The following is a 457704-nucleotide window of genomic DNA, read 5'->3' as shown; positions in this document are numbered from 1 at the left end:
GGGCGGAGGCAACGTCCCTGTAAAGCCGCCCTCTCGGCGCATCCCTGCGCCTCGCCCCGGCCTTCAGGAAACGCCTCAGCGATTTACAGCCGGACCAGGTCATCGCTGAAAGCTCTCAGTTATTCTGAAGGCAGCGTTATTGCTTCTGCTTTGAAATCACTGGGGAACCCTCGCCCCTTTGGGGAGAGGGTTAGGGTGAGGGGCGCTACTGCGCCGCCTGTTTAGCAGGTGCAACATCATCGTTTGCCGCAGGCTGATTCTCCGGTACGCTGTCGCACGGCTTCTCTTTCGGGCAGACCATGTCCAGCATCCTGAGCGTCACACCGTTACTCCAGCCGAAACCGTCCTGCAACGGATACTCACCGCCGCCACCGCCGGTACCTGTCGAAGAGACATCGTACTTCTCAACCAGTTTCTTCTCGCGATCGTAGGTATGCTGAACGTTTTTCAGGAAACGCCAGGTCACGTCCATCGCCACTTTCTGCTGACCATAGTTCTGCAACCCTTCCACCGCTACCCACTGCAACGGCGCCCAGCCGTTCGGCGCATCCCACTGCTGCCCGCTGTTGATGGTGGTGGTAGAAATACCGCCCGGTTTCAGCAGGCGCGACGATGCGGCTGCGGCCACTTTATCGGCGCGATCCTGTGATGCGGCCTTCACATACAGCGGGAAGAGGGCCGCGGCAGTCAGCTGATTACGCACCTTCCTGGTTTTCAGATCGTAATCCGCATACCAGCCCTCTTTATCGTTCCACAGGTGGCTCTCCATGGCTTTCTGACGTGCGGAGGCCAGCGCGTCATATTTACTTGCGCTTGCGGTATCCCCGTCTTCCTGGCTGGCACGGGCCAGCAGTTTTTCCATCTTAAACATCAACGCATTCAGATCCACCGGCACGATGCTGGTGGTGCGGATGGTACCCAGCTTCTGGGGATCGTCCATCCAGCGGGAGCTGAAATCCCAGCCCGAGGCCGCGGCAGAGCGCAAATCACGGTAAATCTCGGTGGCCGGACGGTTAGGGTTATTTTTGGCGGTGGTCACGTCATCCAGCCACGACTCAGGGCGTGGCGTGTCCAGATCGTCCCAGTAGCGGTTGAGGAGGGAGCCGTCATCCAGCTTCACTACGCGTTTGTTTGCCTGACCAGGCTGGAGCCCATCAGCCCCCTCCATCCAGTAGGCATACTCCTTCTCCATCTGCGGACGGTATTTCTTCAACGCGTCGCTGTCATGCGTGGCCAACAGTTCCACCATCAAAGAAAAGAACGGCGGCTGAGAGCGGCTCAGGTAGTAACTGCGGTTACCGTTAGGGATATGGCCCCAGGTATCAAGCTCGTATGCGAAGTTGTCCACCATGTCGCCGATCTTATCCCAGTGGCCGCTCTCGGCCAGCCCCAGCATGGTGAAATAGCTGTCCCAGTAATAGACTTCGCGGAAGCGTCCTCCCGGCACGACATAAGGTTTTGGCAGAGGCAGGAGGGAGTCCCATTTGTTCGCTTTGTCGGTGGTGCGGGTCAGCACTGGCCACAGATCGTCTATGTGTTCGCGCAGGCTCTGGCCCTCAGGGGGAACATATTTCTCACCCTCCTTCGGCAGGATAAAGTTCATCTCTACGAAGTGACGCAGGTCAAAACCGGACTGGGTATGCTGCATCCGGTAATCCGCCAGGATCATCAGCGGGTCGCTTTTGGGAACGGCATCCGCGAAAGTTTTCTGATCCGGGAACAGTTTGGCGCTCTGAACGTCATTAAAGAGGGGGCCAAGAAGAATATCAGGTGAGCTTTGCTGGCTCGTTGGCTGGTCTTCAGCATAACCAAATGCGGTAACACCGAGTAGTGCGCCTGCCAACGCAAGGGGTAAAAAAGCGGGGCGTCGTGCGCGAGGTCTTATCATCGGTTCGTCTCCTGTCTTCGCTGAGCAGCGTGACCGCTGTTGTCAATTACCTGAAAACCTTAGACGAATATCGATAACTTCGCGTGTTGAATGTCCCATTTTTCGCATAACCAGATAATTCGGGTGCGCTTTCACTACACCAGGGTTGAATTACTTAATTTTTAACCACACCACGGAAAAGCCGGGTAAGCTTCACGCCACCCGGCTTAAGCCCTACAACCCTTTTTTATCCATCAGCACCGCCAAATCCACCAGACGGTTTGAGAAGCCCCACTCGTTGTCATACCACGACAGGATCTTCACCATATTCCCGCCAATCACCAGCGTTGAAAGCCCGTCGATAATGGATGAGCGCGGGTCGCCCTGATAATCACTGGAGACAAGCGGTTCATCGCTGTAGCCCAGGATGCCTTTCAGCGGCCCGCTACCGGCAGCCTGACGGAACGCGTCATTCACCTCTTCGGCGGTCACGTTGCGGCTCAGCGTCACCGTCAGATCGACAATCGACACCACTGGCACCGGCACGCGCAGGGAATACCCGGTGAGTTTACCGTCCAGTTCGGGGATTACTTTCCCGAGCGCTTTTGCCGCGCCGCTGGAATAAGGCACAATCGATAATGCTGCCGCACGCGCGCCGCGTAGATCTTTTTCTGGCTGGTCATGCAGCGCCTGGCTGTTGGTGTAGGCATGCGTGGTGTTCATCAGCCCGTGTTCAATGCCAAACTGCTGGTGCAGCACCTGCGCCGCTGGCGCCAGACCGTTAGTGGTGCAACTCCCGTTACTGACCACAAAATGCTGGGCCGGATCGTACAGCGTGTGGTTCACGCCCATTACCACCGTAAGATCATCATTTTTAGCCGGGGCGGAAATAATGACGCGTTTTGCGCCGCCGCTCGTGATATGCACCGCCGCTTTATCACGTTCGGTGAAGAAACCGGTGGCTTCGATTACCACCTCAACGTCAGCGTCTTTCCACGGAATGTTTGCCGGGTCGCGTTCACTGAATACGGTGATGCGTTGCCCGTCAACCTGTAGCGCGCCGTCCTCCGCTTCCACAGGTACCGGTAGCGTGCCGAGCAGAGAGTCATATTTCAGCAGATGGGCGAGGGTTTTACTGTCCGTCAGATCGTTAATGGCCACAATCTGGAGATCCGGATTGCCCAGCGCCGCGCGCAGGACATTACGTCCGATACGGCCGAAACCGTTAATACCGACCTTAACCATGATGCACTCCTTATCTGTGTTGTCTGGAGTTACTGTAGGTGTCAGGTCGGTTGGCGTAAATGACAAAAAAGGATCAGATTACGCCATTCTGCGGCAGTGGAAACGCTGGCGATATTCGCCCGGCGTGAGATGAAGCTGCTTTTCAAAAACGCGGCGCAGGTTGATGCTGGTCCCAAACCCGCTTTTTTCGGCAATGACCTCAAGCGGATACGGGGTCTGCTCCAGAAGCTGTCGTGCGGCGGCCAGGCGCGCTTCGGTGACATAACGGGCCGGAGGTACACCGACGTCACGCGTGAACACGCGGGTGAAATTGCGCGGACTCATGGCGACCCGTTCGGCCAGCCTTTCGACGCACAAATCTGCGGTGAGGTTTTGCAGGATCCAGCTTTGCAGTTCGCTAACCGGTCCGGTCGCGCCGGACTGCTCCAGATTATAGCGGCTGAACTGTAGCTGGCCGCCAGGCCGACGCAGGTACATCACCATATCCTGCGCCACGTTGCGGGCGAGGGTGAAGCCGTAATCATCCTCTACCAGCGCCAGCGTCAGATCAAACCCGGAACTGACGCCGCCGGACGTCCAGACGGGACCATCCTGAACATAGAGCGGGCCGCCCTCAACGTTGACCGCAGGATAGCGGGTTTTCAACGTTTCCAGAAGCCGCCAGTGGGTCGTTGCCCGGCGCCCATCGAGCAGTCCGGCCTGTGCCAGCAGCAGGGCCCCGCCGCAGACAGAGGCGACGCGTCCCGCATGCGGCGCGGCCAGGTGCAGCCAGTCCACCACCGCAGTGCTTTCCTGCTCATTCATGCCACGGCCGGTGATGATAATCGTGTCCAGCGGCTCGCGCGGATCCAGCTCCGGCAGGCGATAGTCCGCCAGCAGATTTAAGCCGGACTGGCCATGGATCACCAGGTGAGGCTGGGTAGTGGCAATAATGATGCGGTAGCGGGGCTGCGCCAGACCGTAAGGGTGCAGACGGTTGGCCTGCATCAGAATGTCGGCTATACCGGCGGCTTCAAACAACATGCCACCATCAGGAACAATTATCAGGATCTTCTTCATGTCCTGAAAAGTACCTTTCTTACAATATAAGTCAAGTGGAGGACGTTGACCGTTACCGAGCACGGTTCTGGTCAACCCCGATGTCGGCACCGGCACATATTTTGATACCTACTTAACCTGTTTTTACCGCTCGGCCTGTAAGCTATGGTGCGGGAAAGCAAAGAACTCATAACAAATTTTCATCATGTTTGTAATAAATCGTCGGAGTGGTGGAAAGCAAGCAATAGTGTAGTGACGGTAAAATGCCAAATGAAGTTCGCCTGTCGAAAGCAGCGTCTTTATTCATTACCTGGAAAGGGTGGGTTATATTTTGAGCAATGCTTTGGCGAGCAAGAGTGTAGTCAGGCTTAATTATTCATACGGCCCAGACGAAAGAAAATTATCTTAAGAAGGGGGGAGAGCATAAAGTTAATTTGCGGCGTGAAATTAATTTTTTCATCCTTACTGTGTTTTCTTAATTTGATGGGACATCGTCCTGAGTATTGACGATTTGCTATCGATACAACAAATAATTCGTGTGAGATATATTCATATGCAACTGAAAAATTCTCCGTTCTACTAATTATGGTAGTGGCAGAAATAGTGGTATTACGTTAGTGATAATGGTTCTCTTTTGGGTTTTTTTGTCTTTAAATCAGTTAATTGCGCGATTTCTCTATTTTTCAGATTAATCTCAGAGTGAGGCGAATGCCTCATGAATCAGCAGTAGCGAAAAAGGAAATATTGAAAAGGTGATAAGCTCATGTAAACTTGTTTACCGTTTGTCAAAATATGTCAGGATTACGCTGGGCCTTATTCTCGAAGGCTCGTGCGGTAGCTATGCCCAAATAATAGTAACGCCCCGGAAAAACCTGACTATTTTTAACAATAGCACCTAAGTCAAATTTTATCCCCTCTCTTCATCCTCTAAATATCGCTACGGAAAAGCATATGAAACTGCGTGTATTGTTATCACTTCTGTTTGTTATGGCGGTGGCGGGCTGTAAGGCGCCGCAAAAACCAGCGATCACCGATGATACGATTGTGACCAGCCAGGTTAATGGCATCACGCTGACGCACCGTCACGCTGTTACCCCTCCGGCGGAGTTCACTCAGGTGAACGAACCGTATCGTGCTATGTACCCGGCATCCCTGATGAGCCGTCCTGACTACGGTGGAAAAGTGATCCGTACGCTTGAGACCGGAAAAACTTACGTCGTGCTGGGGCAGGTTGAACATTTCTGGATGGCGCTGGCCGATGATGGGAGTGAACAGCTGATTGGTTACGTGCCGATGCGTGCCGTGATCAAGGCCGACCAGTACGAAGCCACCGTGCGTAAACAGGCACTGCGCCCTAAAGCGCGCAAGAAAACCACCTGTGTTGATGTCGATGGCAACAGCAAAGCCTGCAAAGACAGCGCGAACGGTACCTGGATCCTGAACTAAACGGGTTTCACGAGCATATTTTTATGAATAATAAAAATTTCCATCGGATGTGGTTCCCTTTTTTTGCGTTGATTCTCGCGCTGATCGGTGGTTGTACGTCGTCTTCACACAGCGACCCCTCCCGCTACAATCTTCAGTTTCAGGCTCATCCTCAAATCAATGATTCTGCACCGCTTAAGGTCAGAGTATTGCTGCTGAAATCCGATGCGGATTTCATGTCCAGCGACTTCTACTCCTTACAGAACAACGCGTCAGCCACGCTTGGCGCGAATCTGCTGAACAGCGATGTGTTCTTCCTGATGCCGGGCCAGCTTTCGAAAACCCTGAGCGGTCAAAGCTCACCGGAAGCGCGCTATATCGGCGTAATGGCGGAATACCAGGCACTGGACGGCAAAAAATGGCGCGTCTCACTTCCTTTGCCTGTTCCCGGCGAAAACGCGATTTACCAGTTCTGGAAATGGTCCGCAGATGAACTCCAGGCCAGCGTCTTCCTTGACGTAAATGGTATCCGGGTCATCAGCCAGTAACGCCCTTCATAACAGGAAAGAGATCATCATGACGAAAGCAGAAAAGGTCGTCTGGACCGAGGGCATGTTCCTGCGTCCCCACCATTTTCAGCGGACAGAAAGTTACCTCCTCAACCACGTTCGTGAGTGGGGGGCCTTGCAGCGTTCGTATCTCTGGGGCTTTCTCGACCTTGAGCTGGATGAAGCGATGCTTCGCCAGGGCTGTATTGCCCTGAGCTACTGTAGCGGTTTGCTCCCTGACGGCACCTTTTTCCAGGTGCGCAGCGACCGCAACGGTCCGGCCCCGCTAAAAATCCCCGATAATCTTACCAATGAAAAGGTGGTGCTTGCGCTGCCGGTTCGTCGCGGTGGACGTGAAGAGGTGATTTTCAGCGAGGAGCACTCTTCTCTGGCGCGTTTTATTACGTTTGAACAAGAGGTAGAAGACGACAACGCCATGTCGGTCGGGGAAGCGACGGTTCAGTTTGGCCGCCTGCGTCTGACCCTGATGCTGGAGAAAGATCTGACGGCAGAATGGACCGCCATCGGCGTGGCGTGCGTCGCTGAAAAGCGCAACGACAACCACGTGCGGCTGGATAACAGCTACATCCCGCCAATGCTGAACGCCAATAACAGCCCGCAGCTGTACGGCATGATCAATGACCTGCACGGCCTGCTGGTGCAGCGTAGCCAGCAGATCGGCGGCCGCCTGCGCCAGCCGGGGCGTTTCAATACGTCCGAGATGGTTGAGTTCACGCTTCTTTCGCTGATCAACCGCCACCTTGGCGACATCTCACATTTAAAAACGCTGCCGCTGCTTCACCCTGAAGCGCTCTGGCGAAGCTGGCTGCCGTTTGCCACGGAACTCGCCACCTGGACGCCGCAGCGTACCGCAGAGAGCATACTGCCGGTATACGACCATGACGATCTCGCCCTTTGCTTCGGCAAAATGATGCTGATGCTGCGTCAGGGGCTGTCGCTGGTCATGGAAGATCATGCCATCCAGCTGCCGCTGCACGAACGCTCTCACGGACTGAACATCGCCACCGTACCGGAGACCAGCATGGTCCGCGAATTTGGCTTCGTGCTGGCGGTAAAAGCCAATGTCCCCGGCGAACACCTGCAAACCCATTTCCCTGCCCAGATGAAGGTTGCGCCAGTCTCGAAAATTCGCGATCTGGTTCAGCTCCAGCTGCCGGGCATCATGCTTCGGGCAATGCCCGTCGCGCCGCCGCAGATCCCGTGGCATGCAGGCTACAGCTATTTCGAGCTCGAGAGGGGCAGCGAACTGTGGCACGAGATGGACAAGTCTGGGGCATTCGCGCTGCATCTCGCAGGGGAATTCCCGGGTCTCGATATGGAGTTCTGGGCCATCCGTAGCCCGACAGAATAATAAAGCGAGCGCTTAATATGCAGGAACGACAGGATACCGGCAGTGATGCCGTGTTTACCGGAGCCAGTGGGAACAATCAGCTGGTGGCGGCCGCCAATCCGCTGCTCAATGCGATTCCGCAAATCCGTCATTCGGTTTCCCACGACGATCAGGTCGGGCTGCGCCAGCGCCTGATTGACGAAATTCGCCGTTTCGAGGTGCGATGCCAGCAGGCGGGCTTACCATATGAAGTGATTGTCGGCGCGCGCTACTGCCTCTGCACGGCGCTGGACGAAGCCGCCGCTCTGACCCCCTGGGGAAGCAGCGGCGTCTGGTCAAGCAATGGTCTGCTGGTGACGTTTCATAACGAAACCTGGGGCGGCGAGAAGTTTTTCCAGCTGCTGGCACGTCTGTCTCAGAATCCGCGCGAACACATTCTGCTGCTGGAGATGATCAACTACTGTTTGCTGCTCGGCTTTGAAGGCCGCTACCGCGTGCTGGACAATGGCCGGACCCAGCTTGAAACCATCAAACAGCGCCTGTGGCAGATGATCCGTGGCGTTCGCGGCAGCTACCCGCCGCCGCTCTCGCCGCACCCGGAAGATCGCCCCGTTCTGCGCAAGCTCTGGCGGCCGATGATTCCACTCTGGGCGTGCGTGGCGCTGGTCGGCTTTATCGCCTGCCTGTTCTATATCGTGCTGAACTGGCGTCTCGGTGATAACACCAGCCCGGTGCTGGCGAAAATTTACCAGTCCCAACTGCCGGAAACCACGATCCAGCAACCTGCGCGCCAGCTGCCGGCGGTACTGAACCTGCGCGGCTTCCTGAAACCGGAAATTGATGCCGGTCTGGTGGCCGTTAAGGATGAGGCGGATCGCAGCGTGGTGATCCTGAAAGGGGACGGACTCTTTGCCTCGGCCTCAACGGTGGTGCGCGATCGCTATGAGCCGGTCATCGACCGCATCGCCCAGGCGATGAATAACGTCAGCGGCAAAATTCTGGTGGTGGGGTACAGCGACAACGTGCCGATCCGCAGCGCACGCTTCGCCTCTAACTATGAACTCTCGCTTGAGCGCGCCCGTTCGGTGCAAAAACAGCTCCAGGGTAGCCTCTCGCAGCCTGAGCGCGTCAAAGCCGAAGGGCGGGGCGAGATCAACCCGGTAGCGCCTAACACGACGCCTGAAAATCGCGCCCGTAACCGCCGCGTGGAGATTACGCTGCTGGTATCGCCTGACAATACCCAGGCCGAGCTGAACGGATTGCCGCAAGGAAACTAAGGATGCTGACTACTCTACTTTCTATACTGACCAATCGCATTCTGTGGAGCTTCCTGGGCGTAACGGCACTCGCGGCGGTCATCTGGATGATTGGCCCGCTGTTGTCCATCGTGGACACCCGGCCCCTTGAATCAGAGCAGAACCGCGTCATCAGCATTGCGGTGGTCTACCTGATTTGGGCTCAGAGCCACATTCTGCCGCGGCTGTATAACGCCTGGCTGAACCGTAAGCTGATGGACAAGCTTAACGAAAATACCACCAGCCCGGAGGCGGCCGATCCGCAGAAACGTCTGAACAGCGAGGAGCAGATCCTTGCCGGGCGTTTCGATGAAGCCGCCCAGATGCTGAAAAAAGCCCACTTCAGCAAAGCGGGACATGGCGCGCAGTGGACGCAGCGCTTCAGTACGCAGTACCTCTATCAGCTGCCGTGGTACGTCATTATTGGCGCGCCGGGTTCAGGTAAAACCACCGCGCTGGCCAACTCCGGGCTGCAATTCCCACTGGCGGACCGCTTCGGTAAAACCGCGCTGCGCGGCATTGGCGGCACGCGCAACTGTGACTGGTGGTTTACCAACGAGGCGGTTCTGCTGGATACCGCGGGGCGCTACACCACTCAGGAGAGCGAGCAGGTTCAGGACGCCGGGGAGTGGCTGGAATTTATCAACCTGCTGCGTAAATACCGCCGTCGCCAGCCCATCAACGGCGTGATTATCACCATCAGCATTTCCGACCTGCTTTCGCAGTCCGCTGAGGCCTCCCGCCAGCAGGCGGTCAACCTGCGCCAGCGTCTCTCCGAGCTGCATGAACAGCTGGGTATTCGCTTCCCGGTGTATGTGATGGTGACCAAAGCGGATCTGCTTAAAGGCTTCCGCGCCTGGTTTGCGGATTACGACAAAGCCCAGCGCGATCAGATCTGGGGCTTTACGCTGCCGTGGGAGCAGACCAAACACGCCGATTACGACCTGATGGGCAACTTCCAGCAGGAATTTTCCCTGCTGCAACAGCGTCTGGATGCTGGCCTTCCGGAAACCATGCTCAAAGAGCATGACGCCAAAACCCGTGCGGAAGCCTATCTCTTCCCGCAGGAGTTCGCCGCGCTGCGTCCGCTGCTGGCAGACTACCTGAGCACGGTCTTTGCCCGCTCAAACTTCGAAACCGAATTTTCGCCGCGCGGCATCTACTTCGCCAGCGGCACCCAGGAAGGGATGCCGTTTGACCGCGTGATGGGCGAGCTGAACCGCGCGCTCTCCTTACCTGAAGGGGAGGAAAGCACGCGCTGGGATTCGGTGAGCAAAGAGGCGCCGATCCCGGGCGCGAAGGGTCAAAGCTTCTTCATTAAGAACCTGCTGCAAAACGTGATTTTCCAGGAAGCGGGCATCGCCGGGGAAAACCGCTGGTGGGAGCTTCGCAACCGCGCCGTGATGTGGTCCGGCTACGCGGCGCTGCTGGCCCTGCTGGTGATCCTGGGTGGCCTGTGGCTGACCAGCTACGCCAAAAATAAAGCCTATCTGGAAGAAGTGGACGCAAAAGTGCCGATGCTGGAGCAGCAGAGCAAGGCGCTGCAAAACCAGCCCCAGCGCGATCTGTTTGCGCTTCTGCCGCTGCTTAACAGCCTGGTGGATCTGCCGAAAAGCGATGCCTTCGACGTTAACAACCCGCCGGTTTCCCGCCGCATGGGGCTTTATCGCGGGGATGACGTCAGCGATGCCTCGCAGTCTCTGTATCAGAAGGCGCTGGATCAGATGCTGCTGCCTGCCGTGGCGATGCACATTACCACCTGGCTGCGCAACGACAACGGCAGCGACGTGGAGTACAGCTATGAGGCGCTGAAAGCCTATCAGATGCTCTACCAGCCTAAGCATTATGACGGTAAATTCCTGCACTCGTGGGTTATGCTCAACCTGCAACGCAACCTGCCGCAGAACGTGACGCAGGCGCAGCTTCAGGAGCTGGAATGGCACCTGAAGCTGCTGCTGGAGCCAAAAATTCAGGCTTCACCGTATGCGCAGGATGAGGATCTGGTGGCCCGCGAGAGGGCGCTGATCAACCAGCAGCCGCTCTCAACACGCGTATATGGGCGCCTGAAACGTCTGCTGGAGCATGATGAGAACCTGAAGCCGGTTTCGCTTTCTGATCTCGGCGGCCCGCAGAGCGAGCTGGTGTTTTCGCGTAAAAGCGGCAAGCCGGTGAGTGAGGGCGTACCGGGCCTCTATACGCCGGACGGCTACTGGAAAAGCTTCAACGACCAGATCGACAGCGTGACCACCGCCCTGCACGAGGACGATGCCTGGGTACTGGGAGCGACCACTGCCCAGGAAGATAAACAGCAGATCGACAACGCCGTGCGTCAGCTCTACATGCGCGACTTTATCGTTAACTGGGATCGCTTTCTCGCTGACATTCAGCTCAACAACAGCGCCGATCTTTCCCAGCGTATCAACACCGCGCGCCTGCTTTCAGGCACCAATTCGCCGCTGCGCCGTCTGGTACTTAACCTGAGCAAGGTGCTGACCCTGTCGCGCACTGCGCCTGCGCCGGAAGATGCGCAGAAAGCGGAAGACCAAAGCAACCGCGCCACCCGCACGCTGGAAGCACTGTTCAGCAACGGTGACAATGCCCCGACGCAGGGCGCGGTTGTGACGCAGGCGCCTGAGCAACTGGTGACCGACCACTATGCGCCGATGATTGAGCTGGCGCAGCCGCTGGAGAAGGGCGGCAAGACCATCGTCTTTGATGATTTTCTTAAGCAGGTTGACGAGCTTTATCGCTACCTGACCGCCGTTCAGGATGCAGCCAACAGCGGTATGCCTGCGCCGGGCGGCGATGCAATCAGCCGCCTGCAAGCCAGCGCGGGACGTCTGCCGGGCGGGCTGCAAACCATGTTCAGCAATATGGCCGTCGGCGCCAGCAGCGACACTCAGCGTCGCGATCTGGAGAACGTGCGTAAGCGCATTAACGTGGAAGTGGGTGGGTTCTGCCGTCAGGCGATTGCCGGGCGTTATCCGCTGGTGCGCAGCGCCAGCACTGAGGTGACGCCGGACGATCTCGCCCGCATGTTCGCGCCGGGCACCGGACTGATGGACACCTTTTTCCGCGACAACCTGACCAACAAGGTGGACACCACCCAGGCGAACTGGCGCTTTATGCCGGGCATCGACGGTAAAACGCTGCCGGGCAGTGAAGGGCTGCTGCGTCCGTTCCAGCAGGCGCAGTCTGTCCGCGATGCCTTCTTCGCAAACGGCGCGACCACGCCATCCTTCAAGGTGACGGTGCGCACCGTGCGTATGGACAATACCATTCTGAACCTGACGCTGGACGTGGACGGCCAACTGCTGCGCTACAGCCACGGTCCGCAGGCGGTGCAGATCATGACCTGGCCGGGGCCGGGCGGGACGAACCAGGTGCGTATGCAGCTCGGTCTTGCCAATGGCAGCACCGCAACGCTGGTGACCAACGGTTCCTGGGCGCTCAACCGCTTTTTCGACAAGGCGCGCACCAGTCCTGGCGCGGGTAGCCTGAGCCGTCAGGCGACCTTCAACGTCGACGGACATCAGGTCACGCTGGAGTTTGCCCCGAACAGCATCCGTAACCCGTTCCAGCTTCCCCGTTTCTCATGCCCATAACCGCAAGGACAGCCGTATGACGAATACCCCTGCGATGAACCGTTATAGCTGGTATGGCAAATTACCCAGCGCCGGAGATTTTTTGCAGCGTCGCTTTCCGGATACCCTGCAACGCCAGTGGTCGCACTGGTTTCAGGTCGGCCTGCTGGCCTGGCAACAGGAAGAGCAGCGCAGCGGCGAGCGCCCGTTTTCTAAAGCCCCGGTGTGGAACTTTGTCGTCCCGCCGATGCTTGGTAGCCAGATGATTCAAATGGGCTGCCTGCTGCCGGGCCGTGACAGCGTAGGCCGCCACTATCCGGTATGCCTGCAACTGAGTTTCACCCCGACCGAGTGGTCATCCCGTCTGCTCGGGCAGGCTGAAAGCTGGTACCAGCAGCTTGGCCGTCTGGGGCTGCACGCGGTGCGTAACAGCTATTCTGCCTCCCAGTTGGATGAAATGCTGATGACCATCCCGGCGCCCCAACCGGTTGAGCCGCAAAAGCGTTCTGACATTCTCGACGTGATTGGCTATGACGACGAGGGTCAGAGCACGCTGGGCTGGCCGCAGGCGGCGGAGTGTTTTGATCCGCTGCGCCAGACCAGCTATTGGTGGACAAACCGCTGCGACGGCTATCCGCTTTACACCCACGTCCACAGCGGAAACTTCACCGGGCAGCTCTTTACGCTGCTGTTCGATCCGGCAGGCGGCGCCCGTCCGGGCCGCCACGGTCTTTACCCGCCTATGTTTGAATAAGCAGGGATCTTATGAATATCGATGAATTTCTCGCGCCGATAAGCCCCGATAACCCCTGCGGTGAAAACCTGGAGTACGACGCTGATTTCCAGGCCATGGGGCAGGCCAGTCAGGGCAAAGCCGAACAGCAGTTTGGCGACACCATCATTCCGGCAGAGCCTGCCGACTGGAACACGGTGGAAAAACTCGCCACCAGCCTGCTGGGCCGCACCAAAGATCTTCGCGTCATGCTGGCGTTAACCCATGCCTGGACGCGTCGTCGCGGGCTGGCAGGTTACGCCGACGGGCTACTGCTGGTGCAGGAAGCCCTGTCCCGTTACTGGGAGCAACTTTACCCGCTGCTGGAAGAGTATGGCGAAACCGATCCGTTCTACCGCATTAACGCCCTCGCCGGGCTGAGCGATAAATCTGACCTGACGGTCGCGGTGCGTAACGCCTCACTGCTCCGCTCTAACGGCGATGAGATTTCGCTCCGTGACGCCCAGGCGCTGCTTGACGGCAGTAAAACAGAGTGTCCGGATTATCCGGGCGGTCGTCCACGACTGATCGATGAGCTGGCCCGGGGCGATCAGCCCGGCACCGAAGCGGTAATCGTGATCAACGAACGCCTGCTCGCCATCCGCGAACTGCTTACCGGCTATCTCGGGGAAAGTGGCGTACCGGAGATGGAACAGCTGCTGAAAACCGTCGGGCAGGTTTCCAGCGCCTGTCAGGTGACCGATATCAGCAAGCTGCTGCCGAACCGTGACGCGCAGGCTGAGCAGCACGCCGAGCCGCAGCCAGTGGCCGCGTCGCCCGTTCAGCAGGTGACGGACTGGCGCAGCGTGCAGGTGACCAGCCGCGCCGACGCGCAGCTGATGCTGGAAAAAGCGAAACAGTATTTTGCGCAGTACGAACCCAGCCACCCCGCACCGCTGATGATTGAACGGGTGCAGCGGCTGTCTGAACTCAACTTTATGGACATTATTCGCGACCTGGCGCCAGACGGCGTTAACCAACTGGAAAACATCTTTGGACGCCGCGAATGACGCGTCCTGGCATTATGACGACAGGCATGGAGTCTGCCGTTTCACCTTCACCGCGCATCTTTGATGGAGAACATCATGGCAATGAGTAACAGTGGACAGAAATTCATCGCACGCAACCGTGCTCCCCGCGTGCAGATCGAATATGACGTAGAGATCTACGGCGCAGAACGCAAAATTCAGCTGCCGTTTGTGATGGGCGTTATGGCCGATCTGGTTGGCAAGCCGGTGGAAAACCTGCCAGCCGTCGACGAGCGTAAGTTCCTTGAAATTGACATCGACAACTTCGACGAACGCATGAAGGCGCTGAAGCCGCGCGTGGCGTTCCAGGTGGATAACACCCTGACCGGCGAAGGTAAGCTCAACGTCGATCTGACCTTTGACAGTATGGACGACTTCCTGCCTGACGCGGTAGCCCGCAAAGTAGAGCCGCTGAACAAGCTGCTGGAGGCTCGTACCCAGCTCTCTAACCTGTTGACCTACATGGACGGCAAAAACGGTGCGGAAGAGCTGATCGCGAAAATCCTCCAGGATCCGACGCTGCTCAAATCCCTGAGCCAGATGCCAAAAAATGACGAAAGTGCAAAAGGTAGCGAGGAATAATCGATGAGCAACCAGACTCAACAACACGATCAGCAGGCGGGCCAGGCCTTCAGCCAGGACGAGTTCAGCGCGCTGCTGAATAAAGAGTTCCGCCCGAAAACCGATCAGGCGCGCTCTGCCGTAGAAAGCGCGGTAAAAACCCTGGCGCAGCAGGCGCTGGAAAACACCGTGACCTTCTCAAACGATACCTACCGCACCATTCAGAACCTGATTGCCGGTATTGACGAGCAGCTTTCACAGCAGGTGAACCAGATCATTCACCACGAGGAGTTCCAGAAGCTGGAGAGCGCCTGGCGCGGGCTGAGCTATCTGGTGAACAACACCGAAACCGACGAGATGCTGAAGATCCGCTTTATGAGCATCTCCAAGCAGGAGCTGGGCCGCACCCTGAAGCGCTACAAGGGCGTGGGCTGGGACCAGAGCCCGATCTTCAAGAAAATCTACGAGCAGGAGTACGGCCAGTTCGGTGGCGAGCCGTTTGGCTGCATCGTAGGCGACTACTACTTCGACCACAGCCCGCAGGACGTTGAGCTGCTGGGCGAGATGGCGCGCATCGGCTCTGCGGCCCACTGTCCGTTCATTACCGGCACCGCGCCGGGCGTGATGCAGATGGAGTCCTGGCAGGAGCTGGCTAACCCGCGCGACCTGACAAAAATCTTTCAGAACACCGAATACGCCGCCTGGCGTTCACTGCGTGAATCGGAAGATGCCCGTTATCTGGGCCTGGTCATGCCGCGCTTCCTGTCGCGTCTGCCGTACGGCATTCGCACCAATCCGGTCGACAGCTTTGACTTTGAAGAGCAGACCGACGGCGCAAACCACAACAGCTACTCCTGGGCGAACGCGGCTTACGCGATGGCCGCCAACATCAACCGTTCCTTCAAAGAGTACGGCTGGTGCACCTCGATTCGCGGCGTGGAGTCCGGCGGGGCGGTGGAAAACCTGCCGTGCCACACCTTCCCGAGCGATGACGGCGGCGTGGACATGAAATGCCCGACCGAGATCGCCATCAGCGATCGTCGTGAAGCCGAGCTGGCGAAAAACGGCTTTATGCCGCTGGTTCACCGTAAAAACTCCGACTTCGCCGCCTTCATCGGCGCGCAGTCCCTGCAAAAACCGGCCGAGTATCACGACCCGGATGCCACCGCTAACGCGCGCCTGGCCTCCCGTCTGCCTTACCTGTTTGCCTGCTGTCGTTTTGCTCACTACCTGAAGTGCATCGTGCGCGACAAAATCGGCTCCTTCCGCGAGCGCGAAGAGATGGAACGCTGGCTGAACGACTGGGTGATGAACTACGTGGACGGCGACCCGGCTAACTCCTCCCAGGAAACCAAGTCTCGCAAACCGCTGGCGGCTGCGGAAGTGCAGGTGCAGGAAATTGAAGACAACCCGGGCTACTACGCCGCGAAGTTCTTCCTGCGTCCACACTACCAGCTGGAAGGCCTGACCGTTTCCTTGCGTCTGGTATCTAAACTGCCGTCGCTGAAGACGAAGGACGCGTAATGATGATTGCCGGCCCGAAGGGGCCGGCAATTTGAGCGGAAGAGCTTAGCTTGTTTCTGTCAGTGAATAAGGATAGACGGTGAAACATATACTTTTGATCGCGACCAGTTTGCTGGCAGTTTCTACTCTCGCAAGCGCGGAGGCAGGAAAATACAAATACCCTCAAGCGGAAGCATTGCCTCAGGATGACACATCAAACTTCCAACGCGATCCGACGCTGTTAACAGGGTACGATTTAAATCTGAGTGCAGAGCGTTTTGCTAAAGCCTGGCTGTCGAAAACGAATGAACGTGAACGCATTAAGGCAAATATGTATCTTCTCGGCGTAGTCGACGCGTCTGAGGGCACTGCATGGTGCAAGGGCAGGCCTTTTTTGCCAAATACAATACATGAGTTTCTCTATTCTCGTTTTGCGAACTTATCGAAACAGCAAGGCGAGGAGCGCGCTTCAAAAATCATCATTGACGGCATGAAAGAATTACGCCCGTGCAAAAAAGGAGAGTGACAAATGAGACCATTATACGAACAACTTAAACGTCAGCATTACTCTTCAAATCACACACGCGCGGGTTTTGCCTCGGGTGAACAGGTTTTTTCAGAAATTGGCTACGATTATTCGACGATTATCAAGCAACAACCGGCATACGAAAATACCTGTGCGGTAAGAATGAGCCTGGCATTGTTAAAATGCAATGTTGAATTTACAGGGCGTTTACCCATAAAGACCGGTCCCTATAAGGGAAAAACAATCGAGCCTGGCGCAAAATTACTTGCCGATCAGCTTTATAAATCCCATGTGTTTGGCAAGGCAGAAATCTTTAAAGACCGCGAGGCTGGTGCACGCTCAATGTTGGGCCGAAAAGGTGTTGTTTTCTTCAATAAAATTGATGGGTATGGGGGTGGTCATATCGACCTTATCGAGCCTCTGAGTAATAATTCGTTTATATGTAACTCCGATTGCTTTCCGTACTCTCAGGAAATCTGGTTTTGGGAATTAAAATAATTATATTCAGGTGTTTAAAGACCGTATTTCTTTTGCTCACTTGCTTATCTTTTTCTGCTCGCGGTGACAACCCTTACGTTGATTTTTATCAGCAGCAAACATACCGGCAGGTGGTAAAAGATTTGGTCCTGGCGCGCTGCCTTGCGCAGGTTGCAGATAAAGGCAGTCAATTTTCTGCTGATGCGGCCCGCAGTGCGAGTGCATTTATTGAGTGGATGCCGTTTGATGCTGAAAACGGTACTGACAAAGTTAACGCCATTATTGGGAAGTATAAAAACCAAATTAATGGTTTCCACTCGGAGCGCAAACCTGATGTAAAAGGCGTAACCTTAAATTGTCTACGTCTTTATCATAGCGACGAACTGAATAAACTGGTTCCGCAGCTCATCATTGGCGATCCTGATCGTACCTGGATTCAGGATAATCCGCCGTAGTAAAAGACTTCACATTCTTTCCGTTCATTCAGGGGGAATGTAAGACTGTCAAATGACACGGGTCGTTTGATATGAGGCAGAGGTAAAATATGGACGGTTTTATTCAGCCCCATGCTTTCCTGTTTGCCATATAAGGGCTTTTTCGAAAGCAATATTGTTCATCCACGAAGAGTAGATATTATGGCTATTGATATGTTTCTGAAGGTCGAGGGTGTTACGGGCGAATCTAAAGATTCTAACCACACCGGCTGGACTGATATTACCTCCTTCTCCTGGGGCGCGTCCCAGCCGGGTAATATGAGCGTTGGTGGTGGCGGCGGTGCCGGTAAGGTTAACTTTAACGATCTGCACGTTAACGCTCTGATCGACAAATCCACTACAGCAATCCTGAAACACTGCGCAAGCGGTAAGCACCTGACCAAAGTTGAACTGTCCGTCTGCAAAGCGGGTGGTCAGCAGGTTGAATATACCCGCATCACCCTGGAAGACGTTCTCGTGACTTCCGTTCAGTACACCGGTGCCGACAACGGCGATACCGTTGGCGTGACCTATGCATTCCAGGCTGCGAAAGTGAAACAGCAGTACTGGGAGCAGACCACTGCCGGTGGTAAAGGTGCTGAAAGCAGCGCTGGCTGGAACATCAAAGAAAACAAAGAAGCGTAATTGCGCGCGTGACCGGGGAGTTTTCCCCGGTCATTATTTACAGAGACTTAATTTCGTTTGCAAAGGGATGTCAATATGAGTGTAAAATCAACGGTTGCTCCTGGTTATTGTGTTGTTCAGCAGGCTGGTACGTTAGATTTCCAGGCAAGACTACTGTTCAATAAACCAGACAGTGAAGCGGCACGTTATTTTATGCAAGTGAACAGGGACACACGGTGGTTAAAACCCGGGCAAATATTGATCCTTAATGCTCCGGGTGCTGAAAATGCGGTTCAGCTAAAACAATTACAAAATGCAAAGCAAAAGGTTAATGGAGCATTGGCAGAACTGAATACAGATGAAGCTAATTTCTTTAACAAGCATTTTAGTACCATCGCAGCATTAACTAATTTTATGGATAAATCTCTCGGGGTGGTTGCTGATGCAGGTGAAAGGTACTTTAGCGAAATAGAAAAGAAATTAAAAGCTATCGAACTGGCTTATCAAAATCAATACAGAACGCAAGGCACATTGATCGGGCAGCAGTTTTTTGTTGAGAGGCAAAAACTTTTTTCTGAGCTGGACGTTTTATTAAATAAGCTGTCCAGACTAACGCTGAAACTGAAACCTTATGAAGAAATCAAGCACGCTTTAGGTTTATCAAGCAGGTCAATTGTCCACGAATGGAGTACTGCGGGTGTTGCCTCGATACGAGGGTATTCAACATATGTAGACAATGCATCAAAAGCTGCCCGTTTTCTGAAAATGGGAGGATGGCTTGCTATCGGCTTCGCTGGAGCAAACACAACCAATGAAGTTTACGATGCCTGTACAGTAGGTAGAGAGCAGAGTTGTTCCAAAGTCGCCGTTAAGAAGTACAGTCAATTTGGCGCCAGTCTTGCGGGCGGGATTTATGGCGGAAAATATGGTGCCATGGCTGGGGCTGGCGTATGTGTTGCATTGGGCGTGGCAACAGGTGGTGTAGGGTTGCTCGCGTGTTCTGTGGTAGGCGCCGCTGCGGGTGGATACATTGGTGGCGAAGTTGCCGGTGGAGCAACTGAATATGTCATGGATAAACTATGGTGAATGTAGAAAATATTCTTTTATTTCTGATCGTTGTTTTATTTTTACTTGTCGTAATTATGGACTTCATCAGTTCTCGTTATTTTAAAAAACACGAGGCCGAATATAATCAGCTTCTTTCAGAATATCGGCAAAAAGGCTACGATCTCGATCTGGTGACAAATTACGCATCTTTTTTTGGCTCGCTGGCGAACTATCAAAAAATAATCTGGTTTGTTCGTCTTCGCAAAGGCGTGAAGATGAAATTTACCAAAGACAGAAATGTTCAGGATGATGCCTATAAATTCGTTCAGGCTTTACCGGAAGAGAGAATCGGCTGGATATTAAAACTGCATCGACGCTATAAAGTTCAGGCCTTACTTTTTACGCTATGGCTGCTTATCGGCATTATTTTCCTGAATGTAGTCAAATAGCTTTAATCAGCCCTTAACCCCCAAACCCCGCCGTTTTCACCCCCGAGAGCGGCAGCGTTTGAGCGCTAATCATACCAGCAGGAATACGCCATGCGATTCACGATTATTTCTACGAAACCCGGTCATCAGCCGCCGCAAAGCAGCTGTGATTTTTATGCCCCGGGCGGCACCATTGGGCGCGGTACGGATAACAATCTGGTGCTGCCGGACAATGACCGCACTATCTCGCGTTTGCAGGCCATCGTTCACGTCGACGCCAGCGGCGAATGTCGCGTCACGAACCGCGGCAGCGTTACCCGCGTGGTATTGAATGATATTCCGCTGGAGCGTGGGCGTCAGGTTGAGCTTCAGGATGGGGATATTCTCGGTATTGATGATTATCGCATTGAAGTCAGCGAACTCATTCATGACACCCAGCCCGTAAGCCGCATGGCGGCCAGCATGCAGCAGGCGCGCCCAGCGGCGACACCTGCTCCGGCGGCACAACCGAAACCGGCCAGCGCCGCGCCTCGCGGAAAAGCTGAACCTACGGCCGTGCCGTCGGAAATCTGGGACAGCCTGATGCAGGAGTTCTCCATCTCCGACAGCATCTCCAGCAATCGGGCAAAGCCACAGCCCGCGGCCTCCCACGACCCGTTCTCCCAGCCTGCGGCCCCGGAGCGGAATGCCGAAGACCCGCTGGCGATGTTCAACGATGCCGATCCGTCGCTTGAACGTAAAAACGTGGACCCGGACACGCTGTTCAGCGATGAAGCGTTGTTTAAAAAAGAGAGCATCTTTGACGATGTCACCCCTTCAACGCTGGTACAGCCGGACGAAAGCAAACCTGCCCAGCCAAAGGAAGAGGCGTCGGATGAACTCGATCCGTTAGCCCTGTTTGGCGGGTCGGCGAGCGCGCCTGCCGCGCGTCACGATGACCCCCTTGGCCTGATGGGCGGCGCGCCGTTAACCCATCCGGATGAAATCGTGGCTGATAAGCTGGAGCCAAAGCCTGAAGCGCAAGCCGCACAGGAAGAGGATGCGCTGGCCAGTTCACCGCTGTTCGATCCGGAACCGACTGAACCACAGGACGCGCCGCGCGCGGAAGAAGAGCCCGCGCGTCCCGATTACGCTGGCTTCACCATGCCAACGCCGCAGGCCGTGGCGCGCAGCAACGCGCAGGCACCGAAAGGCCGCCTGCGTATCGACCCGGTTAAAAACGCTGCATCGCCTGCTGCCTCAGCGCAGACCGGCGAGCGGGGCGAGGTGCTTCAGGGCGAACTGCTGGAGGCGCTGCTGGAGGGCATGGGCCTGAGCGAAATGCAGCCGGTGCCGCAGTTTGACCGGGAAAATATGCGTCAGCTGGGGCAGATCCTGGGCATGTTCTCGCAGGGAACCGTGGCGCTGCTCTCCTCGCGCTCCATTCTCAAGCGCGGGGTGAAGGCCGATATGACCATGGTGCTTGACGATGCCAACAACCCGTTCAAGCTGCTGCCAACCGGTAAAACGGTCCTGATCCAGATGTTCGGCACGCCGATGCCGGGCTTTATGCCGCCGACCAAATCGGTGCGTGATGCACTGATCGATCTTCAGGCGCACCAGCTGGGGATGATCTCCGGTATCCGCGCCATTATCGCCGCTATGCTGCAATCCTTTAACCCGGAACAGCTGGAAGAGCAGGCGAAGCAGAACGGGATGACGTCGCGCCTGGCGCTGCCGGGCAGCCGTAAAGCCGCGCTGTGGGATTATTTCGTTCGCAGCTATGGCGAGACGGCGGGCGAGATCGAGGACGACTTCCATACCCTGTTTGGCGAAGCCTTCCTCCATGCCTATGACATGGAGGTCAATCAGTACAAAGACTCACAAAGCGGATCCGAAGAAAAATGAATATCGCAACGGCTTCTCTCTCCCGCCAGGGGACGCGCGCCAGCAACCAGGATCAGACGGGAGAAACCATTGGGGAACGTTCAGCCTGCTTTGTCGTCTGTGACGGCATTGCGGGCCTGCCGGGCGGCGAGGTGGCCGCTGAGCTGGCCCGCAACAGCATTATTTCCCGCTTTGACGGCGACAAGCACCTGAATGCGCAGCATATTCGTGACTACGTCCAAACGGCGAACCGCACCATCCTCAGCGAACAACAGGCCGTGCAGGACTATCGCCGGATGGGTACCACGCTGGTCAGCCTGTTTATCGACAGGGATTACCGTCTGGCTTACTGGGCGCACGCCGGAGACAGCCGCCTGTACCTGTTTCGCCGCGGCTGGCTGTGGCACGTCACCACCGATCACAGCCTCGTCCAGCAGATGAAAGATGCCGGGCATCAGACCGACGATCTCAACAGCAACCTGCTGTATCTGGCGCTGGGTATTGAGAATGGCGGACCGGAAGCGAGCTACAGCGATGTCGTGCAGGTTGAAGACGGTGATGCCTTCCTGCTCTGCACCGACGGTTTCTGGCACGGCGTCAGCGAAGAGCAGATGAAGCAGTCGCTGCACATGGTCAATACGCCACAAGAGTGGCTGACCTTGATGAACCAAATCATTCAAAAGAATGCTGAACAGGAGGGCAATGCTCAGGATAACTATACCGCCGTGGCGGTGTGGATGGGCAACCCTCAGGACACCACTTTGCTGCATACGCTCTCTGACGCAGCACAATTTCTTCCCTGCGGAACTGATTAGACACACAAGGATTGATATGAAACTTTGGCTATCGGGTTTGGCTCTTCTGACGGTGGCGACCACCGCACAGGCTGAAAACTTCCGCATCGTGCAGTCTCCTGCGCAGAAGCTGGATATCTGGATCGACAACATTAAAGACAATACGCCGCAAAGCTGGTGTAAGGCGGACGTGGCGCTGCGTATCGTGGCGAACGGCAAGAAAGAGGTTTCGGTGCTGGAAAACTTCGTGCCGCGCCTTGGCTCGCTGCTGGAGCACCAGTGCAGCAAGCTGAATACCCTGAACTGGACGCTTAACGATCCGGAAGGCACGACACTTGCCCGGGGCACAGCGGCTAAAGCGCAGGACTGGGCGCTGGTGGTGAAACAGCAGGAAACGGCGGCGGCAACGACCACCACCTCAGGCGCGCTGCTACCGCCTGACCAGAATCCGGAGACGCACACCGTGGCGGCAGATCGTACGCCATGGCAGGAGTTCACCCTTCAGGACGGTTGCCACCTGCGCACCTTCTGGGAGGGCGGTTCCTCCGCGCCAGCGCTGTTTATTCCCGATTCCGACACCACTCGCTGCGGCAACGGCAGCTGGCTCAGCGGCCACACCGTGGTGACGCAGAATCGTAACGGGACGCAGAAAGCGATTCCGGTCACCTACATTCACGGCTTCCCGGTGATGGGACTGAACAACGCGGTCGATCCTGAAAAGGCGCTGATCACCTCCGTCAACAAAGAGCGCATGGTCTTCAGCACCCCGAACAGCGACCAGAGCTGGATGATCCTGCCGTACGACAGCACCCTGAACGGCTGGAAGAGCAACGGCACGGTGGCGGTGGAAATCACCCGTGAGATCGCCAGCGACGACGCCAGACTCCAGGCGCGTATCGCAGAGGTGAAGAAGATCTGGAGCGCATGGATTACACCGGGCGCGGAGCTGAACGTTGTTCTGATTGACACGCTGCGTCCGCAGCTACGCGATCCGGCTGTGGGCGCCTGGCGCGCGGCGAATTAAGGAGGGGCTATGAATACGCTTTATCAACGTCTGGCGGGTGAGTCGATTAGCGACGCGCTGCTTCGCCTGGAAGCCGAAATCAAAGCTCGTCCGGCGGATGCCGATCTGCGCGCTGCGTTTGTGCAGTTTCTGATCCTCAGCGGCAACTGGGCGCGCGCCCTGACCCAGCTGAAAAGCTGGCTGGCGCTGAAGCCGCAGGCAAAACCAACCGTGACGCTGCTGGAGCAGGCCATTCAGGGTGAACAGCAGCGGGCGCGCGTGTTCGCGGGAGAGGTACGACCGGCAATGCCCGAGGCGCAGTGGCCGTGGCTGACCACGTTAGCCCAGGCGCTGACCGAAAGCGCAGGGCATGCGCAAACGCTGCGCCTGGCGGCACTCGAACAGGCCCCGGCAAGCCGCGGGCAGGTCACGCTGGAGAATGAAGAGAGCCACACCTTTGAATGGCTGATGGACGGCGATGCCCGTCTGGGGCCGGTGTGTGAAACCCTGGTCAACGGCCGCTATTTCTGGGTGCCGTTCTGCGCCATCGACACGATCCGTTTTCAGGCTCCGGCCAGCGTGACCGATCTGGTGTGGCGTCATGCTCTGGTCCGCCTCACGGACGGCACCGAGCAGGTGTGTCAGATCCCGGCGCGTTATCCGTTTGCTGACGGAGCGCCAGACAGCGTTAAGCTGGGGCGCACCACCGAGTGGCTTCCACTCGACGATGACGGCACCCTGTATGAAGGCATGGGGCAGAAAGCCTGGCTGAGCGAGCAAAGCGAAAGCCCGCTGCTCACCCTGAGCCTGGTGACGTTCGCCGCGGATGGCGCGGATGAGTAATCCCGCTGGCGAAGGCGATCTGCTGCGCAGCGGCTGGCAGGCCCGCAGCAGGCAGGAGAAAGTGGGGGCACGCGACAAAATGCAGCCGTCACTGCTGGATCGCCTGACGGATAACGATCCGGAAAAAAAACGCGAGTCCGCCAACAGTAATCTGATTACCCACGCCGCGCTGCGTCGTAACGTCCTGCGGGATTTACAGTGGTTGTTTAACACCATTAACCACGATGCCTCCAGCGATCTGAGTGGTCTGACGCAGGTGAGCCGTTCTGTCGTTAACTTTGGCGTCGCGCCGCTGGCGGGGAAAAGAATGTCCGATATCGAATGGCACGACATTCAGCGCAAGCTCACCGAAGCGATTATTAACTTTGAACCGCGGATCCTGCCGCAGGGGCTTCAGGTTCGCTGCGTGTCCGATACCTCCTCATTAGATCTGCACAACGTGCTGTCTATCGAAATCAAAGGCCGCCTGTGGTGCGTACCGTATCCGCTGGAGTTTCTCTTTCGCACCGACGTCGATCTTGAGAACGGCCATTTTGAACTGAAGGATGCGGGGTAATTATGGAAAGCAAACTGCTCGAATATTACAACCGTGAACTGGCCTATCTGCGCGAGATGGGCGCGGAGTTCGCCGAACGCTACCCAAAAGTGGCGGGGCGGCTCGGCATGCGCGGCATCGAAGTGGCGGATCCGTACATAGAGCGCCTGATGGAAGGTTTCGCCTTCCTGACCTCCCGCGTGCAGATGAAAATGGACGCCGAATTTCCACGCTTTTCACAGCGTATGCTTGAGATGATTGCGCCAAATTACCTGGCGCCTACGCCGTCGATGGCGATCGCTGAGATTCAGCCCGACAGCAGCCGCGGCGACCTGAGCAAAGGCTTTATTGTGCCGCGCGGCACCATGATGGACAGCCTGGCGCTGAAAAAAACCGGCGTTACGTGCAGCTATACCACGGCGCACGAGGTCAACCTGCTGCCGTTAAAAATTGAGCGGATCGAGCTGGGCGGCGTTCCCGCCGATCTGCCGCTGGCCCAGCTCGGCCTGAGTCAGCGGGGGATCAGCAGCGCCTTACGGATCCGCATTGCCTGCGATGGCCCGCAGCATCTTGGGCATCTGGATTTTGACCGCCTGGAGTTCTTCTTAAGCGGCCCGGACATCGAGGCGCTGAAGCTGCTGGAGCTGGTGATGGAGCACCACGCGGGTATTGTCTGCCAGACGGTCAGCAAGCAGCCCCAGCGCCAGCTGCTGTCGTCTGACGCCCTGCGTCAGGAAGGCTTTGATGCAGATCAGGCGCTGCTCCCGGACGATCTGCGTAACTTCGACGGCTATCGCCTGTTGCAGGAGTACTTTGCGTTCCCGGCGCGTTTTCGCTTCATCAGCCTGAGCGGGCTGGGCAAGCTGATCCAGCGCTGCGAAGACGAAAAAGCGTTTGATATCTTCGTTCTGCTCGACAAGAGCGACGATCAGCTGGAGCGCGTGGTGGATGCCAGCCACATGGCGCTGCACTGTACGCCGGTGATCAACCTGTTCCCGAAAGTGGCGGCCCGGCAGAAGCTGAGCGAAAGCCAGCATGAATACCATCTGGTGGTGGATAACATCCGCCCGCTGGATTATGAAATTTATGCTGTGAAAAAAATCTATGCCAGTGCGGATGGTCAGCGGGACGACCAGATGTTTCGTCCGTTCTGGAGTACCTGGAGCGGAGACGCGGGCAACTACGGCGCCTATTTTTCCCTGCGCCGTGAACAGCGCGTCCTCTCTGAACACGCGCTGCGCTACGGCACCCGCACGGGCTATATCGGCTCGGAGGTCTTCGTCTCGCTGGTGGATGCGCAGCACGCGCCGTGGCAGGAGAATTTGCGCTACATTTCCGCCGAGGTGCTGTGTACCAGCCGCGACCTGCCGCTGATGCTCCAGCAGGAGCTTGGGCAGTTTATTATGGCCGACTCCATGCCGGTGAAGGCGTTAACCCTGCGTAAAGGCCCGACGCCGCCGCGTCCGGCGCTGGCGGAAGGGTTCAGTACCTGGCGGCTCATCAGCCAGCTGCAAATGAACTACCTCAGCCTGATGGACAGCGAAAACGAAGAGGGCGCTGCCGCGCTGCGTCAGCTGTTAGGGCTGTACGCTAACCTCGCCGAGACGCCGGTTGCCCGTCAGGTGGATGGCGTTCGTCACTGCGTGCTGGAGCCGGTGCACCGCCGCGTGCCTGAACCCGGCCCGGTGGTGTTCGCCCGCGGGATCGGCATCACTCTGACGGTGGACGAACGCGCCTTTTCCGGTGCCAGCCCGTGGCTTTTCGGCAGCGTGCTGGAACGCCTTTTTGCCCGCCTGGTCTCCATCAACAGCTTTACGGAGTTCACGCTCAAGAGCCAGCAGCGCGGCGAAATCGGCTACTGGGCGCCGCGCATGGGTAAAAGGGCGCTGGTATGAGTGAAGTTGCCCCTGCAACGCTGCGCGTGCATCGCCTGACGCCGCTGCCCGATGCGTTCTGGCGCGGAGTGTGCGAGACGCCGTGGCGCTACGATCTGTTTCAGCTATTAAGACGTATTGATGCCCAGGGCGGTGAACGTTACCCGCTGGGGCGCGCGCCGCTGCCTAAATTTGAGCCGCTGCGTATTGGTCAGCAGCCTTCAATGGGGTTTGCGCCGTCAACGGTTGCCGAGGTCCGGCAGCGGGAAGAGAACGGACTGCATGAGGTTTCCATTCTGAGCTTCGGCCTGTTTGGTCCTAACGGCCCACTGCCGGTGCACATGACCGAGTATGCCCGCGAGCGTATTCATCATCATCAGGATCACAGCCTCAGCGCGTTTGCTGACCTCTTTCACCACCGCCTGACGCTGCTGTTTTACCGCGCCTGGGCGGACGCGCAGCCTGCCGTTTCACTGGATCGCGACGACAACAGGCGCTTCGAAGGGTATCTTGCATCGCTGATTGGCATGGGTCAGCCCGGCCAGATGTCGAAAGGCAGCCTGAGCCCGCATGCCCGCTTTACTCACGCCGGGCACCTGACCCGCCACGGGCGGGACCCGGAAGGGCTGGAGAAGATCCTGCGCAACTATTTCAACATTCCGGTCAGGTTGGTGGCCAATGTACCGCAGTGGATGCCGCTCTCAACGCGGGAGCAGGCACAGCTGGGTGAGGGGCGTCGCCTGCCGCGCATGGGGGAGTCCGCTTTTCTCGGCATTGCGGTACGCGACGTGCAGCATAAATTTCGTCTTGAGATTGGCCCGTTGAGCGCAGACGAATACAACCGTTTTCTGCCGGGCGAAGGGTGGGTCACCGAGCTGCGCGACTGGGTGCGACAGTACGCCGGGGTGGAATTTGAATGGGAAACACGGGTGATCCTGCGCGCCGATGCGGTGCAGGGCGCCACGCTCGGCAGCGCCGGGCGATTAGGGTACAACACCTGGCTGGGCCTTCAGCCTCAGCCTGTTCCGCGTGGCGATCTGGTGTATCGCGCAGAGCGATAATCCTTCCGTATACCGAATCATTGTTAATGGAAACTAACATGTCAGAAATTAGCCGTGCCGTGCTTTTCGGCAAACTGGATACGCTGTTATTTACCTCTCTGGAAAGCGCGACTGCCTTCTGTAAGCTGCGCGGCAACCCGTACGTTGAGCTGGTGCACTGGCTGCATCAGCTGATGCAGCAGCAGGATGGCGATCTGCAACAGGTCATCCGTCACTTCGCCCTTGATGAACAGCAGCTGACGCGCGATATCGTGGCGGCTCTGGATGCCCTGCCGCGTGGCGCGAGTTCCGTCTCTGATCTTTCCGAGCATATCGACAGCGCCGTCGAGCGCGCATGGGTCTACGGCTCACTGAAGTTTGGCGTCAGCCGCATCCGCGGCGGCCATTTGTTGATCGGCATACTGAAAACGTGGAATCTGGCTAACGTGCTGAAAAGTATTTCGGCGCAGTTCACCCGTCTTAACGTCGAGGTGCTGATCGAGCAGTTCGACGCTATTTGCGCCAGCAGCAAAGAGAGCCAGCAGGCCGCCGCCGCTGCGGACGCAGCTGCCGGGGCAGTACCGGCTGCGCAGGGCACGCTGGCGCAGTATGGTCAGGATCTGACGGCGCGCGCCCGGGATGGGAAAATTGACCCGGTGGTGGGGCGCGATGAAGAGATCCGCCAGATGGTCGATATTCTGATGCGTCGTCGCCAGAACAACCCCCTGCTGACCGGGGAAGCTGGCGTCGGGAAAACGGCAGTGGTGGAAGGGCTGGCGCTGCGTATCGCTGACGGCGACGTGCCTGAGCCGCTGCAAAACGTTCAGCTGTGGCTGCTGGATATCGGCATGCTTCAGGCCGGAGCGGGCATGAAAGGGGAATTTGAGGCGCGCCTCCAGGCGCTGATTAACGAGGTGCAGTCCAGCGCCACGCCGATTATTCTGTTTATCGATGAGATCCACACCCTGATTGGCGCTGGCGGCCAGCAGGGCACCGGCGATGCCGCTAACCTGCTCAAGCCTGCCCTGGCGCGTGGGCAACTGCGCACCATTGGCGCGACCACCTGGGCGGAATACAAAAAATACATTGAGAAAGATCCGGCGCTGACCCGCCGTTTCCAGACCGTACAGGTTCACGAGCCGGATGAAGCGAAAGCTGTATTGATGCTGCGCAGCACCGTGTCGCCGCTGGAAACTCATCATCAGGTTTTACTCCTCGACGAAGCGGTCAGCGCGGCGGTGAAACTGTCGCATCGCTATATTCCTGCGCGTCAGCTGCCGGATAAAGCGGTGGCGCTGCTGGATACCGCCTGCGCGCGCGTGGCCGTCAGCCAGAGCGCGCCGCCTGCCCAGCTGGAAGACTGCCTGCGTCATCTGGCGGCCCTGGACGTGGAGCTGGAGATTGCCGAACGTGAAGCGCGCGTGGGGGCGGGCGATCCGGCGCGCGTGGCGTCATTAAGCGCCGAACGTGACGCGTTCGAAACCCAACGCGAGGCCCTGGCTCGTCGCTGGGAAGAAGAGCGCACGCGGGTGCAGGAAATTATCCGTCTGCGTGCCGCACTGTTTGCGGCGAGTGATGAGGATACGGCTGAACTGCGCGGCCAGCTGGCAGAACAGCAGCAGGCGCTGAAGACCTTACAGGGTGACGAACCGCTGCTGTTTGCCGCGGTCGATGAAAACGTGGTGGCTGCGGTGGTTTCGGACTGGACCGGGATCCCGCTGGGCCGGATGGTGAAAAATGAGATCGACGCGGTGCTGAACCTGGCTGATACGCTGAACCAGCGGGTTATTGGTCAGCGTCACGGTCTGGATCTGATTGCCTGTCGGGTAAAAACCTCGCGGGCGAAGCTTGACGATCCGAACAAACCGGTCGGCGTATTTATGCTCTGCGGGCCGTCCGGCGTGGGCAAAACCGAAACCGCGCTGGCGCTGGCGGAATCGCTTTACGGCGGCGAGCAGAACGTTATTACCATCAACATGAGTGAATTCCAGGAAGCGCACACCGTTTCGACGTTAAAAGGTGCGCCTCCGGGCTATGTGGGCTATGGTGAAGGCGGCGTCTTAACCGAGGCCGTGCGCCGCCGTCCCTACAGCGTGGTGCTGCTGGACGAAATTGAAAAAGCGCACCCGGACGTGCACGAGATCTTCTTCCAGGTCTTCGACAAGGGCTGGATGGAGGACGGCGAAGGGCGTCACATTGATTTCCGTAACACCATTATTATTCTGACCTCTAACGTCGGCACCGAGCTGATCGCAGCCATGTGCGCCGACCCGGAACTGATGCCGGATCCTGACGCGTTAAGCGGCGCCCTGCGCCAGCCGCTGCTGGAGGTGTTTCCGCCTGCGCTGCTGGGCCGCCTGCTGGTGGTGCCGTATTACCCTCTGAGCGACGAGATGCTGGGGCAGATTGTGCGTCTTCAGCTCAGGCGCATTCAGCGTCGTCTGGAAGAGAATCACAATATTATTTCTGAATTTGACGACAGCGTGGTCGAACAGATTGTTCAGCGCTGTACCGAGGTTGAGTCGGGCGGGCGTATGGTGGATGCGATTCTGACCAATACGTTGCTGCCTCAGATGAGCCAGATTTTACTTACCGCCAGCCGCAGCGACGAGCAGTACCGACGTCTGCATGTCACCTGCGAGCAGGGCGAGTTCCACTGTCAGTTTGCCGCGTAATAATCATCAAGAGAACTGTAAAAGATGACGGATAATGATAACAATCGGACTGTCCCAAACGCGCTCCCGGTCGGGTACCGTTTCAATGAGTTTGAGATAAAAGAGGTGATTGGCGGCGGCGGATTCGGCATCGTCTATCGCGCCTGGGATCACCAGCTCGAACGCACTATCGCTATCAAAGAGTTTATGCCTTCCTCCCTCGCCGTGCGCGGCGAGGATATGACGCTGGTACTGCGCAGCGAGCGCTTCGGCAAAGCGTTTTCTGCCGGTCTGAACAGCTTCATTCAGGAAGCCCGCCTGCTGGCGCGCTTTAACCACCCGAACCTGCTGAACGTGCTGCGCTTCTGGGTGCAAAACGACACGGCCTATATGGGGACGCTGTTTTACAGCGGCACCACGCTGTCGCGTCTGCGCGAAGAGAAACCGGAGCTGATTAACGAGGCGTGGATCCGCCGCATGCTGCCAATGCTCTTCGGCGCCATCAAAACGATCCACGATGAGGGCTACCTGCACCGCGACATCTCGCTGGATAACATTCAGATTCAGGATAACGGTCTGCCGGTGCTGCTTGATTTCGGATCGGCGCGCCGCACCATCGGTAATCTCTCGGATGAGACGGAAACCATGCTGCGTCCGGGTTTTGCGCCTATCGAGCAGTATACCGACGACAATGAAAGCGAGCAGGGGCCGTGGACGGATATCTACGCGCTCGGCGCCGTATTGCGCACCCTCATCGTCGGCTCTCCGCCACCGGTCAGCGTGGTGCGTTCGATTCAGGACACCTGCAAACCACTGGTGGAGCTGATGCCGCAGGGGTATTCCATTCCGCTGCTTCAGGCCATCGACAAGGCGCTGGCGCTGCATATGGAAGACCGTCCGCAATCTATCGAGGAGTTTGCGGCGCTGATCGAGATGCCCGTCGCCGGTATCGACGAGGTGCTGACCGCGAAGAAGACCGGCACGATGCTGGTGCCGGTGGAAGAGGAGACATCTGCTTCCGCGCTGGACTGGCGACGTTACAAGCTTCCGGGGCTGGTGGCCGCGGGCGTGCTGGTTGGGGTGGTTGCCGGTGCGATGCTGTTCGGCGGCGGCAGCCAGGAAACGCCAGCGCAGACGGCGCAAACCCCTGCCGTGAGCCCTCCGGCTGAAACCTCCGCCGCAGCGGAAACCAGACCAGCAACGGCCGACGTGAGCGAGCCGGTAGCGCCACCTGCTACGGCGCAGCAGAGTGCGTCGTCTGTCGACGCCAGTCCGGTCGCGCTGGTCTATATCCGCATGCTTGATGGCGAGACGCTGAAGGTGAACGGCGAGCCGAAAGCGCTGCGTCCAGGGAATAACGGTTACGCATCGCTGAAATTGCCTGCGGGCGAGACCCGCATTGAACTGGAAGGCAATGGAAGAACGCGTACCCAGACGCTGGATATTGCGAAGCCAGGCACCTGGCTGGTGAATCCGTAAGCCTGCGGGTAACAGGACGGAGCGAATGTATAACATCAAGTTTGTCTATCTGTTCCACGAGAACGTCTCGCCAGCGCTGTTTGCGAAAATAATCCGCCCGTCCGTTGCCGGACAGTGGATTATGTCGGTTCCCGACCATTCGCTGCGCTCGTTCTTCACGCGCTACGATCTGCTGCGCACGATCACCGGTGCGAATCCTTATCAGTCCGGGCGCGATACCCGCACGCTGATCGCGCAGGATTTAGAGATGGGCAGAGTGGTTGCCATTGACGAAAGTTTTCGTGACTGGTCATCAGTAACGGAAATTTTTTATATCAACGCCAAAGGGCAACTCCAGGCTGCCTCGCTGGTCGGCCTGGGCTGGTATCCGGTGAGTACGATTGTTGACCGCTACGAAACCTTGGTGAGAACGTACGGATCTCGCCCTGCGCCAACGGTACTGCCAAAACAGGTAGTGAAATCTAAAACGGCACAGGTGCCGGATGAACCTACTCCCGGCAAGGACGGTAAAACCTATGCCGGGCAGCTTCAGAATATGACCAAAGCAGAACGCTGGCAGGCGCGTAAGGATCTGATTGCGAAGGGGAGCAATAGCCTTTATCCGGATGCCCAGATCGCCGCGAAACGTCTGGCAGCGAATAATATCGCGGTGGAAAAAGCGAAGCTTGCGGAAAATATTTATAAGACCGTGAACCCGCTGGAAACCACACCGGGCGTGCCGGAGGGATGGACAGATATCAGTAATGACGATGCGCTGTTAGGAAAGTTCGGGCTGAACAAATCCATGCTCTTTGACGATGATACGTCCCCCAATTTTCTGGCGCGCGTCTATCAACCGAAGCCGGAAGTGTTTGGTGCAGATATGAACCCCACGCTGGTATTCAGGGGATCGCGCGAGCCTGGTTTCGCCTCTCTGTCTGAGAATGTCTCCTCTCTACTGACCAAAGGGGAACTGGCGCCGGTGGTAAACGGGGCTGACTGGTCGAATAACTTCTCACAGGGCATGGGTATGGCTTCAGATTATTATAAAAAGGCCGTGAGTATCAGTAAGGAGCTGGCAAGGTCAGGGCAGAATATTGATATTGCCGGTCATTCCCTTGGCGGTGGTCTCGCCTCTGCAACCTCTATGGGCAGCGGGAAAGCGGGGTGGACGTTTAACGCCGCCGGCCTCAATGCCGGAACCGTAGAAAAATACGGCGGTAAGATATTAGGCAGTACGGATAATATCCAGGCGTATCGGGTTGAAGGTGAACTGCTGACGAAGATTCAGGAAGTTAACCCCTGGGAAGATCTGAAAACGATGAAAGGGCATGTCCCTTCGTGGATCCTCAAAGAGGAAATCTCTGCACTGAGCCCTAATGCTGCCGGAATACCCCATGATCTTCCCGGTGGAAACGGAAGCGCGCTGGACCGCCACGGAATTAATCAAGCGATTGATTGCATAGAGCAACAGAAGGATGAGGATATTTCGATAATCGGGAGTCGATTGTGAAAAAAGGGTTGATGGCTTTTGTCGCGTTATGTTTTTTATTCATGATTCAGGGGTGTAAGCAGGATATGGACCTTAATCCACAGGACTACTTCAGCGGCCAGCAGCTTGAACTGGCGAAAGCGATTGAGGAAGGCGACGTCGATGCGGTGAAGACGCTTGCGCCAGACAGCGACCTTAATCAACCAGGAAAGCAGGATATGACCCTGCTTTTCTGGGCCCTTGGCAACGCAATTAATGATAAAAAAACGTCGAGCCATTTAAAGGTGATTACGTTGCTAGTTAAGGATGGCGCAGATCCGCTCCAGCCTCGACCGCAGGGAAAAAGCAGTCCTGCTGAATTTGCCCTAAAGGGAGACAGTGCGGACTGGATCGACGCGATGTTGGACGGTGGCCTCTCACCCAACGTGAAAGATAAGGTTTTCCACGAACCGATCGTCTTCCAGTCGCTTAAAGCGAAAAATACAGAGACGCTGGAAGCCATGCTCGATCGCGGTGCTGACGTCAACTCAACCAACTCACTGGGTAAAACGCTGGTGTTTGATGCGCTGGATAACCAGGCTTACGATCATGTCTTGTTGCTGCTCGATCGGGGAGCGGATCCGTCAATTAAGGCCAAAAATGGCTGGTCGATGAGCAATGCGCTCGCGGACGCGCTGAATGGACTTGACCGAGGCAGTGAGCAATACGAGAAATTAAACGAAATAAAAGAGAAGCTCATCCAGAAGGGGGGCGAATGGCCACCCGCGCCGGTTAAGTGATTGCTCAACTGTCATGAACGCCAGAGATAAGGTTTTCGTTTTCTGGGGATGCATGGATGCCCTGGCCATTGTGCTCTATTGTGCCCAGTCCGTGCGACATGACAGAATCCCTTTTATTTCCGATATACACGCCTTCAGTACGGTTGTGAACACGCTGTCTGCTGGTGGGTATAGCGCTCTGGTTATTCTTTTCTTTATTCTCGATTTCTTGTTGTTGCTCTCTTTTATTGCCTCAGCATGGTGCTTCTTCGCCCGGAATTTATACGCGAGAAGACTGGCGCTCTACCAGGAAATACTGCGTCTGGTTGGATTTCGCTACTCAGTTTCCCTTTTTCCCCTGGTGTTAAGTTTCACGGGCGTGATGAATGTCTGGCTAAATGGCTTTTTGTTCTTTTTGTCAGAGTTTCTGAAAATCTATTCCCTGTGGATTTATAAATATGAAGGGGAATGGCCCCCGGTTAAAGAGTAAGACGGCCAACAACCAGAACATTCACGTTTAAAAAAACCTTGCGTTAAAAATACTCTCAGCATAAACCATTACGGAATAAAGATTATGCTCAACCGAATTACCGTTCAGCTCCCGGTTGAGGGGCTGCTTTTCTGGAAACTCTCCGGCCGCGAGGCGATGTCGGAGTCGTTCGCGCTGACGCTGACCCTGCTCGGCACGGATGCGCGCATTGACCGCAGCAGGCTGCTCGGTCAGCCGGTCACGGTGACCATCCCCACCCAGAACCTGCTTACCCCCCGCTATATCAACGGCAAGGTGACGCGCGTGGCGGTGAGTGCCGTGGAGCTGACGGGCACCCGCTATGCGGTCTACCAGCTGACGGTGGAGCCGGACCTGTGGCCGATGAAGCGCGACCGTAACCTGCGGATTTTCCAGGGCCAGACGGTACCGCAGATTGTGAAAACCCTGCTGGGTGAGCATCAGGTTAACCTCGAAGACAAACTCACCGGCAGCTACCGGGTGTGGGACTACTGCGTGCAGTATCAGGAATCGAGCCTGGACTTCATCAGCCGCCTGATGGAGCTGGAGGGGATTGCGTATCACTTCAGCCACGAGGCGGACAAGCACACCCTGGTACTGACCGACGCCGCGACGCAGCATCAGCCGTTCAGCGGCTATGAGGTCATTCCTTACCATCAGACGCCGTCCGGCGGCAGTACGGATGAAGAGGGCATCAGCCAGTGGGCGCTGGAGGACAGCGTGACGCCGGGGATTTACAGCCTCGACGACTACGACTTCCGCAAGCCGAACGCGTGGCTGTTCCAGGCGCAGCAGAACCCGGCGTCACCGAAACCGGGCAGCATCGACGTGTACGACTGGCCGGGCCGCTTTGTGGAGACAGGCCATGCGGAGTTCTACGCCCGCATTCGTCAGGAGCGCTGGCAGGTGGAGCATCAGCAGATTCAGGCGACGGCCACGGCGGCGGGCATTGCGCCGGGCCACATCTTTACCCTGACCAACGCGCCATTCTTCAGCGATAACGGTGAGTATCTGGTGACGGCGGCCGGGTATCACTTCGAGGAGAACCGCTACGCGAGCGGCGAGGGGGAAACCATTCACCGCACCGATTTCACCGTTATCCCGGCGGCGGTGTCGTACCGTCCGGCGCAGAGCACGGCGTGGCCGCGGACCTACGGCCCGCAGACGGCGAAAGTCGTGGGGCCGCAGGGGGAGAGTATCTGGACGGACAAATATGGCCGCGTGAAGGTGAAGTTCCACTGGGACCGTCTGGCGAAGGGTGACGACACCAGTTCCTGCTGGGTGCGTGTCTCCAGCGCCTGGGCGGGCCAGGGCTACGGCGGGGTGCAGATCCCGCGCGTCGGCGATGAGGTGGTGGTGGACTTTATCAACGGTGACCCGGACCGACCGATTATCACCGGGCGCGTGTATAACGAGGCGAGCATGCCGCCGTGGGCGCTGCCGGCTGCGGCGACGCAGATGGGCTTTATGAGCCGGACAAAAGACGGTTCCGTGGACAACGCCAACGCCCTGCGCTTTGAGGACAAGGCGGGCGCAGAGCAGGTGTGGATCCAGGCCGAGCGCAACATGGACACCAGCGTCAAGAATGATGAAACGCACAGCGTTGGCGGCGCGCGCAGCCATTACGTGAAGAAAAATGAGCTGCATCGTGTTGAAGCGAACCAGATCCAGGCCGTGAAAGGCGGAACCGAGATCCTGACGGGAAAAGGCAAGCTGGATGCAGCGGTAGAGCAGTATGTCATTGCTTCCGGGACGAAGCTGCGGCTGGTCTCGGGTGAGAGTGCTATTGAGCTTAACGCTAACGGCAAGATTAACCTGATTGGCAAAGAGTTTAACTTTTTCGTTGAGGGAGATGGGTATATCACCACGGGTGGTAAGCTGCATCTGAATACCTCGGGAACCAAGCCGGGCACAACGGCTCCGGGATCGGGGCATAAAGGGGATATTGATGCGGCGGTGCAGGAGAAGTTTTCTCCAAATAAAAGTGCTAAGAATCCGGCTCCCGCAGTTTCAGCGCCAGCAGCATCCAGACCAAAACCAACAACAAAATTTGCAGCAGCTCCACCATTAAAAGGGAGTTACGTTTATCAAAATAATTCCTACAACTCTGATGTGATGCCCTTCAGTGAAGATGTAGTTAAGGAAATCAATAAGTCACCAACGCTTCAGACACAATTAAAAGATCTAAAAGATAAAGGGTGGGCTATCCAGCCGGGAGCCGCAGGAGGGGGGAGTTACGCTGATACTAATAACAAATTGATTGTCATGGACCCTGAACACATGGAGGATACAGCCACAACTGTGCAAACTCTGGCACATGAGGCAGGGCATGCAACTTATCCTGTTGCGGTAGATGCTTCGAGTAAGGAAAACTTCATCAACAGCCAGCTTATGGATGAAGGTGGAGCAACGCTGAATAACATTAAAATACAACGCGAGATCCTTGCAAACGGCGGTATTGATATTGATATAGCGGGAAGTGCCGAAAACCTAAAAGCATATAATTCTGCATATGATAAAATGGTGAGCGGTGAGTTATCTCGCATTGATGCAGCCAAAGCAATAGGAAAAGTGTATGGTAAAGGCGAAATAGCCTCAGGGACTAATTTAAATTATAATGATTACTATGGAGGATTCTATGGAAAGTAGGATGATTAAAGCTACATTCCTCATTGTTCTTCCACTATTTTCAGCATTTACCTATGCAGGGCATAATAAAATGAATCAAGATTCGTTGTGGCAAATGATCAAAGAAATGAAATCAGTGTGGGGTAAACAAGTTGAGGATGTCAGTAAACTGTTTAACCAACCGCTGATTAATAATACACAGGAGAAAGAAGACCGTTATACTTCAGCTCCCTTTACGTTAACTGATGGCACACGGATCAGCGATGTGGATGTTCGTTTATGGGGAAATGGCGATAACAGCGTATCTTTGGTTTCTTTCGTAATTAATCATCCATGTATTACTCTTGAACAAGTCAAATCTCATTTTCCAGATCTGAAATTGTCTAATATCCCTCGCGGAAACACGCCGGGACAATCAGTTGGATATCGCACTCCTACCGATGAACGCGGGCTGGCATGGGCATTTAGCTTTCCAGTTCTGAATCAGGAATGCCTGAGCAGGGTAGTTATGTCACGCTACGAACATTAAGTTGCGAGGCAACTTTACGGGCTGTGAAAGAAGATAATTATCAAACGGCCAATAATATCGCTGCCCCTAAAGTTTTTGCGGAAAAAAAAGAAAGTGCTAACGTTGTAATGATCTTGTCCCTCTGAGTCGCTAAGCAGTAATTAATATTGGCTGTATAAACTTTAGCGCTTTTAATCTTATTTTTCTAATATCATCCCGAGTTCACTTATGAAATACACCCTCCAGGAAGGTTCGTTTTCCCTTTTTCCTGCCGCCTGGCAGGATAACAGCATGAACATCATTCGTGATGACGAGAGCGGATTATCCGTGGTGGTCAGCCGCGGCGTTATCCCGGATGGCAGCAATTACGAACAAGAGTTTCACCGCCAGTGGGATGTGCTGCGTTCTCAGATGGGTGAGATCGCCCAGAGCGAATTTCAGCACGTAAAAGCCGGGCCTGACGGAAAAATTAACGGGCTGGAAGTTGAGACCACCTTTGACCGTAACGGCCAGCGCCTGTGGCAAAAACAGCTTGCCGTGCAGACACCGGACAAACCGGTACTGATGATTTTTACCCTCTCGGCCTTAAAAGCCTTTACGGAAGAGGACGAGGCGCGCTGGAGCGCACTGAAGCAAAGTCTGACGCTAAACGACAACCGGAATGTGTAAGGCATGAGCGATAACAACGCGGCCCGTAAGGGCGACGAGATTATTCACTCCAGCATTTTTGCTGATATAACCAGCATTGTGGCGGAAGGTGCCGCCTATGCGGTGATTGGCGCGGCTGTGGGGGCAGCAGCTACCGTGGCGGCGCCACTGCTGGGAGCCGGGGCGGCAGCCGCAGGCGTGGCGGCGATCGGATCCAGCTGTCTGCTGAGCGGCATTATTGGGGGTGTCCTGGCGAACGTTGCGGGGATCACCGACGATATCAGCAACGCCGCTGAAGGGCTGGGCAACGCGCTTTTCCCGCCGTCGCCTGCGGGTAAGATCACTACCGGTTCCAGCAACGTTCTTACCAATGCGATCCCCGCTGCACGCGCAGCCGGGACCTTGACGCCTGCCGATACTCCTTCCCCTGAGCCGCAGTCTCCGGGCAGCTTTGCCGACTACGCGGGCATGCTGCTTGCCGCTGCCGGACAGTTCGGCAGCGAAATGTGGCAGCCGAGCGTGGCCTCTGCCGCTGCCGGGACCTCGCCGCTGGAAGAAGACAAGGTGGCGTGCGAGAAACACTCCGGGCCGCAGTATCTGGCGGAAGGCTCCAAAAGCGTCTTTATCAACGGGCAGCCCGCGGTGCGTGCGAAAGATCGCACCACCTGCGAAGGCACCGTTTCCGACGACGTCTCCCCGAACGTGATCATCGGCGGCGACACCCTCACGGTTCGCGATATTAAAAGCGGCAAAACGCCGGGCCTGGCGCTGGGGATGATTGCGCTCTCCCTACTGCGCGGGCGTCCGGGCAAGATCCTGAAAAACATGCCCTGCGCGCTGGCTGCTGCCGGTGGCGGGATGCTGGCCGATATGGCCGTCAACGCCGTGTTCGGCTCCTCGCACCCGGTTCACGCCGCTACCGGTGTGAAGGTGCTGAATGACGACGACGAACTCGATTTCTCGCTGCCGGGGCGCTTCCCGCTGCGCTGGCAGCGCAGCTACAACAGCCTGACCACCCGCGAAGGGCTGTTTGGTCTGGGCTGGGCGACCACCTTTGACAGCTATCTGACGCTGGAAGAAAACAACGCCACCTGGTTCGATGAAACCGGGCGCGAGCTGAGCTTTGAACTGCCGCCGGTCGACCGCGCGTTTTACAGCATCAGCGAAGGCATTATCATCCGCCGCAATGAGAGCGGCGACGTGGCGATTGCCGACGATGACGGCGCGGTGTGGCGTCTGTATAAACCAACCCGGGCGAACTCCTCAATCCTGCGCCTGGCCTCCCTCAGCGACGAATACGGCAACGCACTGCTGACGGCGTGGGATGAACACGGGCGGCTGGTCGGTCTGCACGATGAGCCGCGGGCGATCGACGTCACTCTGCGTTATGAAAATGAACGTTTCCCGCAGCGCGTTACCTCGGCGAGCCATTTTGACGGCAACCAGACATGGCCGCTGATGCAGTGGGGGTATGACGCGCGCGGCCAGCTGGCCAGCGCAACGGATGCCTCCGGCGTGGTTACCCGTGAATACCGTTATAACGATGATGGCCTGATGGTCTGGCACCGTCTGCCGGGCGGTCTGGAGAGTGAATACCGCTGGCAAAAATTTGACCACTGGCGCGTGGTGGAAAACCGCACCAGCACCGGCGACGGCTGTCGCTTTAGCTATGATCTAGCCGTCGGGCTGACGACCGTCGATCACTACGACGGCCAGACGCGAAAGCATTACTGGAACGCGCAAAACCTGATTGTTCGCTACGTTGACGAGCGCGGTGAGAACTGGCGCTACGAGTGGGATGACAACGAACTCCTCACGCGCCGCATCGATCCGCTCGGTAATGCCGTTACCTTCGTCTATGACGACATGGGTAACCGGGTGCAGGAGATCGACGCCGACGGCAATACCCGCACCACCACCTGGCTGGAGCACCGTGCGCTTCCGGCCTCCATCATCGAAGCCGACGGTAGCGCCACCCGTTTCCTGTATGACGAACATCACGGGCTGAAGTGCGTGGTGGATCCGATGGGGCAGACCACGCTGCTTCGTCGGGACGAGTTTGGTCAGGTCGTGGAAGAAGTTGATGCCGCCGGCAACAGCCGCTACCAGGAGTACAACGAGGCCGGGCAGATGGTGCGTGTTACGGACTGTTCGGGCCGTGTGACACAATACCGTTATCATCCGCTGGGCTGGCTGGTGGCTGAGATAAGCGCCGACGGCGAAGAGACGCGTTACCGCTACGACGCCGCAGGGCGTCCGGTACAACTCGATCGCCCGGAAGGCTGGACGGAATCTCTCAAATGGAACGAACGTGGCCTGCCGGTGAAACATGCGGGCGCCGACGGGAAAGAGAGCGAGTTCAGATACGACGAGGCAGGGCGCTTAACCGCCACCCGTAATACGCAGGGTGAAGAGGTGCGTCGCCGCTGGGACAGCCGCGGGCGTCTGATTGCCCTGGAAAACGAAAACGGCGAAGCGTACCAGTTCCGCTGGGGTGCGGACTCGCTGCTGCTGGAAGAGGTGGGGCTGGATGGCGTGGCCTCGCAGTATCGCTACGACGCCTGTGGGCGTACGATAGCGCGCACCTTTGCCGCCGGACATCCGGAGGCCATTACCCATGCCTTTGCCTGGAGCGCGAGCGGCCAGCTGGTCGCCCGCACCACGCCGGAAGGGCAGACCCGCTACCACTACACCCCGTCCGGCCTTCTGAGCCGGATTGGGCTGCATCCCGCGCTTTCAGCCGATGCCTGGAGCGCCGAAGCCGAGCAGGAGCTTGTGTTTGAGTATGACGCGCTTGGACGCGTCACGCGCGAAACGGGCGAACACGGCGAGCTGGCGTGGGAGTATGACGCCCTCGGTAACCGCACCTCCGTCACGCTGCCCGATGGCCGGGAGCTGAAACAATTCTATTACGGTAGCGGGCATCTGCTCAGCATTGCCCTTGATAAGCTGTCGGTCTCCGACTTTACCCGCGACGAACTCCATCGTGAAACCAGCCGTACGCAGGGGCTGCTGACCACCCGCAGCGAATACGACCGCCTTGGCCGACTGCATCGCCGGGACGTTTTTACCGGCAATGCCCAGCGCCCGTCGCCGCGCCGCTGGTCCCGCCGCTGGGATTACGACTATCGCAATAATCTTGTCCGCGAAGAGCGGGACGATAACCCGTTCAGCTGGTACCGCTGGCAGTACGACAGTGCAGGGCGCCTGCTCGTTCAGGACGGCACGCTGCCCGGCCAGGAGCAGTGGCGCTGGGATGCGGCCGGTAACCCGCTTGAGGGGGCTGCTGAGAAAGTCACGCACAACCGTCTGACGCAGCTCAACGGCATTCGCTGGCGCTATGACGTCCACGGACGCACCGTGGAGAAAGATAACGGCCAGACCCGCTGGCACTACCGCTACGACGGCGAGCACCGCCTGACGGAGGTCATCAGCCAGCCGCGGGACCGCAACAGACCGCAGACGCAGGTCAGCTTCCGCTATGACCCACTCGGACGACGCATCAGCAAAACGCGTCGCCAGATGCTGGGCGGCCAGCCAACCGGTAAGCCTGTCACCACGCGGTTTGTCTGGGAAGGGTTCCGCCTGTTGCAGGAAGTGCACGGGGATGAGCCGCTGACCTACGTCTACAGCGATCAGGACAGCTACGATCCGCTGGCACGTATTGACGGGGTTGATGCCCCGGAGATCTTCTGGTTCCACTGTCAGCCCAACGGTACGCCGGAGCGGATGACGGATATTGAAGGGCAGGTGCGCTGGGAAGGGGTCAACAGCGCCTGGGGAAAACTGCTGCGGGAAAGCGAGACGCAGATATCAGGATATTCCCAGAACCTGCGCATGCAGGGGCAATACCTGGACCGCGAGACAGGGCTGCACTACAATCTGTTCCGGTATTACGACCCGGACTGCGGACGGTTTACGCAGCAGGACCCGATAGGGCTGGCGGGGGGGATAAATCTTTACCAGTATGCGCCGAATGCGCTGGGATGGGTGGATCCGTGGGGGTTAAGCCGTGAGTGTAGTGGTAAAACGAAACCTGATTTCTATATCGGTCCAGCGGGGCCAAGCGCTACAATGCCTTCAACTGCTTATCGTTATGTTCGATATTTGAATGACGATGGCAGTTTAGATAAATGGGTTCCTGGTCTTCTCGAAACAAAAAAAGCGCCCGTAACGTATTTTGGATTCGAAAAATTTGAAACGGGTAAAGCTACTCGTGATGCGTTTCAGATAAAAGGTCCCGATAAAGTTGATCCGAAGTTACCAGCGGATGTCTCTTGGAGTGATGCAAGGATTAGAGGAACGTTTGATACATTGCAACTTTATGAAAATGGTACTCCTCAAGTGAGGCATCCAAGAATGTTTGGAGATAAAATTGGTGCACCATTAGAACAATTTACGCATGCTTATCCGCAATACGGAAAGGGGGGCGTAGAACAAATGCATGCAGACAAACGGACAATTACTTTCGACAAAATTGATATTCTTCCGGAGGAATAATGAATTACGATTCATATGATGAAGTACTCGATTATCTCAAAGTTTTTTTCAACGAAAGAGTGGATTCATCAATTTATTTAGAAAAACTAATGACTTTGATTGAAGGTTCTCGCTCTGAAAAAACCGTGACTATAAGAATTATTTATGAAACGTACATGCAGTATGTAAAAGAAAATAGAGATAACATTAAAGTTATCTCTGGAGAAAAAGAAATGTGGATTGATTTATTGCACCATTGGCAATAAGGATTCATTGTCATGTAGATTAGATTGAAATGGTTATAATGGTGTGGCGTAATGCAATAAATGATGCAGGTGCATTTTATTTGCGTAGTGGAAAATGCAGTGTGAGCCTTGCCTATAACACCTGTAATCTGTACGCGGAAATGCTTCTTTATATGGATGCCATCATGTTGTAGTTGATTTAGTTACAATCTCGTGTTCGGCATTCAAAAGTAGAACAGGGCAACATGATTGAATTAAATTTTAAACCGATCACAGGTGAATAAATATTGATGGTCTGCCTTTGAAAATTTATACTGAAGAAGGCTTTTGTAAGTGTGATTTATACCACGAATTAGTAAAGCAGAGAGCTATAAAGAAAACCATACCAAATCACTACCTTGTTGACTCAGTAGCGTTTTTTGAAAGAGAATTTCAAGTTACTATACGCCCTGTGTGCTATGGTTTTCCTTTTATGCTTCATCTTGTTGATAAAAACAGTCAATACTATAAATCATTAAATGATTGGAATGCACGAACTAATATTCACATGCTAAATGAATCAGTGAAAAGCCTGTCTGATTGGCTGAAAGAATCACTAAACCTGGACACGCCTGATACCACGAAAACAGACATCATTAGGTGGAACTTTGAGTGGGGGCGGGTTTCAGTCGTATATGAGACAAAGTCATTTAATCATGGGGTATATATAGTTTTGAATATAACGTAGTCACTTCCAGACAAGGTGGTTTAGATATGTCAGCAAATGAAACTTGATGTTCATACTGGATTTGTAGCAATTAACGACTTCCCCCTCGAATAAAAGATGTTGATACTTTTAAAAATTCCGCATTTTACAAGTGCTTCTCGCCGTTGACTACAGTAGGTCCTTTTTATTTCGCTATCGATAATATTAAATGGAAAGATCAAGTTTTCATTTTGGAACTGAGGCCTTCAGTATTTTCTTTTTTCTCCATTAATATTCCTTACCAGTAAAGATGGAAGTTTTTATAAAACTCTAACGGATTGGGATAAAAGGGCTAGTCTTAGTAATTTGTCGGATGAGCAGCAGCGTTTGATATCATAGGTTCAGAATGAAATAACCTCAAGCCCTAAGCTCAAAATTAACAAACCCCCATATGGATTTCAATGGGATCATGATTGGGGTAGAATTATTGTACAATCTAATGAAAAAAGCTTCGATTGTGGTATTTATATCTAATGGAATGTTTGATTATATAATGTAATTGATTAATAAAAGCCTTCATTTTTCTCTCACCTGACTTTTCTATTAATTCAATTAAAGGTTTGAAATGAAAATAATTAATAGACTGAAAATGAAGTTATTAGTCCTTGATGGCATTGACAATGATTTCATAGAGTATGGAAAGGAAATAGCATGCCCTAAATGCGAAGGAGTAATAGTCTATTTCATAGTAAACTCATATGAGTTTGACACGCTCCCTGTAGATCCCTGTAGAGGTAAAATGCTTTTTGGTTAAGAAAATGAGAGGCGTGAAGCTTGTTAGTGAATATAAGAAATATAGCTACGATAAAAGCCAATTAGATGTTTCGAAAAACATTTGTTCAAAGTGTTTGAAAGAGTTTTCTGCTGTATTATCGTATAAAGAAGTGCAGCCAGCCCGATATCGGGTATATCTTGTGGGGCTTTTTGAAGGTGATTTGAAACAGATCAAACTTTAAAAGTTGAGGTTATCCTGTGATTAAAAATCTCAATTTCATCAAAGAAAATGTCCTGCTTCAATGGACGTGTGGCGAAAGTAACATACTGGTTAGTATGCCATTTTTAGACTATGCAATGGTCGACTCAACACGCCAGTTAGTCTTTGCGTTAAGCGAACCAAAGCCATTACCGACCGTTTTGACTATCTTCAATGCGCAGGGCGAAAAACTATTTTGGTCTGCACCTCCTGAAGGTGCGATTTTCTATTACTTAACATTCAACCTGTCAAAGGAAGTGGTTGTGGTCTGTAGCTATGCGGAAAAGCAAAACGGCTGGCATGAGTGGTTTTATTCCTGGGATATGAAGCGTAATGCTTTTTCTCAATTGGGCCCAGCGTATTAACATCAAAAGCGCCAAAAAACGATAACAATAACCGGTAGCAAAAGGGGCTGCATAAGCAGTTCTAACAACAGGTTTAAAACAGAGCTAAGAGGCAAAGGATGAGTACGGTTTACATTGTCATATTGACCTATATCTAACCCCTTGAAGGGGTTGACTCAGCGATACCTGCTCATGTGGAGTGGCTAAAAAAGGGGTATGCAGAGGGGATTTTCCTGGCGACCGAAAGAAGGATCCTAAGAAACGGTGGAGTCATACTCGCTAAGTGTGAAAGTCTTGCCTCACTTCAAACCGATTATGCGAGGATTCTTTTCAGAGGTTAAAGCTTGCGACTGTTGAGATCATTCCTTTTGAACCCAGCATAAAAATAGAACTATTAGAGAATGTGTTTTAACCCCGTAAAAAATCCACGCCAAAGCGTGGATTTTCTTCATTCAAAACAAATCAAACATTAAACAGGAAGTTCATCACATAGCCATCTTTAACGATGTAATCTTTCCCTTTCGCACGCATCTTGCCTGATTCTTTCTCGCCTTGCTCACCATGTTCTCAATAAGCTGTCGATCTCCAATTTAACCCGCGACGAACTCCATCGTGAGACCAGCCGCACTCAGGGGCTGCTGACCACCCGCAGCGAATACGACCGCCTTGGTCCCGCCGCTGGGATTACGACTACCGCAATAATCTTGTCCGCGAAGAGCGGGACGATAACCCGTTCAGCTGGTACCGCTGGCAGTACGACAGCGCAGGGCGCCTGCTCGTTCAGGACGGCACGCTGCCTGGTCAGGAGCAGTGGCGCTGGGATGCGGCCGGTAACCCGCTTGAGGGGGCTGCTGAGAAAGTCACGCACAACCGTCTGACGCAGCTCAACGGCATTCGCTGGCGTTATGACATCCATGGCCGCACCGTTGAGAAGGATAATGGCCAGACCCGCTGGCACTACCGCTACGACGGCGAGCACCGCCTGACGGAGGTCATCAGCCAGCCGCGGGACCGCAACAGACCGCAGACGCAGGTCAGCTTCCGCTATGACCCACTCGGACGACGCATCAGCAAAACGCGTCGCCAGATGCTGGGCGGCCAGCCAACCGGTAAGCCTGTCACCACGCGGTTTGTCTGGGAAGGGTTCCGGCTGTTGCAGGAAGTGCACGGGGATGTGCCGCTGACCTACGTCTACAGCGATCAGGACAGCTACGATCCGCTGGCGCGTATCGACGGCGTTGATGCCCCGGAAATCTTCTGGTTCCACTGCCAGCCCAACGGCACGCCGGAGCGGATGACGGATATCGAAGGGCAGGTGCGCTGGGAAGGCGTGAACAGCGCCTGGGGCAAGCTGCTGCGGGAAAGCGAGACGCAGGTATCAGGATATTCCCAGAACCTGCGTATGCAGGGGCAATACCTGGACCGTGAGACAGGGCTGCACTACAATCTGTTCCGGTATTACGACCCAGACTGCGGACGGTTTACGCAGCAGGACCCGATAGGGCTGGCGGGGGGGATAAACCTTTACCAGTATGCGCCGAATGCGCTGGGGTGGGTGGATCCGTGGGGGTTGTCGCCTTGTAAGCCCGATAAACATCTACCTGATGCGGAACCTGGGCAATATAATTACAGGGGTATACATAAAGACCATCCCGAATGGGAAAATGCACTTAATGGTAAGGTAATTCCTGGGGATGTTCATTCATCAATAACTCCGGAGCAACATAACTTCGGAGGGGTATCCAGCATCAGCCCCTATACTTCGTGGACAGATAGTCCAGATGTAGCTAGAGGCTTCGCAGGGCCTGATGGGGTCATATTGAGAGTCAAAGTTGGTGCTCCTAAGCCTGGCGATTCTTGGTCGTGGGAGTATTCTTTTGATGAATGGATGGAACGCGAAATCTTACTTAAAGGAATTCGAAGTGGCGATGTGGAGGTATTCCTACCATGATAAATGATAAACTTATTGAGTATGAACGAGAAAAAATACCGGATGAGTTTCGTTCTTATCTAAATGAAAAGAATAATCTTCAATGTGCATCATTTATAAGTAGTACTCAAAATGAATTGAGAATAATGAAAGCGCATAAAGAAAATACTAAATTTACAGGGTTGAAAGTTAATGGTCTTGATGATTTAATCATTGTCCTTGAAAATTTTGAAAAGGAAAATGTATTCGTAATTAATATCCGAAGTAAGTTGTACTCGTTCAAGATTTATTCAGATGAAAATAATAATACTTTACTGGGTGTTATTATCCTTAAACTTAAAAAGAAAACTGCAGAGGAAATTCGATTTGGCCGAGAAATACTTGGTATTACGACACCACCCCCTGATATAGAAGATGATTAGTCAGTTTTAATTTTGATTGCATACAATTTCCCCGGCGTGTGCATGCATAGCACTCTGGCATGTATTTGTGCTCGCGTTCATCTTTGAATTATCTATCCAATTAAAACATCACCTCTATTCATTATATCTATAATTAATTCTGACTTGTTGCGTTTTAATTAAGGTTTTGATGAAAAATGAAAATAACTAATCAGCTGAAGAGGAAGTTATTGGTCCTGGATGGTATAGATAATGACTTTATAAATTATGGCGCAGAAATAGCATGCCCTGAATGCGAAGGCGTAATAGTCTATTCCATAGTAAACTCATATGAGTTTGACACGCTCTCTGAAGAGGTAAAATGCTTTTTGGTTAAGAAAATGAGATGCGTGAAGCTTGTTAGTGAATATAATAAATATAACTACGATGAAAGCCAATTAGACGCTTCGAAAAACATTTGTTCAAAGTGTTTGAAAGAGTTTTCTGCTGTATTAACGTATAAAGAAGTGCAGCCAGCCCGATATCGGGTATATCTTGTGGGGCTTTTTGAAGGTGATTTGAAACAGATCAAACTTTAAAAGTTGAGGTTTACCAATGATTGAAAATCTCATTTGTATTAAAGAAAATGACCTGCTTCAATGGGCGTGTGGTGAAAGTAACATACTGGTTAGTATGCCATTTTTAGACTATGCACTGGTCGACTCAACACGTCAGTTAGTCTTTGCGTTAAGCGAGCCAAAGCCACTATCAACCGTTTTGACCATCTTCAATCCGCAGGGCGAAAAACTATTTTGGTCAGCACCTCCTGAAGGCGCAGCTTTCTGTTACTTAACTTTCAACCTGTCAAAGCAAGTGGTTGTGGTCTGTAGCTATGCGGAAAAGGAAAACGGCTGGCATGACTGGTTTTATTCCTGGGATATGAAGCATAATGCTTTGTCTCAATTGGGCCCTGCGTATTAACATCAAAAGCGCCAAAAAACGATAACAATTGATCCTACCCACGTAATGTGGACACGGCCCTAAGCGAGGTTCTGGTTTTCAAATTGTTCGGGACTGAGTCCGCCACAGGCACTGTGTCGGCGCCACCGATTGTAATCACACTCGATATAATTAAACACCGTCATCCGCATGATTTCCCGGCTGATAAGGCGTTCCCCGTGGATACATTCCACCTTCAGCGAGTGGAAGAAGCTTTCCGCGCAGGCATTGTCGTAACAACATCCTTTGGCACTCATGCTACCGTGCAGATTATGCCGCTTCAGTAACGCCAGATAGTCTGCCGAACAGTACTGCCCGCCTCTGTCCGTATGCACGATGACATTTTCCGGGCGCTTACGTCGCCAGAGTGCCATCTGTAGCGCATCGCAGGCCAGCTGCGCTGTCATCCGCGACGACATCGACCAGCCGATGACAGCACGGGACCACAGGTCAATGACCACCGCCAGGTACAACCAGCCTTCGTCCGTGCGCAAGTACGTGATGTCACCCGCCCACTTCTGATTCGGGCCACTCGCGTAAAAATCCTGTTTCAGCAGATTTTCAGACACCGGCAGGCCATGTTCGCGGTATCGGACCGGGCTGAACTTCCGGGCCGCTTTTGCGCGAAGCCCCTGACGCCGCAGGCTGGCGGCAATGGTTTTGACGTTGTACTCAGGCAGTTCGTCAGCGAGACGAGGCGCACCATAACGCTGTTTTGCCTCAGTGAATGCCTGACGGACAGCAGTATCACAGACGAGCCGGAACTGCTGACGTGGTGTTATCTGCTGACGACGCAGACGCCACGCATACCAGCCGCTACGGGCGACCCGCAGTACCCGGCATATGGCTTTGACGCTGAACTCAGCCCGATGTTTTTCAATAAAGACATACTTCATTTCAGGCGCTTCGCGAAGTATGTCGCGGCCTTTTGGAGAATGGCCAGCTCCTCTGCCTGTTCCGCCAGTTGGCGCTTAAGACGGGCAATTTCAACGGACATTTCCTGCTCACGTTCGGAAGAGCTGCGGGCATTGTTAATCTTACTGCGCCATGCGTAGAGCTGGGATTCGTACAGGCTGAGTTCCCGGGCAGCGGCAGCAACACCGATACGTTCCGCAAGCTTCAGGGCTTCGTTGCGGAATTCAGGCGTGTACTGTTTGCGGGGCTTCTTACTGGTTGATGCTGGTTTTGTCATGAGTCACCTCTGGTTAAGAGTTTACTCACTTAGTCGTGTGTCCACTATTCGTGGGTAAGATCAAATAACTGTTGGCAAAAGAGGGACTGTACAGCAGTACCAACAAGCAGTTTAAAAAACAGAGTTAAGAGGCAAAGGATGAGCACGGTTTAGATTGTCATTTTAACCTATATCAAACCACTCGAAGAGATTGACGCAGTGATACCTGCTCATGTGGAGTGGCTTAAAAGGTTATTCAGAGGGGATATTTCTGGCATTGTGTAGACGGAGCCCAAGAACCGGTGGAGTCATACTCGCTAAATGTGAGAGTCTGGTCTCTCTCGAAGAACGCTTGCGTGAGGTTCCTTTTCAGGCATTAAAGCTTGCGACTGCCGACATCATTCTCTTTGAACCCAGTATGAAAACAGAACTATTAGAAAATGTGTTTTAACCCCGCAATAAAAAAACCAATCAAACGTTAATGACCGTCTTGGGCGACTGCATCGCCGGGACGTCTTTACTGGCAACGCCGAGCGCCCGTCGCCGCGCCGCTGGTCCCGCCGCAGGGATTACGACTACCGCAATAATCTGGTGCGGGAAGAGCGGGACGATAACCCGTTCAGCTGGTACCGCTGGCAGTACGACAGCGCCGGGCGCCTGCTCGTTCAGGACGGCACGCTGCCTGGCCAGGAGCAGTGGCGCTGGGATGCAGCCGGTAACCCGCTCGAAGGATCTGCTGAGAAGGTCACGCACAACCGCCTGACGCAGCTGAACGGCATTCGCTGGTGCTATGACATCCATGGCCGCACCGTGGAGAAGGATAACGGCCAGACCCGCTGGCACTACCGCTACGACGGCGAGCACCGCCTGACGGAGGTCATCAGCCAGCCGCGGGACCGCAACAGGCCGCAGACGCAGGTCAGCTTCCGCTATGACCCGCTCGGGCGACGCATCAGCAAAACGCGCCGCCAGATGCTGGGCGGGCAGCCAACCGGCAAGCCGGTCACCACGCGGTTTGTCTGGGAAGGGTTCCGGCTGTTGCAGGAAGTGCACGGGGATGTGCCGCTGACCTACGTCTACAGCGATCAGGACAGCTACGATCCGCTGGCGCGTATCGACGGCGTTGATGCCCCGGAAATCTTCTGGTTCCACTGCCAGCCCAACGGCACGCCGGAGCGGATGACGGATATCGAAGGGCAGGTGCGCTGGGAAGGCGTGAACAGCGCCTGGGGCAAGCTGCTGCGGGAAAGCGAGACGCAGGTATCAGGATATTCCCAGAACCTGCGTATGCAGGGGCAATACCTGGACCGTGAGACAGGGCTGCACTACAATCTGTTCCGGTATTATGACCCGGACTGCGGAAGGTTTACGCAGCAGGACCCGATAGGGCTGGCGGGGGGGATAAACCTTTACCAGTATGCGCCGAACGCGCTGGGGTGGGTGGATCCGTGGGGGTTAAAATGTGGTTTTTCTCAAAAGGATCGTATAACACAAAGATGGGTGGATAGATTAACAGGGAAAAAACCCGCTGATGTTCATAATATTTTGACATCCAAAGGTTGGACGAGAACATATCCACAAGCCAATAAACCAGGAGCTATCCAACATATTCAATATGTCAAAACAACAAAATCAGGTACTACGTACAAATTAGATTATCATCCCGGAGGGACTCCAACTCAACCTAATATTCATGGTAATGATTACTGGAAAGTTTATCGCGAAGTTGATGGTGCTGATGTAGTATATGGGAGAATTGGTCATGGAGAGTTTAAAAATTATGATTTAATAACCGATTCACCTGTTTATGTTGACGGAGTTTTACTTAATGGGGGGGTATAAAATTATTGATTTTAATGCTGATATTTTATCAGGAAGAGCACTAGGTAACGTTTTTTTGGGGGATAATATCAGTAAGTACATAAGCGAGTTATATGCTGGCTATAAGGTAACTTACTTTGATTATTTCTTGCCTGATGATAAGAAAAGGCTTGCATATATTGTAGATGACACAATGACAATCGCTACCCTTGAAGATGGAACGATCATTTCTATTGGTTGTAACGTAAACTATAAGGGGAGGTATAATAAAATATTACAAACAGGCCAAACGATGGGGGAAATAATAGGGTTGACTTACAAACAGCGTATATTTAATGGCTGTATTATTATAAATGACGACTTTGGTTTTTCATTCGAGTTGCCAGCGCCATATGATGAAATTGCAGATAGCATTGCACATGTTCCACTAGATCTTGTTCTTAATGAAATCCGTGTTGCTGATTACTCTGATTGGAACCCACAAAAAATAAAACGCTGAAGTGTGGGTTAGGGTTGATCCCTCGGATTATTTACTTTACATAAAACCCTAGGTAAGCATTCTCTGGAGTCATGACATCCACTGTCGTAAGTAAAATACCCAGCGCCCGTCGCAGCGCCGCTGGGATTACTACTACCGCAATAACTTGGTGCGCGAAGAGCGGGACGATAACCCGTTCAAATGGTACCGCTGGCAGTACGACAGACAGTGCCGGGCGTCTCCTGGTTCAGGACGGCACGCTGGCCGGAGAGGAGCAGGGGGTCTGGGATGCAGCCGCTAACCCGCTCGAAGGTTCTGTTGAGAACATTACGCACAACCGCCTGGCGCAGCTGAATGATATTCGCTGGCGTTATAATACCCATGCTTGCACTGTAGAGAAGGATAACGGCCAAACCCGAGGAACCGCAACAAACCGCAGACGCAGGTCAGCTTCCGCTACGATCCGCTCGGTCGCCGCATCAGTAAAACGCGACGCCAGAAGCTGGGCGGACAGCCAACCGGCAAGCCATCACCACCCGGTGTGTCTGGGAATGACTGCCTACTTGGGGAAGCGCACGGGGATGTGCTGTTCACCTACGTCGACGAAAGTGGTCAGGACAACTACGATTTGCTGGCGCGTGTAGATAGTGTTGATGCTTCATATATCTTCTGGGTCCATTGCCAATCCAACGGCACGGCACAACTTATAACTGATATCTAAAAGCAGTAATTTTGTTGCAGGTTCGAGTATTGGTAATGTTTTTCCATAACAATCATATGGAACAAGAATAAAAGTCTAGGGAATATAATGAGTGATAAGATCATGCAAACAGTAGATCTGCTAATTTCACATAGTCAAATATTGTTACGATCCAGAGACTATGACGAAAAGCTGAGTCAGTGGGGAAAAGGTAATGTTTCTCAAGGCGCTGTTTTACACAAGGATTATGTTGTATTCGATCCATTACCAGAGGACGCATTTGGAGCAAACGTCAATATCAAAATAGATAATGCTTTTAAATTAGATCAAAATGCACAACGCTGCATTGTTGTTCCATTTTTTATTACGGATAAAAGTAAGATCCAGATCGTATCTGCGACAGAGAAATTTGATGTAAGCATTAACGTAACCGGCAAGATTTATTCGCTCTTTTATGAGGTTTGTGAAGGGGACGAGATTTATTATAATTTTACTCTTGTGCCTGAAAAAGAAGCAATCCCTGCTAAGTTTTTATTAGACGACCCTTGGGGAGGGAAAAAATACAATCCTCTAAAAGAGGGTTTTTTTTAAAGTTAATAATAACTAAATCGAATGAAAAAAAATCATACGTTAAACAAGAAGTTCACCACATGAACCTCGTTAACGAAGTAATCTTTCCCTTCCGTACGCATCTTGCCTGCTTCTTTCGCGCCTTGCTCACCCTTGCAGGTGATAAAGTCTTAAAACGCGATAGTCTGCGCACGAATGAAGCCCTTCTCAAAGTCGGTGTGGATCTTACCGGCCGCGTGAGGCGCAGTCGCACCGACAGGGATGATTCACGCGTTCACTTCTTGCACGCCCGCGGTGAAGTAGGTTTGCAGGCTGAGCAGCTAATAGCCCGCGCGGATCACGCAGTTCTGCCCCCGCTCGGCCATGAACTCTTTATGGTCGCCGTCGATGATTTCAGCGATATCGGATTCAACCGCGGCGTAAACCGCTACCTCAGTATGCGCCGAATGCGCTGGGGTGGGTGGATCCGTGGGGGTTGAGCCGTAAATGTAAGGATCCATCTAAAGAAGCTACGAAATGGCAAGGTCAAGGTGATTACAAAGGTATAGATATCTACAAAAATAGGAAACTGAAAAAAGGCACGATTTTGTATGCATTATATCCGAACGGTGATTCTCCTCCATCATATGCGGTGACTTATCCAACCGTTAGGTAAAACAAAGGAAATGCTATAGGCTACCATGAAACGCTTCAAGTTAAAATTGATCTCCATCGTACATTAAGAACGCAAGTAAGAGCTTATTATGTCAGCGAGGATATTGATGTCGCATATGGAAGAGCATTGGCTAAGAACATTAATGGCCGAGAGGGAGGGATGCAATTCTTTATCCCTGAGGAATTTAGAAATCTACTGATACCGGGGAAGGTTATAAGCATATGATTGATTTTGAAATTAACATCGCAGATGGCAAAGTTAAGTTAGATAATAAATATATTTTCATACAACGGGAGGATATGTTTATAGTTTCAGAACTTTACAAATATCTTGAATCAAAAAATAAAATGCAGAGATTAATTCCTTATCATTATACCGTTAATACCGTTCTTTGGTTTGATAAGAAATTTGAGCTTATAATACGCCCATTATGCTTTAGCAATTTTCCATTTATGGTGCAATTAATTTATAAAGAGGGTGAGTATTATCAGGCAATAAGTGATTGGAATAAAGTTTCTAACATTGATATGTTAAACAAAGAAGTTGATTTCTTATACCGTTGGGTATCAAAGGAATATGATCTTGGCGAACCAGATGTAAAAGAAAAACATAGTGTAACATGGCGTTTGGAATGGGGTAATATTACTGTCTGCTATGACATTAAATCATTTAATTGCGGTATCTATATAACATGGAATTAACTATCAAATAAGTATCGCATGTTAACTGTTTTTTGATCTTTTCTTTTTTAATAATTGATACGCATAAACATATCAATGGTGTACCACGTCCACAGGTGGTCTATTCAGTGTAGTTAATGAGGGGTAAATAATTGCACTCGTTCCTCTAGATCTCGTTCTTAATGAAATCCGTGTAGCTGATTCCACAGATTGGAACCTTCGAAAATAAAATGCCCCAGTATGAGTTAGGATTTATACTACGGATTAATACTTGATATAAAAGCCCAGCGCAAGCATTCGCTGGATCTATGACATCTTCTGTTAAACTGTGTAGAGCTCTAACGAGCGTGCCCGCTGCACTGTTGCAACTTTTCAAGTGCATATCTTGAATAAATTAATGGTGGAACATTACAGCTGCTAGGGATAGGACGCAATTACCCTATGATTTTTAACGTGTTTACTCACTCCGGAGTATATAATATGTCAGAAGAAGAGTTACGTCATAATCTTCTTTTTTAATGAATAAATATGTTCCGGAAAATCAATGTTAAGCATTTCATGATTATTTATCAAAGTCAGAAGTGCCAGTGAAAAATATTTTGGTGGAGTTTAATAAAATCAAAATTTTTGATAAAGCAGAGGTGTCTTAATTCGAGGTGTTTTTTCTGATGGAGAATTGAATTGGGACTAATTATTTCTGTTACACTCTTTAAAAAACAGCATTGGAATACTTTTCGTTTTAATTGTGATGGCGAAATATTTTCGTCATTGCTAGAAAAAATAAAATAATATAAAGATTGTGATTGACTTTAATTTGTATATGGTATGGATAGCTTACTACTTTGCCTCACTAAAAAATTACTGGATATAACAATATGTATTTTTCAGAAAGAAAAGATGCTGGAAAAATTCTACATAACTTTTTAAATAATACTTTGAAAAATCAGACTGATGATGACAAGCTAATGGGGCTGGCAATTAACCATGAATCTAGTATTCCTATGAAAGGAATAATTTGTGAATTTGATAAAATGGAGAAAAAAACAACAAAACAAGATTTAGATGATCTTAACACATTGATGCATTTTTATGGTCCGTAATTAGAAATATGAGCTCATTCTTTAATAAGAATATAATTACAGTCTAGCAAATTCATCCGTGGCGGAAAAGATGATGAATTTTATGATTATTCAGATAAAATATTTATTCCAAAATTAAATTGCGAAATTTTTTTCAAAAAATAAAGGCGCCAAACCTCTTTGGAATTTCTAGAGAGATTTGACAAGTAAAGCTTTATATAATCTTTCGGACTTTAAACTACAACCTGTCGAGATGCTCTGAAACTTTCTTATAAACGTAATGAAAATATTTATTAAGAGCGAAGATGATCGCTGACTTCAATTTTCTTAAAGAAAAAGACGTGCTCGAGTGGATGTGCTGCACTAGAAGCGTACGCATAAGTATACCTTGCTAAATCTCGCAATTGTCGACTCAACACGCCAGTTAGTCTTTGCATTAAGCGAACCAAAGTCAATACCAACCGTTTTGACCATCTTCAATGCACATGGCGAAAAACTATTTTGGTCTGCACCTCCTGAAGGCGCGACCTTTTATTACTTAACAGTCAACCTGTCAAAAGAAGTGGTCGTTGTCTGTAGCTAACCAGTAAAAAAAATGGCTGGCATGATTGGTTTTATTCCTATGATATGAAGCGTAACGCATTGTCTCGATCAAGCCCTGCGTATTAATATCAAATGCGCCCAAAAAATGATAACAATAGCTGGTGGCAAAAAGATACTATATAAATAATTCCAACAAGTGGCTTAAAAAGGGGTACGTAAAGGGGATTATCCTGGCCTCCGGAAAACGGATCCCAAGAAACGGCAGTGTCATTCTCGCTAAATGTGAGACTCTTGACATTCTTGAAGAGCGCTTACGCGAGGATCTTTTTCAGGCGTTAAAGCTTGTGACTGCCGATATCATTCCTTTTGAACCCAGAATGAAAACAGAACTCTTAAACAATGTCTTTTAGCCACGCAATAAAAAAATCCACGCCAAAGCGTGGATTTTTTTCACTCAAAACTAATCAGACGTTAAACAGGAAGTTCATCACATCGCCATCTTTAACGATGTAGTCTTTCCCTTCAGCACGCATCTTGCCTGCTTCTTTCGCGCCTTGCTCACCCTTGTAGGTGATAAAGTCTTCAAACGCGATGGTCTGCGCACGAATAAAGCCTTTCTCGAAGTCGGTGTGAATTTTACCAGCCGCCTGAGGCGCAGTTGCACCCACAGGGATGGTCCACGCACGCACTTCTTTTACACCAGCAGTGAAGTAGGTTTGCAGGTTCAGCAGCTCATAGCCCGCGCGGATCACGCGGTTCAGGCCCGGCTCTTCCAGACCCAGTTCGGCCATGAACTCTTCACGGTCGGCATCGTCCAGCTCGGCGATATCAGATTCAACGGCCGCGCAAACCGCTACCACCACAGAACCTTCAGCCGCGGCAATTTCACGTACTTTGTCGAGGTACGGGTTGTTCTCGAAACCGTCTTCGTTAACGTTGGCGATGTACATGGTTGGCTTCAGGGTCAGGAAGCTCAGGTATTTGATCGCCGCTTTGTCTTCTTCAGTCAGGTTTTTCAGCGCGCGCAGCATGCCCGCGTTTTCCAGCTGTGGCAGACATTTTTCCAGGGCAGCCAGTTCCGCTTTCGCGTCTTTGTCGCCGCCTTTGGCTTTCTTCTGCACGCGGTGAATGGCGCGCTCGCAGGTGTCGAGGTCAGAGAGGGCCAGCTCGGTGTTGATGACGTCGATGTCGTCAGCCGGATCCACTTTGTTGTTAACGTGGATAATGTTGTCGTTCTCGAAGCAGCGCACAACGTGGCCGATCGCTTCTGTTTCACGGATGTTGGTCAGGAACTGGTTGCCCAGGCCTTCACCTTTGGATGCGCCTTTTACCAGGCCCGCGATGTCCACGAACTCCATGGTGGTTGGCAGAATGCGCTGCGGCTTCACGATTTCCGCGAGCTGGTCCAGACGCGGATCGGGCATAGGAACAACACCGGTGTTCGGCTCGATGGTACAGAACGGGAAGTTCGCCGCTTCAATACCTGCCTTGGTGAGCGCGTTGAACAGGGTGGATTTGCCCACGTTTGGCAGACCGACGATACCGCATTTGAATCCCATTTCTAAATCACCTTAATATCTTGATAATCAATCCGTTAACGATAACCGATTGAAGAAAAGTAAATAACTACGCCTATTATACACGTAACCCGCACGACGCGCGGTAAAAAAGCCCCATGGCGCCGATTATTGCGCTTTGAAAGCGTGCAGTCGATTGGTGGCTTTCGTCAGGCCGTCCTGAAGCCAAATCTCGGTGCAGCGGGCCGCTTCGTCCACCGCTTCGTCAATCAACTTCTGCTCAGAAACCGGTGGTTTACCCAGTACGAAACCAACAACTTTGTTTTTATCGCCCGGATGGCCGATTCCCACGCGCAAACGGTGGAAATTAGGGTTATTACCCAGTTTGCTGATGATGTCTTTAAGGCCGTTGTGGCCGCCATGACCGCCGCCCAGCTTGAACTTCGCCACGCCTGGTGGCAGATCCAGTTCGTCGTGGGCCACCAGGATCTCATCCGGATTGATGCGATAAAACGTTGCCATAGCCGCCACGGCTTTGCCGCTCAGGTTCATAAAGGTGGTTGGCACCAGCAACCGCACGTCAGCACCCGCAAGATTGATGCGTGAGGTATACCCGTAAAACTTGGGTTCTTCACGCAGGGGAGCGCGCAGACGTTCCGCCAGCAGATCAACATACCAGGCGCCGGCGTTATGGCGGGTAGCGGCATACTCTGCGCCCGGATTGGCGAGGCCGACAATCAGTTTAATCGTCACGATTTACTTCCTAATGGGTTCCAGATCTGGCGCGTAGTTTACTGTCTGGCGCGCCGCTTGACAAAGTTCTGCCTGCTGTACATCGAAATGCGAATAATTTCTTCTTTGAACAATTAGAATTTCAAGCTGTTCAATGTCTTATTTGTAAATTTTTGTCCGGGAGTTATCTGTAAATGTGATCATTCACGCAACTCATATAAGTGGCGTTGTCTATACTTTACACACAAGGAGAAGGGGTTTTTCCCCTGACAACCCAAAGTTCCGGAGGTGACATATGAAACGCAAAAACGCTTCAATGCTCGGTAACGTGCTAATGGGGTTGGGACTGTTCGTGATGGTCGCCGGTGTCGGTTATTCAATTTTAAACCAATTACCGCAGCTTGACCTCCCACAATACTTTGCGCATGGCGCGGTGCTGAGTATCTTCCTCGGTGCGGTATTGTGGCTCGCCGGGGCGCGCGTGAGCGGACATGAGGAAGTCTGCGATAAATACTGGTGGGTGCGCCATTACGATAAACGATGCCGCCGCGACCAGCATAAGCACGGCTAGTGCCCCATAAAGAACACCGAAACGACTTCAGATGAAGTCGTTTTTTTTTGCATGACGCATTGACCCTCACGTAACGTAAGGCTTCAGAGTAGCGACACTGGCAGAACAAAAGGAGCCGTTATGTTGATTCAGGTGGGTGAACTGGCGAAACGCGCAGGGATCACCGTGCGGACTTTGCATCACTACGAGCAAACAGGGCTGTTGTTACCTTCTGCCAGAAGCGCGGCAGGCTACCGGCTTTATAACCTGGCGGATGTGCAACGTCTGCATATGATCCAGACGCTGGCAAAAGCCGGGCTGGAGCTTGCCGAAATCAGGGATTTTCTGGAACAGCGTTCGCTGTCATTAGCGGAATTACTCGACGGGCAAATCACTTTGCTGGACAAGCAACTGCGTAGCATCCATACGCTGCGCAACCGGCTGGTGGAATTGCGTACCGGGCTGACCGACGATGCGACGCCGGATCTGGAATCCTGGCTACAGACTCTGGAGTTAATGAATATGTACGATCGCTGGTTTAGCAAAGAAGAGTTGCAGCAACTGCCGTTTGCGGTAGAGAAAGAGGCGCTGGCGGATATCTGGTCGGGTCTGGTGACGGAGGTTAAACACTTGCTGGAACAGAACGTCAGCGTCACGGACGCGCGGGCGACCGATTTGGCTTCACGGTGGATGGAACGCCTGGAACAGGATACCGCAGGCAAACCGGAATTTTTGACCCGTCTGAACGAAATGCACAGCGGGGAGCCGCAGATGCAGGAGCAAACCGGCATTACGCCGGAGATTACGGATTACATCACGCGGGCGTTTGCCGAATCAAAGCTCAGCATCTGGGAGCAATATCTCACTGCCGAAGAGATGGCCTTTACCCGGGCGCACTACTTTGACCGGATGATGGAATGGCCGCCGCTGGTGGCGAAGCTGCATCAGGCGCAGCGGGATAATCTCAGTCCCGCTTCTGACGATGCGCAAAAGCTGGCAGAAAAGTGGCTGGTTTTATTCCAGTCCTATGCGGGAACAAACCCGCAGACCCAGCAAAAATTTCGTCTCGCCATGCAGCAGGAGCCGCATCTGATGAAAGGCACGTGGATGACGCCTGCCGTGCTTGAATGGCTCCAGCAGGCGATCGGGGTGATGATGCAAAGACGTGTCTCTGCATCAGATGACTCACAGATCCGCTAATGCAGCTTCACGGTTAGGGTAGAAGGACAATCGGCCAGGGATCGGCTGCACGCCCGCGCGCGCCATGGTGCGCAGGGGCTGGAATTCGAGGTTACTGATCCGCAGCTCGCAGCCTTCCGGCAGGCGGGCAACAAAGCGCTGGAAGGCATCCAGACCGCCGGCATCCAACACCGGGACGGCATCCCACTTCAGCACCACAATCCGTTTGCCCGCGATGCGGGACGCCAGATCGCTGAACAAACCTTCCGCCGCGGCGAAGAACAGCGGGCCAATCACGCGCAGCACCAGCACATCGTCAGGCACCTCAACGTTAACCGGAGAGAGACGCGTCATCTGCGCGATGCGGCGCATAAACAGCAGCGAGGCCAGCACTATGCCGACGCTGATAGCGATAACCATATCAAACAGCACGGTCAGCGACATGCAGATCAGCATCACGATAATGTCGTCTTTCGGCGCACGGCGCAGCAGATTCACCACCTTATGCGCCTCACTCATATTCCAGGCCACCATCAACAGCAGCGCAGCCATGGCCGAGAGTGGAAGCCATGAAAGCAGCGGGGCAAGGATCAGCAGCGCCATGATCACCAGCAGGGAGTGAATGACCGCGGAAACCGGTGATGTCGCGCCCGCACGTACGTTCGCGGCGGAACGGGCAATCGCAGCTGTAGCCGTAATACCGCCGAAGAACGGTGCAACGATGTTCCCTAAGCCCTGACCGACTAGTTCGCTGTTGGCTTTGTGCTTTGTGCCGGTCATGCCGTCGAGCACGACGGCGCAGAGCAGGGATTCAATCGCGCCCAGCATTGCCATGGAGAACGCGGCAGGCAGCAGAGCGCGAAGGGAATCCCAGCTCAGGGTGAAGCTGGAGCCCGGCATGTCCCACGGCAGAACCAGCTGCGGCAGCAGCTGCGGAATACCGTTACCCTGTGAGCCATCCGCCAGAACATAGTGGAACTGGGAGCCAATGGTGGCGACCTGTCCACCGAGCAGGTTGACGACGCCCATCACCGCGCAGCCCAGCAGCAGAGCGGGGAGATGCCCCGGGAGACGAATGCCTAAGCGAGGCCAGACGATGAGTGTGCCGAGGGTAACGATGCCAATGGCTGCATCGCCCAGGTTGGCCGTCGGCAACGCCATAAACAGCGCGCCCACTTTCTGTAAGTAGTGCTCCGGAACATGGGCCATTTGCAGGCCGAGGAAATCTTTAATCTGCATGGTCCCGATGGTAATCCCAATCCCCGAGGTGAACCCCAGCGTCACGGAAAGGGGAATATATTCAATCAGGCGACCAAAGCGGGCCAGACCGAACAGAATTAAAAAGATGCCGGACATCAGGGTGGCAACCAGCAGGCCTGCCAGACCAAACTGTTGGGAAACCGGGTAGAGGATCACCACAAAGGCGGCAGTTGGGCCGGAGACGCTGAAGCGGGACCCGCCCGTCAGCGCAATCACAATCCCCGCAACGGCTGAGGTGTACAGCCCGTACTGCGGCGCGACGCCGCTACCAATCGCCAGTGCCATCGCCAGCGGGATGGCAATAATCCCGACGGTGATCCCGGCTATCAGGTCACGAACAAAGCGTGACGACGTGTATTTCTCTTTCCAGCAGGCGTCGATGAGGGCGCGAAAGGGCAGAACATGTGAGGAGGTTACGTTTTTCACAATTATCTATCATCCGTGTGCGCATCATCTGTCATATGAATGGCAGGTGAAGGAGGCATAAGTCATACAAATAAATACTATAAACAAAAAAACCCGCCGTAGCGGGTTTTTTGGCCGTGTTCGATCAGTGTTCGAACATTGCAGAGATCGATTCTTCGTTGCTGATACGACGAATCGCTTCGGCCAGCATCCCGGACAGAGTCAACGTACGCACGTTTGGCAGCGCTTTGATCTCGTCACTCAGTGGAATGGTATCGCATACCACAACTTCGTCGATGACGGAGTTACGCAGGTTGTTTACCGCATTGCCGGAGAAGATCGGGTGAGTCGCGTAAGCGAATACGCGTTTCGCACCACGCTCTTTCAGCGCTTCAGCGGCTTTACACAGCGTACCGCCGGTATCGATCATGTCGTCCACCAACACGCAGTCGCGGCCAGCCACGTCACCGATGATGTGCATCACCTGTGAAACGTTAGCACGCGGACGGCGTTTGTCGATGATCGCCATGTCGGTATCGTTCAGCAGCTTCGCGATAGCACGAGCACGTACCACGCCGCCGATGTCCGGAGAAACCACAATCGGGTTGTCCAGATTCAGTTGCAGCATGTCTTCCAGCAGGATTGGGCTGCCGAAAACGTTATCAACCGGCACGTCGAAGAAGCCCTGGATCTGCTCTGCGTGCAGGTCGACTGTCAGTACGCGGTCAACGCCGACGCTGGAGAGGAAGTCTGCGACAACTTTAGCGGTGATTGGCACACGCGCGGAACGGACGCGACGGTCCTGACGTGCATAGCCAAAGTAAGGAATAACAGCAGTGATACGGCCAGCAGAAGCGCGACGCAGCGCGTCGACCATAACAACCAATTCCATCAGGTTGTCGTTCGTTGGAGCACAGGTGGACTGGATGATGAAAATATCACCACCGCGTACATTTTCGTTAATTTGTACGCTGACTTCGCCGTCGCTAAAGCGACCTACAGCGGCGTCGCCGAGGGAAGTGTACAGGCGGTTGGCAATACGTTGTGCTAGTTCCGGGGTGGCGTTACCAGCAAAAAGCTTCATATCAGGCACGAGAAGAACCTCAGGCATGCGTCCAGTGGTGGATAGCGTTCGCCGCAAACTGCGGGGCCTAAGCAAACGCTATCCAGGCGGTGTATTAAAGAGCGCGATGCAACGTCTGGAACAGGGTGACGTTGTCACCGAAACTCAGTCTGCGCCAGAATGGCCTGCTGTAGGGGGGAGGTGTTCATCCCGCGTGCTACAAAACCATGCAGCCAGTCCGGCGCTTGCTCAAGCACCTGACGGGCGGCGGATTCGGTGTCAAATTCAGCAAAGACACAGGCCCCTGTACCGGTCAGGCGCGACGGCGCGTATTCTAACAGCCAGGAAAGCACCGCATCAACCTCGCGAAAACGTTTTCTTGCGATATCCTCGCAATCGTTGCTGAATTCACAATTTAATAACGTTTTTATTGACCGTACCGGGGTATTTCTTTTCAGGTCAGGATCTTTAAAGATGACCGGGGTAGGAATGCTCACGCCAGGGTGAACGATCAGATACCATTTTTCCGGCGGATCGACCGGCGTGAGGATTTCGCCCACCCCTTCAGCAAACGCCGCGTGGCCGCGCACAAACACTGGTACATCGGCGCCCAGCGTCAACCCTAACGCTGCCAGCTCGTCCGTTGTCAGACCGCAGCCCCACAGATGGTTAAGCGCCACCAAAACGGTCGCAGCATTTGACGAACCGCCGCCAAGACCGCCGCCCATCGGCAGGCGTTTGTCGATACGGATATCCGCACCGCTTCCCGCTGGCAGACGATCCGACGACGACGCCGTTTTCATAAGCAGGCGGGCAGCGCGCACGATCAGGTTATCGTCATGCGCCACGCCGTCGACTGGCGTCAGCAGACAAATCTGCCCGTCCTGACGCGGTTCGATTGAGATCGTGTCGCCGTAGTCGACAAACTGAAACAGGGTTTGCAGGGTGTGATAGCCGTCAGCGCGCTGCCCGGTAATGTAGAGAAACAGGTTCAGTTTTGCGGGAGAGGGCCAGTGGGTCATCATTTAACGATCCAGTTATCCATTTTCAGCTTGATACGCTGGCTACCCTGCGTCAGCTCCATATTGGACGGCAGCGATGGTTGCGTCTTGCTGTCATACGCGCTGTACACCACTTTCCAGGTTTTACCGCCCTGGGTGTAGTTAACCTGGCTCAGACGGTATTGGTCATCAAGCGTATAGTCGGTGGCGTCACCCGGCAGGCCAAGGATCCACTGGCGCAGACTATTGAGCGGAATCGGCATCCCGGTCAGTTTGCCAATCATCTCTTCGGCGTCGGTCGCGGTGTAGTGCTGGCCTTTGTTATCGGTGATCTGCGCTTCGCCAGGCTTCGCGTTAAGCTCCAGCTCGGTGCTGCCCAGCGGGTTGAGCAGCAGCAGGCGATAGTTGTCCTGCCCCGTTTGCTGCCAGAAGAAGCGAGCATAAACTTTTTGTTCGTCAGAGAGATATGCAAATGCACCGCGGGTCTGGTACTGGCTTAATTTCAGCACATCCTGCTGGTGCTGACGCCACTGCGGTGAGTCGGGGCTTTTGCCCGGGCCTTTCGGCTGATGAACGGAACAGGCGGTCAGAACCAGGGCCGCCAGAGGCAGCAGGCGAATCATTCGGGTCATAATGATGACAAATCCTTGAGATACGTTGCAGTTATAACTGTTAATGCTAGCGTTGAAGGGTGCCACCGTCTACGTTCAAATTATCTCAAAGCGCGGCGTAAGCTATTACTCCGAAAGGGGGCAGTCTCTTTTATTGATCTCGCGCATCCTGTATGATGCGTCCTGCTAACCTTATTAACGCTGGTACTACTCCCGCTCAACATGACCCTATTAGCACTCGGTATTAACCACAAAACGGCCCCGGTTTCACTGCGAGAACGCGTTACGTTTTCGCCGGATACGCTCGACCTGGCGCTGGATAGCCTGCTTGCACAGCCGATGGTGCAGGGTGGCGTGGTGCTGTCGACGTGCAACCGTACCGAGCTCTATTTAAGCGTGGAAGAGCAGGACAACCTGCACGAGGCGCTGATCCGCTGGCTATGTGACTATCACAACCTCAACGAAGAAGAGCTGCGCAACAGCCTGTACTGGCATCAGGATAACGATGCGGTCAGCCATCTGATGCGTGTGGCCAGCGGTCTGGATTCGCTGGTGCTGGGCGAGCCGCAGATCCTCGGCCAGGTGAAAAAAGCCTTCGCGGATTCCCAGAAAGGGCATCTGAAAGCCAGCGAACTGGAGCGAATGTTCCAGAAGTCATTCTCCGTGGCGAAGCGTGTGCGAACCGAAACCGACATTGGCGCCAGTGCGGTTTCGGTTGCTTTCGCGGCCTGTACTCTTGCCCGTCAAATCTTTGAATCGCTGTCGACCGTCACCGTACTGCTGGTGGGGGCGGGCGAAACCATCGAGCTGGTGGCGCGCCATCTTCGCGAACACAAGGTGAAGAAGATGATCATCGCTAACCGCACCCGCGAACGTGCGCAGGTGCTGGCAGATGAAGTGGGCGCTGAGGTGATTGCGCTGAGCGACATCGATGAACGTCTGAAAGAGGCGGACATTATTATCAGTTCTACCGCCAGCCCGCTGCCGATTATCGGGAAAGGGATGGTCGAGCGTGCGCTGAAATCCCGCCGCAATCAGCCGATGCTGCTGGTGGATATCGCCGTTCCGCGTGATGTCGAACCGGAAGTGGGCAAACTGGCGAACGCCTACCTGTACAGCGTGGATGACCTGCAAAGCATCATTTCGCACAACCTTGCCCAGCGTAAGGCGGCGGCTGTGCAGGCGGAAACCATCGTTGAACAGGAAACCAGCGAATTTATGGCCTGGCTGCGCGCGCAAAGCGTCAGCGAGACCATCCGCGAATACCGCGGTCAGGCGGAGCAGGTGCGTGATGACCTGACGGCCAAAGCGTTAGCGGCCCTTGAACAGGGCGGCGACGCGCAGGCGATTATGCAGGATTTAGCCTGGAAACTGACCAACCGCCTGATCCATGCCCCAACCAAATCTCTTCAGCAGGCTGCCCGTGACGGGGACGATGAACGCCTGACTATTCTGCGCAACAGCCTCGGGCTGGAATAGCGCCCTATACCCATTTTCTAAGACAAGGTGCATTTACGCCTATGAAGCCTTCTATCGTCGCTAAACTGGAAGCTCTGCACGAGCGCCATGAAGAAGTCCAGGCGCTGCTCGGCGATGCCGGGACCATTGCCGACCAGGAACGTTTTCGCGCGCTGTCGCGTGAATACGCGCAGTTAAGTGATGTTTCAAAATGCTTTACCGACTGGCGACAGGTCCAGGAAGATATCGAAACCGCGCAGATGATGCTCGACGATCCTGAAATGCGCGAGATGGCCCAGGAAGAGTTGCAGCACGCTAAAGCACGGTCAGAAGAGATGGAGCAGCAGCTTCAGGTCCTTCTGCTGCCAAAAGATCCGGACGATGAGCGTAACGCTTTTGTGGAAGTCCGCGCCGGTACCGGCGGCGACGAAGCGGCGCTGTTCGCCGGAGATCTGTTCCGTATGTACAGCCGTTATGCGGAATCACGCCGCTGGCGCGTAGAGATCATGAGCGCCAACGAAGGCGAGCATGGCGGCTACAAAGAGGTTATCGCCAAAATCAGCGGCGACGGCGTTTATGGTCGGCTGAAGTTTGAATCCGGTGGTCACCGCGTGCAGCGTGTGCCTGCGACAGAATCTCAGGGACGCATTCACACCTCGGCCTGTACGGTGGCGGTCATGCCCGAGCTGCCGGAAGCGGAACTGCCGGATATCAACCCGGCGGATCTGCGCATCGACACCTTCCGCTCTTCAGGGGCGGGTGGTCAGCACGTTAACACCACCGACTCCGCTATCCGTATTACTCACCTGCCCACCGGGATTGTGGTTGAGTGTCAGGACGAGCGATCCCAGCACAAGAACAAAGCTAAGGCGTTATCCGTGCTGGGTGCCCGTATCCACGCGGCGGAAATGGCGAAACGCCAGCAGGCGGAAGCCTCTACCCGCCGTAACCTGCTGGGCAGCGGCGACCGTAGCGATCGTAACCGCACCTATAACTTCCCGCAGGGGCGCGTAACCGACCACCGCATCAACCTGACGCTCTACCGTCTGGATGAGGCAATGGAAGGCAAGCTCGATATGCTGATTGAGCCTATCGTGCAGGAATACCAGGCCGACCAGCTGGCGGCGCTGTCCGAGCAGGATTAATGGATTTTCAGCGCTGGTTACGTGAGGCGGCCCGTGAACTTTCAGAAAGTGAAAGCCCGAAGCGGGACGCCGAAATTCTGCTTGAGCATGTGACGGGTAAAGCCCGCACGTATCTGCTGGCTTTCGGCGAAACCGAACTGACTGCTGAACAGCTATCGCAGCTGGAGGCGCTGCTCGCCCGCCGTAAAACCGGCGAGCCGGTGGCGCATCTGGTTGGCGAGCGCGAGTTCTGGTCACTTCCGCTGTATGTTTCAGCGGCGACGCTGATCCCGCGCCCGGACACCGAGTGTCTGGTGGAGCAGGCGCTGGCGCGGTTACCGGCGCAGTCGTGTCAGATCCTCGATCTCGGTACCGGCACCGGTGCGATTGCGCTGGCGCTTGCCAGCGAGCGGCCGGACTGTATCGTGACGGCGGTAGACGTGATGCCTGATGCGGTCGCCCTCGCGCGGCGCAACGTTGAACGGCTGGGGTTGAACAATGTTTCCGTTCTGCGAAGCAGCTGGTTTGCCGCGCTTGAAAGCCGCACGTTCGAAATGATTGTCAGCAATCCGCCCTACATCGACGAAGACGATCCGCATCTCGCGCAGGGCGACGTGCGTTTTGAACCGTTGACCGCGCTGGTCGCTGCGAATCAGGGACTTGCGGATCTCGATCACATTGTGACAACGTCACGGCAACATTTGCTTCCCGGTGGCTGGCTGCTGGTGGAACATGGGTGGACGCAGGGAGAGGCGGTGCGAGCACTGTTTACGCGTGCCGGATACGCCGCCGTGGAAACCTGCCGGGATTACGGCGGCAATGAACGTCTGACGCTGGGGCAGTGGTCATGAGCCTGTTTACGCTGCTAATCTCCGTTCACCTGGTTTCCGTTGCCCTGACCATCGGCTTTTTCATTGTCCGCTACTGGTGGCGCTACAGCAATAATCCGCTGATTAACGCCCGCTGGGTACGTATCGCCCCACACGGTATCGACACAGTGCTGTTCCTTTCCGGAGCCGGGTTAATGTGGAAGACCGGCTATCTGCCATTTACTGATAAAGGCCTATGGCTGACTGAAAAGCTGTTTGGCGTTATCATCTACATCGTTTTGGGTTTTATCGCGCTTGGGCGTCATCGTCCGCGCAGCCAGCAGACAGGGTTTATCGCCTTTCTGCTGGGTCTGGTGGTGCTGTACATCATCATTAAACTCGCCACCACAAGAATACCGTTACTGGGGTAAGTCATGAGGTCCTTAGCCGATTTCGAATTTAACAAAGTGCCGCTATGCGATGGTATGATCCTGATTTCAGAGATGATCCGCGACGATTTCACATCACAGTACGTTTACGCTGAACTGGAAAATCTGGTCAGCCTGGCGCGCGAAGAGATCAATCAGGCACGTCCGCAAGACTGGCAATTAGAGAAGCTGATTGAGCTTTTCTACGGCGAATGGGGTTTCTGCGACACGCGAGGCGTGTATCGCCTGTCTGACGCACTGTGGCTGGACCAGGTGCTGAAAAATCGACAGGGTAGCGCCGTCGCGTTGGGCGCCATTTTACTGTGGGTTGCGCACCGACTGGATATTCCACTGGTGCCGGTCATTTTCCCCACGCAGATGATTTTGCGGGCGGAGTGGCTGGACGGTGAGATGTGGTTAATCAATCCGTTTAACGGCGACACGCTGGATGAGCATACGCTGGACGTCTGGCTGAAAGGCAACATCAGCCCGATAGCGGAGCTGTTCAATGAAGATCTCGATGAAGCCGATAACGCCGAAGTGATCCGCAAGCTGTTGGATACGCTGAAGTCTGCGCTGATGGAAGAGCGTCAGATGGAGCTGGCCCTGCGCGCAAGCGAAGTGCTGTTGCAGTTCAATCCGGAAGATCCGTACGAAATCCGCGACCGCGGCCTGATTTATGCGCAGCTCGACTGCGAGCACGTGGCGCTGAATGATTTGAATTACTTCGTCGAGCAATGTCCGGAAGATCCGATCAGCGAAATGATTCGCGCGCAGATCAACGCGATCGCGCATAAACACATTACACTGCATTAATCTTAATTCCGATTCACACCTGAATAAGGCGATCCTATGAAACAAAAAGTGGTTAGCATTGGTGATATCAACGTGGCAAACGACCTGCCGTTCGTGCTGTTTGGCGGTATGAACGTTCTGGAATCCCGCGATCTCGCTATGCGCATCTGCGAACACTACGTGACCGTGACCCAGAAGCTGGGCATCCCGTACGTGTTTAAAGCCTCTTTTGACAAAGCCAACCGCTCCTCCATTCACTCCTACCGTGGCCCGGGCCTGGAAGAGGGGATGAAGATTTTCCAGGAGCTGAAACAGACGTTTGGCGTGAAAGTGATCACCGACGTGCACGAAGCGTCTCAGGCACAGCCCGTGGCTGATGTGGTAGACGTGATTCAGCTTCCGGCGTTCCTGGCGCGCCAGACTGACCTGGTAGAAGCGATGGCGAAAACCGGTGCCGTGATTAACGTGAAAAAACCGCAGTTCGTGAGCCCTGGCCAGATGGGTAACATCGTCGATAAGTTTATCGAAGGTGGTAACGACCAGGTGATCCTGTGCGACCGTGGTTCAAACTTCGGTTATGACAACCTGGTTGTGGATATGCTGGGCTTCAGCGTAATGAAGAACGTCTCTAACCAGTCTCCGGTGATTTTCGACGTGACCCACTCCCTGCAATGTCGCGACCCGTTTGGCGCCGCGTCTGGCGGGCGTCGTGCGCAGGTGACCGAACTGGCGCGCGCCGGTATGGCAACCGGCCTGGCGGGTCTGTTCATTGAAGCGCACCCGGATCCGGTTAACGCGAAATGCGACGGTCCATCCGCGCTGCCGCTGGATAAGCTGGAGCCATTCCTGAAACAGATTAAAGCGATTGACGATCTGGTGAAGAGCTTCGACGAGCTGGATACCAGCAACTAATAAAAAACCCGCTTCGGCGGGTTTTTCTTTGCCCGGCGGCGCTACGCTTGCGCGGGCCTACGGGTTTCGTAGGCCGGGTAAGCGCAGCGCCACCCGGCAAAAAAATTACGCAAATATCGTCATCAGATACGCAATAAACAGCGCCATATGCGCCGCGCCGTTCAGCACATTGGTGCGACCGGTTGAGAAGGAAATCTGACACAGCAGCAATGAAGCTACCATCACAATCATCTCTGGGGCACCCAGCGCAAACTGCAATTCATTCCCCGTCATAAAGGCAATAAGCGTTACCACCGGAACGGTAAGGGAGATGGTCGCCAGAACGGAGCCAAAGAACAGATTCATCGCACGCTGCACCTGATTATTGAGCACCGCTTTCAGCGCTCCCAGGCCTTCTGGCGACAGGATCAACAGGGCTACCAGGAAACCGGTAAAGGCGACCGGCGCGTTCAGTTCAGTTAACAGCGCCTCCAGCGGGTTCGCATTCATCTTGGTGACCGCAATTACCGCAATCAGATGCACGATCAGCCAAACCGTGTGCCACGCGCTGCTGTGGGCCGACGGCTTACCGTGATGCGGGTCATCATCGTCGCCGTCGTCTTCATGCTCGTAAACAAACAGGCTCTGGTGCGTTTTGGTCTGGATCAGCAAGAACACGCCGTACATTGCCGCGGAAATCAGCGCCACCAGCAGCGCCTGGCCGGTGGTGAAGTTTGCGCCCGGCAATGCCATCGGGAATACCAGCACGATAATCGCCAGCGGGAATAGGGCGATCAGATACTGTTTAATGCCAAAAAGGTTCATGTACTGGGTGGCAAATTTGCGGCCACCTAATAAAAGCGAAAAACCGACCAGGCCGCCGGTAACAATCATAATGATGGAGTAGAGCGTATCGCGCATTAACGTTGGTGCGGCGTCGCCGGTGGCCATTAATGCGGAAATTAGACTGACCTCAAGAATCACAACCGAAAGGCTTAAAATTAATGACCCATACGGCTCTCCAAGACGGTGGGCTAAAACATCCGCATGGCGTACCACGCTAAATGCACTGGTTAAAATACCCACCAGAGCCAGAATATTGATCCCCACAACCACTGGCAATGACTGACTGCTTCCCCAGAAGAGCAGCACAGCCAGTGCCAGAACCGGGAAAATGAGAGAGGTCTCCTTGTGGCGGGTCTTTACCGCCTCGTGTGTTGCTGTCATGTGTTTCTCCAACAGTGCAGGTGCTTGTAATTATAGATAGATTTTGAGGGTGTTAAATTAACAGAAAACGGTTAAATACCCTGTATTTTTTACTTAATTTTACCCTTTAATGGGAATTTTCTTCCTGAAGCTTATAATACCTTATTTACACAAAATATTAATTTAATAACAACGCCTTGCGCTCTTAATTAGTTCATTTCTTGCCGTCGGCTGGCACCCTGGCGTATCGTCGTCCACACTTATCTTTTAGCCAAAAGAGAGGTTAACGATGCCATACAAATCGAAAAGCGAATTACCGGATAACGTGCAAAACGTACTGCCTGCCCACGCTCAGGATATCTACAAAGAAGCCTTTAACAGCGCCTGGGATCAGTACAAAGATAAAGAAGATCGCCGGGACGATGCCAGCCGTGAAGAGACGGCGCATAAAGTGGCCTGGGCCGCCGTAAAAAATGACTATGAGAAAGGGGATGATGACAAATGGCACAAAAAGAAATAGCTGCCGAATAATACGCTGCCTCCATTTTGACATTTCAGGCGGTTGAACTGCCGCTGTATTGCATCTGGCCCGCGAATTGCTTATCGTTGCTCAACTGCTGTTAAAATGAACAGCACAGAATGCCGGGAAGGCGCATTAAAGATGTCGCAAGGAAGCATGCAGTGGCGGAGGTGGAATGTGTTAACGCGTGATTTCTTGATGAAGGCAGATTGTAAGACGGCATTTGGTGCTATTGAGGAATCGCTTCTGTGGTCGGCTGAACAACGTGCGGCGTCGCTTGCGGCAACGCTGGCCTGCCGCCCGGATGATGGCCCGGTCTGGATTTTTGGTTACGGCTCTCTGATGTGGAACCCGGCGCTCGAGTTTGTTGAATCGGCAACCGGAACGCTGCCTGGCTGGCACCGCGCCTTCTGTTTGCGCCTGACCGCCGGACGCGGCAGCGCCTGTCAGCCTGGACGTATGCTTGCACTAAAAGAGGGCGGGCGCACCACGGGCGTGGCATACCGGCTGCCGGATACCACGCTGGAAGATGAGCTCACGCTGCTGTGGAAGCGCGAGATGATCACCGGCTGCTATATGCCCAGCTGGTGCAAGCTGGAACTGGACGACGGCCGCACCGTCAACGCGCTGGTGTTCATTATGGATCCGCGCCACCCGCTGTATGAAGCCGACACCCGAACCCAGGTGATTGCCCCGCTGATTGCCGCCGCCAGTGGACCGCTGGGCACTAACGCCCAGTACCTTTTCTCGCTCGATCAGGAGCTGACGCGTCTCGGTATGCAGGACGACTGTCTGAGTGAGCTGGTGGTGAAGGTTAAAGCGCTGCTGGAAGGGAACCCGCTCAGCAATACGCTGCGCCCGGGTTTTGCCTCATAATACGCCCGGCTGGCCGGGCGTTTATGGTTATGCTGCCACGTAACTTACGGAATGTTCGAGCGACTGGCTGTGGCTGTCGATCAGCACATCCCAGGTGCCGGTGTAAGGCACCGTCAGCCAGGCCTTATCATCCTGGACGGTAAGGATATCTGCCTGCGATTGCTTTTGCCCTTTTGTACTCATCAGATGGATGCGGCAACGTTCTGAGCAACGCACCACTACCGTATCCCCGCCAAACAGTTTCAGACTCGTTTTAACTCGTGCCATTTTTTATACCCCGTCGTTTTTGCCCATCCCGAGCGTGATGTTGTTCACAATTTACTCATTGCATAACACCAAAGGGGAAGGTGGGTGATGCTGATTTCGATCAAAAAATGGCGCAACGATTAAACAAAAATGACAAAATTTCTGAAACCTTTCAGCCGACGCGCGTTTTCCCTGCTTAACGCGCGTCCGGGAAAAATTATATGCGGAAATGGCCAGCGGTCTCAGCAAGGTCGCCCGCCTGGCTTTGCAGCGCGCTGGCCGCAGCAGCAGACTGTACAACGAGTTCAGCGTTCTGCTGCACCATGCGATCCAGGTGAGTCACCGCGTGGTTAATTTCATGGATGCCTTTCATCTGCTCGCGGGTGGCAATAGATATTTCACGCATAATGCCAGACACGCTCCCGACGCTGGCGCGGATCTCATCCATGCTGTCGCCCGCAAGGTGCACAAACCGGGAGCCGGTTGCAACGCTTTCGGTAGTGGAGTCAATAAGGGATTTTATCTCTTTCGCCGCCTGAGCGCTGCGGCTGGCCAGATTACGCACTTCCCCCGCAACGACCGCGAACCCACGGCCCTGCTCACCGGCACGAGCCGCTTCGACGGAGGCGTTAAGCGCCAGAATGTTGGTCTGGAAGGCGATGCCGTCAATCACGCTGGTGATATCGCCAATCTTTGCAGAAGCCACTTCGATGGACTGCATGGTGCTGATTGCCTGCGAGACAACTTCGCCGCCGCGCGCTGCGGCCGCAGAGGCCTTACTGGCCTGGTCGTTGGCCTCTTCGGCCGATTCATTCGACTGGGTGACGGAGGCGGTTATCTCTTCCACGGCGCTGGCGGTCTCACGCAGGCTGGACGCGGCCTGCTCGGTTCGTCCGGAGAGATCCTGATTGCCTGCCGCAATCTCCTGCGCGGCGTTTTTCACTGAGGCGCTGGCGTCGCGAAGCTGGACCATCACCACCGAGAGTTTATTGCTGAAGGCGTTGAACGCCTGCGCAATTTGCGCCACTTCGTCATCGCCGCTATCCGGCAGACGCTGGGACAGATCGTTGGTGCCGTTGGCAATGCTGTGCATCGCGTCGCGAATGTCGGACAGGCGCTTAAGCAGGCGGGCTATCAGGAGGTGGACAATGGCGCCGCTCAGAAGCGCCAGAATCACCAGCGAGATTGCCGACGCTTTCAGCAAGGAACGCATGCCGGAGGTAGCGTCGCTGCTGTCGAGGGCGACGACCAGCAGCCAGTTCGTGCCCGGCACGGCTGAGGCGATAAAGGTTTTTTCCTCATCATTGAGCGTCCCGTCGACCGGATTACCGCTCTTCAGCGCCGTAAGGTCGATGCCTTTGATCGTCCCGGTAAACGGCTTCAGCGTCAGGGTTGGCTCGTTGGCGGCAATAACCGTGCCGTCGCTGTTCAGGAGTAACCCGCTGCTGGCAGGCGTTGGGTGGATCCCGCGCACGTTCGCCACCACGCTATCCATGGCGACATCGCCCGCTACCACCGCTATCAGAGTACCATTCTCCTTCACCGGTACTGCAAACGTCACCACCAGCTTCCCGGTCCCGGCATCAACGTAGGGCGCGGTCACAACCGGGCCATCCGTGCTCACCACCTGCTGATACCAGGGACGAATGGTTGGGTCATAATCCGCCGGGACCCCCGCAGGATCGGAGAATTTCGCCGTCTTGCTGGCGTAGCCTGCGTAGACGTTGGTGAAGCCGCCTGCCTGGGCTAATTGCTTAAACACCGGAACCGGATCGTCAGCCAGCGCGATACTCTGCGCGGAGGCAATCACCGTCATTTTGCTTTTGACCCAGTCGGCAATCGCCATATTGTGGCTGGCGCTGGTGCTGGTCAGTATATCGCGCTGCGACTGCTGATTATCCTGGCGCGTGACCTGAAAGTTGATAATGGTATTAAGAAGAAGGGCGACGACCATACAGCCTGTCGTCGCCGCAATGATGCGGGCGCGAATGGATCTGAACATAAGTGTAATACCTGCTGTGTTGTTTCCATGCCTATCGGCAATGGCGCAGGTAAACTTGATGCTGAAACCGCGTCCATAAGAAAATAATATTTTTAGCGATTTATTATTAAAAAGTTAATACTTTATCAGCGGTAAGAGTCCATTCAGCCAGTTCAACCAGCGTGCCAATTTCCACGCCATCAATCAGGGGCAGCCCGGTAATGCCGCGACCGTCGGTACAGGTTTTGCACAGCTTGACCGGAACGTTTTGCGCGGTCAGGATCTCCAGCATGTGTTGTATGTTGTAGCCCTCAGCGGGTTTCTGCCCCTTCAGCGCGGCCGTGACGGCATCGGACATCAAAAAGAGGCGCAGCTCCAGCTCACTCTCCTTATCGCGCAGCGCGATTGCCAGGCGCAGACTGTTAAAAAGGGATTCACTGCCGTAGGCCGCACCGTTGGCGACGATCACAATCTTCTGCATGTTGACTCCTGTTCTTTGAAAAGGCACGAATATTGCTTCTCATACCGAAGAATATGTATCGGAGAGAGAAACGATGACGATAGTGGCTGGCAGTTCGCCTGGCGCGACCGAATGGTTCCAGCGTGCAAGAATGCTGCGGGAGGAACAGCTCGGCAGATTAGCGCAGCTGGGCGCACTGGTGAACGGCATCAGTCGACTGGTGCATATGCTACAGTGCGAACGCGGTGCGTCAAATGTCTGGCTCTGCTCGCAGGGTAAATTGTACGGGCCTGAATGCAAGGCCAGCAGGGCTTTGGTGGATGAAAACCTTGCGGCATTGCACCTCCTGTTTAGTGAACCGCTGCCGGGCAGCGCCCTCTGCGAACGTATCGCCAGCGCACTGCACGGCCTTGAAACGCTGACGGTGCTGCGTGATGGCGTTACAGGTCAACGCGTCACCGCGCCGCAGGCGATGGAACACTACAGCCGCATACTGCGTCATCTGCTCAATATCGTACCTCAACTCAGCGACAGCATTGACGATCCGCACATCGCGGGCCGATTTGTGGCCCTTTACAGCCTGATGCAGGGCAAAGAACTTGTGGGACAAGAGCGGGCGTTAGGGGCTATTGGTTTCACCCAGGGATTCTTTGACGATGAAACTCGCCAGCGGCTGGTGGATCGCATTGATGGCCAGCAGGCCTGCTTTGAGGTTTTTATCTCCCATTGCACTCCAGACGTGCAGGAGACGTTTACCCTCAACTGTCAGCCGGGTCTGGAGACTGAAAAACTCAGGCGTGAAGCGTGCACCCGCCAGCCTCCGGCAGATAATGGCGATACCGCTCTCAAATGGTTTGCCCTGCAAACCGCGCGTCTTGAGCATCTGCGCACGCTGGAGGAGGTGGCCATTGCCGATCTGATGACGGCAGTTGAGGAGCGTCGCTATAGCGAAAATCTGCACGTAGACGATGAGTACGACGATATCCTGGCGCGATTTCCGGATAGACCACTGCTGCCGCTGGTGCGCCAGCAGGCGCGTGAAATTGAGCAACTCTCCCGTCAGCTTGCTTCCCTGCGCGACACGCTGGAGGAGCGCAAGACCATCGACAAAGCCAAAAGCGTGCTAATGACGCATCAGAACATGAGCGAGGAGCAGGCGTGGACAGCCCTGCGCAAAATGGCGATGGATAAAAACCAACGCATGGTGGATATCGCCCGTGCGCTCCTTACGGTGAAAAATCTGTGGAATGTACCCCCTGGGGAGTAGTTGCACAGTCAGTGGGCATTTAATGCCTGATTGAGGTGCGTAAAAGAGCGCTCTCCTTGCAGAAACCCCGTAACGCCGGGGTTAAAAAGCTGGCATCACCTTTGCATTAACAGATTAACTATTTTTGACGATGCGCCAACGGCGGTGCATACGTCTTCGGGATAAAGGCGTCCAGCGGTGCTTCAGCACCGTCGGGCGCTTTTTTTTGCCTTTTTTCAGGAGCAATTATGGCGGATTTGTCGAGACGGCGTTTATTGCAGGCCAGCATGCTGGCGAGTGGTGCGATGCTGTTGCCGGGTGTCATGCAGGCCGCATGGGCGGCGGGGTCAGATAAGCCGGAGCAGGATACCGTGCGTATCGGGTTTATCCCCCTGACCGATTGCGCGCCAGTGGTTATCGCGGCCCTGAAAGGGTTCGATAAAAAACACGGCATTACCATTGTACCTACTAAAGAGGCGAGCTGGGCGGCGGTGCGCGACAAGCTGGTGGCAGGGGAGCTGGACGCCGCACACATTCTTTACGGCCTGCTGTACGGACTGGAGCTGGGTATCGCGGGCAAGCCGCAGCAGATGGCGAACCTGATGACTCTCAACCAGAACGGTCAGGCCATTACGCTCTCCAGCGATCTGGCGGAGAAGGGCGTTCGTGATCTCGACGGGCTGAAAAAGCTGATTACACAGCAGGCACCGGGAACCTACACCTTCGCGCATACCTTCCCGACGGGGACACACGCTATGTGGCTCTACTACTGGCTGGCCAGTGCGGGCATTAACCCGTTTGACGACGTGCGCACTGTGGTGGTCCCGCCGCCACAGATGGTGATGAACATGCGCATCGGCAACATGGTCGGGTTCTGCGTCGGCGAGCCGTGGAACGCGCGGGCGATTAACGACCGCATCGGGTTTACCGCCGCCACGTCACAGTCCATCTGGGCCGATCACCCGGAAAAGATCCTCGGCACCCGACGCGACTGGGTGGTGAAAAATCCGCACACCGCACGGGCGCTGGTGAGCGCCGTGATGGAAGCCGCGCGCTGGATCGAGGCGTCAGCGGAAAACAAACGTGAAACCGCGCAGATCCTCTCGCGCCGCGCATGGCTCAACTGCAAGGAACAGTACCTCACCGGACGCATGCTCGGCGAATACGACAACGGGCTCGGTCAGCGCTGGCAGGATGCGCACCCGATCCGTTTCTTCAATGAGGGTGCCGTGAGCTACCCGTATCTCTCCGACGGCATGTGGTTCTTAACCCAGTTCCGACGCTGGGGTTTGCTCAACGCCGCGCCGGATTATGCGGGCATCGCACAGCGCATTAACCAGACCGCGGTCTGGCAGGATGCCGCGACCGCCGTGGGCGGCATGTCCACACCGTCATCACCGTATCGCAGCAGTACCCTGATGGACGGCACCGTCTGGAACGGCACCGATCCGGAAGGGTACGCCAACCGCTTCGCCATTCACCGTAAAGGGGCCTGAGTATGCAGCATCTGCAAAATACGCAACCACAAGAGAAGTCAGAGAGCGGGGAAGTGATTGTCCTGCCTCCGCTACAGGTTCGCCGTCGTGCGCCAGCGTTTACGCGTCGGATGAATGAGTTTTTACAGCGCGTCATCCCGGCGCTGCTCGGTCTCGGTCTGCTGGTGGTGCTCTGGCAGCTGGCGGCGATAAACAGTAAAGGTTTCCCGACGCCGCTCAGCACGCTCGATTCGGCCATGACCCTGTTTGCCGATCCGTTTTATCGCGACGGGCCAAACGATATGGGCATTGGCTGGAACGTGCTGGCGTCGTTGCAGCGCGTCGCCATCGGCTTCGGTCTGGCGGCGCTGGCGGGCATTCCGCTGGGCTTTTTGATTGGGCGCTTCACCTTTTTCTCCCGCATGTTCAACCCGCTGATCGCGCTCCTGCGTCCGGTCAGCCCGCTGGCCTGGCTGCCTATCGGCCTGCTGCTGTTCCAGAAAGCGGAGCCCGCGTCGAGCTGGACCATTTTTATCTGCTCCATCTGGCCGATGGTCATTAACACCGCCGAAGGGGTGCGCCGTATTCCGCAGGACTACCTCAACGTGGCCCGGGTGCTGCAACTCTCAGAGTGGACCATCATGCGCCGCATTCTTTTCCCCGCCGTGCTGCCTGCGGTGTTGACCGGGGTACGTCTCTCCATTGGCATTGCCTGGCTGGTGATTGTCGCCGCCGAGATGCTCACCGGAGGTTTAGGCATTGGCTTCTGGATCTGGAATGAATGGAACAACCTCAACGTTGAAAACATTCTCATCGCCATCGTCATCATTGGCGTGGTCGGGTTGCTGCTGGAGCAGGGGCTGATGCTGATCGCCCGTCGCTTTAGCTGGCAGGAAAAATAAGGAGTGAAGATGAAACCTTTAATTCAGGTCCAGGCCGTGAGCCAGCGTTTTTCCACCGCCAGCGGCGAGTTTCTGGCACTGCAAAACGTCTCTTTTGATATCCACGAGGGCGAAACCGTCAGTCTGATTGGTCACTCCGGCTGCGGCAAGTCGACGCTGTTAAACCTGATCGCCGGGATCACGCTGCCGACGGAAGGCGGGCTGATTTGCGACAACCGCGAAATCGCCGGACCGGGGCCTGAGCGTGCGGTAGTGTTCCAGAACCATTCGCTGCTGCCGTGGTTAACCTGCTTCGACAACGTGGCGCTGGCGGTGGATCAGGTCTTCCGTCGCACCATGAGTAAGGCCGAGCGCAAAGAGTGGATTGAGCACAATCTCGACCGGGTGCAGATGGGCCACGCGCTGCATAAGCGCCCCGGGGAGATCTCCGGCGGTATGAAGCAGCGCGTCGGTATTGCCCGGGCGCTGGCAATGAAGCCGAAAGTGCTGCTTATGGATGAGCCGTTTGGCGCGCTCGATGCGCTGACGCGTGCCCATCTTCAGGACTCGGTGATGCAGATCCAGCAGGCGCTGAACACCACCATCGTGCTCATCACCCACGATGTGGACGAGGCGGTACTGCTCTCTGACCGCGTACTGATGATGACCAACGGCCCGGCGGCCACCGTGGGTGAGATCCTGCGCGTCGATCTGCCGCGCCCGCGCAACCGGGTGCAGCTGGCGGACGACAGCCGCTATCACCACATGCGCCAGCAGATCCTCCATTTCCTCTACGAAAAACAGCCGAAAGCGGCGTAATGAGGGGGCACGATGCGACTGGTCATTATCGGTAATGGTATGGCGGCAACCCGGCTGATTGCGTCGCTCACCGGGCGTGTTCCCGGTCGTTTCGCTATCACCGTCATCGGTGACGAGCCGGAGCAGGCATACAACCGCATCCAGCTTTCGCCGGTGCTGGGTGGCGAAAAGCAGGCGGAGCACATCTGTCTGCACGATGAAGATTGGTACACGGCACGAGGCGTGACAGTGCTGCGAGGAGAAACGGCGCTCGCAGTAGACGTCAACGCGCGTGAAGTGCATACCTCTGCTCGCACGCTGGGCTGGGATGCGCTGGTGTTTGCCACCGGGTCTACCCCTGTAGTGCCGCCGATCCCCGGCGGCGATGCGCCGCATGTGTTCACCTTTCGCACCCTGGCAGAGACCCGCGCCATCCAGAACCTCTCCGGTCCGGCGGTAGTGCTGGGCGGTGGCGTACTTGGCGTGGAAGCAGCGGCAGCGCTGGCGCGCAACGGTGACAACGTCACGCTTATCCATCGTGGTCCCTGGCTGATGGAACAGCAGCTGGATCAGCAGGCGGGACTGCTGCTTGAAGAGGCGCTGGCGGCGCGGGGTGTTAGCTGTGAATTCGCCTCTGGCATCGCGGCGATTAACGGCAAGAGCGTGACGCTACTCAACGGGCACAGCGTCACCGCCGCGCGCGTGGTGCTGGCCACGGGTGTACAACCCAACGTTGCGCTGGCAAAAGCCAGCGGCATTCACTGCGCGCGCGGCATCGTGGTGGATCACCAGATGCAAACCTCCGTGCCGGATATCTACGCCATCGGCGAGTGCTGTGAAATTGACGGCCAGACATTTGGCCTGGTCGCCCCCTGTCTGGCGCAGGCGGATATTCTCGCCGCGCGGCTGGCCGGGGAGATCACCGCGCCGTTTACCCGGACCGACAACGGCGTGCGTCTTAAGGTGACCGGCGTGGAGCTGTTCAGCCTCGGACGCGCGACGGCGCAGGCGGACGATGTGGTATGGAGTTCATGGGATCCGCTGACCCGTCACTATCGACGTTTACTGATCCATCAGGGGGCGCTGGCTGGCGTGCTGCTGCTGGGTGACTGCCGCAGTGCGGCAACCTTTACCGATTTACTGGCAACGGCTGCGCCCGCCCACGCGGACTGGCTGTTCGATCGTTTCACAACGCAACCGCAGGTTGCAGGACAGAACGCTATGACAAAACCTACTCTGGTGGTGGTTGGGCACGGTATGGTCGGCCATCATTTCCTCGACGACTGCGTTAACCGCAATTTGCATCAGCAGTATCAGATTATTGTTTTTGGCGAAGAGCGCTATGCGGCCTATGACCGCGTGCATCTGTCGGAATATTTTGGCGGACGCAGCGCGGACTCGCTCTCGCTGGTGGCGGGGGAGTTCTTTGCCGATAACGGTATAGAGCTGCGCCTCTCGCAGCAGATTGTCGCTATCGATCGTGATGCACACGTTGTGCGTACCGCCAGCGGCCATGAAACCCACTGGGATAAGCTGGTGCTGGCGACCGGCTCGTACCCGTTCGTACCGCCCGTTCCGGGCAGCGATCTGCCGGGTTGTTTTGTCTACCGCACCCTCGACGATCTGGACAATATTGCGGCCCATGCGGCAGGCTCTCGCCGCGGCGTGGTAATTGGCGGCGGCCTGCTGGGGCTGGAGGCGGCGAATGCGCTTAAGCAGCTAGGGCTGGAAACCCACGTGGTGGAGTTTGCGCCGAACCTGATGGCGGTGCAGCTCGACAGCGACGGTGCGGCAATGCTGCGCAGGAAAATTGAGGCGCTGGGCGTAGGGGTACACACCAGTAAATCGACGACGGAGATTGCCACCGCAGACGACGGGCTGGTGCTGCGTTTTGCCGATGGTGAACAGCTGGAAACGGACATGGTCGTCTTCTCTGCCGGTATTCGTCCGCAGGACGCGCTGGCACGCAGCAGCGGGCTGGCTATTGGCGAGCGCGGCGGGATCTGTATTGACGACGGCTGCCGGACCTCCGATCCGGACGTGCTTGCCATCGGGGAATGCGCGCTGTGGGAGGGGAAAATCTTTGGCCTGGTGGCCCCGGGCTACCAGATGGCGCGCGTGGCTGCCGCTGTGCTGGCGGGTGAGGGGAAGCGCTTCACCGGCGCGGATATGAGTACCAAACTCAAGTTGCTGGGGGTGGATGTGGCGTCGTTTGGCGATGCCCACGGGCGCACGCCGGGGGCGCTGAGCTACCAGTGGACGCACGGGCCGCAGCAAATCTACAAAAAAATTGTGGTCAGTCACGACAGCAAAACCCTGCTGGGTGGCGTGCTGGTGGGCGATGCCAGCGAATACGCCACGCTGGTGCAGATGATGCTTAACGGCATCAGTCTGCCAAAAGAGCCGGAAACGCTGATCTTACCTGCGTCGTCAGGCTGCACGCCAAAAGCGCTGGGCGTGGCGGCGCTGCCGGAAAGCGCGCAGATCTGTTCGTGTCATAACGTCAGCAAAGGGGATATCTGCCTGGCGGTAAGCGCGGGCGCAACGGATATCGGCGCCATTAAGCAGTGCACCAAAGCGGCGACCGGCTGCGGAGGTTGTAGCGCGCTGGTGAAGCAGGTGATGGAGTTCCAGCTTGCGGAGCAGGGCGTGGAGGTGAAAAAAGATATCTGTGAGCACTTCCCGTACTCGCGTCAGGAGATATACCACCTGGTGCGCGTCAACCATATCCGGACCTTCGACCAGCTTATCAGCCGTTACGGACAAGGGCACGGCTGTGAGATCTGTAAACCACTGGTGGGATCAGTGCTGGCCTCCTGCTGGAACGAATACCTGCTGAAACCGGCGCATCTGCCGCTGCAGGACACCAACGACCGCTACTTTGCCAATATTCAGAAGGACGGAACGTATTCCATCGTGCCGCGCATGCCCGCCGGGGAAGTGACGGCCGACGGGCTGATCGCCATCGGCCAGATTGCGAAACGCTATAGCCTTTACAGCAAAATCACCGGCGGACAGCGTATTGACCTGTTTGGCGCCACGCTCGAACAGTTGCCAGAAATCTGGCAGGCGCTGGTGGAGGCCGGATTTGAGACCGGTCATGCGTACGGGAAATCCCTGCGCACGGTGAAATCCTGCGTCGGGTCGACCTGGTGTCGCTATGGCGTGCAGGACTCCACCGGCCTTGCGGTCAAACTGGAGCATCGCTACAAGGGGTTACGTGCGCCGCACAAAATCAAAATGGCGGTCTCCGGCTGTACCCGTGAGTGCGCAGAGGCGCAGAGCAAAGACGTGGGGGTGATTGCCACGGACAAGGGCTGGAACCTTTATCTGTGCGGCAACGGCGGGATGAAGCCGCGCCACGCGGATCTCTTTGCCAGCGATCTGGACGACGAAACGCTGATCCGCACCGTTGACCGTTTCCTGATGTTCTACATTCGCACGGCAGATCGTCTGCAACGCACCAGTACCTGGATGGATAACCTGGAAGGCGGCCTCGACTATCTGCGCGAGGTGATCCTCAACGACAGCCTGGGGATCGCCCACGAGCTGGAGCAGGAGATGGCCCGGGTGGTGGAGACCTATCAGTGCGAATGGCAAACCACCCTCAACGATCCTGATCGCCTGGCGCTGTTCCGCACCGCGGTGAATGTCCCTGCCGCGGCGGAGAGCAAGCGCTGGCAGGAAATTTGCGGCATCGATGATATCCCCGAGCAGGCGGGCATCGGCGCGCGGCTTGGCCGAAAACCGATTGCGCTGTTCCGCTTTGGAACGTCCGTTTATGCCCTGGACGACCTGGAGCCGGGCAGCAGCGCGAACGTGCTTTCGCGCGGCATCCTTGGCGATGCAGCGGGCGAGCCGGTGGTGATTTCCCCGCTTTATAAGCAGCGCATACGTCTGCGCGATGGATGTCAGGTGGAGAACGGCGAACCCGTGGTGCGCGCCTGGCCGGTAAAAATTGAAAACGGCAAGGTTTGGGTTGGAAGCCAAGAGCTGGTGATGCGTGCGGAGGCCTCATGACGGAAACCCGTACAACGTGCCCTTACTGCGGGGTGGGCTGCGGCGTGGTCGCCAGTGTGGAAGATGGCGCGGTAAGCGTTCGTGGGGATGAAACTCATCCGGCGAACTTTGGTCGCCTGTGCGTAAAAGGATCTGCCCTCGGGGAAACGACGGGGTTGCAGGGACGTCTGCTGCGCCCGGTTGTTGACGGCATGGAGGTGGCATGGCCGCAGGCGCTGGGTGAAGCGGGCGAGCGGCTACGGAAGATCATCAACGTATGGGGGCCGCAGGCGGTGGCGTTTTATGCCTCCGGCCAGCTGTTGACCGAGGATTACTATGCGGCCAACAAGCTGATGAAAGGCTTTATCGGAGCGGCGAACATTGATACCAACTCGCGGCTGTGCATGTCGTCGGCGGTGGTGGGCTACAAACGCGCCTTCGGTGAAGACATTGTGCCGTGCAGCTACGAGGACGTGGAAAACAGCGATCTGGTGGTGCTCGTTGGCTCAAACGCGGCCTGGACGCATCCGGTGCTGTATCAGCGGCTGGTGCAGGCAAAACGCAGCAACCCGCAGATGAAAGTGGTCGTGATAGATCCGCGCAAAACTGCCACCTGCGATGTCGCCGACCTGCATCTGGCGCTTAAGCCCGGCAGCGATGCCGGGCTGTTTGTGGGGTTGCTCAATCTGATTCAGGGGAGCGGCGAGTGGCCGATTCCTCACGTGGCCGCGTTTTGCGATCTGCCTTCAGACGAGATTGGCACCTTCTACGACTGGTTTGTCACTGCGCCACGCGCGATCACGCTCTACACCATGGGGATCAACCAGTCCTCCAGCGGCAGCGACAAGTGTAACGCCATCATTAACGTGCATCTTGCCAGCGGGAAGTTCAACCGTTCGGGCTGCGGCCCGTTTTCGCTGACCGGACAGCCAAACGCCATGGGCGGGCGGGAAGTGGGTGGGCTGGCGAACCAGCTGGCGGCGCACATGAACTTCGAGCCGGACGATCTTTCGCGCGTGGCGCGTTTCTGGAGAACCGAGCGGCTGGCACAAACGCCGGGGCTGATGGCGGTAGAGCTGTTTGACGCGATTGCCCGCGGCGAGGTGAAGGCGGTGTGGATCATGGGCACCAATCCTGCCGTGTCACTTCCCGACAGCCACGCGGTGTGCCAGGCCCTGGCAGCCTGCCCGCTGGTAATAGTATCTGAGGTGATGCAGGAGACGGACACCAGCCGGTTTGCTCATATCCGTTTTCCCGCCCTGGGCTGGGGCGAAAAAGACGGAACGGTGACCAATTCCGAGCGGCGTATTTCGCGCCAGCGCGCGTTTCTGCCTGCGCCGGGCGAGGCCAGACCGGACTGGTGGATCATCGCCCGGATCGCAGAGCAGCTCGGTTATGGCGATGCCTTCGCCTGGGAACACCCTCATGAGATATTTTGTGAACATGCGGCGCTGACGGCGTTTGAAAATAACGGCGAACGGGCGCTAAACCTGCGCGAACTGGCGTCGCTGTCGCGAGAGGCGTGGGACGAGCTGGCGCCTTATCAGTGGCATGCCGGTGATTTCCCGCAAAGAAAGCTTGTACCGGTTGACCCTTCCTCGCATGGGGCAGGCGTCGACGAATTGTACCCCTTGATACTGAATACCGGGCGGATCCGCGATCAGTGGCACACCATGACGCGCACGGGGTATGTTTCGCGCCTGATGCAGCATATCGATGAGCCTTTTATTGAGATGAACGCAACCGATGCGGCGCGCGCGGGGCTGACTGACGGCCAGCTGGCGCGGATAAGTTCCCCGCGCGGGGTCATGGTTGCCAGAGTACGTATCTCTACCGCACAGCGTGCGGGCGAGCTGTTTGCGCCGATGCACTGGAACGCGCAGTTTGCCCGGCAGGGGAAGGTCAACGCGCTGGTGGAAGGGCGGGTTGATGCCTGGTCCGGCCAGCCGGAGAGTAAACAAACCGCGGTGAGGATCCTGCCCTGGCTACCCGCCTGGCAGGGGGAGCTGTATGCCCGCGAGTTGCCAGCGCTGCCGCCGTCGGTATGCTGGTGGCGTAAAGCCTCACGTCTGACGGTGGCGGGGGAGCAGCCGTTGCTGTCGTGGGTCATGGCGTACGCCAGCGGTCGGGGCTGGCAGTTACAGGTGGGACAGACGGGAGAACGCAGCAGCGTGCTCGCCTGGCATCACGGCGAGCTGATGCTGGGCTACTGGGAAGGCCAGACGCTGCCGGCGCTGGCGCATGCGTTTATTGAACAAGCCTTTGCTGCTGCGCCCGTACAACTCGCTGAACGCCACGCGCTGCTGCACGGACAACGGCCGGGCGAAGATGCCGATCCCGGGCGAATTATCTGTAGCTGCTTTAGCGTGGGTGAAAATACGATACGTAAGGCGATAGCCGGAGGCTGTAATTCTGCCGCAGCGCTGGGCGTGAAGCTGCGTTGCGGTACGAACTGCGGCTCCTGCCTGCCGGAGCTGAAAGGGTTGTTGGGATAATAGTGTAAAGGCGTCAGGTGGCGGCTTCGCACCGGCACGAATTTGTAGGTCGGGTAAGGCGAAGCCGCCACCCGACAATTCTGTTCAGGATATTCCTGAAATTTCTGTTAAGACTGGTTTTCAGGGCTTATGGCGTTAACATAATAAGTGTTTGTTCATAAACACAGGTTCATATTGACGACGTTGAAGGCTGTATCGTCCCGCATCCATTTTTTGCTGTTACTCCCCCTTCTTACGGCTGGAGCCGTTCACGGTGCGCCGAAATCCTTCGTGCAGCAGGCGCAAAATCCGTTTGATAATAACGGCGATAGTCTGCCGGATCTCGGTATGGCGCAACCGACTACCGAAGGCGAAAAGCACCTGGCTGAAATGGCAAAGGCCTTCGGTGAAGCCAGTATGATCGATAACGGCCTGACGGCCGGGCAGCAGGCGCGACAGTTCGCGTTTGGCAAGGTGCGGGATGCCGTCAGCGGGGAAGTCAACGAGCAGATTGAATCCTGGCTTTCCCCCTGGGGTAACGCCAACGTCAATGTACTGGTGGATGACGACGGCAACTTTAACGGCAGCAGCGGAAGCTGGTTTATCCCCTGGAACGACAACACCCGCTATCTGAGCTGGAGCCAGCTTGGCCTGACGCAGCAGACAGACGGGCTGGTGAGCAACGTCGGGATCGGGCAGCGCTGGGTTGCCGGAAACTGGCTGCTGGGCTACAACACCTTTTACGACAACCTGCTGGAAGACAACCTGCAACGTGCCGGACTGGGCGCAGAGGCGTGGGGCGAAAACCTTCGCCTGTCGGCCAATTACTACCAGCCGTTCGCTGGCTGGCAGCCGCGTTCCGACATCCGGGAGCAGCGCATGGCGCGCGGGTACGACGTAACGGCCAAAGCCTGGCTTCCCTGGTTTCATCACCTGAACACCAGCGTCAGCTTTGAACAGTATTTTGGCGATAACGTCGATCTGTTTAACAGCGGTACGGGGTATCACAACCCGGTTGCGGTCAACCTGGGGCTGAACTATACCCCCGTTCCGCTGGTCACCCTGACAGCTGCCCATAAGCAGGGGGAGAGCGGCGTTAGCCAGAATAACCTCGGGCTGAAGCTCAACTATCGCTTTGGCGTGCCGCTGGCGAAACAGCTTTCCGCCGGGGAAGTGGCGGCGACGCGCTCGCTGCGGGGCAGCCGCTATGATTCACCTGAGCGTGATAATCTGCCCGTGATGGAATTCCGTCAGCGTAAAACCCTCTCGATCTATCTGGCCACGCCGCCGTGGGATCTTAAGCCAGGCGAAACTGTGATGCTGAAGCTGCAAATTCGCAGCACGCACGGTATCCGTCAGATCCACTGGCTGGGTGATACCCAGGCGCTCAGCCTGACCTCACCGGCAAACAGCAACAGCAGCGATGGCTGGAGCATAATCATGCCCGCCTGGAACGACGCGGAAGGGGCGAAAAACGAATGGCGGCTTACGGCCGTGGTGGAAGATAAGGATGGGCAGCGTGTCTCCTCCAATGAGATCACGCTTTCCGTGGTGCAACCGCTCGTCGCAATGCCTGCCGACGATCCACGGTGGAAGTTGCTGCCGGATGAGTAAGTTAAAAAATGCGCTCCTGATGCACCCAGACGGCGGCTTCGACGCGGGATTTTAACTTCATTTTCTTCAGCATGTGTTTGACATGCACTTTGACCGTGCTCTCGGTGATGTCCAGACGGCGGGCGATCATTTTGTTCGGCAGACCCTGAGCAATCAGCTTCAGAATGTCGCGCTCGCGCGGGGTCAACTGGCTGACGTCACGGTCAGACGTGGCGCGGTTCGCACGCAGGCTGGCGGCCAGTACCGGCGTTAACGCTTCACTCAGCACCATCTCGCCTGCGGCAGCCTGTTGCAGCGCCTTGAGCAGATCTTCCGGCTCCATATCTTTCAGCAGATAGCCGTCTGCCCCCCGCTTGAGGGCGGTGACCACGTCTTCTTCATGGTTTGAGACGCTGAAGACCACCACCCGGCCAGAGAGGGATTTCTCCCGCAGCTTGTCGAGGGTTTCCAGGCCATTCATGCCCGGCATGTTGAGATCGAGCAAGATCAAATCAGGATCGAGCGATTCGGCAAGTTCAATACCCTGTTCGCCGTTGCTGGCTTCCCCGACGACGGTGATATCGGGCGCCATGCTGACAAGCTGTTTAACGCCAGTGCGCAGCATCGGATGATCGTCAATCAACAGGATAGATGCCGGTTCCTGATTAGTCATGGTTTTCTCCTTGAGCAGTTATGAGGGGCTTTTCGGGTATAAAGGTGACCACGACTTCGGTGCCACCTGACTCTCCCCGGCGAACCTGGCAATCACCGCGCAGGCTTTGCGCGCGGTCTCGCATGATGATTAAACCATAATGGTTCGTTCGTTCGGCATTTTCCGGCACGCCGCGGCCGTTATCCTGAACCCTGAGCTTCACCTGATTATCCTGGCAGCTGACGGTGACCGTGACGGCCGTCGCCTCGGCATGCTTGAGCACGTTGCTCAGGGCTTCACGGGCAATTTGCAGCAGATGGATCGCCTGGTGAGAGGGGACAAAACGCGGTGGCAACTGGTAATCCAGCTTCACCGGGAAGCCCAGCCGGGCACTAAACTCCTGACAGCTGGACTCCAGCGCAGGGCGTAGCCCCGGCTCGGTGAGCTGTAAACGGAAGGTGGTCAGCAGCTCGCGAAGCTGAATCCACGAGGTGTTAAGCTCGTTGCGGATCTGGCTGAGCAGCTGTTTGCTGCTCTCGGGCATGCCTTCGTCCTGCATTTGCAGGCAACTCACCTGCATCTTCATGCAGGAGAGGGACTGGGCGATGGAGTCGTGCAGCTCGCGGGCGATGGTGGCGCGCTCCTCCATCACGATCAGCTGCTGCTGTTTCTCCTGGTGACGGTCGAGCGCCAGCGTGGCCGTGAGCTGCTCTACAAGAGTATCGACCAACTGCTGCTGGTCGTGGCTCAGATGACGTCCGGCGGGCAGGGTGGCCAGCAAAATACCGTACTGGGTATGGCTGTCCATCAGCCGCCACTTGAGGGTCGTGCCGCTGGTGGTAAGCGGCGGCAAGCCGCGCGGGCAAAGATGACACCCTTTATCGTCGCAGGAGATGTCCGACTGACAGGTAAATTCCTGATGGTTTTCCTCATCTTCAACGTCGTAAACCCGTAGCTCAAGATCGTGGAGCAGAGTCAGGTTTTGCAGGCCGTTCAGTACCGGCGAGAGACGCTCGCAAAGCGGTACCTGCATATGCAGGCGACGGTTCGCCTGCCAGAGGAAAGAGAGGATCTCGTTTTTCTGCTCAAGCCCGGCGGTTTTCTCCTGGACGCGTTTTTCCAGTACCGCGTAGCTTTCAGATAGCTCCGCCGACATGGTGTTGAGCGCCTCGCCGAGCATCGCCATTTCGTTGCGCCCGCTGATGTGCGTGCGTTGGGTAAAATCGCGCTGTGTGACGGCGCGGGCCATCGCCAGGAGTTGCTTCCAGGGGTTAAGCAACCGCGCGCGCAGCCAGATAACCGTGAAAATCAGCAGCAAACCCATAAACAGCGCCATTGCGCGGTGAACCATCACCACGCGGTCAATGCGTAACTCTGTGGTGCGATCGAACGAGGAGACGAGATGATCGATGCGTGACACAAACCCGGCGACATCCTGGGCGACCGTTTCCCGGTCTTCCGCCCGCTTTAACCCGGGCTCCAGCTGGGTATGCCAGTAGCCCTGAAGCGCCTTAAGCTGAGATTGCTGGCCGTCACGGATGGCGGCTCTTTCCAGTTCAGGGCTGAATGCGGTACGCTCCATTTCGTCGATAAGCGGTTGGTCAGCCTGCGTCAGCGGCACCGACGCCAGCAGCCGGTAACTCTGCATACGTAGCGAGCCTGCCTCGTTGATGGCATGCGCATTACCCTGCACACCCTGTACCAGCCAGCCAGAAATAGCCATGCCGGTCACACCGATAGCGGTGGACAGCAGAACAATAAGCGCCAGCTGGTTAACCAGCGTCAGCGGAGATAAACATCTTTTTAACATAGAGTTGCCGGGCTCCTGACGTGACCTGATTGCAGGAATGGCGCTATTCTGGTGCATACCCTGGAGTATACCCATACCAATAAAGGATTACCTCTAAATTGCCAGAGAGGTAACGGTTAGTGGGTGGACGAAGCAGGGATGCGTCAGCACCGTGAAAAACCACACCTTTTTTACGTTTTGCATCTACTCATTAAGAGTGATGGCTTTTTTTTCGCCGCAAAACCTCCCACTTTTCCTTTGATTTATATCAACTTACCGCCGCCCTAAAGCCCTAATGTTTGCAGCATCATTCGAGAATCAGAGGTGTCTATGAGTCACTCTTCCGCTCCCGAAAGGGAAACTGGTGCCGTTATTACAGACTGGCGTCCAGAGGATCCGGCGTTCTGGCAACAGCGCGGCCACCGTATAGCAAGTCGTAATCTGTGGATTTCCGTGCCATGTCTGTTACTGGCGTTTTGCGTCTGGATGTTGTTCAGTGCGGTTGCGGTTAACCTGCCAAAAGTGGGCTTTACCTTTACCACCGATCAGCTGTTTATGTTGACTGCGTTGCCGTCGCTTTCAGGCGCACTGCTGCGCGTTCCTTACGCGTTTATGGTGCCGGTCTTTGGTGGTCGTCGCTGGACGGCTTTCAGTACCGGGATCATGATCGTGCCGTGCGTGTGGCTCGGTTTTGCGGTGCAGGATACCTCTACACCGTTTAGCGTGTTCGTGATTATCTCTCTGCTGTGCGGCTTTGCGGGGGCGAACTTTGCGTCCAGTATGGCAAACATCAGCTTCTTCTTCCCGAAAGCGAAGCAGGGTGGTGCGCTGGGCATTAACGGCGGTCTGGGTAACATGGGCGTGAGCGTGATGCAGCTGATTGCTCCGCTGGCGATCTCGGTCTCCATCTTTGCGGCCTTTGGCGGAGGCGGTGTGACGCAGCCCGACGGTTCAGTGCTGTTCCTGCAAAATGCCTCCTGGATTTGGGTACCGTTCCTGGTGGTCTTTACCCTGGCGGCATGGTTCTTCATGAACGACCTGTCCGCGTCCAAAGCGTCCCTGAGCGAGCAGCTGCCGGTTCTGAAACGTGGCCACCTGTGGGTAATGGCACTGCTGTATCTGGCGACCTTCGGCTCGTTCATCGGTTTCTCCGCAGGCTTTGCCATGCTGTCGAAAACCCAGTTCCCGGACGTACAGATCCTTCAGTTTGCCTTCTTCGGTCCGTTTATTGGCGCGCTGGCACGTTCGCTGGGCGGGATGATCTCCGACCGTCTGGGCGGAACGCGCGTTACGCTGGTGAACTTTGTATTGATGGCCATCTTCTGTGCGCTGCTGTTCCTGACGCTGCCTGCGGGTGGTGAGGGAGGTAACTTCTTTGCCTTCTTCGGCGTCTTCATGGTGCTGTTCCTGACCGCCGGGCTGGGCAGTGCGTCTACTTTCCAGATGATCTCTGTCATCTTCCGCAAGCTGACCATGGACCGCGTGAAAGCGCAGGGCGGGAGCGACGAGCAGGCGATGCGTGAAGCCGCCACCGATACCGCTGCGGCGCTTGGGTTTATCTCTGCGATTGGCGCGATTGGCGGCTTCTTTATTCCAAAAGCGTTCGGTATCTCACTGGATCTGACCGGCTCTCCGGCGGGTGCGATGAAGGTATTCCTCGTCTTCTATATCGCCTGTGTGGTCATCACCTGGCTGGTATATGGCCGTAATACCAAGAAAAACAAGTAAGCTTGATTATCCGTTTGCGCGGCCTGAGTGCCGCGCTTTTTTTAATCGCTTAATAGTTACAACATACTAATAGCGTTTCCCGTAGTCGCACGCAGGTAACGCTGTGATCGCCATCGCTTTACAGGTGTCTCTACCCCTTAATACCTAAGATGTTAAATTTTGCTCCGCTTATTGTACGATAAATAAAATATATCCATATAAATCATTAAGTTAAAAAATATTAACAGCTACCGCTTTGGTGGTATTTGATCTAATACCCCCCCTCAGAGACCCCCTCCGTCTTGATCGTTATCAATTCTCACCATCTTTCATAGCGTTACCTTCGCTGCAAATCAGCAATGTCGATTTAGAGAGCCACAGGCTCCACACAGGAGATACCCGATGAGCAAATTTTTGGACCGGTTTCGCTACTTCAAACAGAAGGGTGAAACTTTTGCCGATGGGCACGGCCAGGTTCTGGATACCAACCGGGACTGGGAAGACGGTTACCGTCAACGCTGGCAGCATGACAAAGTTGTCCGTTCTACCCACGGTGTAAACTGCACTGGCTCATGTAGCTGGAAGATTTTCGTTAAAAACGGTCTGGTGACCTGGGAAATGCAGCAGACCGACTATCCGCGTACCCGTCCGGATATGCCGAACCATGAACCGCGCGGCTGCCCGCGTGGGGCCAGCTACTCCTGGTATCTCTACAGTGCCAACCGTCTGAAATACCCGCTGATGCGTAAACGCCTGATGAAAATGTGGCGTGAAGCGAAAGTGCAGCACAGCGATCCGGTTGATGCCTGGGCATCCATCATCGAGGACGCCGACAAAGCGAAAAGCTTCAAACAGGCGCGTGGTCGCGGTGGTTTCGTTCGTTCTTCCTGGAAAGAGGTGAACGAGCTGATTGCGGCCTCCAACGTCTATACCGTGAAAACTTACGGTCCTGACCGCGTGGCAGGCTTCTCGCCAATCCCGGCAATGTCGATGGTCTCTTACGCCTCCGGCGCGCGCTACCTTTCACTTATCGGCGGTACCTGTCTGAGCTTCTACGACTGGTACTGCGACCTGCCGCCAGCGTCGCCGCAGACCTGGGGCGAACAGACCGACGTGCCGGAGTCCGCTGACTGGTACAACTCCAGCTACATCATCGCCTGGGGCTCTAACGTTCCGCAGACCCGTACCCCTGATGCGCACTTCTTTACCGAAGTACGTTACAAAGGGACCAAAACCGTTGCCGTGACCCCGGACTACGCTGAAATCGCCAAACTGTGCGACCTGTGGCTGGCACCGAAACAGGGTACTGATGCCGCCATGGCGCTGGCGATGGGCCACGTCATGTTGCGTGAATTCCACCTCGACAAGCCAAGCCAGTATTTCACCGATTACGTGCGTCGCTACACCGACATGCCAATGCTGGTGATGCTTGAAGAGCGTGACGGCTATTACGCCGCTGGCCGTATGCTGCGTGCTGCGGATCTTGTGGACGCGCTGGGTCAGGAAAACAACCCGGAGTGGAAAACGGTCGCCTGCAACAGCAACGGCGAGCTGGTGGCGCCAAACGGTTCTATCGGCTTCCGCTGGGGAGAAAAAGGCAAATGGAACCTGGAACAGCGTAACGGCACCACGGGTGAAGAGACAGAACTTCGCCTCAGCATGCTGGGCAGCCAGGACGAAATCGCCGATGTCGGCTTCCCGTACTTTGGTGGTGAAGGTTCCGAGCACTTCAACAAGGTTGAGCTGCAAAACGTTCTGATGCACAAACTGCCGGTTAAGCGCCTGCAACTGGCGGACGGTTCTACCGCTCTGGTCACTACGGTCTACGATCTGACCATGGCGAACTATGGCCTGGAGCGCGGTCTGAACGACGAAAACTGCGCGACCAGCTATGACGACGTGAAGGCTTATACACCAGCCTGGGCGGAGCAGATCACCGGTGTGCCACGCGCCCAAATCACCCGTATCGCCCGCGAATTTGCGGAAAACGCAGACAAAACTCACGGTCGCTCCATGATCATCGTCGGTGCCGGTCTGAACCACTGGTATCACCTTGATATGAACTATCGCGGCCTGATCAACATGCTGATCTTCTGTGGCTGCGTCGGGCAGAGCGGCGGTGGCTGGGCGCACTACGTGGGCCAGGAAAAACTGCGTCCGCAGACCGGCTGGCAGCCGCTGGCGTTTGCCCTTGACTGGCAGCGTCCGGCTCGTCACATGAACAGCACCTCCTACTTCTATAACCACTCCAGCCAGTGGCGCTACGAGACGGTGACCGCGCAGGAGCTGCTGTCTCCGATGGCAGATAAATCCCGCTACAGCGGCCACCTGATTGACTTCAACGTGCGCGCTGAACGCATGGGCTGGCTGCCGTCTGCACCGCAGTTGGGCACTAACCCGCTGCGCATTGCGGAAGCGGCGAAGAAAGCGGGCATGTCACCGGTGGACTACACCGTGAAATCGCTGAAGGATGGCTCAATCCGTTTTGCGGCAGAACAGCCTGAGAACGGCAAAAACCATCCGCGTAACCTGTTCATCTGGCGCTCCAACCTGCTGGGTTCGTCCGGTAAAGGCCATGAGTACATGCTGAAATACCTGCTCGGTACCGAAAACGGTATTCAGGGTAAGGATCTCGGCAAGCAGGGCGGCGTGAAGCCAGAAGAAGTTGAATGGAAAGACAACGGTCTGGACGGCAAGCTGGATCTGGTAGTAACGCTGGACTTCCGTCTGTCCAGTACCTGCCTGTACTCCGATATCGTGCTGCCTACCGCCACCTGGTACGAAAAAGACGACATGAATACGTCGGATATGCATCCGTTTATTCATCCGCTGTCTGCGGCCGTTGACCCGGCGTGGGAATCAAAAAGCGACTGGGAAATCTATAAAGACATCGCGAAGAAATTCTCCGAAGTCTGTGTAGGGCACCTGGGCAAAGAGACCGACGTGGTGACGCTGCCAATCCAGCACGACTCCGCTGCCGAACTGGCGCAGCCGCTTGACGTGAAGGACTGGAAAAAAGGCGAATGCGATCTGATCCCGGGTGTGACCGCGCCGCACATTATTCCGGTTGAACGTGATTACCCGGCTACGTACGAGCGCTTTACCTCTATCGGTCCGCTGATGGAGAAGATCGGTAACGGCGGTAAAGGCATCGCCTGGAACACCCAGAGCGAAATGGACCTGCTGCGCAAGCTCAATTACACCAAAGCAGACGGCCCGGCCAAAGGCCAGCCAATGCTGAACACGGCAATTGATGCAGCGGAAATGATCCTGACCCTGGCACCGGAAACCAATGGCCACGTGGCGGTGAAAGCGTGGGCGGCTCTGAGTGAATTTACCGGCCGTGACCATACGCATCTGGCGAAGAATAAAGAAGAAGAGAAAATCCGCTTCCGCGATATTCAGGCTCAGCCGCGCAAGATTATCTCCAGCCCGACCTGGTCTGGCCTCGAAGATGAACATGTGTCCTATAACGCCGGATACACCAACGTTCACGAGCTGATCCCATGGCGCACGCTCTCTGGCCGTCAGTCTCTGTATCAGGATCACCAGTGGATGCGTGACTTCGGTGAAAGCCTGCTGGTTTACCGTCCGCCAATCGATACCCGCTCCGTGAAAGCGGTGATGGGGGCGAAATCAAACGGTAACCCTGAGAAGGCGCTGAACTTCCTGACGCCGCACCAGAAGTGGGGTATCCACTCCACCTACAGCGACAACCTGCTGATGCTGACGCTGTCACGCGGGGGGCCGATTGTCTGGATGAGCGAAGCGGACGCCAAAGATCTGGGTATCGAAGATAACGACTGGATCGAAGTGTTCAACAGCAACGGTGCCCTGACGGCACGTGCGGTGGTGAGCCAGCGTGTACCAGCCGGGATGACCATGATGTACCACGCGCAGGAACGTATCGTTAACCTGCCGGGTTCAGAGATCACCGAGCAGCGCGGCGGTATTCACAACTCTGTGACCCGTATTACGCCGAAACCGACGCATATGATCGGCGGCTATGCCCAGCTGGCCTACGGCTTTAACTACTACGGCACTGTAGGATCAAACCGCGATGAGTTCGTGGTGGTACGTAAGATGAAGAATATTAACTGGTTAGATGGCGAAGGTAATGACCAGGTACAGGAGAGCGTAAAATGAAAATTCGTTCACAAGTCGGCATGGTGCTGAATCTGGATAAATGCATCGGCTGTCATACCTGCTCAGTCACCTGTAAAAACGTCTGGACCAGCCGTGAAGGTATGGAGTACGCCTGGTTCAACAACGTGGAAAGTAAGCCGGGCACCGGCTTCCCGACCGACTGGGAAAACCAGGAGAAGTGGAAGGGTGGCTGGATCCGTAAAATCAACGGCAAACTGCAACCGCGCATGGGTAACCGTGCGATGCTGCTCGGTAAAATCTTTGCTAACCCGCATCTGCCGGGCATCGACGATTACTACGAGCCGTTTGATTACGACTATCAGAACCTGCACAACGCGCCGGAAAGCAAACACCAGCCGATCGCCCGTCCTCGCTCGCTGATCACCGGTAAGCGCATGGACAAAATTACCAGCGGTCCAAACTGGGAGGAAATTCTGGGCGGCGAGTTCGAAAAACGCGCCAAAGACCAGAACTTCGAGAACATGCAGAAGGCGATGTACGGCCAGTTCGAAAACACTTTCATGATGTATCTGCCGCGCCTGTGCGAACACTGCCTTAACCCGGCGTGCGTGGCGACCTGCCCAAGCGGCGCCATCTACAAGCGTGAAGAAGATGGCATTGTGCTGATCGACCAGGACAAGTGCCGCGGCTGGCGTATGTGCATCACCGGCTGCCCGTACAAAAAAATCTACTTTAACTGGAAGAGCGGTAAGTCTGAGAAGTGTATCTTCTGCTACCCGCGTATCGAAGCCGGTATGCCGACCGTCTGCTCAGAGAGCTGTGTAGGGCGTATCCGCTACCTCGGCGTGCTGCTGTACGACGCGGATGCGATTGAAAATGCCGCAAGCACCGAGAACGAGAAAGATCTGTATCAGCGTCAGCTGGACGTCTTCCTCGATCCGAACGATCCGAAGGTGATCGAGCAGGCGCTGAAAGACGGTATTCCGCAGAGCGTGATTGACGCCGCACAGCAGTCCCCGGTGTACAAAATGGCGATGGACTGGAAGCTGGCGCTGCCGCTGCACCCGGAATACCGCACGTTGCCGATGGTCTGGTACGTGCCGCCGCTGTCTCCGATTCAGTCTGCGGCGGACGCGGGTGAACTGGGCAGCAACGGCATTCTGCCGGACGTGGAAAGCCTGCGTATTCCGGTTCAGTATCTGGCCAACCTGCTCACCGCAGGGGATACCCAGCCGGTGCTGCTGGCGCTGAAACGTATGCTGGCGATGCGTCACTTCAAACGTGCGGAAACCGTTGACGGCGTTAACGATACCCGCGCGCTGGAAGAGGTCGGCCTGACCGAAACGCAGGCGCAGGAGATGTACCGCTATCTGGCAATCGCTAACTACGAAGATCGTTTCGTGGTGCCGAGCAGTCACCGCGAGCTGGCTCGCGAGGCCTTCCCGGAGAAAAGTGGGTGTGGCTTTACCTTTGGCGACGGTTGCCACGGGTCAGACAGCAAATTCAACCTGTTCAACAGCCGCCGCATCGACGCGATGGATGTGACCAGCAAAACGGAGCCGCACCAATGATTGAACTCGTCATTGTTTCGCGTCTGCTCGAGTACCCTGATGCTGCGCTTGTGCAGCATCAGCAGGAACTCTTTGATGCACTCGCGTCATCTGAAAACCTAAATAAAGAGGATGCCCAGACGCTGGGCATTTTCCTCCGCGACCTGCTGGCGCGCGATCTTCTTGATGCGCAGGCGGACTACAGCCAGCTGTTTGACCGTGGTCGTGCCACGTCTCTATTGCTGTTTGAACACGTTCACGGTGAATCCCGCGACCGTGGTCAGGCGATGGTGGATCTGATGGCCCAGTACGAGCAGCACGGTTTGCAACTCGACAGCCGCGAGCTGCCGGATCACCTGCCTCTGTACCTGGAATATCTGGCGCAGCTGCCGAAAGAGGAAGCGCTGGGCGGGTTGCAGGACATCGCTCCCATTCTGGCGTTGCTCGGCGCACGTCTCCAGCAACGTGAGAGCAATTATGCAGTCCTGTTCGATCTGCTGGTGAAACTGGCTAACGCCTCGGTTGACAGTCAAAAAGTGGCGGAAAAAATTGCGGATGAAGCCCGTGACGACACCCCACAAGCACTGGATGCCGTCTGGGAAGAAGAGCAGGTGAAATTCTTTGCTGACCAGAGCTGTGGCGAATCTGAAATCTCCGCGCATCAGCGTCGTTTTGCCGGAGCGGTGGCTCCGCAATATTTGAATATCTCTAACGGAGGACAGCACTAATGCACTTCCTGAATATGTTCTTCTTTGACATTTACCCGTATATCGCGGGCACCGTGTTCCTGGTGGGAAGCTGGCTGCGTTATGACTATGGCCAGTACACCTGGCGTGCTGCCTCCAGCCAGATGCTGGATCGTAAAGGGATGAACCTGGCGTCAAACCTGTTCCACATCGGGATTTTGGGTATTTTTGCCGGTCATTTCCTGGGGATGCTGACGCCGCACTGGATGTACGAAGCGTGGCTGCCGATTGAAGTGAAGCAGAAGATGGCGATGCTCGCCGGTGGCGCCTGCGGCGTGATGACCCTGGTGGGTGGGCTGCTGCTGCTGAAACGCCGTCTGTTCAGCCCACGCGTGCGGGCTACCACGACCGGAGCGGACATCCTGATCCTCTCCCTGCTGATGGTGCAGTGTGCGCTGGGTCTGCTGACCATTCCATTCTCTGCGCAGCATATGGACGGCAGCGAGATGATGAAGCTGGTGGGATGGGCGCAGTCTGTCGTGACCTTTCGCGGTGGTGCCTCTGAGCATCTGGACGGCGTGGCGTTCATCTTCCGCGTTCACCTGGTGCTGGGTATGACCCTGTTTGTGCTGTTCCCGTTCTCTCGCCTGGTGCACATCTGGAGTGCGCCGGTGGAGTACCTGACGCGCAAATATCAGATCGTGCGTGCTCGTCGCTGATTCGCTGTATTGATACAACCCCGCATTTGCGGGGTTTTTTTTGTCCTGGAACCAGGGTTTCGTGCGGATGCCGGGTGGCGGCTGCGCCTTACCCGGCCTACGGAATTCACTATGCTCGGATCGAACCCTGGTCGAAGCTTCTCATCTTTCCCCGCATGGGAGAACCATGGGGCATTGTGCTTTTGGAGAGTGCTAAAGAATCTGGAAGTGATGGTGGTGGGGGAAGGATTCGAACCTTCGAAGTCGATGACGGCAGATTTACAGTCTGCTCCCTTTGGCCGCTCGGGAACCCCACCAGGGGTAATTCATATTTTGAGGTAAAGCTGGAGATGGTGGTGGGGGAAGGATTCGAACCTTCGAAGTCGATGACGGCAGATTTACAGTCTGCTCCCTTTGGCCGCTCGGGAACCCCACCACGGGGTAATGCTTTTAACTGGCCTGCTTCCTGTTGGAAGCGGGGCGCATCATATCAAATGAGACGCCCCTGTAAAGCATTCCTTTAGGAAAATGAAGCTGTTTGCCTGCTTTTTATCCGTAAAGGCGTAAAGCTAATCAATTCATTTTCCGAAGGATTAAAGAATAATCGTTCTGTTGCCGTACACAAAGACGCGCTGAGCAAGTACCTGATAAAGCGCACGGCTCAGTACGTTCTTCTCAACGTCACGGCCAGCTCGCATCATATCTTCTGCCGTGTAGGTGTGATCCACGTGGATCACGTCCTGCATGATGATTGGGCCTTCGTCCAGATTATCATTCACGTAGTGCGCGGTTGCGCCAATGATCTTCACCCCACGCTCGTACGCCTGGTGGTACGGACGCGCGCCAATAAAGGCTGGCAGGAAGGAGTGGTGGATGTTGATAATTTTGTTCGGGAAGCGCGCCACGAAGGATGGCGTCAGCACGCGCATGTATTTTGCCAGCACCACGTAGTCCGGGTTATGTGCTTCAATCGCAGCAGCCATCAGGTTGTCGTGCTCTTCGCGGGTATGACCTTCATGGCTGACCAGTTCAAACGGAATGTCGAAACGTTCAACCAGCGTACGCAGCGTCTCGTGGTTGCCAATGACGGCGGCAATTTCGACGTCCAGGCCACCGTAGTTGGCTTTCATCAGCAGATCGCCCAGGCAGTGCGCCTCTTTGGTGACCAGAATGACAATGCGGCGACGACCCGCCGGGTTTAACTCGCGCACCGAGCCTTCCGGCAGGGCGCTGTCCAGATCGGCAAGCAGGGTTGTGTCGTTGAAAATACCTTCCAGCTCGGTACGCATAAAGAAGCGACCGGTACGGTGGTCAACGAACTCGTTGTTCTGCACGATATTCAGTTCATGCTTGTAGCAAATGTTGGTAATTCGTGCGATCAGTCCTTTTTGATCGGGACAGATAGTGCGCAGAACTTTACGTTGTAATGATTGCATCGCCGGGAAATCCTGTTTATGTATTTGCGAAATCTGAGTTGTCAGGCATTACTGCCGCAACACTTTTTAAATTTTTTTCCTGAACCACAGGGGCAGGGATCGTTACGACCGAATTGCGGACGTGTGCCGTCAATATAATACCATTGCCCGCTGTCCTTTAAGAACCGTGAGCGTTCAATGATGGCGCCGGGTTTGTTTTGTTCGCTAAAGCGGGCGACAAAACTGACATAGCCCTCGTTGGCATCGCGGCCGGGAGCGGCATCAAAGACGGTAAGGCCCAGCCAGACGGTGTTGGCAAATCCGGCTTCAATCTCTTGCCGAAAATCGGCAGCATCACAGGACGGATGCCAGGTTTTAATCAGGTAGTCTGCGTTTTTGATCACAAAAGCAGTATACCGCGAGCGCATAAGGTGTGACGGGTCTGGTGCAACCTGCTCGCCAGAAAGATATCGCTGGCAACATAGGCTATACTCCAGAGCGCTACCACAGGGGCAGAGTTGAGACACGATTCTCTTCCTGGAACAAAAAATAAGGCGTTAAACGCTTAAGGTAGCAATATGTTAACTGAGCAGGTGCGTTGACGCTATGTCGGGAATCCAGGGGAAGTAAAACAGGGCTAATGAGAAAGGTAAAAATTGGACTGGCGTTGGGCTCAGGTGCAGCCCGGGGTTGGTCACATATTGGCGTTATCAATACCTTAAACCAGATGGGGATTGACGTTGATATTGTCGCAGGATGTTCTATCGGGTCGCTGGTCGGATCCGCGTACGCCTGCGGTAAGCTCCCGCAGCTTGAAAGCTGGGTGCGCTCCTTTAGTTACTGGGATGTACTGCGCCTGATGGATCTCTCCTGGCAGCGTGGCGGCCTGCTGCGCGGCGAACGCGTATTCAATCAGTTTCGTAAGATAATGCCCCTCGCTGACTTCAGCCACTGCCAAATGCCTTTCGGCGCCGTTGCAACCAACCTCAGTACGGGCAGGGAGTTATGGCTCACCGAAGGGGATATTCATCTCGCCGTTCGCGCATCCTGTAGCATGCCTGGGTTAATGGCGCCTGTGCCTCATAATGGCTACTGGCTCGTTGATGGTGGCGTGGTGAATCCTGTCCCCATCTCTCTGACGCGCGCCATGGGGGCAGATATCGTCATTGCAGTGGATTTACAGCACGACGCTCACCTTATGCAGCAGGATTTGATGCCGGTTAATCTTCAGAGCGATGATGCGGAAGAAGAGAAACTTGCCTGGCATGCGCGTTTACGCGGCAGAATAGGGCGCCTGACTGCCCGTCGCACGGTGACCGCGCCGAACGCCATTGAAATCATGACGACCTCCATTCAAATTCTTGAGAATCGCCTGAAGCGAAACCGTATGGCTGGCGATCCTCCGGATATTCTTATTCAGCCCTATTGTCCACAAATCTCTACCCTTGATTTCCACCGGGCTGAGGCCGCCATAGCAGCGGGCTCGTTAGCCGTCGAAAAGAAAATAGATGAACTGTTGCCTTTTGTGCGTACAGCACGTTAAGCACTTTTTTGATTACTTCAGCAAAATCTGACAGGCGATAGTACCAATAGCATGCCACTATTGAGTAACTGTCAGCCAGGGGAGGAACCATGACACAGCCATTGGCCGGAAAACATATTTTGATAGTAGAAGACGAGCCCGTTTTCCGATCGCTACTGGATTCGTGGTTATCCTCACTGGGTGCAACCACGTCCCTTGCCGAAGATGGCGTCGAGGCACTGGAAAAAATGGCCAGCATGGCGCCTGATCTGATGATCTGCGATCTCGAGATGCCGCGCATGGACGGATTAATGCTGGTGGAAAACCTGCGTAACGAAGGTTATCAGACACCGATACTGGTGATCTCGGCGACCGAAAATATGGCGGATATTGCTAAGGCGTTGCGTTTGGGTGTGCAGGATATCCTGCTCAAACCGGTTAAAGATTTAAACAGACTGCGTGAAACGGTGTTGGCCTGCCTGTATCCCAATATGTTTAATTCCCGGGTGGAAGAAGAAGAACGTCTTTTCCAGGACTGGGATGCTTTAGTCAGTAATCCGCTCGCGGCCGCGAAGCTGCTTCAGGAACTTCAGCCGCCGGTGCAGCAAAATATCTCTCATTGCAGAGTAAATTATCGCCAGCTGGTAGCGGCTGACCAGCCTGGACTGGTGCTGGATATTGCGCCGCTATCAGATTCCGACCTCGCTTTTTATTGCCTGGATGTTACCCGAGCGGGTGATAACGGCGTTCTGGCGGCCTTATTACTCCGTGCGCTGTTTAATGGATTGCTACAGGAACAATTATCCCATCAGGGGCAACGACTTCCTGAGTTAGGCAGTTTACTAAAACAGGTCAACCAACTTTTTCGCCAGGCCAATTTGCCGGGGCAGTTCCCGCTTCTGGTTGGCTATTATCACAGCGGGTTGAATAACCTTATTCTGGTCTCTGCTGGATTAAATGCCACGCTGAATACCGGCGAACACCATATACAGGTGAGTAACGGTGTGCCGTTGGGAACGTTGGGTAATACTTACCTTAATCAAATTAGCCATCGCTGCACCTCCTGGCAGTGCCAAATTTGGGGTGCCGGTGGGCGGTTACGCTTAATGTTGTCCACGGAGTAAGCAGTCAGGTTTTATTTTTCAGATTGCTTTACCTGTGTTTTTGCTGGCAGTGCTACTATCGCTGCAAGTTTCATGCGTATTTGTCTTAATTGATCGGCAACGCGTTCTTTTCAGACCCGTATTAGTGGCTGAGACTGTATACTCAACGCGTTATTCAATGCATAAAAGTTCAAAACTTGAACAGTTCAGGAGAATTTCAATGGCTGCCCTAAATTCGAAAGTCAGAAAGGCCGTTATCCCGGTGGCGGGATTGGGTACCAGGATGTTGCCAGCGACGAAGGCAATCCCAAAAGAGATGCTGCCTCTGGTTGATAAGCCATTAATCCAGTATGTCGTGAATGAGTGTATTGCGGCAGGTATCACCGAAATTGTACTGGTGACGCATTCATCTAAAAACTCTATCGAAAACCATTTCGATACCAGTTTCGAACTCGAAGCAATGCTGGAAAAACGCGTAAAGCGCCAGCTGCTGGAGGAAGTGCAGTCTATTTGCCCTCCACACGTTACCATTATGCAGGTTCGTCAGGGCCTGGCGAAGGGCCTGGGGCACGCAGTATTGTGTGCACATCCGGTAGTGGGTGATGAGCCGGTCGCGGTTATTCTGCCCGACGTGATCCTTGATGAGTATGAGTCCGATCTTTCCCAGGAAAACCTGGCGGAAATGATTAAACGCTTCGACGAAACCGGCAGCAGCCAGATTATGGTTGAGCCAGTCGACGATGTGACTGCTTACGGTGTGGTTGACTGCAAAGGTGTTGCCCTGCAACCTGGTGAAAGCGTACCAATGGTTGGCGTTGTTGAAAAACCTAAAGCGGACGTCGCGCCGTCTAACCTTGCTGTCGTTGGCCGTTACGTACTGAGTGCTGAAATCTGGGCGCTGCTGGCCAAAACGCCTCCGGGTGCGGGCGATGAAATCCAGCTGACGGATGCTATCGATATGCTGATAGAGAAAGAGACCGTGGAAGCCTACCATATGAAAGGTAAGAGCCATGACTGCGGTAATAAGCTCGGTTATATGCAGGCATTCGTCGAATATGGCATTCGCCATAACAGCCTGGGTGAAGAATTTAAAGCCTGGCTCAAAGGTAGCGTGGGTATTAAGTAATAAACTCACGGACCAGTGAACAAGACCGGTGTGGCGATGCCCACCGGTTTTTTTATGCCTGTCGATCCGTAATTGGCTGGAGATTGTCAAGGACGTTAAATAGTGAGCCAGGCAATATGACAGAATGTAAGGAGATGTTTGGGGAATATTATGGGCATAAAAAATCCCGCATTAAGCGGGATTTTTCAGAATCTTTCCAGATTAATCCTTGATCAGGAAGTCATCCAGTTGTTTACCTTGTTCGTCCATAGCTTTCTTGATTACAGCAGGAGTACGACCCTGGCCGGTCCAGGTTTTCTCTTCGCCGTTCTCGTCGATGTAGCTATATTTAGCAGGACGTGCTGCGCGTTTTGCTTTGGTACCGGTTTTAGCCGCAGCCATGCTGTTCAGCAATTCGTTTGGATCGATACCATCGGCAATCAGCATTTCGCGATACTGTTGCAGTTTACGTGTACGTTCTTCGATTTCAGCCGCTGCTGCGCTTTCTTCTTCACGACGTTCGTTAACGACAACTTCTAATTTTTCGAGCATCTCTTCAAGCGTTTCAAGGGTACATTCTCTTGCCTGCGCACGAAGAGTACGGATGTTGTTCAGAATTTTAAGTGCTTCGCTCATTGTAGTAATCTCAAACTTATAATGGGGGTGGGTTTGTTGTCCTAATAATAGAGCGTTAATTTCACTTGTGCAATAGGTTGGAATGTAAGGAATTCAAAAAATACAAAATTAATGACGCTATTATTAATTACGCTAACTTAAATTTCATTGTTTGCTGGGGCGATGAGATATCGTTTCAAACGGCAAAAGCGCGTCATTTGCATGTTTGTTTTGTGACTTTTACCTCAGGAATTATAGTTGCGGTTGATAAATATCAGCCTTTCGTATTACTCCGGCTAAGCGCAGCGAACAGAAGAATAGTTAATAAATAGTGAATTTTAAAGATTGCAGAAGCCACTATAAAAAGAAGTGTTATCTCCGGTGTCGAGCTCGCCTTATTGTCCGTGCTAAAAGCCTTTACTGTCTGTTTTAACGCATTATTTTGCGCTATCAACGAAGAGTTTATTGGTGCAGAACAGCCTGGAGCACGCAGCCCGCCGCTGATGACAATACAAAATATGGTACAATGATCCATCGGGAATATTACACATTGATTAGGGTTCTTCGGCCAATGGCACAACTTTATTTCTACTATTCGGCAATGAATGCAGGGAAATCGACGGCGTTACTGCAATCCTCATACAATTATCAGGAGCGGGGGATGCGTACCGTTGTTTATACCGCCGAAATCGACGATCGCTTTGGGGCAGGGAAGGTAAGCTCAAGAATAGGGCTCTCGTCGCCTGCAAGGCTGTTTAACCCTGAAACGGACCTGCTTGAGGACATTCGTGCCCAGCATGCCTCTAAGCCTGTCCATTGCGTGCTGGTAGATGAAAGCCAGTTCCTGACCCGCGAGCAGGTCCATGCGCTTTCAGAGGTCGTTGATGAGCTGGATATTCCCGTTCTTTGCTATGGATTACGCACTGACTTTCGCGGTGAGTTATTTGCCGGTAGCCAGTATCTGCTCGCCTGGTCGGATAAGCTGGTTGAGCTGAAAACTATCTGCTTTTGTGGCCGCAAGGCAAGTATGGTTCTTCGCCTGGACCAGTCGGGCAAGCCTTATGCTGATGGCGAGCAGGTGGTGATAGGGGGCAATGAACGTTATGTCTCGGTCTGCCGCAAGCATTATAAAGAGGCGCTGGCTGTAGGCTCGCTGATGGCGTTACAGGGCGACAATCGCAAATAAAAAAAATGTCTTACGGATCCTCAGATATAAAAAAACCCGCCAGCGGCGGGTTTTTTTTCACACTGTCAATCAAGCATTTTTCTTCGCTTTCTTGTCAGCCTTTACAACTGCGGGGATGTCAACTTTTACGGCAGCGACATCGCTTTCAGTGAAGTTACGACCGTAATAGGTATCCAGCAGGATCTGTTTCAGTTCGGAAATCAGTGGGTAGCGCGGGTTAGCACCAGTACACTGGTCATCGAATGCATCTTCAGACAGCTTATCTACGTGAGCGAGGAAGTCAGCTTCCTGAACGCCTGCTTCGCGGATAGATTTAGGAATACCCAGTTCAGCCTTCAGGCTTTCCAGCCATGCCAGCAGTTTCTCGATCTTCGCTGCAGTACGGTCGCCCGGTGCGCTCAGACCCAGGTGGTCTGCGATTTCAGCGTAGCGACGACGAGCTTGCGGACGGTCGTACTGGCTGAATGCAGTCTGCTTGGTTGGGTTGTCGTTGGCGTTATAGCGGATAACGTTGCTGATCAACAGGGCGTTCGCCAGACCGTGAGGAATGTGGAACTGTGAACCCAGCTTGTGCGCCATGGAGTGACAGACACCCAGGAAGGCGTTAGCAAATGCAATGCCCGCGATGGTTGCCGCACTGTGTACACGTTCACGAGCTACAGGGTTTTTCGAACCTTCGTTGTAAGAAGCTGGCAGGTTTTCTTTCAGCAGTTTCAGTGCCTGTAAAGCCTGACCGTCAGAGAACTCAGAAGCCAGTACGGAAACGTAAGCTTCCAGGGCGTGAGTTACCGCATCCAGACCACCGAACGCACACAGTGATTTCGGCATTTCCATGACCAGGTTGGCGTCAACGATAGCCATATCTGGAGTCAGTGCGTAGTCAGCCAGCGGATATTTCTGACCCGTTGCGTCATCAGTCACAACAGCAAATGGCGTCACTTCTGAACCGGTACCGGAAGTAGTGGTGACGGCGATCATTTTCGCTTTCACGCCCATTTTCGGGAACTTGTAGATACGTTTACGGATATCCATAAAGCGCAGCGCCAGTTCTTCGAAGTGGGTTTCCGGATGCTCGTACATGACCCACATAATTTTCGCGGCGTCCATTGGGGAACCGCCACCCAGTGCGATGATCACATCAGGTTTGAAGGAGTTAGCCAGTTCAGCGCCTTTACGTACAACGCTCAGGGTTGGGTCAGCTTCAACTTCAAAGAAGACTTCAGTTTCGACGCCAGAAGCTTTCAGAACAGAGGTGATCTGGTCTGCATAGCCATTGTTGAACAGGAAACGGTCAGTCACGATGAGCGCACGTTTGTGGCCATCAGTAATCACTTCGTCCAGCGCGATTGGCAGAGAGCCGCGGCGGAAGTAGATAGATTTCGGAAGTTTGTGCCACAACATGTTTTCAGCTCGCTTAGCAACGGTTTTCTTGTTGATCAGGTGTTTTGGACCAACGTTTTCAGAGATGGAGTTACCACCCCAGGAACCACAACCCAGAGTCAGGGAAGGTGCGAGTTTGAAGTTATACAGGTCACCGATACCACCCTGAGAAGCAGGGGTGTTGATCAGAATACGTGCCGTCTTCATCTTCTGACCGAAGTAAGCAACACGCTCTGGCTGGTTATCCTGGTCGGTGTACAGGCAAGAGGTGTGGCCGATACCGCCCATCGCCACCAGCTTCTCTGCTTTTTCTACCGCGTCATCGAAATCTTTCGCACGGTACATTGCCAGTGTCGGGGACAGTTTTTCGTGAGCAAACGGCTCACTTTCATCAACGACTTTCACTTCACCAATCAGAATCTTGGTGGTAGCAGGGACGCTAAAGCCGGCGAGTTCAGCGATTTTATACGCTGGCTGACCTACGATAGCTGCGTTCAGTGCACCATTTTTCAGAATCACGTCCTGAACGGCTTTCAGTTCTTTACCTTGCAACAGGTAGCCGCCGTGGCTGGCGAAACGTTCACGAACGGCGTCGTATACCGAATCAACCACGACAACAGACTGTTCAGATGCACAGATAACGCCGTTATCGAAGGTTTTCGACATCAGCACAGAGGCAACTGCACGCTTGATATCTGCCGTTTCGTCGATCACAACAGGAGTATTACCTGCGCCTACGCCGATGGCTGGTTTACCGGAGCTGTATGCTGCTTTAACCATACCAGGACCGCCGGTCGCCAGGATTAGGTTAATGTCCGGGTGATGCATCAGGGCATTGGACAGTTCAACAGAAGGTTGGTCGATCCAACCGATCAGATCTTTTGGCGCACCCGCAGCAATGGCAGCCTGAAGCACGATATCCGCTGCTTTGTTGGTGGCGTCTTTCGCACGTGGATGCGGGGAGAAAATGATTGCGTTACGTGTTTTCAGACTGATAAGAGATTTGAAGATGGCGGTAGAGGTTGGGTTAGTGGTTGGAACGATACCGCAAATAATGCCGATGGGTTCAGCGATAGTGATGGTGCCAAAAGTGTCGTCTTCTGACAGCACACCGCAGGTTTTCTCATCTTTATAGGCGTTGTAGATATACTCTGAAGCAAAGTGGTTTTTGATCACTTTATCTTCAACGATACCCATACCGGATTCGGCAACGGCCATTTTAGCGAGAGGGATTCGAGCATCTGCAGCAGCCAGAGCGGCCGCGCGGAAGATTTTATCAACCTGTTCTTGGGTGAAATTGGCATATTCACGCTGGGCTTTTTTCACGCGCTCGACGAGGGCGTTCAGTTCAGCGATATTGGTAACAGCCATAATGCTCTCCTGATAATGTTTAAACTCTTTTAGTAAACCAGCGCTCGATACGTCTGACAGTATAGTCAGAGCCGATCCCACTTGCGTAACACACAGTAAAACAAAGGATTACTCACTGCTTCCGCTCACTAACTTACTAAAAGAGCCTTACCTTAGCATCATACCTTTTTGATAGGTGATCTCCCTGGCGGCGTAACCAAGATTACTCACTTCTGAGTACGAAAATTATGATCAAGATCAATTTTGTCCTAAGCTGATACCTTTCAGCAGGGTTATTTTGTGCTAATTATTCCAGTGTTAAATAATTAAGTAACTATTGGAAGTGGCGCTATCATTGATTATACAAATGTTTAACATCATGAATTGATAACGTTTTAGAACAGATTTCTGGTGAAGTGTGCGGCTAAAAAGCGTATCTTCAGCGCGGATTTATCATTACACGCTGTCTCTCCCTGACCATGCTCAATTGCGGAGCTTAATGTGATTCAAACGCTCTTTGATTTCCCTACATATTTCAAGTTTTTTATTGGCTTGTTTGCCCTGGTCAACCCGGTAGGGATTATCCCTGTCTTCATCAGTATGACCAGTTATCAGACAGCTGCCGCGCGAAATAAAACCAACCTGACGGCAAACCTGTCGGTGGCGATTATCTTGCTTACGTCTCTTTATCTGGGGGACGCCATTCTTCAGGTCTTCGGCATCTCGATTGATTCGTTCCGAATAGCAGGCGGGATCCTGGTGGTGACGATTGCCATGTCGATGATCAGCGGCAAGCTGGGGGAGGATAAACAGAACAAGCAGGAAAAATCAGAGACAGCTATCCGCGAGAGCATCGGCGTGGTGCCACTGGCACTGCCGCTGATGGCGGGCCCGGGGGCAATCAGTTCTACCATTGTATGGGGAACACGCTATCACAGCCTGATGCACCTGATTGGCTTCTCTGTCGCCATTGCCCTGTTCGCACTTTGCTGCTGGGGCGTATTTCGTATTGCACCATGGCTGGTTCGCTTGCTGGGACAAACGGGCATCAACGTGATTACCCGTATCATGGGTCTGTTGTTAATGGCGTTAGGCATCGAATTTATCGTTACCGGTATAAAAAGTATATTCCCCGGATTAGTACACTGACTTTCGTTTGAAAGAGCGGAGCCAGCGGCTCCGTTTTTTTACGTGAATATCAGCAAATCATATAAATAAAGTTGAAATACGCACTAGCCATAATAAGTTCTACTAATAACCCTCTTTTGTTGATTTTCAAGAGGTTGTTTATTTTCAGTTTGCTTCTCTGCCCATAAATCCTTCAAACGCTCTGTTATTTTACTCACATGATACTCTGGGGCTTGCTGACAGATAACCGAAATGATATTAGTAATTTCGACGCTGACCCAGACGAATGTGCTAAATAATAACCAGATGTTAAATTTTCGTGAAAAATCGTTCGAATTTGTCATGTCATCGCACCAGTCACGAGAGAACTCTACAACTGAATGTATTGTAAGGGTTTTACTTGTTTTTGGCGTGAAAGGTGGTCGGCGGCATAGCTACGCCTGACTCCGTAAAAGAGAAATGCTTAACAAATTTGCAAAATGTATTGGCGAGAGTTGGCACCATTTGGTACTTTCCGGCCTTATATTTTGCGGCATTAAACAAGTTGATGAGAACTATTTTCATATAGACCTCACTTAAGCTTTCCAGCACACCTCACTGACAGGGGAGAGGTGTAAAGAATCGACGCAAGATCGCCGTACGAGCGGTCAGTAATAATGAAGTCGATGATAGCAAGAAGTAAAAAAAGAACCTGACAGCAGCAAAAAAAACTCCTGCGCTGTACAGGCCCCAACAGGGGATTACACAACTGGCGAAGGCCAGTCATAATAATGAGTGGAGTATCAACACAATGTCCATCATCACAAAAAAAAGTCTGGTAGCGGCGGGGATTTTAACTGCGCTAATCGCGGGCAACGCTGCAATGGCTGCGGACGTTCCTGCTGGTGTTCAGCTGGCTGAGAAGCAAACGCTGGTACGTAATAACGGTGCGGAAGTGCAGTCTCTTGATCCGCACAAAATTGAAGGTGTTCCAGAGTCTAACGTTAACCGCGATCTGTTTGAAGGTCTGCTGGTGACTGACGTAGACGGCCACCCGGCTCCGGGCGTGGCGGAAAAATGGGACAACAAAGATTTTAAAGTCTGGACCTTCCATCTGCGTAAAGATGCCAAATGGTCTGACGGTACGCCGGTTACCGCCGAAGATTTCGTCTATAGCTGGCAGCGTCTGGCGGATCCGAATACCGCCTCCCCGTACGCGAGTTACCTCCAGTATGGCCATATCGCCAATATTGATGACATCATCACGGGTAAAAAGCCAGTAACCGACCTGGGCGTAAAAGCCATCGATGCCAACACTTTTGAAGTGACGTTGAGCGAACCTGTTCCGTACTTCTATAAGTTGCTGGTTCACCCGTCCGTTTCTCCGGTACCAAAATCCGCGGTAGAAAAATTTGGTGAAAAATGGACGCAGCCTGCGAATATCGTGACCAACGGTGCATATAAGCTGAAGGACTGGGTCGTTAACGAGCGTATGGTGCTGGAGCGCAACCCGCAGTATTGGGATAATGCCAAGACGGTTATCAATCAGGTCACCTACCTGCCAATCTCTTCTGAGGTAACGGACGTAAACCGCTACCGCAGCGGCGAAATCGACATGACCTATAACAACATGCCGATTGAACTGTTCCAGAAGCTGAAAAAAGAGATCCCGAAAGAAGTTCACGTCGATCCGTATCTGTGCACCTACTATTATGAAATTAACAACCAGAAAGCACCGTTCACCGACGTACGTGTTCGTACCGCACTGAAGCTGGCTCTGGATCGCGACATTATCGTGAATAAAGTGAAGAATCAGGGCGACCTGCCGGCTTACAGCTACACCCCGCCTTACACCGACGGTATGAAGCTTGTTGAACCTGAATGGTTCAAATGGTCCCAGGAAAAACGTAACGAAGAAGCGAAAAAGCTGCTGGCTGAAGCGGGCTATACCGCCGACAAGCCGCTGACGTTTAGTCTGCTGTACAACACCTCCGATCTGCATAAAAAACTGGCTATTGCCGTCGCGTCAATCTGGAAGAAAAATCTCGGCGTGAACGTGAAGCTGGAAAATCAGGAATGGAAAACCTTCCTCGATACGCGCCATCAGGGAACCTTTGACGTGGCACGTGCAGGATGGTGTGCGGACTATAACGAACCGACCTCATTCCTGAACACCATGCTCAGCGACAGTTCGAACAATACCGCACACTATAAGAGCCCGGCGTTTGATAAGCTGATTGGCGATACCCTGAAAGTGGCAGATGACGCCCAGCGCGCCGATCTGTACGCGAAATCAGAACAACAGCTCGATAAAGACTCTGCGATCGTTCCGGTTTACTACTACGTTAACGCCCGCCTGGTGAAACCATGGGTAGGGGGTTATACCGGTAAAGACCCGTTGGATAATATTTCCGTTAAGAATCTTTATATTATCAAGCATTAATGGCAATACGTGGGGCGAGCGAGCTTGCCCCACTGTGTCTATTTTGTAACATTCATCAGGCACACGCCAGAAGGTACGGGCAATGTTGAAATTTATCCTGCGTCGCTGTCTTGAAGCGATTCCAACGTTATTTATTCTAATTACAATTTCCTTCTTTATGATGCGTCTTGCGCCGGGCAGTCCTTTTACCGGTGAACGCACGCTTCCGCCAGAAGTTATGGCCAACATCGAAGCGAAATACCATTTAAACGATCCTATCACCACGCAGTACTTCAACTATCTGAAGCAACTTGCACACGGTGATTTTGGTCCGTCATTCAAATATAAAGACTATTCCGTTAACGACCTGGTGGCGTCCAGCTTCCCGGTATCGGCTAAATTAGGGGCTGCTGCATTTATCCTGGCCGTTGTTCTCGGTGTCACTGCGGGCGTTATCGCCGCACTAAAACAAAATACCCGATGGGATTACGCCGTAATGGGGGTCGCAATGACCGGGGTGGTTATCCCCAGCTTCGTTGTCGCGCCGTTGCTGGTCATGATATTCGCGATAACCCTTAAATGGCTGCCCGGGGGCGGCTGGAATGGCGGGGCGCTGAAGTTCATGATATTGCCGATGGTGGCATTATCTCTGGCCTACATTGCCAGTATCGCCCGTATTACGCGTGGTTCAATGATTGAAGTCCTGCACTCGAACTTTATCCGTACCGCCCGAGCGAAAGGGTTGCCGATGCGCCGGATTATTTTCCGTCACGCTCTCAAGCCTGCACTGTTACCGGTGCTCTCCTATATGGGTCCTGCATTCGTCGGCATTATTACGGGTTCAATGGTGATTGAAACCATTTATGGCCTGCCGGGCATCGGGCAGTTGTTTGTTAACGGGGCGCTTAACCGAGACTATTCGCTGGTGCTGAGCCTGACGATCCTCGTGGGCGCGCTGACCATTCTCTTTAATGCCGTTGTCGATGTGCTGTATGCCGTTATCGATCCGAAAATCCGTTACTAACTGGAGCACGCCATGATGTTGAGTAAGAAAAACAGCGAGGCGCTGGAAAACTTCAGTGAAAAGCTGGAGGTCGAAGGTCGTAGCCTTTGGCAAGACGCCCGCCGTCGTTTTATGCATAACCGTGCCGCCGTTGCCAGCCTGGTCGTGCTGGTGCTTATCGCGCTGTTCGTAACCCTGGCACCAATGCTCTCTCAGTTCACCTATTTCGATACGGACTGGGGCATGATGTCCAGCGCGCCGGATATGGAATCCGGGCACTATTTCGGTACCGACTCCTCCGGGCGTGATTTGCTGGTGCGTGTGGCGATTGGCGGCCGTATCTCCCTGATGGTTGGCATCGCAGCGGCGCTGGTGGCGGTAATTGTCGGCACACTTTACGGTTCGCTTTCCGGTTACCTCGGCGGGAAAGTGGACTCCGTGATGATGCGTATGCTTGAAATCCTGAACTCCTTCCCGTTCATGTTCTTCGTCATTCTGCTGGTGACCTTCTTTGGTCAAAATATCCTGCTGATCTTCGTGGCGATCGGGATGGTGTCCTGGCTGGATATGGCGCGTATTGTGCGCGGCCAGACGCTGAGCCTTAAACGTAAGGAGTTTATCGAAGCCGCACAGGTTGGTGGCGTTTCTACCGCCAATATTGTGGTGCGTCATATCGTTCCTAACGTGCTGGGCGTGGTGGTGGTATACGCCTCCCTGCTGGTGCCAAGTATGATCTTGTTTGAATCTTTCCTGAGCTTCCTGGGATTAGGTACGCAAGAGCCGTTGAGTAGCTGGGGCGCTCTGTTAAGTGACGGCGCAAACTCCATGGAAGTGTCACCGTGGTTACTGCTGTATCCGGCGGGCTTCCTGGTCGTCACCCTGTTCTGTTTCAACTTTATCGGCGATGGCCTGCGTGATGCCCTCGACCCGAAAGACCGTTAAGGAGCGCCGTCATGACCATTATTGAAACGGCAATCGCGCCACAGGCGCAACAGCGGACCAGCGCACTGCTGGACGTTAAAGACCTCCGCGTGACGTTTAAAACCCCCGACGGTGATGTGACTGCCGTTAACGATCTCAACTTCGACTTGCGTGCCGGTGAAACGCTGGGCATTGTGGGCGAATCCGGTTCCGGTAAATCCCAGACCGCATTCGCGCTGATGGGCCTGCTGGCGTCAAACGGCGTGATAGGGGGTTCGGCGACGTTTAACGGGAAAGAGATCCTGAATTTGCCGGAACATGAGCTGAACAAACTGCGCGCCGAGCAGATTTCAATGATTTTCCAGGATCCGATGACCTCCCTGAACCCCTATATGCGGGTGGGTGAACAGCTGATGGAAGTGCTGATGCTCCACAAGGGGCTGGGCAAAGCCGAAGCGTTTGAAGAGTCCGTCAAAATGCTGGATGCGGTGAAAATGCCTGAAGCACGCAAGCGCATGCGCATGTACCCGCACGAGTTCTCCGGCGGTATGCGTCAGCGCGTCATGATCGCGATGGCATTGCTTTGCCGGCCAAAACTGCTGATCGCTGATGAACCAACCACCGCTCTCGACGTGACCGTCCAGGCGCAGATCATGACGTTGCTGAACGAGCTGAAGCGTGAGTTCAACACCGCCATCATCATGATCACCCACGATTTAGGCGTCGTTGCCGGGATCTGCGACAAAGTGTTAGTCATGTATGCAGGCCGCACGATGGAATACGGTAATGCCCGCGATGTGTTCTACCAGCCAGCCCACCCGTACTCTATCGGGCTGCTGAATGCCGTACCGCGCCTCGATGCGGAAGGGGAGTCGCTGCTGACTATCCCAGGCAACCCGCCAAACCTGCTGCGTTTGCCAAAAGGCTGCCCGTTCCAGCCACGCTGTCCGCATGCGATGGAAATCTGTAACAGCGCACCGCCGCTGGAAGCGTTTGCCCCAGGCCGTCTACGCGCCTGCTTTAAGCCGCTGGAGGATCTGGTATGAACGCAATCGACGAAAAAAGAAATGTGCTGCTCGAAATCGCTGACCTGAAGGTCCATTTCGATATCAAAGACGGTAAACAGTGGTTCTGGCAGCCTGCCAAAACCCTGAAAGCGGTGGATGGCGTCACGCTACGCCTGTACGAAGGGGAGACCCTGGGCGTGGTGGGCGAATCCGGCTGCGGCAAGTCGACGTTTGCGCGTGCGATCATCGGCCTGGTGAAAGCCACCGACGGGAAAGTGGCCTGGCTTGGCAAAGATCTGCTGGGGATGAAGCCGGATGAATGGCGCAATGTGCGCAGTGATATCCAGATGATTTTCCAGGATCCTCTGGCGTCCCTGAACCCGCGTATGACCATTGGCGAAATCATTGCCGAGCCGCTGCGCACCTATCATCCGAAGATGCCGCGCCAGGAAGTTCGCGATCGGGTGAAAGCGATGATGCTGAAGGTGGGTCTGTTGCCTAACCTCATCAACCGCTACCCTCACGAGTTTTCCGGCGGTCAGTGCCAGCGTATCGGTATCGCACGCGCGTTGATCCTTGAACCGAAACTGATTATCTGTGATGAGCCGGTTTCGGCGCTGGACGTTTCCATCCAGGCCCAGGTGGTTAACCTGCTACAGAAACTGCAACGGGAAATGGGGCTGTCGCTGATCTTCATCGCCCACGATCTGGCGGTGGTAAAACACATTTCAGACCGTGTGCTGGTCATGTATCTGGGCCACGCCGTGGAACTGGGCACGTATGATGAGGTGTACCATAATCCGCTGCACCCTTATACCAAAGCGCTGATGTCTGCGGTTCCCGTTCCGGATCCCGATCTGGAAAAAAATAAAACCATTCAGCTTCTGGAAGGTGAACTGCCTTCGCCAATCAACCCGCCTTCAGGCTGCGTATTCCGTACGCGATGCCCAATAGCCGGGCCGGAATGTGCAAAAACACGGCCGGTTCTGGAGGGCAGTTTCCGACATGCGGTTTCCTGCCTGAAAGTAGACCCGTTATAATCGCAAGGGCTGACATGATGTCAGCCCTTATTTTTTAGAGGTTAATGTGTCGCGATTATTCACGTCGGCCCGTCAGCGGCTTTATCACCTTTTATTTGATCCAGAAACGGTTTCCGGTCGCCGTTTCGAGGGTCTGTGTGGCTTATTTGCGCTGATTAGCGTCATTATTATCTTTATCGAATCCGGTGCCGGAACGCAGTACCACATGACGTATGAGGAGTGGCACGTTTTTGTCTGGCTGGAATTGATCGTCACGCTGGTGTTTACCGCAGAGTATGTGCTGAGGGTCATTAGCTGGCCAAATCCAGCGAAATACGTTTTCAGCTTCTGGGGATTTATTGATTTAGCCACTATCCTGCCGCTGTATGTCATGTGGCTGTGGCCTGAGATCAGCCTGAATTATGTGTTTGCCTGGCGCGCAATGCGGGCGATTCGTGTGTTACGAATTCTGAAGCTGCTTCGCTTTATGCCGTCGCTGAGGGTTTTTTGGGTCGCCATTGTCAGCGCCCGCCACCAGCTTATTCTCTTCTATTCGTTTATTGCTATCGTGATGATCGTTTTTGGCTCCCTGATGTATTTAATCGAAGGGCCAAAATACGGGTTTACCACGCTTAATGCGTCGGTTTACTGGGCTATCGTCACGGTGACCACCGTGGGCTATGGCGATATTACACCGGATACGCCGCTCGGACGTATTGTGGCATCGGTTCTTATCCTGATCGGTTATTCGGTGATAGCGATACCGACGGGGCTAATTACCACCCATATGAGCAGCGCCTTCCAGAACAGCAAGCAGCAACGCAAATGTCCGAATTGTCAGCAGGGAAATCATGAACCCGGGGCGCGGTTTTGTCACCGCTGTGGAAATGCCTTGCCGGATTAAATAAAAAAGGCTGCGCGGGCAGCCTTTTTTATTATTCGCGCCAGAGAATATGGCACAGCTTATGGTCTTTCTCGCGGCACAGCAGGACGCGGGCAAAGATGTCGTTAATTTCTCCGCCGTCTTCATCTGCCAGGCCAATTACCACCTCAGCGAAGAAGTCCGGGTTGAGATCAAAATCGACGTGTTCGGCCCAGTCTTCAGACGGATCGAACAGCTCAGCACCGCCACGCTCTTCAAATTGCAGGTTGAAAAGAATGACGTCAGCAGGGTCGAGATTATCGACCGCCAGCTCGAGAAAAATATCGTAGGCCTGTTCGAGCGTTTCGTCTTCGGTCAGGCGATTGTTCAGATCCATTTCCATGATGACTACCTGTTAAACATCGTTGGGCACGTTTTACAGCAACGGACTAAAGAAGTAAAACAGTCGTTCGGCAATTCGCTGCCACAGCGGACGTTTCGCCCACAGTCTGGCGTCCAGCAGGCGTGAGCGGGAGATATAATCATCCTGAACCGCCGCCAGATCGCCGCCGAAACCGGCGTCATCAATGACCAGCGTAATTTCAAAATTCAGCCACAGACTGCGCATATCGAGGTTGACGGTACCCACCAGGCTCAGCTCTCCGTCTACCAGCACGCTCTTGGTGTGTAACAGACCGCCTTCGAACTGATAGATTTTAACGCCCGCGGCCAGCAGCTCACTAAAGAACGCGCGACTTGCCCACCCGACCAGCAGCGAATCGTTCTTGCGCGGCATAATAATGCTCACATCCACTCCGCGCTGAGCCGCTGTACAGATGGCGTGCAGAAGGTCGTCGCTGGGGACGAAATAGGGCGTGGTCATGATCAGATATTCCCGCGCTGAGTACGCGGCGGTAAGCAGTGCCTGATGGATCAGATCTTCCGGGAAGCCAGGACCGGAGGCGATAGTGTGGATAGTGTGCCCGCTGGCTTCCTCAAACGGCATGATATTGCCATCCGGCGGCGGGGGAAGAATGCGTTTACCGGTTTCAATTTCCCAGTCGCACGAATAGACGATGCCCATAGAGGTTGCCACCGGGCCTTCCATGCGAGCCATCAAATCGATCCATTGCCCCACGCCGGAATCCTGTTTAAAGAAGCGGGGGTCGACCATGTTCATGCTGCCGGTGTAGGCGATATAGTTATCGATCAGAACCATTTTCCGGTGCTGACGAAGATCCATGCGGCGCAGAAAGACGCGCATAAGATTCACTTTCAGCGCCTCGACCACCTCGATACCGGCGTTGCGCATCATGCCTGCCCACGGGCTACGGAAAAAGGCCACGCTGCCGGCGGAGTCCAGCATCAGGCGGCAGTGGATACCGCGACGTGCAGCGGCCATCAGCGATTCGGCGACCTGGTCCGCCATGCCGCCCGGCTGCCAGATATAAAACACCATCTCGATATTATGCCGGGCTAGCTGGATATCACGGATCAGCGCCTGCATCACGTCATCGGAAGAGGTCATCAGTTGCAGCTGATTGCCTTTTACCCCAGCAATGCCCTGGCGGCGTTCGCACAGCTTGAACAAAGATGCGGCCACGCTGCTGTTCTCTTCGGCGAAGATATGCTTGCAGGCTTTAAGGTCGGCAAGCCATTTTGCCGTGGAGGGCCACATGGCACGGGCGCGTTCGGCCCGGCGTTTACCCAGATGAAGTTCACCGAAAGAGAGATAGGCGATGATGCCCACCAGCGGCAGAATGTAGATAATCAGAAGCCAGGCCATGGCGGAAGGTACCGCTCTGCGTTTCATCAGAATGCGCAACGTCACCCCGGCAATTAACAGCCAGTATCCTAAAATGACCAGCCAACTCACCACGGTGTAGAAGGTTGTCATAAATAAAAAATCCTTTTGAAAGCGTATTGTTATGAGTTTACGCATCAGGATTCATCTGGCAAATAAAAACGGCAGATAAAAGCGCTGGTTTGCCGCCTGCTTAGGCATATAATGGCATCTCTGTTAGAGAAAGAGTTGTAGACATGAAGCGCAGTAGAACTGAAGTAGGGCGCTGGCGCATGTTGCGACAGGTGAGTCGTCGTAAGGCTCGTTGGCTGGAAGCACAATCCCGCCGCAATATGCGTATCCACGCCATCAGAAAATGTGGCCTGAACAGACACCGTAACGCGCTGCTGTTCGCGGTCCAGGATATCTGAAAAGCATGAGGGGCACCGTAAAGGTGCCCATTAAACATCCAGACTATCAATCTTTGCAGTCTCCTCCCGTCTGCTTTCCACGATATACTACGTCCCCATAACGTCATGATATTAAAAGATGAATCCTTATCTCTGGATTTTTATTGCACTTTTGGCGCTGGATGCGCTCAGGGAAGGTTTAGGACTTTCGTCATTTTCCTCATTGGCAGATTATGTTTTTTCGTGGGGAATACATTGGCTTTATTAAAGGAAAAAAGGATGAACGTAAAAGTGATGGCAGCACTCTTCGGGATTGCAGTATTAAGCGGTTGTGCCAGTAGCAAAACCTCACCCGAACGGCACGCGTTTTATTTCGTGTCGCATCAGTCCAGCTTTACTGGCGGCAATTACACCTCCAGCGTGCAGAAAAATTATCACCTGAACGTAGCGCAGTTCCGCGAGCTTTATGCCCGGGGCAAAGCTGACCGTGCGGAAGGGCGGACTCAGGCTGAAGCCAGTGAATACGAGCAAAGCATTCGCGATCAGCTGAAAGAAAATGCGAAGTCGCAGGAATTGTACGCAGGCAACGCGAAGGATAAATGGTCTTCGGACATGGACAGTAAAGACGCCATATTATTTGGTAACGAACTGGCCGCGACTTATCTTGATGGTTATAACGGCGTACAATAGCGCAACTGATTCAGGGGATACCGTAATTACCGGTATCCCCGCTGTTTTTGAGCAAAAGGAGTGAGACGTGTTTGCGGAGTTTGGTGTACTGAATTTCTGGACCTATGTTGTCGGCGCATTTTTTATCGTGCTGGTTCCAGGACCGAACACCTTGTTTGTGCTGAAAACAGGGATTGGCCACGGCGTTAAGAAAGGCTATCTGGCAGCCACCGGTGTGTTTATTGGTGATGCCGTGCTGATGTTTCTGGCCTGGGCGGGCGTTGCCGCGTTGATCCAGACCACTCCGGTATTATTTAATATTGTCCGCTATCTTGGGGCGTTTTATCTGCTGTGGCTCGGCGGAAAAATGCTCTGGTCCGTTATGACACGTCAAAAAAATGCGCACGAAAGTAGCGCCGAACCGGCAAGCGCGATCCTTAAGCGTTCGCTGGTGCTGAGCCTGACGAACCCGAAAGCGATTCTCTTTTACGTATCGTTCTTCGTGCAGTTCATTGATGTCAATGCGAAGAATACCGGCACGTCGTTCCTGATCCTCGCCACAACGCTTGAGCTAATCAGCTTCATGTACATGAGCTTCCTCATTTTCTCAGGCGCGTTTGTCACGCGTTACCTGAAAACCAAAAAGAAACTGGCGAAGCTGGGGAACGGGTTGATAGGCCTGCTGTTTGTTGGATTTGCGGCGAGGCTGGCGTCGCTGCACTGAATGAAGAAAAGGCTCCCGAGGGAGCCTTTCATTTCAGAACACTTTTTTATACGGGCGAACCGCGACTTTCTCGTACACGCCGGCTGCGACGTACGGGTCTGCTTCTGCCCAGGCCTGCGCGGCTTCCAGAGATTCAAACTCGGCAATCACCGTGGAGCCGGTAAAACCCGCTGCTCCCGGATCGTTGCTGTCAACGGCAGGCATCGGGCCTGCGGTCAGCAACCGACCTTCATCCTGTAGCAGCTGTAAACGCGCCAGATGGGCAGGGCGAACGGAAAGACGTTTTTCCAGAGAATCAGGTACATCTTCAGCGTAAATCACATAAAGCACGGCAAAGCTCCTTAACCGGTAAAAGTGACATTTACGTTATGTGAAAGCACAAATGACTGCAATGTAAAGATAATAACAATGTTAAAACCCTGATCTGGATGCCCCTTTTTTGCCCTCTTATACGCTTAAATTGCGCCAGGACAAAGTGTCTTATTGAATATGATTGCTATTTGCATTTAAAATCGAGGTTCGGTTTTTTAACGTTGATGATTATGACTTCGATGACCCTTGATTTACCTCGCCGCTTTCCATGGCCGACGCTGCTTTCCGTCGTTATTCACGGTGCTGTCGTGGCGGGTCTGCTCTATACCTCGGTTCATCAGGTTATTGAAATGCCAGCGCCAGCGCAGCCAATTTCTGTGACCATGGTATCGCCCGCGGATCTTGAACCGCCGCAGGTTGCGCCGCCGCCGCCACAGCCCGTTGTTGAACCCGAGCCGGAACCCGAGCCGATTCCTGAACCGCCAAAAGAAGCGCCGGTGGTGATCCATAAGCCAGAGCCGAAACCTAAGCCGAAGCCAAAACCCAAGCCGGTCAAAAAGGTGGAAGAGCGTCCGAAACGCGAAGTGCGTCCGGTTGAGCCACGCACCACGCAGCCGGTTGAAAATGCCGCCCCGTCACGTCCGCTGATGAGTAACACCACGACCGCTACAAAACCGACGGTAACGGCGCCAGCGGGCCCGCGCGCGCTGAGCCGTAACCAGCCGCAGTATCCGGCACGTGCTCAGGCGTTACGTATTGAAGGGCGTGTACGGGTGAAATTCGACGTTACGGCTGATGGACGTGTGGATAACGTGGAAATCCTGTCCGCACAGCCGGCGAATATGTTTGAACGCGAAGTTAAATCGGCCATGCGCAGGTGGCGTTATGAAGCCGGTAAACCCGGCAATGGGTTGATTGTAAATATTGTCTTCCGCCTGAACGGCGGGGCACAGATGGAATAAAAGAAGCCTCCGCAAGGAGGCTTTTTTTTACCTGAGGATCAGCTCCGTGGGAGCTGGCGGGGCTTACCGTCGCTATCCACTGCCACGTAGATGAACAGGGCCTCCGTCGCCTTATAGCGCTGACCAATCGGTTCAGAAGAGACTTTTTTCACCCATACTTCAATGTTAATGGAGATAGACGTATTGCCGCGTTTTACGCAGCGTGCGTAACAGCACACCACGTCCCCCACCGCGACAGGGCGCAGGAAGGTCATGCCATCGACCCGGACGGTTACCACGCGCCCGTGTGCAATCTCTTTTGCCAGGATTGCACCGCCCATATCCATCTGCGACATTAACCAGCCGCCAAAAATATCGCCATTGGCATTCGTATCCGCAGGCATTGCCAGTGTGCGTAAAACCAGTTCGCCCTGTGGGGCGTCATTTGTTGTCATTGTTTTTAAACTCGTAACTGAAGACTTCAGGCGGGATGCTACTATGATTTCTGGCTGGAGAGAATAGGGTTAGCGCCCGCAGCGCGGGCGCCTGAAGGTCAGAAGGACATGGTTACGCCAGCGTAATAGGCGCGGCCCGGTTCGTTATAGGTAGATGCACCGTCATTTTCACGGTAAATCTGCTTGTCAAAGAGGTTGCTGATGCCGGCATTCAGGCGCAGGTTTTTGGTCAGCTGATAGTTACTGCCGATACCCACGATGGAATACGCGCCGATCTCTCTGTTGGACATCGCATTTTCCTCTTTGCGGATTTCAGCGTTTTCTCTGGGCTTCTGGCGGCCGTACATCGTCCAGCTTACGTTGGCTGAAAGCTTGCTGTTAACCTCCCAGTCCAGCATGGTGTTGACGGTATATTTGGGGATAATCGACAACGGATTACCGGTGTCTTTACTTTCAGACTGAATCATATACGTCGCATTAGTACGCCAGGTTAGCGTGTCGCGAATAACAGGGACGGTGAGGTTGCCTTCCAGACCTTCAACAACGGCCTTACCGCCGTTCTCCCATTGCAGGATATTTGCGCCGCTGCTTGTCTGCCCCAGCACATCCGTTCCTGAAACGATCTTGTTTTTGTAATCATTGCGGAACCAGGTAATTCCAGCCTCGTAGCCTTCCAGGGCAAAGGCCAGGCCGATCTCTTTGTTCACGCTGATTTCCGGATCCAGATCCGGGTTACCTAACAGATAACAGCTTCCTTCGGAAACGTTATTCGGGCAGCCATTACCGCGGGTGGAAAGCAGATAGCCTTCGCTGGATTGATACAAGTTTGGCGCTTTAAATACCCGAGCGATACCCGCTTTAACCTTGAACATGTCACCCAAATCCTGAGAGAGGTTCAGGCTCGGACTCCAGTTGCTGCCAAACTGATTGTGATAATCAAAGCGGAGCCCTGGGATCAGGTTGGTGCCCTGACGCGCTTCAATATTGTCCTCAAGATAGATGCCGGTGAGGTCAGCGCTGTTTTTGCTGTTGCGCTCAGAAGCCGTGCCGGGAACGCCGTTAATCACTTCTCCCGACACATTTGTCGACTGCATTGAGGCCGGATCGTTCAGTTCATCACGGTTCCATTCTGCACCCACGGTTAGCGTCTGTTCTACCAGCCAGAAGAAAGGAATGTTCAGTTCACCCGTTGAACGGTATGACTCCAGCCGGCTGGTATCGTATTTATCGCTATTGATCATCCCTTCAACTTTGCCCGTAGAGCCTTCTTCCAGTCGGGTGTTGTTGGCCTTTTCATAATAAACCCCGAACTTTGACTGACCCCAGTCCCAGATGCCGTTGTGCGTAATGCCATAAGACTGGCGGTACATTCGGTTGGTTTCGTGTCCATACAGGGACGACACCAGACCGTCAGGGCTGACGTTGCTGTTGCTGTATTGAGTATCACCCGCGTAGATATTGCCCTGGCGGCTGTAGCTGTAGTCGAAATCGATAATCTGCTGTGGCGTGAGTTTCCAGGAGAGCAGGGCATTAATGTCCTTGTTACGTACGCCCTCTCGCCCGGCGGCGTAAGAGCCGTTTTGCGCGGTGTTGATGTCCTGAGCATCTGCGTCGGTTTTGTTGATGTTCCCGTACAGGCGCATCGTTAACGCATCGCCCGCGAGGGGGCCGCTCAGATCAAAATTAGCGCGTTTCGTCGCCCCCTCTTTATCATTTTCAGGCTGGTTAGTGTACAGGGAGAGGGAGCCGTGCCAGTCGTTGGACGGGCGTTTGGTAATGATGTTGACGACGCCGCCGGCAGCCCCCGAACCATAGCGGGCGGCAGCTGGTCCCCGGAGCACTTCAATACGCTCAACCATCTCTGGCGGAACCCAGTTGGTGTCCCCGCGGGTGTCGCGCTCCCCGCGCCAGCTGTAGCGCACCGAGTTACGTGACGTCACCGGCACACCGTCAATCAGAATCAGCGTGTTCTCTGGCCCCATACCGCGGATGTCGATCTGACGGTTGTTACCACGACTGCCTGTCGCGCTGTTTCCGGTGAGGTTAACCCCGGGCATTTTGCGAATAATTTCCGAAAGATCGTTAACCGGTGGATCCTTTTCTATGTCCTTTGCCGTGATGATGGAAACCCCCGGCTGTTGCTTTAGGGCCTCTTCAGCGGTTGCCTGAACGACCATTGTTTCACCATCGGCGAGAGGATCCTCCGCTGCGTGCGCGCTCTGGTATAGCGTTGAAAGAATGGCGAGTGTAAGTGTAGCCGGGGCAAATCTTATTATGTTATTCATCAACTCATTTCCATTTGTTAAAAATGCGATGAAGAATATTAATGATAGTGATTCTCATTACAATAAAGCGACAGCAATCTCCATAAAATCTTCATGATTCAGACATTTTCGCAGGAAGATTGTGGAGAAAAGAGAAGGCGGGAAAAGAGGCCAGACCGCGTGACGATCTGGCCAGAAGGATCAGTGCTTGTCATCCTGCGGCATGTGGCGATAAATATAAACGCCGCTGAGCAGGGTGAAGATAAGGGTCAGCGCCGTCAGGCCAAACACCTTGAAGTTGACCCAGATATTCTGCGGCAGCCAGAATGCGATATAGATATTCGCCAGACCACACAGAATAAAAAATAGCGCCCAGGCGATATTCAGACGCCCCCACACAGCCTGCGGCAGCGTCAGTTCTTTCCCCAGCATGCGCTGGATCAGCGGCTTCTTCATCACCCACTGGCTGATGAGCAGCGCGCCCGCAAACAGGCCGTAAATCACTGTGACCTTCCATTTGATAAATTCATCATTGTGGAAGAACAACGTCAGACCACCAAACACCGCCACCATCAGGAAAGTGATGAGCGCCATCTTTTCAACTTTGCGATAGCGAACCCAGCTGTAAATCAGCACCACAGCCGTTGCCACGATCAGCGCCAGCGTGCCGGCATAGATGTCGTACAGCTTATAAAAAGCGAAAAATACGATCAGCGGTAAAAAATCAAGAAACTGCTTCATTCTGCGATCCCGGTTACTGACGAATTAACATGTACAGGCGGAACAAATAGACCAGCAGTACAGCTGAAATCAGATTGCTCAGCGTATTGGCGACAACCGCGCCGACGTTTGGCGTTAATACCGCAAAATTCGGCGCAAACAGCAACAGTAGAGTCTTGGCCAGCAACCAGCTGATAACGGCCGGGGCGACCAGACGCATATTCGCCCACGCGAGCCTTATACTGCTGCGCATGGCGGTGAAAATACCCATTTTGTCCTGCACAACCATTACTGGCGCAAATGAAAGCACGATAGCCAGCAGCACGCCCGGAACGACAACCAACATTATCCCCATCTGGACCAGCAGCGTAGTCAGGAAGATGAGGATAAACAGTTTCGGCAGCACCGGAGCACTGGCCCCGATGGCACGTAACGCGCTGACGCGTAGGCCGGCAGACACCAGCTGGATCATCAGCAACACGCCACCCGCCAGAATGGCGTTGCCGATCAGCCCCGAGAAGGTAGATGCCGCAGATGCACGCAGCAAGATTTGCTGTTGCTCTGGCGTCATATTCTGCACAAGGTCAAATAACCCTGCGCTGCCTGCAAGATGATCCCCCTGGCTCAGCGAGGCAATCTGTTCATCACTGGGTGAGAACGCATGACCCAGCACCACCGTAATAAAGGCGCACAACAACGCGATCAGTAAAAAAGTAACGAACTGATTGCGGAAAAAATTTCCCGTGTCACGGTAGACAGACTTCGCCGTGATAGACATGCACTCTCCTTGAGTATTGCAGGTGTTAATTAGCCGGCAATTGTACACCGGATAACACGCTGGTGGCAGCATCAAGGCTTGTATGGAAAAGCATATCTTTGTAAAGCGGCGGTAATCCATAGCGGGCGCGGGCGCGATTGCATGCCTCATTGACCTGCCCATCCACTCCCGACATCGCGAAAGTGCGACACGGGCTGGGGCGATCCGCGTAAATGGAACAGCGGGTGGATACCCCAGGTTCACCTTGCAGTGCCACACAGCGGCTCTGTTTTTGGTTGGTGCCGCGCATGCAACGCAGGAAAGGGGTCAAGGGTTCAGTGAGATCAACCGGAACGGTGCCGCCGCCATCGCTGGCTTCAGCCCAGTAGAAAGAGACTCGAAAATACGCACAACAGGCTCCGCACGTCATGCACGGGTTATGATCACTCATGGCACACCTGCAAAAGTAGAACGCATCAAATCAGATTGTGAGAGCGATAAATTATCCAGCCGCTACAGGAAGCGCAAGAGAGGAAAAACAGAAAATTTTGTAACTATGAAATGCCAAAAATTGACGCGGTAACAACTTATTGCTTTATGAGGCGTCACCAAAAATTAACCTAGATCAATGAATGTTAACTTACTGGTTTTAATGTGATCTGTGTTAGATCACTTATTACTCATTTGTGAGTATATTCTCCTCCGCAATTAAAACCACAACGATGGAGCGGATATGAAAAAATTAGCGGTGGCAGCCCTTATCTTAAGCAGTCTCTCTGGCGGCGCGTACGCGCATGAAGCAGGTGAATTCTTTATTCGTGCCGGTTCGGCAACGGTGCGTCCAACGGAAGGTTCCGACAATGTACTGGGTATGGGCGGGTTTAACGTTAGCAATAACACCCAGTTAGGCCTGACATTCACGTATATGGCTACGGATAACATTGGCGTTGAGCTTCTGGCCGCCACGCCATTCCGTCACCGCGTCGGTTTAGGGCCGACCGGGGACATTGCTACGGTGCACCATTTACCACCAACCCTGATGGCGCAGTGGTACTTCGGCGATTTCAGCAGCAAGTTACGCCCTTATATTGGTGCAGGCGTTAACTACACCACCTTCTTTGATGAGAAATTTAACGATACCGGTAAAGAGGCTGGGCTATCCGATCTCAGCCTGAAAGACTCGTGGGGCATGGCGGGGCAGGTTGGTCTGGATTATCTGATTAACCGTGACTGGCTGATCAACGCCTCGGTCTGGTATATGGACATTGAGACGGACGTGCGCTTTAAAGCTGGCGGCCAGCAGCAAAGTATCAATACCCGTCTGGATCCGTGGGTATTTATGTTCTCAGCGGGTTATCGTTTCTGACAGAAGATATATCCCCGGTCAGCCGGGGATTGCTGTATGGTGGTTGTTCCACATACCTGGCTGGAGGGGATATCCCCAACATCAAATTTGAGTGTCCGGTTTGTGCAGGTAAACAGTTTCAGTTCACGACGTTCAGCCCAGCACATAGCCTACCTCACGGTGCTATCTGTTCCGTTTGCGGAACACGTCTCACCACTCATTCATGCCTGCCGAAACTCAGACGACGACGGTGGCCAAAGCCAGTAAACTAGATAAGGCCTCTGAGAGGCCTTTTTCGATCGTGAAATCACTTCTGAATTAAATAACGAATTGTTGGTCCGTCCTGCTGGATATCCAGCACGGTATAGCCGTGATTTTTGGCATCAAGCGGAATGTTATTGATCGACTGGGGGCAATCGCTCACCACTTCCAGAATTTCACCTTTCTTAAGCTGCGGTAACGCCTCAAGCGTGGCGACAGCCGGGTAAGGGCAGGGTTCACCCACCATATCGAGACGATAATCAGGCACGATCTCTTTCATGCGGCATTCTCCTGAGTTTCAGTTTTGACGGTGGCACGCCGGAAGAAGCGCTTTTCATGCGCAATAACCAGTAAGAAGGCGATAAGCAGCAGGGCGTAGGTCACCATGAGCCCCCCGAGTGGACCAAAGGTATTCAGCAAATTGACCTTGTCCCAGTTGGTTGCCAGTACTGGAGAGACGTCATCCCAGTAGTACGCCAGGAGGGTTGAGCCAATCACGTTACCCAGACCAACCCACCAGTAATGCACCTGGCCTTCCACGGCGCGATACATCCAGCCAGTTTCACACCCGCCCGCCAGCACGATGCCAAAACCAAACAGCAGCCCGCCAATGACCGCATTAGGACCGGCCCACATGATTTTCGGCTCAACGCCGAGCTGAACATAGCTAAAGATCCCGATCGCGCTCACGGCCATCCCGGCAATAATGGCTTTCGCCATCATGGTACGTCCGGTGATCCACATATCGCGAAACGCGGAGGTAAAGCAGATCTGCGCGCGTTCAATCAGCAGACCAAAGCCGACGCCGAACAGCATGGCCAGACCGAGTTTGGGCTGATTCATCGCCGTGCAAATCGCCCAGGCAACCATAGTAAAAAAGACCAGCATACCGAGGCGGAAGCGACGACGCGCATGATCGGGTTTTTGCGTTAACGGAGATGCAGCGCTAACTTTCGTCATTTTCACCGGAATGCGGAACAGTGGCAGCAGGGTGAACTTTGCACCGAAATATGAGCCAATGGCGGTGGCGACGGCAAAGAACCAGGCATGCAGCGAGAACTGCGGAATACCGGTAAAGAACGCGGCCAGATTACAGCCCATCGCCAGGCGGGCGCCAAACCCGGCAATGATACCGCCGACCACGGCCTGCATAATGCGGATGCGGCTTTTCGGCATGCGCAACTTAACGTTGTTGGCCCACAGCGCGGCCGCAAAACATCCGCCAAACATGCCAATGATCATCATTCCGTCGATGCGGGTCAGCGGTGAGCCCTCAAGATGGATCAGTTTGAAGTAACCCCACTCTTCGGCATGAACGCCTGCCAGCTGTAATAGCTGCCCACCCCAGCGGGTAAACTCGCCCGTAACAGCCCAGAAGGTGCCGGTAATACCGAAATAATAGGTAGAGAGAATGCCTGCCGCGATAACGGCCGGAACAGGTGACCAGAACTTAACCAGGTAAGTCTGTTTGAAGGAATGCCAGGACATGAATAACCTCTGAACTCAGAAGGGTAACGCTAAAAAGAGCCCAGATCATACGCTTACGCGAAAGTTTGAAAAGTCATTCACACCGAAAATATCGACAGGATCAATTTTGACCTGCTTCTTTCAGGAAGAGAGAAGGGAAAACCGCCTGACGCCGGGGCCAGACGGTGTTAACGGTTACGCCTTGTGTGTGGCCGCTTTCATGGATGTGACGAATGCGTGTAACTCAGCCAGCATCTGATCTGGCTTATCCACGTTCTTCTCGATGATTTTCACGATAGCCGAACCGGAAATGGCCCCGGCGGCTTTCGCGTCAATCGCCGCAGTAACCTGATCCGGAGAGGAAATCCCAAAGCCCTGAAGCGGCGGTGCAGCATGGTATTCTGCCAGCTTCTCCACCAGATGATGCAGCGGAAGCGCGGCTTTGTTTTCCGCACCGGTGACGCCCGCACGGGAGAGCAGGTAAGTGTAACCCCGTCCGTAAGAGGCAATCTGGCGCAACAGATCGTCATCAGCATTCGGTGGACAGATGAAAATCGGCGCGACGTTGTGGCGCATCGCCGCCTGACGGAACGGCGCAGACTCTTCAACGGGCACGTCAGCCACCAGCACGGAGTCAACGCCCACGCGGGCGCACTCTGCGTAAAACGCATCAATACCGCGGCTGAACACCAGGTTGGCGTACATCAGCAGGCCGATCGGAATGGTCGGGTGCTTCTGGCGGATCGCCGCCAGCATTTCGAAGCACTGGCCCGGCGTCACGCCCGCAGCAAACGCGCGAAGCGTCGCATTCTGGATTGTCGGGCCATCCGCCAGCGGATCGGAGAACGGAATCCCCAACTCCAGCGCGTCGGCACCGGCGTCAATCAGGGTATCGATAATCTTCAGCGACAGCTCCGGACCGGGGTCGCCCAGCGTCACGAAGGGAACGAAAGCGCCTTCCTGGCGGGCTTTCAGTTGTGCAAATGCGTTGTCGTAGCGTTCCATCAGATTTCCCCTCGTGCTTTCAGAATATCGTGAACGGTGAAAATATCTTTGTCACCGCGACCGGAAAGGTTTACCACCAGCAGTTGCTCTTTTTCCGGGTTTTCCTTCATCATTTTCAGCGCGTGTGCCAGCGCGTGGGAAGACTCCAGCGCCGGGATGATCCCTTCATTGCGACACAGCGTTTTGAAGGCCTCCAGCGCTTCGTCATCAGTGATGGAGACATAATCCGCGCGGCCGGTGCTGTTGAGGAACGCGTGCTGCGGCCCTACGGACGGGAAATCCAGCCCGGCTGAAATTGAGTAAGACTCCTCAATCTGCCCTTCATCGGTCTGCATCATCGGGGCCTTCATGCCGAAATAGATCCCCACGCGACCATGCTTCAGCGGCGCACCGTGCTCGCCCGTTTCAATGCCGTGGCCGGCAGGCTCAACGCCAATCAGCCCAACGCTGGTTTCGTCGATAAAATCGGCAAACATGCCGATGGCGTTAGATCCGCCGCCAACGCAGGCGATCACCGCATCCGGCAGGCGACCCTCTTTTTCGAGGATCTGCGCTTTAGTCTCTTCACCGATCATGCGCTGGAATTCACGCACGATGGTCGGGAACGGGTGCGGGCCTGCCGCGGTACCGAGCATGTAGTGGGCGGTTTCGTAGCTGCCAGACCAGTCGCGCAGCGCTTCATTACAGGCATCTTTCAGCGTGGCAGAACCGCTGTGCACAGGGATCACTTCCGCCCCCATCAGACGCATACGGAACACGTTAGGCGACTGGCGTTCAACGTCTTTCGCCCCCATATAGATGCGGCACTTCAGGCCGAGCAGGGCGCTGGCGAGGGCAGAGGCCACGCCGTGCTGGCCCGCGCCGGTTTCGGCGATAATTTCGGTTTTACCCATACGTTTGGCGAGCAGAGCCTGGCCAAGCACCTGATTAGTTTTATGCGCGCCGCCGTGCAGCAGATCTTCACGTTTAAGGTAGAGCGTGGTTCTGGTGCCTTCGGTCAGGTTGCGGCATTTGGTCAGTGCCGTCGGACGACCGGCGTAGTTTTTCAGCAGGTCAGTAAACTCCGCCTGAAACGCCGGATCTTTCTGCGCGCTCACGAACGCTTCTTCCAGCTGGCGCAGCGCGGGCATCAGGATTTGTGGGACGTACATCCCACCAAACTCACCAAAATACGGGTTAAGTAATGTCGTCATCTTCTCTTCCTTAATATGCACGCAGAGTTTTAAATACCGATGCCAGCTTGCTGGCGTCTTTTATGCCCGGTTGGGACTCTACGCCTGAATTGAAATCGAGGCCGGCGCAGCCGGTTTTGGCTGCTTCCACACAGTTATCGGGGCTTAATCCCCCCGCCAGCAGGACATTGTCCAGCACTTCGCCACGCAGCAGTGACCAGTCGAAACGCTGCCCCGTGCCGCCCTGGCCGTTGTCGAGCACGTATTTATCAACATGCGTAAGGTTACGCGCGGGCAGGATGGCGCCAACGCTTTGCGCTTTCCAGATCTGAACCTGAGGTGCCAGAACATGTCGCAGAGCATCGATGTATGTCTGATCTTCATCGCCATGTAGCTGAACCGCGCTCAGGGATAACGCGTCCGCTTTCGCCGCAACGTCGTTAATATCCGCATTGCGGAACACGCCCACGTAGCTCAGTGGCGCAGCCGCAATCACCTTGCGCGCCTGTTCTTCATTAACGGCGCGAGGAGAGGACTCAACAAAGATCAGACCACCATAGATTGCGCCCGCCTCATACGCCGCCTGCGCATCCTGTTCACGGGTCAGGCCGCAAACTTTGTTCTCACCCAGCAGCACGCGGCGCACGGCCGCATTAAGATCGTCGTGTTCCATCATCGCGGAACCGATCAGGAAACCGTTGGCAAAGTGGCTGAGTTCGCGCACCTGAGCGTAGCTGTTGATTCCGGATTCGCTGATCACCGTGACGCCCGCACCCAGACGCGGCGCAAGCTGGCGCGTACGGTTGAGGTCAATCGACAGGTCGCGCAGGTCGCGGTTGTTAATGCCGACCACTTTGGCTTCCAGCGCGATGGCGCGCTCCAGCTCCTCTTCGTTGCTCACTTCGGTAAGCACGCCCATATTCAGGCTGTGCGCGACGGCGGAGAGCTGGCGATACTGTTCGTCATCCAGCACGGAGAGCATCAGCAGGCAGGCATCGGCCTGGTAAAAGCGCGCCAGCCAGATCTGATACGGGTCGATAATAAAGTCTTTGCACAGAATCGGCTGCGGCGCGATGCCGCTGACTACGGGCAGAAAATCGAAGCTGCCCTGGAAATATTTCTCATCCGTCAGCACAGAAATGGCAGACGCATGATGCTTGTAGATACCGGCAATACGCGCCGGGTCGAAATCGTCACGGATCACGCCTTTGGACGGAGACGCTTTTTTACACTCCAGAATAAACGCGGTACGCGCGCCCTGGAGGGCATCATAGAAACGACGGCTGCTCGGAACGACGTCATTCTGAAAACTGGCGAGCGGCTGCTGTTGCTTACGGGCTTCCACCCAGATGGCCTTATCGGCGACGATTTTCGCTAAAACGGTCTGCATTATTTACCCTCTTGCCGCAAGTGCGGTAACGCGATCGTAAGCTGCACCGGAGCGCAGTACGTCCAGAACTTTTTGGGCGTTGGCTTTCAGATCTTCCTCGCCATGTAAACGCATCAGCATGGCTACGTTGGCCGCCACGGCGGCCTCATGGGCGGCCTCACCTTTACCTTGTAATAAGCGCGTGAGAATGTCACGGTTTTCTTCCGGCGTGCCGCCCGCCAGGGCGTCCTGATGGTACGGGGTCAACCCGAAATCAGCGGCCTCAAGCTGATAGTTCAGCACTTCGCCGTTATTCAGTTCGGCCACCAGCGTGGGCGCATGCAGGGAAACTTCATCCATCCCGCCGCTGTGTACCACGGCGGCGCGTTGGTAACCGAGGACGCGCAGCGTCTCCGCAATCGGCAGGACCAGCTCCGGACTGTAAACGCCAATCAGCGCCAGCGGCGGGTGCGCCGGGTTAATGAGTGGACCGAGCACATTAAACAGCGTCCGGGTTTTAAGCTGCTGGCGAACGGGCATCGCGTGGCGGAAACCGGTGTGATACTTCGGCGCAAAAAGGAAACAGACGCCCAGGTCATCCAGCGCTTCACGGGAACGCTCAGCGTTCATGTCCAGGTTGATACCGAAAGCCGCCAGCAGGTCGGACGATCCGGAACGGCTGGACACGCTGCGGTTGCCGTGCTTCGCCACTTTCAGTCCGCATGCCGCCGCCACAAAGGCGCTGGCGGTCGAAATATTGATGCTGTTGCTGCCGTCGCCACCGGTCCCAACGATATCGGCAAACGGATAGTCCGGGCGCGGGAACGGGGCGGCATTTTCCAGCAGCGCGGTTGCCGCACCGGCGATCTCCTGCGGGCTTTCGCCGCGCACTTTCATGCTCACCAGCGCAGCGGCCAGCTGCTCAGGCTTCAGCTCGCCGCGCACTACGGCGGAGAAAAGCTGGTGGCTCTCCTGCTGGCTCAGGGTCTGGGCCTGATACAGTTTTTCCAGAATCGGTTGCAGGGTGTTGGTCTGCTCCAGCTTTTGCAGCGCCCAGTTGAGCGTTTGCTCCAGCAGGCGCGCGCCGTTAGACGTCAGGATAGATTCCGGGTGGAACTGCATCCCGCAGACGCGATCCGCATCGTGACGCACCGCCATCACCATCCCTTCAAACGAGGCGTTAATCGTCAGCCCGGCCGGAATATTGCTGCCGACCAGTGAGTGGTAACGCGCCACCGGAAGCGGGTTCGGCAGACCGGCAAACATCGCCTGACCGTCATGTTCAATGCTTGACGCTTTACCATGCAGGATCTCCCCCGCCTGACCCACGTAACCACCGTAGGCTTCGACAATCGCCTGGTGGCCGAGGCAGATGCCGATAATCGGCAGCTTGCCGCGCATACGGGTCAACAGCTCAGGCATACAGCCCGCTTCACTCGGTGCGCCTGGCCCCGGGGAGAGCATCAGCACCGGGTTTTGCATGGTCGCCAGACGGTCAATCAGCGTCTGGGCCGGAACGTGGTTGCGATAGATAACGACGTTGTGCCCATTCGCACGCAGCTGATCTGCCAGGTTGTAGGTAAAGGAGTCGATATTATCGAGCAGCAGAATGTCAGCCATCAGAAAATCTCCTGTGCATGGTGTGCGGTAGCAATGGCGCGCAGTACCGCGCGCGCTTTACTGCGGGTTTCGTCGGCTTCCGACTGCGGAACAGAATCCAGCACAATCCCGGCCCCGGCCTGGACGGTAGCAATGCCGTCCTCAACGTAGGCGGAGCGAATCACGATGCAGGTATCGAGGTCACCGTGAGCGGTGAAATAGCCCACCGCGCCACCGTAGCTGCCGCGACGGCGGCCTTCAGCTTCGGCAATCAGCTGCATGGCGCGGACTTTCGGCGCGCCGCTCAACGTGCCCATGTTCATGCAGGCGCGGTAGGCGTGCAGGACGTCGAGGTCGTGGCGCAGCTCACCCACCACACGGGATACCAGGTGCATGACGAAGGAGTAGCGGTCGACTTTGGTCAGGTCTGCCACATAGCGGCTGCCCGGCGTACAAATACGCGCCAGGTCGTTACGTGCCAGGTCAACCAGCATCAGGTGTTCGGAGAGCTCTTTGTGGTCGGTACGCATTTCCAGTTCGATGCGGCTGTCGAGATCGCGGTCCAGGGAGCCATCGGCACGACGGCCGCGTGGACGGGTTCCCGCTATCGGGTAGATCTCAATCTGGCGGCTGGTGGCGTCGTACTTGAGGGAGCTTTCCGGTGACGCGCCGAACAGAGTGAAATCATTGTCCTGCATAAAGAACATGTACGGGCTTGGGTTGCTCTTTTTCAGCACATCGTAAGCCGCCAGCGGCGACGGGCAGGGCAGTGAAAAGCGACGGGACGGCACCACCTGGAAAATCTCCCCGGCACGAATCGCTTTTTGCATCTGACGCACCACCGCGCCGTACTGATCGTCGGTCTGACTCACCTCGCAGGTCATCTTTTCAACACGCTGCACCGGGAGCGCGGGCGGTGCTTCTGACATCTGCTGTTGCAGTTGGCCGATGCGCTGCGCGAGGCGATTTTTCTCAGACACAGATGGCGTGAACAGGCTGGCCTGAATGCGGGTGTATTTTTTCTGATGGTCGATCACCAGCAGGGTTTCGGCCAGGTAGAAGCAGTAGTCCGGGCAGCGGTTACCCTGCTCGGTTTCCGGTAAATCTTCAAAGCCAGCAACCAGGTCGTAAGCAAACAGCCCGCCAAAGAACATTGCTTCGCGCTCATCTTCCGGCACATTGACCAGATTTTGCAGCAGGCGGAAGGCGTCGAAAACGGAGAGTGAGCAGAGGCGGGCATCTTCATCCAGCAACTGGCTTACCGGCGGGAAATGCAGAATTCGCAGGTCCGGATGACGCTCATTTTCAATGCCTGAAGGCAGAGCCGCATCCAGCAGCGGCAGCAGCGACGCGCCATTCTCGGATAACGCCTTAATAGTGACAGTGTCACCCGATGCGGTAATGCGCAGCGCGCTGTCAACCAGCAACAGGCTTTTGAGATCGTCCTTGCTGTCGATATCAGCAGATTCCAGCAGCAGCGTCGCAGGACGTGCACCGCACACCTGATGAAAGAGCGCGGTAGGGTTATGGCGATAGGCCGCCTCGCAGGTCAGCAGTTCGAGGTGGGGTTTGGCTGTTTGCATGTTGTTATTCTCATATTCTGTTCAAAAAAAAGCCCGCTTGGGAGCGGGCTGGGTATCTGTTTGCTTTTCGCAGACGCGTGACACTGCCCGAAGATCAGGAAGTACGCCACCAACCGTGCAGAGCGAAATGTGCTGTCATTTTCAGATACCTTTCTCGTGTGAACTTGCGTACTAGTTAACTAGTTCGATGGCGTGTTGTCAACCCCTGATTTCAGTATTTCGCGGTAAGTCGGTATCATAGGTGCTTCGGATGTCTCCAGACTGTTATGGGAAGTGCTTTGAGCGATACCACCTACGCCGTAATTTATGATTTACACAGCCATACGCAGGCTTCAGATGGCCTGCTGACGCCCGAAGCCCTGGTCCATCGCGCCGTTGAAATGCGTGTCGGCACGCTGGCAATAACCGATCACGACACAACAGACGCCATCCCCGCCGCGCGCGCCGAGATTGCCCGAAGCGGGCTGGCGCTAAATCTGGTGCCCGGGGTCGAGATCTCCACGCTCTGGGAAAACCACGAAATTCATATCGTTGGCCTGAATATTGATACAGAACATCCGGCAATGTGCGCATTTTTGCAAGAACAAAAAGCACGACGCAATCAACGCGCGGAGTTGATAGGCGAACGTCTTGAGAAGGCGCATATCCCCGGTGCGCTGGAAGGCGCGCGCAAGCTGGCGAACGGTGGGGCGGTCACGCGCGGCCATTTCGCCCGTTTTCTGGTTGACGCCGGTAAAGCGACGACCATGGCGAATGTGTTTAAAAAGTATCTGGCTCGCGGGAAAACCGGATACGTTCCTCCCCAGTGGTGTACAATAAAACAAGCTATTGATGTGATTCATCATTCTGGTGGTAAGGCCGTATTGGCCCATCCGGGGCGGTATAATCTTTCTGCTAAATGGCTGAAAAGGCTGCTGGCCCACTTTGCCGAATCCGGCGGTGAGGCGATGGAAGTTGCCCAGTGTCAGCAGGCACCCAATGAGCGTTCGCAGCTCGCGACCTACGCCCGTCAGTTTGGCCTGCTTGGGTCACAGGGTTCAGATTTCCATCAGCCCTGCGCGTGGATTGAACTGGGGCGCAAGCTCTGGTTACCCGCTGGCGTTGAGCCCGTCTGGCAGCTCTGGGAACAGCCACAGCAAATTGAAGAGAGGGAAGTATGAGTCAGTTTTTCTATATCCATCCGGATAACCCACAGCCACGTCTGATTAATCAGGCTGTGGAAATCGTCCGTAAAGGTGGCGTTATTGTCTACCCAACCGATTCTGGCTACGCGCTGGGCTGTAAAATCGAGGATAAAGGGGCGATGGAGCGCATCTGTCGCATCCGCCAACTGCCGGACGGCCACAACTTCACCCTAATGTGTCGCGATCTCTCTGAGCTGTCGACCTATGCGTATGTCGACAACGTGGCCTTTCGCCTGATCAAAAACAACACGCCGGGAAACTACACCTTCATTCTGAAAGGGACAAAAGAGGTGCCGCGTCGTCTGTTGCAGGAAAAACGTAAAACCATCGGCATGCGCGTGCCGTCGAACCCGATTGCCCAGGCGCTGCTGGAAACCCTCGGCGAGCCGATGCTGTCTACCTCGCTGATGCTGCCGGGCAGTGAGTTTACCGAGTCCGACCCGGAAGAGATCAAAGATCGTCTGGAGAAAGTGGTGGAGCTGATTATTCATGGCGGCTATCTAGGCCAGCAACCGACCACCGTGGTGGATCTCACCGAAGACGCGCCAGAAGTGATTCGTGAAGGCGTGGGCGATGTTAAGCCTTTCTTGTAAGGGTGTAAGCAGATATACTACGCGGCCATCAAAGCAGGGCGTTGCCCTGTTTTTGACCTGATTCGACGCCTGTGAAGGCGACACCTGAGGAAGCTCAATGAGCGAGAAGTTACAGAAAGTGCTGGCGCGTGCCGGCCACGGTTCGCGCCGTGAAATCGAAGCCATTATTGAAGCAGGTCGCGTGAGTGTGGACGGTAAAATCGCCACACTCGGTGACCGCGTTGAAATCGTACCGGGGCTGAAGATCCGCATTGACGGCCATCTTATCTCCGTGAAAGAGTCCGCTGAACAGATCTGCCGCGTGCTGGCTTACTACAAGCCGGAAGGCGAACTGTGTACCCGCAACGATCCGGAAGGCCGCCCGACGGTGTTCGACCGTCTGCCAAAACTGCGTGGCGCCCGCTGGATTGCCGTAGGGCGTCTGGACGTGAATACCTGTGGCCTGCTGCTGTTCACCACCGATGGTGAACTGGCAAACCGCCTGATGCACCCGAGTCGTGAAGTGGAGCGTGAATACGCCGTTCGTGTTTTCGGCCAGGTTGATGAGAACAAACTGCGCGATCTGTCGCGTGGCGTTCAGCTGGAAGACGGCCCAGCGGCGTTCAAAACCATCAAGTTTACCGGTGGTGAAGGCATTAACCAGTGGTACAACGTTACCCTGACAGAGGGACGTAACCGCGAGGTGCGTCGTCTGTGGGAAGCGGTCGGTGTCCAGGTAAGCCGTTTGATTCGTGTCCGCTATGGCGACATCCTGCTGCCGAAAGGCCTGCCACGTGGCGGCTATACCGAGCTGGATCTGACGCAAACTAACTACCTGCGCGATCTGGTTGGCCTGACGCCAGAAACCACATCGAAAGTGGCGGTAGAGAAAGATCGTCGTCGTATGAAGGCGAACCAGATCCGCCGTGCGGTTAAACGTCACAGCCAGGTTAGCAGCAATCGCCGCTCTGGCAGCCGTAATAACAACGGTTAATCTAAAAGCCCGGTGAATATACCGGGCTTTTTTCTTCAGTAATCAATCCCTATTTGCGCTTTGATACCCGCATCGAACGCATGCTTAACCGGACGCAGCTCGCTGATGGTATCGGCCAGCTCCAGAATGTCCCGATGACACCCGCGCCCCGTGACGATCGCCGTCTGGTGTGCAGGGCGGTTCCTGAGGGCCTCCAGCACGGCTTCCAGCGGCAGGTAGTCATAGGCCACCATATAGGTGATCTCATCCAGCAACACCATGTTCAGCGACGGGTCAGAGAGCATTCTTTTGGCATGCTCCCAGACGGCGAGGCAGGCTGCGGTATCTGTTTCCCGGTTCTGGGTATCCCAGGTAAAACCGGTCGCCATCACCTGAAACTCAACGCCATGCGGTTCGAGCAGATTACGCTCGCCGTTGGGCCATTCACCCTTGATAAACTGGATCACGCCCACTTTCTGACCGTGCCCGACTGCGCGGGTGGCGGTCCCAAATGCGGCGGTGGTTTTGCCTTTGCCGTTGCCGGTGAACACGATGAGGATCCCGCGCTCGTCCTGAGCGGCCGCCACGCGTGCATCAACCTGTTCTTTGAGACGCTGCTGGCGCTGCTGATGACGGTCTTCACTCATTGCGATATCCCCGGTTTGCGGCCTGGCTGAGCATCGAATGTCATTCCGGTTTTACGACGGCTGTCGTCACCCATTAGCCACAGGTAAAGAGGCATAATATCGGCCGGGGTTTTAAGCTTTTGCGGATCTTCTGTCGGGAACGCGCTGGCACGCATTTTAGTGCGCGTACCGCCAGGGTTAATACAGTTAACCCGCAGATGGCGGTTTTGATACTCTTCGGCCAGCACCTGCATCATTCCTTCGGTGGCAAATTTTGAGGCGGCGTAAGCCCCCCAGTTCGCACGACCCTGACGCCCCACGCTGGAGGAGGTAAACACCAGCGAACCGGAATCTGAGTTAAGTAATAAAGGAAGCAAGGCCTGGGTCAGGAAAAACGTTCCGTTGACGTTAACCTGCATCACCTGCTGCCAAATCTCCGGATCCTGTTCATCCATCGGGCGCACTTCGCCCAGTAACCCCGCGTTGTGCAGTACGCCGTCCAGACGCGAATAATGCGTACTAATGCGCTGGGCAAGGGCCTGACATGACGCTGACGTACAGGTCAGCAGATCGAGCGTATACCAGGGTGTGGGGGTACCGCCGGCGTTTTCGATTTCACGGGCAACGGCTTTGAGCTTTTCTTCATTACGTCCCAGCAGAATAAGGCTCGCACCGTATTCAGAATAAGTCAGCGCCGCTTCGCGACCAATCCCGTCGCTGGCACCGGTAACCAGAATGATGCGGTTCTGTAGAAGGTTTTTTTGTGGCTGATAATGCACGGTGGCTCCTCAGGCGCATTGGGCGTGACTTGCACCTTTATTTATGACTTTTCGGCTTTATGCCCGAAACCGCGTCAGAATTCAATCAGTCTACAGGACAGAACGCTGGGAAATTAACAATTTGCAAAGATTTAAACCAGAAACGGGGGATTCCTGAAGCCGCCTCGCAGAGCTAATGTCCAGAGCGAGACGCCTGCGCAGGGCTGTTGTACACTGGCGTGAAAGATTCGTGGTTAAATCAAGGTGGAACGCGTGGAATTACTTTCTCAGTATGGGTTGTTTTTGGCCAAAATCGCGACGGTGGTTATTGCTGTCGCGGTGATTGCCGTCCTGATTGTCAACCTGACGCAGCGTAAGCGTCAGCGTGGTGAGTTACGCATTACCCGCCTGAGCGAGCAGTATAAAGAGATGCGGGAAGAGATGTCTCTGGCGCTGCTTGACGATCATCAACAGAAGCTGTGGCTAAAAGCCCAGAAGAAAAAACATAAGCAGGACGCCAAAGCCGCGAAGGCGAAAGCTAAGCTCGCCACGCCACAGGCTGACGCAAAACCGCGCGTCTATGTGCTCGATTTTAAAGGTAGCATGGATGCGCATGAAGTCTCCTCTCTGCGTGAGGAAGTGACCGCGGTGCTGGCCGTGGCGACAGCCCAGGATCAGGTGGTGGTACGCCTTGAAAGCCCGGGCGGCGTAGTGCATGGGTATGGACTGGCGGCTTCGCAGTTACAACGTCTGCGGGATAAACAGATCCCGCTCACCGTGGCGGTAGATAAGGTCGCGGCGAGTGGCGGCTATATGATGGCGTGCGTGGCGGATAAAATCGTCGCAGCACCGTTCTCCATTATCGGCTCGATTGGGGTGGTTGCGCAGATCCCTAACTTCAATCGTTTCCTGAAAAATAAAGAGATCGACATCGAATTGCATACGGCGGGTCAGTACAAACGTACGCTGACGCTGCTCGGCGAAAATACCGAAGAGGGACGGCAGAAGTTCCGGGAAGATCTGAACGAAACCCATCATTTGTTCAAAGATTTCGTGCACCGCATGCGCCCAACGCTGGACATTGAGCAGGTGGCTACGGGCGAACACTGGTACGGCACGCAGGCGCAGGAGAAAGGGCTGGTGGATGAAGTGGGTACCAGCGACGACCTCCTGCTCAACCTGATGGAAGGCCGTGAGCTGGTGGGGGTGCGCTTCACCCGACGTAAGCGCCTGCTCGACCGTTTAACCAATAGTGCGGCAGAAAGCGCGGATCGCCTGCTGCTACGCTGGTTGCAGCGCGGACAAAAGCCGCTGCTGTAAAGAAAAACGCGAGGCAGATGCCTCGCGTTTTCGTTTTAATCGACCAGGTGGTACTTCTCTGAGAGGGTATGCGCCAGGTATTTAAACATGTTAAACACGGCGGTGCTTTTCGGGGTTGGTAACCCTTGTTCATCAAGGAAGTATTCACCGCTGAACACCAGCACGCCATTACGTTGTTCCACGCCAGTCGCTTCAATCCCCGCGAGGGTGTCTTCATGGTCGCGAATGAGTTTGTTTGCTTCGATAAGCAGTGAAGCTCGGTCAATGGGTTGGGTCGTATTCTGCATATTCCACTCCTTAAACAGTGACAATAGTCTACGCCTGGGTCGCTTCGGGGGCAAATTTTCCCTGCTATCCACGGGTATAAGGAACAGGGGCTGGCTGGCGGGATTTGCTTTTGCATGCTAATAAAGTTGCGTAACGAATTTTATCAGGTACAGTGTGCGCTTTCGTCATTCTGGCAACAGAATTGCTTGACATTCGACCGGGAATTCGTCACGAATGAACTTTGATGTGAGAAAAATACCCGAAAACTCAATGACCTGGATGTCGCCATACTGACGTTCGGTAAGACAAAGGGGTTGATATCCCCTGACGACGTCGCAATATCAATGGCTCGTCGTCAGCGGAAGGGAAATCAACGTGCGGCGTATTCCTGGAAGAATTAAATTAGGTAAAGGTGAATATGGGTAAAGCTCTCGTCATCGTTGAGTCCCCGGCAAAAGCCAAAACGATCAATAAATATCTGGGCAATGACTACGTGGTTAAGTCCAGCGTTGGTCACATTCGCGATTTGCCGACAAGTGGCTCAGCCAGCAAAAAGAGCGCAGACTCTACCTCCACCAAAGGGGCTAAAAAGCCTAAAAAGGATGAACGTAGCGCGCTTGTCAACCGCATGGGTGTTAACCCATGGCACAACTGGGATGCACAATACGAAGTGCTGCCAGGCAAAGAAAAAGTCGTAAACGAGCTGAAACAGCTTGCTGAAAAAGCAGACCACATTTATCTCGCAACCGACCTTGACCGCGAAGGGGAGGCCATCGCATGGCACCTGCGGGAAGTGATTGGGGGTGATGACAAACGCTACAGCCGTGTAGTGTTTAACGAAATTACAAAGAATGCGATTCGTCAGGCGTTTGAAAAGCCGGGTGAACTGAATATCGACCGTGTTAACGCTCAGCAGGCGCGTCGCTTTATGGACCGCGTTGTAGGCTACATGGTTTCGCCGTTGCTGTGGAAAAAGGTCGCTCGCGGCCTGTCTGCGGGGCGTGTGCAGTCTGTGGCTGTTCGTCTTGTTGTCGAACGTGAACGCGAGATCAAAGCGTTTGTTCCGGAAGAGTTCTGGGAAGTGGATGCGAATGTCACCACGCCGGGCGGCGATGCGCTGCCGTTGCAGGTGAGCCACCACAACGACAAACCGTTCCGTCCTGAAAATCGCGATCAGACCATGGCCGCCGTAGCGCTGCTGGAAAAAGCGCGTTATCAGGTGCTGGATCGTGAAGACAAACCGACCAGCAGCAAGCCTGGCGCACCGTTTATCACGTCAACGCTTCAGCAGGCGGCAAGTACGCGTCTGGGTTACGGCGTGAAGAAAACCATGATGATGGCCCAGCGTTTGTATGAAGCGGGTTACATCACCTACATGCGTACTGACTCCACCAACCTGAGCCAGGACGCAGTCAGCATGGTGCGTGGCTATATCGAGGACAACTTCGGTAAGAAATACCTGCCGGACAGTCCTAATCAGTACGCCAGCAAAGAGAATTCTCAGGAAGCGCACGAAGCGATCCGTCCTTCTGACGTTTCCGTTCTGGCGGAATCTCTTAAAGATATGGAAGCGGACGCCCAGAAGCTGTATCAGCTGATCTGGCGCCAGTTCGTGGCCTGCCAGATGACGCCAGCGAAATACGACTCCACTACGCTGACCGTTGGCGCGGGTGATTTCCGCCTGAAAGCGCGCGGCCGCATTCTGCGTTTCGACGGCTGGACAAAAGTGATGCCTGCGCTGCGTAAAGGTGATGAAGACAGAACGCTGCCTTCCGTCAACAAAGGCGACGAGCTGTCGCTGGTTGATCTGGTACCGGCTCAGCACTTCACCAAGCCGCCTGCGCGTTTCAGCGAAGCGTCGCTGGTAAAAGAGCTGGAAAAACGCGGCATCGGTCGCCCGTCTACCTATGCGTCAATCATTTCGACCATTCAGGATCGTGGATACGTTCGCGTTGAGAACCGTCGTTTCTATGCTGAAAAAATGGGTGAGATTGTTACCGACCGTCTGGAAGCTAACTTCCGTGAGTTGATGAACTATGACTTCACCGCGCAGATGGAGGACAGTCTCGATGAGGTTGCCAGCCATAAGGCCGAGTGGAAGAAAGTTCTCGACAGCTTCTTCAGCGATTTTACCAACCAGCTTGAGAAAGCTGAGAAAGATCCTGAAGAAGGCGGCATGCTGCCTAACCAGATGGTACTGACCAGCATCGACTGCCCAACCTGTGGCCGTAAAATGGGGATCCGCACCGCAACCACGGGCGTGTTCCTCGGCTGTTCTGGTTATGCGCTGTCGCCGAAAGAGCGTTGCAAAACCACTATCAACCTCGTGCCGGAGAACGAAGTTCTCAACGTGCTGGAAGGTGACGATGCGGAGACCAACGCACTGCGCGCCAAGCGCCGCTGTAAGAAATGCGGCACGGCGATGGACAGCTACCTGATCGATCCAAAACGTAAACTGCACGTTTGCGGTAATAACCCAACCTGCGACGGTTATGAGATCGAAGAAGGTGAGTTCCGCATTAAGGGCTATGACGGTCCGATCGTTGAGTGTGAGAAATGTGGTTCCGAAATGCACCTGAAAATGGGACGCTTCGGTAAGTACATGGCATGTACCAACGACGACTGTAAAAACACGCGTAAGATCCTGCGTAACGGTGAAGTTGCGCCGCCGAAGGAAGATCCGGTTCCGCTTCCTGAGCTGCCGTGCGAGAAGTCAGATGCGTATTTCGTGCTGCGTGACGGCGCTGCCGGGGTATTCCTGGCGGCCAACACCTTCCCGAAATCGCGCGAAACCCGTGCGCCGCTGGTAGAAGAGCTGTACCGCTTCCGCGACCGTCTGCCGGAGAAACTGCGTTACCTGGCCGATGCGCCACAGCAGGATCCGGAAGGCAACAAAACCGTGGTGCGCTTTAGCCGTAAAACGAAGCAGCAGTACGTGGCGGCAGAGAAAGAGGGTAAAGCGACCGGTTGGTCAGCCTTCTTTGTCGACGGGAAATGGGTTGAAGGTAAAAAATAATCTTCACTTACCGTAACTTACCTTTGAAAGGGCCGGACTTCCGGCCCTTTTTTATTACGTTGTTATTATTTTTTGTTCCGTACTATACAGCCTGGCTATAAATGATATAGTGGTTATAGTTAACCCGTTTCTTATTATCAAATCGTATTAAGCGATTGACGCATGCGCTAAATCGGATGGTCTGGCATGAAATTACAGCAGCTTCGCTATATCGTTGAGGTCGTCAATCATAACCTCAATGTCTCTTCCACCGCAGAAGGTCTTTATACCTCGCAGCCTGGCATCAGTAAGCAGGTGCGTATGCTGGAGGATGAATTAGGTATTCAGATATTTGCCCGCAGCGGTAAGCACCTGACTCAGGTCACGCCGGCAGGGCAGGAAATCATTCGCATCGCACGAGAAGTGCTTTCCAAAGTCGATGCCATTAAATCCGTCGCCGGGGAACATACCTGGCCGGATAAAGGCTCCCTTTATATTGCCACCACGCACACACAGGCGCGTTATGCGCTTCCCGGGGTGATCAAAGGTTTCATCGAACGCTATCCCCGCGTTTCCCTGCATATGCATCAGGGCTCACCGACGCAAATCGCAGAGGCCGTGTCTAAAGGCAATGCCGATTTTGCCATCGCGACGGAAGCTCTTCATCTGTACGATGATCTGGTCATGCTCCCGTGCTACCACTGGAACCGCTCTATTGTCGTGACCCCCGATCATCCGCTGGCGGGGAAGGGCGAAGTGACAATCGAAGAGCTGGCGCAATACCCGCTGGTTACCTATACGTTCGGATTTACGGGCCGTTCTGAGCTAGACACCGCCTTTAACCGCGCCGGATTAACGCCACGGATCGTCTTCACTGCAACGGATGCGGACGTCATTAAAACGTACGTGCGTCTGGGTCTGGGCGTAGGCGTTATTGCCAGCATGGCGGTGGATCCTGTATCAGACCCGGATCTGGTGCGTCTGGACGCGCATGATATCTTCAGCCACAGCACCACCAAGATAGGTTTTCGTCGCAGCACGTTCCTTCGCAGCTATATGTATGATTTTATTCAGCGCTTCGCACCGCATTTAACGCGTGACGTGGTCGACACGGCCGTGGCGTTACGCTCCAATGAAGACATCGAAGAGATGTTTAAAGACATCAAACTTCCTGCCAAATAATTACACCCGGTATCTTTCTCTTCTGGAAAGATACCGGTTTCCCCCTTTAAATCTAAATTAGAATTAACCTCATCTGCGCCTACTGTCATATATCGTCATAACCCATTTGATGAATAGGGTTTTACTGTCGCAAATTTGCGACAAAAGTAGAAACTAATTTACAGGTGTGCAAATTATTCTTTTCAATTATTTATTTCTGGTCAAAAGATTGAATTTTCCCAGGCTCAGATTCGTAAATTCACTGGCTTTTCGGCTAAAGTTTCTTTAGGATTTATCTCATCAGATGATTACTTGTGCCAATTGTTTGGTCTCTAAATGATAAGCGATATCGATTGTATGAGGTTAGCAATGCCGTCAGGAAGTGAAGAACCGCAAAGGGATCCCGCGCTTAAGCGTAAAGCCTGGCTGGCGGTCTTTCTCGGCTCTGCCCTGTTCTGGGTGGTTGTTGCTCTTCTCGTCTGGAAGTATTGGGGTTGAATATGGTCATGACGGTGCGTACTGACGCGAGAAAAGAGATGTGTCAGCTTCGTGACAATGCTCACAAAGCGCGTAAGGCGCCAGCAACCAGCGTGCCAGCCTCCTGGCAACTGACGCCACAGCAGCAGGCCTTTATTGATGTGTTCGCAGAAGACGAACCCAAAAAACAATAATTTTGATTTTTGCGTAATGATGCAAATAGTCTGAATAAAGACTGTGCACTTTTGTACTCCTTAATAAATACACATCAGCAATATAGAACGAGGGCAGACCTCGCATCCTTAAATAATTAAAGTCTGGTGTCCCTATGATGAATAACATGACAACCGTAAAATACTGGTCATGGCTCGGCGTATTCTCAGCGTCGATCCTCTTCTGGTGTCAGCTCCTCTGGCTGGCCTTACACTAAATCGTAAAACCTCGCCACGGCGGGGTTTTTTGTTTAATCCCTCGCGTTGGACCATTCCTAAATTTATCAATTTGGGTTGTTATCAAAACGTTACGACATCTTTGTGTTATCTTTAATTACAGCCCTGATGATTGTCAGGACATCCCTGTTTTTAAGGAGGAGCTTATGTCGTTAACCCTACGCGAAGCCAGTAAGGACACATTACAGGCGGAAAATAAAACCTGGCGCTACTACAGCTTACCGCTGGCTGCCAGGACGCTTGGGGACATTTCGCGGTTACCCAAGTCGTTGAAAGTACTACTGGAAAACCTCTTGCGCTGGCAAGATGGCGACTCGGTTACCGAGGAGGATATCCAGGCTCTGGCAGGGTGGCTGAAAAATGCTCATGCAGACAAAGAAATTGCCTACCGCCCGGCCAGGGTATTGATGCAGGATTTCACCGGCGTGCCGGCGGTTGTGGACTTGGCCGCCATGCGTGAAGCTGTTAAGCGTCTCGGGGGCGATACGGCTAAGGTGAACCCGCTCTCACCGGTAGACCTCGTCATCGACCACTCCGTCACCGTCGATCACTTTGGTGACGACGATGCTTTCGGTGAAAACGTCCGTCTGGAGATGGAACGTAACCATGAACGCTATGTCTTCCTCAAATGGGGTCAGCAGGCGTTCAGCCGCTTCAGCGTTGTTCCACCAGGCACCGGCATTTGTCACCAGGTCAACCTGGAATATCTCGGCAAAGCCGTCTGGAGTGAATTGCAGGATAAAGAGTGGGTGGCTTACCCGGATACGCTGGTGGGCACCGATTCACACACGACCATGATTAACGGCCTTGGCGTTCTGGGCTGGGGCGTCGGTGGTATTGAAGCGGAAGCGGCCATGCTCGGCCAGCCGGTATCGATGCTCATTCCCGATGTGGTGGGCTTTAAGCTGACCGGTAAATTGTCCGAAGGCATTACCGCCACGGATCTGGTTCTGACGGTCACCCAGATGCTGCGTAAGCATGGCGTGGTGGGTAAATTCGTTGAATTTTATGGTGATGGTCTGGATTCACTGCCGCTGGCGGACCGGGCCACCATCGCCAACATGGCGCCGGAATATGGTGCGACCTGCGGCTTTTTCCCGATTGATAGCGTTACGCTTGAGTATATGCGCCTCAGTGGTCGCAGCGAGGAGCAGGTGGCGCTCGTAGAGGCCTACACCAAAGCGCAGGGCATGTGGCGTAACCCGGGTGACGAGCCGGTATTTACCAGCACGCTGGAACTGGATATGGGCACCGTTGAGGCAAGCCTCGCAGGGCCGAAACGACCGCAGGACCGCGTTGCCCTGAGCAACGTTCCGAAAGCCTTTGCCGCCAGCAATGAGCTGGAGGTTAACGCCGCGCAAAAAGATCACCGTCCTGTGGACTATGTTCTGAACGGGCATCAGTATCAGCTCCCTGACGGCGCCGTGGTGATCGCCGCTATCACCTCCTGTACCAACACGTCCAACCCGAGTGTGCTGATGGCAGCCGGGCTGCTGGCGAAAAAAGCGGTAGAACTGGGGCTCAAGCCACAGCCGTGGGTTAAGGCGTCCCTGGCGCCTGGTTCGAAAGTGGTTTCCGATTACCTGGCGCAGGCCAGACTCACGCCGTACCTCGACGAGTTGGGCTTTAATCTGGTGGGTTACGGCTGTACGACCTGCATCGGTAACTCTGGTCCACTGCCTGAGCCTATTGAAGTGGCGATCAAGCAGGGTGATTTGACCGTTGGCGCGGTACTTTCCGGTAACCGAAACTTTGAGGGGCGTATTCATCCGCTGGTGAAAACCAACTGGCTGGCCTCGCCGCCGCTGGTTGTAGCCTATGCTCTGGCCGGAAACATGAACATTAACCTGGCGACCGATCCGATTGGTCACGATCGCAAAAATGAACCTGTCTATCTGAAAGACATCTGGCCATCATCGCGTGAAATTGCGCGCGCGGTAGAGAAAGTTTCCACCGAGATGTTCCGCAAAGAGTATGCGGAAGTGTTCGAAGGTACAGCGGAATGGAAAGCGATCGACGTGGTGGGTTCCGATACCTATGCCTGGCAGGATGATTCCACCTATATTCGTCTGTCGCCCTTCTTCGATGAGATGCTGGCGGAGCCTGCACCGCTGAAAGACATTCACGGCGCGCGCATTCTGGCGATGCTGGGCGATTCCGTCACCACTGACCATATCTCACCAGCGGGGAGCATCAAAGCGGACAGTCCGGCAGGTCGGTATCTGCAAAGCCGTGGCGTGGAACGTCGCGATTTTAACTCCTACGGTTCGCGCCGCGGTAACCACGAAGTGATGATGCGCGGGACATTTGCCAACATCCGCATTCGTAATGAAATGGTCCCGGGCGTGGAAGGGGGCATGACGCGCCACCTGCCAGATACAGAGGTCATTTCAATTTATGACGCAGCCATGAAGTATCAGCAGGAGGGTACGCCGCTGGCCGTTATTGCCGGTAAAGAGTACGGCTCTGGTTCCAGTCGCGACTGGGCGGCTAAAGGTCCACGTCTGCTCGGGGTTCGCGTGGTGATTGCCGAATCCTTTGAACGTATCCACCGCTCAAACCTGATCGGGATGGGGATCCTGCCGCTGGAGTTCCCGCAGGGCATAACGCGTAAAACGCTGGGTCTGACCGGGGAAGAGCAGATTGATATCAGCGGTCTGCAAAATCTGCAACCGGGTAAAACCGTTCCGGTGAAGTTAACGCGGGCAGATGGTACAACAGAAGTGCTGGATTGTCGGTGTCGTATTGATACGGCAACAGAGCTAACCTATTACCAGAACGACGGCATTTTACATTATGTGATTCGAAAGATGCTGGACTGATAAAACTCGCCCGGTAGAAGTGCCGGGCGTTTTGCGTTTACTCGCTCAGCAGGTGCCCCATCTTTGCAGCTTTGGTATCGAGGTAGTGCGCGTTTTTCGGATTGCGGCCAACAATCAGCGGCACGCGTTCAACGATATTGATGCCCGCTTCAGTGAGGATCTCCACTTTTTTCGGGTTATTGGTCAACAGACGCACTTCGTCCACGCCCAGCAGCTTGAACATATCCGCGCAGAGGGTGAAATCGCGCTCGTCAGCAGCAAAGCCGAGCTGATGGTTTGCTTCGACGGTATCATAGCCCTGATCCTGCAACGCGTAGGCACGGATTTTATTCAGCAGACCGATATTGCGTCCTTCCTGGCGGTGATACAGCAGCACGCCACGTCCTTCCTCTGCGATATGAGAAAGAGCGGCTTCGAGCTGGAAACCGCAGTCACAGCGCAGGCTGAAGAGCGCGTCACCGGTCAGACACTCAGAATGAACGCGGGACAGTACCGGCGTCTGCCCCGAAATGTCACCGTATACCAGGGCGACGTGATCTTGTCCGGTTGCCAGTTCTTCAAAACCCACCATCAGGAAATCGCCCCATGGGGTTGGCAGTTTGGCTTCTGCCACACGTTTAAGCTGCATGTGATTCTCCATACCAGGCTGACACGTTTCGTGCCTTTGCCCCATTTTGCTTTCTGTATTGGACTATTTTGCCACAAGCCCGGCTACTTCACCTAATCACCACCACGCTATACGGACGTTAAACGCACGATCCGACATATCCACCAGAAGGTGGAAATTCAGTTATGATTGTGGTGCTTAGTGAAAAAGGAGAGGACATGCTTTCAATTGCCAGACGCACGGCCGCAGGCGCCGCCGTATTGCTTGTTATACCCCTGATCGTTTGGTTCTCCGGCTGGATGTGGAAGCCCGGACAAAACGAGACGTGGCTGAAAGCCTTATACTGGATAACTGAGACGGTCACCCAGCCCTGGGGGATTATTACGCACGTGCTGCTCTGTGCCTGGTTCCTGTGGTGCCTGCGCTTTCGTCTTCGCGCGGCGCTGGTATTATTTGCCATTCTCGGAGGTGCCATTCTTGTCGGGCAGGGGGTGAAGTCGTGGGTGAAAGATCGCGTGCAGGAACCCCGTCCCTTTGTTATCTGGCTGGAAAAAACGCACCATATTCCGGTAGATGAGTTCTACACTTTAAAGCGTAAGGATCGCGGGGCGTTGGTGAAAGAACAGCTTGCGGAACAGCAGGATATCCCGACATTTTTACGCAAACACTGGCAAAAAGAGACCGGCTTTGCGTTTCCTTCCGGACATACGATGTTTGCTGCCAGCTGGGCGCTACTCGGCGTGGGGCTGCTTTGGCCACGTCGACGTACCCTCACGATTGCGATTTTGCTGGTCTGGGCGACAGGCGTAATGGGCAGCCGGATGCTGCTGGGTATGCACTGGCCGCGTGATTTGGTGGTGGCTACGCTGATTTCGTGGGTACTGGTGACGCTGGCGACCTGGCTTGCACAACGTTTCTGTGGGCCTCTGACGCCACCGCAGGAAGAGAAGGAAGAAATAGCCGAAAGGGAGTCAGGCGGAACCTGAAGCTTGATATTCCGCATTTTGACCATAAATCCATGAAGGGCGCATTACTTTTTCCGTTTCGCGCCCGCCACTAAAATGGTAGCTTATAAGGCTGATTGCAGTGAGTTGAACACGCTTTATACGCTCGAACCACATAACGGGAAGTCATGTGAAATATTTACTCATTTTCTTACTGGTGTTGGCGATTTTTGTCATTTCAGTCACATTGGGCGCGCAAAACGATCAACAGGTAAGTTTCAACTATCTGCTGGCGCAGGGCGAGTACCGGGTGTCGAGCCTGCTGGCTGTGTTATTCGCAGCGGGTTTTGTCATCGGCTGGCTTGTATGTGGCCTGTTCTGGCTTAAGGTTCGTGTTTCCCTTGTTCGCGCTGAACGTAAAATTAAACGACTTGAACATCAACTTACGCCTGCGACTGACATTCCGGCGAGCTCTGGTGTGCCGGTAGTCAAGGAATAATCGAATATGCTGGAGTTGTTGTTTCTGCTTTTGCCTGTCGCCGCAGCCTATGGCTGGTATATGGGCCGCAGAAGCGCGCAACAAACAAAACAGGATGAAGCAAACCGACTCTCCCGTGACTACGTTGCGGGGGTGAACTTCCTGCTGAGCAATCAGCAGGATAAAGCGGTCGATCTGTTCCTCGACATGCTCAAAGAGGATACCGGCACCGTAGAGGCGCATCTCACCCTGGGAAACCTGTTCCGCTCGCGCGGAGAGGTTGACCGTGCCATCCGTATCCACCAGACCCTGATGGAAAGCGCATCGTTGACCTATGAGCAACGGTTGCTGGCCGTGCAGCAGTTGGGCAGAGATTACATGGCGGCGGGCCTGTACGATCGCGCAGAAGATATGTTCTCTCAGCTGGTGGATGAGACCGATTTCCGTATCGGTGCGCTTCAGCAACTTCTGCAAATCTACCAGGCAACCAGCGACTGGCAAAAAGCGATTGATACCGCCGAACGGCTGGTCAAACTCGGCAAAGATAAACAGCGCGTCGAAATTGCCCATTTTTACTGCGAGCTTGCCCTTCAGCAAATGGGTAGCGATGACATGGATAAGGCCATGGCATTGCTAAAAAAAGGCGCCGCGGCCGATCGCAACAGCGCCCGCATCTCGATAATGATGGGGCGGGTCTTTATGGCTAATGGTGATTACGCCAAAGCCGTGGAAAGCCTGCTTCGCGTTATCGATCAGGACAAAGAGCTGGTCAGCGAAACGCTGGAAATGCTGCAAACCTGCTATCAGCAGTTAGGTAAGCAGGACGAGTGGGTTGCATTCCTGCGCCGCTGTGTTGAAGAAAACACCGGTGCCACAGCCGAGCTGATGCTGTCGGATGTCGTCGAAGAGCACGAAGGGAGTGATACCGCCCAGGTATACATTACCCGTCAGTTGCAGCGCCATCCGACGATGCGCGTCTTCCACAAGCTGATGGATTATCATCTTAACGATGCAGAAGAAGGGCGCGCTAAAGAGAGCCTGATGGTGCTGCGAGACATGGTCGGTGAACAGGTGCGGAGCAAGCCGCGCTATCGCTGCCAGAAATGCGGCTTCACCGCCTATTCGCTCTACTGGCATTGCCCTTCCTGCCGGGCCTGGTCCACCATCAAGCCAATTCGTGGTCTGGACGGGCAGTGATTTTTTAAAACACTCCATTTTAGTTACAACATACTAAAGAGTACATTATTTCTTTCAGCACCGTGCGGTCTGTGGTTCAGCAGGAAAAGCATTCGATTCTGTTCATTTACCCCGAGGGCAGGTAGAATGCACGCCGTTTATCTGTTCCGCGCCGCTGCGCGCCCATAGACGAAAAGGGCTGGTCATGACGTCTGTTACTTCCTCCACTTCCCGCGTAGTTACCGATTCTCCTGTAGTTGTTGCTCTGGATTACAATAACCGTGACGCCGCACTGGCCTTTGTTGATGGTATTGATCCCCGGGATTGCCGTCTTAAAGTAGGCAAAGAGATGTTTACGCTGTTCGGTCCGCAAATCGTCCGCGATCTGCACCAGCGTGGTTTCGACGTTTTCCTCGACCTGAAATTCCATGATATTCCGAATACCACTGCCCACGCCGTTGCTGCGGCGGCTGAACTAGGTGTGTGGATGGTTAACGTTCATGCCTCCGGTGGGGCACGTATGATGACGGCTGCGCGCGAAGCGCTGGTGCCGTTTGGCAATGACGCTCCGCTTCTTATCGCCGTCACCGTGCTGACCAGTATGGATGAATCTGACCTTCGTGACCTGGGTGTGACGTTGTCACCTGCCGAACATGCGGAGCGTCTGGCGCGCCTCACGCAACAATGTGGGCTTGATGGCGTGGTCTGTTCAGCTCAGGAGGCGGTTCGCTTCAAATCTGAGTTAGGCCGCGAATTTAAACTGGTGACGCCAGGTATCCGTCCGGCAGGCAGCGAGTCAGGGGATCAGCGACGCATCATGACGCCAGAGCAGGCGCTGAGCGCGGGGGTAGACTATATGGTAATTGGTCGCCCGGTGACGAAATCCGCTTATCCGGCAGAGACTCTGAAAGCGATTAATGCATCACTGAAAAAGGGGGCATAATGCGTGATGCCAACACTCGTCTGGTCTATTCAACAGATACCGGGCGCATTGAAGAGCCAAAAGAGAAAGCTGAACGTCCGAAAGGCGATGGAATCGTGCGTATTCAGCGCCAGACCAGTGGCAGAAAAGGGAAAGGCGTTTGCCTTATCACCGGCATTGATCTGGATGATGCAGAGCTGGTAAAGCTCGCCGCTGAGCTTAAAAAGAAGTGCGGATGCGGTGGGGCAGTAAAAGACGGCATAATTGAGATTCAGGGCGATAAGCGGGATTTAATTAAAACGCTCCTGGAAGCCAAAGGTATGAAAGTCAAACTGGCGGGCGGTTAAAATAAATGAGCCACGGACATTGCCGTGGCTCTTTTTTTTACGTGCGTAAGTCAGACCTGAAAATACAAAATATATTATTATACCGGTGAGAGCCGTTATGGTGATTATTTGCCCACCTGGTGACCGATAATACCACCTACGGCAGCACCACCTAATGTACCCAGCGTACTACCATCCGTTAATACTGCACCACCAAGCGCACCAGCACCGGCACCAATCGCGGTGTTACGGTCACGTTTAGACCAGTTAGAGCAAGCGCTCAGAGACATTGCTACAGTGATTGCCAGAACAGCGGCGGCTAATTTTTTGCTGGTAAAGGTCATAATACTTTCTCCTGAATTATCGATTCACGGAAAGGAATGCACTTTAAGTATAGACAATATCCATACTTAAATTCTGTTCCCGTGAAAGCTGGTCGCGCAGGCGTTACATCATCACGCAGGTGATAGTCACTTCCTGTTATATCGCTAATATTAATTTTACGTGTTTAGAACAGTTTCAACAGGTAAAAACTCTTAAAGGAAGGGTCGGAATACTCTCAGAGAAAGGTTTAAGTGCGCCCATTATTCGGGCGCAGCAGGATAATCAGGCCGTTTTTTTCACAATATCGACAGTCAGGCCGTCTTGTTCTAATTGCTGGCGATATTCATCGCGTAAACGCTCATCCGTGATCACACGGCTGAAGCGCGAAGCCGGACCCATCGTATAAGGGTGTACGGCGCCAAACTTAGAGCTATCGGTCAGCACAATCGCTTCACACTCTTTGGCGAGTACGGCGTTCACCACGTCTGAACGCATCATGTCGCGACCGGTAAAGCCGGTGTCGGGCTGCCAGCCGTCAATGCCAATGAATGCCTTACTGAAGTGAACCTGCTGAACATATTGACGCGTTAATGGCCCCACCATGCTTTCGCTTTTCTTCTGGTAAATGCCGCCCAGCAGAATGACCTCGCAGCGAGTTTCCTTCAACAGATGGGCGATATAGCTGCTTACGGTAATGATGGTAACGTCTTTTTGATCGGCAAGCGTGCGCGCCAGAAGGGCGTTACTGCTGCCATTTTCAATAAAGACGGTCTCACCGTTAATCACTAAGGATGCAGCAAACTCCGCCAGTTCCCGCTTGAGCGCAAAATTGTTCATCATGCGGGTTTCAACGTCGTCGCTGTCCAGTGGAACGGCATATCCGTGCGCACGCCGCAGGTAGCTCTGTTTTTCCAGAAGATTCAGATCCTGACGAATGGTGACTTCAGAAACGCCGGTAGCTTTAGCGAGATCGACTACGCTTACGCGTCCCTGATCGATCACCATCTGCAAAATGATTTGTTGTCGGGAATTCATAGCATCCATTTAAAAGGCAAGGGCGAAAACGACGTGGTTACACTTCCCACGGGGCTTTTGGTTGAGCGGATTCTGATGCGTTATCAGTGCCGTTCTCAGCCAGCAGTTCAGACTTGAGGATCTCAAGATTACGGATAGCAGAGTGATAATCGCCCGCGACAAGAATATCCAGCACAGTATCAATACGCTGTGCCACGGCTGTTGCATCAATGTTAGACATAAGCTCACCCTGAAGCGAAAAGTTAATATTATCAATGATGCAGAAAATTGATTCAAAAGAGAAGGTAAAAAATGCAATAACCAAAGTTCATAAATGAAAGTGACAAATTAACCCCCGTATGCTGCGGGTTGTAGGGGTGGATTAGTCTAAAACTGCGCGCAACGCGCTTTTTTATAAGAGGAATTCGACTATGACAGTTATCAACCAGACAACCTGCACATTGTTTACTGATGCTGAACGATTCACTCAACTGGCGGCTTATTATGAGGCCGAACGGCGCACGGTGTGGATGATGTTACGTGCCACGCCACGGCCTTGCTTCAATCATGCGCTGATCGAGGAGATCATGAATCTCTCCTGGCTGGTTCGCCAGTCCGGATATGTCGTTGATTTTTGGGTCACCGGATCGCTGGTCCCTGACATCTACAATACCGGCGGTGATTTACAATTCTTCGTTGAGTGCATCAAAAACAACCGACGCGAAGCGTTACGCGCCTATGCCCGGGCCTGTGTGGACTGCGTTCATGCCGCCTCACGAGGGTTCGATACCGGTGCTGTCACGCTGGCGATGGTGGAAGGAAGCGCGTTAGGGGGCGGGTTTGAAGCCGCGCTCGCGCATCATTTCATTCTGGCCCAGCGCGATGCCCGATTAGGCTTTCCGGAAATCGCGTTCAATCTGTTCCCGGGCATGGGCGGTTATTCACTGGTGGCGCGTCGTGCCGGCATGAAAATGGCAGAGGCGCTGATTTATAAAGGTGAGTCGCATACGGCGGAATGGTATGAACAGCACGGTCTTGTGGATCTCTTATTCGAGCCGTTACAGAGCTATGTTTCGGTACGGACGTTTATCGACACGCTACAGCCGAAGCTGAACGGCGTAAGGGCCATGCTGCGCGCGCGTACGCGTGTTCTGCCACTTCCGCGAAGCGAGTTGATGGACATTACAGAGGATTGGGTGGATGCCGCCTTCTGCCTTGAACCGAAGGATATCGCCTACATGGAGCGGCTGATTATGCTGCAAAATCGCCATCAGGCGACGGGCTTACGCAAAGCCAGCTAACGGACATTCCTGGCCTGATAGCGCTTTAGCCATCGCTCGAATGCGGCTGCGGGCATGGGCTTAGCAAAAAGAAAACCCTGCCGTTCGTTGACGCCATTCTTCGTCAGAAAGGCGTCTTCTTTTGCACTCTCTACCCCTTCAGCAATGACCTGCAGATTCAACGCCTGTGCCACGGCGACTATCGCGCGCACGAGCGACTGTGAAATGGACTGCTTATGGATATCCCGGACGAAGGACTGGTCAAGCTTGATGGCGTCGATAGGGAAGCGCGCCAGCTGCGACAGGGAAGAGTACCCCGTACCAAAGTCATCAAGGTGAATTTGCGCCCCCAGGTGGCTAAATTGCTGGATCACTGACAGGGCCAGCTCTTCATTTTCGATGAGACAGCTTTCGGTCAATTCCACGTCAATCGGGCAGTATTCAAAATTCAGGTCTTTCAGCGCCTGCTTCAGGTCACTGAAGATGGTCTGGTCCGCCAGCTGACGGGCGGAGACGTTGACCGCAACGCGCAGGTTGATCCCTTTGTCGCGCCATTTTGCCACCTGGCGCACCACATCGAGCATAACCCAGCGGCCAAGGGGCACTATCAGCCCTGACTCTTCCGCATAGGAGATAAATTCCATCGGCGGGATCAGGCCACGCTCTGGTGACTGCCAGCGCACCAGCGCCTCCAGACTTCTGACTTCGCCGCGCCAGGTCATTTTTGGCTGGTAGTGAATTAACAGCTGATCGTTATCCAGCGCTTTACGCAGGTTGGTATCCAGCCACAGATATTCAAATACGCGCTGGTTCATCTCTGGCGAGAAGACGCAGAATTTACCCCGGCCATTTTCCTTGGCGGTGTACATGGCGGTGTCGGCATTGCGAATGACGCTTTCCCGATCGTTACCGTGCTGGGGCGCAAGCGCGATACCAAGCGAGCAGCCGGTGTAAACCTCAATCAGCCCGATGCGGAAAGGCTGCCGCAGTCGGGTCAGAATGCGCGACGCCATAGCTTCCAGCGCGCCCTGCGAGGTATCGGTGGCCATCACGATAAACTCATCCCCACCCAGGCGCGCCAGGGTTTGTCCGTCGTCCAGGCAACTCAGGATCGCCAGCGCAACGGCCTGTAGCAGCTGGTCGCCAAACATATGCCCATAGGCATCGTTCACTTTTTTAAAGTTATCCAGATCGAGATAAACCACGCCCACCTGCGTTTCACCCCGGGAGGTGATGGCGTCGGAGATCAGCTCATGGATGGCATTTCGGTTAGGCAAACCGGTAATCGTATCCGTATTGGCGAGAACGCGCAGGCGCTCCTGGGCCCGGCGCTCTTCCGTGATGTCGGTACCTGAACAGATGAGGAAAATTTCATTTTTCCCGCTGCCGCTGTGAACGAATTTATTTCTGAAGAGAAACAGGCGTTGCCCCTTGCGGGTCTTGATCCAGCGTTCGACTTCGTAGGAGCTGCCGTTACGAAAAAAACCGGTGATGTTGCGTTTTGAGGCCGCGGCTTCGCTGCGGCTCATGAACAGTTTAAACACGTTTTGCCCGATGACTTCCTGTTCCTTCAGGCCCGTATATTCTTCACTTAAACGGTTGAAGCGCTGAATATTCCCGTTCTGGTCGAGGATGACAATTACGGAGTTAGCTTCGGACACCACCTGTTCGGCGAAGGAGAGTCCCTGCGCCAGATCTCGCGCCACGGAAGGCGTGTCGTTCCATGCTGATGCCGTTCCCGCCCACTCATTTTTGTTAATTTTACGACCGACAAGATGGACGGGAACGTCCACACCATACAAGGGAAGGGTCATGGCAATGCTGGACGTGATAACGGTGAGCTGGCGAATCAGAGCGGCCTGCTCATCGTCCAGCGCAACCACCTGAACGATTTCAGCGCTTTCACTGGCAGCAAGATGCAGAGCATTGCTGTCTGCTGTTAGTCGCCACCAGGGGCTATGCGTACCCATGTAACGAAACAGCAAATTCTGCTCCAGATCGTCCATCCCGTTTTCTCCCGCGGCTGCTGAGTAGCGCACAAATTATTCATTTGCAGTCGACTATGACGGCTCTTTTTACTGTAGATAATTCTGGCGAAATGTGGCGGTAGGAAACAGAAAAGTGTGAGAAAAAACGATGATTTTGCGAGAGATAATACTGAGGAGAACTCCCGGCCATCCCTGAACGGAACGGCCGGGAGTCTACGCGGTTATCAGGCGACAGGGCGCGCGATAATGCTGCGGGTTTCCATGCGGACTTCAGCGATGTTTACATCAATCACGTCAGTGACTTTGTAAACCGTTTCGCCTTTAATTTGCACGGTCCCGTTTTCCTGGCTACAAACCAGTTCGTCGCGAACGGCATGCAGGAACGGGGCAGGAATAAAGGCAACGGCGCCATTATCCACCAGACGCACGCGCATACCGCCGCGGCTGATGTCAATGATTTCAGCCGGGAAACGGGTGTCAGTCCCTGCCTTATCATTCAGGAAACGCGCGTACAACCAGTCGCCGACATCACGCTCCGCCATACGGTTCAGACGGCGACGCTCTGCCATCTGCAACGTAGTCTCATCCTGTGGGCGGGCAACAGATTCCCCTTTGATGATCGCTTTCAGCAGACGATGGTTAACCATGTCGCCGTACTTACGGATCGGGGAGGTCCAGGTGGCGTAAGCCTCAAGACCGAGACCGAAGTGCGGGCCTGGCTCGGTGCTGATTTCCGCAAAGGACTGGAAGCGGCGAATGCGGCTGTCAAGGAAACCTGACGGCTGTGCGTCCAGCTCGCGGCGCAGCTTGCAGAAGCCTGGCAGGGTCAGCACCTCTTCCGGATCGACGTGGACGTCATGGGTTTTGAGCAGGGCGGCCAGCGCTTCGGTGTTAGCCGGGTCAAAGCCGGTGTGCACGTTGTAAATGCCAAAGCCTAACTTGTCGCGCAGCACGCGTGCGGCGCAAATGTTGGCGGAGATCATCGCTTCTTCAACGATACGGTTGGCAATACGGCGTGGCTCGGCGACGATGTTGAGCACTTCGCCTTTTTCCCCCAGCACAAAGCGGTAGTCCGGGCGGTCCTTAAATACCAGGGCGTGGGTCTGGCGCCACTCACTGCGGCTCTGGCAGACGCGATGCAGCAGACGAATTTGCGCAGCGATATTATCGGATTCAGGCTTCCAGCTGCCGGTATTTTCCAGCCAGTCGGACACGTTGTCATAAGCCAGTTTAGCTTTGGATTCGATGGTGGCGGCGAAGAATTCGATATCTTCTTCAATGGTACCGTCAGCCGCGATGGTCATGCGGCAGGCCAGTACCGGACGCACTTCATGGGGACGCAGGGAGCAGAGATCGTCGGAAAGCTCGCGCGGCAGCATCGGGATGTTGAAGCCCGGCAGGTAGTTGGTGAACGAACGCACTTTGGCCATTTCGTCCAGCTTGCTGCCTTCGACAATCCATGCGGTAGGGTCGGCGATGGCAACGGTCAGATGCATTTTGCCATCCGCTGCCTCTTCGGCATACAGCGCATCGTCCATATCCTCGGTGCTGGCGCTGTCGATGGTGACAAAGTCCAGCGCTGTCAGATCGCGACGCTCAAGACCTTCGTCCTGCATTTTGGTCGCTACGCCATCCGGCGCTTCTTTTTCGAGGTTGTGGCGCGCCAGCGTCACCCACCATGGGACGAAATGGTCGTCGCCAAAGGTGATGAACTGGGTCAGCTCGGCGTAGAAACCGCGATCGCCTTTTAAAGGATGACGGCGCATTTCGGCAACCGCCCAGTCACCCTCGACAAAGTCATGCTCAACGCCACGCGCGGCGCGGCAAGGGATGGCATCTTTCAGGAGAGGATGATCCGGTACGATAGAAAGACGATCGTCTTTTTTATGCACTTTCCCGACAAAGCGGGTCAGGAAAGGTTCGATCAGTGCTTCCGGCTCGGCAGACTCTCGTTCCTTTTCGGTATGAATAACGGCCGAAATGCGGTCGCCATGCATCACTTTCTTCATCTGAGGAGGCGGAATGAAGTAGCTCTTCTGTCCGTCAACTTCAAGAAAGCCAAAGCCCTTTTCCGTGGCTTTTACGACCCCTTCTGCACGGGGCGTCTGGGAATGTAGTTGCTGTTTAAGCTGCGCTAGCAGCGGGTTGTCCTGAAACATAATGTTCTATTTTCGTAGCCATTGAGCGGCTGACAGTTTTACGCGATTCTCACTGCTACAGCAAGCGCTCTTTAGGTAAAGCGTGTGGTTATTCCTCTTTGCCAAGCGCCACGCGAAGACGGTCCAGCCAGCCATTAAAAGCGCCGTGGGTTAACAGGTTAATTGCCTTGCCCGGTGGGATACCGGCCTCCGTGAGAGGCGTTAACTGGGCGGCGCTAAAACGATCGGGAGACGTAAGCAGCAGCGTATGGGCGGCTGAGAGCGATGCAGATGGCTGGGCTTCGCTTTGTGGGTGGTTAACCAGTATCTCGCCCGTCAGATTCAGCAGCATCGGCTCATGGCAGAGAACCGGCGTGAGCGCTGAAAGCGCAGGTTCGGCCTGCCAGCGTGAGAGCGCCTCAAGTTGAACCGCACTGGCATATTTTAGTTCGACTACGGGCTGGGTGGCTGTCCATCGGGTAAAGCTCAGCGGTAGTGTATGGGGCTGAATGTGGTGTCCCGGTAGCCAGCGTACCGGATGGCCAAGCAGCGCCTGAAACACTGCAACCGCCCGCGCCTGAAAACCAGTAAAGCCGATGATCTGGTTGATAAGCACAATGTCATACGTTGTCAGTCCCACCTCATCAAGCTGGGTTTGCGCTTTATCGTCAATGACGTCCGGGGAGCTCGCCAGCTGGCGGGCATACTGAGTGATTTCTGCAAGGCGTCGATTGCTTTCCCGGGAAGAGTCGGGGCCCGGAAGGGGGGCGAGTAGCGCCGCGTAGTGGTTACAGAGCCGCTGGACGCCACACGCCTGGGAAACCGTCAACGCCGTGCTCAGTCTGTCGTAGGCGCTAAGCGTGTGCAGACGGTTTACGGGAGTATCGAGCGGGAATAAGAGGCGGCACAAGGTTCGGGCTGGCGTAAGCCACCCACAACAGCTTGCGGCAATGTCGTCAGGCAGGGCTAAATCGAGCAAAAAACGATCGTCGACGTTAGCGGCTTCAGGCACCAGCGGCAGAACGTCCGTCTGCGAATGATTCGACTGGGTTTCGTGATACCAGTGGCCTTTGCCGGAAAAACGGCGTTGTTCCATGGGCGTTCCTTGATCTCAAAATGGCGATCAATATCCTGGCGTAAGGCGGATGAGGGGAAAAATATTGTTAGGTGATAACAAATAGCAGAACGGAATAACGAAGTGCGGGGAGGGGAGAAAACTCTCTTCCCAGTCGGGAAGAGAGTAACAAACTTATTTGATTTCCAGCTCGTTCATGGCAGCGATGTTGAAGCCGCCGTCCACGTGAACCACTTCGCCGGAGATACCCGCGGAAAGGTCAGAGCACAGGAATGCCGCAGAGTTACCCACATCTTCGATGGTAACGGTACGACGAATCGGGGTAACCGCTTCGCAATGTGCCAGCATTTTACGGAAATCTTTGATCCCGGAAGCGGCCAGAGTACGGATTGGACCCGCAGAAATTGCGTTAACACGCACGCCTTCAGGACCCATTGCGTTCGCCATATAGCGCACGTTGGCTTCCAGAGACGCTTTCGCCAGACCCATAACGTTGTAGTTAGGGATAGCGCGTTCTGCGCCCAGGTAGGACAGGGTCAGCAGGGCTGCGCCCGGGTTCAGCATCGCGCGGCAGGATTTTGCCATCGCAACGAAGCTGTAGGAGCTGATGTCATGGGCGATTTTGAAGCCATCACGGGTAACCGCGTTCACGTAGTCGCCGTCCAGCTGGTCGCCCGGAGCGAAGCCGATGGAGTGAACGAAACCGTCGAATTTCGGCCATGCTTTAGCCAGTTCAGCAAACATGCCATCAATGCTTTCGTCTTGTGCAACGTCACATTCCAGAACAATGCTGGAACCCAGCTGCGCGGCAAATTCTTCAACACGGCCTTTCAGCTTGTCGTTCTGGTAGGTGAACGCCAGCTCAGCGCCTTCGCGATGCATAGCTTGTGCGATGCCGTATGCGATGGACAGTTTGCTGGCAACGCCAGTTACCAGAATGCGCTTACCGGAAAGAAAACCCATAGCTTTAATCCTTATATTCATTGCTTATTTTGCCTTGTAATTCATAGCGTTACAGGCAGTATTTCAAAATCATTCGAAATTAGCTCGAAATTATAGCCCACTCACAGCCCCTTGTGTCACGATATTTCTCGCTCACGTGCCGTGACTGGGCGCACGAAAGACGTTGAACTGACTCTTTATCAGGCTATTTCGTGTGTATTCCAGCAGTATATCACCGGGGGCTGGGTTCGCCTCATCCAACCAGAGGTTGGCCAGAAGCTTCACGCTAAGACGGCCGGATATTAATTCGCTGGCGAGGGGATTCGGGCAATAACCTTAATTTCAAAATCAAATCCGGCCAGCCAGTTAACGCCGATAGCCGTCCAGTTTGGGTAAGGTGGCTGTGGAAACACCAGTTTTTTCACCTTCATGATGACGGGGAACTGGTTTTCTGGATCGGTATGAAACGTCGTGACATCAATCAGATCGTCAAAAGTGCATCCTGCGGCGGTCAAAGTCGCCTGTAAATTATCGAATGCCAACTGCACCTGAGCGGCGAAATCAGGCTCAGGCGTGCCATCGCTGCGGCTGCCGACCTGACCGGAAACAAATAACAGATCGCCAGAGCGAATGGCAGCCGAATAGCCATGCTCATCATAAAGGGCATGTCGATTGGCAGGGAAGACAGGATTACGTGGATGCATGGCATTTCCTTTTCTGTCAGAGGCGTTGTTGTGGTTACTTAAGAGAAGTAACATACGCAATGTATGTGAAAAAAATGTAATTCACATACGCCGCGTATGTCAAATTAAAAATATCGCTTTTATAGGAAGTTCTATGGCTACAAAACGTCGTGCTGAAACAGCTCAGGAAAATCGCGAAAAATTGATTCATGCGGCGCGAAAGGCGTTTGCTGAGAAAGGCTTTGCTGCAGCGTCGATGGATGAACTGACGGCAAGCGTGGGGTTAACGCGCGGTGCGCTGTATCATAATTTCAGAGATAAGAAAGGGTTACTGGCGGCGGTGGTCGCGCAGATAGACAGCGAAATGGCGGGCAACGCGAAAGCCGTTGCCGCGGCCACAGACGATGATTGGGAGAGACTGCTGGCGGAAGGCATCGCCTACATCAACATGGCGCTCGTTCCGGAAGTTCAGCGTATCGTGCTTCTTGACGGTCCGGCCGTTCTGGGCGATCCGGCGCAATGGCCCAGCCAGAACAGCTGTCTTGAGTCGACCCGCCAGACCATCGAAAAATTAATTGAACGCAACGTGCTTAAAAAAATGGATGCGAAAGTCGCAGCCCATCTGTTGAACGGCGTTGCGCTGAATGCTGCCTTGATGATTGCCGCGAGTGATGAGCCGCAGAAGACGCTGCCGCATGCCATTGAGGTGTTTACTCTGCTGGCAAGCGGGTTACGCAACGGCTAACGATCTTTCCGCCACGCATCGGCCGTCAATGCTTCACCAAAGTGTCCGGCAATCAGGCGTTTTGTCAGGTCGTGGAGCGGGGAGGCCAGCACGTCAGCGGTACTGCCGCGCTCAACGACTTCACCCTGGTGCATCACCAGCACCTGATCGCTGATGTGCTTCATCATGCCCAGGTGCTGAGTCACGTAGATATACGATATCCCCTGCTTTTCCTGTAGCTCCAGCATCAGGTTGATGAGTTGCGAACGCATCGACATGTCCAGCGACGCCAGCGCTTCGTCGGCGATAATGACCTTCGGGCGCAGGATCAGCGCGCGGGCCAGTCCGAGACGCTGTTTTTGGCCAGGGGCCAGCATGTGGGGGTAATAGCTGACATGGTCGGGCAGGAGACCTACCAGACGCAGGGTTTCGACAATCCGTTTGCGACGCGCTTCCGGCTCCAGGTCGGTATTCAACCGCAGCGGGAAATCCAGGATCTGCGAAATACGCTGGCGCGGGTTGAGGGACGTTGACGGATCCTGAAAAATCATCCGAATGCGCTGGCTGCGGAAAGAGTAGTCACCAAATTCCAGAGGATGATCGTCAATCAGTATTTCACCGCCGCTTGGCTCAACCATACCCGCGAGCATTTTTGCCAGGGTCGATTTGCCCGAGCCGTTTTCACCGATAATCGCCAGCGTCTGCTTTTCGCGCAGCGTAAAGCTCAGCGGTTTAACCGCCTCGACGGTCTGACGGTGAAACAGGCCGGTGCGATAGCGAAAGGTCTTACTCAGGTTACGCACTTCCAGTAAGGTTTCGACCATTTCACTCTCTCTCCATGTTCAGCGGGAAATGACAGGCAAACAGATGATTTTTCGGCCCTGTCAGGCGCGGTGTTTCAATGCATTTACGCTGAGCATACGGGCAACGTGGACCCAGACGGCAGCCAATGGGCAGCGATTCCAGCAGCGGAATCGCGCCAGGCAGAGTATTCAGACGGCTCTTGTGTGGCATTGCGCTGCCGAAATCAGGGATCGCCCTGATCAGCGCCTGCGTGTAGGGATGATGCGGCGTCGTCACCAGGTCTTCACTTGGCGCGGTTTCTACCGTTTGTCCGCAATACATCACGTCAATTTTATCCGCCCACTTGCTCAACATTTGCAGGTCATGGCTGATCAGCAAAATGGTGGTGTTGTTATTCTGGTTCAGACGCGTGAGCAGGCGGAAAATCTGCGCCTGAGTCGTTGGCTCCATCGCGTTCGTCGGTTCGTCCGCAATCAGCAGACGCGGCTGATTGGCCAGGGCGATAGCAATCATCACTTTCTGGCATTCACCGTCGGTCAGTTCGTAGGGGAAACTGCGCATCGCGTCTTTATGGTCTTTGATCCCCACACGGTGCAATAGCTCAATGGCACGGCGTTTACGCCAGCCGAAACGCTGCCACCAGCGGCCTTTATAGGTCCAGCCGGGGATATTCTGCATCAGCTGTTTCCCGACGCGCTCGGACGGATCGAGACAGGATTGCGGCTCCTGAAAAATCATCGAGACGTTATGGCCCACCAGTTTACGGCGTTCGCGCGGGGAGAGACGCAACAGATCGATGTCGTCGAAACGCATACGGTCGGCGGTCACCCGCCAGTTGTCCTTTGCCACGCCGCAAATGGCTTTGGCGATTAGACTCTTACCGGAACCCGATTCGCCCACCAGCCCGCGTATTTCGCCCTCAGCGAGCGTAATACTGATGCGATCCACCGCTTTAACCCAGCCTTCGCCCGTTTTAATTTCGATCGTGAGGTTGCGGATATCAAGTAACGGCATTATTGCACCCCCGCATTGATTGCGCGGCGGATCCCGTCGCCAAGCAGGTTAACGAGCAGAACGCTCACCATAATGGCCGCGCCCGGCAGCATGACCGTCCACGGCGCAACGTAAATCAGCTCCAGCGCATCGCCGAGCATTGCGCCCCATTCCGGGGAGGGGAGCTGTGCGCCCAGGTCCAGGAAGCCCAGCGCTGCGATATCAAGAATCGCCATCGACAGGGCGCGGGTGATCTCCGTCACCAGCCCGGCGGCAATGTTAGGCAGCACGGCAAACCACAAAATATTAAACGTGGTGGCACCGTCCAGACGGGCGGCGACGACATATTCTTTCTCCAGTTCGTCGTGAACCAGGCTGTAAACCGATCGCACCATGCGGGGCAGAATGGCCAGCCAGACGGCGAACATCGCATGTGTGAGGTGCGGCCCCGCGAAGGCCACGACGATAATCGCCAGCAACAGCGAAGGAATCGAGAGCAAGGTATCAAGAATATGATTAAGCACGGCAGACCGCAGCCCGTGGGTTGAGCCGGCAAAAATGCCCAGCGCAAGGCCGCATATCGCGGCGGCAAGGGTGACCACGAACGCGCCGCCTACCGTAGGTGCGGCGCCGCTCAGTAAACGACTTAGCACGTCGCGTCCGAGATCGTCAGTCCCCAGGAAGAACGAAACCTCCCCGTAACGCGACCACGATGGCGGTAAAAGCTGATAACCAAGGAACTGCTGATCGATGCCATACGGCGCAAACCACGAACCCAAAACACACAGCAACACGAGGCCAATGCAGCCGTAAAAGCCGATCATCGCCGTGGTGTCGCCGTAGAAATTACGCCACACGGTGCGTAGCGCACCAGGCGTGCGCTTTTCGCTGTAGACGTTATCGTAAGGCATACCATTCCTTATGCTTCAACGGGTTGGCCATGGCACCCAAAATATCGGAAACAACGTTAACAATAATAACCAGCGAGCCAATCACCATCACTCCGGCGGAGATCGCAGCGTAATCCTGCTGGCGAATGGCGTTGATCATCCAGCGTCCAAGGCCCGGCCAGCTGAAAACCATCTCGGTGATCATCGCCAGCGTCAGCATGGTTGAGAATTGCAGCCCAAGCCGTGGGATTACCGGCGGCAACGCATTGTGCAGCACATGGCGACGTAGAATCGTCAGGCGAGACAGTCCGCGTGTGGCGGCGGCTTTCACATAGTTTTGATCGAAGACTTCGATAGTGCTGATGCGCATCAGGCGGATCACTTCGGTCGTCGGTGCGACGGCCAGCGTGAGCACTGGCAGCACCATATGGCGCAGGGCGCTCACGATCATTTCGTCGCGCCAGACTGAATCGGAAAGCCAGGCGTCAACGATGGCGAAGCCGCTCACCGTTTGCACGTTATATAGCAGGTCGAAACGGCCAGACACCGGAAGCCAGCCTAACGTCAGTGAGAAGAAGAGGGTAAGCAGCAGCGCCAGCCAGAAAACAGGGATGGAAAAGCCAATTAAGGCAAGCGCGCTGATGAATTTATCCTGCCATTTATTGCGATAAATTCCCGCCAGCATCCCCACCGGGATCCCCACCATGAGGGCAAAGCCAAAGGCGAGTATACACAGCTCCATGGTGGCCGGGAAAACCATCTTCAGCTGCTCAGAGATGAGCTGTCCGTTGATGCTGGACACGCCAAAATCCCAGTGCAACAGGCCGTTAAACCAGAACAGCCAGGCGTCCCAGAGGGATGAGCCCTGAAGCGGGGCGTGCGGCGTAAAGTAGCTAAGGCTAAAGCCGACAAAGGTCAGGAAGAACAGGGTGACCAGCAGTAACAGCAGCCGCCGCAAGGTAAATATAATCATGGTTTTTTCACCTCTTGTTCTTTCTCACGAGTCACGCCCGCGAAGGAGGCGTTACCAAACGGGCTGAGTACCAGCCCTTTTATATCGTAACGGTAGGCCTGAAGGCGCAGGGAAGAGGCAAGCGGCAACACGGGAAGCTCTCTGGCCAGAATATTTTGCGCTTCATCGTAGGCCTCAATGCGTGAAGCAAGCTGTTGAGATGAGAGGGCTTTTTGCAGCACAGCATCAAATTCCCGGTTACACCAGTGCGCGTAGTTGGTCTGGGAGTTGATCGCCGCACAGCTCAGCAGCGGACGGAAGAAGCTGTCCGGGTCGTTACTGTCGGTAGACCAGCCAGCCAGCGTTAAGTCGTGATTCATGTCCATCAGACGCGCCTCCTGGAAACGGCCTTCGACAGGAACGATGATCACCTTCACGCCCACCTGGGCCATATCTGCCTGCAACAGTTCGGCGGTTTTCAGCGGGCTAGGGTTCCACGCCTGAGAGCTGGTGGGTACCCACAGCTGAAGCGTCAGGTTTTCTGCCCCCAGTGCTTTAAGCTGTTCGCGCGCTTTCGCCGGATTATATTCCGTGATCTTCGCCTCGCCGTCATAGGCCCAGGAGGCGCGGGGCAGAATAGAGGCGGCGGTTTCCGCGGTGCCGTAATAAATCGACTGCATCAGACGCTGATTGTTGATCGCTAACGCCAGCGCATGGCGCACGGCCGGATTATTCAGCGGTGGCTTATCGGTGTTAAACGCCAGATAGGCGATGTTCATTCCCGGGCGTAGGGTCAGGCGCAGGCGGGGGTCGTCGCGCAAAATAGTCAACTGGCTGGCCGCAGGCCACGCAAGGACGTCGCACTCACCGGTCAGCAGTTTGGAGAGGCGGCCTGTTCCACCTGAACCCAGATCAACAATAACCTGCGGCATCAGCGGTTTGCCGCGCCAGAAATGATCGTGTCGTTGCAGGCGAATGTACTGTCCGGCGCGGTACTCAGCTAACTGGAAGGGTCCTGTGCCCACAGGCTCACGATCGAGACGTTCCTGACGATCCTTTTTCGTCAGCTGATCTGCGTATTCGGCTGACATGACGGACGCGTAGTGCGTCGCCAGGTGCCAGAGGAATGAGGCGTCCGGGCGCGTCAGGCGAAACTCAACCGTGCGGTTATCCAGCTTACGAACGCTTTTGACCGTGTCCGCGAATTGCAGACTGTCGAAGTAGGGGAAGTTTCCGCCGTTGACGTTATGCCACGGATGGTTGCGGTTAAAGATGCGCTGGAAGGTGAAAACCACGTCATCCGCGTTGAGCTTGCGGGTTGGGGTAAACCACGGGGTGTGCTGAAAAGCCACATCATCGCGTAGACGGAAGCGGTACGTGGCGCCGTTATCAAGCACTTCCCAACTTTCAGCAAGCTCCGGAACCAGCCGATAGGTATAAGGATCGACGTCGAGCAGGCGATCGTAAATCTGTGCGGCCAGCGTATCAACAATCACGCCGCTCCCCGCCTTTTGCGGGTTAAAGGTATCAACTTGCCCGCTGACGCAATAGACGAAACCACTATCACGAATATCAGGAGGCGCAGTACGATCGGGCGCAGCAAAGGCCAGATTGCTGAACAGACCGAGTGCAAACAGGGATGATAAAACCAGGCGCATAGTTTTTAAGGTTTTTAGATTCGATCTGCAAAGTGTATCGCACTTACGCCTGCTTCGTAAAAATGTCTGGGGGTAAGTGCTGATAATGTCAGCGCATTTGATGTTTTTTGAGCAATGCCCTTAACTGATGGTAGGTCAGACCCAGCAGTTCAGCTGCCCGTTTCTGGTTATATTTCGCCTCTTTCAGGCTCCGTTCCAGCAGTTGCTGCTCCTGCTGATGCTGGAACTGGCGTAAATCGAGCGGCAACGCCGGATCATGCTGGCGCGCCGCCGGAGCAAGGGGCTGTTTAACCTCGCGCCGAAACGGATCGAGAATAATGTTGTCCAGTTCGGTCTCGCTGCTGCCATGACGGTAAACAGACCGTTCCACCACGTTTTTCAGTTCACGGATATTCCCCGGCCAGTGGTAACCGAGCAGGGTCTCGGTGGCCTGTTCGCTGAAGCCCGGAAAGAGCGGCAGGCCCAGTTCCCGGCACATCTGAATGGCAAATTGATCGGCCAGCAGCATGATATCGCTGCGTCGCTCACGCAGCGGCGGCAACTGGACGACATCGAAAGCCAGCCGGTCCAGCAGGTCGGCGCGGAATTTATCTTCTGCAACCATCGCGGGCAGATCGGCGTTAGTGGCGCACACCAGGCGAACGTTAACCTGAAGCGGCTGACTTCCGCCAACGCGTTCCAGTTCGCCATACTCAATGACGCGCAGCAGCTTTTCCTGTACCAGCATTGGCGCGGTCGCCAGCTCGTCGAGAAAGAGCGTTCCGCCGTCGGCACGTTCAAAACGACCGGGGTGCCGTTTTTGTGCGCCAGTAAACGCGCCGGCTTCATGACCGAAAAGCTCCGTGTCGAGCAGATTTTCATTCAGCGCCGCGCAGTTAAGCGAAATAAAAGGCCCGTCCCAGCGGCCAGACAGAAAGTGCAGACGGTTAGCGATAAGTTCTTTACCCGTTCCGCGCTCACCGATAATGAGCACCGGTTTATTCAGCGGCGCCAGGCGCGATACCTGCTCAAGCACTTCCAGGAAGCTGTTTGCCTCGCCAAGCAAATTGTCTTTATATTCAGCCATGATGAAATTAACCACTCCTTAGTGATATTCACCAGGTGAGAATAGCCGCTGGATGGATAAATATCAATCACACTCAGTAAAATCAATAAGATAAAAAGTTGGCATGGGATTTGTATTAACTACTCAGCAGGGCATCGCCCGATAACAGAACTATGAGGATTGAATTATGGGTATTTTTTCTCGTTTTGCCGACATCGTGAACGCCAACATCAACTCGCTGCTGGAGAAAGCAGAAGATCCGCAGAAGCTGGTGCGCCTGATGATTCAGGAGATGGAAGACACGCTGGTTGAAGTACGCTCCACCTCCGCCCGCGCGCTGGCAGAGAAGAAGCAGTTAACGCGTCGTATCGAGCAGGCGACTGCCCAGCTTAACGAGTGGCAGGAAAAAGCTGAACTGGCGCTGCGCAAAGATAAAGAAGATCTGGCCCGCGCTGCGCTGATTGAGAAGCAGAAGCTGACCGACATGGTGGCCACGCTGGAACATGAAGTGACGCTGGTGGATGATACTCTGACGCGTATGAAGAAAGAGATTGGTGAGCTTGAAAATAAACTCAGCGAAACCCGTGCACGTCAACAGGCGCTGGCGCTGCGCCACCAGGCTGCAAGTTCGTCCCGCGACGTGCGTCGCCAGCTGGACAGCGGCAAACTGGATGAAGCGATGGCGCGTTTCGAATCGTTCGAACGTCGTATCGACCACATGGAAGCGGAAGCCGAAAGCCACAGCATCGGTAAGCAGAAAACCCTGGATCAGCAGTTTGCTGACCTGAAAGCCGATGATGAAATTAGCGAGCAGCTGGCGGCGCTGAAAGCCAAAATGAAGCAAGACAACCAATAATAAATCCTGCGGCACCTGAGCGTGCCGCATCGCAAGACAAGGAGTACACATGAGCGCGCTTTTTCTGGCAATACCCCTGACAATTTTCGTGCTGTTTGTTCTGCCCATCTGGTTATGGCTGCACTACAGCAACCGCTCTTCTCGCGGGGAGCTGTCGCAAAGCGAGCAACAGCGGCTGGCGCAGCTCTCTTCTGAGGCAAACAAAATGCGCGAACGTATTCAGGCGCTGGAAGCCATCCTGGATGCGGAACACCCGAACTGGAGGGAGCGTTAATGGCTGGACTAAATCTGAATAAAAAACTGTGGCGCATCCCGCAGCAGGGCATGGTTCGGGGCGTTTGCGCCGGGCTGGCACACTATCTGGATGTCCCGGTAAAACTGGTACGTGTGGTCACCGTATTGTCGATTTTCTTTGGCCTGGCCTTTATTACACTGGTGGCTTACATCATTCTGTCGTTTGTACTTGATCCGATGCCGGAAGGTGAACTGGATGCGGAAAACACGCCAACCAGCAGCGATCTTCTTAACGCGGTGGATGAACAGCTGAGCGCAGGGGAGAAGCGATTGCGCGAGATGGAACGTTATGTCACCTCCGATACCTTTACGCTGAGAAGTCGTTTCCGTCAGCTTTAAGAGAGAACTTACATGAAACAAAACTGGCAACAGGCCGGTCAGAAGGTAAAACCCGGCCTGAAAATCGCAGGTAAACTGGTTCTGATGACGGCGTTACGTTATGGTCCGGCTGGTGTGGCGGGCTGGGCGATCAAGTCTGTTGCCCGTAAGCCGGTCAGAATGTTGCTGGCGGTCGCCCTGGAGCCGCTGTTACAAAAACTGGCAAAACGCGTTTCACGTCGCTACTTTTCACGCTAATCCCGCTCATATAAGCCCTTTCTCGCGCTGAGAGAGGGCATGAATTCCCCCTCTGCTTTTTCTCTTTCTTTGCGGCAGCTCACATTACTGCGTTGCGCTGCTTTGAGAATGCCTTTTTCAGCCCCCAGGTCCGTTGACAGATATTTTTCATGGGAGTAGATTGCCACTCCGTGGGACCGCTACCATGGAAAATAATGTGAACGCAAAAATTAAATACCTTATCAATCATATTTACGGTGAATCATTTTCAGATGCACACCTTGACGTGTTATTAACTAAGCTTCAACAGGCGGCGGTTAATATTACGGAGAAGCGTAAGTCAGGCTGGGATGAAAAAGATGTTGTTCTGATTACCTATGCCGATCAGATCTCCGCGAAAGGGGAGAAAGCATTGCCGGTATTTACCCGGTTCTATAATGAGTGGCTTTCTCGTACTTTTTCTCATGTCCATCTTTTACCTTTCTATCCGTGGTCATCAGATGATGGTTTTTCCGTTATTGATTATCATACCGTTGCACCTGAAACGGGAAACTGGCGCGATGTCGCGGAATTAAAACAGTCAGCCAGCTTAATGTTTGATTTCGTTTGCAATCATATGTCAGCGAAAAGCGAATGGTTTGCGAATTATCTTGCGCAGAAGCCTGGTTATGAAGATTTCTTTATTTCTGTCGATCCGGAAACCGATTTATCCGCGGTGACGCGCCCACGCGCTTTACCGCTGTTGACGCCGTTTACGCTTAATGATGGCAGCGTTCGTCATTTATGGACTACATTCAGCGATGACCAGATCGATCTCAATTTCGCCTCGCCGCAGGTGCTGATTGCAATGGTTGACGTTCTGCTCCATTACCTCATGGAAGGGGCGCGTTATATTCGTCTGGATGCGGTCGGGTTTATGTGGAAAATCCCGGGAACAACCTGCATCCATCTGGAACAAACCCATTGCCTTATTCAGCTGTTCCGCGCCATTACGGACGCCGTGGCACCTGGAACGGTGATCATTACTGAGACAAATGTTCCGCACAAAGACAACATCTCTTACTTCGGTGATGGTGAAAACGAAGCCCACATGGTCTATCAGTTTTCCTTACCTCCGCTGGTGCTGCATGCCGTTCATCGTCAGGATGTTAAAGCACTTTGCCAATGGGCGGGGTCGCTGGCACTGCCTTCTTCACACACTACATGGTTTAATTTCCTGGCCTCGCATGATGGTATCGGTTTGAATCCGCTGCGCGGCATTCTTCCGGAATCAGAGATCCTCTCGTTGGTCGAAAATCTTCAGCAGGAAGGCGCGCTGGTCAACTGGAAAAATAATCCTGACGGAACGCGAAGCCCTTATGAAATTAATGTCACCTATCTTGATGCGTTAAGTTTACAAGACAGTTCAGATGAGGAACGTATTGCACGGTTCCTCCTCGCGCATGCTGTGTTGTTAAGTTTCCCAGGCGTCCCGGCTGTTTATATTCAGAGCATTCTTGGTTCGCGGAACGATTATGAAGGCGTCGAACGCCTCGGATATAACCGCGCGATTAACCGGAAAAAATACACGGCGGGGCAGCTTGATAGCGAACTGAATAATAAGAAGAGTATTCGTTATCAAATTTATTATCGTTTGAGTGAGTTTATCGCTATTCGTCGCGGTGAGAGGGCGTTCCATCCGGATAGTCAGGCTGCTTTCGACGCAGTGGGTAAACAAATTCTTAAAATTATTCGTGTTGCTGAAAATGGCGAGCGAATTACAGCATTATTTAATTTTAGCAATAAAATGCAGACCGTTTATGAACAAACGCTTTCTGGTAAGGAGTTATTATCAGGACAGGATATTAGCGGTACGGAGCTGATCCTCAATCCATGGCAGGTAATGTGGATTAAAGAAAACTAAAAAGGACCCTAAAATGAAAATGCCAAAAATTGTGCTGTTATCAGCACTGGTTTCGTGCGCCCTGTTATCAGGCTGTAAGGACGATAAAGCATCTCAGGTCACCATTGAGTTTATGCACTCGTCGGTAGAACAGGAGCGTCAGGCCGTTATCACGAAATTGATTGAAAAATTCGAACAAGAGAACCCGACTATAACGGTGAAACAGGTACCCGTTGAGGAAGATGCCTATAACACCAAGGTTATTACTCTGGCCCGTACCGGTGCGCTACCGGAGGTGATAGAGATCAGTCATGACTACGCCAAAGTCATGGATAAAGAGCAGTTGCTGGATCGTGACGCCATCGGCCGCGCCGTCAAGGCGGTGGGCGAGGAGACATTTTACGACGGCATTTTACGCGTGGTTCGCACGGAAAATGGCAGCGCATGGACGGGGGTGCCGGTTAGCGCCTGGCTGTCCGGCGTCTGGTATCACAAAGATGCGCTCGCGGCAGCGGGTATTGAAGAGCCGCACAACTGGGAGCAACTGCTGAAAGCCAGTCAGGCGCTCAACGATCCGGCGAAAAAACATTACGGCATCGCGCTTCCAACCGCAGAAAGCGTCATGACGGAGCAGGCTTTCTCGCAATTTGCTTTGTCAGGAGGGGCCAACGTCTTTGATGCAAACGGCAGCGTGAAAATCGATACCCCTGAGATGTCGAAAGCGCTGGAGTTTTATAGGGCACTGGCCGCGAACACCATGCCGGGCTCGAATGATGTCATGGAGATCAAGGACGCCTTCATGAACGGTTCTGCGCCTATGGCCGTTTACTCTACCTATATCCTGCCCGCGGTCTTCAAAGATGGCAATCCGGCCAACCTGGGGTTCGTGGTCCCGACGGAAAAATCATCAGCCGTGTACGGCATGATCACTTCGTTGACGATCACTACCGGCCAGACCGAAGAGGAAACGCAGGCCGCCGAGAAATTTGTCACCTGGATGGAGCAGGCTCAGAACGCCTCTGATTGGGTCATGATGTCTCCGGGCGCCGCGCTACCGGTCAATAAACTCGTAGTGGGCACAGATTCCTGGAAAAACAACGACGTTATCAAGGCCTTTGGTCAACTGCCTTACGAGCTGATTGCGCAGTTCCCGAACGTCCAGGTGTTTGGTGCCGTGGGCGACAAGAACTTTACCCGCATGGGAGATGTTACCGGGTCCGGCATTATCAGTTCCATGGTGCATAACGTGACGGTGGGACAAAAAGATCTCAATGCGACGTTAAGCAACAGCCAGAAGAAACTAACTGACCTGATATCACAACGATAGGAGCGCTTTGCGAAGGGAATTATGAAGACGTTGTTTTCTGGTCGTTCAGATATGCCTTTCGCCATGCTGCTGTTGGCCCCCAGCCTGATTTTGCTGGGGGGCCTGGTGGCCTGGCCAATGATTTCTAACATTGAAATCAGTTTTTTACGTTTACCGCTGAATCCGCGTATTGATGCGGTGTTCGTCGGTCTGGATAACTACATTCGCATCCTGGGCGATGCTGCGTTCTGGCACTCCCTGTGGATGACGTTCTGGTATACGGCGCTGGTGGTGATCGGCAGCACCGGACTGGGGCTGGCCGTAGCGATCTTCTTTAACCGTGAATTCCGCATGCGGAAAACGGCACGTTCACTGGTGATACTGTCCTATGTGACGCCGTCTATTTCACTGGTATTTGCCTGGAAATACATGTTCAACAACGGCTACGGAATTGTGAACTATCTTGGCGTTGATCTGCTGCATCTCTACGATCAGGCGCCGCTGTGGTTCGATAACCCTGGCAGCAGTTTTGTCCTGGTCGTGCTGTTCGCCATCTGGCGTTACTTCCCATACGCCTTTATCTCGTTCCTCGCGATTCTACAGACCATTGATAAATCCTTGTACGAAGCGGCAGAGATGGACGGGGCGAATGCCTGGCAGCGTTTTCGTATCGTGACGTTGCCCGCCATCATGCCGGTGCTGGCCACGGTGGTCACGCTGCGCACCATCTGGATGTTCTACATGTTTGCGGATGTTTATCTGCTCACCACCAAGGTCGACATTCTGGGCGTATATCTCTACAAAACCGCCTTTGCGTTCAATGACCTGGGTAAAGCAGCCGCCATTTCCGTTGTGCTGTTTGTGATCATATTCGCTGTCATTCTGCTGACCAGAAAAAGGGTAAACCTCAATGGCAACAAATAAACGCGTTCTGGGCCGTATCGGTTTTTATCTGGGACTGGCGGTATTCCTGATTATCACGCTGTTTCCGTTTTTTGTGATGCTGATGACATCGTTCAAAAGCGCGAAAGAGGCGATCTCACTGCACCCGACTATCCTGCCGCAGGAGTGGACGTTACAGCACTACATCGACATCTTTAACCCGCTGATTTTCCCGTTTGTGGATTATTTCCGTAACAGCATGGTGGTGTCGCTGACCTCCTCGGTCATTGCGGTGTTTCTCGGTACGCTGGGCGCTTATGCGTTATCCAAACTGCGCTTTAAAGGGCGCACGACGATCAATGCGAGCTTCTACACCGTCTATATGTTCTCCGGGATCCTGCTGGTAGTGCCGCTGTTCAAAATCATCACCGCGCTCGGTATTTATGACACCGAGCTGGCGCTGATCATCACCATGGTGACGCAGACGTTGCCGACTGCGGTCTTTATGCTGCGCAGCTATTTCGACACTATCCCGGATGAGATAGAAGAAGCCGCGATGATGGACGGCCTGAACCGCCTGCAAATCATCTTCCGCATCACCGTGCCGCTGGCGATCTCGGGTCTGGTGTCAGTCTTCGTTTACTGCTTCATGGTGGCGTGGAATGACTACCTGTTCGCCTCCATTTTCCTGTCCAGCGCCAGCAACTTCACGTTGCCGGTGGGGCTGAACACGCTCTTCAGTACGCCAGATTACATCTGGGGTCGCATGATGGCGGCATCGCTGGTGACGGCACTGCCCGTTGTCATTATGTATGCCCTGTCTGAACGTTTTATTAAAAGTGGTTTGACCGCCGGCGGCGTAAAGGGCTGAGGCGGCCGATTTTAACAAGGAGTGAGTCATGAAAAAATTAGTTGCGACAGCGCCTCGTGTAGCGGCGCTGGTGGAATACGAAGATCGTCCTGTTGCAGCACATGAAGTGAAGATTCGTGCCCGTTATGGCGCCCCGAAACACGGCACCGAAGTTGTGGATTTCCGCGCGGCAAGCCCGTTCATTGATGAAGAGTTTAACGCCGAGTGGCAGATGTTTACCCCACGTGAAGAGGGGGCAGCACGCGGCATCGAATTTGGTAAATTCCAGCTGGGAAACATGATCGTCGGCGACCTCATCGAATGTGGTGCGGACGTAACGGAATACCAGATCGGCGACAGCGTTTGCTGCTACGGTCCATTGCAGGAAACGGTCATCGTCAACGCGGTGAACAACTATAAGCTGCGCAAAATGCCGCAGGGCGCATCCTGGAAAAACGCTGTTTGTTACGATCCGGCTCAGTTCGCCATGAGCGGCGTGCGTGATGCTAACGTCCGCGTAGGGGATTTCGTTGTAGTTGTCGGGCTGGGCGCTATTGGCCAGATTGCGATTCAGCTGGCGAAAAAAGCTGGCGCGTCAGTGGTTATTGGTGTCGATCCTATTGAACATCGCTGTGAGATCGCCCGCCGTCACGGTGCAGACCACTGCTTGAACCCAATCGGTACCGATGTCGGTCTTGAAATTAAGAAACTGACCGGCAAGCAGGGCGCGGATGTGATCATCGAAACCAGCGGCTTTGCAGATGCGCTGCAATCTGCGCTGCGCGGACTCGCCTACGGCGGCACGATCTCTTACGTGGCTTTCGCCAAACCTTTTGCGGCAGGCTTCAACCTGGGCCGCGAAGCACACTTCAACAACGCGAAGACTGTCTTCTCCCGCGCATGCAGTGAACCCAACCCGGATTATCCACGCTGGAGTCGCAAGCGTATTGAAGAGACCTGCTGGGAATTGCTGATGAACGGTTATCTCAATTGTGAAGATCTGATCGACCCGGTCGTCACCTTCACCACCAGCCCGGAAAGCTACATGAAGTATGTCGATCAGCACCCGGAACTCAGTATCAAAATGGGCGTTACTTTTTAAGCTAAGGACAGCAAATCATGAAAATCGCAACACAAAACCAGGCCTTTTTCCCGACCACTATCATGGAAAAATTCAAATACATCAAAGCGATGGGATTTGATGGCTACGAAATAGATGGCCGGCTGCTGGTTGAACATCTCGACGAAGTGAAAGCCGCTATCAAAGCCACCGGTCTGCCGGTTACGACGGCGTGTGGCGGATACGATGGCTGGATCGGGGATTTCATCGAAGAACGCCGCCTGAACGGTCTCCAGCAGATTGAACGCATTCTGGAAGCGCTGGCAGAAGTGGGCGGCAAAGGGATTATCGTCCCGGCTGCCTGGGGGATGTTTACCTTCCGTCTGCCGCCAATGACTTCGCCACGTAGCCTGGATGGCGATCGCAAAGCGGTCAGCGCTTCCCTGCGCTGGCTGGATGAGGTAGCAGCGCGCACCGGTACTACCGTCTACCTGGAGCCGCTGAACCGCTATCAGGATCATATGATCAACACCCTGGCCGACGCGCGTCGTTACATCGAAGAGAACGGCCTGAAGCACGTGCAGATCATCGGTGATTTCTACCACATGAACATTGAAGAAGACTCACTGACGGAAGCGCTACATCACAACCGCGATCTGCTGGGTCATGTGCATATTGCTGATAACCACCGCTATCAGCCGGGCAGCGGCAGCCTTGATTTCGCCAGCCTGTTCGGTCAGCTGCGTGCTGATAACTATCAGGGTTATGTGGTGTACGAGTGCCGGGTTCGTGCCGACGATCCGGCTCAAGCCTATCAGGACTCACTCAATTACCTGCGTGAATGCTAAGGATGACGAGCGTGATGAGTGCTTCTACACCTTTGCCTCTGCGCGTCGCCATCATTGGCGCCGGGCAGGTTGCAGACAAAGTGCATGCCTCGTATTACGCCACGCGCAGTGATGTTCAAATGGTGGCTGTCATGGACAGCCGCCTTGAGCAGGCACAGGCGTTCGCGGAACGTTATGCCATTCCAACGGCATGGCAGGACGCTCACGAGATGTTGCAGAAAGTAAAACCGGATGTGGTGAGCGTCTGTTCGCCTAACCGATTCCATTTTGAACATGTGATGGCGGCTCTCGAAGCGGGTTGCCATGTGATGTGTGAAAAGCCGCCGGCAATGACGCCGGAACAGGCCGACCAGATGCGCATCGCGGCGCGCAAGACAGGAAAAGTCCTTGCGTATGATTTTCATCATCGCTTTGCCCTGGACACCCAGCTCCTGCGCGATGCGGTAATGAACGGCACACTCGGTGAAATTTACTTCACTTCCGCGCAGGCGCTGCGTCGCTGCGGTGTGCCGGGGTGGGGCGTTTTCACCAATAAATCGCTCCAGGGTGGCGGGCCGCTTATCGATATCGGCATTCATATGCTGGATGCTGCGATGTACGTGTTGGGCTTCCCGGCTGTGAAGCGGGTAACCGCGCACAGCTTCCAGAGACTGGGGAACCGGAAACACAACGGTCAGTTTGGCGAATGGGATCCTACGCAGTTTACCGTGGAAGATGCCCTGTTTGGCACGATTGAATTCTGCAACGGCGGCGTTCTGCGTCTGGACACCTCCTTTGCGCTTAACATCCGCGAGCAGTCCATCATGAACGTCTCTTTCTGCGGTGAAAAGGCAGGCGCAACGCTGTTCCCGGCGCATATCTATAACGACGAAGCCGGTGTTTTAGAAACCCTTTTCCATCGTGAAGAGGCGGACGATCAGCGCCATCTGCGCAGTATGGATGCCTTCGTGCGTCATGTGCTGGGAGAGCACGTTATGATCGCTGACGCAGAACAGGGTCTGGTTATACAACAGCTTGTTGCCGCGCTTTATGAATCAGCAGAAACAGGGGAAAGCGTGACATTATGCTGAACGTGTCTGTATTAAACGATCCGGGCTTTTGTCCTCACAGCCTGAACAAATATGCCTCTGTCATGACATGCGGGAATGGATACATGGGCATTCGCGCTACGCATGAAGAAGATTACACCCAGCAGACCAGAGGCATGTATCTCGCGGGGCTTTATCATTGCGCGGGTCGCAACGAGACTACTGAGCTGGTCAATCTGCCGGATATCACCGGTATTGATGTTGAGCTTGATGGCGTCAATTTCACGCTCCTGTCAGGCGAAATTCTTGAATGGCAGCGCGAGCTGGCCTTTGCTAACGGCGAACTGCATCGCAACGTTGTCTGGCGTGCACCCGACGGGAAACGTTATCGGCTGGAGAGCCGTCGTTTTGTTTCGCTGGACCAGTTGCCCTTAGTGGCAATGCAGTTCTCGATCACACCGCTTGATGGCGACGCTCAGGCCGTGCTGAAAACCGGCATAGATGCGACACAAACGAACAGCGGCAGACAGCATCTGGATGAAATCTCGGTCAGGATCTTTGACCAGCACTACATGCAGGGCGTGTATGAAACGCAGGACCGTGCATCTGAGGTTGTGGTTTCGGCGTATTGCCAGCTCTCGACGAAAAGCGACAGCTGTTTCACCGCCAAAAACCGCCGTCTCAGCGTGCATCATTCGCTGACGATTGCTCGGGGTGACACTGTCACTCTTGAGAAGATCGTCTGGGTGGCTCATCGTAGCGAGAAAGCGCTGTCGCAGGAGTCATTCGCGCGCAACGCGCTGGCCGATCTTAAAGTCTGTGCGGCAAGAGGTTATGAGGCGTTGCTTGAAAGCTCAGCGTATGCCTGGAAAGATGTCTGGCGCGACGCACGTGTGGAAGTGACTTCCACAGAGCAACAGGATCAGCTGGCGCTGGATTACGCCGTCTGGCATCTGACGACAATGACGCCTGCTCATGATGAGCGAAGCAGTATTGCGGCGAAAGGGCTGACGGGTGAGGGGTACAAGGGGCACGTCTTCTGGGATACCGAAATTTTCCTGCTGCCGTTCCATCTGTTTACCCGCCCGCAGATTGCCCGCAGCCTGCTACGCTATCGTTGGCTTAATCTGGCAGGCGCACGGGAAAAAGCGCGCCGTAACGGTTGGCCGGGTGCATTGTTCCCGTGGGAAAGTGCGGCCAGCGGACAGGAAGAGACGCCAGAATTCGCGGCCATTAACATCCGCACCGGGGTTCGCCAGAAGGTGGCTTCCGCACTCGCTGAACATCACATCGTAGCTGATATCGCCTGGGCCGTGGTCGCTTACTGGCAGGCGACACACGACGATGCCTTTATGCAAAATGAGGGACTGACGCTACTGATGGAAACCGCTTCGTTCTGGATGGGACGCGCGACGGAAATCAATGGTCGTCTTGAGATCCATGACGTGATCGGACCGGATGAATACACCGAGCATGTCAACAACAACGCCTACACCAACTATCTGGCCTGGCACAACGTTGCCTGCGCGCGTCAGTTTATGGCGATGTTTGGCCGTGAAGATGCGCGTTTTACGGAGAATGCCGGGAAGTTCCTGGCGCGCCTGTGGCTGCCAGAGGCCGACGCAGACGGTGTGATCCCGCAGGATGATACCTTCATGGCAAAACCTGCCATCGATCTGAGCCGCTATAAAGCCAAAGCGGGTAAGCAAACCATTCTGCTTGATTACTCTCGCGCGGAAGTGAACGAGATGCAGATCCTGAAGCAGGCCGATGTGGTGATGCTTAACTACCTGCTGCCGGAACGGTTTACGCCGCAGCAATGTGCCGCCAATCTGGCGTTCTACGAGCCACGCACGATTCATGATTCATCCCTGAGTAAAGCGATTCACGGCATTGTGCTCGCACGCTGCGGTGACACCGAGGGGGCGTATGCCTTCTGGCGTGACGGTATCGCCATCGACCTGGGGGACGACCCACACAGCAGTGATGACGGTATTCATGCCGCCGCCACCGGTGCGATCTGGTTGGGCGCTATTCAGGGGTTTGCTGGCCTGCACATTAGCGAAGGGGAGCTGCATCTTTCACCGAAACTGCCTGTTCACTGGCAGAAACTCGCCTTCCCGCTGCGGTGGCGGGACGCAACAATGCACATTACCTGTGAAAATGACCAGTTAACCATTGAGACTACCGCACCTGTCACGTTGACGCTGTGGGGTAAAACGCTGCACGTATCAGGGCGAAAAGTCTGCGCGCATAAGGACTTTCTTGCACCTGTTAATGGGACCGCTACCACGGAGGGGCGCCATGACGCTTAACGCTGTTGTATTCGATCTGGACGGGGTGATCACCGATACCGCGCATCTTCACTTTCTGGCCTGGCGCGCCGTGGCGGAGGAGATTGGTATTACCTTCGATGAAGTATTTAACGAACAGCTGAAGGGAATAAGCCGTATGGACTCCCTCCAGCGCATTCTGAAACATGGCGGAAAGAGGGGATGTTCAGTGACGAGCAGCGCCTGGCGCTGGCAACGAAAAAAAACGCGCTTTACGTCCAGTCGCTGGCATCACTGACGCAGGATTCGCTGCTCCCGGGTATTCGCGATGTGCTAGCGGATATTCGCGCCGCGAAGGTCAAAATTGGGCTGGCATCCGTATCGCTTAATGCCCCTGGGATTTTGCACGCATTGGGTATTCATCAGGCTTTCGATTTTTGCGCCGATGCTTCGCGGATTTGCCGCTCAAAGCCGGACCCGGAGATCTTCCTTGCAGCCTGTAAAGGACTGAACGTGCGTCCTGAAGAGGCCATTGGTATCGAAGATGCCGCCGCAGGGGTAGATGCGATCAACGCCGCAGGAATGCTGTCGGTCGGGATTGGGCCTGGCCTGAACCATGCGGGATTACAACTTCATTCAACGCAGGAACTGACCTGGGAACGCCTGACGGCGTTCTGGGCATCCCGGGCGTATTGATAAGGAATTAATAATGGCTCAACTGTCTCTGAAACACATTCAGAAAATCTATGATAACCAGGTCCACGTGGTTAAGGATTTCAATCTCGAGATTGAAGATAAAGAATTTATCGTCTTCGTCGGTCCATCGGGCTGTGGGAAATCCACGACGCTGCGAATGATTGCCGGCCTTGAGGAGATCAGCGCAGGTGAACTGATTATTGACGGGGTTTGTATGAATGATGTTCCCGCCAAGTCCCGTGATATCGCAATGGTCTTCCAGAACTATGCGCTCTATCCGCATATGACGGTCTACGACAACATGGCGTTTGGTCTGAAGATGCAAAAAATAGCACCTTCCATCATCGAAGAACGTGTTAGCTGGGCGGCCCAGATCCTGGGTTTACGCGACTATCTCCAGCGTAAACCTGGCGCATTGTCAGGTGGTCAGCGTCAGCGCGTGGCGTTAGGCAGGGCGATAGTGCGTGAAGCCGGGGTTTTCCTGATGGATGAACCGCTGTCAAACCTTGATGCCAAGCTTCGTGTGCAGATGCGCGCTGAAATCAGCAAGCTGCACCAGAAGCTCAATACCACCATGATTTACGTGACGCACGATCAGACGGAAGCCATGACCATGGCGACCCGCATCGTGATTTTAAAAGACGGCATCATCCAGCAGGTGGGCGCGCCGAAGCAGGTTTACAACGAGCCGGCGAATATGTTCGTTGCAGGCTTTATTGGTTCACCTGCGATGAACTTCATTCGTGGCGCGATCGACGACCAATACTTCGTGACGGAAACGCTGCGTCTGGAGATCCCGGAGGAGAAGCTGGCCGTACTGAATGCGCAAGGTTACCAGCGCAAAGCGGTCGTCTTTGGGATCCGTCCGGAAGACATTCTCACGCTACAGCGCAGCGGTGAAAACATCGCGGCGAAGATCAGCGTCGCTGAGCTGACTGGGGCAGAATTTATGCTTTATGCCAACGTGGGCGGGCATGAACTGGTTGTCCGTGCGGGAGCGGCGGATGATTACGTTGCAGGAGATAATATCGGCATCCAGTTCGATATGAGTAAGTGCCATTTCTTCGATGCTGATACTGAAGCAGCTATTAGATAAGAAAGGTATTCGCCGGAAATGAAAGTTTCCGGTTTTTTTGTATGTTAATTATAAAGGAATATTTTAATGAGTACTCTACTAAGAAGTGCTGCGCTCGTTCTGTGCGCAGGGGTAAGCTGCGCGCAAGCAACAGAGTCAACCAAACAGTGGGAATTTAATATTGGTGCCATGTATGAAATTGAAAACGTCGAAGGTCAGGGCGACGATAAAGATGGTTTATATGAACCTTCCGTGTGGTTTAACGCCACGTATGATGCGTGGACAATTTCACTGGCGATGTATCAGGAAGGCCCGGTTGATTACAGCAGCATGACGCGCGGCACCTATTTCGATCGTCCTGAATTTGAATTACGGTATCGCTTCATTGGCACAGAGGATTTTACGCTGGGTCTTACGGGCGGATTCCGTAATTATGGATATCATTTTAAAGATGAGCACGGTGCGAAAGACGGTAGTGCTAATATGCAGCGCTATAAAATTCAGCCTGACTGGGATGTGAAATTAACAGATGACTGGCGTTTTGGCGGTTGGTTTGCCATGTACCAGTTTGCGAATGACCTGGGAAAAACCGGTTATTCTGACAGCCGCGTCGAAACGGAAACCGGATTTACCTGGACAACAAACGAAACCGTCTCTGCAAAAGTTAACTACTATTTAGAGCGTGGCTTCAATATGGACAGTTCACGTAATAACGGTGAATTCTCCACCCAGGAGATTCGTGCCTACCTGCCTGTTTCATTAGGCCAGACAACGCTTACACCTTACACCCGTCTGGGGCTCGATCGCTGGTCAAACTGGGACTGGCAGGACGATCCAACTCGTGAAGGGCATGACTTCAACCGACTGGGTCTGCTCTATGCTTATGACTTTGCGAATGGCCTTTCAATGACGCTCGAGTATGCCTACGAATGGGAAAATCATGAAGAAGGCGAGAGCGACCGCTTCCACTATGCGGGTGTCGGCGTCAATTACGCGTTCTGATGACGTTATACCAGGGGCGTTTGCCCCTGGTTTTTAGCGTAACGAAGCTGCATCTGAAAAATGTGTTTCAACCAATACCTTATGCGGCGCAGGTTTATCCGCAATGCACCTGAACAACAAATCGCAGCTCTCTTCGCCCAGCTTTTTCGTGGGGATATCAAAGCCGCCTGGTGCAGGGGTTAAAATGAGAGATAGCATCGGGTCGCTGTATCCTGCCATTGCGACCTGTTCCGGGATCGCCAGATTTAGCGCATCCGCGGCACGATAAAGACTCAGCAATTTCATGCTGTCAGTCGCAAAAACCGCATCGGGCGGGTTGTCTGAGGAGAGTAGCTGGCAGGCCGCCTGAAGCGCGCTTTCATGGGTATAGCCGCCATCGATAACCCAGGTCGGGTTAATTTCGATGCCGTGTTTCTCAAGGCTGAATTTATAACCCGCCAGGCGATCGATAGAGACGTGATAATCGAGCGGGGCATGCAGGCAGGCAATTTTGGTGCGGCCATGCGTGATAAACGAGTCTGTTAATATGGCGCTGTCGCGGAAATTATCCGTGTCGACAGAATAGATATTCTGGTAATTTCCTTCCACTTTACCAATGACGACCACGGGCACACCGTATTCATCCAGCGTCGAGAAAAACGACTCGTTCGCCGGCGAGCTTAGCATGATGATGCCTTTGATCATCTTCTGCTTTATTTTACCCACGCATTTTTGCAGATCATCTTCACTGCTTTTGGACGTTTGTAAAATAACATCAAAACCTTCTTCTTCTGCTTTTGCCGTAATGGCATGCAGTACATCTGAGAAAAAGGGATTTCCTGCAGTGGTCTTGGTTGAGCGGGTCGAAATAACCATAATGGCGTCGAAGCCAGAAGAGGTGAGTGCGCGGGCAAGTTTATTAGGTTGGTAATTTAACTCATCTATCGCCTTCAACACCTTTTCACGCGCTTCAGGAGAAATATTCGTTTGTTTATTCAGAACGCGTGACACGGTTGATTTCGAAACGCCAGCAACGCGGGCAATATCATAGATGGTGGGTGACATACACCTTACTCACTCCAGACGGACAGCAATTGCGTCCATCTTACTGGAGAGAAAACGGCAATAGCAATAATTAAGAATTGATAATCAACGATCTGCCCCAATTTACTGTATTCTGAAGTGACTTTGTTCAGGGTTCCAGACAATGAAGGACGGCGATGAAGCGACTTAAAAACGAATTCAATTCTCTGGTGAACCGTGGCGTTGATCGCCATCTGCGTCTTGCCGTTACCGGGCTGAGCCGCAGCGGTAAGACGGCATTCATTACGGCGATGGTCAATCAGCTGTTGAACCTGCATGCTGGGGCGCGCCTGCCACTGCTTAGCGCGGTGCGCGAGGAGCGATTGTTAGGCGTAAAACGCGTACCGCAACGTGATTTTGGCATCCCCCGTTTCACCTATGATGAAGGTCTGGCACAGTTATACGGGGAGCCTCCCGCCTGGCCCACCCCGACGCGTGGCGTGAGCGAAATTCGCCTTGCGCTTCGTTTTCGCTCGAATGAATCCCTGATGCGTCACTTCAAAGAAACGTCCACGCTGTATCTCGAAATTGTGGATTATCCGGGAGAATGGCTGCTCGATTTACCGATGCTGGCGCAGGATTACCTGAGCTGGTCCCGACAGATGACCGGTCTGTTGCAGGGGCAGCGGGCAGAGTGGTCGACCAAATGGCGCCAGCTTTGTGAAGGGCTGGATCCGCTGGCGCCGGCGGATGAAAACCGTCTGGCCGTCATAGCCCAGGCCTGGACGGATTACCTGCATCAGTGCAAGCAGGAAGGGCTGCATTTTATTCAGCCTGGCCGTTTTGTTCTGCCGGGAGATCTAGCCGGTGCTCCCGCGCTACAGTTTTTCCCGTGGCCGGACGTTGACCGCATCGGCGAATCGAAGCTGGCACAGGCAGACAAGACCACTAACGCCGGTATGCTCCGCGAGCGATACAATTATTACTGTGAGAAGGTGGTTAAGGGTTTTTATAAAAATCATTTTTTACACTTTGACCGCCAGATCGTGCTGGTGGACTGCCTGCAACCCCTCAACAGCGGGCCGCAGGCGTTCAATGATATGCGGCTGGCGCTGACGCAGCTGATGCATAGTTTTCATTATGGCCAGCGTACGCTGTTTCGCCGTTTATTCTCGCCGGTCATCGACAAGCTGCTGTTTGCCGCCACAAAAGCTGATCATGTGACGGTCGATCAGCACGCCAACATGGTATCCCTGCTGCAACAGCTGGTGCAGGATGCCTGGCAGAACGCGGCGTTCGAAGGGATTAGTATGGATTGTCTGGGTCTGGCGTCCGTACAGGCTACACAGAGTGGGTTGATTGACGTGAATGGCGAGAAAATTCCGGCCCTGCGGGGCAACCGACTCAGCGACGGTGAGCCGCTCACGGTCTATCCGGGCGAAGTTCCCCCACGTCTGCCGGGCCAGGCTTTCTGGCAAAGCCAGGGTTTTCAGTTCGAAGACTTCCGTCCGCAGAGCATGAACGTTGACCAGCCATTGCCGCATATCCGTCTGGATGCCGCGCTGGAGTTTTTAATTGGAGATAAATTACGATGACGGAACCGTTAAAGCCCCGCATTGATTTTACCGGCCAGCTTGAGCAGTCCCCGCATGAGGCGTTTAAAACAGCGCAAACCTTCAGCGGTCCGCAGGCCGACAACTTTGCTCCCGTGCTGGCAGAGGAGCCGTTGGTTGAAGAGGGGCAGGCGGAAGCGGTCGTTGATGCGGCACTGCGCCCGAAACGCAGCCTGTGGCGTAAGATGGTGACCGCCGGGTTAGCCCTTTTTGGTGTGAGCGTAATTGGTCAGGGCGCGCAGTGGGGCGTCAATGCCTGGCAAACCCAGGACTGGGTAGCGCTGGGGGGATGCGCCGCCGGGGCGTTGATCGTTGGTGCGGGCGTCGGCTCGGTCGTGACCGAGTGGCGTCGCCTCTGGCGTCTGCGTCAGCGTGCGCACGAACGCGATGAAGCGCGGGATCTGCTGCACAGCCACGGCACCGGAAAAGGGCGTGCTTTTTGTGAAAAGCTTGCGGCTCAGGCCGGGATAGATCACTCTCACCCGGCGCTTCAGCGCTGGTATGCGGCGATCCACGAAACCCAGAATGACCAGGAAGTGGTCACGCTCTATGCGCACATTGTTCAGCCGGTACTGGATGCGCAGGCTCGTCGTGAGATCAGCCGCTCGGCGGCGGAATCCACCCTGATGATTGCCGTCAGTCCGCTGGCGATGGTGGACATGGCCTTTATCGCCTGGCGCAACCTGCGCCTGATCAACCGCATCGCCAGGCTGTATGGCATTGAGCTTGGCTATTACAGCCGACTGCGCCTGTTCAAACTGGTGTTGCTGAATATCGCCTTCGCCGGGGCAAGCGAACTGGTGCGGGAGGTCGGGATGGACTGGATGTCGCAGGATCTTGCGGCGCGTCTCTCTGCCCGGGCGGCGCAGGGGATTGGTGCCGGTCTGCTGACGGCACGCTTAGGAATCAAAGCGATGGAGGTTTGTCGTCCACTCCCCTGGATCGATGGCGACAAGCCGCGGCTGGGGGATTTCCGTCGCGAATTGATTGGTCAGCTTAAAGAGACGCTCAATAAAAAACCTGCTCAGTGAGGTTTTGTTTACTAATCGTGCGGGCTGTCAATATTTGTTGACAGCCACCTTCCCGAATACCGTGATCTGACATATCATTTTACTGTTATTGGCTTAAACGGTGAATTTCCCATGCGTCTGGAAGTCTTTTGTGAGGACCGTCTCGGTCTGACCCGCGAGTTACTCGATCTTCTTGTTTTACGTAGCATTGATTTACGTGGCATAGAGATCGACCCTGTCGGGCGAATTTACCTCAATTTTGCCGAAATTGAATTTAATACCTTCAGTAGCCTGATGGCCGAAATCCGCCGTATCGCTGGCGTTACGGATGTACGCACCATCCCCTGGATGCCATCCGAGCGGGAACACCTTGCGCTGAGCGCACTGCTGGAAGCAATGCCGGAGCCGTTTCTCTCTCTCGATCTGAAAAACAAAGTCGAGCGCGTTAACCAGGCCAGTTGCCAGCTGTTTGCGCAGACTCAGGAAAAGCTTATCGGTCATCACGCCACGCAATTGATCCCAGGTTTTAATTTCCAGCGCTGGCTGGACAGCAACCCGCAAAATACCCATAGCGAGCACGTCGTCATCAATGGACAGAATTTCCTGATGGAGATCACGCCGGTCTACCTGAAAGGGGAAAATGCCGCGCGAGTGCTCACCGGCGCGGTAATCATGCTGCGCTCCACGGTGCGCATGGGACGCCAGTTACAGAACCTTTCCAGCCAGGACGTCGGCGCATTCAGCCAGATTATTGCGGTGAGCCCGAAGATGCGTCACGTGCTCGACCAGGCGCGTAAGCTGGCAAATCTTACGGCACCGCTGCTGATTACCGGGGATACCGGTACGGGGAAAGATCTGCTGGCGCATGCTGTGCATATGGCCAGCCCGCGTGCGGCAAAACCGTATCTGGCGCTGAACTGCGCGTCTATTCCTGAAGATGCGGTGGAAAGTGAACTGTTCGGGCATGCGCCGGAAGGCAAAAAAGGCTTCTTTGAACAGGCGAATGGCGGCTCGGTGTTGCTGGACGAGATTGGTGAAATGTCGCCACGCATGCAGGCGAAACTGCTGCGTTTTCTCAATGACGGCACGTTCCGCCGCGTGGGGGAAGATCATGAAGTGCACGTGGATGTACGCGTCATCTGCGCCACCCAGAAAAACCTGGTGGAGCTGGTGCAGAAAGGGGTATTCCGCGAAGATCTCTACTATCGTCTCAACGTTCTGACGCTCAATATTCCGCCGCTGCGCGATTGCCCGCAGGACATCATGCCGTTGACGGAACTGTTCGTCGCCCGTTTTGCCGACGAGCAGGGCGTGCCGCGTCCGAAGCTCTCTGCCGACCTGGGTACCGTGCTGACGCGTTACGGCTGGCCGGGCAATATTCGTCAGCTAAAAAATGCGGTCTATCGCGCATTAACTCAGCTTGAAGGGTATGAACTGCGTCCTCAGGATATTCTGTTGCCGGATTACGATGCCGGGACGGTCTCGGTAGGCGAAGAGGCAATGGAAGGCTCGCTGGATGACATCACCAGTCGTTTCGAGCGTTCGGTGTTAACACAGCTTTATCGCAGCTATCCGAGCACGCGCAAGCTGGCTAAACGTCTTGGGGTGTCACATACCGCGATTGCGAATAAGCTGCGCGAGTATGGGTTAAATCAGAAGAAGGGTGACGAATAAATAAAAAAGCCTCTTTGCAGAGGCTTTTTTACGTTTAGGCTTTAAGTGCCTCAAGTGCAGCGGTGTAATCCGGTTCGGTAGTGATTTCGTTAACCAGCTCACTGAAAACAACGTTGTCGTTTTCGTCGATCACCAGCACCGCACGAGCAGCCAGACCCTTCAGCGCGCCTTCGGAAATGGCAACACCGTATTTTTCCAGGAAATCCGGGCTGCGCAGAGTGGAAAGGGTGATGACGTTGCTCAGGCCTTCAGCGCCGCAGAAGCGGGACTGGGCAAACGGCAGGTCAGCAGAAATGCACAGCACTACGGTGTTGTCCATTTCGGTCGCCAGCTGGTTGAATTTACGCACTGATGCAGCACAAACGCCAGTATCGATGCTTGGGAAAATGTTCAGGACTTTACGTTTGCCAGCAAACTGGCTCAGCGTGACGTCAGACAGATCTTTAGCCACCAGAGTAAAAGGCTGTGCTTTGCTGCCAGACTGTGGGATGGAACCTGCAACAGCAACCGGGTTGCCCTGGAAATGAACGAGTTGTGACATAGATATCTTCCTGTTTACAAATAGTTAACGTCGTGGCTAGTGTATGTCATCCGCAGTTAGCACGGCAAACCAATTTTCTGCCTTTCCGGCCTGCAAGGAGTCAGTGATGAGAAGCGTTAAGGTCTATGAAGAAGCCTGGCCATTGCACACCCCGTTTGTGATCTCGCGCGGCAGCCGTAATGAGGCCTGCGTGGTCGTGGTTGAATGTGAAGAGGACGGCGTAAAAGGCGTCGGGGAATGTACCCCTTATCCTCGCTACGGAGAAAGCCTGGCGTCAGTCATGGCGCAAATTATGACGGTGGTGCCCGAGTTGCAGGCGGGCCTGAAGCGTGAGGCTCTTCAGCAGAGGTTGCCGGCCGGCGCGGCACGTAACGCGATTGACTGCGCACTCTGGAGTCTGGAAGCGGCGAAACAACAAAAACCGCTACCTGCGCTGCTGGACGTTACGCTGCCGCAATCGATCGTCACCGCGCAAACGGTGGTCATCGGTGAACCAGAGCAAATGGCGGCCAGCGCCCAGGCGCTATATGCAACCGGTGCAACCTTATTAAAGGTGAAGCTCGACGATCGTCTGATTAGCGAACGCATGGTCGCCATTCGTGCGGCGGTACCTGATGCCACCCTTATCGTCGATGCGAACGAATCATGGCACAGCGAAGGGCTGGCAGCCCGTTGTCAGCTGCTTGCCGATCTGGGCGTTGCCATGCTGGAGCAGCCTCTCCCGGCAGAAGACGATGCCGCGCTGGCGAATTTTATTCATCCGCTTCCCGTCTGTGCAGACGAAAGCTGTCATACCCGTGAGAGCCTGTCAGCCCTCAAGGGCCGCTACGAGATGGTGAACATCAAGCTGGATAAAACGGGTGGGTTAACCGAGGCCCTGGCACTGGCACAAGATGCCCAGGCGCAAGGCTTTTCCCTGATGCTGGGCTGTATGTTGTGCACGTCCAGAGCGATCGGTGCTGCACTCCCGCTGGTGAACAGCGTGCGTTTTGCCGATCTGGATGGCCCAACCTGGCTGGCGGTTGACGTTTCACCCGCCCTGAGTTTTACCTCCGGCGTACTTCATCTTTGAGGCTGCCAGCGCAGAAGATCTGTCATCGCTCTGAGGTATTTTTCACTCGCTTCATCCGAGGAAATAGGCGGAAACTCTGCGGTGATACAGTGAAGACTGAGGTCCGCGCACCAGCTGCCAAACGACCCGGGCGTTTCATACCCGACGCTGGTTACCAGAGGTAGAGCAAACGCATCCGCCAGCCACTGCCCGAGCGCTGTATGACGAGGATCTTCAATACAGGCGAGGGGATCGTGGAAAGAGACAACCCAGGCCGGGTGGATCTTATGAATAAGCTGACACAGCGCCTGGGTTTCGGGCTCGGAACCCGGTTTTTCTCCCGTAAGCAGGACCACATCTCGTTCCTGCGCCGAACTGTTCCAGCGATACACCGTTTCACCGGCACGCCAGTTTGCTGCCGGAAAGTTCCTGTTAAGGTCAACGCCTCGTGCATTCGCCCGTAATCCAAGCTGGCATCCGTCCGGGTTGACGGTCAAAATCACATGATGTCGTCGTAAATCGGGGGCCAGCGTACGTAGCGCGCACGAAAGCGTCACGATGGACGAGTTTTCATCGCCATGTGTGCCCGCAATGATTAAGCCGCTAGTGCGATCGGGCTCGGGAGCCGGAAACCAGATCAGTGGGGCGCCTAAAAATGAGCGGCCATAATGTTCAGTCCCGGGCGGGAAGGCGCCGCGTTCCGTTCTTGGTCGGGTGGTTGCCATAATAAACCCTGATGATGAAGTCGCTTCTGGCAGTGTTGTGCAAAACCCGCGCTTAATCAAATGGTTTCCGTCTGTGTGTAAAATTGCCTGACATCAACTTTCCTGAGGAAGCATTTGCATTTCTCCGTTTCGAAACAAATAATTACGCATCTGCCTGTTACCTGACATCATTAAGGGGATCGTATGAAGCATCCTGTTTCGCTTCTTTGTACTGCGCTGTGGCTGTGCGGGTTTTCTTCACTTTCATATGCCGCGGAGGTTCCCAGGGGAACGGTGCTGGCGCAAAAGCAGGAGCTGGTTCGACACATTAAAGATGAACCCGCCTCGCTCGATCCGGCAAAAGCGGTGGGTTTACCCGAGATACAGGTGATCCGCGACCTTTATGAAGGGCTGGTGAATCAGAATGAAAAAGGGGAGCTGGTTCCCGGCGTGGCGACGCGCTGGCAGAGCAACGATAACCGTGTCTGGACGTTTACGTTGCGGGATAACGCGAAGTGGTCTGACGGTACCCCTGTGACGGCACAAGATTTTGTCTACAGCTGGCGTCGTCTGGTTGATCCTAAAACTACGTCACCTTTCGCCTGGTTTGCAGCGCTGGCGGGTATTAATAATGCGCAGGCCATTATCGATGGTAAAGCTACACCGGAAACGCTCGGCGTGACGGCAGTCGATGCTAAAACGCTGCGCGTGCAGCTGGATAAACCGCTGCCATGGTTCAGCAATCTCACGGCTAGCTTTGCGTTCTATCCTGTTCAAAGGGCAAACGTGGAAAGCGGTAAAGAATGGACGCGCCCTGGCGCGCTCATCGGCAACGGTGCGTATGTGCTGAAAGATCGCGTGGTGAATGAAAAACTGGTGGTTGAGCCGAATACTCACTACTGGGATAACGCCAACACGGTGCTTAAAAAAGTCACCTTTGTGCCAATCAACCAGGAGTCCTCAGCGACCAAACGCTACCTGGCGGGCGATATCGATATTACGGAATCATTTCCGAAAAACATGTACCAGAAGCTGCTTAAAGATATTCCGGGACAGGTTTATACACCGCCACAGCTTGGGACCTATTACTACGCGTTTAACACACAAAAAGGCCCAACTGCGGATGCCCGCGTACGTCTGGCGCTCAGCATGACTATCGACAGACGTATTATGGCTGAAAAAGTCCTGGGAACCGGTGAGAAACCGGCCTGGCATTTCACTCCCGATGTCACTGCCGGTTTTACACCGGAAATCTCGCCATTTGAGCAGATGTCGCAGCAGGAGCTAAATGCTCAGGCGAAAACGTTATTACAGGCGGCAGGCTATGGTCCCCAGCGCCCGCTGAAATTAACGCTGCTGTACAACACGTCTGAAAACCACCAGAAAATCGCCATTGCCGTCGCATCTATGTGGAAGAAAAATCTGGGTGTTGACGTTAAGTTGCAGAATCAGGAATGGAAGACCTACATCGACAGCCGCAATACCGGGAATTTCGACGTGATCCGTGCGTCGTGGGTAGGGGATTACAATGAGCCGTCGACATTCCTGTCGCTGCTGACGTCCTCTCACACCGGCAACATCTCACGGTTCAACGACCCTGCTTACGATAAGATTATTCATCAGGCGACGCTCGAAACCACTGAAAAAGCGCGTAATGCAGACTACAACATGGCCGAGAAGATCCTCGCCGAGAAAGCGCCGATAGCCCCTATTTATCAATACACCAATGGCCGCCTCATTAAGCCCTGGGTTAAAGGGTATCCGATAAATAACCCAGAGGATGTTGCGTACAGTCGTACAATGTATATTGAAAAGCATTAAAAAAACAGGAAAGGCGCTTAAGTGGTTTTGGCAAATAGCTATACATCGCTTAAGCGCCTGAACACACGGTTCATGGTACCTACAGGCTAGTTATTATCAAAATTCCTTTCATAAAAAATCATTTATTCTTTTGATGAATGCTTCGAGCGACATCTCTTTTCCAGTTTATTGAAAAGCGTGCAAGCATTTATACATCCTCCATGTAATAGCTTAATTCCTGCTATTTAAAACCTGACTTTTGTCCGATATAGGATTTTTCCATATTCAGGAGGTTTATTGAATAAGATGATATGTCTCTGCGATTTTGCAGCTGATACTTAGATCAGCATTGATATAAATCAATTATTCAACGACAGGTGGCAATGAATTCAATATTCTCTATCAAGGCAGACGTTCCTGCTAACCTATTGTGAATAAATGGTTAATACTTTCTGCGTGCCACTTATATCTGGAATTTATAAATACTAGTGATTAGTGGAAAATTCTTAAGAAAAATCCATATGCAGATCTTTGATCTGAAAAGTTGATCATGAATGGGCTTTTGCTCTAATATGGTTTTGTAAAGACCCGTCACTCACTTAACTCGTATTTCTTGCAAAGAAAGGGACTGCTATGGCCGATTCATTTCAGAATGAGGTGCCCAAGGCACGCATAAATTTAAAGCTGGCGCTGCATACAGGCGGCGCGCAGAAGAAAGTCGAACTGCCGCTTAAACTTCTCACCGTCGGTGATTTCAGTAATGGAAAAGAGAATCGTCCATTGTCCGAAAGGAAGAAAATCAACGTCAACAAAAATAACTTTAATAGCGTACTTTCGGAATTTAACCCGGAGGTTAATCTGACGGTGCCTAACACCATGGCTGTCGATGGTTCGGAGGAAAGTATAAAACTGAATTTCTCCGATATTAAGGATTTCGAACCTGAACAGGTTGCCCGCCAGATCCCCCAGCTCCGCGCCATGCTGGCCATGCGTAATTTATTACGCGACCTCAAATCCAATCTTCTTGATAACGCCACTTTCAGAAAAGAACTCGAGAAAATTCTTAAGGACCCGGCGCTGTCTCAGGAATTACGCGACGAAATGAGTGCACTGGCCCCGAAATAAGCGGCATGTGTAATTTAATGGATTAACCGGGAATATGCTGATGTCTGTGAATAGTGAAACCGCCTCCGCGCAGGGGCAGACCATCGTACTGGAAAAAGAGGGCGTTTACGCCTCCCTGTTTGAAAAAATCAACCTGACTCCGGCCTCGAGCCTGGGTGATATCAATGCGTTTCTGGATGATGCCGCGCTTTCTGACGCGCCGGCGGGTGAACGCCTGACGGCGGCGATGCAGGTGTTTATGGACTGCATCCGCAAATCCGGTCAGCCCGTGGAGAAGCTCGACAAAACGCTGATTGACCACCATATCGCCGAACTGGATTTCCAGATTAGCCGTCAGCTGGATGCCGTAATGCATCACCAGGCGTTCCAGAAAGTGGAGTCCCTGTGGCGCGGCCTGAAGCAGCTGGTGGACAACACCGACTACCGCCAGAATGTGAAAACCGAGATTCTGGACGTCTCCAAGGACGACCTGCGCCAGGATTTTGAGGATGCACCGGAACTGATCCAGAGCGGCCTCTACTGGCACACCTATACCGCCGAATACGACACCCCGGGCGGCGAGCCGATTGGTTCCGTGATTTCATCCTATGAATTTGACGCCAGCCCGCAGGATGTGGCGCTGCTGCGCAACATCTCGAAAGTGTCTGCCGCCGCACACATGCCGTTTATTGGCTCTGTCGGCCCGAAATTCTTCCTGAAAGACTCTATGGAAGATGTTGCTGCGATTAAGGATATCGGCAACTACTTCGACCGCGCCGAGTACATCAAGTGGAAATCTTTCCGCGACACCGACGACGCCCGCTACATCGGCCTCGTGATGCCGCGCGTGCTGGGGCGTCTGCCGTATGGCCCGGACACCGTACCAGTACGCAGCTTTAACTACGTTGAGCAGGTGAAAGGCCCGGATCATGAGAAATACCTGTGGACCAGCGCGTCGTTCTCCTTCGCGTCAAACATGGTGAAGAGCTTCATCAATAACGGCTGGTGCGTGCAGATCCGTGGCCCGCAGGCGGGCGGGGCGGTGAAAGATCTGCCTATTCATCTGTACGATTTGGGTACCGGCAACCAGGTGAAAATCCCGTCTGAGGTGATGATCCCGGAGACCCGCGAGTTTGAGTTTGCCAACCTCGGCTTTATTCCGCTCTCGTATTACAAAAACCGCGACTATGCCTGCTTCTTCTCGGCGAACTCCGCGCAGAAACCGGCGCTGTACGACACCGCAGATGCCACGGCCAACAGCCGCATCAATGCCCGTCTGCCGTACATCTTCCTGCTGTCGCGTATTGCGCACTATCTGAAGCTCATCCAGCGCGAGAACATCGGCACCACCAAGGACCGCCGTCAGCTGGAGCTGGAGCTGAATACCTGGGTGCGTAGTCTGGTGACGGAAATGACCGATCCGGGCGATGAGTTGCAGGCATCTCATCCGCTGCGTGACGCGAAGGTGGTGGTGGAAGATATCGAAGACAACCCGGGCTTCTTCCGCGTGAAGCTGTTTGCGGTGCCGCACTTCCAGGTGGAAGGCATGGATGTGAACCTGTCTCTGGTGAGCCAGATGCCGAAAGCGAAAGCGTAAGGCGGTAGCAGGGATGAAAATTTATCGTCCGCTGTGGAACGAGGGGGCGTTGCTGTCCCCTCAGCAGTTCCAGCAACAGTCCGAATGGGAAACGTTTCGCAGCACAGGCGTGGCAGCGCTCTCCTCGTCGTTTGCGTGGGGCGTTGAGCAGGTGGAATTTGATGAAAGGCTGCTGGGTACGGGTCTGATTCAGATTACACAGCTGCGGCTCTGGCTGCCCGATGGCACGCTGGTGGATACGGTAGTCAGCGACCTGCCGCCGGAACCGCGTGAACTGGATTTATCGCAGCATTCAGACGCGGTTACGGTGGTGATTGCCCTGCCGTTGATGCAGTCCGGGTTAAATAACGTGCTCCAGGAAACGGCAGTGGCCGATCGGCCGCTCCGTTACCGTGAAGAGTGGGTTCATGTTCAGGATGCGTTTGGCAGCGAAGAGGAATCTGTCGCCGTTGCCCGTTTTAATCTGGCGATCCGTTTTGAGCATGAGGATAACGCGTCGTGGCAGTGCTGTCCGGTTGCACGGCTGATCCGGGACGGGCAGGGGAGCTGGCGTCATGATCCGGCATTCATTCCGCCTATGGCCCTGTTTTCTGCCAGCCCGACGATGCGGGAAAGGCTGGTGTTGCTGAACCGCCAGCTTCGCTCCCGCCGCCAACGGTTGATGTCCATGCGTCGGGAAAGTAATGAGCGCCTGGCGGATTTTGCTGTGGCGGATGTTTCTCTTTTTTGGCTTCTCAATGCGCTTAACTCTCATGCCAGGGTGCTGGTGGAGTTTGAACGTTTTCCGGCTCGCCATCCGGAACAGGTGTGGGCGGAGCTTGCGCGGCTTGCGGGCAGTATGCTGACGTTTTCTCTGGACAGCGATCTGGACGCAATCCCTGGCTATGACCACGCCCGGCCTGAAATGACGTTTCCGCCGCTGTTTGAACTGATCGCCGGTTTACTGGAAGCCAGCCTGCCGTCCCGTGTGATAGCGCTGGAGATGTCCCGTCCTGACGCCCAGACCTGGAAAGCCTCGCTGCACGACATTCGGCTGCGTGAAGAAGCCGATCTCTGGCTCTCTGTCCGGTCTGACGTTCCGGCCTGGCAAGTGGCGGAGAAATTCCCGGCATTATGCAAGGCGGGTTCCCCGGATGATGTGAATGCGATTTCCACCGTTGCGCTGCAGGGGATCCCACTCATTGCCGTGAATCGCGTGCCTGCTGCGTTACCGGTGCGGATGGATAACCAGTACTTCGCGCTGGACATGGAAAGTGCTGCGGCACGGGACATGCTGGAGCAGGGGATCTGTATGTTCTATGTGCCTGCCCTGCTGGGACAGCTTGAACTTGAACTGTTTGCGGTACTGCGATCATGAGAAAAGAAACCGATATCGATGCCCTGATGGCGGAGACTTGGCTCACCGTCGCCCTGCTTAAGCAGGGGGCAACAACGCCTGACGGGAATGTGCTGTACGACACCTGCTGCAAACATGTGGAAAGCGTGCGCGAGGCGCTGGATCGTGCAGGATATGATGAAAGCAGCATCGATCATATCTCTTATGCACAGTGTGCGCTGCTTGACGAAGTGGTGATGAGCAGAAAACTGCATGACGGGGCAGATGCTGATGCGGGCCAGGTGGCCTGGCGAAAAGCGCCGCTACAGGCGCGCTATTTCGGGTCGCTGCACGCCGGTGAAGCCCTGTGGGATCGTATTGCGGAAGTATTGCGCCAGCCAGCGTCAAACATGGCCGTTCTGACCTGCTATCACCGAGTGCTCGCGCTGGGATTCCAGGGGTTGTACAGCATGGGGTCTGTCAGCCAGACCCAGCGTGAAGAGGCAATGAAAGCGCTTGCTGAGCGGGTTCCGCCACTTGATGCTGGCCTTTCCCTGGTGGTTCGCAGGACCGGAAAACACCGTTACAGCCTGCTGCGCTCTGTCTGGTTCTGGATCGTGGCGGCGGGGGTAATTACCGGTGCCGTATGGTGGGGCGGTCATCTCTGGCTCCAGGCTCTGCTGTTCGCGCAGTTACCGGAGTTGCCCCATTAATGCGTAAATCGGTCATGGTTTCACTGATATTCCACGTACTGGCGGGTGCCGCGACGCTTTTATGGCTTTTGTGGGGCTTCATTCCGGCAGGCACGCTGTTTAAAGGCGTGATGACGCTGTGCATTGTTGCGCTGGCCGTCTGGCAGATCCGGCAAAAAAGCCGTTTCAGCCAGGCTCAGGGCAATGGCGGGTCTGGTTTTGATCTGCCGGTACTTGCTGATGCGGGTCCGGTTGTTCTTGTCTGCGGAGACAGACTGGATGCCCTGTTCGGGGAGCATGCTCTGCGTAAAACAGCGCAGGGCTGGTGGCTGCGGGTGAATGACGTCAGCTGGCTCACTGATATCGTGCGCGATATTCAGGAGCGGCAGCCGCGCCAGGCCGGACAGATCGCCGTTATGTATGCTTCCCACCCCGACGGGCACCAGGATGAAGCGGTGCTGCGCGCGACCCTGAAAGCGTTGCGCCAGCAGATGAAACAGCTGAGCCTGATCGCCGGATTCACACCGCCGGTGATCCTGAGCGGTGAGTTTTCCGGCCCTGAAACCCCGTGGGTTATTGTCCATGGTGACAAACCGGTTGTTTACCCTGTTGATGAGACGCCACAGGCTACGGACGACTGGCAACAGGCAAATCGTCTGGCGCTGATGCCTGTACTGCGGGAAGGCTTTGCTTTTATGCGCACCCTTCTTATGGATGAACTGGCTAAAGAGGATCGGTTATTTCCGCCGGTCCACCCGTTTGCTGTGGCTCTGAAAAGCGGCGGCGCTTCAGCCAGCAATACGTCTTTATGGGCACTCTGGCTTTGTCGCTTGACACACCTGCTTCTGCCGCAGACAGACGAAATGGCGGAGGCATCCGGTCGTTTTCCTGATGCGGTACTACCGTTGCTCAAGCCTTACTGTGCACCTGTTCAGGGCGGGAAGCGCACCCGCCGTCTCATTGTGTGGGTCCTGGCCTGCGTTCTTGCTGCCCTTGGTTTTTCTGCCATGAATAACGCGGCGCTGATCCGCCAGGTGGGAATGAATCTGCAGCGCTGGTATGCCATCCCCATGAACCATTATGAGCCTAAGGCGCAGTCACTTGCCGCACTGAAACAGGACGCCCTTCTGCTGGAGCGCTGGCAGCGGCAGGGGGAACCGCTCAGGTATGCGCTGGGCTATTACCCTGGTCAGCGTCTGTGGCTGGCGTTACAGAAGGCGATTGACACGTATGTGCCGCCACCGGCTCCCGCCATGGAACCGGTACCGAAAATCATCCGCCTCGACAGCATGTCGCTGTTCGATACCGGAAAGTGGGCGCTTAAACCCGCCTCAACAAAGCTGCTGGTGAACTCACTGGTGGGGATCAAGGCGAAGCCCGGCTGGCTGATTGTAGTGGCGGGCCATACCGACAGCACCGGGGATGACCAGTCCAACCAGGTCCTGTCGCTGAAGCGTGCGGAGTCCGTGCGCGACTGGATGCGCGATACCGGCGATGTGCCGGAGAGCTGTTTTGCGGTGCAGGGCTACGGTGAAAGCCGACCTGTCGCCACCAACGACACGGCGGAAGGCCGGGCGCTGAACCGCCGTGTCGAAATCAGTCTGGTGCCGCAGGCGAACGCCTGCCAGCTGCCGGGCAACACCCCCGCGTCATCGCAGGATGATGGCGCTGATAACAACTTAACGGAGTAATTAACATGGCAATTCCAGTCTATCTGTGGCTGAAGGACGACGGCGGCGCGGACATCAAAGGGTCTGTGGACGTTCAGGATCGTGAAGGCAGCATCGAGGTGGTGGCCCAGGAGCATAACCTGTACATCCCGACCGACAATAACACCGGCAAGCTGACCGGTACCCGTATCCACACCCCGTTCCTGTTCACCAAGGAAATCGACTCCTCCAGCCCGTACCTGTACAAGGCGGTGACCACCGGCCAGACCCTGAAATCTGCGGAATTTAAGTGGTACAGAATCAACGACGCGGGCCAGGAAGTGGAGTACTTCAACACGAAGCTTGAGAACGTGAAGCTGGTGAAAGTGAATCCGAAGATGCACGACATCAAGGATCCGGCGTTCGAGAAGCACAACCACCTCGAGCAGATTGAACTGCGCTACGAAAAAATCACCTGGACCTACAAGGACGGCAACATCATTCATTCCGATTCCTGGAACGAACGCGCCACCGCGTAAGTCGCATGCGGACAGGGCCCTGTCCGCAGTTTTTTGCACAGCGTCTGTATGCACGGACGCTGTGCAAAGAAAAACACAATCTGCCTGCCCGACCTGATGCGCTTTGGGTTCCTGAATAACAGGGAACAGCGACGGGCGGTAGCGTGTCCGGAACTGATAAAGAGAGAGTCTCATGGAAAATCCCGCCATCCTGTTACGCCGTCTTAACCCTTACTGTGCCCGTGCGATGGAAGGGGCCGCGTCCCTGTGCCAGACCCGCGCCCATGCCGAAATCCTGCCCGAGCACTGGCTGCTGAAGCTGCTGGAGCAGGGTGAGGGCGACCTGACGGTGCTGGCGCGGCGCTACGAATGGGATATGGATACGATATGGCAGGATATGCTGGGTTTTCTGGACAGCCTGCCACGTTCGGTGCGCAGCCGTCCGCAGCTGTCGGACAGTGTCCGGGCACTGATGCAGGACGCCTGGCTGCGCGCCTCGCTGTCGGGGGAAGAGCACATCCGCAGCATTCACCTCCTGATGGCCCTGGTGGACAAACCGAAACTGGTGCGCTGCGACGGCCTGTGGCCGCTGCTGACGCTGGCGCAGAGCCAGCTTGAGCGCCTGCGGGGGCTTCTGGATGCGCAGTCGGATGAACGCCCGGAGGTGCAGCAGGAAGCGGAGCTTACGCAGGGCGATGAGGTGGAGTTTGTCGGCCGTCCGGTGAATGCGGATATAAAAGGAGAGCTGAACCCGGCGTTACAGAATGCGCTGGACAGGTTCACCCTCGACGTCACCGCCCGCGCCCGTGAGGGCAGAATCGACCCGGTCTATGGCCGCGATAATGAAATCCGCCAGATGGTGGACATTCTTTCCCGGCGCCGCAAGAACAACCCGATTCTGGTCGGCGAACCGGGAGTCGGCAAGACCGCGCTCGTGGAAGGACTGGCGCTGCGCATCGCCGAAGGCAATGTGCCGGACGCGCTGAAGCCGGTCTCGGTGCGCACCCTTGACCTCGGCCTGTTACAGGCCGGGGCGGGTGTGAAGGGGGAATTCGAGCAGCGCCTGAAAAACATCATCGACGCGGTGCAGCAGTCACCCCTGCCGGTTCTGCTCTTCATTGACGAGGCGCACACCATTATCGGCGCGGGCAACCAGGCGGGCGGCGCCGATGCGGCAAACCTGCTGAAACCGGCGCTGGCCCGCGGTGAGCTCAGAACCATTGCCGCCACCACCTGGAGTGAGTACAAACAGTACTTTGAGCGCGACGCCGCGCTGGAGCGTCGTTTCCAGATGGTTAAAGTTGACGAGCCGGACGACGACACCGCGTGCCTGATGCTGCGGGGACTCAAGCCACGTTACGCGCAGCACCACGGTGTGCATATTACCGATGAGGCGGTCAGGGCGGCCGTCACGCTCTCCAGACGCTATCTGACCGGACGCCAGCTGCCGGACAAGGCGGTTGACCTGCTGGACACCGCTTCGGCCCGTGTCCGCATGAGCCTCGATACGGTGCCGGAGCCACTGACCAGGATGAAGGCGCAGCTCACGGCACTTGCCATGGAGAAACAGGCGCTGCTGGAGGATATCGCGGTGGGCAATACCGCCCACGGCGAACGTCTGGCTGCCATCGGAGAGGAAGAAGTCGGCATCATTTTGCAGCTCGATGAACGGGAAACCCGGTACGACCAGGAGCTGAAACTCACGGAAGAACTGCTTGCCTGCCGCACGGATATCTCCCGGCAGGGAGAGATTGCGGACCTTCAGATGCAGCTTACTGCCGTGCAGCAGAATACCCCGCTGCTGGGGCTGGATGTGGACGCGCGTATTGTCGCCACCGTTATCGCCGACTGGACGGGCGTACCGCTCTCTTCCCTGATGAAGGACGAGCAGACGGAACTGCTGAGCCTTGAGCACAGTCTGGCGAAACGCGTTGTCGGTCAGGACAGCGCGCTGAACGCCATTGCGCAGCGCCTGCGCGCCAGCAAAACCGGTTTGGCGCCGGAGAACGGCCCGCAGGGCGTGTTCCTGCTTGTGGGCCCGAGCGGCACCGGCAAGACCGAAACCGCCCTGGCGCTGGCCGATGAACTGTTCGGCGGCGAGAAGTCCCTTATCACCATCAACCTCTCGGAATACCAGGAGCCACACACCGTCTCGCAGCTCAAGGGCTCACCGCCGGGCTACGTGGGTTACGGTCAGGGCGGCATTCTGACCGAAGCCGTCCGCAAGCGCCCGTACAGCGTGGTGCTGCTGGATGAAGTGGAAAAGGCGCACCGGGACGTGATGAACCTGTTCTACCAGGTGTTTGACCGGGGCTTCATGCGCGACGGCGAGGGGCGGGAAATTGACTTCCGTAACACGGTGATACTGATGACCTCGAACCTTGGCAGCGACCTCATCATGCAGATGCTGGATGAAAATCCGGACGCCACCGAAGGCGACCTGCACGAACTGCTCCGCCCGATGCTGCGTGACCACTTCCAGCCCGCGCTGCTGGCGCGCTTCCAGACGGTGATTTACCGTCCGCTGGCACAGGAAGCGATGCGCACGATTGTCGGCATGAAGCTCGGCCAGGTAAGTCAGCGCCTGGCACGGCATTACGGTATGAAGACCGATATCCACGAAAGCCTGTACGACGCGCTGACCGCCGCCTGCCTGCTGCCGGACACCGGGGCTCGCAATGTTGACAGCCTGCTGAACCAGCAGATTCTGCCGGTCCTGAGCCAGCAACTGCTGAGCCATATGGCGGCGGGGCAGAAGCCGCAGCATCTTACATTGGGTTGGGATGAGGAGGAGGGGATTGTGCAGGCATTTGACGAACAAGCAGAAGGAGAAGCCCCATGAACAGTTCCCTGATCAACCAGGCAACCGATGCGGTACAGCAGCTGCTGGGCCTGTCACGTTACCGGGTTGATGTGCATGGATGCGGCGATTTCCTGGATGTTCTGCGTTACAATGCGGTTGAGTCACTTAGCCAGCCATGGCGGTATGATGTGACAGTCACCTGTTCTTCTGCGGATATTGCCTGCGACACGTTACTGCTGAAACCGGCGTCATTTACCTTCCAGACCCCGATGTTTGACGGGGCACCGGCGCTGCCGGTCCGGACGGTTTATGGGGTGGTGGAGTCATTTCGCCGGATTTCCACGTCAAATGACGAGACCCGTTACGCACTGAAGATCGTACCCCGCATCGCGCTTTTGGGTTTTACAAAGGGCAGTCAGATTTTCCTCAACCAGTCGGTCACGGAAGTGGTTGAACAGGTACTGCGTAAACACGGCCTGGAAGGTCCTGACTTTGCGTTCCGGCTCTCAAGGGAGTACCCGGCCCGGGAGCTCATCACCCAGTGGCGGGAAACTGACCTTGAATTTATTCAGCGCCTGCTGGCTGAAGTCGGTATTTACTGGCGTTATGAAATGGACAGCCGTCTTGAGCAGGATGTGGTGATTTTTCAGGACAGCCAGCAGCAGTATGAATTTGGCGTCACGCTGCCATTGCGCAGCCAGGCCGGGATGAGTGACAGTGGCCAGGAGAGCATCTGGGGTGTTCAGACCGCATACAATGTGGTGAGCGGGAGTGTGGTCACCCGTGACTACAACTACCGCGAAGCGCTGACGCCTCAGGACAGCGCCGAAAGTATTTTCAGCAAGGAAGGGATCACCACCGGGGAAACATACCATTACGCGGAACCCTTCCTGTCAGCAGGTGATACTGAAAGTACAGAGACCGGGACATACTTCGCTCGTCTACGTCACGAACGCATTCTGAACGCGCAATATCGCGTCAGCGGGCATTCTTCCAGTCCGCTTCTGGCCCCGGGTCAGGTACTGGAAACGGACGGCACGTTACCCGATGCCGTCAAGGAAGGCATCGTCATCACCACGGTGCGCACTCGCGGTTCACGCAAAAGTAGCTTTACGCTGAGGTTTGAGGGTATCCCCTACAGCGAAACTGTCTGCTGGCGTCCGGCACTGCTCAGTCGTCCGGTGATATCCGGCTCGTTGCCTGCCCGGGTGGAAAGCACACAGAAAGGTGACACCTATTCCTGGCTCGATCCGGACGGGCGATACCGGGTAAAACTGGACTTTGACCGCAACAGTGCTGAGCAGGGCTATGCCTATCTGTGGCTGCGGCTGGCTAAGCCTTATGCCGGTGATACGTACGGATTCCACTCACCGCTTATCGACGGAACGGAAGTGGCCGTTGTTTTTGACGGCGGAGACCCGGATCGTCCCTACATCGCTTATGCCCTGCATGATTCAGAACACCTGGACCATGTCACCAGTGATAATCATACGCGGAACGTGTGGCGCACGCCGGCGAACAATAAGTTGCGGATGGAGGATAAGCGCCAGGAAGAGCATATCAAGCTCGCAACGGAATATGGCAAAACGCAGCTGAACATGGGACACCTGGTCAACAGTCAGCGTGAAAAGCGCGGTGCCGGTTTTGAACTTCGAACGGATGAGCATGGCGCTGTACGTGCTGCAAAAGGCCTGTTCCTGACGGCGGATGCCCAGGCCAAAGCCCAGGGGCCAGTGCTGGAAATGGCACCTGCGATTAACCAGATTAACCAGGCCAACAGCCAGATGCAGGCGCTGAACAGTGCCGCTGAAGCCGCCGGAGCCCTGGTCTCTGACATCAATACCCAGATTAGTTTTGTGACCGACAAAATCAAAGACCTCCAGTCTGCGGTCCTGCTGGGTAGCGCTCCACAGGGGGTGGCACTGACCTCAGGTGAACACCTTCAGCTCAGCAGCACCCGCAACACCATGATCAATACCGGTCAGCATCTTGATATCGGTGCGATGAAGAATCTGTCCGTGACGGCAGAAAAAGCCCTCGGACTGTTTGTGCATAAAGAAGGGGCGAAGCTGGTTGCGAATCAGGGAGATATTGAAATTCAGGCTCAGCACAACACGATGGCCCTGTTTTCTGAAAAGCAGCTGACCGTGACGAGCAGCGAAGATGAAATCATTATCAGCACCCCGGAAACGCTGACGCTGAACGGCGGCGGGTCGTATCTGAGGCTGAACCAGAACGGGATAGAGCATGGCTCAGAAGGGATGATGATAATGAAAGTGGCAATGTATCTGGTTCCCGGTACTCCTGCGAGTCTTCCCTACGACACTCCCGATTTTCCTTTAACCTTTTTGAATCCAGACAGTAATAACGAGCCAGGAACGGATAATTCGGACTCATCGAAAAATGATGATCAATATCGACAGAATCAGCCTGAAAACGATTCTGCCAAAGGTTCTGCAAAACGGGCATGTGATTAACACGGAGGTTTTTTATGGCAGCAGTTATACCTAAACAGAGTTTTCCCGTCCCTTCAGATGCTAAAGGTCAGGAGTTTACTTCTGCTGAAGAGCTATTATTGAAGCTTGAACGCGAAAGGTCGGGACTATATCTGGTGGGAAGCCAGGGAATGTGGCATGGCGGTATCCATATTACTGATGCCACCATTCCCTGGTGTGCCCTGAGTACAGATAGTGAGCCCGAAAAAGAATATTGCCGTGAAACTTATAAAGGGGAGCAATTTATTCGTTGTATGGCTGATGGTGAGATAGTTGCCTGGCGTGTCTGTAAGGATTATGAGGGGCCCGCGATTGAATGGCGCGGTGAAAAACTGTTTCTTTCAACATCCTTTGTGTTGGTGAAACACTATATCCAGCCGGGTGATACAGAAGAAAGTGGACTGACATTTTTCACTCTGTATATGAATCTGGCGCCCTTTGTTGCTTATAAACAGCAGGGAAGCCAGTCAGACAGAAAAGTGGCAGGAGTCCAGCGTTACTACACCAGCGCGGAAGATTTGCAGGCGGGGAGCGCAGCCGGAAAACTGGCTAAAGACACGCCCGTCACGCTGAGTGATGCCATAGTGACCCGCAGCAGCGACGGGCGTCAGTTTACTGAAGTGACCATTACCAGTGAGACGAAAAATGCCGCAGGAGAAACGCTTGCAGCAGGAACGAAAGTCTGGACGGTGTCTGACCGGGGTTCTCTGAAAGCGGCGGCGTCAGCGCCCGTTCCGTCCTGGTGGGCAAAATGTACCCCGGCTTACACTAATGAGTCAGAAGGTGTTGTGAACTGCACTTCGCGTACAAACTGGGCGTACTATCTGAGCAGTGACGATGTTCTGCAATATAAAAATGCAGGCAGTCTGGTAGCCGATTTCCCGCTTTCATACGAGCCCGGTAATACCGCACAGCAGGTCATCCGCCCCGGCAAGAACTCCGGCGATGCAGCAAGAACATTCAGTCTGGTCACTCTGGGCCGGGATAAGGATAAGTTGAAAAAGGGCGACCGGGTATGGGTAGTATCAGACGGTGACAGTCTGACGTCGGTTGCACCGGCAGCATCCGGTAGTGAACCCGTTTTTGATGATGTGTATGTACCTTCAGCGCCTGTACCGGTCAATGCCGGAGACAGTCTCGGGCATATGGGTTTTTATCAGCTACCGGAAGAAAATGGCAAACGCTCGCGCTACCAGGTGCATATAGAGTGCCTGAGCATGGATGATATGGAAAAGTTCATCACCAATCCTGGAAAGGCGGGAGAGGATGCGCCGGTTTATCTGACCTGGAAAGCTGATGCACCGTTGTTTGACAAGAGCGATACCGGAATAACAGCAGGCGGTCGAAAAACAAAGGGGCCGGGTATTCTGACACTGGCAAAAGTACCAGGCGTTGATGCTGAGGGGAACACGCTGTCCAGTAACCAGGATGCGGCATACTATCAGATACGACCTGAAGGTGGCTGGCTGGCCGCAGCCAGTGTTCAGAAAGTATCGCAATATGCGCTTGGTGAGCTCGGATTTGTTACGCTGAATAAGGCTTCGGAAAGTTTTGACCTGATTGATGGGATAAAACAACCAAATAACGTGGTGAAGGGTATTCTGGAGCAGTTGTATAAAGCAGCAGAGGAGGAAACCCGCACCACTCACGCGCTGAACAAGTATAACTATAAACGGCTGCTGGAATTGATAGACAGTAACCAGGACGGGCATTACTCGGAGCAGGAGTATCTTCAGGCGGTTCATAATGTGTCGTATCGCGACCATCTGTACCGTGTGATAGCGAAGCATGCCAGTGAATGGTATTACGGCAAGGATGGCCCGCTCTGGAATACATACCTGGATACGTTAACCACGGATGCACCGTTATGGAAAACGTACCTGGAAGCCTTTCTGGATAAGATGACATGGATGAAAGCAGTATCCGAAAAGGGCGTAGTGCTGGGGCCCGACCCCTGGCATATGCATCCGGTGGTGTTTTTGAGTTCAATGATGGACGAAAATGAGATGGCTCTTAAATGGTTAAAAGTACCGAAAGGGCAACTTACTTTCGATGCTGAGGGAAATGATATTAATACTAGCCCATGGTTTAGTCGTAAAATTCATTGGCCAGGCGGAGTATCAGGTGTGACAATTGGGCGTGGGTATGATCTTGGACAACAAACTACGGCAAATGCTGACCTTACTCAGATAGGTATTGCCGAACTATTAAAATCTTGGCTTGTCGGTTCTCAGGGTTTATCTGGGCTAGATGCCCAATCAAGGTTTAACTCAGCATCTGAAGATATACGGAACTCTACGATAACCAGAAAACAGCAATATGATATGTTTATGATTAGTTATCAAAGGCTAGAGGACGATGTTAAAAGAATATGCCAGAAACCAAATACGATTCGTGTCTATCACCCAAATCCTCAAGTAACACCAGAGCAAGCATGGAACGATATACCAGAGAAAATAAAAGAAGTGCTTATTGATCTCCGCTATAGAGGTGATTATACACCCCATGCCAGATCTCTTATGCAACGGTATGCATATTCAGGGGATTTAAACTCGTTCGGTAATGTTTTATCTACCCGAAACAATTGGCAAAATGTACCAGAAGAAAGATTTAATCAAAGGATTTCTTTTTATGAAAACTAAAGTGTTGTTGATTGGCATTTTTACTTTTTATTCATTAAATGTTTTTGCCGCTTTTAATGATGCTGAAAATAAACAATTATTGGAAATTAACTCCAAGTCCGAGAGATTGAAGAAGGATGCTATATCGTTATTAACGCAAGCCCAACAAAATCAAGCGAACGATAACCCAGAGAAAAAACATTTAATTGATTCCCTTAGGGCGTCATGGGATATTACCATTGAAAAAAGATGTTCACTGGAGACATCAGAATCACATGGTACTGATGCGGAAATTTCTGAAGTCAATAATTGTTTAACTAAAGGTTACAAGGAAGAAACGGAATATTTTAATAATATGCAACCTTAACGGATGTATTATCTAGTGGTAGTGGCCAACGTCCAGGCGATGCAGCAAGAACATTCAGTCTGGTCACTCTGGGCCGGGATAAGGATAAGTTGAAAAAGGGCGACCGGGTATGGGTAGTATCAGACGGTGACAGTCTGACGTCGGTTGCACCGGCAGCATCCGGTAGTGAACCCGTTTTTGATGATGTGTATGTACCTTCAGCGCCTGTACCGGTCAATGCCGGAGACAGTCTCGGGCATATGGGTTTTTATCAGCTACCGGAAGAAAATGGCAAACGCTCGCGCTACCAGGTGCATATAGAGTGCCTGAGCATGGATGATATGGAAAAGTTCATCACCAATCCTGGAAAGGCGGGAGAGGATGCGCCGGTTTATCTGACCTGGAAAGCTGATGCACCGTTGTTTGACAAGAGCGATACCGGAATAACAGCAGGCGGTCGAAAAACAAAGGGGCCGGGTATTCTGACACTGGCAAAAGTACCAGGCGTTGATGCTGAGGGGAACACGCTGTCCAGTAACCAGGATGCGGCATACTATCAGATACGACCTGAAGGTGGCTGGCTGGCCGCAGCCAGTGTTCAGAAAGTATCGCAATATGCGCTTGGTGAGCTCGGATTTGTTACGCTGAATAAGGCTTCGGAAAGTTTTGACCTGATTGATGGGATAAAACAACCAAATAACGTGGTGAAGGGTATTCTGGAGCAGTTGTATAAAGCAGCAGAGGAGGAAACCCGCACCACTCACGCGCTGAACAAGTATAACTATAAACGGCTGCTGGAATTGATAGACAGTAACCAGGATGGACATTCCTCGGAGCAGGAGTATCTTCAGGCGGTTCATAATGTGTCGTATCGCGACCATCTGTACCGTGTGATAGCGAAGCACGCCAGTGAATGGTATTACGGCAAGGATGACTCGCTCTGGAAGACATACCTGGATACTTTAACCACGGACGCACCGTTATGGAAAACGTACCTGGAAGCGTTTCTGGATAAGATGACATGGATGAAGGCAGTGTCCGAAAAGGATGTGGCACTGGGGCCGGAACCGTGGCATATGCATCCTATAGTATTTTTGGAGGCGATGAACAGTTCATCTAAATGGTTTGATATTGAAAAATTTATTCAAAAGTATAAAGAAAAACATTCTGTAGTTTTTGGGTTCTATGATCGAGGAAACAAAATAACCATCCCAGCATTGACTCAGGACTCTGAAGAGTCATTGCAAAAGCTTCTAAATGAAATGAAGAAACAGTATTATAATTACTTTGACGATTTTAATGAAAAATTTGTCTCGTATATGCTTGCTACAATAAGAATAGAGTCTTATGACTATAGGCAAAGGTTGTTCTTTAAACCAATTAGTGAAAATATTTCATATGACAAGGCGGAAGTCGATTATGGTTCAGGTCCAACGGCATCTAACCGACAAAGAGCTATGTTGAACCACAATACAAATATTGGTGATGGGTATAAATATCGCGGACGTGGTTTAGTTCAGTTAACATGGAAAATTTCCTATGAGAAATTTAAATCCATAACAGGTATAGACATTGTTACTAGTCCAGATCTCTGTCTTGAGCTCAGCACGGCTGTTTCAATTATGATGAAAGGTATGAAAGATGGTGGTTTCAGGGCCGGGCATACATTAGATATTTATTTGGGATCAGGTAAAAAGGATTACTTTAATGCAAGGTTAATCATCAATGGCTATCGACATGGTATTCCTGATAAGGCTGATGAGTTTAAGGATTATGCTGAATTATTTGAGGTGATAATAAATGAAACAATTTAGTAATGTGTGGTGTTTTCTTTTATCAGTATGTTCCTTTTATGTACATGCAAACGCTGACTTAGATGTTACGAACTGTTCTCTAAAGGAAAGTATTTCTTGCGATGTTTTCTTGAATATGGAACGAAATGTTGATGATATATCTTACAAAGTTGAATTGGCAGATGCTGAAAATGGGAAAAACATATTCCCTTATTTTGATATGAATGAAACAACAGAAAGTGTCTCTTTGCAAAAGTATGGAGAAAGATATGTTTTTTCAAAAGTGTATCTTGATAGCACCAAAGCTATAGAGTTTATTTCGTTTAAGTATGACAATAAACACCTTTCACCTGTAAACTATTATTACATTGAGAGTTCTATTGATTTTAATAACAACGTGAAGAAATGGTCTGGCAAGGAATGTGATACATCAGCAGGGAAAATGCCTGAAAAAAAAGATGGCTTACTATTACAAGTAGCTTCAGAATTATGTGTCAATCAAAATAAGCTATCATACGGCCCAAATAAATATACCGGAAATGACATCTTATTTTATCTGTCACAAATTACTGATGGTGTTGAAAAAAACAGCTTTCTGTGATTGCTCTTGATAGTGAAGATATTGATGCTATAAATTTGAATGATATTGGCTGTTTAAGTAGTTGTGATATAGACTTTGATTCAGTTAATTATATCGGGAAGTTGAACGATAAATTTAAAATGGGTTTGCACCTCGAATATAATGATAATAATGCTTCTGGTTTTTATTTTTATGAAAAAATGAAGAAAAAAATAAATGTAACTGGTCGTCGGGACGGTGATAGGTTGACGCTGTCAGCCTCTGTCCCTGAGGGAATGGAGACGTTTGATGGTCTGTTGGAGAAAGGGCAGTTTAAAGGAATATGGTCAAATGCAGCAGGGAATAAAAAATATCCTTTCACCTTTTATATGAAGCTAATTCAGTAAACAGGCATAACAACCCTCTGGCTGCATTGGTCAAGATTCTGAAACTACCTGAGTAATAAATATTAATTTATTCTGCCCTGTATACAATAAATTGATGGAGATATAAATGTTGCAAATTATTCGAAAAGGCGACAAAACTACCCACGGCGGTTCAGTCATGACCTGTTCTGGCACCATGATATTTGGGGGGATTGGCGTGGCGCGTAAAGGTGACATGGTTTCCTGTCCGATACCTGGACATGGTCCGACAACCATTATTGAAGGTAACCCTGATTATCTTGATAACGGGATCCCGGTTGCCTTTCACGGCCATAAATGTGGTTGTGGCTGCACATTGATCAGTTCTTTTGCTCCAGCAAAGGTTGCCTGAGTATGCCAGTCTTGCTGGATACCATCCCTGAAAAGGCGGCGAAGGTTCCACGACCTGATACCCGCCGCTGGCTGCTGTTCCTGGCATTTGTCATGTCAGGAGGGGTTGCGTTAACGCTCTGGAACTGGACGACAGAACGCACTGGCTTTATTTTCTGGTTTACTGCGCTGGGATTGCCTTTCTGTCTTTGGGGACTGCTTTTCTCCCTGCGCCGGTTTGCATACAAAGCAGAGCAGGTGGGGGCCGAGTCCCGGAATGTGGAGCGCGAAACGCTTATTGATCGCGAAATTTGTCGGGGTCAGCGCTGTGCTTGGATACTCGATACATGCGTTCAACATTTTTCAGGAAATAGCCCTGGTGCACTAGTGAGAGCACTTAATTATACCGTTCCAGCTTCAGAGGCCTCAACGCCACGTGGTTCCAAAACCGCTGTCAGGTATGCAGCCTTAGCCAGTTTTCAGACAGATCTGAATACAGAACTCATCGCCGCCACGTCAACTCTTGTCGCCCATGTACAAAAAATTACCGACACCCTGTCGAAGGATATTCCTTGCTGCCTGATGCTGGACTGTGACGACGATATCCGTAAGCGTCGTCTCAGCACCGTCTGGCAGATCCTGAAATTCCTGAGAGGATAATGGACACCAAATATGGTGGACGCTATCCATGAAATCATTAACCGCAGTGCGTAAAAAAAGCCCTAATTATCCCGTTGAGTTCAAAATCAAAATGGTTGAACTCTCGCATCGACCAGAGATCTCCGTAGCGCAACTCGCTCGTGAGCATGGGATCAACGATAATTTGCTGTTTAAGTGGCGCCAGTACTGGCGCGAAGGAAAACTACGTCCTCCTTCAACAACAGAAAACAACGTGCCTGAGCTGCTCCCGATAACACTTGATGCCGAAGATGTTGTCCCTGCAACCTCCCCCCGGTCACAACCTGTAGCTGCTGCGGCACCTGAATCACTCAATATCAGCTGTGAAGTGACGTTCCGGCACGGATCACTCCGTCTGAATGGTGCCATCAGCGAAAATATCCTGAACCTGCTGATACGGGAGCTCAAACGTTGATCCCATTACCATCAGGGACAAAGATCTGGCTGGTCGCTGGCATCACCGATATGAGAAACGGCTTCAACGGCCTGGCGGCAAAGGTGCAGACGACGCTGAAAGACGATCCGATGTCAGGTCACGTTTTTATCTTCCGTGGGCGTAATGGCAGTCAGGTAAAGCTCCTCTGGTCTACCGGCGATGGACTGTGTCTGCTGACCAAACGGCTGGAGCGCGGCCGCTTCGCCTGGCCGTCAGCCCGGGATGGCAAAGTGTTCCTCACACAGGCACAGCTGGCGATGCTCCTTGAAGGTATCGACTGGCGGCAGCCTAAAAGACTGCTTACGTCACTGACTATGTTGTAGGCCTCTTTATCCTGGTCGACGCTGAATGAGCCTGGTAATATACCCGGTATGAACAGCTTACTTCCTGACGATATCGATGAACTGAAACGTCTCCTTGCCGAACAGGAGGCGCTGAACCGTGCCCTTCTGGAAAAGCTGAACGAGCGTGAACGCGAAATAGATCACCTGCAGGCGCAACTGGATAAGCTGCGCCGGATGAACTTCGGCAGCCGCTCCGAAAAAGTCTCCCGCCGTATCGCGAAGATGGAAGCCGACCTTAAGCAGTTGCAGAAAGAAAGCGATACCCTTACCGGCCGGGTGGATGACCCGGCCGTGCAGCGCCCGCTGCGGCAGACCCGTACCCGCAAACCGTTCCCTGAATCACTTCCCCGTGACGAAAAACGGCTGCTGCCGGCAGCGTCATGCTGCCCGGAATGTGGTGGTGCGCTGAGTTACCTGGGTGAAGATGCCGCCGAACAGCTGGAGCTGATGCGCAGCGCCTTCCGGGTTATCCGGACAGTACGTGAAAAGCATGCCTGTACTCAGTGCGATGCCATCGTGCAGGCCCCCGCGCCTTCACGGCCCATCGAGCGGGGTATCGCAGGACCGGGGCTGCTGGCCCGCGTGCTGAGTTCAAAGTATGCAGAGCACACCCCGCTGTACCGCCAGTCTGAAATATACGGCCGCCAGGGTGTGGAGCTGAGCCGCTCACTGCTGTCGGGCTGGGTGGATGCGTGTTGCCGGCTACTGTCACCGCTGGAAGGGGCGCTTCAGGACTATGTGCTGACTGACGGTAAGCTCCATGCTGATGACACGCCTGTCCCGGTGCTGTTGCCAGGTAATAAGAAAACGAAGACCGGGCGGTTGTGGACGTACGTTCGTGACGACCGTAACGCCGGGTCAGAGCTGGCGCCGGCAGTGTGGTTCGCTTACAGCCCGGACAGAAAAGGTATCCACCCGCAGAGCCATCTCGCTGGCTTCAGCGGTGTTCTGCAGGCGGATGCGTACGCCGGGTTCAACGAACTGTACCGCAATGGACAGATAACGGAAGCTGCCTGCTGGGCTCATGCCCGCCGCAAGATCCACGATGTGCACGTTCGCACCCCGTCAGCGCTGACGGAGGAAGCCCTGAAACGGATCGGTGAGTTATATGCCATCGAGGCGGAAATAAGGGGGATGCCGGCGAAGCGACGCCTTGCAGAACGTCAGCAAAAAGCTAAACCGCGGCTGAAATCCCTGGAAAGCTGGCTGCGTGAAAAGGTGAAAACGCTGTCGCGACACTCAGAACTGGCGAAAGCGTTCACGTACGTACTGAACCAGTGGCCGGCGCTGGCTTACTATACTGACGACGGCTGGGCCGAGGCAGATAACAACATAGCTGAGAATGCGCTACGGATGGTCAGCCTGGGCCGCAAAAACTACCTGTTCTTCGGTTCGGATCATGGAGGAGAGCGGGGAGCGCTGCTGTACAGCCTGATCGGGACATGCAAACTGAACGGAGTGGAGCCAGAAAGCTACCTTCGCCATGTGCTTGATGTTATAGCTGACTGGCCGATAAACCGGGTCAGCGAACTGCTCCCCTGGCGCGTAGCATTGCCAAATGAATAACACATCCCCGTCAATACGGTTCTCGCTGCACGCTTACCGATATCCGACCCAGACTGGAGGAGCACTTCAGAAATGAACTCATCGCCAGAACCGGGCGGGTCTTCAGACTCCTTGCGGGCAAAGGTCTTGCGGGGTTTGATGCCTGGCTGGACCAGCGCTGGGACACTCCAGGCATTCTTGCAGGAGTGACGTTTTCATTGCCTGCTCAGCCTGATGAAGGTGACGCCGATGCTATTACCCTTGTGGTGCTCAGCAACCGTAAAGCTGTTGGTTATCCTGATGCAGTATGTCTCCATCGCCCTGAAAGGGGCCAGGAAACACGGCTTGTAAAAACACTGGGCAGGGCACTTTTATGGGCCGCAACAGCGCCTGAAGCACTAAAAACGGCCTGGTATACAGGACCAATCCTTTCAAGCGGAAGTGGCTGGAATATGGCTTGTGAAGATAACGGGGTGACATTCAGCTTGTCAAAAGACAATCATGGTATTGATCCCGCTCTGGGATATGCCAAACGCGCCGCCCCCTGGCTTGCTATTATTCTTGCCTCTTCTGCTTGTAGCGGTAATGGCCCGCAGGTTATCGCCGCACAACCCGCCGCTGCCAAAGACGACATCTGGGTCGCCGTCATCACCAAAGAAGAAGTTCGCAAGGAATCGCCTAAGAATGTCTAAGGTAAAAGTCAAAACACTCATCGGCTCCGTTGTGACTGTCGCGTTTTTTCTGACGGTCATTGTGGCATTTCTGTTTTATGCCTTTCCGGAAAACGTGGCTTCGGCCACTGGATTCGGGCCGTATGACGGCCAGCGCATACTCACATTCTGCACCATACTGGTTGCCGCAATGTTTTTACTCGGCTGGCTGACAGAGAAGGCTTTCGACTTCGCCGGTAAATCCGGGTTGTATTTCCACTGGGGGCAGAAAAAGGCTCAGATTGTCGCTCCGGTGACGAACACTATTGCCAGTGAAGAAGATGACGATGAACCCGTCTTCAACGAGGACTCCATTTCCGAACACCTGCGCTTTCGCTATGGACGCCGCTGGCACTGTAAGGTGCGACTCCTGCTGGTAACGGGCAACACGGACGATGTCCAGAAAGCAGCACCGGGCCTGTGTCATGACCTCTGGCAGGAAGGCGACGGTAACGTGCTGATTTATGGCGGTGACGCCCAGTCACTCCCGGATGAGATCTTTCTTTCAAAACTGAAACGTCTGCGTCCCGGTCAGCCGGTTGATGGCATCGTTCAGGTGATGAGTACCTCAGCCCTCCCGACGGATACCGAACGGGATGCCTTTTTGCGTTGTCGCCAGAAAGCCGACCACCTGCTGGGCTGGCAGGCACCTGTCTGGCTGTGGCTGACTGACAAAGCCACGAGTGCTCAGCAGGACGCAGAAACGACTGCTGCAGGGGTGATATTCGGACCGGAAGGCACCGTAAAAGAGGCGGGCGAGGCATTTTCTACATTGATGCAACGTCTGCAAAAAGCCGGTATGGCACAGGTACTGAATAATCCGGCTGATTTCGGTCTGCTCCGGTTGTCTTCCCTTCTGCGGCAGGAACTGAAAGCCAGTCTGACCGTTTTGCTCAGCGGGTTGATGCAGGGATCTGCGGCCTGGCGTTTACGCGGCGTTATGTTCAGCCCTGAACTGGCCGTTGCCGGAACAGTGCCGAACACGCACCTCGACACACCGACATGGAAAGCCGTTATTGATGACTGTGAAGCTGTCAGCGCCAGGAAACTGGGCTTCGGCTGGCTGAAGATGCTGCGGTTAATCCTGCTTTCCCTGATGGTCTTATGGGGGGCCGGTACACTGTTGTCTCTCATCGTTAACCGTACCCAGATTTATCAGGCGCAGGAGACGGCCAGGCAGGCAGCGGATACGGCATTCCCCCTGGTTGAACGCCTGCACAACCAGCTCGTATTACAGCAATCCATTGCCCGCCTGCAACATCGTGAGGCGACCGGCGCTCCGTGGTACACCCGTTTTGGTCTTAACCAGGATAGCGACATGCTGACGGCGCTCTGGCCGCTGTATGCGAAGAATAATGCGCAGCTGATGAGGGATGCCACCGCAGACCATCTCAGGCAGCAACTGAATGCCTTTGTGCAACTTCCTCCGGCCAGTGATGCCCGAGCACAGGGCACACAGCGTACCTACGATGTGCTGAAAAGTTACCTGATGCTGGTCAGACCGGACAAAGCGGACGCGGGCTGGCTGGCAAAAAGCGTGCTGGCAGCCTGGCCGAAACGCCGGAATGTGCCGGATGGTGCGTGGCAGGAAATGGCACCCAAACTGCTGGGCTTTTACGCCCAGAATCTTCCTTCACATCCGGAATGGAAAATTAAGCCCGATGCTGAATTAATCGGCACGGTACGTCAGATCCTGCTCAAACAGATTGGCCAGCGTAATGCTGAATCCGGGCTGTATCAGGACATGCTGAAGCGCGTTGCCAGCAACTGGCCGGATCTCACGCTTGCCGATATGACCGGCGACACGGATGCCTCCACCGTCTTCAGTACAGAAGAAGTGGTGCCGGGCATGTTTACCCGGCAGGCCTGGGAAGAACAGGTGCAGGATGAAATTGATGAGGTGGTTAAAACCCGCCGCGATGAAATCGACTGGGTGTTGACGGATAAAACTCATCAGCCCGGAAGCGATATTTCGCCGGAAGCGCTGAAGTCCAGACTGACCGAACGTTACTTTACCGATTTCGGCAATGCCTGGCTGAATATGGTCAACAGCATCCAGTGGCACGAAGCGGCCTCGCTCTCTGACGCGATCGCCCAGCTCAATCTGATCGGTGACGTGCGTCAGTCGCCACTTGTGGCGCTGATGAACACCCTGGCATGGCAGGGAAAAACCGGCGAGAAGGGGGAAGCGCTGGCGGATTCGATAGTGGATTCGGCGAAAAAGCTGGTTGGCCGGAAAAAGAACGTGAAGCAGTTTATCGAACAGGCGCAGGGGCCGCGCGGTCCGCTGGACGATGTGTTTGGTCCGCTGACGGGATTCATGGAGGGAAAAGAGGGGACCGGACGTAACGGTAACCTGAGTTTTCAGTCCTGGCTTGCCCGTGTTACCCAGGTACGGCTGAAACTCCAGCAGGTCACCAGTGCGCCGGATCCACAGGCGATGTCTCAAATGCTGGCTCAGACCGTATTCCAGGGCAAGGCTATTGACCTGACCGACACGCGTGACTACAGCAGTCTGGTGGCGGCGAGTCTGGGCCAGGAGTGGAGCGGGTTCGGCCAGTCACTGTTTGTTCAGCCGCTGGATCTGGCCTGGCAGCAGGTGCTGACCCCGGCAGCAGAAAGCCTCAATACCCGCTGGCAGACGACCATTGTCGAACAGTGGAATAAAGCGTTTGCCGGCCGCTATCCGTTTAAAGCTACCGGCAGTGATGCCTCCTTACCGCTGCTGGCTCAGTTCCTGCGCGGCGATTCAGGTCGCATCGCCACGTTCCTGAAAACCAGCCTTGGCGGCATTCTCCATCAGGAGGGGAATCGCTGGGTGGTGGATCCTTCTGCAAGCCAGGGAATGGAAGTGAACCCGGATTTCCTGCGGGCAATTAACCAGCTGGCCGAACTGTCGGATATCGTTTTTGCCCAGGGCGATGCGGGCGTTCACTTCGAATTAATGGCGCGTCCTTCCCGCGATGTGGCCCGTATGCAGCTGACGCTTGATGAGCAGAATCTGGACTTCTTTAACCAGATGGAAAGCTGGCAGAGTTTTACCTGGCCGGGAAACACGTATTACCCGGGTGTCAGCTTTCGCTGGCGCAGCGTGAACAGCGGGATGCAGCTCTACACCAGCAACCAGGGGAACTGGGGATTCATCCGGCTGCTGGATGAGGCATTAATTACTCCTCTTGATGCAAGCCGCACACAGCTGGTCTGGATCACCCCCGACGGTAATCCGCTGAAGTTTGTTATGCGCAGTGAGCTGGGTGACGGTCCGCTTGCCCTGCTGAAGCTCCAGGGATTTACGCTGCCTGAAACCATCTTTACGGTTGTGGCCAGCGCTGAAGATGTCGAATAAAGACAAGACAAGGAAAAACATGAGTTCACCGGAAGCCCTGTTATCGGCATGCACCACTAACCACGAAGCGCAGTTGCGCCTTACTGAAAGCGCCTCCGGCACCCTGTCCCTCTGGGAGAACTGGTTAAAACCGATCCGCCCTGGGGAGGAAACGGGTGACGATCCGGCCTGTGACGATGATTTCCAACTGATGCGTGAAGAAATCAACAAACTTTCGGGCACCGATCCGGAGTTGCTCTGCACGCTGGCGGAAAAAATACTGTGTGAATACGCCAAAGATATCCGTGTTGTTACCTGGTATACCCAGGCCCGGCTGAGCCGTGACGGCGAGAAAGGCCTGGCGGAAGGGATACTGCTGCTGGTCGCGATGTTGTCCCGCTACGGCAGACACTGCCATCCGCTACGCCCGAATGCCCGGAAAGCCGCGCTGGAGTGGCTCAACAGTTCAAAAGTACTTGATACGTTCTCGCGCTGGCCGGAAGTCGATCGGGAAGATGCCGGCCTGACGGCCGGAGCGGTCACTCTGCTGAGTAAGGTGGTCTCAGACTGGCCTGAAAATGAAAAACCCGCATTCGCTGGCCTTTGTAGCGCGCTGGAAAACCGTCTGGCGCGTTCTGGCGGGGTGACAGCGCTAATCCCCCAGAACAGCAGCTCTCAGGATACCGGGCATGACGCTGCCTTTTCTCCGTCGCCACTGCTGACGGACGTGAAGTCGGGGCGCGATTTGCTGGATCAGGCAAAGGTACTCTCCCGCTGGCTCGGAGAACAACCCCAGGGGTGGCTGGCCTCTCACCGGCTGATGAAAACCGTTCGCTGGGATACCGTCGATCAAATTCCACCGCTGGACAGCAGTGGTCGTACCCGGCTGATTCCGCCTAAACCAGAGTACCGGGCGCAGCTGAAGCGTCTGTACCTGCAAAAAAACTGGGCTGAGCTGGTGGAGCAGGCCAGCCAGATGTACTGCGAAGGGGTGAATCATTTCTGGCTCGATCTCCAGTGGTACCTCTGGCAGGGACTCAGCCATGCGGGACAGCCTTGGGAGAACCTGGCGGAGTCAGTCCTGCTGGATCTTCGGTTCCTCCTCAGGCGTCTGCCCGGGCTTGAAAGCCTGGCCTGGAATGACGGTACCCCGTTTGCCGATGAGGTGACAACTGGATGGATTGCGGAAAAGGTGAATGAGGAAGGGCTGTCATTCGGTAGCGAGCCGGTCGTGTCCGCGGCGGTAAACGGGGATGAGGTGCTGTCACTTGAGGCCGAGGCGATGGAGAAGGGTGACAGTGAGGGGCCCGAAGCGGCTCTGACGTGGCTCCAGACCCGCCCCGGACTGGACTCTCCGCGAAATCGCTGGCTGATACGTCTGCTGATGGCTCGTGTTGCGGAACAATACGGGCGTAACGACATGGCGCTTCATCTGCTGGCTGAACTGACATCCGGTGCGGCGCAGTTGACGATGGGGGACTGGGAGCCGGGCCTGATGTTCGAAGTTCAGGCCCGCCGTCTGAAACTGTTGCGCATGAAAGCCGGTCGCAGCGAGTCCGATAAAATCCGGCTGATGCCTGAGATGGATGCCCTGCTGGCGGGGCTGATTACCATCGATCCTGCCCGTGCCATGGTGCTGTGTGGCTGAATTTTGTCTGTTAACTATCAGGAATACCGAGCATGGATGATTTAACCCTGCGCTATTTTGAAGCCGAAATGCGCTATCTGCGCGAGGCAGGAAAAGAATTTGCCCGGGCACATCCGGACCGGGCGGCAATGCTCAATCTCGATAAGCCCGGAGCCCGGGACCCGTATGTGGAACGCCTGTTTGAAGGCTTTGCCTTCCTGATGGGCCGTCTGCGAGAAAAGCTGGATGATGATCTGCCGGAACTGACTGAAGGACTGGTGAGTCTACTGTGGCCGCACTATATGCGGACTATCCCGTCTCTGGGCATCGTTGAGTTTTCGCCTGACTGGCGTGGTCTGCGTCAGGCCGAAATGCTGGCTGAAGGCTTTTCCGTTTTGTCACGTCCTGTCGGGCCGCATAAAACCGCCTGTCAGTATCGGACGACTCGCGATGTTCCGCTACAACCGCTGCACCTTGCAGATGCCCACCTGCATACTGAAACCGATGGCCGCTCTGCTATCCGTCTGCGCTTCGAATGCCCTGAAAAAGTGGACTGGAGTAAAGCCGGGATCGACAAGGTCGCCATATTCCTTAACGCAGAGAGTCCTGTGAGTTCTGCACTGCATCTGGCAATGACCCGGCGTGTACATGCCATGTATGCGCGTCATGCCGGGACGCATACTGAACGACATCAGTTTGATGGCTGGTGCAAACCCATGGGCTTCGATGACAATGACGGCCTGTGGAAAAAAGCCGATACGGCCTTCAGTGGTTACCAGTTGCTGCTGGAGTATTTCAGCTTCCGTCCAAAGTTTATGTTTGTGGAGCTGCGCGGTCTCGACATTATCGGGCTCACTGCGGCCAGCACCTGGTTTGAAATCGACATTGTACTCAGTGAAGCCTGGTCATCCGATCTGCCCTTTGAGACGGAAGACTTCCGGCTGCACTGTGCGCCGGTTATCAACCTTTTTACCCTGGAAGCTGACCCGCTGACGCTTAACCCGCTGGAGAACGAATACCTGCTCAGGCCATTGCGTCTTCAGGATGGTCACACCGAGATTTACAGCGTCGATAATATTCACGGCGCGGTGAAGAATGGCAAGCATCCTTATGTACCGTTCACCAGCTTCCGACACCGGGGCGGTATGATGCGCCACGATGCCCCTGAACGTTATTACCACACCCGCGTGAAACGCGGTCCCTCTGGCCTGTATGACACCTGGTTAATTCTCGGTGGCCGCTCGTTTGAACTGGAGCAGTTGTCCGAAAAACCGGAGTCACTCTCGATGCGAATAACCGGGACCAACGGTCAGCTTCCGCGTAAGGCACTGGAAAGTACCTTGCTGGACAGGGTGGTCAAATCCGGCAAGGTGCCCGTCAGGGTCCTCAACCTCACAGCACCGACGATGCCGCTGTATCCCCCTGCAAACGACCGCTTTCACTGGCGAGTGATGAGCCACCTCGGCTCAAACTTCCTCAGCATGATGGACAATCCTGAGGTCCTGCGGGGCACGCTGGCGCTGTACGACTGGACCGACGATGAAATGAACCGCCGTCGGCTTGAAGCAATCGTCGCCGTGAAACACACTCTGATCCGCCGTTTTGAGAAGGGCTTTATGCTCCGGGGTGTGGATATTGAGGTCACGCTGAACATGGACAATTTTGCAGGCGAGGGCGATGTGAATCTCTTCGGCGAGATGCTGCACCGATTCTTCGCGCTCTATGCCGATATTCACCTCTTTAACCAGCTCACGCTGGTACTGCAACCGACAGGGAAACGACTGAGATGGCGCGAGAATCACAGCCAGCACGTACCGGGCTGACGTTAGCTCTTGATAAAGACATCTGGCGGGTCAATTTCTATCGTTTCTGCCAGTTGCTGGAGCAGGAAAATCCGGACGCGCCAAAACTGGGCACCACCAGCCATCCGGGCAACGACCCAGTACGTTTCAGACCCTGGCCGGGAATGGGTTTCCCGGTCAGCACCCTGAAAGCGGTTGAGACCGACGAAGACCACCCGACATTGCCCCCAACGGTCCGCACGACATTTCTGGGGATGTATGGCGTGGACTCCCCTCTGCCGACGTCTTATCTGGATGACATTGCGCAGCGCCGGGAAGGCTATGAGGCGGTCACCTCGTTTCTGGATATCTTCAGCCACCGGATCACCACGCAGTATTACCGCATCTGGCGAAAATACGCGTATCCGGCCACCTTTGAGGCGGGTGGTCGCGATGCCACCTCGCAGTGTCTGCTGGGACTGGTGGGGCTCGGTATACCGGGCACGGCTGATCGGGTGGCAACGCCGGTTTCCCGCTTCCTGGCCCTGCTGGGGACCATGCGATTGCCCACCCGCAATGCTGAAGGCATCCGTGCTCTGGTGAGCCTGCTGGCACCGAATACCCGGGTATTTATCACCGAACCGGATCCGGTAAAGGTCCATATTGATAACCGCAGTGGGCTGGGTACCGGAAACTGCGTCCGTCTTTCACAGCGGGCCACGCTGGGTAAAACGGGCAGGGAAGCCTGTAGCAGAGTGCTGGTGACACTGGTCACGGAAGATCCCGGCGAAGCCGAAGGCTGGTTACCCGGTGGCATCCTCCATACCGATTTGCTGGTCCTGATGCGCGTCTATCTTGGTTACCGCAGCAATGCCCGACTGCGCCTCACTGTACCCGTGTGGTTGTTGCCTGAGCCGCGCCTGGGCAAAGGCAAGCGTATTCAGCTCGGGCGCACCGGCTTGCTCGGACTGAAGGACGGCAGACTCAGCGATAACCGGGAAACACTGACTGTCAGTCTGGGCTGCTATGAAGGGCTCCGGTGTTCTGCGTTCCCTCCCGCTGAAGACGGACATTACCGCTTCGACTAAATACATATTCACATTCTCAATAAAGGAACTTTTGAATGGCAACAGTAACCCGCTGGTGGGCGCTGACGCTTATTGCCTGTGGTCTGCTCACAGGCTGCGGTCTGACACAGACCGTCACGGACGGTACGGTCAGCATCACGAAATCCATCTTCTATAAGAAAATTAAAACACTGCATCTGGATTTTACTCCGCGCACGGCCATTAACGCCGATGGCGCACAGACCCCGCTGGCAACCATGATGCGGATCTACCAGCTCAGGGATCGTAAAGCGGTTGATGCCGCTGATTACCAGACGCTGCTGCGCAAGGCCGATACGGTACTTAAAGACGACGTACTGGCATCAAAAGAGCTGCTGGTGATGCCCAATGGTAGTGTGACGCTCAATATGCCCATGGATGAAGACGCTCAGTTCGTGGCTGTGGTGGGGCTGTTTAACCGCCCGGATATGAAGGACAACGCCTGGCGGCTGGTGCTGACCCGTGACGACCTCGACCCGGACAAGCCCCGCACGATTGAACTGGGTGATGGCTGGCTCAGCCTCGTGCCGGTGAAGGAGTGACGTGATGGATAACTGGTTAGCGCTTTTTGACGGACAGACCCGATATTTTCTGGATATCAATGACAGTTCGGTGAAGCCGGATGTTCTGCGTTTTTACGGCAGGGAAGCACTGAGCGAGCCGTTCAACTGGGACATCGAGTTCACCTCCGGGCAGGCGAACATTCCCCCGGAACAGGTGCTGATGAAATATGCGTCGTTTCGGATGCGCAGCGGCAAAAATGTGCACGGCATGGTGACCCGCCTGGAATGGCTGTCTACATCAAAAGACCAGTCCCGTTACCGGCTCACGCTCAGTTCCCGCTTGGCGCTCCTGGGATACACCCGCCAGTGCGCCGTATTTCAGAACCAGTCCGTCCCGGAGGTGGTGGAGCAGGTGCTGCGCAAACACGGGCTGGAGGGAGCTGATTTTGAATTCAGACTGGAGCGCACCTACCCGCCGCGTGAAATTATCACCCAGTGGCGGGAAACGGATTTACAGTTCATCCGGCGCATTCTGTCTGAGGTGGGGATTTACTGGCGTACGGAGATGGACGACGTGCGCGGTCTGGATACGTACATTTTTGCCGACAGCCAGCTTAACTACCGGTTTGATGTGCAGTTGCCTTACAGCGAGCCATCGGGGTTGTTTGACGGCGCGGCAGAGTCGGTCTGGGATGTGCGAACCTGGCACAACATTGCCACCGGCACCGTCGCCACGCGGGATTACAACTACCGGACAGCCTCCACGCCGATGGATGCGACGGTCAGCGTGCGTGGTGATGCGGTCACCACCGGGGAGCATTACCGCTACGCAGCGCCATATCGCGAGGCGGGAGATGACACCAGCCCGGAGTCGGAAACCGAATCCGGCGCGTTCTATGCCCGACTTTACCACGAGCGGGAGCTCAACAGGTCGGTCCGCATTCATCTGTTCAGCAATGCTGCCCATCTCACACCCGGGCAGGTGCTGGAACCGCAGGGGGATGTCATGACGGCCCTGAAAGAAGGCGTATTTCTCACGCTGGTGACCTTCCGGGGCGCCCGTGATTCCCGTCTGCATGTGTCGGTATGGGGAATGCCTTACAGCGAGCGTTACTGTTTCCGCCCGGCGGAAATCCCGCGTCCGGAAATTCACGGCACACTTCCGGCCCGGATTGAAAGTCGTGAGAAAAATGATATCTACGCACATCTGGATGAGCAGGGGCGCTACCGGGTGAAGCCGGACTTCGACCGGGAGGGGACGGAGCCGGGTTACGGCTACCTGTGGCTGCGGATGGCGAAGCCATATGCCGGTGAAACACTCGGCTGGCACACACCGCTCACCGACGGGACCGAAGTGGCGGTTGCGTACAGCAATGGCGATATTGACCTGCCCTATATCGCGTATGCGCTGCACGACTCTGAGCATCCGGACCACGTTAACCGGGACAACCACACCCGCAATATCCTGCGTACACCCGCGAACAATAAGCTGCGGATGGAAGACAGGCGTGGTGAGGAGCACTTCAAGCTCGCGACAGAATACGGTAAGACACAGCTCAACAGCGGGCATCTGGTGGACAGCCAGGGGCAACGTCGCGGCCAGGGCACTGAGCTGCGCACCGACGAGTGGGGAGCCCTGAGGGCCGGGAAGGGACTGTTTGTCAGTGCGGATGCGCAGGCGAAGGCGCAGGGTGAAACACTGGACATGGACACCGCACTGAAGGAAATCGACCAGCTTAACCAGCATCTGCAAAAACTGGAAATGGCTGCAGAAAAGGCGCAGGCGCTGAAAGCGGATGTCGACAGCCAGATAAGGATGTTTGAGCAACGGCTGAAACCGCTCAACGAAGCCGTGCTTTTCTCGGCGCCGGAAGGGATAGCGCTGACCAGCGGCGAGCACCTGCAAATGGCGGCCACGAAAAACGTCGCCATTAACGCCGGGGGCGATATCAGCTCTGGAACAATGGGCAACCTGACCGCGCTGGCCGGGGAAAAACTGGGGCTCTTTGCCCGCACCGGTCAACTGAGCCTGAAATCCGGAGAAGGGCCGGTGGAGGTGCAGGCACAGAATGCCAGCCTGCGGCTTTTTGCAGAAAAGAAGCTGACGCTGAGCTCGGCGGGTGATATTTCGTTTGCCGGGAAGAAGCGTATTACGTTAATTGGTGGCGGGAGTTACCTGCGGCTTGAGGCGGGGAAGGTGGAGTACGGTACGACGGCAACGTATCTGCGCAAAGTGAGGATAACGATGGCGGCGGGGGCGGTGAGTATGCCGGTTAAGGCAGCGACGGGCGGCGGGATTTGCCTGAGTTGCCTGATGAAAGCTGCGATGAATGGTAATGCTTTCGTCATACGGGGGGAATCATGATTAATAATTCATATAATTTCATTATGAGATCTTTAATGTCCTATTCTGATTGTTCATTGTTTGCACTTGTTGACGGCTTGCAATATGAGCGTCATTTCGGGGATGAGATTCAGCACGAACAGGGAGTTGCTGAACCATTTTTAAATAGCTGGCCTGACGCCCGTCTTGCTTTTGCTGGGCCCTGGTTATTTAGTCTCAATAACTCGGTAAGCCATCGTGATAAACTGAAACAACTGGCGGAGGCTGTTCCATCTGTTTCGTGGATAATTTCCTCCGAATCTCTTGAAAGTTTAATTGACCATTTCAGATCCTTTCTCAATTTACAGTTGCCGGATGGTTGGTGCGCCCTTTTCCGATTTTATGATCCACGAATTTTGGCTGAAATCGAATTTTTGCTGGAAGAAACTCACTATATGCAACTTATTAATCGAACAAAAGAATGGGTTTTTCAGGTGGATGGGGAAATGATGGATATGAAGAGCAAAGCTAGTTATTACACTGGTCGATGGTTGAAGGACAGGGGGAATTAAAGTGGTAATAAAACTATCTCAGCAGCAGCTTGAACAGCTTACTCAAAGAGAAAGTCTTAATTATATTAAGCGCCTGCATGAGGTTATTGTCAGAAACTCACCCTCTCTTTCCGATGATAATGAATTACTTACAAGGCTTAAAGATGCTGATGAGTTCTTGAATATTCACGATTTTCATAATCAAGAGGTTAAAACAGATTTTTTGATAATGAATGCCTTCGAGCCCTATTTCTATAAAACGAAAGCGATGCAAGACTGGTTACTAAATGGTGAAGAAAGCACCGAAAGTGAATACATAAAGTATCAACAAATCAGAGGAAATCTGGTAAAAAGAATGTTCGGAGGAGCTAATGAGTGATATCGGAAGTACGTTTCCCGTTCCATCTGGCAGAACAGGTACTTTTCCGCGAGCCAGGGGAGGCCGCCTGGGTGGTGTAATTGGGATTATTCAGGAGCTTGATTCTGCCAGGGAAGCATATCTTGTACGGATGGCTGAAATGGAGAAAGTGAAAGTAGAAGCTGCAACAATGACTAAGGAAATGAGTGAGGAAGGGTGTGATCAGTGTGTCTATACTCATGGACAGGTTACACTACAGAATATAGAAGGTTGGTCTGATGTCAGTATTGCGTATCAGTTTTATATTTGTCAGCTACCTATTCATTTTCCTGTTATGAAAATAATGGAATGGACTTATGGCGTGGCATTTGATGGATTTGCGCCGAAAGAATGCGTACTGAAAGAAAGTAAGGCCAACTATGACCAATTTTTTGACAGTAATGGAGATGTCAAATTTTTCATGACTATAAAGAATTTTGGTGAAGGTCTTTTTATAAAGCAAGCTACAGCGCAGAATGCTTGTGCAATTAAAGGAATGCCGCCTGGTAAGTTAGAATGGTATTTTATGCAACCCATAAGTGCTAAGTATGCCAGAATTGAATTTGCTTCAGAAGGTTTGGATATAAACGTTATCTACAAACCTATGTCTTTAGATTACATAAAAAATATATTTCCAGATTGAGGTGGTTTTATGCATTACAAAATTCATTCTTTACTTTATAGAAAAGATATTTTAACTGCTGTTCAGTTGTTTAAAGAGCTGAGATATTTGATCGATGCTTTGCCCAGTTGGGTTGAGAAGAAAAAAAATTGGTTAATTGCACATCCTTCAAAGAAAATTATAGCCCTAAACGAACTTGGTATTTCTGAAGAAGCATTGGCCTATGTCGATTATTTGATTGTAAATAAGAAGCCTATAAGCATAGTTCTGGCTGATGAAAATGAAGATGATAGTATCATAACCATTTTATATAAAAACACACCATCTATTTCAAATGAAAGATATTTACTCACAGTGACAATTAAGTCATTATCTAGTTATAATGATGTAGATAATTTTGTTTATATATTTAAGGCCATGGTTAATTATAATGGATGGTGCTTTAAATATATACTCCTTGATACAGAGCAATATAGATTCAATCAAAGGGAAGTGTTTGATGATCGATTACCAGTTGGTTGGATGTTATATTTGCCTGTAAGGATAAAACACGAGCATGTTCCATCCGCATATAAAGTATTTGATATCGAAAACAATGCCGGAACCATAGTTGTATCTAAATCAGTGTTTAATGGTAAAGAGCCATTTGATATTACATGCGCAAATAATGTGGAGATAGAACTAGCAGCGAATGGTTTATTACCTTTAATCAAAGGATTGTAACTTTGAATTCAGACTGGAGCGCACCTACCCCCCGCGTGAAATTATCACCCAGTGGCGGGAAACGGATTTGCAGTTCATCCGGCGCATTCTGTCGGAGGTGGGGATTTACTGGCGTACGGAGATGGACGACGTGCGCGGTCTGGATACGTACATCCTGGCTGACAGCCAGCTTCACTACCAGTTTGATGTGCGCCTGCCCTACAGCGAGCTATCGGGTCTGTTCGACGGCGCGGCAGAATCGGTCTGGGATGTGCGGACCTGGCACAGGATTGTCACCGGCACCGTCGCCACGCGGGATTACAACTACCGGACAGCCACCACGCCGATGGATGCGACGGTCAGCGTACGCAGTGATGCAGTGACGACGGGTGAGCACTACCGCTACAAAGCGCCGTACCGGGAAGCAGGCGACGACAGCGACCCGGAGCCGGAAACCGAATCCGGCGCGTTCTACGCCCGGCTTCATCACGAGCAGGAACTCAATAAATCAGCCCGTATCCACCTGTTCAGCAATGCCGCCCACCTTACGCCGGGGCAGGTGCTGGAGCCGCAGGGGGATGTCATTACGGCCCTGAAAGAAGGCGTCGTCCTCACGCTGGTGACCTTCCGGGGAGCGCGGGATTCCCGCCTGCTCGTATCGGTGTGGGGCATGCCTTACACCGAACGGTACTGTTTCCGCCCGACGGAAGTTTCGCGTCCGGAAATCCACGGTACCCTGCCCGCCCACATTGAGAGCCGGGAGAAGAACGATATCTACGCTCACCTGGACGGGCAGGGGCGCTACCGGGTGAAGCCGGACTTCGACAGGGAGGGGACAGAGCCGGGCTATGGCTACCTGTGGCTGCGGATGGCGAAGCCATATGCCGGTGAAACGCTGGGCTGGCATACGCCGCTCACCGACGGGACCGAAGTGGCGATTGCGTACAGCAACGGTGATATTGACCTGCCGTACATCGCGTATGCGCTGCACGACTCTGAACATCCTGACCTCGTGAACCGGGACAACCACACCCGGAACATCCTCCGGACGCCTGCCAACTCAAAATTGCGGATGGAAGACAAGCGCGGTGAGGAGCACATCAGACTCGCCACGGAGTACGGCAAAACGCAGCTCAACAGCGGGCATCTGGTGGACAGCCAGGGGCAGCGTCGCGGGCAGGGCACTGAACTGCGCACCGATGAGTGGGGAACCCTGCGTGCCGGGAAAGGGCTGTTTGTCAGTGCGGATGCGCAGGCGAAGGCGCAGGGTGACGCACTGGACATGGACACCGCGCTGAAGGAAATCGACCGGCTTAACCAGCATCTGCAACAGCTGGAAATGGCGACAGAGCAGGCGCAGGCGCTGAAAGCGGATGTCGACAGCCAGATACGGATGTTCCAACAGCGGCTGAAACCGCTCAATGAGGCGCTGCTGATGTCCGCCCCGGAAGGGATGGCGCTGACCAGCGGTGAGCATCTGCAAATCGCCGCCAGCAAAAACGTCGCCATTAATGCTGGCGGAGATATCAGCACAGGCGCTATGGGCAATCTGACCCTGCTTACCGGAGAGAAGCTGGGGCTCTTTGCCCGTACCGGTCAGCTGAGCGTCAAGTCAGGGGAAGGGCCGGTGGAGGTCCAGGCGCAGAACGCCAACATGCGGCTGTTTGCGGAGAAAAAGTTGACGTTGAGTTCGGCGAGTGACATCGGCGGCTGGTACTAAGCCGGGATGACCTGGACCCGGACAAACCCCGCACGATTGAACTGGGTGATGGCTGGCTCAGCCTCGTGCCGGTGAAGGAGTGACGTGTTGGATAACTGGTTAGCGCTTTTTGACGGACAGACCCGATATTTTCTGGATATCAATGACAGTTCAGTGAAGCCGGATGTTCTGCGCTTTTACGGCAGGGAAGCACTGAGCGAACCATTCCGCTGGGACATTGAGTTCACAACGTTTCAGGCGAACATTCCCCCGGAACAGGTGCTGATGAAATATGCCTCCTTCCGGATGCGGAGCGGCAAAAGTGTGCACGGCATGGTGACCCGTCTGGAATGGCTTTCCACCTCAAAGGACCAGTCTCACTACCTTATCATTCATTTGAATAAGGTAGATTTGGAGGAATATGTTTACTGGAAAGAGGTGAATATAAATGCATAGCTTTATAAAAAAACGTGCTGCTTCATGTTGATATCAGTTTTCTTCTTTTGTGTTTTGCTAATGGTGATTAAGATCATGGCTTATCAAAACGCAATCAAGAATGATTCTATATGGAGTCGAGATAATAAATGCGAACTGACTACTTATATTCCTGACTATCGACCATATGGTGGTATCGGGAGAGTATTACGGTTGTTTTCCAACCAATCTTTTTTGTTATATATGATTCCAATGGGAATAAAATAAAAAGCTCTGCATGGCACTTTTGGCAAGCTCAGTTCTCTGATTCGGTTGCACCAGAATGGCACGGGCAATATGCAATGTATCCAACAAGTGAAGGGTGGGCTGGATGGAAAATTCCAGAGTGTGGTTAACGTTTAAAATGCCAATTCCCTCCGCCCTCTTGGTCAGAATTGACCTGGGAACGCGATTAAGGCAATGAAATAGTATGGGCTATAGCGACTTATTACCGCAAGTACGGTAAGGATCATATCGGTATCCGGTCATACTAATCGCTGATACGGATGAATATAAAATCTTAACAAATGGGTGAATACTGAAAGGTTGCTCTGGCGGCCAGTGTAATGACAAAGACAGGTAAGACCAGGACTCGCTACACCTGAATCAGTCACTGGGCTTAAAGCCGCGAAGGTAATAAGGCGTGAGTCAGCGAATTACATTGCGGCTGGCAGCGTTATAGCAGCTGCAAATAAGCCAGGAATAATGCTGAACCCTACCCGTCAATGTCTAAACAATGGATGCTTTGCAAACGGAATGTGTTTATATAATGACTTATGCCAAAGGGACATAATACGCCATCGCTGTATGAAATGCTGAGCGGCAATTTCTCAGGTGGCTTGAACCTCAACCAGGTCAGCGAACAGAATCAGGTGATTTTATCAGTACTCGATAACATGCAGCGCATCCTCAACTGCCGCGCTGGTACGCTGGCTCACCTGCCAGACTACGGCCTGCCGGATATGACAAAAATCCTCCAGGGGATGCCCGGTACCGCCCATCAGCTGATCACCACACTGTCGGCCGTGTTGCTGAAATATGAGCCGCGCCTGAATCGAATTAACGTGGTGATGCAGGAACAGATTCAGGCCGGTGAGCTTCGCTACGCCATTGACGCGGAGCTGAAGGGGGTCGGGTTAGTTCGATATGGTACGGAATTTATGCCGGAGGGCAGGGTATTAATCCGTCATCTGAAACAACAGCAATACCTCGATGCACGAGCCGCCATCTAGTTATTACTCAGGTTAAAACAGTTATGACAATAAATTCTGAACGCCAACTTAAAACCGGCGGGGATCCGCGCACGCTTGCGGATTACGCTGCCTTGCGCGAAGAAATGAACAAGCTCACCCATCCGGCACGCCCGGATGTGAACTGGCAACACGCGGAAACGCTCTGTCTGTCACTGTTCGGGCATAACGGTGTGGAGCTACAAACGGCTGCCTGGTATACGCTCGCCCGTACGCATCTGGCCGGATTGTACGGTATGAATGAGGGGCTTGCGGTACTTGCTGCACTGGTAGCCCGCCAGTGGGGAAACCTCTGGCCACAGCCTGTCCATGCGCGAATCGAAATCCTCAGTGCACTCAGCAAGCGCCTGCAACAGGTGGTACGAACGCTATCGCTGACGTACGCCGACTTAGGGCAGCTGTATCAGTCTGAAGAGCATCTGAACGCTTTGGGGGACGTCTTGCAGCGTCTGGAACTCAAGCATGCTACTCAGCTTGATGCTCTGCGCACGATGATGCAGAACGCAGCAGTGCGTCTGGAAAAGAGCGAAAATACGGACATGAGTCTGCACGGTGACGCATTGGGTGCTACGGAAATTCACCTCGTCGAACCGACTGAGCGTAGTAAATGGGTTTATGTGGTTGAGCCCGAGCCGGTGCTGAACGTTGGGGTGGTTAAAGAACCTCCGGTGTCGATGAAACCCTGGAAGCCATTTGCTGCTGGTATGTTGACCATGCTGGTGGCAGCCAGTGTCGTCGCAGGAGGATGGCAGATGTTGCATGCGCCAGATTCGGCACAAGCGCAGCTAGCCGCGGCTCTGGCTCCTCTACCTCAAGGGCTATCTACAGGGCAATTAGAGGCGCTGCAACAAACGTCACCGTCACCGGAACCGGGGATTGGCAAGACACAACAGCTGTTAGCGCAGCTTTTACAGTTGAAACCAGACTGGGCAGTGAGCTTCGGCGACCGTCTGGTGCAGCAGGCGCTGACGCTGTGGCCGGAAGAAGCCAAACCCCTGGCGCAATATTGGCAGAAACAGATGAGTATCGCTGCGCTAGCAGATTTAGATCTGAATGGATGGCATCAGGGTATGGCGCAGTTGCAGCAGTTGACGAACAAGCTGAACGCACTGGATGAACAGAAAGGGAAGTACATGACGGTGAGTGAACTGAAATCAGACGTGTTTGCCATGTCGCAGTCATTTAGCCAAACCATACCGCTTGAGGAGCAGCTTCGTCTGCTTTCCACTTTACCTGCCGGGCAACCCCGGTCAGCAGCGCAGCAAAACAAGGTCGAACAACATCTTCAGCAGTTGATTGTCAGCTACGCCCTGCTGAAGCACAAAAAAGAACAATAAGACTGGCGAAAAACACGGAGTTAACATGTCAGCAAGAGAGCGTTTTTTTAAGAAAGTGCAGCAGAATAACGTAAATAAACCGATTCATATTAATTCGGCTGAAGCCGAAGTCAGGGCTTTTTGTCAGCGGATGGATGATCTTGCACAGCAAATTATTGTTTGGTTTGAGGGTTCTGGTATTGAAGTCCTGTTATCCCAAAAGCATATCACCGATTTGAGTACGGTCGGCTACAGCCTCAGTAGCAGTATATGTCGTTATGTCATCACGACTGTCATTCTACGAAATGGAGATCGCAGCGTCAGCATTATGCCAGAACAGATCATCAGGGGATCAGAGAAGGGGTGTATGACAATGTGCATTAATGCCCCCGGCAGTATATCGGGGGAGAGGATATACCATTTAAGCATGGCGCCTGAAACAGGCTGGTATATTCGTCGCGGACATCAAAGTGTTAAAGAGAATGTTCTCATGACGGAGGACTATTTTTTCCAGTCAGTCGACTGTCTGGCCTGAACGTAAGCCAGCCTGGTGGGAGGTCACGGTAACGTAGTTGATATATATTAACTACGTTAACTTATTAAGCATGACTAAACAATGTTGCCCTACGGTACTCCTTCTTAAATAGGTAAGCGCTAATATTTAAGGGGGGGGCGGTAACCAAACTACAAGCTGGATATTTACCGTATATCATGCTTTTTATCTGCCTTAAGCAAAACTGCTCAAATCAAACTGCAAAACAACAAACCAACGACGAACGTGAGGACAAAATACTGTGGCAATGCTATAAACCTTAGAGCCCACAAAAATATAAAGTCGTAGGAAAAACTATGCTTAGAAATATTAGTGTCAGAACCTTCATTGTCTATTTCCTTTTATGTGTGTTTTTGGTAAGTGATGGAGTTATAGCGCTATTTTCAGGGAGTTTTTCGCTTTTTATTGCAGTCATTATCGTACAATGTATCGCCTTAATTTTACTCTGGGCGTATATGACAAAATATCTTGTGACGCCGATCAATACTGTGAAAAAAAGTATTGAAGAAGTGACGTCAGGCAATCTCGGCGTGTCGATCCCTGAATTCGGCAACAACTGTGCGGGACGACTGATCCCGGGCATTAATAGTCTCTCCAGCAACATTGCAACGCTGGTCCGTGAGATCCGCGCCTCCTCGCAAACCGCGATGACCCTGTCAGATCAGCTTTCTTCACGCAGCGCGCAGCTTTCCGTTAAAACAGAACAGCAGTCAGCTTCGCTGGTGCAAACGGCAGCCAGCATGGAAGAGATGGCTGCAAGTACAAAAAATAATGCCGACAATACCCGTTTAGCCAGCGAACAGGCGAATATCGCGACGTTGCAGGCGCGTAAAGGCGGAGAGTTAATGGGGCAGGTCGCGAACAATATGCAATCAATTACCGACTGCGCCCAGCAAATGACAGAGATTATCTCGCTGATTGACGGTATCGCTTTCCAAACCAATATACTGGCGCTTAATGCTGCCGTTGAAGCGGCAAGAGCGGGCGACCATGGTAAAGGATTTTCAGTAGTCGCCGGTGAGGTCAGAAGCCTGGCGCATCGTAGCGCCGAAGCGGCAAAAAATATTAAGTCATTGATTGAAGTCACCAGCCATAACGTGACGCAGGGCGTTAACGTAGTCTCTGAAGCTGAAAAAAACATGCACGACATCGTTACCGGCTCGGGCAACGTCAGCAGACTGATGGATGAAATTTCCGCCTCAACATCGGAACAAGAAAAAGGGATTTCACAAATCACGCTGGCATTGTCAGAGCTGGAACGCGTAACACAGAGCAATGTGTCGATGGTTGAAGAACTGAACGGTTCGTCAGATGTGTTGCGCAATCAGGTGATTGAACTTCAGACACGAACACGTAATTTCCGTCTGAAGAACGAGTACCAGGCTGATAATGCGTTAATAAGCCGCGAATGGGTGGTGAATTCCTGAGCATATTCAGGATGATGCCTCACATAATTATTGCTTAACCCTCGACGAAAGCTAGACTGACACCGAAAGAGATAAATCGGTGGAGGCGCTGTGGAGAGCATTAAAGGGTCTGAAGTTAACGTACCTGACGCGGTTTTTGCATGGGTACTTGATGGGCGCGGGGGCGCAAGGCCGCTTGAAGATCAGGATCACATCGACAACGAACACCCATGCTGGCTGCACCTCAACTACACGCACCCGGACAGCGCCGAGTGGCTCGCGTCCACGCCGCTATTGCCCAACAACGTTCGGGATGCGCTGGCGGGAGAAAGTCTCAGACCTCGCGTCAGCCGGATGGGTGAGGGGACGTTAATAACACTGCGTTGCATAAACGGCAGTACGGATGAGCGTCCGGATCAGCTGGTGGCAATGCGTGTCTACATGAATGAACGATTGATTGTTTCCACCCGTCAGCGAAAAGTGCTGGCGCTGGATGACGTCATTAACGATCTGAAAGAGGGCACGGGGCCTACGGATTGCGGAAGCTGGCTGGTGGATGTATGTGATGCGCTGACCGATCATGCCAGCGAGTTTATTGAAGAACTCCACGATAAAATCATCGATCTGGAAGACAACCTGCTCGATCAGCAAATTCCCCCACGTGGTTTTCTGGCGTTGTTGCGAAAACAGCTTATTGTTATGCGCCGCTATATGACCCCGCAGCGCGACGTCTATGCGAGACTGGCCAGCGAACGCATGAGCTGGATGAATGACGATCAGCGTCGCAGAATGCAGGATATTGCTGACCGGCTGGGACGTGGTCTGGACGAAATTGATTCGTGTATCGCCAGAACGGCGGTCATGGCGGATGAGATAGCACAGGTGATGCAGGAGTCATTAGCCAGGAGAACCTATACCATGTCGCTGATGGCGATGGTCTTTTTGCCAAGTACGTTCTTAACCGGGTTGTTTGGCGTCAATCTTGGGGGGATCCCCGGCGGTGAATATCACTATGGCTTCACCACGTTTTGCATCATGTTAGTGGTTTTGATTGGGGGTGTTGCATGGTGGTTGCATCGTAGTAAATGGCTGTAAATTTACGCATTTTCTAATGCAGCGACTGCTTCAAAACGACATTTTAATTGAGCGAAGTCAATAAACTTAGACCATGTTAGGTGCAATATTACTCCCGCAGGTGAATGCAACGTCAAGCGATGGGCGTTGCGCTCCATATTGTCTTACTTCCTTTTTTTGAATTACTGCATAGCACAATTGATTCGTACGACGCCGACTTCATAGTCGGCTTTTTTTTGCCTCCTGTTTATCTGCGTCTACCCTTTAGGGGTAAGCACCCTAATCTGGAGGGAAAGATGAGTATGCTACTTGCCTTGCAACGCCTGAACACATGGCAGTCCGATCCGGTGCCCACCGATCCGACCCCAATTCCCGATCCCATCCCGCGTCCGCAGCCGATGCCGGATCCGCCACCGGACGAAGAACCGATTAAATTGTCGCATCGTTAGCGGAGATCTGCGAGGATACGCGCCATCTGACTGCAATCATTACCATGAGAGTATATTGTGACCGCTTTTTCCACGCTGAACGTTCTGCCTGAAGCCCAACTGACAAACCTGAATGAGTTGGGTTACCTCACTATGACCCCTGTCCAGGCCGCCGCGCTGCCGGCTATCCTTGAAGGCCGGGATGTGCGCGTGCAGGCGAAAACCGGTAGTGGAAAAACGGCTGCATTTGGACTCGGCCTGTTGCAGCATATTGATGCAACCCTGTTTCAGACCCAGTCCCTGATACTCTGCCCGACGCGCGAGCTGGCCGACCAGGTCGCGGGTGAGCTGCGTCGTCTGGCGCGTTTTTTGCCTAACACTAAAATTTTAACGCTCTGCGGCGGGCAACCGTTCGGTGCGCAGCGCGATTCCCTTCAACACGCGCCGCATATCATTGTGGCAACGCCGGGCCGTCTGCTCGATCACCTGCAAAAAGGCACCGTTTCACTCGATGCACTGCAAACGCTGGTGATGGATGAAGCTGACCGCATGTTGGATATGGGATTCAGCGATGCGATTAACGACGTGATCCGCTTTGCGCCCGCCACACGTCAGACGCTGCTTTTTTCTGCCACCTGGCCAGAGGCGATTGCGGCGATCAGCGGGCGCGTGCAGAAGAACCCGCTGACCATTGAAATCGATACTGTCGATGCGTTACCAGCGATTGAGCAGCAGTTCTTCGAGACGTCGCAGCAGGGCAAAATTCCACTGCTGCAAAAATTGCTTAGCCAACACCAGCCAGCGTCCTGCGTGGTGTTCTGTAATACCAAAAAAGATTGTCAGGCGGTGTGCGATGCCCTGAATGATGCCGGACAGAGCGCATTATCGCTGCATGGCGATCTGGAGCAGCGCGATCGCGATCAGACGCTGGTGCGTTTCGCTAACGGCAGCGCTCGCGTGCTGGTTGCAACGGATGTGGCGGCTCGTGGCCTGGATATTAAATCGCTTGAGCTAGTGGTGAATTTCGAACTGGCATGGGATCCGGAAGTGCATGTCCACCGCATCGGGCGTACCGCGCGTGCGGGTAACAGTGGTCTCGCCATCAGCTTCTGCGCGCCTGAAGAGGCGCAGCGCGCTAATATTCTTGCGGAAATGCTGCAACTGAAACTCAACTGGGTGAATGCCCCCGGTAATATCAGCATCGCTCCGCTGGCGGCGGAAATGGCCACCCTGTGCATCGACGGCGGTAAAAAAGCCAAAATGCGTCCCGGTGACGTTCTGGGGGCGTTAACAGGGGATATTGGTCTCGACGGGGCAGATATTGGCAAGATCACGGTCCATCCTGCACATGTCTACGTAGCAGTTCGCCAGTCGGTTGCGCATAAGGCCTGGAAACAGTTGCAGGGCGGGAAGATTAAAGGGAAAACCTGCCGCGTTCGGCTGCTGAAGTAAGGGAAAAAAGCGTCTCAGAAGCACTGTCTGAGACGCAGTCAGGTTATTTCACTTCCACCACGTTCAGGCGCAGTTCATCGAATTGCGCATCCTCTTCCTCTGGCTGCCAGCCAGCAGGCTGCATCGGGATCTCTTCGCGGTCAAACGCCAGATCCCCGCCATTCACTACCTCTGAACCGTGGTTAATCCCTTTGAAATCGAACAGTTCAACATCGGCGAGGTGCGAAGGCACCACGTTCTGCATGGCGCTGAACATGGTTTCAATGCGACCCGGATAGCGTTTATCCCAGTCACGCAGCATGTCGCCAATGACCTGACGTTGCAGGTTCGGCTGTGAACCGCACAGATTGCACGGAATGATAGGGAAGGCTTTGGCCTGAGAGAAACGCTCAATGTCTTTCTCGCGGCAGTAGGCGAGTGGGCGGATCACGATGTGTTTGCCGTCGTCACTCATCAGCTTCGGTGGCATTCCCTTCATTTTGCCGCCGTAGAACATATTCAGAAACAGTGTTTGAAGAATGTCGTCCCGGTGATGACCAAGCGCAATCTTGGTGGCGCCCAGTTCGGTTGCGGTGCGGTACAGAATGCCGCGACGCAAACGTGAGCAAAGCGAGCAGGTCGTTTTGCCCTCCGGGATCTTCTCTTTTACAATGCCGTAGGTATTCTCTTCTACGATTTTGTACTCAACGCCCAGGTTCTCAAGGTACTCCGGCAGGATATGCTCCGGGAATCCTGGCTGTTTTTGATCGAGGTTAACCGCGACCAGGGAAAAGTTCACCGGTGCGCTTTGCTGTAGATTGCGCAGGATCTCCAGCATGGTGTAGCTGTCTTTACCGCCCGACAGGCAGACCATGATGCGATCGCCTTCTTCAATCATGTTGAAGTCTGCAATGGCTTCGCCCACGTTACGGCGCAGTCGCTTTTGCAGTTTATTCAGGTTGTACTGTTCTTTCTTTGTATTTGATTGATTTTCTTGCATTTATTACTACCTTCGGAGCCAGTAGGGGCATAATAGGGGCAAAAATTTTTCAGCGTGCGAGCTTATCGTTAAGCATCAGCACCTGTTCGCCATTCATTTCTTCAATCCACGCACCGTAGACTTCATAAACCATTTGCGCGTTTTCATGCCCCATCTGGCTGGCTATGAAAGACGGGTTAGCGCCGGCAGATAACAGCCAGCAAGCAAAAGTATGCCGCGTATGGTACGGATTCCGGCGGCGAATACCAGCACGTTTTACAGCTGCGTTGAATCTCGCACCTATGCTCGATAAAGAGTAGTAGGCTTTCTGTTCTCCCTTGCGCATCCGGGGTATGAAAACGAATCGCAGACTTTGATGTTCCACTGCGCCATACTCGCGATGATTAAAGACAATTTCGGTTTTAGGCTGCAGCGCCGTCAGCTTGCGCTGTGCTTTCAAGGCTTCAAGTGCTGGCTCTAAAAGGGTGATAACCCGTTTACCTGCTTCGGTTTTTGGTGGGCCGAACATGCCCAAGGCATTAAGATTGCGCTGTATATGAGCCGTACCTTTTTCCCAGTCAATATCTTCCCAGGCAAGGGCTGCGAGCTCTCCATGACGGACACCTGTATAAACTGCGAACGTCCACATATTGAGGCTTTGGCCACGCTCGGATTCCGCAAGCAAACTAAACTCCTGCTTCGTTAAAGGATCCGGTTTTACTTTCCCTTTGTGTAATTTCTTGATCCCTTCGAAGGGCTTACCACTGATAAAGCCTGATTTGTGTGCAAACCGAAGAAGGGAGCAAAGTAGCGATATATAGTTATTCACGGTACGCACAGTGCGTCCCTGTTTGTTGCTTCTGGGATTTGCCAGGTAAAGTGTCTCACCGTTCAACAGTTCCTTTCTGTATTTCAGAATGTCGCTGTGGCGTATAGTTGAAACCGGCGTGTCTTCGTTAATGATGTGCATTAACGTACCAAGTTGTGAGCGCGTCTTACGCATCGTATTCGCGCTAATTTCTGTTTCTTTAATGTTCGTCCACAGTCCACACAGCTCTGAAAAGGTTTGAACTGAAACAGTGGTTACGGTTTTCTTTGCTTTGGAAGATGAAGGAAAGCGCTGGTGGTAATCAAACTCTCCAAGGTTGATCTCGCTAACGATCACAGCCCGAAGATTCCCGGCTTTTTTGATGTTCGCCGGGGTGTTAATCCAACCTTTTAGAATTTCGCGGCAACGCTTTCCCCGGTACATAAACCAGATACAAATCTTATTGTTTCTGATTTCGACACCTGTAGGCAAAGCTGTCATCTTACGCATCCCTTATTAACTGATTAATTCTCGGATAGTTATACCAGGTTGTGCCACGCAAGGTTTTTTCGCCAGAAGGAGAAACCCGTTTAAAATGGACACCTTCCACCCAACAGCCCTGGCGATACTTCTCAATCTGTCGTTCGGTCAGGCCTGTTTTTTCTGTGAGCCTTGCGCCAACAACCCATTCTTCGTTAAAAATTACCTGCGACATGGTTCACCTCAGGTAACCGGCAGTATAGATATGCCGGTCTGTAGTCGTTGATATTTCAGTTTCAGTTTGCCTGGCCGGGCAGGGAACGCAGTCGACGCATGCCGGTCATTGCTGTGGCCACGTAGCTTGCCTTGCAGTTGACCACTTCAACCCAGACCTTTACGCCTTCCACTCTCACCGTATAGGTCTCTTTCATCTTGCTGCGCCCATAGTCGCCGTATCTTTGCTGGTGGGCTGCGAGTGCGATTTCACATGCTTGGCGAGCCAAAGGGGATTGCTTACTGCCTCGTTTAATCAGTCGCATTTCTTCTCCTTGAGGGAGGGTTTCCCCTCCCGATCTCGTTAGTCCACGTATTCCGGTTTCATATCCGCCAGGGTGATGCTGAACTGACCATGCAGTTCGTCGCCCAGGTGACGCTTTGAAGATGCCAGTACGCGCTCGGCCTCCGCGAACCGTTCGGCGGCATTCGGCTCGTCAGGCTGGGGCAGGGAGTTAATAGCGGCCTCAACCTTGTTGCGTGCGTCCACCAGGTAATAACGCTTCACGGCCTTGTTTTTCAGCTCAGTGAACAGAGCAGAGCCCAGCGTTACTTTCACGGTTTCAATATCTGCTCGCAGTGCTTTAGCGCTATCCACATCCTGAGCCGCCTCGATACGGTCGCGGAAATCATCAGCAAGCGCATCGATGTTTTGAACTGATTCCTGAGCCGTTTGAGTCGTAGTGACGTTGTCACCTGAATTGTCTGCAAGACTAATGTGCTGCGCCGGTGCCGGGTTTACCTCTCGTTCTTCACGGCGATCATCGAGTTCATCCGGGGTGTAAACGCCCAGAATCACATCCGGGCAGAACAGTCTCGCCCAGCGTTTAACGGCCAGGTACGCCAGCTGCTGGCGAGGATCGTCTGCCCACAGGGTAGAGTTTCTGGTGCGGGCCTGAGCCAGCAGTAAATCAAGTTCCCTCGGCTGATCTTCGCCTTTCAGGGTTGCGCGGATAATAATGCCGATCCCGGCTTCGTCAGCCAGGGTCCAGCCCGGGACGCGGTACTCGCCTTTGTCGCCTTTGCGGATATGGAATTTTCCAACGACCTTTTCCCATGGCCCATACCATTCATATTCAAACCGGCTGGCCAGCACGCCGCTGCGTGAAATGACGGCATTAACGAGCTGCGCTTCATACCCGAGCACACCGTTAATCAGGTGCGTCTTCTGCGCCACGGCAAAGGGATTCATCTGCCACTGTGCCGCTTGCATCGCTACAGCCATGCAGTCGGCCTGATTGCCCTGCAGGTGTTTAGGAACGGTGGCGGTGCCCTGCGCCATAATCTGCGCGAACGTGCTGATGGCGTTCAGATACTGGGAATCGAACAAAGCCACGTTGGAGTTAATAACGGTGTTCTGGTCAGCAACGGTAACGTTTGTGTTATGCATAAATCCCCCTTAAGCCTGAGCGCGCAGCGCTTCGAGGCGGCGCATGTCAAAGTCGTTCAGTTCGTCGGTGTAATCATCGATGATCGGAGCTGGCCATTCCCCGGTGTCGAAGCCGGTTGCGACGGCGCGCATCATTTTGCGGTACTCGAGCATGCCCAGTTCCAGCAGTTCAGTGGACGCCTCGATGATGGCGATCCAGTGGTAGTTCTCGTCTTTGTTGACGAAAATCCAGAAGAACTGGTCCAGCGCCGCGGTCTCGCAATACATAGCCGCACTGAGGTGGTAGTCCCGGTCAATGATTTCCCGATGCAGTCTGGCGCGCAGGGTTTCCTGCTTCACATTCCACATGCTGATGGTTTTCAGGTCAGCACCGATGCGCACGCCGTCCAGTTCAATTTCGAGGTCAGGGCGTACACGCACTTCCAATCCGGTTTCGTCGTCGAAACCGAAGTAGCTCACTTCTACGGCGCGGCTTGGATGTGTCAGCAGCATGCCCGCGGTCGGGTGCGCCAGTAGTGCGGACTGAATTGCTCGCGCGGTGGCCAACTGCTGGCGGGTAACCACAATCTTTTCGCCAGGGTTGTCGCGCCAGGCATCCAACAGTTCGTCGGCAAATATGGCATCGGGCTTAACCGACTTAACTGCCTGGATCATGTCTGCTTTGCTGCCGGATACTTTCAGCGGCGTCGGTTTCTGCGCTTCCTGTGCCACCAAATCAGGATTGATGATCGCTAATTGCTCGAGTAACGCATCACGGCTGCCGCTGGTTTTAACTGGTACGGGCAGGGTGGCGTTGTACTCTTTAATGCATGCCTTCATTGCCGTTGCTGTCTGCTTCTGGCCTTCATCAATACGCTGGTACTCAACTGGGAGAGCCATATAGCTTTGAGCCGTTTCTTCCAGGCTCGCGCCAAGCGGCACTGGAGCGGGAAGGGATGCGTTATGTTGTTCAAGCAGCGCTTTGATCTCGTCAGCACTCAGCAGTGCCGGCAGGCTGGCGTTGTACGCGTCGATGAACTCGCGCAGAGTTGCGGTGGTCGTAAACGCACCTTCAGGGATCTCCGGTTCTACGCTGAACTCTGCTTCGAGGTTTTCCGGCTGCAGTGCAAGGGCGTGCACCAGATTTCCCATATCCAGCACTTTGGATGCTGTGCGCGGGATGGTTTTAGCCACATGGCGCGCGTTGAAGTACATCAGACTGACGCGGGCATCTTTTACCTGGGTTGAGCTAATACCGTTTGCTGCGTGATAAACATCATTCGGCAGACCTTCGTAGCGGCCAGGCTCGAAGTAAGCCGGGTATTCGATTACGGGCTCTGACTGCTGCTCTTCCGGCGCTATGGAATCTGTCTGCGTATTAGCTGCATCAGTACTTTCGCGCGGTGATATCGAACCAACATCTTCGTCTTTCTCTGGCTTAGCCGTTTCCATCTGCACATCGCTGGTGGTCTCCGCTGTGTTTCCCGTTTTTTCGACTTCATTTGAGGAGGTATTGATGACCGGTTCGGTATTTCCATCCATCAGGCCATCGATGGAGAACACGCCGCTACCGAGATTTTCAATCTGCGGTTGTGAAACTGGAGCTTCGGTCTCAACAGCCGGAGTAGACAGCGGCAGTAACTCCACAGCAGAGTTAAACTCAGCCGTCATGGTTTTATTCACAAATTCAAGATGAGCCGCTGGCGTGTGATGAATGTTCTCTGGTGCAATGCGGATCAGATTGAAGATTGCCGCACGGTTCACCGCCAGTATGCCGGGCTGATTACGCAGGATGGCGCTCCATGATTTCCATGGTTCTTCTTTCTTCGCCACGATTTCTTTGGCACGTCGTAACACGCTCGAAGGAATTTCGAAGTGGTGGAAGTCCATAGGCAGTAGGGCACATGCGATCTCAAGATCGAGAGTGTCCAGAGTGTGATGCGCGCCTGCGCCACGATCCGTTACATACCCACCGTCGGCATTGGTACCAGAATCGGTGCGCTGAACATTACTGATGCGATTACCGGCTGCCCACTCGCGAACGAGAATTCCGCGGTCAATATAATCAGTCGCCGCCCAGATGCGGGTAAAACGAAGTACCAGAGCGATTTCGTGACGCTTCTCCTGGCTGAACACCTTGCGAATGGCGTCGGTGTAGCGCCATAGGTCTTTGGTATCGTAACCCTTAACCTCTTCGCAGTTTTCTCCCGCCAGCAGCAGGTTCTGGACATAGCCGTTGTCAGTGTCCATCTCCAGCGCGCTGATACCTTCGAATTCTTCGCGAGTTAAGTGGTGGCGCAGTTCGTTGGCGGTGAACTGGGCGAGTAGCTGCTTCCGGAACGGCATACGGACGACTGGATAACGTGTGGTTTCGTCATCATTCTCGTCAATCTGGATACCGTGATCAGGTTCTGGATCCTGACAAGTTGTAACGTCGGCGTCGCTGGTGCTTTCTGATTTGAGCAGAGAAAGCTTTCCGCCTCTCCACTCTGCCACTAACTGATTGCGGTCGCCGGCATCTGCTCTCGCCCAGTCAGCCATGAATGCAGCGATAATTTCAGTTTCGTGCGCTTCATCTGGCGCGAAGACCTGCTTAATCGCCTGAACCAGTTTCCACTCAGCGTTCAGGCTGAGTTCGGCAACTTCTGGAATGCCGTTTTTCGCCAGCAGTAGGTTCTGGAGATAGGTGTTGCCTTCATCCACTGACATTTCGCTGGCAGCCAGCTGCTGATCTTTAGTGATATGTGACTGGTATTTGTCGCTGGTCAGGTGGACGGCAAAACGGACCGCTGGAGTGCGGTTTTCAAGCGGGACATTGTCGACGGTAGTTTCGACTTTAACGGTCGTTTCCGGTGCGGTAGTGTTGTCCACTGGTCCAGTAAACTCAGCACCAGCCTTTGGCAGCCAGGTGCGTCCATCGTCCTGCAGTTCGTAGCGTTTGCACCAGGTGTAATCCACGATGCTTTCTTCCGGGAGGTCGTTATACACCGGGAAATCGGTGCGAACCGGTTTGGCGTAATCCTTACCGCGGCCGGTTTCAATACCAGCATCTTCCAGCTCAACATCGAGCTGCAGGTTGGCACGGGCTTCAGATTTCGCAGTGAACCAAATCACTGCATTTTCTTTGCCTGATTTCTGCGTAGCCTTAACTACATAGAAAAATTCCATGTGAGATCCTCTTTTTTGGATGTAAGATCCCCGGGCCAGAGATAGCGCCCATTGGGTGAACTTTGGTTTTTTAAGTAGTTTTCCGGTGTAACTTTGGTCGGGAGCACCGGACGTACGGGCCGCCTTGCGCGGCTTTTACGTTATGCCTCGTGTGCCATCTGGTCGTACGAAGCACAACGTTCAGAGCAGTATTCTTTTTCTTTGCGCGCCAGCTGTGTGCCGTTGCTATAGAGAAGGGTACTTTTTACTACTTCCTCCGGTTCAACCGGCTTGCCGCAGTACCCGCATTTCGTTGAGTTACACATCTGGATTCCCCTTTTGCGCTAGCAGGTAGCATAAGCGGCGAAGAATCACTTCGAAGAAGTTAAGTTTTACGGCTTGCTGCCGTCTTGGTTTGCGTGCGAAATCAATCATATCGATCTCCTTGTTATGCCTGTCTTTTCACCACTTCAGGCTCGGTGGTATGCTGGTAGTTCTCACACATCCAGCAAAGGAAAAACAAAATTTATGAACGTTTTTCAGGAAGGAAGAACAGTTGAGTCTGTTGCTTATGACCTTGCTCTTACCCTCGCCGCAAAAGATCCATTAGTTACTTCACCTGATAGCCTCCTAAAGCGCATTTCTGATTTGCTGCCAGAGTGCAGGGAAGTTACTAAGAAACTCTATTCGGCTGAACAACCACCAATCACCTTTAATCCATTTAAATAAGCGAAGCTAGGGCAGTTCTTAGAGCTGCTCTTCGCAAAGCTTCATAATCAGCCCATTCGCCTTTCACAAATTCTTCACTGAAATGTTCGTTGATTGCCGCTAGGGCCGCGTCAGCAGCCAGAATTATCCTGCTGTTGCTTTCCATTACAGGCTTGCTTCCAGTTCTAGAATCCACGCTAATGTCCATCTCACCCTCGTTTGCCTTATCGCCGGCCAGCGGAACGTTTACACCTGATGCGCGTTAATCTATCCACCTCATCCGACTGTTCGTATGCCGTCGGCGGCTACTTCGTGGGCTCCATGCCTTGGTGGTTCGTAGTGCGTCTTGGTGAGTCTAGTAAATCACTACTTTACCCTTTGGGCAAGATAAGAGGTACAAAAAAGTACAGCAATACTTTACTTGGGTTGTATGGAGTACGAAAATGAGCTATTGAGGGCAAAAAAACCGACGCAAAGGTCGGGATAGGGCTGGGAGACGGTTTGGCTGCGCAATTGCTGGCGGGGGGGGGGAAACGGTTCGACAGTCGGGTTATTTATGAAAGAAAATTTCTAATATCTTAGGTATTGCCGGAATGAGTTGTGCGAACACTACTGCGCCAACAACCCATAAAATAATAGAATTTTTTGCGTCGCTTACATCTGTCTTTGTAGCATAGTTAGATCGCATAACAGCAATGTCAGTTTTCATTTGCTGGACGTCTTTTTCTAGATCCTTAACTCTCTGCAACATATCGCTACCTCCACCATTACCCCCACCATAAGTTGCATCATGGATTATTTCATTGGAAGCATCAAGGTTCCCGTTGGGCAAGCGAATGACGTTATCCTTGGGTTGCACTGTTACTACTCCAGTTTTTGGCGACGGCAAAATAGGAGCTTTTAACATCAATTAACTCCCACACAGCTTCCTCTTTTGCTTCTTTAAAAAGAAGGCTAGCTTCTAAACGATAGATTCCTGGGGCTTTAGGAGTAAAGGATTCAACTATAGTCATAGTTGCAACAAATTCGCCTTCATCACTCCATTGGGGCCTATATTTGAATAAGTTCTTATTGCTTTGAGATGGCGAAGTAATATCTTCGTCATTAAAGTAAATTTTTACATCAAGTGAATAATTATCCACACCGTTAAAACCAATCACTCCGAAGTTAACAGCGATGATTGAATTAGCAGGGAACTCGCTACAGGCGATAGTTAATCCTGGAGTTGGATCACCTATGGTCATCCCAGGCTGAAGTTCACTAGTATAGACAAAGGCTATCTTTGCTTGAACATCATTCGACATCATCAATCCCCTTGCGAACGAATACGCCCCTTTATGTACCTTTCATACAACTCGTCTAGTTCCTTAAGACGGATTGCGAAGATGCGGAGCATGTTCTGCTGTTCTTCTTCCGGCAACTGGCGATAGAGCTCGAGTAGGCGCTGTTCGTCTGGCTTGAGCCCGTCTTTCTCATCAACGTCTTCACCTAATAGCCAGGGGACCGACACCCCAGCTGCATCAGCTAAGGCAAGTGCCGATTCTTTGCTCATCTTGCCGGTTCGAAACCATCCGGTTACAGCTTGCTTGCTGACATTAGCTACTTTGGCCATCTCTGTTTTTGAGAAGCCTTTGTTATTCAATTCAGTCAGCCTAGATATCAGGCTCTGGTTAGGTTCTTTTCTATTCATATATGGATTGTAAACAATAGCTTTACCACTTGATAGGCAGGCGTATATTGACTTATTGGTAAATTGTTGCTTTACTCGCATGCACTTAAGGAGGTCCTATGACTGGAATTGAACTTGCAATTTTTCGATCTGGCTCGGCCAGCGCGCTTGGTGCTTTGATCGGTGTTTCAAAAATGGCTGTTTCGCTTTGGCGCCACAAGGGGATTCCGGCTGAGCGAGTGTTGCCTATTTATGGGGTTACCGGCGTAACTCCGCACGAGCTGCGCCCTGATCTTTACCCGAATCCCACCGATGGTTTACCTAAAAAGGAGCCCTAATCATGCAAACTTTTTCATTTCAACAGAGTAGCAGAGCTTCCTCTAATCCACTGATATTCCAGTGTCATCAAAGCGAATCGGCAGTGCAGGATATTGATCATCGCGATATCTGCTCAGCGGTCCGAGCTTGGGCTGCGGCAGAAGGGCGCGTAGCTGCTGCGCTTCAAATCCAGGAAGCGGCGGAAGAACTTCAACTTGATGGCGTGGATTTGTCAGGCCAGGCCGATGTCTGGAACGTGAAGCTGTTCCGCTGGCTCGACAACAAAGAAGACTCCGCATCGTACCGAAAGAACGTCGAACAGCTGCTGCCAGCGATCATGTCCGTATTACCGCTTCGATACCGCGACCGTGTCGTAAAGAACGACTCGTTTGCCTACAGGATGGCCCGGCTGGAAAAAGAGGTGAGTGAGGCGAAGCAAGCTTTGATGCTCGATGCACCGAAAAAGGAAAAGCTGAAGGAGTTAGGAGAGGGGATTTTCGAAATGTTCAGGATCGATCCGGACCTTACGGCGCCACTGCTGGCGATGGTCACAACCATGCTGGGGGCAATGTGAAGACTTCAGAAAAGGCGAAAGCCGGTCTGCGCTAACAGAACCGACTTTCAGGTGCAAAAACGGAGTGTAATTGCGGAGCTAAGTATGTCAAACACAGCTGAAATTATCAATTTCCCCCACAGAACCGAACAACCGGGAGGTCGTATGGCCGACCTGTCGAACGGGTACACCAAGGTCGCTAACGAGATCCAGCAACTCAAGCCTCGTCTGAGAATGTCAGGCCGGGAGTGGCAATGTTTTGAAGCGGTGATCTGGCTTACCTACGGCTGGAACAAGAAACAGGACCGCGTTACGAACACGGTGATCGCCGAGCTTACAGGGCTGAGTGATTCGCATGTTTCTGATGCGCTCAAATCGCTCACAGAACGCAAAATTATCTTCAGTCAGAAGCAGGGCGTGATGAAAACGGTCGGTATAAATACTGACCTTTCCGCCTGGATTTTAGACAAACCGACAACGGGAAAAGTCTTCCCGAAATCGGGAAAAGTGTTACCGAAAACGGGAAAAACCTTCCCGGAAACGGTAGACACCCAAGACTATAACAAGAACAATATTAAAAGATCCTCGTCTCGGAATTCTGACGAATCCCGAAACCAGAAAACTCAAAAGTTTCTCTCACGCCATCCAGAAGCTGCCGCCGGGATATACACCCCTGCAGGTAAATCATGGGGATCCGCTGACGACCTCAAGGCCGCACGCTGGATTTACGACAGGCTTCTCACCGTCAACGCATCGCTATCTGAGCCAAACTGGGCTGAATGGGCAAACACCATCAGGTTGATGCGTGTCCAGGACAAGCGTACTCACTACGAAATCTGTGACGTGTTCCAGTGGGCCAACCGGGATGAGTTCTGGAAAGACAACATCCTGAGCCCCTCGAGTCTGCGAAAGCAGTGGGATCAGCTCACCACTAAGCGGTTGCGTGCAACCGGAACGGCAAAACCTTCCCGGGGAAGCATCGACCTGCATAACACCGACTGGATTGACGGGGTGCTGAAATGAAAAACCTCGCAGAGAACATTCTCAGTTTTGACCGGGAACAGGCTCGCCGCGTGGCGCACAACTTGCCTGAGCAGTACACCGAGCGCGAACAAACGCAGCAGGTGGCGCAGATTATCAACGGGCTATTCGTACAACTGTCCGCCGCGTTCCCGGCAAGTCTGGTTAATCGCAGCCAGGAAGACGTGAACGAGATCCGCCGTCAGTGGGTTCTGGCCTTCAAAGAAAACGGGATTACCACTCTGGAGCAGGTTGAAGCCGGTATGCGCATGGTGCGTCGCCAGGAGCGCCCATTCCTGCCTTCGCCTGGCCAGTTCATCAAGTGGAGCAGGGAAGGGTGCTGCATGCTGGGGATCACTACTGCTGACGTCATGGCTGAGTACTGGAAGTGGCGTAAGCTGGTGTTTCGGTACCCGAGCAGTGAGCAGTATCCCTGGCCGAAGCCGGTTTATTACCACATCTGCCTCGAGCTGCGTCGCCGCGGAACTGATGGCCAGTTGAGCCATAAAGAACTTGAGCGTGAAGCTGGCGAGATTCTGGACTTGTGGGAAAAGCGGGTGCTGGCCGGGAAGCCGATTCCGCCCGTTCGACGGTCGCTAGCAGCGCCAGTTGCTCCGAAGGGGCCGACACCGGCGGAGTTGCTTAAGGCGAAATATGAGAGGATGAAAGCTGGTGGGAGGGCAGAGTGATGAATAGGTCTGCTATGAGCCATCAGCGGACATTTATTGGACTGTGGACTGAACCCATAAGAATGTCTACATAAACAAGCGCAATTCACGATGCGAGCGGAATAAAGTTTGAGTTAGCCAATTTCTGATTTATTCTGAATCAAAAATATGGAAGTGGTTGTTTATGGCAAATACAAAAAATCTGAGCAATCCTTTTTCTACAGGCGGTGGCGGTGTTCATTTTGAGGCACATGTTCAGGCGTCGTTTGTTGCACTGATGCTCACTTGCGGCAATGCCCCATGTCTTCCTTGCTGGCCTATTGTAGAAATCAAACTTCAGGGAAAAATTGAAGGTTTTGATACCGACGATCTCATTGTCGTTGTTGAGAATCTCACCAGTAAAGAAAAGCAGAAACTTCTTGGGCAAATCAAGCATTCTATTTCAATTACTCAAGGTAGCGCGATATTTGGGGAGGTGATACAGGCCGCCTGGAATGATTTCAATAATCCTGAGGTGTTCAACAGGAAGAATGATGTCATTGCGCTGATCACCGGTCCTCTAAGTTCGACTGATACCCACAATGTGAAATGGCTGCTTAGTCAAGCTAGGCATACCAAAAATGTGGATGAATTTCTTAGGAATGTGCGGCAAGCTAAGTTTAGCCCATCCAGAAGCAATGAAAAACTGGAGGTCTTCCAGTATCACCTGAAGGTAGCAAATGACGGTACCGATCTAACAGATGATGAACTGTATGAATTTTTGAACCATTTCCACTTGCTCGGCTACGATCTCGGTAATGAATTCGGTGTTGTTCTGTCTCTGCTGCATTCCCACATCGCGCAATTTCATCAGCAATATCCTCAATGGGTCTGGTCGCGGATAGTCGATATTGTGCAAACGTGGAATGAGGATGCAGGAACTATCACACCCAGCAAGATCCCAGACGATCTTTTAGATGTGTTCAAACAAAGAGTTGTTGCTACGATTCCTGAAGAATTAAGGGTGGTACCGCAGGCAGTAAAAACCGACTGGGCCCACCATCCTGATGCTTCCTGTTTAGCCATCGCAGTATTGGTCGGGAGGTGGAATGAAAAAAATGAATATGATCTGGAAGTGCTGACCCAATTACTTGGTATTAGTTATGACGAATGGTTAAGGAAGGCGCGAGAAATATTACATGCACCAGACAGCCCTTTGACTGTCAGAAATGGCGTCTGGAAAGTAGCTAATCGAATTGAACTGTGGAGTATTCTGGGGTCCCGTATACTTGACCAGAATCTCGATTTGTTCAAGTCTCTCACAATATCAGTACTTAAAGAGCCAGACCCTGTTTTTGAATTACCCGCTGAAGAGCGTTACGCTGCGAACATTTATGGAAAGGTACTCCATTTTTCACCTATGTTGCGACAAGGTATAGCCGAGGGTATGGCTATCCTGGGGAGCCAACCAGAGGCTTGCATTAACTGTTCTCAGGGAAAGGCTGAAGCTTGCAGTAATGTGGCAATTTGTGAAATTTTAAATGAAGCGGACTGGGTTTTATGGGGGAGCCTGAACGGCTTGTTACCCACGCTCGCTGAAGCTGCTCCCGCAAAATTTCTTGATGCAGTTGAGAAGGCAATGCACCAGACACCCTGTGCATTCGATGAGCTATTCTCCCAAGAGGGAAATGGCATTACTGGTGGGAATTATCTAACTGGACTGCTATGGGCCCTGGAAGGGTTAGCTTGGGATGAACAACATTTGGTCAGGGTCTGTGCTGTGCTTGCTGAACTCTCCAGCCACGACCCGGGGGGGAAGTGGTCTAACCGACCATCCAATTCGCTTTCCACTATATTATTACCGTGGTTGCCGCGAACACTCGCATCAATTGAAAAGCGACAGGTTGCTGTAAAAGTCATTTTTAAAGAATGGCCTGATATTGCCTGGAATTTGCTTGTTCGGCTTTTACCTGGCCAACAACAAACCTCTTTTGGAACACACAAACCTTCTTGGCGTCGAACCATTCCCGATGACTGGGAAAACGAAGTAACGAATCAGGAGTACTGGCAGCAGACATTGTTTTATGCCGAGCTTGCCGTAGCGAGCGCCGGAGAAGATATCGGTCGCCTGATCGTATTAATTGACCATTTTGATCATCTGCCAGCCCCTGCTTCCGAGCAACTTCTTGAGGTTCTCTCCTCTAAACCTATTATCGAGCTGCATGAAGAAAAACGTGTTTTGATATGGGAGCATCTCAATCAGTTATCAAATAAACACAGGCGATACTCTGATGCCAAGTGGGCGTTGCCTGATAATCTGATCAACAGCATCGAAAATGTTGCCGAGCAATTGGCTCCTACCAATCCATTTAACTTATACCAGCATCTTTTCTCAAACCGGGATTTTGATCTCTACGATGAAAATGGTGACTGGGAAGAACAGCAAAAGAAAATCGAAGCGAGGCGCGAAACCGCAATTTCGGAAATTTTTCGGCTTAATGGGGCTGAGGGTGTTATGCGATTTGCTGACAACGTTTCTGCACCCAACCAGGTCGGCAGTGTACTTGGAACGTTCAGCAATGATGTGTTCGAAACTATCCTGTTACCCCATTTCTTGGACACAACAGAAAATAAGCACAAGGCATTGGTAAGTGCCTTTATCTGGAAGCGTTTTTGGCTCAAAGGCTGGGAGTGGTGCGACAATCTAAGCAAATCTGACTGGACTCCTAAACAGCTAGGCCAGTTCCTTGCCTATTTACCTTTTTCCGGAGAGACATGGGGACGAGCTTCTCAATACCTTCAAGCTTTCGAAAGCGAATACTGGACCCGTACCGATGCCAATGCTTATCAGTCTGAAGGGGAGCTGGCTGGTGCCATTGATAAACTGATTGAACATGGCAGACCCCATGCGGCAATCCACTGTCTGTACAGAATGCATCAGAACAAGCAGCCCATCGATGCAAATCAGTGTGTTCGTGCGTTGCTGGCGGCCCTTTCAACTGATGAATCAAGCTCCAATATGGACACATACCACATAACGACTTTAATCAAATATCTTCAGACTAAATCTGATGTAAATCAGGATGATCTATTTAGCGTTGAGTGGGCATATATTCCTCTGCTGGATGGTCATAGAGGTACTGTGCCCCAGTTACTGGAAAACAGGATGGCTACTGATCCCGAGTTTTTCTGCGAGATAATTCGACTTATTTTCCGTTCCGAAAAAGAGGATGCTTCAGCCAGTGAACCCACTGAGCAATCGAAAGCCATTGCAAGAAATGCATGGCGGCTCTTGGATAAATGGGAGACTCCACCGGGCAGCCAACAAAATGGTTCATTTAGCGCAGATAACTTTACTAAATGGCTTGAGAAGGTTAAGGAATATGCAACAGAATCAGATCATTTAGAGATTGCACTAAGCAAAATCGGCGAAGTTCTAATTAATGCACCCTCCGATCCTGATGGCTTATGGATAAACCGAGCGATCGCTTCTGCATTAAATGACCGAGATGCTGAAAGCATGCGTGAAGGCTATAGACGAGGGACCTACAATTCTCGCGGTGCACACTGGGTCGATCCAACCGGGCAAGCTGAGAGAAAACTGGCGGATACGTTCCGGACAAAAGCAGAGGCAGTAGAAGATGCAGGTTATCAACGATTCGCCGTTACCTTAAGAGTTTTAGCAGATGGCTACGACCGGGAAGCGGAGCGAGTAATAAGTGATCAAAAAAACCGTGAAGATAATTAACCTAAACATTGTGTTACAAGCGTGGTTACAAATCGCCACCACTGGCGGTTAAGAGGCATCTCATGCAACTACGCATCACAAGAGCAATCGGTCTCAGCAAGTTCTCGCCACATTGGATTAAGGTAATCTGTTTACGGTTGACTAAAAACGATATTGAGCGCTCCCTCAACGCGCTTCTGGCCACAATTGATGAATCTGAACTCACCCCTGGCAATTTAAAGCATTAAGGGAATGCGTAGACAGAATTAACCAGGCGAGGGGGAAGGGGTTTCAAGTGTAAGCAATTTTTGTTAAGAATGTTTCGATGTTGGGTGGGTAATGATGGCTTTTATACAAAAACAGTGATATTTGAGATGTGGCTAAACGTTAGAAATTAGCTCAGTCTGCTGGATGCGCAAGTCGCATCAAATGGATCGAGACCGGCGGAGTTGATTATGGCAATATATGTGCGCATCAAGGTTGTTGGGAGAGTATGCATAATGCGATTAACTACCTCTGGACTAATTTCCAGATTATTAAGAAAGATGATGAAATCCATTTCTGTGATTCAGGCCCTTTATTGAGCACTAACAGTATTTGGGTGGCCGAAATAATTAATAATGTATTCGTTATGGAACCAAACGGAAGAAACTTATAAATATGATGCATGTGAAGTGCTAGAAAGTTTACTTCGTATAAGTATACCAAAAGAGCAGGTAGGCCATCAAATCGACAATATTATCTTGATTGCTGGGTATGTTCCACGGGAAAAAAATTTTCTGTAGCACTATGAAAGTTGTTTGGTTGTCTATTCGAAAAGAATGACTATGTAACGCTTTGTCATGTTGGGATAGTTCTGCTCTATTCTTACTGCGGAACGCATAGGTTTAATAATCATGTAAATTTCGCTTAAGGGCGAATGGATGGTCGATTTAATGAAAACACTTTAAAAACAAAAGGTTATTTTGCTTGGTGTAATGTAATTTTGTACTTGATCTATATTAGAATTTGTATATGCTAATGTAACATTGCTCAGTTGACATTAAAAATAACATCCACTAGGCGTTTATATGATCAAAACAATATCCTTGCGCAATTTTAAATCATTTAAGAATTTGGATGATTTAATTGTAAATAATCTTACGGTTATTGCTGGTAAAAATAGCTGTGGGAAGTCTTCTATTTTTCAAAGCCTTTTGTTACTCAAGCAGACGCTATCAAGTAAATCAAAGGAACAGCTCGAACTTGATGGGGAATACCTTACTTTTACAAACTTAAAAGAGTTATCTTTTTCTATTCCAAGCATTGACAGAGCCAGTATAGAGTACGGGTTTAAACTAGCATATAAAGGCGATGAAGCCAATATCAAATTCAGCTTTAAAAATAAAAAAAGATTTAATCATTATTCTCCAATGGTTAATTCATTTTCTATTGCTGCCCAAGGAGAAGATAGAAAAATTGATTTTTTAAAATTAAGGATTAACAAAGGTGATATGCCATCCTTTCTCAAAGATATTATCGTTGATAATAATGTTAAGTTTAAAACAAGTTCTGAGTTTGAATATTTTTATCCGAGTTTCATTCAAATTAAACGACAGGATTTGACATATAATAATGAACGATTTACAGAATTCGGGCTACCAGTATCTGCTTTTTACCCTCAAGAAAGTTTTATGATGTCAAGACTCATTGCTGATATCATTAACATTAAATATTTAGGACCATTGCGTGCTATTCCGAAACGTGCATATGTTCATTTTAGTGAAGTGGCAAAGGAGTTGTTACCGTCTGGTGAAAATGCAGCTCATATCTTGTGGGCTCGACAGAATGATTCAGTTAAGTTTGATGGAAAAGAGTTAAAACTTAAAGATGCATTAAATGAATGTATTCATGTTATGGGATTAAGTCAGCGTATTAGCCCCGCAAGAGTAGGTGAGTTAATTTATCAAATTAATTTAAGTAATGCTGATTGTTCATCTGAAGTAACTATTTCAGATGTCGGTTTCGGATATTCTCAAGTAATTCCTATAATTCTAATGTGTTTGCTCAGTTCTCCCGGTGATTTAATATTGCTTGAACAACCAGAAATACACTTGCATCCATCAAGTGCAGCAAATCTAGCTGATCTTTTTTTACGATTCATTAAAGACGGACGCAGAATAATGGTTGAAACACATAGTGCTGAATTAATAAACCGATTAAGGCTGCGAGTTATTGAAGAACCAAGTATTAAAGATGATATTAATATCGTCTTTGTTGAGAATACTGGAGATGGTAAAAAGTCTGGGGCTACTATAATGCAATTTAAAATAGACGAAAATGGAATGTTCCCAGAATATCCTGATGGCTTTTTAGATGAGTCGACTAAGTTAGCCGATGCAATTTTACAAGCAAGAGTAAAAAAGAATCAAGAGTTGAAGGCGCCTTGGGAAAAATAACATGCCAAAAATCACATTTTGCCCACATCATATTTTAAACATTGATCCTAACCTTGATCCAAGGGTAATAGAAAAGTTTTATGTAATGCCATTGATTGACTTTATAAAAGCCTGTAAAGTCATGGGGTTGAAAGTTTCTATTTCACAGACTTTGCTTGAGATGTTTGAGGAGCTGCACCCTTGGTCTTTAGGTGAAGACGTAAAATGGACCAAGTGGCTGGCTGATTGGCATGCAGTATTAAAACCGTTGTTAAATGACATGGATATTGTTGTACATCCTATAACAGGCAATGTTAGTAAAGTTAGATGTGCAGGTATCACAAAAAAAGTGAATGATATTTTTTGTGATTTTATAAATTATATTTCTACTCATACATTTCACGATAAAACAAATGAAGAGGCTATTTATACACCTACACCTATGTGCATAAATTACAACGATTTCATTAACATAAAAGAAGTGAAAGATATAAAATTTGCCAAATACACGTGGTACAAAATTTATCCTGATAATCTTCCATCGCAAGGTGATTTTCCTTTTGTGCCCCCTCAACATTGGCGTAAAAGTGCGAAGCCTTTAAAGGCTGGAAAACCGAATTATGGTTTTTTGGATGATAAGCGGCGTGAATGGCATTGGGATAAGTTTCATAAAGATCATTGGGATGTTCAAAACCCTGGTGGAGGTTTAGATGATTATACCAATGTAACACCAGAAGGTAAGATTCTTCGGGAGTGATTTTTAACTTTCCAAACGTGTTTTTTTTGCATGAAAAATTTTTCAAATTTCATTATGCTAGTTAATGTATAAGTTCCTAGGATTAAATACTTAGGGGCTTATGCTTATAAAGGCTATTCTTAATTTTTTTATAGAGCTATTCTTTGGTTTTGTATTTCGACTATACCAAGACGGATGATATTTAAATGGCAATTAAATGCAAGGATAGTAAATTTATTTGATGATTTTTGATATTTATCGTTTGCTTATACTTATTATTTGCAATCAACGCTAAGACCTGCACGCCGCAGAAGACTTCGAATATGTCTCTAAACAAAACATTGACGTGCCAGCTCAACCATGTGAAGAGTTTGCTTCGTATTATCAATCGAAGGCTGAGCCTAAAACATAATTTTCAAGGGGTTAATGCTTCTGGTCTGTCTCCACAAATTACGTTGTGGGTCATTTGAAGCGCCTGAGCATGATTTAAACGAATTATTTTCAGTACATATGCTCTCCTTATCGAAGGGCGCTTCACTTCTAGGACTTTTATACCTTCATTTTTCCTTCGCCAATTGTAAGGGTGTTTTCTTCATTAACATGTATGCTGATGAGTGCCTATGCAAAATCTTGGCTTCGGCATGCGGGAAATACAAGTTAAATTGTTGTCTGAAAGCGCTTCTTCATAGGAATATCCTGATGTGGGTTATGCAAACAGTACTAACATAGGGTGTTTTAATCATCGGGAGTTGATCACTAAATCGTTGCAAAATCCGTTACATAAGTTTATAAATATACTGTACATGCATACAGTAATTCATTGCGGAGGGATAAATGAAAATCGAGCTAACCATTGATCGCATGAAGAAACTTCCTGATGGAGCTATACCTGCGCTCGAGTCAGAACTGCTCAAAAGACTCAGCAAACAGTTCGATGAATGCCAGCTTACGATTAAGCGTACCAGTAATAACGGTTTGACTGTTTTCGGGGGCGACAAGAAAGAGGTCGAACATATCGTACAGGAGACCTGGGAGAGCGCGGACGAGTGGTTTTATTAATCGCGTGAATTTCATTGGAGCAGTTTCAAAGAGTATCGCTGTTTGCGTTCCCCTGGCTGTTCCCGATTACTGTTTACCGCGTCAATAAGTCGCTCTGGGGGAAATAGTGTGTAGTGCAGATGCCTTTAATGCAGATGATCAATGGTACGACGTGGTCAGAAGGGCCGATAAAGCAGTTATCTATAGCTTCCCGGCGGAAGGGAGATATCTGGTTTATCGAGTAAATGGAATAGTTTCATTACGACCGTTACTCGAAGAGGAAGAAATCTTCACTTTCAACGGGTTTATGCAATTTGCAAAACGACTGGGGTACCGAGTTACACCACCGTCTGATATTATTCTTTCATAGGCCTGAACAACCTATACCTGATGCGCCACGGAGATAACCATGGCGCTAGAATTACAACTTATAAAACACCACTCAGGAATACTGATCCCGGCTACGCCCGAGACCAGCGATATCCTGCAATCAAAAACCCGGCTCGGCGATGTTCTTGTTGCCGAGTTCAGGCGGGTCCGAAATCCGGCATTCCACCGGCGCTTTTTCGCGCTTCTCAATCTCGGTTTTGAATACTGGGAACCAACCGGCAGGGCTATTTCTAGTAACGAGCGGAAGCTGATTACCGGCTACGCCAAATTCCTGGCTTCTTATGGCGGGAATGAGGGCGCGCTAATCGATGCTGCTGAGCAGTATCTTGAGCAGGTTGCTTATCGGCGCGTCACAAATGGCATTAGCCTATGCAAATCCTTCGATGCTTACCGCTCATGGGTGATCGTCGAGGCAGGGCACTTCGATGCTATTCAGCTACCTGACGGCACACTCAAAAAGCATCCTCGCAGCATTTCATTCGCCAACATGGACGAACTGGAATTCCAGCAGCTCTATAAAGCTGCGCTCGATGTACTTTGGCGCTGGGTCCTGTCCCGTTCATTCCGTAGCCGTGACGAGGCCGAAAATGTCGCCGCGCAGCTCCTTGTCTTTGCGGGGTGATGGAATGAAGAAGACCTGGTTCCACCACACCGATTGCACAACCCAGCAGGCCGAAGAACTCATGGCGGAATACCAGCGCCGCGGCGTGAAGGTAGAGCGCAACCTGAACTCCGATTCTCTCACCTGGACCGTCAGCGCCCGGCTGCCTGAAGGCAATAAACCACCGCGTATAAATCGCCGGTGGCAAAACCGGATATGGGGGTGAGCATGGCTATTTATCGCAGCAAAAAATGGCTCGCCGCCGTCGGTAAGATCGAGCGTTGTGTTCTTTGTGGAGCATGGGGGACGCAGGTGGCACACCGGAACGAAGGGAAAGGCATGGGATTAAAAACCGATGATTGTGCGACAGCTGCGCTCTGCGTTTGCTGTCATGACAGCATTGATAACGGGAATAAGCTGAACAGAGAGGAGCGTCGGCAGCTTATGGACCGCGCGATTGTTCTGACAGTGATTGAAGTTGCCCGCCGCGGGCTGGTGGTGCCCGCATGAAAATTTACGAAATTACGCCGATTGGCAAACCCCGAATGACTCAGCGCGACCGATGGCATAAACGGCCAGCAACAGCAGAGTACTGGGCATACAAAGAACATGTCAGGTTGCTGGGCATCCGCCTCCCAGAGTCCGGATATCACGTCACGTTCGTCATCCCCATGCCAAAGAGCTGGAGTAAGACGAAGCGGGCGCAATATGTCGGCCGGCCTCATCAACAAAAGCCGGACAAAGACGATCTGGAAAAAGCTCTACTGGATGCAGTGTTTGACGAGGATAGCCATGTCTGGGACGGACGGGTTACTAAAATCTGGGGAGAAACCGGGCAAATAATCATCGAAGACATTGGAGAGAAAAATGCGTGACATGTACGACGTAATGGACCGCTGGGGAGCTTGGGTGGCTGCTGATAGCAGTGGAGTTGACTGGCAACCTATCGCGGCTGGATTTAAGGGGCTGCTGCCACACGGTAAGAAGTCACGCCTGCAATGTAATGATGATGAAGGGATCATGATTGATGGTTGTGTCGCACGCTTGAGGAAATATAAGCCGGAGGAATATGAGCTGATCATAGCTCACTTCGTGATTGGTATCTCGCTGCGAGCTATTGCTAAAAAAAGAAAGTGTTCTGATGGAACAATAAGGAAAGAACTACAAACAGCGCTGGGTTTTGTGGAAGGTGTTATGAGTATCGTTATAGTAGGATAAAAAAAAGCCACCGTAGTGGCTTTTTTTAACCTTATGCTTGCGCTGGTAACTCTTTGTATAATTTGGTGAAAAAGTTAGAGTTGCCTGTAGCATTACGTCTAGTTTTCCCTGAAGCGTTTACATGGAAAAAATCGTTAACGCTTTTAGGCTGTGTTCTTTCATAAGCTTGCTTAAGTGACATTTTTTTCCCCTTATCCATTTGTCTCTATGACCGCGAAAAGTAGTGATGGTTCAGTTCTTTTGCAAAGTAGTGCTTTCTTTTTACCCAGATAAAACCATCTGCTTTAGAAATAATCGCAACGTCTATTGGGCCGCCTACTGTTTCGGTGTCGTCGGAGACCTTGCGCTTGAAAGCAGTTAAATTAACTAATGATTCAGCCATGTAGGCAAGATCTTGCTTTGGTAAAAACTCGATCATATTAACAACTTTGTCAACATAGTTTTCGCGTACAAAGCTATCTATACGGGCTTTACACTCGGCGACTGTCCCACGAACTACGTTAACTATAGCCTCTTTGGCTCCTTCGAGATCTGTCGCAGGAACCATATCTGTGATTACTGTATCTATACCATCCAGCAGATTAATGATCGAACTCTGATACTCATTATGAAGGTTTTGTATGAGATGGGAGCTTGCCCCCTGCATAAAAGCAGAAACCTCATCTTCTTGAGCAAAGGGGGTGACACCGCAGTTTGGAGTTATGCAACACTTATCAGCGTTTGTGGTCTTCCTGATTTTGTTGTTAAAGAAACCACATACCTCATAGGATAGAACCTTGGGATAATAGTCTTTATCACCATAGCCAGCGATTACAATCCCTGAGATAGAACCTATATCACTTTGCTTACAAATCATGGCCGCTAATACGTCACTAACCACTTTGATAAGTTGTGGTGTTATGGATGCGGGATCGAAATCATTAAATTTTTGGCTAATAATACGCTGTGAGACTGCTAAAGTGTATGTAAGTGCTGTTTGTTCGTCATCTGAATTAAATCCATCCAAATAATCAACTTCTGCCAATCTTGTCAGCAACTGTTCGCAGTAATTTGTGAAATCTGTCACAAATTGAAGTTCATCGAAGTTTACAAGATAAGCAGGTTCGAGATCTTCGGAGAAAGCATCAACCAGCATTCCAAAAACAGTTTCACTTAAGAAGTGATAGAGGTGCGCATCACGCATACCAGAGGTAATTACAGCTTCAGCAGACTGCAGGTAACTGAAGAAATCCTCTGCGTACTCCTCAAGTGTGTCAAAGCATTTAGAACCTAATTCCTTTCTGTATGCCTTGATAACAAGCTCCCATGGAGCAGTACATAGGTCGCCGCTTCCATACACCATCAATCCTACTGGATGATGTTTAGTCAAAGCGAAAAGTTTTTCTGCACCATTATAAATTTTATGTTTACCACCGCCTGAAATCGTTACAGCTGAATCTGCTGCTAAGGCTACAGCGGTTTTATTGAAAACGGCTATTTCTGCAGTCATTTTTTATTCTACTTAGGAGTTACGAACAGTGTATTAATGAAAATACAAAAAAATTAACGCGTACGCAAAAACTTTTGTAAGCTGTTAATTGTGGCAATCACTACACACCACTAAATCATCTAAAGCCTGCCAAAATTGGTAGGCTTTGTCATTTTTGAGGCTGCCAAGTGGCGGCCTTTTTTATTTCCCCTCAAGCATTCTGAGAGGATCCGTAGCAACTAAGAGGGGGCTTAATGTCCGATCCATTAACCGGCACCGGCGCTGTTCTCAGCGGCGGCCTGCTGGCTTCAGTCCTGTACGGCGTCTTTACTCATACAGATTTTGGTGTGGTGTTCGGGGCGTTTGGTGGTGCGGTGTTCTACGTCGCGACAGCAACAAACCTGTCCCGTGCCCGACTGGCAGCATATTTCCTGACGTCGTTTATCGTTGGGGTGCTTGGGGCGGGACTTATTGGCTCAATGCTAAATGCAGCTTCGCACTATGAAAAACCTCTGGATGCACTGGGCGCAGTGATTCTGTCTGCCCTGTGTATAAAAATCCTCACTTATCTTAACAACCAGGATTTGAACAACGTGTTCAAGTTTTTCTCGCGGCTACGCGGGGGAGGGGGAAATGGCAATTGACCCGTCAGCAGTCTTTAATGCGTTTATTTGTGCGGCCATCGTCATCGTGCTGATGTTTTACCAGCGACATGGTGCCCGGCATCGCCCCTTTATTTCTGTTCTGGCGTATATAACCGTGCTGGTTTACGCCGCGATCCCCTTGCAGTTCATCTTCGGCCTTTATCGTGATTCCAGCTGGCTGGTGGTGGTAGCAAACATTCTTATCTTCGCCGCCGTCCTGAAGGTTCGTGGAAATATGGCGCGGCTGGTTGATCGTCTGAGGCACTAATGAACCAAACACAATTTCAGAAGGCGGCTGGTATCAGCGCCGGGTTAGCTGCGCGTTGGTATCCGCATATCGACGCCGCTATGAAGGAATACGGCATCACCGCACCGCTTGATCAGGCCATGTTTATTGCCCAGATGGGGCATGAAAGCACCAGATTTACCCGGCTGGTGGAAAACCTGAATTACGCTGCTGAAAACCTGGTGCCGACTTTCGGCAGCCACCGCATCACTCCACAGCAGGCCGCCGCACTTGGCAGAACGGCAGAGCACCCGGCTAATCAGAGAGCGATCGCCAATCTGGTGTACGGCGGTGAGTGGGGTAAAGAACACCTGGGCAATCAGTCAGCAGGCCATGGCTGGAAATATCGCGGTCGTGGTTTGAAGCAAATCACCGGACTGAGCAATTATCACAGTTGTGGTCAGGCGCTGAAACTGGATCTGGTGTCGTATCCCGAATTGCTGGAGCGAGATGATTACGCTGCGCGCTCAGCTGCATGGTTTTATTCGTCCCGCGGTTGCCTGCTTCATTCCGGCGATGTTGAGCGCGTTACGCTGCTTATCAACGGTGGACGTAATGGTCTGGATAAACGCCGCGCGCTGTTTAACCTGGCGAAATCTGTTCTGGTATGAGGTGAGTGTGGGTATCGAAACGATAATCGGGCTGGCCGCGTTGATAATTTCCGCTATCGCCGGCGCTTTTGGCCTGGGCCATATTCGCGGCACCAGCAAAGCGGAAGCGAAAGCCGACCAGCTGCGCACCGAAGATAACGCAGCGGCAACGGCCGCAGCAGCCGAACGCCGTGTAGAAGCAACGAAAGAGGCCAGCAATGTACAGCAGACTGTTAACCGCATGCCTGATGACGATGTTGATCGCGAGCTGCGTGACACGTGGAAGCGTCCCGGTGGTGGTTGATACCGCCTGTGACTGGGTAAAGCCAATCTATCTGACTGATCACGATATCGACGTTATGGACCGCCAGACGAAGAAGGACATCCTGGCGCATAACAAGGCTTGGGATAAAAATTGCAAAGAAGAAAAAGATTGAAAGCGGCAATAATCATGCCGCTTATTGATATCAGCTTTTATTTGCACTAGGACAGCATACGGTAAATTGCTTCTCAAGTTCTTTATATACTGGATGAAGATTTCTGCTCAAATAACCATCAGCATTAAGTTTTAAAGATGAATTGCTCAAACGGGCTGCAATGATGCTGCACGCTTGCTCGAAAAGGAAAATCTCTTTCTCTTCTTTTGTCATGATTAGCCCTTGATTTATGTGCTTGGTGCCTAACCATCATATTGAAGTGAAAAAAGAAAATGCAAGCTTTAATGGAGATAAATGACTTTCTAAAGTGGTAATTATGTACTGGGTAGACCCATTTTTATCCCGATGTGGGGATAAAACTATTAATATCCCCTATAGCGGATAAATGATCTGGTAGGAATTAAACTTGTGACTATGATAATGTGAAATCTTCCATTCAAAAACGATAGAGGATGTCATGTCAGAAAGAGAAATTGATCTAGAACAGGCACTAATCGCAGTGATTGGTGCATATCGTAATGCTGGTGGAGATGTAGATAAATTAGTTCAAGATGCAAATGGATTGATTCTTGGGCACAGTGTATATCGGGTTGTAGAGCATCCACATGTTACCCGAGCATGTGAAGAAATTGAAAAAGCTGTGAACTTCAAGAAGTAATCCCTTATTGGCATAAGGCCTCGCACTCGCGGGGCTTTTTTATGCGCATCAAGCAGCCATTACAAAGGGCAAATGCTGTGCTGACAAGATGATAGTCATTTTTGTTTGTTCATGCATTGCTTGAAAATTTGACGTTGAGACACAATATCATTTCCACGGGCATCTCTCGTTCTACTAAAGGGAAAGGACATGAATCAAGAGTTGGATAAAGCTATCTACACGGCTCTAAGAAAGTTCGAGGGTTCCTCTGGTGTCGGTTCATCCCCAACAGCAAATGAAATCATCAGAGTTGTTAAGCCATATTATTCTCAGGGTAGCGAGCAAGAGAAGCGTGACACATTGGCAAAGCTTGAGAAATTACGCAAAGAGCCAGGCGTGCCATTCCCCACAAATCTTGAACAGCTTCTCGAAAGTTAATTCATCGAAAGCAATCTTCTGAGCCACTGGCATTTGCTGGTGGCTTTTTTATTGGAGTAGAGATGGCAAAACCGGACTGGGGCGAGCTTCAGCAACGGTTCCTGTCCGAACATGCCGCAACCGGCGTATCACCAAAGGAATGGTGTGAAGCGCAGGGACTGAACTACGCTACCGCCCGTCGATATATCAAAAAACCTTCTGCGCACACTGCGCAAAAACCTGCGCAGAAAAAAATGCGCACTGCGCAGAAAGATAAAAGCGCAAATGAGCTGGTGGATGATGATGGACTTACTGCTCAGCAGCGCTTATTTGTCGCGGAGTACCTAAAGGACAACAACGCCACCGCTGCCGCTGCACGTGCTGGTTATAGTGATCCAAACTACGGTCGTCAGCTCATAACGAATCCTAACGTTGCGCAGGCCATTGCACAGCAGCAGAAAGCCTCCATTGCGCGCACGCTTGGCAGTGCCGATGAAGTCCTCGCGCAGATGTGGCAGCTCGCCACCTTCGATGCAAATCAACTCTCACAATACCGCCGCGGCGCGTGTCGTTACTGCTGGGGATTCGGCCACCAATACCAGTGGCGTGATGCTGTAGAGTTTGAAGAGAAGCTCGCTGAGGCTTTAGCGAAAAAAGGTAAAGAGCCAAATGATAGGGGCGGCTATGGCTACGATCACACCCGAGAGCCTAACCCAGGCTGTCCGCGCTGCAACGGCGATGGTATTGGCCAGCCGTATTTCGCCGACACCCGGAAACTCTCCCCCGTTGCGGCTCTGGCTTATTCCGGTGTGAAGCTGGGGAAGAACGGCGTCGAGATAACCGCTATCAGCCGTGAGCGAATGTTCGAAGCGGTAATGAAGCGGCTCGGCCTGGCGGATAGCGAATTCGCTCAGCAACTCCAGCAGATCGAAATTGACCGCCGGTTGCTGGAGGTGGAAAAACTCCGCAAAGAGCTGGCCGGTGATGGTGATGATGACGAACCGACCCCAGTGCAGATCAATATCAACGTAGTGGACGCGAGGGCGGAAGATGGGGATCAGCCCGACACTTAACATTCCTCAGGCGCGCTTCCTCGCGATGGAACACAAGTTTAAAGCCTACGTTGCCGGGTTCGGTTCCGGTAAGACGTGGGTGGGTTGTGGCGGCATCTGTAAGGGGATGTGGGAGCACCCTAAAATCAACCAGGGCTACTTCGCGCCAACTTACCCGCAGATTCGTGACATCTTCTATCCGACGATCGAAGAGGTGGCCTTTGACTGGGGGCTGAGCGTCAAAATCAATGAGGGGAACAAAGAGGTTCACTTCTACGAGGGGCGACGATACCGCGGGACCACAATTTGCCGCTCGATGGAGAAGCCCGGCTCGATAGTTGGTTTCAAAATCGGTAACGCGATGGTGGATGAGTTGGACGTTATGGCGGCTGCCAAAGCGCAGCAGGCGTGGCGAAAAATCATCGCCCGTATGCGTTATAAAGTTGATGGGCTGCGTAATGGTATTGACGTCACGACCACGCCAGAAGGGTTCAAATTCGTCTACCAGCAGTTCGTGAAGGCGGTGCGTGAAAAGCCCGAGCTTTTTGCTCTGTACGGTCTGATACAGGCCAGTACGTTCGACAACGCGAAGAACCTGCCCCCGGATTACATCCCGTCGCTGCTGAGTTCTTATCCTGATGAACTTATTCAGGCTTACCTGCGCGGGAAGTTCACGAATCTCAACAGCGGGACCATTTACCACACCTTTAACCGTAAGCTGAACAACTGTTCTGACGAGATTCAGGATGGGGATCCGCTGTTTATCGGTATGGACTTCAACGTTGGAAAAATGGCCGCGATTGTTCACGTAAAGCGTAACGGGCTGCCGCGCGCGGTTCGCGAGCTGGTGAAGGTCTACGACACGCCAGCGATGATTAAGCGCATTCAGGAAGAGTTCTGGCGCTATGAGAACGGTCGCTACGTAAAGAGCCGGGAGATTTACATCTATCCGGATGCGTCAGGCGACTCCCGCAAATCCCAGAACGCCAGCAAGACCGATATTGCTCAGCTCAACGATGCCGGATTCAGCGTCATTGTTGATGATGCCAACCCGCCGGTTAAAGACCGCATCAACTCGATGAATGCTATGTTCTGTAACGCCAGCGGCGAGCGCCGCTATCTGGTTAACGTTCAGAACTGCCCGGTTTACACCGAGAGCCTCGAGCAGCAAATCTGGGCGGCTAATGGCGAACCAGACAAGTCAGCAGATAACGATCACCCCAATGATGCTGGCGGGTACTTCATCGTGAAGGATTACCCGATCGTGAAGCCGGCATACTCAATCACCATGGACACCACTTTCTGATATGGCAAACGACGACATCACCTGGGTTCGACCAGAACACCGGGCGGCTTCTGCTGCCTGGAGGAAATACAGGGACTTCTGCAAAGGAGCTGAGGCCGTAAAAGCGGCGGGTAATAAGTATCTGCCTTATCTCGACCCAACCGATAAATCCACACGCAATCGCAAGCGCAATGAGGACTATCTAAGCCGTGCGGTGTTCTACGCCATTGCAGGTAATACGAAGATCGGCATGCTTGGCATGGCATATCGAAAGGATCCCACCTTTAACGGCCCGGAAAAGCTCAAATACCTGTTAGACAATGCTGACGGGGCCGGCACCAGTATTTACCAGCAGTCGCAGCTGGTGACTGAGAACGTGCTGGAGGTTGCGCGAGAAGGCATTTATGTCGATTACGCTGAAGAGTCCGACGAAGCGATCATTCTTCGTTATCCGGCAGAGAACATCATCAACTGGCGAACGAAGCGCATTAACGGACGCGATCAGCTGGTGCTGGTGGTCCTGCGCGAATGCGTAGAAGAGCCGGATGGTTACGCTTACAAGGACGAAATTCAGTACCGCGAGCTGGCGCTGGAAGAAGGGAAGTTTATCTGCCGGGTATGGCGCCGGGCAGGTGGCACAGCAAGCGGAACCTACACCGTCGACAGCGAATATCATCCTAAGCCCAAAGGAAAGGACTACTGGGATGAAATTCCGTTTACCTTTGTCGGCGCCCAGAACAACGATCCCACTATCGATGACTCTCCGCTGGCTGCGCTGGTGGAAATAAACCACGGTCATTATCGTAACAGTGCTGACTATGAGGACAGCGTGTGGTTCTGTGGCCAGGTGCAGCCGTACATGACTGGGCTCGATACCGGCTGGCGCGATCACCTCGAGAAGAAGGGCGTGAAAATTGGTTCCCGATCACCGCTTTTGCTTCCCAAGGAGGGCTCGTTTGGCTATGCCCAGGCGCAGCCGAACATGCTGGCTAAAGAGGCCATGGACAGTAAGCGCGATTACATGGTGCAGCTGGGTGCCCGGCTGATTGAGCAGAACGCCACGGCGAAGACTGCTACCCAGGCTAGCGGTGAGCAAACATCCTCAACATCAGTGCTTGGTATCTGCGTCTCAAACGTTTCTGAGGCCTATACGCTGGCGCTGGGATGGTGTGCAAAATACCTCGGCATTAAAGGAGAATCGACGAGCTACACCATCAATCAGGAATTCATCGCGAAGGTTGCTGAGTCGGGCATGGTGACGGCAATCATCAACGCCTGGCAGTCCGGTGCGCTTCGCGATAGCGATATGATTCGCGCGCTGCAGAAGCTTGATCTCATTGACCCGGCTGACAGCCCGGACGAGGTTATTGATGCGCTTCGCAATCAGGCGCCAACGTTGACGGGAGGCTGATATGCCCACCATTAACGAAAGCCTGCGTGATGAATCGATCACACATTCCGTCTGGTTAAGCCGCTACGCCACCGGCGTGGCAAACCGGATGGTGAAGTTGCTTAACGAGACGGATGCTGACCTGTCGGCACGTCTACTGGATGCGCTGGACAGATTGCCTCCTGAGAGCTTCACCGTTAGCCGTCTGCAGAGTTTACTGGGCAGCGTGCGTGAGCTTAACCATCAGGCCGTAGCCACCTTGCAGGCAGGGCTCGAGAGTGAACTGGTGGCGCTGGCAAAGAACGAAGCCAGTTATCAGCTGAGCCTGTTCGACTCCCTTCTGCCATCACAGGTTCTGTCTCACTATCCGCTGCAGGGCATTACAGCCGATATGGTGTATGCCGCGGCGATGGCGCAACCCTTTCAGGGGAGGCTACTGAGTGAGTGGGCGGATAATCTGGAGTCGGACAGGCTGGCGCGGATCGTTAACGCCGTACGTCGGGGGTATCTTGCCGGCGACACGGTAGAGACTATCGCACGCAATGTTCGCGGACACGCCAACAAAGACTATCGCGACGGCGCGCTGCAGATGAGCAGGGCAAACGCCGCAAGCATCGCTAAAACAGCCGTGAATCATTTGGCTGCCACAGCACGTAACAGCTTCACCAGCGCCAACAGCGATATCGTGAAAGGTAAACAGTGGCTGTCCACGCTGGACAATAAAACCAGCCACGACTGCATTATTCGTGACCTGCTGCGCTACACCCTGGATAACAAACCGGTCGGGCATAAGGTGCCTTACCTGCAGGGACCGGGGAAAATTCATTTTTGCTGTCGTTCTACTGAAACCCTGATTCTCAAGTCCTGGCGCGAACTCGGCATTGATATTGATGAGATGGACGAGGGGAGTCGTGCCAGCATGGATGGACAGGTACCGAGGAAAACCTCGTATCTGGAATGGCTCGCGCGCCAGCCAGCACAACGCCAGGATCAGGTTCTGGGTGCCGAGCGTGGCCGTCTGTTCCGAGCCGGTGAAATCAACCTGGCTGATATGTTCACTGACAAAGGCGAATGGATCAGCCTGGAACGTCTGAAGCAGCTCTCAGGCACAGACAACTAACAATCACATCTTACTCCACGCCCTGGCATCCGCCGGGGCTTTTTTATGGGCGAGGCCCGGCAAAATCCCGAGGGGAAATTATGTTAATTCGAAACATGCTTCTGAAATATTACGCACCTGAAAGCGGCGGTGAGGGCGGCGGTGGCGGTGGTATCGAAATCACTCCTGAAATCCAGAAGCTGATTGATGAGCGCGTGACCAGCGAAGTCACTGGCCTCAAAACGAAAAATAGCGAACTGCTGGGCACAATTAAACAGCAGAAAGAAAACCTGTCCCGCTTTGAAGGTATCGATCCAGACGCTGTACGCGGCATTCTCCAGCGTTTTTCTGACGATGAAGAGGCAAAGCTTATCGCCGCCGGAAAAATTGATGAGGTGCTCGATAAGCGCACCGAGCGTCTGCGAGCTGACGTTGATAAGCAGATTAAAGCCGCAAATGAACGCGCGGACAAAGCCGAAGCGTTCTCCAACAAATTCCGGGACCGCGTCCTGGGTGATGCAATCCGTGCAGCAGCCTCAAAAGCTGGCGCGCTGCCGGAAGCTTCCGACGATCTGATTCTGCGTGCCAAAGGCACATTCCAGCTCAACGACGAAGGCGAGGCCGTAGCAGTTGATGCAAATGGCGATGTTCTGTTCGGTAAAGACGGCAAAACTCCACTAAGCCCGCTTGAGTGGGCGGAGTCTCTTAAGGAGACGGCTCCGCATCTCTTCCCACGCGCAGAAGGCACCGGCGCGGGCGGACACAAACCAAACGGTGGTGGCAGCCTCAAACGTTCCGAAATGAGCGCCAGCGACAAAGCGGACTACATCCGCAAGCATGGCCAACAGGCCTTCCTCAAACTTCCGAAATAAGGGATTAACCCATGTCTACCACTGTTAATAGTGACCTGATTATTTATGACGATCTGGCGCAGACCGCTTTCCTCGAGCGCCGCCAGGACAACTTGGCAATTTTCAACGCGTCCTCCAACGGAGCGATCCTTCTGGATAACGAGCTGATTGAAGGCGATTTCCGCAAGCGAGCGTTCTACAAGGTGGGCGGCTCCATTGAATCGCGCAATGTGAACTCTGTCGATAAAGTCACAGGTAAAAAAATCGGTGCCGGTGAAGCGGTATCCGTTAAGGCACCATGGAAATACGGCCCGTATGAAACCACGGAAGAAGCTTTTAAGCGCCGTGGTCGCTCCGTTGATGAGTTCTCTGAAGTAATCGGCGTTGATGTCGCAGATGCCACGCTGGAAGGCTACGTGAAATACGGCCTGAAAGCGCTTACGGCTGCCATCGGCGCAAACGCGGATATGGTGGTCACCGCCGATATCGAAACAGACGGCAAGAAGACCCTGACGCGCGGCCTGCGCAAATATGGGGACAAGTTTAACCGCGTGGTCCTGTTCGTGATGCACTCTGCCACCTACTTCGACATTGTTGATGAGGCGATTGCCAACAAAATCTACGAAGAAGCGGGCGTGGTGGTTTACGGCGGGCAGCCGGGCACGCTGGGTAAACCTGTGCTGGTGACCGACACCATGGACGCTGATGCGATCCTTGGGCTGGTAGCTGGTGCGGTTACCGTTACCGAGTCTCAGGCGCCGGGCTTCCGTTCCTACGACATCAACGACCAGGAAAACTTGGCTATCGGATACCGCGCTGAAGGCGTGGTGAACGTTGATCTGCTGGGCTACAGCTGGGATACAGCCAAAGGTGATAACCCTGACCTGACCGCCATCGGCACTGCGGGCAACTGGAAGAAACACTTCACCAGCAACAAATCTACGGCAGGCGTGCTGATCAAACTGGAATCCGCAGTGGGGGAGTAACGCTGTCAGCGGATAAAACCTCCGCAACTGCTGACAGCACAGACGCGGTCACTGTTTCTCTGAAGTACACGCTGAATGGCTCCGGTGTATCCGGTAAAACCGTCGCGTGGACGTCCACTGGTGGCGTGCTTAGCACGGCCAGTTCTCAAACCGGCTCTGCTGGTGGTGCAACGGTGAAACTTACATCAGACGTTGCTGGCACCTTCACGGTAACCGGCACGGTTGAAGGAGTGGCGAAAACCACGGATGAGATCACCTTCACTGCTCCTGCCGAGGAATAACGAATGGGGCGAAAGCCCCATAAACAGGATGATTCGATGATCAATACCGATATCACCTCTCCTGATGCCAACAGCTACGCCAGTGAAGATGATCTTTCCTCATTTGCGGAAATACGCGGCATTGAACTGCCTGACAAACTCACACCTTTGTTGATTAAGGCCATGGATTACCTGGAAGGGCTGGACTGGGTTGGCTCAAAAGCTGACCCGAGACAGGCTCTGGCATGGCCACGCGTGAATGTCGTTCAGGATGAACATGATTTCCCACCGGATGAAGTTCCACGGCAGGTTATAACCGCGCAGTGCATGCTGGCGGTAGAGGCAATCGACGGCGATTTACTCTCCAGCGTGCGCGAAGCCGCTGTGAAAACTGAACGTGTGGAAGGTGCTGTAACCATGACCTACGCGGTCGCAGATGGCGAAGTCTTCACGCCGTCCTATCCTGCTGTCATGGCGCTGCTGGGCGACCTTGCTGGTGGTCGTGGTTACGCCATCAATGCATTTGCTGAGAGGGCCTGATATGGCGATTGATTACCAACGTATGCAGGCCAGAACGACCCACATGCTCAGGCAGAACGGCGCGACGTACAACGTCACCCGTAAAGGCTCGGTTATGGTTATCGGCGGCGTTGAGCATAAAACTGAAGCGGTCCGTTTTACTGCTGTGGGCGTGAAGACCGAATACGCACCAGGCGAAATTGATGGAACGGTCATCGTTAATGGCGACGTGCAGATCGTTTTTACGGCAGAGCAGGAAATTAAAATCGGTGATGTGGTTGACATTGACGGCACAGCCTACCGTGTTGTCAAACCGAACCCGGCAAAACCTGCCGTACTGGTGCTCTGCTACAAAGCGCAACTGAGGGCCTAACATGGGCGATAACGCGGCTTTTCTGGCTGAAATCACGGCTTTCGTTAACAAGGCGAAAACGAATCAGGAAGCAGTGGTGCGCGCCGTCGGAATCAAAATTCTTAACCAGCTGGTGGTGATGTCCCCAGTGGGCAACCCGGAGTTGTGGGAAGTTAACCAGACAGCCGTTTCCTATAATCGCGCTGTTTACGACCATAACGAAGCGCAGCGCGCCAATTCCGACAACCTGACCAAAACCGGGCGTCTGAAGAAAAAAGCCCGGGTGGTGGATGGGATGGACATCAAAGCACCGCCGGGGTATACGGGCGGACGCTTTCGCGGTAACTGGCAGATATCGTTTGATGCTCCGACAACTGACGAAACAGGGCGAATAGACAAGACCGGCGACCTGACCAAAGCGGCCGGGAACTATACGCTGTCGCTCTTCAAGGTCGGGATGAAGGCCATTTATTTCTGCAACAACGTGCCCTATGCCTACCCGCTTGAAATGGGGCATTCCACACAGGCTCCGGGCGGCATCGTCCGCATAACTGCAGCTGAGTTTCAACGCTTCTTTGAGGAAGCTGTCAGGGAGGTGACTAAGTGATTTCGGATATTGCATCTGCACTGGCCGCCAGATTGGGTACCTGGGCCGATGCCGAGGGAATTTCGGTTGCATGGGAGAACGTGCCGTTTACACCACCTGCTAACGAGATGTACCTGGCCGTTCACGATATGCCCGTTACGCCGCGAACAATCGATCTCGGCTTGCGCTGCCGAACCTATTCTGGCGTATACCAGATTAATGTCGTGGCGCCAGTCGGCTCCGGCCGTACCTCCGTCGTTGACCTGGCGGGCAGAGTAGCTGAATTGTTCCCCGAGGGGCAGGAAATTGCAGGCAAAGACTTTACCTGCTGGATTAGCAGCGCGCCTGGCATATTCCGCGGCGTCCCTTCACCTGTGTCCTATACCGTTCCTGTCAGCCTGAATTATCGGGCAGACATTACCAGCTGATTCCCCTCTGATGTCCCACAACTGACCGGCCTTGAGCCGGTTTTCCCGTTTCTGAAGGAGAAACCATTATGGGCTTTGCACTGCCTAACGGCGCTCATGTCTATCTGGCATCGGGCTACGGCCCGGCCATTACTTTCACCGGCGCGACGAATGCTGAGCACGCGGTGATCACAGTTAGCGCCGCAGACGATATAGCGGTCGGCGATATCGTTCACGTGAACTGCAACTGGTCGGGTATTGATAACGTTATCGCGAAAATCGACGCGATTGCGGAGAATGCTGTAACTCTTCGCAACATCAACACCACCAACAAAAACAAATACGCGGCGGGCGGCGGTTCCGGCTCAATTCGCAAAATCGAAGAATGGACCGAACTGCCACAAATCACTGAGGTATCGAAATCTGGTGGTGATCAGAACACCACGCAGATTCAGTTCCTCAGCGATGATCGCCAGCGCAACCTGAACACCTATAAATCCGCAGTCTCTCAGACCTACTCGATCGCTCACGACTCCACGCTCCCGGTATATCCATTGCTGCGCCAGCTGGACGAAGACGAAGAGACCGTGGCGGCTTACATGTACGTGCCGAAGGCGAAAGAGAACCGTTACTGGGCGGCCACGGCATCTTTTGACGACACGCCTACCACGGCGGTGAACGAGGTCGAAACGGTAAGCGTCGTGCTGAACCTGCAATCGCCTGCGATGACGTTCTACAAGGTGACTGACGCTGCCGCCTAACCCGTCAGAGCTTTCACTATTCTATGCCTCCCTTTGCGGAGGCTTTTTTTCGTAAGAGGTATCAATGGCGACTAAATTCACCCTTCAGCCCAAACCAACCTTCAAGGCCAACGTCTCGATCCCGCGCGCTGGCGATGAAGATGGCGTGCTTACTTTCACGTTTAATCACAAGCCACTTAAAGAGCTGGCTGACCTGGAAAAACTGGAAGGCAAAACCGCCACTGATTTTCTGATGGAAATTATTACTGGCTGGGCGCTCCCCGATACATTCAACGCGGAAAATCTGTCGGTGCTGCTGGAAAACTACCCGGCTGCAATGAAGGCTATCCCTGAAACCTACTATCGCGAACTGATGGGTCAGCGCGAAAAAAACTGATAGCGGTTGCCTCTGCATTCTATACGCCTGAACCCACAGCGGCAGACCTGGCGCCCTATGGGCTTACGCCGGATGACTACGACGATCAGTACATCGACGTCTGGCCAGATGTATGGCCTTCATTCCTGGTGTTTCAGGCTGTCAGCACGCAGTGGCGCACGGGCATGGGAGGTGCATCAGGGCTTGATTACAACGTGCTGCCCTGGGTGATGCGCCTGCACCACGTCGACGACGAGGCAACCGCGCTTTCGGACATCCGAATCATGGAGAGCGCCGCACTAAAAGTTATGCATAAAGAGAGGGCGGAATGAGTAACGACATCGCCACGATTTCCCTGCGCGTAAATACCAGTGAGCTGGAGCGTGGTAACCAGGCACTGGGTCGCTTTCAGGAGACCGCGTCCGCCGCGGCAGGTAAAGCGGATGACCTGAACAGCACGTTCCGCACCGGTATCGATAACCAAAAGAAAAACAGCGAAAGCCTGAAGCAGCAGCGTCAGGAACTGCAGAACCTGCTGAATAAAATCAGCCCGGTAAACAAGGCGCTGGATGAACTGGACACTATCCAGGAGAGCCTGGCGAAATTTCGCGGTAAAGGGCTGGTGGGAGACGAGGATTTTACTCGTTACAACAGCGTGCTTGAGACGACGCGGGTAAAACTGGCACAGGTAATGGAGTCTGAAACCGCAGAGGGGCGGGCCCGCATTGAACAGGCTCAGGCAGCGCAGCGTGCAGCTGCGGCGGGCAAAACCTTTATCGATTCGCTGGAGGAGCAGGTCACAGCAATCGGAAAAACGCGCGCAGAACTGTTAGAGCTAAAAGCTGCCCAACTCGGCGTATCCGATCGTGCTGCACCAATGATCGCAAAGCTGAAAGAGCAGGAGGAAGTGTGGAAGTCTGGGGCTATCAGCGCGGGGCAATACCGCAATGCTATGCGTTATCTCCCGATGCAAATTACCGACATTGTGACCTCACTGGCTTCCGGTATGCCGGTTTATATGGTTGCTATTCAGCAGGGCGGTCAGCTCCGTGACTCGTTTGGCGGTGTAGGCAATGCGCTGAAAGCGATGTTGTCGATGGTGACCCCTGCCCGAGTGGCAATTGGCGGCCTGGCCGGTGCTGTACTGATTGCGGCCAAAGCGGGATCGGACTACTTCACCGCCTACGACGAAATCAACAAGGCCATTATCAGGACTGGCAATATTGCCGGCACGTCAGCGCTCCAGATCATGGCTTCCTCCCAGTCTATTGCTGCATCTACTGGCGCTACTGTAGGTACCGTTCAGAGTTTGATGACTGAGCTGGTTGGCATGGGATCGCTGACACAGCAGCAACTTGAAAAAGCAGCGGGCTCCACGGCGCTGGCGGTTCAGACCGGTATAGTCTCGGCACAGGACATCACCAAAGCCTATAAGGACATCGAAAAAGACCCTGTTAAAGCGCTGCAGAGTCTCAACGAACAATATAATTTCCTGACCGTTTCACAACTTAAGCATGTTGACGATCTGATCAAGCAAAAGGACCAGACCGCTGCCGTTACTCAAGCTATGGATTTGTTTGGCGACACGATGGCAGAGCGCGGAGAGCAGGCTTACGACTCGCTGACGCCATTTGGCCGCCTGTGGCTTGATATCAAGGGATGGGCGTCTGAGGCTATGCAGAGCATCGGTCAGTGGGTAGCTGAGCTGGCATCAAACACGCTAAAGGAATTTAACGCGATTTATTACAGCGTCGCGATAGTTTTCCAGAAGCTGAACCAGATTATTTCTTCTTCTATCGCGGCTGCGATTAATCTCGTTCCTGACTGGGCGAAAACGGATACGTTGCAGGGATGGCAGGACTATAACGAAAAAATGGCCGGAGCTTATGGTAACAGCGTATCTCAGCTGAAAAAGGACTGGGACGCAGCTGACATTAGCGCAGGCAAGTACCTCGATACATCCCGCAAAATAAGCGCCGCGACCACTCAGAAGGATCGGGAAGCAGTCGCTTCGTTTGGCAAAAAAACTAAAACAGGAAAACAGGGTACTGTATCGGCTGGCGACCGCAGTACTGACGCTGCTCAGGCCGAATTGCTGGCGCTTCATGCGCAGTTGCGTGCTCTTCAGCAGCATAAAGGGCTGAACGACTCTATCAGCCAGCAGCGCAAAGATCTGTGGACGACTGAAGCGAAATTTCAGGTGCTGGAGGAGGCCTCGCGTTCACGTTCCCTGACAAAGCAGGAACAATCCCTGCTGGCGAGTAAAGACCAGGTGCTTCAGTTGGCACGGCAGAAAGCCCTGTTAGGTGATCAGATTACCGAACAGGAACAGCTGAACAAGCGAATGGATACCTCGCAGAAATACGTCACGCAGATGGCAGAGAAGCAGGCTGCTTTGGTCGGTGGAGCTGGAATGAGCGATCGGTTAGCTCAGCGTGAACTCGCGAAAAGTCAGCTTGCCGCAGGTTGGGTGAACGCCGGCGGTTCTCTGGAGGACGTTGGTTATCAGAAGCAGCTCAAAGCGGCGAATAATTACTATGCCGCAGAGGACAGGTTGCGTGGCGACTGGTTGACCGGCGCGAAAAAGGGCTGGGCTGAATTTGAGGACTCCGCAACCAATGTTTACTCACAAGTGCAGACACTTACCAGCAATGCATTCACCGGTATGGCCAGCACTATTACAGATTTTTTTACCACTGGAAAAGCTAACTTCTCAGATTTCCTGACAACCTTTTTGAAAGGAACAGCCCAGATGCTGACACAGTTGGCGCTGGTTAACGGAATGAAGTCTGCGTTTGGGGGGACATCATTTGGTTCATTTTTCGGATTTTCTAGTGGCGGCGCAGTTCCGGAATTCGATACTGGCGGCTACACAGGGGTTGGAGGAAAGTATCAGCCAAAAGGCGTGGTGCATGGTGGCGAATTCGTCTTCACCAAAGAGGCAACAAGTGCGCTGGGGGTTGGAAACCTCTATTCACTTATGCGAAGCGCACAGGGTTATGCAAATGGCGGTTATGTTGGCCACGCTCCGATGTATAGGCTTCAGTCATCATCGGCCGGTGGGGTAAGTATTCAAACGTCCGTAGTTGTTCAAAACCAAAATTCACAGCAGCAGACTTCTGCAAATAACGATGCTGTTTCTCGCGCTTACAAACAGACTATTGATCAATCTGTTCGGGCAGGTATTGCGAAACAACTTCAGCCTGGTGGGCTCATCTGGAATGCAACAAAATCAAGATAAGAGACATGGTGTTTGTTTTATCACATTATTCATCATGTTAAGGTGTTTCCGATTGCAATCAAAGGAAACTTAAAATGAAGAAGGTAGTGGCTTTAGCTCTTGGGGCTTTAATGTTGTCTGGCTGTACTGTTCGTGTTGCTGATATGACCGTTGGTAGTACTAAAAATTACAACCTGAACGCAGCTAAGTTTGAAAAAGGTCAACGTGTGACTGGTGAAGACAAAGCTCCAATTGTTATTTTCCCGCTGGGCATTCCAAGCGTTAAAACTGCAATGGATCGGGCTATTGAAAAAGACAAGTGTTCCGTAGGCCTAAGCGATGTTGTTATTTATCAATTAAACCACGCATTTCTGTTCGGCACATATGGTTACCGTGTTGAAGGCACGCAGATTATCGACAAGTCTCAGCTTGGTTGTGAAACCCGCTAATTTCCTTCTCATATTGTCACAAGCCACCTTCGGGTGGCTTTTTTTATGGAGCAAACATGGCACTGGAAACGTTCACTTGGCGAACGCAGATACAGGCGGGAATGGAAGGAACGTTTAGCCATAAAACCCGCTCTGCAACCTTTGGCGATGGCTATGAGCAGATTGCAGGGGAAGGCATCAACCCTGAAAAGCAGTCATGGCCTGTAACCCTAACGGGCAAAAAAACGGACATGCTCCAGGCCCTTAAATTCTTTCGTTCTCACGTTATAAAGTCATTCATCTGGACATCGCCAGTTGGCGAAACTGGGCTCTACCGGATTGAGGCCGAATCAATCAAGTCACAGCCCTTATCCAGCAACGTTCTGACCATTTCCGCAACTTTCAAACAGGCGTACGCACCATGATCACAGCAGACTATCAAAGCCTTGAGCCCGGTAATAAAGTCCGGCTTATCGAAGTTGATGGCTCTACGTTCGGCGTGGATGATGTACTGCGAATTCACGCATACAACCTCCCGCACACAGAAGAAGAAATCGCTGCCGCTGGTGGCGATGAATCAAAGCTGAAGGCGAAAAGTATCTGGTGGCAGGGGGAGGAATATGCCGCCTGGCCGTATCAAATAGAAGGGCTTGAAGCCTCCACAGACGGCAACAGTGCCCAGCCAACACTCACGGTTGCAGATATCGATAGCAAGATTACTGCGCTGTGCCTTGCTTATGACGATATGCTACAGACGAAAGTCACTATCCATGACACTTATTCGCATTATCTCGATGCGAAGAACTTCCCAGCAGGTAACGCAACAGCTGATCCGCAACAGGTCAGAAAACGAGTTTTTTACATTGATGGTAAAAGCAGCGAAATTCCGGGCGAAAGTATCGAATTCGTACTCGATAGCCCGATGTCGTTGCAGGGTAAGATGATCCCCACGCGCCAGCTTCATTCCCTGTGTACCTGGTGCATGCGCAATAAGTACCGAACCGGTGACGGTTGCGATTATGCCGGAACCAGATACTTCGATAACAACAATAATCCTGTCGATGATCCCTCGCTTGATGTCTGTAACGGCACGCTCACGGCGTGCAAACTTCGCTTCGGAGAGAATGAAGAACTGCCGTTTGGTGGTTTCCCGGGAACGTCTTTGATCAGGAGCTGATATGCGTCAGAAAACCATTGATGCAATTATGGCCCATGCTGCAGCTGAGTATCCTCGCGAGTGCTGCGGCGTGGTGGCGCAGAAAAGCCGTGTTGAACGTTATTTCCCGTGCCGGAATCTTGCCGCGGCGCCGGAGGATAATTTTGTACTTTGCCCCGAAGACTATGCAGCTGCTGAGGACTGGGGGAGGGTGATCGCCATCGCTCACAGTCACCCAGATGCCTCGACGCAACCGAGCGAACTGGATAAAGCGCAATGTGATGCAACCCTTTTACCCTGGCATATCGTGAGCTGGCCGGAGGGAGATTTACGGACCATCCAGCCGCGTGGAGAACTGCCGCTGCTCGAGCGCCCGTTTGTGCTTGGTCACTTTGACTGCTGGGGGCTGGTGATGAGCTATTACCGGCAAACGCACGGGATAGAGCTTCACGATTACCGGGTCGATTATCCCTGGTGGGAAAATGACTATCCGGACAACTTCTATCAGGATTGCTGGTATGAGTGCGGATTCCGTGAATTCGACGGGCCGCCAAAACCTGGGGATATGGTGATCATGCAGGTTCAGGCTGATAAGTGGAATCATGCGGGGATTCTGCTGGAAGGCAACATGCTACTGCATCACCTTTATGGGCATCTGAGCCAGCGCGTACCTTATGGCGGTTACTGGCGTGAGCGCACAATGAAAATACTGCGCTTTAAAGACTGTTTCTGATAACTGCCTGTGACAGTTTTTATGGGGGAAAAATGGCTGTATTACTCAATGTTGAGCCGGTCCGCACAATTCGATTATACGGCGTGCTAGGCGCCACCTTCGGGCGTGAATATCGTTTATCAGTAGCTTCACCAAAGGAGGCCATCCGCGCCCTGAGCGTTATCGTGCCGGGGTTTGAGCGTTTCCTGAATACCAGTAAGCAGCGAGGTTTAACTTATGCGGTATTCAGCGGGAAACGAAACCTCTTAAACGATGAGCTCAGTATGGACAGGAGCACAGAGGAAATCCGCATCGCGCCGGTGATCATCGGCAGTAAGCGAGCCGGGGTATTTCAGACAATCCTCGGGGTTGCCCTTGTCGCTGTTGCTGCGTTCGTCACAGGAGGTGCCGCGATCGGGATTGGTGGTACCGCTTTCGCTGGTGGATGGGGAGCAGTGGGGGGATTGGGGCATCAATGGCGATCGGCGGCGTAGTCCAGATGCTTTCTCCACAGACAACCGGTCTCGCCAGTAAGCAATCTGCGGATAACCAAGCCAGCTATGCCTTTGGTGGAGTAACAAACACGACAGCTCAGGGGAATCCGGTACCGCTTCTGTATGGTCGTCGGCGAATCGGCGGCGCGATTATTTCAGCAGGTATTTACGTTGAAGACCAACAGTAGTATGACTAGAAGAAGCGGCATAACAATTAATTTAAGGATTTTTCATGAAGAATCATTTCCCTATTTGGATTGGAGTTGTTTCGGTAGCATCTGTCATTGGGTATGCAGTGTTTTTGATTTTTTTTTCTTGGCCGATAACCTCGATTTCTGAACCGGGGGTTTTTGGAGATAGCTTTGGTGTTCTAACATCTTTGTTTTCTGCGTTAGCTTTTGTTTGCGTTGTATGGACTTTAAATTATCAACGAGAGGAATTTAAACTTCAAAAGCAAGAGTTGGCGGAAAGTAAAAAAGAAATCGCAAAGCAAGGATTCGAGAATTCTTTTTTTCAAATGTTGAAAATACAGAATGATATTGTTGAGGGGATTACATATGAGAAGATAGGCATGATGGAAAAAGATGAGTTCAAGGGAAGAGATGCCTTGAAGGAACTTTCGATAAAACTTCACTCTCAAATAAAATCTCTTGCAAAAAATGCTATTGATTTAGATAGAGTTAAACATTCTTATGAAGCATTCTTTAACGAGGATGGGCATAGGTTGGCTCACTACTTCAGGTTTTTATATAACATTTTCAGGTTCTTATCAGAGGCGGATATTGATAATAAAATGCTATATGCTCGGTTGGTCAGAGCCCAAATATCTAATCAGGAGTTGTTTTTACTTTACTATAACTCATTGACCCCGGCGGGCAGGAAATTCCAAAATTACATTCATGAGTTTAATTTAATGGATAACTTATTGGTTAATGAGTTGGTATGTGAGTCTCATCAGGATTTCCTTCCTGAAGTAAACTTTTATCGCGAATAAAATTGCATTTATCGAATTAGAAGGCCGCCTCCGGGTGGTTTTTTTGGACTCAATCATTATGGATACAGCAACCGCTATAAAAGGCCGAAAGGGCGGCAGCTCTAGTTCCCGCGCCCCTGTCGAGCAGCCCGATGATCTCCAGTCAGTTGCTAAAGCCAAAATTCTTGTTGCATTAGGTGAGGGCGAATTTGCAGGGCAGCTGACGGCGAAAGATATCTACCTGGACGGAACGGCTCTTGAGAATGCTGACGGCTCTCAAAACTTCAGCGGCGTAACGTGGGAATTTCGCGCGGGAACTCAGGCGCAAAAATATATTCAGGGCATACCCGGTACCGAAAACGAAATCAACGTGGGAACTGAGGTATCGAGCGCTACAGCGTGGACGCGCACGTTTACTAATACGCAGCTTTCAGCTGTTCGCCTGCGCCTGAAATGGCCTTCGCTTTTCAAGCAGGAGGACGACGGCGATCTGGTCGGTTACTCGGTTAATTACGCGATTGACCTGCAGACGGACGGCGGCACATGGCAGACGGTACTCAATACCAGCGTGACCGGCAAAACGACGTCAGGTTACGAGCGCAGCCACCGTATTGATTTACCTCAGGCTGGCAGCACCTGGACAATCCGACTCCGTAAGATTACGTCTGATGCCAACAGCGCGAAGATCGGCGACACGATGATGCTGCAGAGCTTCACCGAGGTAATTGACGCCAAATTACGCTATCCAAACACAGCGCTGCTTTATATCGAATTCGATTCCAGCCAGTTTAACGGCTCTATCCCGCAGATCTCCTGCGAGCCCCGCGGCCGCGTTATCCGCGTACCGGATACTTACGACCCCGAAACTCGCACTTATAGCGGTACGTGGGCTGGGACATTTAAATGGGCCTGGACCGATAACCCTGCATGGATTTTCTACGACCTGGTGGTTAGTGACCGTTTCGGACTTGGGGATCGTCTTACAACGGCCAACATAGATAAATGGACGCTCTACCAGGTTGCGCAGTATTGCGATCAAATGGTACCGGATGGCAAAGGCGGAAGTGGTACCGAACCACGATATACCTGCAACGTCTACATTCAGGAACGCAACGACGCTTATACGGTCCTGCGTGATTTTGCTGCCATCTTCCGTGGGATGACCTACTGGGGCGACGACCAGATTGTGGCGCTGGCGGACATGCCGAGAGATGTAGATTTTACATATACGCATGCGAACGTTATTGATGGGCGCTTTACCTATTCCAGCAGCACCACAAAGAACCGTTACACCAATGCGCTGGTATCCTGGTCTGATCCTGATAACGCTTATTCTGATGCGATGGAGCCTGTTTTTGAGCAGGCGCTGGTTGCGCGTTATGGGTTTAATCAACTTGAGATAACTGCGATCGGTTGTACCCGTCAATCAGAAGCGAATCGCAAAGGGCGATGGGGGCTCCTCACCAACAACAAAGATCGCGTTGTTACTTTCAATGTAGGAGAAGATGGCAACATTCCACAGCCTGGCTATGTAATCGCCGTAGCGGACCGAAATCTCTCCGGGCGCGACCTGGGCGGCCGTATCTCTGCGGTGAATGGTCGCGTGCTGACGCTGGACAGGGCGCCGGATGCTTCGGCAGCCGACAGGATGATTGTCAATCTTCCATCGGGTGTTTCACAGTCACGCACCATTCAGTCGATAACGGGCAATAAAGTGACCGTTACGACTGCTTACAGCGAAACGCCTGTGGCTGAGGCCGTATGGGTCATTGAGTCTGATGAGCTCTACGCACAGCAGTATCGCGTTATTACGGTAACTGATAATAATGACGGCACGTTCACAATCGTCGGTGCAAATCACGATCCGGATAAATTCGATCGCATTGATACCGGGGCCATCATTGACCAGCGGCCGGTGAGCGTGATCCCGCCGGGCAACCAGTCGCCGCCTGCGAACATCCTGATCAGCTCGTTTTCTGTGGTGCAGCAAAATATCAGCGTCGAAACGATGCGTGTGAGCTGGGACCAGGCGCAGAACGCTATCGCCTATGAAGCGCAATGGCGCCGCAACGACGGGAACTGGGTTAACGTGCCGCGCAACTCCACCACGTCATTCGACGTCCCCGGGATTTATGCCGGGCGCTACCTGGTGCGCGTACGCGCAATCAATGCCGCAGAAATCTCGTCCGGATGGGGCTATTCAGAAGAGAAAACGCTGACGGGTAAAGTAGGAAATCCACCGAAGCCGGTTGGCTTCATCGCTTCTGAAAATGTGGTTTTCGGTATCGAGCTGAACTGGGGATTCCCGGCGAATACCGACGACACGCTGAAGACGGAAATTCAGTACAGTCTGACCGGTACCGAGGACGATGCGATGCTGCTGGCCGATGTGCCTTACCCGCAGCGTAAATATCAGCAGATGGGCCTTAAGGCTGGGCAGATTTTCTGGTACCGCGCGCAGTTGGTGGACCGCAGCGGCAACGAATCAGGGTACACGGAATGGGTGCGAGGACAGGCCAGCATCGATGTATGCGATATCACCGATGCAATCCTGGAGGACATGAAAGGCTCCGATACGTTCAAAGACCTGATCGAGAACGCGGTAGACAGCAATGAAAAAATTGCTGGCATGGCTAACGACATCAAACAGGCCAATGACGAACTGGAGCAACAGGCGCAGGAAATCGCAAAAAACGCCCAGGATATCGGGAAAGTTCAGACCAGCGTTAATGAGCTTTCCAGCGAGGTCGGAGGGGTATCATCTTCTCTCTCTAAGCTTGAGCAGACAGTGGCGACGGCTGATACCGCGCTGGGCCAGCGCATCGATAACATCAGCGTGTCTGTGGACGGTATGACGGGAGGAGTGAAGAACTCCGCTATCGCAATTATTCAGGGCAACCTGGCGCAGGTGGCGGCGCGCAAAACGCTGTCTGCATCCGTCGCCGGTAACAGCGCTCAGCTGGACCGCATTGATGAGGTGATCGTCAACGAGAAGGAGGCAACGGCGCGTTCGTTGCTGAGTTTGCAGACTGACGTGAACGGCAACAAGGCATCCATCAACAGCCTGAATCAGACGTTCTCCGATTACCAGCAGGCCACGGCCACGCAGATAAACGGAATCACGGCGACCATCAACGGGCATACGTCAGCCATTACCACTAACGCTCAGGCCATAGCGAACGTTAATGGTGATCTGAAAGCGATGTATAACATCAAGGTTGGCGTCGCCAGCAATGGACAGTATTACGCCGCAGGGATGGGGATCGGCGTCGAGAACATGCCATCCGGCATGCAGTCACAGGTCATCTTCCTGGCTGACCGCTTCGCCGTAACGCACCAGGCCGGAGCCACGGTGACCCTTCCGTTCGTTATCCAGAACGGGCAGGTAATTATCAGGGATACGGTAATAGGTGATGCCACTATCACGCGAGCGAAACTGGCTGAAACCATCAGCTCGGTTAACTACGTTCAGAACCAGGCTGGCCTGTCTATAAACTTTAGGACGGGCACGCTTGAAAACTATGGTTCAACCGCGGGGGAAGGGGCGATGAAGCAGACTAATCAGACGATCAGTGTCAAGGATGCCAACAATGTGTTGAGGGTGCAGATCGGGAGAATCACGGGAACATGGTAACGGGAGGCCTCTTACGGGGCCTCTTTTTTCAGGAGAACTGGATGGCGGAATATGGTGTTCAGACATGGGACGCATCAGGCAAGGTAAACAACTATGGCGTTAAGCCTGTCAGCGTTTGTGGCTATCTCCAGCTGGCCCAGAACCAGAAAACAGGCTCTTACACAGTAGCGCTTCCACCGGGTTGCAGGCTGACCTATTTTCAGAGCATGAACGGCGATCAGTTTGGTACGAGTCGGAGGAAGATCACCATTTCGGGGGGAACAGCAACAGTGTCAGCAGTAGGCGATACCGACTACTCAGCAGGGACTGAGCCTGCGGCAGCGGCTTATCTCATTTTCCAGATCGAGAGGGCATAAATGGCGGAGTATGGCGTTTTACTGACGACCACGAGCGGGGAAGTATGGGTGACCGCGAACAGCTCGCCAATCGCTCTTCAGGCGCGAAAGACGAGCGGCACTTCAGGGAACATCGGGGTTTAATACCAAAGTGACGCACACATTCCCGCTGGTCAGCCTGTTGTCGCCTTCGTTCATTGCACGGTTGAGGTCGAAATCACTCAGACGATAAGCGGGAACACCATCACGATTGATTTTCTCAGACCGAATGCAACCGGCACAGCGTACGTTTATTTTTTCTCTATTTTCCCGCAGACAAAGCCAGACTACGGACTGGCTGTTTGGGATGCATCAGGGACGCTGATTTTAACAAACGAAACGCGCACGCTGAGCGATGTAGTCACCCTCGGTACCGCCGGGGTGGATGCCAGCTCAGGATATAACATCAATACAACTCTGGCGGGGAGTGGGCCTGTATGCCTGCCATGCTGGGGCTAATTACCGGGGTTATATCGGCTGGCGGTCAACCGCAGCCCTACTCGGCCATATACAAGAGCATGGCAAAACTCAGGAGAGCATCGGCGGTCTGGCAGGAAAAACAGCCACGGCAAACTTCAGACGCTGATTACTAAATATTTCAACATCATTATGGGTATTCAACGTGCCCAACTATGATTGATCGTTTTTGAACGATCAATTTCGAATAATTGATCTACCAAATCAATTATATCCCGTTGATTCATATTGTTATTGTGTGGCTTCATGAATGCCCTGGGATATAACCACTATGAAAAATATGATTCTTTGCCTGGCGGTAGCGGTATTGCTCTCCGGTTGCACTGGCGTTATTGAGAAACAGCAACCCGTATGCACCGGAACGGCCCTGGTCGGCGGACAGGAAAGCAGCGTCCAGATCTACGGAGTCCGTAAACAAAACAATCAGACGCAGTACCGCGCCGGTTATCCCTTCAACTGGTCATGGGTGAGCACCGAATACGTTCACCAGCACCACCTGCCACTAACCCATTCAGTTTTGAACAAACGCCGCTCCGGCGGGGTTTTTTACTGCCTGGAGAAAATATGCTTTATAACACTGGCACCATCGCCATTAACGGAAATACAGCCACCGGCGCTGGCACGAACTGGACGGCACCGGCCAGCCAGATTCGGGTTGGCCAGACGTTGTTTGTTCTTTGCAGCCCGGTACCGATGTTTCAGATCACCGCCATCAACAGTGCGACGTCACTGACGGTTACGCCTGCCGCGTCTCCGGCGCTGAGCGGCCAGAAGTATGGAATTCTTGTGTCGGACATTATCTCAGTCGACGGCCTGGCCCAGGCGATGTCTCAGCTCATCAACGAGTATAAAACCAGGAACATCGGCGCCTGGGAGACGTTCGCCACCACCTCAGCAAACCAGAACATCACCGTTACCATCAACGGCACTCGTGTAACCATACCGGCGATCGGCAAACTGGTCCAGAAAGGGAGCAATGGTGCGGTTGGAGTTTCCGACGGCGGGACCGGGGCAACGAATGCCGCTGACGCTCGCTCAAACCTCGGTTTGGGAGACAGCGCCACCAGGACTGTCGGAACGGCAGCGGGAACTGTAGCTGCTGGCGATGATTCGCGTCTTAACACCATTGAAGGAAAGTCAGGCGGTACTGTTACAGGAAGCATTATTTCAACGCCAGGTAATGAGGTTGGTGTTGTTACTGGCAGTGGGGGAATAAGGCTATTACTTTAGGTAATGTTGGCTCCGATGGCCCGGCTGAATTATGTTAACTGGCTTTCTGGTAACTATTATTCGGGTACCTGGCGGCTCGGTGCAGTACGCGGCGCGGGAACCGATTTAGCTCGGGTACAAATGAACATATTTGACGGTGAGCTTTTCCGGTGCTGATTTCCGCTGGTACCCTTATGGTGCCTTTCAGTCTAAAAGTCATATCGGCCCGGGAGAGGGGTACGGCGGTGGTTATCAGGATATTGTGAACGGTTATAGCACAAACACAGCGTTTTCACGCCCGAACCTATCTACCCCTAACGATAGTGGATTTGTTCCTTTTGGTAGGTGGCATACCTATTGCTCTGGTGGATACCATGCCGTTACTGCTCTCGGTTCTATCGCTCAGGGGGCGAGCAACTGGCGCTTCTATAGAGCTAGTGACCATCGGTGATAGCGGCTCGCCCGGAACGCGAATCTTCTCATTTAACACAGTAACCGCAGATATTTCCGTGTCTGGCAGCGGCGGTTTCGCAGGTAATTATATTTTCTCCAAACAACCTAACTGTGACATCGATTTAAAGCATAGCGTTACATACGATGATGGTTACCAGTCGTACGAAAATATCAAACGATTCCAGCCCGCTACATACGTCTACAATGATGACCCTCGAGGGAGAGTTCGCCGAGGTGTAATTGCTCAGGACGTCATGAAGATTGATAGCGAGTACGTAAAGCTGGTCCCTGCTACGCCAAAATTTGATAGCGAAGGTAACAGGATTGATGCTGACGATACGTTAGCACTGGATAGCAACGTCATAATGCTTGATACCGTGCTGGCGCTGAATTACGTCATTAACCAGCTGGAGGAAACGAAAGAACTTGATGAGCTTAAGCAAAAAATAATGGGGTCATGAGTACTGAATATTTGCTATAGCCCGCCTTCACATGCGACGGGCTGCGTCTTTCAGAAACGTCGGTTTGGGAGGCAGCGCTACAGCCAACTTTGGAAGCCTCGACTCAGGTGCCAAAAAACCTTCTTCTGCAAGCTTTGTGGATTTCCATTTCCTTGGCAGTAACGACTATGACGCGCGCATACTGTGCGGTGGTAATTCTAATGGTGCTATGGGGAAAGGAGACTTCACATTTTACGCCGGGAAATACGTTTTTATCGGTGATAGCTTTGAGTTTCGTAACCCTATTACCTGTCAGAATAGCATCAGCGCATCTGCAAAAATTGCGACTACTTCTGATATGGAATGCAAAACTAAAATCGCTGTTTTGGCCTCAGCTGACAATCAAAATGCTCATGTATGGTTTTATGGCACAGGTGGGGCGTCCCGAGGAGTAATTTCTTCCGGCCAAACAGGGATTATTCAGATCCGCCCTGACAATAATGATAACGGCGGCTCCAACGGATACTCTTTTGCATTTGGGGCTGATGGTAAGTTCACCTGCGTTACGATGAATCAGACCTCAGATGAGCGGGTTAAATTCGAAAAAGAGCCCGTCAGCGAGGCTCTGGAGAAGATATGCTCACTGACGGGCTACACGTTCGGCATTCAGCTCACAGAATCGGAGTCGGTACGCAGCACCAGCATCATCGCCCAGGATCTGGAAAAGGTTCTGCCCGTTGCTGTAAGTCCTGGCGGGACTGGCACTACGCCAGCAGGAGAGGAAATTAACGACCTTAAAACCGTGGACTACAGTGCTATGAGCGCCCTGTATGTTGAGGCCATCAAGGAGCTGGCCAACCGGGTAAAAAGTATCGAGAGTGAGCTTGCCGAACTCAAAGTCCGATCCGCGATATTGCGTATTCATTGACCTGACAGTTTTATCTGGCAGCACACTATCAAATCTGACAGTCTGCTTTGAGCGAAGAGCGGACAAAGTAGCAGAGGGAAAGCATCAATGTTAATGTCCGGAAAGTTCATGTTAAAACTCTGTATGACATTTTTCATCGACGATTAAAAAGGGCTCTTAATGGCTACTGTTGAGGTATTAAAAGTAAAGTATCCAGGCGCAGATGCCTGGCAAATGGGAGACAGCCCGGAACTGGCCAGCGAGCTTGCGGACCTGATTAAAAAAGGGATTAAAACGGCCTCCTGCGGATCCTTTGCCTCTTACCAGCAAGAAAGTCTCCCGAGGATTGGAAGCTATAACATTATCCTTGATGGCCTGAATGCCCCGGTCTGCGTGACCCGGCTGGTTTCAATGCGACTGGTGCGTTTTTGTGATGTGACTGAGGAGTTTGCCCGCAAAGAAGGTGAAGGCGATTTAAGCCTTCAATACTGGCAGAAAGAGCATCAGAGATTTTTCAGCCGCGAAGGCCATTTTTCTGAAGATATGGAGTTGATCGCAGAAGAGTTTGAAGTGGTTGAGATCCTGTAGGACAAAGTAAAGGGGCTGGCGTTTGATCAATTGCCATTTATATCAATGTCCGCTTCTGGCACAGAGCGGACTGTCAGCTTAGGTTAAGCGCTGAGTAGTAACTGTGCCAGATCAAGTTTGAGCTAATACATATATAGCTTACTGAACTGAAACCTTAGTGGCAGCCTGTTCTTCCAATACCCTGACACGGATTGCCAGGGCCTTGATTGCTGCCAGCGCATCGAGCACTAGAGGGTTGAGGTCAAGTGTCATTTTCCCGATTCCTCTGCTGAATGAACATACTGGGGATCTATCTTTTTCCAGTTCCTGAGCAATAACGCCGCGGCGAATGACTTTATCTTCATCAGCAAGGTAGTAGAAAGTCTTAAAATCTATTGCCGCGATGTTTGACAGCGATTCGTTTGATCGAGATCCCCCATAGCTCTTAAAGTTAATGTCCGATGTTCCTGCTGACTGAAATACCGTCCATGGAGCATCTGTTTTTGCAGTTTGAGGATTCGTGTTTAACAGAAAACGGCAATAGCCAGCTCCGCCAGTGGTAACCCACATTTGCGCTATGCGCTGTGTGTTATAAGAGCTTTGGTAGCCACAGCCATTGGCAGGAGCCCAACTGGTGTTACCGTCAGCATCACTGATAAACGATGAGTTTGCATCATTTGGCCTTGGAGCCTGGTATGTTCCAACCCCAAAAGCCCCCACTTGCATGACATTACCGGAGTCCGTTCCGATGTCCCTCGTCGCGGATGTTCCCAAACCGACGTTTTATAGATTGCCCTGTTGCAGCCATGCCGATAACTACACCTGATTTTTTTGCAGAAAATATTGGGTGAAAAACATGCAAATTGGCTACGTAAGGGTGTCAACAAATGACCAAAACACAGATCTTCAGCGACAAGCTCTCGAACGAGCAGGATGTGAACAGGTTTTTGAGGAAAAAATGAGCGGAACGGTAGCGAACCGGCCAGCGCTTAAAAAGCTTCTGCGAACTCTGAATGAGGGCGATACGCTGGTAGTATGGAAGCTGGATCGCCTCGGGCGAAGCATGCGGAACCTGGTACTGCTGGTAGACGAACTCCGGCAGCGCGGCATCCACTTCAATAGCCTTACGGACAGCATAGACACCTCCAGCCCAATGGGGCGTTTCATATTCCACATCATGTCAGCCCTGGCCGAGATGGAGAGGGAGTTAATCGTGGAACGCACCCGGGCAGGACTGGCGGCTGCCCGGGAGAAGGGGCGGATAGGTGGCAGGCGCCCGAAGTTAACCCCAGAGCAATGGGCGCAGGCTGGCAGGCTGATCGCAAACGGAGTGGACAGAAAGCAGGTGGCGATTATCTATGATGTTGCTGTTTGTACGCTTTATAAAAAATTCCCTGCATCCAAACCGGCTTAAAATTGTGCATCTGGGGTTTCAGTCGGGAAATTTACAAAAATAATAATTCGAAGCCTGATAGAAACTTAGAAACGAAGCGGTGAAGCTTTAAACAGTCGCTACGACTAAGGTGTATTGCGCACTGACAGAAATGAAACTACTGTATATATAAACAGTGTTCGAGGTATGCGTAATGGAATTTATCAGGCCTACTGAACTGCGAGAAATTATCGCAATCCCACTATACAGCGATTTGGTGCAATGTGGTTTTCCCAGCCCCGCAGCTGATTATGTAGAGCAGCGTATTGATCTTAATGAGTTGCTTGTTTCCCATCCCAGCTCAACGTATTTCGTTAAAGCCGCAGGGGATTCGATGATAGAAGCGGGGATCAGCGACGGTGATCTGCTGGTGGTTGATAGCTCACGGACTGCTGAACACGGAGATATTGTCATTGCGGCTGTGGATGGGGAATTTACTGTTAAACGTCTTCAACTGCGTCCAACTGTTCAGCTCAATCCGATGAACGGTGCTTACAGTCCGATTTTGGTAGGCAGGGAAGATACGCTGGACGTTTTCGGTGTAGTTACTTTCATTGTTAAATCGGCCAGCTGATATGTTTGCGCTCTGTGATGTGAATTCATTCTACGCATCATGCGAGACAGTGTTCAGGCCCGATTTGAGAGGGCGGCCGGTGGTTGTTCTTTCGAATAATGACGGCTGCGTCATAGCGCGAAGCGCCGAGGCCAAAGCTGCTGGAATTACCATGGGGGAGCCTTTCTTCAAGCAAAAGGACCTATTCCGGCGCGCTGGGGTTGTTTGCTTCAGCAGTAACTACGAACTCTATGCTGACATGTCTAATCGGGTGATGACAACGCTGGAGGAAATGAGTCCTCGCGTCGAAATTTACAGCATCGACGAAGCTTTTTGCGACCTTACAGGAGTTCGCAACTGCCGGGACCTGACGGAGTTTGGCAAAGAGATCCGCGCAACGGTTCTGAAGCGTACACATCTGACGGTTGGGGTTGGCATTGCACAGACAAAAACACTCGCTAAGCTGGCAAATCACGCCGCCAAGAAATGGCAGCGCCAGACTGGTGGGGTGGTTGATTTGTCAAATATCGAGCGCCAGCGCAAATTACTGGCTATCGTCCCGGTAGAGGATGTATGGGGGGTTGGCAGGCGAATCAGCAAGAAGCTTAACGCCATGGGCATTAAAACGGCTTTGGACCTCTCAGAACAAAGCACATGGATTATCCGTAAACACTTTAACGTGGTACTTGAGCGAACGGTCAGGGAGCTGCGTGGCGAGCCATGCCTCGATCTGGAAGAGTTTGCACCAGCAAAGCAGGAAATTGTTTGCAGCAGGTCGTTTGGTGAACGCGTTACAGAGTACGAACAAATGCGTCAAGCTATTTGCTCTTATGCCGCACGCGGTGCTGAAACGCTTCGCGGTGAACACCAGTATTGCCGTTTTATCTCCGCATTCGTGAAGTCTTCACCCTTTGCCCTGAATGAGCCATATTACGGCAACAGTGCGTCAATGAAGCTTCTCTCACCTACACAGGATTCTCGCGATATCATCAACGCCGCGGTCAAGTGCCTGGACAAAATCTGGAAGGATGGCCACCGATACCAGAAAGCCGGCATTATGCTCGGGGACTTCTTCAGTCAAGGCGTGGCCCAGCTCAACTTGTTCGACGAAAACCCGCCGCGGGCCGGAAGCACAAAATTGATGGAGGTGCTCGATCACCTGAACGCTAAAGATGGAAAAGGAACACTTTACTTTGCCGGGCAGGGCATTCAGCAGCAGTGGCAGATGAAACGTGAAATGCTTTCGCCGCGGTATACTACACGGTTCGCAGATCTTCTAAGCGTAAAATGAGCTAAATTTAAATAAAATATTGAGCGGCGTTAAGATCCACTTTTGTGAGTTCAGTAAACTCTGTTCTTTCCATTGATCGCAAAAAGCTAGTTTCATGCAGTTCAAACTACTGAGCCGGATAATCAATTATGAATTTTGAAGAAGCAAAACAGTTGTTACGTGGTATTGAGCGATGGCCAACTCCGGACATGCATCAGAATCATTTGACACATCTTCACCCCCTTCCTGAAGGCTGGAAGTGGTTTAAAATGTGCGATGAATGGCGCGTGATTGCATACCTTGATAGTGGTGAGCAGCTTTTCTGGTATTCAAAAGTCTGGGCTAATCCAGTAAAACTTTCACCAGAAGCCCAAGACATGATTTCTCGTCTCGCACGAGGAGAACCATTTAAGTAATCAACGTGCATTGAGTGATTCAGTATCTCTACATTTGTTTTATTATCTTTAAGATCAGTTAATAATCATATGGTTATAAAAACTGATGCTGTTTATGGCTAACTCATAATACTTCGATATGCTAAACATCCTTTATCGGCTTGACTAATTCAGCCCCCTGATTTTTTATATTACCAACGGCGTGCGATACTGCATGCCATGTGAACGCGTCCGCTGGTACCATACCATCAACAGCTATTTCTTCTGCATCCTTCCCACCAATGTCCTGCATCATCCATTCCCGAGCTGACTCAGGTGTCAAAACTAGCGGCCGGCGGTTGTGAATATCCACCAGGCCTTTGTCGGCTGCAGACGTCACTATCAGAAAGCCTTCCGCTTCATCGCCGCGCTCAAATGGCGTGCTGCCGATCGCCGCCATAAATATTGGCTGGCCGTCGGCACGGTAGATGAAATACGGCTGTTTCTTGTCGCCTTCCTTCTTCCATTCGAACCATCCATCCGCAAAGCAGATCGCCCGGCCATGCTGCCAGAGAAGTTTAAACATTCGGCTGGTAGCCGCCGTCTCGACGCGCGCGTTAATGAGTGGCGGTTTATCCCACCACCCTGGCGCGTATGACCACAAGACCGGATCGAGATGCAGTTGCTTGTCTCGTTCGCTAAGCAGCAGGACTTTGGTACCGGGCGCCACGTTGTACCGACCAATAGGCTCTGGGTCATATGCGATATCACGATCGGCTTCATCGGTCAGGTAAGCAAGATATTCTTCTCGGGTTTGGGCTTGTGCAAAACGTCCACACATAGAAACCTCCAGTCAGTCAGACTGAAAGTATAGGGCAGGCAGAAAAAGTAGCGCGCTGGTTAAGTCTTACAAACGGATGCGTGGCGATAATGCTGATCAGCTTGGTAAGCGTAAAGGGGCGTGTTGCGAAACTGGAAGGAGCTACGCAAAAGAGGGGGGATTTTGGGGGCAGATTTAGGGGCAAAAATGCGGAATAGGGGCAAAAAAAGGGCACTGAAAATGTAGGTCTGGGTAGCTTTAGGGAGAAGTTATTATGCTATAACTAATTGAATAAGTAGAGAAAACAAATGATATCAATGAATTGGAAAAATCAGCGTAGCTTATTCAGGTTGTACTGTTCTTTCTTGTTAATCTCTTGATTTTGTTGCATCTATTCGTTACTCAGATCTCAAATGGGGCACAGGGTGAGAAAACGATTTCAAAGCGTCAGCTTCGTGTTCATCTCTTCTATCCATGTAGCATAGATTTCATACACCATCTGCGCATTTACGTGCCCCATCTGGTTAGCGATAAAAGACGGATTTGCGGCTACCGGTAAAAACCAGCATGCGAAAGTGTGTCGTGTATGGTACGGATTGCAGCGCCGAATGCCAGCACGATTTACAAATGAGCCCCTCAAAGAAGTTTGGTTAAGACTAACGGGTTGTCTACACTTACAGCTTACGCAGTAAAAACGGAGGTGAAAATGTCTGACCGTCCCGTTAATGGTGACCATCCTGATTATAATCCCAGCCCGGATAACCCGGAAAAGGATGGAAGAAAACCGAAAGATGATCCTGGCTCAGCGCCTGAATCAGGCGATAAAGATCCAGAGTAATGACCAGCCGCCTTTACGAAGGCGGTTTTAAAACCCATTACGGCCTCGCTATGCGCAACGCTATTCACGATATTCCGATACCCGCTCAGAACCCCCTGTTTTGCCGGACGAGAAGGTGAGATAAAGCACCGATCTCATCCCCGCGTTCCAGCACGTTTTACAGTTCTCCTGCTACGCTTTTGAGGGGGACAAGGGAGCGCTTCTATGAAAAATAAAGACGAACAGACAGGATTAGTTGGGCTGGCGATTGGTGCCGCCGTTATCGGGCTGGTTTCAGCGCAGAAGATCATCAACCGTGAAAGTATTGTCGATGAGCTGGTGAGGCTCGGCAGGCAGAAGGGGGATGGTGTCGAAGATGAGGTCTTTTTAAAAGCGGCTGAGTTAGTGAGAAAAGGGGTATAAGCGATGGCTGAAATTCGTCATGCACAGTGTCATTGTGGGGCGGTGAAATTTACTGTTGAGCTGACGGACGGCCTGAATACCGCACGGCGATGTAGCTGCTCGTTTTGCAGGATGCGCGGGGCAGTAGTGGTTTCCGCGCCGTTGACGGGTATTAAGGTGACGCAGGGCGCGGACACGCTCACAGAGTACCGTTTCAACACCGGCACGGCGCGCCATTTCTTCTGCTCGGTTTGCGGTATTTACACGTTCCATCAACGACGTTCCAATCCCAATGAATATGGTGTGAATGTCGCCTGTCTGGAAAATGTTACGCCATTCGACTTCCCGGAAGTGGCGGTAATGGATGGGATAAATCACCCTATGGATGGCGACAGCGGGGTAATTGGCTATCTCTCTTTTCGCAAAGAACAGGCGAAACAGAGATAAAATTAGCCCGCAGATCGCTGCGGGCTAACGGGATTAGAACTGGTAAACCAGACCTAACGCTACGATGTCATCCGTACCGATGCCATTGTTTTTGTAGAATGAATCATCTTCATCCAGCAGGTTGATTTTATAATCAACATAGGTGGACATGTTTTTGTTGAAATAGTAGGTAGCACCGACGTCAGCGTATTTCACCAGGTCTTTATCGTCCTGTCCATTGCCCAGATCTTTACCTTTGGACTGTAAATAGGAAACAGCCGGACGAAGGCCGAAGTCAAACTGATATTGTGCGGTCACTTCAAAGTTCTGGGTTTTATTTGCAACCGCATCTGCATTGTCGCCGTACGGCGTCATATTGCGGGTTTCGGAATACATTGCAGCCAGGTAAATGTTGTTGGCATCGTATTTGAGGCCTGCGGTCCATGCATCCGCAGTATCACCGCCCGCAGTAGTGTAATTTACCTGATCGTTAGTACGGTCAGATGAAGCATATGCCGCGCCTGCGCTGAAGCCCATGCCGAAATCGTAGGTTGCGGAGATACCGTAACCGTCACCATTTTCATGACGTGTATCACGACCGTTGTTGGTCCCTTCATTGGTAGAGCAGAAATTCTCATCGCAGTTATTACCTTCATTATTACCCTGATACTGCACCGCGAAGTTCAGACCCTGCACCAGACCAAAGAAGTCGGTGTTACGGTAGGTCGCCACGCCGTTTGCACGACCGGTCATAAAGTTATCGGCATAATTATAAGAGTCGCCACCAAATTCTGGCAGCATATCGGTCCAGCCTTCTACGTCGTACAGGACGCCATAGTTACGGCCGTAATCGAAGGATCCGTAGTCGCCTACCTTCACACCCGCGAAGGCCAGACGCGTCCAGGACTGATTGTCAGAGCCTTCGGTGTTGTTTGCCTGAATGTTGTATTCCCACTGCGCGTAACCGGTCATCATGTCGTTGATTTGGGTTTCACCTTTGAAACCCAGACGCATATAGGTTTGGTCGCCATCTTTTGACGCATCGTCAGAGAAATAATGCAGACCATCTACTTTGCCATACAGATCCAGTTTATTGCCGTCTTTATTATAAATTTCAGCTGCGTGAGCGGCTCCAGCCATTAACAAAGCGGGGATCATCAGTGCCAGTACTTTTCTTTGCATTTTGATTATTCCTTTGCAGTTATTTTTTTATTGCTTAGTGAACTTTCCGGGATGGAAAGCTGTCCCATGCTAAATCACACAGAGGGTTGATGAATAAAATATAATTGTTACGGGTTGAGTAAAACTAAAGCAAATGATGCGTTTGAAATAACAATTGATGTCGTGAATTAATCGTTATAATCGATACAAAATAAAAATTATTAATTAAGTGGTAAAGAAGGTATTCTCCATGGCGTTATATGCCTTTAAGATTTTTTCATCCATAATTCACGTGAATATTGTTCAGAACATTGAGGCAATTTTCACCGAACTTCTGGATTAGCCCGGTGCACGTGCATCGGGCTTTTTTATGGCAAAAAAATGCCCGGACAAGCCGGGCATAATGGTTATTCGCTGGTTGATTTTTCTGCTTTCCCCGCCAGCTGAGCAAGGAAGTCATAACGCTTCTGAAGATCCGCTGCCGCGTCCCTCCATAGCTGCTCTGCTACTTCTGGTTGTTGGGCGTTCAGCCTGCGGAAACGCTGCTCCTGAAGTAAGGTTTCGGCAAGGGCGTCTGAAGGCGGACGTGAATCCAGCGCCAGCGGTAATTTTCCTTCATCGGCACGGCGCGGGTCAAAGCGGTACAGCGGCCAGAAGCCGGTTGCGGTAAGCTGACGCATCTGGTCGTGGCTAAGCGCCAGATCGTAGCCATGCTCCTCACACGGGCTGTAGGCGATGATCAGCGACGGGCCAGGATACGCTTCCGCTTCCTGAATGGCTTTCACCGTCTGGTTAAGCTGCGCGCCCAGCGAAATCTGCGCGACGTAGACGTGTCCATACATCATCATGCTGACGCCCAAATCTTTACGCGCCTTACGTTTGCCATGCTCACCAAATTTCGTGACCGCACCCAGTGGCGTTGCTTTCGAGGCCTGTCCGCCGGTGTTGGAATAACACTGAGTATCAAGCACCAGAATGTTAACGTTTTCGGTGAGGCTCAGGACGTGATCAAGACCACCGAAACCAATATCGTAGGCCCATCCGTCGCCACCGATCAGCCAGATAGATTTTTCAACCAGCGCGTCAGCATCGGTCAGCAGTTGTTCAGCCCCTTCAACACCCTGAAGCGCGTGGCGCAGTTCAGCAACCTGTGCGCGACGAACGTCAGGCGTGGCCTCCGCATGCAGGGCGTCATTCAGCTCTGCCGGGATTTTATCGGCAAACTGTTCCAGCAGACGCATTATGCGGGCGCGGTGCTGATCGACCGTCAGGCGGAATCCCAGACCAAATTCTGCGTTATCCTCAAATAGCGAGTTTGCCCAAGCCGGGCCGCGGCCATACGCGTCGGTGGTATAAGGCGTAGACGGCAAGTTCCCCCCATAGATTGACGAGCAGCCCGTCGCGTTGGCAATCAGCATCCGGTCGCCGTAAAGCTGGGTAAGCAGTTTGATGTACGGCGTTTCACCGCATCCGGAACACGCCCCGGAGTACTCGAAGAGGGGGGTGATGAGCTGCGAGGTACGAATGTCAATACGTTCCAGCTTGTTGCGATCGATTTCGGGCAGGTCGAGGAAGAAGTCATAATTCACTTTCTCTTCTTCAACATGTTCCAGACGTGACATCATATTAATGGCTTTGATTGAGGGATCCTGACGATCTTTCGCCGGGCACACCTCGACGCACAGGTTACAGCCGGTACAGTCCTCTGGTGCCACCTGAAGAACATATTTCTGGCCACGCATATCACGGGATTTTACATCCAGCGAGTGCAGACTTTCCGGTGCGTCCGCCATCGCTTCTGGCGACACCACTTTGGCGCGAATGGCCGAGTGCGGGCAGGCCGCCACGCAGTGGTTGCACTGGGTGCATAGCTCTTCTTTCCAGATAGGGATCGCTTCGGCAATGTTGCGTTTTTCCCAACGGGTTGTGCCCATCGGCCAGGTGCCATCAGGCGGAAGCGCAGAGACGGGAAGAGTGTCGCCCAACCCGGCAAGCATCGCCGCCGTAACGGTTTTGACGAAATCCGGGGCAGCGTCAGACACCACTGGCGGCCGGTTCGGGCTGCTGGTATTGACTGGCTGCAACGGCACCTCGAACAGCGACTCGCGGGCCAGCGCCAGCGCCTGCCAGTTGCGCTCAACCAGCTCCTGACCTTTGCTGCTGTAGCTTTTGGCTATCGCCCCCTGGAGCTCCATCAGCGCGCTGTCGCCCGGCAGAATATTGGTCAGGTGGAAGAACGCCATCTGCATAACCGTATTGATACGCGCGGCCAGGCCGCACTCGCGGGCGATCTTCGCGGCGTTAATGACATACAGGCGCGCCTGTTTCTGGTTTAGCACCGCCTGGACTTCCTGGGGCAGTCGTGCCCAGACCTCATCGGCGCTATACGGGGTGTTGATCAGGAAAATACCGCCGGGCTTCAGGCGCTCGGCCATCTGGTATTTATCGATAAACTGGAGCTGATGACAGCCAACAAAATCCGCCTGAGAAATCAGGTATGCCGAGCGGATTGGATGTTCGCTGACGCGCAGGTGCGAGAAGGTCAACCCGCCCGCTTTTTTGGAATCGTAAACGAAATACCCTTGCGCATACCACGGCGTGGAGTTACCGATAATTTTGATGTTGTTCTTGGTCGCCGAGACGCTGCCGTCGCTGCCCAGACCGTAGAACAGCGCTTCCAGTTTCGCATTCGAGGGCAGGGTGTTTTCCGGCAAAGGGAGAGAAAGGTTAGTCACGTCATCATAAATGCCGACCGTAAAGCGCGGCTTCGGTTTTGCCTCGCGCAGTTCAGCAAATACGGCCAGGACGCACTCCGGCCCGAACTCTTTGGAAGACAAACCATAACGCCCGCCAATGACGCGCGGCAGCGTTTCGCGTTCACCGTGATTAAACGCCTCAGCCAGAGCGGTCATTACATCAAGGTAAAGGGGTTCAGCCTGCGCGCCAGGCTCTTTGGTGCGGTCAAGTACCGCCACGGCACGCGCGCTTTTCGGCAGGGCTGCGAGCAGATGTTTCGCAGAGAATGGACGGTAGAGGCGAACTTTTAGTACGCCAACTTTTTCACCACGCGTAAGAAGCTCATCGACCACCTCTTCGCAGGTGCCGATGGCGGAGCCCATCAGGACGATCACGCGCTCGGCCTGCGGATGACCGTAATATTCAAATGGCTTATATGCGCGACCCGTCGCAGCGGAAAAATCGTCCATCGCCTGTTCGACGTGCTCATATACCGCGTTGTACCACGGGTTTGTCGCCTCGCGGGACTGGAAATAGGTATCCGGGTTGGCAGAGGTACCCCGGATCACCGGATGTTCCGGATTGAGGGCCCGAGCGCGATGGGCATCAATGTCAGCCTGCGGCAGCAGGTTCAGTATGGTGTCATCCGGCAGCGGAACGATTTTATTGATCTCGTGAGAGGTGCGAAAACCATCGAAGAAATGAATAAATGGCACTCGACTTTTCAGCGTGGCGATATGCGAAATCAGCGCGAAGTCCTGTGCTTCCTGCACGCTGCTGGCGCAGAGCATAGCGCAGCCGGTCTGACGCACGGCCATCACGTCTGAGTGGTCGCCAAAAATAGAGAGCGCGTGTGTGGCTACAGTACGTGCGGCGACGTGCAGGACAAACGGCGTTAATTGTCCTGCCAGCTTGTAAAGCGTGGGGATCATCAACAGCAGCCCCTGAGACGAGGTGAACGAGGTCGACAGGGCACCGGTCTGCAACGCACCATGCACGGTGGCAATGGCGCCGGCTTCGGACTGCATCTCAACAACCCGCGGGACATCGCCCCAGACGTTTTTTACCCCATTACCAGCCCAGGCGTCAGCCTGTTCAGCCATCGTGGAGCTTGGGGTGATGGGGTAGATGGCGATCACTTCGCTGGTACGAAACGCAACAGACGCGACTGCACCATTGCCGTCAATAGTTTGCATAGGACAACACCCTTACATTGCGCAAAAAGAGGGGCCTGTAAAACGACGACAGACCCTGAATATTATCTGTGTATTTTAGCAAAGCTCAGGTTTTACGATTTTCGCTTTTGTGTCCTTGGGATGCGCTGTATCAATGACTGGATGGCTATTCGCGTTAAAAAATTGCGAGAAATTGTTACCAGGGCGCATAAATACGCACATCCGCTCTCGACGATGCGGCGCGTGATGCCTATTATGCATAGGTTTCGCTTTATTTATGGGGAGGAAGGTATGCGTTCAGCATTTTGGGTCGGATGTGCCGCGTTACTGTTGTCGGCATGCAGCAATGAACCTGTACAGCAGGCGACAGCGGCACACGTTACGCCGGGTATGCGAGCGGCGATGTCCAGTTCAGGTCAGGCCAACTGCGCAATGATCGGCGGTTCACTCTCCGTTGCCCGTCAGCTCGACGGCTCCGCCATCGGCATGTGCGCATTGCCAAATGGCAAACGCTGTAGTGAGCAGTCGCTTGCCGTAGGTTCGTGCGGAAGTTACTGAGTTATTCAACTCGCTTAAACATCAATGTTTTATTGGCTGTCGCCAGCGTTAACTGGTCTTCGGTCAGGTCTACCTGTGCGCCTGTGCGTAGCATATCGGCGATGGTCTGATCCAGTTCATTTAGCTGCGGCTCGGTGCAGAGTTTCCGCGTCATTGCCAGCGTTTTGACCGTCAACTCTCCTTCGGACAATTTACCCTGGCCGTTGAAGCCGTTGCACATTGTGCCGGAGACGACAATGTTGTTAATCAGGCTGATATTGGGTTGCGCACTGAAGCGAATTTCAGGCTGCGTTTTCCCGCCTTTGACTGCTTTGCCATCCACATTTTCAAGAACGAAACGGTGATTCTCTAACTGATCGGTCTGAACGGAGGCTTTACCGGGATTAACGCATCCCGCCAGTGCGAGGCTGATTAAACTTACTGCCGCGAGCTTTTTCATTTTTCTTCTCAAACTATCAATGCTGTAAATATTTTTTCAGTGTAACCATACCCTCCAGGGTGTTAATGGGGTTTATCTGAAAGTGCGAGATAAGGACCGGGCGGCAACGCACCCGGTGAGTGAATTAGTGCGATTTAAATCCGGCTGCGGCCATCAGCATTTTAAAGAGCATACTTACGCAGGCCAGTGCCAGGACGCTGCCGCCCCAGATGATGGCAAGCCACATCAAACGTTTCCATACAGGTTGTTGCATCAGTGATAACCCTCCCCATGCTGTACTTTTCCGCGAAAAACGTAATAACTCCAGAAGGTGTAGACCAGAATCACAGGAATGATCAACAGTGCGCCCACCAGCATGAAGCCCTGGCTTTGGGCTGGCGCAGCGGCCTGCCAGAGGGTAATGTCCGGCGGGATGATATGCGGCCAGATGCTGATCCCAAGCCCGCTAAAGCCAAGAAAAACCAGCCCTAACGTCATGATAAACGGCAGTGTATGGCTCGCAGGATCGTTCAGGCAGCGCCACTGGCACAGACTCAGGATCGCAACCAGCGCAGGAACGGGCAGCAGATAAAACAGATTTGGCAGCGTAAACCAGCGCGCAGCAATGGCTGCTTGGGCGAGAGGGGTCCATATACTGATTACCGCAATGAATACCAGAAGCAGGAGCAGAAGCACTTTCGATACCTGACGCATCCGCTGTTGCAGGGCATTTTCGCTTTTCATTACCAGCCACGTTGATCCTAACAGCGCGTAAGCCACCACAAGACCCGCACCGCAGAAAAGATTGAACGCGGTAAACCAGTCAAACGGACCACCGCTGTAAGCGCGACCGGTGACGTTGAACCCATGGATGACCGCGCCGACGGTGATGCCCTGGCTGAAGGTCGCCACAATTGACCCGCCAATAAAGGCCTTATCCCAGAACGGGCGGTGTGCCGGAGTCGCTTTGAAGCGAAATTCGAAGGCGACGCCACGAAATATAAGCCCGATCAGCATTATTGTCAGTGGAATGGTTAGCGCGTCGATGATCACCGCATAGGCGAGAGGAAAGGCGCCAAACAGGGCCGCACCGCCAAGCACCAGCCAGGTTTCGTTGCCGTCCCAGACGGGAGCCACGCTGTTGACCATTACGTCGCGATCGTCCGCATTCGGCGTTACCGGAAACAGTATGCCTATCCCCAGATCAAAACCGTCCATCACGATATACATCAACGTGGCGAAAACGATAATCACGAACCAGATAATGGAAAGATCGATACCCATTACGGTTACTCCTTAAATTCAGTGGTGACGGCAGAAAGCGGACGAGCAGGGCGGCCATCGGATTCAGTCGCGAAGGATTCATAAGGCTGCGGCCCTTTTTTAATCAGACGCACCATATAGCTGTAACCCACGCCGAACACCGCGGTATAAACCACGAAGAAGGCCAGCAAGCTGATGCTCATGTGCAGATCGCCATGTGCGGAAACCGCATCCTTCGTACGCTGTAGCCCATAGACGACCCAGGGCTGGCGGCCGACCTCCGTTGTTACCCATCCGGCGAGGATCGCGATCAGCCCGGACGGCCCCATCAGCAGGGTAAACCACAGGAAGGAACGTGAGGTGTAGAGGCGCTGTTTGTAACGCAGCCAGACCGCCACCATGCCCAGGAAGAGCATCAACATCCCTAAACCGGCCATGATGCGGAAAGACCAAAAGACAATGGTGGCGTTCGGGCGATCGTCTTTTGGGAACTCCTTCAATGCCGGAACCTGTTTATCGAAACTGTGGGTCAGGATAAGGCTGCCGAGAGCGGGAATTTCAAGGCTAAAACGGGTCCGTTCCTGATCCATATCCGGCCAGCCAAACAGCAGCAACGGAGTAGGCTCACCCGGGGGATTCTCCCAGTGGCCTTCAATGGCGGCTATTTTCGCGGGCTGGTGTTTTAAGGTATTAAGCCCGTGCATATCACCCACCAGTGCCTGAACAGGGGCTACGATCAACGTCATCCACAACGCCATGGAGAACATGGTGCGAATGGCAGGGGTGTTGTTTCCGCGCAGCAAATGCCAGGCCGCGGAGGCTCCGACAAACAGCGCGCTGCTGAGAAATGCCGCTATCGACATGTGCAGCAGGCGGTAAGGGAAGGAGGGGTTAAACACCACGGCAAACCAGTCCACCGGAACGACCTGACCGTTGATGATTTCATACCCTTGCGGTGTATGCATCCAGCTGTTTGACGAGAGGATCCAGAACGTAGACATGAGGGTCCCCAGTGCCACCATGCAGGTCGAAAAGAAGTGCAGCCCCGGCCCGACCTTATTCCAGCCAAACAACATTACCCCGAGGAACCCCGCCTCAAGGAAGAACGCGGTGAGCACTTCATAGGTCAGCAGAGGGCCGGTAATGCTGCCCGCAAACTGCGAAAACCCGCTCCAGTTGGTGCCAAACTGATAAGCCATCACCAGGCCGGAGACCACGCCCATCCCAAAGTTGACGGCGAAGATCTTCGACCAGAAATGGTACAGCGAACGCCAGACGGGGTTTTTTGTTTTCAGCCACAGCCCTTCCAGCACGGCGAGATAGCTCGCCAGGCCAATGGTTATCGCCGGAAAAATAATATGAAAGGATACGGTAAAGGCGAACTGTATTCGCGCAAGATGAAACGCATCGAAACCAAACATGCAAAACTCCGCAGTGCAAAAAATTCGATGCCATTCTAAGCTTTGCCAGGTCTGGGTTGCAGAGACAGACCGATGTTATTTATCTATAACAGTTTTCTTGACCGTCTATGTGAAACTTGTATCGGGCGGTAATATTACCGCCCATGTTAACGCTCACTTTCGTAACGCCCAAAGGTAGATCAATACGGCGTTAAGCAGAAAGGAAAAAATAAAAAGTAATAATGTGTAGCTTTCACTCCATTCAAGTTCAGTTACAAATCCAAAATGTCTGGTGTAGAGGTGATAAAGCAAAACATCCGGCATGATGTAGCATACCAGCGAATAAATAATGAAAAGCATCAATGTTTCGACCACCCACGTAAGGGCATGTTTTCTTGCATTCATCAATATACCTGTATGGTGCCAAGTGCATTTAATCCAGCAGCGACTTTTATTGTGCCGGACGCCAGTAGTCCATGCATTAATATTCTGAAGTGAGCATGGTTTGGTAATGTGATGCATCCATTACTAATACCGGACTGTCCCGCAGGGTGTAGACGAAAAGATCCTCGCTCAACTCTGTTGATAAAGGTTGTATCGTCAATGTGATTATCATGACGATAAAGAGCAAACCAAAAATCACGGTTCGATCCGCTTTCAAACTCTTTGATAACATCATGCCAGTGGGTAGCTAACCCACCTCGAGGACGTGTAACGATATAATAGAGTCCGGGTGGTAATGGCCCTACCTCAGGCGTTGAAACGGCATCAGGATTGTTTCTGTTGTGACCTGAGTTTCCTGAATATGCGGGGAAAAAGCCCAGGCCAGGACAGCTCAGCGTTGAAAGTTGTCCCCCGTTTAAATGAAAAGTACATCGAATCATCTGTCTTTCCATTCATCAGAGAAGAGAATATTCCCGTCGCAATGCTTCCAGGTAATCTTTTCGTAGCGAAGTGCGATACTTTCGAGATGGTTATGTTTTTCAGTCGCGGGATTTTTTATATCATGCATGAGTGGGCAGATAGAGACAACTTTCACGTTCTCCAGTAGCATGTTGAAGTATTCGACCTCCTGGCCTGCATTATTGATATGATACCACTTAAACTCAGCGCTTTTTAAGGTTTGTCCTTTTGCTACTGCTTTGTACAAATAGGGGCTTGAGCTGTCGAACTCTTTTTCAAAATTAAGTGGGCTATGAATACGGGTACCTGTGATCTTACCGGTCATGTTGTCGGTAGGGAGATACAGGCCGTGCCCAAAACTCAAAATTTCGATACTTCCCTCACGATTTACAACGTCGACAGAGCCCTTAATATTCGCGCCACCGTCATCTTTTAGCCAGAGGTATGTTGGAATTGCCATCCTATAGTTCCTTTTTTCTGAGTGAATCTGAAAAGTTAATACCTCTATTGAACCAACCAGGTAGGCATAAAATGCCATATAAAACAATTATATTTCAATGTGTTATGTGTTGGTGCTTCGAAATCGGTTTCTTGAATAATCAATGAAGCTGTAGACAATCTTGAATAAAAAATTTCTTTTTATGATTTTTACGCATTAAACAGCTTGCTTTGTCGCCAGCAACATGCGTTAATGGATTTCTGGTTTTGAATCCAAATAAATATCTGACGTAGTTTTATAAAGCAGTTCTCATCACGTTGTGCCTCTCCGCAGCCTCTCTTGGGTCTTTATCTACATTCCGATTAGTTTTGTATCGAACCAACTTTTGCCTGATCGGCTCATGAGTAATTTACGTTTTTACGTTTACAGGAGAATCCTATGACTTCTTATATCCATTTCCGCTGCCCATGCTGTCATGGCTCGCAGTACCGCACCTCAGCTTTTGATGTGTCTGACAAAAATCCGTTCGGCGCAAAATGCATTTTCTGCAAATCGTCGATGATCACGCTCGACCACCTGGCCGCAGCGCGTTCTGCTCAGAATCACATTACTGAGTACCGCAAGTAATCTACCGCGTTTCCCATAACAGTTAGCAAATTCTTCTCTTTTTCTCCTGCTGATATACACTGTCAGCAATAAGGAGAATCTGATGAAAAAATACCAGCGTCTGGCGCAACAAATTATCTCGCAGATTGAGCTTGGCGTATGGTTGCCGGGCGATAAGCTGCCTTCTCTGCGAGAGCAGGTGGCAAGCAGCGGCATGAGTTTCATGACCGTGGGCCACGCGTATCAGATGCTGGAAAGTCAGGGGCGCATTGTTGCCAGACCGCAGTCAGGCTATTACGTTGCCGCCCGTCCGACCACACACCAGCCAGCACCGCCCGCGCAGGTGATGCGCGATGAAGTAGTTGACATCAACACCTATATCTTCGACGTGCTACAGGCCAGCCGCGACCCCTCCGTTGTCCCTTTTGCCTCGGCATTTCCCGATCCGCGCCTATTCCCGCTTCAGCAACTCAACCGCTCGCTGGCTAATGTCAGTAAAACGGCCACGGCCATGAGCGTGATTGAAAACCTGCCGCCGGGTAACGTCGACTTACGTCATGCCATTGCCCGTCGCTACGCTCAGCAGGGGATGAATATCTCCCCGGACGAAATTGTGATCACCGCGGGCGCGCTCGAAGCACTCAACCTTAGTTTGCAGGCTGTCACTGAACCAGGTGACTGGGTTATCGTTGAAAACCCCTGTTTTTATGGCGCACTCCAGGCACTTGAACGTCTGAAACTGAAAGCGCTGTCGGTTGCTACTGACGTGCGTGAGGGCATCGATTTCAGTGCCCTTGAGCAGGCGTTAAATGATTATCCGGTGAAAGCCTGCTGGCTGATGACCAACAGTCAGAACCCGCTCGGCTTCACGCTGAGTGCAGAGAAGAAAGCTCAGCTGGTGGCCTTATTAACCCGGCATAACGTCACGCTGATTGAAGACGATGTTTACAGCGAACTCTACTTTGGCCGCGAAAAGCCGCTTCCGGCAAAGGCCTGGGATAAGCAGGATATGACGTTGCACTGCTCCTCATTCTCCAAGTGTCTGGTGGCCGGTTTCCGTATTGGCTGGGTGGCGGCGGGAAAACATGCGCGCCGTATTCAGCAGTTACAGCTGATGAGTACGTTATCCACCAGCTCCCCCATGCAGCTGGCGCTGGTGGATTACCTGGCGACCAAACGTTACGACGCCCACCTTCGTCGCCTGCGGCGCACGCTTGCTGAACGCAAACAGCAGGCCTGGCAATCGCTTTTGCGCCATATGCCTGCTGGCGTCAAAATCCATCATAACGACAGCGGCTACTTTTTATGGCTGGAACTGCCTGAACAGCTGGATGCGGGGCAGTTGAGTGAAAAGGCATTAACTCATCAAATCAGCATTGCGCCCGGCAAAATGTTTTCCACCTCCAATATCTGGACACCGTTTTTCCGTTTCAATACCTCATGGGGATGGGGCGAGCGGGAGGAGCAGGCGGTCGTCCAGCTGGCGGCGTTAATTCGCGAAATGATGCTGCCCCCAGTCACACCTTGATGAAAATTCCTGAAGCGACATGATGCGCGGTCTACCTTTAGTAAGGGAGTGCGGATTGGTGACGTGACGTTGTCACGAATCGACCCGCCAGAACGTGTGCTGACAGCGAAAACTATGTCGATTTCAACAGGACGATGCTATGCAAAATCAACTGCTGATTAATGGTGAACTGGTGACCGGCGAGGGTGAGAAGCAGGCGGTTTACAATCCTGCCACGGGTGAAGTATTGCTGGAGATTGCTGAAGCGTCGGCAGCACAGGTGGACGCTGCCGTCCAGGCTGCCGATCGCGCGTTCACTGAGTGGGGGCAAACGACGCCCAAAACGCGCGCCGAAAGTTTGTTGAAACTGGCTGATGTGATAGAAGCCAACGCTGACGCGTTCGCACAACTGGAGTCGCTAAATTGCGGGAAACCGCTGCACTGTGTCCAGGGAGATGAGATCCCGGCCGTGGTCGATGTGTTTCGCTTCTTTGCCGGGGCCGCCCGCTGCCTGAATGGGCTGGCTGCCGGAGAATACCTCGAAGGACATACCTCAATGATTCGCCGCGACCCGGTTGGCGTTGTCGTCTCTATCGCGCCCTGGAACTATCCTCTGATGATGGCGGCGTGGAAGCTGGCGCCCGCGCTGGCGGCGGGAAACTGTGTCGTCATCAAGCCGTCTGAAATCACCCCGTTGACGGCGCTGAAGCTGGCGGAACTGGCGAAAGATATCTTCCCGCCAGGCGTGCTCAATGTGCTGTTTGGTCGCGGCAAAACCGTAGGAGATCCGCTGACCGGGCACGAAAAAGTCCGTATGGTTTCTCTCACCGGCTCTATTGCTACCGGAGAACATATTATCGGGCATACAGCATCTTCAGTTAAACGTACCCATATGGAATTGGGTGGAAAAGCCCCGGTCATTGTCTTTGACGATGCAGATTTGGATGCCGTGGTTGAAGGCGTGCGTACGTTTGGTTTCTACAATGCTGGTCAGGATTGTACCGCAGCCTGTCGTATCTATGCCCAGAAGGGGATTTACTCCGCGCTGGTCGAAAAGCTGGGCGCAGCTGTTACCAGCCTGAAAATGGGCGCGCCGGACGATACATCAACGGAGCTGGGCCCGCTCAGCTCCGCAGCGCATCTTTCCCGCGTTTGTGCTGCCGTGGACGAAGCCAAAACCCTTGGACATATCCGCGTCGTCACCGGTGGCAGTAAAAAAGAGGGGGCAGGATATTACTTCCAGCCAACGCTGCTGGCCGGGGCGAAGCAGGAAGATGCGATCGTCCAGCGAGAAGTGTTTGGCCCGGTGGTCAGCGTGACAGAATTTGAGGATGAAGCGCAGGTGCTGAACTGGGCTAACGATTCGCAATACGGCCTGGCCTCGTCCGTCTGGACAAAAGACGTCGGACGCGCCCATCGCCTCAGCGCACGGTTGCAGTATGGCTGCACCTGGGTCAATACCCATTTTATGCTGGTGAGCGAAATGCCGCACGGCGGGATGAAGTTATCCGGTTACGGAAAAGATATGTCGGTCTACGGACTTGAGGATTATACGGTAGTCCGACATGTCATGTTTAAACACTAAACCCTCATGCCCGGCGCAGTGCCGGGCGATTCAGCTTACCAGCCACATACCTCGTGTTCATTTTCCGTATCGTAGGCGCGAACGGTGTTCACCAGATCCTTCACGACATCTGCCGCGACGTCCGGGATCAACAGCTCCATTGGCGCTTCTGTTTCATAATCCACCGACACGCCATTGCTGTTATTGGTGACGGTCACGGTATAGGTAGCCTTACCCATTATTTACTCCTTATGCGTGTTGACCACTTTACCGATACCCGCACCGCTGAGCGTGACGGCAGGATCCGCGAAAAAGTCGATATTAAAATACGTGTCGTCGGTCAGTAGCTCAATGCGGTGCCATTTTTGCGGTGGCGAGATGCCAAAAGAACCGGCCTCAATGACCACTTCCAGATCGGGCTCGGTGGCATCGCCATCGGCAAAGCCAAAGTAACGCACCGCACCCTGCATGACGGACAAACGACCGTACACGCCTGCTTTGGTGTTGTGATGGGTAAAAAGCGCTTTTGGGGCGCTCTCTTTATTCCAGAACGGCGTCGAGCGGGTGTGAACAAAGTTTTCAGGAATACGTAACATAATAGTTTCCTTCATGTTGTCGGACGCTTAAAGGGACTTAAGCACCTCAGGTTCAACAAAGAATTCAATATTGAACAAGGTATCGTCGGTCATCACCTCAATGTGGTGCCATCTCTCTGGCGGGAAAACGCCAAAACGACCCGCTTCAATGACGAGCTCGCTGTCAGGCTCAGGTGTAAATTCATCAGCATAGCCCAGATAACGCACCGCGCCACGCATCACCGACAGGCGAGGGTAAACGCCCGGACGCGTGCCCGTATCAAGGTGACGTTTAAAAATGCCGGCGGGGGCCGTTTCTTTGTTCCAGAAAGGCGTGGAACGGGTGTGAATGCAACTCTGCGGAATGCGTAGCATGTTTCCTCCCTTAAAAGCCTGCTGTTATTAAACTGCTTTCTGAGGGGATGGATTTATCAAAAAGTGCATTTAATATGCATCTTATCAATAATAACCGTTTTGCTTTACCCGGCGTTGTTACACAAGGTACTCAGTTGTTATTATCCTTAGTATTTAAGTGGTTATGATGTAACGAAAAAACTTGATCTGTGTCAACATATGACGCATATTGCGTGCGGTTATTTTTCGGCTCAGGTAAACAGAATGACGTTGTATCAAAAGATGTTGGTGTTCTACGCAATCATGGCCTCCATCTGCGCATTAATCACCTGGTTCCTGTCTAAAGATCGTAAACGTATTCGCCTGTTGAGCGCATTCCTGGTGGGTTCCACCTGGCCGATGAGCTTTCCTGTTGCCCTGTTGATCTCTCTTTTCTGAAGCACGCTTCCAGAATCGGCATCCAGACATAGCATTCCATACATTGAGGCTGTATAAATATACAGTCCGTCATACATGGAGTGCTTATGAACAGTTTCTATTCACAGCAAGCAGGCTGCACGGTGCGCTGGCAGGATCTTCCCGGTTTCGGTGACCCGGTTGTGTTTATCCACGGGTTGGGCTGTGCATCGTCGTATGAATATCCTCGTATTGTCTGTGATACCCGTTTCGGGGGGCGCAGAGCCATTCTGATCGATCTCCCCGGTAGCGGTTACAGTGACAAACCTGACAACTACCGTTATCGCACAAGTGAACAGGCGCAGGTGGTGGTTGAACTGTTAGACCATCTCGGCCTGGATAGTCTTTGGCTCTATGGTCATAGCATGGGGGGGAGTATCGCGATCGAAACGGCAACGCTGCTAAAGTCACGCGTTAAAGGCCTGATAGTGTCTGAACCCAATTTTCATGCGGGTGGCGGGATGTTCAGCCGGGCAATTGCGGCCCAAACGGAACAACATTTTCTGGAACAGGGCTATGATGACATGCTGCGGGCGGAAACGACGGCGTGGTCTGGAAGCCTTCAAAGCAATGCCCCCTGGGCCGTCTGGCGCGGCGCAACGAGCCTGGTCAAGGGCGTTAAACCCGACTGGGAACACCTGTTTTTGTCATTGAGCTGCCCGGTCATGTTAGTTTTTGGTGAGTGGTCCCTGCCTGATGAAGATTTTAATCGCCTGCAACAAAAAGGCGTTGCTGTAAAAATTATCCCTGATGCGGGCCATTCAATGTCCTGGGAAAACCCGTCAGCGTTGGCTCAGGCTTTGTCTGGCTTCATAAACGGATCATGAAGGGGTAGCCCGCATTGCTGCGGGCTGCAATGATTAAGACAGCAAGGCAGACAAGGCTTTCCGCGCAGCAGGCTTAATGTCATACGGGCACTGATAATCCACATTCTCAATCGCGCGGGTGTAGAGCGCAACCAGCCAGTCATAAACATAGGCTGTCGCCGCATGAACAGGCTGCTCGCCAAGTCGGGTAAGACGGGGTGAAGCGTTGCTCACAACTGGCGTCACAAAAATTGGCTGACCTTTGCGGATCCGGCTTGCAGGCCGTTCAGAAACGGGCGTCAGTTCATAGCCAAGCCAACTAATGAAATTGCCTGTCGCGGCATGCAGCTGCGCAGCACTGCTTTTATCTGTTTCTGCAATACGTTGCAGTTGCAGCGGCAGATCCAGCCGGTAGCTGGTAACGATCAGCACATCCGCAATTTGCTGCAATACCTCTGGGTCCAGGCCCAGACGGGTGGCGGCCGCGTCGTTGCGACTCCACTGACGAAGATGGTTAACCCACACGTTATGGGCCAGTCGCGCCTTGTCTTTGGTCTGCAACGCGCCTGGATATTCCGGCGTCTCTTCCGCAAACAGATCGATAACGTCGTTAAACAGGCCGTTGACCTGTTCCTCACGGGGCTGGTGAACCGTCAGCAGCGTCTCAAACGCATTTAACGGCGGGAGAAGTCCTTCAAGCAGTTCACCATGACGAGCGGCGCTGCCTTGCAGCGTTCGGACCATTTTTTCGGCCTCTGCCCGCCCTGCGCCTGGCTCCTGAGTGAGTGGGGCGACGTATGCGCGCATCAGCGTCGAAAGAGACTGTTGCAACAGCCTTTTCAGCGCGTGGAGACGCTTCTGGCGCTGTGCTGGAAGGGTAGCCTGCGACAGCCACTCAATCACCCGCTGCATGCTGTGGGTATCGAGCGCCTGGAGCGTACCCCAGCGCAGACCCGGCTGGCCCAGCAACTGTTGCACCGCTTCGTCCAGATTCTGCTTTGTGGTAAACCGCGCATCGTGAGGGGTAATGGCCCAGACCAGGCCCGGCAACGCGGACTCTTCCACCGGCTGCGTCTCTTTGACCCAGTTTTGCAGGAGCCTGGCCGTTTTTGCCGTCTGCTGGTGGTGGGCCGTCGCATTGCAGATAACCAGGACATCCGGCTGTATGTGCTGACGATAATGCTCCAGCAACCACAGGCATTTTGCCTGCGTCATCAGCGGCGTGTTTTCCTCAGAAATGGCCGGAATATCAATAATATCTACGTTATCCAGAACGCAGTTTTCAACGGGCAGCACCACTTCGCGGGTCAGGCAGGCCAGCACATCGACGGACAGGCTAATGGCATTAAGCAACTCGCCGTTATTTACCGGATGAAGCAATGTTTCCTGCGCTTCCGGCACGGTAAAGGCCCCGTGAGTAAGGAAACCTTCACACGGCAGACCAAAACTGTCCACCAGCAGACTCAACGGCGCCGCAAGCGCGCTGGCATGGCTGGTTTGATGCAGCACCTGGGCGAGTTTAAGCCACTGCTGGGTTAACTCCTGCTGCTCACCCCACAGCAGAGACCAGACGCTGGCGCGGGTGCTGAGATCAAGCGACGGAACCAGCAGGGCAAACTGGTGCCACAGGGCATCATCAATATGCTGCTTAGCGCCGGGTACTACGGTTTGCCAGAACCGGGCAACGGTCGCGACTTCCTGCGCCGTTATTCCCGGCTCGCTGTGCGGCTGACGCAGCGTACGCCACTTCTCAAGCCGGGCTTCAATCACCGATTTATCCACCGCACGGATCTGCGGATCCAACGTGGTGCGGGCGATAAACAGCTGTACCAGCTCGGCCTCCGTTACCAGGCTCAGGCGCAGGGGAAACGCGTCGTCTGCGACCTCGCTGGTCGCTCTGGTGAAACGCACGGCCATATTGGTCGGCGCATGCCCGGGGTTAATATGCGAGAAGTAATCAAACGTGCGTTGACCCGGCGTAACGTTCAGCCGTTCGTCGCCGCTGCCGCACAGGGAGGCCAGCAGATGCGCTTTCGCGGCCTGCGAGTGGCCGTATAAGCCGATGCTGCCCTGGCAGACAAGGGCACGTTCGAGGGCCTCTTCACGCGCGCGCGCGGCGTTAAGGCGGGCAAGCAGGGCGTCGGCTTCGTTATCCAGCATCGGGGCGTGCTGTCGCGTCTCGTTGATCCACCCGATTAAGGCCTGAGTGGTGGCAGTCGTCGCAGTCATTTAAGGTATACGCTCCCGCTGTCGATCCAGTAGTGGCTGCCGCTGTGTCGGCGATCGGCCAGAGTATTCAGTTTAAAGGTCAGGGCGTCCGGCGGCACTGGCGTGCCGTCCTGTAGCCAGGCATCACTCAGCTCGAAAGATTCCGGGCCCTCCTGCTTACTGCCGCCACACAGCTTCAGGCGCACGTTCAGTACGCCGTCGCCCGCAATGGCTTTCGCCAGCTCGGCAGAGTTGATGCTCAGGGTATAGAGCGGCGTCGCGGGCCAGCGGGCATTGGCCAGTTGCCGGAAGCCGAGCGTAACGTTGCCGCGCAGCGGGAAGTGCAGACGGGCGTCCAGTTTCGCGCCGGGTTTATCGAGGTCGATATCGTGATACCAGACGTTCTCGTCCCGCAGGGTATTGATGGTGTTATCCAGCACGCCCAGATAGCGCACCGTAGAGTACGCGCCAATATCTGCTGCTTTAAAGTTAAAGCGCGGCAGACGAAGATCCAGCGCCAGACTACAGAGCATCGCACCCACGGCGGCGGTGGATTTCGGGTTGCCGATCCGTCCCTGCTGGCTGAACGGATACCATTCATGAACCTGGTATTTATCCAGCCAGACGATGCGGTTGACGGGCACCGGTTGCAGGTGGCGAATCAAGGCCTGAACGCCTGGCAGACAGCCTGGCCGTCCCGTGATCAGCAGAATATCGCAGCTGTAGTGAGAGATCGCCTCACATACCGCATGCAGCGGGGCGGCAAGCGTGAACTGACCCGCCAGCATCGCGTCCTGCATCTCGCGGAAACTGACGTGCAGCGGGACGCTGAACAGATCAAAGTGTTCTGAGCCGGCAGGCAACGCATGGTCGATCGCCTGCCGGAGATAGTTCATCACGTTGCGGGTCGGTTTTTGCGCAAGCAGATCGCCAAAGGTGGCATGCAGCCCGGCCAGCGGATCGTCAACATCGCTCGATTCCCACGCCGCCAGGATCGCGTGGCCGATCGGCATAAAGAGCTGAAGTGCCGTCTGCTGGCGCAGGACCGCCTGGGTATCGATCCGCCCGGAGTCGCCGAACAGGGATGCCATCAGCTGGGAGGCATCGGCAATGCCGGATTTCTGAAGCTGGGTTTGCAGGGCGGGCAGAACGTAGCGCTGGATCACGTCCAGCAGTGTGTCGTCGCCAGCGACCTTGAACCCTTCGCGGAACAGCAGTTGCGGGGTGATTTTGACGTTATTACCGGTACCATCGTCTAGCTGATAGTGCGTGATGGCCATATCCGTCGTGCCGCCGCCGATATCAATCGAGGCCACGCGCAGAGCGCGCCCCGGCTGGACGCCTGGCTCAGGCGCGCGATCCGGACGGGCGAGGGAGGCGAAAAAGGCCTCGGTCTGGCCACCAAAATGGGAAATGGCTTCGTTATACAGCCACACCAGCTGGCCGCAGCTGGCCTCGTCCCACTCCATCTGGATCTCAGGGACCGGCACCACGCTTTTTTCCTGCTGCTTGCGGCTGGCAAAATCTTCATCCTGCGGGTGCCAGCCCATCGCTTTCCAGACGATGGCGATGGCTTCGAACATGCGGCGACGGAAAATCTCGCGCTCCTGTTTCGGCATTGCCGAAGGCAGGGTGAGGATCAGCGTCCGCAGCTGGCGGGGAGAGGCCGGGAAGCCGAGCCGCAGGCGGGTGGCCACGCTGTTAATCTGGCCAAGCGCCTGAGCCAGCAGCTCGCAGAGCATGTGCGTCATCAGGGTGCTGCGGCTGTACTGCGGAGAGAACACCGGCAGGCGCTCATCCTGCGGCAGCGTAAAGAGCGGTTCCCCGTCGTCGTTCATCAGGTTCATCAGCGGAAACGCAGTTGCCAGCGGTTCGCGCTGGGTTTTGCTGTTCATCTGGCTAAAGCGCCAGTCCTGCACCACCGGCGTCTCGTCCCACAGATAGCGACGCGGGCTGGAGATACCGCTGTTGCCCTCCGTGCCCAGACGCTGCATCGCCAGCTTACGCGCTTCATCACCCACGCGGACAATGGATGGCCAGACGAACGCATCCTCCCGGCCGCTTTCCACCGAGAAGTGCTGCTTGCCAAAACGCGCTTCGGAAAATTCAAGACGGCTGGTAAAAAGCGGCTCATTCAGGAACTGCGGCTCACTCAGGGAACGCACCTGGAGTTCAGCCGTCTGGCGCAGGCCGTCGTTGGCATCACCATGATCTTCAATAATCACGCCGCAGGTGTGGGTGTTGCCTACGTCAAGGATCAGATCGACAGGAATAGCAGGGGTGCTCAGGGTATGGGTGACAAACTTCACTTCCGGCACGGTGAGTTGTTCACCGAGCATGGAGAGCAGGTTGAGCCAGTGCGCCTGATATTCAAAGCTGCGCATGGCCTGATGCAGCTCGCGCTCGGCGCGTTTTTCAACCCCGTCAGCATATTGTGTGAAGGCTTCACGCAGCCAGCCGTCAATCCAGGTCTGGTCGAGGAAACTCTCAACCTCACTGTCGCGCCAGGCGAGGGCGAAACGCGTGCCGTTAAGAATGTCGTTTTCAACCGGCGACAGGGCAGACGTCGCATGCTCCTCAATCTGGCTGTCGAGCGCGACGGTGACCCGGTGCGTATTTCCAGCCGCGTCGGGCGTGGACAGCTTCCGTACCTGGACGCGCGCCCAGTTATCCGGGCCATCAACAAACGTCCGCGGCGGGTTAAAGCGCAGGAAAGGAAGCGGCAGCCAGACACCGTCCAGCACGGTCAGGGAGTCATGCAGTGGAATGGTGCTTTCAGGCTTGACCACTTCCGGCTTCCCGCCATCGGTGGCAGGCAGCGTGTACCGGCCGTTGACCAGGTCAAAATCCAGGCGCAGCAGCGGGCCATTTGCCGTTTTACGCACGAAACGCCCGTTGCTGGCGGTGTCCTGCGGAGTCAGGCCAAAATCGAGAAACTGTACGCCGCTGTTAGCAATCAGCGTCACGCTCTGTTTATAGTCGCAAAGATTAACCAGCATAGGATCAGACACCTGCTTTCTTGAACGTCAGAGGAACGACGGTGTTGGCATCGTAACGTGCGGTGCATTCCGCCACGTCGCTGGCACCTGCCTTACAGGTCACTTCCGGCATCGGATAGCGTGAACCGTCGGTGCAACGAGCGTTTCCGCGCGTTTTGATCAACAGCTCGCCGTTGCTGTGTAATCCGGAAAAGACGTCTACCCGGCAGACAATGTTGTCGCCATGCACGACCCGGGCGAAACCTTTATTGTTCTGGATCTGGTAGCGCAGAGACGGCGGTTTGCCGGTGAGCGGATCCTGCACATCGAGAAACGCGCGCCAGGTGCCGTTCAGGAAGCGCGTTAACCCCGCTTTGACCTGGTTTGCCTCCATCACCATCGCATCTTTCGGTATCGCGGTAATGACCACCGGTTCGGCTGCCGGGGCAGGCGTCTTCACCTTGGGCTCTACCACTTCTGCCTGGTGCAGCGGGAGTTTCAGCTCAAGCGGCTCAACCGTCTTCACGGGGGCCGGAGCAATGGCGACAGGTGCTGGCGCTGGTGAGGTAACTGGCGCTGCGGTCGGGGCCTGTTTTGGCCAGAGCAGCGGCGTGGCAATGGCTGCAATAATGACGGCGGCAACCGGCAGCAACCACAGGGGGAAGCGACGTTTTTTCTGCACCACCGCTGGTGCGGGCTCTGACGGCACGGTGTTCATGCGCACCGGCTCTGGCGTATACAGCTCATCTTCGGTGATACGGACGGTAGCCACAGGCGTGATAAGCGGCGCGTCGGCCTGCTCGAAGGTCACCACCGGGGCCGGTTCTGGCTCAGGTTCAGGTTCGTTAATCATCACGGGTTCAGGTTCAGGGACCAACGATTCGCGCAGGCAGTCCAGCACGTCGTCGCGCGCGTTTTCGTTAAGATTGACGAAACCCCAGAAGCAGATCACCGGTTTGCCATCCACCAGGAAAACAAAGTTTTCACCGGGAAACTGGAAAGCTTTAGAGAGCAGAGATCCAAACAGTTGCTGCGCCGTTTTCGGTGACTGAAGGCATTTTTTACTTAGCGACTCCATGCTGGCGAGCGTGTTTTCCAGATAGCGCAGGGCGCGAAAACGATCGTCTTCATCCGCCGCCTTCCAGCTGGAGACGGTTCCCTCAACCGGGGAGTACCAGTCAACGCGATCGCCGCCGTCATTGACCTGAGGAATGGCCAGGCAATCGACGATAGCCTGCTGTTTGCGCAACCGAAGCGCTTCGCGGATTTGCAGCGCTGATTCAAAAACGGCCTGTCCGCCGCCGCCAACGGCCTGAAAATCATCCAGATTACCGCTGCGTAAAAGTGTTTTTGCCACGATTTGGTCCTGTAGACTTCTTCACGCCATTACTTTAGCGAATCAGGTAAGCAAGCAAACGGCTGAGGAGACGACAAAAGGGACGATTTCTTGCGGCATTGATCGTGACGGTTGTGCTTGACGAATAATGGACCTTAAGGCAAATCGGTTTCTGCGGGCTGATGTTAAAACCAGCGAAATGTACGGCTTTAGAATAACCTGATAGTGATTCGTTATTTGTCAGGCCAAAACGTCTGTGCTGTTATTACTGTTCACTATAATAAAACCGAAAGGGTAATAACCATGTTTACAGGGAAAACCGTGCTCGCCCTCGCGCTGAGCGCGCTGCTACCGGCAAGCGCCGCATGGGCGGCAAACAAAGACACCATTATCTACTGCTCCGAGGCGTCGCCGGAGTCGTTTAACCCGCAGATCGCCAGCTCTGGCCCCTCGTTTGTTGCCAGCTCGCAAACGCTGTATAACCGTCTGATTAACTTCGACCCGGTAAAAAACACGCCGGTGCCTTCTCTTGCGGAGTCGTGGACCATTTCGCCAGACGGCAAAACATACACGTTTACCCTGCGTAAAGGGGTGAAATTCAACAGCAATAAATACTTCAAACCGACCCGTGATTTTAACGCTGATGACGTTATTTTCTCCGTTATGCGTCAGAAAGACCCTAAGCATCCCTATCACAATGTTTCCCAAGGTAATTACGAATACTTTAATGACGTGGGCCTCGACAAGCTCATTCAGGATGTGAAAAAGATCGACGATTATCACGTTCAGTTCACGCTGAGTGAACCCAACGCGGCTTTCCTGGCCGACTGGGGAATGGACTTCGCCTCGATCCTCTCTGCCGAGTACGCGGACGCGATGCTGAAAAAGGGCACGCCTGAAAATGTGGACACCTGGCCAATCGGTACCGGGCCGTATGTGCTTCAGCAGTACAAGGTGGATTCGCTGATCCGCTACGTCGCCAATCCGAACTACTGGGACGGTGAGGTGCCGACCAAACACCTGATCTTCTCCATCACGCCAAACGTTGAGACGCGTCTGGCGAAGCTGCAAACGAACGAGTGTCAGATCATTCCTGCGCCGTCGCCGGTGCAGTTTGAAGCGATCAAGAAAAACAAAGACCTGACGCTGCACTCGGTGGATGCGCTGAATGTGGGGTACCTGGCGTTCAACACAGAGAAAAAACCGTTTGATAACGTGCTGGTGCGCCAGGCTCTGAATTACGCGACGGACAAAAAGGCCATTGTGAACGCGGTCTTTATGGGGTCTGGTACGGTCGCTAAATCGCCGATCCCGCCGAACATGCTCGGCTTTAACAAAGATCTGAAGGATTACGGCTACGATCCGCAAAAAGCGAAAGCGCTGCTGAAGCAGGCGGGTCTGGAGAAAGGCGCGGAAGTGACCCTCTGGTCCATGCCGGTTCAGCGTCCGTACAACCCGAACTCCCGACGCATTGCAGAGATGATCCAGGCTGACTGGGCGAAGGTGGGCGTGAAGGCGAAAATCGTCTCTTACGAGTGGGGGGAATATCTCTCCGGCATGCGCAAAGGCGAGCATGATTCCGCGCTGTTCGGCTGGATGTCTGATAACGGCGATCCGGACAACTTCGCCGATGTGCTACTGGGTTGTAACAGCATCAAAACCGGATCTAACGCCGCGCGTTGGTGTGATAAGGGGTATGATGAGCTGGTGCAAAAGGCCAAACTGACCAGCAACCCGGACGAACGTGCGAAGCTGTATGGTCAGGCACAGGAGATTTTCTACCAGCAGGCACCGTGGATTGCGTTAGCTAACGGCAAAACGTTCTACGCGACCCGCAGCAATGTGACCGGGTACAGCGTAAGCCTGATGGGCAGCGATTTCTCGAAAGCGAAGCTGAACTGATCGTATTTTGCCGGGTGGCGGCTATGCCTTACCCGGCCTACGGGTGTCAAATGTAGGCCCGGTAAGCGTAGCGCCACCGGGCACGTGAAAAGGAGTGACAATGTCACATTTAAATGATGTTATCGCCCGCGTCGATGCCACCATCGAAGAGAGCGTAATTACTCACATGAACGAACTGCTGATCGAATTAAGCGATGATGCAGAGCTCAGCCGTGAAGATCGCTATACCCAGCAGCAGCGCCTGCGTACCGCGATTGCGCATCATGGTAAGCAGCATAAAGAAGAGGCGGAGGCGCGCCATGCCCACCTTACGCAGGGTGGGACTATTCTGTAAGGGTTAAAACTGGCGCCGCGCCACCAGCCAGGCGCCGACCACCAGCATCACTGCGCCGCAGACCGGGCCAACCAGCGCGCGCAGGGGAACGCCGTTGCTCTTAAGGATGTCCATCACCAGGCCGCCAATCAGCTGGCTTGCCACCAGGACGGCAATGGTCGTTGCCGCGCCCACATTCTGATAGCCGCTAATACTGGCAAAGACAAAAAAAGACCCCAGCAGGCCGGGGATCAACGTCCACCAGCGCACCGTTGACGCCAGTTCGTTAAACCCCGCCAGGCCATTTTTCACCAGCAAAATGCTGACAAACAGCACAATCCCCACCAGCGAGTTCAGCAGCATGGCGATAAGAATGGTGGAGGAAGATTGCGTAATGCGCACCATCAGGGTGTTTTGCACCACCAGCCCAATCCCGGCGGCTACCAGAAACGCTAACGTCAACGATTGATTCATGGCAGAGCATCCGGATCGCTGCGCTCATCAAGCTGGAGCTGCATAAAGGTTAAGTCCAGCCAGCGACCGAATTTGGTTCCCACCTGCGGCATATTGCCGGTGGTAATAAAGCCCAGGGTTTCGTGCAGATGAATTGACGCCTGGTTCTGCGCCTCAATACCGGCAACCATCACGTGTTTACCGATCTGGCGGGCTTCCTTGATTAACTCCGTCATCAGCAGCCGGCCAATGCCTTTGCCCTGATGTTCGGGATGAACGTACACCGAGTGCTCCACCGTGTGGCGAAATCCGTCGAACGCTCTCCAGTCGCCAAATGAGGCGTATCCCGTCACCACTCCGTCTTCTTCACTGACCAGCACTGGATAACCCGACAGAGTACGCGCCTCAAACCATGCGATACGGTTATCGGTGTCGACAGTTTTATCATTCCAGATGGCGGCGGTGTGCAGCACCGCATGGTTATAAATTTCACCGATAGCGGCACAATCTTCTTTGCAGGCATGACGAACAATCATGGGTAACCTCTGGCTGTGTTGTTCACTATAGTAGTACGATTTACTCACAATATTACACAGTTCTAATATTGCATCGCTACGACAAAATCCCTATTTTTTTGTCACAAAACTGCCCCGAAAAACCATCCGTACACTATAGTATGACGTCATGAATACAATGACAGACAATATGAATCAACGCATTAGCGCCCGCATACGCCTTGAACGCGAGTCGCGGGGCTGGTCATTAAGCGAACTGGCCGAACGGGCAGGTATCTCACGCGCCATGATCCACAAGATTGAACGGGGAGACAGTAGCCCAACGGCGACGCTGCTTGCGCGGTTATCCGGTGCCTTCGGTATTAGCATGTCTACGCTTATTGCGCGCGCGGAAATGCAGGAGGGCAAACTGTTACGTCTGGCGAATCAGCCCGTCTGGCGCGATCCGCAAACCCACTATTTGCGTCGCCATGTGTCGCCGCGCAGCGATATGCCTATCGACCTCGTCCAGGTGGAGCTACCCGCAGGTAGCGATGTGCCGATGCCCGCCTCCTCTTATGCGCTGGCACGACAGCTGATTTGGTTGCAGGCAGGTGAACTGGTCTTTCTGGAGGGGGATACTCGCCATGAAATGAAGGCCGGAGATTGTCTGGAACTCGGGCCGCCGAACGACTGCCGGTTTATCAACGAAACGGATGAATCGTGCCTTTATCTGGTCGTGCGGCTTAATCAGTCCGGCTCATAATGCACAGGCGATCCGCAGGATAACGTGCCAGACTTGAATGACATTTTCAGCAGTAAGGAGCGATGAATGAGTCAATCTACTACGCAAAACCGACGCTGGGTACTGGCTTCCCGTCCACACGGCGCGCCGGTTGCCGATAATTTCCGCCTGGAAGAGCAGCCGATCCCCGCGCCCGCAGAGGGGCAGGTGTTATTACGCACCGTATGGCTCTCGCTTGATCCGTACATGCGAGGCCGTATGAGCGATGCGCCATCCTATTCACCTCCGGTCGAGATTGGCGCGGTGATGGTGGGCGGCACGGTAAGCCGCGTCGAGACCTCCCGTCATCCGGATTATAAAGAGGGTGAATGGGTTCTGGGTTACAGCGGCTGGCAGGAGTATGAACTATCCGACGGGCAGGGGCTGGTTAAGTTGGGTCAAAACCCGTCGCATCCTTCATGGGCACTCGGCGTGCTAGGGATGCCGGGCTTCACCGCGTATATGGGGCTGCTCGATATCGGCCAGCCTCAGGCAGGGGAAACCCTTGTCGTGGCGGCGGCCACGGGGCCGGTCGGCGCAACGGTGGGGCAGATCGGTAAAATCAAAGGATGCCGGGTCATCGGCGTGGCTGGCGGGGAGGAGAAATGCCGTCATGCTGTCGACGTGCTCGGTTTCGATGCCTGTCTGGATCACCATGCGGATGATTTTGACGAACAACTGGCTAAAGCCTGCCCGCAGGGCATTGATGTGTATTACGAAAACGTCGGCGGTAAAGTCTTTGACGCCGTGCTGCCGCTCTTGAATACCTCCGCGCGCGTGCCGGTTTGCGGACTGGTCAGCGGCTACAATGCGACCAACCTGCCGGAGGGTCCGGACCGCTTACCGCTACTGATGGGGACCATCCTGAAAAAACGCATCCGTATGCAGGGTTTTATTATCGCGCAGGACTATGGTCATCGTATTGACGAGTTCCAGCAGGAAATGGGCCGCTGGGTGCAGGAAGGCAAAATTCACTATCGCGAGCAGGTTACGGAAGGGCTGGACGCGGCGCCGGACGCCCTGATTGGCCTGCTTGAGGGGAAAAACTTCGGCAAGGTTGTGATCCGCGTGGCGGCCGACTAAACAGAGCATCGGTTATGGCGGGCAGTGTCCGCCATAATTATTTGTGAAGATACGATATATTGTCTTTAATTAATCCATAAGCTTTGCGCGCCTCGGCCCAGCTGAGCCAGAAGTGAAAAATGCAATATTATTTGAGCGATTTTAATATTACGCGCGCCCCTCATACCAGGCATGACGATACAGGATATATCTAACCGGCGATGTTTTTTTAAACAGACGCTGAAAATGGCATTTTGTTTGGCTACGGGAATTAAACATGCTTGATTTGGAACATATGGAAAAAGCACAAAGAATCAGTCTGACTTTGCAAGTAGAGAACAGTTTAAAGGGAGCATTAATTACGGGCTCATTAAAACCTGGGGCTCGACTCGTTACAAAAGAGATTGCGGATAAATTGGGCACCAGTATCACACCGGTGCGCGAAGCCCTGCTGCGCCTGGTGTCGGCGGGGGCATTACAGGCCACGCCAGCGCAGGCGTTTTTGGTGCCAGAAGTGACGCTGGAACGCTATAACGAAATTAACGCCATCAGAAAGCAGCTTGAACCGATGGCCGTTGCGGCGGCGTGCCAGAATATGACCGAGACCAAACTGGATGCGTTACGCGCGCTGTCAGATAACTTCAGTGCCGCCATGCATCAGGGCGATGTACAGAAAGCGATCCATGCCAACCGCGTGTTCCGGTTCACGCTCTATCAGTATGCCGAGATGCCGACCCTTCACTCGCTGATTGAGCAGCTCTGGGTACGGATTGGTCCGTGCATTCACTATCTGCATGAAGAGTTAAGCGAGGTTCCCGCAGCGACCTATCATTATGACGATCTGCTTTCTGCGCTTGAGCAAAGGGATGTGACGGCCAGCCGGGAAGCGATCGACAAAGCCATTGATGAAGCCAATATTCTTCTGCAACGGCAATACTACAGTTAAGGATCCCTCTGGCGCACTTATTTGTTTATTTGTATCAAACGTCCTTGATTATATTCCCGGCGCATCAGGCAACCGGGAATGATGTTATTTTGCTTATTTTTTTACCGGCAACGTGCGCTGCCGGAGAATGGTTTACTCAAAACGATAAGAGACCGACAGGCCCACGCCATAGTTGCGACCAGGGGCAGGTTCGTAATAGCGGTTGTAGCCAGCGTTAACAATCTCTGAACCGGCGTAATCTTTATCGAACAGGTTATCGACGCGACCAAAGACGTCCATTCCCCATTTGCCGTAGTTGAGTTTATAGCCGGTATTCAGGCCCACAACGGTATAAGAGGGCGCTTTAGCGGTGTTGGTATCGTTGGCCATGACATCGCTCATGTAGCGGGCATCTGTCCCCGCGTACCAGCCTTCCTCAGGCTCCCAGCCAAACGACACATATCCCATGTTACGGGCGATCCCCGGCATCCGGTTGCCGCTACAGTCTGCATTGCTACAGACGTTGGTGCGGTAGGTGGCATCAAGATAGGTCCACGCCATCTTCAGCTTCCAGTTCTCGGCAAACTGCTGGTCGAGCGCAATTTCCACACCCTGGCGGCGCGTTTTCCCCGCGTTTTTATAAGTCGTGCGACCATCCTTGCTTTCGTCCACCACGATCTCATTGTCGGTATCCGTGCGGAACAGCGCCGCCGTCAGGATGCCATTGCCGATGCGGGTTTTGCTGCCAATCTCATAGGTGTTGTTGGTGGACGGTTGCAGGTTCATATTGAGGCCACCTTTGCCATCAGAACGGTAGGAAAGTTCGTTGATGGTCGGCGTCTCAAATCCCCGTCCTGCCGCGGCATACAGGTTCCATGCGTCGGTCACGGCGTATTTCACCGCACCTGCCGGGAGCCATTTGTGGTAGCTGGCGTCGCCGCTGTCATCACCGTTTTGCGGGGTAATGTAACGATCGTTGGAGTCAAACCAGACGGAGCTATAACGTACGCCCGCCTCTAAGGACAGTTTTTGCGTTAGCTGCCACTGGGTTTGCAGGTAGGGATCCAGGTTCCACATCAGATTGCGTTCGTCACGGCGTTTATTACCCTTCACGCCATAATCTGGCACGCCGTTGTCCATAACGAAGTTCTCATACCCGCGACGATTTTCGCTCATGTTTTCGTAGTTCAACCCGGTGGTAAATGTCACCGGAACCAGCAGTTCGCCGCGGTGGGTCCAGCGCGTATCAATACCCTGATAGTGACGCTGCATATCAATCACACCGCCCGAATGCGCAGGATTCTCGCGCTGAGTGGACGCCGGAATGGACTGGTACTGAGTCATTTCACGCTCACCGGCATACATCATCACGCTGAGGTCGTCCTGTTCGCTCAGCTGACGGTCGTAGCGGATCCCGGCCTGGGTCTGCTTAATGGTCTTACGCGTGTTGTACTGATCGCCACGTGGTGACTGGCGCGGGTTATTCTGCCACTCCTGATAGCTCAGTCCGCCTGGATCGTTGGCTTTCATGTCCACGCTGTTAAAAATCAGCGTCAGCTTGCTGACATCATTAATGCGCACGCCCAGTTTCGCGTTGGCGAGGTTTTTGCGCGCGCCGCTGTGGTCGCGATAGCCATGGGTGGTAAAACGGGTAGTGGATACGGCGTAATCCACATCGCCCGCCTGAGTACCATCACCCACCGCCCCGGTGGCCTTCATACCGTAACGCCAGGTGCCGTAGCTGCCGTAATAGCTGCTGGCTTCAATGGTGGCTGGCTGTTGTCCGGTCTGGGTGTTGATGTTGATCACGCCGCCGGAGGCATTACCGTACAGGGCAGAGAAGGGGCCGCGCAGCACGTCGACGCTCTCTATGCTGTTGAGGTCAATGTTTGATGTCTGCCCCTGGCCGTCGGGCATGGTTGCCGGAATGCCGTCCACGTACATGCGGATCCCGCGTACGCCGAAGGTTGAGCGCGCGCCGAATCCGCGAACGGAAAGTTGCAGATCCTGAGCATAGTTCTGGCGGTTCTGGATTTGCAGGCCAGGTACGCTCCCAAGGGATTCAGAAAGGTTGATGCGCGGTGTGGCATGTCGCATATCCTCGCCGCTCACCACGCTGACTGCGGCCGGGGTGTCCAGTTCTGAGACGGTTTGCGGCGTGGCGCTGACGATCAGGGTCTGTTCATCCGCGGCCATCGCACTCAGCGGGCCAAAAATGACGGGAACGAACAACAGGGGTAGTGAGGCCTTATGGGCAGTAATAATTTTCATGGAGTAAGCCGGTTAAGAGAAAATTCGAACCAAATCAACTGGAACCTGTGTATATATGTTAAATCCTTTGTAAATGTTATGAAAACTATAACCGCACATTTCGTGAATGTAAGGTTTTGCAGGAAAGAAATACTCCACATTCAACTCATTAATGATTACTATTCTCATTAAAATAACGGCAAAGCGATGACTTTGCCCGCCGGAAGCGATGTCAGCGGTAAATCTCCTCATTTAAAAAGGAATTGTTATGTCTTTACGTCATCTGTGCTCGCCGCGCCTGCGTGGGTCTCTGCTGTTGGGCTCTTTACTGTTTGCCGGTACGTTCCAGGTTCATGCCGCTGAAGAGATGCTGCGCAAAGCGGTCGGCAAGGGCGCGTATGAAATGGCCGTCAGCCAGCAGGAAAACGCGCTGTGGGTTGCGACGTCACAAAGCCGCAAAACCGATAAGGGCGGCGTGGTCTATCGTCTGGATCCGGTCACGCTGGAAGTGACGCAGGCGATTCATAACGATCTCAAGCCGTTTGGCGCCACGATCGATAACGCCACCCAGACGCTGTGGTTCGGTAACACCGTCAACAGTGCCGTGACGGCGATTGACGCCAAAACGAGCGAGGTGAAAGGGCGCCTGGTGCTGGACGATCGCAAACGTAGCGACACGGTGAAGCCGCTTCAGCCGCGCCAGCTGGTGGCCGATGACACGACCAATACGGTATACATTACCGGCATCGGCAAGGAGAGCGTGATCTGGGTTGTTGATGGCGCAACGCTGAAGCTGAAGGACACCATTAGGAACACCGGCACGTTCAGCACCGGTCTGGCGCTGGATGCGAAGGCAAAACGCCTGTATACCACCAATGCGGACGGTGAGCTGGTGACCATTGATACCGCGACCAACAAAATCCTCAGCCGTAAGAAAGTACAGGAAGACGGAAAAGAGCACTTCTACCTGAACCTGAGCCTGGACACTGCCAGCCAGCGTGCGTTTGTGACGGATTCAAAACAGCCTGAAGTGCTGGTGGTGAATTTGAAAGATGGCAGCGTAATGCAGAAAATCGCCGCGCCAGAATCGCTGGCCGTACTGTTTAACCCGGCGCGTAACGAAGCCTATGTGACGCACCGCGAGGCGGGCAAGGTGAGCGTGATTGACGCCAAAACTTACAAAGTGACCAAAACCTTCGATACGCCGGTTTACCCGAACAGCCTGGCGCTGTCTGCGGACGGTAAAACGCTGTACGTGACGGTGAAACAGAAGTCTACCCGTCAGCAGGAAGCCACTCAGCCTGACGATGTGATTCGTATCGCGCTTTAAGGTGGGAATTGCCCGGTGGCGCTGCGCTTACCGGGCCTGGAAAACAATGAAATGCAGGCCGGGTAAGGCGTAGCCGCCACCCGGCTTTTTTATTAACGCGACGTCTCTTCCACCAGCGGACCATCCTGTTTGTCATCTCCAGGATGAACCGGGGCGGTACTGTGGATTTCATTCACGCGTTTACGCACGCCAAACCAGCCAGCAATCAACAGCACCGCCAGAAGCGGGATTGTAGCAATGGTGTAGGTGCCGTTAGGGTAGTCGAACGCCATCAGCACCAGCACGCTCAACAGGAATAGCAGGGTAAGCCAGGATGTTACCGGCGCGCCCGGCAGCTTGAAGCTGACGTCAGCCGCTTTCCCTTCTTTAATTGCTTTGCGCAGACGCATCTGACACACCACGATAAAGGCCCAGGAGGCGATGATGCCCAGCGCAGCGACGTTCAGCACGATCTCAAACACCTGAGACGGCACGAGATAGTTCAGGAACACGCCAAAGATATACACCACCAGCGTAGCCAGAATACCCGCGTAAGGCACCTGCTGCTTGCTCATCTTCGACATAAACTTCGGCGCAGAGCCCCCCATCGACATGGAGCGCAGGATACGGCCCGTCGAATAGAGCCCGGAGTTCAGGCTGGAGAGCGCGGCAGTCAGTACCACGATATTCATGATGCTGCCCACGTATGGCACGCCCAGCTTAGAGAAGAAGGTCACAAACGGGCTTTGCCCCGCCTGGTATGCATTCCACGGCAGCAGCAGTACCAGCAATACCACGGAGCCCACATAGAACAGACCGATACGCCAGATCACGCTGTTGATGGCTTTAGGCACCATCGTCTGCGGATCTTTACATTCACCTGCCGCCGTACCGACCAGTTCGATGGAGGCAAAGGCGAACACCACACCCTGCACCAGAACCAGCGCTGGCAGCAGGCCGTGCGGGAAGAAACCACCGTTATCGGTAATCAGGTGGAAGCCGGTGGCGTTGCCGTCCAGCGGTTTACCGGTGCCGAGGAATACGGTCCCGACCACCAGGAAGATCACAATGGCCAGCACCTTCACCAGCGCGAACCAGAACTCCATCTCGGCGAACCATTTCACGCCAATCATGTTCATGGTCCCGACGATTGCCAGCGCCCCGAGGGCGAACACCCACTGCGGCACATCGCCAAACGCGCCCCAGTAGTGCATGTACAGCGCAACGGCGGTGATATCGACGATACCGGTCATTGCCCAGTTAACGAAGTACATCCAGCCCGCGACATACGCGGCCTTTTCACCGAGAAATTCACGGGCGTAAGAGACAAAGCTACCGCTGGAAGGGCGGTGGAGCACCAGCTCGCCGAGAGCGCGAAGAATGAAGAAAGAGAAGATCCCGCACACCAGATAGACCAGGGCGAGAGCGGGGCCAGCCATTTGCAGACGTGCGCCTGCACCTAAAAAAAGACCTGTACCGATAGCGCCGCCGATGGCGATCATCTGCACCTGACGGTTGCCCATCGCCTTGTGATAGCCCTCTTCATGAGAGTTCAACCAGCGACGTTTAGCAGCATGATGATCGGCTGCGCTTTTATTGCTTGTTTTCATTGAGTTACCTGTTTGCCTGTCTGAACCATTAACGTGATAGTCCTGCCTGGCAGAAGCCGAAACAAACGATTGCTTCTGCGCAGACACATGCTGCCTTTCCAGTCATTCTGTGTATGGATAAGGCAAAACATGGCGAGGCATCCTACCCGCAATTGATAAGCGACGCAAAATATAACCGTGCCGAAAGTGATGCTCGTCGAAGGAAATCGTGTGGTCAGAGCAGACGGCGATCACAACGCGCTGAATCGTGACGTTTTTTTAGGCAAAAAGGTCTGTGAATGCTGATTTAATCATCAGGTTTACTTAATAGTTACCTATAGGTAGAGCTTATGGATGCCGCAGAGCTGCGATAAGTAATGAAAACGCGGAAGTGTGCTGGCGGCGGCTCGGATAATAGAGATGATAACCGGCAAAAGCCGGACACCAGGCTTCAAGCACACGCACTAACCGGCCCTCAGCAAGGGCGTCCTGAACCGCATCTTCCGGGACGTACGCTAGCCCCAGACCGTTTTCGGCGGCATCAATGCGTTGCGGCAGGCTGTTGAGGATCAATTGGCCGTCAACCCGCACGCGCAGCTCACGTCCGTCCCGTTCAAATTCCCAGGCATATAATCCGCCGCGTGTGGGCAGGCGCATATTAATGCAGCGGTGCTGATCAAGCTGCTCCGGCGTTTCCGGTACCCCGAAACGATGCAAATAGTCTGCCGACCCGACGACCGCCATGCGCATGTCCGGGGCAATACGTATCGCAATCATATCTTTCGCCACCTGCTCACCCAGACGCACCCCCGCGTCAAAGCGGCCATCGACAATATCTGTCAGCCCATCGTCCACCGTGACTTCAACGTTGATGTCAGGATACTGCGCCATAAAGGGTTTAAGCACAGGCCACAGCACGGCAGACATGGCGTGCTCCCCGGCGGTTAGGCGAATATTCCCGGCAGGTCTGTCGCGGGTATCACGCAGCGCGGTAAGTTCCTGCTCGATCTCCAGCAGATGGGGGCTTAAGCGCATGAAGAGTTGCTCGCCGGCCTCGGTAGGGGCCACGCTGCGGGTGGTGCGGGTTAACAGACGGACTTCCAGCCTCGCTTCCAGATTGCGCATTGCGTGACTGAGCGCCGACTGAGATACCCCAAGCTGCGCCGCGGCGCGGGTAAAACTGCGCTCCCGGGCGACAACCATAAAGGAGAGCAGATCGTTGAAGTTGTCTTTTAACATGGCGGCTTATCCTATTTATGAATTGAACTCATAGTTCCTTTCTGATTATGCACTCTAATGCTCCCCATGGCTTTACGCTACTGTTAACGCAATAGCAAACGAGGAGTAGATCATGAAAATTATCCGTAGCGGTTCGCTACCTTCCGTTCATGGGCCAGAGGCCTGGTTTACCGGCAGCGTGCGCATTGACGCACCTTTCCAGGCGACTGAACCGGCAAAAGTCGGCGGCGCGACCGTCACCTTTGAACCCGGCGCACGTACCGCCTGGCATACGCATCCTCTTGGACAAACGCTGATCGTGACGCAGGGGCGCGGCTGGTTACAGGAGTGGGGGAAAGAGGCGGAACCGCTGAATCAGGGTGATATCGCCTGGATCCCACCCGGCGTGAAGCACTGGCACGGCGCAAGCGCGCAGACGGCCATGACCCATATCGCCATCGCAGAAGCTGTCGACGGGAGCCCGGTGGCATGGCTGGAGAAGGTCACCGACGAGCAGTATCCGAACGAGTAGCGGTAAGCTATAGCTGATTTCCGGCAATCCAAATGTAAATTAATTGTTTCTCAGAGGTGAAATCCGCCTTTAATAATGACGACATGTTAAGTCAAACGAGAACGCAACATGTCATGGCGAATCAGCATTCTGGATAAAAGCCCCGTCGCAGAACACGAAACAGCCGCCGATGCGCTGGCGCGAACCTTAGCACTGGCGCAACAGGCAGAAACGCTGGGTTATCACCGCTTCTGGATTGCCGAACACCACAATACCCCGCAGCTTGCCAGCCCCTCGCCGGAGCTGCTGATTGCCTGGATCCTCGGGCAAACAAAACGTATTCGCGTGGGCTCAGGCGGCGTCATGCTGCAACATTACAGCCCCTATAAAGTCGCCGAAAATTTTAACGTACTGGCCGCCATTGCGCCGGGCCGGGTTGATCTGGGCGTTGGCAAAGCGCCCGGCGGTCTGCCGCTTTCTACCCGCGCCTTGCAGTACGGCCTAAATCCGCAGGAAAAAGGCAGCTTTACTGAACAACTGACGCAGCTTGATCGCTGGATCCGCCCTGAAAATCAGTCAGCGGAGGAGGACGTTCGCGCCACGCCGCTGCCGCCGGTGCCTGCCCGGGGATTTCTGCTGGGCGCCAGTACCGAAAGCGCGCTACTGGCGGCCTCCCTCGACTGGCATTTTGTCTTTGCCGCCCATCTGAACGGTGATCCTGAGCTGCTGCGCGAGGTCGTCACAGCGTGGCGTCAACACAGCGTCCGGGAGGTGATTGTGGCCGTGCAGGTCATTGTTGCCCCAACCCAGGCTGAGGCCGATGCGCTGGCGCAGAAGGTTGAAGTGTGGGGCGTGGAGCTGGTAAACGGACAGCGCGTTACCGTGGCCAGCGAAGAACAGGCCTACGCCTTTGCGCGGCAGGCGGGGAGTGACCCGGTGCGCATCGCGCGTCGGGCGCAGTCTCTGCTGGCCGGAACGGCGGATTCGGTGCTTGAACAGCTCAACGCGCTGCATCAGCAGTGGGGAATTGACGAATTTATCATCGACACGCCGGTCGCTGATGGCGCAACGCGCGTGCAGTCACTGCGACTGCTGGCCGAGGCGCGATTTAACAGGGAGGTGACCGTATGAGCTTTAGCGAACAACTGATTGCCTGGCGCCGTGAGCTGCACCAGAACCCTGAACTCTCCGGTCAGGAGGTCGAAACAACGGCGCGTCTGCGCGAGTGGCTGACGGCGGCCGGGATTGCACCGCTGCCTTACGATCTCCAGACCGGGCTGGTTGCGGAGATCGGCACGGGCAACGCACTGGTTGCGCTGCGCGCCGATATCGACGCGTTACCCATCGACGAGCGCAGTGGGGTGCCGTTTAGCTCCCGGCGTGCGGGGGTGATGCATGCCTGTGGCCATGACATCCACACCAGCGTGATCCTCGGCGCTGCGTTAAAGCTAAAGGAGCGGGAAGCCTCGCTCAACGGTCGCGTGCGGATCCTGTTCCAGCCTGCGGAAGAGAATTTCGGCGGAGCAAAAAGTATGGTGCGGGCCGGGGCGTTACGTGACGTACGCGCGATTTTCGGAATGCATAACGAGCCTTCACTGCCGGTCGGCGAGTTTGCTACGCGCGGCGGCCCATTCTATGCGAACGTCGATCGCTTCGTTATTCATGTTACCGGCAAAGGCGCGCATGCCGCACGTCCCCATGAAGGCAACGACGCCATCGTGCTGGCAAGCCAGCTGGTGACCGCGCTGCAAAGCGTAGCCAGCCGTAACGTTAACACGCTGGATTCGGTCGTTCTGAGCGTGACGCGCATCGCCGGGGGGAATACCTGGAACGTGCTGCCGGAAAGCGTTGAGCTGGAGGGCACGCTGCGCACGCACCGCACGGAAGTGCAGCAGAACGTGAAAGCGCGCGTCGGTGAAATCGCCGCCGGATTTGCCAGCGCCTTTAGCGCGCAGATCAACATCACCTGGTACGCCGGACCCACCGCGCTGGTGAACGATGAGCACTGGGCCGGGTTTGCCACCTCGGTTGCGCGCGAAGCGGGATATGAAACCCGGCATGCGGAACTGCACATGGGCGGGGAGGATTTCGCGGTCTATCTGCAAAACATACCCGGCGCGTTTGTCAGCATTGGCAGCAACAGTCCGTTTGGGTTACATCACCCGGCATTTAACCCGGACGAAGCATTAATCGAACCCGCTGCCCGCTATTTTGCTCAGCTCGCGGAAAAAGCCCTGCAACACGTTTAATTAATTTGAGGGGAATATGTCTGCACATCGTCAATTGCGGCTGGGGACCATTTTGCATGGTGCATCCGGAAATATGTCTGCCTGGCGCCATCCCGCGGCGGTCGCGGATGCCAGCATTAATTTTGATTTCGTCAAAGAAACGGCTTTAAAAGCAGAAGAGGGCAAGCTCGACTTTATATTTGTGGCCGACGGTCTTTATATTAACGAGAAATCCATTCCGCATTTTTTAAACCGCTTTGAGCCGCTGACGCTGTTGTCCGCGCTGGCGAGTATCACCTCGCGCCTGGGGCTGGTCGGCACGTTATCCACCTCGTACAGCGAGCCTTTCACCGTTGCACGCCAGTTCGCCAGCCTCGATCACCTGAGCAACGGACGCGCGGGCTGGAACGTGGTGACGTCGCCGCTGGAAGGGTCAGCGAAGAACTTCTCCCGCGAAAAACACCCGGAGCATGCGCTGCGCTACCGCATTGCCGATGAGTATCTCGACGTGGTGAAAGGGCTGTGGGACTCCTGGGAAGGGGATGCCTTTATCCGCAATAAAGAGAGCGGACAGTTCTTTGATGCGTCGAAACTGCATACTCTGGATCACCACGGTGATTTCTTACGGGTTTCTGGCCCGCTGAATATTGGCCGCACCCCGCAGGGACGTCCGATTGTCTTTCAGGCTGGTGCGTCCGACGACGGTAAAAAGCTGGCGGCAAAACATGCTGACGCGATTTTTACCCACCATGACACGCTGGAAGAAGCCCAGGCTTTTTACCGCGATGTTAAACAGCAGCTGGAAAGTCACGGCCGCCGCGCAGGGGATTTACATATATTCCAGGGCGTCAGCGTGATTGTTGGAAACGACGCCGATGACGTAGAAAACCAGTATCAAACCACGGCGGCACTGGTCTCCATTAATGATGCGCTGAATTACCTTGGACGTTATTTCGAGCATCACGACTTCAGCCAGTATTCTCTCGACGCGCCGTTCCCGGATATTGGCGATTTGGGCAAAAACAGCTTCCGCAGCACCACCGATGAAATCAAGCGTAACGCCCGTGAGCGCAACTTAACTCTGCGTCAGGTCGCGCTGGAAGCCGCATCGCCGCGCCCGCGTTTTTCCGGCACACCGGAGCAGGTGGCCGATGGTTTACAGGCCTGGTTCGAGGAGAAGGCGGCGGATGGCTTCATCATTCAGGGCGGTACGCCGGACACCTTCCCGCGCTTTGTCGACCAGGTGGTGCCCGTTTTACAGGCGCGCGGCCTGTTCCGCACCGACTATCCCGGCACCACGCTGCGCGAAAGTCTGGGCTTAGACGAGCCCAAAAATCAGTTCACACAACAATAAAAGAGAAAAACGCTATGCAGAAATCATCGCTTATTCTGGCGCTTGCGCTGGCTTTTACCCCTGCCGTCTGGGCAGAGAACGTCAATATTAACGGCACCGGCGTGAGCATTGAGGCCAATAAAACGCCGATCAATACCGCCAAAAACAGCGATGCGATCGCGCAACTGCCGAAAGACTATCGCTTTGCCGTGCCCGGGAAATTTACCGTGGCGGTGGCGGGACTGAATCAACCGCCGCTGACGGTCTTTTCCGACGACAACAAGACCCTGCTGGGAAGTGAGGTCGACATTGCGCGTCTGGTGGCGGACAGCCTTGGGCTGGAGCTGAACGTGGTGCCCACCTCCTGGGAGGACTGGCCGCTGGGGGTGGCCTCAGGGAAATACGATGCGGCTATCAGCAACATCACCGTCACCAAAGCGCGCAAAGAGAAGTTCGACTTCGCCACCTATCGCAAGGATTCACTTGGCTTCTACGTGAAATCCACCAGTCCCATCAACTCGCTTGTGAAGGCAGAGGATATCGCCGGGCTGCGCATCATCGTGGGTTCCGGCACCAACCAGGAAGCCATTCTGCTGGCATGGAACGAAGAGAACCTCAAAAAAGGGCTTAAACCCTTTACGCCGATCTACACCAAAGACGACGCGGCCCAAACGCTGGCGCTTCAGTCCGGACGCGCGGACGCCTACTTTGGCCCGAACGTGATCGGCGCCTGGAAAGCGGCGCTCAACGGTAAAACCAAACTTGTCGGCAGCGTCGACGGCGGCTGGCCGAAGGCGGCGCATATCGCGGTGACGCTGAAAAAAGGCAGCGGCCTGGTCGAACCGGTACAAACCGCGCTGAACGGCGCGATCAAGAACGGAGATTACGACAAAGTGCTAAACCGCTGGGGGGAAGGCGTGGAGCGTATCTCCAGTTCCGAAGTTAACCCGGCGGGTCTGGGCGATTAAGGAGGCGCTATGCATGAACAATTTCGTGACGTTTCGCTGGAAGATGCCGATCTTCAGCCCATTATCGCGGGGCTTTTCGGTGAGTACGCCGCTCGTTACGGCGACTACTTTTCAAAGGATGCGGAAGTCGAGCTGACAGAGTGGTACCTGGCGCCGCAGGGGCTGTTTATCGTCCTGGAGCGCGAGGGTGAGATCGTCGCCACCGGGGCGTACAAGCCCTTCGACGAACATACCGCAGAGATCAAACGTATATGGACGAATAAAACGCTGCGCCAGCAGGGACTGGCCGCGCGCGTGGTACAGGAGCTGGAGCGCCGGGCGGTGCTGGCGGGCTACAGCCACATCTACCTGACTACGGGGTTTCGTCAGCCGGAGGCGGTGCGGCTCTATCTCAGTCAGGGGTATCAGCCGCAGTTCGATCTCAACCGCGACCCGGAAGAGTATAGCCAGCCGCCGTTCGACGGTCGGCTGCGTTTCACCAAGACGCTGATCCGCGAAGCGCTCAGCAAAACCGCATAAGGAGCGACGATGAGCAACGTTGAAACCATAAAAGTGGTCCCGGCACGTTATCCGCTGCGCGCTGCTGGCGCCGTGGTGGCGCTGTTTGTGCTGGCGGTCGTGATCCAGTCCGTGGCCTTTAATCCGCGCTGGGAATGGGCGGTATTTGCCCGCTGGTTCTTTGACCCGGTGATCCTCGAAGGCGTCGGACAGACGCTGCTGCTGACGTTGATAAGCACCGTACTGAGCGTGGTGATTGGCGGCATGCTGGCGCTGGCTCGGCTCTCGTCATCATGGCTGTTGAACAGCCTGGCGTGGGGTTACATCTGGCTGTTCCGATCGCTGCCGCTGATCGTGGTACTGATTATCCTCTATAACTTCTCCTATCTCTACGACACGCTCTCTCTCGGCGTGCCTTTTACCGGCATTACCTGGGGCAGCTTTGAAACCATCAACGTTCTCGGGCAGTTTTCTACCGCCATCGTGGGGCTGACGCTGGTGCAGAGCGCCTATACGGCGGAGATCATTCGCGGGGGCTTCCTTGGGGTCGACCACGGTCAGTATGAGGCGGCCGCTGCGCTGGGTCTGCCGGCGTGGCGTCGCACCGTGCGCATAATTCTCCCCCAGGCGCTGCGCACCATCCTGCCGTCCGGGTTTAACGAAATCATCAGCCTCGCCAAAGGGACGGCGATGGTTTACGTGCTGGCGATGCCGGAACTGTTCTACACGATCCAGATGATCTACAACCGCACCCAGGAGGTGATCCCGCTGTTGATGGTGGGGGCCGTCTGGTATCTGGTGATCACCACCGTACTGTCTGCCATCCAGCATGTTATTGAGCGTGGACTCGCCCGCAGCGAGCGCCGCTCCGCCGTAAACCAGAGCCGGGCGACCAGCCGCGCGCGTTCCGTCACCACTTCGTCAGCACAGGAGCCCGTTCATGCAAGCCTCTCCTGAAGGACACATTTCCATAACCGGCGTCAGTAAGTTTTTTGGCCGACATAAAGCGCTCGATAACGTCACGCTTGAGATCCCACCGGGCTCCGTGACGGTGATCCTCGGACCCTCTGGTTCGGGAAAATCGACGCTGCTGCGCACTATTAACCATCTGGAGCGCGTAGACGAAGGCTTTATCCAGATTGACGAGGATTACATCGGCTATCGCCGTCAGGGTGACAAACTCTACGAGCTCAAAGAGAAAGAGATCCTCAAACAGCGCGTCAACGTTGGGTATGTGTTTCAGAACTTCAATCTTTTTCCGCATCTTACGGTGCTGGAAAACCTGGTTGAAGCACCCATCGCGCATAAAAAGTTCAGTAAAAAAGAGGCTATTGAAAACGCCTACAGCCTTCTGGATGTGGTAGGTCTGCGCGATAAAGCCGATGCCTGGTCGCGTCACCTCTCCGGCGGCCAACAGCAGCGCATCGCCATTGCCCGCGCGCTGGCGCTGCGCCCGCGCGTGATGCTGTTTGATGAACCAACCTCGGCGCTGGATCCGGAACTGGTTGGCGAAGTGCTGGACGTGATTAAAAAGCTCGCCCGCTCCGGCACTACGCTGGTGGTGGTCACCCATGAGATCGGCTTTGCCCGGGAAGTGGCGGACCAGGTGGTATTTATGGTCGACGGTAAAATTGTGGAGCAGGGCAGCAGCGACGACGTGTTAAACCGACCGTCGCATCCGCGAACGCGCCAGTTCCTCTCAAAAGTGCTGTAAGGAGCGCAGATGAAATATGGACTCCTGGCGGGGCTGGTCTTCACGACAGCGAGCCACGCCAGCATTGATTTAAAGGCCAACGAACAGCCGCTGCCAGTGACGGTTGATCAACAGGCAGTGGCGAAAATCCCGGCGAACTATAAATTTGTTGAGCCGGGTACCCTCACGGTGGCGATTTCAGCCCTGAATTCTCCGCCGCTGGCGCTGCTGGCCAGTGATAACCGCACCCGTATTGGCAGCGACCCGGATATCGCCCGGTTACTGGCGGGCAGTCTGGGGCTGAAGCTGAAGCTGGTGCCAACGGCGTGGGAAGACTGGCCGCTGGGGATCACTTCCGGGCGCTATGACGTGGCGTTGGTGAATATCGCCGTCACCGAGCAACGTAAGGAGAAGTTCGATTTTGCAACCTATCGCGTCGATTCCCTGGCCTTCTCGGTGAAATCCACCAGCAACGTACAGTCGATCACCAGTGCGAAAGATCTGGCCGGTAAAAAGGTGATTGTCGGGTCAGGCACCAATCAGGAACGTATTCTGCTGGGCTGGAACGAAGAGAATAAAAAGGCCGGACGCGAGCCTGCGTTGCCGGTTTATCTGACCGACGACGCCTCAGGCAATCTCTATATTCAGTCCGGCAGGGCGGATGTCTTCTTTGGACCGCAGTCCGTTTCGGCCTACAAAGCCGCGTTAACCGGCAAAACCCGCGTCGTGGGATTAGGCCCGAAGAAAGCCTATGTCGCCACCACAACCAAAAAAGGCAATGGGCTGGTGTATGCGTTGCAGGCTGCGCTGGACGGTGCGATTAAGCGCGGGGATTATCAAAAGGTGCTGGCGCGCTGGGGGGAAGCGGGCGAAGCGGTGACGTCTTCAGACGTTAATCCGCCCGGGATAACCTACTAATGGTGCTCTATACCCTAAATAATTCGAGTTGCAGGAAGGCGGCAAGGGAACGAATCCCCGGGAGCGTACATAAGTACGTGACTGGGGTGAGTGAATGCAGCCAACGCACCTGCAACTTGAAGTATGACGGGTATACACTTAGGGTTTTCATCCCTGAGGAGGCAACATGATCAAACTCTATGGCGTACCCGGCTGGGGATCGGCAATCAGTGAGGTGATGCTGACTCTGGCAGACATCCCGTATCAGTTCGTCAACGTGGATGGGTTTGACCAGCCCGGCCCGCAGCGCGAATTGCTGTTGAAACTGAACCCGCTGTGCCAGGTGCCGACGCTGGAGCTGGAAAATGGGGCGATCGTGACGGAAACCGCGGCGATCGCCCTGATGGTGCTCGACAGACGACCCGACCTCGCGCCGCCCGTTGGGCAGGCCGAGCGCCAGCAGTTTCAGCGCCTGCTCATCTGGTTTGTGGCGAACGTCTATCCCACCTTTACGTATGCAGATTACCCGGAACGCTGGGTGCCTGATGCCCTGGAACAGCTGAAGAAAAACTGTATTGAGTACCGGAAATCCCTCTATCTGTGGTTTGACAGCCAGCTCAGCGCCTCGCCTTATGCCTTTGGCCAACAGCTTACGCTGCTTGACGTCTATATTGCCGTCGTGCGTACCTGGGGGCCAGGTCATGAGTGGTTTACCACCAACGCACCTAATATCACCGCCATCGCGGATGCCGTCTGCGCGTTGCCAGAACTGCACAAGGTGCTAAAAGCTAACGACATAATCTGATAACGTGGAACGCTAACCTATAAAAGGAGCCCTGCCCATGCCTCACGTTGATATCAAATGTTTTCCACGCGATCTGACTGACGAACAAAAAACGGCCCTGGCGGCGGATATCGCCGAAACGATAGTCCGTCATCTGAACAGCAAAGATCGCTCAATCTCCGTGGCGCTTCACGAAGTCCAGGAAGCTGACTGGAAGGCGCAGGTCTGGGATACCGAGATTGGACCTAAACTGGATGAACTGATTAAGAAGCCCGGCTATTCGATGTAACTCGCCTGCCGGGTGGTGCAGTATCACCCGGCGATCCCCGCCTTTCATTCCTTTCGCAAAAATCGATAATAAACAGCACAACGTTTCCGCTACAATTCACTCCTCCGAACAATATTCGTTAAATCAGCAGGTAAGCACTACAACTGCACCAGATTAAGTACAGATAGTAAAAGGATAATTTTTTCATGACAAAATTACCTCGGTTTTCACTCGCCTTTATTCATCCTCGTTACTGGTTCAGTTGGGCAGGCATCGCCGCACTCTGGTGTACGGTCCAGCTCCCATATTCGCTTCTGTTAAAAGCAGGGCACGGACTCGGGCGTCTGGCTATGCGCATGCTTCCACGCCGCGTGGAAATCGCCAGACGAAATCTTGAGCTTTGCTTTCCGGAGATGAAAGAGGGTGAGCGCGAGCGTTTGCTTGAGCGTAATTTTGAATCGGTTGGAATGGGCGTCATCGAAACGGGCATCGCGTGGTTCTGGCCTGACTGGCGCGTGCGCAAACACTTCAGCGTGACCGGCTACGAACATATGGAACAGGCAAGGGCGCAAGGAAGGGGCGTGGTGCTCATTGGCATGCATTTTCTCACGCTGGAATTAGGCGCACGCATCTTTGGCATGCTCAACGCGGGTATTGGCGTCTATCGTCCCAACAACAATGCGTTGCTCGACTGGCTACAGACGCGCGGTCGTCTGCGTTCCAATAAAACCATGCTCGACCGCTACGATTTGAAGGGCATGATCCGCGCGCTTAAGCAAAACGAGATCCTGTGGTATGCCCCGGATCACGACTATGGAAAAACGAATAGCGTGTTTGTGCCGTTTTTTGCCGTCCCGGACGCCGCGACAACTGCCGGGAGCTATATGCTGGTGAAAAGTGCCAGACCGGCCGTGATCCCGTTTGTACCACGCAGAAAAGCAGACGGCACAGGGTATGAGCTGATTATCCTGGACGATATTAGCGATACCTTGCAGGGAGGCGATAAAGTGGCCGTGGCTACGCAGATGAACAGGGCGATTGAGCGTGCGGTGATGATGGCACCCGAGCAATATATGTGGCTGCATCGTCGCTTCAAAACGCGTCCTGAAGGGCAACCGGACCGGTATGCGCGAAAAAAACAGGTCCAGTCCTCAGTCAGAACTTTCGCTGCCAGCGATATGTCGGATCGGTCGAGTATCCAGCAGTAACACAGGGGGCGGATGCCGTTGCGCTCCGCCCTTTATAAAATCTGCGCCGCTGGATAGAATTACCGCATCCACCTTGTCGGGATGCAAAATATGACCGGAAGAGTCGACTATCACCTTGAAAAATATCTCCTCACCGAAGTCGCCGAGCCAGAACGTCTGACCCGCCAGTGGGCAGAAGTGATGCGCGAGTGTCGCGAGCAAAAATCCGGTGCGGAAGAGCGTTTGCGTCTCGCGCTGCTGAATGTGGATTATGTGACCAGCTTTGAGCTTCCCTTCCGGTTACTCCTCACCCGCGCCCCGCAGTTGATTGATGGGATCAGAAATGAGTTCCAGCTCAGTCAAAAAAATGTCCTGTTCAACGGCAAGCGGTTTGGCTGCGTTTACAGCCTTAAACAGGACCTGGAAGGCGTTCCTGACGAATTTACCTATCACCTGAAAACGCGGATCCAGCGAAGCGACAGCACTGGCGGAAGTGAAGTACCTTACCGGCAAATTGCACAGCAGGTGAAAGCGCCCAGGGAACGACTCAAACTGGCACTCGAAAATGGACTATCTGTAACGGCGCTCGACGGGCTTTTCTGGTTTGGCATTCAGCGCATCGCGGCCGATGTGCAGAGGCTAAGAAAAACGGGCACGAGGATTGTGACGTCAGAGACTGAGGTGTTTGATACGCTAACGATGACAACCCGGCGGATCCCCGTCTACAGCCTGACGCAGCCGGAATGAGCCTCGGTCGCTGAATCGTCGAACGTCTCAGAGAAGACAAAAAAGGCGGTAATCTCTTTCTCAGATATACCGTGCTTCAGCAACGCTTTCATTGACATTATGCCCCTTAGAAAGAGGGGCGTTTCATGTGATGGCATTGCTACTCAGCAAATGCCCGCAATGCCTCGCCATCAAGACGATAGCGTACCCATTCGGACTGCGGTACCGCGCCGATGCTCAGATAAAAATCAATTGCAGACTGGTTCCAGTCAAGCACGCTCCATTCCAGCCGGCCGCAGTGACGTTCCACTGCGCATTGCGCGATATTTTTAAGCAGTGCTTTTCCCGCACCCTTGCTGCGGTATTCCGGGGAGACATACAAATCTTCCATATAGATGCCGTTGCGACCAAGCCAGGTGGAATAGCTGGTGAAAAAAACGGCATACCCCACAGCATGGCCTGCATATTCGGCAACCAGCGCTTCGGTTTTACTGTCTGCACCAAACAGCGTTTTACGGATTTCGTCCGGCGTGGTGACCACTTCTTCTGGCGCTTTTTCATAGACTGCGAGTTCGTAAATCATATCGTATATTGCCGCTGCATCTTCAGGTCGCGCCTGACGAATCGTAATGCTCATTCCTTTCCCTTTATCTTTGTTTGTAGTTGATGGGGATAAGCATAAAGGCTAATGTCAGAAGAATTAAGTGCAATGAAATCAATAAATGATGAATATTATGCATCCAGCCTTAAGGCGCCTTGATTTAAACCTTCTGCCGGTTTTTGACGCGATTTATCGCCACAGTTCCGTTCGACTTGCGGCAGATGAGCTGGCGATGAGCACCTCGGCGCTCAGCCATGCCCTGTCACGGCTGCGTGTTTCGCTCAACGACCCGCTGTTCTACCGGGAAGGACATCGAATGTGTCCCAGCGTCTATGCCACCCAGCTTGCGCCAGTTATTGCATCGGCCCTGAAATATCTCGACCAGGAGCTGTCGCCGCAGCCGGAATTTGATCCTGCTGTCAGTACAGCGTGTTTGCAGATCGCGATAACGGACTTTACCGCGTTCTGCATATTCCCTGCGCTCATGAATACGCTTCAACATGCGGCGCCTGGCTTGCGTCTGGAATTGCGATATTTGCCGCACAGCCCGGCGTTGACGGAATTACTGGCAGGCGAGGTGGATTTGGCCCTGGGATTCAGCACCATTGAGGATCGCCGGTACCCTGAGCTGGAAGAGATCAGCTGGTTCGAAGATGAATATGTGGTGATTAGCAATGCGAGCCGGAGCGCGCTCACGCTGGAGGATTATCTCGCCGCCCGGCATCTTGTGGTTACGCCGTGGAATGAGAAGCAGGGGGTGCTGGATTTGCAGCTGGAACGCATGGGTTATACCCGACACATTGCGATGAAAACCCCGTCTATGCTCAGCGCCCCGTTTGTTATTGCAGAAAGCGATCTGCTGATGGCGTTACCTCGATTCGCCGCTGAAAAGCTGCTGCCAGCTACCCGTATTAAAATTTTTGATTTACCGTTCCACATCAGTCCGTTTGAAGTAAAAATTTATTCGCACAAGCGCAGCGGGAAACGAGGCGTCACGAACTGGCTCAAAGCTACGCTGCGCGCGCTGGCCGAAGGGCAACAGTCAGAGCGCTTATGATTTCGACTGTAACAGGATCGCCATCAGCCCCGGAAAGCGGGCGTCCAGATCTTCTCTTCTCAGTGAAATCATATTCTCGCGCCCCTGCGGGCGCTGCCAGATCACGCCGCTGTCGCGCAGTACACGCCAGTGGTGAGTCATGGTTGATTTCACCACCTCGTCCGGGCGCAGCGCGTTGCAGCTCAGCTCACTGCCGTCGGCCAGCCGTCGAATAATCGCCAGCCGCAGCGGATTGCCGAGGGCGAACAGCACATTTTCCAGCAGTATTTGTTCAGGTTCCGGGTGGTTTGGGATCATCGTTTTCCTGCGTCTCGCGTGAGATTGAGCTATATCAACAATAGGTCAACCGTTAAAAATTAGTTCGATAATACTCGTACAATAGGACTATTATAACAAACGAACAAACACGCGACTATCCTGGTCGTCACAAACCCGTCATGAAGACGTAAGGAAATATCATGCCCCGACCCATTCCACTCGAACGTTATCGCAACATCGGTATCTCCGCGCATATCGATGCGGGCAAAACAACCACCACTGAGCGCATCCTGTTTTACACCGGGATGAGCCACAAGCTGGGTGAAGTACACGATGGCGCGGCAACCACCGACTGGATGGCGCAGGAGCAGGAGCGCGGGATCACCATTACGTCGGCGGCGGTGAGCTGTTTTTGGCCCGGCATGGACAGAGGCTTTGAACCGCACCGCATCAATATTATCGACACCCCCGGGCATGTGGATTTCACCATTGAGGTGGAACGTTCCATGCGTGTGCTCGACGGCGCGGTGATGGTTTATGACTCCGTCGGCGGCGTGCAGCCGCAGTCGGAAACCGTCTGGCGTCAGGCGAATAAATATCACGTCCCGCGTCTGGCATTCGTCAACAAAATGGACCGCCCGGGTGCGGATTTCTTCCGCGTGGTGCGGATGATGCAGGAGCGGCTGAAAGCTAATCCGGTCCCGATTGTGATCCCCGTGGGCGCAGAGGAACACTTCACCGGCGTGGTTGATCTCATCAAGATGCGCACCATTCTTTGGGATGATGCGACCCAGGGCATGGCGTTCACCTACGCGCCGGTGCCCGACGATCTGCTGAGCACCGCGCAGACGTGGCGAGAAAAAATGGTCTCGTCTGCGGCAGAAGCCAGCGATGAGCTTATGGATAAGTACCTTGAGACGGGTGAACTGGATGAAGCGGAAATCATCAAAGGGCTACGGATCCGGACGATCTCCGGTGAAATACAGCCCATGCTGTGCGGCAGCGCTTTCAAGAACAAGGGTGTGCAGCGCATGCTCGACGCGGTGATTGAATTGATGCCGTCTCCACTGGACGTGCCCGCTATTGATGGGGTAGACGAAGACGGACAGCACGCTGAGCGCCACCCAAGCGATGATGAACCATTCTCTGCGCTGGCCTTCAAGCTGATGAGCGATCCGTACGTCGGACAGTTGACCTTTATTCGCGTCTATTCCGGCATACTGCGCAAAGGCGACGCGGTTTATAACCCGGTGAAGGGCAAAAAAGAGCGAATCGGGCGCATCGTGCTGATGCATGCCAACGACCGCCATGAGGTGGACGAGTTGCGCACAGGGGATATCGCAGCCTGTGTCGGGCTGAAAGACGTCACCACCGGTGACACGCTGACCGATCCGAATGCGGTGATCACCCTTGAACGGATGGAGTTCCCGGACCCGGTTATTTCGCTGGCGATTGAGCCGAAAACCAAGGCCGATCAGGAGAAAATGGGGATCGCCCTACAGCGCCTGGCGGCGGAGGATCCGTCTTTCCGCCTGCACACGGACGAAGAGTCCGGTCAGACCATTATCTCCGGGATGGGCGAACTGCATCTCGAAATCATCGTTGACCGCATGAAGCGTGAGTTTGGCGTTGAGGCAAACATTGGTCGTCCACAGGTCACCTACCGTGAAACCCTGCGTAAAGCGGTGAAGGATATTGAAGGTAAATTTGTCCGACAGTCCGGCGGGAAAGGGCAGTACGGTCATGTGGTCCTGAGTCTGGAGCCGTTAGCAGCCGGAAGTGGTTTTGTGTTTGAAGATGCCACCAAAGGCGGGGTAGTGCCGCGGGAGTACATCCCGTCGGTGGAAAAAGGCTTGCGAGAAGCCATGAATACGGGTGTGCTGGCGGGCTATCCGGTTGTCGATGTGAAAGCGACCCTGACGTTTGGTTCCTACCATGACGTTGACTCCTCGGAGATGGCCTTCCGCATGGCGGCGATCCTCGGCTTCAAAGAGGGCGCGCGGCGGGCGGATCCGGTTATTCTTGAGCCGGTGATGCACGTTGAGGTGGAAACGCCGGAAGAGTATGCCGGGAACATTATGGGCGATCTCTCCTCCCGCCGCGGCATGGTGCAGGGGACGGCAGAGCAGTACGGCAGCCAGATTATTCGCGCTGACGTCCCGCTGGCTGAAATGTTTGGCTACGCCACCACGCTGCGCTCGATGTCCCAGGGGCGCGCGACGTATACGATGGAGTTCCATCATTTTGCGGAAGCTCCGCGGAATGTGGCGGATGAGATTATTGCGAAGCGCGTTAAGTAATAAAAAGCCCTCTTCCTCAGGAAGAGGGCTTTTCTTTTTTGAGATGCGTTAATCCAGCGCCTTCACCATCTTCCCACTCGTCACAAACGTCCCGGCCCCCAGATGATGCAGCGTATTCAGCTTATCCCCGTCAAACTGCCAGCGTCCGGCGACAAATGCGCGTTCATCTGCCGCGGCGGAAACCACTTCGCCAAACAGGGTGTCATATTTCTCGGCCGCAGAAGTGACAGGTAATAGCCGACACTCCATCCACGCCAGACATTTCTCTTCTATAACCGGCAGACCAAGCTCAGGGCCATGAATAACCGGGATCCCGTAGCAGTTAAATTTATCCTCGTCGCGCCCGCTGACGCTGCCGACCGCCCAGGTCCAGTTGGCTGCCGCCACGCCGGGGATCACAATGCCGAATTTCCCGCTGCGTTCGATCAACTCCCGTGACCACGCGCTTTTGTCTACCACAATCGCGATACGCGGGGGTTCAAATTCCACCGGCATAGACCATGCGGCGGCCATGACGTTGCGACGATCGATGGTCTCATCCCGGCTGGTGATGAGCACGGTAGGACCGTGATTCAGAAGACGGCTGGCATGACGTAATTCAACAGGACGAAAGTGGCTCATAGGATCTCCTCATGTACACGATGAGTATGCCGAAAAAGCACTTTTGCGCATATGCATAAGGGAAAATAGTTTATAAACAGGGGATATCACATCATGGAGCAAATCATGTCCCCATTTCTGAGTGCTTATTTTGCCCGCATGGGCTGGCAGCAGCCCGTACAGGTTAATATCGATACCCTGCGGGGGCTCCATTTACACCATAACTGCGCGATCCCTTTTGAAAATATTGACGTCGTTTTGCCGCGGGAAATCCATCTGGACGACGGGTGTCTGGTGGATAAACTGGTCACCGCGCGTCGGGGGGGATATTGCTTCGAGCAAAATGGCCTGTTTGAGCGAGTGTTGCGCGAAGTTGGGTTTACGGTACGCAGCGTGCTGGGGCGGGTTGTACTGGCGAATCCGTCGCAGATGCCGCCGCGCACGCACCGGTTGCTGCTGGTTGAGCTGAACGGCGAGCGCTGGATCGCTGATGTAGGATTTGGCGGACAAACGCTGACGGCGCCGATTCGTTTGATCGCCAACGAGGAGCAGAAAACCCCGCACGGGAGTTATCGTTTGCTGAGCGAGGGTAACGACTGGGTACTGCAATTCCGCCATCACGAGCACTGGCAGTCGATGTACCAATTTGACCTGGGGACGCAGTACTTCAACGATTACGTGATGGGTAACTTCTGGTCGGCGCACTGGCCTCAGTCCCATTTTCGTCATCACCTGCTGATGTGTCGCCACCTGCCGGACGGGGGCAAGCTGACGCTGACCAACTTTAATTTTACCCACTGGCAGAACGGTCATGTGGAGGAGCAGATCCATTTGCCGGATGCGGAGGCGCTATATAAGCTGATGCAGGAGCGGTTTGGCCTGGGCGTTGATGACCCGAAGCACGGCTTTACGCTGGCAGAGCTGACGGCAGTAATGGCAGGGTTTGATACGCATCCGCAGGCGGGGAAATAGCCCGGTGGCGACTACGCCTTACCGGGCCTACGGGCGTGTGAACATAGGTCGGGTAAGGCGTAGCCGCCACCCGACAAATCAACGGCGCGATCTTACCACCTGATACCGACGCGTGAAGTACTCAAACGGCGCGCTCCACACGTGCACCAGGCGGGTGAACGGGAAGATGAGGAAGATCGTCATCCCCAGCACCAGATGCACGCGGAAGATCGGCGCGACGCCGCTCAGCATTTCCGACGAGCCGCCCTTAAACGTGACGATCCCCTGCGCCCAGCCGACCAGCTTCATCATCTCGCTTCCGTCAGGGTACTGAGCGGAGAAAGGAATGGTCGACAGCCCAAGGATGCACTGAAGCAGCAGGATACTCATGATGATAATATCCGGCGTGGTGGACGTGGCGCGCACCCGCTGGTTGAACAGGCGTCGGATCAAAAGCATCGACCCACCGATCAGCGTCAGCACCCCGCAAATACCTCCCGCAATCATGGCTAACTGCTGTTTAACCGCGACGGGTAAAAACCAGGCGTACATCCAGTGCGGGGTTAACATGCCGAACAGGTGCCCGAAGAAGATCCCCAGAATCCCAATATGAAACAGGTTCGAAGCCCAGTTCATCCCGCGCTTGCTGAGCATCTGGCTTGATGACGCCCGCCAGGTGTACTGCCCATAGTCGTAGCGCAACCAACTGCCGAGGAAGAAGACGGTGGCGCAGATGTACGGATAAATGTCATAGAAAAACACGTTCAGGTAATGAGTCATTTTGGGCCTCCGGCGCTGACGTCCACGTACTGCGGCGCGACGTCCTGGCTAAAGCGTCGTTGATATTGCTGCATCGGCGAACTGTCGCACGATGTGGCGTTGTCTTCGATAAACTTGACCTGTTCCTCTTCCCACACGGCGTCCAGCGCCTGACGGGTATCATCACGTTTTTCACCGGATACCTGTTTCGCCACGCTGTCGCTGGAAAGCCGTGTTTCCGCCAGCGACAGCAGGGCGTCAAACAGCTGGTAATGCGCTACCTCGCGCTGTTTCAGGCGGCCTCCAATCAGCGCCAGTATAGGCGCGACGTTTTGCAGCCCTTCACGCGCCTCGTCGTCGCTGACGATACTGAGATATTCCAGATAGAGCGGCAGATAGTCCGGCAGCTCGCGGCAATCCAGCTCCAGCCCGGCTTTCTCATACTGGCTCATCAGGTCGACCATCGCCTGACCGCGATCGCGGGACTCGGCGTGAACGTGCTCGAACAGCAGTAGTGAAGTCGCGCGCCCCCGCTCGAAAACTTCACACCATTCGGCCTGCTTATCCAGCAGCGGGGCGCTCAGGTGCTGCTGCGCAAACGGCAGTAGCATGGGCGCATCCTGTTCCACCAGGGAAAGCGCTTCTTCACGGTTATCCCAAAGCAGCTCATCGGGATACTCAATCAGTAGCGCGATGATTTTAAGGATCTGCATTATTCTCCCTCCCCGTGATCGCGCACCTCGGTAATGTTGATCGCGTCGATGCGGCTGCTGTTGAAGAGGTTGAACCTGGTGTCGGAGCCGTGACAGCCGTCACCGAAGGTGAAGCCGCAGCCGTTTTTCTCCGGGAAGGCGTCGCGCGCCATTTCGCGGTGGCTGGTCGGTATCACGAAGCGGTCTTCGTAGTTAGCGATGGCCAGATAGCGGTACATCTCCTCAACCTGCGCTTCGGTCAGGCCCACTTCCTCAATGGCGCGGGTATCGGTCACGCCTTCCACGGTCTGGGAGCGTTTGTAGTGGCGCATCGCCATCATGCGCTTCAGAGCGCGCAGCACCGGGCCGGTATCGCCCGCGCTGAGCATATTTGCCAGGTATTGCACCGGGATGCGCAGGCTTTCGACCGCAGGCAGTACACCGTCGCTCTGCGGCAGGCCACCCGCGTCCGCGTAGGACTGAATCGGTGACAGCGGCGGCACATACCAGACCATCGGCAGGGTGCGGTATTCCGGATGCAGCGGCAGGGCGAGCTTCCAGTCCATCGCCATTTTGTAAACCGGGGAACGCTGCGCTGCGTCGATGACGTTCTGCGGGATGCCCTGCTTCAGGGCTTCTTCAATCACCGCCGGATCGTTCGGGTTAAGGAACACGTCGCACTGGCGCTCATACAGATCGGTTTCATGCTCGGTGCTGGCCGCCTCTTCAATACGGTCCGCGTCATACAACAGCACGCCAAGGTAGCGGATGCGTCCAACGCAGGTTTCTGAGCAGACGGTCGGCTGGCCGGACTCGATGCGCGGATAGCAGAAGATGCACTTCTCTGACTTGCCGCTTTTCCAGTTGAAGTAGATTTTCTTGTACGGACAGCCGCTGATACACAGACGCCAGCCGCGGCATTTGTCCTGGTCGATAAGCACAATGCCGTCCTCTTCGCGTTTGTAAATCGCACCGCTCGGGCAGGTGGCAACGCAACTCGGGTTGAGGCAATGCTCGCACAGGCGCGGCAGGTACATCATGAAGGTATTTTCGAACTGACCGTACATCTCTTTCTGGATCTTCTGAAAGTTTCGATCGCGGGCGCGTTTTTCGAACTCGCCGCCCAGCAGCTCCTCCCAGTTTGGTCCCCAGACGATCTTATCCATCCGCTTACCGTCAATCAGCGAGCGGGGGCGGGCGGTAGGGAGGTGATCCCCCTCCGGGGCGCGGTGCAGATCCTGGTAATCGAAGGTGAAAGGTTCATAGTAATCGTCAATCTGCGGCAACACGGGGTTGGCGAAAATTTTCGACAGGACGCCCATTTTTCCGCCGAGGCGCGGGGTCAGCTTGCCGTGAATACTGCGGATCCATCCGCCTTGCCACTCATCCTGATCTTCCCAGTTTTTCGGATAGCCGATACCCGGTTTGGTTTCGACGTTATTAAACCACGCATACTCCATCCCTTCGCGCCCGGTCCAGACGTTCTTACAGGTGACCGAGCAGGTGTGGCAGCCAATGCATTTATCGAGATTCAGTACCATGCCAACCTGTGAGCGTATTTTCATTTTTTCGCCTCCTGAACCTGATCCCGACCTTCGCCGTCCAGCCAGTTAATGTTTTTCATTTTGCGGATCATAATGAACTCGTCGCGATTCGAGCCGACGGTGCCGTAATAGTTAAAGCTGTACGCCAGCTGCGCGTAGCCGCCAATCATATGGGTCGGTTTCGGACAGACGCGGGTGACCGAGTTGTGGATCCCGCCGCGCCGTCCGGTCACTTCTGACCCCGGAATGTTCAGAATGCGCTCCTGAGCGTGGTACATCATGGTCATGCCCGGCGGCACGCGCTGGCTGACCACCGCGCGGGCGGTGAGGGCGCCGTTGGCGTTGAAGGCTTCGATCCAGTCGTTGTCCTCAATCCCCAGCTCGCGCGCGTCGGTTTCGCTGATCCAGACGATTGGCCCCCCGCGTGACAGGGTCTGCATCAGCAGGTTTTCGCTGTAGGTGGAGTGAATGCCCCATTTCTGGTGCGGCGTCAGGAAGTTAAGCGCTTTTTCCGGGAAGCCGTTCGGCGGGATCTCGCGCATATGGGTGACGCTGCGGGTATCAATCGGTGGACGATAGGCCACCAGACTTTCACCGAAGGCGCGCATCCAGGCGTGATCCTGATACAGCTGCTGGCGGCCGGAAATCGTGCGCCACGGGATCAGCTCGTGAACGTTGGTATAGCCTGCGTTATACGACACGTGCTCGCTCTCAAGGCCGGACCACGTTGGGCTGGAGATAATTTTGCGCGGCTGCGCCTGAATATCGCGGAAGCGGATTTTCTCGTCTTCTTTGTTCAGCGCCAGATGGGTGTGATCGCGCCCGGTCAGTTCGCCGAGGGCTTCCCAGGCTTTGACCGCGACCTGACCGTTGGTTTCCGGCGCAAGAGCGAGGATCACCTCTGAAGCATCAATGGCGGTTTCAATGCGTGGTCGGCCTTTGGCCGGTCCGTCGAGCTTGACGTAATTGAGCTTGCCGAGGAAATCGACTTCGTTTTGCGTGTTCCACGATATGCCTTTTCCGCCGTTGCCGAGCTTGTCCAGTAGCGGACCGAGAGAAGTGAAGCGCTCGTAGGTTTCCGGATAGTTGCGCTCGACGACCGCAATGTTTGGCGCGGTTTTACCGGGGATGAGATCGCACTCGCCTTTGCGCCAGTCCAGAATATCAAAAGGCTGCGACAGTTCCCCCGGGGAGTCATGCTGTAGCGGCTGTAGCACCACGTCAGTTTCGGTGCCGAGATGCCCGACGCACACTTCAGAGAAGACTTTGGCGATGCCTTTGTAGATCTCCCAGTCGCTGCGGGACTCCCACGCCGGGTCAACGGCGGCAGAGAGCGGGTGAATAAACGGATGCATGTCCGAGGTATTCATATCGTCTTTTTCATACCATGTGGCGGTCGGCAGGACGATATCGGAGAACAGGCAGGTGCTGGACATACGGAAATCGAGCGTCACCAGCAGATCCAGCTTGCCCTCAATGGCGGCGGTTTGCCATTCCACCTCTTCAGGTTTGACATCATCCGTTGAGCCTAAATCCTCGCCCTGGATCCCGCTCTCGGTGCCAAGCAGGTATTTGAGCATGTACTCATGGCCTTTTCCGGACGAGCCAAGCAGGTTAGAACGCCAGACAAACAGGTTGCGCGGGTGGTTCTTGCCGTTGTCCGGCTGTTCGCAGGCAAAGCGAATATCGCCCGATTTTAACGCCTGCACGGTGTAATCCTGCGGCGACATCCCGGCGGCGTCGGCGCGGGCCTTAACGTGCAGCGGGTTGAGGTTGAGCTGCGGCGCGGAAGGGAGCCAGCCCATGCGCTCGGCGCGGACGTTGAAATCAATCAGGTGACCGGTGAATTTCGACGCGTCTGCAAGAGGAGAAAGCAGCTCCTGTGCGGTGAGCTTCTCATAGCGCCACTGGCTGGCGTGGTTGTAGAAGTAAGAGGTGCTGTTCATCTGGCGCGGCGGACGGTTCCAGTCCAGTGCGAAGGCCAGCGGCAGCCAGCCGGTTTGCGGGCGCAGTTTCTCCTGGCCGACATAGTGCGACCAGCCGCCGCCGCTTTGCCCGACGCAGCCGCAGAAGACCAGCATGTTGATCATCCCGCGGTAGTTCATGTCCATGTGGTACCAGTGGTTCACACCGGCCCCGAGGATGATCATCGAACGACCATGGGTTTTGTGCGCCGTGTCGGCAAATTCACGGGCGATTTTTTCTATCAGGTAAGCGGGTACGCCGGTAATTTGTTCGCCCCAGGCCGGGGTGTAGGCTTTGATCTCGGCGTAGTTTGCCGCCGCGTTACTGTCTTCCAGACCGCGATCGAGGCCGTAGTTTGCGAGCACCAGATCGTACACGCTGACCACGCGTCTCGGGCTGCCGTCGGCCAGCGTCAGGGTTTTACTCGGTACGCGGCGCGTCAGCACCGGCTCCTGCTTCACGCTGCGGAAATGCGGGTTCTCGTTGCCCCCGAAGTAAGGGAAGGCCACGTCTGCCACACTGTCGTGGGTGATGAGCAGGGAAAGCGTCAGCTCGGTCTCCTGTCCCGCGGCCAGCGACTCCAGGTTCCATTTGCCTTTTTCGCCCCAGCGGAAACCGATAGAGCCGTTCGGCGCCACCAGATTTCCGGCGACGTCAAAGGCGATGGTTTTCCACTCCGGATTATTGGTTTCACCCAGCCCGTCGGCCAGATCCGACGCGCGCAGCATGCGGCCCGGCACCACGCGACCATCAGCCTGTTCATCCAGCAGGACCAGCATCGGCATGTCGGTGTAGCGGCGGCAATAGTTGAGGAAGTAATCGCTCGGGTTATCAAGGTGGAACTCTTTGAGGATCACATGCCCCATCGCCATGGCGAGGGCGCTGTCGGTACCCTGTTTGGGGGCCAGCCACTGGTCGCTGAGCTTCGCCACCTCCGAGAAGTCCGGCGTAATGGCGACGGTCTTGGTGCCTTTGTAACGCACTTCGGTAAAGAAGTGGGCGTCCGGGGTACGCGTCTGCGGCACGTTCGAGCCCCAGGCAATGATATAGCTGGAGTTGTACCAGTCCGCCGATTCCGGCACGTCGGTCTGCTCGCCCCAGGTCATCGGCGATGCCGGAGGCAGATCGCAGTACCAGTCATAGAAGCTCAGGCAGGTGCCGCCGAGCAGGGAGAGATAGCGCGTACCGGCGGCATAAGAGACCATCGACATGGCCGGGATGGGGGAAAAACCGGCTACCCGATCCGGGCCGTAGTTTTTGATGGTCCAGACGTTGGCGGCAGCAATCAGCTGGTTAAGCTCTTTCCAGTTTGAGCGGATAAACCCGCCTTTACCCCTCGCCTTTCTGTAGCTTTGCGCTTTTTGCGGATCGTTCTGAATGGCATCCCAGGCCAGCACCGGATCGGTATGCTGCGCCAGCGCCTCGCGCCAGAGCTCGATCAGCCTGCGGCGTACCAGCGGGTACTTGAGACGGTTGGCGCTGTAGAGATACCAGGAGTAGCTTGCGCCACGCGGGCAGCCGCGCGGTTCGTGGTTAGGCAGGTCGGGGCGGGTACGCGGGTAGTCGGTCTGCTGGGTTTCCCATGTCACCAGGCCATTTTTGACATAAATCTTCCAGCTACAGGAGCCGGTGCAGTTAACGCCGTGGGTGGATCGCACAATCTTGTCGAACTGCCAGCGCTGACGGTAGCTGTCCTCCCAGTCGCGGTTGGTGTGGTACACCTGGCCGTGCCCATCGGCGAAACTGTCGCCTTTTGTTTTGAAGTAACGGAAGCGGTCCAACAGTTTGCTCATGACATTTCTCCTGCTTCGATAACATGGCCGGAGGGTGAGGCATCACGCTCCGGCGAAGAGGTAGTTATTATTTTTGTGAGGATTTGCGGCCGTACACCAGCCAGGTGACGAGCACGCAGACGATGTAAAACACGAGGAAGACTTTCATGGCGCCCACCGGGGAACCGGTCATCGCCAGGGAGGTGCCAAAGGCTTTGGGAATAAAGAACCCGCCCACCGCACCGATGGCAGAGATAAAGCCCAGCGCCGCAGCCGTTTCGGTCACCGCTTCATGCTGTGCCTGTTCATCGCTCCCGCCCTGTTTTTTCACGCGGTCGAGGGTGATTTGGCGAAAGATAATCGCGATCATCTGGAAGGTCGAGCCGCTACCCAGGCCTGCGGTCAGAAACAGGCCCATAAAGACCAGATAGAAGGCGATAAAGCTGCCTGAACCAGACCCGGGGAGCGTCAGGAAAATCAGGGCGCTAAAGATGGCCATAAAGACGAAGTTGATCAGCGTCACCCTTACGCCGCCCAGTCTGTCCGAAATCATTCCGCCAGCCGAACGCGCCAGGGCGCCGATCAGTGGGCCAAAGAAGGCGAGGTGGAGGATATTAACGTCCGGAAACTGGGTTTTCGACAGCATGGCAAAGCCTGCCGAGAAACCGATAAACGAGCCGAAGGTTGCCAGATAAAGCAGGCTCAGCAGCCAGAGATGAAAGCGCTTAAGCACCGGAAGCTGGCTGGCAATGGACGCTTTCGAGCTGGCGATGTCGTTCATGCCAAAAAACGCCGCAATGGTGGCCAGAATCAGCAGCGGCGCCCAGATCCACGCCGCGTTCGCCAGCCACATCGTCGAGCCATCCTCCTGCGGTACGCCGTGCACGCCGAGGAAGGTAAACATCGGCAGGAAAATCACCAGCGGCGCAACCAGCTGCATCACACTCACGCCCAGGTTACCCAGCCCGCCGTTAATGCCCAGTGCGCTGCCCTGTCTGGCTTTCGGGAAGAAGAAGCTGATGTTTCCCATGCTGGAAGCGAAGTTGGCACCGGCAAAACCGCACAGCAGCGCGATGATGATGAAGATCCAATAGGGCGTGGCGGTATTCTGGATGGCGATCCCAAGCCAGACACAGGGTACGACCAGGATAACGGTGCTTAACACGGTCCAGTAACGCCCGCCAAATATCGGCACCATAAAAGAGTAGGGGACACGCAATATCGCGCCGGAGAGAGAAGGTAATGCCGTTAGCATAAAAAGCTGATCGGTGCTGAAATTAAATCCGACCTTATTAAGATTTACCGCAATAGCGCTAAACAACATCCAGACGCAAAACGCCAGAAGCAAACATGCCACGGAAATCCACAGGTTTCTTCGTGCGATATGTTTCCCTTTATTCTCCCAAAATTGCGCGTTTTCCGGTTTCCAGTTACTCAACAGATGCTGATTACTCTTCTCGCTTTGATGTGACATATCACCCTCTTGCTTACCGAAGTGGAGAGAAAAAAGAAGGAAAAACAGAAAGATACCTGTCATTGGCGTATGAAATTTATAGGATGTTATGGGATACATCTGAAAGGATAGATAAAAAAGCGAATCCCTGAGTTTGGAATGGGAATCAGGGTTCGCTTTATGTGTTACTAATTGTAACTATTTGCAGAAATCAATACTCCGATGGGAGTATTAAAACAATTCGAGGGAGATAAGTTTATCCAGATGCTTATTAAATGCCGCGTCGTCCATTTCAGGCATATTTAAGACATATATGCCATCCAGGCCACATACCAGACCAATTAAACGCCAGGCGATATTTTCCGGCTGATCAGCAAGCGTAAAGGCGTTGGCCTCCGCCCCGGCGCGGATAATTGCGACCGTTTCCTGGTGCCACATCTCCATGGTCAAAACGTAAGCGCCTTTGATATCGCTATCCCGGCTGGCGAGAATTTGCGCCTCCCGCCACAGTCGAATGTAGGGCTCAAACCCACCGTCATCGCTGCCGAGCATGGCATGCAGGCGCTCGCGCCAGCCTGCGTTTTCGCCAACGATTTCAGCATCCAGCAAATCGCGGATCAGCCTGACAAACGCCAGCGATTTAAGCTCGCCGGCCGACGCAAAGTGGTGATGCACCTGCCCGGTGGCGACGCCCGCTTCGGTAGCGATTCGGCGCACGGTCATCGCAGCGAATCCTTCGGTCAGCGCCACGCGCATTGCGGCCTGTAGGATCTCTTCCCGCCGCTCGTCCTTGCTCAGATAACGCATAATTTCTCACTCTCAATGGCAACGAAACGAGTGTAACAAAGAGCTGGACAAGTGTTCAACTTTACGTAGGATCGCAATCTGGACATGTGTCCAGTTTTTAACTGAAAAGGAAATTTATGTTTCGTCAGTGGTTAGCGTTAGTGATTATCGTGCTGGTGTATATCCCGGTGGCGATTGACGCGACGGTGCTGCACGTGGCGGCGCCAACATTGAGCATGACGCTTGGTGCCAGCGGCAACGAATTGCTGTGGATTATTGATATTTACTCGCTGGTGATGGCGGGGATGGTGCTGCCGATGGGCGCGCTGGGCGATCGCATAGGTTTTAAGCGCCTGCTGATGATCGGCAGCGTGCTGTTTGGCCTGTCATCGTTAGCGGCGGCTTTTGCGCCGTCCGCGGGCTGGCTGATTGCCGCCCGCGCGTCGCTGGCGATTGGCGCGGCGATGATCATTCCGGCTACGCTTGCAGGGATCCGCACGCTGTTTATTGACGTGCGGCACCGTAACATCGCCCTTGGCGTCTGGGCTGCCGTTGGGTCGGGCGGCGCGGCATTTGGCCCGCTGATTGGCGGCATGCTGCTGGAGCACTTTTACTGGGGTTCGGTCTTCCTGATTAACGTGCCGATCGTGCTGATCGTGGTTTCGCTTGCTGCGCGCTTTGTGCCTGCTCAGCAGGGTCGGCCCGAGCAGCCGCTCAATATTAGCCATGCCATTATGCTGATTGTCGCCATTTTACTGCTGGTCTACAGCGCCAAAACCGCCCTGAAAGGGGTGCTGTCGCCGTGGATGGTGGCCTCTACGCTGCTTACCGGGGCGGTGATGCTGTTTATTTTCGTCCGTATCCAGCTGCGCGCGCGCGTGCCAATGATCGACATGCGTCTGTTTTGCCATCGCATTATTTTAAGCGGCGTGGTCATGGCGATGACCGCCATGATTGCGCTGGTGGGCTTTGAACTGCTGATGGCGCAGGAGTTGCAGTTCGTGCATGGTTTTACGCCGTTTGAAGCAGGGATATTTATGCTGCCGGTGATGGTGGCGAGCGGATTTAGCGGGCCGATCGCGGGTGTGCTGGTCGGGCGTCTGGGGCTGCGCATTGTCGCGGCCGGAGGCATGGGGCTAAGCGCGATCAGTTTTATCGGCCTGTCGACGCTCGATTTCAGCACCCAACAGTGGCAGGCGTGGAGCCTGATGGTGCTGCTGGGCTTCAGTGCCGCCAGCGCACTGCTGGCATCGACGTCAGCGATCATGGCTGCCGCGCCGAAAGAGAAAGCGGCCGCGGCAGGCGCGATCGAAACCATGTCCTACGAGCTGGGCGCTGGTCTCGGGATCGCCATTTTCGGTCTGTTGTTAACCCGCAGCTTTTCGGCGTCAATTGTACTGCCGCAGGGGCTGAGCGCGTCGCTGACCGATAAAGCCTCGTCGTCCATCGGTGAAGCGATGAAGGTCGCGCAGGAGCTGACGCCGTCACTGGCCGAGCCGGTGATGACGGCGGCAAAAACCGCGTTCATCACCTCGCACAGCGTGGCCCTGGGCAGTGCGGGAGCCATGCTGATGATTCTGGCGATCGGGATCTGGTTTAGTCTGGCGAAGGTCGGAGGGCAGCAGTAAAAAAAAGGCCAGCCGCGAGGGCTGGCCTTTTGAACTAACACCTCTTAGAACTGGTAGGTCAGACCTACAGCCACGATGTTGTCGGTAGCCACTTTGGCATCTTTGGTGAACTGGCTGTCATCCACGAGGTTGATTTTGTAATCAACGTAGGTGGACATGTTTTTGTTGAAGTAGTAGCTCGCGCCAACGTCAACGTATTCAACCAGGTCCTGGTCGCCATAAGAACCGATGTCTTTACCTTTGGATTTCAGGTAAGCGATGGATGGACGCAGACCGAAGTCAAACTGGTACTGAGCCACAACTTCGAAGTTCTGTGCTTTGTTGGCAACGTGACCGCTACCGAACGCCGTCATGTTGCGGGTTTCAGAGTAGGTGGTTGCCAGGTAGATGTTGTTCGCATCGTACTTCAGGCCAGCAGCCCAGACTTCTGCGTTTTCGCCACCGGCGTTCAGGTTGCTTGCAGCACGAACCTGACGGTCAGTACGGTCAGATTTCGCGTAGGTCGCACCCACACCGAAGCCGTCGAATTCATAGGTAGAAGACAGACCCCAGCCGTCACCGTTGGATTCGGTGATCTCTGAACGGTCGTTTTTACCCTGGTACTGGGCAGCCACGTTCAGGCCGTCAACCAGACCAAAGAAGTCGGTGTTACGGTAGGTGGCAACGCCAGTGGTACGACCGGTCATGAAGCCGTCAGTCTGCGTCCAGGTATCGCCACCGAACTCTGGCAGAACGTCAGTCCATGCGCCGATGTCATAAGCAACACCGTAGTTACGACCGTAGTCGAAGGAACCGAATTCATCGAATTTCAGACCAGCGAAGGCCAGACGGGTTTTGTTGCCGTCGGAACCCTGAGCTTCAGAGCGGTTGCCCTTGAACTCATATTCCCACTGGCCGTATCCGGTCAGCTGATCGTTGATCTGAGTTTCACCTTTGAAGCCCAGACGAACGTATGTTTTGTCGCCGTCGCTACCAGCATCATCAGAAAAATAGTGCAGACCAGTAACTTTGCCGTACAGATCCAGTTTGTTACCGTCTTTGTTAAAAACTTCAGCCGCGTTAACAACGCCAGCCGCCAACATGGAAGTCACTGCCACTGCAACTAATTTAAGTTTCATCTTAACTAACCCTTATAATTTTATTTAGGTATTTCCTAAGCCACCTGAGCGATTTTTAAACGAGGCTTATCGTCAATGGCAGACTATTTTTAAAATTCCGTAGACTGCTTTCAATAATAAGTTTCAAAATATTAAAGATAATTTCAATTAGTGTGATCCTGATCCGATAAATTTCCCTTAAATCGCTCAATGAGGTTAATTTATATACATAAATTGATTATTAACAAAACACGATAATAAGGCTGGAAATAGTTGCCATGCGTTTTTGTTTTTAGAGAGAGATAAAAGGGCTTGGCAGATAATGTCAAGGAATTGGCCGCGTTATTGATTTTTAAAACAGTGACTTGTGGATTTATCCGGAAGCCAGCAACTGCTTTTTAAAAGAAACATCCAGAAATAAACTATTGCACTATGTGCTATATAGCGCGGGAATATTGGGGTTGAATTAATTACCTGCGTTGTCAGTTTATGTCAATTTCCACAACGGATCTGACTTTCTGTGAATACTCTATACAGAAATAGAAATACACACGAATGTTATAAATAATATTCTTTACTGTGATCACATATTAAAATAATGTTAATTTTTACCGGGCATAATTCGTGCCCGGTAAAAATAAAAATGCTATTTGCGGGTGGCATACCAGCAAAGTAATGACCCTGCGCAAACCATTAATGCCCCTTGCCAGAATGAGAATGAAAGCGGTGAGCTCAGCATAATAGCCGCCAGCGCGGCAGAGAGTACCGGGGTGAAGTAGGAGACGGCCGCAAGCACCGTGACGTTACCGTGGAGGATCCCAATGTTCCAGGCGGCGTAGCCAAAGCCAAGGGCAACACCACACATCAACAGCTTCACGACTACCGGCACGCTGAATACCATTTCGGGCTGATCGCTGACGGCATATTTGACCCACAGGCTCAGGGCGGTCAGCAGGACGAAAAGAGTAATGCCATTTTGCCCTCTGGCATACCTGCTGGTGACGGTGCAGTAGGCGGCCCAGATAAAGGCACCGGCAAATGCCAGCCCGTAGCTCAGCGGGCTGGAAACGATGTTTAGCATGATGTCGTGAACGTGCAGCCCGTTTTCGCCGCCTAAGACCCAGCCCACGCCCAACAGGGAGATCGCTAAGCCGGGGATCACCCACAGGGTGGATTTTTGTCCGTTGAACAAAATGGCGAACACAATCGTCAGGCTTGGCCAGAGATAATTGACCATGCCCACCTCAATTGCCTGCGAGCGCGTCGCGGCAAAGCCAAGCGACAGGGCAAGGCACATTTCATAGCTGACAAACAGGACGCTGCCCGCAATGAGATAACCTTTCGAAAACCGTTTAATATCAGGGAAACCTACCGTCGCCAGACACAATAATCCGCTGACGGTGTAGATCATCGCTGCGCCCCCCACCGGGCCAAGTCCCTCACTGACGCTGCGGATGAGACCCACCATGGTGCTCCACAGCAGTATGGCCACCAGGCCAATCAGCGTTGCTCTTTTTCTGTCCATTACCCTGCCAGTCTCATAAAAATCAAAGGGTAAACTTATAGCATCTAACCCATTCACCAGGCGAATTTTCTGTTTCGCGGTTAACCCGGAAGGAGTAATAAATCATACCGGCGGTGACTATTAAGGGGGCGAAGTTCGGCGACCTTGATTTGACGCAAAAAAAACAGGGGCTTTGCTGTTAGTTTGCGGCGCGAAGTCTTATCAGATAACGAGGACAGCAATGGACGTCAGCCGCAGACAATTTTTTAAAATCTGCGCGGGCGGTATGGCCGGAACAACAGCCGCAATGCTGGGATTCGCTCCCAAAATGGCGCTGGCTCAGGCACGCAACTATAAACTGCTGCGCGCGAAAGAGATCCGTAACACCTGCACATACTGCTCCGTGGGTTGTGGGCTATTAATGTATAGCCTGGGTGATGGCGCGAAGAACGCCAAAGAAGCGATTTATCATATTGAAGGGGACCCGGACCATCCGGTGAGCCGCGGGGCGCTTTGCCCGAAAGGGGCGGGGCTGCTGGACTACGTCCACAGTGAAAACCGTCTGCGCTATCCGGAATATCGTGCGCCGGGCTCTGATAAATGGCAGCGCATCTCCTGGGACGAGGCCTTCTCACGTATTGCAAAACTGATGAAAGCGGATCGCGACGCCAACTTTATTGAAAAGAACGAGCAGGGCGTTACGGTAAACCGCTGGACCTCCACCGGGATGCTGTGTGCATCTGCGGCAAGTAATGAGACCGGCATGCTGACGCAAAAATTTGTGCGCTCCCTCGGCATGCTGGCGGTTGATAACCAGGCGCGCGTCTGACACGGACCAACGGTAGCAAGTCTTGCTCCAACATTTGGGCGCGGTGCGATGACCAACCACTGGGTTGATATCAAAAACGCAAACGTCGTGGTGGTGATGGGCGGTAACGCCGCTGAAGCCCATCCGGTGGGATTCCGCTGGGCGATGGAAGCGAAAAACAACAACGATGCGACGCTGATTGTCGTCGATCCACGCTTTACGCGTACGGCATCGGTGGCTGATATTTATGCGCCGATCCGCTCCGGTACGGATATTACGTTCCTTTCCGGCGTGCTGTTGTACCTGATCGAAAATAATAAGATTAACGCGGAATACGTTAAGCATTACACCAATGCCGGCCTGCTGGTGCGGGAAGATTTCGCCTTCGAAGATGGCCTGTTCAGCGGCTATGACGCAGAGAAACGTCAGTACGATAAATCGTCCTGGAACTATCAGTTCGACGAAAACGGCTACGCGAAACGCGATGAGACCCTGAGCGATCCGCGCTGCGTCTGGAACTTGCTGAAACAACACGTTTCCCGTTATACGCCAGACGTGGTGGAAAACATCTGCGGTACGCCGAAAGCAGACTTCCTGAAAGTATGTGAAGTGCTGGCCTCCACCAGTGCCGCCGACAGAACAACCACCTTCCTGTACGCGCTGGGCTGGACGCAGCATACCGTGGGCGCGCAGAACATCCGTACCATGGCGATGATCCAGCTGCTGCTCGGCAACATGGGGATGGCCGGTGGTGGCGTGAACGCCCTGCGCGGACACTCCAACATTCAGGGCTTAACCGATCTCGGCCTGCTGTCGACCAGCCTGCCGGGTTACCTGACCCTGCCGTCGGAGAAGCAGACCGACTGGCAAAGCTGGCTTGACGCCAACACGCCAAAAGCGACGCGTCCGGACCAGGTGAACTACTGGAGTAACTATCCGAAGTTTGCCGTCAGTCTGATGAAATCGTTCTACGGCGATGCGGCGCAGAAAGAGAATGACTGGGGCTTTGAGTGGTTGCCGAAATGGGATCAGGCTTACGATGTCATCAAGTATTTCAACATGATGGATAAGGGCGACGTCACGGGGTATATCTGCCAGGGCTTTAACCCGGTGGCGTCATTCCCGGATAAAAACAAAGTCGTTCGCAGCCTGAGCAAGCTGAAGTACATGGTGGTTATCGATCCGCTGGTCACCGAAACGTCTACGTTCTGGCAGAACCACGGCGAGTCTAACGATGTCGATCCGGCATCCATTCAGACCGAGGTGTTCCGACTGCCATCGACCTGCTTTGCGGAAGAGGACGGTTCTATTGCCAACTCTGGCCGCTGGCTACAGTGGCACTGGAAAGGTCAGGATGCGCCGGGTGAAGCGCGTAATGACGGCGAAATTCTGGCCGGTATTTACCATCGTCTGCGCGAGATGTACCGCACCGAAGGCGGCAAAGGCGCAGAGCCGCTGCTGAAGATGAGCTGGAACTACAAGCAGCCGGATCATCCTGAGTCCGAAGAGGTGGCAAAAGAGAACAACGGCGTGGCGCTGGCCGACCTGTACGATGCCAACGGCAATCTGGTGGCGAAGAAAGGCCAGTTGCTCAATAGCTTCGCGCTGTTGCGTGACGACGGCAGCACGGCCTCGTCATGCTGGATCTACACCGGCAGCTGGACGGAGCAGGGTAACCAGATGGCCAACCGTGATAACGCCGATCCGTCAGGCCTGGGCAACACGCTGGGCTGGGCATGGGCGTGGCCGTTGAACCGCCGTGTACTGTACAACCGTGCCTCGGCAGACGTGAACGGTAAGCCGTGGGATCCGAAACGCATGCTGATCGAGTGGAACGGCACGAAGTGGACAGGGAACGATATCCCGGACTTCAACACCGCCGCGCCGGGCAGCAACACCGGGCCGTTTATCATGCAGCCGGAAGGGTTGGGACGTCTGTTTGCCATCGACAAGCTGGCGGAAGGGCCGTTCCCGGAACATTACGAGCCGATGGAAACGCCGCTCGGCACTAACCCGCTGCACCCGAACGTGGTCTCCAGCCCGGTAGTGCGTATCTATGAAGATGACGTGATGCGTTTAGGTAAAAAGGACAAGTTCCCGTATGTCGGAACTACCTACCGCCTGACCGAGCATTTCCATACCTGGACCAAACATGCGCGGCTTAACGCCATCGCGCAGCCGGAACAGTTTGTGGAGATAAGCGAAACGCTGGCGAAGGCGAAAGGCATTGCCAATGGCGATCGCGTGACGGTGAGCAGCAAGCGCGGCTTTATTCGCGCGGTAGCGGTGGTCACCCGTCGTCTGCAAAGTCTGAACGTACACGGCCAGCAGGTAGAAACCGTCGGCATCCCGCTGCACTGGGGCTTTGAAGGGGTGGCGCAGAAAGGCTACATCGCCAATACCCTGACGCCAAACGTCGGCGATTCCAACTCGCAAACGCCGGAGTATAAAGCGTTTCTGGTCAACATCGAGAAAGCGTAAGGAGCGATTAAATGGCGATGGAAACACAAGACATTATTAAACGCTCCGCGACCAACCCGATAACGCCCGCGCCTCGCGCGCGGGACTACAAGGCAGAAGTCGCCAAGCTGATCGATGTCTCCTCCTGCGTGGGCTGTAAGGCCTGCCAGGTGGCCTGCTCGGAGTGGAACGATATCCGCGACGAGGTGGGGCACTGCGTTGGCGTTTACGATAACCCGGCTGATCTGAGCGCCAAGTCCTGGACGGTGATGCGCTTTAGCGAAACCGACCAGAACGGCAAGCTGGAGTGGCTAATCCGTAAAGACGGCTGTATGCACTGTGAAGATCCGGGCTGCCTGAAGGCATGCCCGTCTGCCGGTGCAATTATTCAGTACGCCAACGGGATCGTCGACTTCCAGCAGGATAACTGTATCGGCTGCGGCTACTGCATCGCAGGCTGTCCGTTTAATATCCCGCGCCTCAATAAAGAAGATAACCGGGTCTATAAATGCACGCTGTGTGTCGATCGCGTCAGCGTCGGACAGGAGCCTGCCTGCGTGAAGACCTGTCCTACCGGGGCTATCCACTTCGGCACCAAAAAAGAGATGCTGGAAGTGGCGCAGCAGCGGGTGGATAAGCTCAAAGCGCGCGGCTATGACAAGGCCGGAATTTATAACCCGCAGGGCGTGGGCGGTACGCACGTCATGTATGTTCTGCACCACAATGACCAGCCGGAGCTGTATCACAATCTGCCGAAGGATCCGGCGATCGATACCTCAATCAACCTCTGGAAAGGGGCGCTTAAGCCGCTCTCAGCGGCGGGCTTTATCGCCACCTTTGCCGGGCTGATTTATCACTACATCGGTATCGGGCCGAATAAAGAGGTGGATGACGACGAGGAGGAGCATCATGAGTAAGTCGAAAATGATAGTGCGCACAAAATTTGTCGATCGCGCCTGTCACTGGACGGTGGTCATCTGCTTCTTCCTGGTGGCGGTATCCGGCATTTCGTTCTTCTTCCCGACGCTACAGTGGCTAACGGAAACCTTCGGGACACCGCAGATGGGGCGCATTCTGCATCCGTTCTTCGGCGTACTGATTTTCGTGGTGCTGATGTTTATGTTTGTACGTTTCGTTCATCACAACATCCCTGACAAGCAGGATATTCCGTGGCTAAAAGGGATTGTTGAGGTTCTGAAAGGCAACGAGCATAAAGTCGCGAAGGTGGGCAAATATAACGCCGGGCAGAAGATGATGTTCTGGACCATCATGAGCATGATTTTTGTGCTGCTGGTGACCGGGGTGATCATCTGGCGTCCGTATTTTGCGCACTATTTCCCGATTCAGGTGGTGCGTTATGCGCTGCTGATCCACGCGACCTCGGCCATTATTCTGATCCACGCCATTCTGATCCATATGTATATGGCATTCTGGGTGAAAGGATCGATTAAAGGCATGATTGAAGGGAAGGTGAGCCGCCGCTGGGCGCAGAAGCACCATCCTCGCTGGTACCGCGACATTGAGCGTCTTGAAGCGCAAAAAGAGAGTTCGGAAGGGTTGAAGTAAACCTCGCGCCGTCGGCATTGTCCGGCGGCGCTGCGCTTGTGCGGCTTTTAGCTACGTATTGGTAATTAACGCATCAATTCCTGCAAGAACACTGCTTCTTGCACTGCGCAGATTACATACATAATCCTTATTATTAAGTTTTTTTGTCTCCACGTGTGTGATGTTGGCTGTATTAAGAAAATATGTCTGGAATTCAAGGTTCACCAGTGGCGTTGCAGCGTTTGAATATCCTCTTAAATGATTGTGATAGCTTAACGGGACAATAAGTCTCGTTGATAAGTCGTCATAATAATCGTGCTGAATAATCATAAAATAGGGTTGATATTCACACGTTCTGTTTGATGGATTGCGGTAAACGTCAAACTGAAAACACATCAAAGCCCTCCGAAATAAGGGTCATCCGATAATAGCCCGGCTTTGGCCGTTAATTCATTCAATGCTTTAATAAATCCTTGATCCTGTTGACGCTGCCGCTTGAGCTCTCCTGCTGTAGAGAGTGGGCGAGGTCTATTCCCCGTAGGGCGCTCTGTCGTAGCACATCTTTCTGTGCGGTTCGGTTTCATGTTTTCTCCTTTGTTGGTGCGGTCATTATCAACCGCAGCCAACAAAAAACAATACTGTTTCCCCTGGTAATCTACACTATGCGAGCCGTCTTCCAGTAATATCAAAACCGCTCTGCAATATACCGGAAGGGATATTTTGTTGGCTTCACTTTGCCAATCTTGCGTTTCGGTAAATCCACCTTGTCAACGTGAATTTCTTTATAGGGGATCTGTGAAAGCAGATGCGAAATAATATTCAGCCGCACCCGTTTTTTATCTTCTGAGCGCGCCACAAACCACGGTGCCCAGGCGGTGTCGGTTGCTTTAAACATCGCATCACGGGCGAGGGTATATTCATCCCACAGATTGAAAGATTTTATGTCCATTGGAGACAGCTTCCAGATCTTGCGACCATCATTAATGCGATCGCGCAGGCGGCGTTCCTGCTCTTTTGGCGTTACTTCAAGCCAGTATTTCAACAATATGATACCGGCATCGACCATCGCTTTTTCCATTACCGGCGTTCCATCAAGAAATTTTTCGGCCTGCTCTTCGGTACAGAAACCCATTACTCTTTCCACGCCTGCGCGGTTGTACCAGCTGCGGTCAAAAATGACGATTTCACCGGCAGAGGGCAGATGGGGAACGTAACGCTGAAAATAGAGCTGACTTTTTTCTTTATCGGTGGGGGCCGGTAATGCAACAACGCGAAACACCCGGGGGCTGACGCGTTCGGTGATGGCTTTGATGGCGCCGCCTTTACCCGCGCCGTCTCGCCCTTCAAAAACAATACAGACCTTTAACCCTTTGGCGACCACCCATTGCTGGAGCTTAACCAGTTCAACATGGAGGCGGCGAAGCTCTTGCTCGTACGCTTTGGTTTTGAGCGGCGCGTTTTTAACGACATCATCAACAACACGGGTTTTCTTCTTACTGACCATGGCGGGTCTCCCTATGGGTCCGGTCGCGGGATCGAGGCCGTACTAAGCGTGAAATCGGCCTGAATGAATGGATTAATGTGTCAGAAAGCTGATTTGAACTGGTTCACCATACAAGTTTAATCAATAATGCACGCTGCGTATTTTTTAACAGTGGTCGCGGTATGAAAAAAACAATTTTTTCGTTAGCACTGGCTACCTTTGGCCTGGGGATGGCTGAATTTGGCATTATGGGCGTGCTGACAGAACTGGCTCATGATACGGGCATTTCGATTCCCTCCGCCGGAAATATGATTTCGTTTTACGCTTTTGGCGTAGTGATCGGCGCGCCGATTGTGGCGCTGTTCTCCAGTAAATTTTCGCTGAAAACAACGCTGCTGTTTCTGGTGGCGATGTGCGTCGTCGGTAACGCGCTCTTTACCTTCTCTGACACCTACATAGGGCTGGCGGCGGGGCGCTTAATCTCTGGTTTCCCGCATGGCGCGATTTTCGGTGTGGGGGCGATAATCCTGTCAAAAATTGCGCCACCGGGTAAGGTGACGGTTGCTGTAGCAGGGATGATTGCCGGGATGACCGTTGCCAATTTGCTTGGCGTCCCGCTCGGGACCTGGCTGGGACATGAATTTAACTGGCGCTACACCTTCTTTTTGATTGCCGTCTTTGATGCGCTGGTGATCCTCTCTGTTCTGCTGTGGGTGCCAGACATTCACGACACGACAACCACCCGGCTGACAGAACAATTCCACTTCCTGAAAAAACCGGAACCGTGGCTAATTTTTGCCGCAACGATGTTTGGCAATGCCGGGGTGTTTGCCTGGTTTAGCTTCGTGAAGCCGTTTATGGTCAACGTGTCAGGCTTTTCCGAGGGCGTCATGACCGCGATCATGATGCTGATGGGGTTGGGCATGGTGCTGGGTAATGTCTTCAGCGGCAAGCTGTCGTCGCGCTTTAGCCCGCTGCGCATTGCTGCCACCACCGACATGGTGATTGTGGCTTCGCTGCTGTTACTGTTCGCGTTTGGCGAGCTTAAAACAGCTTCACTGGTAATGGGATTTGTTTGCTGCGCCGGGCTGTTTGCGCTCTCTGCGCCGCTGCAAATACTGCTGCTGCAAAATGCGAAAGGCGGCGAGATGCTGGGGGCCGCAGGCGGGCAAATGGCGTTTAACCTCGGCAGCGCAATAGGCGCGTATTTCGGTGGAATGATGATTACGCTCGGCTTTAGCTGGAGCTATGTCACGCTTCCGGCAGCGATCTTATCCTTCTCAGCAATGACCTCTCTGTTGATGTACGGTTTTTTATGTGCCAAAAAGCGTCAGACCAACGCAGGAGCGCTGGCCTGATTTCACGCTTTGCCCGCTGGTCGCGGGCACAGGAGGGGACTACACGAATTTCGGCAGCGGGTCTGCGGCGGCAAATGCGACAGCTTTGTCTGCTGCTGGCGGGTAAATCAGTTCGTTGGTGATGGCGACTTTGATCTTTTTGCCTTCCTCGCGCACGGATTTAACACGCTGTTCCCAGCCCTCGGTGTACACCGCGCCCCAGCCACCCAGATCCAGACAGGTGACGTAATTCACCTGACGGTAAGGGTACGGCTCCAGATTTAACAGGCTGGCAGCTGCGTTATGTCCGGCGAATTTCCCCAGCTGGATCGCGTGCTGGCAGGTCATCAGTGCCGTGTTGCCCGCATCGTCCGTTTTGGCGTGCGCCATATCACCCGTCGCGTAAACCTCCGGATGCGCAGGGACCTGCAACGTGTCGGTGACGATAAGGCGTCCCTGAGTGTCGCGTTCCCCGTCAATTTGCAGGCTGAGGGGGTTAGCTTCTACCCCTGCCGTCCACACTACAGTCGCGCTGGCAATGCGCTCTCCGTTTTTCAGCGTCACGCCGCTGGCATCAATAGCTTCAATTTCACTGTTTAAACGCCATTCAACGTCCAGCGCGTTGCTTGCTTCTTCAATGGTGTTACGCAGCGCTTCGCTGTAACGCCCGCCAATGGTTGGACCTCTTTCAACTACGATCACTTTAGTCTTTGTATCGGTGCCGAAGCGGGTGCGAAGACGAGCAGGGAGTTCCGTTGCCAGCTCAATGCCGGTAAAACCGCCGCCACACACGACCACGGTATTGCGTTCTGGGGTGGAGGGGCGCGAAACCAGCGAATCAAGATGTTGCTCGAACAGCCTGGCGGAGTCGAGTTGGTCGATATCAAATGCGTATTCAGTCAGATCGGCAATCGGCGGACGTTTACTCTGGCTACCGGTTGCGAGGATCAGACGTTCCCAGTTGACTTCGGCAATGGCGCCGTTTGAATCGCGATACAAAACGGTTTTAGATGAGGTATCAATACGTTGTGCTTCGCCCGAAATAAAGGCAATACCCAGCTCAGCAAACAGTTCGGTCAGTGGCGCGACCATCGTCGACACGTTCTCTTCATAAAAACGTGGACGAACGCGCAGTTCCGGCACCGGGGCCAGCACGGCAATGCTGAGGCTATTATTACCTTCCAGAGCAGAAAGACGCGCGGCGCTGACCGCAGCCCACATACCGGAAAACCCACTACCCACAATTAAAATCTGCTTTTTCATACTCGATCCTTTTGTTCGTCAGGCTGTGTGTCTGACATAACTGCCACTATACTTGTCGGAGTTAACTGCGACAACTTCTTTCTGAGTTAAAATTCGTTATAATGCAGCGAACAATGACCCGGAGTGAGCCATGGCGTTTTACAGTTCTGGTGTGGAATATGGCATTCATAGCCTGATGTGTATGGTGGATGCAAAAGGCAATGAGCGTGAGATGAGCGTCCGGGAGATGGCGGCCTTGCAGGGCGTACCGTACGACTATCTTGGGAAGATTTTCACTCGTTTGTCACGCGCGGGGCTGGTTATCAGCACTGAAGGCAAGGGGGGAGGATTCCGGCTGGCGCGTCCGGCAGAGCTGATCAGCGTGCTGGACGTGGCGCACGCCATCGACGGCGATAAGAATATGTTCGAATGTCGGGAAGTGCGTCAGCGCCTGGCGGTATTTGATGAAACGCCACCGGCCTGGGTCTGTGACGGACCGTGCGGGGTGCGATCGGTTATGGACAGCGCGCAGCAGCGGATGGAAGAGGAGTTAGGACGCCATACCATCCTGGATCTGGCGCGGAAGATGTATCGAAAAGCGCCGGACACGTTCCAGATCGAGGTTCAGGAGTGGATTTCCGATCGCCGTTCGTCTACGTGACAGGCCGGGCAGGGCAAACCCGCTACCCGGCCACCGCGGTTAAGAACGTAAATCAATCACCATACGGCCACGGATCTGGCCCTGTTCCATCTCTTTAAAGATGGCGTTGATATCTTCCAGTGGGCGCAGCGTGACTTTCGGAACCACCTTACCTTCAGCCGCAAACTGGAAGGCTTCGAGCAGATCCTGACGAGTACCCACCAGAGAGCCCACCACCTGAATCCCATCCAGGACCAGACGTGGAATATCCAGGCTCATCGCTTCCGGCGGCAGGCCAACAGCCACCACGCGGCCTCCGGCGCGAACCGCGTCAACGGCAGAGTTGAAGGCCGCTTTCGCTACCGCCGTCACCACTGCCGCATGTGCGCCGCCGGTTTTCTCCTGAATCACTTTTGCCGCATCTTCACTGCGGGAGTTCACGGTTAAGTCTGCGCCCATGCTGGCAGCGAGCTTCAACTGCTCGTCATTCACGTCAATGGCGATAACTTTCGCATTAAAGACATTTTTGGCGTATTGCAGTGCGAGGTTGCCCAGACCGCCCAGGCCATAGATCGCAATCCACTGGCCGGGTTTGATCTCAGAGACTTTTACCGCTTTGTAGGTGGTGACCCCGGCGCAGGTGATGCTGCTGGCCGCCGCAGAGTCCAGACCCTCCGGGACTTTAACCGCGTAATCCGCGGTCACGATGCACTCTTCTGCCATGCCGCCGTCGACGGAGTAACCCGCGTTTTTTACGTCACGGCACAGAGTTTCGTTGCCGGTATTACAATATTCACAGTGGCCACAGCCTTCGAAGAACCACGCCACGCTTGCACGATCGCCAACTTTCAGTGACGTGACGCCCGGACCAATCTCTTTGACAATACCAATCCCTTCATGGCCGAGGATCACCCCGGTCTTGTCGCCAAAATCGCCATTTTTAACATGGAGATCGGTATGGCAAACGCCACAGCACTCCATCTTCAGCAGCGCTTCACCATGTTTGAGCGCGCGTAAGGTTTTCTCTGTAACGTTAACCTGATGATCCTGAGTGACAACAGCAGCCTTCATGTGTTTCTCCTTTTACTAATGAGTATCTGCATAGCAGGTGTAATACCCATTAAGGATTAATAGTTTGGCGCTGTAATGCAAGGCAACCGCAACATAATGTCATCAATTAATTCAGTTTCAGATTAAGAATACGCTGATCCTCTAATAATCAGTAGGGGAAAACGCTAACGTAAAAAACCCGGCGTAATGACCGCCGGGTACAGATTTATAGTTGGGCTTCTATCTCCTCAATCTCTCTTCGCCATTGCGCCTGCAACTGCGGTTTTTGGTGTTTTGGCTTGCGCGCCAAATCCTCTTCCAGCAGCGTTTCCAGGGCAACCAGGCGTTCGAGCAAATCGTCAGACGCTGAAGGTGGTGCCTTCGATGCAGTCTTCGATGCCCCAGGCACCACCGGACCGGTGCCCGCACGCAGGCGCTCAAACACCGCCTCCGCATCGTGCCATTCGTTAAGCCTGCCGTCCTCAATCAGCCAGTAGCGGTTACAGCTCTGGCTAATTAACTGACGATCGTGGCTCACCAGCAGCACTCCGCCTTCAAACTGTTGCAGTGTTTCCGCCAGCGCCTCTTTGCCTTCCATGTCCAGGTGGTTGGTTGGCTCATCCAGCATCAGAAGGCTATAGCGAGCAAGCGTCAGGCCGATGAACAGCAGGCGCGAACGTTCCCCACCGCTCAGCGTACTGACTTTTTGCCCGTGACGCGCCCACGGGAACCCGGCACTGATGAGGGCCATTTTACGGGTCTGCGGATCTGGCGCGAAAGGCTCCAGCGCGTCAAAGATTGTTGCCTCCTCCGAAAGCTGATTCAGCGTCTGATCGTAATAGCCTGGCGACACGCGAGGATGAAGTTTCAGGCCAGCCTCTGAAGGTTCACCTGAAAAATGCCGCCAGATAAGCTTCATCAGTGATGATTTGCCGCAGCCATTACGCCCGACGATAGCCACGCGATCGCCACTTCTAAGCCGCGCAATGTCGACGTGAAACAGCTCAGACAGGCCAGGCTCAGGCGCTACGATTAGGTTTTCCATCTCCAGTAGCCGGTCTGCCCGCAGGGCGTCACCGCGCAGGGTTAATGTCCACGGACTGCCTGCGGTGAGCTCTGTCTGACTCTCCTTAAGCCGTTCGACCTGCTTTTCCATCTGTTTGGCTTTGCGGGCCAGATCTTCGTTATCGTAGACCTTGCCCCAGGTGGCCAGCCGTCTGGCACTGGCGGTTACGCGGTCAATCTCCTTTTGCTCCGCCTTATGCCGCAGCGCATCACTTTCGTCTTTGGCTACCAGCGCCTGACGCGCGGCGGTGCAGGGAAGGGCGAAGTAGTGCAACATCTTATCGCGCAGGATCCAGCTGCCGTTGGTGACGGCATCCAATAGTTGCCTGTCGTGTGAGACCAGCACAAAGCTGCCGGACCAGTTCTGTAAAAACTGTTCCAGCCAGAGCAGGGTCGGCAAATCGAGGTGGTTACTCGGTTCGTCCAGCAGTAACAGATCTGGATCGCCGATCAGCGCCCGCGCCAGCAGGAGACGCGTATGCTGCCCGCCGCTCAGCGTTGCCGACGTTAAGGCCATGTCCTGCGGTGTAAAGCCCATACCCGCCAGCAGCGTTTCAGCTTTCCAGTGCAGACTCTCGCGTTCAGTCGCGGGCAGTTGCGCCAGCACGGCATCCAGCATGGTCAGGGGATAAATGGCTTCTGGCAGGTGTTGCTCAACGCGCGCCATCAGACAGTATCCGGCCAATGCGACGGTTCCGGCAGCAGGGGAGTCTGTGCCGTCCAACACCTTCAGCAACGTACTTTTGCCGCAGCCGTTGTCGCCCAGCAGGCCAATGCGGTCGCCTTTTTTCAGCGTAAAGGAGAGGGAGTCGAACAGCGTGCCAAACGCCGTATCAACACGTAAAGATTGTGCAGTGAGTAAAGTGCTCATTGTTGCTTACCCAAGAGTTACAGGCATGTTTATGCCTCGTCAAACATCGCTGACGATAACTCAGTAAGCCCGAGAGAAGGGATTTCAGGGGTTGGTGTCTTCGCTCAAGCGGAAGTTATCGCAGCACGATACCGATAACGCTTGAGCTGGTGCGATCACCAAATGTATGTGAAACATTGAAAATTTCACAGTACAGCATAATTGGCCTCCTTATAAGTTAAGTGATTATTAGTAACCATCACTATACAACATTTTCATAGAATGAACATACTACTGCGGCAAAAAGCGATATCTTCGGTTGCGGATACAGAACTAAGCGCGTGATGTGATAAAAGGAAGGGCAGCGTCGCTGCCCAGAATCATCTTTTTCGTATAAGCAAATACAGGGATAACGTGATTACAGACGCAATGAATATGGCCATGCCGAAGAAAACATACAAAACAAAATCCATTATCCTTTCGTCGCCATATATTCCAAAAAGCTCCACAAAATCGTACTGCGTTTCTGGTGGAACAATCTTGTAGAGTGTGAATATTGATAGAAACACGGCTATACACCACAACAACACAAGGAATGCCGCCTTCATTAATAGACCTGCACAACGCCATGTGCAATCATGTAGTTTCCCAATTGCTGCCCTCCAGTTCGAAGTAAGGCTGATGCCAGAATCTTAAAATCGCTCTGACTATAAAGTGTAATACAACCCTTACTTATGCCAGATGGCCCGATAGGGTGTAACCGGAATTCACCTCGCCTTACGCCTTTCACAAAAGTCTCATCATTTATCAATCCGTCATCGCGATATAATGCAAACCATTCGTTCCGATTCGAACCGGTGAAAAATGCGTTAACACTATCCTTAGTTTGAGTATACCAACCCCCTAATCCACGTAAAAGTATGTAATAGCGACCAGGTGGGAGTGGGCCGATATCAGGTATATTTGCGCTTTCTGCACGGTTCGTCGCGTCACCATTCCCTGAAAATGCAGGAAAAAAGCCAACTCCGGGCACAGACAAAGTAGCGTACGTACCTTCGTTGAGGTGGAAAAAGCACTGTAGGAGATTCATGATCTGTCATTCCAGGAATCAGCAAAGATGATATTACCGTCACAGTGTCGCCATGTGATCTTCTCGTAACGGAGGGAAATATTTTCTAAATGATTATGTTTTTCCATTGCTGCATTTTTTACGTCATGCATCACCGGGCATATTGAGACCACTTTAACGTTCTCAAGGAACATGTTGAAGTATTCGACCTCTTGACCAGCATCATTGATTTTGTACCACTTAAACTCGGCACTTTTTAGCGTTTGGCCTTTTGCTACAGCCTTGTATAAGTAAGGGCTGGAACTGTCGAACTCCTTTTCAAAAACCAGAGCGCTATGCATGCGCGTACCCGTGATTTTTCCTGTCATATTATCTGTCGGTAGATGCAGTCCATGACCGAATCCTAATACTTCAATACTGCCCTCGCGATATTGCACATCAACCGCGCCTTTGATATCTGCGCCGCCGTCATCTTTCAGCCATAGATATGCTGGGATTGCCATTTCAAAACTCCTTTTTCAATAAATGAATTTAGTGATGCAAAACGTTACTAAACGCTTAAGAAAAACTATTTGTTAGGCAAGAAGTGTTATGTAAAATATATATATTTTAAAAGGATATAGATTTTTGATTAGGTATGCATTTTTCAAATGATCGATCCTGCTGCATTTGAAAGCCAAATTATCATGAGTGACTTTCAACAAAGCATTTATAGGCAGGATTAAGGGAATTAGAGGAAAAAGGGAGAAGGGACTTCACGTTCCCTCTCCCTTGTGAAGAGAGGGAACGTTCAAAACTCCGATTTAAATCGAAGTACGACGATAGCTACGGTATTCCGGCATCCAGAAGTTATCATCAATCGCCTGCTGCAACGCATCGGCAGAGGTTTTCACCGCGACGCCTTGCTGCTGCGCCATTTTGCCTACCGCGAAGGCAATTGCGCGGGACACTTTGTGAATGTCTTTCAGCTCCGGCAGTACCAGGCCTTCACCGTTATTCACCAGCGGAGAGTGACCTGCCAGCGTTTCGCTCGCGGACATCAGCATTTCGTCGGTGATGCGGGACGCGCCGGAGGCGATAACTCCCAGACCAATACCCGGGAAGATATAGGAGTTATTGCACTGCGCGATGGGGTAGAGTTTGTCCTTCCACACCACCGGATCAAACGGACTGCCGGTTGCGACCAGTGCCTTACCTTCGGTCCATGCGATGATGTCCTGCGGCGTTGCCTCCACGCGTGAAGTCGGGTTAGATAGCGGCATCACGATAGGGCGTTCGCAGTGCTTGTGCATCTCGCGAATAATCTCTTCCGTGAAGAGGCCGGTCTGCCCGGACACGCCGATCAGAATGTCCGGCTTCACGTTGCGCACCACGTCAAGAAGCGAGAGCACTTCGTTATCCGTATCCCAGTTTTTCAGGTTTTCGCGCTTCTGCACCAGTTTGGTCTGGAACGGGAGCAGGTTTGGCATGCCGTCGGTCAGCAGGCCAAAACGGTCCACCATAAAGACGCGGGAGCGGGCCAGCTCTTCGCTTAAGCCTTCGCGCTGGGTCTGGGCAATAATTTGCTCGGCGATGCCGCAGCCCGCGGAGCCTGCACCCAGGAAGACAATTTTCTGATAGCTGAGCTGGCTGCCTGCCGCACGGCTCGCAGCAATCAGCGTACCGACGGTCACTGCCGCAGTGCCCTGAATGTCATCGTTGAACGAGCAGATCTCATCGCGGTAGCGGTTCAGCAGCGGCATGGCGTTTTTCTGTGCGAAGTCTTCGAACTGCAACAGCACGTCAGGCCAGCGGTGCTTCACGGCCTGGATGAAATCATCCACAAACTGATAGTACTCGTCGTCGGTAATGCGCGGGTGACGCCAGCCCATGTACAGCGGATCGTTCAACAGTTGCTGGTTATTGGTCCCCACGTCAAGTACCACCGGCAGGGTGTAGGCCGGGCTGATCCCGCCGCAGGCGGTATACAGCGAGAGCTTACCGATGGGGATCCCCATCCCGCCAATGCCCTGGTCACCGAGGCCCAGAATACGTTCGCCATCGGTCACCACGATCACCTTGATGTTGTGGTTAGGCACGTTTTGCAGAATGTCATCCATGTTGTGACGGTTCTGATAAGAGATGAACACACCGCGGGAACGACGGTAGATCTCTGAGAAGCGTTCACACGCTGCGCCGACGGTGGGGGTGTAAATGACGGGCATCATCTCTTCAAGATGGTTCTGCACGAGGCGGTAGAAGAGGGTTTCGTTGGTGTCCTGAATATTACGCAGGTAGATGTGTTTATCGATTTCGGTTTTAAAGCCCTGATACTGGATCCAGGCACGTTCTGCCTGTTCTTCAATGGTTTCAACCACTTCAGGCAGCAGGCCCAGCAGGTTAAAGCTGCTGCGCTCTTCCATGCTAAAGGCGCTGCCTTTGTTCAGAAGGGGGAACTCCAGTAAAACCGGACCGGCGTAAGGAATATAAAGGGAACGATGTTTTTTCAGTTTGTTGTCCATGTCACTCACTCTTTTTAAGAAGATCCGTCCCTGACACTGCTGTTTGTCATCTTTCTGGCCTGTGCTACGGGGTGCGGTCGGTTGGTATTATAAAGGAGCTGAATATTAATTACCGCAACACATAAACAAAAACACCATCGGGATTACCGATGGTGTTGTGAATTTCGTGCCGGAACTTACTTGCCGGAAGGGCGTTTCCTGCCGGTGGCGTGGGTAACTTGCGTTTCGCTACCCTCCTCAATAACCACTTTACGCTGGTTAGAAAGCTTGTAGTTCAGTCCCAGAATATGGCGTGCCTGACGGTTCGATTTCATGTTAACTCCTCAATCCTGTTGATAGTTTTAAGGACAAGCTTGCTTACGCAAACGAAATGTAACCCCTTAGGTTGCAGATCCAGCTTAGCAGGTTTTTACAGAGGTGCGTTTCGCCCACTAACCACATAGTTGATGGTTTGCTGGTAGATGTCACTGAGGATGTCATTGTCCGTGGCTTCCACCCACTTGGTCAGTTCCATCAAAATGTCATCTTCAGTAACAACACCGTGCTCGGCGTGAAGACCTTGTGCGATCGCGTTAACAAGTTCCGGTTGTGCTGCTGTGGTATGTGCCGGGTAATAAGTAAACATGCTGCCTCCGTGTCGTTGTCTGTTTAATGTTACGGCGTGCAAAATCGTAATTCACATTCAGATTGGCAAATATTTTTGCCGTTGTGGTTCAGATTCGTCCTGGAATTAAAAATAACATCTCCCGTAGCACAGAAATAAAACTCAGGGTTTCCAGCGGCGTAAATTCGTGGTTTTTTCATAAGGCATGGGCGTCGGCCAGGAGATCAATTCCACAATGCTGCCCCAGGGGGTTTGACCATAGCAGAAAGCATTGCCTTCACCTTGCTCATCCGGAAAGCTAAGCGGCTTCGGCGCGGTGAACATCTCGCCGCCGGCGGCGGTGAAAGCCGCGATGGCACTATCAAAATCATCAACATAAACAGCAAAATGCTGAAGTCCAAAGTCGCTGGCGCGAGCGGGCATTCCCTGTTCAGGGCCATGCATTTCGAAAAGTTCTATGCCGGGTCCGTGCGGCATAACAAGCATGCGAATGGCATGAATTTTAGTGCCGGGAAATAATTTTAAGGTGTGCTGCTGGGCGGGCTGATCGATATTATCGGTTTCTGCATCGACAGAATGATATAAAACCTGTGCGCCGAAAGCGCGTTCAAAAAATAGGGTGGCTTTTTCAATGTCGGGCACCGTAATACCGATATGGTCAATACCCCTTACTGACGATGTCATAGTAAACTCCTGCTATAAAAAATTTAAATATAGCAGGAGATAATCAGCTTATTACCACTTCATTTCGCCGGTATTCACTTTGGCACTCAGTTCCAGCGAACTTTCTTCCGCAAGGTTCGGCCACTGTTTTTTCATCGCGTTGATGACGCCAGTTGATTCTTTATGCGTCCTGAGGGCCTTTTCAAACTGCTGTAGATAGCGACGGGTAAAGTCGATAGCGCCGGTACCCGCTGGCGGTGTCCCAAGGTAGTGGCCCGGAATAACGCGTTCGGGCTTAAGGGCAGCCATGCTATCCAGCGTCTTCTGCCACTGTTTACGGCTTTCCGGCGTTTGGGTATCCGCCGTCCAGACGTGAATGCCCCATGAGACGCCCGTGCCGCCGAGGATGGTTTTGGCGGATGGGATCCAGACGTACGCCGCATAGCTTTCAGGCTCTTCAATGCTTACTCTCTCACCGTCAATCATAAAGGTGGTTGAGGCAAGCACTTGCGGCACGTAGAGCTGCGTCGGCGCGCCATCTTTCATCTGTGGCCCCCAAAAGGCGAGCTTCGCGTCTTTTGTGGCCCTGATATGGTCCACCACCTGTTGCGTGGCGACAACTTTGGCATTAGGGAAGGCTTTCATCAGCGGTTGCAGGCCGAAATAGAAATCCGGATCGCCGGAAGTGATCACGATTTTGTTCAGCGTTTTACCGCTGTGGCGAATTTTTTCTACCAGCGCTTCGCCATCTTTCACGCTGAACTGGGCGTCAAACAGTACCGCCTCTTTCGGGCCAGATACCAGCGTGGAAGAAACGGCAAAAATGCCTTTTTCCTGCGGGTTATACGTATCAACGGTCAACGGAGCGGCAAAGACGGCCGGAGTGAAAAGGGTTGTCAACAAAGCAAGGCGGGCGATAGTCATGGTCATGTCTCTGTTCTTCAGGAAAGTCTCTATTGTACGGATCTCTTCATTTGCCAGAATTCCTGAAACAGGAGATGCTTAGTTTCATAGATCGAGCAAATGGAGGTCAAAATGGATCGCGTTATTGCCGCCCAGGTGTACAACCGCATCTGTGAGCTGGGGAGTTTAAGCGCGGCGGCGCGGGCGCTGGGGATCTCCCGTCCAATGGTGAGCCGTTACCTGGAGCAGATGGAGAAGTGGGCCGGGGCGCGGCTGGTTAACCGCTCCACCCGCAAGCTGACGCTGACGGCGGCGGGGGAGAAGGTCCTGCAAAAGACGCGCACGCTATCGCAAATTTCTCAGGAAATTGAAGATCAGTCAGTGAAGGATTTACCCTCAGGCACGCTTCGCGTCGCCTGCGCGCATTTTACCGCGATGCAGATTATCGCTCCGGTGCTGCCCGAACTGTTGCAGCGTTACCCTCAACTGCGCATTGAGCTGGATGTTAACAACCATCCGGTGAGCCTGGTGGGCGAGCGAATTGACGTGGCGATCCGCATCACCGATAACCCCGAACCGGGTATGATCGCTCGCCGGTTGGGAGAGTGTCGGTCCGTGCTTTGCGCCTCGCCGCACTACCTTGCAAGCCGGAGCGTTCCAGAGGAGCTGGAAGACTTAGCCCGGCACAACTGCCTGCATTACAGCTTTTTTGCCGGTCAGTCGTGGCGTTTTTTAACGCCGGCAGGGGAGCCGGTCACGACGGCGGTCAGCGGCAATCTCAGCGCCAGCATCTCATCTCTGCTGATGGAGGCGGCGATAAATCACTGTGGTATTGCCATGCTGCCCGAGCGCGAGGCCGACGCGGCGCTACGGCAGGGAAGCCTGGTGCCGGTGCTCAGCGCCTATACGCCAAAACCGATCGGCATTTTTGGTATTTATCAGTCGCGAGACTATCAGCCTGCGGCGCAGCGTGTGTTCCTCGACGCGCTGGCAAACCACCTTGCCACGCGATCGGACTAGTCTGTCTTCCCTGCAAAATAGATTATGCGTCCTATACTTATCCCTTTGTAAGCCAAAAGGAGAACAAGCATGACGATTCATAAGCACGGTTCAGCACACTGGTCTGGCGACATCAAACGCGGCAAAGGGACGGTATCGACCGAAAGTGGCGTCCTTAACCAGCAACCTTACGGCTTTAACACCCGCTTCGAGGGCGAGAAAGGGACTAACCCGGAAGAGCTGATTGGCGCAGCGCACGCGGCCTGTTTCTCTATGGCCCTGTCGCTAATGCTGGGCGAAGCGGGTTATACCGCCGATTCCATCGATACCACGGCGGATGTCTCGCTGGATAAAACCGACAGCGGTTTTGCCATTAGCAAAGTCGCGCTGCAAAGCAAGGTGACGGTACCGGGTATCGATCCGCAGCAGTTCGACGGCATTATCCAGAAAGCCAAGGCCGGTTGCCCGGTCTCGCAGCTGTTGAAAGCGGAAATCACGCTGGATTACAAACTGAACTGATATCGGGCCGGGCGCATGCCCGGCTCATTTTTAACGGTTACGCCAGCAGCGCACGCTTCGGCTTGCGGAAGAGGGCTGGAGTTGTTGCGGCTGTTCACATCCCTGCGTCGCCAGCGAACAGCGGTCGCGGAAAGAGCACCCAACGGGCAGGTGGCGATTACCGGGAAGATCGGTTTTTCGCAACGCAAGATCCTCATCCAGCGGTTCTCCGGTCCGGGGAACGGAGTCAAGCAGCAGCTGCGTATACGGATGGCGCGGCTGACCCAGCACCTGGTCCGTCGGCCCCAGTTCCACGATTTGCCCCAGATACATTACCGCCACCCGGTCGCTCATGTGCCGGACCACCGAGACGTTGTGCGAGATCAGCACGTAGGTCAGATTTCGCTGCTGTTGCAGGGCAACCAGCAAATTGAGGATCTGTGCCTGGACGGAAATATCCAGCGCGCTGGTGGGTTCATCCAGCACGATGATGTCCGGATCCGAAGAGAGCGCCCGGGCGATAGCGATGCGCTGGCGCTGTCCGCCCGAAAACGCATGCGGCAGGCGGTCAAGATATTCCGCTCGAATCCCAACCTGCTGCGCCAGCGTTTCAGCCAACTGACGACGCTCCCGTTCGCTGCGACGTTGCTGTATCCACACCGGCTCGGTGATGGTGCGCCAGACGGGTAAACGCGGATCGAGGGACGAGAGCGGGTCCTGAAATACCATCTGCATACCACCCGCCGCATTCGCGCGCTGACAGGCACCGGTACTCGGTTTGAGCATGCCCATCAGCAGCTGCGCCAGCGTGCTCTTTCCACAGCCGGATTCCCCCACAACGCCCAGCGTTTCGCCGCGATGGATCCGGAGATCCATGCCGTTAAGGGCGTGTACCTGTTCCGTCACGCGCCCCAGCCAGTTTTTGCGCGCAGGAAAATTCACATGCACGCTATCCAGTTCCAGCAGTACCTCAGACATGGCGTCTCTCCTGTTGTGGGTACCAGCAGGCAGCCTGCTGGCCTTCTGCGCCCGTGGAAATTAAGCGCGGCGTTTCGCTGCATTTCGCCCCGGCAGCAAAACAGCGTTCGCGAAAAGCACATCCGCGCGGGAGGTGGCTGAGGTTAGGTACCGTGCCGGGAATGGCCGGGAGGATCTCGCGCGGTTTACCATTTTCCGGGGCACACCGCAGCAGGCCAATCGAATAGGGGTGCACAGGATGGTGGATCAAGGTCTGCGTGCTGCCGCTTTCGATCACGCTGCCCGCGTACATAACGTACATCCGGTCACAAAGCTGCGACACCACCGCCATATCGTGACTGATAAACAGCACCGACGTTCCGCTGGCGCGCGCTTTATGTTTCAGCAGACGCAGCACCTGAAGCTGGACGGTCACATCCAGCGCGGTAGTGGGTTCATCAGCGATGATCAGCTCCGGCTCGCAGGAGAAGGCAAGGGCGATCATGACCCGCTGGCGCATACCGCCGGAAAGCTCAAACGGATAGCGATCCATTACCTGCGCCGCATCCGGGATTTGCATCTCGCCCAGCAGGGTGATCGCCTTCTGCTGCGCGTCGCGGCGGGAAAGCGACTGATGCTGGCGGATCACCTCCACCATCTGCCTGCCAATACGGCGCGTGGGGTTAAGCGCCGTCATCGGCTCCTGAAAAATCATCGCCACCCTGGCGCCGCGCCACTGACGAAGCTGTTTTTCCGACGCGTTCAGCACATCTTCCCCGAGCAGCGTGACACGGCCATGGTGAACATGGTAACTGCCTTCCGGCAGCAGGCGCATCGCCAGCATCGCGGTGACCGATTTTCCCGAACCGGATTCGCCCACCACGCCGACAATTTCACCCCGGCCAATCTCCAGCGAGACGTGGTTGAGCGCGTGGACGTCACCGCGAAAAATGGGGAAGCTCAGGTGCAAATCTTCAATCGATAATACGGAATCACTCATGACTGCTTCCCTCCTGATTTGGGATCCAGCAGGTCGCGAAGACCATCGCCAAACAGATTAAAGCCAACCGCCGTGATCAGAATTGCCGCCCCCGGAAACGCGCAGTACCACCACTGGTCAAGCACGTAGTTACGCCCCACGGCCACCATTGCCCCCCATTCGGCGGTCGGCTGCTGCGCGCCTAATCCAATAAAGCCCAGCGTGGCGGCCATCAGAATGGCGCTGCCGATATCCAGCGACGCTTGTACGATCAGCGGCGGCAGGGCGTTACGCAGGATATGCCAGCTGATCAGGTGCCAGCGCGATGCGCCAAAGGTGCGGGCGGCCAGCACGTAGGTGAACTGGCGCACCACCAGCGTTTGCCCGCGTGCCAGCCGCACGTAAAACGGAATGCGTACAATCGCAACCGCCAGCATCGCGTTAAACAGGCTTGGGCCGAGCGCGGCGGCCAGGGCCATCGTCAGCACCAGCGAGGGGATGGAGAGCATAATGTCCATGATGCGCATAATGATGGCGTCGCCGCGCCCGCCAAGTACGCCGGACAAACAGCCGAGCAGCGAACCGATGCCGCCCGCAATCACCACCACCGCCAGCCCCGCTGTGATGGACTGCTGGCTGCCCACCAGCACGCGGCTGAACAGATCCCGGCCCACCTCATCAGTGCCAAACCAGTGCTGGGCTGACGGTGCCTGCAAGCGCGCGGTCAGATCCAGCGCGTTCGGATCGTGCGGGACTATCCACGGCGAGACCACCATCATCAGCAGCATCACGATCATAATGACCCCGCCGATCAGCGTGAGCGGGCTTTTGCGTAACATCCAGAACAGCTTTGCCCAGTTGATGCGCTGTTTAGCGGTGCTGACGGGGACGGGCGTTTCCTGAGTTAACATCATTCGGCACCTCCGCGCCCGATTCGCGGGTCGATCCACAGGTACAGCAGATCCACCACCAGATTAACGAAGACATAGGCCAGCGATACCACGACCGCGAAGCCCATGACGGCGGGGAAGTCCAGCGCCTGAATGGAGGTCACCACCCAGGCCCCCATTCCCGGCCAGGCAAACACGGTTTCGGTAAGCACCGCCCCGTACAGCAGATCGCCCAGCGCCAGCCCGAGCACGGTAATGGAGGGGATCATGGCGTTGGGTAAGGCGTAGCGCAGGACGATGTACCAGCCCGGCAACCCGCTCGCGCGGGCGGTACGAATATAATCCTCGCTCAGTTGCTCCAGCATCGCGGAACGTACCTGACGCGCCACAATACCCAGATGCACGAAGGCCAGGGTCAGGGAGGGTAAAATCAGGTGCTGCAGGGCGTTGAAAAACACCTCGCCGTTGCCTTCCAGCAGAGCGTCCAGCAGATAAAAACCGGTAACGTGGGCGGGCGGATCGAGCCAGTCGTCCAGCCTGCCGCCGCCGGGCAGAATTTGCAGTTGACCGTAGAACAGAACGATAACTCCCAGTCCCAGCCAGAAGGCAGGCGTCGAGATGCCCGTCATCGCCATCAGTCGCACCAGGTGATCCAGCCAGCGGTTACGGTACACCGCCGATAAAATGCCCAGCGGCACGCCAATCACCAGCGCCAGCAGCAGGGAGCAAAAGGCAAGCTCCAGCGTGGCGGGGAAAAAAGCTTTTAAATCTTCCGCAACGGGGCGACCGGTGCGAATAGACGTGCCCAGATCGCCATGTGCCAGCGCCTCAACGTAGCGGCCAAACTGAATATAGAGTGGTTGATCCAGCCCCAGTTGCTGGCGGATGCCCTGCACGATTTCATCGCTGGCGCGATCACCGGCCAGCAGGCGGGCCGGATCGCCGGGGATCAGGTGTGAAATAATAAAAGTAATAATACAGACACCGGCCACCACCAGGATTAACCCCCAGCAGCGCTGGCGCACAATGCTCCAGAACGTCATACACTTCCCCCCGGCGTGGGCCGTTACTTACTCATGGTGGCGATGTTAAAGACCTGCTCAAGCATCGGATTAAAGGTGAAGCCTTTGACCTCTTTGTTCATCGCCAGCTGGTAGTTCTTCTGGAACAGATAAACGTAAGCCGCCTCGTCAATCACCACTTTCTGCGCCTGCTGATAATCTTTGGTGCGTTCCGCCTGATCGGTGGTTTTCAGTGCCGCCTGCAACAGCGCATCGACCTCTTTGTTCACATAGAATGAGCGGTTCCCCGGCAGCCCTTTTTTGTCCGATTCGAACCAGTAGTTCATGAACATGTACGGGTCAGCGAAGTCCGGGCTCCAGTTACCAATCGCAATGTCATAATCACCTTTGCCGACGCGGTCGCGCATGGTGGCGTTCGCCAGTTTCTCGAGCTTGACGTTAATCCCCAGCTTGCCCAGGCTCGCCTGCGTGGAGAGGGCGATAGGCTCCCAGTTCGGGTCGTTATCGGAATAGAGGAAAGTCAGGCTGGCAGGTTTATCTTTGACTTTCTCCAGCGCCGCTTTGGCTTTGGCCTCGTCAAAGCTGTACTGCATGGCGTTCGCATCGAAGCCCCACATGCCCTCCGGGATCGGGCCGCGCATCTGCTTGCCGTTCCCGCTGAGAATGCCTTTCACCATCCCCTGGTAATCGGTCGCCCAGGAGACCGCGCGGCGCAAATCCACCTGATTCATTGGAGGCTTACTGTTGTTCAGATAGAGGTAGGTCACCCGCAGGGACGGGTATTCCACCACGGCCACTTTGCCTTCCTGCTTCAGAGCAGCAAGCTGATCCACCGGCAGGGCGTCGGCGATATCCAGATCGCCACGGGAAAGTTGCAGGCGACGCGAGGCGCTTTCACCGATAATCTTCACCGAGACGCGCTTAAAGTGCGGCTTTTCACCTGGCCAGTGTGGGTTGGGCACCATCACCAGCTGTTGACCTTTCCGCCAGCTTTTCAGCATAAACGGTCCGGAACCCGCGGTGTTTTGCGCCAGGAAACCGCGTGCGTCGTCGGCGGCATTGGCCTTCAGCACCGCCGGGTTGACGATCGACGCGCCGTCATTGGCCAGCGTGTAGAGGAACGGGGCAAACGGCTGGCTGAGGGTGAATTTCACCGTATGCTCATCCACCGCGTCCACTTTCAAATCTTTCGGGAACGCTTCGGAAGGTCCCTGGTTGATTTTAAGCAGACGTTCAATCGACAGCTTGACCGCTTCGGCGGTCACCGGCGTGCCGTCGGAGAATTTTGCATTATCTGCCAGGGTGAACGTCCACACTTTCTGGTCGTCTGACGCCTTCCAGCCCGTCGACAGATCGCCTTCCACCTCCGTGGTGCCAGGCTTGTATTTCACCAGACGCTGGTACGAGGGGTAGGTCACCGTCCAGTCGTTGTTATCGATAGTGACCGCCGGATCCAGCGTTTGCGGATCGGCAGCTTTCCCTATCACCAGCATATCTTTTGGCACCGCCGCCAGAGCGGGAAGGGTGCTCAGGGCGAGCGTAGCGGCAATCAGGGTAGTAAGCAGCGTTGTTTTCATGGCCGGGCTCCAGAATTACAGTGAGTGTGTGATCGGATAACAGGCGAACTGGTCATCTAACAGCGGATAGCTGGCGGCGTTCGGCAGCTCGAAATGCCACCATTCGCTGCTGATGCCCACAAAACCGCCGCCGTACATAACGGCGTTCAGGAGCAGACGATTTCGCTGCGCCTCGGGCGGAACGGAAGGGTGCCAGGCGTGAGAACGGTCGTGCATTTCGTCAAACCCGGCGCCCATATCCAGCACGTTGTCGTGTTCATCCATCAGCGTAACGTCAATGGCAGTGCCCCGGCTGTGGTTCGAGCCAATCGCGACATCCACCACGTATTCCGGATTGGGGCAGGCATCCCAGAGTTGCGCCTGTGCCTGTTGCGGGCGATAGGCGTCGTAGACCACCAGCTTCAAACCGGCCAGCGCGGCGATACTGATCGATTTCGCCAGCGCGGTGGCGGCATCCGTGTGCAGCAGGCACGCGGCGTGCTGATAGATCGGGCGGCCGGTAATGTTATCGGCGGTCGCGTATTTCAGATCGATATGCAGCGTGGGAAAAGTTTTCGCCACATCAATCAGTTGACTCTCTTCAGGCATAGCTCCGCTCCTTTAGCGTTCAAATTGACCAAATTCTTGTTGTAGTTGTCGGTTGATTGCCAGACGTTCCGGCAGCGCATCTCCCAGCGCCTCCACGACGCCCGACAGCAGCAGGTTGAACAGACAGCTCACCGGCGCCAGCGAGTCCCAGAAATGGCCGGTATCGGTCTTCACCTGGAGTAAATCAATCGGGTAATCCCGCGCCCACGGGCACCAGATATCGGTGATCAGCGCCATCGCCAGGCCTTTTTCGCTCGCCACGCGGCAGTACTGGCGGGCAATGGCGGAGTAGGCGCGGGTATCGGTCAGCACGATATACGGGTTAGCAAAGCCGGAGTTAAGCGACTCCACCCAGCTACCGGAGAGCCCTTCGGAATAGCTTACCCGCGGGCGCAGATACTCCAGATGGCTGAAGAACGCGTTGGCGATCCCGCGCGTGGACTGGATCCCCAGCACGAAGACGGCGTCGGCATGGGAAAGTTGCTGGACCACCTGCCTGAACGTTTCGCTTTGCGCCAGCTGGTAGACATGGGCAATGGCGTCCACCTCCAGTGACAGGGAGTGCTGAAGGCGATCCGACAGCGGCTGTTGCTGTTTCCAGGAGTCCAGACGCTCGTTAATGCCCCAGGGCTGATGGGGATCGCGCAGGCTTTTTTTGGCGTCATCAAGGTTGCGATAGCCCAGCTTGCGCAGAAAGCGTCCGACGGTGATCCCGCTGGTGGCCGTGGCCAGCGCCACGCTCTCAGCCGTTTCAAAAGGGATCTGCCCGACGTGCGCCAGCATCCAGCTTGCCACCCGCTTTTCGCTCGGGGTGAGCTGGCTGAAGGTCGCTTCGATACGGCTCAACACCTCTGGTTTGGTCGTCATACCGCCTCGCTGTTAACTGGCTGTCAAAGGCCGGGTTTCTGTTATCAGATTAACAATGCAGGACGCGTGCCATGTTCACATTGCGGCGAAAACGCGCTGTGCAGCAAAGTTAATGCAATATTTGTTTAACAGATGCTCAACATTTGTGCAGCGTAGTTCACTTTTGGTGCAGTGTCCGGCCTGAGCGGTATCTATTTGGTGAATACGACAGCCTCTTCACATTTTTTGGTAAGATGAAAGCTCTGTGGATAAGAGAGGGAGCCTTACATGGCGAATTTGCCCTGGCGGGTCAGCGTGCGCCTGATGGCTCTCGCAAAAAAAATAGCGATGGTCATCGGGATCATTGTGCTCGTTCTGCTGGCGGTGCGGGTTTATCTTTCGCAGCAGGGGCCGGCCCTGCATCACTGGCATACATGGCGGGCTGACGAAATGTCCGTGCAGGAGATGGATAACGCGACCTTCGCAGCCTATGTCGCGCGGGAAAACGCCATCTTCACCGCTCTTGATGCTGAGGTGACGGCGAAAGTCACCCCCGCAGAGCGCACGCCGCTGAACCGCTATTACCGTCAGAGCCTGGTGTGGCCAGGACACTTTACTCCGGATGCAAACCGGTCGTTTGTGCTGATGCCTGCCGGAAAGCCGCGCGGGGCGGTAGTGTTGTTGCACGGTTTGACGGATTCGCCCTACAGCGTCAGGCGTCTGGCCGTGAATTATCAAAAGCACGGCTTTGTGGCCGTAGTGCCTCGTTTGCCCGGACACGGCACGGCGCCGGGCGCGTTGACAGACGTTGACTGGGAGGCGTGGCTGGCAGCTACGCGCCTTGCGGTTCGTGAAGCAACACGCCTGACAGGGAACGATCTCCCCCTGCACCTGGCGGGCTATTCCAACGGCGGTGCGCTGGCGATGAAATACGCCCTCGACGCCCTTGATGCGCCTGAACTGCGTAAACCTCAGCAGATCGTTTTGCTCTCACCGATGATTGGCGTCACGGCGTTTGCGCGCTTTGCCGGATTCGCCGGGCTACCGGCTATGTTACCGGCGTTTGCCAAAGCCGCGTGGCTCAACATTTCGCCGGAATATAATCCTTATAAATACAATTCGTTCCCGGTGAATGCGGCACGTCAGTCCTGGCTGCTTACCCGGGCGCTGCATGAGCAGATAAACCGCGATGTTCATGATCACAAACTAACGCAGCTCCCGCCGGTACTGGCGTTTCAGTCGGTCATGGATTCAACGGTCAGTACCCGCGCCGTAGTCAGCGGGCTGTTTGACCAGCTTCCGGCAAATGGCAGCGAACTGGTGGTATTTGACATCAATCAGGCCGGGAGTTTCCGTCCACTGTTCAGGCCATCATCCTGGACGGCGGTGGCTGACCTGCTGCCCGAGGCGAAAAGACGTTACAGTGTCACAATCGTGACCAATGCCAGCCCTGACAGGTTTGATATGGTGGCAAAGACAACGCCTGCGGGCAGCACCCGGGAAACGGTGACGCCGCTGTCGGTCTCGTATCCGCAGGAGGTTTATTCCCTGTCGCATATTGCCATTCCGTTCCCGCCTGAAGACGATCTGTATGGCCGCCATCCTGAGGTGAAAAACCGCTATGGAATCAGTCTCGGGACGATAGCCCTGTGGGGAGAAACCTCAGTTCTGAGCGTCGGTAAAGATGCGTTAATGCGCGTAACGTCGAATCCTTTCTACGACTATATGCAGACGCGGATCGACAGCCGTCTCGGGGAGAATCAACCCCGAAGTGGAATAGACTAGGCCACCCCAGGGAACTATGTTAAACAGTACCGTTCAGGCGTATACCCCATACCGGACCCCGTTTCTGTGCTGACAACTCTCATTTATCGAAGCCAGCTGAGCTTAACCTGCACCTCCGCAGCGTTAAGCGCGCTGGTTGAAAAGGCCAGGATCCGTAATACGGAGCAGGGCATCTCAGGCATTCTTCTCTCCCGTGGACGTGACGTTCTGCAAATTCTCGAAGGCACGGAACAGAGCGTCGTCGCGCTTTTTAACACCATCCGTGCGGATGACCGGCATACCGGCGTGGTGGAGCTGATGCGCGATTACGGCCCGCGCAGACGTTTCGAAGACGTGGGAATGCTGCTGTTTGACCTGGATGTTCAGACCCCGAAAGCGGTTCTGGCGTCGGTTCTGCATTACAGCAAGCTGGAAAGCTACCTGACTTCTGAGGATCGGGTCTTCAAATTTATTCAGACCTTTATCGCCGGCAAAACCGCTATCCCACCCGCTTTGGACTATGAGCCTGATAAATGGACGCTTTCGCGAGAGCGCGCGCCGTTTGGTAAAGGGTTAGGTCTGCTGGCGGGACAGCCCTGCCAGTTTGCGCTGCAACCCATTGTTGAGCCGTCCGAAGGCAAAATCAGTTCTCTCGAAGCGCTTATACGCGGAAACGACGGCGGCAGCCCGGAGCATTTTTTCCGTAGTCTCGATCGTGAAAAGATATACGAAGTCGATCTGCATACCAAAGCCTGGACCTTTGCGCTGGCGCAAAAGCTGGGCATCGGCAGCCACAAACTGGCGGTGAACCTGCTGCCAATGTCGCTGGTTAACGTGCCGGGTGCGGTAGAGTTCCTGGTAACGCAGATCAAAAAGCACGGTCTACAGCCAGAGCAGGTGGTCATTGAAGTCACTGAGAACGAGATGATATCCGGCTTTAACCAGTTTAACAGCGCCATTAAACAGCTGCGAGCGGAAGGGGTTGGGCTGGCAATAGATGATTTTGGTTCCGGCTATGCCGGTCTGTCGCTGCTCACCCGGTTCCAGCCGGATAAGCTCAAAATCGACAGAGAGATCGTCAGCGATATTCACCAGAGCGGACCCAAGCAGGCGATTGTGAAGTCGATAATCAGCTGCTGCACCGATCTGGAGATTACGCTGGTCGCAGAAGGTATTGAGAAGGTAGAAGAGTGGTGCTGGCTTGAATCCGCCGGTATTCGCCGCTTCCAGGGCTTTTTGTTCGCCCGCCCGCAGCTCAATGGCGTGGGTGATATCCACTGGCCCCAACGGGTAGGTTAAGCAAATTGTCCCTCGCCATATTTCCCCTACACCCTGCCTGTGCTTAAATAGCTAAACCGGTTTAACATTATTTAGCTAAGAAGGTGATATGGAGACGATCTGGGTACTTGGCGATGCAGTGGTGGATCTGTTGCCCGACGGAGAGGGCAAACTGCTGCAATGTCCTGGCGGCGCACCGGCCAACGTCGCGGTAGGGGTAGCGCGTCTGGGAGGCAGAAGCGCCTTTATAGGCCGGGTGGGCGACGACCCCTTCGGGCGTTTTATGCAAAAAACGCTTGCGGATGAGCAGGTTAATACAGAATGGCTGCGCCTGGACCCGCGGCATCGCACCTCCACGGTGGTGGTGGATCTCGATGACGACGGGGAACGTTCATTTACCTTTATGGTTCGCCCGAGTGCTGATCTGTTCCTCGACGCCGCCGATCTCCCGCCATTCCGCGCCGGGGAGTGGCTGCACGTCTGCTCTATCGCGCTTAGCGCCGAACCCAGCCGTTCCGCGACGTTTCAGGCGATGGCCGCTATCAGACAGGCGGGGGGATTCGTCAGCTTTGACCCCAATATCCGCGCCGATCTCTGGTACGATGAAGTCGAGCTGCGCCAGTGCCTTGAGCGGGCATTAGCCTGTGCAGATGTGGTGAAAATCTCGGTGGAAGAGCTGGCGTTCTTGACCGGAAATGCGCAGGTCCATGAGGGGCTGGCGGAGCTAATGCGCACCTGTCCGGCCAGGCTGGTGCTGGTGACGCAGGGAAAAGAGGGCGTGACCGCCTGGCAGGGAGGCGCGTTGACGCACTATCCTGCATCACCCGTGGAATGCATTGATACCACCGGTGCGGGGGATGCTTTCGTCGCCGGGCTGCTGTTCGGTCTGGCATGTCATGGCCAGGCCCGTCTCTCAGAGGTCATCACGTTAGCGCAGCGCTGCGGAGCGCTGGCGACAACCGCAAAAGGGGCAATGACCGCGCTGCCTTATCATCACGAACTGTAATTCACCTCTCCAGGCCTCCGGTCGGGGGCCTGAATTGTCGCCTCGATCACACTTACTAAAACGGTTTAGCAAAAAACGTTGCCGATTCAAAATTCAACGGTTTAGTATCACTCACCTAAACCGGTTTAGCAATTTAGCACTTTTACCGATAGTTATTAGGGATGCGACAAAATGTATAAAAAACGCAGACTTGCCGTGATGATAGGCATGCTGGCCGGCAGTACCTCTGTTTTTGCCCAGATGGATATGACCCGTATCGAAGCGCGCCTGGCAGCGCTGGAGCAGCGTTTGCAGGAGGCGGAAACCCGTGCGCAGGTTGCTGAAAAACGCGCCACGGCAGCGGAACAGAAAACGCAGCAACTGGTGGCTGCGCAGCAGGAAGCGCAAACCTCCACACAGGCGGTGGCGCAACGTACCACGGCGCTGGAAGAGAAAGCCGATCGGACAGGCGGTTTTGAGTTTCACGGTTACGCCCGTTCCGGCCTGCTGATGAACGACGCGGCCTCCAGCAGCAAAAGCGGCCCTTATCTGACGCCCGCCGGGGAAACGGGCGGGGCCATCGGGCGTCTGGGGAACGAAGCGGATACCTACGTTGAGCTGAATGTTGAGCACAAACAGACGCTGGAGAATGGTGCGACGACGCGCTTTAAGGCGATGCTGGCCGACGGTCAGAAAACCTATAACGACTGGTCGGCAGACAGCAGCGACCTGAACATTCGTCAGGCCTTTGCCGAGCTGGGCAATTTGCCGGACGTTACCGGTGCGCTGAAAGGCAGCACCTTCTGGGCGGGTAAGCGTTTTGACCGCGACAACTTCGACATTCACTGGCTGGATTCCGACGTGGTATTTCTCGCCGGGACCGGCGGCGGCGTCTACGACGTGAAGTGGAACGATACGCTGCGCAGTAACTTCTCCCTTTATGGCCGTAATTTCGGCAGCGAAGAGGAGATCGACAACAACGTCCAGAACTACATCTTAAGCATGAACCACTTCGCCGGGCCGGTGCAGTTGATGGTCAGCGGCTTACGGGCAAAAGATAATGACGACCGTAAGGACAGCAACGGCGATCTGATTAAAACCGATGCGGCGAATAACGGGGTGCATGCGTTGGTGGGTCTGCATAACGAGAGCTTCTACGGCCTGCGGGAAGGTTCCGCCAAAACGGCGCTGCTTTACGGCCACGGTCTGGGGGCCGAGGTGAAAAGCATTGGTGCAGACGGCGCATTGCTGTCAGAAGCCGATACCTGGCGTTTTGCAAGTTACGGTGTCACGCCGCTGGGCGGTGGCTGGCACATTGCGCCCGCCGTACTGGCGCAAAGCAGTAAGGACCGCTACGTGAAGGGCGACAGCTACGAGTGGGTCACACTCAATACGCGTCTGATCAAAGAGGTGACCCAGAATTTCGCCCTCGCGTTCGAGGGCAGCTATCAATACATGGATTTAAACCCGGAAGGCTACAAGGATCGCAATGCGGTTAACGGTAGCTTCTACAAGCTGACCTTTGCCCCGACGTTAAAGGCGGGCAAGATTGGCGATTTCTTCAGCCGTCCGGAGCTGCGCCTGTTCGCCACCTGGATGGACTGGAGCAGCAAGCTGGATAACTACGCCAGCGATGACGCCTTTGGCAGCAGCGGCTTCAATGCGGGTGGGGAATGGAACTTTGGGGTGCAGATGGAAACCTGGTTTTAACCCTTCACGCTCCCGCATTGCGGGGGCGTTTCGAACATCATAAAAAGAGGTCAGGAAGAGGTATCTATGGATTTTAATCATATTGCGCGCGAGCTGATTCCGCTGCTCGGTGGCAAAGAGAACATTGCCAGCGCGGCACATTGCGCCACGCGCCTTCGTCTGGTGCTGGTCGATGATGCGCTTGCCGACCAGCAGGCTATCGGCAAGGTTGAAGGCGTGAAAGGCTGTTTTCGAAATGCCGGGCAGATGCAGGTGATCTTCGGCACAGGGGTGGTGAATAAGGTTTACACCGCGTTTATTCAGGCGGCAGGGATTAGCGAGTCCAGTAAATCGGAAGCGGCGGATATTGCAGCCCGCAAGCTGAACCCGTTCCAGCGCATCGCGCGTCTGCTCTCCAACATCTTCGTGCCGATTATTCCGGCGATCGTGGCCTCGGGTCTGCTGATGGGCCTGCTCGGGATGGTTAAAACCTACGGCTGGGTTAATCCGGATAACGCGCTCTATATCATGCTGGATATGTGCAGCTCGGCGGCGTTTATTATTCTGCCGATCCTGATTGGCTTCACCGGCGCGCGGGAGTTTGGCGGCAACCCGTATCTGGGCGCAACGCTCGGCGGCATCCTGACTCATCCGGCGCTGACCAACGCCTGGGGCGTAGCGTCCGGCTTCCACACCATGAACTTCTTCGGTCTTGAAATCGCCATGATTGGCTATCAGGGAACCGTCTTCCCGGTACTGCTGGCGGTGTGGTTTATGAGCATTGTGGAAAAACAGCTTCGCCGGGCGATCCCGGATGCGTTAGATCTGATCCTGACGCCGTTCCTGACCGTCATTATCTCCGGCTTTATCGCGCTGTTGATTATTGGCCCGGCGGGACGCGCGCTGGGCGACGGGATCTCCTTTATTCTTAGCACCCTGATTGCCCACGCGGGCTGGCTGGCCGGGCTGTTGTTTGGTGGGCTCTATTCGGTGATTGTCATTACCGGCATTCACCACAGCTTCCACGCTATTGAGGCCGGACTGCTGGGTAACCCGTCGATTGGCGTGAACTTCCTGCTGCCGATCTGGGCGATGGCGAACGTGGCGCAGGGCGGGGCATGTCTGGCGGTGTGGTTCAAAACCCGTGATGCCAAAATCAAAGCCATTACCTTACCGTCGGCGTTTTCCGCGATGCTGGGCATCACCGAAGCGGCAATTTTTGGCATCAACCTGCGTTTCGTGAAACCGTTTATCGCGGCGCTGATCGGTGGCGCAGCGGGCGGTGCCTGGGTAGTGTCGGTGCATGTCTACATGACCGCCGTTGGGCTGACGGCGCTTCCCGGTATGGCGATCGTTCAGGCCAGCTCGCTGCTCAACTATATTATCGGCATGGTGATTGCCTTTGGCGTGGCGTTCACCGTCTCTCTGCTGCTGAAATATAAAACGGACTCTGAATAATGACCTTACCTTCCCGCTGGCCTGCCGTGTTGCAGGCCGTTATGCAAGGCCAGCCGCGTGCGCTGGCGGACAGCCACTATCCGCAGTGGCATCCCGCACCGGTGACAGGGCTGATGAACGATCCGAACGGCTTTATCTGGTTTGCCGGACGTTACCATCTGTTTTATCAGTGGAACCCGCTGGGCTGTGAACATCGCTACAAGTGCTGGGGGCACTGGAGCTCAGCAGATCTGGTGCACTGGCAGCACGAGCCAATGGCGCTGATGCCTGACGAAGAGTATGACCGCAATGGCTGTTACTCCGGCAGCGCCGTGGATAACAACGGCGTGCTGACCCTGTGCTATACCGGCAACGTTAAGTTTGACGATGGCGGCCGCACCGCCTGGCAGTGTCTGGCGGTGCAAAATGACGACGGCACGTTTGCCAAACTGGGACCGGTGTTGCCCCTGCCGGACGGGTATACCGGGCACGTCCGCGACCCGAAAGTGTGGCGCCATGACGGGCAGTGGTACATGGTGCTCGGGGCGCAGGATCAGCATAAGCGCGGCAAGGTGCTGCTGTTTACGTCAGCCGATTTGCACACCTGGGCGTCCTGCGGCGAAATCGCCGGTCACGGCGTCAATGGACTCACGGACGCGGGCTATATGTGGGAGTGCCCGGATCTGTTTGCGCTTGATGGCACACACGTCTTAATCTGCTGCCCACAGGGGCTGGCGCGCGAACCGCATCGCTATCTCAACACCTATCCGGCCGTCTGGATGAGTGGGGCATTTGATTATCAAACGCCTGCATTTGCGCACGGCGAATTGCATGAGCTTGATGCCGGTTTCGAATTTTACGCGCCGCAAACCACGGTGGCAGAAGACGGCCGCCGCATCCTCATCGGCTGGATGGGCGTGCCGGACGGCGAAGAGATGCTCCAGCCTACACGGGTGCACGGCTGGATCCACCAGATGACCTGTCCGCGCGAGCTGCGCTACCGCGACGGTAAGCTCTGGCAAACGCCGGTCCGTGAGCTGGAAACGCTGCGCGAGGATGAACATCACTGGCAGGGACGCGCCAGCGATGCCCCGGTGCTGAAGGGAACCCGTCTTGAGTTCGAACTGAGCGCATCGTGCGTAAACGTGGATTTTGCCGGCGCGTTGCGGCTGATTGTGGATGATGCGGGGATCCGTCTGGAACGCGCCAGCCTGGAAACCGGAGAGACGTTGACCCGCTACTGGCAGGGCTCTGTTCATCATTTACGCGTGCTGTGTGACCGTTCCAGCGTCGAAATTTTCATCAATCACGGTGAAGGCGTCATGAGCAGCCGCTATTTTCCTGACCATCCGGCCCAGGTTCGCTTCGAAGGTGCGTCCGACATCACATTACGCTACTGGTCGCTGCGCAGCTGCATGATAGAATAGGGTTTTGGCAGCCGGATCTAAGTCGTTGTGAGAAAAACAAAACGCGTCACCATTAAAGATATCGCGGAGCTGGCGGGGGTATCAAAAGCCACCGCCAGTCTGGTTCTGAACGGCCGCAGCAAAGAGCTTCGGGTGGCGGAGGAGACACGCGAGCGTGTGCTGGCGATTGCCAAAGAACATCATTATCAGCCCAGTATTCACGCCCGTTCGCTGCGGGACAACCGCAGCCACACCATTGGTCTGGTGGTGCCGGAAATCACCAACTACGGGTTTGCCGTTTTTTCTCATGAGCTGGAGACCCTCTGCCGCGAGGCGGGTGTTCAGCTGCTGATCTCCTGTAGCGATGAAAATCCGGGCCAGGAGACGGTGGTGGTCAATAACATGGTGGCCCGCCAGGTGGACGGGCTGATTGTCGCCTCCAGCATGCTCAACGACGCGGATTATCAAAAGCTGAGCGAGCAGTTGCCCGTTGTGCTCTTTGACCGTCATATGAACGACAGTTCTCTGCCGCTGGTCCTCACCGATTCAATTACCCCGACCGCCACGCTGGTGGCCGACATTGCGCGCCAGCATCCGGATGAGTTCTACTTCCTCGGCGGCCAGCCGCGGCTTTCCCCGACGCGTGACCGTCTGGAAGGGTTTAAGCAGGGGCTGCGTGACGCTGGCGTCGAGCTACGTCCGGAGTGGATTATTCATGGTAATTACCATCCGAGCTCCGGCTACGAAATGTTTGCCGAACTTTGCGCGCGCCTGGGCCGCCCGCCAAAAGCCCTTTTTACCGCCGCCTGCGGTCTGCTGGAAGGGGTGTTGCGCTATATGGGGCAACATAATCTGCTGCAAAGCGATATGCGTCTGGCCAGCTTTGACGATCACTATCTCTATGATTCTCTGATCATTCCTGTCGATACCGTTCGTCAGGATAACCGTCAGCTCGCCTGGCACTGCTTTGATCTGATTGGCAAACTGATTGAAGGGGAAACGCCGGAGCCGATCCAGCGTAAACTGGATGCCACACTGCAACTGCGGTACAAGGCCGTGGAGTGACAGGGTAACGTCTGACGGATATATCAATAACTTTAATTAATTAAAGATCGGATTCAGCCGATAACCAAAGGGAAATTATATCCCTGAGGTGTGTTATGTCGTTGAAAAAATCATCCCTGATTATCCTGTTTTCCCTGCTTTTCTTCTTTGTGGCCAGCACCATCACCAGCGTTGGGCTCATCATTAAAAGTAATACTTCGCTGGATAATGTGAACAAAGAAATTCAGGTGGTCCTGTCCATTATTGATCCCATTAACCATAGCCGAACCCTGCGCGTCAGGGTTATGGAGTATGTAAAAATGGTGGAAGCGGGGGACTCCACCGACTCGTCTGCGAAACTGGCCTCGGTTAAAGAGGCGCTGACCAAAGCCGATAGTGCATTTTCGGCGTTTATGACCTCGCCGCGTTTGCAGGACGAAGCCCCGCTGGTCACTGCCTACCAGCAGGCGTGGCAAAACTACCGTAACCAGGGACTGGCACCGCTGATTGCCGCTGCCGCCGCTCACGATGTGTCGCGGTTCAACGCTCTTATTCCCGTGGTGTCTCAACTCGATCGCCAATATGAAATTGTGCTCGATCAGGTTCTCTCCGTTCACCAGAAGTACGCCAAAACGCTGAACGAGGATGCGAGCCATAATTTTGTGTCGGGTCTGGTTATTATCGCCTGCATTGCGGTGCTGTTCGTGGTGGTGATCCTCGTCGTCAGCCTGCTGATGAAACGCGTGGTCTTTGCGCCAGTGAACCTGGCGCGCGAGCACTGTCGACAGATTGCGGCCGGGAAGCTGGACGTACCGGTACCGATCAAGCGTGATTCCGGGAATGAAATCGATCACCTGATGTCCTCGATGGAGCAGATGCGCCAGGCGCTGCTCTCCACCATTTCTCAGGTGCGCGATGCCAGCCACACCGTAACGCATGCGGCGCAGGAAATTGCTTCCGGCAATATCGACCTGGCCTCCCGTACCGAGCAACAGGCTTCTGCCCTGACCCAGACGGCCGCCAGCATGGAAGAGCTGAGCGCGACGGTGGCGAATAACACCGATAACGTGTTCCAGGCCGGTAAGCTGGTGCAGGATGCCGTGAAAAATGCCCATACCGGTGAAGCGGTAACCCGTGAAGTCATCGAAACGATGAATACTATCGCGTCCAACTCGAAGCGTATTGAGGACATCACCAGTGTCATCAACAGTATTGCTTTCCAGACTAATATTCTGGCGCTGAACGCGGCCGTTGAAGCGGCGCGTGCCGGTACACAGGGGCGAGGATTTGCCGTGGTGGCAAGTGAAGTGCGCACCCTGGCCCAGAAAAGCGCGGTGGCGGCGAAGGATATCGAAAGCCTTATCGCCCAGTCTGTTTCCAGCGTGAAAAACGGTGCGGAACTGGTGAATCGTTCGGGAGAGGTGATTGATTCTATTATCAGCTCTGTGAATAAAGTGCATACGCTGATGGAACAGATTTCGGTTGCCTCAGAAGAGCAGAGCCGTGGAATTGGTCAGGTTGGGCAGGCCGTAACGGAGATGGACGGTGTGACCCAGCAGAACGCGGCGCTGGTGCAGCAATCCGCCGCAGCCGCGGCCTCGCTGGAGGAGCAGGCGCAGCAGCTGTCGCAGAGTATTTCGAGTTTTCGTCTGCCGGCAATTGCGTGATTAAATGAGGAAGGCTCCTGTTGGAGCCTTTTTTTAATGTCTGCATGCAGCCGCTGCACAATCTCCTTCAGCCATTACTGTTATCCGTACAAAGCCGCTATCACATAAATTTTATCTTTCCCCGGCAATATTTCTGTTCCTCATCCGTCTACCTCATCAGAGACCATAATCATTCAACATAAACGAGGTACACATGAGAAATTTTGATATGCACGGAAAAGGTCACGGACGTGGTTTGGGCCGCCATCGTATGTACAAGGGCATCGTGATAGGCGCAGTCTTGTTCGTGGTGCTTGGCCTGCTGGTCATGTCCCTCTGGAACGCGTTGCTCCCGGCCATCCTGGGGGTTAAAGCCATTGGCTTCTGGCAGGCGCTGGGGATCCTGCTGCTGAGCCGCATTCTTTTCGGTGGGCTGGGTTTTCGTCCAGGCATGTTCGGTGCACACCGCCGTATGCACGCACAATGGATGAATATGACCCCCGAACAACGTGAAGCCTTCATTCAGCAGCGTCGGGCGGGATTTGGGCGTCATGGTCATTGCCGGTGGCACGATGACCGGGATGAGAAGCGAGATGATAACGCTGCGAAAGCGCCGGAAGCCGAGTGAGCGATATGAAAGCCGGTGAGGCGGGGGAATCATTACTGATCTCGGCACTCAATGCCTGCCGCGCACGGCTAAAAGCCTTCATTCGCGGACGGACTGCGGTTCGTGATGATGTCGATGATATTCTTCAGGAAGTGACCTGGCAGTTGATGAAAGTGGAACAACCGGTGGAGAACGTCGCCGCCTGGCTGTTTCGCGCCGCGCGGAATGAGATGATCGACCGGGCGCGAAAAAAGCATGAGGTTTCACTGCCGGGGTACCTGACGGCAGATGACGAGGACTTTCCGGAGCTGGAGATTGCAGAAACGTTATTCGGCGTACCGCAAACCCCGGAGGAGGAGTATCTCAACATCCTGCTGTGGGAAGAGTTGGGGCAAGCCCTGTCGGAACTGCCGCCACCACAGCGCGAGGTGTTTGAAAAAACGGAATTTGAAGGATACACCATGAAGGCGCTGGCGGAGGAAACGGGCGACAGCGTGCAGGCGTTATTATCCCGCAAACACAAAGCTGTGCGATTTTTGCGTAGTCGCCTCAAGGATATTTATGAAGCGTTGACAGGGCAATAAAGTTCGACCACTCTGAAAAACAATATCTTAGAGGGGTCGTTATGCTTCAACTGTTAGCAAAGAAAAAGATGCTGTTACTCTCTGCTCTGCTGTTTTCAGGGCTGGTCAGGGCAGAGGAGTCGCTTCCGGATGTGGTAAAGCACTTCAGTGAGCAGCAGGATATCAAAATCATTAAGAAAATTGATGCCCCCGGCGGCGCGCCAGCGTGGCTGGGGCAGTATCAGGACATGGGCGTGACGCTCTTTCTGACCCCTGACGGAAAGCACGTGGTGTCTGGCTATCTGTATGATGAGAAGGGAACCAACCTCAGCGAGGCCTTTTTCCAGAAAGAGATCTACGCCCCGATGGGCCGCGAGATGTGGAAAAAGCTCAATGCGGCGCATCCGCTGAAAGAGGGCGCGGAGAGCGCCCCGCGCAAAGTCTTTGTTTTTGCCGACCCGTTCTGCCCGTACTGCAAGCAGTTCTGGGCTGAAGCGCAGCCGTGGGTGAAGGCCGGCAAGGTCCAGCTCAACACGCTGCTGGTTGCGTTTCTTAACCCGAACAGCGGGCGTAACGCCTCCGCGATCCTGAATGCCAAAGATCCGGTGTCGGCCTGGAAAGAGTACGAGCTGTCCGGCGGTAAAAAGCTGCCTAAACCTGAAGGGGCGGCTTCACGGGAAACCGTTGAGATCCTGCAAAATCACCAGACGCTTATGGACAGTCTCGGCGCAAATGCCACACCGGCTATTTATTACCTGAATGAGCAAAACGAACTGCAGCAGGTCGTGGGCATGCCAGACGCAAAACAGCTTGAGGCGATGTTCGGGCCGAAGCCGTAAAAAAAGGCAGAAACAGGACGTTTCTGCCTTTTGTCAGTCAACTACCCCAGCGCCCCCGGAGGTAATTTACGGCTTCCTGCGTCTGCTGCTGGTTAAGATAGTCTTCACGGAACAGGATGGTGCCTTTTACGTCTGGCAGTGAATCGTTGAGGTCGAGCTGTTTTTTCAGCTCCGGTACGCCGCCGTTCACCGTCCAGTCCGGTTCGTTTCGGGAAGGCGCGCCTACTTTGTAGAATGCGATCCCGATATACAGGCGGGTATGGGTCGGTTTCACCACGTCAGCCCACCATTTTGTCAGCACATCGTATCGTGCCGCGTCGCGGGCGAAGGGCCAGTAGATCTGCGGCGCAATGTAATCCAGTAAACCCTGCTGTACCCATTTTCGCGTGTCAGCGTAGGATTCATCGTAGGCTGCGGCACCGCGCGTGTCCGATCCTGCCGGGTCGAAGGAGCGGTTGCGCCATACACCCGCCGGGCTGACGCCAAATTCAACCTCAGGCTTTGCCTGCTTGATCGCCCTTGATACCTGCACAATCAGCTGCTGCGTATTGTGCCGACGCCAGTCAGCTTTCGACGCAAATCCCTCGCCGTAGCGCCTGAAGGTCCAGGCATCGTTCAGGGTTGAGCCCGGCGTCTCGGTGTAAAAATAGTCATCGAACTGAACGCCGTCGACAGGGTAGCGATTCACCACTTCCATCACCACCTGGGTTATCCAGTCCCGCACCTCGGGAATGCCCGGGTCGAGAACAAAACGATCCCCCGAGGTGCGGATCCACTCCGGATGCTGGACGTAGACGCTGGAGGGATGAAGCGACGAGGTACGGTTAAGCGCCGCGATGGTCGACGGCTTCGTGTTGGTGGAGACGCGGTAAGGGTTGAACCAGGCGTGAACCTTCATCCCGCGCTTGTGCGCTTCATCCAGCATAAACTGGAGCGGATCGTAACCGGGGTCTTCCCCGATAGTCCCGGTCAGGGTATCTGACCACGGCAGTATTTCAGAGGCCCACAGCGCCGTACTGTCCGGTTTTACCTGAAAGAAGACGGTGTTGATCCCAAGCTTTTTCAGCTTATCGAGCTTGTCCGTCAGCGCCTTCTGTTGCTGGGCGATACGCTGGTCCGCGCTGCGGCCATTCACTGATGACACGGGGGGCCAGTCGAGACGGGAGACGGTCGCCAGCCAGATCCCGCGCATGGGTGCGTTAGTCTGCTGTACAGGTTTCGCCTGCGGCAGCGGGGTAACGAGTGATTTGGGTGGTTTGGAAGTGCAACTTACCAGTAAAAGCGCGCAGCCAAGCAGCGCGCCAGTCCGTTTTACGTGTCGCATCATTTGCGTGTTAGCTCCTGGGTGTCCGGCCATCCGTCCAGGGATTAAACGCCGGTTCGTCCTGTTCCTCGTTACCGTCATCGTGAAGGGAGTCTAGGTAGAGGGCTTCAACTTCCGCCCGCGCCCATGGGGTCCGGCGCAGGAACTTCAGACTCGATTTAACACTCGGGTCCTTGCGAAAACAGTTGATTTTGATTCGGTTGCCCAGTTCATTCCAGCCATATCGCGCAACCAGCGCGTTAACCTGCATTTCAAGCGTTACGCCATGCAAAGGATCGTTGGAAATATGTGCTGTCATAGGCGTCCGGTAGTCTCATTTTTTATGGGGATGTGATAAACGCTCAAAGGTTACAAGAAAGCAGGGGACGCGGCAATTTCAGCGTGAGGTTCTTCACCCGTAAAGGGTGAAGAAGACTTTCCGGTTAATACTATTTTTTAAACAGTTCAGGTGCCCACGGCGTCGGGTCTACCTCCATAAAGGGTGCACGCTCAAAGCGGGACTTCAGCGCCCAGGGCACCGTACAGTCGAAAATCGTTTTGCAGGTGATCCCGTTGCCACGAATGGAGGGACTGTAATCCGGCGCCTGAGACGGATCGAGCTGGTGACCGCGGATCCCCGGCAGATGGGTGATACTGACATCGCCCTGCATACGGGTCGTCATCGCCCACAAAATGTCGTCGCTGTCGAAAATATCCACGTCTTCGTCGACGAGAATAATATTTTTAAGCTCGGAATAGGTGGCTAACGCGATGAGGGCCGCCTGACCCTGACGCCCTTCGTCAGAAGGCTGGCGTTTTTTAACCTGCAATACCCCAAGGAATTTGCCCCCGCCAGCGGTATGCGCATAGACGTTTTGCAGGAAACCGGGGATGGCTTCTTCCACCGCATTCCGGATGCTGGCCTCCGTTGGCAAACCGGCCAGCGTGGTGTGCTCTTCGCCCGGTCCTACCAGGGTTTGCAGGATCGCCTGATGACGCATCGTGACGGCCTTCACTTTAATTACCGGCAAGGAGGGGTTAGCCTCCCCGCAGTAGCCGGGAAATTCCGGCATCGCGTGCCCGGTGTGGGTATGCTGATCTTCTTCTACGCGCACGCCCGGCAGCAGTTCGCCTTCGATGATGATTTCCGCACGCGCAATCGCTTTTTCATTTACGGCCACACCCTGCACCAGCTCGACGGGAGCCTGACGTAACGCACCGGCGACACCCAGCTCGTTGTAGCCGAAGGGCGTGGTAGGGGCTTCGAAACAGGCGCCAATATAGATAGCGGGATCGAGACCCATATTGATCGTGACCGGCAAGGGTTTGCCCGCCTCTTCGGCTTTCTTACGGAACACTTCAATATGGCGGCCCGCGGCAAGGAACATGGAGAGCTCATCGCGCTCCTGAACGCAAAGACGGTGAATAGTGACATCGGTCAGCGAGGCGTCTTCCGGATCGCTTGCCAGCACCAGCCCCAGACAGAAGAACGGACCGGCATCTATCGGCGTGTTGGTCGGTGCCGGAAGCAATTTACGCAGATCGAAGTCCGGATCGTCGGCATAAAACACCTGCTCCTGACACGGGGCCTGGGCCGCCGGGACCACAACGGGAGCAATCGGGTTTTTCACCGCCTGGCCGACATGTTTTGCCAGTTCAGAGGGCTCGCAGCCCAACAGGAGCGCCGCCCGCTCGCGGCTGGCGTGCATACCGACCAGAATACGGGAGTCGGGATACCCCTTAATAGCGTTAAACATCATGGCCGGGCCGATGCGCGTCGGACGTTTTACCGTGCCGCCAGCACCAATATGCCGGTACACACCCGCCAGCTCCGCGTCAGGATCGACCGGATGGTTGGTTTCAAGGTATTGACCTTCATGGCGTTTGAGCAGTTCGATAGCACTTCTGAGATCGTTGATGTGGTTTTCCATATTTTCCCCCTCGGATGATTGCATCCATTCTTAACCGGACGAAGAAGGCTATCAATTGCATCATTCATGCTATTTTAATATGAATTTTATTATCAATAATGAAGGCACAGTATGCAGTTTCGACTGATGCGCAATTTTATCGTGGTGGCGGAAGAGCTTCACATGCATCGTGCGGCGGAGCGCCTTAACATGGCGCAGCCCGCGCTGAGTCAGCAGATCAAAACCCTCGAAGAGCGCCTGGGGGTCACGCTTTTCAGCCGGGCGAATCGTCGCCTGACGCTCACGCCAGCCGGTGAGGCGTTTCTCAGTAAAGCCAGAGTGGCGATTTTTATGACCGATCAGGCGATTCTGGATGCCAGACAGACGGCCAGAGGGGAACAGGGCGTGCTGAATCTCGGATGCGTTTCAAGCGCGATATTCGACAGTAAGCTGCCCGACGCGCTGCGGCTTTTACATGAGAAATGGCCAGCCATCAGCCTTTCCATGATGACGGGAAACGTGCAAACCCTTTATACCGGCGTGCAAAGCAACCAGCTGGATGTGGCCATTATTCGTGCCCCGTTACCGCTGCTGCCTGACGATCTGCAAAGTCGTCCTTTCACAACGGAAAAAGCCGTGCTGGCCTTACCTCGTCAACACAGTCTGGCGGGCTCCGCCGCGCTGACGCTTGCGTCGGTGAAAGAGGAGAAGTGGATTGCCCTGCGCGACCCGGAGGGGATGGGGCTGGAGCAATATTTCTATGATGCCTGCCACAGCGCTGGCATACAGCCTGACGTTGTGCAAAATGCCACCGATGTCCCCACGGTGATAAGCCTCGTCTCGGCAGGGTTTGGCATCGCCATGCTGCCAGCTTCAGCGAAGGCGATATGCGTACAAAACGTCGTCTTTGTGGATATTCTTGACCGACTCCGGGAGAGCGAGCTGACGCTGGTTTGCCACCGGATTATTCGCTCTGAGGTCCTGAAAAAATTGCTGAGTATCCTCGATCATACCTGACGTCCGGCGGCCTGAAGAAGCTGTTCACGTAGCCAGCGATTAGCCGGATCCTGACTGTTTTTCGGGTGCCAGTACATACCGATGACGATCGGCGGGAGATCCAGCGGCGGCGGAAAAATATCAAGCGTTTGCGTAAAGCGTAGCAACATGCGCCTGGGTAGGGTGCAGAGTAAATCGGTACCGGCAACAATCGCAGGCGCCATCGCATAGCTTTGCGTCGACATCACCACGTTACGCTGGTGGCCAAGCCCCGCCAGATGCTGATCGACAAAGCCCGCGAACGGGTCGCCCTCGGATGAAACCACCAGGTGTGAAAGGCTACAATAGCTTTCCAGATCCACCGGCCCCGTACCGCGCGGATGGCCTTTCCGCTGGGCTGTGGCATATTCATCGTCAAACAGTTTGCGTCTGACCCATGCATCGTGCGCCCCCGCGTTAACGCCGATATAAATATCCACATCGCCATTTTCCATCTGCGCTGACAGCAGCTGGGTTTCCGGGAGCGCAAAACGCAGGCGGATACCTGGTGCCGCACTGCTAATCTGATTCTGCAACTCTGCCCCCAGCATTAGCGCCGGGTTTTCGTGCAGGGCAATAACAAAGGTGCGGTTGCTGTTCTGCGCGTTGAACGTGGTGGGTTCAAGCATCGCCGCTATGCCCTGCAAAACCGTCGCGACCTGCGGCCTTAACGCTTCGGCGCGCGGCGTCGGTAACACCCCACGTCCGTGTGGGGAAGGGACAAACAGCGGCTCATCAAACAACACGCGCAGGCGTGCCAGGCGGGCAGACATTGCTGGCTGGCTGATGCCCAGCCGCGCGGCCGCATGGGTGATATTCTGGTCCCTGAGTAACGCATCCAGCGTCAGGATCAGGTCCATATCCATATCGGAGGGGGACATCTTATTTTGCGTCACGGTTGGTATAGGTCACCGGGACCCACGCGTAGCCTTCCCGCTCACCTTTCGTCACATAGCCGATCCCGGGGAAAGGCAGATGTGGCGCCGCAATCAGATCTTTGTTTTTCACAAACTCAGCGAAAGCTGCGTTGCGCACCCGGGCGGCGCCGTCCTGATCCTCATCGTAAGCAATCGTCACGTTGGGCTGCGGGAACTGAACTGCGGCGACGTGGATGATGTCGCCGACAAAGGTAATTTTTTCACCTTTGCTCTCCAGCGTGTAAAACGCGGAACCTGGGGTGTGGCCCGGGTGAACCGTACCGCTGATGCCCGGCAGAAGCTGTTCGGTGCCTGAGAAAGTCTTCACTTTTCCGGCATCCAGATAAGGCTTTAATGTCTTGTGCGCGACATCGAAGTAGTTCTGGTCATAGCCCGATTTTTTCTGGTTCTCGTCGTTAAAGAAGAAATCGATATCCGGTTTGCCGACATAGACCTGCGCGTGGGTAAACACGCGCTGACCGTCTTTGACCAGACCACCGGCGTGATCGGAGTGCGCATGGGTGATTAGAATATCGGTAATATCTTCGGGTTTGATGCCCTGGGTCGCCAGGCTTTCAATCAGCCGCCCGCCTTTGCCGGGGCCAAAGAGCTGACCGGAACCGGTATCCACCAGGATTTTGTGACCGGGCAAAGCGATATAAAACGCGTTAATCGATGCTTCCACCGGATTGGCCTGGAAGTTTTTGGCCAGTAACGCATCGGTATTTTCCGCCGTCGTCCGGCGCAGTAAGGCGTGCAGATCCTGCGGCACGCTGCCGTCCGTAAAGGCGGTGATAATCGTGTCGCCAACCTGAACGCTGTAGCCGCCAGCCTGCTGTTTCACCACATGCTGCGGAACGCTGGCCACCGCGTGGATCGCTGGGAAGAATAAAACTGAACCGGTCAACAGGGTTGATATCGCAAGTTTTTTCACAGTAAACATGATGGGCTCCTCAATAGTAAGTTCATCATAGTTCAACTGCGATTTTTGAGAACAGCAGGGGAGTGAATGTGACCTATCCATGAAATGGATAGGTCTGAGAGGATGCTTTACAGCACGCCGGTACCGCCATCAGAGCACCACACTTGCCCGGAAGCGTATGAGCAGGAATCGGAGGCAAACAGCACATACAGCGGTGCGATTTCAACCGGCTGACCCGGTCTCCCCAGGGGCGTATCTTCCCCGAACTTCTGAACTTTAGACTGAGGCTGACCGCCGCTGGACTGAAGAGGCGTCCAGTATGGACCTGGCGCGACGGCATTCACCCGAATGCCACGCGGCCCAAGCTGCTGGGCCAGAGACTTGGTAAAGGCCACGTTACAGGCTTTGGTCTGCGCATAGTCCACCAGGATCGCGCTCGGTTTAAACGCCTGAACGGAAGTGGTGTTGATGATCACGGCACCTTCCTGCAAATGGCGCAGCGCAGCTTTGGTGATCCAGAAGGGGGCATAGACGTTGGTTTTAAACGTCGCGTCAAAATCTGCCGTGGTGAGATCGTCGATAGATTCACAGTACTGCTGGCGTCCGGCGTTATTCACCAGGATATCCAGGCCGCCCAGTTCGGCAACGGCTTTTTCCACCAGCGTGTCGCAGAAGGACTCCACGCGAATGTCGCCGGGAATGGCGACCGCTTTACGGCCTTCGGCCTGAATCAGCGCAATGACCGATGCCGCATCGGACTCCTCTTCCGGCAGATAGCCAATAGCGACATCTGCACCTTCACGGGCATAGGCGATGGCTACCGCGCGACCAATGCCGGAATCACCGCCGGTAATCAGCGCTTTTTTTCCTGCCAGTTTTCCTGACCCGATATAACTTGTTTCACCATGATCCGGTATTGGCTTCATTTCCGATGCCAGCCCGGGAGCCCTTTGCGGTTGTTCTGCAAACGGTGGACGAGGGTAATGCAGCGTGTGATTATTTCCTGTAGACATACCGGCCTCCTTAATAGTGAATTCCAAGATTAGTCGTTAATTAAACGTAAGCGGGCAAAATTGACAAATTCAGACAAATCTATATTCCAGTGGCGGATATAAAATATTTTCTCAAGCCAGCATGTAATACCAGAAAAGGGCGACCTCATCTTTTTCCGGCAGGGCGTTGTAAAGGTAACGATCGTAACCGCCCAGAATAAACCCATAGTGACGATAGAACAGACAGGCAGAAACATTAACGTTCTGCGTCTCCAGCCGTAAGCCGGGCGCATTGAGGCTTCGCGCCCAAACGTGGGTGGCAGACATCAGCTTGTGCGCCGCGCCCGTTCGGCGTTTTGAACGCTCCACGGCAATGTAATCCACCGAAATAAATTTATTCCAGTTGCAGGACGCGGTAATAAAACCGGCGATTTCACCGTCATCCGTTTCGGCGATAAGAAATATTGAATCGGGATTAACGCAATGATTTTCCAGCGTCTGGAGATCCAGTTCATAGGTTTTATGATAAGGATCGGTTAGCGCCTCGATATGCAAATCACCATTGAGAAAAGGTTCTCTGGCAATCTCATCGACCGTAAAAGAAAAATCACAACATTCAAGACGGGCGAGGTCGGTGCTTAATCCTTTTCGAATATGCATAGTATTCCTTAAGTGGGAGTTATAAATAGATAATAGACGAAGCGGCATACCCTGCTGGCATAACACTCTGTTCATCCTGGTCTAAGCTTGTATTTCGTTCCGCGTAAAATGTGGTCATTCGAGGACAATGAATGGAATTCAGAACATGTCGCAGGCACTGGGGTGCTGAGTTTATTTCCGATGACGTTGTACGTTTTCGCGTCTGGGCAGAAGGGCAGAAAGATCTCACGTTGCGTTTAACCGACACCGACATTCCGATGGCGGCGGTGGGCGACGGCTGGTTTCAGGTTGACGTGCCCGGCGTCAGACACGGTACGCCGTATCAGTTTGTATTACAGGATGGAATGGCGGTGCCGGATCCGGCCTCGCGCGCGCAACAGGCTGACGTCAACGGCCCGTCGGTGGTAATCGACCCGCGTCACAACCTGCCCGCACAGCGGGAATGGCAAGGGCGGCCATGGGAAGAGACGGTGATCTACGAGATGCATATCGGCACCTTCACCGGGGAAGGAACCTTCAGGGCGGCCATCAATAAATTGCCTTATCTGGCCGAACTGGGTATTACGCAACTGGAAGTGATGCCCGTGTCCCAGTTCGGGGGCGCGCGCGGATGGGGGTATGATGGCGTACTGCTGTATGCCCCGCACTCAGCTTATGGCACACCGGATGATTTTCATGCCTTCATCGATGCCGCCCACGCGCTCGGGCTTTCCGTGGTGCTGGATATTGTACTCAACCACTTTGGCCCGGAAGGGAACTACCTGCCGTTGCTCTCGCCGGCGTTTTTCCATCAGGATCGTATGACCCCGTGGGGCAACGGTATAGCCTATGAGGTTGAAGCCGTCCGGCAATACATCGCTGAGGCGCCGTTATTCTGGCTCTCGGAGTATCATCTTGACGGTCTGCGCTTCGACGCCATCGACCAGATCCATGACGACGCTGAGACCCATATTCTTCCCGAGATAGCGCAACGGATCCGCGACGCCTTTCCGGATCGGCATATCCATCTGACCACCGAAGACAGTCGCAACGTGATTTTCCTGCACCCGCGCGATGAACATGGTCAGACGCCGCTTTTCACCGCCGAATGGAATGATGATTTTCACAACGCCGCGCATGTCTTCGCGACCGGGGAATCACACGCCTATTATCAGGATTTTGCCTTTGAGCCGGAGAAAAAGCTGGCGCGGGCGCTGGCAGAGGGCTTTGTCTACCAGGGGGAAATCTCGCTTCAGACCGGGAAATCGCGCGGGGTAGAGTGTCGCGAGCAACCACCGCAGTTTTTTGTCGATTTTATTCAGAATCACGACCAGGTCGGCAACCGTGCCCAGGGGGAGAGGCTTATCTCTCTGGCAGGCGCGGATAAAACGCGTGTGCTGTTTGCGGCGCTGCTTATGTCGCCTCATATTCCGCTGCTGTTTATGGGCGAGGAGTATGGCGAAACGCATCCGTTCCTCTTTTTCACCGACTTCCACGGCGACCTGGCGAAAGCCGTGCGGGAGGGTCGCGCGAAAGAGTTTACCGGCCATGCCGGGCACGATGAAACCGTACCGGATCCCAATGACGTAAATACCTTTATGCGGTCGAAGCTTGACTGGAACAAGGCAGACACGGAGGAAGGCAGGGCGTGGCTGCACGTTACGCGCGAACTGATTGCGCTGCGTCAACGCTTTATCGTCCCGTTACTGAAACAGCGGGGCGCCGTGGAGGGTAACGTCCTGCAAACGGCGCTCGGCATGGTTGCCGTGAGCTGGCATTTTCCGTCCGGTACGCTGTCGCTGGCGCTGAATATCGGCAAAAAGCCCCTCGCCTTAGCGGACCTGCCCGGAAAAACGATCTTTAGCTGGCCGGAGGCAGTCGAAAACCTGCCGCCGAACAGCATTGTTGTTCGCTTTGCTGATGGAGAAGCAGCGCTATGATCCCTTCCTCTACTTACCGAATTCAGTTTCGCAACGGCATGACCTTCGATCGCGTGGTGGACCTGATTCCGTATATGAAAGACCTCGGAATTAGCCATCTTTACGCGTCACCTGTTTTCACCGCAACCACGGATTCCACCCACGGCTATGACGTGACCGACCCCAACGAAATCGACCCGGCGATTGGCGGGCGGGAAGGGTTTGACCGCATGGCGGCAGCGCTGAAACAGGCGGGGATGGGGCTGATTCTGGATATCGTTCCTAACCATATGTCGACCTCGCTGGAAAACCGCTGGTGGCGCGATGTTATCGAGCACGGTCGGCAGAGCCGCTATGCGGCGTATTTTGATATCGACTGGTCCCGACCCCTGACGTTGCCGTTTCTTGGCGACACCTTTGAAGCCGAGCTGGAGCGGGGGGCTATCACCCTGAAACGTGACAGTGTCACCGACAGCGCGGCGTTGGTTTACTATGATACCGCCTATCCGCTTAATCCCGGCACGTATGCCGAAGGCAAGAGCATCGCTGAGATCCACGAGGCGCAAAGCTGGCGGCTGATGTCCTGGCGGGAAGCGCCGAAACAGCTTTCATGGCGGCGCTTTTTTGAAATCACCGGGCTGGTCGGCGTGCGGGTAGAGGATGAGGCGGTATTCGCAGACACGCACCGCCTGATCCTTGAGCTTGTCCACGCCGGGGTTGTCGACGGCCTGCGCATTGACCATGTGGACGGGCTTGCCGATCCGCTGGGCTATTTGCAGCGACTGCGTGCGGCGACCGGACCGGATTGCTACATCACGGTAGAGAAGATCCTCGCCAAAGGGGAACAGCTTCCTCCGGAGTGGCCCATCTCAGGTACTACGGGCTATGAGTTTATCGCCTCCCTGGCGGAAGTGCTGGTGGATGATACCAACCTCTCGCGGCTGGAGACGCTCTACGACGAGACACTGGGTACGACCGTTGACAGGCAGGCGGAACTTCGCAACGCCAAAGGGCTGATGACCGATCGTAATTTTGAAGGTGAATTTACCACGCTGCTTAAAATAGCCAGCGAGCTGGCCGGGCATAACGGTGCCGAAGTGGAGCATGAGGATATCCGCCATGCCCTGCGCGAGCTGCTTATCGCGTTTCCGGTGTATCGCACCTACGGCACCGCACAGGGGCTGACGTCACCGGATGTGGCGCTGCTCAGCCGCGTGGTTGCCAGCGTCAACACCTCTGAACCCGCTCTGAGCCTTATCGTGCGTATTCTTTCCGGCGATCTGCCGGAGCATGACCACGCGCTGGCCTCGCTTTTCCGCACCCGTTTTCAGCAGCTGACCGGGCCGCTGATGGCGAAATCGGTAGAGGATACGCTGTTCTTCCGCCATAACCTGGAGCTGGCCCTGAACGAAGTCGGCGCCGACCCGACGCCGCGCGCGTTTTCACTTTCCCGTTTTCATCAGGAGATACGCATTCGACTTGCCCGCCAGCCCGATGCGCTGCTGGGAACTTCCACCCACGACACCAAACGCGGCGAGGATGCACGAGCTCGTCTGTATACGCTGACGGAAGCGCCAGATCTGTGGGGAGAAAATCTGGCGCGCTGGCGGCAGATGAACCAGACGCAAGTCCGATTCCTCAACGATGGCACCGCGCCGAACGCCGCCGACACCTGGATGATCTTCCAGGCGCTGGCGGGCGTCTGGCCAGCAACCCTGTCGCCTGAGGATCGTGATGGCCTTAAGTCACTGGAAGAGCGTTTCCTCGGCTTTATCGAGAAAGCCCTGCGCGAGGCCAAGCAGCGTACCGACTGGATCGACAGCAACGAAGATTACGAGAGCGTGGTCCTGGACTACGTGCGCCATCTGCTTTCCCCGGATAACACCCTGTTCCTGCGTGATTTCAGTGCCGCACTCCAGCCGTTTATTCGGGCTGGGTTAATGAACAGCCTGAGCCAGACGGTGATCAAACTGACTGCGCCTGGCGTACCGGACATCTACCAGGGCAGCGAGGGGCTTAACTTCAGCCTCGTCGACCCGGATAACCGCCGCGAACCGGATTTCGCCGCACTGGCGGAAAACCTCAGCGTAGCGGATGGCACTGTTTTTAACGATGCGCAACGCTGGCGAGACGGCAGCGTGAAGCAGTACGTCACCGCCACGCTGTTACGGCTTCGGCAACATTACTCCGCGCTTTTCCGCTACGGCGACTGGCTGCCGCTGAAGGTAACCGGCGAGCGGGAGGAGAATCTGATCGTTTATGCCCGCATCAAAGATGACGAGGCGCTGATCGTCGCCGTGCCGCGCCTGGTGTTTGACGTCACCGATAATGCGATGCTGTGGGCCAATACTACCGTGGCCATACCCCAGGCGCTGGCCGGGAAGCACTACCGGGATCTGTTTACCGGTGAGCGTCGCCTTCTGCCAGAGACGCTGGATTTAACGTCTGAAAAGGGATGTTTGTTGGTTCTGCTTACCTGCGAATAATCGAGGAGAACAAAAATGCCAAAGGATACAACGTTTGAAATTCGGGCCGGTCATGGCCAACAGTTGGGCGCAAATTATGACGGGAAAGGGGTGAACTTCGCCCTGTTTTCCGCCCACGCTGAGCGGGTGGAGTTGTGTCTGTTTGATCCTTCGGGAAAAACAGAAATCGCCCGTCTGGAACTGCCGGAATATACCCATGAGGTCTGGCACGGCTATGTGCCGGACCTGAAACCGGGGGCGCTGTATGGCTACCGCGTTTACGGCCCCTACGATCCGGAGAACGGTCACCGCTTCAACCCCAATAAGCTGCTTATTGACCCCTATGCCCGTGAACTGGTAGGTGAAATTGAGTGGAACGATGCCCACTTCGGCTATGAGCTGGGACACGACGAGCTGGATCTCAGTTTTGACACGCGAGACAGCGCGCCGTTTACGCCCAAATGTAAGGTCATCGACCCCAATGCCGTTGACTGGCAGGACTCACGCCGGCCCGATATCCCGTGGCCGCATACCGTGGTCTATGAAAGCCACGTAAAAGGCTTTACCCAGCTTAACCCGGCTATTCCGCCTGAACTGCGCGGTACGTTTGAGGGGATGGGGCATAAAGCCTCGGTGGAGTACATCAAAAGCCTCGGCATTACCTCGGTCGAGCTGCTGCCGGTTCACTGGTTCCCGGACGATCAGCACCTGCTCGATCGCGGCCTGAAAAACTTCTGGGGCTATAACTCGCTCGGTTTCTTTGCGCCAGCGTCCCGCTATTACGGCCCGGCGGGGATCCAGGGTTTCCGCGACATGGTGCGTGCTTATCATGACGCGGGCATCGAGGTGATCCTCGACGTGGTCTATAACCACACGGCGGAGGGCAACGAGCTGGGGCCAACCCTGTCGTTTAAGGGGATTGATAACTTCTGCTATTACCGCACCATGCCGGATCAGCACCGGTATTACATTAATGACACTGGCACCGGAAACACCGTAAACACCTCGCACCCGCGCGTGTTGCAGATGGTCATGGACTCCCTGCGTTACTGGGCGGAATCGATGCAGATTGACGGTTTCCGCTTTGACCTCGGAACCATTCTCGGACGCGAGCCGGAGGGATTCGACCCGCGCGGCGGCTTCTTTGATGCCGTGACCCAGGATCCGGTGCTGTCGAAGCTGAAGCTTATCGGTGAACCGTGGGATATTGGCCCAGGGGGGTATCAGGTGGGGGGCTTCCCGCCAGGCTGGGGCGAGTGGAACGACAAATACCGCGACACGGTACGTGAATACTGGAAGGGAGATAACGTTTCTAACGATTTTGCCGCCCGTCTGTTAGGGTCCGGTGATTTGTACGATCTGCGCGGACGTCGTCCGTGGGCCAGCGTCAATTTTATCACCGCGCATGACGGCTTTACGCTGAACGACCTGGTGTCCTACAACGAGAAGCATAACGCCGATAACGGGGAAGATAATAACGACGGACATAACGATAACCGGTCGTATAACTACGGTGAAGAAGGGCCGACGGAGAATCCGGATATTATCGCCACCCGCGAGCGGCAAAAGCGCAACTTCCTCACCACGCTCTTCTTCTCCCACGGCACGCCGATGCTGCTGGCAGGTGATGAGTTTGGCCGGACGCAAAAGGGCAATAATAACGGCTATTGCCAGGACAGCGAGATCTCCTGGATAAACTGGGAAGGACTCTCTGAAAACGACGAGAAGCTGCGCGACTTTACCCGTCGGTTGATTGCTCTGCGCGCTGAGCAGCCGCTGCTGCGCCGTGAAAACTGGCGCGACGGGCTTGAGATCCGCTGGTTTAACGCCGGTGGCGGACCGCAGCAGTCGGAACAGTGGGACGAGGGTTCCACCCTTGGTCTTGCCATCAGCCGTCCGGATCTTGAGCAGGAAGAGGGCATCTGGCACGACGTGCTGATGCTGTTTAACCCGTTTGAAGGCACGGTGCCATTCCAGATCCCGCAGTTTGGCGAAGGGGGCTGGGTGCTGGAGCTTTCGACGGCGGATGATGCCCCCACAGGGGAAATCATCACGGAATCCGTCGATTATGAACTGGCCGGGCGGAGCATAACGCTTTTCCGCCGTCCTTAAAGCGAGGCCGCCGCGCGTGCGGCGGTATCATACAGGGAGGAGATCGCGCGGAGTAACTGCGCGGTCTCACCAATCAACGCGCCTGGAATGCCGCTTTCCGCATGAATGTTGATCAGGCAGGCTTCCCGTACCTCCCGGTACTTCATGCACAGCGCTTTGCCTTCCTCCGTCGTCGAGAAAAAGAGCTCTTTCCCCGCTTTTTCACTGGTGACGTAACCCGCCTTTACCAGCTTTTTCAGCGCATACGTCACCACGTGGGTATCTTCCACGTTCAGCACAAAGCAGATGTCGGCCAGCTTTTTCTTGCGGTTGCGGTGGTTTACGTGGTGCAGAAGCGAGACGTCGAAAGCGCCCATATCCGGTTCCCCTGCTGCGGTCATGCAGCGCACCATCCATTTGTTAAACGCATTGCTGGTCATGATCAACGCGTATTCCAGCTCCGACAGTTCGGCACACCGCTCTGAGACGAGATGGCGGGAGGAGACGATACGCCCGTCCGCAATGTCGTCGTGGTTTAACGCTGTTTTCGTTTTCTTTGTCGTCATACCGATCCTTTCTCCAGAATGTAAACCCGTCGATAAAATAAGAACATTTTATTGATAAATTGTTTACATGTTTTTGACGTTCAGATATAGCTTTTTAGTGCAGGTTCTGTGGAGCCTGACGCAAAACACAACATCGCGCGCCGTAATGCACCGGCTTCGCTCTGCTGCGAAGTATAAAAAATAGCCGTCGGCGCGCAACGCTCACTTTGGATAGGGTAACGTTTATGGACAGTTCTACACTGTTGCCACTTATCGGGATTCCGGTGGTGGTTATTGGTTTTGCACTGCGTTTCAACCCGCTGCTGGTTGTCGTGGTGGCGGGGCTGGCAACGGGCCTGCTGGTTGGCATGGATTTCGGTATGCTGCTGGAAACCTTTGGCGAAAAGTTCGTGAATAGCCGATCGCTCGCCACTTTCATTCTGATCCTGCCGGTGATTGGCCTGCTGGAGTATTACGGGCTGAAAGAGCGCGCCCAGGCCTGGGTCGCGAAGATCGCCAGCGCCACCTCGGCGCGTATCCTGATGCTCTACTTTGTTGCCCGCGAAGGGACGGCTGCGCTGGGCCTGATGTCGCTTGGCGGCCACGCACAAACGGTGCGTCCTCTGCTGGCGCCGATGGCCGAAGGGGCGGCCCTGAATGAATACGGCGAACTGCCGCAGACTATCCGCGACAAAATCAAAGCCCATGCCGCCGCGTGTGACAATATCGCGGTTTTCTTTGGGGAAGATATCTTTATCGCCTTTGGCGCGGTACTGCTGATTGATGCGTTCCTGAAAGAGAACGGGATCGAGGGGATCGAACCGCTGCATATCGGCCTGTGGGCCATTCCGACCGCTATTGCGGCACTGATCATCCATATGACGCGTCTGCTGCGCCTCGACGCCAGCATTCGTCGCGACGTGATGGCCTGGAGAGCAGAGCAGGGTACGCAGGAGATCGCACCATGATGACCTTTATCACCATTAACCGCGTGTACTACCTGATCGGCTTTGTCGTGATGCTGCTGGTTGTGATGACTCTTCGCGATCGCGCTAACCCGAAACGCTATACCACCGCGCTGTTCTGGTTTCTGTTTGGCGGGATCTTCCTGTTTGGCGATCTGATGGTGCAGGAGCTGGGTAAGTCGCTGGCGTATCGCATTATTGGCGGCGCCGTTATCGTGATTGCGCTACTGGCCGGTTTCGGGCTGGTCGGGAAGGGGCATTATAAAATGTCCACCGAGGAGGAGCGGGTTACCTCATCACACCGGCTGAAAAACTGGCTATTCTTGCCCGCGCTGATGATCCCGGTGGTGACGGTCATCGGGACGCTGTTTCTGAAAGGCGTGTCGATTGGCGGTGTCTATCTGCTCGACCAGAAGCAGCTTACGCTGGCGGCGCTGTGCGTGGCCTGTGTGGCAGCTATCCTCACCGGCTGGTGGCTGACAAAAGGTACGCCGCTGCATGCGGTTCGTCAGTCGCGTCGGCTGGTCGATACCATTGGCTGGGCGGTGATCCTGCCGCAGATGCTCGCCATGCTCGGCGGGGTGTTTGTGGTGGCGAATACCGGCGAATCGGTACAAAAGGTGGTCAGCCTGTTTGTGAACCCGGACAGCCGCTTCATGCTGGTGGTCATTTATTGCGTGGGGATGGCGCTGTTTACCATGATTATGGGCAACGCCTTCGCTGCCTTCCCGGTGTTAAGCGCCGGTATCGCTCTGCCATTCCTGATTAACGTCCATCACGGTAACCCGGCACCATTGCTGGCTATCGGCATGTACGCAGGCTATTGCGGCACGCTGATGACCCCGATGGCCGCCAACTTCAACATCGTGCCCGCCGCGCTGCTGGAGCTAAAAGACAAATATCAGGTTATCAAGATCCAGATCCCGACCGCGTTAACCTTGCTGGTGGTGAACGTGTTCTTAATGTATTTCCTCGTGTTTCGCTAAGGAGCTGCAATGGAATTAACGCAACATCAGGCTGACGCCTTCGCCAGAATGCCGTTGACCTATTTACGTCAGGAATACCCGAACCACATTATGCATCTGCTCAACGATGACGGCGACGTTCTGCCGCCTCGCGAGCTGCACCCGATCTTTTACGGCTGTTTTGACTGGCACTCTGCGGTGCACGGCTACTGGCTGCTGCTGCGCTGCCTGCGTCTCTGGCCCGAACTGCCGTGTCGGGAAGAGATCATCACTTTCTTCGAAGAACACCTGACCGACGAGAAGGTGGCGAAGGAGTTGGCCTATTTTACCGCGCCGTTCCGCGCGTCGTTTGAGCGACCTTATGGCTACGGCTGGCTGCTGGCGCTGGCGCAGGAGCTGAAACAATCGTCACTGCCGCAGGCGGAGCGCTGGTACCAGACGCTGCAACCGTTAACGCGGGATATTCGCCAGCGGCTGGTGGATTACCTCAGCAAGCTTACCTATCCGATCCGCGTCGGGACGCACTACAACACGGCGTTTGCGCTCGCTCTGGGGCTGGATTATGCCCGGGCGGTGAACGATGACACGCTTGAGCGCGCCATCCTGGACGCGGCAACGCGGTTTTACCTCGCGGACACGCATTATCCTGCGCATTATGAGCCGGGTGGCGACGAGTATATCTCCGGAGCGCTGACCGAGGCCCTGCTGATGAGTAAGGTGGTGGAGGATTTCCCGGCCTGGTTCGATGCGTTTCTGCCTGAAGTGGGCGCCGTTTCTGCGCTCATGAACCCGGCTGAGGTGAGCGATCGCACCGACCCGAAAATCGCGCATCTGGACGGTCTCAACCTCAGCCGTGCCTGGTGTATGAAGCACATTGCCCGCGCCCTGCCGGAAAATCATCACGCCCGGAAGCCATTACGCGATGCCGTTGCGCGCCATCTCTCGGCGAGCGTGGAGCATGTTGTCGGCAGTCACTACAGCGGCGGGCACTGGCTGGCGAGTTTTGCGCTGCTGGCACTGGAGTAGCGCTTAGTTGTATATCAGACTAAATGTTGCCAGGCTGTCTGCCAGCCCCGCGGTGGCCTGGGTTTCGGTGCGCACATATTGTGCGTCGTAATCCAGGGAAAACGCGGTCTGCCGGGCAGCGTTGGCAAAAGGTTCGACACCGGTGCTGTTGAGAGGAACGGTTGTACCTCTGGCGGCACCGTAGTTATCGCCATACAGAATGCGGATCCCCACGCCGGTAGCGGCGCTCTCCTGTTGACTTAGCGCCAGCACATCGTGATTCTGCGCGTCTTTTTCAGTCGGACCAAAGAACCCGATCTTCACCGCTGCCGTTTGGGATGCGTCACAGACCAGAGGGATGATGAAGCGGTGTTTATCCCCATCCATTCCTTTGTTGAGATCGCTTACGCTACTTTGTCCCATATTGACGGTGATGTTGTTATCCGAGATATAACAGCTCGATTTATGCACTTTCAGGTCGGCGGCAGCGACTTCCACCGTCACGCCAGCTTCAGATATCACCGCGCCGTTAGCATCCTCCAGAATCAGCGTTCCTGCGCGAATTTGCCCGCTGTTCGGCTGTTCATAGACAATCTCCTGCGCGGTTTTATAAAACACGACGAAGAACTGGGTCGCCATTTGCGAGGGATCGTTTGTGCTGCAAATCGCAACGCTGTCATCCCCCGAGGCGATGTAATGCACGGGTTCGGCTGCACAGTGCGTGGTTTCGCGAATGCCCACCGCAAACCCGACGCCGGGAATATCTGGCACGTCATAAACGGAGGCCGGGGCGCCCGTACCGTTCGGCGCCACGCCGCTGACGGGCGCTACGGTTAAGGCGTTATTGGCCACAAAGCGCATCGTTACCGGGCCGGTTCCCTCAGGACAGTTATAAAACGAGCGGTTTTCCTGGCCCAGGATAGCGCCTGAAAGCATCGACCCCGGAGGGATCGAGGGGTTATCAGTGATCGAGTAGTTTTGAAAGTTAATGACCGCATCGCCCATGGTCGGCGGGCAGGTCTGAGACGCCCTTGCCGTAGCGTGAATCAGCAAAAAAGCGAGCATCAGGAGATTGATTAAACGGTTGATATTGTTCACAGGTATCTCAGTAAGTTATTGGCACTGAAGGTTCATAAGCGTGACCGGAGTGCGGCCAGCGGTATCCGGAAGGCGTAATGGGGCGCTACAGCGCATATCCTGGCCTTTCTGCCGCCAGCTGGCATGCAAGGTTCCGCGTAGCGGCACGCCGCTGAGATAGACCTGTCCTGCTTCGCCAACGATGCCGACGCTTGATTTCGCAGACGTCCCGTTCGAGACATACGCGCTGGCGCCAAATGGAAGCGGGCGCCCGTGTGCCGTAAGGGTGATGAGCGTTCTGATGCCCACGTGGGTATGGTAATTCGCCAGGACGACCGCGCCGCTGGTCGGCACAATCGTTCTGCTGTTCTGGTCCAGATCGACATTTTCTGCCAGCGTTTCGGTATCCAGCGAAATGGTGTTTTTGTGATACGCCGATAAGGTTGGCATCACGGCATAACCTCGGGAGTCGGTGTGAACATTGGTCGCCCCTTCAACCTGAACGTCCGACGCCTCTTCAGCGCGGATCAGCGCCAGAGTATCCCCAAGGCTTTGGCTCAACGTCACCCCATACTGTGTTGCCACAATGCCGCCTGCTGCGCCGTAGTTCACGCGGTTGCTATAGCGATCGTGGCTGTACCCGAGACTGGCGCTGCCATAACCGCCGTGATAAGCCAGCGCAAGGTTGCTGTTCGCGGTATTGGCCTGGTTGTCGAAGCCCTGCTGGAGGTTATAGTTCAGGCGATCGTGGGCCAGCGCCGTACCATACAGCGAAACCTGCCGGGTAGTATGGCCATCAAGGTTATTGTTGAGGCTGTAGCTGGTTGTTGCGCCGGGTAACCAGCGGCTGAGTGGGACGCTGATGCTAAGGTTTATCGCCCGTTCGTTGTCGCTATCATCAGCGCTTGAGCGGGTGAGATAATACCCAACACTCAACGACACCCCTTTGTAGTTAGCGTAATAGCCAAGATGGACGGTTTGATCGACCGCCGAGGCGTTCCAGTAATCCTGACGGTAAAAGGATGCGCTGATATTGCCCAGCGCACCGAGATCCTGCGTCAAACTGAACTGTGTGCGGTTACGCCGGTTATGTACGTGCTGGTCTGGATCGCTGTCATCATTTGCTTCACTGAAACTGTAAAAGTCATGCGTCGTATAATGGCTGGTCGAAAGGGTGAGCGACGTGTTCGTCTCAGCGAGATTTTTTTGGTACTGAGCGCGTATTTGCTGCCCGAGGGCAAGCCTGTCATCACTGAGGTGTGCTTTCGCCGCAACGGTGTCCACACCCAGTGCCCCAAACCGGCCAAAATCTTTACCTAATCCCAGCGCGAGAGCCTGATAGTGGCCGGAAAGCTCCGCTCCGCCGTACAGCGTCAGGCTTGAAGACAATCCGTAAAAGGCGGAGGCCTGAACAAACGGCGGGGTGTCGCCCTCGGCGTCAGGGCTGTTATACCGTCCGGTGCTGGCGCTGAATTTCAGTCGTTTCTCCCGTAGCATAAAGGCCACCGAGGAGTAGGGTTGGGTGAACGTGCGTTCGCTGCCATCACTTTCATGGACCGTGATCTCAAGATCGCCGCTTTGCGAAGTGGGGAAGAGATCGCTAATGACAAATGCGCCAGGCGCAACATAGGTTTCATAGATGGTGTAACCGTGCTGGCGAACGCTGACGCGGGCATTGCTGTGAGCGACCCCGCGGATCGTGGGCGCGAAACCGCGCTGGCTGTCCGGCAGCATATTCTCATCCGAGGCAAGCTGAAGCCCCGTAAACTGAAAACTGTCAAAAACCTCGCCAGACGTGTAGGCATTCCCTATTGTTAACGCGCTCTTCAGCGGCGTAATGGCCCGCTGGAGGGATGTTCCCTGAGACTGCCAGTGATGGGTATTACCATATTCAAACGTGGCGTAATTGCGTAAACGCCACGCCCCCAGGTTGATACCGGATCGCAGGCTCAGATAGCTGCTGTTGTCATGAATATTGTCGATGTTGGTTGTCGAGCCCGTAAGATTGTAATCGACAAAAGCAGCGGGGATGCCGTCGTCCCACTGTTCGGGAGGAATATAATCGGCACTTTTTTGCAACATGGCTGCCTGCGGAATGCTGAAAACCAGCCGATGATGGGTGAAGTCAAAATGCGTCGACGCATCGGGAATATATTTGCCGATGTCCGTAAATGTCTCCTCGTCATGCAGCGCATCGAACGAAGAGAAGGCCGCGATGTTTACCCCAAGTCTCTTGAGGTACGCCAGGTTCAGGACTGGTGAGAGCGTTCCCCCGGTATCAACGAATGCAATTTCGCGCTCATCCCGCTGCGTCTGGTTAACAACAACCGCGACACGATAACGTCCCGGCTGCTGACCGCCTTGTCGGGAAAAATAGCTTAAGTCGCTAGCCTGCTGCTGATCTGCGGTGATCTCCAGCGCCTGAGGATCGAAGTACTCATCGGCCTGTGCCCGGCGCACATGAATGCCAGACGTGACCGCACCCGCAAGCATCGCGAGCGTATAAATGCGGGGTAAATTGCGTGGGCCGAGAGAATGCATGTGCGGTCGTTGGCTACATTCGCCAAAGGCGTGTTGTCACAGCGTCAGGATTGCGTGGCGACTCTCGTCAGCCCGCCGTAATCGTTGATCGCCTGCCAGCGAATGGTCCCCGAGCAGGGAATGTGCCATTGACGATCGGAGAAGGGGTCAATCATTCCCGGCATTTCAACGTCGGTGTTCCCAACGCTGACCTTGTAAAACGATACAAACCAGGGCGAGGGGTTATGTGCGCTAAGCGTATTATTACGACAGGTAAATTTTAATTTTTTGTAGGCAAGTTCGGCATTGCCTTTCAACTCTGCGGGACGGAAAAATAACTTGAATTTTGACTTCACGTTAATCTGCAATTTGTTGCTGTTTGCTTTTTTGCTCGGGGCAATATTTTTGATGTTAAGCCAAAAAACAGATTCCCGGTCAGTGGGTAATGGCGTTCCAAGATAATTGATGCGCAGCGAGTTTTTCTGTTCCGCATCTAAACGAAATAACGTAGGCGTCACGATAAAGGGCGGAGCGGTTTTATTCTTACTGTCAATATTTTCAATCCACGACTGAATAAGATAAGGGGTTTCTTTTTCCATATTGGTAATGGAAAATGCCACTTCTCTTTGCCCCTCAAGGTAAACAACACGCGTACCGCCCATCACAACCCCCGCGTGTGCTGACAGACTCATGCCGAGCGAATAAAAGAACAGGGCCGCGGTGAGTTTCTTCATTTTCAGATCCCCGTAGAGGTAAAAGATAAGCAGAGCAAGCTCTGCTTATCATCAGTCGATCAGTTATAAACCATCAGGAAATTGGCATCTGCGTCGGCTTCTCCGGTGCTGACGACATCGTTGGTGGCATTATAATTGGCGTAGAAATTGAGTGTTTTTGAATCTTCCCCTTCGGCAAGGTCGATACTCTGAGAAATATCACCAATTTTAATCTGCGTGTTACGGTCGCTTTCATAGAGTTTAACGGCAACGCCAGTCGCCGTATTGCCATCGCTGTCCACGGAGGAATTTAAACCCAGCAGGGTATTATCATTCGCATCTTTGTTACCATCAAACAACACGGCAACGGTTTTAACGGAATCCGGGCAACCTTCAACTGAAATCTGGAAAGGCGTGCGCGTGGTCTCTTTTTGGGTGGCAAAGTAGCTTGCAGCCCAGGTGCCTAATTCAACGGTTTGCCCTGCTGAGTCGGTGGTGATATTACAGGATGCATCGGTAATCTTACCGGTAAAATGGACTACGCCGCCCGTGCCCTGAGTCCCCGCATCGTTCTCTGGGTTGGTATTAATATTATTGTCGCTGTCACCAGAAGGAAGGCCCGCCAGCGCACTGCCACTTGCCATCATCAGGCCACAAAGGGTTAATGCGATCATGTTTTTTTTGTTGATCATGCCTATTGTTCTCATTCGCTCAAATATGTCAGTCTGGATATGCTGCTAGCAACACTGCCGGTGGCGTTATTGCTCAGAAAAAACAGCGCGAATGCTAACAAAATGCCAATCCAGGCCATAACAAAAGGTTGTCTAAAATTAAATTACTTTATTTTACGAAACTCCGTAACTTTCTTGTAACCTTACTTCGGGTTTGCTGATGTCGTTTATTGATGTTGCGAATCTAATTCCTGCCTGAGGGTTTATATTTGCCTTGTCACAAACGGTGCATTATTCATTGTGAGCTCAGTGGAGCTACTTTGTTATTGTCTCGTCCTGGCAGGAATAAAAATGAAGATATTTATTATTTCTATTGGGATATCAACGAATGAAACTGACTAAAATTGGTGCGACGCTTATTCTGACTTTCTGTGGCGCGAGCGCGGCGACGGCTTCTAACACTATCACATTTAATGGAACGGTGCTCGATCAGGGTTGTGATATTGCCGTTGATGGCGGCACGGCAAATGCGACCGTTGAACTGGGCTCAACGGCGGCAACCGACCTCGCTACAAAAGGCGACCTTGGCGCGCCAAAACAGTTTGTGTTCGACCTGAATAACTGCCCAACCAGCACGACTGCAAATATTGTCTTCTCAGGCCCTGTTGATGCTGTTGCAGCCGATCCATCCTATTTTGCAAACACTGCTACGCTGGGTGCGGCAACCAACGTGGCCGTTCAGCTCAAGCAGGGCGGCTCAAATGGTACCATCGTCAAAAATAATGCAGATAACGATCCTATTACTTTCACCGATGGCACAGCGAGTCAAACCTATACCGCGCAGATGATTGCCACCGGGCAGGCCGTTGCCGGCGATGTTAACGCTGTTATTACCTACAACGTCCGTTATAACTGATTCCGCAGGAGGGGAAACCCTCCTTTTTAGTTTGTGAGTGCATTATGAAACCCATCGCCGCTGTTATTTTTTGCGTGGCCAGCGCCGCCAGCCTGAACGCGTCCGCCAGTATTGTTACCGGGAGTACGCGGGTTATTTTTGACGGCTCCCGCCAGGCCGCCTCTTTGTCCGTTGAAAACTCTGACAAGGTTACCAACCTGGTACAGTCGTGGATTAGCCCGGCTAAAGGCAGCCCGTTAAAAAAAGAAAATATGATTATTACGCCACCGCTATTCCGTCTGGAAGCCGGGAAAAAAGCGTCAATTCGTATTGTGCGTTCAGGTTTACCTGTTCCGGAAGATCGTGAATCGCTGTTATGGCTGAACGTGAAAGGGATCCCCGCTACCGACGGTAGTGAAGGTAAAAATACGATGCAAATTGCCATCAACTCAAAGATTAAGCTGATCTACCGTCCGGCAGCATTACAGGGGCAGACGCCAGAATCCAGTGCGGAAAAGCTTAAGTGGAACCTGACCGCGAAGGGTTTACAGGTCAATAACCCGACACCTTTTTATATGAACTTCTCACGAATTGAAATTAATCACCAGGCGTTAAGCGGACAGTATTTTGTCGCGCCATTCTCCACGTTGAGTATTTCTGAAGGTGTTATGTCACCTCACGGCAAAGTAACCTGGTCGCTTATTAATGATTATGGCGTGAAAGGCCCGGACAAAGTCACCTCATATTAATCGACACCGTAAGTCTCCCGCACGGATACAGGGTTACAATGGAAAAAGTGAAACAAACCTACGTCCTTTCTTTAGGGCTCGGGCTCAGTGTTGTCTTTAGTTCTTTCAGCGCTCGTGCGCAGGAACATTTCAACCCTCATCTTTTGGAAACAGACAGCGCAGAAGTGCCAGCAATGGATCTCAGTCTGTTTGCCAAAGATGAGGTGCCGCCCGGGGACTATAACGTCGACATTTTTATCAACGGCAATCTGGTAGACAGTAAAACCCTCTCTTTTCGACGGTTGAAAAGTGCCCCTACGTCAGACCGCACAGGGGCATGCTTAAACGTCACTCAGCTGAAAGCCTGGAACGTTCGTGTCGATAACTATTTTGGCGAACAGGAAAAAGCCAGCGAATGTGTGGATCTGTATACCATCCCCGGCGCGGACGAAAAAATCGATCTGGCGCAGCAGCGTTTCGACCTGATCCTGCCGCAGGTTGCTTTATTTAACACCGCAAGGGGTTATGTTTCACCGGAGCGCTGGGATGAAGGGATCACGGCGGGTTTACTTAATTACAGCGTCTCAGGTCAACAGGATCTGCATCAACGCAACGGCACCGACAGCAGTAATCAGTTTCTTAGCCTGCAACCGGGGCTGAACGTAGGCGCCTGGCGCTTTCGCAACTATTCCACCTATACCCATTCCGAATCCGAAAATGACTGGGATTCCGTGTATACCTACGCCTCACGGGATATTAAATCTCTTAAAAGCCAGCTGGTACTGGGACAAGGAACCACGCGCGGCGGCATTTTTGATAGCGTCGGTTTCACCGGGGTGCAGATGTACTCGGATAACGATATGAAGCCGGACAGCATGCAAGGCTTCGCCCCTGTTATACGCGGTATAGCCCGCAGCAATGCCGAAGTGACGGTATACCAGAACGGTCACAGCATTTATAAGGCTACCGTGCCGCCGGGGCCGTTTGAATTCAGCGATATGTATCCGACCGGCAGCTCCGGCGATCTACAGGTGGTGATCAAAGAGTCCGACGGTACGCAAAGTAGCTTTATTGTGCCTTACGCCACGCTGCCGGTATTGCAACGTGAAGGTCAGGTGCAGTATGGCCTGGTGGCGGGCAAAACCCGTCAGGACGGGTCGGGTTCACGTGCAGAGGATTTTAACTTTATTCAGGGATCAGCGGCCTGGGGCGTCGGAAAAGGGATCACGCTTTACGGCGGCTATATTCAGGCGGAAGACAATTATTCCAACCTGATTGCCGGAACCGGTTTTAATATGGGCAGCGCCGGAGCGCTCTCATTTGATATTTCCCAGTCGTGGGCAGATATCCCGCAGCCGGACAACATGCGACAACAGGAACACCATAGCGGCCAGTCGTATCGCGTGCGCTACAGTAAGACGCTTCAGCAGACCAACACCGATATTGCCGTCGCCGGTTATAAATTTTCAACCCGGGGTTATCTTTCGTTTCAGGACTTCCTCAATGACTGGGATCCGGGCAATAGCACTATTGATAATGGCCGGGAGCGAAACCGTTTTGATGTGACAATCTCACAGACGTTGCCTTTCGGCACCCTGTCACTGAGCATGTACGACGCCTCTTACTGGAACAGTGAACATGCGGACTCCATGAACCTGGGCTTCAGCAGCACGCTTGGACCGGTGTCGTACTCGCTGAACTATGCCCACTCTAAAAACGTCAATGGCGGTTACAATAACGATTCCGATAACTACGACGACGATAACGTCTTCTCGCTTAACCTGAGCGTACCGTTCAGCGCCTTCAGCCACAGTGAAGCGGCCCGGTCTGTTTCGGCTAACTATTCGATGAACAGTAGTAAAAACGGCGATACCACGCACAACATCGGAATTTCCGGTACCGCGATGCAGGAAAACCAGCTGAACTGGCAGGTTTCAGAAGGCTATAACGCCGATTCTGAAGCTACTAACGGCAATGTCACTGTGGGTTATCAAAGTACTTATGCCGATATGTCCGCAGGCTATAGCTACGACGATTACAGCCGACGAGTGAATTACAGCCTGCGCGGGGGCATGGTGCTGCATCGCGACGGTATCACCCTGGCGCGTCAGCTGAACGATAGCGTAGCGCTGGTTGAAACACCGGGTGTTTCCGGTATGCCGATCAACGGGCAGACGAACGTTCATACCGATTATTTCGGTAACGCCATTGTGCCGTACGTTCGTCCGTATCACAGCAATTCGATCTCACTCAACACAGTGGATTCCAGCGATACTTCTGCGGCCATTGATAACATCGCCAAAACCGTGGTGCCGACCAAAGGGGCGGTAGTACGCGTGAAGTACAACACCTGGATTGGACAAAAGGCGATGATGACGCTGACCTACAACGGTAAACCGGTGCCGTTTGGCGCAGTAGTAACACAAACCAGCGGCGAGTCGGATGACACGCGCAGCAGTATTGTTGGCGACGGCGGGGAAGTGTATCTCGTCGGGCTCGCCGGGAAAGGGTGGTTAATTGTTAAGTGGGGGGAGGCGGCGAACAAGCAGTGCGCCGTTGATTACACACTTGCCGGCGCAAAAACAGAGGCCGATATTTTATTCATCAACGGGGTTTGCCATCCCGTATCGGGAGCAAATTAATGTCACGCTTCATTATTCTCCGTTCCGGCCTTAAATCGCTCATCGGCCCGGGAATGGTATTCATGCTGAGCGTGTCGCCGGCAATGGCGTACACCGATCGCAATGATATTGAGTTCCATGTCACCGGAAACATTATTGATGGCTCATGTAACGTCACCAAACCGGAGGCAGTCGACCTCGGGAAATATTACTGGAAAGACTTTGCCGTAGCGGGGGGGAACACAGGAAATGTGCCAGTGACCATCGCGTTTGACAGCTGCACCGCAGGGTTAAGCCAGGCAACGGTTACCTTTACAGGCGCACCTTACGCTGAAGATCCGGCTTATGCTTCTGTCATTTACGCCAATCAGGTGGCGGCAGATGCAGGCGGCGCGACCGATGTCGGCCTTCAGTTGTTTATCCGTGATCACGAACATCCCATCAGCGGTGTCGCGCTGGCCAACGGCGTGAGCTACCCGGTTGCGCTCGAAAACCAAACCGGCGCGATGACTTTTACTGCCCGAATGTATACCCCACATGGGACCCCAACACCGGGTGCATTCAGCAGTGCGATTACATTGAATGTTGTTTATAACTGAGCTTAAGTGAGCAGACTAATTTCATGTCAAAATATTTATATTATCTGGTGTTATTGCTGGGGCCAGTCCCACTATTAAGTCATGCAGCCTGTAACCGGGATAACGGCGATGATGTTACCGTTACGACGATCCCATTACCCTCGAAACTGTTGGTCAGTGCGAAAAATTATACCTTTGGCGAAGTGTTATACGATTCTGGATATATCAGCGGGACGGATGGGGATGTCACGATTAAAAACTGTAGCAGGGATTATTACGTAGGATTTCATTATAACCCGACTCATTTAGCGTCGGCGTCGCCGGTGGGAGATAATATCTACCCGACCACGATACCGGGTATCGGCATTAAGACCTACACGCTTAACCAGGCCGGTCCGTATGATTATGAACGTGCGGTTGATAACTCATGGCAGTCCGGCGATGGCGAGAGCAGCCATACGCTGACGGGCTCGGCCTATCGTGTGCAGTTGATTGCGACGGGGGGTACAATCCCGGGCGGTAATCTGGCCCTCGAGAGCGGCAAACTGGCGACGGTGGAATTTCGTGAAGGGCAAAGCAGTTCGGATAACGGTGATAATGCGTCAGAAGTCTATTTGTCAAATACACAGATAGAAGTCTATGCGATGGGATGCTCAGCATCCGTTTCTTCCCTGCTGTTTAATATGGGCGATGTGGATACCTCTGCGTTTGATAATCTTAAGATGGTGGAAGGACCCGAACAGGATGTTGGTCTGAGCTGTCAGCCAGGCACCAACGTGACCTTGACCATCAACGGGCCGCTTGCCGAGGGCGACAACGATGATGGTTCAGTGATTGCTTTAGACCAGTCTGAATCGGGTACGACGGCGACCGGTGTGGGGGTCGTGATATCAGCCTATCAACCGGCGCTACGCAGTTTTACCTACTGGGCCATTGGTCAGGAGGTACAAGCTTTTAATTCCAGTCGTGTAAAAGCCGCATCACAAGGCAGTGGGCTGGCTGCCGATGGTACCGCGCTTGCTGATATCGGCTCCGCAACCACCTATAGCGATCCGGCAAATACAGGCGGGGCCGGAGAGTCTGAAACCTTACGTTTTAAAGCGTGGTATTACAAAACCAGTGACGTTGTCACGCCAGGGCAAGCAAATGCCACTGGGACAATCACCCTTAAATATAATTGATACCTTTGATCATGACAGGGGGTAGCGCTGCGGTTTATTTTTGTACACCTCTGCGCTACCGTTATGTGTTTCTGTCGTGTACATTTCCTCTGCGACCCTATTTATTCGGTGGAACTGACAATGATTACTAAACGGTCTGAGCCACGCTTTTCATTCATTCTGTTAATTTTTGTGTGTCTTGTAGGATTATATTCTTTTAACGGTCACCTTAAGCCTCACGCCGGACAAAAAGGGGTTGCATGTATTTCTTACAAGCGGATCCTGCGTGAATCACCGTTACTGGCACAGGAAAAAAAGCAGAACGAAATACTTCTCGCATTAGCTAAAAAATCCGCGCTTGAAGTTGAGAAAAAATATTACGCTCTGCCAGAACCCTTGCGCCGTGAAATGAAAGCGATCGATGATATGAGTAAAAACACGCAACTGCGGGCAGAGCAGGGTCGCCTGCGGCATATAAGCCAGCGAGTCATATCTGATACCGTTGAAAAATACAGAATAGATCATCACTATTCGGTCGTTTTCAATAAAGATAGCGCCTCTACAGTGGTTTATGGTCACGACATCAGTAATGAAATCATTAATGAATTACAGCATGTAAAAGTGGTGTACGGGCCGCGCCCTAATTTTGAAGATGCGACCCGGGAGCTTTTGCTCGCTCAACCTGTTTCCGCAGGATGAGTGATTTTACGCAGTCGGCTCGCGCTGACGATGACCGCTACCGCAGAAGCCGCCGCAGCGATCCACAGTGCAGCATGAATTGCTCTCTCATTTGTCGCCAGCAGTACGCCCACAGCGGCGGCCCCCAGACACTGCCCGAACGTGCGCATAATGGATAACACACCGGATGCATAGCTCGCATAGTCACGACTAACGTTTGAGAGCATTTCCCGGTTATTGGGACTCTGAAAGCAGCCAAATCCCATCCCGCAAACCAGGCTTCGCAGGCAGATATCCCACATCGAAGGGCTGGCGGGTAACGTTGCCAGCAGAATCAAACCGACGACAAAAATCATCAGCCCCAGGGTTGAAATCACCGGGGCTGAAATCGTGTCCGCCCACCGGCCTGCATGCGGCGCAATCAGCACGATCCCGAGCGGCCACGGCGTAAATAGCAGGGCAGAAATCACCGGACTGTAGCCGTATTCGCTCTGAAACAGGAAGGGCAGCGCAATAAAGGTGATACCCTGGCTGACAAAAGCAATCATCGACGTTAAGGCCGCGAGGGTAAAACGTTCATTTTTGAATATGGCTGGCGGCAGTAAGGGGTTATCCGTGCGGCGGATCTGCCAGATAAAAGCCATGCCGCTCAGCGCAGCGAGAACCGTCCAGCAAAGACTACCTGTGTGATAAGTAGCATCCTGGAGGCTGTTCGCCGCCACGATCGTCGAACCCAACAGCAGCGCCGACAATATGGCGCCCAGGGTGTCAAAGGGCGCTTGCTTTCGAACCGCATCCCGCGGCAGCGCTTTGACCGCCAGCAGCAAGGCGAGGGTGCCGGGAAGAACGTTTATCGCAAAAAGCCATTGCCAGCTCAGGGTGTGAAGGATCGTACCGCCCAATACCGGGCCGATAGCGGAGCTGGAGGCGATGAGCAGGGCGTGCAAACCCAGAATGCGGCCAAGCAATCGTTCGGGAAATACGGACCGCAGTATCGCGGGAGCAATACTCAGCGTCGCTGCGCCGCCGATCCCCTGAAGCACGCGCATACCGATAAGCACTTCGGGCGTTTTCGCCAGCGCGCAACCCAGCGATGTCAGGGTAAAGGTCGTCAGGCCTGCCAGAAATACGGGGCGATAACCCAGGCGGGCCGCAAGCGCCGCGAATATCGCCAGCGTCATTGCAGCCGCCAGCAGATACCCGTTGGCGAACCAGACGGCATAACTGGCTGGCACCTGCATCTCCTGAGCCATGGAGGGCAGGGCAATGTTGATCATGGTGCCATCAAACACGCCCATTAACGTGGTGGTCATTATCGCGGCCATCACCCGTGCGCGCGTCGGGCCAGGCAGTCCATCGTCGCCGGGTTGGCTGGAAAAAAGCATCATCTTGTTGTCCTTAGAGAAGAGTGTGTGGATGACAAAACTATAAAGATGGCTTTTGCAGGGCGGAAGGCGCACTATTTACACTTTATCGTTGCATGAAACGCCTTATCTGAATATGCAGGGAGGAAGGAGATGTCCGAACCCGATTTTAATTTGTTGATAGCACTCGACATATTGCTGAGCGAAGCGAGCGTGGCAGGCGCGGCACGTCGTCTGAACCTCAGCACCTCGGCAATGAGCCGGACATTAAGCAGGTTACGCGACGTCACTGGCGACCCGATTCTGGTGCGCGCCGGACGTAACATGGTACTGACCCCGTGGGCCGAAGCGACCCGGGACCATGCCAGGCGTGCAGTGCACGAGGCCAGGGCGGTATTACAGCCCTCAACTGAAACGTTCAGCGCGCGAAGCCTGGCGCGACTTTTTACCATCAGGGCAAACGATGGTTTTGTGGTGGCGTTTGGGCCTGCGCTTATAGCGGCTGTGGCCGACGCCGCGCCGGACGTCTGTATACGCTTTGCGCCTAAGCCGGAAAAAACGTCGCGCTATCTTCGGGAAGGGCTGGTTGATCTGGAGATTGGCGTCCAGAGTAATATGGGGCCTGAAATACGGCTGCAACGACTGTTTGAGGATCGGTTTGTGGGCGTCGTGCGTAAGGGGCATCCGCTGGCTAAGCAGGCAGAAATAGGGGTGAAGGATTATGTCGCCTGGGGCCATGTGGTAGCGTCACCCGAGGGTGCACTGCACGGATCCGTTGACGATGCGCTGGCCGAACTCGGAACAAAACGTAAAATCGCGAGCGTCGTACCGGGATTTCCGACGGCGCTGTCCGTGGCGGTGGCATCGGATCTTATCGCCATGATACCCGCTCTCTATTTACTCAATCAGCAGGTAACGGACCAGGTACAGGTTTTCGAGCTGCCGTTCAAAAGCCGTCTAATTACGGTATCACAGATGTGGCACCCAAGAATGGAACGCGATCCCGCGCACCGCTGGCTGAGAGAGCAAATTCTTGCGATATGCAGAGTGAAGAAGTCAGACATGATTAAGGGACCTGTATAGCGATTGCTATACGCGCCGCTTATGCTATGCTTGTAAAGCAATTGCTATACAAGAGGTATACCCATGAAATCAGATGTTCAACTCAATCTTAGAGCCAAAGAATCCCAGCGGGCGCTTATCGATGCCGCCGCAGAGATCCTCCATAAATCACGTACTGACTTCATTCTGGAGATGGCCTGTCAGGCAGCCGAAAATGTGATCCTCGATCGGCGTGTATTCAATTTTAACGATGAACAGTATGCAGAGTTCATTGATATGCTTGATGCCCCGGTCGCCGACGATCCTGCCATAGAAAAACTGCTGGCAAGGAAACCTCAGTGGGACGTGTAACCCCCCCAGAGCCCTTATCCAGCGTCCATCAACTGGCGGAGTTCGTCAGTGGAGAGGCCGTGCTTGACGAATGGTTAAAACAAAGAGGTCTGAAAAACCAGGCGCTTGGCGCAGCCCGAACGTTTGTCGTTTGTAAAACGGGCACAAAGCAGGTCACGGGATTTTACTCTCTGGCTACCGGCAGCGTTAACCATACGGAAGCGACAGGTAATTTGCGGCGTAACATGCCGGATCCCATTCCCGTGATTATTCTTGCCCGTCTGGCTGTCGATGTCTCAATACGCGGAAATGGGTTGGGAGCCGATTTACTCCAGGATGCGGTTTTACGCTGTTATCGGGTAGCAGAGAATATTGGGGTGCGGGCGATCATGGTTCATGCACTCACTGAGGACGCCAAAGCGTTTTATATCCACCATGGTTTTAAAGCATCGCAGACTCAGGAACGGACACTGTTTCTCAGGCTTCCTCAGTAGCGGCGGGATTTTATGGAATGAATGTTCAGCCCGTCTGGCTGATAAGCTTGCGCCAGACTCTGTTATGCAAAGTAAATAGCAGCATCTTATAGAAAGCGGTAGAGAGGATACAGCTGCCGCTAAGCCCAAGCATGACAATACTTACCAGTGCCGCGGTCAGGCTGACGCCCGGAGAAGAAGTACCGCTCAGCGCAGCCAGCAGATAGGCTGCCGTTAATACCAGGCTTAGCACCGCCAGCGTAAGATGTAACCGCACGGCGCGCATGCTACCTTTGCCAATCATAAACATCGTCACTCCGTTGATGCCGGCAAAGAGCAGGGCGATCAGCACAACCCACACGAAAACGCGCTCTGCTGGCTGGCCGAGCGCGGTAAGTACGCCATACCCCAGCCACAGTTGCGGAATGGTGAAACTGACAATCACCCCGAGCGTACTAACCGCTGCCGGAATACCCATGGTATGAAGCTCGTCAGTTTAGGCAACCGACTGATTCATCGGTAAGCTCCTGAAAGAGAGGAACTCATGAACTAAAGAATAAACTCACCGAATTTAACATAATATACATTATGCGCACCAACATGGATTCAGGCAGAATCCAGTGATTTGTGGGCATCCTTGTTCTCGCAGAATATGGATGTGCTGAGTCTGGTTGGTTCGCCTAACGGTTGAAATGTCTTGCGGCCTTCACTGGGCTTGTTGAGTGTTCTGAATGTTCGCTTCAGGAACTGATTCAAATGAAACGATTAATACTGTTATCTGTTATGGTTGCGACGCTCCCGCCTTACGCTATATCCGCTGAAGATATTTCCCCCGAATCTCTTTCGGGAAAGCCCAGTTTTGAGTTGGGTGATTTTGTTTATTCAGCAATGCCGGATGCTGGTCACGGCTTGTCGTGGGACTGGCAGTCAAACTCAGATATTGTCTGGGCTGACGGTGTTACGCAAACAGCTTCCGGAATGTCACTCCGCACTGGATTTGCTCGCATCAATGTTATGGGCGTTAAATCAACAGTGCTGGAGAAAAGGAAAAAAGAATTAGGCTGGGAGGTTTCCCTTGGAACGTCAATGCCAGCCAAGTTCGGCCCTGAATATATATCAATGGCACCATCAAAATGTGGTGGATATCTGAATGAGAATTGTACATTCAATCCTGCCTCATCACTCACGAAGAGAGGCATTGAGTTTCATAAAATCTGCTCAACCATAGCGGGTGGTCCGAATACTACGGATGTGTACGTCGTCAGGGTAGTCAAAAAAGAAAGCATGTTAATGACATGGGTGAATAGCGCCGGTTCGAGTGCAAGCTCAAGCTGGCTGGAACTGAGAATGTACTCACCTGAAAGTGCAGCATTATATTGTGATGAAACTGTAAAGAAAGAATACTCATTCGCCACTCAGGATGGACGAAGCAAGAAGGAATTAGTGCATGACACTAAAATAATTACGGATGCATTATCAAAAGCCATTTCCGGAATCGATGGTGCTAATGATGCGGTGTGTCATGCCAGGATATTCGCAGACGGTTATGGTGGCATATCTGCATTTGATGCAAGTCAGAAAGATAATGACATTGTATTCTGCGAATCCATCATTAATAGGTTGAGTGGCATTCGGCTCCCCTCACCTTCGAAAAATGCATCAACAATAATTAATCTTGACGTGAAAAACCAATAAGGAAAGCAAGAAAGGAAATGAATTCTTCATTTTTAACAAAATACCTGTCAAAGTTGACGCTCACCATTAAGGGGTTCTAGGGATTTTCCGTCCAAAAACGACAAAGTGCTCTGGAGGCCGCGCCGTCCGTGGCCTCCAGAGGGGTATTACTTTTCGCTGACGGGTAAATATCCCTCGATTGAGCGCATAAGCTCCTCCAGATCTGGCAATTTTTCGCTCAATTCGAAGTGGTAAGTCCCCTTGAGGTTAATGTTGTGCCAGGCCACAGGGGATGCCTGTTTGACGATATCTATTCTCTTGGTATCTCCTTGGTATTCGAAGCTGGTCAACAGCTGGCTGAGTATCCTGGAGTTGAAGTAAACGATGGCATTGGTGACCAGGCGAGCGCACTCATTCCATAGCTGGATTTCTTCGTCTGAACTGCCCCGGAACTGATCCCCATTGACGCTGCTCACGGCCCGACGCAGTTGGTGATAGGCCTCTCCCCGGTTCAGCGCGCGCTGAACATAGTTTCTTAAACTGGCATCATCGATGTAGCACAGTAGATAATTCGCTTTCACCAGGCGATTGTATTCCGTCAGGGCTTCCAGCAGCGGGTGATTGCGCTTGTACTCCGAGAGCTTTCTCACCAAGGTGGCTTGCGTTGTTTTCCGCTGCTTAAGTGATACTGCAATCCGTTGGATGGTATCCCAGTGCTGCGCAATACGATGGGTATTGATTGGCTTTTTTAAGCACAGCTGAATTCGGTGTTCTTTGTCTTCCTTGACATCAAACATGTCATTGATCACTTTGCCAACCTGGGCATAGCGTGGGGCAAACTGGTATCCGAACAGATCCAGTAACGCGAAGTTCACATGGTTCACCCCATGGGTATCGGTTGAGAGCACATCCGGAATGATGTCTGACGTATTGCTCATCAACAAATCAAAGATGTAGTGCGATTCATGTTCGTTGGCGCCGATCACTCTGGCGTTGATCGCAGCGTGATTGGCGATCAAGGTCATGGCAGAAACACCTTTTTGAGTGCCAAAGTACTTCGACGAATAACGGGTTTTGAAGGTCTCGCGCCGGGCTTCGAACTTTTGACCATCGGCACTGGCGTGGATCACATCTTCCTGGATGTTGTAGTACCGGAAGATGGGTAGCTTGGCTGTCGCGTTATTGATGTTGTCGTTAGCAGCATTCAATGTTTCCAGGCGAAGATAGTTCGCCTGGATAGTGCTGAGCTGATCATAGGTACGATCAGAGATCTGTGCCATGCCGTAAATGCCTTGATTGGTTGCATTGCCGACCAGAATTGCCAACAGGTCATATTCATGGGAACGGCTTCTGGATTGGGAACCCAGCACATGAGCGAAGCAGTCAATGAAACCGGTGTCACGATCAACCATGCGCAGTACATCCGCAATCCCCGTTGTGGGAATTTGCTGGAAGAAGGGATTGTTGACCAGATGATGTTTGCTGGCCGAAGGCAGGCGCCAGAAGCGTTTACCCTGCGGATTACGCAAGATGATATTCCGGTTGTCTTCCTGTTCAAGATATTCGCCGACTTCGTACAAACGGGTATCCAATTCCATGGCCATCTGTTTGATCAGCTTTTCAGGCTCCTCCGCTAATTTTGTAAAATGGCTCTGTTGAAGCAGCGTATATTTGTTTTTTCGCCAATGTTCCCCGTCGATCAGGTCGGCGTCGAGTGCCCGGTATTTAGTGATATCAGGCAGCGTCAGCTGGCCATTCAGGCGATCAGGAATCTGTTGATAGAGGAACCACTCATAACGATCGATCAGGATATTCCCTTCACCATCCAGCAGGAATTCACGTGATTTTTTGGAAAGGAGTCTGGTGTCGGCAGTTTGCAACTGAGCGTCCTGGCCGTTGAGTTCGTTTTGTGTTTTCGCCAAGGCGGCCGCTAAGTGCTGGGTGCCGTCGCAGCCTTCGAAGCGCAGACATAGGAACAACTCTCGCAGCAAACCTTTCCGCAGACTTTCTTTCTCGTCGCAGTACTGCCACATGGCTTCATCGACCGATCGTCGCTGCTCGTTCAGGAAGAGACATACAGATTCCAGATCCCTTTTGGTCAGCAGGCTCAGTGCTTGCTGTCTTACTGTTGCAAACGGTAGTTGCAGATCAATGCTGTCATCAATGAACAGGTGCAGTACTTCAGCTGCCTTGCTGACATTTTTAGCTGCTTTTTGCCAATCCTTAAACACCGCTTCCTGCGCATAATCCTTTGCCTTCTGTTTGGTCTGTCTGACATGATGCACAAAGCCATCGGCAATACGTTCCAGCGCTTGCTGCCATCGCGTTTGAAGATAGCACAATAAATACAGCCATTGGCTGCCTACGGTTTGACGTTTCAGTTTGGCACCGTAGTAGTCGACTTTCTCTGCCAGGTGTTGCAGATTTTTCTGCGACAGTGATAGCGTGCTCAACAGCAGATCCACTTCCGGCATCCAATGCTGGATATGGCGATAGACAATCAGTTCTTTCTCCAACTCGGTTCCGGTGAAGTTACGAGCCGATTGTCGCAACTGTCGGAACGGCAGTGGACCTGTGCCGTTCACGAGCTCCGCCAGTGCTTGCTTAAGACCGCGTGACATTGCACGCTCAAGGTGCGCGGCCATGTGTTCCTGTTCGTCTCCCACCACCTGACTGATGATCTTTTGCAGCGTGCTGTAGGCAGGGATTGCGATCTTCTGCCCCGAACAATATTCATTGGCCGCATCGAAGAGGTGCCTAGGCGCTGTCCAGGCTCTGGCTTGCTGGGATAAGTAATCTCTCAACGCCGCTCCATGGTCTTTGACATTCCAGCGCTGGTAGTTGCAGAGCTGGAAAACACGTTGGTAAATCCGTTCGTTCTCTTTTGGCGTGAGATTAAAGGGTCTACAGCCTGGGCCTGGTAGAACGGTTTGATAAACGTATTTGAGGTCCTGCTTGATCTGATGAAAGCCGGGATTCAGCACCACCGGCTTGGCTTTGAAATAGCCCAGCAGTACCACCAGCATGTAACGCTGGCCCCGATGACGGAGGCTTTTAGCGATCGCCAGTTCCTTATCGTTCAGCGAGAAAAAGAAGCGTTGGTCGGCGGAGGTGAAAGCGGGGGGTCCATATAACTCATCTTGTTCTGCCTCGGACAAGATTTGGACACGTTCTTCGAATGCCATGGATTTAGCCCAAAAAGACTAAATCTTACTCAAACAGAGCCCAAATAGGGATCTCGAAAAAAGTAATACCCCTCTGGAGGCCACAGACGGCGGGGCCTCCAGAGCACTTTGTCGTTTTTGGACGGAAAATCCCTAGAACCCCATTAACATAATTCTGACCGTGATGACATGGTTCTATCTAATCGGAACTGACAACCCGATATGGTATTCGATAATTCAGAGTTATGTTTTCATCAGTTTCGATACGGCGAAAATCATCATCACTGTTATCTGTATTGCCTGGATAGTCAGAAGCATTACGGACTATGAACTGAAAACGGTGTTATTTACTCAGGCTGATATTCAAAAGGAAATTCTTAAAGAGTTGCGGGCATTAAGAAACAGCAAGGAAATGCATAATGCGGATACAGCGGGAGATAACTTCAGGATAGACTTTGACAAAGTAGATTACTGATAGCTATCTGATGAGTCCTCACTTCTGTGGGGATTCTTATTTTTCTGTTCTTATTATTGTCAGCTCAAGCCGCATGGCTCTCCTGCGGAGGGCTTAATATTGGGATAATATTGAAACATCAAAGACAGATGCAGATAAGTACAGAAAACCGATAATAACAATTAAACAGTAAGTCTATATAAGAGAACAACAGAACAGATATATAAAAGAATTAACCCCGGTTGGCGATTTGGCGATGGTAGCACGAATATTTAAATCTGTAAAACGGTTATATTTATTTTTTTATTCCCCCCACCCTGTCGGGTGATTCCGGCGCAGTCCTGACCCTGAGTGCGCTCCCTGTAATGCACCATGCGCAACGCCAGAGTCAGTGGCAATGCAAAACCATGACCAAGGGCAAAATCACCCCAAAACCGCATACAGGCAGTCAGCGGTCACGATGTAAGCAAAATACCAGGTACTGTATAAATAAACAGCCCTGCAATTGTCAGGCATATGCGCCCTCTCACACTGGCACCCCCCCCTGTTCCGCCCTGTTTATTGCATCTTTACAGCCATCTGAGCGCATCCGGCTGCAACCTGACGTATTTGTATGTGCCGTATTAATGATGCCACGCAGCGCGCCTGACGGTTTGTACCATCATCTGTCACAATTCATTGTTTGAAAAATTTTATATTTTATTTTTTTGAAGTGATTACATAAATATAATCCATCTCTCCGGCATGAGTGCCTGACTGAAGGTAAATCGAAAAAGAAGGACCCGCCCCGATTCTTTTTTGCTCCCTTCCCTTTCAGTTAAATCACGCAGGAGAAATATCATGCCCCGCTACAAAAAAGGTATCCGTAATAATTGCTTTCATCAAAATTATACTCATGACGTATTGTTTCCCGGTGCAACATTCAGAACCCGACATAATGGAGAATGCGCCATTCTTGGTCGCTCTGATGATAAATCAAGGCGAGGCTATTATGTCGTGGAATTCAAAGACAGTGGCATCATCAAGGAAGCCTATGGCTCGCATATTAAAACTGGTTCTGTATCAGACGAAGCTTTTCCATCATCGGAGGAAGAACGACAAAAGTTACTGATGACACCAAAATATTACGGCGTCGGATATATTGGTAATGGATGTCATTCAACTATTGAAAACACCCGAACACACCAAAGAACGAGAGCATTCATACTCTGGCATAACATGCTGGCAAGGTGCTACATGACAACCAAAGGAAAGCAGTATTTTAAAGGCTACAAAGGTGTCACTGTATGCGAGCGATGGCATAACTTTCAGAACTTCTGCAATGACCTTCCAAAATTGCATGGCTACAACAAATGGAAGGATAATCCGGGAGAGTTTGAGCTGGATAAAGATTATTCACATCGGCGCATTTATTCTGCTGACACGGTGGCATTTATCAGCACAGAAGAAAATGCCAGGGAAGCCGGATTACGACGCGCTGCCATGAAGATTCCTTCCGGGCATTATCATAAAATAAATAAAATTCGAGATGAGATATTAATGGAGGCTGAAGATGAATTAAAAAACAATCAAATTAATTATGAAGTTGTTCTTAACGGGAATATGAAAGTAATCCTGTCTGAAACCCCTTATGGCACAGTGTTGTTCTGGCCTCTCACGAAAAAGATTCAGCGTAATTGCTACATGATTGATGGTGATGTACAGGTTTATGTTCATTACCTGCGCTGGCTCATACTTCAGTGGGAAAACAGAAATCCCGACATAAACTGTGTTGCTACAACCTGTTGATGATGCTATAAAATAGTCATAAAATAACCGGCATTTCACAATGCTATCTATTAATAAGAAAAAACGAACATTCAGGATGTATCTGTAATTCCGCTGTTGCAGTGATTTTCTATGCCAGAAAACAAGTAACAACGTCTGGCAGTTCATTGCAGAAGGCTAAATGCCAGCACTTCGTGCAGTCATTTAACATGTTCAACACATTATGCGCACTTAGATTGAATGCGAGTAAATCCAGCCAGTTCAGACCCATCCTTGTTCTGCTCATTCCGCGCATCATGTCCCTCTGTTCTGTGCCATCAACGTTCATAACTGTCGTTACGGTCTTGCGTGATCTCCACGGCAGTCACCTGTACATCCTTAAAGCGCAGCCCATCCACACCAGAAATTTTCCCGAACTCTGACGCGTCAATCAAAATCCCCTCCAGCGTTAACCCGACCACAGGACGCTCCGGATATCCCTCGATGAAAAATGCCCGCGAAAAGCATTTGCTGTCTGATCGACGCGCCGTCATTTTTTTAATCGTCAGTCCGCTGACCGCAGTAAGACCGGCTTCGCCCTCAACACCTTCAGCCAGTTTGCGCCAGTGTTCTGGTTTATCAGATAAATTGCTCTGGTCGCCATAGCTATACTGCGGAAACCAGTTCAACTGGATCAGCACCGGAAAACGCACGTCCGTAAGCCGTAGATTTTGTACGGTGATATCACGGATAAATCCACCCCGGTTGCGAGCAGATTTAATGCGAAACCCGACGCCCGTTCCGTTAAACGCGTTATCTTCTATCAGGACGCGTTCAATGCCACCTGAAGTTTCACTCCCCAGTGTGATCCCGGATCCCTTATTCAGCGTACATCCTCGAATCACTATATCCCGCGCGGCACGAGCTTTTTGCGCCGCTTCGCGTCCTCGTCCTGATTTGATGCAGATATTGTCGTCATTGCAGGACACAATGCAGCGTTCAATCCGCACCTGTTCGCAGGAGTCGACGTCAATCCCGTCGGTGCTCGGCCCCGCAGAATTGCTGATTTGCACGCCCTCAACCGCGATATGGCGCGAATAACAGAGGTGCATGTTCCAGAATCCGGACTCCCGACTGGTAAAATCACGCAGCAGAATACTCTGGCTTTCAAAGACCAGGATATTGCGCGGGCGCTGACAGTCATAATCAACAACCCAGCGCAATCCTCTTGCGCTGTAATCGCCGACCATGCCGCTGCGCTCGTCATCGCCCCAGTAGCGTTGCCACCAAATTGCACCCTGCCCGTCTATCGTGCCTGTACCGGTAATGCTGACGTTTTCACAATCGATGATATTAATAATGCCTGCCGGCCAACGCATATCAATGCCGGCTACCCGGGTATTTATCAGGGGATAATCAGCCAGATCCTGGCTTCCAACGAGCTGTGCGCCAGCGTCCAGGCGAAGTGAAACACCGCTTTTCAGAAACAACGCTCCGGTCAGAAAACGGCCTTGCGGAATAACGATGACATCGTTCTGTTGAGCACTATTTACGGCCTGCTGAATGGCGGATGTTGCCAGGCGTTGCGCGCTTGGGTCCGCGCCATACGCCAGAATGGAGATCGCTTTCATGGCTTTTCCTTAAACAGATGAAAGCCTTAGTCTAGAAATCCGCGTGAAGGATAACCTTTGTCTGTTTGACAGCCACGCAGTCAGGCTGGCAAAAAAGCGGATATTTACTGGCTTGCGATCACCGCAACGCCCTTTTCTTTCATGGCGCTCATCCAGCGTTCATCCGTTGTGTTTTCAACAACCAGCGTATTCACCAGCGACAGGTCGCCAATCACGAACGCCGAGGCCGTGTTGATCTTTTCCGGTGAGGCCAATACCACCGTTTCCGCCGCTCTGCCGGAAAATGCACGTTTGATGCATGCTTCTTCATAATCTCCGGTGGTCAGCCCGGCCTCAGGATGCACGCCGGTGACACCCATGAAAAACAGATCCGCATGAATATTGTTGATGCCTTCAATAGCGGCCGCGCCGACCGTGACGATGGAGTGTTTATACAAACGACCGCCAATCAGGATCACCTCTATGCACGGATGGTTGACCAGCCCCAATGCAATACCCGGGCTGTGCGTCACCACGGTTACCCGCAAATCTGGCGGCAAGAAGGTAATAAGTTCTGAGGTGGTCGTCCCGCCATCAATGATCACCACCTGCCCCGGTGAAATGAGCTGCGCGCCCCGACGTGCCACGCGTTTTTTTGCATCCATTTTAACGGACTGACGCTCGGCAAAAGGCGCAATCGCTGAAGATGCCGGAAGCGCGCCGCCGTGGACACGCTGCAAACGCCCTTCTGCCGCCAGTTCACGTAGATCCCGGCGGATAGTGTCCTCAGACACCGAGAAAAAGAGGCTGAGCGCAGTTGACTGGACCTGGCCTTCCGCCTCCAGCTTTTCCAGAATCAACTGTTTACGCTTGCTTGTGAGCATGAATTATTCCTGATGTTGCACGATAATTATTGTAATTACACGAAAATGCTGTTTATGATGCATACTCTACGAGAGGAGAGCCAAACGTGCAATCAAAACGTGCAGATATACGCATCATCAACAGCGAAACGTTGTCCGACAACTGGTATAACCTGAAAAAATACACTTTTGACCTCCAGCGCAGCGATGGTGACTGGCAGCGGCAAGAGCGTGAAGTGTATGACCGCGGGAATGGCGCGACGATCCTGCTCTATAATCGCGACAGCAAAACAGTCATTCTTACACGTCAGTTTCGTTTCCCTGTGTTTATCAATGGTCACGAAGAGGATCTCATTGAGGCGGCTGCCGGGTTGCTCGATAACCTTGACCCGGAAAGCCGGATTAAGGCCGAAGCGGAAGAGGAAACCGGGTATAAGGTGACGCGCATAGAGAAAATTTTTGAGGCCTATATGAGCCCGGGCTCGGTTACCGAAAAACTCTACTTCTATCTGGCGGAATATCACCCGCAGGATCGGACCAGCGCGGGCGGCGGCGTTAAAGCAGAGGGGGAAGATATCGACGTGCTGGAAATGACGCTGGACGACGCGCTTCGTGGCATCGAGAATGGCCAGATCGTCGACGGTAAAACCATCATGCTGCTTTATCACGTGGCCCTGAAAGGCATTTTATAATCTCACGTTTATCCGGATACCTGCCCCTGCGCAGGTATTTGCCTGTGCTATTCTTGCTGAACACCTCAACATGGAGATGCGAAAATGGCCGACTGGGATCCTTCTCTATATCTACAATACAGCGCAGAACGCACACGTCCCGCCGCTGAGTTACTGGCCCGGGTGCCGCTTGCTGACATAACCTCTGGCGTGGATTTGGGCTGCGGGCCAGGCAACAGCACCGCGCTGCTGAAACAACGCTGGCCTTCAGCGCAGATAGCCGGTGTGGATAACTCCCCGGCGATGCTGGAGGAAGCCCGACAGGCCCTGCCAGACTGCCACTTTGTTGAATCGGATATCCGTCACTACAAACCTGACCAGCCTCTCAGCCTGATCTACGCCAATGCTTCCCTGCAATGGATCCCGGACCATTACCACCTTCTGCCGCATCTGGTTTCACTGCTCCAGTTAAACGGCGTGCTGGCGATACAAATGCCTGACAACTGGCTTGAGCCGACGCACGCCCTGATGCGTGAAGTTGCCTGGGAACAGGGCTACCCCGATCGTGGCCGCGAGCAGCTGCCGGGTATTCATGCCTACTATGATATTCTGACGGACGCGGGATGCGACGTGGATATCTGGCGCACCACCTACTTTCATCAGATGAGCTCTCATCAGGCGATTATTGACTGGGTCAGCGCGACGGGGTTACGGCCGTGGCTACAGGATCTCAACGAGAGCGAGCAGCAAAACTTTCTGAAACGCTACCTCGAGCTGCTGGAAGAGCAGTATCCGCTCCAGGAGAACGGGCAGATACTGCTGGCTTTTCCGCGCCTGTTTATGGTTGCTCAGCGGGTTCCGTAAGCCGAATCAGGAACGCGCTTCCTTGAGCAAATGCTGAATTACAGCCTCCTGCTTGTCGTAGTTGCCTTCGCCAAACGAGGTGTAACGCAGTTGCCCTTTCGCATCGAAATAGTAATGTGCTGGCCAGTACTGATTACCGAACGCGCTCCAGATTTTGTAGTTATTATCCGTCACTACGCGGTACGGCAACTGCCATTCGTTGACCGCGTTTTTCACCGATGATAACGGCTTTTCCCAGGGGTATTCAGGGGTGTGGACGCCAATCACCACCAGACCTTGTGACTCATATTTCTTCGCCCAGTCTCGAACATGCGGAAGGGTATGCTGGCAGTTGATACAGTCCCAGGTCCAGAAATCGATAAGCACAACTTTCCCCCGCAAGGCCTTAGACGTGACAGGGTCACCGTTTACCCAGCCCGTACCGCCGCTTAATGTCGGTAGCTGGCTGCTCGGCATTGCGTCAGCGATCGGTCGCAGTTTCACCTGCGTGGAGGTTGGTTGCGCAAGGCTCAAGAGAGCGTTTTCCAGCTGGTCGGTAATACCGCTGGCGCCTTTCAGGACCGACGTCATTCCTGAGGCGTTGAAAGCCACGGCGGCTAACATCATCACCCCTGCGCCCTGACGCAGACGCTCCATCAATGCGGATTTGGCTCTCAGAGGGGTTATCAGCTTACGGCCCCCCGCGACAAGCAGCCCCAGCATCAACGCGCACCCACTGCCGTAAGCGGCTAACAGCGCTCCGGTTGCGATGGCCGAGTGGCCAGTAATGTTAATGCCGAAGATCGCCCCGAGAATCGGTCCTGCACAGGGGGACCACAGAAGTCCAACGGCCAGCCCTGCCAGAAAAGCCGAAAACATGCCGTGTCGCTGAACGCTGTGGGTGTTAAGAACGTTCCCAGCGCTGACCGCCGGGCTGGCAATGCGCTGAGCGAACTGCGGGAAGATCAGGGCCAGGGCGGCAATGCTCAGTACCAGCAGCGCAATCCAGCGACCGATAACGGTGGCGTCAGCGATCCAGTCACTGGCAACCGTTACTACCATCGCCACAAACGTGAACATCACTATCATTCCCGCCAGAAGCGCCAGAATGTGTTTGCGCTGCCCCTGAAAGCCGGCGAACAGCAGAGGAATAACGGGAAGCGTGCACGGACTGAGCAGGCTAATCATGCCGCCTAAAAAAGCGATTATCAGAAACATAACGACCTCACGATACAGTTGCTGCGAAGGTGCAGTGAGGTCATTTCACCCTGCGAATGTGTTCAGGCCGTGTGCAAAAAACTGAATTTTGTCTGCCTTCGTATCCGCACGGCGCGCAGATACACAGGCGTACAATTAAACGCGCGGAAGAGTCACGCTTACGGCCAGCCCGCCCTCTGCCCGGTTTGCAAGATGCAATTTCCCGTCAAGCTGGGCGGTGAGCTGCGCGGCAATGGCGAGGCCTAACCCGGTGCCGCCCGTTTCGCGGTTGCGCGACGTTTCAACCCGGTAGAACGGCTGTAACACCGCCCCCAGTTCTGCCTCCGGGATGCCGGGGCCGTTATCCATAATGCGGATCGCTACCTGCCTTTCATCTTCATCAATCTCTATTACCGCGCTATGGCCAAACTTGAGCGCATTATCCAGCAGATTGGTCATTACCCGGCGCAATGCCTGGGGGCGGGTGACGATCGGCAGACGTGTACTGCGTGCATGAAACTGCACGTTTTTACCAATGTCCTGATAATCACTGGCGATGCTGTTAACCCACGCGTTTAGCTCCAGCTTAAGCGTGGTCTCTTTCAGTGATTCTGATGACCGGGCATAGGCAATACCTTCTCGTACCAGGCGCGACATATTATCCAGGTCGCTCAACAACTTATCGTGGAGTTCGGGCTGATCCGCCATTTCGACCCGCAGCTTCATACGCGTGATGGGCGTCTGAAGATCGTGAGAAATGGACGCCAGAATCTGCGCGCGTTCACGCAGATAAGTTTGTATCCGCGACTGCATCTCATTAAAAGCCTGCGCCGCCTGTCGCACCTCAACCGGACCTTTTTCAGTCATAGGAGAATGGGCCGCAGGATCGAGGGAATCAACCGCGCGCGTGAATTGCAGGAAAGGCCGGACAACCTGGCGCACGGCAATCCAGGAGCAGAGCGCGACAAGTAACAACTGAAGAACCAGCACCACGGGTAACCAGCTGGCGACTGGCGGCATGCGCGGGATCAGATCGATAGTGAGCGGTGCGCCGTCGCGGAGCGTCAGATGGGCCTGAATGTGGGAAACAGGCCCCGGCACTGCCGTAAACTGGAGCGGATATTGAACTGAAAGCGTCTCTTTCAGGGTGCGAATCGCATCCCGCGAGCGCTTGTCCGTTGGCGCAGCGCCAGCCTCGCCGGGACCAAGGATATAACGATAATTACCGCGACCGAGCCGTTCCAGCCACTCTGGCCGCTCTTTGGCCGGAAGCCGGTCGAGAATGGCCACGCTGGTCGCCACGTCATTCTCAAGATTGCCCAGCATAATCGTGCGCGCGCTGTGCATTCGCTCAACCATGACCAGCGTCAGGCTGAGCGCGTTAGCCAGCAAGAGTCCAAGCAGCACAATGATCAGCAGCCGGGCCAGTAAGGTGCGGGGCCACAGCGTCATTCATTGGCCTCGACGATGGTCACCGGCATAGTAAAAACGTAGCCTTCGCTGCGAACGGTTTTAATGTAGGCTGGCGAGCGGGCATCTTCATTCAGGCGCTGTCGCACGCGGCTCACCAGGAGATCAATCGAACGCTCAAACAGCTCGGCATCACGTCCCTGCGTCAGGTTCAGCAGTTGATCGCGGGTCAGCACCCGTTGAGGATGATCGAGAAATACACGCAGAAGGCGATATTCCGCCCCGCTGAGCGCCACAACCATCCCCTCGTTATCAATCAGATGACGCGCCACGGTATCCAGCTGCCATTCACCGAACACCACCAGGCGCCCTGCCTCGGTCACCTGAAGATTAGGCGGCATAGTACGAAAACGGCGCAGGATAGTTTTGATACGCGCCAGCAGTTCGCGGGCCACAAACGGTTTTACCACATAATCGTCGGCGCCCATCTCCAGCCCCAGGATCCGGTCCATGTCCTCGTTGCGCGCGGTGAGCATCAGGATCGGCAGATCCTTATGCCTGCTGCTGCGCAGCTGTCGACACACCGTCAGGCCATCATCACCGGGCATCATCACGTCCAGCACCACCAGGTCGATATGCTGTTTGTCGAGCACTACGCGCATCTCTTTACCGTTCGCCGCGCCAGAGGCGTGGTAGCCGGATTTCACGAGGTAATCGACAATCAGTTCACGAATATCCCTGTCGTCATCGACGACAAGGATGTGATCAATATGCTCCACCGCAGGCTCCTGATTAAGAGGTAACGGATTGAAAATAGCACATATCAGAGCTTATCCGCGTCGACAACGGCTTTAACAAAGTCCTGCGGATCTTCCTGCGGCGGGTTGTGGCCAACCGTTGCGCCGAAAGTACGGTGCTCATATTTTCCGGTGAATTTCCCCGCATAGGCTGCGGGTGCAGGATGTGGTGCTCCGTTGTTACCGCCCTCGATGGTGATGGTCGGCACCGTAATATTCGGTAGCGTAGCCAGCTTTTGTTCGTAGGCGTCATATTTCTGCTCACCCTTCTCCAGCCCCAGACGCCAGCGGTAATTACTGAGCGTGACGGCAACGTGGTCTGGGTTATCGAGGGATTTGGCGCTGGCATTGAAGGTGGCATCGCTGAATTTCCAGTCAGGCGAAGCCTGGGACCAGATCAACCGGGCAAAATCGTGCGTATTTTTAGCATAGCCCTCCGCCCCGCGCGGCGTGGCGAAATAGAACTGATACCACCACTGAACCTCTGCCTTCGGCGGTAAAGGCTGTTTGCCAATCGCCTGGCTGCTGATCAGGTAGCCACTTACCGAGACCAGCGATTTCACTCGATCCGGCCAGAGCGCCGCAACGATATCCGCCGTACGCGCCCCCCAGTCATAACCGGCAAACACCGCCTGTTTGATATTCAGGGCGTCCATCAGGTTGACGATGTCTTTCGCCATTGCCGAAGGCTGGCCGTTTCGCGGCGTTTTATCAGAAATAAAGCGCGTGGTGCCGTACCCGCGCAGGGATGGCACAATGACACGATACCCCTTCGCGGCCAGCGCGGGGGCAACTTCCGCGTAGCTGTGAATATCGTACGGCCAGCCATGCAGCAGGATCACTGGTTGCCCGTCTTTCGGCCCGATATCGACATAACCGACGTTCAGATCGCCGGCGTTAATTTGTTTTACCTGGTTAAAAGCCGACGAGTAATCCTTACCCATCGCTTCCGCCTGACAGGACATCACGGTGCCAAGCGAAACGGTCAGGGCGACTGCTGAGTATGCGAGTTTGTTAAACATGATGTTATCTCCGGGTGAGTTCAGTTGACGGAGATATAACACCATGCGTTTGTATAAAGGATGTGTGCGGATGCGGTTTTATTGCATACCTGTGTATGTATCACAGACGCAGATACAGTGTGATACAAACCCGGTTAAGGGGTGATTCGGTACCGGACGTAATCGTCGGCTTCACCATAGTGGTCATACAGCTTACGCGCCGGATTGTGCATGCGGGTTACCCAGTAGAGTTTTGACCACCCTTCCCGCTTACCCTCATCGATCAGGGCGTCGATAAGCGCTTTACCCGCCCCTGCGCCACGTTCGGCAGCGTCAACAAATAGATCTTCCAGATAGGGGTAAGTTTGGATATCGAAAATTATGTACGTTAAGGTTAATTTTTTGCCATCACGTCATTAGTATATTCACAAACAGACTCGCCATTATTGACTGTATGCTGGAGATTCAGCTCCGTTAAGTAGCCGTCTGCCAGATACAAAACCCGGTCTGCAGAGGCTATGGTTTCCGGGCGATGGGCTATCAGCAGAACAGGAAGCCCCAGTTGACGTAAGGTCTGGCTTATCCGGATTTCACTCTCAACATCAAGGTGGCTGGTCGCTTCATCCAGTAACAGGAATCCCGGTTTCTTGTACAACGCCCTTGCCAGCAGAATGCGTTGTTTTTGTCCTCCGGAAAGCCCTCCGCCGGTTTCACCAATCAGCGTCTGATACCCCATCGGCATTGCCATAACATCGCTGTCGATAAGTGCCAGTCTTGCGCACTGGATCATTCGTTCATAATTTCGGTCATCACTGAAAAAAATAATGTTATCTGCTACAGAACCTTTGAAAAGATGGTCATCCTGCAGTACGGTACCGATACGCTGACGAACCTGAAAATAATCCGGATGCGTATGCAATATGCCAAATGCCCTGATCCTGCCCTCATCAGGGATGTGGATCCCAAGGATAAGCTTCACCAGTGTCGTTTTCCCGCATCCGGATTTACCTGTAATGGCAACGACTTCTCCGGGATTGAGTGTCAGCGACACCCCGCCGATTATCGGATTTTCCCCTCCCTTGTGGCTGAAGATGATGTGCTCAAGTACTAGAGGAGCATGAGCATATTCATCCATCTCCCTGCGGGATACAGAAGGAATGTGCGAAGCGTTGTTATGCTCACGAAAAGGCTGTTGCTGAAGGCCTTCTGTCGGGGTCAGTACAATATCAGCCAGTCGTTCGTTGTAAACATCGAGCATACGCCAGGAAAAAAACTTATCAGTCAGGCTACTGATACTGGAAGAAAAACGCGTCTGATAGGATAAATAAGCAACCAGCATGCCGACGGTGAAGGTACCATTCAATACCTCCCCGGCGCCTTTCCACAAAATGATTGCTGATACCACGCTGCCGGTAAGAGTGTGAGCAATGTCATAGCACATCAGCAGACGGCTCTGACGCAACTGCGTATTTCTGCGGGCAACGTTGAGATTCAGCCAGGCGGCCTCACGATGTGCCGTCACACCGTTAATTCTCAGGCTGAGGATCCCGTTGAGTGTTTCAAGAAAATGCCCGGACTCCTTGGCACCTGCATCCCAGGCATCTTCTGCCGACTGTCGAAGGGACGGATACCACAGTGCCCTCAACACACCATAGAAAATGGCTGCAAGTACGGCGATCAATGTCATTTCAGAACTGTACAGCAGCATCATGCAAAGCGCAGTCACCACGAGCAACACATCCAGAATACCTTCCAGCACTTGCGTAGTCAGCGCCTGCTGGATGGTATCTACCGCCTCAAAACGAGCATTAATACTCCCCTTACTGCGTGCATCAAACCAGGCCAGAGGAAGATGGACAAGATGATGGAAAACCCGTGCTGTCCACTGCATGTTAAAATTGACGGACAGTGTAATACTCGCCCACTGGCGGGCCAGTGACAGCAGCATCTGGGTCAGTGACATCAGCAGAAGCGCAATAATAATGACGGTCAACAAACTCTGGTCGGCAGCCACCAGGACTTCATCAATCACCAGCTGGTTGAGAAGCGGGCTTCCCAGTGTCAGGATTTCGAGTGCCACGGCAAAAACGATAATTCGCGACATTGCCGACAACAGACCCGGTGTTTTACCTGTCAGTTGGCGCAGATGGATTTTTTTCCTTTCATCCCGAGCGGTAAAATCACTGGCTGGCATCAGCTCCAGCGCGACGCCGGTGAAATGTTTTCCAGCATCCTGTAGGGAGAGCGTTACTTTTCCCTTTTCCGGATCATGAATAACCAGCCTGCTTCCGCGAACTTTATGTAGCACAACAAAATGATTCATGTTCCAGTGGAGAATACACGGGAGAGAAAGGGATCTTAGGTCCTCAAGCTCCAGCCGAACTGCCCGGCTGGATAATCCGATACCGGCCGCACATTCAGTCAGTCTCTGCAGGGTCATCCCTTGTGAGCTGATACTGAAACGTTCGCGCAGTGTGGGTAAGTCTGTTTGCAGACCATGCCAGCAGGCCATCATGACCAGGCATGCCAGACCACATTCCGCTGACTCTGTCTGTCGGGTGAGAGGAAGCTGTTTTCTCCCGGTCCATTTGAGTGTATCCATCACAGCTTTCCTTTCAGGCTCCAGAGCGGCTCAGTCAGCCACTCCCACAAATTGCGGGTATCCAGGCTGACATCCCCCTCAAGAACCATGCCGGGGCGCAGGGCTTCCTGTTTCCCATAAGCCAGAATAAAAGTATTTTCAGGTTCAACGATGACGCGGTAATGACCTTCATTCTCCTTCCAGGTCACAGGAGATACGGAGAGTAAATCAGAAGATGTCAGCGTTGTATGGCTTATTTCACGGATAGTCCCGTACTGCACACCAAACTTCTGATAGGGGAAGGCAGAGAACCGCAGGGCAACACGCTGCCCCGCCTGAATAAAGCCAGCATTCTGACTGGTAGCATAGAGTTCTATCTGCAAACGGGCATTGTCGGGAATGAGGGTCATGACAGGTTCAGATGCCCTGACAGACTGTCCCTGTCTGACCAGCACGGCAGCAACGGTTCCGGATACCGGTGAAGTCAGCGTGAAATTTTCCTTACCTGCCAGTTCGTCCTGCTGTTGCCTGATAACCTGCAACTGCCTGTCCATTTCAGCCTTCCGGCTTTCACCCTGAACGATGAGATGGTCAAGGTCGTCTTTAGCAGCCTCCATCGCGGTGTGCAGTTGCAGAAGCCCCTGACGCTGATCCTCAACGTTTTGCTGTGACGTTGAAACGTCAATCTGCTTCTGCTGGTATTCGATATCTGATACGTAATGCGTATCAGCAAGTTTCTTATAGCGCTCCATAACAGACACGGCCAGCGCAGCCTGATGCACGGCAAGTGACAGACGCTTTTCTGCACTTTTAACCTGAGGTTTCAGGGAAACTATTCGCTGTTGTATGGCATGCTGCTGCTGACTGTTGTCACGCAATTCCAGGGTCTGTTGAGAAGTCAGCATTGTAAACTGAGTTTGTAGGGAAAGTCTTATAGCAGCGAGTGTACCTGCCCCCTGTTCGTTGAAATGTTCACCGCTGATATGATAAAGAGTCTCACCGGCAATAATGTGTTGACCTTCTGAGGCGGTCAATTTGGTTACGTAGCCAGCATATTGAGGAGTGATTTTTACCAGCCCGGATGAGGGCATAACGATTCCGGAAAGGTGAGCCTTACGTGTATAGCTACCATAAAGAATAAAGAGTATCAGGCACAGAAATATGAATAACGTTGTGAGTGCGCTTACTGATAAACCGAATGACGCAGGTAAGACAATCTCACCATAATCAGAATCTGTTTGATGATTTAAAGCCTCTTCCCTGAAGATATTCATATCCCAAATACCCTTCAAAAATTTAACGACAAAACAAAAGCATTCATGCACGAATGAATTATAATAGGATAAAAAAGCCCTCTGCTTCTTATTCTAACTATTAATAGCAATATTGACACCAAAAAAAGAATGGATTGATCTAAAATGTTATAATACTGTCCATGCATCAGACAAAAAGACAATGAAGTCAATATACATGGGATAATATACTTTTTATTAAAAATTGAGTGGAAAACACCGAAGATACAGCCCCTGTATATAATCTCCTCATAATATGGGACTACGAAGGTGGCTATTATAAATGCTATAAAACTAATATGGGAAGGTCCATAATGATATAAATTATCCCTGTAAAGATAAACATTATACTGAACCAGCAAAATGACAAACAACACAACAATAGAAAATTTTATTGAAGTTAAATCTCTACTTGGGCGTAATTTAAAACCATCCAACTTCCTTAAGTAAAAAATATACAAGAAAAATGCAATTGAAAATTCCGCAATAAACAATAAGAAAAATGACACATCGAGAGTAAGATAGCGGAGGGTTATGGATGGCGATAACGTAATTATTATTGAGATAACAGACGCAATAAAAAGAACAATTACGTTTTTCTTACTATAAATGAATGGATAGACATGCCTAAAGATTATCATGTTCAACCTATTATTAATTCATATTTTATATAAGAATCAACAAATATGGTTATGATATCGTAATTATTTTTTGATATCATGCACTTTAACTTCAGTGAACATTTGTAATGATTCCATTCTGCAACACAACAATTTTTATCGGAGTGTACTTTATTTACTTTTAAACCTATTCATCAAGTTAACGCCCCATCGAGTTACTGCTATTAATACAATCAACGCAATAAGAAACCTTGATATAATCCCTGGCCGTGATACTTCGTCAAACTCAAGAACTTCAGCGTATTTCAAAAGGGTAAATGCGATAATGAAAAAAAATAAGTAAATTAGGAAATTTAAAAATTGTTTCATGCTTAACCCGATACTTGTGATTACATTAACTTTATCAAAAATAATAGCTCATCATGACTAATTCGAATAATCATTAAATATCGAAACACCTAGAATAACATTCAGTTATAATGAGCTTTTAAATTATTATCACACACAACTCAAATTACTTACCAACGGCATTGTCCGGGGCCGTTGTAATTATTACTTTTATCTTTACTACCACGATCTGAAAAACTATCTTTTGTGCACTGGCCAGCTATAGCTCCACCAATTACCCCAGCGGTCATACCCACTGGCCCCCCAGGAGAGCCGGCGATTAGACCACCGATGATTCCTGCGCCGCATGAGTCAACGCCCTTGTAAATAGAGCCATTGTTTCCTTTTGAATTACCAGATTTAGAGCTGGTGTTACGACTACCGGCACCTTCATAATTACCGCTTCCATTGCCGCCACTTACTAATGCTATCTCATTAAGGCTTTATGCTCTTATATTCGACATAAATCATCTCCATTTAATTTAGTTTTGCATTTTGTGCTAAAAAAATATCTTACATTACTTAATGTAAAGAAAGTGTATTTATGTAAGCAAATGTAAATAAGCTATTGAACTTCGTAAACCGTAGCTCCATTTGGGAGCAGTTCAGCTCCTGCATGGGCAGGCCTATAACACGAAATCGACCTGGAGGTACGGTAATGTTCAGGCATCTTTTCTGACGTCCAGCGCGCAATCACTTCTGCGTCGTAACAGATTTTACAGCCATGGCGCATCGCTTCGTTACGGACGTGCCAGAGTGTTTCGGCTTCTTCGGGCCTGGCTTTTCTTGGCATTACATACTCCTTTATGGATAAATCTGAATAACAAAAGCACGACCAACTGGAATGTGATATTGATGAAATATCAGAACCCAAACAAATGATAACGCTCAAATATGGAGATCACCGGATGACGATACCCACGCTTACGACAGAACGCTTATTACTTAAACCCCTTGTTGCCGCCGATGCCGTCCAGATCCAGCAACGCTATCCGCGCTGGGAGATTGTCCGCTATATGGTGGCTTCAGTCCCCTGGCCCTACCCGGAAAACGGTGCAGAAAATTATGTCAACAACGTTGCACTGCCCGATATGGCCAAAGGGATTGCGTGGTTCTGGACGATTCGCAGCCGTGAAGCGCCGGATGAACTGATGGGGTTAATTTGCCTGTACGACGTCGAAGACAACAACCGGGGCTTCTGGCTCGCGCCGGAATTTCAGGGACAGGGATATATGCGTGAGGCGAGTATCGCGGCAACGGATTACTGGTTCAATACGCTTAACAAAGCGGTGTTACGCGCGCCGAAAGCGGCGGCCAACAGCCGCTCCCGACGTATTTCAGACAGCAGCGGCATGCGACTCATCAGGACAGAGAAGAAAGCCTATGTCAGCGGCCTGCTGGATTCGGAGCTGTGGGAAATCACCCGCGACGAGTGGAATGCCCGTCAGGTCAGCTGATAATGCTTATCCGGCATTAGCCTTTCAGGGATGTTCTCTTCATCGTTCATCTGCAACAGATCGCGCTCCATCATGTTGCAGATGGCGTCCAGCGGCAGATCGTTATCTTCCGTCCCAAACGGATCTTCCAGCTCTTCCGCCAGCGTATCAAGCGAGATAAAAGTGTAGGAAATCAGCGCAGAGACAAAGGGCGTCATGTAATGCAGATCAACAACCAGCGCAAACGGCAGCATGATGCAGAACAAATACACCGTTCGGTGCAGGATCAGCGTATAGGCAAACGGGACTGGCGTATTGGCGATACGCTCACAGCCTGCCAGCACGATGGACATATCGTTCAGGCGGTTGTTGAGGCTGTGAAACAGGATGTCTGAAAGGTGCCCGCTGCGCCGCCGTACGGCCAGCCACTCCCCCATGATCAGCAGGATACGGTTCGCCGGCGAGTTGGCATCCATCACTTTGCGTAAATCGTCTGGAGCCAGATAGCGGGACAGCTGATCGGCATTGGTTTTTCTGCGCAGTGTCATACGCAGACAGTTAGCAAACGCGATTTGCAGGCGGACAAACTCTCCAAGATGTTTATCATCCGGCAAGGTGTTTTTTACCTCGCGAAACAGCGAGCGCGCCGCTATCATCAACTGCCCCCAAAGCAGACGCGCCTCAACGTAGCGCGAATAACAGGCGTTATTGCGAAATCCCAGGAAGATGGCGATAGCCACGCCCAGAATGCTGAACGGCGCGACGGTAAAGCGGATACCCAGCGAGGTGTACCACGGCAGCATGACAATCACGGCGATGGAAAGCAGGAAGTTAAGCAGCAGTCGGGTATAAATTTTGGGAAGTACCGAACCATGCCAGACAAAAATCAGTTGCAGCCAGTGCTGTTGAGGACGAACAATCATAATCAGCTTCAGAAAAGTAAAGAGCGCGGCTATTAAACGTGATCCTCATCACGGTTGCAAGCATGTTAATAGTTCATTGCATTTTCTGACCTGTTAAGCCCTGACCGCACGGTGCTGCCTGTGCTTTTTAAAAAAAGGACGTATAGTATGTTGTAACTAATAATGGTCTGTAAAAAACCCGGCAAACGCCGGGCATTATGATTAGCAGAGCGGTTTCACCGCCTCGCGCATGCCTTTGCTTAAAATTGCATCCAGATCCTGCGCAACCTGGTCTACCAGTCCGTTCACCAGAGTGAGATCCTGTTCCCAGTGCTCGCTCACGCTTAATACCGACGATACCAGTTCACGGGTAGTGACTTGTTTGTCGTGATGTTGCGTCCACAGCTGCTGGTAACGTTCAAGCCAGTGCGCATCGTCCTGCACCGGATAGCGCTCACCGTTGCGCTCGGCACGGTAAAATGCAATTAGCGCCGCCAGGGCAAAGGTCAGACGTGCTGGCAGTTCACCGGTCGCCTTCTGCCCTGCCAGCAGTTGCGGCAGAATGCGGGTGCGGTACTTGGTCATCCCGTTCAGTGCAATCGACAGCAGCTGATGCTTAATATACGGATTACGAAAACGCCCCGTTACGGCACTGGCGAAGGAGTGCAGCTCATCGCGCGGCAGATCCAGGACCGGAATAATCTCTTCATAAATAGCCTTCTCTACGAACGCGCAAATCTCCCCGTCGTTCATGGCTTCCCCTACCGTATCCAGCCCGGCCTGAAAAGCGACCGGAACCAGCGCCGTGTGCGCGCCGTTGAGGATCGCCACCTTACGCTCTTTATAAGGCTTGATATCGTCAACAATCAGGACGTTGAGCGGGTATTTATCCAGGCGCAATTCAGCTGAAAGTGATTTTGGCCCCTGAATAACAAACAGGTAGAAATGTTCTGCCGTGTCGAGGAAGCTGTCGTGATAGCCCAGCCCGGCTTCCAGCTCTGCCACCTCATCACGCGGATAGCCGGTAACAATGCGGTCAACCAGCGTCGAGCAGAAGGTGTTAGCGTTATTCAGCCACGCAATGAATGCCGCTGGCAGCGCCCACTCCTGTGCATAGCGCAGCACCAGTTCACGCAGGGTATCGCCGTTGTAGTCGATAAGCTCACAAGGAATGATGATCCAGCCTTTATCCGCAGCCCCGTTAAAGTGGGTAAAGCGTTCGAACAGCAGACGCGTCAGTTTGGCCGGATAGCTGACAGCTGGCGCATCGTCAAACTTATCGCCCGCGTGATAGCCGATCCCCGCCTCCGTGGTATTGGAGAAGACAAACCGCATCTCCGGGTTATGGG

418 protein-coding genes, 2 tRNA genes, 19 pseudogenes and 1 other annotated feature (1 of these 440 running past the window's edge) are annotated in these 457704 nt (G+C 53.7%); of the genes and pseudogenes, 284 read left to right on the top strand and 155 right to left on the bottom strand.

Annotation, left to right across the window (positions count from 1 at the left end; translation table 11 throughout):
- Nucleotides 1-205: 205 nt before the first annotated feature.
- The 3 genes from ACQG11_RS23070 to ACQG11_RS23060 all read right to left on the bottom strand — a co-directional run bounded on the left by ACQG11_RS23070 (nucleotide 206) and on the right by ACQG11_RS23060 (nucleotide 4171).
- Nucleotides 206-1888, bottom strand: a complete 1683-nt coding sequence (locus ACQG11_RS23070; protein WP_126502895.1) for an alpha,alpha-trehalase — start codon at nucleotides 1886-1888, stop codon at nucleotides 206-208.
- A 213-nt stretch (nucleotides 1889-2101) separates the two neighbouring features.
- On the bottom strand, nucleotides 2102-3112 hold the full coding sequence (gap, locus tag ACQG11_RS23065; protein ID WP_426728875.1) for a type I glyceraldehyde-3-phosphate dehydrogenase: 1011 nt from the start codon (nucleotides 3110-3112) through the stop codon (nucleotides 2102-2104).
- A gap of 78 nt (nucleotides 3113-3190) precedes the next feature.
- The gene (locus ACQG11_RS23060) at nucleotides 3191-4171 is read right to left on the bottom strand and encodes a GlxA family transcriptional regulator (RefSeq protein ID WP_426728874.1); all 981 of its coding nucleotides are present in this window, start codon (nucleotides 4169-4171) and stop codon (nucleotides 3191-3193) included.
- Nucleotides 4172-5101: 930 nt separating this feature from the next.
- On the opposite strand from ACQG11_RS23060, the gene ACQG11_RS23055 reads away from it, so the two are divergent.
- The 34 genes and pseudogenes from ACQG11_RS23055 (at nucleotide 5102) to ACQG11_RS22890 (ending at nucleotide 45599) form a co-directional block, all read left to right on the top strand.
- Nucleotides 5102-5596 carry a hypothetical protein gene (locus ACQG11_RS23055; RefSeq protein ID WP_023300336.1) on the top strand — a complete coding sequence of 165 codons (495 nt, stop codon included), beginning with the start codon at nucleotides 5102-5104 and terminating at the stop codon, nucleotides 5594-5596.
- Between the two features lie 23 nt (nucleotides 5597-5619).
- The gene (gene tssJ / locus ACQG11_RS23050; RefSeq protein WP_022648418.1) at nucleotides 5620-6123 is read left to right on the top strand and encodes a type VI secretion system lipoprotein TssJ; all 504 of its coding nucleotides are present in this window, start codon (nucleotides 5620-5622) and stop codon (nucleotides 6121-6123) included.
- Between the two features lie 28 nt (nucleotides 6124-6151).
- Nucleotides 6152-7495: a type VI secretion system baseplate subunit TssK gene (gene tssK / locus ACQG11_RS23045; RefSeq protein ID WP_108367072.1), complete on the top strand. Its 1344-nt coding sequence runs from the start codon at nucleotides 6152-6154 to the stop codon at nucleotides 7493-7495.
- Nucleotides 7496-7512: 17 nt separating this feature from the next.
- The gene (locus tag ACQG11_RS23040; protein ID WP_003859963.1) at nucleotides 7513-8751 is read left to right on the top strand and encodes a DotU family type VI secretion system protein; all 1239 of its coding nucleotides are present in this window, start codon (nucleotides 7513-7515) and stop codon (nucleotides 8749-8751) included.
- Nucleotides 8752-8753: 2 nt separating this feature from the next.
- Nucleotides 8754-12374, top strand: coding sequence for a type VI secretion system membrane subunit TssM (gene tssM / locus ACQG11_RS23035; protein WP_063148588.1), 3621 nt, complete (start codon nucleotides 8754-8756; stop codon nucleotides 12372-12374).
- Nucleotides 12375-12390: 16 nt separating this feature from the next.
- Nucleotides 12391-13107 (top strand): type VI secretion system-associated protein TagF, encoded by a 717-nt coding sequence (gene tagF / locus ACQG11_RS23030; protein WP_045308303.1) that lies wholly within the window; start codon nucleotides 12391-12393, stop codon nucleotides 13105-13107.
- An 11-nt stretch (nucleotides 13108-13118) separates the two neighbouring features.
- On the top strand, nucleotides 13119-14135 hold the full coding sequence (gene tssA / locus ACQG11_RS23025) for a type VI secretion system protein TssA (RefSeq protein ID WP_063147828.1): 1017 nt from the start codon (nucleotides 13119-13121) through the stop codon (nucleotides 14133-14135).
- A 75-nt stretch (nucleotides 14136-14210) separates the two neighbouring features.
- Nucleotides 14211-14735, top strand: coding sequence for a type VI secretion system contractile sheath small subunit (tssB, locus tag ACQG11_RS23020; RefSeq protein ID WP_022648413.1), 525 nt, complete (start codon nucleotides 14211-14213; stop codon nucleotides 14733-14735).
- A 3-nt stretch (nucleotides 14736-14738) separates the two neighbouring features.
- Nucleotides 14739-16238 (top strand): type VI secretion system contractile sheath large subunit, encoded by a 1500-nt coding sequence (tssC, locus tag ACQG11_RS23015; RefSeq protein WP_006810956.1) that lies wholly within the window; start codon nucleotides 14739-14741, stop codon nucleotides 16236-16238.
- 79 nt (nucleotides 16239-16317) lie between these two features.
- Entirely contained in the window at nucleotides 16318-16743 is a 426-nt protein-coding gene (locus ACQG11_RS23010) for a Rap1a/Tai family immunity protein (RefSeq protein WP_225303290.1), read from the top strand.
- A gap of 3 nt (nucleotides 16744-16746) precedes the next feature.
- Nucleotides 16747-17241: a T6SS effector amidase Tae4 family protein gene (locus ACQG11_RS23005; protein ID WP_225303291.1), complete on the top strand. Its 495-nt coding sequence runs from the start codon at nucleotides 16747-16749 to the stop codon at nucleotides 17239-17241.
- A complete protein-coding gene (locus ACQG11_RS23000; protein ID WP_050595054.1) occupies nucleotides 17226-17675 on the top strand; it encodes a T6SS amidase immunity protein Tai4 family protein in 450 nt (149 codons plus the stop codon). Before ACQG11_RS23005 ends, ACQG11_RS23000 begins: the two co-directional genes overlap by 16 nt.
- Nucleotides 17676-17855: 180 nt before the next feature.
- Nucleotides 17856-18338, top strand: a complete 483-nt coding sequence (locus ACQG11_RS22995; RefSeq protein WP_014884229.1) for an Hcp family type VI secretion system effector — start codon at nucleotides 17856-17858, stop codon at nucleotides 18336-18338.
- A 75-nt stretch (nucleotides 18339-18413) separates the two neighbouring features.
- Nucleotides 18414-19403: a hypothetical protein gene (locus ACQG11_RS22990; RefSeq protein ID WP_015570333.1), complete on the top strand. Its 990-nt coding sequence runs from the start codon at nucleotides 18414-18416 to the stop codon at nucleotides 19401-19403.
- Entirely contained in the window at nucleotides 19397-19813 is a 417-nt protein-coding gene (locus ACQG11_RS22985) for a hypothetical protein (protein WP_126314960.1), read from the top strand. Before ACQG11_RS22990 ends, ACQG11_RS22985 begins: the two co-directional genes overlap by 7 nt.
- Before the next feature lie 90 nt (nucleotides 19814-19903).
- On the top strand, nucleotides 19904-21679 hold the full coding sequence (gene tagH, locus ACQG11_RS22980; RefSeq protein ID WP_426728873.1) for a type VI secretion system-associated FHA domain protein TagH: 1776 nt from the start codon (nucleotides 19904-19906) through the stop codon (nucleotides 21677-21679).
- Complete coding sequence (locus ACQG11_RS22975; RefSeq protein WP_003859969.1) at nucleotides 21676-22473, top strand: PP2C family protein-serine/threonine phosphatase; 798 nt, start codon at nucleotides 21676-21678, stop codon at nucleotides 22471-22473. Before tagH ends, ACQG11_RS22975 begins: the two co-directional genes overlap by 4 nt.
- Nucleotides 22474-22489: 16 nt before the next feature.
- Entirely contained in the window at nucleotides 22490-23476 is a 987-nt protein-coding gene (locus ACQG11_RS22970; RefSeq protein WP_023300322.1) for a hypothetical protein, read from the top strand.
- A 9-nt stretch (nucleotides 23477-23485) separates the two neighbouring features.
- Complete coding sequence (locus tag ACQG11_RS22965) at nucleotides 23486-24298, top strand: type VI secretion system accessory protein TagJ (protein ID WP_022648404.1); 813 nt, start codon at nucleotides 23486-23488, stop codon at nucleotides 24296-24298.
- Nucleotides 24291-24854: a type VI secretion system baseplate subunit TssE gene (gene tssE / locus ACQG11_RS22960; RefSeq protein ID WP_015570336.1), complete on the top strand. Its 564-nt coding sequence runs from the start codon at nucleotides 24291-24293 to the stop codon at nucleotides 24852-24854. Before ACQG11_RS22965 ends, tssE (ACQG11_RS22960) begins: the two co-directional genes overlap by 8 nt.
- Before the next feature lie 2 nt (nucleotides 24855-24856).
- The gene (gene tssF / locus ACQG11_RS22955; protein ID WP_225303294.1) at nucleotides 24857-26728 is read left to right on the top strand and encodes a type VI secretion system baseplate subunit TssF; all 1872 of its coding nucleotides are present in this window, start codon (nucleotides 24857-24859) and stop codon (nucleotides 26726-26728) included.
- Nucleotides 26725-27768, top strand: coding sequence for a type VI secretion system baseplate subunit TssG (gene tssG / locus ACQG11_RS22950; protein WP_063151978.1), 1044 nt, complete (start codon nucleotides 26725-26727; stop codon nucleotides 27766-27768). Before tssF (ACQG11_RS22955) ends, tssG (ACQG11_RS22950) begins: the two co-directional genes overlap by 4 nt.
- Nucleotides 27769-27806: 38 nt before the next feature.
- Nucleotides 27807-30422 (top strand): type VI secretion system ATPase TssH, encoded by a 2616-nt coding sequence (gene tssH / locus ACQG11_RS22945; RefSeq protein ID WP_426728872.1) that lies wholly within the window; start codon nucleotides 27807-27809, stop codon nucleotides 30420-30422.
- Nucleotides 30423-30446: 24 nt separating this feature from the next.
- Nucleotides 30447-31880 carry a serine/threonine protein kinase gene (locus tag ACQG11_RS22940; protein ID WP_426728871.1) on the top strand — a complete coding sequence of 478 codons (1434 nt, stop codon included), beginning with the start codon at nucleotides 30447-30449 and terminating at the stop codon, nucleotides 31878-31880.
- 25 nt (nucleotides 31881-31905) lie between these two features.
- Nucleotides 31906-33372 (top strand): phospholipase, encoded by a 1467-nt coding sequence (locus tag ACQG11_RS22935; protein ID WP_426728870.1) that lies wholly within the window; start codon nucleotides 31906-31908, stop codon nucleotides 33370-33372.
- 11 nt (nucleotides 33373-33383) lie between these two features.
- Nucleotides 33384-34130: an ankyrin repeat domain-containing protein gene (locus ACQG11_RS22930; RefSeq protein ID WP_032624824.1), complete on the top strand. Its 747-nt coding sequence runs from the start codon at nucleotides 33384-33386 to the stop codon at nucleotides 34128-34130.
- 52 nt (nucleotides 34131-34182) lie between these two features.
- Nucleotides 34183-34599, top strand: coding sequence for a hypothetical protein (locus ACQG11_RS22925; protein ID WP_022648397.1), 417 nt, complete (start codon nucleotides 34183-34185; stop codon nucleotides 34597-34599).
- Between the two features lie 84 nt (nucleotides 34600-34683).
- Nucleotides 34684-37266: a type VI secretion system Vgr family protein gene (locus ACQG11_RS22920; protein ID WP_063148594.1), complete on the top strand. Its 2583-nt coding sequence runs from the start codon at nucleotides 34684-34686 to the stop codon at nucleotides 37264-37266.
- A 1-nt stretch (nucleotide 37267) separates the two neighbouring features.
- Nucleotides 37268-37774, top strand: coding sequence for a hypothetical protein (locus ACQG11_RS22915; RefSeq protein WP_426728869.1), 507 nt, complete (start codon nucleotides 37268-37270; stop codon nucleotides 37772-37774).
- A gap of 207 nt (nucleotides 37775-37981) precedes the next feature.
- Nucleotides 37982-38422 (top strand): DcrB-related protein, encoded by a 441-nt coding sequence (locus ACQG11_RS22910; RefSeq protein ID WP_023300307.1) that lies wholly within the window; start codon nucleotides 37982-37984, stop codon nucleotides 38420-38422.
- Between the two features lie 3 nt (nucleotides 38423-38425).
- The gene (locus tag ACQG11_RS22905; protein ID WP_426728868.1) at nucleotides 38426-42901 is read left to right on the top strand and encodes an RHS repeat-associated core domain-containing protein; all 4476 of its coding nucleotides are present in this window, start codon (nucleotides 38426-38428) and stop codon (nucleotides 42899-42901) included.
- Nucleotides 42901-43146 (top strand): hypothetical protein, encoded by a 246-nt coding sequence (locus tag ACQG11_RS22900; RefSeq protein WP_426728867.1) that lies wholly within the window; start codon nucleotides 42901-42903, stop codon nucleotides 43144-43146. The genes ACQG11_RS22905 and ACQG11_RS22900 overlap by 1 nt, the downstream gene beginning before the upstream one ends.
- A 1696-nt stretch (nucleotides 43147-44842) precedes the next feature.
- A complete protein-coding gene (locus tag ACQG11_RS22895) occupies nucleotides 44843-45208 on the top strand; it encodes a hypothetical protein (RefSeq protein WP_426728866.1) in 366 nt (121 codons plus the stop codon).
- A gap of 161 nt (nucleotides 45209-45369) precedes the next feature.
- Nucleotides 45370-45599, top strand: a pseudogene (locus ACQG11_RS22890) (YciI family protein).
- A 50-nt stretch (nucleotides 45600-45649) separates the two neighbouring features.
- Here ACQG11_RS22890 and ACQG11_RS22885 read toward each other — a convergent pair.
- A pseudogene (locus ACQG11_RS22885) lies at nucleotides 45650-45748 on the bottom strand (DUF933 domain-containing protein); the annotation flags it as partial.
- A gap of 5 nt (nucleotides 45749-45753) precedes the next feature.
- On the opposite strand from ACQG11_RS22885, the pseudogene ACQG11_RS22880 reads away from it, so the two are divergent.
- The 4 genes and pseudogenes from ACQG11_RS22880 to ACQG11_RS22865 all read left to right on the top strand — a co-directional run.
- A pseudogene (locus ACQG11_RS22880) lies at nucleotides 45754-47138 on the top strand (RHS repeat domain-containing protein); the annotation flags it as partial.
- A complete protein-coding gene (locus tag ACQG11_RS22875) occupies nucleotides 47135-47539 on the top strand; it encodes a hypothetical protein (protein WP_426728865.1) in 405 nt (134 codons plus the stop codon). The pseudogene ACQG11_RS22880 and the gene ACQG11_RS22875, both read left to right, overlap by 4 nt.
- Nucleotides 47540-47715: 176 nt before the next feature.
- Nucleotides 47716-48096, top strand: a complete 381-nt coding sequence (locus ACQG11_RS22870) for a hypothetical protein (RefSeq protein ID WP_023300298.1) — start codon at nucleotides 47716-47718, stop codon at nucleotides 48094-48096.
- Between the two features lie 16 nt (nucleotides 48097-48112).
- On the top strand, nucleotides 48113-48478 hold the full coding sequence (locus ACQG11_RS22865; RefSeq protein WP_038416218.1) for a hypothetical protein: 366 nt from the start codon (nucleotides 48113-48115) through the stop codon (nucleotides 48476-48478).
- A gap of 59 nt (nucleotides 48479-48537) precedes the next feature.
- On the opposite strand, the gene ACQG11_RS22860 is transcribed toward ACQG11_RS22865, so the two are convergent.
- Nucleotides 48538-49688 (bottom strand): IS3 family transposase gene (locus tag ACQG11_RS22860; RefSeq protein WP_087855188.1). Its coding sequence is split into 2 segments (ribosomal slippage): nucleotides 48538-49430 and nucleotides 49430-49688, totalling 1152 coding nucleotides; the frame shifts between segments, so codons are not numbered across the junction.
- Between the two features lie 153 nt (nucleotides 49689-49841).
- Here ACQG11_RS22860 and ACQG11_RS22855 point away from each other — a divergent pair.
- The 5 genes and pseudogenes from ACQG11_RS22855 (at nucleotide 49842) to comJ (ending at nucleotide 53257) form a co-directional block, all read left to right on the top strand.
- A pseudogene (locus ACQG11_RS22855) lies at nucleotides 49842-50118 on the top strand (YciI family protein).
- Between the two features lie 32 nt (nucleotides 50119-50150).
- Nucleotides 50151-51128 (top strand): annotated as a pseudogene (locus tag ACQG11_RS22850) (RHS repeat domain-containing protein); the annotation flags it as partial.
- A 367-nt stretch (nucleotides 51129-51495) separates the two neighbouring features.
- Complete coding sequence (locus tag ACQG11_RS22845) at nucleotides 51496-51987, top strand: hypothetical protein (RefSeq protein ID WP_426728864.1); 492 nt, start codon at nucleotides 51496-51498, stop codon at nucleotides 51985-51987.
- A 71-nt stretch (nucleotides 51988-52058) separates the two neighbouring features.
- Nucleotides 52059-52610 (top strand): hypothetical protein, encoded by a 552-nt coding sequence (locus ACQG11_RS22840; protein ID WP_426728863.1) that lies wholly within the window; start codon nucleotides 52059-52061, stop codon nucleotides 52608-52610.
- A 164-nt stretch (nucleotides 52611-52774) separates the two neighbouring features.
- A complete protein-coding gene (comJ, locus tag ACQG11_RS22835) occupies nucleotides 52775-53257 on the top strand; it encodes a competence protein ComJ (protein ID WP_038416216.1) in 483 nt (160 codons plus the stop codon).
- Nucleotides 53258-53289: 32 nt separating this feature from the next.
- On the opposite strand, the pseudogene ACQG11_RS22830 reads toward comJ, so the two are convergent.
- Nucleotides 53290-53667 (bottom strand): annotated as a pseudogene (locus ACQG11_RS22830) (DUF933 domain-containing protein); the annotation flags it as partial.
- Between ACQG11_RS22830 and ACQG11_RS22825 the strand changes: the two are divergent.
- The 3 genes and pseudogenes from ACQG11_RS22825 to ACQG11_RS22815 form a co-directional block, all read left to right on the top strand.
- Nucleotides 53653-54116, top strand: a pseudogene (locus ACQG11_RS22825) (type IV secretion protein Rhs); the annotation flags it as partial. The pseudogenes ACQG11_RS22830 and ACQG11_RS22825 overlap by 15 nt on opposite strands.
- Nucleotides 54113-54592 carry a hypothetical protein gene (locus ACQG11_RS22820; RefSeq protein WP_426728862.1) on the top strand — a complete coding sequence of 160 codons (480 nt, stop codon included), beginning with the start codon at nucleotides 54113-54115 and terminating at the stop codon, nucleotides 54590-54592. The pseudogene ACQG11_RS22825 and the gene ACQG11_RS22820, both read left to right, overlap by 4 nt.
- An 854-nt stretch (nucleotides 54593-55446) precedes the next feature.
- Nucleotides 55447-55671: a hypothetical protein gene (locus ACQG11_RS22815; protein ID WP_426728861.1), complete on the top strand. Its 225-nt coding sequence runs from the start codon at nucleotides 55447-55449 to the stop codon at nucleotides 55669-55671.
- 986 nt (nucleotides 55672-56657) lie between these two features.
- On the opposite strand, the gene ychF is transcribed toward ACQG11_RS22815, so the two are convergent.
- Entirely contained in the window at nucleotides 56658-57752 is a 1095-nt protein-coding gene (gene ychF / locus ACQG11_RS22810; protein ID WP_010432886.1) for a redox-regulated ATPase YchF, read from the bottom strand.
- A 126-nt stretch (nucleotides 57753-57878) separates the two neighbouring features.
- A complete protein-coding gene (gene pth, locus ACQG11_RS22805; RefSeq protein ID WP_006810922.1) occupies nucleotides 57879-58463 on the bottom strand; it encodes an aminoacyl-tRNA hydrolase in 585 nt (194 codons plus the stop codon).
- 274 nt (nucleotides 58464-58737) lie between these two features.
- On the opposite strand from pth, the gene ychH reads away from it, so the two are divergent.
- On the top strand, nucleotides 58738-59013 hold the full coding sequence (ychH, locus tag ACQG11_RS22800) for a stress-induced protein YchH (RefSeq protein ID WP_022648382.1): 276 nt from the start codon (nucleotides 58738-58740) through the stop codon (nucleotides 59011-59013).
- Between the two features lie 120 nt (nucleotides 59014-59133).
- Nucleotides 59134-60192 carry a MerR family transcriptional regulator gene (locus ACQG11_RS22795; protein ID WP_045621913.1) on the top strand — a complete coding sequence of 353 codons (1059 nt, stop codon included), beginning with the start codon at nucleotides 59134-59136 and terminating at the stop codon, nucleotides 60190-60192.
- Here ACQG11_RS22795 and dauA read toward each other — a convergent pair.
- The 4 genes from dauA to lolB form a co-directional block, all read right to left on the bottom strand.
- Nucleotides 60178-61857 (bottom strand): C4-dicarboxylic acid transporter DauA, encoded by a 1680-nt coding sequence (gene dauA, locus ACQG11_RS22790; RefSeq protein ID WP_045308283.1) that lies wholly within the window; start codon nucleotides 61855-61857, stop codon nucleotides 60178-60180. The two genes, ACQG11_RS22795 and dauA, sit on opposite strands and share 15 nt — an antisense overlap.
- Nucleotides 61858-61981: 124 nt before the next feature.
- Nucleotides 61982-62929 carry a ribose-phosphate diphosphokinase gene (gene prs / locus ACQG11_RS22785; protein ID WP_003856663.1) on the bottom strand — a complete coding sequence of 316 codons (948 nt, stop codon included), beginning with the start codon at nucleotides 62927-62929 and terminating at the stop codon, nucleotides 61982-61984.
- 125 nt (nucleotides 62930-63054) lie between these two features.
- Nucleotides 63055-63924, bottom strand: a complete 870-nt coding sequence (ispE, locus tag ACQG11_RS22780) for a 4-(cytidine 5'-diphospho)-2-C-methyl-D-erythritol kinase (protein WP_023300294.1) — start codon at nucleotides 63922-63924, stop codon at nucleotides 63055-63057.
- The gene (lolB, locus tag ACQG11_RS22775) at nucleotides 63921-64532 is read right to left on the bottom strand and encodes a lipoprotein insertase outer membrane protein LolB (RefSeq protein WP_003856665.1); all 612 of its coding nucleotides are present in this window, start codon (nucleotides 64530-64532) and stop codon (nucleotides 63921-63923) included. The genes ispE and lolB overlap by 4 nt, the downstream gene beginning before the upstream one ends.
- A gap of 201 nt (nucleotides 64533-64733) precedes the next feature.
- Here lolB and hemA point away from each other — a divergent pair, with 201 nt between their 5' ends.
- The 6 genes from hemA to kdsA are packed head-to-tail and all read left to right on the top strand — an operon-like array spanning nucleotide 64734 to nucleotide 70037.
- Nucleotides 64734-65990 carry a glutamyl-tRNA reductase gene (hemA, locus tag ACQG11_RS22770; RefSeq protein ID WP_003856666.1) on the top strand — a complete coding sequence of 419 codons (1257 nt, stop codon included), beginning with the start codon at nucleotides 64734-64736 and terminating at the stop codon, nucleotides 65988-65990.
- Nucleotides 65991-66031: 41 nt separating this feature from the next.
- Nucleotides 66032-67114, top strand: coding sequence for a peptide chain release factor 1 (prfA, locus tag ACQG11_RS22765; protein WP_023306432.1), 1083 nt, complete (start codon nucleotides 66032-66034; stop codon nucleotides 67112-67114).
- A complete protein-coding gene (gene prmC, locus ACQG11_RS22760; RefSeq protein ID WP_032624094.1) occupies nucleotides 67114-67944 on the top strand; it encodes a peptide chain release factor N(5)-glutamine methyltransferase in 831 nt (276 codons plus the stop codon). Before prfA ends, prmC begins: the two co-directional genes overlap by 1 nt.
- On the top strand, nucleotides 67941-68333 hold the full coding sequence (gene sirB2, locus ACQG11_RS22755) for an invasion regulator SirB2 (protein ID WP_022648377.1): 393 nt from the start codon (nucleotides 67941-67943) through the stop codon (nucleotides 68331-68333). The genes prmC and sirB2 overlap by 4 nt, the downstream gene beginning before the upstream one ends.
- A gap of 3 nt (nucleotides 68334-68336) precedes the next feature.
- Nucleotides 68337-69146 carry an invasion regulator SirB1 gene (gene sirB1, locus ACQG11_RS22750; RefSeq protein ID WP_022648376.1) on the top strand — a complete coding sequence of 270 codons (810 nt, stop codon included), beginning with the start codon at nucleotides 68337-68339 and terminating at the stop codon, nucleotides 69144-69146.
- Between the two features lie 36 nt (nucleotides 69147-69182).
- Nucleotides 69183-70037, top strand: a complete 855-nt coding sequence (gene kdsA, locus ACQG11_RS22745; protein WP_022648375.1) for a 3-deoxy-8-phosphooctulonate synthase — start codon at nucleotides 69183-69185, stop codon at nucleotides 70035-70037.
- A gap of 105 nt (nucleotides 70038-70142) precedes the next feature.
- On the opposite strand, the gene chaA is transcribed toward kdsA, so the two are convergent.
- Complete coding sequence (gene chaA / locus ACQG11_RS22740) at nucleotides 70143-71243, bottom strand: sodium-potassium/proton antiporter ChaA (protein ID WP_003856672.1); 1101 nt, start codon at nucleotides 71241-71243, stop codon at nucleotides 70143-70145.
- Nucleotides 71244-71511: 268 nt separating this feature from the next.
- On the opposite strand from chaA, the gene chaB reads away from it, so the two are divergent.
- The gene (gene chaB / locus ACQG11_RS22735) at nucleotides 71512-71742 is read left to right on the top strand and encodes a putative cation transport regulator ChaB (RefSeq protein WP_003856674.1); all 231 of its coding nucleotides are present in this window, start codon (nucleotides 71512-71514) and stop codon (nucleotides 71740-71742) included.
- Between the two features lie 177 nt (nucleotides 71743-71919).
- Nucleotides 71920-72618, top strand: a complete 699-nt coding sequence (locus tag ACQG11_RS22730; protein WP_400174620.1) for a gamma-glutamylcyclotransferase — start codon at nucleotides 71920-71922, stop codon at nucleotides 72616-72618.
- Nucleotides 72619-72645: 27 nt separating this feature from the next.
- Here the strand turns inward: ACQG11_RS22730 and ACQG11_RS22725 are convergent, their stop codons facing one another.
- The 3 genes from ACQG11_RS22725 to ACQG11_RS22715 form a co-directional block, all read right to left on the bottom strand.
- Nucleotides 72646-72885, bottom strand: a complete 240-nt coding sequence (locus ACQG11_RS22725) for a hypothetical protein (protein ID WP_015570352.1) — start codon at nucleotides 72883-72885, stop codon at nucleotides 72646-72648.
- A 196-nt stretch (nucleotides 72886-73081) separates the two neighbouring features.
- Nucleotides 73082-74866, bottom strand: a complete 1785-nt coding sequence (locus tag ACQG11_RS22720; protein WP_063146350.1) for a methyl-accepting chemotaxis protein — start codon at nucleotides 74864-74866, stop codon at nucleotides 73082-73084.
- A 106-nt stretch (nucleotides 74867-74972) separates the two neighbouring features.
- A complete protein-coding gene (locus ACQG11_RS22715; RefSeq protein ID WP_023300288.1) occupies nucleotides 74973-75326 on the bottom strand; it encodes a DsrE/DsrF/TusD sulfur relay family protein in 354 nt (117 codons plus the stop codon).
- A 73-nt stretch (nucleotides 75327-75399) separates the two neighbouring features.
- Here ACQG11_RS22715 and nasR point away from each other — a divergent pair, with 73 nt between their 5' ends.
- The 7 genes from nasR (at nucleotide 75400) to ACQG11_RS22680 (ending at nucleotide 87792) form a co-directional block, all read left to right on the top strand.
- A complete protein-coding gene (nasR, locus tag ACQG11_RS22710) occupies nucleotides 75400-76572 on the top strand; it encodes a nitrate regulatory protein NasR (protein ID WP_426728860.1) in 1173 nt (390 codons plus the stop codon).
- A gap of 227 nt (nucleotides 76573-76799) precedes the next feature.
- Nucleotides 76800-78047: a CmpA/NrtA family ABC transporter substrate-binding protein gene (locus ACQG11_RS22705; RefSeq protein WP_022648370.1), complete on the top strand. Its 1248-nt coding sequence runs from the start codon at nucleotides 76800-76802 to the stop codon at nucleotides 78045-78047.
- Nucleotides 78048-78049: 2 nt separating this feature from the next.
- Nucleotides 78050-78928 (top strand): nitrate ABC transporter permease, encoded by an 879-nt coding sequence (gene ntrB / locus ACQG11_RS22700; protein ID WP_022648369.1) that lies wholly within the window; start codon nucleotides 78050-78052, stop codon nucleotides 78926-78928.
- 9 nt (nucleotides 78929-78937) lie between these two features.
- Nucleotides 78938-79726 carry an ABC transporter ATP-binding protein gene (locus tag ACQG11_RS22695; RefSeq protein ID WP_042715167.1) on the top strand — a complete coding sequence of 263 codons (789 nt, stop codon included), beginning with the start codon at nucleotides 78938-78940 and terminating at the stop codon, nucleotides 79724-79726.
- Nucleotides 79727-79738: 12 nt separating this feature from the next.
- Nucleotides 79739-83725 carry a nitrite reductase large subunit NirB gene (nirB, locus tag ACQG11_RS22690; protein WP_426728859.1) on the top strand — a complete coding sequence of 1329 codons (3987 nt, stop codon included), beginning with the start codon at nucleotides 79739-79741 and terminating at the stop codon, nucleotides 83723-83725.
- Nucleotides 83722-86199, top strand: coding sequence for a molybdopterin-dependent oxidoreductase (locus ACQG11_RS22685; RefSeq protein ID WP_426728858.1), 2478 nt, complete (start codon nucleotides 83722-83724; stop codon nucleotides 86197-86199). Before nirB ends, ACQG11_RS22685 begins: the two co-directional genes overlap by 4 nt.
- 174 nt (nucleotides 86200-86373) lie before the next feature.
- A complete protein-coding gene (locus ACQG11_RS22680; protein WP_426728857.1) occupies nucleotides 86374-87792 on the top strand; it encodes a YchO/YchP family invasin in 1419 nt (472 codons plus the stop codon).
- A gap of 1 nt (nucleotide 87793) precedes the next feature.
- On the opposite strand, the gene narL is transcribed toward ACQG11_RS22680, so the two are convergent.
- On the bottom strand, nucleotides 87794-88444 hold the full coding sequence (gene narL, locus ACQG11_RS22675) for a two-component system response regulator NarL (RefSeq protein ID WP_003856701.1): 651 nt from the start codon (nucleotides 88442-88444) through the stop codon (nucleotides 87794-87796).
- A complete protein-coding gene (gene narX / locus ACQG11_RS22670) occupies nucleotides 88437-90233 on the bottom strand; it encodes a nitrate/nitrite two-component system sensor histidine kinase NarX (RefSeq protein ID WP_058677184.1) in 1797 nt (598 codons plus the stop codon). The genes narL and narX overlap by 8 nt, the downstream gene beginning before the upstream one ends.
- 309 nt (nucleotides 90234-90542) lie before the next feature.
- On the opposite strand from narX, the gene ACQG11_RS22665 reads away from it, so the two are divergent.
- From ACQG11_RS22665 to narI (ACQG11_RS22645), 5 genes are all read left to right on the top strand, one after another.
- Nucleotides 90543-91940, top strand: a complete 1398-nt coding sequence (locus tag ACQG11_RS22665; RefSeq protein WP_022648363.1) for a NarK family nitrate/nitrite MFS transporter — start codon at nucleotides 90543-90545, stop codon at nucleotides 91938-91940.
- A 381-nt stretch (nucleotides 91941-92321) separates the two neighbouring features.
- A complete protein-coding gene (locus tag ACQG11_RS22660; RefSeq protein WP_023300281.1) occupies nucleotides 92322-96065 on the top strand; it encodes a nitrate reductase subunit alpha in 3744 nt (1247 codons plus the stop codon).
- Complete coding sequence (narH, locus tag ACQG11_RS22655; RefSeq protein ID WP_426728856.1) at nucleotides 96062-97597, top strand: nitrate reductase subunit beta; 1536 nt, start codon at nucleotides 96062-96064, stop codon at nucleotides 97595-97597. Before ACQG11_RS22660 ends, narH (ACQG11_RS22655) begins: the two co-directional genes overlap by 4 nt.
- Nucleotides 97594-98304: a nitrate reductase molybdenum cofactor assembly chaperone gene (narJ, locus tag ACQG11_RS22650; protein ID WP_284097829.1), complete on the top strand. Its 711-nt coding sequence runs from the start codon at nucleotides 97594-97596 to the stop codon at nucleotides 98302-98304. Before narH (ACQG11_RS22655) ends, narJ begins: the two co-directional genes overlap by 4 nt.
- Nucleotides 98304-98981 carry a respiratory nitrate reductase subunit gamma gene (gene narI, locus ACQG11_RS22645; RefSeq protein WP_022648359.1) on the top strand — a complete coding sequence of 226 codons (678 nt, stop codon included), beginning with the start codon at nucleotides 98304-98306 and terminating at the stop codon, nucleotides 98979-98981. The genes narJ and narI (ACQG11_RS22645) overlap by 1 nt, the downstream gene beginning before the upstream one ends.
- A gap of 211 nt (nucleotides 98982-99192) precedes the next feature.
- Here the strand turns inward: narI (ACQG11_RS22645) and ACQG11_RS22640 are convergent.
- From ACQG11_RS22640 to ACQG11_RS22625, 4 genes are all read right to left on the bottom strand, one after another.
- Nucleotides 99193-99277 (bottom strand) — tRNA-Tyr (locus tag ACQG11_RS22640).
- Between the two features lie 34 nt (nucleotides 99278-99311).
- Nucleotides 99312-99396, bottom strand: a tRNA-Tyr gene (locus ACQG11_RS22635).
- 157 nt (nucleotides 99397-99553) lie between these two features.
- Entirely contained in the window at nucleotides 99554-100396 is an 843-nt protein-coding gene (gene purU, locus ACQG11_RS22630; protein WP_003856715.1) for a formyltetrahydrofolate deformylase, read from the bottom strand.
- A gap of 41 nt (nucleotides 100397-100437) precedes the next feature.
- Nucleotides 100438-100902: a YchJ family protein gene (locus tag ACQG11_RS22625; RefSeq protein WP_022648358.1), complete on the bottom strand. Its 465-nt coding sequence runs from the start codon at nucleotides 100900-100902 to the stop codon at nucleotides 100438-100440.
- A gap of 113 nt (nucleotides 100903-101015) precedes the next feature.
- On the opposite strand from ACQG11_RS22625, the gene rssA reads away from it, so the two are divergent.
- The 3 genes from rssA (at nucleotide 101016) to galU (ending at nucleotide 104126) form a co-directional block, all read left to right on the top strand.
- Nucleotides 101016-101918: a patatin-like phospholipase RssA gene (gene rssA, locus ACQG11_RS22620; protein ID WP_022648357.1), complete on the top strand. Its 903-nt coding sequence runs from the start codon at nucleotides 101016-101018 to the stop codon at nucleotides 101916-101918.
- An 89-nt stretch (nucleotides 101919-102007) separates the two neighbouring features.
- Nucleotides 102008-103021, top strand: coding sequence for a two-component system response regulator RssB (rssB, locus tag ACQG11_RS22615; protein ID WP_003856721.1), 1014 nt, complete (start codon nucleotides 102008-102010; stop codon nucleotides 103019-103021).
- Between the two features lie 199 nt (nucleotides 103022-103220).
- Nucleotides 103221-104126, top strand: a complete 906-nt coding sequence (galU, locus tag ACQG11_RS22610) for a UTP--glucose-1-phosphate uridylyltransferase GalU (protein WP_022648355.1) — start codon at nucleotides 103221-103223, stop codon at nucleotides 104124-104126.
- Nucleotides 104127-104327: 201 nt separating this feature from the next.
- Here the strand turns inward: galU and hns are convergent, their stop codons facing one another.
- Nucleotides 104328-104741 (bottom strand): histone-like nucleoid-structuring protein H-NS, encoded by a 414-nt coding sequence (gene hns, locus ACQG11_RS22605; RefSeq protein ID WP_003856724.1) that lies wholly within the window; start codon nucleotides 104739-104741, stop codon nucleotides 104328-104330.
- Between the two features lie 550 nt (nucleotides 104742-105291).
- On the opposite strand from hns, the gene tdk reads away from it, so the two are divergent.
- On the top strand, nucleotides 105292-105906 hold the full coding sequence (gene tdk, locus ACQG11_RS22600; protein WP_426728855.1) for a thymidine kinase: 615 nt from the start codon (nucleotides 105292-105294) through the stop codon (nucleotides 105904-105906).
- A 69-nt stretch (nucleotides 105907-105975) separates the two neighbouring features.
- On the opposite strand, the gene adhE is transcribed toward tdk, so the two are convergent.
- Nucleotides 105976-108657 carry a bifunctional acetaldehyde-CoA/alcohol dehydrogenase gene (gene adhE, locus ACQG11_RS22595; RefSeq protein ID WP_032624107.1) on the bottom strand — a complete coding sequence of 894 codons (2682 nt, stop codon included), beginning with the start codon at nucleotides 108655-108657 and terminating at the stop codon, nucleotides 105976-105978.
- Between the two features lie 480 nt (nucleotides 108658-109137).
- Between adhE and ACQG11_RS22590 the strand changes: the two genes are divergently transcribed.
- From ACQG11_RS22590 to ACQG11_RS22560, 7 genes and pseudogenes are all read left to right on the top strand, one after another.
- Nucleotides 109138-109785, top strand: a complete 648-nt coding sequence (locus ACQG11_RS22590) for a YchE family NAAT transporter (RefSeq protein WP_063149411.1) — start codon at nucleotides 109138-109140, stop codon at nucleotides 109783-109785.
- Between the two features lie 769 nt (nucleotides 109786-110554).
- Nucleotides 110555-112186 (top strand): oligopeptide ABC transporter substrate-binding protein OppA, encoded by a 1632-nt coding sequence (oppA, locus tag ACQG11_RS22585; RefSeq protein WP_023300277.1) that lies wholly within the window; start codon nucleotides 110555-110557, stop codon nucleotides 112184-112186.
- 82 nt (nucleotides 112187-112268) lie between these two features.
- Nucleotides 112269-113189, top strand: a complete 921-nt coding sequence (gene oppB / locus ACQG11_RS22580) for an oligopeptide ABC transporter permease OppB (RefSeq protein ID WP_003856738.1) — start codon at nucleotides 112269-112271, stop codon at nucleotides 113187-113189.
- Between the two features lie 12 nt (nucleotides 113190-113201).
- Nucleotides 113202-114110, top strand: a complete 909-nt coding sequence (oppC, locus tag ACQG11_RS22575) for an oligopeptide ABC transporter permease OppC (RefSeq protein ID WP_015570372.1) — start codon at nucleotides 113202-113204, stop codon at nucleotides 114108-114110.
- An 11-nt stretch (nucleotides 114111-114121) separates the two neighbouring features.
- Entirely contained in the window at nucleotides 114122-115135 is a 1014-nt protein-coding gene (locus tag ACQG11_RS22570; RefSeq protein ID WP_426728854.1) for an ABC transporter ATP-binding protein, read from the top strand.
- Nucleotides 115132-116136 carry a murein tripeptide/oligopeptide ABC transporter ATP-binding protein OppF gene (gene oppF, locus ACQG11_RS22565; RefSeq protein WP_022648351.1) on the top strand — a complete coding sequence of 335 codons (1005 nt, stop codon included), beginning with the start codon at nucleotides 115132-115134 and terminating at the stop codon, nucleotides 116134-116136. Before ACQG11_RS22570 ends, oppF begins: the two co-directional genes overlap by 4 nt.
- Before the next feature lie 14 nt (nucleotides 116137-116150).
- A pseudogene (locus tag ACQG11_RS22560) lies at nucleotides 116151-117019 on the top strand (ion transporter).
- Between the two features lie 31 nt (nucleotides 117020-117050).
- Here ACQG11_RS22560 and ACQG11_RS22555 read toward each other — a convergent pair.
- Both ACQG11_RS22555 and cls read right to left on the bottom strand, forming a co-directional pair.
- Nucleotides 117051-117380 carry an HI1450 family dsDNA-mimic protein gene (locus ACQG11_RS22555; RefSeq protein WP_006810881.1) on the bottom strand — a complete coding sequence of 110 codons (330 nt, stop codon included), beginning with the start codon at nucleotides 117378-117380 and terminating at the stop codon, nucleotides 117051-117053.
- Between the two features lie 33 nt (nucleotides 117381-117413).
- Nucleotides 117414-118874, bottom strand: a complete 1461-nt coding sequence (gene cls / locus ACQG11_RS22550) for a cardiolipin synthase (protein WP_022648349.1) — start codon at nucleotides 118872-118874, stop codon at nucleotides 117414-117416.
- Between the two features lie 143 nt (nucleotides 118875-119017).
- On the opposite strand from cls, the gene ACQG11_RS22545 reads away from it, so the two are divergent.
- The 4 genes from ACQG11_RS22545 to leuE all read left to right on the top strand — a co-directional run bounded on the left by ACQG11_RS22545 (nucleotide 119018) and on the right by leuE (nucleotide 120563).
- The gene (locus tag ACQG11_RS22545; RefSeq protein WP_017384232.1) at nucleotides 119018-119191 is read left to right on the top strand and encodes a YciY family protein; all 174 of its coding nucleotides are present in this window, start codon (nucleotides 119018-119020) and stop codon (nucleotides 119189-119191) included.
- A gap of 118 nt (nucleotides 119192-119309) precedes the next feature.
- A complete protein-coding gene (locus tag ACQG11_RS22540; protein WP_426728853.1) occupies nucleotides 119310-119438 on the top strand; it encodes a KPN_01571 family protein in 129 nt (42 codons plus the stop codon).
- Nucleotides 119439-119449: 11 nt separating this feature from the next.
- A complete protein-coding gene (locus ACQG11_RS22535; RefSeq protein WP_426728852.1) occupies nucleotides 119450-119860 on the top strand; it encodes an Exc2 family lipoprotein in 411 nt (136 codons plus the stop codon).
- Nucleotides 119861-119927: 67 nt separating this feature from the next.
- Nucleotides 119928-120563: a leucine efflux protein LeuE gene (leuE, locus tag ACQG11_RS22530; RefSeq protein WP_006810877.1), complete on the top strand. Its 636-nt coding sequence runs from the start codon at nucleotides 119928-119930 to the stop codon at nucleotides 120561-120563.
- A 33-nt stretch (nucleotides 120564-120596) separates the two neighbouring features.
- On the opposite strand, the gene ACQG11_RS22525 is transcribed toward leuE, so the two are convergent.
- Nucleotides 120597-120893 carry a YciI family protein gene (locus ACQG11_RS22525; RefSeq protein ID WP_032624111.1) on the bottom strand — a complete coding sequence of 99 codons (297 nt, stop codon included), beginning with the start codon at nucleotides 120891-120893 and terminating at the stop codon, nucleotides 120597-120599.
- Between the two features lie 221 nt (nucleotides 120894-121114).
- On the opposite strand from ACQG11_RS22525, the gene tonB reads away from it, so the two are divergent.
- Nucleotides 121115-121837 carry a TonB system transport protein TonB gene (tonB, locus tag ACQG11_RS22520; RefSeq protein ID WP_032622462.1) on the top strand — a complete coding sequence of 241 codons (723 nt, stop codon included), beginning with the start codon at nucleotides 121115-121117 and terminating at the stop codon, nucleotides 121835-121837.
- Nucleotides 121838-121875: 38 nt separating this feature from the next.
- Here the strand turns inward: tonB and yciA are convergent, their stop codons facing one another.
- The 5 genes from yciA to ACQG11_RS22495 form a co-directional block, all read right to left on the bottom strand.
- Nucleotides 121876-122271 (bottom strand): acyl-CoA thioester hydrolase YciA, encoded by a 396-nt coding sequence (gene yciA / locus ACQG11_RS22515; RefSeq protein WP_022648341.1) that lies wholly within the window; start codon nucleotides 122269-122271, stop codon nucleotides 121876-121878.
- 98 nt (nucleotides 122272-122369) lie between these two features.
- A complete protein-coding gene (locus tag ACQG11_RS22510; RefSeq protein ID WP_426728851.1) occupies nucleotides 122370-124556 on the bottom strand; it encodes a TonB-dependent siderophore receptor in 2187 nt (728 codons plus the stop codon).
- Between the two features lie 180 nt (nucleotides 124557-124736).
- Nucleotides 124737-125276 (bottom strand): septation protein A, encoded by a 540-nt coding sequence (locus tag ACQG11_RS22505; protein WP_003856762.1) that lies wholly within the window; start codon nucleotides 125274-125276, stop codon nucleotides 124737-124739.
- Nucleotides 125277-125289: 13 nt separating this feature from the next.
- Nucleotides 125290-126033 carry a YciC family protein gene (locus ACQG11_RS22500; protein ID WP_426728850.1) on the bottom strand — a complete coding sequence of 248 codons (744 nt, stop codon included), beginning with the start codon at nucleotides 126031-126033 and terminating at the stop codon, nucleotides 125290-125292.
- Between the two features lie 25 nt (nucleotides 126034-126058).
- Complete coding sequence (locus tag ACQG11_RS22495) at nucleotides 126059-126463, bottom strand: YkgJ family cysteine cluster protein (protein ID WP_045621607.1); 405 nt, start codon at nucleotides 126461-126463, stop codon at nucleotides 126059-126061.
- 282 nt (nucleotides 126464-126745) lie between these two features.
- Between ACQG11_RS22495 and ompW the strand changes: the two genes are divergently transcribed.
- A complete protein-coding gene (gene ompW / locus ACQG11_RS22490) occupies nucleotides 126746-127378 on the top strand; it encodes an outer membrane protein OmpW (RefSeq protein WP_426728849.1) in 633 nt (210 codons plus the stop codon).
- A gap of 286 nt (nucleotides 127379-127664) precedes the next feature.
- Here the strand turns inward: ompW and yedF are convergent, their stop codons facing one another.
- The 8 genes from yedF to trpL all read right to left on the bottom strand — a co-directional run bounded on the left by yedF (nucleotide 127665) and on the right by trpL (nucleotide 135952).
- Nucleotides 127665-127898 (bottom strand): sulfurtransferase-like selenium metabolism protein YedF, encoded by a 234-nt coding sequence (gene yedF / locus ACQG11_RS22485; protein WP_003856774.1) that lies wholly within the window; start codon nucleotides 127896-127898, stop codon nucleotides 127665-127667.
- Nucleotides 127895-129106, bottom strand: coding sequence for a selenium metabolism membrane protein YedE/FdhT (gene yedE / locus ACQG11_RS22480; RefSeq protein WP_426728848.1), 1212 nt, complete (start codon nucleotides 129104-129106; stop codon nucleotides 127895-127897). The genes yedF and yedE overlap by 4 nt, the downstream gene beginning before the upstream one ends.
- Nucleotides 129107-129280: 174 nt before the next feature.
- Complete coding sequence (gene trpA, locus ACQG11_RS22475; RefSeq protein WP_426728847.1) at nucleotides 129281-130090, bottom strand: tryptophan synthase subunit alpha; 810 nt, start codon at nucleotides 130088-130090, stop codon at nucleotides 129281-129283.
- The gene (gene trpB, locus ACQG11_RS22470; RefSeq protein ID WP_022648334.1) at nucleotides 130090-131283 is read right to left on the bottom strand and encodes a tryptophan synthase subunit beta; all 1194 of its coding nucleotides are present in this window, start codon (nucleotides 131281-131283) and stop codon (nucleotides 130090-130092) included. Before trpB ends, trpA begins: the two co-directional genes overlap by 1 nt.
- Nucleotides 131284-131293: 10 nt before the next feature.
- A complete protein-coding gene (gene trpCF, locus ACQG11_RS22465) occupies nucleotides 131294-132652 on the bottom strand; it encodes a bifunctional indole-3-glycerol-phosphate synthase TrpC/phosphoribosylanthranilate isomerase TrpF (protein ID WP_032624116.1) in 1359 nt (452 codons plus the stop codon).
- A 3-nt stretch (nucleotides 132653-132655) separates the two neighbouring features.
- On the bottom strand, nucleotides 132656-134251 hold the full coding sequence (gene trpD, locus ACQG11_RS22460; protein ID WP_022648332.1) for a bifunctional anthranilate synthase glutamate amidotransferase component TrpG/anthranilate phosphoribosyltransferase TrpD: 1596 nt from the start codon (nucleotides 134249-134251) through the stop codon (nucleotides 132656-132658).
- Nucleotides 134251-135813, bottom strand: coding sequence for an anthranilate synthase component 1 (locus tag ACQG11_RS22455; protein ID WP_046619707.1), 1563 nt, complete (start codon nucleotides 135811-135813; stop codon nucleotides 134251-134253). The genes trpD and ACQG11_RS22455 overlap by 1 nt, the downstream gene beginning before the upstream one ends.
- Nucleotides 135814-135836: 23 nt before the next feature.
- Nucleotides 135837-135931 (bottom strand) — a sequence feature (Trp leader region).
- Nucleotides 135908-135952 carry a trp operon leader peptide gene (gene trpL / locus ACQG11_RS22450; protein WP_071524153.1) on the bottom strand — a complete coding sequence of 15 codons (45 nt, stop codon included), beginning with the start codon at nucleotides 135950-135952 and terminating at the stop codon, nucleotides 135908-135910. It overlaps the preceding feature by 24 nt.
- A gap of 139 nt (nucleotides 135953-136091) precedes the next feature.
- Between trpL and rnm the strand changes: the two genes are divergently transcribed.
- From rnm to rluB, 3 genes are all read left to right on the top strand, one after another.
- Nucleotides 136092-136973, top strand: a complete 882-nt coding sequence (gene rnm / locus ACQG11_RS22445) for an RNase RNM (protein ID WP_032622438.1) — start codon at nucleotides 136092-136094, stop codon at nucleotides 136971-136973.
- Nucleotides 136970-137590, top strand: coding sequence for an L-threonylcarbamoyladenylate synthase (locus ACQG11_RS22440; protein ID WP_003856793.1), 621 nt, complete (start codon nucleotides 136970-136972; stop codon nucleotides 137588-137590). The genes rnm and ACQG11_RS22440 overlap by 4 nt, the downstream gene beginning before the upstream one ends.
- Nucleotides 137591-137687: 97 nt before the next feature.
- On the top strand, nucleotides 137688-138563 hold the full coding sequence (gene rluB, locus ACQG11_RS22435; protein ID WP_003856794.1) for a 23S rRNA pseudouridine(2605) synthase RluB: 876 nt from the start codon (nucleotides 137688-137690) through the stop codon (nucleotides 138561-138563).
- Between the two features lie 35 nt (nucleotides 138564-138598).
- On the opposite strand, the gene cobO is transcribed toward rluB, so the two are convergent.
- Together cobO and ACQG11_RS22425 are read right to left on the bottom strand one after the other, a co-directional pair.
- Nucleotides 138599-139189 carry a cob(I)yrinic acid a,c-diamide adenosyltransferase gene (cobO, locus tag ACQG11_RS22430; protein WP_023300262.1) on the bottom strand — a complete coding sequence of 197 codons (591 nt, stop codon included), beginning with the start codon at nucleotides 139187-139189 and terminating at the stop codon, nucleotides 138599-138601.
- Nucleotides 139186-139947 (bottom strand): YciK family oxidoreductase, encoded by a 762-nt coding sequence (locus tag ACQG11_RS22425; protein ID WP_022648324.1) that lies wholly within the window; start codon nucleotides 139945-139947, stop codon nucleotides 139186-139188. The genes cobO and ACQG11_RS22425 overlap by 4 nt, the downstream gene beginning before the upstream one ends.
- A gap of 252 nt (nucleotides 139948-140199) precedes the next feature.
- On the opposite strand from ACQG11_RS22425, the gene sohB reads away from it, so the two are divergent.
- Nucleotides 140200-141246, top strand: a complete 1047-nt coding sequence (gene sohB, locus ACQG11_RS22420; RefSeq protein ID WP_038416163.1) for a protease SohB — start codon at nucleotides 140200-140202, stop codon at nucleotides 141244-141246.
- 35 nt (nucleotides 141247-141281) lie between these two features.
- Here the strand turns inward: sohB and ACQG11_RS22415 are convergent, their stop codons facing one another.
- Entirely contained in the window at nucleotides 141282-141533 is a 252-nt protein-coding gene (locus ACQG11_RS22415; RefSeq protein ID WP_003856804.1) for a YciN family protein, read from the bottom strand.
- Nucleotides 141534-141931: 398 nt separating this feature from the next.
- On the opposite strand from ACQG11_RS22415, the gene topA reads away from it, so the two are divergent.
- The 6 genes from topA to acnA all read left to right on the top strand — a co-directional run bounded on the left by topA (nucleotide 141932) and on the right by acnA (nucleotide 149417).
- Nucleotides 141932-144529: a type I DNA topoisomerase gene (gene topA, locus ACQG11_RS22410; protein ID WP_022648322.1), complete on the top strand. Its 2598-nt coding sequence runs from the start codon at nucleotides 141932-141934 to the stop codon at nucleotides 144527-144529.
- A gap of 186 nt (nucleotides 144530-144715) precedes the next feature.
- Nucleotides 144716-145690: an HTH-type transcriptional regulator CysB gene (cysB, locus tag ACQG11_RS22405; protein WP_006810844.1), complete on the top strand. Its 975-nt coding sequence runs from the start codon at nucleotides 144716-144718 to the stop codon at nucleotides 145688-145690.
- 336 nt (nucleotides 145691-146026) lie between these two features.
- Nucleotides 146027-146167 carry a YmiA family putative membrane protein gene (locus tag ACQG11_RS22400; protein ID WP_096168876.1) on the top strand — a complete coding sequence of 47 codons (141 nt, stop codon included), beginning with the start codon at nucleotides 146027-146029 and terminating at the stop codon, nucleotides 146165-146167.
- Between the two features lie 8 nt (nucleotides 146168-146175).
- On the top strand, nucleotides 146176-146340 hold the full coding sequence (locus ACQG11_RS22395) for a hypothetical protein (RefSeq protein WP_162181317.1): 165 nt from the start codon (nucleotides 146176-146178) through the stop codon (nucleotides 146338-146340).
- A gap of 137 nt (nucleotides 146341-146477) precedes the next feature.
- Nucleotides 146478-146576, top strand: coding sequence for a small membrane protein YmiC (ymiC, locus tag ACQG11_RS22390; RefSeq protein WP_032103392.1), 99 nt, complete (start codon nucleotides 146478-146480; stop codon nucleotides 146574-146576).
- 165 nt (nucleotides 146577-146741) lie between these two features.
- Entirely contained in the window at nucleotides 146742-149417 is a 2676-nt protein-coding gene (gene acnA, locus ACQG11_RS22385; protein ID WP_426728846.1) for an aconitate hydratase AcnA, read from the top strand.
- Nucleotides 149418-149454: 37 nt separating this feature from the next.
- Here acnA and ribA read toward each other — a convergent pair whose 3' ends face one another.
- Complete coding sequence (gene ribA / locus ACQG11_RS22380) at nucleotides 149455-150045, bottom strand: GTP cyclohydrolase II (protein ID WP_013096372.1); 591 nt, start codon at nucleotides 150043-150045, stop codon at nucleotides 149455-149457.
- 197 nt (nucleotides 150046-150242) lie between these two features.
- Between ribA and pgpB the strand changes: the two genes are divergently transcribed.
- The 5 genes from pgpB to yciH all read left to right on the top strand — a co-directional run bounded on the left by pgpB (nucleotide 150243) and on the right by yciH (nucleotide 153891).
- Nucleotides 150243-151010, top strand: coding sequence for a phosphatidylglycerophosphatase B (gene pgpB, locus ACQG11_RS22375; RefSeq protein ID WP_032622464.1), 768 nt, complete (start codon nucleotides 150243-150245; stop codon nucleotides 151008-151010).
- Between the two features lie 148 nt (nucleotides 151011-151158).
- Entirely contained in the window at nucleotides 151159-151467 is a 309-nt protein-coding gene (locus ACQG11_RS22370) for a LapA family protein (protein ID WP_006810839.1), read from the top strand.
- A gap of 6 nt (nucleotides 151468-151473) precedes the next feature.
- Nucleotides 151474-152643: a lipopolysaccharide assembly protein LapB gene (gene lapB / locus ACQG11_RS22365; RefSeq protein ID WP_003856819.1), complete on the top strand. Its 1170-nt coding sequence runs from the start codon at nucleotides 151474-151476 to the stop codon at nucleotides 152641-152643.
- Between the two features lie 184 nt (nucleotides 152644-152827).
- Nucleotides 152828-153565: an orotidine-5'-phosphate decarboxylase gene (gene pyrF, locus ACQG11_RS22360; RefSeq protein WP_023306389.1), complete on the top strand. Its 738-nt coding sequence runs from the start codon at nucleotides 152828-152830 to the stop codon at nucleotides 153563-153565.
- Nucleotides 153565-153891 carry a stress response translation initiation inhibitor YciH gene (gene yciH / locus ACQG11_RS22355; RefSeq protein ID WP_046619721.1) on the top strand — a complete coding sequence of 109 codons (327 nt, stop codon included), beginning with the start codon at nucleotides 153565-153567 and terminating at the stop codon, nucleotides 153889-153891. Before pyrF ends, yciH begins: the two co-directional genes overlap by 1 nt.
- 104 nt (nucleotides 153892-153995) lie before the next feature.
- Here yciH and osmB read toward each other — a convergent pair whose 3' ends face one another.
- The 3 genes from osmB to ACQG11_RS22340 all read right to left on the bottom strand — a co-directional run bounded on the left by osmB (nucleotide 153996) and on the right by ACQG11_RS22340 (nucleotide 155449).
- Complete coding sequence (gene osmB / locus ACQG11_RS22350; RefSeq protein ID WP_003856823.1) at nucleotides 153996-154214, bottom strand: osmotically-inducible lipoprotein OsmB; 219 nt, start codon at nucleotides 154212-154214, stop codon at nucleotides 153996-153998.
- 262 nt (nucleotides 154215-154476) lie between these two features.
- Nucleotides 154477-155229 carry a DNA-binding transcriptional regulator YciT gene (locus tag ACQG11_RS22345; protein ID WP_426728845.1) on the bottom strand — a complete coding sequence of 251 codons (753 nt, stop codon included), beginning with the start codon at nucleotides 155227-155229 and terminating at the stop codon, nucleotides 154477-154479.
- A gap of 37 nt (nucleotides 155230-155266) precedes the next feature.
- Complete coding sequence (locus tag ACQG11_RS22340) at nucleotides 155267-155449, bottom strand: hypothetical protein (RefSeq protein ID WP_426728844.1); 183 nt, start codon at nucleotides 155447-155449, stop codon at nucleotides 155267-155269.
- A 190-nt stretch (nucleotides 155450-155639) separates the two neighbouring features.
- Between ACQG11_RS22340 and ACQG11_RS22335 the strand changes: the two genes are divergently transcribed.
- Complete coding sequence (locus tag ACQG11_RS22335; RefSeq protein WP_199126582.1) at nucleotides 155640-156509, top strand: crotonase/enoyl-CoA hydratase family protein; 870 nt, start codon at nucleotides 155640-155642, stop codon at nucleotides 156507-156509.
- Here the strand turns inward: ACQG11_RS22335 and pdeR are convergent.
- From pdeR to ACQG11_RS22310, 5 genes are all read right to left on the bottom strand, one after another.
- A complete protein-coding gene (pdeR, locus tag ACQG11_RS22330) occupies nucleotides 156506-158494 on the bottom strand; it encodes a cyclic di-GMP phosphodiesterase (protein WP_426728909.1) in 1989 nt (662 codons plus the stop codon). The genes ACQG11_RS22335 and pdeR overlap by 4 nt on opposite strands.
- A gap of 206 nt (nucleotides 158495-158700) precedes the next feature.
- Nucleotides 158701-160635 carry an exoribonuclease II gene (locus ACQG11_RS22325; protein ID WP_023300251.1) on the bottom strand — a complete coding sequence of 645 codons (1935 nt, stop codon included), beginning with the start codon at nucleotides 160633-160635 and terminating at the stop codon, nucleotides 158701-158703.
- 88 nt (nucleotides 160636-160723) lie between these two features.
- Nucleotides 160724-161710, bottom strand: coding sequence for an oxidoreductase (locus ACQG11_RS22320; RefSeq protein WP_023300250.1), 987 nt, complete (start codon nucleotides 161708-161710; stop codon nucleotides 160724-160726).
- Between the two features lie 153 nt (nucleotides 161711-161863).
- Nucleotides 161864-162652 (bottom strand): enoyl-ACP reductase FabI, encoded by a 789-nt coding sequence (gene fabI, locus ACQG11_RS22315; protein ID WP_003856831.1) that lies wholly within the window; start codon nucleotides 162650-162652, stop codon nucleotides 161864-161866.
- Nucleotides 162653-162933: 281 nt separating this feature from the next.
- A complete protein-coding gene (locus ACQG11_RS22310) occupies nucleotides 162934-163335 on the bottom strand; it encodes a RidA family protein (RefSeq protein WP_154051501.1) in 402 nt (133 codons plus the stop codon).
- A 133-nt stretch (nucleotides 163336-163468) separates the two neighbouring features.
- On the opposite strand from ACQG11_RS22310, the gene ACQG11_RS22305 reads away from it, so the two are divergent.
- Nucleotides 163469-164059, top strand: a complete 591-nt coding sequence (locus tag ACQG11_RS22305; RefSeq protein WP_022648309.1) for a TetR/AcrR family transcriptional regulator — start codon at nucleotides 163469-163471, stop codon at nucleotides 164057-164059.
- Here ACQG11_RS22305 and sapF read toward each other — a convergent pair.
- The 6 genes from sapF to pspF form a co-directional block, all read right to left on the bottom strand.
- A complete protein-coding gene (gene sapF, locus ACQG11_RS22300) occupies nucleotides 164056-164862 on the bottom strand; it encodes a putrescine export ABC transporter ATP-binding protein SapF (protein ID WP_003856838.1) in 807 nt (268 codons plus the stop codon). The genes ACQG11_RS22305 and sapF overlap by 4 nt on opposite strands.
- Nucleotide 164863: 1 nt before the next feature.
- A complete protein-coding gene (gene sapD / locus ACQG11_RS22295; protein WP_003856840.1) occupies nucleotides 164864-165856 on the bottom strand; it encodes a putrescine export ABC transporter ATP-binding protein SapD in 993 nt (330 codons plus the stop codon).
- Nucleotides 165856-166746 carry a putrescine export ABC transporter permease SapC gene (sapC, locus tag ACQG11_RS22290; RefSeq protein WP_003856843.1) on the bottom strand — a complete coding sequence of 297 codons (891 nt, stop codon included), beginning with the start codon at nucleotides 166744-166746 and terminating at the stop codon, nucleotides 165856-165858. Before sapC ends, sapD begins: the two co-directional genes overlap by 1 nt.
- Nucleotides 166733-167698 carry a putrescine export ABC transporter permease SapB gene (gene sapB / locus ACQG11_RS22285; protein ID WP_022648308.1) on the bottom strand — a complete coding sequence of 322 codons (966 nt, stop codon included), beginning with the start codon at nucleotides 167696-167698 and terminating at the stop codon, nucleotides 166733-166735. Before sapB ends, sapC begins: the two co-directional genes overlap by 14 nt.
- Entirely contained in the window at nucleotides 167695-169335 is a 1641-nt protein-coding gene (gene sapA / locus ACQG11_RS22280) for an ABC transporter substrate-binding protein SapA (RefSeq protein WP_022648307.1), read from the bottom strand. Before sapA ends, sapB begins: the two co-directional genes overlap by 4 nt.
- Nucleotides 169336-169423: 88 nt before the next feature.
- Nucleotides 169424-170416, bottom strand: a complete 993-nt coding sequence (gene pspF, locus ACQG11_RS22275) for a phage shock protein operon transcriptional activator (protein ID WP_162882544.1) — start codon at nucleotides 170414-170416, stop codon at nucleotides 169424-169426.
- Between the two features lie 151 nt (nucleotides 170417-170567).
- Between pspF and pspA the strand changes: the two genes are divergently transcribed.
- The 15 genes and pseudogenes from pspA (at nucleotide 170568) to ACQG11_RS22200 (ending at nucleotide 184987) form a co-directional block, all read left to right on the top strand.
- Entirely contained in the window at nucleotides 170568-171236 is a 669-nt protein-coding gene (gene pspA, locus ACQG11_RS22270; protein WP_022651342.1) for a phage shock protein PspA, read from the top strand.
- A gap of 49 nt (nucleotides 171237-171285) precedes the next feature.
- The gene (pspB, locus tag ACQG11_RS22265) at nucleotides 171286-171510 is read left to right on the top strand and encodes an envelope stress response membrane protein PspB (RefSeq protein WP_022648304.1); all 225 of its coding nucleotides are present in this window, start codon (nucleotides 171286-171288) and stop codon (nucleotides 171508-171510) included.
- Complete coding sequence (pspC, locus tag ACQG11_RS22260; RefSeq protein WP_006810819.1) at nucleotides 171510-171869, top strand: envelope stress response membrane protein PspC; 360 nt, start codon at nucleotides 171510-171512, stop codon at nucleotides 171867-171869. The genes pspB and pspC overlap by 1 nt, the downstream gene beginning before the upstream one ends.
- A 12-nt stretch (nucleotides 171870-171881) precedes the next feature.
- Nucleotides 171882-172106, top strand: a complete 225-nt coding sequence (gene pspD, locus ACQG11_RS22255) for a phage shock protein PspD (RefSeq protein WP_006810818.1) — start codon at nucleotides 171882-171884, stop codon at nucleotides 172104-172106.
- 184 nt (nucleotides 172107-172290) lie between these two features.
- Nucleotides 172291-173988, top strand: a complete 1698-nt coding sequence (locus tag ACQG11_RS22250; RefSeq protein WP_426728843.1) for a sugar phosphorylase — start codon at nucleotides 172291-172293, stop codon at nucleotides 173986-173988.
- 13 nt (nucleotides 173989-174001) lie between these two features.
- The gene (locus ACQG11_RS22245) at nucleotides 174002-175294 is read left to right on the top strand and encodes an ABC transporter substrate-binding protein (protein ID WP_426728842.1); all 1293 of its coding nucleotides are present in this window, start codon (nucleotides 174002-174004) and stop codon (nucleotides 175292-175294) included.
- A 21-nt stretch (nucleotides 175295-175315) separates the two neighbouring features.
- Complete coding sequence (locus ACQG11_RS22240) at nucleotides 175316-176197, top strand: carbohydrate ABC transporter permease (RefSeq protein ID WP_022648300.1); 882 nt, start codon at nucleotides 175316-175318, stop codon at nucleotides 176195-176197.
- Nucleotides 176184-177026 (top strand): carbohydrate ABC transporter permease, encoded by an 843-nt coding sequence (locus ACQG11_RS22235; protein ID WP_003856865.1) that lies wholly within the window; start codon nucleotides 176184-176186, stop codon nucleotides 177024-177026. Before ACQG11_RS22240 ends, ACQG11_RS22235 begins: the two co-directional genes overlap by 14 nt.
- A 28-nt stretch (nucleotides 177027-177054) precedes the next feature.
- Complete coding sequence (locus ACQG11_RS22230; RefSeq protein ID WP_426728841.1) at nucleotides 177055-178107, top strand: zinc-dependent alcohol dehydrogenase; 1053 nt, start codon at nucleotides 177055-177057, stop codon at nucleotides 178105-178107.
- A 17-nt stretch (nucleotides 178108-178124) separates the two neighbouring features.
- Nucleotides 178125-178913 carry a sugar phosphate isomerase/epimerase family protein gene (locus ACQG11_RS22225; protein ID WP_023300245.1) on the top strand — a complete coding sequence of 263 codons (789 nt, stop codon included), beginning with the start codon at nucleotides 178125-178127 and terminating at the stop codon, nucleotides 178911-178913.
- Nucleotides 178914-178924: 11 nt separating this feature from the next.
- On the top strand, nucleotides 178925-179983 hold the full coding sequence (locus ACQG11_RS22220) for a Gfo/Idh/MocA family protein (RefSeq protein WP_426728840.1): 1059 nt from the start codon (nucleotides 178925-178927) through the stop codon (nucleotides 179981-179983).
- Nucleotides 179977-182256 carry a glycoside hydrolase family 65 protein gene (locus tag ACQG11_RS22215; protein WP_426728839.1) on the top strand — a complete coding sequence of 760 codons (2280 nt, stop codon included), beginning with the start codon at nucleotides 179977-179979 and terminating at the stop codon, nucleotides 182254-182256. Before ACQG11_RS22220 ends, ACQG11_RS22215 begins: the two co-directional genes overlap by 7 nt.
- Nucleotides 182246-182921, top strand: a pseudogene (pgmB, locus tag ACQG11_RS22210) (beta-phosphoglucomutase). The gene ACQG11_RS22215 and the pseudogene pgmB overlap by 11 nt, the downstream one beginning before the upstream one ends.
- Before the next feature lie 2 nt (nucleotides 182922-182923).
- Nucleotides 182924-184006: an ABC transporter ATP-binding protein gene (locus ACQG11_RS22205; RefSeq protein WP_320684382.1), complete on the top strand. Its 1083-nt coding sequence runs from the start codon at nucleotides 182924-182926 to the stop codon at nucleotides 184004-184006.
- Nucleotides 184007-184072: 66 nt separating this feature from the next.
- A complete protein-coding gene (locus tag ACQG11_RS22200; RefSeq protein ID WP_426728838.1) occupies nucleotides 184073-184987 on the top strand; it encodes an OmpG family monomeric porin in 915 nt (304 codons plus the stop codon).
- Nucleotides 184988-185020: 33 nt separating this feature from the next.
- Here the strand turns inward: ACQG11_RS22200 and ACQG11_RS22195 are convergent, their stop codons facing one another.
- Nucleotides 185021-186031: a LacI family DNA-binding transcriptional regulator gene (locus ACQG11_RS22195; RefSeq protein WP_022648292.1), complete on the bottom strand. Its 1011-nt coding sequence runs from the start codon at nucleotides 186029-186031 to the stop codon at nucleotides 185021-185023.
- Nucleotides 186032-186186: 155 nt separating this feature from the next.
- Between ACQG11_RS22195 and ACQG11_RS22190 the strand changes: the two genes are divergently transcribed.
- The 3 genes from ACQG11_RS22190 (at nucleotide 186187) to tyrR (ending at nucleotide 190286) form a co-directional block, all read left to right on the top strand.
- Nucleotides 186187-187584, top strand: a complete 1398-nt coding sequence (locus tag ACQG11_RS22190; protein ID WP_426728837.1) for a YcjX family protein — start codon at nucleotides 186187-186189, stop codon at nucleotides 187582-187584.
- The gene (locus tag ACQG11_RS22185; protein WP_426728836.1) at nucleotides 187581-188633 is read left to right on the top strand and encodes a TIGR01620 family protein; all 1053 of its coding nucleotides are present in this window, start codon (nucleotides 187581-187583) and stop codon (nucleotides 188631-188633) included. Before ACQG11_RS22190 ends, ACQG11_RS22185 begins: the two co-directional genes overlap by 4 nt.
- A 111-nt stretch (nucleotides 188634-188744) precedes the next feature.
- Nucleotides 188745-190286, top strand: coding sequence for a transcriptional regulator TyrR (tyrR, locus tag ACQG11_RS22180; RefSeq protein WP_023300239.1), 1542 nt, complete (start codon nucleotides 188745-188747; stop codon nucleotides 190284-190286).
- A gap of 34 nt (nucleotides 190287-190320) precedes the next feature.
- Here the strand turns inward: tyrR and tpx are convergent, their stop codons facing one another.
- Nucleotides 190321-190827 carry a thiol peroxidase gene (tpx, locus tag ACQG11_RS22175; protein WP_003856889.1) on the bottom strand — a complete coding sequence of 169 codons (507 nt, stop codon included), beginning with the start codon at nucleotides 190825-190827 and terminating at the stop codon, nucleotides 190321-190323.
- A gap of 106 nt (nucleotides 190828-190933) precedes the next feature.
- Here tpx and ycjG point away from each other — a divergent pair, with 106 nt between their 5' ends.
- Entirely contained in the window at nucleotides 190934-191899 is a 966-nt protein-coding gene (gene ycjG, locus ACQG11_RS22170; protein ID WP_252065584.1) for an L-Ala-D/L-Glu epimerase, read from the top strand.
- Here ycjG and mpaA read toward each other — a convergent pair.
- Nucleotides 191890-192603, bottom strand: a complete 714-nt coding sequence (gene mpaA, locus ACQG11_RS22165) for a murein tripeptide amidase MpaA (protein WP_022648287.1) — start codon at nucleotides 192601-192603, stop codon at nucleotides 191890-191892. The genes ycjG and mpaA overlap by 10 nt on opposite strands.
- Before the next feature lie 183 nt (nucleotides 192604-192786).
- Here mpaA and ACQG11_RS22160 point away from each other — a divergent pair, with 183 nt between their 5' ends.
- From ACQG11_RS22160 to dbpA, 40 genes and pseudogenes are all read left to right on the top strand, one after another.
- On the top strand, nucleotides 192787-194403 hold the full coding sequence (locus ACQG11_RS22160) for a peptide ABC transporter substrate-binding protein (RefSeq protein ID WP_426728835.1): 1617 nt from the start codon (nucleotides 192787-192789) through the stop codon (nucleotides 194401-194403).
- Nucleotides 194404-195015: 612 nt separating this feature from the next.
- Complete coding sequence (tssB, locus tag ACQG11_RS22155) at nucleotides 195016-195507, top strand: type VI secretion system contractile sheath small subunit (protein ID WP_023300236.1); 492 nt, start codon at nucleotides 195016-195018, stop codon at nucleotides 195505-195507.
- A gap of 34 nt (nucleotides 195508-195541) precedes the next feature.
- Nucleotides 195542-197083 (top strand): type VI secretion system contractile sheath large subunit, encoded by a 1542-nt coding sequence (gene tssC, locus ACQG11_RS22150; RefSeq protein WP_426728834.1) that lies wholly within the window; start codon nucleotides 195542-195544, stop codon nucleotides 197081-197083.
- 13 nt (nucleotides 197084-197096) lie between these two features.
- A complete protein-coding gene (gene tssK, locus ACQG11_RS22145; protein WP_063150479.1) occupies nucleotides 197097-198440 on the top strand; it encodes a type VI secretion system baseplate subunit TssK in 1344 nt (447 codons plus the stop codon).
- Entirely contained in the window at nucleotides 198437-199111 is a 675-nt protein-coding gene (gene tssL / locus ACQG11_RS22140; RefSeq protein ID WP_063150478.1) for a type VI secretion system protein TssL, short form, read from the top strand. The genes tssK (ACQG11_RS22145) and tssL overlap by 4 nt, the downstream gene beginning before the upstream one ends.
- On the top strand, nucleotides 199111-200781 hold the full coding sequence (locus tag ACQG11_RS22135) for an OmpA family protein (protein ID WP_426728833.1): 1671 nt from the start codon (nucleotides 199111-199113) through the stop codon (nucleotides 200779-200781). The genes tssL and ACQG11_RS22135 overlap by 1 nt, the downstream gene beginning before the upstream one ends.
- A gap of 5 nt (nucleotides 200782-200786) precedes the next feature.
- Entirely contained in the window at nucleotides 200787-201278 is a 492-nt protein-coding gene (gene hcp, locus ACQG11_RS22130) for a type VI secretion system effector Hcp (protein WP_009653685.1), read from the top strand.
- Between the two features lie 172 nt (nucleotides 201279-201450).
- Entirely contained in the window at nucleotides 201451-204099 is a 2649-nt protein-coding gene (tssH, locus tag ACQG11_RS22125) for a type VI secretion system ATPase TssH (RefSeq protein ID WP_426728832.1), read from the top strand.
- Nucleotides 204096-206537: a type VI secretion system Vgr family protein gene (locus ACQG11_RS22120; protein WP_425968239.1), complete on the top strand. Its 2442-nt coding sequence runs from the start codon at nucleotides 204096-204098 to the stop codon at nucleotides 206535-206537. Before tssH (ACQG11_RS22125) ends, ACQG11_RS22120 begins: the two co-directional genes overlap by 4 nt.
- A gap of 14 nt (nucleotides 206538-206551) precedes the next feature.
- On the top strand, nucleotides 206552-209197 hold the full coding sequence (locus ACQG11_RS22115) for a hypothetical protein (RefSeq protein WP_200509405.1): 2646 nt from the start codon (nucleotides 206552-206554) through the stop codon (nucleotides 209195-209197).
- A complete protein-coding gene (locus ACQG11_RS22110; RefSeq protein ID WP_063149875.1) occupies nucleotides 209187-209543 on the top strand; it encodes a hypothetical protein in 357 nt (118 codons plus the stop codon). Before ACQG11_RS22115 ends, ACQG11_RS22110 begins: the two co-directional genes overlap by 11 nt.
- Nucleotides 209544-209566: 23 nt before the next feature.
- A pseudogene (locus ACQG11_RS22105) lies at nucleotides 209567-211336 on the top strand (hypothetical protein); the annotation flags it as partial.
- Nucleotides 211323-211916 (top strand): hypothetical protein, encoded by a 594-nt coding sequence (locus ACQG11_RS22100; RefSeq protein WP_126489905.1) that lies wholly within the window; start codon nucleotides 211323-211325, stop codon nucleotides 211914-211916. The pseudogene ACQG11_RS22105 and the gene ACQG11_RS22100, both read left to right, overlap by 14 nt.
- The gene (locus tag ACQG11_RS22095) at nucleotides 211913-212281 is read left to right on the top strand and encodes a hypothetical protein (protein ID WP_063149877.1); all 369 of its coding nucleotides are present in this window, start codon (nucleotides 211913-211915) and stop codon (nucleotides 212279-212281) included. The genes ACQG11_RS22100 and ACQG11_RS22095 overlap by 4 nt, the downstream gene beginning before the upstream one ends.
- 106 nt (nucleotides 212282-212387) lie before the next feature.
- The gene (locus ACQG11_RS22090) at nucleotides 212388-212651 is read left to right on the top strand and encodes a PAAR domain-containing protein (RefSeq protein WP_058677123.1); all 264 of its coding nucleotides are present in this window, start codon (nucleotides 212388-212390) and stop codon (nucleotides 212649-212651) included.
- Nucleotides 212652-212653: 2 nt separating this feature from the next.
- A pseudogene (locus tag ACQG11_RS22085) lies at nucleotides 212654-213235 on the top strand (hypothetical protein); the annotation flags it as partial.
- Nucleotides 213236-213317: 82 nt separating this feature from the next.
- Nucleotides 213318-213722, top strand: a complete 405-nt coding sequence (tnpA, locus tag ACQG11_RS22080; RefSeq protein ID WP_003031976.1) for an IS66-like element accessory protein TnpA — start codon at nucleotides 213318-213320, stop codon at nucleotides 213720-213722.
- Nucleotides 213719-214066 carry an IS66 family insertion sequence element accessory protein TnpB gene (gene tnpB / locus ACQG11_RS22075; RefSeq protein WP_001774233.1) on the top strand — a complete coding sequence of 116 codons (348 nt, stop codon included), beginning with the start codon at nucleotides 213719-213721 and terminating at the stop codon, nucleotides 214064-214066. Before tnpA ends, tnpB begins: the two co-directional genes overlap by 4 nt.
- Nucleotides 214067-214114: 48 nt before the next feature.
- The gene (locus ACQG11_RS22070; protein ID WP_048213845.1) at nucleotides 214115-215653 is read left to right on the top strand and encodes an IS66-like element ISKpn24 family transposase; all 1539 of its coding nucleotides are present in this window, start codon (nucleotides 214115-214117) and stop codon (nucleotides 215651-215653) included.
- A 185-nt stretch (nucleotides 215654-215838) separates the two neighbouring features.
- Nucleotides 215839-216324: a hypothetical protein gene (locus tag ACQG11_RS22065; RefSeq protein WP_426728831.1), complete on the top strand. Its 486-nt coding sequence runs from the start codon at nucleotides 215839-215841 to the stop codon at nucleotides 216322-216324.
- Complete coding sequence (locus ACQG11_RS22060; protein WP_063149878.1) at nucleotides 216317-219688, top strand: ImcF-related family protein; 3372 nt, start codon at nucleotides 216317-216319, stop codon at nucleotides 219686-219688. Before ACQG11_RS22065 ends, ACQG11_RS22060 begins: the two co-directional genes overlap by 8 nt.
- 19 nt (nucleotides 219689-219707) lie before the next feature.
- Nucleotides 219708-221315: a type VI secretion system protein TssA gene (tssA, locus tag ACQG11_RS22055; RefSeq protein WP_058677120.1), complete on the top strand. Its 1608-nt coding sequence runs from the start codon at nucleotides 219708-219710 to the stop codon at nucleotides 221313-221315.
- A 32-nt stretch (nucleotides 221316-221347) separates the two neighbouring features.
- Nucleotides 221348-223117, top strand: a complete 1770-nt coding sequence (gene tssF, locus ACQG11_RS22050; protein ID WP_058677119.1) for a type VI secretion system baseplate subunit TssF — start codon at nucleotides 221348-221350, stop codon at nucleotides 223115-223117.
- Nucleotides 223081-224163 carry a type VI secretion system baseplate subunit TssG gene (tssG, locus tag ACQG11_RS22045; RefSeq protein ID WP_425968244.1) on the top strand — a complete coding sequence of 361 codons (1083 nt, stop codon included), beginning with the start codon at nucleotides 223081-223083 and terminating at the stop codon, nucleotides 224161-224163. The genes tssF (ACQG11_RS22050) and tssG (ACQG11_RS22045) overlap by 37 nt, the downstream gene beginning before the upstream one ends.
- A gap of 35 nt (nucleotides 224164-224198) precedes the next feature.
- Nucleotides 224199-224723: a type VI secretion system lipoprotein TssJ gene (gene tssJ, locus ACQG11_RS22040; protein ID WP_058677117.1), complete on the top strand. Its 525-nt coding sequence runs from the start codon at nucleotides 224199-224201 to the stop codon at nucleotides 224721-224723.
- 4 nt (nucleotides 224724-224727) lie between these two features.
- Entirely contained in the window at nucleotides 224728-227049 is a 2322-nt protein-coding gene (locus ACQG11_RS22035) for a type VI secretion system Vgr family protein (RefSeq protein ID WP_426728830.1), read from the top strand.
- Nucleotides 227046-227579, top strand: coding sequence for a DUF4123 domain-containing protein (locus ACQG11_RS22030; protein WP_217704498.1), 534 nt, complete (start codon nucleotides 227046-227048; stop codon nucleotides 227577-227579). The genes ACQG11_RS22035 and ACQG11_RS22030 overlap by 4 nt, the downstream gene beginning before the upstream one ends.
- 1 nt (nucleotide 227580) lies before the next feature.
- Nucleotides 227581-227937 carry a hypothetical protein gene (locus tag ACQG11_RS22025; protein WP_171932597.1) on the top strand — a complete coding sequence of 119 codons (357 nt, stop codon included), beginning with the start codon at nucleotides 227581-227583 and terminating at the stop codon, nucleotides 227935-227937.
- Nucleotides 227930-228598 (top strand): restriction endonuclease fold toxin 5 domain-containing protein, encoded by a 669-nt coding sequence (locus ACQG11_RS22020; RefSeq protein ID WP_171932596.1) that lies wholly within the window; start codon nucleotides 227930-227932, stop codon nucleotides 228596-228598. Before ACQG11_RS22025 ends, ACQG11_RS22020 begins: the two co-directional genes overlap by 8 nt.
- Nucleotides 228599-228607: 9 nt before the next feature.
- Nucleotides 228608-229300: a hypothetical protein gene (locus ACQG11_RS22015; protein WP_426728829.1), complete on the top strand. Its 693-nt coding sequence runs from the start codon at nucleotides 228608-228610 to the stop codon at nucleotides 229298-229300.
- Nucleotides 229299-230984: pseudogene (locus ACQG11_RS22010) on the top strand (type VI secretion system Vgr family protein); the annotation flags it as partial. The gene ACQG11_RS22015 and the pseudogene ACQG11_RS22010, both read left to right, overlap by 2 nt.
- A 2-nt stretch (nucleotides 230985-230986) precedes the next feature.
- Nucleotides 230987-231082, top strand: a pseudogene (locus tag ACQG11_RS22005) (type VI secretion system lipoprotein TssJ); the annotation flags it as partial.
- 4 nt (nucleotides 231083-231086) lie between these two features.
- Nucleotides 231087-231401, top strand: a pseudogene (locus ACQG11_RS22000) (type VI secretion system Vgr family protein); the annotation flags it as partial.
- An 827-nt stretch (nucleotides 231402-232228) separates the two neighbouring features.
- Complete coding sequence (gene tssE, locus ACQG11_RS21995; protein ID WP_022648267.1) at nucleotides 232229-232684, top strand: type VI secretion system baseplate subunit TssE; 456 nt, start codon at nucleotides 232229-232231, stop codon at nucleotides 232682-232684.
- A gap of 23 nt (nucleotides 232685-232707) precedes the next feature.
- A complete protein-coding gene (locus ACQG11_RS21990; protein ID WP_426728828.1) occupies nucleotides 232708-234039 on the top strand; it encodes a VasL domain-containing protein in 1332 nt (443 codons plus the stop codon).
- 25 nt (nucleotides 234040-234064) lie between these two features.
- A complete protein-coding gene (locus ACQG11_RS21985) occupies nucleotides 234065-234553 on the top strand; it encodes a hypothetical protein (protein WP_150311733.1) in 489 nt (162 codons plus the stop codon).
- A 314-nt stretch (nucleotides 234554-234867) separates the two neighbouring features.
- Nucleotides 234868-235998 carry a methyl-accepting chemotaxis protein gene (locus ACQG11_RS21980; RefSeq protein ID WP_022648264.1) on the top strand — a complete coding sequence of 377 codons (1131 nt, stop codon included), beginning with the start codon at nucleotides 234868-234870 and terminating at the stop codon, nucleotides 235996-235998.
- Nucleotides 235999-236088: 90 nt separating this feature from the next.
- Nucleotides 236089-237072, top strand: a complete 984-nt coding sequence (gene zntB, locus ACQG11_RS21975; RefSeq protein ID WP_045308186.1) for a zinc transporter ZntB — start codon at nucleotides 236089-236091, stop codon at nucleotides 237070-237072.
- A gap of 281 nt (nucleotides 237073-237353) precedes the next feature.
- Nucleotides 237354-237500 (top strand): hypothetical protein, encoded by a 147-nt coding sequence (locus ACQG11_RS21970; RefSeq protein ID WP_369702450.1) that lies wholly within the window; start codon nucleotides 237354-237356, stop codon nucleotides 237498-237500.
- Between the two features lie 57 nt (nucleotides 237501-237557).
- A complete protein-coding gene (gene dbpA, locus ACQG11_RS21965; protein WP_045308185.1) occupies nucleotides 237558-238931 on the top strand; it encodes an ATP-dependent RNA helicase DbpA in 1374 nt (457 codons plus the stop codon).
- Between the two features lie 43 nt (nucleotides 238932-238974).
- Here the strand turns inward: dbpA and ttcA are convergent, their stop codons facing one another.
- The 8 genes and pseudogenes from ttcA to ACQG11_RS21925 all read right to left on the bottom strand — a co-directional run.
- Nucleotides 238975-239910, bottom strand: coding sequence for a tRNA 2-thiocytidine(32) synthetase TtcA (gene ttcA, locus ACQG11_RS21960; protein WP_032609308.1), 936 nt, complete (start codon nucleotides 239908-239910; stop codon nucleotides 238975-238977).
- A 49-nt stretch (nucleotides 239911-239959) separates the two neighbouring features.
- A complete protein-coding gene (locus ACQG11_RS21955; RefSeq protein WP_426728827.1) occupies nucleotides 239960-241198 on the bottom strand; it encodes an Arm DNA-binding domain-containing protein in 1239 nt (412 codons plus the stop codon).
- A gap of 1 nt (nucleotide 241199) precedes the next feature.
- Nucleotides 241200-241412: an excisionase family protein gene (gene xisR / locus ACQG11_RS21950; RefSeq protein WP_014884030.1), complete on the bottom strand. Its 213-nt coding sequence runs from the start codon at nucleotides 241410-241412 to the stop codon at nucleotides 241200-241202.
- 61 nt (nucleotides 241413-241473) lie between these two features.
- Nucleotides 241474-241716, bottom strand: coding sequence for a DUF4060 family protein (locus tag ACQG11_RS21945; protein ID WP_426728826.1), 243 nt, complete (start codon nucleotides 241714-241716; stop codon nucleotides 241474-241476).
- A 38-nt stretch (nucleotides 241717-241754) separates the two neighbouring features.
- Nucleotides 241755-242840: a RecT family recombinase gene (locus ACQG11_RS21940; RefSeq protein ID WP_426728825.1), complete on the bottom strand. Its 1086-nt coding sequence runs from the start codon at nucleotides 242838-242840 to the stop codon at nucleotides 241755-241757.
- A gap of 9 nt (nucleotides 242841-242849) precedes the next feature.
- Nucleotides 242850-245987 (bottom strand): RecE family exodeoxyribonuclease, encoded by a 3138-nt coding sequence (locus ACQG11_RS21935; RefSeq protein WP_426728824.1) that lies wholly within the window; start codon nucleotides 245985-245987, stop codon nucleotides 242850-242852.
- A 140-nt stretch (nucleotides 245988-246127) separates the two neighbouring features.
- Nucleotides 246128-246292, bottom strand: a complete 165-nt coding sequence (locus ACQG11_RS21930) for a YdaE family protein (RefSeq protein ID WP_426728823.1) — start codon at nucleotides 246290-246292, stop codon at nucleotides 246128-246130.
- Nucleotides 246285-246407 (bottom strand): annotated as a pseudogene (locus ACQG11_RS21925) (hypothetical protein); the annotation flags it as partial. The pseudogene ACQG11_RS21925 and the gene ACQG11_RS21930, both read right to left, overlap by 8 nt.
- Before the next feature lie 87 nt (nucleotides 246408-246494).
- On the opposite strand from ACQG11_RS21925, the gene ACQG11_RS21920 reads away from it, so the two are divergent.
- Nucleotides 246495-246695 carry a hypothetical protein gene (locus ACQG11_RS21920; RefSeq protein WP_426728822.1) on the top strand — a complete coding sequence of 67 codons (201 nt, stop codon included), beginning with the start codon at nucleotides 246495-246497 and terminating at the stop codon, nucleotides 246693-246695.
- On the opposite strand, the gene ACQG11_RS21915 is transcribed toward ACQG11_RS21920, so the two are convergent.
- The 4 genes from ACQG11_RS21915 to ACQG11_RS21900 form a co-directional block, all read right to left on the bottom strand.
- Nucleotides 246688-246840 carry a hypothetical protein gene (locus tag ACQG11_RS21915; RefSeq protein WP_426728821.1) on the bottom strand — a complete coding sequence of 51 codons (153 nt, stop codon included), beginning with the start codon at nucleotides 246838-246840 and terminating at the stop codon, nucleotides 246688-246690. The genes ACQG11_RS21920 and ACQG11_RS21915 overlap by 8 nt on opposite strands.
- Nucleotides 246841-247224: 384 nt before the next feature.
- Nucleotides 247225-247533 carry a hypothetical protein gene (locus ACQG11_RS21910; protein WP_368748489.1) on the bottom strand — a complete coding sequence of 103 codons (309 nt, stop codon included), beginning with the start codon at nucleotides 247531-247533 and terminating at the stop codon, nucleotides 247225-247227.
- A complete protein-coding gene (locus ACQG11_RS21905; RefSeq protein ID WP_368748488.1) occupies nucleotides 247517-247981 on the bottom strand; it encodes a hypothetical protein in 465 nt (154 codons plus the stop codon). The genes ACQG11_RS21910 and ACQG11_RS21905 overlap by 17 nt, the downstream gene beginning before the upstream one ends.
- Complete coding sequence (locus ACQG11_RS21900; RefSeq protein WP_064910697.1) at nucleotides 247981-248364, bottom strand: helix-turn-helix domain-containing protein; 384 nt, start codon at nucleotides 248362-248364, stop codon at nucleotides 247981-247983. Before ACQG11_RS21900 ends, ACQG11_RS21905 begins: the two co-directional genes overlap by 1 nt.
- Before the next feature lie 98 nt (nucleotides 248365-248462).
- Here ACQG11_RS21900 and ACQG11_RS21895 point away from each other — a divergent pair, with 98 nt between their 5' ends.
- The 13 genes from ACQG11_RS21895 (at nucleotide 248463) to ACQG11_RS21835 (ending at nucleotide 261008) form a co-directional block, all read left to right on the top strand.
- Nucleotides 248463-248681: a transcriptional regulator gene (locus ACQG11_RS21895; protein ID WP_248052788.1), complete on the top strand. Its 219-nt coding sequence runs from the start codon at nucleotides 248463-248465 to the stop codon at nucleotides 248679-248681.
- Between the two features lie 2 nt (nucleotides 248682-248683).
- A complete protein-coding gene (locus ACQG11_RS21890; RefSeq protein ID WP_426728820.1) occupies nucleotides 248684-249235 on the top strand; it encodes a toxin YdaT family protein in 552 nt (183 codons plus the stop codon).
- An 84-nt stretch (nucleotides 249236-249319) separates the two neighbouring features.
- Nucleotides 249320-250237 (top strand): replication protein, encoded by a 918-nt coding sequence (locus tag ACQG11_RS21885; protein WP_426728819.1) that lies wholly within the window; start codon nucleotides 249320-249322, stop codon nucleotides 250235-250237.
- Complete coding sequence (locus tag ACQG11_RS21880) at nucleotides 250234-250923, top strand: replication protein P (protein ID WP_426728818.1); 690 nt, start codon at nucleotides 250234-250236, stop codon at nucleotides 250921-250923. Before ACQG11_RS21885 ends, ACQG11_RS21880 begins: the two co-directional genes overlap by 4 nt.
- Before the next feature lie 163 nt (nucleotides 250924-251086).
- A complete protein-coding gene (locus ACQG11_RS21875; RefSeq protein WP_426728817.1) occupies nucleotides 251087-254629 on the top strand; it encodes a hypothetical protein in 3543 nt (1180 codons plus the stop codon).
- A gap of 1049 nt (nucleotides 254630-255678) precedes the next feature.
- The gene (locus ACQG11_RS21870; RefSeq protein ID WP_108453080.1) at nucleotides 255679-257046 is read left to right on the top strand and encodes an AAA family ATPase; all 1368 of its coding nucleotides are present in this window, start codon (nucleotides 255679-255681) and stop codon (nucleotides 257044-257046) included.
- Nucleotide 257047: 1 nt separating this feature from the next.
- Complete coding sequence (locus ACQG11_RS21865) at nucleotides 257048-257782, top strand: hypothetical protein (RefSeq protein ID WP_426728816.1); 735 nt, start codon at nucleotides 257048-257050, stop codon at nucleotides 257780-257782.
- Nucleotides 257783-258595: 813 nt separating this feature from the next.
- Nucleotides 258596-258820, top strand: a complete 225-nt coding sequence (locus tag ACQG11_RS21860) for a DinI family protein (protein ID WP_426728815.1) — start codon at nucleotides 258596-258598, stop codon at nucleotides 258818-258820.
- A gap of 388 nt (nucleotides 258821-259208) precedes the next feature.
- Nucleotides 259209-259811, top strand: coding sequence for a DUF1367 family protein (locus ACQG11_RS21855; protein ID WP_426728814.1), 603 nt, complete (start codon nucleotides 259209-259211; stop codon nucleotides 259809-259811).
- Between the two features lie 4 nt (nucleotides 259812-259815).
- Entirely contained in the window at nucleotides 259816-260016 is a 201-nt protein-coding gene (locus tag ACQG11_RS21850; RefSeq protein ID WP_426728813.1) for a hypothetical protein, read from the top strand.
- Between the two features lie 2 nt (nucleotides 260017-260018).
- Nucleotides 260019-260300: a hypothetical protein gene (locus ACQG11_RS21845; protein WP_426728812.1), complete on the top strand. Its 282-nt coding sequence runs from the start codon at nucleotides 260019-260021 to the stop codon at nucleotides 260298-260300.
- Complete coding sequence (locus ACQG11_RS21840) at nucleotides 260297-260665, top strand: RusA family crossover junction endodeoxyribonuclease (protein WP_426728811.1); 369 nt, start codon at nucleotides 260297-260299, stop codon at nucleotides 260663-260665. Before ACQG11_RS21845 ends, ACQG11_RS21840 begins: the two co-directional genes overlap by 4 nt.
- Nucleotides 260658-261008: an antiterminator Q family protein gene (locus ACQG11_RS21835; protein ID WP_426728810.1), complete on the top strand. Its 351-nt coding sequence runs from the start codon at nucleotides 260658-260660 to the stop codon at nucleotides 261006-261008. Before ACQG11_RS21840 ends, ACQG11_RS21835 begins: the two co-directional genes overlap by 8 nt.
- Nucleotides 261009-261213: 205 nt before the next feature.
- Here ACQG11_RS21835 and ACQG11_RS21830 read toward each other — a convergent pair whose 3' ends face one another.
- Nucleotides 261214-262497 carry a hypothetical protein gene (locus ACQG11_RS21830; protein ID WP_426728809.1) on the bottom strand — a complete coding sequence of 428 codons (1284 nt, stop codon included), beginning with the start codon at nucleotides 262495-262497 and terminating at the stop codon, nucleotides 261214-261216.
- A 233-nt stretch (nucleotides 262498-262730) separates the two neighbouring features.
- On the opposite strand from ACQG11_RS21830, the gene ACQG11_RS21825 reads away from it, so the two are divergent.
- From ACQG11_RS21825 to ACQG11_RS21805, 5 genes are read left to right on the top strand one after another with little or no spacing between them, the layout of a single operon-like run.
- Nucleotides 262731-263120, top strand: a complete 390-nt coding sequence (locus ACQG11_RS21825; protein ID WP_426728808.1) for a phage holin family protein — start codon at nucleotides 262731-262733, stop codon at nucleotides 263118-263120.
- Nucleotides 263110-263388: a phage holin family protein gene (locus tag ACQG11_RS21820; RefSeq protein WP_333013785.1), complete on the top strand. Its 279-nt coding sequence runs from the start codon at nucleotides 263110-263112 to the stop codon at nucleotides 263386-263388. The genes ACQG11_RS21825 and ACQG11_RS21820 overlap by 11 nt, the downstream gene beginning before the upstream one ends.
- On the top strand, nucleotides 263388-264017 hold the full coding sequence (locus tag ACQG11_RS21815) for a glycoside hydrolase family 19 protein (RefSeq protein WP_426728807.1): 630 nt from the start codon (nucleotides 263388-263390) through the stop codon (nucleotides 264015-264017). The genes ACQG11_RS21820 and ACQG11_RS21815 overlap by 1 nt, the downstream gene beginning before the upstream one ends.
- A 7-nt stretch (nucleotides 264018-264024) precedes the next feature.
- The gene (locus tag ACQG11_RS21810) at nucleotides 264025-264300 is read left to right on the top strand and encodes a hypothetical protein (protein ID WP_426728908.1); all 276 of its coding nucleotides are present in this window, start codon (nucleotides 264025-264027) and stop codon (nucleotides 264298-264300) included.
- Nucleotides 264290-264433, top strand: coding sequence for a hypothetical protein (locus tag ACQG11_RS21805; protein ID WP_426728806.1), 144 nt, complete (start codon nucleotides 264290-264292; stop codon nucleotides 264431-264433). Before ACQG11_RS21810 ends, ACQG11_RS21805 begins: the two co-directional genes overlap by 11 nt.
- Nucleotides 264434-264463: 30 nt before the next feature.
- Here ACQG11_RS21805 and ACQG11_RS21800 read toward each other — a convergent pair whose 3' ends face one another.
- Nucleotides 264464-264646 carry a hypothetical protein gene (locus tag ACQG11_RS21800; RefSeq protein WP_426728805.1) on the bottom strand — a complete coding sequence of 61 codons (183 nt, stop codon included), beginning with the start codon at nucleotides 264644-264646 and terminating at the stop codon, nucleotides 264464-264466.
- A gap of 244 nt (nucleotides 264647-264890) precedes the next feature.
- Between ACQG11_RS21800 and ACQG11_RS21795 the strand changes: the two genes are divergently transcribed.
- From ACQG11_RS21795 to ACQG11_RS21650, 30 genes and pseudogenes are all read left to right on the top strand, one after another.
- Nucleotides 264891-265091, top strand: coding sequence for a hypothetical protein (locus ACQG11_RS21795; RefSeq protein ID WP_426728804.1), 201 nt, complete (start codon nucleotides 264891-264893; stop codon nucleotides 265089-265091).
- A 189-nt stretch (nucleotides 265092-265280) separates the two neighbouring features.
- Nucleotides 265281-265508: a hypothetical protein gene (locus ACQG11_RS21790; RefSeq protein ID WP_426728803.1), complete on the top strand. Its 228-nt coding sequence runs from the start codon at nucleotides 265281-265283 to the stop codon at nucleotides 265506-265508.
- A 62-nt stretch (nucleotides 265509-265570) separates the two neighbouring features.
- Entirely contained in the window at nucleotides 265571-266560 is a 990-nt protein-coding gene (locus ACQG11_RS21785) for a terminase small subunit (protein ID WP_426728802.1), read from the top strand.
- Nucleotides 266538-267845, top strand: a complete 1308-nt coding sequence (locus ACQG11_RS21780) for a terminase large subunit domain-containing protein (RefSeq protein WP_426728801.1) — start codon at nucleotides 266538-266540, stop codon at nucleotides 267843-267845. The genes ACQG11_RS21785 and ACQG11_RS21780 overlap by 23 nt, the downstream gene beginning before the upstream one ends.
- Nucleotide 267846: 1 nt before the next feature.
- Complete coding sequence (locus ACQG11_RS21775; protein ID WP_426728800.1) at nucleotides 267847-269235, top strand: DUF4055 domain-containing protein; 1389 nt, start codon at nucleotides 267847-267849, stop codon at nucleotides 269233-269235.
- Nucleotide 269236: 1 nt separating this feature from the next.
- The gene (locus ACQG11_RS21770) at nucleotides 269237-270334 is read left to right on the top strand and encodes a phage minor head protein (protein ID WP_426728799.1); all 1098 of its coding nucleotides are present in this window, start codon (nucleotides 269237-269239) and stop codon (nucleotides 270332-270334) included.
- 80 nt (nucleotides 270335-270414) lie between these two features.
- The gene (locus ACQG11_RS21765) at nucleotides 270415-271185 is read left to right on the top strand and encodes a hypothetical protein (protein WP_118283747.1); all 771 of its coding nucleotides are present in this window, start codon (nucleotides 270415-270417) and stop codon (nucleotides 271183-271185) included.
- Between the two features lie 11 nt (nucleotides 271186-271196).
- Nucleotides 271197-272150: a major capsid protein gene (locus ACQG11_RS21760; protein WP_341495214.1), complete on the top strand. Its 954-nt coding sequence runs from the start codon at nucleotides 271197-271199 to the stop codon at nucleotides 272148-272150.
- Entirely contained in the window at nucleotides 272075-272431 is a 357-nt protein-coding gene (locus tag ACQG11_RS21755) for an Ig-like domain-containing protein (protein ID WP_426728907.1), read from the top strand. Before ACQG11_RS21760 ends, ACQG11_RS21755 begins: the two co-directional genes overlap by 76 nt.
- Nucleotides 272432-272467: 36 nt before the next feature.
- Nucleotides 272468-272950, top strand: a complete 483-nt coding sequence (locus tag ACQG11_RS21750) for a DnaT-like ssDNA-binding protein (protein WP_426728798.1) — start codon at nucleotides 272468-272470, stop codon at nucleotides 272948-272950.
- A 1-nt stretch (nucleotide 272951) separates the two neighbouring features.
- The gene (locus tag ACQG11_RS21745) at nucleotides 272952-273302 is read left to right on the top strand and encodes a hypothetical protein (RefSeq protein WP_426728797.1); all 351 of its coding nucleotides are present in this window, start codon (nucleotides 272952-272954) and stop codon (nucleotides 273300-273302) included.
- Nucleotide 273303: 1 nt separating this feature from the next.
- A complete protein-coding gene (locus tag ACQG11_RS21740) occupies nucleotides 273304-273888 on the top strand; it encodes a hypothetical protein (RefSeq protein ID WP_426728796.1) in 585 nt (194 codons plus the stop codon).
- On the top strand, nucleotides 273885-274295 hold the full coding sequence (locus ACQG11_RS21735) for a DUF4128 domain-containing protein (RefSeq protein WP_426728795.1): 411 nt from the start codon (nucleotides 273885-273887) through the stop codon (nucleotides 274293-274295). The genes ACQG11_RS21740 and ACQG11_RS21735 overlap by 4 nt, the downstream gene beginning before the upstream one ends.
- Nucleotides 274296-274363: 68 nt before the next feature.
- Nucleotides 274364-275035 carry a phage tail protein gene (locus tag ACQG11_RS21730; protein ID WP_049136381.1) on the top strand — a complete coding sequence of 224 codons (672 nt, stop codon included), beginning with the start codon at nucleotides 274364-274366 and terminating at the stop codon, nucleotides 275033-275035.
- 64 nt (nucleotides 275036-275099) lie between these two features.
- Nucleotides 275100-275411, top strand: coding sequence for a phage tail assembly chaperone (locus ACQG11_RS21725; RefSeq protein WP_426728794.1), 312 nt, complete (start codon nucleotides 275100-275102; stop codon nucleotides 275409-275411).
- Nucleotides 275408-275722, top strand: coding sequence for a DUF1799 domain-containing protein (locus ACQG11_RS21720; RefSeq protein WP_032645632.1), 315 nt, complete (start codon nucleotides 275408-275410; stop codon nucleotides 275720-275722). Before ACQG11_RS21725 ends, ACQG11_RS21720 begins: the two co-directional genes overlap by 4 nt.
- A complete protein-coding gene (locus tag ACQG11_RS21715) occupies nucleotides 275719-278631 on the top strand; it encodes a phage tail tape measure protein (RefSeq protein ID WP_426728793.1) in 2913 nt (970 codons plus the stop codon). The genes ACQG11_RS21720 and ACQG11_RS21715 overlap by 4 nt, the downstream gene beginning before the upstream one ends.
- 74 nt (nucleotides 278632-278705) lie before the next feature.
- Entirely contained in the window at nucleotides 278706-279059 is a 354-nt protein-coding gene (locus ACQG11_RS21710; RefSeq protein WP_020690998.1) for a hypothetical protein, read from the top strand.
- Nucleotides 279060-279115: 56 nt separating this feature from the next.
- Nucleotides 279116-279463: a phage tail protein gene (locus tag ACQG11_RS21705; RefSeq protein ID WP_015570921.1), complete on the top strand. Its 348-nt coding sequence runs from the start codon at nucleotides 279116-279118 to the stop codon at nucleotides 279461-279463.
- Nucleotides 279460-280215 (top strand): phage minor tail protein L, encoded by a 756-nt coding sequence (locus ACQG11_RS21700; protein ID WP_426728792.1) that lies wholly within the window; start codon nucleotides 279460-279462, stop codon nucleotides 280213-280215. Before ACQG11_RS21705 ends, ACQG11_RS21700 begins: the two co-directional genes overlap by 4 nt.
- Before the next feature lies 1 nt (nucleotide 280216).
- Entirely contained in the window at nucleotides 280217-280927 is a 711-nt protein-coding gene (locus ACQG11_RS21695; protein WP_426728791.1) for a C40 family peptidase, read from the top strand.
- A gap of 32 nt (nucleotides 280928-280959) precedes the next feature.
- Nucleotides 280960-281588: pseudogene (locus tag ACQG11_RS21690) on the top strand (tail assembly protein).
- 44 nt (nucleotides 281589-281632) lie between these two features.
- Nucleotides 281633-282394, top strand: a complete 762-nt coding sequence (locus ACQG11_RS21685; protein WP_063868646.1) for a putative phage abortive infection protein — start codon at nucleotides 281633-281635, stop codon at nucleotides 282392-282394.
- A 58-nt stretch (nucleotides 282395-282452) separates the two neighbouring features.
- Nucleotides 282453-286007, top strand: a complete 3555-nt coding sequence (locus ACQG11_RS21680) for a host specificity protein J (protein ID WP_426728790.1) — start codon at nucleotides 282453-282455, stop codon at nucleotides 286005-286007.
- Between the two features lie 41 nt (nucleotides 286008-286048).
- On the top strand, nucleotides 286049-286363 hold the full coding sequence (locus ACQG11_RS21675; RefSeq protein WP_017694302.1) for a hypothetical protein: 315 nt from the start codon (nucleotides 286049-286051) through the stop codon (nucleotides 286361-286363).
- A gap of 766 nt (nucleotides 286364-287129) precedes the next feature.
- A pseudogene (cor, locus tag ACQG11_RS21670) lies at nucleotides 287130-287364 on the top strand (phage exclusion lipoprotein Cor).
- Nucleotides 287365-287422: 58 nt separating this feature from the next.
- On the top strand, nucleotides 287423-288088 hold the full coding sequence (locus ACQG11_RS21665) for a hypothetical protein (RefSeq protein ID WP_426728789.1): 666 nt from the start codon (nucleotides 287423-287425) through the stop codon (nucleotides 288086-288088).
- 353 nt (nucleotides 288089-288441) lie between these two features.
- On the top strand, nucleotides 288442-288981 hold the full coding sequence (locus ACQG11_RS21660; RefSeq protein ID WP_426728788.1) for a tail fiber domain-containing protein: 540 nt from the start codon (nucleotides 288442-288444) through the stop codon (nucleotides 288979-288981).
- Nucleotides 288982-289045: 64 nt separating this feature from the next.
- On the top strand, nucleotides 289046-289888 hold the full coding sequence (locus ACQG11_RS21655) for a tail fiber domain-containing protein (protein WP_426728787.1): 843 nt from the start codon (nucleotides 289046-289048) through the stop codon (nucleotides 289886-289888).
- A 159-nt stretch (nucleotides 289889-290047) separates the two neighbouring features.
- A complete protein-coding gene (locus ACQG11_RS21650) occupies nucleotides 290048-290455 on the top strand; it encodes an ASCH domain-containing protein (protein WP_426728786.1) in 408 nt (135 codons plus the stop codon).
- A 138-nt stretch (nucleotides 290456-290593) separates the two neighbouring features.
- On the opposite strand, the gene ACQG11_RS21645 is transcribed toward ACQG11_RS21650, so the two are convergent.
- Nucleotides 290594-291160 carry a tail fiber domain-containing protein gene (locus ACQG11_RS21645; protein ID WP_426728785.1) on the bottom strand — a complete coding sequence of 189 codons (567 nt, stop codon included), beginning with the start codon at nucleotides 291158-291160 and terminating at the stop codon, nucleotides 290594-290596.
- Between the two features lie 130 nt (nucleotides 291161-291290).
- Between ACQG11_RS21645 and ACQG11_RS21640 the strand changes: the two genes are divergently transcribed.
- The 4 genes from ACQG11_RS21640 to ACQG11_RS21625 all read left to right on the top strand — a co-directional run bounded on the left by ACQG11_RS21640 (nucleotide 291291) and on the right by ACQG11_RS21625 (nucleotide 294105).
- Nucleotides 291291-291848 (top strand): recombinase family protein, encoded by a 558-nt coding sequence (locus ACQG11_RS21640; RefSeq protein ID WP_426728906.1) that lies wholly within the window; start codon nucleotides 291291-291293, stop codon nucleotides 291846-291848.
- Between the two features lie 172 nt (nucleotides 291849-292020).
- On the top strand, nucleotides 292021-292440 hold the full coding sequence (locus ACQG11_RS21635; RefSeq protein WP_415343567.1) for a translesion error-prone DNA polymerase V autoproteolytic subunit: 420 nt from the start codon (nucleotides 292021-292023) through the stop codon (nucleotides 292438-292440).
- A 1-nt stretch (nucleotide 292441) separates the two neighbouring features.
- On the top strand, nucleotides 292442-293710 hold the full coding sequence (locus ACQG11_RS21630; protein ID WP_426728784.1) for a Y-family DNA polymerase: 1269 nt from the start codon (nucleotides 292442-292444) through the stop codon (nucleotides 293708-293710).
- 128 nt (nucleotides 293711-293838) lie between these two features.
- On the top strand, nucleotides 293839-294105 hold the full coding sequence (locus ACQG11_RS21625) for a hypothetical protein (RefSeq protein WP_426728783.1): 267 nt from the start codon (nucleotides 293839-293841) through the stop codon (nucleotides 294103-294105).
- A gap of 121 nt (nucleotides 294106-294226) precedes the next feature.
- Here ACQG11_RS21625 and ACQG11_RS21620 read toward each other — a convergent pair whose 3' ends face one another.
- Nucleotides 294227-294904, bottom strand: coding sequence for an SOS response-associated peptidase (locus ACQG11_RS21620; RefSeq protein ID WP_180256739.1), 678 nt, complete (start codon nucleotides 294902-294904; stop codon nucleotides 294227-294229).
- A gap of 418 nt (nucleotides 294905-295322) precedes the next feature.
- Nucleotides 295323-295508, bottom strand: a pseudogene (locus ACQG11_RS21615) (tyrosine-type recombinase/integrase); the annotation flags it as partial.
- An 81-nt stretch (nucleotides 295509-295589) separates the two neighbouring features.
- Here ACQG11_RS21615 and ACQG11_RS21610 point away from each other — a divergent pair.
- From ACQG11_RS21610 to ACQG11_RS21600, 3 genes are all read left to right on the top strand, one after another.
- Nucleotides 295590-295721, top strand: a complete 132-nt coding sequence (locus tag ACQG11_RS21610) for a hypothetical protein (protein WP_255248590.1) — start codon at nucleotides 295590-295592, stop codon at nucleotides 295719-295721.
- Nucleotides 295722-295925: 204 nt separating this feature from the next.
- Nucleotides 295926-296123: a hypothetical protein gene (locus ACQG11_RS21605; RefSeq protein WP_022648260.1), complete on the top strand. Its 198-nt coding sequence runs from the start codon at nucleotides 295926-295928 to the stop codon at nucleotides 296121-296123.
- Nucleotides 296124-296126: 3 nt separating this feature from the next.
- Nucleotides 296127-296549, top strand: a complete 423-nt coding sequence (locus ACQG11_RS21600) for a GFA family protein (protein WP_023300213.1) — start codon at nucleotides 296127-296129, stop codon at nucleotides 296547-296549.
- 33 nt (nucleotides 296550-296582) lie between these two features.
- Here ACQG11_RS21600 and ompC (ACQG11_RS21595) read toward each other — a convergent pair whose 3' ends face one another.
- Nucleotides 296583-297710, bottom strand: a complete 1128-nt coding sequence (ompC, locus tag ACQG11_RS21595; RefSeq protein ID WP_426728782.1) for a porin OmpC — start codon at nucleotides 297708-297710, stop codon at nucleotides 296583-296585.
- Between the two features lie 386 nt (nucleotides 297711-298096).
- On the bottom strand, nucleotides 298097-301621 hold the full coding sequence (gene nifJ, locus ACQG11_RS21590; RefSeq protein WP_426728781.1) for a pyruvate:ferredoxin (flavodoxin) oxidoreductase: 3525 nt from the start codon (nucleotides 301619-301621) through the stop codon (nucleotides 298097-298099).
- A gap of 270 nt (nucleotides 301622-301891) precedes the next feature.
- Here nifJ and ACQG11_RS21585 point away from each other — a divergent pair, with 270 nt between their 5' ends.
- Nucleotides 301892-302158, top strand: a complete 267-nt coding sequence (locus tag ACQG11_RS21585; RefSeq protein WP_003856935.1) for a putative hemolysin — start codon at nucleotides 301892-301894, stop codon at nucleotides 302156-302158.
- A gap of 1 nt (nucleotide 302159) precedes the next feature.
- Here ACQG11_RS21585 and hslJ read toward each other — a convergent pair whose 3' ends face one another.
- From hslJ to ACQG11_RS21555, 6 genes are all read right to left on the bottom strand, one after another.
- Entirely contained in the window at nucleotides 302160-302597 is a 438-nt protein-coding gene (gene hslJ / locus ACQG11_RS21580) for a heat shock protein HslJ (RefSeq protein ID WP_039270661.1), read from the bottom strand.
- A 124-nt stretch (nucleotides 302598-302721) separates the two neighbouring features.
- Nucleotides 302722-302850, bottom strand: a complete 129-nt coding sequence (locus tag ACQG11_RS21575; RefSeq protein ID WP_017693358.1) for a DUF2474 domain-containing protein — start codon at nucleotides 302848-302850, stop codon at nucleotides 302722-302724.
- Nucleotides 302850-303860 carry a cytochrome d ubiquinol oxidase subunit II gene (gene cydB / locus ACQG11_RS21570; protein WP_426728780.1) on the bottom strand — a complete coding sequence of 337 codons (1011 nt, stop codon included), beginning with the start codon at nucleotides 303858-303860 and terminating at the stop codon, nucleotides 302850-302852. The genes ACQG11_RS21575 and cydB overlap by 1 nt, the downstream gene beginning before the upstream one ends.
- A gap of 5 nt (nucleotides 303861-303865) precedes the next feature.
- Complete coding sequence (locus ACQG11_RS21565) at nucleotides 303866-305260, bottom strand: cytochrome ubiquinol oxidase subunit I (protein ID WP_155024809.1); 1395 nt, start codon at nucleotides 305258-305260, stop codon at nucleotides 303866-303868.
- A 383-nt stretch (nucleotides 305261-305643) separates the two neighbouring features.
- Nucleotides 305644-306123, bottom strand: coding sequence for a DUF2778 domain-containing protein (locus tag ACQG11_RS21560; protein WP_072053791.1), 480 nt, complete (start codon nucleotides 306121-306123; stop codon nucleotides 305644-305646).
- A complete protein-coding gene (locus ACQG11_RS21555) occupies nucleotides 306120-306602 on the bottom strand; it encodes an Hcp family type VI secretion system effector (RefSeq protein ID WP_426728779.1) in 483 nt (160 codons plus the stop codon). Before ACQG11_RS21555 ends, ACQG11_RS21560 begins: the two co-directional genes overlap by 4 nt.
- A gap of 417 nt (nucleotides 306603-307019) precedes the next feature.
- Here ACQG11_RS21555 and ACQG11_RS21550 point away from each other — a divergent pair, with 417 nt between their 5' ends.
- From ACQG11_RS21550 to patD, 3 genes are all read left to right on the top strand, one after another.
- Nucleotides 307020-307208, top strand: coding sequence for a hypothetical protein (locus tag ACQG11_RS21550; protein ID WP_017693360.1), 189 nt, complete (start codon nucleotides 307020-307022; stop codon nucleotides 307206-307208).
- 82 nt (nucleotides 307209-307290) lie between these two features.
- Entirely contained in the window at nucleotides 307291-308715 is a 1425-nt protein-coding gene (locus tag ACQG11_RS21545; protein ID WP_426728778.1) for a PLP-dependent aminotransferase family protein, read from the top strand.
- Nucleotides 308716-308854: 139 nt separating this feature from the next.
- Entirely contained in the window at nucleotides 308855-310279 is a 1425-nt protein-coding gene (gene patD, locus ACQG11_RS21540; protein ID WP_426728777.1) for an aminobutyraldehyde dehydrogenase, read from the top strand.
- 35 nt (nucleotides 310280-310314) lie between these two features.
- Here patD and ACQG11_RS21535 read toward each other — a convergent pair whose 3' ends face one another.
- The 3 genes from ACQG11_RS21535 to ACQG11_RS21525 are packed head-to-tail and all read right to left on the bottom strand — an operon-like array spanning nucleotide 310315 to nucleotide 311208.
- Nucleotides 310315-310497: a DUF1869 domain-containing protein gene (locus ACQG11_RS21535; RefSeq protein WP_003856955.1), complete on the bottom strand. Its 183-nt coding sequence runs from the start codon at nucleotides 310495-310497 to the stop codon at nucleotides 310315-310317.
- A gap of 3 nt (nucleotides 310498-310500) precedes the next feature.
- On the bottom strand, nucleotides 310501-310854 hold the full coding sequence (locus ACQG11_RS21530; RefSeq protein WP_063145846.1) for a DUF1971 domain-containing protein: 354 nt from the start codon (nucleotides 310852-310854) through the stop codon (nucleotides 310501-310503).
- Between the two features lie 27 nt (nucleotides 310855-310881).
- Complete coding sequence (locus tag ACQG11_RS21525) at nucleotides 310882-311208, bottom strand: DUF1971 domain-containing protein (RefSeq protein ID WP_015570441.1); 327 nt, start codon at nucleotides 311206-311208, stop codon at nucleotides 310882-310884.
- 243 nt (nucleotides 311209-311451) lie between these two features.
- On the opposite strand from ACQG11_RS21525, the gene ACQG11_RS21520 reads away from it, so the two are divergent.
- On the top strand, nucleotides 311452-311625 hold the full coding sequence (locus ACQG11_RS21520; protein ID WP_003856960.1) for a GhoT/OrtT family toxin: 174 nt from the start codon (nucleotides 311452-311454) through the stop codon (nucleotides 311623-311625).
- 86 nt (nucleotides 311626-311711) lie between these two features.
- The gene (locus tag ACQG11_RS21515; RefSeq protein WP_023306286.1) at nucleotides 311712-312470 is read left to right on the top strand and encodes an alpha/beta fold hydrolase; all 759 of its coding nucleotides are present in this window, start codon (nucleotides 311712-311714) and stop codon (nucleotides 312468-312470) included.
- Between the two features lie 33 nt (nucleotides 312471-312503).
- Here ACQG11_RS21515 and ACQG11_RS21510 read toward each other — a convergent pair whose 3' ends face one another.
- Genes ACQG11_RS21510 through ACQG11_RS21500 form a run of 3 tightly spaced genes read right to left on the bottom strand, consistent with a single transcriptional unit; the run spans nucleotide 312504 to nucleotide 318992 of the window.
- A complete protein-coding gene (locus ACQG11_RS21510; RefSeq protein ID WP_426728776.1) occupies nucleotides 312504-314678 on the bottom strand; it encodes a virulence factor SrfC family protein in 2175 nt (724 codons plus the stop codon).
- Nucleotides 314675-317656: a virulence factor SrfB gene (locus ACQG11_RS21505; RefSeq protein WP_426728775.1), complete on the bottom strand. Its 2982-nt coding sequence runs from the start codon at nucleotides 317654-317656 to the stop codon at nucleotides 314675-314677. The genes ACQG11_RS21510 and ACQG11_RS21505 overlap by 4 nt, the downstream gene beginning before the upstream one ends.
- Before the next feature lie 4 nt (nucleotides 317657-317660).
- Nucleotides 317661-318992: an SrfA family protein gene (locus tag ACQG11_RS21500; RefSeq protein WP_426728774.1), complete on the bottom strand. Its 1332-nt coding sequence runs from the start codon at nucleotides 318990-318992 to the stop codon at nucleotides 317661-317663.
- A gap of 282 nt (nucleotides 318993-319274) precedes the next feature.
- Between ACQG11_RS21500 and ACQG11_RS21495 the strand changes: the two genes are divergently transcribed.
- Together ACQG11_RS21495 and ACQG11_RS21490 are read left to right on the top strand one after the other, a co-directional pair.
- Complete coding sequence (locus ACQG11_RS21495; protein WP_058646538.1) at nucleotides 319275-320873, top strand: ABC transporter substrate-binding protein; 1599 nt, start codon at nucleotides 319275-319277, stop codon at nucleotides 320871-320873.
- A gap of 100 nt (nucleotides 320874-320973) precedes the next feature.
- Complete coding sequence (locus tag ACQG11_RS21490) at nucleotides 320974-321207, top strand: YdcY family protein (RefSeq protein WP_022648243.1); 234 nt, start codon at nucleotides 320974-320976, stop codon at nucleotides 321205-321207.
- 3 nt (nucleotides 321208-321210) lie between these two features.
- On the opposite strand, the gene ACQG11_RS21485 is transcribed toward ACQG11_RS21490, so the two are convergent.
- Both ACQG11_RS21485 and ACQG11_RS21480 read right to left on the bottom strand, forming a co-directional pair.
- Nucleotides 321211-321660, bottom strand: coding sequence for a DMT family transporter (locus tag ACQG11_RS21485; RefSeq protein ID WP_022648242.1), 450 nt, complete (start codon nucleotides 321658-321660; stop codon nucleotides 321211-321213).
- Entirely contained in the window at nucleotides 321657-322175 is a 519-nt protein-coding gene (locus ACQG11_RS21480; protein WP_023306282.1) for a GNAT family N-acetyltransferase, read from the bottom strand. The genes ACQG11_RS21485 and ACQG11_RS21480 overlap by 4 nt, the downstream gene beginning before the upstream one ends.
- 148 nt (nucleotides 322176-322323) lie before the next feature.
- On the opposite strand from ACQG11_RS21480, the gene ACQG11_RS21475 reads away from it, so the two are divergent.
- The 3 genes from ACQG11_RS21475 to ACQG11_RS21465 all read left to right on the top strand — a co-directional run bounded on the left by ACQG11_RS21475 (nucleotide 322324) and on the right by ACQG11_RS21465 (nucleotide 324925).
- Nucleotides 322324-322899 carry a helix-turn-helix domain-containing protein gene (locus ACQG11_RS21475; RefSeq protein WP_017382277.1) on the top strand — a complete coding sequence of 192 codons (576 nt, stop codon included), beginning with the start codon at nucleotides 322324-322326 and terminating at the stop codon, nucleotides 322897-322899.
- A gap of 66 nt (nucleotides 322900-322965) precedes the next feature.
- Nucleotides 322966-324000 carry an NADP-dependent oxidoreductase gene (locus ACQG11_RS21470; RefSeq protein WP_276170147.1) on the top strand — a complete coding sequence of 345 codons (1035 nt, stop codon included), beginning with the start codon at nucleotides 322966-322968 and terminating at the stop codon, nucleotides 323998-324000.
- 256 nt (nucleotides 324001-324256) lie between these two features.
- Nucleotides 324257-324925, top strand: a complete 669-nt coding sequence (locus ACQG11_RS21465; protein ID WP_022648238.1) for a GntR family transcriptional regulator — start codon at nucleotides 324257-324259, stop codon at nucleotides 324923-324925.
- Between the two features lie 132 nt (nucleotides 324926-325057).
- On the opposite strand, the gene pqqU is transcribed toward ACQG11_RS21465, so the two are convergent.
- Nucleotides 325058-327175, bottom strand: coding sequence for a TonB-dependent receptor PqqU (pqqU, locus tag ACQG11_RS21460; RefSeq protein ID WP_276170146.1), 2118 nt, complete (start codon nucleotides 327173-327175; stop codon nucleotides 325058-325060).
- A gap of 247 nt (nucleotides 327176-327422) precedes the next feature.
- Between pqqU and ACQG11_RS21455 the strand changes: the two genes are divergently transcribed.
- Nucleotides 327423-328484, top strand: a complete 1062-nt coding sequence (locus tag ACQG11_RS21455; RefSeq protein ID WP_426728773.1) for a YncE family protein — start codon at nucleotides 327423-327425, stop codon at nucleotides 328482-328484.
- Nucleotides 328485-328576: 92 nt separating this feature from the next.
- Here ACQG11_RS21455 and ansP read toward each other — a convergent pair whose 3' ends face one another.
- Both ansP and ACQG11_RS21445 read right to left on the bottom strand, forming a co-directional pair.
- Nucleotides 328577-330073 carry an L-asparagine permease gene (gene ansP / locus ACQG11_RS21450; RefSeq protein ID WP_022648235.1) on the bottom strand — a complete coding sequence of 499 codons (1497 nt, stop codon included), beginning with the start codon at nucleotides 330071-330073 and terminating at the stop codon, nucleotides 328577-328579.
- 327 nt (nucleotides 330074-330400) lie between these two features.
- On the bottom strand, nucleotides 330401-331291 hold the full coding sequence (locus ACQG11_RS21445; RefSeq protein ID WP_022648234.1) for a LysR family transcriptional regulator: 891 nt from the start codon (nucleotides 331289-331291) through the stop codon (nucleotides 330401-330403).
- 112 nt (nucleotides 331292-331403) lie between these two features.
- Here ACQG11_RS21445 and ACQG11_RS21440 point away from each other — a divergent pair, with 112 nt between their 5' ends.
- The 12 genes and pseudogenes from ACQG11_RS21440 (at nucleotide 331404) to ACQG11_RS21385 (ending at nucleotide 342384) form a co-directional block, all read left to right on the top strand.
- Nucleotides 331404-331802 carry a (R)-mandelonitrile lyase gene (locus ACQG11_RS21440; RefSeq protein WP_022648233.1) on the top strand — a complete coding sequence of 133 codons (399 nt, stop codon included), beginning with the start codon at nucleotides 331404-331406 and terminating at the stop codon, nucleotides 331800-331802.
- Nucleotides 331803-331910: 108 nt separating this feature from the next.
- Nucleotides 331911-332912: an MsnO8 family LLM class oxidoreductase gene (locus tag ACQG11_RS21435; RefSeq protein ID WP_023306275.1), complete on the top strand. Its 1002-nt coding sequence runs from the start codon at nucleotides 331911-331913 to the stop codon at nucleotides 332910-332912.
- Nucleotides 332909-334030 (top strand): amidohydrolase, encoded by a 1122-nt coding sequence (locus tag ACQG11_RS21430; RefSeq protein ID WP_017382285.1) that lies wholly within the window; start codon nucleotides 332909-332911, stop codon nucleotides 334028-334030. Before ACQG11_RS21435 ends, ACQG11_RS21430 begins: the two co-directional genes overlap by 4 nt.
- A gap of 16 nt (nucleotides 334031-334046) precedes the next feature.
- Nucleotides 334047-336310, top strand: a pseudogene (locus tag ACQG11_RS21425) (NtaA/DmoA family FMN-dependent monooxygenase).
- A 9-nt stretch (nucleotides 336311-336319) separates the two neighbouring features.
- A complete protein-coding gene (locus ACQG11_RS21420) occupies nucleotides 336320-336829 on the top strand; it encodes a GNAT family N-acetyltransferase (RefSeq protein WP_320683749.1) in 510 nt (169 codons plus the stop codon).
- 9 nt (nucleotides 336830-336838) lie between these two features.
- Nucleotides 336839-337765, top strand: coding sequence for an amino acid ABC transporter permease (locus tag ACQG11_RS21415; RefSeq protein WP_023300190.1), 927 nt, complete (start codon nucleotides 336839-336841; stop codon nucleotides 337763-337765).
- A complete protein-coding gene (locus tag ACQG11_RS21410) occupies nucleotides 337749-338522 on the top strand; it encodes an amino acid ABC transporter ATP-binding protein (protein WP_426728772.1) in 774 nt (257 codons plus the stop codon). The genes ACQG11_RS21415 and ACQG11_RS21410 overlap by 17 nt, the downstream gene beginning before the upstream one ends.
- A gap of 9 nt (nucleotides 338523-338531) precedes the next feature.
- On the top strand, nucleotides 338532-339419 hold the full coding sequence (locus ACQG11_RS21405) for a transporter substrate-binding domain-containing protein (RefSeq protein WP_022648225.1): 888 nt from the start codon (nucleotides 338532-338534) through the stop codon (nucleotides 339417-339419).
- A 166-nt stretch (nucleotides 339420-339585) separates the two neighbouring features.
- Complete coding sequence (locus tag ACQG11_RS21400) at nucleotides 339586-340203, top strand: glutathione S-transferase family protein (RefSeq protein ID WP_320683751.1); 618 nt, start codon at nucleotides 339586-339588, stop codon at nucleotides 340201-340203.
- 37 nt (nucleotides 340204-340240) lie between these two features.
- Nucleotides 340241-340471, top strand: a complete 231-nt coding sequence (gene pptA / locus ACQG11_RS21395) for a tautomerase PptA (protein ID WP_022648223.1) — start codon at nucleotides 340241-340243, stop codon at nucleotides 340469-340471.
- 185 nt (nucleotides 340472-340656) lie between these two features.
- Nucleotides 340657-341658 carry a Kdo(2)-lipid IV(A) acyltransferase gene (locus ACQG11_RS21390; protein WP_046621425.1) on the top strand — a complete coding sequence of 334 codons (1002 nt, stop codon included), beginning with the start codon at nucleotides 340657-340659 and terminating at the stop codon, nucleotides 341656-341658.
- 90 nt (nucleotides 341659-341748) lie between these two features.
- A complete protein-coding gene (locus ACQG11_RS21385; protein WP_022648221.1) occupies nucleotides 341749-342384 on the top strand; it encodes a helix-turn-helix domain-containing protein in 636 nt (211 codons plus the stop codon).
- A 139-nt stretch (nucleotides 342385-342523) separates the two neighbouring features.
- On the opposite strand, the gene ACQG11_RS21380 is transcribed toward ACQG11_RS21385, so the two are convergent.
- Nucleotides 342524-343000 (bottom strand): GNAT family N-acetyltransferase, encoded by a 477-nt coding sequence (locus tag ACQG11_RS21380; protein ID WP_022648220.1) that lies wholly within the window; start codon nucleotides 342998-343000, stop codon nucleotides 342524-342526.
- Nucleotides 343001-343085: 85 nt separating this feature from the next.
- On the opposite strand from ACQG11_RS21380, the gene ACQG11_RS21375 reads away from it, so the two are divergent.
- Nucleotides 343086-344021: a LysR family transcriptional regulator gene (locus ACQG11_RS21375; RefSeq protein WP_426728771.1), complete on the top strand. Its 936-nt coding sequence runs from the start codon at nucleotides 343086-343088 to the stop codon at nucleotides 344019-344021.
- Here ACQG11_RS21375 and ACQG11_RS21370 read toward each other — a convergent pair.
- On the bottom strand, nucleotides 344016-344318 hold the full coding sequence (locus ACQG11_RS21370; RefSeq protein WP_022648218.1) for an ArsR/SmtB family transcription factor: 303 nt from the start codon (nucleotides 344316-344318) through the stop codon (nucleotides 344016-344018). The two genes, ACQG11_RS21375 and ACQG11_RS21370, sit on opposite strands and share 6 nt — an antisense overlap.
- Before the next feature lie 161 nt (nucleotides 344319-344479).
- Between ACQG11_RS21370 and fusA the strand changes: the two genes are divergently transcribed.
- Complete coding sequence (gene fusA, locus ACQG11_RS21365; protein ID WP_426728770.1) at nucleotides 344480-346579, top strand: elongation factor G; 2100 nt, start codon at nucleotides 344480-344482, stop codon at nucleotides 346577-346579.
- Nucleotides 346580-346627: 48 nt separating this feature from the next.
- On the opposite strand, the gene ACQG11_RS21360 is transcribed toward fusA, so the two are convergent.
- Nucleotides 346628-347200: a flavin reductase family protein gene (locus ACQG11_RS21360; protein ID WP_023300182.1), complete on the bottom strand. Its 573-nt coding sequence runs from the start codon at nucleotides 347198-347200 to the stop codon at nucleotides 346628-346630.
- Nucleotides 347201-347305: 105 nt separating this feature from the next.
- Here ACQG11_RS21360 and nhoA point away from each other — a divergent pair, with 105 nt between their 5' ends.
- Nucleotides 347306-348151 carry an N-hydroxyarylamine O-acetyltransferase gene (gene nhoA / locus ACQG11_RS21355; protein WP_045308158.1) on the top strand — a complete coding sequence of 282 codons (846 nt, stop codon included), beginning with the start codon at nucleotides 347306-347308 and terminating at the stop codon, nucleotides 348149-348151.
- A 78-nt stretch (nucleotides 348152-348229) separates the two neighbouring features.
- Here the strand turns inward: nhoA and narI (ACQG11_RS21350) are convergent, their stop codons facing one another.
- From narI (ACQG11_RS21350) to ACQG11_RS21325, 6 genes are all read right to left on the bottom strand, one after another.
- Nucleotides 348230-348910, bottom strand: a complete 681-nt coding sequence (gene narI, locus ACQG11_RS21350) for a respiratory nitrate reductase subunit gamma (RefSeq protein WP_022648214.1) — start codon at nucleotides 348908-348910, stop codon at nucleotides 348230-348232.
- Complete coding sequence (gene narW, locus ACQG11_RS21345) at nucleotides 348907-349602, bottom strand: nitrate reductase molybdenum cofactor assembly chaperone (protein ID WP_022648213.1); 696 nt, start codon at nucleotides 349600-349602, stop codon at nucleotides 348907-348909. Before narW ends, narI (ACQG11_RS21350) begins: the two co-directional genes overlap by 4 nt.
- Complete coding sequence (gene narH / locus ACQG11_RS21340; protein WP_023306263.1) at nucleotides 349602-351146, bottom strand: nitrate reductase subunit beta; 1545 nt, start codon at nucleotides 351144-351146, stop codon at nucleotides 349602-349604. The genes narW and narH (ACQG11_RS21340) overlap by 1 nt, the downstream gene beginning before the upstream one ends.
- Nucleotides 351143-354883, bottom strand: a complete 3741-nt coding sequence (locus ACQG11_RS21335) for a nitrate reductase subunit alpha (protein ID WP_045622524.1) — start codon at nucleotides 354881-354883, stop codon at nucleotides 351143-351145. The genes narH (ACQG11_RS21340) and ACQG11_RS21335 overlap by 4 nt, the downstream gene beginning before the upstream one ends.
- A gap of 67 nt (nucleotides 354884-354950) precedes the next feature.
- Nucleotides 354951-356336, bottom strand: coding sequence for a NarK family nitrate/nitrite MFS transporter (locus ACQG11_RS21330; protein ID WP_058646716.1), 1386 nt, complete (start codon nucleotides 356334-356336; stop codon nucleotides 354951-354953).
- A gap of 210 nt (nucleotides 356337-356546) precedes the next feature.
- Nucleotides 356547-357122 (bottom strand): TetR family transcriptional regulator, encoded by a 576-nt coding sequence (locus tag ACQG11_RS21325; RefSeq protein ID WP_015570471.1) that lies wholly within the window; start codon nucleotides 357120-357122, stop codon nucleotides 356547-356549.
- Nucleotides 357123-357238: 116 nt separating this feature from the next.
- Between ACQG11_RS21325 and ACQG11_RS21320 the strand changes: the two genes are divergently transcribed.
- The gene (locus ACQG11_RS21320) at nucleotides 357239-358729 is read left to right on the top strand and encodes an MFS transporter (protein ID WP_023306260.1); all 1491 of its coding nucleotides are present in this window, start codon (nucleotides 357239-357241) and stop codon (nucleotides 358727-358729) included.
- A gap of 44 nt (nucleotides 358730-358773) precedes the next feature.
- On the opposite strand, the gene ompC (ACQG11_RS21315) is transcribed toward ACQG11_RS21320, so the two are convergent.
- Nucleotides 358774-359847: a porin OmpC gene (ompC, locus tag ACQG11_RS21315; RefSeq protein ID WP_022648207.1), complete on the bottom strand. Its 1074-nt coding sequence runs from the start codon at nucleotides 359845-359847 to the stop codon at nucleotides 358774-358776.
- A 625-nt stretch (nucleotides 359848-360472) separates the two neighbouring features.
- A complete protein-coding gene (gene yddG / locus ACQG11_RS21310) occupies nucleotides 360473-361351 on the bottom strand; it encodes an aromatic amino acid DMT transporter YddG (protein ID WP_032624206.1) in 879 nt (292 codons plus the stop codon).
- Nucleotides 361352-361571: 220 nt separating this feature from the next.
- Between yddG and fdnG the strand changes: the two genes are divergently transcribed.
- From fdnG to fdnI, 3 genes are read left to right on the top strand one after another with little or no spacing between them, the layout of a single operon-like run.
- Complete coding sequence (gene fdnG, locus ACQG11_RS21305) at nucleotides 361572-364619, top strand: formate dehydrogenase-N subunit alpha (RefSeq protein ID WP_276349514.1); 3048 nt, start codon at nucleotides 361572-361574, stop codon at nucleotides 364617-364619.
- A gap of 11 nt (nucleotides 364620-364630) precedes the next feature.
- A complete protein-coding gene (fdxH, locus tag ACQG11_RS21300) occupies nucleotides 364631-365515 on the top strand; it encodes a formate dehydrogenase subunit beta (protein WP_003857048.1) in 885 nt (294 codons plus the stop codon).
- A complete protein-coding gene (gene fdnI, locus ACQG11_RS21295; protein ID WP_023300174.1) occupies nucleotides 365508-366164 on the top strand; it encodes a formate dehydrogenase-N subunit gamma in 657 nt (218 codons plus the stop codon). Before fdxH ends, fdnI begins: the two co-directional genes overlap by 8 nt.
- A gap of 51 nt (nucleotides 366165-366215) precedes the next feature.
- Here the strand turns inward: fdnI and ACQG11_RS21290 are convergent, their stop codons facing one another.
- From ACQG11_RS21290 to ppk2, 3 genes are all read right to left on the bottom strand, one after another.
- A complete protein-coding gene (locus ACQG11_RS21290; RefSeq protein WP_022648204.1) occupies nucleotides 366216-366539 on the bottom strand; it encodes a CcdB family protein in 324 nt (107 codons plus the stop codon).
- Nucleotides 366539-366727: a hypothetical protein gene (locus tag ACQG11_RS21285; protein ID WP_126502989.1), complete on the bottom strand. Its 189-nt coding sequence runs from the start codon at nucleotides 366725-366727 to the stop codon at nucleotides 366539-366541. Before ACQG11_RS21285 ends, ACQG11_RS21290 begins: the two co-directional genes overlap by 1 nt.
- A gap of 101 nt (nucleotides 366728-366828) precedes the next feature.
- Complete coding sequence (gene ppk2, locus ACQG11_RS21280) at nucleotides 366829-367647, bottom strand: polyphosphate kinase 2 (protein ID WP_032671172.1); 819 nt, start codon at nucleotides 367645-367647, stop codon at nucleotides 366829-366831.
- Between the two features lie 161 nt (nucleotides 367648-367808).
- Between ppk2 and araJ the strand changes: the two genes are divergently transcribed.
- Nucleotides 367809-368984 carry an MFS transporter AraJ gene (gene araJ / locus ACQG11_RS21275; RefSeq protein WP_023300172.1) on the top strand — a complete coding sequence of 392 codons (1176 nt, stop codon included), beginning with the start codon at nucleotides 367809-367811 and terminating at the stop codon, nucleotides 368982-368984.
- Nucleotides 368985-369023: 39 nt separating this feature from the next.
- Here the strand turns inward: araJ and ACQG11_RS21270 are convergent, their stop codons facing one another.
- Nucleotides 369024-370226 carry an NAD(P)/FAD-dependent oxidoreductase gene (locus ACQG11_RS21270; RefSeq protein WP_426728769.1) on the bottom strand — a complete coding sequence of 401 codons (1203 nt, stop codon included), beginning with the start codon at nucleotides 370224-370226 and terminating at the stop codon, nucleotides 369024-369026.
- A gap of 130 nt (nucleotides 370227-370356) precedes the next feature.
- Between ACQG11_RS21270 and ACQG11_RS21265 the strand changes: the two genes are divergently transcribed.
- Nucleotides 370357-370866, top strand: coding sequence for an RrF2 family transcriptional regulator (locus ACQG11_RS21265; RefSeq protein ID WP_022648200.1), 510 nt, complete (start codon nucleotides 370357-370359; stop codon nucleotides 370864-370866).
- A gap of 39 nt (nucleotides 370867-370905) precedes the next feature.
- Here the strand turns inward: ACQG11_RS21265 and adhP are convergent, their stop codons facing one another.
- The 9 genes from adhP to ACQG11_RS21220 form a co-directional block, all read right to left on the bottom strand.
- On the bottom strand, nucleotides 370906-371916 hold the full coding sequence (gene adhP, locus ACQG11_RS21260; protein WP_022648199.1) for an alcohol dehydrogenase AdhP: 1011 nt from the start codon (nucleotides 371914-371916) through the stop codon (nucleotides 370906-370908).
- 205 nt (nucleotides 371917-372121) lie between these two features.
- Nucleotides 372122-373831 (bottom strand): ABC-F family ATP-binding cassette domain-containing protein, encoded by a 1710-nt coding sequence (locus ACQG11_RS21255; protein WP_426728768.1) that lies wholly within the window; start codon nucleotides 373829-373831, stop codon nucleotides 372122-372124.
- A gap of 586 nt (nucleotides 373832-374417) precedes the next feature.
- Nucleotides 374418-374900 (bottom strand): DUF2778 domain-containing protein, encoded by a 483-nt coding sequence (locus ACQG11_RS21250; protein WP_426728767.1) that lies wholly within the window; start codon nucleotides 374898-374900, stop codon nucleotides 374418-374420.
- Nucleotides 374897-375382 carry an Hcp family type VI secretion system effector gene (locus ACQG11_RS21245; RefSeq protein ID WP_063148916.1) on the bottom strand — a complete coding sequence of 162 codons (486 nt, stop codon included), beginning with the start codon at nucleotides 375380-375382 and terminating at the stop codon, nucleotides 374897-374899. The genes ACQG11_RS21250 and ACQG11_RS21245 overlap by 4 nt, the downstream gene beginning before the upstream one ends.
- A 300-nt stretch (nucleotides 375383-375682) precedes the next feature.
- A complete protein-coding gene (locus tag ACQG11_RS21240) occupies nucleotides 375683-377380 on the bottom strand; it encodes an NAD-dependent malic enzyme (protein WP_022648194.1) in 1698 nt (565 codons plus the stop codon).
- Between the two features lie 176 nt (nucleotides 377381-377556).
- Nucleotides 377557-377694, bottom strand: a complete 138-nt coding sequence (gene sra, locus ACQG11_RS21235) for a stationary-phase-induced ribosome-associated protein (protein ID WP_023300167.1) — start codon at nucleotides 377692-377694, stop codon at nucleotides 377557-377559.
- Nucleotides 377695-377789: 95 nt separating this feature from the next.
- Nucleotides 377790-378005, bottom strand: coding sequence for a biofilm-dependent modulation protein (bdm, locus tag ACQG11_RS21230; RefSeq protein WP_022648192.1), 216 nt, complete (start codon nucleotides 378003-378005; stop codon nucleotides 377790-377792).
- Nucleotides 378006-378146: 141 nt separating this feature from the next.
- Entirely contained in the window at nucleotides 378147-378668 is a 522-nt protein-coding gene (locus ACQG11_RS21225) for a VOC family protein (protein ID WP_023306248.1), read from the bottom strand.
- 51 nt (nucleotides 378669-378719) lie between these two features.
- Nucleotides 378720-379571: a Vmh family MBL fold metallo-hydrolase gene (locus ACQG11_RS21220; RefSeq protein WP_426728905.1), complete on the bottom strand. Its 852-nt coding sequence runs from the start codon at nucleotides 379569-379571 to the stop codon at nucleotides 378720-378722.
- Nucleotides 379572-379682: 111 nt separating this feature from the next.
- On the opposite strand from ACQG11_RS21220, the gene ACQG11_RS21215 reads away from it, so the two are divergent.
- Nucleotides 379683-380570, top strand: a complete 888-nt coding sequence (locus ACQG11_RS21215; RefSeq protein ID WP_072202552.1) for a LysR family transcriptional regulator — start codon at nucleotides 379683-379685, stop codon at nucleotides 380568-380570.
- Nucleotides 380571-380639: 69 nt separating this feature from the next.
- The gene (locus tag ACQG11_RS21210) at nucleotides 380640-381068 is read left to right on the top strand and encodes an OsmC family protein (RefSeq protein ID WP_003857069.1); all 429 of its coding nucleotides are present in this window, start codon (nucleotides 380640-380642) and stop codon (nucleotides 381066-381068) included.
- A 30-nt stretch (nucleotides 381069-381098) separates the two neighbouring features.
- On the opposite strand, the gene ACQG11_RS21205 is transcribed toward ACQG11_RS21210, so the two are convergent.
- The 7 genes from ACQG11_RS21205 to ACQG11_RS21175 are packed head-to-tail and all read right to left on the bottom strand — an operon-like array spanning nucleotide 381099 to nucleotide 387927.
- Nucleotides 381099-382025, bottom strand: a complete 927-nt coding sequence (locus tag ACQG11_RS21205) for an oligopeptide/dipeptide ABC transporter ATP-binding protein (RefSeq protein ID WP_426728766.1) — start codon at nucleotides 382023-382025, stop codon at nucleotides 381099-381101.
- Nucleotides 382018-383004 carry an ABC transporter ATP-binding protein gene (locus ACQG11_RS21200; RefSeq protein ID WP_038416090.1) on the bottom strand — a complete coding sequence of 329 codons (987 nt, stop codon included), beginning with the start codon at nucleotides 383002-383004 and terminating at the stop codon, nucleotides 382018-382020. The genes ACQG11_RS21205 and ACQG11_RS21200 overlap by 8 nt, the downstream gene beginning before the upstream one ends.
- A complete protein-coding gene (gene ddpC / locus ACQG11_RS21195) occupies nucleotides 383001-383897 on the bottom strand; it encodes a D,D-dipeptide ABC transporter permease (RefSeq protein WP_426728765.1) in 897 nt (298 codons plus the stop codon). The genes ACQG11_RS21200 and ddpC overlap by 4 nt, the downstream gene beginning before the upstream one ends.
- The gene (locus ACQG11_RS21190) at nucleotides 383894-384916 is read right to left on the bottom strand and encodes an ABC transporter permease (RefSeq protein WP_003857077.1); all 1023 of its coding nucleotides are present in this window, start codon (nucleotides 384914-384916) and stop codon (nucleotides 383894-383896) included. The genes ddpC and ACQG11_RS21190 overlap by 4 nt, the downstream gene beginning before the upstream one ends.
- Nucleotides 384917-384939: 23 nt before the next feature.
- Nucleotides 384940-386472: an ABC transporter substrate-binding protein gene (locus tag ACQG11_RS21185; protein ID WP_426728764.1), complete on the bottom strand. Its 1533-nt coding sequence runs from the start codon at nucleotides 386470-386472 to the stop codon at nucleotides 384940-384942.
- Nucleotides 386473-386487: 15 nt separating this feature from the next.
- Nucleotides 386488-387060: a D-alanyl-D-alanine dipeptidase gene (ddpX, locus tag ACQG11_RS21180; protein WP_023306242.1), complete on the bottom strand. Its 573-nt coding sequence runs from the start codon at nucleotides 387058-387060 to the stop codon at nucleotides 386488-386490.
- 12 nt (nucleotides 387061-387072) lie between these two features.
- Nucleotides 387073-387927, bottom strand: coding sequence for a MurR/RpiR family transcriptional regulator (locus ACQG11_RS21175; protein WP_063137767.1), 855 nt, complete (start codon nucleotides 387925-387927; stop codon nucleotides 387073-387075).
- A 267-nt stretch (nucleotides 387928-388194) separates the two neighbouring features.
- On the opposite strand from ACQG11_RS21175, the gene ACQG11_RS21170 reads away from it, so the two are divergent.
- The 11 genes from ACQG11_RS21170 (at nucleotide 388195) to dsbG (ending at nucleotide 401164) form a co-directional block, all read left to right on the top strand.
- Nucleotides 388195-389691 carry an alpha/beta hydrolase gene (locus ACQG11_RS21170; RefSeq protein ID WP_048966627.1) on the top strand — a complete coding sequence of 499 codons (1497 nt, stop codon included), beginning with the start codon at nucleotides 388195-388197 and terminating at the stop codon, nucleotides 389689-389691.
- A 66-nt stretch (nucleotides 389692-389757) separates the two neighbouring features.
- Nucleotides 389758-390969, top strand: coding sequence for a diguanylate phosphodiesterase (locus ACQG11_RS21165; protein ID WP_426728763.1), 1212 nt, complete (start codon nucleotides 389758-389760; stop codon nucleotides 390967-390969).
- Nucleotides 390970-391057: 88 nt separating this feature from the next.
- Nucleotides 391058-391954: an aminoimidazole riboside kinase gene (locus ACQG11_RS21160; RefSeq protein WP_426728762.1), complete on the top strand. Its 897-nt coding sequence runs from the start codon at nucleotides 391058-391060 to the stop codon at nucleotides 391952-391954.
- A gap of 171 nt (nucleotides 391955-392125) precedes the next feature.
- A complete protein-coding gene (locus ACQG11_RS21155) occupies nucleotides 392126-393643 on the top strand; it encodes a carbohydrate porin (protein WP_426728761.1) in 1518 nt (505 codons plus the stop codon).
- A 66-nt stretch (nucleotides 393644-393709) separates the two neighbouring features.
- Entirely contained in the window at nucleotides 393710-395080 is a 1371-nt protein-coding gene (locus tag ACQG11_RS21150; RefSeq protein WP_063147302.1) for a sucrose-specific PTS transporter subunit IIBC, read from the top strand.
- The gene (locus ACQG11_RS21145; RefSeq protein ID WP_426728760.1) at nucleotides 395080-396486 is read left to right on the top strand and encodes a sucrose-6-phosphate hydrolase; all 1407 of its coding nucleotides are present in this window, start codon (nucleotides 395080-395082) and stop codon (nucleotides 396484-396486) included. The genes ACQG11_RS21150 and ACQG11_RS21145 overlap by 1 nt, the downstream gene beginning before the upstream one ends.
- A 27-nt stretch (nucleotides 396487-396513) precedes the next feature.
- Nucleotides 396514-397530: a LacI family DNA-binding transcriptional regulator gene (locus ACQG11_RS21140; protein ID WP_426728759.1), complete on the top strand. Its 1017-nt coding sequence runs from the start codon at nucleotides 396514-396516 to the stop codon at nucleotides 397528-397530.
- A gap of 95 nt (nucleotides 397531-397625) precedes the next feature.
- Nucleotides 397626-399176, top strand: coding sequence for a methyl-accepting chemotaxis protein (locus tag ACQG11_RS21135; RefSeq protein WP_426728758.1), 1551 nt, complete (start codon nucleotides 397626-397628; stop codon nucleotides 399174-399176).
- A 193-nt stretch (nucleotides 399177-399369) separates the two neighbouring features.
- A complete protein-coding gene (locus ACQG11_RS21130) occupies nucleotides 399370-399783 on the top strand; it encodes a hypothetical protein (RefSeq protein ID WP_045622692.1) in 414 nt (137 codons plus the stop codon).
- A gap of 5 nt (nucleotides 399784-399788) precedes the next feature.
- Nucleotides 399789-400346 carry an RNA polymerase sigma factor gene (locus ACQG11_RS21125; protein ID WP_179954854.1) on the top strand — a complete coding sequence of 186 codons (558 nt, stop codon included), beginning with the start codon at nucleotides 399789-399791 and terminating at the stop codon, nucleotides 400344-400346.
- A 41-nt stretch (nucleotides 400347-400387) separates the two neighbouring features.
- Entirely contained in the window at nucleotides 400388-401164 is a 777-nt protein-coding gene (dsbG, locus tag ACQG11_RS21120) for a thiol:disulfide interchange protein DsbG (RefSeq protein WP_022648169.1), read from the top strand.
- 37 nt (nucleotides 401165-401201) lie between these two features.
- On the opposite strand, the gene ACQG11_RS21115 is transcribed toward dsbG, so the two are convergent.
- From ACQG11_RS21115 to ACQG11_RS21105, 3 genes are all read right to left on the bottom strand, one after another.
- Nucleotides 401202-402491: a glycoside hydrolase family 10 protein gene (locus ACQG11_RS21115; protein ID WP_426728757.1), complete on the bottom strand. Its 1290-nt coding sequence runs from the start codon at nucleotides 402489-402491 to the stop codon at nucleotides 401202-401204.
- A 7-nt stretch (nucleotides 402492-402498) separates the two neighbouring features.
- Nucleotides 402499-402786, bottom strand: coding sequence for a VF530 family DNA-binding protein (locus ACQG11_RS21110; protein ID WP_023300148.1), 288 nt, complete (start codon nucleotides 402784-402786; stop codon nucleotides 402499-402501).
- Nucleotides 402787-402916: 130 nt separating this feature from the next.
- Entirely contained in the window at nucleotides 402917-404398 is a 1482-nt protein-coding gene (locus ACQG11_RS21105; RefSeq protein WP_108367576.1) for a UbiD family decarboxylase, read from the bottom strand.
- A gap of 111 nt (nucleotides 404399-404509) precedes the next feature.
- On the opposite strand from ACQG11_RS21105, the gene ACQG11_RS21100 reads away from it, so the two are divergent.
- Nucleotides 404510-405394 (top strand): LysR substrate-binding domain-containing protein, encoded by an 885-nt coding sequence (locus ACQG11_RS21100; RefSeq protein ID WP_022648165.1) that lies wholly within the window; start codon nucleotides 404510-404512, stop codon nucleotides 405392-405394.
- On the opposite strand, the gene ACQG11_RS21095 is transcribed toward ACQG11_RS21100, so the two are convergent.
- From ACQG11_RS21095 to ACQG11_RS21080, 4 genes are all read right to left on the bottom strand, one after another.
- The gene (locus ACQG11_RS21095; protein ID WP_063200230.1) at nucleotides 405385-406293 is read right to left on the bottom strand and encodes a LysR family transcriptional regulator; all 909 of its coding nucleotides are present in this window, start codon (nucleotides 406291-406293) and stop codon (nucleotides 405385-405387) included. The genes ACQG11_RS21100 and ACQG11_RS21095 overlap by 10 nt on opposite strands.
- Before the next feature lies 1 nt (nucleotide 406294).
- The gene (locus tag ACQG11_RS21090; RefSeq protein WP_280004611.1) at nucleotides 406295-407272 is read right to left on the bottom strand and encodes an MBL fold metallo-hydrolase; all 978 of its coding nucleotides are present in this window, start codon (nucleotides 407270-407272) and stop codon (nucleotides 406295-406297) included.
- 107 nt (nucleotides 407273-407379) lie between these two features.
- On the bottom strand, nucleotides 407380-408264 hold the full coding sequence (locus ACQG11_RS21085; RefSeq protein ID WP_022648162.1) for an SDR family oxidoreductase: 885 nt from the start codon (nucleotides 408262-408264) through the stop codon (nucleotides 407380-407382).
- A 111-nt stretch (nucleotides 408265-408375) separates the two neighbouring features.
- Nucleotides 408376-408903, bottom strand: a complete 528-nt coding sequence (locus ACQG11_RS21080; protein WP_022648161.1) for a GNAT family N-acetyltransferase — start codon at nucleotides 408901-408903, stop codon at nucleotides 408376-408378.
- A gap of 131 nt (nucleotides 408904-409034) precedes the next feature.
- On the opposite strand from ACQG11_RS21080, the gene treZ reads away from it, so the two are divergent.
- From treZ to glgX, 3 genes are read left to right on the top strand one after another with little or no spacing between them, the layout of a single operon-like run.
- A complete protein-coding gene (gene treZ / locus ACQG11_RS21075; RefSeq protein ID WP_426728756.1) occupies nucleotides 409035-410822 on the top strand; it encodes a malto-oligosyltrehalose trehalohydrolase in 1788 nt (595 codons plus the stop codon).
- Nucleotides 410819-413287, top strand: coding sequence for a malto-oligosyltrehalose synthase (gene treY / locus ACQG11_RS21070; protein WP_426728755.1), 2469 nt, complete (start codon nucleotides 410819-410821; stop codon nucleotides 413285-413287). The genes treZ and treY overlap by 4 nt, the downstream gene beginning before the upstream one ends.
- Before the next feature lie 15 nt (nucleotides 413288-413302).
- Nucleotides 413303-415378, top strand: coding sequence for a glycogen debranching protein GlgX (gene glgX, locus ACQG11_RS21065; RefSeq protein WP_022648158.1), 2076 nt, complete (start codon nucleotides 413303-413305; stop codon nucleotides 415376-415378).
- Here glgX and ACQG11_RS21060 read toward each other — a convergent pair.
- On the bottom strand, nucleotides 415375-415923 hold the full coding sequence (locus ACQG11_RS21060; RefSeq protein WP_063145887.1) for a winged helix DNA-binding protein: 549 nt from the start codon (nucleotides 415921-415923) through the stop codon (nucleotides 415375-415377). The two genes, glgX and ACQG11_RS21060, sit on opposite strands and share 4 nt — an antisense overlap.
- A 224-nt stretch (nucleotides 415924-416147) precedes the next feature.
- Between ACQG11_RS21060 and ACQG11_RS21055 the strand changes: the two genes are divergently transcribed.
- Genes ACQG11_RS21055 through ACQG11_RS21045 form a run of 3 tightly spaced genes read left to right on the top strand, consistent with a single transcriptional unit; the run spans nucleotide 416148 to nucleotide 418858 of the window.
- Complete coding sequence (locus ACQG11_RS21055; protein WP_022648156.1) at nucleotides 416148-416870, top strand: DUF969 domain-containing protein; 723 nt, start codon at nucleotides 416148-416150, stop codon at nucleotides 416868-416870.
- Nucleotides 416867-417853 carry a DUF979 domain-containing protein gene (locus ACQG11_RS21050; protein ID WP_032677267.1) on the top strand — a complete coding sequence of 329 codons (987 nt, stop codon included), beginning with the start codon at nucleotides 416867-416869 and terminating at the stop codon, nucleotides 417851-417853. The genes ACQG11_RS21055 and ACQG11_RS21050 overlap by 4 nt, the downstream gene beginning before the upstream one ends.
- Before the next feature lie 9 nt (nucleotides 417854-417862).
- A complete protein-coding gene (locus ACQG11_RS21045) occupies nucleotides 417863-418858 on the top strand; it encodes a DUF2891 domain-containing protein (protein ID WP_063145888.1) in 996 nt (331 codons plus the stop codon).
- A gap of 3 nt (nucleotides 418859-418861) precedes the next feature.
- Here the strand turns inward: ACQG11_RS21045 and ACQG11_RS21040 are convergent, their stop codons facing one another.
- Genes ACQG11_RS21040 through ACQG11_RS21025 form a run of 4 tightly spaced genes read right to left on the bottom strand, consistent with a single transcriptional unit; the run spans nucleotide 418862 to nucleotide 423839 of the window.
- A complete protein-coding gene (locus ACQG11_RS21040) occupies nucleotides 418862-419935 on the bottom strand; it encodes a fimbrial protein (protein ID WP_022648153.1) in 1074 nt (357 codons plus the stop codon).
- Nucleotides 419936-419950: 15 nt separating this feature from the next.
- Entirely contained in the window at nucleotides 419951-422455 is a 2505-nt protein-coding gene (locus tag ACQG11_RS21035) for a fimbria/pilus outer membrane usher protein (RefSeq protein WP_302215224.1), read from the bottom strand.
- A gap of 44 nt (nucleotides 422456-422499) precedes the next feature.
- Complete coding sequence (locus ACQG11_RS21030; RefSeq protein ID WP_426728754.1) at nucleotides 422500-423168, bottom strand: fimbrial biogenesis chaperone; 669 nt, start codon at nucleotides 423166-423168, stop codon at nucleotides 422500-422502.
- A gap of 59 nt (nucleotides 423169-423227) precedes the next feature.
- Entirely contained in the window at nucleotides 423228-423839 is a 612-nt protein-coding gene (locus ACQG11_RS21025; protein ID WP_063853491.1) for a fimbrial protein, read from the bottom strand.
- A gap of 367 nt (nucleotides 423840-424206) precedes the next feature.
- Between ACQG11_RS21025 and ACQG11_RS21020 the strand changes: the two genes are divergently transcribed.
- The 6 genes from ACQG11_RS21020 to ACQG11_RS20995 all read left to right on the top strand — a co-directional run bounded on the left by ACQG11_RS21020 (nucleotide 424207) and on the right by ACQG11_RS20995 (nucleotide 430499).
- Nucleotides 424207-424734 carry a fimbrial protein gene (locus ACQG11_RS21020; protein ID WP_426728753.1) on the top strand — a complete coding sequence of 176 codons (528 nt, stop codon included), beginning with the start codon at nucleotides 424207-424209 and terminating at the stop codon, nucleotides 424732-424734.
- Between the two features lie 44 nt (nucleotides 424735-424778).
- Nucleotides 424779-425462 (top strand): fimbria/pilus periplasmic chaperone, encoded by a 684-nt coding sequence (locus tag ACQG11_RS21015; protein ID WP_022648148.1) that lies wholly within the window; start codon nucleotides 424779-424781, stop codon nucleotides 425460-425462.
- 38 nt (nucleotides 425463-425500) lie between these two features.
- Nucleotides 425501-428083 (top strand): fimbria/pilus outer membrane usher protein, encoded by a 2583-nt coding sequence (locus ACQG11_RS21010; RefSeq protein ID WP_426728752.1) that lies wholly within the window; start codon nucleotides 425501-425503, stop codon nucleotides 428081-428083.
- Nucleotides 428083-428661 (top strand): fimbrial protein, encoded by a 579-nt coding sequence (locus tag ACQG11_RS21005; RefSeq protein ID WP_022648146.1) that lies wholly within the window; start codon nucleotides 428083-428085, stop codon nucleotides 428659-428661. The genes ACQG11_RS21010 and ACQG11_RS21005 overlap by 1 nt, the downstream gene beginning before the upstream one ends.
- Nucleotides 428662-428684: 23 nt before the next feature.
- Nucleotides 428685-429821, top strand: a complete 1137-nt coding sequence (locus ACQG11_RS21000; protein ID WP_426728751.1) for a type 1 fimbrial protein — start codon at nucleotides 428685-428687, stop codon at nucleotides 429819-429821.
- Nucleotides 429822-429941: 120 nt separating this feature from the next.
- A complete protein-coding gene (locus ACQG11_RS20995) occupies nucleotides 429942-430499 on the top strand; it encodes a hypothetical protein (RefSeq protein WP_426728750.1) in 558 nt (185 codons plus the stop codon).
- Here ACQG11_RS20995 and ACQG11_RS20990 read toward each other — a convergent pair.
- A complete protein-coding gene (locus ACQG11_RS20990) occupies nucleotides 430478-431866 on the bottom strand; it encodes an MFS transporter (protein ID WP_063148894.1) in 1389 nt (462 codons plus the stop codon). The genes ACQG11_RS20995 and ACQG11_RS20990 overlap by 22 nt on opposite strands.
- 129 nt (nucleotides 431867-431995) lie before the next feature.
- Here ACQG11_RS20990 and ACQG11_RS20985 point away from each other — a divergent pair, with 129 nt between their 5' ends.
- The 3 genes from ACQG11_RS20985 (at nucleotide 431996) to ACQG11_RS20975 (ending at nucleotide 433728) form a co-directional block, all read left to right on the top strand.
- On the top strand, nucleotides 431996-432925 hold the full coding sequence (locus ACQG11_RS20985; protein ID WP_063148893.1) for a LysR family transcriptional regulator: 930 nt from the start codon (nucleotides 431996-431998) through the stop codon (nucleotides 432923-432925).
- A gap of 63 nt (nucleotides 432926-432988) precedes the next feature.
- Nucleotides 432989-433255, top strand: a complete 267-nt coding sequence (locus ACQG11_RS20980; protein WP_003857131.1) for a DUF1778 domain-containing protein — start codon at nucleotides 432989-432991, stop codon at nucleotides 433253-433255.
- Complete coding sequence (locus ACQG11_RS20975) at nucleotides 433243-433728, top strand: GNAT family N-acetyltransferase (RefSeq protein ID WP_426728749.1); 486 nt, start codon at nucleotides 433243-433245, stop codon at nucleotides 433726-433728. Before ACQG11_RS20980 ends, ACQG11_RS20975 begins: the two co-directional genes overlap by 13 nt.
- Nucleotides 433729-433753: 25 nt before the next feature.
- Here ACQG11_RS20975 and ACQG11_RS20970 read toward each other — a convergent pair whose 3' ends face one another.
- Complete coding sequence (locus ACQG11_RS20970) at nucleotides 433754-434185, bottom strand: hypothetical protein (RefSeq protein ID WP_317579057.1); 432 nt, start codon at nucleotides 434183-434185, stop codon at nucleotides 433754-433756.
- 278 nt (nucleotides 434186-434463) lie between these two features.
- Here ACQG11_RS20970 and ACQG11_RS20965 point away from each other — a divergent pair, with 278 nt between their 5' ends.
- Nucleotides 434464-435402, top strand: a complete 939-nt coding sequence (locus tag ACQG11_RS20965; RefSeq protein WP_023337308.1) for a hypothetical protein — start codon at nucleotides 434464-434466, stop codon at nucleotides 435400-435402.
- Between the two features lie 146 nt (nucleotides 435403-435548).
- On the opposite strand, the gene ACQG11_RS20960 is transcribed toward ACQG11_RS20965, so the two are convergent.
- Complete coding sequence (locus ACQG11_RS20960) at nucleotides 435549-438566, bottom strand: Tn3-like element IS3000 family transposase (RefSeq protein WP_004199413.1); 3018 nt, start codon at nucleotides 438564-438566, stop codon at nucleotides 435549-435551.
- Nucleotides 438567-439839: 1273 nt separating this feature from the next.
- Between ACQG11_RS20960 and ACQG11_RS20955 the strand changes: the two genes are divergently transcribed.
- Entirely contained in the window at nucleotides 439840-440787 is a 948-nt protein-coding gene (locus tag ACQG11_RS20955; protein ID WP_426728748.1) for a hypothetical protein, read from the top strand.
- 296 nt (nucleotides 440788-441083) lie between these two features.
- Here the strand turns inward: ACQG11_RS20955 and ACQG11_RS20950 are convergent, their stop codons facing one another.
- Entirely contained in the window at nucleotides 441084-442376 is a 1293-nt protein-coding gene (locus ACQG11_RS20950) for a glycoside hydrolase family 28 protein (RefSeq protein WP_426728747.1), read from the bottom strand.
- Nucleotides 442377-442480: 104 nt separating this feature from the next.
- Nucleotides 442481-443239: a DeoR/GlpR family DNA-binding transcription regulator gene (locus tag ACQG11_RS20945; RefSeq protein ID WP_426728746.1), complete on the bottom strand. Its 759-nt coding sequence runs from the start codon at nucleotides 443237-443239 to the stop codon at nucleotides 442481-442483.
- A gap of 86 nt (nucleotides 443240-443325) precedes the next feature.
- On the opposite strand from ACQG11_RS20945, the gene ACQG11_RS20940 reads away from it, so the two are divergent.
- Together ACQG11_RS20940 and tam are read left to right on the top strand one after the other, a co-directional pair.
- Nucleotides 443326-443910 (top strand): NUDIX domain-containing protein, encoded by a 585-nt coding sequence (locus ACQG11_RS20940; RefSeq protein ID WP_058676643.1) that lies wholly within the window; start codon nucleotides 443326-443328, stop codon nucleotides 443908-443910.
- Between the two features lie 84 nt (nucleotides 443911-443994).
- A complete protein-coding gene (tam, locus tag ACQG11_RS20935; protein ID WP_032624253.1) occupies nucleotides 443995-444753 on the top strand; it encodes a trans-aconitate 2-methyltransferase in 759 nt (252 codons plus the stop codon).
- A 6-nt stretch (nucleotides 444754-444759) separates the two neighbouring features.
- On the opposite strand, the gene ACQG11_RS20930 is transcribed toward tam, so the two are convergent.
- The 8 genes from ACQG11_RS20930 to ACQG11_RS20895 all read right to left on the bottom strand — a co-directional run bounded on the left by ACQG11_RS20930 (nucleotide 444760) and on the right by ACQG11_RS20895 (nucleotide 453651).
- Entirely contained in the window at nucleotides 444760-445950 is a 1191-nt protein-coding gene (locus ACQG11_RS20930) for a cytochrome c biogenesis protein/redoxin (protein WP_023300111.1), read from the bottom strand.
- 135 nt (nucleotides 445951-446085) lie between these two features.
- Nucleotides 446086-447381, bottom strand: a complete 1296-nt coding sequence (locus tag ACQG11_RS20925; protein ID WP_271074743.1) for an ATP-binding protein — start codon at nucleotides 447379-447381, stop codon at nucleotides 446086-446088.
- Nucleotides 447378-448118 (bottom strand): response regulator, encoded by a 741-nt coding sequence (locus ACQG11_RS20920; protein ID WP_023300109.1) that lies wholly within the window; start codon nucleotides 448116-448118, stop codon nucleotides 447378-447380. The genes ACQG11_RS20925 and ACQG11_RS20920 overlap by 4 nt, the downstream gene beginning before the upstream one ends.
- Nucleotides 448119-448162: 44 nt before the next feature.
- Nucleotides 448163-449158 (bottom strand): alpha/beta fold hydrolase, encoded by a 996-nt coding sequence (locus tag ACQG11_RS20915; protein WP_032624256.1) that lies wholly within the window; start codon nucleotides 449156-449158, stop codon nucleotides 448163-448165.
- A 134-nt stretch (nucleotides 449159-449292) separates the two neighbouring features.
- On the bottom strand, nucleotides 449293-449520 hold the full coding sequence (locus tag ACQG11_RS20910; protein ID WP_254909581.1) for a GNAT family N-acetyltransferase: 228 nt from the start codon (nucleotides 449518-449520) through the stop codon (nucleotides 449293-449295).
- 11 nt (nucleotides 449521-449531) lie between these two features.
- Complete coding sequence (locus ACQG11_RS20905) at nucleotides 449532-451739, bottom strand: peptidase domain-containing ABC transporter (RefSeq protein WP_426728745.1); 2208 nt, start codon at nucleotides 451737-451739, stop codon at nucleotides 449532-449534.
- Complete coding sequence (locus tag ACQG11_RS20900; protein WP_032624257.1) at nucleotides 451739-452992, bottom strand: HlyD family secretion protein; 1254 nt, start codon at nucleotides 452990-452992, stop codon at nucleotides 451739-451741. Before ACQG11_RS20900 ends, ACQG11_RS20905 begins: the two co-directional genes overlap by 1 nt.
- Before the next feature lie 14 nt (nucleotides 452993-453006).
- Nucleotides 453007-453651: a CPBP family intramembrane glutamic endopeptidase gene (locus ACQG11_RS20895; RefSeq protein ID WP_023300106.1), complete on the bottom strand. Its 645-nt coding sequence runs from the start codon at nucleotides 453649-453651 to the stop codon at nucleotides 453007-453009.
- A gap of 1274 nt (nucleotides 453652-454925) precedes the next feature.
- Between ACQG11_RS20895 and ACQG11_RS20890 the strand changes: the two genes are divergently transcribed.
- Entirely contained in the window at nucleotides 454926-455474 is a 549-nt protein-coding gene (locus tag ACQG11_RS20890) for a GNAT family N-acetyltransferase (protein ID WP_048965759.1), read from the top strand.
- On the opposite strand, the gene ACQG11_RS20885 is transcribed toward ACQG11_RS20890, so the two are convergent.
- Nucleotides 455462-456376 (bottom strand): bestrophin family protein, encoded by a 915-nt coding sequence (locus ACQG11_RS20885; RefSeq protein ID WP_150311789.1) that lies wholly within the window; start codon nucleotides 456374-456376, stop codon nucleotides 455462-455464. The two genes, ACQG11_RS20890 and ACQG11_RS20885, sit on opposite strands and share 13 nt — an antisense overlap.
- A 201-nt stretch (nucleotides 456377-456577) precedes the next feature.
- Nucleotides 456578-457704, bottom strand: the 3' portion of a protein-coding gene (locus ACQG11_RS20880) for a tagaturonate reductase (protein ID WP_063853634.1). 325 nt of this gene lie beyond the right edge of the window; the window shows 1127 of its 1452 coding nt (coding positions 326-1452); its start codon lies off the right edge, out of view; the stop codon is at nucleotides 456578-456580.

It is taken from the genome of Enterobacter cloacae complex sp. 372C4, from assembly GCF_050030615.1.
Taxonomy (GTDB): domain Bacteria; phylum Pseudomonadota; class Gammaproteobacteria; order Enterobacterales; family Enterobacteriaceae; genus Enterobacter; species Enterobacter intestinihominis.
Note: the sequence above shows the minus strand (reverse complement) of the source record. Positions and strands in the feature narration are given on the sequence as shown.

What these genes read in the sequence shown, in the direction of transcription:
- ACQG11_RS21825 (WP_426728808.1), top strand. Translation starts at nt 262,731, where the DNA reads ATGTCCGATCCATTAACCGGCACCGGCGCTGTTCTCAGCGGCGGCCTG.
- pspC (WP_006810819.1), top strand. Translation starts at nt 171,510, where the DNA reads ATGGCTGGACTAAATCTGAATAAAAAACTGTGGCGCATCCCGCAGCAG.
- acnA (WP_426728846.1), top strand. Translation starts at nt 146,742, where the DNA reads ATGTCGTTAACCCTACGCGAAGCCAGTAAGGACACATTACAGGCGGAA.
- cysB (WP_006810844.1), top strand. Translation starts at nt 144,716, where the DNA reads ATGAAATTACAGCAGCTTCGCTATATCGTTGAGGTCGTCAATCATAAC.
- ACQG11_RS21530 (WP_063145846.1), bottom strand. Translation starts at nt 310,854, where the DNA reads ATGTTACGTATTCCTGAAAACTTTGTTCACACCCGCTCGACGCCGTTC.
- ACQG11_RS22440 (WP_003856793.1), top strand. Translation starts at nt 136,970, where the DNA reads ATGAGTCAGTTTTTCTATATCCATCCGGATAACCCACAGCCACGTCTG.
- nifJ (WP_426728781.1), bottom strand. Translation starts at nt 301,621, where the DNA reads ATGCAAACTATTGACGGCAATGGTGCAGTCGCGTCTGTTGCGTTTCGT.
- ACQG11_RS22185 (WP_426728836.1), top strand. Translation starts at nt 187,581, where the DNA reads ATGACGGAACCGTTAAAGCCCCGCATTGATTTTACCGGCCAGCTTGAG.
- ACQG11_RS21265 (WP_022648200.1), top strand. Translation starts at nt 370,357, where the DNA reads ATGGCGTTTTACAGTTCTGGTGTGGAATATGGCATTCATAGCCTGATG.
- ACQG11_RS22995 (WP_014884229.1), top strand. Translation starts at nt 17,856, where the DNA reads ATGGCTATTGATATGTTTCTGAAGGTCGAGGGTGTTACGGGCGAATCT.
- ACQG11_RS21940 (WP_426728825.1), bottom strand. Translation starts at nt 242,840, where the DNA reads ATGCATAACACAAACGTTACCGTTGCTGACCAGAACACCGTTATTAAC.
- ACQG11_RS21010 (WP_426728752.1), top strand. Translation starts at nt 425,501, where the DNA reads ATGGAAAAAGTGAAACAAACCTACGTCCTTTCTTTAGGGCTCGGGCTC.
- ACQG11_RS21625 (WP_426728783.1), top strand. Translation starts at nt 293,839, where the DNA reads ATGAATTTTGAAGAAGCAAAACAGTTGTTACGTGGTATTGAGCGATGG.
- ACQG11_RS22820 (WP_426728862.1), top strand. Translation starts at nt 54,113, where the DNA reads ATGATTGATTTTGAAATTAACATCGCAGATGGCAAAGTTAAGTTAGAT.
- ACQG11_RS21215 (WP_072202552.1), top strand. Translation starts at nt 379,683, where the DNA reads ATGGATCGCGTTATTGCCGCCCAGGTGTACAACCGCATCTGTGAGCTG.
- ACQG11_RS21790 (WP_426728803.1), top strand. Translation starts at nt 265,281, where the DNA reads ATGAATCAAGAGTTGGATAAAGCTATCTACACGGCTCTAAGAAAGTTC.
- ACQG11_RS23040 (WP_003859963.1), top strand. Translation starts at nt 7,513, where the DNA reads ATGCAGGAACGACAGGATACCGGCAGTGATGCCGTGTTTACCGGAGCC.
- ACQG11_RS21270 (WP_426728769.1), bottom strand. Translation starts at nt 370,226, where the DNA reads ATGAAAAAGCAGATTTTAATTGTGGGTAGTGGGTTTTCCGGTATGTGG.
- ACQG11_RS21435 (WP_023306275.1), top strand. Translation starts at nt 331,911, where the DNA reads ATGTCATGGCGAATCAGCATTCTGGATAAAAGCCCCGTCGCAGAACAC.
- ACQG11_RS21015 (WP_022648148.1), top strand. Translation starts at nt 424,779, where the DNA reads ATGAAACCCATCGCCGCTGTTATTTTTTGCGTGGCCAGCGCCGCCAGC.
- prfA (WP_023306432.1), top strand. Translation starts at nt 66,032, where the DNA reads ATGAAGCCTTCTATCGTCGCTAAACTGGAAGCTCTGCACGAGCGCCAT.
- ribA (WP_013096372.1), bottom strand. Translation starts at nt 150,045, where the DNA reads ATGCAGCTTAAACGTGTGGCAGAAGCCAAACTGCCAACCCCATGGGGC.
- ACQG11_RS21875 (WP_426728817.1), top strand. Translation starts at nt 251,087, where the DNA reads ATGGCAAATACAAAAAATCTGAGCAATCCTTTTTCTACAGGCGGTGGC.
- ycjG (WP_252065584.1), top strand. Translation starts at nt 190,934, where the DNA reads ATGAGAAGCGTTAAGGTCTATGAAGAAGCCTGGCCATTGCACACCCCG.
- ACQG11_RS21750 (WP_426728798.1), top strand. Translation starts at nt 272,468, where the DNA reads ATGATCAATACCGATATCACCTCTCCTGATGCCAACAGCTACGCCAGT.
- ACQG11_RS21775 (WP_426728800.1), top strand. Translation starts at nt 267,847, where the DNA reads ATGGCAAACGACGACATCACCTGGGTTCGACCAGAACACCGGGCGGCT.
- ACQG11_RS22230 (WP_426728841.1), top strand. Translation starts at nt 177,055, where the DNA reads ATGAAAAAATTAGTTGCGACAGCGCCTCGTGTAGCGGCGCTGGTGGAA.
- pspD (WP_006810818.1), top strand. Translation starts at nt 171,882, where the DNA reads ATGAAACAAAACTGGCAACAGGCCGGTCAGAAGGTAAAACCCGGCCTG.
- ACQG11_RS21820 (WP_333013785.1), top strand. Translation starts at nt 263,110, where the DNA reads ATGGCAATTGACCCGTCAGCAGTCTTTAATGCGTTTATTTGTGCGGCC.
- ACQG11_RS22920 (WP_063148594.1), top strand. Translation starts at nt 34,684, where the DNA reads ATGCTCAACCGAATTACCGTTCAGCTCCCGGTTGAGGGGCTGCTTTTC.
- ACQG11_RS21185 (WP_426728764.1), bottom strand. Translation starts at nt 386,472, where the DNA reads ATGAAAACAACGCTGCTTACTACCCTGATTGCCGCTACGCTCGCCCTG.
- araJ (WP_023300172.1), top strand. Translation starts at nt 367,809, where the DNA reads ATGAAAAAAACAATTTTTTCGTTAGCACTGGCTACCTTTGGCCTGGGG.
- ACQG11_RS21650 (WP_426728786.1), top strand. Translation starts at nt 290,048, where the DNA reads ATGGCTACTGTTGAGGTATTAAAAGTAAAGTATCCAGGCGCAGATGCC.
- ACQG11_RS22870 (WP_023300298.1), top strand. Translation starts at nt 47,716, where the DNA reads ATGAAAATAACTAATCAGCTGAAGAGGAAGTTATTGGTCCTGGATGGT.
- ACQG11_RS22135 (WP_426728833.1), top strand. Translation starts at nt 199,111, where the DNA reads ATGCGTAAATCGGTCATGGTTTCACTGATATTCCACGTACTGGCGGGT.
- ACQG11_RS22910 (WP_023300307.1), top strand. Translation starts at nt 37,982, where the DNA reads ATGAAATACACCCTCCAGGAAGGTTCGTTTTCCCTTTTTCCTGCCGCC.
- ACQG11_RS21335 (WP_045622524.1), bottom strand. Translation starts at nt 354,883, where the DNA reads ATGAGCAAACTGTTGGACCGCTTCCGTTACTTCAAAACAAAAGGCGAC.
- ACQG11_RS21385 (WP_022648221.1), top strand. Translation starts at nt 341,749, where the DNA reads ATGACCGGAAGAGTCGACTATCACCTTGAAAAATATCTCCTCACCGAA.
- ACQG11_RS22505 (WP_003856762.1), bottom strand. Translation starts at nt 125,276, where the DNA reads ATGAAGCAGTTTCTTGATTTTTTACCGCTGATCGTATTTTTCGCTTTT.
- ACQG11_RS21255 (WP_426728768.1), bottom strand. Translation starts at nt 373,831, where the DNA reads ATGAGCACTTTACTCACTGCACAATCTTTACGTGTTGATACGGCGTTT.
- ACQG11_RS22320 (WP_023300250.1), bottom strand. Translation starts at nt 161,710, where the DNA reads ATGGAACAACGCCGTTTTTCCGGCAAAGGCCACTGGTATCACGAAACC.
- hslJ (WP_039270661.1), bottom strand. Translation starts at nt 302,597, where the DNA reads ATGAAAAAGCTCGCGGCAGTAAGTTTAATCAGCCTCGCACTGGCGGGA.
- ACQG11_RS22090 (WP_058677123.1), top strand. Translation starts at nt 212,388, where the DNA reads ATGTTGCAAATTATTCGAAAAGGCGACAAAACTACCCACGGCGGTTCA.
- ACQG11_RS22660 (WP_023300281.1), top strand. Translation starts at nt 92,322, where the DNA reads ATGAGCAAATTTTTGGACCGGTTTCGCTACTTCAAACAGAAGGGTGAA.
- narL (WP_003856701.1), bottom strand. Translation starts at nt 88,444, where the DNA reads ATGACTAATCAGGAACCGGCATCTATCCTGTTGATTGACGATCATCCG.
- ddpC (WP_426728765.1), bottom strand. Translation starts at nt 383,897, where the DNA reads ATGATGTTAACTCAGGAAACGCCCGTCCCCGTCAGCACCGCTAAACAG.
- ACQG11_RS21860 (WP_426728815.1), top strand. Translation starts at nt 258,596, where the DNA reads ATGAAAATCGAGCTAACCATTGATCGCATGAAGAAACTTCCTGATGGA.
- ACQG11_RS21330 (WP_058646716.1), bottom strand. Translation starts at nt 356,336, where the DNA reads ATGTCACATCAAAGCGAGAAGAGTAATCAGCATCTGTTGAGTAACTGG.
- ychH (WP_022648382.1), top strand. Translation starts at nt 58,738, where the DNA reads ATGAAACGCAAAAACGCTTCAATGCTCGGTAACGTGCTAATGGGGTTG.
- ymiC (WP_032103392.1), top strand. Translation starts at nt 146,478, where the DNA reads ATGAATAACATGACAACCGTAAAATACTGGTCATGGCTCGGCGTATTC.
- ACQG11_RS21000 (WP_426728751.1), top strand. Translation starts at nt 428,685, where the DNA reads ATGTCAAAATATTTATATTATCTGGTGTTATTGCTGGGGCCAGTCCCA.
- oppB (WP_003856738.1), top strand. Translation starts at nt 112,269, where the DNA reads ATGTTGAAATTTATCCTGCGTCGCTGTCTTGAAGCGATTCCAACGTTA.
- ACQG11_RS21375 (WP_426728771.1), top strand. Translation starts at nt 343,086, where the DNA reads ATGATGAATATTATGCATCCAGCCTTAAGGCGCCTTGATTTAAACCTT.
- treY (WP_426728755.1), top strand. Translation starts at nt 410,819, where the DNA reads ATGATCCCTTCCTCTACTTACCGAATTCAGTTTCGCAACGGCATGACC.
- ACQG11_RS20995 (WP_426728750.1), top strand. Translation starts at nt 429,942, where the DNA reads ATGATTACTAAACGGTCTGAGCCACGCTTTTCATTCATTCTGTTAATT.
- ACQG11_RS21800 (WP_426728805.1), bottom strand. Translation starts at nt 264,646, where the DNA reads ATGACAAAAGAAGAGAAAGAGATTTTCCTTTTCGAGCAAGCGTGCAGC.
- ACQG11_RS22500 (WP_426728850.1), bottom strand. Translation starts at nt 126,033, where the DNA reads ATGTCTATCACGGCGAAGTCTGTCTACCGTGACACGGGAAATTTTTTC.
- ACQG11_RS21675 (WP_017694302.1), top strand. Translation starts at nt 286,049, where the DNA reads ATGGCGGAATATGGTGTTCAGACATGGGACGCATCAGGCAAGGTAAAC.
- ACQG11_RS21850 (WP_426728813.1), top strand. Translation starts at nt 259,816, where the DNA reads ATGAAGAAGACCTGGTTCCACCACACCGATTGCACAACCCAGCAGGCC.
- cls (WP_022648349.1), bottom strand. Translation starts at nt 118,874, where the DNA reads ATGACAACCTTCTACACCGTGGTGAGTTGGCTGGTCATTTTAGGATAC.
- ACQG11_RS21325 (WP_015570471.1), bottom strand. Translation starts at nt 357,122, where the DNA reads ATGCGTTATCTGAGCAAGGACGAGCGGCGGGAAGAGATCCTACAGGCC.
- ACQG11_RS21360 (WP_023300182.1), bottom strand. Translation starts at nt 347,200, where the DNA reads ATGAGCCACTTTCGTCCTGTTGAATTACGTCATGCCAGCCGTCTTCTG.
- gap (WP_426728875.1), bottom strand. Translation starts at nt 3,112, where the DNA reads ATGGTTAAGGTCGGTATTAACGGTTTCGGCCGTATCGGACGTAATGTC.
- lolB (WP_003856665.1), bottom strand. Translation starts at nt 64,532, where the DNA reads ATGACCCGAATGATTCGCCTGCTGCCTCTGGCGGCCCTGGTTCTGACC.
- nhoA (WP_045308158.1), top strand. Translation starts at nt 347,306, where the DNA reads ATGTCCCCATTTCTGAGTGCTTATTTTGCCCGCATGGGCTGGCAGCAG.
- ACQG11_RS22720 (WP_063146350.1), bottom strand. Translation starts at nt 74,866, where the DNA reads ATGTTCAGATCCATTCGCGCCCGCATCATTGCGGCGACGACAGGCTGT.
- ACQG11_RS22970 (WP_023300322.1), top strand. Translation starts at nt 22,490, where the DNA reads ATGAAACTTTGGCTATCGGGTTTGGCTCTTCTGACGGTGGCGACCACC.
- tssF (WP_225303294.1), top strand. Translation starts at nt 24,857, where the DNA reads ATGGAAAGCAAACTGCTCGAATATTACAACCGTGAACTGGCCTATCTG.
- ACQG11_RS22795 (WP_045621913.1), top strand. Translation starts at nt 59,134, where the DNA reads ATGTTGATTCAGGTGGGTGAACTGGCGAAACGCGCAGGGATCACCGTG.
- narH (WP_023306263.1), bottom strand. Translation starts at nt 351,146, where the DNA reads ATGAAAATACGCTCACAGGTTGGCATGGTACTGAATCTCGATAAATGC.
- hcp (WP_009653685.1), top strand. Translation starts at nt 200,787, where the DNA reads ATGGCAATTCCAGTCTATCTGTGGCTGAAGGACGACGGCGGCGCGGAC.
- ACQG11_RS21160 (WP_426728762.1), top strand. Translation starts at nt 391,058, where the DNA reads ATGGAGACGATCTGGGTACTTGGCGATGCAGTGGTGGATCTGTTGCCC.
- ACQG11_RS23055 (WP_023300336.1), top strand. Translation starts at nt 5,102, where the DNA reads ATGAAACTGCGTGTATTGTTATCACTTCTGTTTGTTATGGCGGTGGCG.
- ACQG11_RS21080 (WP_022648161.1), bottom strand. Translation starts at nt 408,903, where the DNA reads ATGCATATTCGAAAAGGATTAAGCACCGACCTCGCCCGTCTTGAATGT.
- ACQG11_RS21200 (WP_038416090.1), bottom strand. Translation starts at nt 383,004, where the DNA reads ATGAGTGATTCCGTATTATCGATTGAAGATTTGCACCTGAGCTTCCCC.
- ACQG11_RS22345 (WP_426728845.1), bottom strand. Translation starts at nt 155,229, where the DNA reads ATGAATTCCCGACAACAAATCATTTTGCAGATGGTGATCGATCAGGGA.
- prmC (WP_032624094.1), top strand. Translation starts at nt 67,114, where the DNA reads ATGGATTTTCAGCGCTGGTTACGTGAGGCGGCCCGTGAACTTTCAGAA.
- ntrB (WP_022648369.1), top strand. Translation starts at nt 78,050, where the DNA reads ATGCAGCATCTGCAAAATACGCAACCACAAGAGAAGTCAGAGAGCGGG.
- tagH (WP_426728873.1), top strand. Translation starts at nt 19,904, where the DNA reads ATGCGATTCACGATTATTTCTACGAAACCCGGTCATCAGCCGCCGCAA.
- ACQG11_RS23060 (WP_426728874.1), bottom strand. Translation starts at nt 4,171, where the DNA reads ATGAAGAAGATCCTGATAATTGTTCCTGATGGTGGCATGTTGTTTGAA.
- ACQG11_RS22245 (WP_426728842.1), top strand. Translation starts at nt 174,002, where the DNA reads ATGAAAATGCCAAAAATTGTGCTGTTATCAGCACTGGTTTCGTGCGCC.
- pptA (WP_022648223.1), top strand. Translation starts at nt 340,241, where the DNA reads ATGCCTCACGTTGATATCAAATGTTTTCCACGCGATCTGACTGACGAA.
- ACQG11_RS21645 (WP_426728785.1), bottom strand. Translation starts at nt 291,160, where the DNA reads ATGCAAGTGGGGGCTTTTGGGGTTGGAACATACCAGGCTCCAAGGCCA.
- ACQG11_RS21105 (WP_108367576.1), bottom strand. Translation starts at nt 404,398, where the DNA reads ATGGAAAACCACATCAACGATCTCAGAAGTGCTATCGAACTGCTCAAA.
- ACQG11_RS21045 (WP_063145888.1), top strand. Translation starts at nt 417,863, where the DNA reads ATGGAATTAACGCAACATCAGGCTGACGCCTTCGCCAGAATGCCGTTG.
- ACQG11_RS21765 (WP_118283747.1), top strand. Translation starts at nt 270,415, where the DNA reads ATGTTAATTCGAAACATGCTTCTGAAATATTACGCACCTGAAAGCGGC.
- tagF (WP_045308303.1), top strand. Translation starts at nt 12,391, where the DNA reads ATGACGAATACCCCTGCGATGAACCGTTATAGCTGGTATGGCAAATTA.
- ACQG11_RS22705 (WP_022648370.1), top strand. Translation starts at nt 76,800, where the DNA reads ATGGCGGATTTGTCGAGACGGCGTTTATTGCAGGCCAGCATGCTGGCG.
- ACQG11_RS22725 (WP_015570352.1), bottom strand. Translation starts at nt 72,885, where the DNA reads ATGGCACGAGTTAAAACGAGTCTGAAACTGTTTGGCGGGGATACGGTA.
- ACQG11_RS21785 (WP_426728802.1), top strand. Translation starts at nt 265,571, where the DNA reads ATGGCAAAACCGGACTGGGGCGAGCTTCAGCAACGGTTCCTGTCCGAA.
- ACQG11_RS21905 (WP_368748488.1), bottom strand. Translation starts at nt 247,981, where the DNA reads ATGATGTCGAATGATGTTCAAGCAAAGATAGCCTTTGTCTATACTAGT.
- pyrF (WP_023306389.1), top strand. Translation starts at nt 152,828, where the DNA reads ATGACGTCTGTTACTTCCTCCACTTCCCGCGTAGTTACCGATTCTCCT.
- ACQG11_RS21990 (WP_426728828.1), top strand. Translation starts at nt 232,708, where the DNA reads ATGACAATAAATTCTGAACGCCAACTTAAAACCGGCGGGGATCCGCGC.
- ACQG11_RS22555 (WP_006810881.1), bottom strand. Translation starts at nt 117,380, where the DNA reads ATGGAAATGGATCTGAACAATCGCCTGACCGAAGACGAAACGCTCGAA.
- ACQG11_RS22695 (WP_042715167.1), top strand. Translation starts at nt 78,938, where the DNA reads ATGAAACCTTTAATTCAGGTCCAGGCCGTGAGCCAGCGTTTTTCCACC.
- ACQG11_RS22935 (WP_426728870.1), top strand. Translation starts at nt 31,906, where the DNA reads ATGTATAACATCAAGTTTGTCTATCTGTTCCACGAGAACGTCTCGCCA.
- ACQG11_RS21090 (WP_280004611.1), bottom strand. Translation starts at nt 407,272, where the DNA reads ATGTTTACTGTGAAAAAACTTGCGATATCAACCCTGTTGACCGGTTCA.
- ACQG11_RS21705 (WP_015570921.1), top strand. Translation starts at nt 279,116, where the DNA reads ATGGCACTGGAAACGTTCACTTGGCGAACGCAGATACAGGCGGGAATG.
- ACQG11_RS22240 (WP_022648300.1), top strand. Translation starts at nt 175,316, where the DNA reads ATGAAGACGTTGTTTTCTGGTCGTTCAGATATGCCTTTCGCCATGCTG.
- ACQG11_RS22495 (WP_045621607.1), bottom strand. Translation starts at nt 126,463, where the DNA reads ATGAGTGATCATAACCCGTGCATGACGTGCGGAGCCTGTTGTGCGTAT.
- ACQG11_RS21610 (WP_255248590.1), top strand. Translation starts at nt 295,590, where the DNA reads ATGTCTGACCGTCCCGTTAATGGTGACCATCCTGATTATAATCCCAGC.
- ACQG11_RS21485 (WP_022648242.1), bottom strand. Translation starts at nt 321,660, where the DNA reads ATGAATCAATCGTTGACGTTAGCGTTTCTGGTAGCCGCCGGGATTGGG.
- ACQG11_RS20915 (WP_032624256.1), bottom strand. Translation starts at nt 449,158, where the DNA reads ATGTTTAACAAACTCGCATACTCAGCAGTCGCCCTGACCGTTTCGCTT.
- tyrR (WP_023300239.1), top strand. Translation starts at nt 188,745, where the DNA reads ATGCGTCTGGAAGTCTTTTGTGAGGACCGTCTCGGTCTGACCCGCGAG.
- ACQG11_RS23070 (WP_126502895.1), bottom strand. Translation starts at nt 1,888, where the DNA reads ATGATAAGACCTCGCGCACGACGCCCCGCTTTTTTACCCCTTGCGTTG.
- ACQG11_RS21710 (WP_020690998.1), top strand. Translation starts at nt 278,706, where the DNA reads ATGAAGAAGGTAGTGGCTTTAGCTCTTGGGGCTTTAATGTTGTCTGGC.
- ACQG11_RS22975 (WP_003859969.1), top strand. Translation starts at nt 21,676, where the DNA reads ATGAATATCGCAACGGCTTCTCTCTCCCGCCAGGGGACGCGCGCCAGC.
- ACQG11_RS21630 (WP_426728784.1), top strand. Translation starts at nt 292,442, where the DNA reads ATGTTTGCGCTCTGTGATGTGAATTCATTCTACGCATCATGCGAGACA.
- ACQG11_RS21770 (WP_426728799.1), top strand. Translation starts at nt 269,237, where the DNA reads ATGCCCACCATTAACGAAAGCCTGCGTGATGAATCGATCACACATTCC.
- ACQG11_RS22035 (WP_426728830.1), top strand. Translation starts at nt 224,728, where the DNA reads ATGGATAACTGGTTAGCGCTTTTTGACGGACAGACCCGATATTTTCTG.
- ACQG11_RS22060 (WP_063149878.1), top strand. Translation starts at nt 216,317, where the DNA reads ATGTCTAAGGTAAAAGTCAAAACACTCATCGGCTCCGTTGTGACTGTC.
- ACQG11_RS21020 (WP_426728753.1), top strand. Translation starts at nt 424,207, where the DNA reads ATGAAACTGACTAAAATTGGTGCGACGCTTATTCTGACTTTCTGTGGC.
- adhE (WP_032624107.1), bottom strand. Translation starts at nt 108,657, where the DNA reads ATGGCTGTTACCAATATCGCTGAACTGAACGCCCTCGTCGAGCGCGTG.
- ACQG11_RS21700 (WP_426728792.1), top strand. Translation starts at nt 279,460, where the DNA reads ATGATCACAGCAGACTATCAAAGCCTTGAGCCCGGTAATAAAGTCCGG.
- ACQG11_RS21055 (WP_022648156.1), top strand. Translation starts at nt 416,148, where the DNA reads ATGGACAGTTCTACACTGTTGCCACTTATCGGGATTCCGGTGGTGGTT.
- tssB (WP_023300236.1), top strand. Translation starts at nt 195,016, where the DNA reads ATGGCCGATTCATTTCAGAATGAGGTGCCCAAGGCACGCATAAATTTA.
- ACQG11_RS21455 (WP_426728773.1), top strand. Translation starts at nt 327,423, where the DNA reads ATGTCTTTACGTCATCTGTGCTCGCCGCGCCTGCGTGGGTCTCTGCTG.
- ACQG11_RS22545 (WP_017384232.1), top strand. Translation starts at nt 119,018, where the DNA reads ATGAAGCGCAGTAGAACTGAAGTAGGGCGCTGGCGCATGTTGCGACAG.
- sapC (WP_003856843.1), bottom strand. Translation starts at nt 166,746, where the DNA reads ATGCCTTACGATAACGTCTACAGCGAAAAGCGCACGCCTGGTGCGCTA.
- ACQG11_RS22015 (WP_426728829.1), top strand. Translation starts at nt 228,608, where the DNA reads ATGCATTACAAAATTCATTCTTTACTTTATAGAAAAGATATTTTAACT.
- lapB (WP_003856819.1), top strand. Translation starts at nt 151,474, where the DNA reads ATGCTGGAGTTGTTGTTTCTGCTTTTGCCTGTCGCCGCAGCCTATGGC.
- ACQG11_RS21865 (WP_426728816.1), top strand. Translation starts at nt 257,048, where the DNA reads ATGCCAAAAATCACATTTTGCCCACATCATATTTTAAACATTGATCCT.
- ACQG11_RS22535 (WP_426728852.1), top strand. Translation starts at nt 119,450, where the DNA reads ATGAACGTAAAAGTGATGGCAGCACTCTTCGGGATTGCAGTATTAAGC.
- kdsA (WP_022648375.1), top strand. Translation starts at nt 69,183, where the DNA reads ATGAAACAAAAAGTGGTTAGCATTGGTGATATCAACGTGGCAAACGAC.
- sapF (WP_003856838.1), bottom strand. Translation starts at nt 164,862, where the DNA reads ATGGTCGAAACCTTACTGGAAGTGCGTAACCTGAGTAAGACCTTTCGC.
- ACQG11_RS22235 (WP_003856865.1), top strand. Translation starts at nt 176,184, where the DNA reads ATGGCAACAAATAAACGCGTTCTGGGCCGTATCGGTTTTTATCTGGGA.
- ACQG11_RS21920 (WP_426728822.1), top strand. Translation starts at nt 246,495, where the DNA reads ATGAACGTTTTTCAGGAAGGAAGAACAGTTGAGTCTGTTGCTTATGAC.
- ACQG11_RS20900 (WP_032624257.1), bottom strand. Translation starts at nt 452,992, where the DNA reads ATGAATATCTTCAGGGAAGAGGCTTTAAATCATCAAACAGATTCTGAT.
- tssJ (WP_058677117.1), top strand. Translation starts at nt 224,199, where the DNA reads ATGGCAACAGTAACCCGCTGGTGGGCGCTGACGCTTATTGCCTGTGGT.
- trpB (WP_022648334.1), bottom strand. Translation starts at nt 131,283, where the DNA reads ATGACGACATTACTTAACCCGTATTTTGGTGAGTTTGGTGGGATGTAC.
- ACQG11_RS20950 (WP_426728747.1), bottom strand. Translation starts at nt 442,376, where the DNA reads ATGAAAGCGATCTCCATTCTGGCGTATGGCGCGGACCCAAGCGCGCAA.
- hns (WP_003856724.1), bottom strand. Translation starts at nt 104,741, where the DNA reads ATGAGCGAAGCACTTAAAATTCTGAACAACATCCGTACTCTTCGTGCG.
- rssA (WP_022648357.1), top strand. Translation starts at nt 101,016, where the DNA reads ATGAGAAAGGTAAAAATTGGACTGGCGTTGGGCTCAGGTGCAGCCCGG.
- ompW (WP_426728849.1), top strand. Translation starts at nt 126,746, where the DNA reads ATGAAAAAATTAGCGGTGGCAGCCCTTATCTTAAGCAGTCTCTCTGGC.
- tssB (WP_022648413.1), top strand. Translation starts at nt 14,211, where the DNA reads ATGGCAATGAGTAACAGTGGACAGAAATTCATCGCACGCAACCGTGCT.
- ACQG11_RS21780 (WP_426728801.1), top strand. Translation starts at nt 266,538, where the DNA reads ATGGGGATCAGCCCGACACTTAACATTCCTCAGGCGCGCTTCCTCGCG.
- ACQG11_RS21035 (WP_302215224.1), bottom strand. Translation starts at nt 422,455, where the DNA reads ATGCATTCTCTCGGCCCACGCAATTTACCCCGCATTTATACGCTCGCG.
- topA (WP_022648322.1), top strand. Translation starts at nt 141,932, where the DNA reads ATGGGTAAAGCTCTCGTCATCGTTGAGTCCCCGGCAAAAGCCAAAACG.
- ACQG11_RS21390 (WP_046621425.1), top strand. Translation starts at nt 340,657, where the DNA reads ATGACAAAATTACCTCGGTTTTCACTCGCCTTTATTCATCCTCGTTAC.
- ACQG11_RS22310 (WP_154051501.1), bottom strand. Translation starts at nt 163,335, where the DNA reads ATGCATCCACGTAATCCTGTCTTCCCTGCCAATCGACATGCCCTTTAT.
- ACQG11_RS21725 (WP_426728794.1), top strand. Translation starts at nt 275,100, where the DNA reads ATGGCGACTAAATTCACCCTTCAGCCCAAACCAACCTTCAAGGCCAAC.
- ACQG11_RS22915 (WP_426728869.1), top strand. Translation starts at nt 37,268, where the DNA reads ATGATTAAAGCTACATTCCTCATTGTTCTTCCACTATTTTCAGCATTT.
- ACQG11_RS21030 (WP_426728754.1), bottom strand. Translation starts at nt 423,168, where the DNA reads ATGAAGAAACTCACCGCGGCCCTGTTCTTTTATTCGCTCGGCATGAGT.
- ACQG11_RS21250 (WP_426728767.1), bottom strand. Translation starts at nt 374,900, where the DNA reads ATGAATCTCCTACAGTGCTTTTTCCACCTCAACGAAGGTACGTACGCT.
- ACQG11_RS21730 (WP_049136381.1), top strand. Translation starts at nt 274,364, where the DNA reads ATGGGCTTTGCACTGCCTAACGGCGCTCATGTCTATCTGGCATCGGGC.
- ACQG11_RS21095 (WP_063200230.1), bottom strand. Translation starts at nt 406,293, where the DNA reads ATGTCCCCCTCCGATATGGATATGGACCTGATCCTGACGCTGGATGCG.
- ACQG11_RS22100 (WP_126489905.1), top strand. Translation starts at nt 211,323, where the DNA reads ATGAAACAATTTAGTAATGTGTGGTGTTTTCTTTTATCAGTATGTTCC.
- ACQG11_RS21535 (WP_003856955.1), bottom strand. Translation starts at nt 310,497, where the DNA reads ATGGGTAAGGCTACCTATACCGTGACCGTCACCAATAACAGCAATGGC.
- tssE (WP_015570336.1), top strand. Translation starts at nt 24,291, where the DNA reads ATGAGTAATCCCGCTGGCGAAGGCGATCTGCTGCGCAGCGGCTGGCAG.
- ACQG11_RS21085 (WP_022648162.1), bottom strand. Translation starts at nt 408,264, where the DNA reads ATGTCTACAGGAAATAATCACACGCTGCATTACCCTCGTCCACCGTTT.
- ACQG11_RS21525 (WP_015570441.1), bottom strand. Translation starts at nt 311,208, where the DNA reads ATGCTACGCATTCCGCAGAGTTGCATTCACACCCGTTCCACGCCTTTC.
- ACQG11_RS21465 (WP_022648238.1), top strand. Translation starts at nt 324,257, where the DNA reads ATGCTTGATTTGGAACATATGGAAAAAGCACAAAGAATCAGTCTGACT.
- glgX (WP_022648158.1), top strand. Translation starts at nt 413,303, where the DNA reads ATGCCAAAGGATACAACGTTTGAAATTCGGGCCGGTCATGGCCAACAG.
- ACQG11_RS21835 (WP_426728810.1), top strand. Translation starts at nt 260,658, where the DNA reads ATGCGTGACATGTACGACGTAATGGACCGCTGGGGAGCTTGGGTGGCT.
- ACQG11_RS20960 (WP_004199413.1), bottom strand. Translation starts at nt 438,566, where the DNA reads ATGGCATTCGAAGAACGTGTCCAAATCTTGTCCGAGGCAGAACAAGAT.
- tssM (WP_063148588.1), top strand. Translation starts at nt 8,754, where the DNA reads ATGCTGACTACTCTACTTTCTATACTGACCAATCGCATTCTGTGGAGC.
- ACQG11_RS21740 (WP_426728796.1), top strand. Translation starts at nt 273,304, where the DNA reads ATGGGCGATAACGCGGCTTTTCTGGCTGAAATCACGGCTTTCGTTAAC.
- cydB (WP_426728780.1), bottom strand. Translation starts at nt 303,860, where the DNA reads ATGGGTATCGATCTTTCCATTATCTGGTTCGTGATTATCGTTTTCGCC.
- ACQG11_RS22250 (WP_426728843.1), top strand. Translation starts at nt 172,291, where the DNA reads ATGGAAAATAATGTGAACGCAAAAATTAAATACCTTATCAATCATATT.
- ACQG11_RS21895 (WP_248052788.1), top strand. Translation starts at nt 248,463, where the DNA reads ATGACTGGAATTGAACTTGCAATTTTTCGATCTGGCTCGGCCAGCGCG.
- ACQG11_RS22160 (WP_426728835.1), top strand. Translation starts at nt 192,787, where the DNA reads ATGAAGCATCCTGTTTCGCTTCTTTGTACTGCGCTGTGGCTGTGCGGG.
- ACQG11_RS22115 (WP_200509405.1), top strand. Translation starts at nt 206,552, where the DNA reads ATGGCAGCAGTTATACCTAAACAGAGTTTTCCCGTCCCTTCAGATGCT.
- ACQG11_RS22110 (WP_063149875.1), top strand. Translation starts at nt 209,187, where the DNA reads ATGAAAACTAAAGTGTTGTTGATTGGCATTTTTACTTTTTATTCATTA.
- sirB1 (WP_022648376.1), top strand. Translation starts at nt 68,337, where the DNA reads ATGAGGTCCTTAGCCGATTTCGAATTTAACAAAGTGCCGCTATGCGAT.
- ACQG11_RS22455 (WP_046619707.1), bottom strand. Translation starts at nt 135,813, where the DNA reads ATGCAAACAGCCAAACCCCACCTCGAACTGCTGACCTGCGAGGCGGCC.
- ACQG11_RS20930 (WP_023300111.1), bottom strand. Translation starts at nt 445,950, where the DNA reads ATGTTTCTGATAATCGCTTTTTTAGGCGGCATGATTAGCCTGCTCAGT.
- ACQG11_RS21970 (WP_369702450.1), top strand. Translation starts at nt 237,354, where the DNA reads ATGCTACTTGCCTTGCAACGCCTGAACACATGGCAGTCCGATCCGGTG.
- ACQG11_RS21430 (WP_017382285.1), top strand. Translation starts at nt 332,909, where the DNA reads ATGAGCTTTAGCGAACAACTGATTGCCTGGCGCCGTGAGCTGCACCAG.
- ACQG11_RS21620 (WP_180256739.1), bottom strand. Translation starts at nt 294,904, where the DNA reads ATGTGTGGACGTTTTGCACAAGCCCAAACCCGAGAAGAATATCTTGCT.
- patD (WP_426728777.1), top strand. Translation starts at nt 308,855, where the DNA reads ATGCAAAATCAACTGCTGATTAATGGTGAACTGGTGACCGGCGAGGGT.
- ACQG11_RS22030 (WP_217704498.1), top strand. Translation starts at nt 227,046, where the DNA reads ATGATTAATAATTCATATAATTTCATTATGAGATCTTTAATGTCCTAT.
- mpaA (WP_022648287.1), bottom strand. Translation starts at nt 192,603, where the DNA reads ATGGCAACCACCCGACCAAGAACGGAACGCGGCGCCTTCCCGCCCGGG.
- tssA (WP_063147828.1), top strand. Translation starts at nt 13,119, where the DNA reads ATGAATATCGATGAATTTCTCGCGCCGATAAGCCCCGATAACCCCTGC.
- hemA (WP_003856666.1), top strand. Translation starts at nt 64,734, where the DNA reads ATGACCCTATTAGCACTCGGTATTAACCACAAAACGGCCCCGGTTTCA.
- ACQG11_RS21380 (WP_022648220.1), bottom strand. Translation starts at nt 343,000, where the DNA reads ATGAGCATTACGATTCGTCAGGCGCGACCTGAAGATGCAGCGGCAATA.
- ACQG11_RS21715 (WP_426728793.1), top strand. Translation starts at nt 275,719, where the DNA reads ATGAGTAACGACATCGCCACGATTTCCCTGCGCGTAAATACCAGTGAG.
- ACQG11_RS22190 (WP_426728837.1), top strand. Translation starts at nt 186,187, where the DNA reads ATGAAGCGACTTAAAAACGAATTCAATTCTCTGGTGAACCGTGGCGTT.
- ACQG11_RS21245 (WP_063148916.1), bottom strand. Translation starts at nt 375,382, where the DNA reads ATGGCAATCCCAGCATATCTATGGCTGAAAGATGACGGCGGCGCAGAT.
- ACQG11_RS21945 (WP_426728826.1), bottom strand. Translation starts at nt 241,716, where the DNA reads ATGCGACTGATTAAACGAGGCAGTAAGCAATCCCCTTTGGCTCGCCAA.
- ACQG11_RS22965 (WP_022648404.1), top strand. Translation starts at nt 23,486, where the DNA reads ATGAATACGCTTTATCAACGTCTGGCGGGTGAGTCGATTAGCGACGCG.
- ACQG11_RS21170 (WP_048966627.1), top strand. Translation starts at nt 388,195, where the DNA reads ATGGCGAATTTGCCCTGGCGGGTCAGCGTGCGCCTGATGGCTCTCGCA.
- ACQG11_RS21125 (WP_179954854.1), top strand. Translation starts at nt 399,789, where the DNA reads ATGAAAGCCGGTGAGGCGGGGGAATCATTACTGATCTCGGCACTCAAT.
- tssC (WP_426728834.1), top strand. Translation starts at nt 195,542, where the DNA reads ATGCTGATGTCTGTGAATAGTGAAACCGCCTCCGCGCAGGGGCAGACC.
- nirB (WP_426728859.1), top strand. Translation starts at nt 79,739, where the DNA reads ATGCGACTGGTCATTATCGGTAATGGTATGGCGGCAACCCGGCTGATT.
- ACQG11_RS20895 (WP_023300106.1), bottom strand. Translation starts at nt 453,651, where the DNA reads ATGATAATCTTTAGGCATGTCTATCCATTCATTTATAGTAAGAAAAAC.
- ttcA (WP_032609308.1), bottom strand. Translation starts at nt 239,910, where the DNA reads ATGCAAGAAAATCAATCAAATACAAAGAAAGAACAGTACAACCTGAAT.
- ACQG11_RS21885 (WP_426728819.1), top strand. Translation starts at nt 249,320, where the DNA reads ATGTCAAACACAGCTGAAATTATCAATTTCCCCCACAGAACCGAACAA.
- fdnI (WP_023300174.1), top strand. Translation starts at nt 365,508, where the DNA reads ATGAGTAAGTCGAAAATGATAGTGCGCACAAAATTTGTCGATCGCGCC.
- tssC (WP_006810956.1), top strand. Translation starts at nt 14,739, where the DNA reads ATGAGCAACCAGACTCAACAACACGATCAGCAGGCGGGCCAGGCCTTC.
- ACQG11_RS21565 (WP_155024809.1), bottom strand. Translation starts at nt 305,260, where the DNA reads ATGTTTGGTTTCGATGCGTTTCATCTTGCGCGAATACAGTTCGCCTTT.
- ACQG11_RS21175 (WP_063137767.1), bottom strand. Translation starts at nt 387,927, where the DNA reads ATGACGACCAAACCAGAGGTGTTGAGCCGTATCGAAGCGACCTTCAGC.
- ACQG11_RS20890 (WP_048965759.1), top strand. Translation starts at nt 454,926, where the DNA reads ATGACGATACCCACGCTTACGACAGAACGCTTATTACTTAAACCCCTT.
- tssH (WP_426728872.1), top strand. Translation starts at nt 27,807, where the DNA reads ATGTCAGAAATTAGCCGTGCCGTGCTTTTCGGCAAACTGGATACGCTG.
- ompC (WP_022648207.1), bottom strand. Translation starts at nt 359,847, where the DNA reads ATGAAACTTAAATTAGTTGCAGTGGCAGTGACTTCCATGTTGGCGGCT.
- narJ (WP_284097829.1), top strand. Translation starts at nt 97,594, where the DNA reads ATGATTGAACTCGTCATTGTTTCGCGTCTGCTCGAGTACCCTGATGCT.
- ACQG11_RS21900 (WP_064910697.1), bottom strand. Translation starts at nt 248,364, where the DNA reads ATGAATAGAAAAGAACCTAACCAGAGCCTGATATCTAGGCTGACTGAA.
- ACQG11_RS21490 (WP_022648243.1), top strand. Translation starts at nt 320,974, where the DNA reads ATGTCACATTTAAATGATGTTATCGCCCGCGTCGATGCCACCATCGAA.
- xisR (WP_014884030.1), bottom strand. Translation starts at nt 241,412, where the DNA reads ATGTCGCAGGTAATTTTTAACGAAGAATGGGTTGTTGGCGCAAGGCTC.
- ACQG11_RS21285 (WP_126502989.1), bottom strand. Translation starts at nt 366,727, where the DNA reads ATGAAACCGAACCGCACAGAAAGATGTGCTACGACAGAGCGCCCTACG.
- trpCF (WP_032624116.1), bottom strand. Translation starts at nt 132,652, where the DNA reads ATGCAGACCGTTTTAGCGAAAATCGTCGCCGATAAGGCCATCTGGGTG.
- trpD (WP_022648332.1), bottom strand. Translation starts at nt 134,251, where the DNA reads ATGGCTGACATTCTGCTGCTCGATAATATCGACTCCTTTACCTACAAC.
- ACQG11_RS21025 (WP_063853491.1), bottom strand. Translation starts at nt 423,839, where the DNA reads ATGATCAACAAAAAAAACATGATCGCATTAACCCTTTGTGGCCTGATG.
- yedE (WP_426728848.1), bottom strand. Translation starts at nt 129,106, where the DNA reads ATGTCCTGGCATTCCTTCAAACAGACTTACCTGGTTAAGTTCTGGTCA.
- ACQG11_RS21190 (WP_003857077.1), bottom strand. Translation starts at nt 384,916, where the DNA reads ATGACGTTCTGGAGCATTGTGCGCCAGCGCTGCTGGGGGTTAATCCTG.
- ACQG11_RS21415 (WP_023300190.1), top strand. Translation starts at nt 336,839, where the DNA reads ATGAGCAACGTTGAAACCATAAAAGTGGTCCCGGCACGTTATCCGCTG.
- ACQG11_RS21405 (WP_022648225.1), top strand. Translation starts at nt 338,532, where the DNA reads ATGAAATATGGACTCCTGGCGGGGCTGGTCTTCACGACAGCGAGCCAC.
- ACQG11_RS21420 (WP_320683749.1), top strand. Translation starts at nt 336,320, where the DNA reads ATGCATGAACAATTTCGTGACGTTTCGCTGGAAGATGCCGATCTTCAG.
- yddG (WP_032624206.1), bottom strand. Translation starts at nt 361,351, where the DNA reads ATGGACAGAAAAAGAGCAACGCTGATTGGCCTGGTGGCCATACTGCTG.
- ACQG11_RS22305 (WP_022648309.1), top strand. Translation starts at nt 163,469, where the DNA reads ATGGCTACAAAACGTCGTGCTGAAACAGCTCAGGAAAATCGCGAAAAA.
- ACQG11_RS23005 (WP_225303291.1), top strand. Translation starts at nt 16,747, where the DNA reads ATGAGACCATTATACGAACAACTTAAACGTCAGCATTACTCTTCAAAT.
- ACQG11_RS21150 (WP_063147302.1), top strand. Translation starts at nt 393,710, where the DNA reads ATGGATTTTAATCATATTGCGCGCGAGCTGATTCCGCTGCTCGGTGGC.
- ACQG11_RS21575 (WP_017693358.1), bottom strand. Translation starts at nt 302,850, where the DNA reads ATGCAACAACCTGTATGGAAACGTTTGATGTGGCTTGCCATCATCTGG.
- narH (WP_426728856.1), top strand. Translation starts at nt 96,062, where the DNA reads ATGAAAATTCGTTCACAAGTCGGCATGGTGCTGAATCTGGATAAATGC.
- tssK (WP_108367072.1), top strand. Translation starts at nt 6,152, where the DNA reads ATGACGAAAGCAGAAAAGGTCGTCTGGACCGAGGGCATGTTCCTGCGT.
- ACQG11_RS21225 (WP_023306248.1), bottom strand. Translation starts at nt 378,668, where the DNA reads ATGACATCGTCAGTAAGGGGTATTGACCATATCGGTATTACGGTGCCC.
- ACQG11_RS21440 (WP_022648233.1), top strand. Translation starts at nt 331,404, where the DNA reads ATGAAAATTATCCGTAGCGGTTCGCTACCTTCCGTTCATGGGCCAGAG.
- ACQG11_RS22070 (WP_048213845.1), top strand. Translation starts at nt 214,115, where the DNA reads ATGAACAGCTTACTTCCTGACGATATCGATGAACTGAAACGTCTCCTT.
- ACQG11_RS22985 (WP_126314960.1), top strand. Translation starts at nt 19,397, where the DNA reads ATGGTGAATGTAGAAAATATTCTTTTATTTCTGATCGTTGTTTTATTT.
- ACQG11_RS21505 (WP_426728775.1), bottom strand. Translation starts at nt 317,656, where the DNA reads ATGCTGGTTAATCTTTGCGACTATAAACAGAGCGTGACGCTGATTGCT.
- ppk2 (WP_032671172.1), bottom strand. Translation starts at nt 367,647, where the DNA reads ATGGTCAGTAAGAAGAAAACCCGTGTTGTTGATGATGTCGTTAAAAAC.
- ACQG11_RS21985 (WP_150311733.1), top strand. Translation starts at nt 234,065, where the DNA reads ATGTCAGCAAGAGAGCGTTTTTTTAAGAAAGTGCAGCAGAATAACGTA.
- pspA (WP_022651342.1), top strand. Translation starts at nt 170,568, where the DNA reads ATGGGTATTTTTTCTCGTTTTGCCGACATCGTGAACGCCAACATCAAC.
- narI (WP_022648359.1), top strand. Translation starts at nt 98,304, where the DNA reads ATGCACTTCCTGAATATGTTCTTCTTTGACATTTACCCGTATATCGCG.
- ispE (WP_023300294.1), bottom strand. Translation starts at nt 63,924, where the DNA reads ATGATGACCCACTGGCCCTCTCCCGCAAAACTGAACCTGTTTCTCTAC.
- ACQG11_RS22215 (WP_426728839.1), top strand. Translation starts at nt 179,977, where the DNA reads ATGCTGAACGTGTCTGTATTAAACGATCCGGGCTTTTGTCCTCACAGC.
- ACQG11_RS21510 (WP_426728776.1), bottom strand. Translation starts at nt 314,678, where the DNA reads ATGACTGCGACGACTGCCACCACTCAGGCCTTAATCGGGTGGATCAAC.
- adhP (WP_022648199.1), bottom strand. Translation starts at nt 371,916, where the DNA reads ATGAAGGCTGCTGTTGTCACTCAGGATCATCAGGTTAACGTTACAGAG.
- ACQG11_RS21320 (WP_023306260.1), top strand. Translation starts at nt 357,239, where the DNA reads ATGTTTCGTCAGTGGTTAGCGTTAGTGATTATCGTGCTGGTGTATATC.
- ACQG11_RS20965 (WP_023337308.1), top strand. Translation starts at nt 434,464, where the DNA reads ATGAAACGATTAATACTGTTATCTGTTATGGTTGCGACGCTCCCGCCT.
- ACQG11_RS21290 (WP_022648204.1), bottom strand. Translation starts at nt 366,539, where the DNA reads ATGTGTTTTCAGTTTGACGTTTACCGCAATCCATCAAACAGAACGTGT.
- ACQG11_RS21665 (WP_426728789.1), top strand. Translation starts at nt 287,423, where the DNA reads ATGCTTTATAACACTGGCACCATCGCCATTAACGGAAATACAGCCACC.
- sapB (WP_022648308.1), bottom strand. Translation starts at nt 167,698, where the DNA reads ATGATTATATTTACCTTGCGGCGGCTGCTGTTACTGCTGGTCACCCTG.
- ACQG11_RS20925 (WP_271074743.1), bottom strand. Translation starts at nt 447,381, where the DNA reads ATGACGCTGTGGCCCCGCACCTTACTGGCCCGGCTGCTGATCATTGTG.
- tssE (WP_022648267.1), top strand. Translation starts at nt 232,229, where the DNA reads ATGCCAAAGGGACATAATACGCCATCGCTGTATGAAATGCTGAGCGGC.
- sra (WP_023300167.1), bottom strand. Translation starts at nt 377,694, where the DNA reads ATGAAATCGAACCGTCAGGCACGCCATATTCTGGGACTGAACTACAAG.
- ACQG11_RS22200 (WP_426728838.1), top strand. Translation starts at nt 184,073, where the DNA reads ATGAGTACTCTACTAAGAAGTGCTGCGCTCGTTCTGTGCGCAGGGGTA.
- ACQG11_RS21240 (WP_022648194.1), bottom strand. Translation starts at nt 377,380, where the DNA reads ATGGACAACAAACTGAAAAAACATCGTTCCCTTTATATTCCTTACGCC.
- ACQG11_RS22905 (WP_426728868.1), top strand. Translation starts at nt 38,426, where the DNA reads ATGAGCGATAACAACGCGGCCCGTAAGGGCGACGAGATTATTCACTCC.
- ACQG11_RS21210 (WP_003857069.1), top strand. Translation starts at nt 380,640, where the DNA reads ATGACGATTCATAAGCACGGTTCAGCACACTGGTCTGGCGACATCAAA.
- tssH (WP_426728832.1), top strand. Translation starts at nt 201,451, where the DNA reads ATGGAAAATCCCGCCATCCTGTTACGCCGTCTTAACCCTTACTGTGCC.
- ACQG11_RS22120 (WP_425968239.1), top strand. Translation starts at nt 204,096, where the DNA reads ATGAACAGTTCCCTGATCAACCAGGCAACCGATGCGGTACAGCAGCTG.
- ACQG11_RS22900 (WP_426728867.1), top strand. Translation starts at nt 42,901, where the DNA reads ATGAATTACGATTCATATGATGAAGTACTCGATTATCTCAAAGTTTTT.
- ACQG11_RS21660 (WP_426728788.1), top strand. Translation starts at nt 288,442, where the DNA reads ATGCCGTTACTGCTCTCGGTTCTATCGCTCAGGGGGCGAGCAACTGGC.
- yciA (WP_022648341.1), bottom strand. Translation starts at nt 122,271, where the DNA reads ATGACAACAAATGACGCCCCACAGGGCGAACTGGTTTTACGCACACTG.
- ACQG11_RS21930 (WP_426728823.1), bottom strand. Translation starts at nt 246,292, where the DNA reads ATGTGTAACTCAACGAAATGCGGGTACTGCGGCAAGCCGGTTGAACCG.
- purU (WP_003856715.1), bottom strand. Translation starts at nt 100,396, where the DNA reads ATGCAATCATTACAACGTAAAGTTCTGCGCACTATCTGTCCCGATCAA.
- ACQG11_RS21600 (WP_023300213.1), top strand. Translation starts at nt 296,127, where the DNA reads ATGGCTGAAATTCGTCATGCACAGTGTCATTGTGGGGCGGTGAAATTT.
- rluB (WP_003856794.1), top strand. Translation starts at nt 137,688, where the DNA reads ATGAGCGAGAAGTTACAGAAAGTGCTGGCGCGTGCCGGCCACGGTTCG.
- ACQG11_RS21915 (WP_426728821.1), bottom strand. Translation starts at nt 246,840, where the DNA reads ATGGAAAGCAACAGCAGGATAATTCTGGCTGCTGACGCGGCCCTAGCG.
- oppC (WP_015570372.1), top strand. Translation starts at nt 113,202, where the DNA reads ATGATGTTGAGTAAGAAAAACAGCGAGGCGCTGGAAAACTTCAGTGAA.
- yedF (WP_003856774.1), bottom strand. Translation starts at nt 127,898, where the DNA reads ATGAAAGAGATCGTGCCTGATTATCGTCTCGATATGGTGGGTGAACCC.
- ddpX (WP_023306242.1), bottom strand. Translation starts at nt 387,060, where the DNA reads ATGCCTGAAGAGAGTCAACTGATTGATGTGGCGAAAACTTTTCCCACG.
- ACQG11_RS21145 (WP_426728760.1), top strand. Translation starts at nt 395,080, where the DNA reads ATGACCTTACCTTCCCGCTGGCCTGCCGTGTTGCAGGCCGTTATGCAA.
- ACQG11_RS21605 (WP_022648260.1), top strand. Translation starts at nt 295,926, where the DNA reads ATGAAAAATAAAGACGAACAGACAGGATTAGTTGGGCTGGCGATTGGT.
- tonB (WP_032622462.1), top strand. Translation starts at nt 121,115, where the DNA reads ATGACCCTTGATTTACCTCGCCGCTTTCCATGGCCGACGCTGCTTTCC.
- ACQG11_RS21795 (WP_426728804.1), top strand. Translation starts at nt 264,891, where the DNA reads ATGTCAGAAAGAGAAATTGATCTAGAACAGGCACTAATCGCAGTGATT.
- ACQG11_RS21745 (WP_426728797.1), top strand. Translation starts at nt 272,952, where the DNA reads ATGGCGATTGATTACCAACGTATGCAGGCCAGAACGACCCACATGCTC.
- ACQG11_RS22395 (WP_162181317.1), top strand. Translation starts at nt 146,176, where the DNA reads ATGACGGTGCGTACTGACGCGAGAAAAGAGATGTGTCAGCTTCGTGAC.
- ACQG11_RS22875 (WP_426728865.1), top strand. Translation starts at nt 47,135, where the DNA reads ATGATAAATGATAAACTTATTGAGTATGAACGAGAAAAAATACCGGAT.
- ACQG11_RS21855 (WP_426728814.1), top strand. Translation starts at nt 259,209, where the DNA reads ATGGCGCTAGAATTACAACTTATAAAACACCACTCAGGAATACTGATC.
- ACQG11_RS22940 (WP_426728871.1), top strand. Translation starts at nt 30,447, where the DNA reads ATGACGGATAATGATAACAATCGGACTGTCCCAAACGCGCTCCCGGTC.
- narI (WP_022648214.1), bottom strand. Translation starts at nt 348,910, where the DNA reads ATGACTCATTACCTGAACGTGTTTTTCTATGACATTTATCCGTACATC.
- ACQG11_RS21880 (WP_426728818.1), top strand. Translation starts at nt 250,234, where the DNA reads ATGAAAAACCTCGCAGAGAACATTCTCAGTTTTGACCGGGAACAGGCT.
- fabI (WP_003856831.1), bottom strand. Translation starts at nt 162,652, where the DNA reads ATGGGTTTTCTTTCCGGTAAGCGCATTCTGGTAACTGGCGTTGCCAGC.
- chaA (WP_003856672.1), bottom strand. Translation starts at nt 71,243, where the DNA reads ATGACAGCAACACACGAGGCGGTAAAGACCCGCCACAAGGAGACCTCT.
- sapD (WP_003856840.1), bottom strand. Translation starts at nt 165,856, where the DNA reads ATGCCGTTACTTGATATCCGCAACCTCACGATCGAAATTAAAACGGGC.
- ACQG11_RS22205 (WP_320684382.1), top strand. Translation starts at nt 182,924, where the DNA reads ATGGCTCAACTGTCTCTGAAACACATTCAGAAAATCTATGATAACCAG.
- chaB (WP_003856674.1), top strand. Translation starts at nt 71,512, where the DNA reads ATGCCATACAAATCGAAAAGCGAATTACCGGATAACGTGCAAAACGTA.
- ACQG11_RS21205 (WP_426728766.1), bottom strand. Translation starts at nt 382,025, where the DNA reads ATGTCTGAGGTACTGCTGGAACTGGATAGCGTGCATGTGAATTTTCCT.
- ACQG11_RS21980 (WP_022648264.1), top strand. Translation starts at nt 234,868, where the DNA reads ATGCTTAGAAATATTAGTGTCAGAACCTTCATTGTCTATTTCCTTTTA.
- ACQG11_RS20945 (WP_426728746.1), bottom strand. Translation starts at nt 443,239, where the DNA reads ATGCTCACAAGCAAGCGTAAACAGTTGATTCTGGAAAAGCTGGAGGCG.
- yciH (WP_046619721.1), top strand. Translation starts at nt 153,565, where the DNA reads ATGCGTGATGCCAACACTCGTCTGGTCTATTCAACAGATACCGGGCGC.
- ACQG11_RS22325 (WP_023300251.1), bottom strand. Translation starts at nt 160,635, where the DNA reads ATGTTTCAGGACAACCCGCTGCTAGCGCAGCTTAAACAGCAACTACAT.
- ACQG11_RS20885 (WP_150311789.1), bottom strand. Translation starts at nt 456,376, where the DNA reads ATGATTGTTCGTCCTCAACAGCACTGGCTGCAACTGATTTTTGTCTGG.
- ACQG11_RS21130 (WP_045622692.1), top strand. Translation starts at nt 399,370, where the DNA reads ATGAGAAATTTTGATATGCACGGAAAAGGTCACGGACGTGGTTTGGGC.
- pspB (WP_022648304.1), top strand. Translation starts at nt 171,286, where the DNA reads ATGAGCGCGCTTTTTCTGGCAATACCCCTGACAATTTTCGTGCTGTTT.
- ACQG11_RS21220 (WP_426728905.1), bottom strand. Translation starts at nt 379,571, where the DNA reads ATGACTATCGCCCGCCTTGCTTTGTTGACAACCCTTTTCACTCCGGCC.
- narW (WP_022648213.1), bottom strand. Translation starts at nt 349,602, where the DNA reads ATGCAGATCCTTAAAATCATCGCGCTACTGATTGAGTATCCCGATGAG.
- trpA (WP_426728847.1), bottom strand. Translation starts at nt 130,090, where the DNA reads ATGGAACGCTACGACAACGCATTTGCACAACTGAAAGCCCGCCAGGAA.
- ACQG11_RS22865 (WP_038416218.1), top strand. Translation starts at nt 48,113, where the DNA reads ATGATTGAAAATCTCATTTGTATTAAAGAAAATGACCTGCTTCAATGG.
- ACQG11_RS22020 (WP_171932596.1), top strand. Translation starts at nt 227,930, where the DNA reads ATGAGTGATATCGGAAGTACGTTTCCCGTTCCATCTGGCAGAACAGGT.
- ACQG11_RS21845 (WP_426728812.1), top strand. Translation starts at nt 260,019, where the DNA reads ATGGCTATTTATCGCAGCAAAAAATGGCTCGCCGCCGTCGGTAAGATC.
- ACQG11_RS22840 (WP_426728863.1), top strand. Translation starts at nt 52,059, where the DNA reads ATGACATCCACTGTCGTAAGTAAAATACCCAGCGCCCGTCGCAGCGCC.
- ACQG11_RS21410 (WP_426728772.1), top strand. Translation starts at nt 337,749, where the DNA reads ATGCAAGCCTCTCCTGAAGGACACATTTCCATAACCGGCGTCAGTAAG.
- ACQG11_RS20990 (WP_063148894.1), bottom strand. Translation starts at nt 431,866, where the DNA reads ATGATGCTTTTTTCCAGCCAACCCGGCGACGATGGACTGCCTGGCCCG.
- ACQG11_RS21370 (WP_022648218.1), bottom strand. Translation starts at nt 344,318, where the DNA reads ATGATCCCAAACCACCCGGAACCTGAACAAATACTGCTGGAAAATGTG.
- pgpB (WP_032622464.1), top strand. Translation starts at nt 150,243, where the DNA reads ATGCTTTCAATTGCCAGACGCACGGCCGCAGGCGCCGCCGTATTGCTT.
- ACQG11_RS21005 (WP_022648146.1), top strand. Translation starts at nt 428,083, where the DNA reads ATGTCACGCTTCATTATTCTCCGTTCCGGCCTTAAATCGCTCATCGGC.
- osmB (WP_003856823.1), bottom strand. Translation starts at nt 154,214, where the DNA reads ATGACCTTTACCAGCAAAAAATTAGCCGCCGCTGTTCTGGCAATCACT.
- rssB (WP_003856721.1), top strand. Translation starts at nt 102,008, where the DNA reads ATGACACAGCCATTGGCCGGAAAACATATTTTGATAGTAGAAGACGAG.
- ACQG11_RS22930 (WP_032624824.1), top strand. Translation starts at nt 33,384, where the DNA reads ATGGCTTTTGTCGCGTTATGTTTTTTATTCATGATTCAGGGGTGTAAG.
- tdk (WP_426728855.1), top strand. Translation starts at nt 105,292, where the DNA reads ATGGCACAACTTTATTTCTACTATTCGGCAATGAATGCAGGGAAATCG.
- oppA (WP_023300277.1), top strand. Translation starts at nt 110,555, where the DNA reads ATGTCCATCATCACAAAAAAAAGTCTGGTAGCGGCGGGGATTTTAACT.
- tssJ (WP_022648418.1), top strand. Translation starts at nt 5,620, where the DNA reads ATGAATAATAAAAATTTCCATCGGATGTGGTTCCCTTTTTTTGCGTTG.
- ACQG11_RS21890 (WP_426728820.1), top strand. Translation starts at nt 248,684, where the DNA reads ATGCAAACTTTTTCATTTCAACAGAGTAGCAGAGCTTCCTCTAATCCA.
- ACQG11_RS22540 (WP_426728853.1), top strand. Translation starts at nt 119,310, where the DNA reads ATGAATCCTTATCTCTGGATTTTTATTGCACTTTTGGCGCTGGATGCG.
- ACQG11_RS21060 (WP_063145887.1), bottom strand. Translation starts at nt 415,923, where the DNA reads ATGACGACAAAGAAAACGAAAACAGCGTTAAACCACGACGACATTGCG.
- ACQG11_RS21100 (WP_022648165.1), top strand. Translation starts at nt 404,510, where the DNA reads ATGCAGTTTCGACTGATGCGCAATTTTATCGTGGTGGCGGAAGAGCTT.
- ACQG11_RS22815 (WP_426728861.1), top strand. Translation starts at nt 55,447, where the DNA reads ATGTATTTTTCAGAAAGAAAAGATGCTGGAAAAATTCTACATAACTTT.
- ACQG11_RS21550 (WP_017693360.1), top strand. Translation starts at nt 307,020, where the DNA reads ATGACTTCTTATATCCATTTCCGCTGCCCATGCTGTCATGGCTCGCAG.
- narX (WP_058677184.1), bottom strand. Translation starts at nt 90,233, where the DNA reads ATGTTAAAAAGATGTTTATCTCCGCTGACGCTGGTTAACCAGCTGGCG.
- ACQG11_RS21555 (WP_426728779.1), bottom strand. Translation starts at nt 306,602, where the DNA reads ATGGCAATTCCAACATACCTCTGGCTAAAAGATGACGGTGGCGCGAAT.
- oppF (WP_022648351.1), top strand. Translation starts at nt 115,132, where the DNA reads ATGAACGCAATCGACGAAAAAAGAAATGTGCTGCTCGAAATCGCTGAC.
- ACQG11_RS21545 (WP_426728778.1), top strand. Translation starts at nt 307,291, where the DNA reads ATGAAAAAATACCAGCGTCTGGCGCAACAAATTATCTCGCAGATTGAG.
- ACQG11_RS21445 (WP_022648234.1), bottom strand. Translation starts at nt 331,291, where the DNA reads ATGTTAAAAGACAACTTCAACGATCTGCTCTCCTTTATGGTTGTCGCC.
- ACQG11_RS22195 (WP_022648292.1), bottom strand. Translation starts at nt 186,031, where the DNA reads ATGTCACCCACCATCTATGATATTGCCCGCGTTGCTGGCGTTTCGAAA.
- ACQG11_RS21640 (WP_426728906.1), top strand. Translation starts at nt 291,291, where the DNA reads ATGCAAATTGGCTACGTAAGGGTGTCAACAAATGACCAAAACACAGAT.
- ACQG11_RS21515 (WP_023306286.1), top strand. Translation starts at nt 311,712, where the DNA reads ATGAACAGTTTCTATTCACAGCAAGCAGGCTGCACGGTGCGCTGGCAG.
- dsbG (WP_022648169.1), top strand. Translation starts at nt 400,388, where the DNA reads ATGCTTCAACTGTTAGCAAAGAAAAAGATGCTGTTACTCTCTGCTCTG.
- ACQG11_RS22990 (WP_015570333.1), top strand. Translation starts at nt 18,414, where the DNA reads ATGAGTGTAAAATCAACGGTTGCTCCTGGTTATTGTGTTGTTCAGCAG.
- ACQG11_RS21115 (WP_426728757.1), bottom strand. Translation starts at nt 402,491, where the DNA reads ATGATGCGACACGTAAAACGGACTGGCGCGCTGCTTGGCTGCGCGCTT.
- cobO (WP_023300262.1), bottom strand. Translation starts at nt 139,189, where the DNA reads ATGAGTGAAGACCGTCATCAGCAGCGCCAGCAGCGTCTCAAAGAACAG.
- tnpA (WP_003031976.1), top strand. Translation starts at nt 213,318, where the DNA reads ATGAAATCATTAACCGCAGTGCGTAAAAAAAGCCCTAATTATCCCGTT.
- pqqU (WP_276170146.1), bottom strand. Translation starts at nt 327,175, where the DNA reads ATGAAAATTATTACTGCCCATAAGGCCTCACTACCCCTGTTGTTCGTT.
- galU (WP_022648355.1), top strand. Translation starts at nt 103,221, where the DNA reads ATGGCTGCCCTAAATTCGAAAGTCAGAAAGGCCGTTATCCCGGTGGCG.
- ACQG11_RS21695 (WP_426728791.1), top strand. Translation starts at nt 280,217, where the DNA reads ATGCGTCAGAAAACCATTGATGCAATTATGGCCCATGCTGCAGCTGAG.
- ACQG11_RS21870 (WP_108453080.1), top strand. Translation starts at nt 255,679, where the DNA reads ATGATCAAAACAATATCCTTGCGCAATTTTAAATCATTTAAGAATTTG.
- pdeR (WP_426728909.1), bottom strand. Translation starts at nt 158,494, where the DNA reads ATGGACGATCTGGAGCAGAATTTGCTGTTTCGTTACATGGGTACGCAT.
- fusA (WP_426728770.1), top strand. Translation starts at nt 344,480, where the DNA reads ATGCCCCGACCCATTCCACTCGAACGTTATCGCAACATCGGTATCTCC.
- ACQG11_RS22845 (WP_426728864.1), top strand. Translation starts at nt 51,496, where the DNA reads ATGGGGGGGTATAAAATTATTGATTTTAATGCTGATATTTTATCAGGA.
- ACQG11_RS21585 (WP_003856935.1), top strand. Translation starts at nt 301,892, where the DNA reads ATGCGTTCAGCATTTTGGGTCGGATGTGCCGCGTTACTGTTGTCGGCA.
- ACQG11_RS21935 (WP_426728824.1), bottom strand. Translation starts at nt 245,987, where the DNA reads ATGGAATTTTTCTATGTAGTTAAGGCTACGCAGAAATCAGGCAAAGAA.
- ACQG11_RS20955 (WP_426728748.1), top strand. Translation starts at nt 439,840, where the DNA reads ATGCCCCGCTACAAAAAAGGTATCCGTAATAATTGCTTTCATCAAAAT.
- ACQG11_RS22400 (WP_096168876.1), top strand. Translation starts at nt 146,027, where the DNA reads ATGAGGTTAGCAATGCCGTCAGGAAGTGAAGAACCGCAAAGGGATCCC.
- tssF (WP_058677119.1), top strand. Translation starts at nt 221,348, where the DNA reads ATGGATGATTTAACCCTGCGCTATTTTGAAGCCGAAATGCGCTATCTG.
- ACQG11_RS21400 (WP_320683751.1), top strand. Translation starts at nt 339,586, where the DNA reads ATGATCAAACTCTATGGCGTACCCGGCTGGGGATCGGCAATCAGTGAG.
- ACQG11_RS22225 (WP_023300245.1), top strand. Translation starts at nt 178,125, where the DNA reads ATGAAAATCGCAACACAAAACCAGGCCTTTTTCCCGACCACTATCATG.
- ACQG11_RS22335 (WP_199126582.1), top strand. Translation starts at nt 155,640, where the DNA reads ATGACAGTTATCAACCAGACAACCTGCACATTGTTTACTGATGCTGAA.
- tssG (WP_063151978.1), top strand. Translation starts at nt 26,725, where the DNA reads ATGAGTGAAGTTGCCCCTGCAACGCTGCGCGTGCATCGCCTGACGCCG.
- ACQG11_RS21155 (WP_426728761.1), top strand. Translation starts at nt 392,126, where the DNA reads ATGTATAAAAAACGCAGACTTGCCGTGATGATAGGCATGCTGGCCGGC.
- ACQG11_RS20905 (WP_426728745.1), bottom strand. Translation starts at nt 451,739, where the DNA reads ATGGATACACTCAAATGGACCGGGAGAAAACAGCTTCCTCTCACCCGA.
- nasR (WP_426728860.1), top strand. Translation starts at nt 75,400, where the DNA reads ATGACGATAGTGGCTGGCAGTTCGCCTGGCGCGACCGAATGGTTCCAG.
- ychF (WP_010432886.1), bottom strand. Translation starts at nt 57,752, where the DNA reads ATGGGATTCAAATGCGGTATCGTCGGTCTGCCAAACGTGGGCAAATCC.
- ACQG11_RS21135 (WP_426728758.1), top strand. Translation starts at nt 397,626, where the DNA reads ATGTCGTTGAAAAAATCATCCCTGATTATCCTGTTTTCCCTGCTTTTC.
- ACQG11_RS21475 (WP_017382277.1), top strand. Translation starts at nt 322,324, where the DNA reads ATGAATACAATGACAGACAATATGAATCAACGCATTAGCGCCCGCATA.
- bdm (WP_022648192.1), bottom strand. Translation starts at nt 378,005, where the DNA reads ATGTTTACTTATTACCCGGCACATACCACAGCAGCACAACCGGAACTT.
- ACQG11_RS21680 (WP_426728790.1), top strand. Translation starts at nt 282,453, where the DNA reads ATGGATACAGCAACCGCTATAAAAGGCCGAAAGGGCGGCAGCTCTAGT.
- tam (WP_032624253.1), top strand. Translation starts at nt 443,995, where the DNA reads ATGGCCGACTGGGATCCTTCTCTATATCTACAATACAGCGCAGAACGC.
- ACQG11_RS21635 (WP_415343567.1), top strand. Translation starts at nt 292,021, where the DNA reads ATGGAATTTATCAGGCCTACTGAACTGCGAGAAATTATCGCAATCCCA.
- ACQG11_RS22415 (WP_003856804.1), bottom strand. Translation starts at nt 141,533, where the DNA reads ATGCAGAATACGACCCAACCCATTGACCGAGCTTCACTGCTTATCGAA.
- ACQG11_RS21760 (WP_341495214.1), top strand. Translation starts at nt 271,197, where the DNA reads ATGTCTACCACTGTTAATAGTGACCTGATTATTTATGACGATCTGGCG.
- ACQG11_RS20970 (WP_317579057.1), bottom strand. Translation starts at nt 434,185, where the DNA reads ATGGGTATTCCGGCAGCGGTTAGTACGCTCGGGGTGATTGTCAGTTTC.
- ACQG11_RS22570 (WP_426728854.1), top strand. Translation starts at nt 114,122, where the DNA reads ATGACCATTATTGAAACGGCAATCGCGCCACAGGCGCAACAGCGGACC.
- ACQG11_RS21830 (WP_426728809.1), bottom strand. Translation starts at nt 262,497, where the DNA reads ATGACTGCAGAAATAGCCGTTTTCAATAAAACCGCTGTAGCCTTAGCA.
- tpx (WP_003856889.1), bottom strand. Translation starts at nt 190,827, where the DNA reads ATGTCACAACTCGTTCATTTCCAGGGCAACCCGGTTGCTGTTGCAGGT.
- ACQG11_RS20985 (WP_063148893.1), top strand. Translation starts at nt 431,996, where the DNA reads ATGTCCGAACCCGATTTTAATTTGTTGATAGCACTCGACATATTGCTG.
- ansP (WP_022648235.1), bottom strand. Translation starts at nt 330,073, where the DNA reads ATGAAAACAAGCAATAAAAGCGCAGCCGATCATCATGCTGCTAAACGT.
- ACQG11_RS22685 (WP_426728858.1), top strand. Translation starts at nt 83,722, where the DNA reads ATGACGGAAACCCGTACAACGTGCCCTTACTGCGGGGTGGGCTGCGGC.
- ACQG11_RS20980 (WP_003857131.1), top strand. Translation starts at nt 432,989, where the DNA reads ATGAAATCAGATGTTCAACTCAATCTTAGAGCCAAAGAATCCCAGCGG.
- ACQG11_RS21840 (WP_426728811.1), top strand. Translation starts at nt 260,297, where the DNA reads ATGAAAATTTACGAAATTACGCCGATTGGCAAACCCCGAATGACTCAG.
- ACQG11_RS21050 (WP_032677267.1), top strand. Translation starts at nt 416,867, where the DNA reads ATGATGACCTTTATCACCATTAACCGCGTGTACTACCTGATCGGCTTT.
- ompC (WP_426728782.1), bottom strand. Translation starts at nt 297,710, where the DNA reads ATGCAAAGAAAAGTACTGGCACTGATGATCCCCGCTTTGTTAATGGCT.
- tssK (WP_063150479.1), top strand. Translation starts at nt 197,097, where the DNA reads ATGAAAATTTATCGTCCGCTGTGGAACGAGGGGGCGTTGCTGTCCCCT.
- ACQG11_RS21495 (WP_058646538.1), top strand. Translation starts at nt 319,275, where the DNA reads ATGTTTACAGGGAAAACCGTGCTCGCCCTCGCGCTGAGCGCGCTGCTA.
- tssL (WP_063150478.1), top strand. Translation starts at nt 198,437, where the DNA reads ATGAGAAAAGAAACCGATATCGATGCCCTGATGGCGGAGACTTGGCTC.
- ACQG11_RS22665 (WP_022648363.1), top strand. Translation starts at nt 90,543, where the DNA reads ATGAGTCACTCTTCCGCTCCCGAAAGGGAAACTGGTGCCGTTATTACA.
- ACQG11_RS21685 (WP_063868646.1), top strand. Translation starts at nt 281,633, where the DNA reads ATGAAGAATCATTTCCCTATTTGGATTGGAGTTGTTTCGGTAGCATCT.
- comJ (WP_038416216.1), top strand. Translation starts at nt 52,775, where the DNA reads ATGAGTGATAAGATCATGCAAACAGTAGATCTGCTAATTTCACATAGT.
- tssA (WP_058677120.1), top strand. Translation starts at nt 219,708, where the DNA reads ATGAGTTCACCGGAAGCCCTGTTATCGGCATGCACCACTAACCACGAA.
- ACQG11_RS22340 (WP_426728844.1), bottom strand. Translation starts at nt 155,449, where the DNA reads ATGTCTAACATTGATGCAACAGCCGTGGCACAGCGTATTGATACTGTG.
- sapA (WP_022648307.1), bottom strand. Translation starts at nt 169,335, where the DNA reads ATGCGCCTGGTTTTATCATCCCTGTTTGCACTCGGTCTGTTCAGCAAT.
- ACQG11_RS21955 (WP_426728827.1), bottom strand. Translation starts at nt 241,198, where the DNA reads ATGACAGCTTTGCCTACAGGTGTCGAAATCAGAAACAATAAGATTTGT.
- sirB2 (WP_022648377.1), top strand. Translation starts at nt 67,941, where the DNA reads ATGAGCCTGTTTACGCTGCTAATCTCCGTTCACCTGGTTTCCGTTGCC.
- tssG (WP_425968244.1), top strand. Translation starts at nt 223,081, where the DNA reads ATGGCGCGAGAATCACAGCCAGCACGTACCGGGCTGACGTTAGCTCTT.
- ACQG11_RS21815 (WP_426728807.1), top strand. Translation starts at nt 263,388, where the DNA reads ATGAACCAAACACAATTTCAGAAGGCGGCTGGTATCAGCGCCGGGTTA.
- treZ (WP_426728756.1), top strand. Translation starts at nt 409,035, where the DNA reads ATGGAATTCAGAACATGTCGCAGGCACTGGGGTGCTGAGTTTATTTCC.
- ACQG11_RS21110 (WP_023300148.1), bottom strand. Translation starts at nt 402,786, where the DNA reads ATGACAGCACATATTTCCAACGATCCTTTGCATGGCGTAACGCTTGAA.
- ACQG11_RS21520 (WP_003856960.1), top strand. Translation starts at nt 311,452, where the DNA reads ATGACGTTGTATCAAAAGATGTTGGTGTTCTACGCAATCATGGCCTCC.
- ACQG11_RS21480 (WP_023306282.1), bottom strand. Translation starts at nt 322,175, where the DNA reads ATGATTGTTCGTCATGCCTGCAAAGAAGATTGTGCCGCTATCGGTGAA.
- ACQG11_RS22510 (WP_426728851.1), bottom strand. Translation starts at nt 124,556, where the DNA reads ATGAATAACATAATAAGATTTGCCCCGGCTACACTTACACTCGCCATT.
- fdxH (WP_003857048.1), top strand. Translation starts at nt 364,631, where the DNA reads ATGGCGATGGAAACACAAGACATTATTAAACGCTCCGCGACCAACCCG.
- ACQG11_RS21560 (WP_072053791.1), bottom strand. Translation starts at nt 306,123, where the DNA reads ATGATTCGATGTACTTTTCATTTAAACGGGGGACAACTTTCAACGCTG.
- ACQG11_RS22925 (WP_022648397.1), top strand. Translation starts at nt 34,183, where the DNA reads ATGGATGCCCTGGCCATTGTGCTCTATTGTGCCCAGTCCGTGCGACAT.
- ACQG11_RS22715 (WP_023300288.1), bottom strand. Translation starts at nt 75,326, where the DNA reads ATGCAGAAGATTGTGATCGTCGCCAACGGTGCGGCCTACGGCAGTGAA.
- ACQG11_RS21470 (WP_276170147.1), top strand. Translation starts at nt 322,966, where the DNA reads ATGAGTCAATCTACTACGCAAAACCGACGCTGGGTACTGGCTTCCCGT.